Raw genomic sequence first — 449,761 nt, 5'->3', positions numbered from 1 at the left:
TGAAATACTGAGACGTTTATGTGAATATAAGGGCGTCAAGATTATAGAGGGGGAGCTTATGGCAGATCATGTGCATATGCTAGTGTTAATTCCACCTAAAATATCAGTTTCATCTTTTATGGGATATCTAAAGGGTAAAAGTGCGCTAATGATGTTCGATAAACACGCAAACTTAAAGTATAAATTTGGAAATAGACACTTTTGGTCCGAGGGATATTATGTAAGTACGGTAGGATTAAATGAAGCTACCGTAAAAAAATATATACGTGAGCAAGAGTTACATGACCAAATGAAAGATAAACTTAGTGTAAAAGAATATGAGGACCCTTTTAAGGGTAGCAAGTAATACATATCCCCTTTAAGGGGACCGTTACGAGTCAATGGCTATGCGGCTTGAACGTAGTGAAAGCCAGCGCCTTTAGACGCTGGCCTAGTACTACGGGCTTATAGCCCGTGAGCAAACCACCCGTTTTACGGGTGGTTCTGATTTTGCGTGCATTAAAATGCTAACAAAATACTTATTTCCTTTAACTATTATTATATATTATCTACTATTTGTAAATAGTGTTGTATACTATAGGTGTTACTGCCCCATACTGGTAACAGAAAGGGGGTGAAAATGTGTTTGACATATTGAGTTCCTTAATAGTGTCTATCATAGCAGGTGTAACCTGTCACTACATCTGCAAGTGGCTAGATAGATATTTTCGTCAGTAACTAGTACAGAAAAAGGAGGGCTGCCCCCCTCCTTTTTCGTTTGCGTGAAAATGTGTCACACATTGACTTCCTTTGTCATATATTATATTACATGATTATTTAACGTTTGTAAATGATGTTATCTATGTATACAATGATTGATAACGTTGAGATTTTTGGTCTAACATTAAGGGGGCGGTTCATTTATATAGGGTCTATTTTTCCTTAGTTTGGCTGAATAGCCAATCTCTAATGCCTTCGATATTATAAGCTACAGACCATGTGTACATATGGTTGCCATCTTTAAATACCGTGTAATTAATAGGAGCCTTTTGATCGACTGTAGCTTTCACCAATGCGTCGAATTGTTCCGGTGTAGAATGGCTATCCCACATAGGAGAGGTTGCAATGTTAGTGCCTAAGTCGGCCCAATTTTTAGTAGCTGTATTCATGCCAGGATATGCTTTATCATCGCCTTCGGATACGAGTATCCACAATTTTTTATCCTTTAATACTTTCATTTCCTCCGTATTCCATTGGCATGCTACGAGGAATTGAGCCGTAAACAAATCAGGATGTTTGTCGCTAATGGCAATGTTTGCCATACCACCTTGAGACTGACCAGAACCGTAAATTCGGTTCTTATCAATTGGATACGTAGCGATGACATGATGTAATAGACTATCTACCAAGGTAAGACCTGGAGTCCATTCATTTTTATCAGTAGTCATCATACCAAGTGTATCTACTAAATCTTGAGTGTATTGAGGGGCAACGATGATGGCTTCATGTTTTGCTTGTTCCTCAGGGCTAGCGAAAACAGTAGCACCATTACCTTGGAATAGTACCGTGCGATTATCATTGATATTGGCACTGGAGTCAGCTATGAAGAAATATAGAGGGTATTGTTTTGATGCATCATAGTTTTTCGGTAAAAATACATTGTAAGGAATGCTATTACCCGTAGTTGGATCTGTGTAAATATATGTTTTAAACTCATCCATAATAGTAGATGCCGTAGATGTATTGATTACGCTCGTTTGTGAAGGGCCGTATATAGTACCTGTTTTAGTTACTACCGGTTGAAATTGAGTGACTGTAACGTTTAAATCAGGCAATTTACGATCGGAACGCAGTGGTGCATCGACGCCTACAGCACCATTATTTTTAGGTTTATTAGGGCGTGGTGCTAATACGAATGGTGTAGAGTTTTCATATTCAAATTCCACTACAACGTATTGATCAGCTGCTGTAGCTTTAGAGTTTTTGTCTTTTTTACTAGCTTTGACCGTATTTGTTTGTCCTACTGTTGTATCTATTTGAGGGGCACCATTGTGCAAACCTTTAGCTGTAGATTTGTAATTTTCTTTCAGTTCAGGTACAGAATTAGTATAGATATTGTTGATTGTTTTGCCTTCTACTGTGAAAGTATTGAGCGCTAATGCACTTTCTTGGATTGCTTCTGGATATTTGATGATGATAGCCGCTATTTTTTCACCATCACCATAAATTTTTGGCACTGCCGTTACAGATTGCATGCCGTATGCTTCTGTTTGATGAGTCTTAATTTCAGAGGTAGCAGAGATAGAGTTTGTACTAGAAATAGTAGTAGCCATGTCCGTTGCAGCTAGTATATTTGTTGTAGAAAGTGTGCCTAGCACAAGAGCCATTAATAAGATTTTATTCATCATATCTCCTTATTTTATCGTATTTATCAAAATATTTATTAAAATATATAATAAAATTAAATTTAGTGCAATTTATTAGAATTCGTGTAATTTATAATTACATATATTAGATAGATAATCTTTATTTATTTATTGAATAGGTAATCTTTATTATTGATAGATAAATATAATGTAGTAGGAAATTAGTAGTAGATTTTGTAAGATAGTATAATAGAAAAAATAACAATATAACATAGCGCAATATTTACGATAGTTGGGAGTGTATCAATGGCAACCGACCAAGAATGGGAAAGTATATTACAAATAAAAACAGCAGGCCGTGATGATAGTCGTTCGGATGCAGAGCATCATCCGTATGAGCCAACAGATTACTGTGTTCTTGAGCGCCTTGCCAATAGCGGTTATATTACGAAACAAAATACCCTCATTGATTACGGCAGTGGCAAGGGGCGCGTTAGCATATTTATGGCTAATCAGACGCGGTGCCATTCCATTGGTATCGAATACGATGAACGTTTGTATGAACGGGCCATCGTAAATGGTGAAAGCCCAGCTGCCAAGAACCGCGTATCTTTTGTCCTTGGCGATGCAGCTACCTATGCATTGCCAGACAATGCAGATCGATGCTTTTTCTTTAACCCCTTTGCACTTCATACCATTAAACGCGTACTAGGTAATATCTTTGATTCTTTATATCATCATCCAAGAGAAATTCTACTATTCTTCTATTATGTTAACGAAGAAGTAGAGAATTTCCTAAATAACCACGTGCGCCTTGAAGCAGAAGAATCAATACAATGCGGTGATTTATTTCAAGAACGTGATGAAAAAGAACGCATATTGGTATATAGAGTGAATGTGTTTTAGTAAATTAATTTATCTCTATATTTCGTTTTATCTATTCTTATAGAAAAGTATATATAGACATTATATAATCTAATTGTTACTACTCCATTCTGGTAACAGAAAGGAGGTGAAAACATTGCCGGAGATATTAATTTCCTTTTTTTTATCTATCATAGCAAGTATAGTTGCATATTATATTTGCAAGTGGCTGGATAGATAGTTTAGTTAGTAACCAGCACAATAAAAAATAGCAGGGCTGCCACCCTGCTATTTTTTCGTATGAAAACATTGCCTCATACTAATTTCCTTTGTTACTCATAGAATAGCATGATATAAAAGGATAGTCAAATTTTACGTACTTTCACTAAAACACGCAGAAAATCCGCATATTTTCTGATATAATAATAGATTAGAGAGTATAAAAATTTATTTTTTCTATTCACCATGGTATGTATTGATTCGTAATGATTAATCATAGTGATTAGGGCTGAGTATATACCATAAAGGAGGAACGTATGGAACGCGTGTCAGCAAGTCTTATTGAAGAAATTCGCAGTGCCTTAGTAGAGCGTTATAATCGCGATCAAGAGATTCAGCAAATGATTGAAGAAATCGGCGCAGAAGAAGGTCTTAATGAAAAAGAACTGTTTGTTATTCACCAAGCCTATTTAGAGGTTAAGGAACGCATGCAGTATACGGCGAATTTGATGGAATTGTGGAATCAAATTGAGGCTGTTCAGGACCGCATGGGTATGCTTAATTCTTATGAAAGCTTGGAACGCGATTTATTTGGCGATGTTCTTTCCTTTGATAAACCAATGGGTTATGGTGCGTCGAATCAAGACAACTTAGACTATGCGATGGAGCAAGTTAAGTTACACGATGTAGATCATGACATCGAAGATATCGACCTTTCTAAGGAATATCCTATCGATAATCAAGATGCTGTTTATTTTAATGAGCATTCAGCCAATAAGAAAACAACATCTAGTCGTAATGACATCAATGATGATGACGAAGAGAACGATTTTGATGATGAAAGCCCATTAGACAGAGATATTCGTACGTCCTTAGATCCTTATGATATGGTAAATTCCTTGTTGTATTCCAAACAATCCACGGGCGATAAGGATAAAACTAAACAACAAAAGGAAATTGACAAGCTTATCAAAAAACAACTGAAACGCGTAGAAGAAGAATGGGCGAAGCTTTCAGGTAAAAAGGATAAAAAAGATAAGAAAAAGAAAGATAAAGATAAAAAAAAGAAAGACAAGCAGTCTAAGAAAGAATTCGAACTTGTAAAGGAATCTAAGAAGTCCAAGAAGGACAAAGAGTCCAAAAAGAGCAAGAAGGACAAGGATTCTAAAAAAGATAAAAAAGACAAGGATGCTAAGAAGGATAAAAAGGCTAAAAAATTAGAAAAAGCCTTGAAGAAGGAGTCTCAAAAGTCCACAAAAAAGGACTAACCGTAGATTTCATAGATGACCACGGACAGAAAACTACGGATAAGGGCTGTGGAAAATGCAAGCGGTGCAAGGGACCGCGGTGTAGGAAATATAGTATATAAAGTTGGGGAATGGTATGAATCGTTGGTTGAACTGGATAAAAGGCATTCAACAGGAATTAAAAGCATTTTTGTTCTTTTCTATCTTGTTTACGCTCTTTAGAATCGTATTTTTAATTATATTTCAATCTCAATTAGATACGACTACAATGGACAGTATTTTAATGTCTTTATGGCTCGGTTTTCGGTTGAGTTTGAAGACAGTTGGATCGATTGTCCTTGTAAGTTTGCTATTTGCTACATTGCCATCTATAGTGTGGCCGAAATGGAAAGCCCAAGGTGTACGCAAGGTTTGGTACGGATTTGTTACTATCTTCTTTACATTACTCTTTATGGGGCGTATCCCGTTTTATACGATATTCAATTCTTCGTATAATGCGATGCTTATCAATGGCAAACATGACGATATTCATGCCATTATCAATACGGGTATCAATGAATACCATGCTATTCCATTTTTAATTGGTGGTATTGCGCTGAGCATTAGTTTGACTTGGCTGTTGGTGAAAGTCCTCAATACGAAAACCATTCAATGGACACCTAGCACTAAGCATAGTAAATGGATTACGGGGATCCTCAGTTTTGTTGGATTTGGCGTGTTATTCGTATTTTTCCGCTTTGGTGGAGCTTTTGGGTACACGAATTCCATTAACTGGGAAAGCGCAGCGCGTCTTAATTCTAATCTGTTAAATGAAACGATTTTGGACGATGCACAAGCATTATACCGTGTGAAATCCATTGCTAAACGGACTTCAGAATTAGAGGATATTCATTTAACACCTGCTGAGTTACATGAAAAAATACAATCCATTGGCGGTAATCTTAATAGTACACGATTTGATGAAGCTTTCACAAAAACGATAACAACAGAGCGATTACAACAACAACCGCAATCTATTAATATCATTCTCGGTGAATCCTATGGCTTATGGCCATTCCTTGCTGAATTCAATGAACCTGGTGCTTATCTTGTAGAGCAAGGTCGTAAGTACGCGGCTAGTCCACAGGCGATGGGTACGCAAATGGCCTTAGCTCAAGGAACGGGTACGATGCCTGCCATTATTGGTTTATTAACGGGCATGCCGGATACGGGGATGTATCCAAATTATAACGTAGGCATGTTACAAGAACCATATGGACTTGGTATTGGACCGGTTATGAAAAAACTCGGTTACAAAACCGTATTTTGGTACGGCGGGTTCAGTACGTGGCAAAATGTTAAGAACTTTGCGTTGGAACAAGGATTTGATGAATTCCACGATGCATCCGAAATGCCAAGCGATGAAGAAAACGCTTGGGGCGTAGCCGATGGAGATATGTTCAAGGCCATCAATGCGTACATGGACAAACATCGTGGTGAAAAAATCATTAATGTTATCATGACAACGTCAAATCATCCACCATATAGTGTGAATGTGGCTAAGGAAGGCTATGATGCGGATAAGGTTCGTAAGAATTTGCCAGATTCCATTGCGAATACGGATAAGCAAATCAATGAAATGGGTCATATTTGGTATGCAGACCATGTGATGGGCGAATTTATCAGCAAAGAGGAACAAGTTGATCCAACCGCTCTATTCGTCATCACCGGTGACCACAGCGAACGCTTTACCTTCGCTCGTGAGGAAGGTCCTAAGGTGGCCTCCACGATTCCAATTATTTTCTACGGCCAAGGCATTAAAAAAGAATGGCTTTCACCAGACACATTTGGCATGAGCATTCAAATCATTCCGACCTTGGCGGAACTCGTAGGACGCACGGGGCAAACCTATGAGGCCATGGTGCCGAGCCTATTTAATCAAGGACCGTTCGTATTCAATCACCGTTTGTGGATGGATAAGACCGGTATATACTTAGAAGATGAGAAAATGCCGCAAGTCTATGCTAACTATATGAAAACCTTGCGGGAACTAACCGCTTGGCGTTTGAAACATGGGGATATTATCCAATAGGGGAATATTTTAATTTATATCATTAATGGAATGAACTCGATATTGTCAGGGAGTATATAGGGTTTGTTTACTTACAAAACTTACAAAAGGAACGATCATGGGTGAACAATTTTTCTTATCCCTCCAACAAAATATTAAACTATTCCTCTGGATGCCTATACTCTGTGCTATCTTTAGGGCCATCTTTATCGCAGTGTACCATCCGTACGAAACGCTAAAGGGCAAGGGAAAAATCATTCGTACCTGCTTTACCTTTGGATTTTGGTGGGGCATGGATATCAACGCGTATCAATTGTTGATTTTGCTTGTGCTTGGTACATTGCCATTCTTGGCCTTTCCAGATTACTACATGACAGCAGCCATCGTCCTCAATACGGTGTTGAGTTGCATTATCTATGCTGCCTTTGCAGGTAAGATGCAATTCTATAAGCACTTTAATGACACCTATAACTACATGTTGCACTATGGTAAGCATGCGGATAAGAAAAACCTCATTGACATCTTCTTCAATCAAGACAAGGGATGGTGGGTACTCGCCGGATTCATTCCTGTGGCGGCCATTAGCTATGGTGCTAGCACATTGTTATCGGCTCTTCCGTCCATTCCGTATCCTCATTTTGAAAGCAACATTGCAGCCGGCGCAAGTGCCTTTGGGTTCTTGGCGCTCTATGTGGTGATTTACTACTGGCTTCACTATGGTGGGACCTTGAATCACCGCAATAAACCAGAATGGGACGTGGTGCCAACCATCGTTAAGGAGGATATCTTCTTTGCGAAGGCGACCATCGATGATTTAGAGGCTCTCAAATTGGTTCGCAAAACGCCGTTGACGGCGGCGCAAATGAAATCGGATGAGGAACTCGTAGAGGATGTGAATCATCTTATGCCGTGCCGTGATTGGCAAACCTTGGATAATCCATTGCATGCCTTTAAACGCGTGGCAAAGGGTGCTCGCATTGCTAAACCTAAGCATATCTTTTTGATTGTTGGTGAAAGCATCCCTCAGTGGTCCATGGATCCGTTGTATATGAATTTTAATATCTGTCCAGGATTGCGTGAGTTTGCGGCTGGTGTGCATACGGCGTGTGTGCCTAATTTCTTGCCAGCCGGTAATGTGTCACGTCCTTCTATTTCAAGTCTCATAAGCGGTATCTACGATAGCGGCATGGAATTAAATGAAAAGGAAATTTTCTGGAATAATACATTGCCAACTGCTCTGGCAGCACAGATAAAACGATTAGGATACCAAACCATTTACTGGTACGGTGGTAACTCATCGAGTGGTAACTTTACGAAATACGGCAAGGCTCAAGGCTTTGACCGCATTGAAAATGCTACTGAATTCTGTGGTCCTCAAGCACCGCAAACATGGCTTGGCGTATACGATCACGTATTCCTCGAAGAGGCGGCAAAATGCATTGTGGATATGGAGAAACCGACATTCCATTTTGTATATACTACGACTAATCATGGTCCCTATAAATTAGAAGATAAGTACCTTGATTTCGATGCGCGCCGCGATTTGCCTGGCGTTGGCGATGACATTTTAAATCGCAAGGATGGCAATAAGGGCTTAGCAACTTATAAATATTGTGATAAGGCCATCTTTGATTTCGTAGATGCTATGAAAGCGAAGTTCCCGGATAGCTTGTTCATCGTAACGGGTGACCATTCCAATCTATTTGGTGAATTTAATAATACATCCTTCTTACACCGCGATTACACGATGCGTGAAATTCGTAATACCGTATTTTATATACAACATCCAGAGCTTTCACAAACATCACTACCTGCATCTATTGGCACGCATCTAAGCATCATGCCAACCATCATAGAGGCCATCGCGCCAAAAGGGTTCGAATATTATGCGGCGGTACCATCCGCATTCGATGAACAACCGGATGTGCATGTAACGCCATACCAATGGATCACAAGCGACATGGTAGGGGATGTGCTCGGCGATTACGGACAATATCAAACCTACACGGCGGAACCATCCGAATACATCCGCCCAATCGATAACCATGCACAGGACGCGGAATACTGGCGCTCCTTATCGGCGTGGATGATGAAATTTTATGCTAATGTACAATAGGGGAGACATACATGGCAACAGTAACGGTCATTATTTTGGCTAAAAATGAAGAACAACATATGAAAGACTGTATCGCATCCGCACAATTTGCTGATGAGGTACTTCTTATTGATGACGGCAGCACGGATAAAACGGTAGAGATTGCCGAATCTATGGGGGCTCGCGTCGTACATCATGCTATGAATGGCGATTGGTCTCAACAACGACGTTTTGCTGTCGAAGAGGCTCGGTCCGAATGGATTTTCTTCCTCGATGCAGATGAACGCATTTCGCCAGAATTACAACGAGAAGTACAAGATGTGCTGGCTAAGAATGAGAAGAAAGCATACTGGATTGAACGGTCCAATGTGTTCCATCACAATAAGGCCACTCATGGTGTGTTGCGCCCTGATTACGTGTTGCGATTTATGCCAAAAGAAGGCACGAATATAGAAGGATTTGTACACGAAACTATATCCAGCACCTATCCTGAGGCTAAATTACATGGCAAAATGTATCATTATACTTACGATAATTGGCATCAGTATTTTAATAAATTCAATAATTATACGACATTGGCGGCTAAGAAATATAAGGAAAACGGAAAATCCTGTTCCTTTGTAAAGGATATTCTTATCCGTCCAAGTTGGGCTTTTTTCAAGGTGTACATTTTAGATAGAGGTTTTTTAGATGGAAAAATGGGATTTATCCTTTCCGTGAACCATTATTTCTATACCATGATTAAGTACGTAAAGCTATATTATTTATTGAAATCCAATGGGAAACTATAACAGATCTAGATAATAGATTCTAAATAACAGATGAGTGTTAGTAGAGAAAGGAAGGACCACAATGCGCGTAGCCATTTTGGAAAGCATCATTATGCCTGCTGGTCATGAGGTAGAATTTGACCGCATGATCATCAATGAATTAAAACGCCAAGGTCATGAACCGGTATTGATGGTGCCGGAGAATTTTACCTTTAAGGTTGATTATGGCGTTGACGTTATCTATCTTGAGGGCGGAGAGGTAGTGACCTATGCAGGTGCATCGAAATGGAAAAAGCCGTTCTTATCTATATTACGCGAACGCCGCCGCCGCGCATGGTTTACTTCGGCTGCCAAGAAATTAGAGGAATATCATTGTGATGCTTTGATCATTCCTACCTCCACGTATCGCTATATAAAAGCACTATTGGATACGCCTTTAAAACATGCAAAGGTACCAGTTCACTTTATTTTCCATGGCATTGGCAAGGGTGAAAACGTACGGTTCTTGAAACAGGCGGAACGTGCCAATCGATGTCCGAATATTTACCTAGATGTCATTACCTTGCGCGACGATATGCTGCGCAGTGATCTACCGCGCGTACGTCCTATCTTACCTCCTGTGTTTACCCCTTCAACGGGTGAAACGCCAACCTTCTCTACACATACGCCACTTCGTCTTGGCTTTTTCGGTCAGTTTCGCAAGGAAAAAAATATTATCCCTTTATTAGATGCTTTTAAAACGGCTACCTTTACAGGTCCCGTAGAACTCTTGGTACAAGGGGCGACAGCAAAACCTGAGGACGGCGAACTATTCGATGCTATCGCTAACGAATATAAGGACGTGCCAGGGCTTTCATTCCTCCATGCGAACCTTATCGGTTCCGATTGGGATAAGGCTCTACTCGATGTAGATGCCATCTTGATGCCATACGGTGCTGAACGCTATCGCTATCACTGGAGCGCCATGCTCTACACGGCTATCGGGTTCTATAAACCGGCCTTGGTATCACCTGAAATTAATCCTGAGGTGCTGCGCGATTATCACGTTGGTGAAAGCTTAGACATATCCTCGGTGGATACGATTCGTACTGGATTAGAACAATTCGTAAACAAAATGATTGAACATCCAGACATATATGAGGCGGGTTTGGTACAAGCCAATGAAGACTTTGGACATAAACGGATGATGGATTCGATTATTAATGTATAGAATAAGTAAGGAGAGTGTATGTTTCAATATATAAAGGACCAATGGGCTAATGGTCGAGCTATTTATGGGAAAAAATCGTGGCGTGAAACACGACGCGTAGTCTTGCATTTCTTGCGAACTGTAGGCCACAAACAAGAAATGATGGAATATAAGTCTTTTTTTGAAAGCTACGCACCAGATCAACATATTTTAGATAAACAAGAAGGTCTCTATGAGTTGATGAGCCGTATATTCTTGTTTAAAGAATCTACCTTGCGTGAACGCATTGATGCAGTAAAGAATCACTTTACAGCCTTAGAAGACGTATTTACGCCAGAGGCCATCGAAATGCTATATAATCCGGATGAACTAAAACCGGAAGGATTAAAACAAGGCATTCTACTATGGGAAGATGCTGATTTAAATATGACCGCACACCTTAACTTTATGACCGGTCAACGTAAGGAAGGTTTATTTACCATTCTGTTACAACTAGGCGACCAAGGCGTATATCATGCGAATATCCGCCTCGGCAAAGGGTTAGAAGGGGAACCAGCATTGTGGATTGGTACCATCCAAGGGTATAAGGATGGCCTCGATAACGCAAAACATATTACGAAAAAAATGTTTGGCTATCGGCCAAAAAACTTTATCGTATTCTTGATTCGGGAACTCGCTAAATACTGTAAAGTGCAATCTATGTACGCCGTATCTGACGAAGGTTTCTATGCCAATACACATATGGTACGCGGTCATAAGGCAAAGGTAGCTGAACTCGATCCATTGTGGGAAGATATTGGCGGTACAGTTACACAAGATCCACGATTCTTTAAAATACCGTTGGAAGAATACAGAAAACCGATTGAAGAAATTAAATCACAAAAACGTAGCCAATATCGGAAGAGATATGAATTACTTGATGGATATGAAGAACAAATTCGGGGGAATTTGAAGGCATATTTGAAATAGATGTTTTATAAATTAATTAGAAAATTAAATATGTAAGGGTTTTAATAAATTAGGGGATGTATATTAATGCGAGTTGTAGTATTAATGGAGGCAGCATTTCAGATATTTGCTTCTAATTTAGTGGCCGCAGGGAAACATGTAGGTATTGAAATGATTCCATTCATTGTACCAAATGATAAGGTTACTAAATCATTACAAGATAAGTTTGAATCATTTATGTCAAAGAATCAGTCAGATACGGTTCTTGTTATTAATGATTTCAAAAATAAAAATGAGTATTTTTTAAAAGAATCTTTTTTTGGAAAATATAAATGTTATTTGTGGTTTTGGGATTCTATGCATCGTATTGAATTAAGACAAGACCGATTATATAAATATAAGAAGGTATCTTCTTTTGAAATAGATGATGTGGAATATGCAAAGTCTACATTTGGAATAGATATTGATTATGTACCATTGGTAGCTGGAGAAAGTTTTTGTTTGAATCCAGTAGAAAGTAATAAAAATCGTTCCATTGATATTTCTTTTATTGGTTTAGTACCTAAGAATAGTTACCGATTACAATTATTGAATCGATTAGCAATACATTGTAAGGAAAAAGGATATAATCTAAAACTATATGGTCATTTTTGGCATTGGAATAATTGGTATCAACGAGTAACAGGGAAAATTAAATTTAGATTACGATACCCTGTTTTAGCACAATATGTAGAAAATCGATTTATACAGCCAGAAGAGGCAGTTGAGATTTATAGAAATACAAAAGTTAATCTCAATATACATATTAAAGAACATAAAAGTTATAATTGTAGAACTTTTGAAGTGATAGGGAATAATAATTTCTTGTTATCTAGTGAACAAGAAGAGGCTAATCTTAAATTGGTTTCAGGAATTCATTTTGCTACATATAAAACTGATGATGAATTTATTAGAAAAATTGACTATTATATGCAACATGGAGATGAACGTAATCGGATTGCTAGCACTGGTGGTGAGCAGGTTCGTTCAATATATAAAATGGAGCACTTTATTAAACAAGTGTTCGAATAATTAAGATGTAAGAATTGTGTGTTTTTACTATTCTTAGTGAGAGGGGTTAGTTTTATGAAGGGGATTATTTTGGCCGGTGGATCAGGGACACGTCTATATCCACTAACATTAGTAACATCTAAGCAATTATTGCCTATTTATGATAAACCAATGATTTTTTATCCATTATCTATGCTTATGTTAGCAGGTATTAAGGATATTTTGATTATATCAACACCACAGGATTTACCTAATTTTGAACGATTATTAGGTGATGGTTCTAGATATGGTATTAATTTACAATATAAAGAGCAACCATCACCAGATGGATTAGCACAAGCCTTTATTATTGGTGAAGAATTTATTGATGGAGATTCTTGTGCCTTGATTTTAGGTGATAATATTTTTTATGGTGCCGGTATGAGAAAACAACTACAAGCAGCTGCACAGGCTACAAGTGGTGCTACTGTATTTGGTTATCATGTAGAAGATCCAGAACGCTTTGGTGTTGTTGAATTTGATGAAAATGGATTAGTCAAATCTATTGAAGAAAAACCGAAACATCCTAAATCAAATTATGCCGTTACAGGGTTATATTTCTATGATAAAGATGTTTGTGAATTGGCTAAAAAGGTAACACCATCTGATCGTGGAGAATTAGAAATTACCGATTTAAATAAAATGTACTTAGAACGTGGTGATTTACGTGTTCACACTCTTGGTAGAGGGTATTCTTGGTTAGATACAGGAACTGTGGATTCTCTTAGTGATGCATCTGAATTTGTTCGAGTTATTCAAACACGTTCTGGTATTGAAATATCTGCTTTAGAAGAAATTGCTTATCGTAATAATTGGATTAGTAAAGAACAATTACTAGAGAGTGCAAAGCTATATGGCAAATCACCATATGGTAAACATTTACGGCGTGTAGCAGAGGGACAAATACAAGGATAGGGAGTATATAGTATGGGAATTAAGATTACAGAAACAGGTATACAAGGACTTGTGATTATTGAGCCACAAGTCTTTGGTGATCATAGAGGATTCTTTATGGAATCATGGAATAAGCGAACTATGGAAGAAGCTGGCTTATTTTATAATTTTGTACAAGACAATCACTCATCATCTACTGTAAAAGGTACATTGCGTGGCATCCACTTTCAATATGGGGATAAAGCACAAGCCAAATTAGTACGATGTGTTCGTGGTGCTGTGCTCGATGTGGCAGTTGATCTTCGTAAGGATAGTTCTACATATAAGCAATGGTATGGCGTTGAACTTAGTGAAGAAAATCAAAAACAATTTCTAATCCCTCGTGGCTTTGGACATGGTTTTGTAACATTAACAGATCATGTTGAGTTTATGTATAAAGCAGATAACTATTACGCACCAGAAGCAGATGGAGGTATTCGATGGAATGACCCTACATTAGCTATTAATTGGGGAATAGAAAACCCTATCCTATCTGAGAAGGATACCAAATCACCATTTTTTGATGAATTAGAGAATAAGATATCCTTTACAATGGCTGATAGTGGACAATAGGGTGGTGAACATATGAATATTATTGTAACTGGTGGTGCTGGATTTATCGGTGGTAACTTTGTACATATGATGGTAGCTAAGTATCCAGAGGACCATATCATATGCGTTGATGCACTAACCTATGCAGGTAATTTAGAAACGTTAGAACCTGTAAAAGATAAGTCTAATTTTTCTTTCGTGAAAGCAGACATTGCAGATAGACAAGCTATATATGAAATATTTGAGCAATATAAACCAGATATAGTTATTAACTTTGCAGCTGAATCTCATGTAGATAGAAGCATTGAGAATCCAGAAGTATTCTTGCGTACGAATATTATGGGGACTGCTGTATTAATGGATGCTTGTCGTAAATATGGAATTCAGAGATATCATCAAGTCTCTACTGATGAAGTGTATGGTGATTTACCACTAGATCGACCTGACTTATTTTTTACAGAAGAGACACCAATTCATACATCGAGTCCTTACTCATCATCTAAGGCATCTGCTGATTTATTAGTATTGGCCTACCATAGAACGTATGGATTACCTGTAACGATTTCTCGTTGTTCAAATAATTATGGACCGTATCATTTTCCAGAAAAATTGATTCCATTGATGATAATTAATGCTTTTAATAATAAACAATTACCTGTATATGGGGATGGAAAGAATGTACGTGATTGGTTATATGTAGAGGACCATTGTGAAGCCATTGATTTAATTGTTAGAAATGGTCGTGTAGGAGAGGTTTATAATATTGGTGGTCATAATGAACGTGCTAATATTGACGTAGTAAAAACGATTTTATCTGCATTGGGAAAAGATGAATCGTTAATTACTTATGTTACAGATCGACCAGGGCATGACCAACGGTATGCTATTGATCCTACTAAAGTTAATAATGAATTAGGCTGGTTACCGAAAACATCTTTTGATGAGGGAATAAAAAAAACCATTCAATGGTATATGGATAATCAAGAATGGTGGGAACATATAATTAGTGGGGAATATCAACATTATTATGAAGATATGTATTCAAATAGGTAAGGAAAAGTAAGATGAAAGTCCTTGTAACAGGTGCTAATGGTCAATTAGGACAGGATGTTATTCGTGAATTAAAGGAGCAACATATAGAGTGTTTAGGTACGACACGAGATATGTTAGATTTAACTGATGAACATTCTGTACATCGTTTAATTATTGAATACAGTCCGGATATTGTAGTTCATTGTGCCGCTTATACAGCTGTAGATAAAGCAGAGGATGAAATAGAGCTTTGTCGTAAGGTAAACGTAGATGGTACAAAGTATGTTGTAGATGCTTGTAAAGTGATTGATGCGAAACTTATGTATATCAGTACTGATTACGTTTTTCCGGGAAAAGGAACTAGTTTTTATCAAATAAATGATGAAAAAGGGCCTAAAAATGTGTATGGTCAGTCGAAACTTGATGGTGAAAAGATTGTTAAGCAATATTTAGATAAATATTTTATTGTTCGTATTTCATGGGTATTTGGTATACATGGTAATAATTTTGTAAAGACCATGCTACGATTAGGTGAAACACATAGTATATTAAGAGTTGTTGATGATCAGATAGGTAGTCCAACTTATACAGAGGATTTATCTAAGCTGCTCGTTTCTATGATTCAAACAGATAAGTATGGTATATATCAAGCTCATAATGAAGGCGTTTGTTCTTGGGCCGAATTTGCGCGTACTATTTTTAAATTAGCTAATATGAACGTAACTGTAGAATCTATTCCTTCTTCTGAATATCCGACAAAAGCTATACGTCCATTAAATTCAAGAATGGATACGTCTAAATTGATAGAATATGGATTTAATAAGTTGCCAAACTGGCAAGATGGATTGATGAGATATATAGCAATATTTAAAAATCAAAATCTATGAGGTATTTATGGAACTAAAAGATAAATATGAAATTACTGAGTTTGAACGGATATTATTAGACGTAACTCGTAAGCTAAGAGGTACAACTAATCCACCAGAATGGGTGTATAAATATTCTAGAAAGAAATACGGCTGGAAAGATAATTTGGCTAGATATTATTATGATAAATTTTTAAACTTTCCAGTAGGAAAGTATACTTATGGATATAGATCTTTAAAAACAGAGGAAATACATTCTGTTGGTAGTTTTTGCTCAATTGGAATAGACCAACGTCTTGTGGGAAATGGTCATCCGATTAATTATGTAAGTACTTGGAATACATTATTAGATAAAAAAATTAATCCTGCTAATACTTTAAAAAGTATTAGAATCGGAAGTGATGTATGGATTGGCGCTTATAGTATCATTAGAAGTAACTTAACTATTGGTGATGGGGCCGTTATAGGTGCAGGAAGTATAATTACTAAAGATGTAGAGCCATATACTGTTGTAGTAGGCAGTAATAGAGTATTAAGGCAAAGATTTTCCGATAATATTGTAGAATCTTTATTAAAAATGAAATGGTGGGAATGGAATGATGATAAGATTTTGAATAGTATGCAGTATTGGTCTAATGTTGAAGATTTTATTGCTAGATATAAAGTATAAAACAATTTATTATAGTTGATAGTAATTATCCAAATCGTTTGTTTGATGCTAATTGGAAATAATAGGGGAATAGTTATGAAAATAGCGGTTTGTTTTTTTGGGCATTTGAGAACATTTAAAAAGTGTGCTCCGCATATAAAAACTAACTTGATTAATAGATATGACTGTGATTTATTTATGCATACATGGTCTACGTACAATCATCATACTAAGACTCATCATGAGAATACAGAGATTAAAGGTATAGTGAAGGAATCAGCGATTATTGATACCTATGGTGAATTTAAGAGTATTAAAATTGAGGAACAAGTTGTACAAGATTTAGGTAATGTTAAAGTTAGTACAAAAAATAAAAGAGTATCTTTATATGGTGTTGAAGTGTCAATGTTTGGATTGTATTCTATGTATCATAGTATGAAAAATAGTTTTTCACTATGTAAGGAATATGCATTAAAAAATAATATTCAATATGATATGGTTGTAATGATACGACCAGATATTGTTTTATTAGATCCATTAAATATTGAATTATATGAATCATGTGCCCCTGAAGAAACATTGGATAAATCACTTTTTACTTTTGCAAAAGATTTATCAGAAGTAAATATTCGATATTTTAATTTAGGCGGAAATGATTTAATGTTTTTTGGTAAGTTACCTGTAATCGAATCTATAATGAATGGATCACAACAAGAATTAAAGAGAATTGAAAATTCTTTAGAAGTAACAATGCCGGAACATATTATATTTAATATAGCAAATCAACAGAAATTAGATACGTATATTATTAATTATCCAGGATGGACTCTTATTAGGCCTATGAGTTTTAAATCTAAGTTGAGTCGTATAGTACGTTTTAAATTACATAGAAATTTTTTAAAAATAGAGTTTTTAGTCTTTATTTTATATAAGTTATTCTCTATTAGATTATCTATAGGTAATTTTGAAATAAATATTTGTGCTGGTCGTCCTTATTCAGATTAATAAGTAGTATGCTACAGGGAATATGAGCATTTTAATTATAATTTATTCATGTTGAGGGGAAGCTCATGAAGGCATTATTGATACCTAGTGCATTATTAGTACCATCTGATATGCGTAATAAGTTTGGGGAGTTACCAACAGCACTATTTCCGTTAGGAAATAAGACGATGATTGAACGTCTTTACGATAAGTATAAGGATATTGTAGATGTAATTTACATTGTTGTTAAAAGAAAACAACTACTTATAAATGACTACATTAATTCTAAGAAATTACCAATTCGTATTATTGAATTAGATGAGCTAAGAGATTTAGGTTATACAATTCAATATGGTATGGAATTTATTCTTGGTCAGGAACCGTTAATAGATTATATATATGTAAACTTTGCAGACTTCTTATTGGATGAACATGTACCAATAAATAACCATAATTTCTTTTACTATGCATCAGGTATGAGTACTGATGAGTGGACGTATTTTAAGGATAATAATGGAATAATCACTGATATATTAGATAAATGTCCATTATCTGAAAATCATCAAATTTCTAATTTTTCAGGAATTTTTGTAGGACTCTTTGGTTTTACAAATCCTCATTATTTCTTAGAGTTACTTAAACAGTATAGCAATGTACATTCTGATATGGATACATTTTATCAAGCTATCTTTACTTATAGTCAAGAGTATCCATTTACTATATTGCATAGTCAGAATTGGTTTGATGTAGGTCATAGTGATAACTACTCAAAAGCTACTACTAGCGTAGCTGCTCGTTCTTTTAATTCGATTGAGATTGATGAGCAGCGGGGTATTCTAAAAAAGAAAAGTGAAAATAAAGAAAAATTAGTAAATGAAATCCGTTGGTATTTACGAATTCCTAATAAGTTACAGTATTTGCTACCTCGTGTATATGATTACTCGTTAGATCTAACAGATCCTTATGTAAGTATGGAGTATTATGGATATCATACGTTACATGAAAGTTTAGTATTCGGTGATTTACCACTTGTTAAATGGCAAGCCATTTTTCAAAAGTTATTATTTGCTATTAATGATATGGGTAAATTTACAGTAACAGGTGAACGAATTCAATTTGAAGCAGCATTAAGAGATATTTATTTACAGAAAACATTTGATCGCTTAGATATGATGCGGAATGAACCAGACTTTCATTCTTTTTTTGAAAATACAATTACTATAAATGAAAAAGAATATCGCTCGTTAAATGAATATCTAAAAATGTTGCCACAACTTATTGAAAAGCTGGTTGTTTATACGTTTACTGGTCAGTTTAATATTATTCATGGGGATTTGTGTTTTGCTAATATTTTAATTGAAGATACCTATGATTTTATACGTGTCATTGACCCTAGAGGCAAATTTGGAACATTTGATATCTATGGTGATGCTAGATATGAATTAGCTAAACTCATGCATACACTAGAAGGTAAATATGATTTTATCATTGAGGATATGTTTGATATTGATGTTATCGGTAATACTATTGAGTATCATGTGCATAAACAAATTGATAATATCACTAATGTATTTTTAGATGTTTTTCGTGAAAGCATAGATAATATACAAGCTGTTAGATTAATTGAAGCTACGTTATTTCTCAGTATGATTCCTTTACATAGTGATTATAAGCAACGTCAATTTGCGATGTTAGCTACAGGTGTTATGTTATTGGAACAGGTTATTCGTGAGATAGAAGGATAAACGGTATGGATAAAAAGGACTTGCGAATTATATTTGATATAGATGGTACAATTTGCCCTATTAAAGATAAAAATGAAAAATATGAGGATATTATACCTGATGCAGAGATGGTAGCTAAAATGAGAGACTATAAAGACGCAGGTGCCACAATTGTACTTAATACTTCTAGAAATATGAGAACATACCAAGGGCAAATAGGTCTTATTAATGCTAATACAGCTAAAGTATTATTAAATTGGCTGGATAAATGGGATATTCCTTATGATGAAATTATCTATGGAAAGCCTTGGCCTGGGCATAGAGGATTTTATGTTGATGATCGTTCTGTACGTCCTGATGAATTTTTAAAGTATAGCGAAGAAGAATTACTAGCTATTTGTAAACAATCAAGTCGGGAGGCCCACAAATGAATATTGTAATTACCATGGGTGGTCTTGGATCTCGCTTTCAAAAAGCAGGATATACAGTTCCAAAATATCAAATAGAAGTTAAAGGGAAAACTTTATTTGAGTGGTCTATGATAAGTATGGATGCTTTCAAAAAAGAAACATTTATATTCTTAGTACGTAAAGAAGATAATGCAATATCATTTATTGAAAATGAATGTGCAAAGATAGGTATTCCAAACTATAAGATTATTGAACTAGATAGACTCACTAAAGGACAAGCTGAAACAGCAAGTTTAGCAGTTCCTTATTGTGATGAATCTAAACCAATATTTATTTACAATATAGATACCTATGTTGAAGCAGGCCAAATGAATATAGGTAAGATAACTGGTGATGGATTTATACCTTGTTTTAAAGCTGATGGAGATCATTGGAGCTTTGTTAAATTAGATTCAAATGGAAATGCGATAGAGGTACGAGAAAAAACACGTATTTCTGATAACTGTACTATTGGTGCTTATTATTTCCGTACGGCTCGGTTATACCAAGAGATTTATGATGAGCTATATGTAAAGAGTGGTTACTTAGAACATGGAGAACAATATATTGCACCTATGTATAATTGGATGATTCAACATGGGATGAACGTACGTATACAGGATATTGAACCTGAGTATGTTCATGTATTGGGGACACCAGAAGAAGTAGAAGTTTTTAAGAATCTTAAAAATTAATAATGGTGAGATGAGAAGGTCTTGATTAAGGCCTTCTTTTTAGTATTGAAAAAATATGCTGATACAATAGAAATAGTGATACAATAAATAAAATAGATGTTTCATAGTTTTGATATAGGGGGATACTATGTCATTAGAGCATGGTGGGAAAGCAGATAAAGACGGAAATAAATATGAATATGAGTGGGTAATATGTCAAATTCTTCAAGTAATAAAACGAAATATTAGGTCTTTTATTTGGGAACCTATTGGTCCTAGTTCAGATGGTGTCGATGTAAGCGTAATAAAGGAAGATTATTACGATTATCATCAGTGTAAAGCGAGTAATGCGGGAAAAGACTCTTGGACTATAAGTGATTTGAAAAAAAATAATATTATTAGTCGTTGGATTGATAAATTATCGATAAATGATAGCAACGAAGTTAGTCTTGTTTCTCCGTTAACATTTAAAGGGTTGGCTGATTTAAGTGATAAAGCTAGAAACTCAAATAATTGTGGTAAAGATTTTTATGATTATCAAATAGTAAATGCTGGGAAAGATACTCGAAAACTCTTTGAGAGTATTTGTAGAGAGTTAATAGGTGATTTAGAGAAATATACAGATGATGATTATAATAGAATATTATCATATTTAAAACGAATAAATATAAGACAGATAAGTGATTCTACTCTTCATGAAATGAATATAAGTACCATAGAATCTCTATTTTTAACTGACAAAGATTTAGTTTATAAAAGTTTACTTACAATATTATTGAATGAAAATAATTATTCACATTCTATTGATAGTCAAATTATTGGAGATTGGTTAAATAGAAATAACTTACAATTAAGAAATTTACGAAATGACAGTCAAGTTATAGGAAAGATTAAGTCGTTAAATGATCGATTTAAAGCGAATTATCCTTTTTCTAAAAATGAGTTTGTAGAACGCAATTGTTATAATGAATGTTATAAAGTTGTTAATAAAAATGTATTTACAATTATTCATGGTAGTGCAGGTATTGGTAAATCAGGATTATTATTTTCTTTAATGCAAAAATGTGAAGCTAATCAGCAACCATATGTTGCAATTAATTTAAAAGATTGTAGTCCAGATAATAGCTTAGATACTTGGAGTCATGACAAATTGGATTTACCGATTAATTTAGTTGATGTTATACATCAAGTATATGAATATCAGTCTCCAATTATTATTCTAGACCAGTTAGATACTATGAGATGGACTTCTAGAAATTATCATGAATCTTACTGTATTTGTAGAGAAATTATTAATACTATTATGCGTATTAATGAAAATAGAACTTCTGCACCTATACGGCTTGTATTAGTGACACGATCCTATGATTTAGAATACAGTGAATATATAAAAGATATTACTGATAATGAATTATTTTCTAGATTTGAAGTTCAAAATTTATCAGATGATGAAATACATTTCGTAATTGGTGATGAATATAATCAATTAAATAAAAGGACGAAGCAATTATTAAAACGATTTTTAAATTTGAAAATTTGGCTGGATATTAAATTAAAATCGAATAACAGTAGTAGAAACTTTCAGACACAAAGTCAATTACTAGATACTTGGATATCTCAAATTAAGAAATCTATAGTAGAAAAGCTTGATATAAAAGATACCGATATTAATAGTTGTATTCGTAAATTTTGTGAGTATTGTGTGACTAATCAAGTATTTTCAGTTCCATGTATAGTATTAGAGGATTATAGCACCATATTAAATCAATTGGAGTCAGAGGGCCTTATTATTAATGATAGATATAGTTATAGCTATATACATCAATCTGTATTTGATTATTTTATAGCTAAAGATATGCTGAAACAATTGTTAATGGGGAACTCTTTAGAGGAGATAATTGGATCAAAATTTGAACAAACACCATGGAGGCGATATCAAGTTCAGATGATGTTGGATCAATTATATAATAGCCAAGAAGCTATTAAGTTTTTAGAAGTTGGTGAAACTCTTTTAAGGTCTGAAAATATTAGATTTTATGTTAAACATGTTTTCTTTGAAATTATAGGTCAAATCGATGAGATTAATGAAAAAATAATATCATATATTAGTAACAATTTCTTTGATGAAGAGTGGGGGATTTATTTACAAGAAGCTATAAGGGGGAATTTAATCCTTATAGAAAGATTAATTGAATTAAAAGTTTTCGAACGATTTCTTTTAAATCAAGAATTAATGAGAAAGGTTATATGGCTATTAGGAACAGTAGAATGTAATACTAGTCCTATTTGTACGAAGTTAATTAATAAATTTTTTAAATTGTTTCCTGAGAGTAAGAGTGAATTTAGTAATATATTTTATAAAGAATGTAGCTATGATTGTGATGAATTTTTCCTATTAAGGGTTGAATATTATAAAGAGTTTTTTGATTCTTATAGTGTTATGGAAAATTTAAAATCACTAATAAAGAATAATGATTTTAGATTTTTTGAATTACTTAAAATATCAATAGTACATGATGATATTGGTGAACCTTATAAAGATTATTCTACATTAGATGTGCATATATCAGTCGGTCAATTACAAAAATTGATTGAATTAATACCATTAGATATTAATAATTTAGAGAATCGAAATTGGATTGCTAATAAACAAATATTTTCTTATAAGAGATTATTAGTGGAAATAATTAAGTCTGCAATACAAAATTTATGTGATATTGATGAATCAAATATTTGGATATATATTAAGCAGCTTTGGAATGTTGATAACTATGTATATAAAGAAATTATTTTATTTACATTTTCAATTATTTCAACTCAATATAGTGAAGGAATTCTCATATACTTAGTCAGTGATATAAAACAGAATATGTTTGATTATAGTAGTAACAATGATAATGCACTAATTGTGGTTAAAAATGTAATTCATAAACATACTAGTACAGTTAAAAATGAAACACTATCATATTTTATTGATAAAGTATTGAAATATATATCTAAATCTCATTTTAAATATATTCACAATGAACGAAATGGTAAGGTAAGATTTTCATATTTAAATGCTTATCATAGTTGTTGGGGGGCTTTTCAATATAATATTTTAAATAGTATTGATACTAATCGATTAAATAAAAAGGTGAAAGGCATTATTAGTGTATTAAATAGAAAGTATCCAAATGGTATTGAAGTAGGGGTTAAGACTAAAATAGTAAGTGGATATGTTAGAGCCTCTATTCCTTTTAAAAAATTATCTATGATTGATTGGAAAAAGCTTTTAACTAATAAGCAAATAGATATCAATCGTACCAAACGAAGATATAATCAGCTTTCATTAATAGAAAATAATACATCAACTATTTCTTATGCGTTATCACATAAGATAGAAGAAAAAACAAATGAAATGGTAAATTTAATTATATCTATTGGAAATGATATTAATATTGAATATATTGAATGTACACTTTCTAGGTTAACTGATGAAAAAGTTTTATCTAAGTTATCTGATGAAGAACTGTCTTTATTTATATCTCATATATGCACTAATTTTTTGGATGTTAGAGGAAATCTAACTAAGTATTTGATACAGCTGATAGATAAAAGAATTAATTTATATAAATATAGTTACATTCGTGATTTTATAGAAGGCCTTTTTCGTAATAATTGTTTAAATAATGTGAGGAATCCTGATATCAAAAAAGCTCAAGATTTAAATAGTTTTATAATGGAAGAACTTAATTCATCAAGGGGGTTATTTATTAGTCTTATATGTCATTTAATTGATACGGATTATATTATATTCGAGTCATATAAGAATAAAATTCTATCCATAATGGATTTTAATTCTAATTTTGACAAATATTTGTATCTAAAGTTTTTGATAAGTGGATATAATAAAAATAAAGATGTAGGTAAAGAGATAGTTAATTCTTTATTATTAAATTGTTGGTTATGTAATAGTGAATATAACAATTTTCTACCAATGAGTTTATATAATGATGGATATAGAACATCAATAATATCTATTGTTAAAGAATGCTACCACTCATCAGATTCTGAGTTACGGCGGTTAGCAGATTATTGCATTCTAGAGTTATATATGAAAGATGATGCTGCTGTGAAGTCATATATGCAGAATACTGATTCTTTGAAAACTCATAGTCATTTATACAACATGATGCAAATGGCTAATATTTATTGGCAGTATGAAGTATATATTGATCGAATTAAAAGTTGGTATATTATGATGCAGGATCAAAAATTAGATATTTTTAAGGGTATTAGTCAATTATTTTCAAAAAAATTGATAGTACTAGGTAGGGATACAGAATTTGTTGATACAATATTTTCTGGTGGAGTTAATAGAGCTTTGTTACATCAATTCATTGATTTTATAAAAGATAATAAATATAAAATATCTGAAATATATAATCTTTTTAGTAAAACAGTAAAATTTATTATTCAACATCATGATGATAACGAATTTGTATGTGTGTCGGCTTCTCTTGATGAATTATTAGCATATGTATATGAGTTATCCTGTAAAGAAAGATATTTGGTTGGGCAACAACAATGTCTAGATTTTTGGGATGATATGTATAAGTATCAGATGGGGAATATAAGAGAAATTACTGATCAGATGATATAATTATCTTGTATTTATGAAATAGTGGTTATGGAATTATTATATTATTAATAATGTAATAGTTAATTGACTATATATCGAATGAAGACAGAAGGAAGACAGAAAAAGACAGAAGGAAGACAGAAAAAGACAGAACATTTCATTCTATATTATTTGGATACTATATTTAGTATTTAGATATCATATTTAATCTATATATAGTGTTTTTTATGAAGACAGAAGAAGACAGTAGGAAGACATAAAAAGACAGAAGCAATAAAAAGGTGAGTGTAATGCGTATTTTATTAGCAAATTTAACAAAGATGGTAGGCGATACAGGTGGCCTTGCTAAGGTGACGGCTGCGTTTGCCAATGAGATGCAGCGCCGTGGCCACGAGGTGAGCCTTGTATATAGCGATGTGCAGACAGGGGATTTTTATTATCCTCTTGATGCGGGCATCGAGGCGTATGATCTATGTCATTATGAGGGTGAAAGTCATTCTATTCCTCTTTGGTATAAGGCAAAACGGGAGATTTTGCGCGCCTTTGATAAGCGTAAAGCTCGTGGTGTGAATAATGAGTTTACGAAGAAGTATTTACTAGGTCATCTTCAGTCTGTATTAGATCGAACTAAGCCGGACGTAATCGTGTCATATCAACCAGCAGCCTCAAAGGCGTTATTGCTAGATTTGAAAACAAATATTCCTGTTATCACCATGAGCCATGGTGATCCTGAGGATTATTTTCATACCTATCCTGTAGAGGAGGTTGAAGCGGTTGCAAAGAGTACGGTAAATCAAGTATTATTGCCATCCTTTGAATCTCATATTAAAAATCACCTGCCAGAGGCTAAGACTGTTGTAATTGGTAATGCCATTCCACAATATGCAGAGCAGGCGGAGCTTTCACAGGTGAAAGACCGTTACAAAATCGTATTTGTAGCGCGACTCGATAAGAACCATAAACGACCACATTTATTGATTGAGGCATTTGCACCATTGGCCGAGAAGTATCCAAATTGGGATATCGAGTTATGGGGCCAAGAGGACCGCAAGATTTACAAGAAAGAGTTGGATATGATCGTATCCAAGGCGGGACTTGGAGACCGTGTTCATTTTATGGGGACGACAACCGATGTACCAAGTGTACTCGTTAAGGCAGATATATTTGCCTTCCCAAGCGCCTATGAAGGATTTGGGCTTTCACTAGGAGAAGCGATGAGCATGGGCTTGCCAGCAATTGGCTATAAATCTTGCTCTGCTGTTAATGAACTTATCATCGATGGGGAAACAGGCATCTTATGTGATGATGGGGTAACACCATTGACGGAGGCCTTGGAACGATTGATGCAAGATCAAAACCTTCGCGTTACCATGGGCCAAGCCGGACGTGATCGTATGAAACAATTCAGCCCTGAATCCATTTGGGGACAGTGGGAGGAATTGTTGAAGACTACAAGTAAAACTAAATAAATTATAAAAACCAGTGGAGTAATTATTTAGTACTTCACTGGTTTTGTCATATTACTTGTATATTTTATTTGTTATTATTGTATACTAAGATGTATGGATAAAATATTTACGTTCTCAGTAGATTATATAAAATGATAACTATCATCAGAGGTGAAATATGCTCGAGTCATTACTAATAGGACTACAACAGGATTTAAAAATCTTTATATGGGCACCTATAATCAGTGCTATCTTTAGATTTATTTTTATTAAACTATATGGACCCTCATATCATTGGAAGGTGGATAAGAAAAAACTAGTTAAAACCTTTAGTTATGGATTTTGGTGGGGACTCGATTTTCATGCTTATGTATTATTAGTTTCCTTTTTAGTTATCTCTTTACCGGGTGCATTTATATCCTCTTATTTCGCGGTAGGTGATATTGTAAGAACCATACTTTTAACATTGTATTTGATGGTATTATATGCTGCATTTATGGGAAAATTAATATATTATTATCATTTTAAAGATACTTATAATGAATTAGTTCGTTTGGGTGGTAATGCTGATAAAAAGAATCTACTAGATATATTTTTTAATGAAAATCATGGGTTATGGATTTTACTTGGTTTTATTCCCTTTGCAGTAATTACATCTTTAGGAATTTATGCAACTTTATTAACACCGGTATTGTTGATACCTACATTTCCATTTGTAGGGCAAGTAGTGGGAACAATTATATCAGTTATTCTTACGGTAGTGGTTTTCTATTGGTTACGTTATGGTGGTACATTGAATCATCGTAATAAACCGGAGTGGGATTTTGTACCAGCTATTATTAAAAATGATATATTTTTAGCTAAAGCCGTTATTGATGATTTGATTGCATTAGAATTAGTGCATAAACATAATGTTAATGAAGTATTGAATCATGATGATGATACAGCTATCAAAAATTTATGTGTTATTCCAGAATTTAAAGACGTAAAGATAGGAGTAAATCCATTAGAGCTTTTACAAAAAAAAGCTGAAGGTCCGCGAATTCCCAAGCCTAAGCATATTTTTATTCTTGTTGGTGAAAGTCTTACACAATCTGTGACGGATGATATTTATTCAGAATATCATATTGCCGATGCAGGAAAGAAGTTTAAAGCACAAAAGAATACTATTTCTATGGAGAATTTTTTGCCTGCAGGCATGATTTCTCAACCGGCTATTACAAGTCTCATTTCAGGGATTTATGATTCTAATTTAGAAATTAATGAGAAAACACAATTTTGGGAACATACTATAATTACTTCTCTGCCAGAACAAATTAAGAAGTTGGGTTATAAAACTAAACTTTGGTATGGAGGTAATATTTCTTGGGCTAGCTTAGGTTTATTTGCTCCATCAATGGGTTTTGATGAATGTATTGGTGGCCCAGATATTTGTGGTGAAGATGCACCTGCTACATGGCTAGGTGTGTATGACCATTTATTTTTAGATGAGGTAAAAAAACGCATATTGGCAGCTGATGATGAGCCAACTATGCATTTTATTTATACAACATCTAATCACTCACCAAGCACAATTCCTATTGAACGATATGGATGGGATGCAGATACGATTTTTGGAAATATTCCTAAAGAGGTAAGAGATAATAAGAGTAAAGTAGCATCTTTGGGTACTTATTGGTATGCAGAACAGGCATTATTCCGTTTCGTTGATGATATGAAAGAACATTTTGAAGATAGCCTTATCATAGTCACAGGTGATCATTCCTGTGGCATAGCAGATTCTCTGCTTTCATATAGAAAGCAAACTATTAGAGAATCATTTTGTACATATTTTGCTATGTATCATAAGGATATTGATGCTAATTGGATTAATAAAAATAGTATTGGTGATCATATGCAAATTATGCCTACTATTTTTGAACTTATAGCACCAAAAGATTTTGAATATTATTCTTTAATGCCTTCCTTATTTGAACCTCAAGAACACATTGTAACTCCGTACCATTGGATGACACAATCTGAAATCGGTTTTTATGGTAACTATACAGCACAGGATATTAACTGGAGAGATTCTAAACAGCAAGATGCACCTATTACACATATAGAACGTCATGATTTTGAAGAGATAAAACAAGCTTATGTAGAGTTGACAGCTTGGGTTGTACGGCATCCAGAAATATTAAAATGTTAAATATAAAATTTTAAGATCACCATCATGTAGATTTTAGCAACTGACAATTGTTATAGAGAAGTTTCCTTTGATGAGTATTTGATAAACGACACCTAGATTTGTTTACATCAGAAGATCAAATTTAACTAGCTTCCTTTGTATTAAGTCATGATAAATCTAATAATCATAGCATTAGTGAAAAGGCTGCAAAAGTACTTATAGAGGATTGGAAAAATAATGCTTAATTAGTATTTATAAGAGTAGGTAAATGTTATTATAAATTATCTACTATACGATAATTACGTTAATGCAACTAGGGTTCAATATAATTCTTAAATATAAGTTGGTGATATAGTGCTAATAGATTTTACTTTCAAAAATATTCGATCATTTAAAGAAGAAGTCACCTTTTCTATGGAGGTAGGTGAAGGTATTGTTGAGTATACTAAAGAAAATACCATATCATCCAGAGATATAGATGTTGTTAAATCATCATTTATTTTTGGCGGTAATGCATCTGGAAAATCTAATGTGATTAGAGCTTTCCAACTACTTAGAGCTATTATTGTTCATGGCACATCTTCTGAGTTAGAGGCTTTACCTGTTGATTCTTTTGCCAATGGAGAAGGTAATACTTATTTCAAAATTCAATTTATTAAAAATGGAAATTTATATTGTTATGAATTAGATTATGATGCTCATAGTATTAATGAAGAGCGTTTAATTATGAATGATAATATCATTTTTAATAGGACTGTTGATGATATCATTATGCCGTCATCAATAAAGGGTTTAAAGGGCGCATTAAGAGCTAATCAACCATTGTTGTTTTTTGCTCAATCAAATAATGTACCAGAAGCTAAAGAGTCATATGAATGGTTCGCACAAGATATCCTTATACTTGGTTTAGGACATAATGTTTTATGCAACCAGGAATTGTTTAAGCCGTTATATACTAATCCTGATTTAAAAGAAAAAGTCTTGTATTTTTTGAAGGCTGTAGATTTTCATATAAAAGATATTAAAATACAAGAATCTTTCATACCAATACAAGAAAATAATCAAAATTTAGAATCTAGATTATTGCTTCAATTTGAATATGAATGTAAAGATGGAAGAAGCTTTACTATTGATTATGAAGCAGAAAGTATCAGTACACGGATATTATTATTTTTATCAATGATGATTTTGGACAATCATCATAATTCTAAGCTATTTTTAATTGATGATTTTGATTGTTTTTTACATCCTAAATTAGTTAATATCCTATTACGTATTTTTAATGAATGGAATGATACAAGCACGCAATTCATTGCGACTACACATAATATAGATATATTGGATGCTCTCATAAGAACTGACCAAGTTTGGTTTGTAGATAAGAGTTATTATGGTGTATCTACTCTATATAGTGTTTTTGACTATAATGAGTTAAGTATTAAAGGGATTAAAAAGAACTATCAAGATGGTTTATATGGGGCTGATCAAATTATTAATGATTCGATGATAAAAGATATATTAAAAAAAGATGACAGTAAACGATAGACCAGCTGATGCAAGATTAAGACTTTATTTATATATTAGTGTAGTTTTAGTACATGTACAAAGATGGCGAAACGCATGTTTCGCCATCTTTTTATATGTATAATTTTCTGTTTTAAACAAAATAAATGTTTTAAATCATATAAAAATGATATAATAATTAAAAAGGAGGTGTTATAGTGCGGTTATTAGGATTTGAAATACACAACACGAATTTGTTTGGTAAAAATTTACATATCAATTTAGTGGCAACTGATAAAGTGAGTCAGTTAATTACTGATAATGACAACATAGAAAGGGCTTATAGGATTGACAGTGGAGCGTCTATTTATTCCCAAAATTTAATAGCTTTCACAGGTCTTAATGCGACCGGTAAGACAACGATTTTAGAGGTTATTCAGATGTTGTTACAGATTGTGGCTAATGACGCTAGGTTAAATGATCCTCATATCAAACCAATTATTCAGAAAATTATAGGAAGTGTTGATGGTACAAATGAGAAACCAATAGTTTTTGTTATGTGGTTTGAAATTGGTAAGCAAATATTAGAATTAACATCTTCAATCATAAAACGATATACATTGGACGAAGAATATGATTTTGTTTATAAGAATGAGATATTGAAAGTACGATCGTTCTCAAAACTAACTAAAAAGAATCTATTTAATTTTGTAGGCTCTAAGGTTGTTAATCAACGTACTGATTTTGAAGATGCTAAGTTTTTACTTGATGATATGAGTATTGCGAGCATGTTTAAGGATAAGGCAACAAAGGTACTTTGTTCGTTTGAAAAATATAATACGGTTCGGAATATACGTCCTATGATTCCTGATGTATCGATTATACAGTGTTTTGATAGTGCGATTAGTTGTATTGAACAGTCAGAGGGCAAAGATAAATATAAATTGAAATTCAAAAAAGATGGTGATTCTGAGTACGATTTATCCTATGATGAGTTAGAATCTATCTTATCCTCTGGTACTGTAAAAGCATTGCACTTCTTTCCAGCTCTCCAATCCGTATTAAAAACTGGCGGATATATTTTATTCGATGAGATAGAAAATCATATAAATAAACGCCTTGTAGAATGGATCTTATCTTTATTTGAAAATCGCGATTATAACCCTCATGGAGCCTGCTTGATTTTTACAACTCATTACCCAGAACTATTGGATACTTTTGTGAGAAAAGATAATATTTATATTACTCGTAAACGTAATGATGGAACATTAGAGGCTGTTAAATACAGTGATGAAATTGAACGTAATGAATTACTCAAATCAAATGTTATTTTAGGTAATTTAATTAAAGGAACAGTGCCTAAATATGCATCTATGAAAGCAGCAGAGCAGGCGTTAGCGGATATTATTAAAATTAGGTAGTTGATTGTTTACATATTGAATTATATTTTATTGACTATTTAACGATTTTTTCGTCAAATAATAAAAATAATATTGAAAAATGTATTTGGTTTATGTATGATGAGAGTAGTTGGAGGTGAATTATGTTAGTAAATATTAGTGCAAGTAATTTTAAATCATTTGATAAAACAGAACGTTTATCAATGATATCCTCTAGTAAGATTCAAACTCATACAGGTCATGTTCGGAAAATTAAAGATACTAAAATATTAAAGAATGCCGTTATTTATGGTGCTAATGCATCAGGAAAATCTAATTTGGTTGAAATCTTGCGATTTATGCAGTGGACTTTGCAACATGGATTACCTTTTGAATCAAGATTATTTTTTTCTCGTACAAAAGCGGAAAATGAACATACAGATAGTGAATTTGAGTTACAATTTACACTTAATGGGAAATTTTATGCATATGGTTTTTCCGTATTATTATCTGAAGGAAGAATAACGGGAGAATGGCTATATGAATTACGGCCACATGGGTCTGCTAAGCTTTTATTCGAAGTAGAGAATGCAATGCCTACGTTGGGATCTCTAAAGCTAACAAAGGATGCTGTAAATCGATTTACCATATACGCTGAAGATTTTGCTCAACAAGATCAAAATCGTTTATTTTTAGGTGTTATGAATCATGGTAAAGATATCAATAAGTTAAAAGGCTTAGAATTTTTATTTGAAATCTATGATTGGTTGTGTAACCATATTGTAATTATTACACCGAATACAATCCTCAATAGTTTTTCATATTACTACCAAGAAGGCTCACTAGAAAAAATTAGCGAGTTACTTGCTGATTTTGATACCGGTATTAGTAATGTGGCGATAAAAAAAATTACACAAGAGGAATTAAAACAGTCCTTACCGATAGAAGTCTATAATAATTTGATAGAGAAAATTAAATTAAGTACTACAGAATTCAAAGGTGGCAAATTGACGATGCGTAGTCATGATACGTTTTTTGCTATAGACTTTCAAGATATAGAACATCCTGACATTACGACTTTATGTTTACACCATGGTGAATCACCATTCGATTTTTCTTTCAAAGAAGAATCTGATGGGACACAACGTATCTTTGATTTATTGGATTTAATATTATCTAATAAAGATCATATGGTGTATATTATCGATGAGTTAGAACGTAGCTTACATCCTAATCTTACGAAACATTTCCTAGAACTGTTTATGGAAACTCATAAGAATTCTGATACGCAATTACTATTTACTACTCATGAATCAAGCATTATGGATTTAAAATTATTTAGACGTGATGAAATTTGGTTTATAGAACGAGACCATGAAAACTGTAGTCATATTTATTCTCTTGCTAAATTCAAGGAACGCTATGATACCAAATTGAGTAAAGCCTATTTAGAAGGGCGATATGGTGCTATACCGGTGTTATCTTCTATTGTGTCCATTAAAGGAGAGTAATTATGGGCCTTCGAGAATTTTCTAATTGGAATGTACGAGATGATAAAGAAGAAGTAGAACCTTTAAAGAAGTATATATTTTTGTGTGAAGGTAGTGTAACGGAAGTAGCCTATTTTAAGCACTTAATGAAAATTCGAAGAAAGTTAGGCATACATCCTTTTATTGATATAAGCATTTTAGAGCGAACCGAAGGTGATGTGGGTATATCCGCACCTAAACGATTAGTTCAATTTGGGAGTGAGTATAAAACTAGAGATTGTTTTGACGGTGAAAGAGACACTATCGTCGTCGTATTCGATGCGGATGTTTTTGAACGTGGGCAACCTCATTACTCTGATATTCTTGAAAATGCTAGGCAAGAAAAATTTGTTGTAGGTATCACTAATCCTTGTTTTGAATTATTTTTATTGCTTCATTATGAAAATGGATTTTCTGAATATATTGAGCCAAATGCTTCGGAATTTTTATCCCCAAAAGGATTAAAGAATAAATTAGCCTATACCATATTAAAAGAACGGGCTGGTGTAGATTCAAAAAGTAATACTGCGATAGGTAAATTAGCTGAGTTTGTTACTATTGCTATAGAAGAAGAGCGCTTTTTGAATCGAGATATTAATGATTGCAAAGGTAAAATTACTAGTAATATAGGTCAAATTATTAATGACATATTACATGATTCAGTGTGAATACATAAAAAATATGTGATATATAATCTTTATGTAATGCATTATAAAGCTGTCCCAAAATGTGATTTAATCATATTTTGGGACAGCTTTTTCATTTAATACTTGCTTAAAAATGAAAATAATATGAATATTTTATTCTCTGCTTATCGATTATTTATCTCTCATTGTTATACTAGAAAGGAATATTATGTTTGTATGATGTGTATATAAGGGGAACGAGGGTACTTATATATTGATTCATGCGACTATAGCGTGTGTAACATATAGTTTCTGTATAAGAGAGGTATTTATGAAACATCAATTGGTTGCTATGTTGGCAGCAACAGCTGTGTTGGGTGTAACGACTGCCTTCGGCGCTAATCCATTTTCTGATGTAACGCCAGATTCTTGGGCGTATCAATCCGTGTCTCAATTGGCGAGTGCAGGTATCATTAATGGCTATCCAGATGGGACTTTCAAAGGCCAAAAGGATATTACCCGTTTTGAAATGGCTCAAATGATTGCAAAGGCCATGGCCAATCAGGACCGTGCAAATGCAGAGCAACAAGCGATGATTAATCGTTTAGCTGATGAATTCTCCAATGAGTTGAATAATTTGGGCGTTCGCGTTAACCGCTTAGAGGACCGCGTGGGCAATGTGAAAGTAACCGGCGATGTACGGTTGCGGTATCTTGGCACTAAAGATACGGACGATGGTTTCATAAGAACCCAAGGGGAGTATAGCAAAAAGTCTCAATTTGATATGCGTGCACGTGTTCAATTCAATGCGAAGGTTAATGACAAGACTGATGCGGTAGTGCGTATGACGACCGATTCTATTGAATTTGGTAATACTTACGATGATAATACAGGTGAATCGACTGGAGCAGCTTACATCGACCGCGCTTATGTGGATCATCGATTCGGCAAATATGTATCTGCAAAAGTAGGTCGCTTTAACCAAGTCATCGGCAATGGTTATTTCTATGACGATGCGTTTGATGGTGCTCAAATTAACATCGGCAACGATAAAATTCAATTCCAAGGGGCCCATGGCTATTTCTTAAAAGGAATGTTTACCAATACCTCCGCAGATATGAATGATACCGTTACCTATGCTAGCCTCAAAGGTCAGCCCAATAAACATATCAGCATGGGTGGTTTCTATGCTCGTATGAACTCACCATATAATATGGGCTTCACATTTAGAAAGTTCTATGGTTTCCATACCGATATTAATTTTGATAAGGTTTGGATTGGAGGCGAATGGTTGAAAGCAGCTCATACGGACCATGGCACAGGGTGGACTGCCGGTGCGGGATATGGTCATTATGATATAGCTAAAAATGGCACGTGGGATGTGAAAGCCCAATACTTCAATATTGATGAGATGATGGGCGCTGTATCCTCTAAATGGAACCTTGCCTATGATTCTACACAAACTGAAAATAGTGGTCACTTATGGTTCCACGGCTATAAAGGTTGGCTCGGTACTGTGGACTATGCATTACAAGATGATTTAGGTCTTAGCGTATATGCTGGGTTCAAAGGTAAAACAAAACCTGAACTTGCTAGTTATAAGCGATCCTTACCAAACTACTACCGTGTAGAGTTAAATTACCAATTCTAATCAAATAGATTGGCACAACTTAATACAATGTAAAAAGATGGCGAAATGTATATTTCGTCATCTTTTTTGTTATATTTGCGGTTTTTCTACAGGTGTTGAGGTTACCTTTACAATCCTATGAAAATCCAATGAACTTTTCTCTGAAATATAAAATGTTTGTTATAGTATGTTATACTTATGTTATATTCTGCATATAATGGTTATCACTTATAAGGGGTTAGGGAGATACGTATTAGTAGGGCCGAATTGCAGATGTGTATGATTCTTTTTTGGAGAGAGGTATAGTTATGAAAAAACAATTTGCCGCTATCTTTGCAGCAACAGCTGTGTTGGGTGTAACAACTGCGTTTGCAGCGAACCCATTTTCCGATGTAACCCCTGATTCTTGGGCCTACCAAGCCGTGTCTCAATTGGCTAGCACTGGTATCATCACGGGCTATCCAGATGGGACTTTCAGAGGCGAAAATGGCATTACTCGTTTCCAAGTGGCGCAAATGGTAGCGAAAGCGCTTGCTAACCAAGATCGTGCGAATGCGGAACAACAAGCCTTGATTAACCGTTTGGCTGATGAATTCTCTAACGAATTGAATAACTTGGGCGTTCGCGTGGCTCGTTTAGAGGACCGCGTTGGTAATGTGAAAGTAACCGGCGATATGCGCCTTCGTTATCTTGGTTCCCAAAAGAAAGATGGTAACTATGTAAACGCTGTGGGTGATTACAGCAAAGGTTCCCAATTCGACGCGCGTGCTCGCATTCAATTCAATGCGAAGGTCAATGACCGCACAGACGCTGTCGTTCGCGTAACTTCTGGGGACTTTGAATTTGGCGATGCGACTAATGGTGGTAATGCAACGGCTACTATCGATCGCGCTTATGTAAATCACAAATTTGGTGAACGCGTGTCTGTGAAAGCTGGTCGCTTCGATCAAATGCTCGGCAACGGTTTGATTTACGATGACACATTCGACGGCGTTCAATTCAATGCAGGCAACGACAAAGTTCAATTCCAAGCAGCCTACGGCTATGCAGTGGCAGGTGCTTTTGACGGCTTAACTAAAAAATCTAATAAAACTTTCACCTATGCAGGCGTTAAAGGTCAACTTAATAAACATGTAAACCTTGGCGGCTTCTATGCCCGTAGAAATGCGCACAAATCCAGTGGTGACGCACTTAGAAACATGTATGGCTTCAGCACAGACATGAACTTTGATAAAGTTTGGGTTGGTGGCGAATGGGTGAAAGCAGCTGGCGTTTCTCACGGTTCTGCATGGACTGCTGGCCTTGGCTATGGTGACTACGACCAAGCAAAACGCGGTTCTTGGGACGTAAAAGCACAATACTTCAACTTCGGCCAAAACTTAGGCGCTGCATCCTCCACATGGGACATTGCTTACGATCTAACTAATACCGCATGGATGGCTACACCAGCTGGTACAATTAGTGCAATGAACTACCAAGGCTTCAAAGGCTGGTTATTAACTGCTGATTACGCATTACAAAAGAACGTGGGCTTAACAGCATACTACGGATTTAATAACAAAACAAACAAGGCTACCGGCGATAACGAAAAACTTTCCAACTACTACCGCGTAGACCTTAACTACCAATTCTAATATGATGATTGGTATCGTTCATAACTAACACAATCCCCTTGATGAGTATCTAGGTACTCTTATCAAGGGGATTTTAAATTAGAACACGCCTGTAGTAATTAGCAAGACGAGCCTGATATAGTGTCTCTAGAATTAGAACAGGCGTGTTCTAATTTGTAAGATATCCTGATATGGTCTCTCCAGAAATAGAACAGGCCTGTTCTATTTTTTAGGAGAGGTATTAAAGGGTCCAGGCAATACTACAGGCCTGTACTAATTTTCAGATGAGATATTAATAGAACAAGGCCTTACCTCTAGAATTAATATACCCTCTCGTGATATATTACAGATAAGTAGTGTTTTTACGTTTATATGTATAAGGAGATACTCTATGTTTCGCTTTCAAAGTGAGTTATTATTACGTTTACAGCAACAATTTGTATCTGAACATGAGGCTGAATTCAAATCTATTGAGGATTTGATAGAAGCATTTATGACTCAATATAATCGTGGTGATTTTAATGATACGATAGAAATGAAATTACGTGATTTATACGAGGCTGCAAAAGAGGCTGATACGACTGAGGAATCAAAGAAATTGTACAATAAGATTCTTGCGTTATGTCCTGATGAAGTAGATGCTAAACGGGAACTTATAGCTCTTGAGTTACATCCAAGTTTTCAACTTCATCAGCTAAAACAGCTAGTAGAATCGTTGAAAAAACCTAAGAAAATGGATTGGCATATAATAGAGGCGCGTCCTTATATGCGCTGCCTCATCGACATGGGGATGATATATTTAGAATACAATATGTATAATGATGCGATTGCATGCTTTACTCCTGTCTTTCACGGGGACAAGCAAGACCATTCAGGATTCCTTGTGTACATGATGGTTGCTTGTTGTGGCGCTGCCAATTGGGATCGTGGTCGCAAGGTGTATCAGCGCTATCTCGCATGTTGCGATGATATACAAAATGCATTTAATCAGGCGCCGGATATCATGTTGCCGATGCATATGTTGTATATTTTATTGGCTTTGCAGTGTGGTGAAAGTAAGATTGCCCATGATGTATTAGCAGATCTTGTTGACGAATATGAAGATATTGATTGGTTATTACAAGATGCAACGCGGTGGAACGATTTTGTGGAAGACCACTTAGAGACCATTATGTATATGGTAGACCAAGTGATTGACATAGATTTTGATCCACGGGAATTAATAAGCTTATATACTGCTATCTCATTTTTACCGACTCAATTGGTGAGTTTTGAAAGCCCATTATGGCAGACTTTATATGATGCGTATGAATGTGTTACCGGTCTAATTGTTGTGAATCGGTACTCTAATGATAGTTATATAGGAAAATGCGAGACAGCTCATATGAGTACCGTAGAGGTTGCTAAAGGTGGGGCTGTGCGTAGCAATCCGGTATATGACAATATACGGTTTGGTGCACAAATTACACTTTCACAAGCTGGCCTATACACAGTAGCTGATTTTAAAACAGTTACTAAACAAGAAGTATTGATGCTACCAGGCATTGGTAAAAAAACGGTGGAACAACTAGAGCATAATGGCGTTATATTTAAAGCGTAAAATGTGACTTGAGCTCACTAGCTATCCTAGGATAACGAAGGGCTATTTGTCTTTTCCATAACTAAAACAATCCCCTTGATGAGTATCTCGGTACTTATCAAGGGGATTTTAAATTAGAACACGCCTGTAGTAATTAATAAGATAGCCTGATATAGTGTCTCTAGAATTAGAACAGGCCTGTTTTAATTTGTAAGATAGCTTGATATAGTGTCTCTAGAAATAGAACAGGCCTGTTCTAATTTGTAAGATAGCCTGATATAGTGTCTCTAGAAATAGAACAGGTGTGTTCTAATTTGTAAGATAGCCTGATATAGTGTCTCTAGAAATAGAACAGGCCTGTTCTAATTTGTAAGATAGCCTGATATGGTCTCTCCAGAAATAGAACAGGCCTGTTCTATTTTTTAGGAGAGGTATTAAAGGGTCCAGGCAATACTACAGGTCTATACTAATTTTATTTCTCTCATATTTACAAACGACAAACTATAAATTATAATTTAAGATAATTTATAGTTTATTTATATTGTGAGAGTGAGAGGATTTTTATGAGACATGTAAGTAAAGCAAAGCTATCGCTAGCTGTGGCACTGGCGATTGCTGGATTTGTAATGCCTAATATGGTGGTAGATGCGGCTTATACCGCTCCGTATACTGATAATACAGATTTTGTAGCTAACAGTGATGATATGATACGTGTATTCCCAGAATACGATAAAAATATATCTTCTATAGTAGCGAATGGTGGTATGGTTATTATTGAAGACGGGTATTCTAATATTGGCTATGGTCATAGTGCATTTGCTACCAGTAAAAATGGTGGAGACATTAAATTGAAAAAAGGTGTATATAATTCTGGTAGAGTGAATACACCTGTTGCCCTTGCTCAAGGGGGCACAATTAATATAGGCGTCCATGATCATCACGGCGAATTTACGGGTGATAAAATATTCGTTGAAGGCGATGTTATAGTTAAACATGATCCAATTCATAGCTCAACCATTAATATCGGTATAGATGGTGAGGAATCCAATTGGTCTGGGCTAGCTTTCAACTTATCTGATGAAAATAGGCGAAACTATAATCATATCAATGTGTTCCTTGGTGAAAGAGGGGATTGGGAGCTATTATATCAAGGTGGCCTTGATGGTACTAACCTTGATAGTAGTACTATGCCTAGCCGTGTACATCGACTCGTTGGTTCTACGAATCGAAATTTTCAAAATATGGTAGAGCAAAATGAGCATAATAAACTGTATATTGATAAGCTCGAAGGCCATGTGAATTTTATTTATGATCCTAATGACGAATATGCAGATACCGAGGATCCAGAATATACACCGCCAACCACAACATATAATGGTTTAACGGCTGATTCCTTCTGGGGTGGCGACATTCATATCACAAGTGCAGCCCCTAATGCTGGCGCTCATCTATACACCAGCCGCAAAGGGCTAGATTTGTCTACTGAGGATAATGTAAATAAGGTTTTAGATAATCTTGCACACAAGGTGTATTACCATAACTATGTGACTGGTGAAAGAAACCTTGAAGGCACAGTAGCCATTGCTTCTGAAGGTGCTGAATCTGGCCGTTTTAAGGTATTAACATCTGGTTATGCTAAAGAAGGTGCTATTACATGGCAAGCCGATCAAAATGGTCAAGGTAAATATGTGTACGGTAATACAACAGTAACGCCTGCACCGCAACCAGTGCCAACACCGGTGCCACAACCGGCGCCAACGCCAACACCGGCACCAGCGCCACAACCGGCACCAACGCCAACACCGGCGCCACAACCAACACCGGCACCACAACCGGCGCCAACACCAGCACCGCAACCGGCACCAGCCCAATCAACGGCATATGATACTCCTCATATGCGTGGTGCTCGTTCTGCGATTATGAGCAACATCAACGGCTGGCGCACATTAACAAATACTTACCGTCCTCGTGCATTGCAACAAGGCGCAACAACAGGTATTTGGGCCCATATCGGTGGCGGTCAATATAGCTATGATGCACAAGGTATTGATACCGACACAACCTATACACGCATTCAAGGTGGTTACGACGCTAAAACTGGTAGCGGTTGGACTGTAGGCGGTCAAGTGTCTTACCTTCGTGGCCATGATGATTATGTATTCAATGGCTCTGGCAAAGAAAAGGCCTTTGCTGTTGGCGCCTATGGTTTGAAAGACCTCGGCCGAGATCAATACATTCAACTTGAATCCCAAGTTGGTCGTGTAACGAATACTTTCACAGCTCGTAATGAAATTGGTGAAAGCCTATCTGGCGAAACGAAGGCTAATGCATACACTATCGGCGCTCGCTATGGTAAAACTGTGAAATTACAAAATGGTGTATACATCGAACCGCAAGCACAATTGAGCTATACTCACTTTGGTGGAGATAGCTTTAATGCAGGCACCATGCATGTAGACCAAGCTGGCGTAAGCAGCACTGCTGGTGGTCTTGGCCTTGAAATTGGTAAGACCTTTGGCGCAGGCAGTATCTATACTCGTGTCGGCGTTAACCATGCCTTCTCTGGTTCGGTAAAAACTACATACACAAGTGGTTCTACTGTGAAATCCACAGAACAAGACCTTAAAGGCACATGGACTGACCTTGCATTCGGTGGCCGCTATGGCATCAATGCTAACAACAGCCTTTATGCTGATATTAGCACCGGATTATCTGGCGACTATAAAGCAGGCTGGTCTGTGAACGCTGGATTTACACATAAATTCTAAGATATGTTTACCTAAAACAATCTGAGGATATAGTCGATATATAAATAGCCCCAGAGTACTAATAGCTGTATATATTAGCTGTTAGTACTTTGGGGCTTTTATAAATATGGTCTCTCCAGAATTAGAACAGGCCTGTTCTAATTTTTAGGAGACATGTTAAGAGGTCCCTCCAATACTACAGGCGTGTTCTAATTTTTAAAGGGTATATACAAAGGTTCGGAAATTACTACAGGCCTGTACTAATTTTTAAGAAGGACTATCAAGGTGTACCTCATTGATACTACATTCTATATTCATGAAAATACTATGAAAAATATTTTATATATGATACACTTACAATGTATAAATATTTTGATGATAATAACCTGTATACAATGACTTATGGTGGTTATTAATTGTTAATTTTAATCGTGTATAGTTAGTGTTTTTGTGGGGTAAGATTATGAAAAAACAAATTACCGCAATGTTAGCAGCAACTGCTGTATTGGGCGCAACAACTGCATTTGCTAACAATCCATTTTCTGATGTGAGCACAGATTCTTGGGCTTATCAAGCTGTATCCCAATTGGCTGCAGCAGGTGTTGTGAATGGCTATCCAGATGGGACTTTCAAAGGGCAAAAAGAAATTACTCGTTTTGAAATGGCTCAAATGATTGCAAAAGCAATGGCTAATCAAGACCGGGCTAATGCGGAACAACAAGCGATGATTAATCGTTTGGCTGACGAATTCTCTAACGAATTGAATAATTTAGGAGTTCGCGTTGGTCGTTTGGAAGATCGCGTAGGTAATGTGAAAGTAACAGGCGATATGCGTCTTCGTTATTTGGGGGCACAAGAAAAGAATGGTCACTATGTAACTGATAGAACTAATCTTGATTCCCGTGATTATAGTCAACGTTCTTTATTTGATGCTCGTGCTCGCGTTCAATTCAATGCAAAGGTTAATGATCGTACAGAAGCAGTAGTTCGTATGACTTCTGGTAATATTGAATTTGGTGATGCACATACTCCATCTGGTGTAGGCGCTATTGGTTTGAAACCTGGTACTGTAACTATTGATCGTGCGTATGTAAATCACAAATTTGGTGAAAGAGTATCCGCTAAGGTTGGTCGTTTCCAACAAACATTTGGCAATGGTTTAATCTATGACGATACATTTGATGGTGCTCAATTTAATGCGGGGAATGATAAAGTCCAATTCCAAGCAGCATATGGTTATGCTGTTGAAGGTGGCTATGCAACCGATGAATATGGCGAACGTACAATTAATAGAGATAAAAACTTCACCATTACATATGCTGGTTTGAAAGGTGAATTGAATAAACATGTAGCCCTTGGTGCATTCTATGCTCGTCACAACAAGGAAAAATCATCTAACAATGATATCCGTAACATGTATGGCTTCAGCACGGACATGAACTTTGATAAAGTTTGGGTTGGTGGTGAATGGGTGAAAGCTCCTGGCGTTTCTCATGGTTATGGTTGGACTGCTGGCCTTGGTTACGGTGCGTATAATCAAGCTAAACGTGGTACATGGGATGTGAAAGCACAATATTTCAACTTTGGTGAAAACATGACTGCTCAATCCTCCACATGGCAAATTGGCTATGATGATACTACTAGATACCTTGATAACACATCTACATTTGTAACTAAATTACGTGGCTTCAAAGGTTGGTTAGCAACTGCAAACTATGCATTACAAGACAATGTAGGTTTAACTGCATACTACGGCTTCAATAACAAGACAAACAAATCTACTGGTGATAATGAAAAACTTTCTGATTACTACCGTGTAGATCTTAACTACCAATTCTAATGTGATGATTGGTATCGTACATAACTAAAATAATCCCCTTGATGAGTTCTAGGTACTTAACAAGGGGATTTTAAATTAGAACAGGCGTGTAGTAATTTTTAAGATGAGCCTGATATGGTCTCTCCAGAATTAGAACAGGCCTGTTCTATTTTTTAGGACACCATATTAATCTTATTCTACTAAATATTTAAAGTTCTTATTACACTTTAATCTGTATATCTGTATTTATAGATGCTTATTGCCTAACTCATATGTTCGCATTATAATTGACCTAAGATAGTCGGCGAGGTTGGGCCTCTCTTCGTTAATGGAGGGAGGGGTGCTCTATGAGTGATTATGAGTTAATCATGATAATTCTAGAGGTGATGACTGTTGTTATTGCCTTTGGTGCACTTGTGGCTCTTATTTGTCTTGGAAAAGACAAATAGCCCTTCGTTATCCTAAAGTAACTAGGTAACTGAAAGGCCATTTCATCACGTTTATAATTCTTGAGATGAGCCTGACGGAACTACTCGCTTGGCTATCTTCTTTTATTATAAGGAAAATTATATATATCGTCAAATCCAAATAAACTTAATCAATTATATGGTGTCTCTAGAATTAGAACAGGCCTGTAGTAATTTTTAAGATGAGCCTGATATGGTCTCTCTAGAATTAGAACAGGCGTGTTCTAATTTTAAAAGGGTATGTACGAAGGTTCGGAAATTACTACAGGCCTGTTCTAATTTTTAGGAGCAGTATCAAAGGGGCCCATCAATACTACAGGCCTGTTCTAATTCCAAGTAGGTATGTCAGAGGAACGCAATCTCAGAAAATGTGGTATAATAAGTTGTTAAATCGTATACAATCATTTTTATACTTATATAATCTACCTACCATTAGTATATATTAATGTATATATTAAGATGTGATTCATATAATATATATAGTATTAATATAGGTAGTAATTCATAATGAGGAGGCCTCATGTTTCAACGTATGTGCGCAGTGGCTATGTTTGTAGCAGCGCTGTTTATATCTGTTATACCCAATGCCGATGCTCGGCAAGATATTTATGCTTTCACCTATAATGGCAATAATTGGTATGTGGACCGCGATTCGATTGATCGCAGTAAACCGGACGGGTTGCTACATTTTACGGTATATACTATGATTGGTTTGCGTTATGATGTGGCCAGTGGCAGTGAGTATTACAACGCTGATGTATATTATTACGATCAAAAATTGTCTACCGAAGGTGGTCAGCTATTATATCGCAACCCAGGTATCTTGGCGGCGGCTCGTGTGGCACGTCAACAACCGGATGCGCCTAAACAAGCACCAAAACCAGTGGTAGCACAGCAAACAGCATCTCAATCGATAGCAGCTCAAACAGCGGCTCAATCTGTAGCGCCAACGGCACCGCAACCAAATATTGTCAAGGCTTTATCGACACCAGTTCAAGCCCCTGTACCTGCTAATGGTCCTGTGAAAGTAAACACTCAAATACCTATTGTATTACCAACAGGCCCAGTGAAAAAGGTAGCAGCTAAAACGGTGATGACCTTCCATAATACATCGAAACAAACGACAGGTGCGACATCTGAATCCGATGAAACAGAGGCTAATCGTACTCGTAAATAATCCTAAAAACTGCAATTTAGTCTTATGTATACTGAGAATGTATCAGTTACAGTATATATGACTAGGTTGCAGTTTTTATTTTGTATATATGAGGCTGTCTGAAGAAATCTCTAACTTGTAATCTGTATGCATTACTTTCTATCAATATGCAGAATCAGCAAATCAGCAGGTTGAAAATTGTGGTCTTCTAATGAGGCATTAATGAAATAGATGGTATATAATAGAATGTATAAAGTGTTAACAATAGACTTATGACTGGGGGGGCAGAGGTCTAATCGTAACTTGATTGTATTTGAGCTGTCATAGAGGGTAGAGAGATATGAAGCAGTTCGTAAAGAGGCTAGCTTGTGGTGTTTTGGCGATCGTCACGATGGGCACCATTGTAGGGTGTAGTCGAGAGGAGCCGAGTGTGACGACAAATTTTGATCGTGCGCCCGTAGGGTATAAGGCGATTGCCGCTATGAATGCGTCGGCTGCGGAAAAGGCGGACCGCAGTGTGCGCACGATGTCACAAGAGGATAAGATTGGTCAGTTAATGTGTATCGGTCTAGAAGGCACTACATTTGACGAGTCACAAAAAGAATTAGTACGTAAATATCGCGTAGGCGGTATTGTATTAGATAATGATAATATGGAATCTAAGGAACAAGTGCGGGCTTTCACAAAAGGCATACGAGACACTGCGAATACGTCGAGCCTTATGCCACCGTTCATCGCCATGAATCGAGAACGCATGCAGTATAGACCTAATTTGATGCTACCGTGGACGGACCCTAAGTTGTTATCGAAGCAGGGGCTTGATGCGGTGTCGAGTCTAGCGACGCGCACGGCCATTGAGATGCGCGACCTTGGGTTCAATCTCAATTTGGGTGTCATGGTGAATACCCACTCGTTTTACTCGTACACGAGCGATGTGGACCGGGCGGCGCGCATCGGTGAGACTATTACTAAACGCTATGCGGCGAATCGCGTGTTTACGGGGTACCAATATTTTCCAGGCGGCGCTGATTACACGGTGCCTGGTATGAAACTAGATGCGTCGAAGGCGAGCCTCATGGACGATGATGGTCGCGTATTTGCTCAGCTCATCGATGCGACGCGTGACGAACATCCTATGATTATGGTGAATGCTGTGAAACTACCCTCTATCGATGCGAATCATCCGGTGAGTCTATCTAAACCGATCATTACAGATTGGCTACGGAATGAACTGGGCTTTGAGGGCGTGGTGATGACCGATGATATCGAGGTCGGCGCTGCTGTTGCTGGTATGTCCATAGAGGATTATGCGGTGCGCACCATCAATGCGGGCAGCGACATGGTTATCCTTTGTAAGCATGCCAAGCATATCAAGGCAGTTCACGATGCATTGACGCAGGCTGTAGAGAATGGAACCATTTCCGAAGCACGGCTTGATGAATCGGTGCGCCGCATCATGCTCATGAAATTTAGCAATGACCGATAGATATGGCTTACAACTGTAAGCTTTAATAATAAGAATGTAAAATTAGGCATAGAAACTCTTTTCTTGTAATAATGTACCCTCTTTACTGGACAACCAGTAAAAGGGGTACATATCATAATGGGAAAAGAGTTTTTTATGTGTAAAAAATGAATTTATTATCTATTTGTTAAAATTTACAAGAAATATTTTATAGTTTATTTAAAATATGATATAATAAACTCCTGAGAACTATTTTAAGGGAGGTGAGATCTTATATGAAATGTAGTAACCATGAGGCGGTCATTGACGCCATAATGGAACTATACAATCAGGACCGCATGGAAATGAGTGTTGTACACGGTCCTTACAGCGTTGGTAAAACGTATATCGCTAGAGCATTACAGGCTCGATTAGGCAAGGGTCATACCATATATTTGCTTGGACGCTTGGCGAATGAGTCCATTCATATTCGATCAATTGAGAGAGAACTAAAGGTGCCATCAGGGTCTTTTAAGACTTTAGAGGATGCATTGCGTGGCGTTTTTCAAGCAAGTCTTGACAAGCGGATCATGCTCATCATAGATGATTATCCTTCATTTGTGGATACGGTTCCACAAGCGCCTATCATATTGCGTGACTTGATGGAAACCTATCGTGACCATGGTAAAGTATTCGTACTCCTCATGGGAACCCATGTGGACGAATTAAAAGGACGAATCTTGGGCGAATCAAGTTTGATTGCAGCCTACATTCATAATTATTTCAAGGTCAATCCGTTCACACTTGATGATGTGAGAGCATTAGGTTGGGACTATACGGATGAAGATCTTGTTAAGCTATACCATGTAACAGGTGGTATGCCGGGGAATCTCGTGCATATAGATCCCGCCTTATCGGTAGATGAAAATATTGTGCGTCTATTCTTCAGACCACAAGGCATATTATGTACGGAACCACAACGATTGCTTATGCGCTACATTCGTAATGTAGGGGCTGCTAATGCGATTCTCTATGCGTTGGCACAACTAGATAAGCCGTTCTATACAGAATTATGTCATGCCAGTGAGCTTAAGAGTGGTACCTTTGCAACCCGTATGGCCGACCTTTTAGATATGGAAATTATTGGACGTATTCAAGGTGGTAGCCGTGGTCCATTGCGTTACGCAGATTACCATTTTGTGAATACTATGTTCCAATTTTGGTACCAGTTCGTGTTCCCAAATCTTGAGGAAATTAATTGCGGTCAAGGGCAATATATTTACGATACCATTGCAAAACCTGCGCTAGATACACTCGCTTAATACAATCGTTTTAGTGAAATGAATTCGAATTCGTGCGACTTGTCATTGATTCGAACTCGCTCATTGTACAACGATCGATTCAAATTCATGTAGCTATGTAAAATTGATCTAAATTGGCGTACTTTACTGAAATAGGTTTGTAATTATACACAAATACATATGTAACAACAAAAATTCCGCTGTAAATGTATGCATTTATGGCGGAATTTCTCATTTGTCTAAATACTCAATTGGGTGTATATTCCAAGTAAGCCTAGGCAGAAAGGAACGAATATGAACGTAAAGCATGTGGTTTGTCCCCAAAAGGTGTTACAAGCGGTGACAGACCTTAGTTTAGTGCGCGTCTGCCAAGAACGTCGTGTATCAGTGCTCAGTACGGAACGAGCCGTATGGCCCATCGAGGAACTGACCATCGATGCGGCACAAATCGAGCTATGCCGACGCTATCGGCCGCTTATCATGCGGTATGCAAGCCGATGTAGTACGGCTGTGATGACGGATGACGTCGAATCATTTCTATGGATCATATTTATCGAATCCATCTATAGCTTTCACACATCGGGAAAGGTACCATTTTCTGGCTATGTGAAAGCAGCCATTCATTATGGTTATCTTAATTTTTATAAACAATCAGCTCATCAGTGGCGCCACGAGTTGACCTTGCCTCTATGTACTGGTGATGATGTATCAGAGCCAGCGATGGATCAGTTCCCTAGCGATGTGGATCTTGAACGAGATATTGTCGGTACGGTGACAGAAGACGAATTGCGCAATCGTCTGTGGTCTGCTTTCAGAAAACTGCCACGGCAGCAACAACAGTTATTGTATGCCCTATATCGAGATGGCAAGAGCTGCGTAGACATAGGCTGTGAAATACATCAGTCTAGACAGGCTGTGCAACAACGCCATCAAAAGGCCATCGACCAATTGCGGTACTATATGATGGTAGCGGATAACAAAGAATTCAATATGCAAGATATGCAAAATATGCATAGTTATAAGTAACTTTAAAAAATCTAAAATATTTTTTAATTTATATATTTACAGTTTGTAATTATAGGTATACAATTAACTCATAAGTGCTGCTAAAGCACCTACTATAACACGTGTTATTTATAAGCTTTTACAAGAGGAATTCCTTATTTTATTACTGACTATTTATTAATCTTACAGAAAGGTTAAGATAATGTTGAATACAACGTGTGCAAATGTAAGTAATAACGAATCAATTTCTTGTAATCCAAATGCAATATATGGCGATGTAGATCACCATATATGTTGCTTGATCCCAATCTATATTGACGGCGGTGATTGTACCGCGTGTTACTATGTAGATGGTCGGCGTGAAATCATCCATAAATCCATTAAGATGGTATTGAGAGAAGTAGCGCACCACGAGGGAGTTCTAGCAAACGGCATTCAATCGTCGAGGCGGTCAAAGCCGATGTATACGGACTCTAGAACGATGAGTCCGAACATGACTTTTGCGAGCCTGAAATCGCGCAAACCCATCGGGCGTGATGTGGTATATGGTTTATTCAACGTTATCATTCCATTTCAATACCGCATTGAGCCAGGACCAGAACCACATACAACGTATATCATCATAGGAGACTTTGATCCTATACTCGTATTTCATTCCCCTGACCACGTGCAACGCAAACTACGCGATGCTTTGTTAGAACATCTAGATTATACGAAACGGATACTCGCCAAATTGAGTACCTGCGGGAACCCTTATGTGGTGGCTGAAATTTATGGTACCTCGAGAACATTAGCGGGAGTATAGCAACACATTTTGAAAGTGTGGGAGGGTCGTAATATGAATTACGCAACAAAATTATGTATTGTTTCAATGATGAGTGTGTTTAGTGTATCTTCTATAGGCCTAGTGCAAGCCGCTGATACACCTATCGTTTCAACTGGTGGTGTAGCCTATAATATTGGTGTATCAGGAAATTCTAAATTTACCTATTCAGACAATGTAACCCTTGGTGGTGATGCCGGTACTACTAATGGCAATCCATATCAAAACTCTAACGATCCTAATGCAAAGGGCAGTGCGCCTCGCGCCTATGTGGGGGATAGCACAGATCGTAGCCGCGTTGTGATGCGGTCATTGTCGGATGAGCTGCGCCGCGTTGTGCAAGGGGAAACACAAAACCCGAAATTCATTCAAGCCATGATGAATCATGGTTACAAAGGTGCATCGGATATGTCCAATGTAGTATCCCATAGCTTTGGTTGGGATGCGACGAGCGATATAGTGCCCGATTGGGTCTATGAAGGTTATGCTAACAAGTATGCTTTAGATACAACGGTGCAAGACTGGATGCGTGATGTAAATCCGTGGGCCTTGCAGCGCATTGCGGAAATTTTGTTAGAAGCTGCTCAACGTGGCTACTGGGATGCATCTCCAAAGATGCTAGAGAATTTGCAGTCCTTATATATTTCCATAGAAGGTGTTATAGAAGGTCGTTAGTATGAAACAAAGAATATCTATTATATGTACCATAGTCATGATGGTACTTCTGGTGTTCGGCTGTGGTCCTAAACAGCTGGAAACTACGGGCGCTACACATCAGGTGACGGATGGCACAGGCACTGTTGTTACGGTGCCGACTGAACCTAAGCACATCGTTCCTATTGCTGCTAGCACAGAGGATATAGTCCTATCCTTGGTTGATCCAAGTCGCGTAGCCGCTGTTGGTACGGTACCTAATAATGTGCCCGACGCGTCGGCTAAGGTAGAGAAACATGTGAAAGCATCTGCTGAGTCCATGCTCTCTGTACAGCCAGATTTAGTATTAGTACCCAATTGGATGTCTCCAGATGCGATTGGGGAAATGCGCAATATGCAGATTCCTGTTTATGTATATAAAACGCCTACTACGGTACAAGAAGCAAAAGCTACTATTCATGAGATTGCCGGTCTATTACATGCATCTGATGAATCCATGATTGCCAGCATGGATGCAGATTTGAAAACTGTAGAAGAATTGACCAATAAGCATAGTGGAGAACGTCCTTTGGTGGCGTTTTATTCCCAATTTGGTTTAACAGGCGGCAAGGGTTCAACCTTTGATGATATGTGTAACTATTTGAAGGTAAATAATGCAGCCACTCAAATAGGGTTAGGCCCTTTTGATAATGGGACGAGAGAGGATTTAATAAAATCTAACCCTGATATTATTTTTATTCCTTCTGTGGCCTATACATCAGATGGTACTACGCCAGCAACGGCAGAGCAGCTTTACTCTGATCCTGCTTTGCAGGGCGTTAAGGCCATCGCCAATCGTCGTGTGTACCTTGTAGATTCCTCGCAGGTCATGAGTTATTCTCAATTTATGACTCGAGCAATGGTATCTATGGCACAAAATATTTATAGTATGTAATTTATAGTTTGATGTGTGTGGAGGTTTTTATGAAAGTATCAAAGAAACAACGTTTATCTCTATATGTGGGATTAGCTCTTGTATTTGGTAGCACAATTAGTGCACCTAGCGTATTAGCTGCTGATGCAGGGGATTCCCATACGATTGTTGTTACTGCAACGCGTAGTGAACAACAACTTTCACAAGTACCAGCTAGTGTGGGTGTGGTTACAGGCGACGATATCCGCGAACGTCACGCGACTAATATGAATGAAGCGATGCGTATCGTACCGGGGGTAGATATCAATACGTACGGTGGTGGTGTAGGTTACACGAATTCTAATGCGTTCCGTATTAATGGTTCCGACCAAGTATTATATTTGGTAGACGGTATCAATATGGGCGCCGCTGGCGTGAATCCACCGATGACAATTTTGAAAGATATGTCTAGCATCGATCGTATTGAAGTACAACGCGGTGCCGGTTCTACATTGTACGGTTCTGGCGCTATCGGTGGTGTTGTGAACGTAATCACGGCAAAACCTGAGGAAGGCGTTCAAACTAAGCTTCGCATGATGGGCGGCAGCAATGATTTAGAACAATACGCTCTCTTGAACGAAGGTAGCAAAAAGGATTGGTACTGGCGTGTAGGGTACCAAAAAGATATCATCGGTTCCTATAAAGATGGTCATGGCAAACGCATTCTGCAACATGGCAACAGCCATACTGGTTCCTTCATGGTAGGCAACAAAATCAATGACAAAAATGATGTGAAAGTATTCTATGATACCTATCGCGGTGATGCGATGTATTCTGACCACTTGGGTGCTCTCAATCACATTCGTTATGGTACAGAAGCAAGTGATTCATTCCGTGCAGTTTGGAATAATAACATCAACAAACGTTGGAGCCATCAATTGTACGTATTAGATAATCATTATAAAACTAAATATGATGGTTATTTAACAGATATTAAGACTCGTGCGTTTGGTGACCAAGTGACGTATAAAGCAAAAGATCATACCGTAGTTGGCGGTATTGATTGGCGTCAAGATAAGGTGCTTAATATGGGTGGTGTAAAACTTACGAACACATCTTACTTCGTACAAGATGAGTGGAAGGTTGCTCCAAAATGGACTGTCTTACCAGGTGTTCGCGTTGACCATCACTCCGCATTTGGCACGCATACATCCCCATCCATTAGCGTTGGCTACGATGTGAATGCTAAAACGAATGTATATGCAGCGTACAAAGAATATTTCTTGGCTCCTACACCATATCAACTCTTTGATGGCACAAATGGCAACCGCAATTTGAAACCTGAAACAGGTCATGAATGGAGCGTCGGTGTTCATCATAAATTCGGTAAAACTTGGAACAGCAATCTCAACTTCTTTAGTCGCAGTACAAAAGATAAAATTGGTTGGGTAATGACAAACCCTGTACCATTGTCAGGTGAATACCGTAATTTTGATACAGAAAAAGCATATGGCATCAATGCAGATGTACGCAAACAATTAACGAAACATTTATCTGCCCGCCTCGGTTATACATATACTCATATTGATGCTACACCAACTCGCAAAGCAAATCGCGATGGTTATGTACCTAAACATGCAGTCAATGCAGGTCTCGATTACAACGATGCTAAATGGGATGCTCATTTGGATATTCGCGGTGTCATCGACCGTCCAGGTCCTGCGGCTAATATCTTCCCTCGTACAACATATTGGATTACTGATATAAGTGCTAACTATCGCGTGCGTGAAAATGTGACTGTATTTGGTCGCATCAATAACCTATTTGATACATACTATGCAGAACAATCTAGCGTTCGTTGGGGCCACGCTGGTGATTGGTGGCCAGGTCAAGGTCGCAACTTCCGCTTAGGTATTGAAGTTACCATCTAATTCATCGCATAAGTAAAAAAACTGATAAGGCTGTAAGCTATAATGATAAAACTATAGATTTTCTCTTGTAAAAGCACTATAATAGAATGTATCTATATATATCAATGTATGCGTATTACAGCCTTATTTTTGTGTAAGGCGTTTATTTAGAGGAGTTGGATTCTGTATGGAACTACCGGTTTTATCCCCGTATATGATGGCTCGCAAGCCGTCGGGGATCCGCATGGGGCAAATTAAATTTTTAGAGCGAAAGAACCCACCTATTTTGGTTAATGGTTCTATTGGTAATGTTATGCGTCCTATGCATCCCGCCATGCAGCGCCGACTATTTACTCTAGGCGGACCAAATAGTCCTTTCAGTACGGGCATCGTGCCATATGTACCAACAACGGGGACCGATGAATGTCGTGAAGCATTCTTGCATATTTTGCGTAGCCAAGGTTTCGATACAACAGGCCTTAATGTACTCGTTACAGATGGTGCGTCCATGGCGATGGAAATCATCATGCTTGGCGTTTGTGGCGGTGCAGGTGAAGAGGAACGTCCTCTATTGATGTTTAATCCGTCCTACACGAACTACGATGCGGTAGGTCATCGCATTGGTCGTAAAACGGTAACCGTAGAACGACGCCTGAACGAGAATGGCGAATTTGAATTGCCATCCATTGAAACCGTGGAAAAACGCATTATAGAAACAAAACCAGGGGCATTGTTGATTATTCCTTACGACAATCCAACTGGTCAACTATTCAGCAAAGAAACTTTGATTGAATATGCATCTTTGTGCGTAAAATATAATTTATGGATTATTTCCGATGAAGCCTATCGTGAATTGGCCTACGAAAAAGGCAAGGAAACATCTAGTATTTGGACATTGACGAATAAGGATGTACCAGGTATCGAAGGCCGTCGTATTAGTCTTGAAACGGCCTCTAAGGTTTGGAATGCTTGTGGCCTTCGCATTGGCGCCATCATTACAGACAATGCGTTGTGCTATGAAAAATCTGTTGCTGAATATACGGCGAATCTCAGTGCTAATACGCTTGGTCAATATATTTTTGGTGCCTTGGCTCATGAAAGCCACGCTGATCTTCATAACTGGTATGAGCAACAACGTGATTACTATCGCAAAATGATTTATGAACTTCACAAGGGATTTAAAGAGGTAGAACCAGATTTCATTATTTCTAATCCAGAAGCGTCCATCTATTTCGTTATCGATGTACGCAATGTAGCAAAACCTGGCTTTGATGGCGTTGAATTTGCTGCTTGGTGTGCTGAACACGGCCGTGTGACCTTGGATGATGGCAATGACTATACATTGCTCATGGCTCCACTTAACGGATTCTACAGTGGTGTCGATAGGGAACACAATCCTGGTAAGACACAACTTCGCGTATCCTTCTGCGAAAACCCAGATCTTTTAAAACTAGCGCCTGTATTGCTATCTAAACTATTTAGAGCATACGAAGCGCAACGATAAATAAAAATGGATATGGAATTATATGCTGAATTAACAGACTCTATTGAGTATGCATTAGACGAGGCTGATTTTGCAGCAAAAGAAAGTAAAGTTAGATTCTCTGGCACCGATGTTTTTCGTCGCGTAAGGGAGAGAATCGATGGAGCAGAAAAATAAATTTAAAAGGAGCTATATTGCTGAGGATACCCTCTAGCAGTATAGCTCCTTTATTGTTCCCTATAAAGCAATGATAGGGAGTTGTGTTTAGGTATTATCTTTTTCATAGTCTAGTCCCTTAGTAGATATGCCTATGCTTTGTTGTTGATTTAGCATAGAACTATCCTCTGTTGATGGATAGGATGTGTCGTCTAAGGTTACTGTTTCCAATAATTTGTCGATATTATCGGTTTGGATGGATACTTCTTTGTTGTACCATTCGCCAAACTCGCGGATAACTGTTTCATTGCGCCTATAATAGGTGTATTGGTCAATTTTTCGCGATTCCACAAGGCCTGCACGCTCTAACATAGTCATAAATGTAGATACAGACGATTGCGATACACCACAGCGTTTTTGGATACTCTTAACGCTAACGCTGTTTGGAAAATCGATGAGAGTTTTAAAGTGTACTTGAACACCGAATTCTTGCTCTGGGTGCTTTAGCCACAATATAATATCTAACCGATGTGGATTGGATAATGCTTTCAGAATTCTTTGCGGATCCATATGGCCTCCTTGAGGTAAATACCAAAATGTTGAGTGCCTTACTTTGACCGTGGTCTTGCATTATGCGGTCGTATTATATACGCGTCTTGCTCCGTATAGAGAATATTACTTACATTTATCATACGCTAATTTTTATGTGAAAGCTAGGAAAATTTATAAATTTTTTGAGGACGGCTGTAGGGGGATTCTAAAAGCCTCTACCGGCCAGGTCTGTTCCTTCGGAACAGGGCCAAAGTCGTTTTTAGAATCCCCCTACAGCCTCTCTAAAAACTTTATGTGAGAAAGGGAAAGGGCTACGCAGGGCCAAAGTCGTCTTTTGAAAGCCCTCACCTCCCGCTAAAAACTTTATGTGCTAGAAGAGAAAGGCCTGCGTGGGACGCAGGCCGTAAAGGTAGAGTTTAGAAGAATACTCATAGTGCTTTATTTATAAATCTCATTATATATAAATAGTAAATTTATATTAAGAGGATTATAATTAAATTGTATAGTTAGTTCGTGTTTGTATAAAATGGAGAAGAGGGCGTATATTGTGAGCTATAAGTCTTTAAATGGTTTAATGCGACATTTACGAAATCAAGGTATTGATATTAGAGGAACGACCGATAAACGACTATTAAGAAATAGTGGGTATTTTCATGGATATAAAGGTTATAGATTTTTTAAACAACCTACTAACCGACTGGCGATTCAAGATTATCGTGAAGTTGAAGCTATTATTCGATATGATAGTGAGCTTAAGTCATTGTTATATAGTAAATTAATGTTTATAGAAACTGCCGTTAAAAATATTGTACTTGAAGAGGTTTTAAATTTTATACAATCTGAGCATATTAATGATATGTTTAGATTAGCTGTTGAAGGGTTTCATAATTCTCCTACAACACTTGGTAGAGAGCAAAAGCAAAAAATTCAACAAAATAAGTTATTGCTACAAAAAATGATCCAAAGCATATTATTAGATCAATATAAATCCAGAAATACTAAAATTACGCATTTTTATGACAATCATGCTTCAGAGGTTCCTATATGGGCTTTGTTTGAAGTTATGATGTTAGGTCAGTTTGGTAAATTATTAGCTAGTTTTACTATTGCTGCTAGAGATAGAATATCTCATAGTTTAGGTATAGGAGTCCAATTTGATACAAATCGTAAATTGCTATCGAACTATATCTATTTACTTAAGGATTTAAGAAATGCTGTAGCACATAATGGAATAGTTTTTGATGCTCGCTTTAAGTCTTTTAATGCCACACGAAGTATGTCTAGTTATATGGTACATTATTTTAATTTACCTTTTGTTAACTTTGATACGATAGGTGATTACATTATTTTGATTTCTTGGTTTTTGAAAACATTATGTGTACCTAAAAAAGAAATCTTATCTTTTATTAAACAGTATGAAAAATTAGTAGTAGATGTAAGACAAAATGTTAATACTAGAGTAGAATATGCAATTGTTCCAGCTAATTTAAGTGGGCGTCTTAGTCAGTTGAAATTGGTTATATCTAGTTGATTGTTTTTATAAGTTGTATTATAATAATGTTAATTGCGGTATGTCTTTTCGGAGCATACTTGATGGGCTGGTCTCGACCAGCCCATTTTTTATTATTTGTCTTTAGACTGGTTCGCGACGTAGTCGCGAATCATAAAACCACCCGCTATGCGGGTGCGGCAACGAAAGTTATACAAAAAAATCACCTTGCTTAAGTATAATGTAGGTGTTCAAGCCGCATTATATACAAAAGAAAGGTGATTTTATATGGCAACAAAGACACAGAGCCTTGCGCACACAAAATGGTTATGCAAATACCACATAGTATTTACACCTAAGTATAGACGTAAAGTTATATATAATCAATACAGAAATAGTTTACGTGAAATACTGAGACGTTTATGTGAATATAAGGGCGTCAAGATTATAGAGGGGGAGCTTATGGCAGATCATGTGCATATGCTAGTGTTAATTCCACCTAAAATATCAGTTTCATCTTTTATGGGATATCTAAAGGGTAAAAGTGCACTAATGATGTTCGATAAACACGCAAACTTAAAGTATAAATTTGGAAATAGACACTTTTGGTCCGAGGGATATTATGTAAGTACGGTAGGATTAAATGAAGCTACCGTAAAAAAATATATACGTGAGCAAGAGTTACATGACCAAATGAAAGATAAACTTAGTGTAAAAGAATATGAGGACCCTTTTAAGGGTAGCAAGTAATACATATCCCCTTTAAGGGGACCGTTACGAGTCAATGGCTATGCGGCTTGAACGTAGTGAAAGCCAGCGCCTTTAGACGCTGGCCTAGTACTACGGGCTTATAGCCCGTGAGCAAACCACCCGTTTTACGGGTGGTTCTGATTGTCTGTCCAAGAAAATGGGTGCAGATCAATTTGTAAGCATAAGCTATCTTCTTTTTGCAATTCTAATTGCTCTTGCTTGTGAGTTTTTACCGCAAAATAAGTTTGAGCTAATGCGATTACCTCTTTACGCGGATCACCATTCATAGCGATTAAGTAACAAGCGTATCTAGAGAGTACTATATCTTGTATACTACGTTGTAAGTTAGCCCCAACATCTACCAATTTGTTGATGTCAACAAATTCGGATTGAACCATATGACCACTGGCTTCACAAGCATTTTTTGCCTTTTCAATAATTTTATAAAAATTTCGCCATTCGGAGTATTCAAGTATCCCTTGTAAATCCCTAGCATACCAATACTCATTACCTTCGTCATCAAGTTGTTTTATCGAATCAAAAGGCGATGTATACGAACCTGTACTAGTATCTTCCTCAAGAAAAAAGAAAAACATATAAGTTTCACCTCCTATTATGATATGTGTCCATTTCTCTGTATACATACTATTTACCTAAGTCGATAGTTTTTTATTAAAAGAATCTTGCTGTTAAACATGTTAGAGCGTGTAACGGTATTGTAAAGCGGTGTAAGTATGGACATAATAAAATAGCTAACAAGTTTAGCAAATACATTAACGCTACTGGTACTAGCACTAGCAATTTTAAAACTTGTTAGCAAAGACTAAAAAGCAGGCGGGTGAAAGCCCAGCCACCTTCTCGACATCATTGTAAATCAACGAGGTGAATTATGCAATATTTAGAATGGCTGATTAATATAGCGACTATTATTGTTTTAATATTAGTAATCGGATGTTTTGTTAGAAGATTATGAAATTGAAATTTGGACTAGATGGTATTATGACTACACAAGAGGCTGCAGAACGGTGGAATGTTACTGCCGAGTCACTTAAACAAAACTGTAGAGGGCGTGTGAAGTATGGATTTTTAGAAGGTGAGTTTAGAAAGTCGAAGAAAATCTGGCTTGTAACCCGTCAAGGGATGGAAAGGCTATATGGAAAGGAAAGACTTAAATAATTAAAACTACTCTATATAGATTAAAGTCAAAAAGATAAATACCACATATTGACAATTAGCATAAAAAGTAATAAAATTAACAGTGTAGTTAATCCTATTACTTTATTAGATAACTACACTGTGTTTAGGAGGAAGCATAATGGCAACATCATACGGCAAGATTCTTAGAAAAATAAGAATTGATAAAGACGAACTTTTAAAAGATATGGCCGAAAACTTGTGTATGACCTCTGCTTATCTTTCATCGATTGAAAATGGAAAACGGCCAATTCCTACAGACTTAACTAATAAGATAAAGAGTTACTATGGTTTAAGTCAAGATATTGTAATGGAATTACAATCTGCAGAGGACAGTGTTAGAACTAATATTGATATTGATTTATCTCAAGTAAATCATAACCAGAAAACAATGGTTTTGACGTTAGCTAGACAGTTTGAAAAGTTAACAGATGAACAATTAGAAGAAATTCGTTGTATTTTAGAAAAGTAGGTGGTTTGAAATATGGCTGGTTTATCTGTACCTCCATTGAGTTTGAAACAAATTCGTAAAAGATGTGAGTTGATTAGAACAATATTCGATATACCATTAAATGCACCGGTTGATATTGTGAAAGTATTTGAATATATACTTACGCAAATTGGCGTAGAATTCGAAATTGTACCAAAACATGAAATGGGTACCAAGCATGGAGAAACAATTCCAAGCGAAAACAGAATTCGTATTAGAGAAGATGTATATGAACGTGCTTGCAATGGCTATGGTCGAGACAGATTAACTATGGCACATGAATTAGGACATCTATTATTACATCGTGCAGAGACGATTACGTTTGCGAGAGAAGATGGAGATATACCACCATATAAAGATCCTGAGTGGCAAGCGAATGCATTTGCAGGTGAATTACTAGCACCATATGAATATATTAAAGATATGAGCGTAATAGACATAGCACGTTATTATGGAATCACAGAAAAAGCAGCATCAATACAAAGAAGAAGAAAGTAAGTAAGGAGGTATTGATATGATGGCAATAAAAAAACAGCCACCAAGTGGTTGAATACAAGGGGCTGTAGCCAATTTTATAAGCTGCAACTTATAAAATTGAATCTGAACGTAAATGGTCAGACTAATTTAGTTATCAAAGTTATTTTAGCATTTACATGAAGGTTTTGCAATAGTCCCAGAAGGGAGGCCTTTATGTGGATATTCTGTAAAGAGTATACAAACCGTTGGGGCAAACGAATGATTGCATCCGAATACGGATATACATGCTGGCGCTTTTGGGTGCCCGTGAAAAAGAAGAAATCCTCTAATTAATGTTAGAGGTATTAAGTTAGTGATGTATATATGCTGACTATATGTATTCATTAACTTGATATGGGGACTTCTACATTTAGAGATGTGGAAGTCCTCTTTTAGTTAAAAAGATTTATTTGACTTATGTCAGACAAAATATATAGTATAGTTAAGGCAGACATAAGGAAGGAGGTGATGCCATTGAAGAAGTTATGGAAGATAACAAAAAAGTGGCTACCAATAATAACCGCGTTTATCCAGCTTGCAATCGCAATAATACAGTTATTAAATCAGTAACCACAGGGGCTCGTAAGAGCCCCAATCTTCCTAACTATTATAACAATGGCGAGCATATGATTTCAAGATTAACTTTAATAATTAGTATTATTGCTTTTGTGTTATCCGTTTATAATCTATTAGTAATATTAGGAGTTCTATAATGAAATTAGATGATGTAATGACCACACAAGAGGCGGCAGAACGCTGGAATGTTACTGCTGATTCTCTTAAACAAAACTGTAGGGGTCGTGTAAAGAATGGATTTTTAGAAGGAGAATTTAGAAAATCAGGGAAAATGTGGCTTGTCACTAGACAAGGTATGGAACGTCTATATGGTAAAGAAATAAAGTCTTTATAAATTTATTCTGATAAATATTGCATAGACAATAAATTAGTAATCACTTATGATTGGTATATAATACTATTTCTCATTAGGAGGTTCCAAATGGCAGTAGATGTAGCTAGAACACAAGATGTATATAAAGATGCTGGTCAAAGTGTCAATTTCACAACATTATTATTAAATCGTAAAGATCGCGATGCAGAATTAGAAGTCATCCAAGATATGGCTGATCGTATTCAAGCCATTAAACGTTCTGTTAGTATTCGTGCTAATGGCGAAGGCTTGGGTATCGCTTTTGGCTTTAGCCGTAAAGCATGGGATTATTTATTCCCTAATGCACCTGTACCAAAAGAGTTAGAAGACTTCCAAGGTATTAAAGGTGATAAACAAGACGTGCCAGCTGTAGCGGCTGATTTGTTCTTACATGTTCGTTCCAATAATGAATCTGTTACATATACTGTAGTGGATCAAATCATGGAATTCTTGCGTCCTATTACATCTGTAGTTGATGAAACTCATGGTTTCCATTATGAACAAGGTCGTGCTATTATCGATTTCGTTGATGGTACGGAAAATCCTGTAGGCCAAGAAGCAGTAGAGTGGGGCGTTATCGGTGATGAAGACCCTGAATTCACTAATGGTTCTTATGCATTTGCACAAAAATATGAACACGACCTTGATGCTTGGCGTGCACTTCCTACAGAAATGCAAGAAAAATTCATTGGCCGTCGTAAATTCAGCGATATTGAATTGGAAGATGATGAAAAAGATCCAGCAGCTCACAATGTAGTAGCTCAAGACAATCGCGATGACGAAGAACATAAAATCGTTCGTATGAATGTACCATTTGCACAACCTGGCCAAGGTGTGCGTGGCACATATTTCATCGGCTATGCTCGTTACTGGGATGTAACGAAAACAATGCTTACGAATATGTTCACACAAAACGACAAATTGCTCGATTACTCTAAACCTATTACGGGTATGTTGTTCTTTATTCCATCCCTTGATACATTGGATGCTATTGCAGAAGGTGAATTATAATCGTTGTCTTTTGCCGATATATGCAATGATAAAATAATATATAATAAAATCTATAGAGAGCGCCCCTTTTGGGGCGCTTTTATGCTATAATTAGAGAATATTATTGATTCTGTAGAATTTTAGTTTGTAGAGGTTGCCCATGAATTATACAAGTACACGTGGCACTGTTGCCGTAAATGAAACATATGCATTATTACATGGTTTGGCAGAAGATGGTGGTTTATACGTACCAGCTTTATTTCCAACAAATTGCTTAAGCTATAACGACATTAAAGATAAACCGTACCAAGAGGTAGCTGCTGTTGTATTAGCAAAATTATTCCCTTGCTTCTCCGAAGCACACCTTAAGGAAATGATTAACTCCGCTTACAGCGATGTAAACTTTAGCACCCGCGATATTGCACCTCTACATTCTTTACTTGAAAAAGTATCCGTATTGGAATTATTCCATGGCAGTACACAAGCGTTTAAAGATATGGCGCTTTCACTATTCCCATATTTATTGGTAGCCGCAAAAGAAGCGGAAGGGGAAGATAAAGAGGTTCTTATCCTAACAGCTACATCTGGTGATACAGGCAAGGCTGCCCTTGAAGGGTTTAAAGATGTACCTGGTACGCATATTCAAGTATTCTATCCAACTGATGGCGTTAGCCCTATGCAAGCAGAACAAATGCAAAAGCAAGAAGGCGCTAATGTTAACGTAACGGCTATTCATGGCAACTTTGATGATGCTCAACAATTCTTGAAACGTTTATTCGTCGATGCAGAGACAGCTAAAGAAGTAGCCGAAAAAGGCGTTATGTTCTCCAGTGCGAACTCCATTAACATTGGTCGTTTGGCACCGCAAGTGGTATATTATGTGAATGCTTATGCTGAGCTTGTTGCACAAGGTGCTATCCATGAAGATGAAGCATTTAATGTAGTGGTTCCAACAGGTAACTTTGGTAACATATTGGCTGCTTACTATGCTAAAAAGATGGGTATTCCTATCGGTAAATTGATCTGTGCATCCAATCAAAATAATGTACTTACGGATTTCTTTAGAACTGGTACATACGATATGAATCGTCCGTTCTATACGACGATTTCTCCATCCATGGATATCCTTGAATCCTCTAACTTTGAACGTTTCTTGTACTATATTTCCGGTGAGGATAGTGAAAGAACAGCTCAATGGATGAAGGATTTGAAATCTACAGGCAAATTATCTGTCAATGAAGAAGAATTTAAACGTGTTCAAGCTAATTTCAGCGGTGCCTATGTAAATGATGAAGAAACAAAGGCCATTATTGAGCAAGTGTATAATTCCTATGGATATTTAATGGATCCTCATACCGCTGTTGCGATGGGCGCATATATGAAAGAATTAGAAGCACATCCAGAGGATGGTGCTCGTCATACGATCATCGCATCTACTGCACATCCATTTAAATTCCCAACACCTATTTGTGAGGCTCTTGATATTAAGGTTGGTTCTACCCCTTATGAAAGCTTAGATAATATCTCTGCTGTAACTGGTGTAGCATTCCCTAAACAATTGGCTGCGTTAAAGGCTAAATCGTTGCGCTTTACAAAAGCCATCGACAAAGAAAATATGAAACAAGAAATTCTAGATTTTGTTGATACATTCTCTAAATAATAATTGCCGCCTCTCCTTGTAGGGGCGGTTTCTTATTGTATTGGTTATCGATATATTGTATCGACGAGATAGGAGGATATATGGCAAAAAAAGGGTTAATCTATGCGCTTCTTTCGGCACTTTTGCTGAGTACTATGAATTTGTTCGTTAAGATGCTAGGATCGAATATTCCATCTGGAGAGATTGCATTCTTTCGAGGATTATTTGGCACCGTTGCAGTTCTTATCGTTATGTATATAAAGGGCATCCGCTTTTCCACGGAGGACCGGGGCTTGCTTGTTATGCGAGGTCTCTATGGCGGTTTTGGCATGGTGTGTAACTTTATAGCCTTGGTACATATGAAGATGTCTGATGCTACCATATTGTTTCAAACATCGGGCATTTTCGTGTTTATCTTTAGCGCCTTTTTCTTAAAGGAACGCGTTCCAAAGGGTGCTGGTAAATGGCTTATTCTAATCTTCATAGCCGTGATGGTGATGGTTAATCCGTTTAGCTATGGTGGATTTACCTGGTATGCACTAGTCGCTGTATTGGGTGCTGCTTTATCGGCCGCAGCTTATACGACGATTCGCTCTATTAGTAAGCATGGTAAGCATAGTAATTTTGAAATTATGGCGTATTTTTTGATTACAGGTATGATTGCCGGTCTTGTGACGACCGATGGATTTGTAATGCCAGAAGGTCAAGAATGGCTCATTATTACTGCTATTGGCGGTATAACCGTAGTGGCTCAATTCTTCTTGACGGGTGCTTTTGTTACAACAAATGCTGTTGTAGCTCAATTCTTGCAATATATAGGCGTCTTTATTAGCTCCTTCTATGGTTTTTTATTCTTTGGTGAAAGCTTATCCATCGAAACGGTAGGCGCTGGTATCGCCATGTTTGTGGCGTCCGTTATGTTGGCACGCTTAAAAGAGCAAAATGGTCCTATACGTGAAGGCAAGGTTATAGAGGAAAAAACAAAATAAATGTCGAATACTATATAAGTAGTATTGGTGCATAATCAAGATGCGACCATCAATTAGGGATATCATTGTATGGTTGCATCTTTTTGTATATTGTAGGAGTGTGATGGCTATGTTTATGGAGTGGATTAAAATTGAGAATTACCGTAATCTCGTAGATATTGAACTACACTTTCACAATGATATCAATTACTTTGTAGGCGAAAATGCAGTGGGGAAATCCAATTTTCTTGACCTCTTAGAGCAAATGATGAATGCACGAGGTTTTCAAGAAAGTGACTTTGCTGATGTACATAGACCGATACGCATTGAGTGTAAAATGTCCTTTTCTGAGCTTACTACATCATTTCAGGATATGATTGGTCCAGAAGATGGTATGTATCTACGCCTTGAACAAGTGGTACAAGAGGTATATCCACGACTCTATAAGATGGATGGAGAGAAATTGACACCGGTACCATTGTCTATGTTGCGCCATACAATATATATGTGTCATCGCGATACATCGGAAGCGGAACTTTATTCCATTCCTACATCGGTGTATATGGAACTGGGGAAACAGCTTGTTACCTATCTGCCTAAGACTGGATTGACATCAGATGATGCCATCGCATTAGATAGCTTTATCAATGTAAGAATGGGGCTTGATCCCGAATGTGTTCTTAATATTCAGCGTCTTGTAGAACTATTAACATCCTCTACAGAGGCAAACTTAATTCGTAAGTATTCCATAGATAATGTACGCCTTATCATGGCGGTAGCGCTAAAGATTTTGGCTCAAATTTACATGAAGGTGCACAGTGCATCCTCAAATTTAGAATCATTGCTCGTGTATGACAGTGAAGGCCGTCGATTTTTACCTGTCTTTATCAGCGTAGATGAGCCGGAATTGCATTTGAGTCCTTATTTGCAACGAGCCGTGCTCAGCTATTATCGTCAAATTGCGACCAATGAAAATGCTGAATTTTTAGCATTAATTAAACAGTTATTTCAAATTGATGGTCTATTGGGTCAATTATTTGTGGTAACTCATAGTACCGATGCATTGGTAGACGATTATCGTCATATTATACGCATGTATCGTGATGAAACGGGTCTCGTTCGCGCAGCATGCGGGGTGACATTTAAATTTGCTCGAGAAGTAGAAAAGCATTTAATCATGCATTTCCCTGAAGCGAAGGAAGCCCTCTATGCACGGTGTATCATCTTGGTGGAAGGGGAAACTGAGTATGGTAGTTTTGCAGGTATTGCCAAAAAATTAAATGTAGATTTTGATTATTTTGGTATATGTCTTATTAATGCACGTGGAGAATCTTCTATTAGTAAACTTCATAAATTATTTAAAAGCTTTGCCATTCCAACGGTAGCACTCTATGACCGAGATGTAATGGATAAGCATAGCAAGTCTCATGTTAATGTGTTTTACACGAATGAAATCTGTTTTGAAATGGATGTAGTGTCCCATTTAATTCAACATCATCATCGGGATATATTGGATGCCATTATTCAAGATCTTATCGACACAGGGCGTGGTATGGTAACAAAGGATATGGCCCGCCGCGGTTTTGCTAAGTTGGGGCTTGATGATCATCAAGTGGTACAACGATGTTTGAAAAATATCAAGGCAAAGGATATAGATACATTATTGGCGTACTATTTCTCTTGGTTTTATAGCAATAAAGGTGTGATTGTAGGGCGTAGAATTGCCTACTATATACCTGAGCATATGATTCCACCAGCCTTTATTGCGGTTATTGAACGGGCTAAAGTTTTATCTCTAGAATCATCTGTTATAAAAATAGAATGATAAGTATATTAAAAACTTTCAATAAACTATATCGAAAAATCTTGACATAGATGCAGTTTTCTTTTATGATTAATGAGGTTAATTCTTCCGAACGGTTTTAAGTGTGAGTAGGAGTTAAACATGAAGGAATTTATCAAAGAGTTTAAAGAGTTCGCTTTTAAAGGGAACATGATGGACCTCGCTGTAGGTATGATTATTGGTGCAGCTTTCACAGCATTAGTGAATTCTGTAGTTAGCAATTTGTTCATGCCATTAATCAGCGTGTTCACTGGTGGTATTGATTTTAGCAATCTATATTTGCCATTAAGTGAAGCATCTAAAGAGGCATTTGTAAATGGTGCTGATATTGCAACAGCTCGCTCTTCTGGTGCTGTATTGCCTTACGGTACATTCATTACTGACCTTATTCAATTCTTAATCTTAGCATTCGTTGTATTCTTAATGATTCGCGCGTTGACGAAGCTAATGCAAAGTGCTAAGAAAGAAGCTGAAGAAGCACCAGCGACTACAAAAGAATGTCCATTCTGTAAAACAGAAATCAATATTGATGCGGTTAAATGTCCTAACTGTACATCTGATTTAAAATAATCAACACACTAAGAAAGAGTTCTAGAAGCATAATGCTTTTAGAACTCTTTTTTGTTGTAACTTAGCCCTGAGTTTTGGTAAATTTCCAATTATAGGATACAATATAGATACATATAGTTTTCGTTGTAAATGATATGTTGTTACAGCATTTTAGAATATATAGAAGGGATGAAATGATTATGGAACGTAAACCATTAGTAGTGGTACCTGGCTTAGTGCGACGTGATGCTATTGCCTATTTACAAGAACATGTTGACGTACGTCAGTGGACAGAAAAAACTAAAATGCCTAGAGAGGTTTTAAAAGAATGGTTACGCGATGCTGATGGTTTGTGGTCTATTAATTCCATATCGGTTGATGCGGACCTTGTGAAAGATGCGCCTAATTTAAAGGTCATTGCACAAGCCTCAGTAGGCTATGACAATGTAAAGATTGATGAACTTACGGCGGCGGGCATTCCTTATGGCAATACGCCAGGTGTTCTCAACGAAACCGTAGCAGAACTCGCTTTCACATTGATTGCTACGGCCAGTCGGCGCATTATTGAAAATGCAGCCTTTGTAAAAAATGGCCGTTGGGCTGAGCGTCCTTCTAATATTAAGGGCTTTGATTTGAGTCGCCGCACATTGGGTATCATTGGTATGGGCGCCATCGGTGTTTCCATTTCTCGACGTGCTCGCGCCTTTGGTATGACCGTTGTATATCATAATCGACATCAACGTAATGACGATAAATTGTATAGAACAACATATATGGAATTAGATGAGCTACTCGCTACGAGTGATGTGGTATGTATCATGGCGCCACTTACGGATGAAACGTATCATATGTGCGATGCCGAGTTCTTTAAGAAAATGAAAAAGACCGCATTGTTCGTCAATGTAGGTCGCGGTGCCATCGTTGATACAGATGCACTCATCGATGCTCTTAAAACTGGTGAAATCGATTATGCTGCACTTGATGTAACTGATCCAGAACCACTACCAGCAGATCATCCATTATTGTCCATTGATAACTGTTTAATTGTTCCTCATATTGGTTCGTATACAGATCGCACGCGATATGATATGTCCATGTTGACAGCGAATAATATCATTGCTGGTGTTCATAAAAAACCTCTACAAACATGTGTTAACGAAGAGGTGAATTATAAAATGTGCGGTCCTATATAAAATATGGTAAAATAAAAGAATATTTATCGTATGGAGGTTGTAACGTTGGAACATAAAGATACTGAACAAACTGTAGCTCCTGAAGAAGTTGTATCCATTAACTTTATCGAAGCTGAAATAAATAAAGATAATGAAGAGGGCGTATATGGTGGCCGTGTACATACGCGATTCCCACCAGAACCAAATGGGTATTTACATATCGGTCATGCTAAGTCCATTTGCCTTAACTTTGGGTTAGGCGAAGAATACAAGGGCTTAACCAATTTGCGATTTGATGACACAAATCCAGAAAAGGAAGATGTGGAATATGTAAATTCCATTAAGGAAGACGTGGAATGGCTTGGATTCCATTGGGATGGCGACGTACGCTATGCATCTGATTACTTTGGCAAAATGTATGATTATGCTAAAAAGCTTATCTCCTTGGGTAAGGCTTATGTAGATGATCAAACAGCAGAAGAAATTCGTCAAACGCGTGGCGATTTCTCTACACCAGGTACAAATAGCCCATATCGCGATCGCTCTGTAGAAGAAAATTTAAAACTCTTTGAAGAAATGAAAGAGGGGAAATACAAGGATGGCGAAAAGGTATTACGCGCTAAAATTGATATGGCGGATCCTAATATCGTCATGCGCGATCCTGTATTGTATCGTATTGTAAATGCAGAGCATCACCGTACAGGATCTGAATGGAGCATTTATCCAATGTACGACTTTGCACATCCTATTGAGGATGCTATTGAACGCATTACCCATTCCGTATGTACATTGGAATTTGAAGTGCATCGTCCATTGTATAATTGGGTTCTCGAAGATTGGGAAGACACTGAAAAACCTCGCCAAATCGAATTCGCTCGTTTAAATGTAACAAAAATGGTTATGTCTAAACGCAAATTACGTGCTCTTGTAGAGGCTGGCCTCGTATCCGGTTGGGATGATCCTCGTATGCCTACCATTTCTGGCTTGCGCCGTCGTGGCTATACACCAGAAGCCATCCGTGATTTCTGCGACCGCATTGGCGTAGCTAAGGCTGATAGCACTGTAGATATTGCATTGCTTGAATTCTGTATTCGTGAAGATTTGAAATTAAAAGCTCCACGTCCAATGGTTGTCATCGACCCTGTTAAGGTTATTATCGATAATTATCCAGAAGGTCAAACAGAACCTTGTGTGGTTGAAAATAATCCAGAAAATGAAGAACTCGGTACTCGTGAAGTTATGTTTGGTCGCGAAATTTATATTGAGCGCGCCGACTTTATGGAAGAACCGGTTAAGAAATTCTTCCGCTTGGCTCCGGGAAAAGAAGTACGCTTAAAAGGCGCTTATTTCATTACTTGCCAATCTGTTGTAAAGGATGAAAACGGTACCATTACTGAAATCCATTGTACCTATGACCCTGAAACGAAGAGCGGTAGTGGTTGCACACGTAAGGTAAAGGGTACATTGCATTGGGTTGAAGCTTCTACGGCTGTAGATATTGAAACTCGTTTATATGACTACTTGCTTAAAGAAGAATCCGATGGTAAAGACTTCTTAGCTGATTTTAATCATGAATCGTTACAGGTTATGCACAGTAAAGGTGAAGCAAGCCTTGCTAATACTGTTCCTGGCGATAGATTCCAATTCTTGCGCCAAGGTTATTTCGTAACTGATAAGGATAGCACTGCCGATCATATTGTGGTAAACCGCATCGTAGGTTTACGTGATACATGGGCAAAACAACAAAAGAAATAGTTGTGATTATACCGCCCCTTTAAGGGGCGGTTTTGTTTAGGAGAAAACTATGAAATCAATGATAGCTTTAGCTCTCGCTGGTGTTGTAGCGATGAGCACACCTGTACTTGTTGATGCGGCTAATATTAATGCTAGTAAATATGCCGCTGCATATGGAACGTATAATGGTATGAAACTTAACGAAGGTGTTACGATTTATGCCAATGCGCCAAAGGCTTTGTTCGCCGGCGCAGGTAAAACCGATGTAAAAACGGCTCTTATGCAAGCTGGTGCCAGCCGTGCCGAGGTATATACGCTTAACGTAAAACGAGAAAATGAAATGAATTACGCTGTATTTGCGAATGTGGTCGTAGGTGGTAAACATAATCTTGTTAACACCAAGCATGTGAGTACTGATGCCAGTGATGTCGGTAATTTGGTGGCGTCTATCAATGGAGGTAAAGCTGCTGAGCTAGGCCAATACCAAGTGGTGACACCTTTGGCTAAGCATAATAAAACATATGTAGGTGCACTAAAATATACAAGTAAAGATAATAATAATTCTTATAATGAGATTCTTCATATTGCTGTTTCTGAAAGTAAATACGAGGGCCCTAGTGTGCGATTTATCGCTATAGATGAAGAAAGTGATGCTAAGGTATTTCCTCGCGTGAGCAACTTGCTAACTAGTAAATAATAAATAATTATTGAAATAAATTATCAATTATCTTGACAATATTTCTCATCGAGAGTACTATGTGTATATAGTAATCAATCTCAAGTAATGAGGCGGATTCTATATAGATATGCAACAGGCAGGTACGACTATGATGAATTCAATTGACAATATCATTGGATTTCATTGTGCACCGGCAATTCGAGGCATTAAGGTCTCGAATTTGGTTTCTATTCCACGGGACATGAATGAACAAATCCAATTCGTTTTGACTGAATATAATAAAGAGTTTAATGAAAAGGGTTTATTCTTCTTTGAATTATGTCGCTGTAAAGCACGTAGACTACTATTGGTGTTCCGTGAAACACAATTACGAGACTATGTACGGCAACCTGCGGTGATGACATTTTTGAAAGCCTACGGTTATCAAGATAGTATGAGCATTATGGAGATGCTTGAACATTTGCGATATCGTATGGAATCAAGCGTTGATTTCCCTCATGAAATTGGTGTATTCCTTGGATATCCATTAATGGATGTGAAGTATTTTATTTCTCGTCGCGGTAATGGATACTCTATGTGTGGTGAATGGAAGGTTTACCACGATGTAGTAGATGCACAACGCTCTTTCCTATGTTACAAAGCATGTCGTGAATTTTGTCAAACTCAATTGATGTTGGGAAAAACATTTAGTTCATTGGTCGCAAGAACGGCCTAGGAGGTACAAGATGATTGGTGTAATTTTTTGGTCCGGTACAGGCAATACAGAAAGAATGGCTTATGAAGTAGCTGAAGGTATCAAAGCTGCAGGTCAAGACGTAGAAGTGAAATCCGTTTCTGAAGTATCTGTTGATGAAGCAGCAGCTTACGATAAATTGGCTCTTGGTTGCGCTGACATGGGTGCTGAACAATTAGAAGAAGGCGAATTCGAACCATTCTACACTGAATTAGAAGGTAAATTGAGTGGTAAAAAAGTAGCAATCTTTGGCTCCTATGGTTGGGGTGGCACTTGGTTAGAAGACTGGGGCACTCGCATTAAAGATGCTGGCGGCGAATTAGTAGCTGACGGTGTAGCAATCTTGGGTGAACCAGATGATGACGGCAATGCACAATGCCAAGAATTGGGTAAAACATTAGCTAACGCATAACAACTTCATATTATATAAAGACTATAGCGATGGATGTGACATCGCTATAGTCTTTTTTGTATCTATTTATGGAAAGGTGTACTGCTTTGGTATATAATTAAATAATGTTATTGCAAAGGAGACGCATTATGAAGGACGAGCGATTTATAGTTACCTACCGAATTGAAGCCGACACATATGAAGACGCAAAGTCTATTGCTTGGGCTGTTCAAGTAGAACAAACGATTGAATTTCCTTATGAATTTGTAACTGATCCATATATTAAAAATACAATTACCGGTCGATTGGAATCTCTCGAACCGATGGCGCCAGATTCCGCACATGCAACTGTGGGAGTGATGCCGAATGTAGTGATTGATGCTTCTCGGTATTATCTAGCTCGCATTTCATATCATGTAGATACTACCGCATTAGAAGCAACGCAATTTTTAAATGTTGTATTTGGTAACTCATCGTTACAACCTCATATTTGGGTGGTAGACATAGAACTATGTCCTACATTATTTGACGTATTCAAAGGGCCACGATTTGGATTGCATGGTATTCGTAGATTGGTTGAAACGCCTACAAGACCGATGATTCAGGCTGTAATTAAACCTATGGGAACGCCTAATGAAGAACTAGCTCGCATGTGTGCAGCGTATACGCGTGGTGGCGTCGATGTTATCAAGGATGATCATGGCATTACGAACCAATCCTTTTCGCAGTTTAAGGATCGTGTAAGACGATGTGCTGCTGCGGTGCGTGAGATGAATGAAGCGCATGGAAAACACGCATTATATGCAGCTAATGTGTCTGGTGATGGCACAGATGTATTAGAACGCGCTTATTTCGCTAAAGAGGCGGGTGCTACGGCGCTTATGGTAGCCACAGGTTTAGTTGGCTCTGGTTGGTTACATAAATTAGCTACCGATGAAAAATTGCGCTTGCCGATTATTCACCACCCTGCCTATTCTGGTGGTTTTGTGAGCCCTGGTGTATCCGGTATTGCCGACTATTTACAGTTGGGATTCTTGCCTCGATTATTTGGCGCTGATATGATGGTTTTTGTATCTTATGGAGGGCGCTTTACCTTTACCCAAGAGCAATGTAAGCGTATTGCCGCGTATATTAAACATCCTGTAGGATTGGTGAAAGCAGGCTGTCCGGCTCCTGGTGGTGGCGTGACTGATGCGCGCCTTACAGAATTAGTCGAGTTGTACGGAAATGATACGATGTTCCTCGTTGGAGGCGATATGTTCCGTCGTGGACCAGATCTTGAGTCGAATATGGCGTATTTTGTTAATCGATTAGAAGAACTGTCACAATTGAAACAATAATAGTTGTGAAAGTTGGACTTTCACTAACGCAATCGTACGGTGATTGAAAGACTTTCACCAATAGAAATAATTAATTATATGGAGTAGTTTAATGAGTGAAACCTCACCTTTAGAGGTCCATGTTCTTGCCAGTGGTAGCAAGGGTAATTGTACAGTTATAAAAAAAGGAAATTCTGTAATATTACATGATGTGGGTATTAGTTGCCGGCGCATCGTTAATGGGCTGAAAGAATTACATATCGATATGAGCCAGATTGAGGGAATATTTATTAGCCACGAGCATACCGACCATATTGCGGGGCTACAACAACTATTAAAGCGTTTTGATATTCCTGTATATACTAAGCAAGGCACGTGGCGTGAAATCCAAGATAAGTTAATCGTTCCAAAACACCAACTGGTGGAATTGACAAAAGGTAGTTTGGAGCTTGGAAATCTTACGGTGGAACCCTTTAGTGTTAGTCATGATGCGGCAGATCCTATAGGTATCAATGTATATTCTGGCAAGGACAAGGCTACGGTTGTCACCGATACGGGAGTGATTACGGATACTATATTGCATCGATTAGATGACAGCACATTGCTAGTCTTGGAGGCTAACTATGATCCTCAGATGTTGCGCTTCGGCCCGTATCAACCATTTTTAAAGCAACGCGTAGCCAGTGATGAAGGTCATTTGAGCAATGAAATGGCGGCACAGGCCTTACTTATGATGAAACGACCTGATTTTATGCAGGTCATTTTGGCACATCGCTCTGAAAATAATAATAACCCTGTCCTCGTAACGCAGACGATTGGTCAAATGCTCGTCGATGGGGGCGTAAAAATTGGACCGGAAATGAAATTACAGCATGGCCAACCTAACGAAATAGTATCCATGCAGTCTGTTCATAAAAATTAGAGGTACATCTTGTATGAAGTTTCATGTAATCTGTATTGGTAAATTAAAAGAGGCTTACCTTCGTGAAGGTGTGGCCGAATTTGTAAAACGTATGCGCCCCTATGGAGGCGTTACAATTACTGAATTGAATGAAAGTAAAATAGGGGATAAGCCTAGTGATGCGGACCGTAAACAAGTAGTCGTAGAAGAGGGGCAACGGTTGTTAAAGGCCGTTCCTAAATCGGCATACACTGTATTGCTAGATGTATATGGTAAAACGATGTCTTCTGAAAATTTGGCCTCTATGGTATCTAAATTAGAGGTAGACGGCATCAGCGATATGGCCTTTATCATAGGCGGTGCCTTTGGCGTTAGTGATGAATTGCGCCGTTCTGTAAAATTTAAGTTATCCTTTAGCCCTATGACCTTTACTCACCAAATGGTTCGATTGTTATTAGTAGAACAGATTTACCGCAGTGCTAAGATAAATCGCAATGAACCATACCATTGGTGATATACTTAACTAAATATTATTTATATACAATTTTTGAAAAAGGAGTTTTCAACTCTAAGGTCGAATAGTATAATAAAGAGTAAAGTTATATGAAGGAGGAATTCCCTATGAAAATCCAAGACGTAATGAATAAATATCCTGTTACAGTTGGTAAAGATGCTCCTATTTCTGATGTAGCAGACTTATTAGTTAAATATAATTTAACAGCTGTTTCTGTAGTGGATGAAGAAAATAAATTGTTAGGTATTATTTCAGAAGGTGACTTGTTATACAAAAAGGTTCGCCCTCATGTACCTCATTATGTAAATGTTTTGGGCGCTAGTATCTATTACAATGGTATTGGCGAATATAATGCACAATTCAAAAAATTGTTAGCATCCCACGTATATGAATTGATGACTAGCGATGTTATTACTACAACACCAGATAAAGATGTAGAAGAAATCGTATCCGTTATGCTTGATCAACATTTGAAAAACGTCCCTGTTGTAGATAAAGAGTACCGTTTGATTGGCATTTTATCTCGTCGTGATATCATTAAATTGATTGCAAAAGATAACTAATTATTTACATATATGCAATACTAAACAGCCACTCCCTATGAGTGGCTGTTTCCTTATAATGCTAAGAATTGCATTGAATTTTCATTTATGATATTATAAGGAGTGCATAATATACTACAGAAATTTGGGCGTTTGCCCTTCAAGGAGGACATATTTTAATGAAAGCAACTGTAAATCCTGTTGATCAACACGTAGTAACTTTAACTATCGAAGTACCTGCAGCAGAAGTAGACAAAGGTATCAAACAAGCGGTAAAACGCATTGCAAACCAAGTGAACATTCCTGGCTTCCGTAAAGGCCACGCACCTCGTCGTGTATTGGAAATGAACTTTGGTAAAGAAGCTATCTTGGAAGAAGCATTTGACGTATTGGCTAGCCAAAACTATAGTGCTGCTCTTCGTGAAAACGATATCGTTCCTGTATCTGATCCAGAAACAGAACGCGTACAATTCGAAGAAGGTAAAGATTTAATCTTCAAAGTAACAGTAACAAAACGCCCAGAAGTTAAACTTGGCGATTACAAAGGCTTAGAAGCTACAAAACAAGACGCTACTGTAACTGATGAACAAATCGAAGAACAATTGAACAATATCCGTGAACAACAAGCTAAAATGGTTGTTGCTGAAGAAGGCGCTACAATTCAAAAAGACGACTTCGCAGTAATCGATTTCGCTGGTTCTGTTGACGGTAAACCATTTGATGGTGGCGAAGGTAAATCCTACCCATTACAAATTGGTTCCGGTAGCTTCATCCCAGGTTTCGAAGATCAATTGATCGGCGCAAAAGCTGGTGATGATGTAACTGTAAAAGTAACATTCCCAGAAGACTACTTCGTAGCTGAATTAGCTGGTAAAGAAGCAGAATTCAAAACTCATATCCATGATATTAAACGTAAAGAATTGCCTGAATTGAACGATGAATTCGCAAAAGAAGCAAGCTCTTACGAAACAATTGAAGAATTGAAAAACGATCTTCGCGCTAAAATGGAAGAAGAAGCATCCCGTCGTGCCATCGACACTTACAATGCTGATTTGATCCAAGCAGCTGTTAAAAATGCAACTGTAGATATTCCAGAAGTGATGATCAATGATCGCGTAGAACAAATGATTCAAGAATTGGCTATGAACATGGAAGGCCGTGGCTTGAAACTTGATGACTACTTGAAATTCTCCAATAAAACTATCGAAGATTTACGCACTGAATACAAAGATTCCGCAGCTGAAAATGTACGCGCTGATTTAGTATTGGATGCTATTGCAACTGCTGAAGGTATCGAAGTAACTCCAGATGATATGAATCGCGAAATCTTCATTATGGCTCAAAACTTTGGGGCAGATCCTAAAGAAGTTTGGGATATTATTGCAAAAGAAGGTCGTGTAGCTATGTTAGCAGGCTCTGTAGCTCGCAAAAAAGCAGCTCGATTCATCATCGATAATGCAAAAGGTGCAGAAGCAGCAGAATAATGCTTGCTCACTAGGTACATGAAAGGGTGATTATATGTATGTACCAATCGTAGTTGAACAAGGCGAACGTGGTGAACGTTCGTATGATATTTACTCTCGCTTATTAAAGGATCGCATTATCTTTTTAGGTGGACCTATTGATGATAATGTTGCAAATGCGGTGATTGCCCAAATGCTTTTCCTAGAAGCAGAGGATCCAGATAAAGATATTCATCTATATATTAATAGCCCAGGTGGTGTTGTAACTGCTGGTATGGCTATCTATGACACGATGCAATATATTAAACCAGATGTGTCTACCATTTGCGTAGGCTCTGCTGCAAGTATGGGGGCTGTATTATTGACAGCCGGTGCAAAGGGAAAACGCTTTGCATTGCCTCATGCGCGCGTTATGATTCACCAACCATTGGGTGGTGTACAAGGTCAAGCATCTGAAATCGAAATCCATGCCCGTGAAATTCTTCGTATGCGTGAAGAGTTAAATGGTATCCTAGCAGCTCGCAGTGGCCAAGATATTGAAGTGGTAGCACGTGATACTGATCGTGATAACTTCATGAGTGCCCAAGATGCCGTTGAATACGGTTTGATTGACGAGGTGTTAACTCGCGATACTCTAGAAAGCAAGTAATGGAGGCGCTCATTGGCAAAAGATAAAGATACTATGCGTTGTAGCTTTTGCGGACGCACAAGTGATGAAGTAAGAAAACTAGTGGCCGGTCCTAATGTGTACATCTGTGATGAATGCGTAGAAGTTTGTGAACGCATCATTGAAGATGAACTTGGTGACATCGGTACAGAAGACTTTAAATTAAAAGAATTGCCAACGCCAAAAGAAATTAAAGCTCATCTTGATCAATATGTCATTGGTCAAGATGATGCTAAAGTTTCCCTTGCGGTGGCAGTATATAATCACTACAAACGTCTACAAACAGATAATATGGTAGATGATGTAGAACTACAAAAGTCCAATGTTCTATTTATTGGACCTACAGGTAGTGGTAAAACATTATTGGCTCAAACATTGGCAAAAATGTTAGAGGTTCCATTTGCAATTGCAGATGCAACAAGCTTAACCGAGGCTGGCTATGTAGGGGAAGATGTAGAAAATATTCTATTAAAACTCATTCAAGCCGCCGATTATGATATTGAACGGGCTGAACGCGGTATTATTTACATCGATGAAATCGATAAGATTGCCCGTAAGTCTGAAAATCCTTCCATTACACGTGACGTGTCAGGGGAAGGTGTGCAACAAGCACTTTTAAAAATCTTAGAAGGTACCGTTGCTTCGGTGCCACCTCAAGGTGGTCGTAAGCATCCTAATCAAGAAATGTTACAAATCGATACTACTAATATTCTCTTTATTTGTGGTGGCGCATTTGATGGCATGGATAAGGTTATTACAAAACGTACCGCTAAGAAAACATTAGGTTTTGGTGCTGATGTACAACGTGCTGAAGAACGCGATGTATCTGCGATTCTCAAAGAGGTTGTACCTGAAGATTTATTGAAATTTGGTTTGATTCCTGAATTTATTGGTCGTTTGCCTGTTATGGTAACATTAGACCTATTAGATCGGGATGCATTGGTCCAAATTCTTACAAAACCGAAAAATGCATTGACTAAGCAATATGAAAAAATTCTATCCCTTGATGGTGTAGAATTAACATTTGAAGATGATGCATTAGAAGAAATCGCTGATGAAGCATTACAGCGTAAAACTGGTGCTCGTGGTTTGCGTGCCATTATTGAGAAGGTAATGAAGTATGTTATGTATGAAGTTCCATCTATGGATGATGTGGCAAAATGCATAGTTACCAGAGAAGCCGTAAAGGGCACAGGTGAACCTATACTCAAAAATGAGGCAGACAAAGACATCCAGCTGAAATCGTAATTCGAAGAAACTCATTTCTGTGTAGGAATGAGTTTCTTTTCATAATATAAATCCTTGGAGGACATATGAATTTACTCGAAGTAGGTATTCCTACCGTTCCCCTTAGAGGGATGGTTGTATATCCGAATATCGTGATTCACCTCGATATCGGTCGAGACAAATCCATCAAAGCGGTAGAAGCCGCAATGAACGAAGATCGCATTATGGCAGTAGTATCCCAAAAGGATGATTCTGTAGATGCACCTACCGTTCATGATTTAGCCCAAATGGGTACACTTGTAAAAATTAAACAAATGTTGCGCTTACCAGGTGGTATTGTTCGTGTTCTCGTTGAAGGTATTACTCGTATTCGTGTTATGAACATTACGAGCATGGATCCTTATTATGTAGGGGACTATGAACGTGTAGCATCCATTTTCGAAGATGATGTAGAACTTGAGGCGTATCGTCGTTTAGTACAGTCTAAATTCAATGAATGGGCTGATGAAGCTAAAACAATCACTGAAGAAGGCGTTACACGCGTTATGGAATTGCGTGACCCTTGTGAACTAGCCGATCAAGTAGCATTTATGCTGCCTGTTAATAATGCAAAACGACAAGAGTTACTAGAAGAATTATCTGTTGCAAGACGATTGAACATGATTGTAGGCATTCTTAATATGGAATTACAAATTTCTGATTTGGAGAATTCCATCAACAATCAAGTTCGTCAAGCTATGGAAAAAACACAAAAAGAATATTTCTTGCGTGAAAAAATTCGCGTCATTCATGATGAATTGGGTGATAAGGGCGACCCTGAGGAAGAAGCAGATGAATTAAGAGAACAATTAAAAGCTCTTAATTTGAGCGAAGAGGTTCACAATCGTATCGATAAAGAAATTTCTCGCTATAGCCGCATGCCACAAATGATGCCAGAAGCGACCATTCTTAGAAATTATCTTGACTGGGTGCTAAGTTTACCATGGAACGATGTTACCGATGATCGTCTAGATATCAATGAAGCAAAAGATATTTTAGAGGCTGATCATTATGGCTTAGAAAAGGTTAAGAAACGTATCTTAGAATTCTTGGCAGTTCGCAAATTGACAGGTAAAAATAGCGGTTCCATCCTTTGCTTAGTAGGACCTCCTGGTGTTGGTAAAACATCGTTAGCTTCATCTATTGCTAAAGCGATGAATCGTAAATTCGTACGCGCATCCTTAGGTGGTGTTCGCGATGAAGCTGAAATTCGTGGCCATCGTCGTACATACATTGGCGCATTGCCAGGTCGTATGATTCAGGGCATTAAAAATGCAGGTACACGTAATCCTGTATTCTTGCTTGATGAAATCGATAAATTGGCATCCGATTATAAAGGTGATCCATCTTCTGCATTATTAGAAGTGTTGGATCCGGAACAAAATAGTACATTTAGCGATCATTTTATTGAAATTCCATTTGATTTCTCCGATGTATTCTGGATTACTACGGCGAATGTGGCCTCTAATATTCCAGGCCCATTATTAGACCGTATGGAAATTATTGAGCTTTCAAGCTACATGGAAGATGAAAAATTAGAAATCGCTAAGCGCTATTTAGCACCTAAACAAATCGAAAAGAACGGTTTAAAAGATAATAAGATTAAACTATCTGATGCAGTGTTAAAGAAAATTGTATCCGAATATACTCGTGAAGCTGGCGTTCGTACCTTGGAAAAAACTATCGCTAAAGTATGCCGAAAAATGGCTTACCAAGTGGTAGAACAAGATATTGAAACTCCGAAGGTTTCCGTCAAGAATTTACACGAATACTTAGGCGCACCTATCTTTATCGATCAAGAACGTGAAAAGAAACCTCAAGTGGGCTATGTTAACGGACTTGCTTGGACCTCTGTAGGTGGTGTAGTATTACCTTGTGAAGCGACAACAATGGCAGGGACTGGCAAACTAGCACTAACCGGTAGCCTTGGTAAAGTAATGCAAGAATCCGGTCATGCTGCTATGAGCTATATTCGTCATAATGCAAAATCCTTGAAAATCGATGAAGAATTCTATAAAAAGTTAGACATTCACGTTCATCTTCCAGAAGGGGCAACACCAAAGGATGGTCCTTCAGCAGGGATTACGATGACATTAGCAATGGTATCTGCCTTGACGGGACGTAAGGTGCGCGCTGATCTCGCTATGACTGGTGAAATCACATTGCGTGGCCGCGTATTACCAATTGGCGGTCTTAAAGAGAAATTGTTGGCAGCATTGTTATACGGTGTGAAAGAGGTTTTAATTCCAAAAGGTAATGAAAAGGATATTCCTGAATTACCAGATAGTGTAAAAGAAGGTCTTATCATCACACCTGTTAAGACAATGGATGAAGTTTTAGCAAAGGCACTTGTATAATGCAAAAGAAGAAAAAATCCACAAAACATATGGGGCCAAAACCACAATATACAAGAAAAGAAATTAAGGGGCCTCGCATTATAGCAGCAAAATATAATACATCCTGTGTAAAAGCAGATCAATATCCTGAAGGGGATACGGTAGAAGTAGCCTTTTTAGGACGCTCTAATGTGGGCAAATCCTCATTGATTAATTCCTTATGTAATTATCGTGGCCTTGCTCTTGTGAGTGGACAGCCAGGGAAAACAAAGACGATAAACTATTTTGATATTGAATCAAAAGAGGATATTAGTGAAACTGAAGAACGTCGGTATCACTGGTTCTTAGTTGATTTGCCTGGATATGGTTTTGCAAAAACTAATAAAGATAATCGCAATATGTGGTCATCATTTATATCTGATTATATATTGCATTCTGAACGATTAATGTTATTATGCTTGCTTATCGATGGGCGTCATCCAGAGATGCCTATCGACAAAGTGGCGTTTGATTGGCTCGTTGAGGCCGGTGTGCCTCTTCAAATCGTGGTGACAAAGGTAGATAAGCTCAATGCTAAAGAGAAATCAATAAATTTAGCAAAAGTTAAAGCCATGTATCCAACTGATTCTCCACCGATTATGTATAGCTCACTGAAACATACGGGCCGTGAGTTATTGCAGCAACGAATTAATCAAGTACTAGTAGGGGAGGGAGCATGAGTAATTCAAACCAGTTAGAGATGATGGAACGCATCGCTCTTGATTTAGAGGGTGTTGAACGTGCTCTTGCGTCATCCTTTAACACAGGGTCTGAAGATTTTAATACACTGATTAGACCTTTATCCGAGGCCGGCGGTAAACGTTTGCGCGCGCAATTATGCTTGCTTATTGCCAATGCGGGTACATCGGTAGAGGCGGAACGTATTAAGATTGCAGAAGCTGTAGAAATGTTACACCTAGCGACGTTGATTCATGATGATGTCTTAGATCAAGCGGAAATACGTCGCGGTGAAGAGACAATTCATAAGCACAAAGGCAATAAGGTTGCCATTTTAAGTGGTGACTATTTATTTGCGAAGGCATTCCGTATCGTATCCGAAATGCCACATATGGAATATTTAAAGATCTTTTCTCATATCATCACCTGTCTTGTGGAAGGTGAATTTATGCAAATGGAAGATGTGTATCGCATTGACCAAGGCATAGATCGATATATGACAAAGACGCAAAAGAAAACAGCCGACTTTATGGAGGGCTGCATGGAACTAGGGGGTCTGTTAGGTGGCTGGTCTAGTGATGAAATTATGTACCTAAAACGATATGGTCATGCGTTGGGGATGGCGTTCCAGATTACCGATGATATTATGGATTATCGCGAAACCTCAGACACGACAGGCAAACCTGTGGGGAATGACCTTCGAGAGGGCTTGTTAACCTATCCATTGCTTAGTATCGTTAATGAAAGCAATCAGAATCAGTTGTTGCAAGATATTAAGAACCTTAATCATGGCGGTAATGAACAAGAGATTATCGATTATGTTATTGCTCAGGGTGGTATAGATAATACATTACGGGTCGCACAACAATATTGTGATGATGCGTTATCTGCATTACAATCTATACGTGATTTTGATGGCAAAGAGTTTTTAGTATTAGCTGTTCAAAACTTAGCAGATAGAAAGGTATAATATGGAGGCCTTCGAACCTAAAGATTTCGAATATCCCATAAAGAAACCTTCATTTGATAGCGTAGTTCGACAAAAGCGTCGGGAACAAGCACAAAAAGCAGAACAAGAGCAATATGCCGTGGTAAATACTGAACAGAAAGAGGATGCTCCAGAGCCGTTATATACGGAGATGGAACAAAAGATGATGGATGAAGCTGCCAATTTATCGTTGGTAGGTCATCTATCAGAGCTTCGTAGACGTATTATAATTATGGTTGTTGCTATTATCATAGGAACGGGCATTGCCTATTATTATGTAGACGTATTATTAGATATTTTATTAGCCCCTGCAGGCAAGTTATATTACATGCGTCCTACAGAAGCCTTCTTTACATATATGAAGGTATCCATCGTAGGCGGCATAATTTTGGCATCGCCTATCATACTGCATCAAATATGGCTCTTTGTGAAACCAGCATTGACAGTTCGCGAGAAACATCTATCAAACTGGATTTTACCAGTAGCCTTTTTGTTGTTTGTAACAGGTATTTTCTTTTCCTATATCTTAGTGTTGCCTGCTGCGGTTAAGTTCTTTATGGGCTTTGCCACCGATGAATTGCAACCGATGTTTTCCATTGGTCAATATATGGACTTTGTATTGGCCTTTGTACTACCGTTCGGCTTTATATTCGAACTGCCATTGGTCATTATCATTATGGGATATTTTAATTTAATTACATCCCAATTCTTAAAGAAGAAACGCAAAATATTTATTTTGCTTTCCTTTATTATAGGTGCAGTAATTTCACCTACACCGGATATGTTCTCACAAACCATGATTGCATTGCCGATGATATTATTATATGAAACTAGCCTCTTTGTGTTAGCTAAAGTGATGAAACGATAAGTACTTACTTTCAGGAGGAACGATGAAAACCTACGAAAATTTAACCACCTACAATCCTGGTGTAATCGAAAGTAAATGGTATTCCTATTGGGAAAACCAAGGTTACTTTCACGAAGAAGTAGACACTGACAAGGAACCATTTAGCATTGTATTACCGCCTCCAAATGTAACAGGTATGTTGCATATGGGGCATGCGCTAGATAATACATTACAAGATATCTTGATTCGTTTTAAACGTATGCAAGGTTACAATGTATTATGGATGCCTGGTACAGACCATGCTGGTATTGCTACACAAATCAAGGTAGAAGAAATGCTCGCTAAAGAAGAGGGCAAATCTCGCTATGATTTAGGTCGTGAAAAATTCGTAGAACGCGTTTGGAAATGGAAGAAAGAATATGGCGATACCATTGTTAAACAAATTCGCAGCTTAGGTGCATCCTGTGACTGGAGCCGTGAACGTTTTACATTGGATGAAGGATACTATCATGCAGTACGTGAAGTATTTGTAAGCCTTTATGAAAAAGGTTTGATCTATCGTGGTGAACGCATCATCAACTGGTGCCCTCGTTGTGCAACAGCGTTGTCTGATGTAGAGGTAGAACACGAAGATGAGCACGGTCATTTATGGCATATTAAATATCCTGTAAAAGGTGAAGAAGGTCGCTTTGTTATCGTTGCGACAACACGTCCTGAAACAATGTTCGGCGACGTAGCGGTAGCAGTAAATCCTGAAGACGACCGTTATAAAGATTTAATTGGTAAAACATTAATTTTGCCATTTGTTGATCGTGAAATTCCTGTTATTGCTGATGACTATGTAGATGCAAGCTTTGGTACAGGTTGTGTAAAAATTACACCAGCCCATGACCCTAACGACTTTGAAATGGGTCAACGTCACAACTTAGAATCCATCGTTGTTATGAACAATGATGCGACAATGAACGAAGGTGCTGGTAAATTTAACGGCATGACACGCGAAGAAGCGCGTAAACAAGTGGTAGCTGAGCTTGATGAATTAGGATTGCTAGAAAAAATCGAAGATCATGACCATGCGGTTGGCCATTGTTCCCGTTGTAAAACAATTATTGAACCAATGGTTTCTAAACAATGGTTCGTAGATATGAAACCTCTTGCAGAGCCAGCATTGAAGGTTGTAAAAGATGGTGAAGTTCAATTCGTTCCTGAACGTTTTACTAAAACATATGTAAATTGGCTCGAAAACATCCGCGACTGGACGATTTCTCGTCAATTATGGTGGGGTCATCGTATTCCAGCGTGGTATTGTGATGACTGTGGTGAAACGATTGTTAGCCGTGAAGACATTACAGAATGCCCTCATTGTCATGGACATGTAACACAAGATCCAGATGTGCTTGATACATGGTTTAGTTCTGGTTTATGGCCATTTGCTACCATGGGTTGGCCTAAAGATACAGCAGAGCTTAAACAATGGTATCCAACAAGTGTACTCGTAACTGGTTATGATATTATCTTCTTCTGGGTTGCTCGTATGATTTTCATGGCTCTTGAGTTTGAACATGAAATTCCATTCAAACATGTATTTATTCATGGTCTTGTACGTGATAGCCAAGGCCGCAAGATGAGTAAATCCTTAGGCAATGGTATTAATCCATTAGATGTAATCGGCGAATATGGTGCTGATGCATTGCGCTTTACACTTGTAACAGGTAATACACCGGGCAATGATATGCGTTTCTACATGGAACGTGTGGAAGCAAACCGCAACTTTGCAAATAAAATTTGGAATGCTTCTAAATTCGTTCTCATGAATTTGACGAATTATGATGAAAGTTTCGTTCCTACTGAGGCTGATTTAACATTGGCTGATAAATGGATTGTCGAAAAATACAATGAAACCGTAGCAAGTATTACTGCAAATCTTGATAAATTTGAGCTTGGTGAAGCGGCTAGCTCCGTATATGATTTCATTTGGAATACCTATTGCGACTGGTACATTGAACTTGCAAAACCTCGTTTGTATAGCGATGCTAATGAACGCGATCGTCGCACTGTACAATATTTGCTTGTAACAATCTTGCGTCATATGCTTGAATTGTTGCATCCATTTATGCCATTCGTTACAGAACATATTTGGCAACACTTGCCTCATGAAGGTGAAAGCATTGTGATTGCTAAATGGCCAGAAGCATTAGCTTTCACAAATCTTACAGAGGCTGCACGTCAAATGGAAATCATGATGGATGCTATTAAAGGTATTCGTAACATGCGCGCCGAAATGAATGTACCTTTGGGCAAAAAAGCCGAAGTTATTGTAGCACCGACTGATGTGTCTATTGCTGAGGCCGTTGCAGAGCATAGCGATTATTTCGTAACACTTGCATGGGCTGAAAAGGTAACTATTCTAGGTGCTGATGATCCAAAACCTGAAAATGCAACCGTAACTGTTGTAAATGGTATGGAAGTATATCTTCTCTTGAAGGATCTTATCGATGCAGATAAAGAAAAAGAACGTATCGAAAAAGAAAAAGGTCAAATGCAAAAAGAAATTGCACGATTAGAAGGTAAATTGAGCAATCAAGGTTTCCTTGCAAAAGCACCAGAAGCAGTTGTAGCAAAAGAAAAAGAAAAACTAGAAGAATATAAACAAAAACAACAAGCGTTGTTAGAACGTGAAGAATTCTTAAAAACCTTATAGGAGGTTTATATGACATACGAAGAAGCCTTAACGTATTTAGAAGATACCTCATCCTTTGGCATAAAACCGGGGTTAGAGCGTATTCGTGCATTATTGCAAGCGTTGGGGAATCCTGAACGAGATTATAAAATCATTCATGTTACGGGTACAAATGGTAAAGGTTCTGTAACAACCTATATTTCGTATGCTCTATTTACCAGTGGATTACGGGTGGGGCGATTTACATCGCCTCACCTTGAATCTTATACGGAGCGTATAGAAATTAATGATGTTCAAATTAGCAAAGACGCTTTTGGCAACTTGATCGATTGTGTTCGACAAGGCGTAGATAAGATCATTGCTGATGGGGTAGAGCCACCTACGCAATTTGAAATTCTAACGGCCGCAGCATTCCTATTCTTTAAAGAACAAGGTGTAGACTATGCTGTTGTAGAAGCTGGCTTGGGTGGATTACTGGATTCAACGAATGTTGTGACACCAGTGGTTTCCGTTATTACTAATGTTACCCTTGATCATCAAGCGTATTGTGGCAATACGGTTGAAGAGATTGCCAAGCATAAGGCGGGCATTATAAAAGAAGGTGTTCCTGTTGTAACGGCCGCTCAAGAAGGACCATTAAAGGTCATTGAAGAGACAGCTGAAGAACAACATGCTCCATTATATGTGTTTAACAAAAAGTTTGGTATCGATAGCCGTAGTGTAGTGCCTGGTGGGCAATTGATTACGGTCAGTGCTATTGGCGCACCGCCTGCTATGTTATTTACAACGATGGCTGGGATTCATCAATCTGTCAATTTGGCTTGTGCATTACAAGCTGTACGCCTAGTTATGGAACATGATGATACTATTAGTGAAGAAACAATGCGCGAAGGATTTGCCCGTGCCACTTGGGCTGGTCGTTTTGAGATTAAAAAAACGTTGGATCGGACATTTATATTTGATGGTGCCCACAATGCAGCCGGCGCAGAATCTTTCGGCATGACTTACCATGAATTATTTGGAGATACGCCAAAAACAATGGTGATGGCTATTTTGTCAGATAAGGATGAAATGGGGATTATTCATGAAGTTGTAAAACCAAAAGATACAGTCATTGCAGTGGCTGCACCAACACCACGTACAGAGGTGCCAGAGAAATTGGTAGAAACCGTTCGGCAATGTGTGAAAGGGGTAGTGGCACAGACAGAAGATTCTGTGAGCAGTGCTCTTGATTTAGCATTACAATCGACACAAGATGGAGATATCATTGTTGTGTGTGGATCGTTATATATTCTTGGCGAAGCTCGCGGTTGGTTACAGAACCGTATGAGCCACTAGGTAATCGTTATGGAACACTCATTATTTCCAACGGAAACAAAGTTGAAGTTTTATATTGAACGACTCATTTATGGTGTGGCTATTGCCATGCCTCTACAACCGATGGTAGGGGATGTGCTCTTGTGGTTGGCCGTTGGGCTTGCCATTGTCGATTTAATACGAAGTCGTAGTCTTAGCTTTCCTACGGGATGGCTATCGTGGACTGTTATGTTTTTCGTCCTTTGGACGGGCGTATCAGCTGCCCTTTCCGATAATGCGCAATGGGCTTTGACAAGTTGGTTTTATCAGATTGTGGCCGGTGGCGGTATTTATTATTTAGTACGTACCTATATTAGTACGCCAAAACAGTGGCGTTATTTTCTTCAATGTACATTGGGAACGGCGATTCTCGTTTGTTGCATAGGTGCTTATGAATATATTTTTATTCCTAATCATCATATAAAGGAATGGGTTGATGCCATCCAATTTCCAAAATTAATGCGACGCATGTCGTCAACATTGATGAATCCCAATCTGTTGGGCGCTTACTTGTTGATGATTCTAAGCGTTAGTATTAGCTATTTATTGGTTTACTGGAAGGGCTTATCCGATAAAATCTTATCGGAGGAATATAAGAAACAAATCTACATGATGATTCCCATAGCATTAATACTTTTTGTTACCATGCTATTAACATATTCACGTGGCATATGGATCAGTTTTGGTGCCATGATTATTTACTGGGGAATTTTTGTAGAACGTCGTTTATTATTATCCTTGTTAGCCATCCCCATCATTCTATATTTTTATGATGGAGAAATTGCTACTCGTCTTTGGTCTATATTCCAAGGTCATGATACATCGGCTGATTTACGATGGGCCTTGTGGGATAGCACGATGTACATTGTTCGTGAAAATCCTGTGTGGGGGATTGGGTGGAATACATTTTACTTAGTATATCCAGAATATAATTATTATATTCAAGGTCCTAATGTATTGATGTATCACGCTCATAATTTATACCTTAATATGTTGGCTGAAATAGGCATACCAGGACTTATCTCCTTTATAACTGTATTAATAGGTCATGTGGTTACCTCTATACGTCTAAAAGGTGATGTGTTCCGTAAGGCTGCCTCCATCGGTGTCGGTGCTTTAGCAGTTGGTGTTCTTGTGAGCGGTTTGTCCGATTTTGAATTATATAGTCACCAAGTAACGATTACATTCTGGTTATTGCTAGGATGGGTAGGTGCTTTTGTGAAAGTTCAACAAAATCAGACTAAAATCAATCATAATTAAAACGCATCGAAAAAAATCGAAATTGTTGTGTTATGTATAATACTAATTAAAATAAGAGTGAATTGAAGAGAATCTATATATTGTATAGAAATTCTTCGATTCACTCTTTTTTTACTATATATATGAAATTATAAAAATATATCTATAATTCCTGAGAGTTATAACGATGTGAATTTAATTTATCCTAAAAATGGAAAATCCATGACTTTTAGTCATAATGACCCATAAATATGTGACAAAAAATACATTTTATGCATATAAGTTGACAATGCGATTGTAAAAGCATACGATGACGTTGGTTTAAGGAACGGTTTAGACCAAGAGATTGATCAACTGTCGTTTAACAAGGTGATTTTAAGGAGATGGTACGATGATAGACATCAAAGATCGCATTAAGAATGCGGCCCTCCAAGGCAAAATTGTCACAGCTTATGAAGCAGCTCAAATGATTAACCACAATGATAAAGTTGGTATTTCCGGCTTTACTCCATCTGGTTATGCAAAAGCTGTACCATTGGCTTTGGCTGAACGAATGGAAAAAGAACCATTCAAAATTGATTTATGGACAGGTGCTTCCGTAGGTGATGAAGCCGACGGTGCATTAACACGTGCACATGGTATTAACCGTCGTTTCCCTTATCAAACAAATGGGGATACACGCAAAGCTTTAAATAGCGGCGACATCAAATACATTGATATGCACTTAAGTACAATGGCGCAAAATGTACGCTATGGTTTCTTTGGTGATTTAGATGTAGCTATCGTAGAAGTTTGTCAAATCAATGAAGATGGCTCTTTAGTACCTACAACATCTGTTGGTAACTCTCCAACATTTGTTAGCCAAGCTAAAAAAGTTATCGTAGAAGTAAACGTATCTCAACCATTATCTTTGGTTGGTATGCATGATATCTACGAACCACTTGATCCACCATATCGCAAACCAATTCCATTGGAACATGCTGGTGATCGTATTGGTACTGATGCAATTCCTTGTGACCCAGACAAAATCATTGCAGTAGTTCCTTGCGATGTTCCTGATACTACAAGACCTTTGGCACCTATCGATGATGATGCAAAAGCAATGAGTCAACACCTTATCAAATTCTTTGAACAAGAAATCGGTGAAGGTCGTTTACCTGAAAACTTGCTTCCATTGCAATCTGGCGTAGGTTCTGTAGCAAATGCAGTAATCAGCGGATTGGCTCAAGGCCCATTCAAAGATTTGTCCATTTATACAGAAGTAATCCAAGATGGTATGTTTGACTTAATCGATGCAGGTAAAGTAACTGTATGTTCCGGTACTGCATTAAGTCCTTCTCCAGATGGGTTGAAACGTTTCTATAATAACATCGATGAATATCGTAAAAAGATTATTCTTCGTCCACAAGAAATTTCCAACAACCCTGGTATTGCTCGCCGTATTGGTGTCATTGCCATGAATACCGCTATCGAATTTGATATTTTTGGCAATGTAAACTCTACTCATATTATGGGTAGCAAAATGATGAACGGTATTGGCGGATCTGGTGACTTTGCACGTAGTGCATATCTCACTATTTTCTGTACTAATTCCGTTGCAAAAGGTGGCGACATCAGTTCTATCGTTCCATATGTATCTCATGTGGATCACCCAGAACATGACACTATGATTTTCTGTACAGAACAAGGTGTTGCTGACTGCCGTGGTTTGAGCCCAGTGGAAAGAGCTCGTTTGATCATTGAAAAATGTGCTCACCCAGACTACAAACCAATGTTAACTGAATACCTCGAAAAAGCACTCGTTGCAACTAAAAATGCCCATACACCAATGTTGCTCGACGAAGCTCTTTCTTGGCATAAACGCTTCACAGAAACTGGAAGCATGAAAAAATAACCTGTTTTTTTAGGAGGATGATGAAAACATGGCTTACGAAAACCTTAAAGCCCAAATTGCTGAGTACAATAAACTTTGTGACGAAAAGTGTGTAAAAACTCCAGAACGTCAAAACTTGAAATACAACCGCGTGTATACACCAGTTGATATTGAAGGCTTTGATTATGAACGTGATTTGGGTATGCCTGGTGAATATCCATATACTCGTGGCGTACAACCTACAATGTACCGTGGTCGTTTCTGGACTATGCGTATGTATGCTGGTTTCGCAACAGCTGAAGAATCTAACAAACGTTACCGTTACCTTATCGAATCCGGTGCAACTGGTCTTTCCTGTGCATTCGACTTACCTACACAAATCGGTTATGACTCTGATGACGTTATGGCTGAAGGCGAAGTTGGTAAAGTAGGTGTAGCGATTGACTCCTTGGCAGATATGGAAATCTTGTTCAACGGCATCGACCTTGGCAAAGTATCCACTTCTATGACAATCAACGCTCCAGCATCCGTTTTGTTGGCAATGTATATCGCAGTAGCTGAAAAACAAGGCGTACCTTCCACAGAATTGAAAGGTACAATTCAAAATGATATTTTGAAAGAATACGCAGCTCGTGGTACTTACATTTTCCCTCCAAAACCATCCATGCGTTTGATCACTAATATCTTTGAATATTGCTCTCAATACGTTCCAAAATGGAATACAATTTCCATTTCCGGTTACCATATCCGTGAAGCAGGTTCCACAGCAGCACAAGAAATCGCATTTACAATTGCTGATGGTATCGCATACGTAGAAGCAGCTTTGAAAGCTGGTCTTGATGTTGATACATTCGCTGGTCGTCTTTCCTTCTTCTGGAATGCTCATAACAATGTACTTGAAGAAGTTGCTAAATTCCGCGCATCCCGTCGTTTATGGGCAACTATCATGAAAGAACGTTTTGGTGCTAAAAAACCAAAATCCATGATGCTTCGTGTACATACTCAAACAGCTGGTTCCATGTTGACTGCACAACAAGTTGATAACAACATCGTTCGTGTTGCTCTTCAAACTGCAGCTGCTGTAATGGGCGGTACTCAATCCTTACATACAAACTCCCGTGACGAAGCATTGGCTCTTCCTACAGAAGCATCTGTACAAGTAGCTCTTCGTACACAACAAATCGTGGCTTACGAATCTGGTTTAGCAGACGTAGTTGACCCATTGGGCGGTTCCTACTATGTAGAAGCTATGACTAACGCTATCTATGACGAAGCTATGGCTTACATCAAGAAAATTGATGAAATGGGCGGCGCTGTAGTAGCAATCGAAAAAGGCTACATCCAAAAAGAAATCCAAGAATCCGCTTACAAATGGCAAATGGAAGTTGAATCTGGCTTGCGCACAATCGTTGGCGTAAACAAATTCCAAGTTGAAGAAGAAGCTCCAAAAGACTTGCTTCGCGTAGACGCTTCCGTAGGTGTAAACCAAGCTAAGAAAACTCAAGCAGTTCGCGCTAACCGCGATCAAGCAGCAGTTGACAAAGCTTTAGCTGATTTGAAAGCTGGCGCAGCTGACGAAAACGTTAACTTGATGCCATTAATTCTTGCAGCAGTTAAAACATATGCTACTTTGGGTGAAATTTGTAATGTATTGCGCGAAGTATTCGGTGAATACCAAGCTCATTCCACATTATAATATCGGCTAATTTCGGAGGTAATTATCATGGCAGAAAAACGTATTAGAGTAATCGTAGCAAAACCAGGTCTTGATGGTCACGACCGTGGTGCAAAAGTTGTAGCACGCGCACTTCGCGATGCTGGTTTCGAAGTAATCTACACAGGTCTTCGTCAAACTCCAGAACAAATCGTAGAAGCAGCACTTTCTGAAGACGTTAATGTAGTTGCATTATCCCTTCTTTCCGGCGCTCACAACACATTGTTCCCTAAAATTGTTGAACTTTTGAAAGAAAAAGGCATGGGCGATGTATTAGTAATCGGCGGTGGCGTTATTCCTGATGCTGATATCCCTGGCTTGAAAAAAGCTGGCGTAGCAGCTGTATTCACACCTGGTACTCCAACTGGTGATATCGTAGACTTCATCAAGGAAAACGTAAAATAATTAACTGGGCAAGAGAGGGGCTCAACTGGAATGGTTGGCTCCCCTCTATTCCCATATTCTAAGATAGGTGGTGAGGCGAATGGATTTAGTTAAAGGCCTCTTTGAAGGCTCAAGACTAGCCTTAGCACGGTCCATCACTGCTGTAGAAAACGAGTATGAAAATGCCATCGATATTATGAAGGCAATTTACCCTAAAACGGGTAATGCACGTATTCTCGGTATAACTGGTGCCCCTGGTGCTGGTAAAAGTACTTTGACAGATAAGGTTGTTAAACATTATCTAGATCAAGGTAAAAAAATCGGCATCGTTGCCATCGACCCAACAAGCCCATTCTCTGGTGGTGCTATATTGGGGGACCGTATTAGAATGAATGATTTGACATTAAATGAAAATGTATTCATTCGAAGCATGGGGACGCGTGGTAGTCTAGGTGGTTTATCCAAAAAGACTGCAGACGTTGTAAAATTAATGGATGCCTTTGGCATGGACTTGATTATCATTGAAACAGTAGGCGTAGGTCAATCTGAAGTAGATATCGTAAAAAATGCAGATACTACATTGGTTGTTCTTGTTCCTGGTCTCGGTGATGATATCCAAGCTATTAAAGCGGGTATTCTTGAAATCGGCGATGTATTTGCTATCAATAAAGCTGACCGAGATGGTTGCGATCGTTTGAATGTTGAAATTGAAATGATGCTTGACCTAGATTCTCGTGAAGTAAAATGGCGCCCACCAATTAAGCGCACAATTGCTAGTAAAGACCAAGGCGTAGATGAACTTATCGAAGCCTTAGATGAACATTTTGAGTATCTTGAAGATTCCGGTGAATTGGAATCTCGTCGGGCAGAACGTACTCGCGATGAAATCATCGCAATGATTAATGAACAAATTGGTCGTTATGTAGCTGATAAAATCATTACAAGCGACGAATTTAATAGCCAAGTGGCAGCTGTCAATGAACGTGCAAACGATCCATATACAGTTGTTAACGGCGTAATGACAAACGTGCTAAAGTAGACGGCGACTACATAGCATTAGAGATTTAGCCTTATAAAGGAGATAATCGAAATGGCTTTTAAAGTATTACAAGTGGATCACATCGGTATTGGTGTTAATGATTTAGCAGCAACTAAAGAATTTTACAAAAATGCTTTGGGAATTCAACATCTTCCTGAAGATGAAGTAGTAGAAGAACAAAAAGTAAAAGTATCCTTCTTCCCATGCGGCGATGCTGAATTAGAATTCTTGGAAACTACTACTCCAGACGGCCCTATCGGTAAATTCATCGAAAAAAATGGCGGTCGTGATGGTATCCAACACGTTGCTTTGCGTGTAGATAATATTGAAAATGCTATTGCTGATCTTATGGCGAAAGGTATTCGTATGATTGACGAAAAACCTCGTTATGGTGCTGGCGGTTCCTCTATTGCATTCGTTCATCCTAAAGCTACAGGTGGCGTATTACTTGAACTTTGTCAACGAATGAAATAAAATATTATTGTAACAAGTTTTTATGGAGGTGCTGACATGCAAACAGTGCAAGAAAAAATTGAGTTGTTGCACGAAAAACTAGCAAAAGTTAAAGCTGGTGGCGGTGAAAAACGCGTTGAGAAACAACATTCTCAAGGTAAAATGACTGCTCGTGAACGTTTGGCTAAATTATTCGATGACAACTCTTTTGTTGAACTTGATCAATTCGTTAAACATCGTTGTGTTAACTTCGGTCAAGACAAAAAAGAATTACCAGGCGAAGGTGTAGTAACTGGTTATGGTACTATCGATGGTCGTTTGGTATATGCATTCGCACAAGACTTCACTGTAGAAGGTGGTTCTCTTGGTGAAATGCACGCTGCTAAAATCGTTAAAGTACAACGTTTAGCAATGAAAATGGGTGCTCCTATCGTTGGTATCAATGATTCCGGCGGGGCTCGTATTCAAGAAGCTGTAGATGCTCTTGCTGGTTACGGTAAAATTTTCTTTGAAAATACAAATGCATCTGGCGTTATTCCACAAATTTCCGTAATCATGGGACCATGTGCAGGCGGTGCTGTATATTCTCCAGCATTGACTGACTTCATCTACATGGTTAAAAACACATCTCAAATGTTCATCACTGGTCCTGCAGTTATTAAATCTGTAACTGGTGAAGAAGTAACAGCTGAAGATCTTGGTGGCGCAATGGCTCACAACTCTGTGTCTGGTGTTGCTCACTTCGCAGCTGAAAATGAAGATGATTGCATCGCTCAAATCCGCTACTTGTTAGGTTTCTTACCTTCTAACAACATGGAAGATGCTCCATTGGTAGATACAGGTGATGACCCAACTCGTGAAGATGAAGGCTTAAACAGCTTGTTACCTGATAACAGCAACATGCCTTACGACATGAAAGATGTTATCGCAGCTACTGTAGATAATGGCGAATACTATGAAGTACAACCATTCTATGCTACAAACATCATTACATGCTTCGCACGTTTTGATGGTCAATCTGTTGGTATCATTGCTAACCAACCTAAAGTAATGGCTGGTTGCTTGGACATCAACGCATCTGATAAATCTTCCCGTTTTATCCGTTTCTGTGATGCTTTCAATATTCCAATCGTTAACTTCGTTGACGTTCCTGGTTTCTTGCCTGGCACAAATCAAGAATGGGGCGGTATCATTCGTCATGGTGCTAAAATGTTGTATGCTTACTCTGAAGCAACAGTACCAAAAATTACTGTTATCACTCGTAAAGCATACGGTGGTTCTTACCTCGCTATGTGTTCCCAAGATTTGGGCGCTGATCAAGTATACGCTTGGCCTACATCCGAAATCGCTGTAATGGGTCCTGCTGGTGCAGCTAACATCATCTTCAAAAAAGATGAAGATAAAGACGCTAAAACAGCTAAGTACGTAGAAGAATTCGCAACTCCTTACAAAGCTGCAGAACGTGGCTTCGTTGATGTTGTAATCGAACCAAAACAAACTCGTCCAGCTGTTATCAATGCGTTGGCTATGCTTGCAAGTAAACGTGAAAACCGTGCTCCAAAGAAACATGGTAATATTCCATTATAATTCGATTCGGTAATCATATCATCGAATTTGGGAGATACCTTTCTTTATTTATTTTTTAGAAAGGGGAATGATTATGGAAGGACAAGCAGTTACTACCAATCCCTGGTTAATCATGGCCATTAATATGACAGTTGTATTTGTTGTGTTGATTCTTTTAGGCGTTTTGATGACAATCGTTCATTTGATTGACCCTACGAAAAAGAAAAAAGAGGCACCGGCAAGTGCTCCTGTTGTAGCTCCTGCAGCTACTCCAGTGGCTACACCAAGTGCATCTGCTCAAAATGAGGATGAAGTAGTAGCAGCTATCGTGGGTGCCATTGTGGCGATGGGGTACTCATCTGAACAAATTGCATCTATTCGACCTACAGCAACTAGTGCTAAATGGCGCTTGGAAGGTCGTTTAAGCGGTAGAAATTAATATTTTTTTAGGAGGCATTTGTCATGAGCAATGCTACAAAAGCTAACGGTAAGGCACCATCTCAAGATGTTGTTGCAGTTATCGTTGGCGCATTAGCGGCAATGGGTTATTCCGCTGATCAAATCGCGCATATCCGTCCAATCGTAAGCTACAATTGGAAAATGGAAGGTCGCTTACGCGGTAATCGATAAGATTAACGTTTTTAGGTAATCGATAGGATTATCAGAACTATATGTGTAAATGAAATTTAAGTATTGTGTAGATATACACATTTTGGAGGAATTTAAGATGAAAAAATTCAACGTTACAGTAAATGGCACAGCATATGATGTAGAAGTTAATGAAGTAAAAGCTGCAGCTCCTGCAGCAGCTCCTAAAGCAGCTCCAGCAGCAGCTCCTAAAGCAGCTCCTGCACCAGCACCAGCTCCAGCTGCAGCAGTAGCTCCAGTTCCAGCAGGTGCTGAAACTGTAAAAGCTCCAATGCCTGGTAAAATCCTATCTGTAGCAGTATCCGCTGGTCAAGCAGTTAAAAAAGGCGAAACTTTGTTGATTCTTGAAGCTATGAAAATGCAAAACGAAATCGCAGCTCCTCATGATGCTGTAGTTGCAGAAGTTCGCGTAGCTGCTAACCAAACTGTATCCACTGGCGATGATATGGTTGTTCTTGGCTAATACCAAGTGTTGTCTTATGGCGCGGCTGCGCCGCGTCATATAACAATTTAATATTTGTGAAAGGGGAACGCATATGGAGGCTTTTGCTGTTGCGATTCAATCTGTTATAAATGATAGCGGGTTCCTCGCATTTACAACATACAATGCTATTATGATTCTTGTAGGTTTGATCCTATTGTATTTAGCATTTGCTAGAGAGTTTGAACCATTATTGTTGGGTCCGATTGCGTTTGGTTGTGTACTTGCTAATATCCCTCGTAACGGCTTCGAAGAAGGCGTTATGGCGCTTATTAGTGCTGGTATCTCTCAAGAAATCTTCCCACCTCTAATTTTCCTTGGTGTAGGTGCAATGACTGACTTTGGTCCGCTTATTGCTAACCCTAAAACATTGTTGTTAGGTGCTGCTGCACAAATCGGCGTATTCGTTGCGTTAGGTGGCGCTATGATGCTCGGCTTTACAGCTCAAGAAGCTGCAGCTATCGGCATCATCGGTGGTGCAGACGGTCCTACATCTATCTACTTAGCTACTAAACTAGCTCCTCATTTATTAGGTGCTATCGCGGTTGCCGCATATTCTTATATGTCCTTGGTACCGTTGATTCAACCACCTGTAATGAAATTATTCACTACGCAAAAAGAACGTGAAATTGTAATGGAACAATTGCGTGAAGTTACACGTTTTGAAAAAATCGTATTCCCAATCGTTGCAACAATCTTCATTTCTTTATTGCTTCCTTCCATTACATCCCTTTTAGGTATGTTGATGTTAGGTAACTTGTTCCGTGAATCTGGTGTAACTGAACGTTTGTCCGATACATCTCAAAATGCGTTGATCAATACTGTTACTATCTTCTTAGCAACTGGTACTGGTTTAACAATGAGTGCGGAACACTTCTTAAGTTTGCAAACTCTCCTTATCATCTGCTTAGGTTTGATTGCATTCATCGGTGGTACAGCTGGTGGCGTATTATTTGGTAAATTAATGAGCTTAGTTGATGGTGGTAAAACAAATCCACTTATTGGTTCTGCTGGTGTATCCGCAGTTCCTATGGCAGCTCGTGTATCCCAAGTAGTAGGTGCTAAAGCTAACCCAGCAAACTTCTTGCTCATGCATGCCATGGGTCCTAACGTAGCTGGTGTAATCGGTACAGCAGTAGCAGCAGGTACAATGCTTGCTATGTTGTCCAGCCACTAATAGTTTAATAATTATTCACCAAGGTGTGCCTATATAGGTACACCTATTGGTGAATAAAAAATCCCTTATATTGTATGTAAACATACAGAAAAGGGGTATATTAGCAATAAATGCTTTGTCAGATCGGTCATTATGTGATGAGCAAGAATTTCACTAAATAACCTTCTAGTGCTTTCAAAATAGTAGAGGTGGTCATCTTGTTATCAATTGAATTAAAAATACTGATTTGTTTCGTATGGGCATTTATTGTTTTTTTAGTTACTGCACTGATTATTGGTGTTGAACGCAAATCACAATGGTTCCAAAGAAGAACTAAATATTCTTGGTTTAATCGCCGAGGATTTCTAGGAGAAGCATTACTTTTTGGTTATCCCAAAACTATAGAGGGATATGGGGTTACATTTTTAATGGCTTGTGCTATTAGTATCGTAGGCTATGTTTTATACCTCATATAACTACAATCAGTGCATTTCTCTGAAGGGAGATGATGATGTATGGGTGCTGCAGAACAAACCTTAATCGTCCTTGCAGTCATGGCTGTTTTATTCGTTACGGAAATTATTCCTTTAGCTATCACTTCTTTAGGCGGTGCAATTGCCCTTGGCCTTATGGGGATTATTACTCCTAAGGTTGTATTCTCTGGTTTATCTGATAGTACAGTTGTGTTGTTCGCCGGCATGTTCGTTGTTGGTGCTGCGTTATTTTACACAGGTTTAGCTCAAAAGATTGGTGAAACCGTAGTTTCCCATGCAGGCACTAGTGAAAACGGTTTGATGCTTGCCATCATGGTTGTTACTGCAACTATGTCTGCATTTTTATCTAACACTGGTACAACAGCTGCATTACTTCCAGTAGTTGTAGGTATCTGTGCTGTTGCGAAGATTCCTGCTTCTCGTCAATTGATGCCATTAGCATTTGCTGCTGGTATTGGTGGTATCATTACAATGGTTGGTACACCACCAAACATCATTGTAAGTGGTACATTGACTAAATTTGGTGAACAACCATTTGGGTTCTTCGAATTTGCTTGGATCGGTATTCCTTTGACTATCGCTACTATTATTTTTATGATGTTAATTGGTAAGCATTTGCTTCCTAAACATGAAATTCAAGATGCTGGCGACGTTGAACAAGAAGTAGCTGCTGAAGATATTTCTAACGATCCTAAGAAACAATTATATTCTGGTCTTATTCTTTTAGGCGTAATCATCGCTATGATTTTAGGTGACTTCCTAAAAGGCTATGGTATTAACTTACCATTGAGCATGGTTGCCGTTATTGGCGCAATGCTTTGCGTATTGACTGGTTGCTTGAACGAAAAACAAGCTTATACATCCATTGACTGGGTTACAATCTTCTTATTTGCAGGTATGATGCCAGTTGCTACTGCACTAGATCAATCTGGTGCAGGTAAAATGATTGCTAATGCAGTTATCGGTATTATGGGTTCTGACCCTAGCCCTTACTTTGCAACAGCAGTATTGTTTATTTTGTCTTGTGTTATGACTCAATTTATGTCTAACACAGCATCTTGTGCATTGTTGGCTCCTATCGGTATCTCCATTGCTCAAGGTATGCATGCTGACCCTCATGCCGTATTGATGGCTATCGGCGTTGCTGCATCTTGTGCATTCGGTACACCTGTAGGTACACCTCCAAATACATTAGTACTTGGCCCTGGTCAATACAAATTTACTGATTATGTAAAAGCCGGCGTTCCATTGAGTTTAGTTTGCTTCGTAGTAAGCTTAATTATCATTCCAATGGTATGGCCATTCTTCCCTGGTAAATAATAGGGAATAGGTTACTCTACTATACAAGCACACACGAGGTCGAATCGTAAGATTCGGCCTCGTTTTTTATGATTTTAGCCTATATGATTTTAATATAGATTACATATAAGTGTAATCAAAAGCAATATGAATTAAACTAATTTGCATGATTAATTTTACACAATTGACTACATCGAAAAAAATATGATATAGTATATTGTGTAAGATATAATAATGTAATGTTGAATATGGAGGTCATCTATGACAAAAGAAAGATTTAACATGTTAGTTGGTTCTATTGGTGCATTTATTGGTGTATTTGTATTTTTAGCCTATATCCCACAAATAATTGCTAATCTTCATGGTCAACCTAGTCAACCATGGCAACCATTATTTGCAGCAGTATCCTGTTTGATCTGGGTATTATATGGTTGGACAAAATCACCTAAACGTGATTATATTTTAATCGTACCAAACCTTGCAGGCGTTATTTTAGGTACACTAACATTCTTAACATCTTTCTAAGTGCTATAAGAAAAAAATAGTATTATTGTTATATAGTGAATAATAGTAAAGATATTACTTTACTTTATAAATATAAATGAGGTCGAATCGTATGATTCGGCCTTTTTTAGAGTGAAGTTTATATGTTAGATTGAAATATAGATAAGCGTTAAATCTGTTGTAATAAAAAAATAGTTTTTATGATAATAAATATTGATAATTGAATTCCTAGTATATTACTACGTATTTTGATAAAAATGATAATTGGTGCATTCTCAATTATTGAAAGATATATTTGAATATATAAATGAAAAGAAATATCAAAATCATGATAAACATAGACTTTATATGATAAAAAGGAACAATTGTTATGCAAAATAATATACAAAATTTTATCATTTTCGTTTGACTTTCAATTATTATTGTGTGATAATGAGAACAGAAGTTAAGGCAAGTGCCTTTTTAAATGATAATAATAAGTTTTCTTTTATAATGTTCCTATGGAGGTTTATCATGAGAGTTATTGCTGATGGTTGCATTAAATGTGGTTCTTGCGCATCTGTTTGCCCAGTTGCTGCTATTTCTGAAGGCGAAACTAAATACGAAATCAACGATACTTGCATCGACTGCGGTTCTTGCGAATCCGTTTGCCCAGTATCTGTAATTTCCGCTGAGTAATCACAAATAAAATACGCCCCTCATTGAGGGGCTTTTTATTTTGCCTAAAATCATGTAACTTAGTATAATAGGACTATTAAGATATATATTATTAAAAGGGAGTATCACTTGTTTTATTTAATTGCAATCATTTGGCTTGTATTGGATCAAGCTTCTAAATATTATGTGATGAACCATTTTGCTCTTGGTGAATCACTACCTGTTATTCACAATGTATTCCATCTTACGTATATTATTAATCGCGGTGCAGCCTTTGGCATGTTGACGAATCAGCGGTGGTTCTTTCTAGCCGTTGCTTTTGTATTAATTATCGTATATGGCTTCTATTGTAAACGTGTTAATAATGGTCCACTTTCATTACGAGTAGGAACGGCATTGTTGATTGCGGGAGCCATAGGTAATGGCATAGATCGATATGTACTACATGGGGTAGTAGACTTTTTTGATTTTAGAATTTGGCCTATTTTTAATATTGCAGATATCGGTATATGTGTAGGCGTTGTATGTGTCATATATTATTTACTAACATCTGAACATGAGGAGAAATAGATGAACGAATATAAAGTATCATTGGAACAAGAGGGAAAACGTCTTGATGTATTTCTGACGGATGTGATGGAAGGTTCTCGTAGTTATATCCAGAGCCTTATCAAATCTGGTCATGTTTTGGTAAACGGCAAGGTTGGTAAGGCTAACTTACGCCTTAATGCAGATAGCACTATTTCTGTAGATATTCCAGAACCAGAATCGGTAGAAATTTTACCAGAGGATATTCCTGTTGAATATCTTTATGAAGATCATGATATTATTATCGTCAACAAGCCTCGTGGCATGGTTGTACATCCAGCAATTGGTAATTACTCAGGAACGCTAGTGAATGCTTTGCTTTACCATTGTAAGGACTTATCTGGTATTAATGGTGAAATTCGCCCTGGCATCGTACATCGTTTAGATAAGGATACATCTGGTGTCATGATGGCTGCTAAAAATGATGCAGCTCATATTGGTTTAGCGGAACAGGTAAAAGCACACAGCGCTAAACGAACATATTTAGCTCTCGTTCAAGGCAATATCGTGGAGGAAAAGGGGATTATTAAGGCTCCTATCGGTAGACATCCTAAAGACCGCATGAAAATGGCTGTAGTGTTTGAAAACAGCAAGGAAGCAGTGACTCATTTTAAAGTGTTAGAACGTTATGGATATCATACATTAGTGGAATGTGTGTTAGAGACGGGGCGTACTCATCAAATTCGCGTTCACTTTGCTCATATTGGACATCCAGTTGTTAACGATCCTTTTTATGGATATCGCCGCATGGACTTCCCTATAGATGGACAAGCACTTCATTCTCATACATTGGATGTGGTGCATCCAATTACAGGTGAACCTATGCATTTTGAAGCACCTGTACCGGAGGACTTTCAAAATTGTATCGCCTTCGCTAAGGAATATAGAGAACGTAGATAAGGGATAAGACTATGGAAACAAAACGTATTTTAATGGATGGAGACGCCATTAGACGTGCCATTAGACGTATTAGTCATGAAATATTAGAACGTAATAAGGGGCTTTCAAATGCAGTTATTGTTGGTATTGAACGACGTGGCGTTATGCTAGCTAAACGACTGCAAAGTGAAATTGAAGCTATTGAAGGCCTTCATATTGAGTGTGAACCTTTAAATGTAGCTATGTATCGCGATGATCGGGATACGCGACCTAAGGAAGGGGAACCTTGCTCTATTGATACTACAGAAAAAACCATTATCTTAGTAGATGATGTTTTGTATACAGGTCGTACCATTCGTGCTGCTTTAAATGCATTGATGACATCTGGTCGTCCTAAATCTATTCAACTAGCAGTATTGGTAGATCGAGGCCATCGAGAATTGCCTATACGCGCTGATTATGTGGGGAAAAATATCCCTACGTCTCATTTGGAAAAGGTACGCGTACAGGTTCAAGAATTAGATGGCTCTGATGGCGTAACTATTGAACAATAATAGGTAGATATAACAAATCGACATATGAAAAGACTCGACGTACATGGTCGAGTCTTTTTGGTAGGGAAATATAATATGTTAAGGCTATATTGTTATAACCTATATTTCAATATATTGTGGGGAATAGCGGAAATCTTCGTGCCCAGTGCGCGCCATAGGGGCTTTAAAACTATAAGCCTGTAGATCAGTAGCCTTCGTATCGATTTCCATCATTCGGCGACCAAAATCGGAAACCATTGTTGCTGCTTTGGCCCATTTTTGAATAAGCGGAATGCTCGGTGTATTGTGCTTTAACCACGTGCGACCGCGCTGATTAAATGCTAATAATCGCGCGTATTGAGGACCTAGTATATGAGCTTCTTGTAATATGGGCTTAGTGATTTGTAGCGCCGTATAGGCTGCCATGCGACGTAGTCTTGCATAGGTATATCGTTTTGTCTTTATCTCTTCCAGTGCGTGTGTCCAGCTTACTTGCTGCATAGCCTTGTGCCAACGATGTTCAATGCCTTCCGTAAAATCTCCATATGTTTCTAATTCTGCAGCTGAAAGTAAGCGATTGAGGCCATGCAGAATATCATTGTATCTTTCGTAGTCCACAAAGACATCATGTGCTATGATCTTGTGCATATCATCTATGATAGCATGTGGTACATAGGCATCGATGGTTGTGCCTTCTACGAGTGCCTTACGTAATGCGGTCCCAGAAGGAAAATCTTGGCCTTGAGAGAGGGTAGGACTATGATGTGATGATTGTCTAGTAATGGGAATGACCATAAGATCAGTGAAATACCGTTGGGCAGCGCGAATATATTCAAGGCCTAGTAGTGAGTTTGGCGCATTGTTAATGAGTTCTCCATTTGGTACATACTTAGCAATCACTTGGCGTAATGCTGTACCATAAGAAACACCAGTTTTTATATGGTGTTGAATGGCATCTTGTCCTTGTGGCGTATTTAGAAATTCAGCGGCTGTGTGCAATGTGGCATTATCGTCAAGCTCAGATCCAAAGGAAATGCTATGAATGTGTAGCGCTTTCATAAGTCGCACCGCACCGGTACAAAATAGTTCTGCACTGCCTAGAGAATAAATAGTAGGTAATTCGATAACGACGTCGGCACCACCATGAATAGCCCATCGAGCACGGTCGAATTTGCTAAAATACGCAGGCTCGCCCCGCTGTACAAAGGAACCGCTCATAATGGCGATACGCAATGCATCAGGATAGGTAGTACGTAATGTATGTAATTGATGCTCATGGCCGTTGTGAAACGGATTGTATTCACAAATAATACCGATTGATTTCATCGTAGTTCCTTTCATAGGTTTATTTTCTATTATTATATAATAAATTAAAGAATTTATATAATGGGTGGCATGTGTAATGTATGGAATTTTTGGCCTTCTTGTTAGTAATTATAGAATTTCTTGTGAAAGTACTAGAATGGGAGGCGGTGTAATGGTATAATTATCTGTGAATTCTGATTTGACGTGAGGTGATTTGATGAAAGTACAGTGGAAACGAGCGTTACAGACCATCGTGTTAGGTGCATCCTTATTGGCTTTAGCCGGATGTGGTTCCGATAATGTGATGGATATATATAGCTTTGGTAATCAAGTCATTCGTTCCGGTCAATCGGAAGTGACTGTAGCCTTGCCATATGAAATGGGGAAAACATCAGAAACGACGAGTGTTGATGGATATCCTATGGATGCGTATGGTAGCCTAAGCCAACATATGTTGATTTCTGTAGAGGCCCGTCAACCGGCACCGAATAAAGCGTTGCCAACGGTTGCACAGTTTGTGGATCAAAAGAAATCTGAATATGCAAAATTGGGAGCTACTGTTAATGTGGAATCCATCGATTTAAATGGGGTGCAAGCACAGCTCATTACTGGTGATTTTTACGTTAACAAAATTAAAACTAGTTTCTCTCAATATGTCTTTATGGATAAGGGCGTATTGTGGAATATAACCTATAGATATCCTACGGATGATCAAATAGGCGCTGATATCAGCAAACAAATTAAAGATAAGATTTACGTTACGCAAAAGAAAGAGGGTTAATCAATGAACGTATTAGTAGTTAACTGCGGTAGTTCTTCCTTGAAATATCAATTACTTGATATGACAAACGAAACTGAATTGGCGAAAGGTTTATTTGAGAAGATCGGTGATCAAGACGCTATCTTCACTCATAAACGTCCAAACGCAGACAAATTAGAACGCGTTGAACCAATTTTGAATCACAAAGAAGCATTACGCATCTTGCTCGACATCTTGGTAGATTCAGAGTTCGGTGTTATTGAATCTATGGATGAAATCGATGCAGTTGGTCACCGTGTAGTACATGGTGGTGAAAAATTCGCTGATTCCGTATTGATTACACCTGCTGTTATGCAAGCATTGGAAGAATGTGCGGCTCTTGCTCCATTGCATAACCCACCAAACATTCAAGGTATCGAAGCTTGCCAAGCTATCATGCCAAACGTACCACAAGTTGCTGTATTCGATACTGCATTCCATCAAACAATGCCTAAAGAAGCTTACATGTATGCGCTTCCTTACTCCTACTATGAAGACTATGGCATTCGTCGCTATGGTTTCCATGGTACATCCCATAAATATGTAGCACAACGTTGCGCAGAATTGATGGGTAAACATATGTCTGATTTTCGCATCATTACATGTCACTTGGGTAACGGTTCCTCTGTATCCGCTATCAAAGGTGGTCGTTCCATCGATACTACAATGGGCTTCACTCCATTGTCTGGCTTGATCATGGGTACTCGTACTGGTGATATCGACCCTGCTATCGTTCCATTCTTGATGGATAAAACAGGCATGTCCTATGAAGAAGTCGACAAAGTAATGAACAAAGAGTCTGGCGTATTGGGTATTTCCGGTGTGTCCAATGACTTCCGCGTAATCGAAGAAGCGGCTGCTAATGGCCACAAACGAGCTAAATTGGCTCTTAACATGTTCCATTACAAAGTTCGTCGTGTAATCGGTGCTTTCGCTGCTGTTATGGGCGGTGTTGATGCTATCATCTTCACAGCTGGTATCGGTGAAAACGGTATCGGTAACCGCGATGCAATCTGCAATGGTTTAGAATACCTTGGCACACGTATCGACCCTGAACGCAACAATGTTCGTGGTAAAGAACAAGAAATCAGTGCTGAAGGTTCCAAAGTTAAAATCTTCGTAATTCCTACAAACGAAGAAATCATGATCGCTCGCGATACTCAACGTATTACAAGCGCTTTGAAAAAATAATATAACCTATTAATAGTTGTTTAAACTATTACATACAAACCTCGCTTATATCTTAGATATAGGCGGGGTTTTTGTAGTTTTTCAGAGCTGAATCCTATATAATAAATAGTATGCAGAGTCTTTTGAAAGGGGTTACGTATGAATATTTTATATAGTGAACAATCTCAGCGCACCCGTAGTGCAGAATTATTAGTAGTGGTATTTGTTATTTTGTTGGTGGGGGCTATGGTTTTTACCACCTATAGAAGTATTGCGCAGGGCCATATATTACTTTCAGAATATTTCATAGAAATCATGGCGCTCATTGTCATTGTTAAACAAGCTGTGAGCCGCTATACATATATATTGACGGATTCTGAATTTATCATCAAAGAAAAATCCTTTTTTAGAAAACGTACATTTTCTGTAAAATATGATGATATTGATGGCATTTATGCGTATAATCGCGATTTTCTAACGAATTTACGTTATCGCTATAAATATAGAAAGTGTTCTACCTCCGATGATAGACCGATTTGGTTCATGGTATATTCCATTACTAAAGGGAAAAAGGTTCAATATGGCCGTGTTATGTTGAAAGCAGAGGATGCATTCTATGAAACACTAGAACAGTTTGTACCTAATCGTGTGCGCGTGCCAGAAGCGGATGTTATTTTCTATGCCACGGTACGTGCTGATGCAGTAAAACAAGGCATCGATGTTAAGGAATATTATGATAGTCTAATTAAAAGTGCGGAAGAACAGGAACAAGAATGAGTGGATTATATTTAGCAAGTCAATCACCAAGACGAACGGAATTATTGCATCAAGTGGGTATAGACCATACTGTTGTTACTAGTTCTTATGTAGAAGATAATGTAGTGATTACAGATCCTATTGAAATGGTGAAAGCACAAGCTCTTGGTAAAGCGCGCTGCGCAAATGATGTGCCTGATGGTAGCATCGTACTAGGTGCTGATACAATTGTTGTATTTGATGGAAAGGTGCTAGGGAAACCGCATAGTAAGGATGAGGCACGTACAATGCTTCGTACATTATCTGGTCAAGTTCACTCTGTTATTACCGGTGTAGCCTTACTCATTAAGGGACGCGAAATCGTCTTTCACAATGAAACAAAGGTATATTTTAAAACGCTGCAGGATTTTGAAATCGAGTCATATATCGACTCCATGGAACCGATGGATAAGGCTGGAGCCTATGGCATCCAAGGAAAGGGCGCTTTGTGGGTTGATAAGATTGAAGGGTCCTATACAAATGTTGTAGGGTTGCCTGTAGAACATGTATACGAAGAATTATGTAAAGCATTAGGTGTAAAGTCTTAGATTAATATTGATGGTCATGTTAACACATCAAATAGATATTCTAATGTTATGGTAGAAATATGAGGCTGATTTGTTTATGTATTGTAAGAATGGAGAAATTCAATGCAAGTCAAAACTATCAGCGTAAAAGATATGTTGCCATTTCAACGGCCACGTGAAAAATTCGTTGCCCTAGGGGCTAAACAAATGGCGATGGAAGAATTATTGGCTATATTATTACGTACCGGTTTAAAAGGTCAATCATCAATTGATTTAGCACATACGATTATCGATTCTTTCACAGATGGCATTTATGGGCTAAACCGTATGACCGTAGATGATTTAGTAAAAATTAAGGGCGTTGGTATCGATAAAGCGGTTACTATTTGTGCTGCTGTAGAGTTAGGGCGGCGTTTGGGTGAGTTAAAAATCACCTCTACATACGAAGATTTTTCTCAGCCTTATGTTATCGCTCAATATGTAATGGAACGCTTGCGCCATGAAACAGAAGAACATGTATTAGCGGCTATGTTGACGTCTCGGAATAAATTAATTCACATTGAGACCATATCTAATGGAGGCCTCACATCGAGTCTTGTAGAACAACGGGCTGTTTTTAGAAAAGCCATTGCTTGTAATGCGGCCGCTATTATTTTGATTCACAATCATCCATCCGGCGATAGTAGACCAAGTGATGATGACATACGTGTTACCAAGTTATTTGTTAGTGCTGGACAATTTATGGGCATTCCAGTCTTAGACCATATCGTCATTGGTGATGGCGAGTTTACAAGCTTGAGTGAAATTGGTAAATTAAGCTAGTTGTGGTAAAATGGAATGATGATGTAATGAAGGAGATTAGCATTATGAATTCCATTTTACCGTCTTTTGGAAAAGACGTGAGTATCGATATTGGTACGTCTATGACACGTGTCATGGGGGGCACGCGCGAGACCATGATGAGTGAGCCCTCCATTGTGGCTACTGATACAAAATTAGATAAAATTGTTGCTGTCGGTGATGATGCAGATCGCATTGTACGACGCATGCCTGATATGTGGATGGAGTTGACACCGCTACAAGATGGGTTTATCGTCGATTACCGCGTAATGCATACGATGTTAAAATATTTTCTTCACAAGGTATCCAATACATTGCGTAGATCTCGTGTACTCGTTGGCGTTCCTTGTGGCATGACTGATGTAGAACAACGGGCCATGATGGATGCCGTAATCCAAGCAGGCGCGCGGGAAGTCTTTCTGATTGAACGCCCTGTGGCTGCCGCTATAGGTTCCGGTTTACCAATTTTTGAGGCTCGTGGATCTATGGTTATTGATATTGGTGAAGGTACTGCCGACATGGGGATTATCTCATTAGGTGGCACGGTTATTAGTAAGACGATACGGTTTGGTGGCGGCGATTTAGATCGCGCCATCATGCAATATATTAATCAGTGTTTTGGTTTAATGGTATCCGAGCAAACTATAACGGATATTAAACATGCTATAGGTACTGCGATTGTACCTGCGGAGGATTGTGAATTCTCCTTTACTGGTCGCGATATGACGAGTGGTATAGTTAGACGCGCTGTACTTCATCAATCTGAAATCTACGAAGTGATTAATAAACGCCTTGCAGACTTTTTAGATGCAATTCAACAAATGATACGCGTTACAGCTCCTGAATTAGTGGCTGATATTATGCAGCATGGAATTGTGTTAACAGGTGGTATGGCTCGTTTGCAGGGGCTAGCAGAGCGAATTAGCTCCGAAATGGGGGTGCCTGTTCAGGTTGCTTCTGATCCAGAGTTAAAGGTTGTACAAGGTTTGCATCGTAGTTCAGGTCAAATTGTAGAATTAGCTCGTTTTATTATTAATTCAAAGGATAGAAGGGGACGTGTATGATACAGTCAGATCGTAAATTATTAATCTTTGTTGTCCTCGGCTGTATTATCATGGCCCTTCTTGGTTTTGCCTGGAAACAGCGAACTAGTATCCCCTTTGTAACCGTACCATTTGAAAAAATTGTTACCCCATTCACATATGGTTCAGCTCGTGTGCTTTCAACAATTCAAACCGGCATACGTATCATTGATAATGCTATATCGGGTTTTGTTGAAAGCAATGATAAGGATAATACCATTGCAGATTTGCAACAAAAGGTGTTAAATCACGATGAAGTTGTGGCCGAAAATATTCGCCTACGTCAGATGCTTAACTATAAATCGTCCCACCCAGAGTTTACGATGACCTTGGCGGGCATTATTACTAAAGATTTCGGTACATGGTCAAATACATTTACCATTGACCGGGGCGAGAATGACGGCATACAACCTAATATGGCTGTTGTCGTACCAAGTGGCGTTGTGGGCTTTGTTACCGATGTATATCCTAATTCAGCACGTGTTCAAACTATTTTGGACCCTCGTAGCGCAATTGGTGTTATCGTACAGCGTCCTGAATCACGTTTGGCCGGTGTGGTAAAAGGGGATGGTAATCATCCTAATGAGCCAATGATGGTCAATATTGCACGTGATGGTGATGTCCTTGTAGGCGATAAATTGATTACCTCTGGTTATGGTGGAATTTATCCAAAGGGCTTGTTAGTGGGTAATGTATTAACGATTACAAATGATACAGAAGGTTTCGTGAAAAACGCGGCTATCCAACCAAGCGTTGATTTTAATCGCTTAGAAGAGGTGTTTATTATTACTGCCTCTACAGTGCAAACACCAGATAAAGCAAAATTAGAACCTAAATTAGTTCCTCAAACGCAGCGTGACCAAGTGCAAGGGGCTAAAGGAGCGGTAAATCAATGAGGTATATTGCATTAATTCTCGTGTGTTGTGCTTTGTATTTTATACAGGCTCAATTATTACCGGCCATATTTCATACGAATTGGCTACCCAATTGTATACTGACTGCTGTAGTTTTAGTCACGATTTTTAAAGGTCGAAAAATGGGGCTTATCGCTGCTGTAGTAGGTGGATCCATTCACGATATTTTGATATCTAACTTTTTTGGATTACATCTCTTTCCGTATATTGTCGTAGTATATCTATTGTCTCTTGTAAAAAGTAGTGTATACGAAGAGCGTTGGTACTGGTCATGCGGCATTATCGGTGTTTGTACAATTTTAGATGGAATTATGCGCTGCATCATGATCGGTGCCAGTGGTGGTGATATCCAATTCATTTCTTACATGGGGCATATGGTGATGCCAACTGTATTTTGGAATGCCATATTAGGTGGTATAGGACATAAACTCATGGGCCTTATGGAAGAAAAAGAAGATTATATTTGGTAGTATTGCTGATTTAGTAAAGCATATAAGGGGAATCATAGGTGCTTGAAAGTTTATATAAAAGAAAAAAAACGAGCCGTTTTGATGTGCTTTTCTATATTGTAATGGGTATCTTCGTTATTCTAGGGCTCCGTCTATTTGCTATGCAAATATTAGAGGGTGGCTATTATCAAGCTAAAGCAGAGGGTAACCGCCTGCGCATTGTACCTATGACGGCTGCTCGTGGGGTTATGTATGATAGAAATGGTCAGATTTTAGTCGGTTCTAGACCGGCCTATACCATTTCTATTATGCCTAATGGCAAACCTTTAGATGATGATGAATTGGCTAAGCTAGCTACATTGTTACATAAAAAGCCAGAAGAAATTCAAAAAAAGGTAGAAGACCACAAACATGGTTATGAACCGATACGTATAGCTAACGATATCTCCATGGACGTGGTGACTAGTATCGAAGAACATCGTCATGAATTGCCTGGTGTTTCTATCGATGTAGAACCTTTAAGATATTATCCATATGAAACTATGGCATCTCAGCTATTTGGGTATGTTGGTGAAGTAAGTGAAGATGAACTAGCAGAAATTAAGGAACAAGACCCTAATACAACAGTTGGTGCTGGATCTATCCTAGGCCGTGCTGGTTTAGAAAAATTATATGATTCAGTGCTTCGTGGCGTTGACGGTGGCAAGCAATTAGAGGTTGATGCGTCTGGCCGACCTGTAGCAGAGGTCGATCGCAAGCATACTGTACCGGGTTCAAATATTCATCTTACTATTGATGTGAATATTCAAAAAGCGGCAGAAGAGGCTGTTAAAAAGGAATTGGATCAGTTGCGTAGTTCAGGTGCAACGGGTGCAGCCGTGGTTGCATTAGACCCTAATACTGGCGCGGTTCTTGCCATGGTAAGTGCACCAGAATTTAATCCTAATTGGTTTGCCAAGGGCATTACATCGACTCAATGGAATCAATTGAACAATGACAAGAGTCATCCTTTTGAAAATAAGGTCATTGCTGGTGAATATCCACCAGGATCACCTTTTAAAATTGTAACTGGTACAGCTGCATTAGACTTGAAAAAGGTAACTCCTGATGAAATGATTTTTGATAGTGGGAAACACTGGCTCATTGATAAGAGAAATGCAGAAGGCGAAGCATTGGGGTGGTTGAATTTTAATCGTGCTTTGGCTAAGTCTGATAATGTGTATTTTTATGAAATGGGTAATCGCTTAGGCATTGAAAATATCGATACCTATGCTCATTATTTTGGCTTAGGTGAAAAAACGGGTATCAATCTGGTCGGTGAAGCAGCCGGTAATGTAGCAAGTCCAGAGTATAAACGGAAAGTATTTGATCAAGATTGGTATTTGGGCGAAACCTTTGATGCGGCTATCGGGCAATCATTCCATTTGGTAACGCCATTACAGATGGCTGTACTTCTCAGTCAAGTGGCGAATGGAGGTACTCGTTACCAACCATATGTGGTGAGTCGTGTTGATAATCCCGATGGGACACCAGCTGAAATTTTTGGACCTAAGAACCTAGGCGTACTTCCAGTACCTAAAAATATTATGGACCTTATTCGAGAAGGTCTTCGCGATGTAACTAGCGAAGGTGGTACGGCTGGTGAATTGTTTAAAGGCTTCCCTGTTGCTGTAGCAGGTAAAACAGGGACTGCGGAAAACGCACATGGCCGAGATCATGGCTGGTTTGTTGCGTATGCACCATATGATAAGCCTCAAATTGTCGTCGTTGCTCTCGTTGAGCAAGGTGGTTTTGGTGCAGGCTCTGCAGGACCGATTGTACGGGATATTTTGAGTGCCTATTTTAAGGTGCCTACTAGTAGTTCAAAAACGACTGACACAAAAACAACTGATACAAAAACAACAACCAATAAAAAAGAAACACAGGAAATTAAGCCAAGTGTAAAGGAATAGGAAGGATATACAATGGGGGATATAATCGGTCTTATCTCAGGTAAAGGTGGCGTAGGTAAAACGACGATAACAGCCTGCTTAGGGGCTGCGCTTAGCGAACAAGGATATCGAGTTCTTCTTTGTGATGGCGATTTTGGTTTGCGCGACTTAGATATTATCTTGGGAAAAGAAGATGAGGTATGTTTTGATGCATATAATGCATTAGAAGATAAATCCATGGCTGATGATGTAGTCATGAAAGTTCAGGATAATCTATATTTTTTGCCAGCTAGTCAAAGTGTGCGCTGGGAAGATATGGGACGCAAAAAATATCGAAAACTTGTAAGCCACTTAGCTAAGTCTTATGATTATGTACTTGTAGATTGTCCTGCAGGTATCGGTCGTGGGTTGGAATCTATTGTAGAGCTAGCACAGCGGTTTCTAATTGTTACTCAACCTTTGTGGGTGTCCATACGAAATGCAGCACGTACCATTCAATTCTGTCGTGAATATGGCCATCGCGATTATGCTGTTGTATTTAATGCAGTCCGTACGGATCGGGATATGCCGAATATGTATGATATGCTCGATGCACTCGGTGCTGAATATGTGGGCTCTATATTACCTTATGACACACAAATACTAGATAATACACAGGATGGTGTACTCATTCAAGATATGCCAAAAGCATATCGCCATATGCTAGCTCCTGTAGTAGAGTACATAACCTCTGGAGATGCTTGGGATGAACAAGAACTTATTGAGCGCTTCAACGAAGTGACGACTGTAAAAGTTACTGAACCTTCTGTGACGGCCACATTAGCTCAGCCTGTTGAGTCCGATGATGATAATTCTACTAATCCTGTAATATATACAAATTCTTGGTCTACGCGAAATCGACTTCTTTCTGGTAAAGAAAGTATGTGGCGTCGGGTTCGTATAAAGTAGGTGCCATATGTTACAAAGAATTTGGCGTGATTGTGATTGGACAATCATCATATGTACACTATTACTTGTTGCCATGGGGGTAGTTGCCATCGGAAGTGCCACCCATATTAATCAAACAGGACTTCATTTTTCCACACTAGTGGCGAAGCAACTCATCTTCTTTCTTATTAATGTGGCCCTTGTGATTGGTATTCAATTTATGGATTATCATAAGTTAAAAGATTGGGCTAACGGCATATATATAGTAACGATTATGTTGTTGTTAGCCGTAATCTTTGTAGGTACATCTGCCTTAGGTGCACAGCGTTGGATCCAGTTAGGGCCTATTACGCTGCAGCCATCAGAGTTTTCTAAATTACTGATGATTATCTGTATGGCAAAGATGTTAGAGTCTCGTTACAATAAATTAGATACCTTTAAATCTCTTGTTGTGCCTATCTTATATGTAGGCATACCTATTTTGCTAGTATTTATGCAACCAGACTTGGGAACATCCCTCGTTTATATAGCGATTTTTGTGGGCATGCTCTTTGTTTCTGGCATACGATTGCGCTTAGTTCGTATTATCGCTACGGTAGGCGTTTTACTAATGCCGTTGGCTTGGTTTGTGTTGAAAGACTATCAAAAGCAGCGGATTCTCGTATTTATGAATCCTGATATCGACCCATTTGGTTCTGGATATCATATCATTCAGTCTAAGATTGCTATTGGTTCAGGTACTATATTTGGTAAAGGATTATTTAATGGTACACAAAGTCAGCTAAACTTTTTGCCTGAAAATCACACAGATTTTATTTTTTCTGTTATAGGTGAAGAACTAGGCTTTATAGGCTGTATCTTTGTATTAATTCTTTTATTTATGCTTATTTATCGAAGCATAAAGGTAGCATATTCATGTAATGACCGCTTCGGTATGTTATTGGCTACAGGGATTGGATCCATGTTATGCTTCGAGGTATTGGTCAATGCGGGCATGACCATGGGGATTATGCCGGTTACAGGCATACCATTGCCATTCATCAGTTATGGTGTTAGTGCGTTGACCACAAACATGATAAGTGTTGGTATTTTATTAAATATATCAATGCAGCGTAAAAAATATATTTTTTAGTTATCATTCTAATTTAGGAATGAGTTTGAAAGAAGTCTTTTACAAAAGACGGAGGATGTATGATTCAATTAGATACGTCATGGTTACAACATGTCCAAAAACCAGCTCGTTATACGGGCGGTGAATATAACAGTATAGTGAAAGATCACAGTACTGTTGATATAACTATGGCGCTAGGATTTCCCGATGTGTATGAAGTGGCTATGAGCCATTTGGGTATCAAGATTCTATATGGCTTAGTCAATCGCCGTGAAGATGCAGTAGCAGAGCGTGTATTTGCACCCTGGCACGATATGGAAGAGGAAATGCGAAAACGCAATATTCCCTTATTCTCTTTAGAAACACGTACGCCTATAAAGGACTTTGATGTACTTGCGTTCACACTACAATATGAGATGAGTTTTACCAATATTCTAAATATGCTTGATCTAGCAGGTATACCGATGTATGCAAAGGATCGGGATATGGATTTCCCATTGCTCGTATGTGGTGGACCTTGTGCGTATAATGTGGAACCAATTGCGGATTTCTTTGACATTGTGTCCCTCGGTGAATCTGAAGAATGGGGCGATGAGTTTATCGACCTATTGAAAGCAGAAAAAGCGAAGGGATTCCCTGGTGGTAAAGAAGCTTTCTTGCGAAAAGCAGCACAAATTCCCGGTACCTATTGCCCAGCATTATATGATGTAGAGTATACGGAACAAGGCGATTTTAAAGCGATTACACCATGCTTTGAAGACGTGCCTGCTACGATTCAAAAACGTATTATAGAAGATGTAGAACATGTATTCTTCCCTACAAAACCGGTGGTACCGTTTTTGGATATCGTTCATGATCGGGCTGTTCTTGAATTGTTCCGTGGTTGTACGCGCGGTTGTCGATTCTGTCAGGCCGGTATGCTCTATCGTCCTGTTCGTGAACGAACACCAGAACGGTTGTTAGAAATTGCTAAAGAAACGATTGCTAATACAGGTTACAATGAAATCTCTTTGATGAGTTTAAGCTCTGCTGACTACTCCAAGTTACCAGAATTGGTAGATATGCTCATGGAAGAGTTTAAAGATAAACAGGTTAGCGTCAGCTTACCATCATTGCGTATTGATAGTTTCTCTATTGATATTGCTAAGAAGGTACAACAAGTGCGTAAGAGTGGTCTTACCTTTGCACCAGAAGCAGGTTCTCAACGCATGCGCGATGTTATCAATAAAGGTGTTAGTGAAGAAGATTTGCTAGCCGCTTGTACAAATGCTTTTAAGTCTGGATGGAATACGGTAAAACTATACTTTATGATGGGGTTGCCTACTGAGACTGATGAAGATTTAGCAGGTATTGCTAATTTGGCGTACAAGGTGCTTGATTTGCATCGCGATATTACGGGTAAGCGCAATGGTAGCGTAACCGTTAGTGTATCGTTTTTCGTACCAAAAACACATTCTCCATATCAATGGTATGGTCAACAAGATGTGGAAGAAATCCATCGTAAGCAAAAATATTTAAAATCGCTTATTAATAATCGCAATATTTCCTATCATTATCATGATGGATATACCGGTTATATGGAGGCTGTATTTGCCCGTGGCGATCGTAGATTATCCAAGGTATTAGTAGAAGCATGGAAACTCGGTTGTAAATTTGATGGCTGGACTGAGTTCTTTAGCTATGAAACATGGTTACAGGCTTTTGAAAACTGCGGTGTTGATCCTGCGTATTATGCGCGTCGCACCCGTGATTTTGATGAGCCATTGCCATGGGATCATTTGGATTGTACTGTAAGCAAGGCCTTCTTAAAACGCGAATGGGAACAGGCCGTTGCTGAGAAATTAACGCCAGATTGTCGTCGTGGACCATGTAAGGGTTGTAATGTATGCCCTGAATTAGATACGGCTATTGTAGATTATAAGGAGGGTGGCAGAGTTGAAAAAATTACGTTTGGCCTTACATAAAGGCGAAGAATTACGATTCTTGTCGCATCTCGATTTTGCACAAGCCGTAGAGCGCATGATTCGCCGTGCAGAAATCAAAATGGCCTATTCCGAGGGATTTAATCCGCACATGAAAATTAGTTTTTCTTCTGCACTAGCACTAGGTGTAACGGCAGAAGCAGAATATATTGATATGGATGTGTTGGACGATGATAGCTTAGAGTCTATTATGGCGCGATTAAATGCAGGGGCTCCTCGTGGACTTGAGGTTCTCGGTGGTAAGGTCATGCCTGATAAGGTTAAAAAGATGATGGCCATCTGCAATTACGCAATTTACGAAGTAACAGGTCCTGTAACGGAACAGAATGTTGACTGGGATAGCTTACTTAAGCCTTTTAATGAGGCTACTGAAATTTCTTATGAAAAGGTTACCCCTAAAAAGACGCGTATTATCGATGTAAAAGAATTCGTAAAAGAACCGATTGTAGCGTCCATGCACGATGGTATGGTGACACTAACGATGGGGATTGGTATTTATCCACAAGGTACTATAAAACCGAGTGAAGTATGGAATCTTGGCAAGGATCAATATAATTGGCCTATTACTTCTGGTTACGAAATTCACCGTAAAGCGATTATGGTAGAAAATGAAGAAGGTCGTTTTACACCATTAGAAATTAATTATTAAGGCTATGTGTTTGATTTGGCATATACTACAGTTAAACTGAACAGAAGGGAGGGATAGGATGCATAAAATTTTGGTCAATGTTATGCGCGAGGAAATTCGCATGGCTGTCATCGATGAAAAGGAACAGCTTATAGATTTTGTTTTGGAACGCACTGATGAGTCTCACATGGCGAATCATATGTACAAGGGTACTGTTAAAAATGTTTTGAATGGAATGCAAGCTGCTTTCGTTGATATTGGAGGCTCTCAAAATGCTTACTTGAACCTTCAACAAGGTAAGGAACAGAAAATATTGCCACGCCTATCTGTGGGGCAACAAATTCTCGTTCAAGTGGTGAAAGAAGAAATGCTTGGCAAGGGGGCACGCGTTACAGCAGATGTAAGTTTAGCTGGACGATTTATGGTGCTATTGCCCTATTCTGAAGGCATGCATATTTCAAAAAAGATTACCGATGAATCTATCCGTGCTCAATTACAAGAGTTGGCAGCGCCTTATGTAAAAGAAGGTTGTGGATTCATTATCCGTACGGCTGCAGCTAAGGCCAGTGCCGATGAAATCGCTCGTGATATGGACTACTTATGGCGCACATGGCAACATGTGTTAAAGCGATTTAAGGTTGCCAAAAGTGGTACAGATCTTTACAGTGATGCGGACTTTTGGTTTCGCCTCGTGCGAGATTACGCGCATCGCAATGTAGAGGAAATTATCGTCGATTCTGATATGGGCGAATCTCGACTGTTGGATCTTTTAGGACACGGACCTACCTCTCAACAAATCAAAGTAACACGCCATCGAGATAGTACTCCTATCTTTAAAGCGAACCACATTGAACCTCAATTAGAAGATCTTATCTCCCGCGATATTAATCTTCCTTCTGGTGGATCTATTCGCATTGATCATACGGAAGCCCTTACCGTATTTGATGTAAACTCGGCTCACTATACAGGGAAATCGAATAAGCTAGAAGACTTAGCTTTCACAGTTAATAAAGAGGCGGCCAAAGAAATTTGTCGCCAATTGCGCTTGCGCGATATCGGTGGTATTATCGTCGTCGATTTTATTGATATGAAGGATAAAGAGCATCAACAAGAGTTATTAAAATTATTGAGTGCTCAGGCTAAACTAGATAAGATGAAAACCGTTGTCTGTGGTATTAGTTCGCTCGGTTTAGTGGAGATGACGCGAAAGCGTGCACGCCAAGGGTTACAAACCTTGATGTTTGATACATGTCCACAATGCGGTGGTACCGGACATATGTTGTCTGGTCGAACTGTATATATGCAGATTGTACGTCGGATTCGGGAACTATTTAAATCTGGTCGTATTAAATCTAATTTAGAAATTGAGGTCCACCCAGAGGTGGCACAATATCTAACCAAATCTGTACTCGATGATTTAGGTGCTTCTATTGGTCGGAGTATTTCAATCGTAGTGAATCCACAAATTAGCCGGGAAGGGTATTCTTTGATGGCTGTAGCAGAATAAGTAAGTCGTATGTTGATAGGTGAGTATCGTGTCTGTTTTTGAAATCATTTTAATTAGTATTGGTCTGGCCATGGATGCCTTTGGCGTTTCTATTGGCAAGGGTTTGACTATGCCAGTAGGTGAAAATGGTCGAAAAGTGACCTTAGCCTTTTTATTCGGACTATTTCAGTTCCTTATGCCCGTTATAGGATGGCTTATTGGTCGTCAGTTTATCGATGTTATCTCTGAATGGGATCATTGGATTATCTTTGGCCTTTTAGGATATCTTGGAATTGCTATGATTCGAGAAGGTCTTAGTGATGACGATGATGAAGATGATGATAAGCAATTCTTAGGCGCTTGGGAAATGATTATGCTCTCTGTGGCAACGAGCCTTGATGCGATGGCTGTAGGTTTAACCTTTGCCTTTTTACCAATCAATGTATGGGAGGCATCGACCATGATTGGTGTTATTACCTTTGGTATATCTTTGATTGGTGTATATTTAGGTAAATTCATGGGCCAATTCGTAGGAAAATATGCAGACATACTCGGAGGCGGCGTTTTAATTCTTATCGGTACTAAGATACTCTTGCAACACCTTGGTATTATCGGAGAATTTTAAACGTTGTATATATATGAAAGTGTCAGAAACTGAGCGTATATAAGAGGATTTGTATTTGACATAGATGTGTAAATACGATATACTATATCAGTATTAGTTCGGTTTACTGAACTTTGCAATCCGCGTGAAGCAGGTTTAAACGCCCGACCGATGTTCGGGTCGGGATACCGAATTCAGCGAGTTCGATAACAAGGAGGTGTTCTCATGTACGCAATTATTAAAACTGGTGGTAAACAATATCGCGTTGCTGAAGGCGATGTAATTACTATCGAAAAATTGGAAGCAGCTGCTAACGATTCCGTAACATTCGAAGAAGTTTTGACTGTAGTGAATGACGGCGACGTTAAAGTTGGCGCTCCTCTTGTAAACGGTGCAAAAGTTACAGGTACAGTTCTTGAACATGGTAAAGGTAAAAAAGTTTTAGTATTCAAATATAAAGCTAAATCCAACTACCGTCGTCGTCAAGGCCATCGTCAACCGTTCACAAAAGTTCGTATTGAATCTATCCAAGCTTAATTATGGTTTTCATTGGAATCCAGCGGAACAAGGATAACCAAGTCATTGGTTGTCATATGTCCGGTCATGCAGGATATGATGAACATGGCTATGATATAGTGTGTGCAGCAGTATCTGTACTGTCTGCTACAGCTATATTAGGGCTTACCAAAATTGCTAAGCAAAAAGGTGAGTTTTCTAATAGCGAAGGCCAATGTGATATGGTCCTCTCTGGTGAAATAACCCGGAGTGGTCAGGATATATTAAATACTATGCTTCTTGGACTAGAAGAAATTAGTAAACAGTATCCAAAGTTTGTCCAAATACACGAAATATAGGAGGTGAACTTCATGTTTACTTTTGATTTGCAATTGTTCGCACATAAAAAAGGTGTGTCCAGTACTCGTAATGGTCGTGATAGTGAATCTAAACGTCTTGGTGTTAAATGCCATGATGGTTCCATTGTAAAGAGCGGTAACATCATCGTTCGTCAACGTGGTACTCACTTCCACCCTGGTACTAACGTAGGTATCGGTAAAGATGACACTTTATTCGCACTTGTGCCTGGTAAAGTAGCATTTGAACGTGCTGGTCGTTATAACCGTAAAGTTAGCGTATACCCTGTAGAAGCTTAATTTTACAAAGACTATTAATCCCTAGTGGTTTTCCACTAGGGATTTTTTGTATTATTGTTTAGGTAGATTATGGTTTATCGTATACAGTGCATTGGGAAAATGATTATTTGTTATAGTAAATTCCAATGCTTTTTAGTAGGAATAGTGGTATACTTAGTACAGTATCGGTGAAAGATTACTAAAATAGTAATGATATACTTTCACAGACCTAACTAGAGTGGCATGTCCACTGGAAAGATTTGAGGTAAGTACTATGTATGATGTAAAATCTCCTAAGGCGGAGGAATTTATTTCTCATCAAGAAATCCTTGATACTCTTGCCTATGCAGAGAAAAATAAAGAAAATCGCGAATTATTAGACCAAATTTTAGCTAAGGCGGCTACGTTTAAGGGGCTAAATCATAGAGAAGCGGCAGTTCTCTTGGAATGTCCATTACCTGAATACAAAGAAAAGCTATTTGCACTAGCTAAAGAAATTAAAAAAGCTATTTATGGTGACCGCATTGTATTGTTTGCGCCGCTATATTTATCTAATTATTGTATCAATGGCTGTGTATATTGCCCATATCACTCTAAGAACCGCGATATTAAACGAAAAAAATTGACTCAAGAACAAATTAAAGAGGAGGTTATCGCTCTAGAAGCAATGGGGCATAAGCGCATTGTTATCGAATCTGGCGAAGATCCACTTAACAATCCTCTTGATTATATTTTGGAATCTATTAAGACGATTTACAGTATTAAAAATAAAAATGGTGAAATTCGTCGCGTTAATGTAAATATCGCTGCATGTTCCGTTGAAGATTATAAAAAATTGCATGATGTTGGCATTGGTACCTATACATTGTTCCAAGAAACATATAATAAGGAAAATTATGAAGCTTTGCATCCAACAGGACCTAAGAGTGATTACGCGTACCATACAGAAGCGATGGACCGCGCTATGGAAGGCGGCATCGATGATGTAGGCATTGGCGTATTGTATGGTCTAGAACATTACAAATATGATTTTGTAGGCCTTTTGATGCACGCCGAGCATTTAGAAGCTGTTCATGGTGTAGGCCCTCATACGATTTCTGTACCTCGTATTTGCCCTGCTGATGACATCGATGTAGATGATTTCAGCAATGCTGTACCGGATGATATCTTTGAAAAAATCGTGGCTCTTATTCGTGTATCTACACCGTATACTGGTATGATTATGTCCACTCGTGAAAGCCAATCTATGCGTGAACGTGGTTTGGCATTAGGCATTTCCCAAATCAGCGGTGGCTCTCGCACTAGTGTAGGCGGCTATAAAGAAGAGGAAAAACCAGAAGATAACTCCGCACAATTCGACCGTAGCGATACGCGCACATTGGATGAAATTGTAGATTGGCTCTTGGGCCTTGGTTATGTACCAAGTTTCTGTACCGCTTGTTATCGTGCAGGACGTACTGGCGACCGCTTTATGGCGCTTGCTAAATCCGGCCAAATCCATAACTGTTGCCAACCTAATGCATTAATGACGTTGAATGAATACATCATGGATTACGGCGATGAAAAGACGAAAAAACATGGTGCCAAGGTTATTGAAGACCAATTGGAAAATATCAAGAATGATTTGGTAAAAGATAAGGCAAAGGCTTACATTGCTCAAATGGAAGATGGAAAACGAGATTTCCGTTTCTAGTTTTTTGCTAATATTTCATGTGTAAAAAATAGTATATAACTATATGAACAAGCACTGCTTATTATGAGAATGATAATAAGCAGTGCTGTTTTGTTGAGAAAAACAAGTAAATTATATATGGAAAATAATGATAAAACCCTTTATTTATAAGGGCGTTTATTGTATAATGAAAGAAAATGATAATGATAATAGATTTATAAACAATGTTAATATTGATTATGAATTATTACATTATTCATCAACATTATTTTATATACATGTCACCGAGGTTTTGGATTATGAAGAAGAAACGTTGGCATATTATGCCAAGGGATACAGAAAAAGAAAATACATTGATCCGTGAACTCGGTGTAAATCCGATTGTAGCAAGATTGATGGTGAATCGGAATATAGATAGCGATGAAGGCCATCGCTTCTTAGAAGGTACACTTAAAGATTTGCTTGATCCCTTTACCTTAAAGGATATGGAAACGGCGGTTGCGCTCATCTTAGAAACCATAGAAGCAAAAAAATCTATAGTCGTCTATGGAGATTATGATGTGGATGGTATTACGGCTACATCGCTGTTATATCGCTTTTTAGTTAAAATGGGGGCTCGCGTAAGCTATTATATTCCTGAACGCCAAAGCGAGGGATACGGATTAAATTTAGAGGCATTAGAGCATATTATCTCTGATGGTGCATCTTTGGTGATAACCGTGGACTGTGGTATTAGCTCTTATGATATTGTCGAGGCCGTTTGTGATCGCATCGATATCATTATTACAGACCATCATACGGCACCGCCTCAAATTCCACCTGTCCGTGCCATTATCAATCACAAACAACCAGATTGTCCTTATAGGGATAAACACTTATCCGGTGTAGGCGTTGCATTTAAATTATGCCAAGCGCTCTGGTTGCGTCAATGCGGAGAGTGGTATCTTGATGATTTAGATATCGTTGCACTTGGAACCGTTGCTGACGTCGTTCCGTTGGTTGGAGAAAACCGCATCATCGTTCAGGCTGGACTTAAGAAGATGAATGAGTTGCCTAATTTAGGCATCGATAAACTTATCGATGTGGCCGGCTTACATGATAAAACGATCACCGCAGGACATATTGGATTTACCTTAGCACCGCGCCTAAATGCGGCAGGCCGTGTTACTCATGCAACGCGTGCCGTTGAGCTACTTGTTACGGACGATGTAGATTTGGCAGAAACAATTGCTCAAGAATTACAAGAAACGAATATGGAACGTCAAGAAATAGAACGCTCTATTCACGAAGGGGCCCGCGCTAATGTGGCTGCTCAAGGTCATCTAGCAGATTATGTAACAGTAGTAGCTGGAGAAAATTGGCATCCCGGTGTTATCGGTATCGTCGCATCGCGATTGGTAGAAGAGTTTTACAAGCCTACACTTGTTATTAGCATTGATAATGGCGTAGGTAAAGGCTCTTGTCGTAGCATTGAAGGTTTTAATATATATAATGCATTAAAATCCTGTGAAGATATATTGATTCAATTTGGCGGCCATGCCGCAGCGGCTGGATTTAGTATAGATGCTAGCCGTATTGATGAATTGCGTCAGCGCTTAACCGAGTATTGTAAGGCTCATGTTTCTCCTGATGAGTATATTCCTGTTGTATCCATTGATGCCACATTGCCCGTTGATGATATCGATGTTGATATTGTAGATTGTGTGTCCGCCTTAGAACCGTATGGGATGGGCAATAGTACCCCTATATTTGGCGTTATGGATGCTAAGGTGCAGGACATTATGCTGATGGGGCAACTTAAAAATCACTGTAAGGTGATTTTAGCCACCGCCAATGGTAGCGTTGATGCTATCGCTTGGAATCGCCCTGATTTGTTTAGACATATTTTTCAAGGCATGAATGTGAAAGTTGCCTTTACACTTCAAAAAAATGAATGGCAAGGTTTTGTATCTCCACAACTCATGATTCAAGATATAGAGCCTATCATAGAAGAACCTATTCAATTAAGTGCTGAAGGTTTACGTGAAATATATACAATTGTACGCCTCGCATTAAAAGGCGGCGCTAATTCTTTATACCATGTGGAACAAGAAATTTTGCGGCGTAAACCCACCAATCAAAATGGTTCATCTGCATTGATGGCCCTTGATGTGTTTAAAGAATTAGGTATTATTAGCGAAGAAACGAACGATAATGGACAAGCGATGATCCGTTGGAATGTCATCAATGGTAAGCTTGATTTGACAACATCCGTTACGTTTATTACATATAGTCCGCAGGAGGTGATACAATGATGACCATAAATGAAGAAGGCAAAGCCTTAGTTGAACAAAAAGGCTTTAATAAAGAAGAGGCCTTAAAAGAGTTTATGGATTATGTGCATTCGTATCTAGGAGATGATGAATGCGACCAAATCATGAAGGCTTTCACCCTTGCAGATAAAGCCCATGAAGGTCAATTTAGAGCCTCTGGTGAACCGTATATCATGCACCCTCTTGCAGTGGCAGAGATTTTGGCGCATTTGCAAATCGATCATATTACATTGATTGCAGCCTTGCTCCACGATGTCGTTGAGGATACGGAGTATACAAAGGAAGATATTGAAAAATTATTTGGCGCTGAAGTGGCGTTCCTCGTTGATGGGGTAACAAAATTAAATCAGTTCCAATATGAAACTAAAGAAGATCGCCAAATGGAAAATTATCGCAAGATGATTTTAGCCATGGCGAAAGACGTGCGCGTTGTCGTTATCAAACTGGGTGACCGGTTGCATAATATGCGTACCTTAAAAGATATGCGTAGCGATAAACAAAAACGCATTGCTAAGGAAACGTTGGAAATTTTTGCTCCTTTAGCTCATCGCCTTGGTATTTTCAACGTAAAATGGGAACTGGAGGATTTATCCTTCCGGTACCTAGAACCAGATAAATACTATGATCTCGTTGATCAAATGAAACAAAAGCGTCAAGCCCGTGAAGATATCGTTAACGATACGATGGAACAATTGACGAAGGCTCTTGGTGAGGCCGGTATCAAAGCGGATATCAAGGGACGACCAAAGCATTTTTATAGTATCTATAAAAAGATGAAAAAGGATAATCGCGACTTGTCTCAAATTTATGATTTATTGGCTGTACGCGTTATTGTTGATACTGTACCGGATTGCTATGCCGTTCTAGGTATTGCTCATAGCATTTGGAAACCGTTGCCTTATCGGTTTAAAGATTATATTTCCATGCCGAAATCCAATATGTATCAATCCTTGCATACTACGGTTATCGGTACGATGGGGCAACCTGTAGAAATCCAAATTCGTACATGGGAAATGCATCGTGTTTCCGAATATGGTGTCGCCGCTCACTGGCGTTACAAAGAAGGTAATAAGGGCGCTGATAAAGAATTTGACCAGAAGGTTGCATGGCTTCGTCAAGTGTTAGAATGGCAAGATACGTCTAATCCTAAGGAACTTGTTAATGCTTTGAAATTAGACGTATTCTCTGGTGAGGTATTTGTATTTACACCTAAGGGTGATGTGGTCAAGTTGCCTATCGGTTCTGTACCACTCGACTTTGCTTATCGCGTTCATACCGATGTAGGCCATCGTTGTGTAGGGGCAAAGGTTAATGGTAAAATTGTGCCTCTGGATTACACCTTGCAAAATGGGGATATCGTCGATATCATTACCTCTAAAACTGGTAAACCAAGCCTTGATTGGCTCAATATTGTAGGCTCCTCTGAAAGTAAGAACAAAATCCGTAATTGGTTCAAACGAGAAAATAAAGAAGAAAATATTGAAAAGGGTCTTGAAGCACTTGAGCGCGAAGCAAAACGCCTCAATTATAGTTGGAAAGAGCTTTGTAGTGACAATCGCATTCAACAAGTTGTAAAACAGTTGAAGTCCAATACTGAAAATGAACTCTATGCCGCTTGTGGCTATGGTGGGATACCGGTAAGTACCGTTCTATTGCGATTAGTTGAACTATACAAAAAATCTAAAGAGCATGAAGATGCTCGTAAAACAACGGAACAAATCATTGAAAAGTTAAAGGTACAAGGGGCCAAAAAGGCTAAGAATGGCACTGGTGTTCTCGTAAAAGGCGAACCTGGTGTTATGGTTCGTATGGCGAAATGTTGTAATCCTGTACCAGGCGACGATATTATCGGTTATATTACAAGAGGTCGTGGTGTTTCTGTACATCGCTCTGATTGTACAAGCCTTGGTCATACACCGGAAGATCTAGAGCGTATGATTGAAGTTTCGTGGGATGAAGCATCGAGTGAATCCTTCCATGTAGGCATCGATATTCAAGCCTATGATAGATCAGGAATCCTCATGGAGGTAATGGCGGTGCTTTCAGAATTGAAAATTACCATTACCAATATGAATGCCAAAGTCCTTGAAAATACGAAAAATGTAATGATCAACATCGTTGTTGAAATTCGAGATATATCGCAACTTGATTTTGTTATGACTAAATTGCGTCGTATCCGTGAAGTTTACACGGTACAACGTAGTAAAGGTGGTGCATAATGGATACATCAAATTTAGTTCTCATGCGTATGCCGTTAGGACCGCTTGGAACCAATTGTTATGTGATAGGCGATAAGGAACAGGGGAAAGCGTTCATTATCGATCCTGCTACGACAGAGGTACTCGATGCTTTAAAAAAATATAATTTAAAGCCGAAAGCAGTTCTCTTAACTCATGGTCATGGGGATCACATCGGTGGCGTACAAGGCATTGTAGATGCTTACGATGTGCCTATCTATATACATCATAATGATGTGAAATACTTAAGTGATCCGGAATTGAATCTAAGCAATTATAGCAATCCTACACCGATTACCGTAAAAGGACGCATTATAGAGGTTCATGAAGGTGATCACATCACATGTGGTGCTATTGATTTGACAGTATACGAAACACCAGGTCACACACCTGGCGGCGTATGCTACTATATGCCGGGTTTAGTATTTGTTGGGGATACTTTATTTAATCAATCTGTGGGGCGCACTGATTTTGTAGAAGGTGATTATGATGCCCTCATCGACGCGATTAAAACAAAGTTATATACATTGCCAGACAATACTATGGTATATCCTGGACATGGTCCAGAAACACAAATTGGTTATGAAAAACAATATAATCCATTTGTAGGTGCTTAATTAATTTATTTAGTAAAGGGGATAGTAATTATGAATACAACATTGGAAAAATTAAAAGAACGCATTAAAGATAAAAAATATAAATTGACTACACAACGTCAAACGATTTTACAAGCTTTCATCGATGCTGAAGAAAATCACTTGAGTGCAGAAGACGTATATGTATTGGTAAAAGAAGTAGCGCCAGATATCGGACTTGCTACTATCTACCGTACATTGGATTTATTTACAGAACTAGATTTGTTAAAACGTCTTGACTTTGGTGATGGCCGTAATCGTTATGAATTAAATGACGAAGAGTTTGCCCATTTCCATCATCATTTGATCTGTGTAAAATGTGGTAAGGTTTCCGAGTTTGAAGATGATATGCTAGAAACATTGGAATCTATCATTGCAAAGAAATTGAATTTCCGTACCATCGATCATCAATTAAAAGTATATGGTTACTGCAGTGATTGCCAAGCGCATATGACGCCAGCAGAACTTGAAAAGCTCGATAAAATGTCACATCATGCTTAATGGATATCATTACACAGGGCCACTACCGCTTGGATCGGTAGTGGCCCACAACTGTGGCGCAGCAGGGCTATTTTCGCGCAATGAAAAGGCTGATGTAATCCTACAGGCTGTTAAGCGTGATGATATGTATGTCTTGACCGTGTCTATTCGAGGTGTTGAACATACTTTGACAGGTCCTGTATCTTCTATGGGGCGACGCTCAATAGGCCAGTCCTTACTCGTGTTGTTGCGTACAGAACAAGGTTTACCTGCTCATAATGAGTGGGGCACGATGGTAGGGGTGCGTCCTACTAAATTACTTCATAAATATATAGACCAATATGGTTCATTAGAGGATGCAACTCGTCACATTGGGGACGAGTTTTCTGTGTCTTTGGAAAAATTAGATATTCTTAGCCGTATTGGACAATATCAACGTCCTTTTTTAGAGTCTCATTCTAATAAGGATATAAGTCTCTATTGTGGGATTCCGTTTTGCGAAACACGTTGTATATATTGTTCATTTCCATACGGCTTATATCAAGAGTATCATCGACAATCTGAATTCATAGCAGCCTTATTAGAGGATATAGATGATGTGCGCCAGATTTGTGAAAGTTACAATTTGCACATTAAAACGCTCTATATGGGTGGTGGTACACCCACTATATTGAATAATGAAGACTTTCATCGAGTCCTAACTGGATTATCTGCATTGATACCGGAAGGGCATGAATTCACGGTTGAAGCGGGAAGACCAGATTCCATAACCACTGAAAAAATACAGTCTATGCAAGCGTGTCATGTGAATCGCATTAGCATTAATCCTCAAACGATGGACGATACCATATTACGCCGCATCGGGCGTGGACATAGGGCACAAGATATCGATGATATGTATCAATATGTTAAAAAACATACAAATTTTGCTGTTAATATGGATTTTATAGCAGGACTGCCAGGGCAAAATATAAAACATATGGTTCATAACATGGATTATATTTGTCATAATTTGCCTGAAAATGTTACAATTCATACGTTAGCTATCAAACGTGGTAGTCCGCTATATGATTTGAACATGCAACATGATGTACCTGATGAGTCCGTGGTAAAACACATGGTGCAGTATGCTCAGGAGCGATTAGAGCAGGCAGGTTATGTGCCGTATTATCTATATCGCCAACAATATATGAGAGGTCAACTCGAAAATATTGGGTATACATTGCCAGGTAAAGCGTGTGAATATAATATTCAAATTATGGAAGAGCGGCAAACAATTATGTCTATGGGACCAGGTGGATCATCTAAATGGATGAAGGCTCCTGCGTTTAGACAGAAAAAGCAACACATGCCAAAGGATGTAGATGTATATACAGATACATTAGATGCTTTATTAGCTAAGCGGCATGCATTATGTAAATCATTTTGGGAGGTTGTGTAATGGCTATTAAAAGACCAAGAGGTACACAAGATTTCTTGCCAGAACAAATTGTAAATTGGCATTATATAGAACAGCATATGCGCGAAATTTGTAAAGCTTATGGCTTTAGTGAAATTCGCACACCTGCCTTTGAAGATACAAAATTATTTTTGCGGGGCATTGGGGAAACTACGGACGTAGTATCAAAGGAAATGTATACCTTCTCCACTGGCGATGACAAGGAACAAAGCTATACATTGCGCCCTGAAAATACGGCTTCTGCCGTACGGGCTTACCTTGAAAATAAGGTGTATGGTAAAGAAAATTTAACAAAATGGTTCTATATGGGTTCTATGTTCCGTCACGATAAACCGCAAGCTGGTCGCTATCGTGAATTCCATCAATTTGGTGCAGAAGTACTCGGATCTCCATCTCCTGTAGTGGATAGCGAAGTTATCTGTATGATCGTACAGTTGTTGAAAGATTTTGGTCTTAAGGATCTCAATGTAGAGGTGAACTCTGTAGGTTGTCCAAACTGTCGTCCTACGTATCGTCAAAAGTTGATCGAATTCTTTGAACCTAAAAAAGATCAACTTTGTGAAGATTGCCAAGAGCGGTTGTACAAAAATCCATTACGTTTATTGGATTGCAAAAATGAAACGTGCAAAGCCTTATCCGTAGGCGCTCCTGAGATTCATGAACATCTATGCGAAGAATGTAATACCCATTTTGAAGAACTTAAAACATTACTTGATGCGGCGAATATTCAATATAATCTAAATCCACGTTTGGTTCGTGGCCTAGATTACTACACAAAAACTGCCTTTGAAGTTCAATATACTCCATTAGGTGCGCAAAGTGCCGTTGCCGGTGGTGGTCGTTATGATGGCCTTGTAGAGGAACTCGATGGTCCTCATACACCAGCTATTGGTTTTGCAATGGGCATGGAACGCTTGTTGTTGGCTTTAGAAAAACAAAATCTGTTGCCTGAACCGACAATCGAACCAGCTGTATTTGTAGTAGCCCTTGGAGAGGCTGCAAAAATAGAAGCTTTCAAGATTTGTCAAACATTGCGTAGCGCATATATCACTGCGGAAATGGATGGACAAGGTAAAAGTATGAAGGCTCAATTAAAATATGCTAACAAAATTCATGCAAAATATGTTATCATAGTGGGTGATGATGAATTGGCTAAGCAAGAGGCCATCATTCGTTTTATGGAAACAAGTGAACAAGAAACAGTGCCATTAGCATCTGTTTCTGAACGTATATCTTCTTTGGTGAAAGGATGACAGTAGAATGGAAACAATGAAAGGCTTACACCGTACACACGGTTGTGGCACTATTTCTGAAGCAGAAGTAGGTAAAGAGGTTGTATTATGTGGTTGGGTTGAACGTCGTCGTGACCATGGCGGTTTGATCTTCTTGGACTTGCGAGATCGTTCTGGCATCGTTCAAGTTGTAGCATCCCCAGATCATAATGTGGAATCTTTCCACAAGGCTGAAGATGTTCGTAATGAATATGTGCTTTGTGTACGTGGTAAAATTACAAAACGCGATGAAGAAGCAATCAATCCTAACTTGCCTACAGGCGCTTATGAAATGTATTGTGAAGAACTTCGCGTATTGAATTCTGCGAAAACACCTCCATTCTACATTCAAGATAATATCGATGTAGATGAAAATATCCGCTTGAAATATCGTTATCTTGACTTGCGTCGTCCAGAAATGCAACGCAACTTGATTTTGCGTCATAAGGTAACAAAGGCTATGCGCGATTTCTTCGATAGCCGCGATTTCCTTGAAATCGAAACACCTATGCTTACAAAATCTACACCAGAAGGCGCGCGTGACTATTTAGTACCTTCTCGTGTGAATGCAGGTACATTCTATGCATTGCCTCAATCTCCACAAATTTTCAAACAAATTTTGATGGTAGCAGGCTATGAAAAATATTTCCAAATCGTACGTTGCTTCCGCGATGAAGATTTGCGTGCAGACCGTCAACCAGAATTCACACAACTCGACTTGGAAATGAGCTTCGTTGATGAAGAGGACATTTATGCACTATTGGAACAAATGGTTGCAGAAGTGTTCAAAAAGACATTGGACAAAGAAATTCCATTGCCTATGCCTCGTATTACATGGGATGAAGCGATGGATAAATATGGTTCTGATAAACCAGATCTTCGTTTTGACATGGCTTTCACAGATGTAACTGAACTCGTAAAAGATACTGAATTCAAAGTATTCCGCTCTGTTATCGACAATGGCGGTATCGTAAAAGGTATCGTTGTACCTGGTGATGCAGGTATTCCTCGTCGTGAACTCGATGATTTGGTAGCATATGTAAATCGCTATGGTGCAAAAGGTTTGGCTTGGGCTTGCTTCAATGAAGATGGTTCCATTAAATCTCAAATCATGAAGTTCTTAGGCGAAGATACAATCCGCAATATCGGTGAAAAAATGGGTGCTAAAGGCGGCGATCTCGTATTGATGATTGCTGATAAACCAGCAACTGTTGCTCGTGCACTTGGTGAATTGCGCCTTGAAATGGCTCGTCGTATGAATATGATTGACGAAGATAAATTGGCTTTCACATGGGTAACAGATTTCCCTATGTTCGAATATAACGAAGATGAAAAACGCTATGTTGCTATGCATCATCCGTTCACAATGCCTCGCCACGAAGATCTTGATAAATTACAATCCGATCCTGGTAGCGTAAAAGCAATTGCTTACGATATGGTATTGAACGGCGTTGAAATCGGTGGTGGTTCCTTGCGTATTTATCAATCTGACGTACAAGAAAAAGTATTTAAAGCAATTGGTTTATCCGAAGAAGAAGCTAAATCTAAATTCGGCTTTATGCTTGATGCATTTAAATACGGTGCGCCACCTCATGCAGGTTGTGCATTTGGTCTTGATCGTCTCGTTATGTTGATGGCTAAACGCCAATCCATCCGCGACGTTATCGCATTCCCTAAAACACAATCCGCTTCTGATATCATGAGCCAAGCGCCATCTGAAGTAGAACCTAAACAATTAAAAGAATTACACATAAAACCAGATGTAGAGGAAGAAGAACAATCCTTGGTATAATCGCAAGTAAGCATATTATAAAAGGACCGCAAGAATTGCTAAAATTTTAAAAGTCAAGTCTTGTAAATGATAAATCTTTCTGCTACTATTTATGTATAAGATATCCCTGCCATGTGCGTGTGATATCGCAGTTTTGAGCCAACACATTTTCTTCGGGAGTCCAGAACTCTCGTCTGAACGTTACGCCCTCACGGGACAACTGCAGGATGAGGAGGACACCCACCTGCTCTTGCAGGATCAAAACGCGGTACATTACGGCATGGTGGGGCTTTTTTGCATGTAAAGAATGAATGGAGGTAGCATGGATAGTTTATTTGATGCATTACCTACGAATAAATATGAACCACTACCGGTGCGAATGAGACCGACAGAACTTGATCATTTGTATGGTCAAGAACAGGCGGTAGGGAAGGGGACATTCCTTCGCGCCATGGTGGAAAAGGATACAATACCATCCATGTTGTTTTACGGGCCTTGTGGAACTGGCAAAACGACATTAGCCGGTATCATTGCTAAGATGAGCAACAGCCATTTTGTCAATTTAAATGCGACAAATGCAGGTATCGGTGAATTGCGAAATATTATAGAAGATGCGCGGAAACGCGTTCGTTCTTTGCAACAACGAACCATTTTATTTCTCGATGAAATACATCGCTTTAATAAGAGTCAACAAGACGTACTGTTACCCTGCGTTGAAGATGGTACGATTATTCTTATTGGGGCAACTACAGAAAATCCATTTTTTGAAGTCAATCGCCCATTATTATCGAGGCTACGACTTATTACATTGGAGGCCTTAACGCCGAAGGCAATTAGTCAAATTTTAAAGCGAGCTCTTACAGATAGCAAAGTAGGCTTAGGGGCTCGTAACTTACAGGTAAAGGATGAGTTGCTTGAGGATATAGGTATCTTCGTCAATGGAGATGGTCGTATGGCACTCAATATTTTGGAGCAAGCTGCGGCCATGGTACACGATGGTGAAGAAATCTCTTTAGAAATACTTGAAAAGGTCGTAGGCCGTCGCATTTATACATACGATAAAAAAGGAGATAGTCATTACGATACAATTTCCGCCTTTATTAAAAGTATGCGCGGGTCCGATGTACAGGCTACACTTCACTACTTAGCACGTATGATAGAGGCCGGTGAGGATCCTAATTTTATCGCTCGTCGTATTGTCATTTGTGCCGCCGAAGATGTAGGATTAGCAGATCCACAAGCCTTAATATTGGCTAATGCAGCAGCACAGGCCGCGCATATGGTGGGATTTCCAGAGGCGCGTATCATTTTATCTGAGGCGGCGTGCTATGTGGCGCTAGCGCCTAAGAGCAATTCTGCATATCTAGGTATTGATGCGGCTATTTCAGATGTGCGTCATAAGGACTGTGGACAAGTGCCGGATCACTTGCGTGATAGCCATTATAGTGGAGCTAGTAAACTAGGACATGGGCTAACTTATAAATATGCTCATAATTATTCGAATGGATATGTTAAGCAACAATATTTACCGGATCCTTTAATACATGCTGAGTATTATACGGGCGTCGATCGTGGGGTAGAGCATAATCTGTTAAAAGATTGGAATGATAGGCGCAAAGATAAATAGAATGGTCAATATATGGTATAATATAATGATGATTTGAAATAGATTTTTATATAAAAGTAAGGGGTTTGTATACGATTATGGCAGAAGAGAAAAAAACTTCTACACGAGGGCGGAAGCCTCGCAAAAAACGAGCTACACCGGCACCAAAAAAAGAAGGATTTTCACTGCGTAATGAAGTGAAAGGCATTACTGTCATAGGTGTTGCCATACTGGCATTGCTAGGCTTTTTTGGCTTTGATTTAGGCATTGTAGGCGAAATATTGACGGGAATATTTCGCTATGGATTTGGCTTTGGGGGCATAATTCCGTGCATTGCTGTACTATGGCTTGGATGGCGTTTATTATACCAAGGTAAATTTATGTCTATTACACGTCGTGGTCTTCTCATAACAGTTTTTTACTTATTAGCCATTACCATGGTTCCACTATGTCGTGTGCCTGTTGGTGATGAATTGGCGACTACAGCGCTGGCAGATCAAGGTGGTGTTGTGGGCGGTTTCTTGGCTTCCTTTATACGAACTATGTTCGGTGAAGTTGGTTCCATTATTGTTGTTGCCGTACTTATGCTTTGCTGTGGTCTCCTTATTACGCGCCTATCCTTGGGAAACGGATTGCGTAAGGCTGCTGATAAAACGCAAGTAGGCCTTGATAAGGCAAAAGAAGTGGCTGTTGAAAAGGTAGCAGTAGCCAAAGAGGTTATCGAAGATTGGAATGAACAGCGTAAAGAAGCAGCACAGCGCAAGGCTTATGACCGCGAAAAGGATATGCGATACACCGATGCAGCTCAGAATGCTGTAGAGACTCTTGAAAATAGAGGTGTTGTAGCTGCTAATGATGATTATGAAGTTGAGCCAATCGATACACATACGCCTTCTTCTTGGAAAGAATTAGCCGAGTTAGAGGCTCGTAATAGAGCGGCAGAACGATTAGTACAAATCTCTGAAGAATCTGGTGATGTTGTCGATAACGGTGAAATTCGTACTGATAGTACCGGTGAAGATTCAAAAACAATGCCTGCATGGCTTCATGATCATGATGAGGAATATGCCGATATTGAAGAATCTGATACAGATGATAGTGTTGAGGATGATGTGCATACCACCGATGAATCAGGCCCAGCAGAATACTCTTATCAACCAACAACTATTGGTCCGTTAGAAACCAATCATGCGGCGATTGCAAGTGCTGTACCTGGAAGTGGTGCGGCTGCAAGCTCTGTTAGTGCTGGTGCAGGCATGAGTTCTATGCCATTATCTGTACCATCTTTGGCAAGTACTGCTGAGGATACAGCACAGGTAGCCGTTTCTAAAGATGGACAGATTCATAGAACTTACGATAGACCATATCATTTCCCAAGCCTTGATATTTTGGCGAAAGGGGAGGTAGGTCAAAATAATAATGACGAGGTCGCGTATAATGCGATGCGCCTTGAAGATGTTTTATCTAGTTTTGGCATTTCTGCCAAGGTTGTTAATGCTACGCAAGGTCCAACGGTAACACGGTATGAAATTGAACCAGCACAAGGTGTTAAGGTAAGTAGAATTGTAAACTTAACAGATGATATTGCTTTGAATCTAGCGGCTCAACATATACGTATGGAGGCGCCAATTCCAGGAAAATCTGCTATCGGTATTGAGGTACCTAATACGAAAACAGAAGCCGTTCACTTGCGCGATGTGCTAGATTGCAGTGACTTTAAAGAAGCGAGGGGCGGTATTCCTGTAGGCCTTGGTAAGGATATCGCTGGTAAACCGGTGATTACAGACTTGGCTAAGATGCCACATCTATTGGTAGCTGGTACAACAGGCTCTGGTAAATCTGTATGTGTGAATACATTGATTTCCAGTATTCTCTTTAGCCGTAAACCAGAAGAGGTTAAGTTATTACTTATCGACCCTAAGATGGTTGAATTATCTGTGTATAATGGCATTCCTCATTTGATGGCACCAGTTGTAACGGATATGAAAAAAGCGGCTGCTGTATTGCGTTGGGCAGTTCGAGAAATGGAAGCTCGCTATAAGGCATTTGCTGCATCCGGTAAGCGCGATATTAAAAGTTATAATGAAGCGCATCCTAAGTCGGCAATGCCGCTTATCGTATTGATTATCGATGAGTTGGCGGACTTGATGATGACTGCTCCTGATGATATTGAAGAATCCATTAGTCGATTGGCGCAGATGGCACGTGCTGCTGGTATTCATATGGTACTAGCTACACAGCGTCCATCTGTTAACGTTATTACCGGTTCTATTAAGGCAAACGTGCCAAGCCGTATTTCTTTTGCCGTAGGGTCCCAAATCGATTCTCGTACAATCCTCGATATGGCGGGTGCTGAAAAATTATTAGGCAAAGGTGATATGTTGTTCTCTCCAATTGGTGCTAATAAACCAATTCGTGTACAAGGTGCTTTCATCTCAGATGATGAGGTGGAACATTTGGTAGAGTTTGTAAAACAACAACGAGAACCAGAATATGATGATACGGTAACGGCTGAGGCAGAAAAGGAAATCGCAGCACAAGATAATGATGAACAAGATATTTATCGTGATGAGTTATTAGAACGAGCCGTTAATCTTGTGATGGAATCTGGTCAAGCATCCGTGTCGATGTTGCAACGTAGATTCCGTATCGGTTATACGCGTGCTGCACGCCTTGTAGATACCATGGAGGATCTTAAAATTGTAGGTCCTAATATGGGTAGTAAAGCACGAGAGATTTTAATGAGTCCAGAACAGGTGAAAGCTCGATACTTCTCTGATTCTGAGGAATAGAAAGGGATATACTGTGGCTGAGTTAGGTGAAGAATTACGTCGAGAACGAGTACGTAGAAATCTCACATTTAAAGATATTGAACAAGTACTTCATATTAAAACAACCTATTTAGAAGCCATCGAAGATGGAAACTATGCAGTTATCCCAGGACGTGTATACGCGAAAGGTTTTATTCGCAATTATGGAAATTACCTTGGCCTTGATGGAAATCGCTTAGTGAAGGTGTATCAAAATCAAGTAGGTGAAGTGGATACATTCACAATACGTCCTATTATGCGTCAAAAGAAACAGGAAACCATTAATTCTGTGCAGAGTGAGTACGTTGAGCATCAGATGGCAAAACGTCGTATGTCGCTTGAAACGAGACAGAAAAAGCGACAACGGTCCATTGAACAAGAACGCATTATGCTTGCTATTATTGCCGTATTCATGGTGATATTTTTGATATGGTTGTTTTTATTCTAAGATACATCGTTACAGTTAAAGGAAGGTTATATTGATGGATACATTTTTAGTTACAGAACGCGCAGATATGGAAGCGCGCGGGTGGGCAGAACTCGATTTCGTGCTCATCAGTGGCGATGCGTATGTAGATCATCCATCTTTTGCGCCTGCTGTAATTGGTCGTTATTTAGAATCCAAAGGCTATCGAGTTGGTATTATTGCCCAACCTGATTGGAATGATGTTAATGCTTTTAAAAAATTAGGGAAGCCTCGTCTTGCATCGCTTGTTACTGCAGGCAACTTGGATTCCATGCTCAATAAGTTTACGGCCGCTAAAAAAATCCGTCGTGAAGATGATTACTCACCGGGAGGTGAGGCAGGACATCGCCCCGATAGAGCGACCTTGGTATACTCTAACCGCATGAAAGAAGCCTTTAGAGATGTGCCTCTTATCATTGGTGGCATCGAGGCTTCATTGCGGCGTTTTGGGCATTATGATTATTGGTCTGATACGGTGCGTCGGTCCATTCTTGTAGACTCTAAGGCTGATATACTTATATATGGCATGGGTGAATTACAGATTATAGAGTTAGCAGAAGCACTAGATCAAAATCGATTCGAAGAATCATTGCCCAATATACGTGGTATTTGTTATATGTCAAAAGACATACCATCCATTGATTGTGTTGAATGTCCTTCCTTTGAAGAAATCAAGGCAGATAAAATGGCCTTTGCCGATGCTTTTCGCATTCAATATGATGAACAAGATCCATTCTATGGACGACCTATTGTACAAAAACATGGAGATCGCTATGTTGTACAAAATGTACCGGCCTTACCATTAACACAGGAACAAATGGATGCGGCTTATGATTTACCATACACTCGTAAATGGCATCCATCGTATGATGATAAAGGGGGCGTGCCTGCATTAAGCGAGGTGCAGTTTAGCCTCGTTAGTCAGCGTGGTTGTTTTGGTAGTTGCTCATTTTGTGCTATTACCAATCATCAAGGCCGTATAATTCAAAATCGCAGCCATCAGTCTTTGATTGATGAAGCTAAGTTGATGATCAATATGGATGGGTTTAAAGGCTACATTCATGATGTAGGTGGTCCAACGGCCAATTTCAGACATTTAGCATGCGATAAACAAGCCGTCTTTGGCGCTTGTAAAGGTCGCACCTGTGCGGCGCCGGAACCTTGTGAAAATTTGAATACTAATCACGATGATTACATTGCATTATTGCGCAAGTTACGAAAGTTAAAGGGCGTAAAAAAGGTCTTCGTCAGATCGGGGTTACGTTATGACTATGTTTTAGCCGACAATAACAAAGCCTTTGTAAAGGAACTTTGTCAATATCATGTGAGTGGTCAGCTAAAGGTTGCGCCTGAACATGTATCAAAGCGTGTAACGACTATGATGGGCAAGGCTGGAAAAGAAGAATTCCTGACCTTTAAAAAATGGTTTGAAGAGGCAAATCGTGAATTAGGGAAAAAACAATATTTAGTTCCTTATTTTATGAGTTCTCACCCAGGATGTACATTAGAGGACGCCATAGAATTAGCTGAATTTTTACGAGATCAGCATATGTATCCTGAACAAGTTCAAGATTTTATTCCTACACCGGGCAGTCTTTCAACGTGTATGTATTATACGGGGATTAATCCTCTTGATGGCAAGCCTGTTTATGTGGCTAAAAAAGGTCGGGACAAGGCTAAGCAACGAGCCTTGATGCAATATAAAAACATTGAAAATTACGACTTGGTAAAAGAGGCCCTTATCGAAGCTAATCGGCGTGATTTAATCGGATTTGGACCTGAGTGCTTAATTCCATCTAGACCAATTGGACAAGGTAAAATGCAAAATCAAGGACGAAACAAAACGGGACAATCGAGAGGCGGTCAATCTCGATATGCTCGAAGTGGTTCTCCTTCACAGGTCAATAAGACTAAGGGAGAACGTAAAAGGAGATTTACGCGATGAAACGATGGATGGCATTTATTGTGTTAATGCTTTTTGTCTTAGGTATGATGGGGTATGGCATATACTTTTATCGAGAGGAACAAATTGAAAAATCAAAAGCGCCTGTACGCGGTGAAATTACGGTTTACACTGACTTACCTAATAACTTAACAACACTATTAGCTGATAAATATTTAGAGGATAAAAACGTAAAAGTTAATATTATGCCACTCACTGAGGAGCAAATGGAACAACGGGTTTCCTCTAAGTTAGCAGATTCATCTGGTGATGTAGTGATTACATCTGAGGATAACCTCGTCATCGGTGCTAGTAAAGATAAGTTTGCTCCTATTGTAAATGAACGCATAGATGAGGTCTTGGATCGCCTAAAGGATTCAAATGGTTACTGGGTCGGCTTATGGTATGATCCTATCGTTTTTGTACAAAATGAATCATTTTACAATAAACTAGGTCAACATATTACGACTTGGGATACCTTGCAAAAGCCTGGGAACTGGCGTGTGGTGATGACAGATTTCGGAGCTTCTCAAAATGCGGCTAATCTTTTGTACAATTTGGTGGAATATAAAGGCGAGCCAGATGCTCTTGCAGATTTATTAGCTTTAAAAACACATGTTATACAACATTCTAAGTTCCTTTCCACACCTGTACGGCTAACAGCTCTTGGTGAATCGGATATTGGCATTGGGAATCTTTCTGATGCACAACAGTACATTCGCCATTCTTACCCTGTAAAAATGATTTATCCTAGTGATGGCACATCATTTTATACAACAGGTGCAGCGGTGCAAAAAGATTCTAAGCATAAAAATGAAAGTATAGAGTTTATTACCTGGTTACTATCTAGTGAAACTGCAAAATATATGATGAATAATAATTTTACCTATATATTCGCCAATCCTGAAGTTACCGAACCTGTAGATGCACTAGGGCGTTCCGTAGTGTTATGGCCTGTTAATGGCGGCTATACAGTGGAGGGAAAAGAACTTTTATTGAATCACTGGGTTAGCCAAGTACGTTTTAGAAAAGATCAATAGAAGTGTATTTCTATAAAATACGTATACAATATCGTTACATTCTATAAATAAGAAAGGATTTAGAATGACCAAATCATTGGGATATATTAGCCTAGGTTGTGCTAAAAATTTAGTAGATACAGAGGTTATGCTTGGATTGTTAAAGGATGATGGTTATACCATTACCGATAATTTACATGAGGCTGACTTAATTATCATAAATACATGTACCTTTATAGAGAAAGCTAAGGAAGAATCTATCAATACGATTCTTGAAGCTGCTCAGTATAAAGAAACTGGTCGTTGTAAAGGCTTAATTGTAGCAGGTTGCTTGAGTCAACAATACCAAGATGAGTTGTTTACAGAAATCCCAGAAATTGATGCTCTTATTGGTACTGGTGCATGGGACCAAATTATGGTAGCTGTTGATGCGATTGAGCATGGCAATCGTAGCTGCATCATGGAAAATATCACTAATATCTATGATGAACGCATGCCTCGCATTCAAACGACGCCTCGCTACAGTGCGTATGTAAAAATTGCAGAAGGTTGTAACAATGGTTGTACATTCTGTATCATTCCTAAGGTGCGTGGTGCATTTAGAAGTCGTTCTATTGAATCTATTAAGGCTGAAGTTGAACGATTAGCTACGTCAGGGGTTAAAGAAATCGTTCTCATTGCACAAGATACGACTAGCTACGGCATTGATTTAAATAATGGTAAACCATTACTTACAGAGCTGTTAAAAGAATTAACTAAGGTTGAGGGAATCGAGTGGATTCGCATGCTCTATTTATATCCAACATTCTTTAGTGATGAATTGCTTGATATTATCGTCAATGAACCGAAGCTTTGTAAATATGTTGATATACCATTACAACATGTAAACAACGATATTCTTAAACAAATGAATCGTCGTGATTCTCGTGAGGATATTGAGCGATTATTAAAGAAAATCCGCAATGCACCAACTCATGTTACATTGCGTACATCGATTATTGTTGGATTCCCTGGTGAAACAGATGAACAGTTCCAAGAACTTTGTGAATTTGTGAAGGATATCAAGTTTGATAACATGGGTGTTTTCACATACTCTCAAGAGGAGGGGACCATTGCAGGAGCTCGTGAAGATCAAGTACCAGAAGAGGTTAAAGAAGAACGCTATCATACATTGATGTCTATACAAGCTGCTATTTCTGAAGAGAATAACCGCGATTTAGAAGGCACTATTGACTATGCCATGATTGAAGAATTAGAAGAAGGCGATAATGATACTGTTCTTGCAAAAGGTCGTTTGAAATCACAAGCTCCAGATGTAGATGGGAACATGTATATCGAAGACTGTGGCGATAAGGTTAAAGCTGGAGATATTGTACAGGTACAAGTAGATCAAGGTTTTGCTTACGATGTAGTAGCTACTATCGTAGAATAATATTGATTGGTGTATTAGGTAATACCACTATTAACACATCTGAAGTGATGGGAGGTATTTACGATGATTGTAGAATTAATTTCTACAGGTTCTGAATTATTGTTAGGGGATACGGTGAATACCAATGTCTCTTGGTTAGCTCAGGAACTTAATAAATTAGGTTATACCATAGCGTATCAGTCTGTGGTGGGAGACAATCCAGGCCGTATGTCTGAAGTGTTTAAAAAAGCGGCACAACGTGCTGATCTCGTGATTAGTACAGGTGGGTTAGGTCCAACTCAGGGTGATATAACACGGCAAGTTTTGGCATCGTCCTTAAATCGCGGTATCGTATATAATGATGATGCTATGGCTGAGGTGCGACAGTTTTTCAAACGAGTAGGTCGTGAAATGCCTGATGCGAGTCGTAGAGAGGCTATGTTGCCTGATGGCTCTACTGTTTTAGCTAATCCTGTCGGTGTTGCACCAGGCGTAGTAACCGTAGATGGAGATGTAACCTATATACTATTACCAGGACCTCCAGGTGAAATGAAGGGGATGTTTACACAAAGTGTAGTGCCTTATCTTCATAAGCGTTTTGGTTCACAAGGTGTTGTAACGTCTTATCGTTATGGCGTTTATGATATTCGTGAAATCGATTTAGAAGAACGCGTTATGGATTTGATTAAGCAACAATCAAATCCAACCATAGCTTTGTTAATAAAAAAAGGCTATATTGAATTACGCATTACTGCAAAGGCTTCATCTCTCGATGAAGCACATAGATTGTTAAATCCTTGGGATGAAATCATTCGTCGTCGTTTAGGTTCTTTGATTGGCCGTAAGCTAGATATTTCTATGGAGGAAACACTCGGTAATACGTTAAAAGAATCGTCTGCGACCATTGCTACGGCAGAGTCTTGTACATCTGGTTTAGTTGGTAAACTATTGACAAACGTAAGTGGTAGTAGTGATTACTATATGGGTGGCATTATATCCTATAGCAATGATGTAAAACATCGGGTCTTAGGTGTGCCACAAGATTTACTCGATACATATGGCGCCGTGAGCGAACAAGTAGCTAAAGCGATGGCTGAAGGTGCAAAACGCGTATGTAATACGACATATGCGGTGTCTACAACGGGGATAGCAGGCCCTGGTGGTGGCACACCGGATAAACCAGTGGGCCTCGTTTGGTTTGGCGTAACTGGACCATATGGAACCGTTGCTCACAAAGCTAATCTTATTGGAAATCGAGAAGATATCCGCCAAAGTGCGGCTGAATTAGCATTATATTACATGAATTTGTACATTCAAGAAAAAGGGGATAAATAATGGCTGTTGATGGTAGACAAGCAGCGTTGGATAACGCATTAAAACAAATAGAAAAAGACTTTGGTAAAGGTGCTATCATGCGCCTAGGTGAAGCGGCAGATCGTATGAATGTTGAGGTTATTTCCTCTGGTTCTCTTGCCATTGACCTCGCTGTAGGTGTAGGTGGCTTCCCTCGTGGTCGTGTCATTGAAATTTATGGTCCAGAATCATCTGGTAAAACAACTGTTGCTCTTCACGCTGTAGCTGAAGCACAAAAACAAGGTGGCGTCGCTGCATTTATTGATGCGGAACATGCAATGGACCCAATCTATGCACGTAATCTTGGCGTAGATATTAATAACTTGTTAATTTCCCAACCAGACAATGGTGAACAAGCCTTAGAAATTACAGAGGCGCTTGTACGTAGTGGTGCTGTAGATATCGTTGTAGTTGACTCTGTTGCTGCATTGGTACCTAAAGCAGAAATTGAAGGGGAAATGGGTGATGCTCATGTAGGTCTCCATGCCCGTTTGATGAGTAAAGCATTGCGTAAATTAACAGGTACTATTAATAAGACAAAAACCGTTGTTATCTTTATCAACCAATTGCGTGAAAAGGTAGGCGTAATGTTTGGTAATCCTGAAACAACGACCGGTGGTCGTGCCTTAAAATTCTATTCTTCTGTACGTCTTGATGTGCGTAAGGGCGAATTGATTAAGGCGAATAATGAAAATGTAGGGGCCCGTACAAAGGTTAAGGTTGTTAAGAACAAGGTGGCACCTCCATTTAAAACTGCTGAATTTGATTTGATGTATGGTCAAGGAATTTCCAGAGAAGGTACTCTTATCGATATCGGTACTAATATGGAAATTATCAAAAAATCTGGCGCGTGGTATTCCTATAATGGGGAACGGATGGGACAAGGTAAAGAAGCGGCAAAACAATACCTCTTCGACAATCCTCAAGTAGCTGAAGAAATCGATCGTATCATTCGTGATACATTGGCAGCTGAACCAGAAACATTCGATGTTGTTGGCGAAGATGCTACACCAGAAGAAGATTAATCGATATAGCATATAAAAAAGGGCTACTGTGTAGCCCTTTTTCATTGAGGTTATTATGATAGACGATATGTTTACAGAAGAGGAAAAGCAGGCTGCGTTGGATCAAGCCTATCGATTTCTTGCACAGCGCTTTTTAAGCTCTTATGAGCTGCGCCAAAAGATGAAACGAAAACAGATTTCATCGGATCTCATCGATTACGTAGAAGAGCGATTAATTTACTATGATTACATTAATGATGAGCGTTTAGCGAAACAGGTTGTATCCTATTTGATGAGAGAGCAGAAATATGGTGCATATCTTATAAAGCAAAAAATGAAACAGAGAGGCCTTGATGTGCCTCGTGATATTGAAAATTATGATGAACTGGGAGCCGCTTTTCGAATCGTAGATAAAAAATATGGTGAATCTATAAGCGATATTCCGCGTATAAAAATAATGAATTTCCTAAAAAACAGGGGATTTTCTATGAGCACTATTACTAAGGTTTGCGAGGCCTATCAATCTTGACAGAAAGGGCTTTCAAGCATAAAATTAAAATAGCCTTGTAAACATATAATGTATTATAGGTTATTAATTTAATATGTTAAAAATCAGGAAACAAGGGGCGTAGTGCCCGTATGTGAAGATACAGGAGGTGAGACTGATTTTAGAGTATAGTCTAATTGCAGTAGTAATGGTGCTAATTGGACTAGGTGTAGGCTATTTTTTACGAAAAAATATCGCTGAAGGAAAACTGAATCAAGCTGAGCAAGAGGCTGAGCGCATTGTCGCAAATGGTGAGCGCATGGCCGAGTCTAAAAAGAAAGAAGCTTTATTAGAGGCGAAAGAAGAAATTCATAAGCTCCGTTCTGATGTAGAACGAGAAAATAAAGAGCGTCGTTCTGAATTACAACGTATGGAACGCCGTATTCTTCAAAAAGAAGAATCTTTGGATAAAAAATTAGACAATATTGAGCACAAAGAGGAAGCTTTACATCGTAAAGAAGCTGACTTAGTTCAAAGCAAAGAAAAAATTGATGCTTTGTATGAAAAGCAAATGGCAGAATTAGAACGTATTTCTGGCATGACCTTTGATGAAGCGCGGAACATCTTGTTAACCAATGTAGAACAAGAAATCCGTCATGAAACAGCTATCATGGTAAAAGAAATGGAACAGCAAGCTAAAGACGAAGCTGAGAAAAAGGCTAAGGAAATTATTTCCGGCGCTATTCAACGTTGTGCAGCTGACCATGTCGCAGAAACAACTGTTTCTGTTGTCGCATTGCCAAATGATGAAATGAAGGGACGTATTATTGGTCGTGAAGGTCGTAATATTCGTGCTCTAGAAACATTAACTGGCATTGATTTAATTATCGATGATACACCAGAAGCTGTTATTCTATCAGGCTTTGATCCAATTCGTCGTGAAGTAGCGCGAATTGCATTGGAAAAATTGATTGTCGATGGTCGAATTCATCCAGCTCGTATTGAAGAGATGGTGGCAAAAGCTCGTAAAGAAGTGGACCAAACAATTAAAGAAGCCGGTGAACAAGCAACCTTTGAGGCAGATGTTCATGGCTTACATCCTGAAATTATTAAAATTTTAGGGCGTTTGAAGTATCGTACTAGTTACGGTCAAAATGTGTTAAAACATTCTATCGAAGTATCTCATTTAGCAGGTCTTATGGCCGCAGAACTTGGCTGTGATGTGACATTGGCTAAACGAGGTGGTTTAATTCATGATATCGGTAAAGCTCTAGATCGTGAAATTGAAGGTTCCCATGTGGAAATCGGTGTTGATGTAGCCCGTAAGTATCGTGAAAGCGCAGCAGTAATCAACTGTATTGGAGCTCATCATGGTGATGAAGAATTCCAATCCGTAGAGGCTGTTCTCGTAGCAGCAGCAGATGCTATCTCTGCAGCCCGTCCAGGTGCTCGTAGAGAAACCTTAGAAAATTACTTAAAACGATTATCTAAATTGGAAGAAATCGCTGAATCTTTCGAAGGCGTTGAAAAGTGCTTTGCTATTCAAGCCGGTCGAGAAATTCGCGTTGTAGTAAAACCGGATAAGATTGATGAAGCTGAATCTACATTACTTGTTCGGAATATTGTAAAACGCATTGAATCCGAATTAGAATATCCTGGTCAAATCAAGGTAGTTGTTATTCGTGAAACACGCGTTGTTGATTTTGCTAAATAAGCATTATACCAAAAATTGTAGGCTGCAATATTATATTGCAGCCTATCCTTTTTAATTGTAGGCTATTATATTAGAGGATTTTTGAAAGTTTTATCGAATATAGAATTATAGACCCTTTTTTCTATGATTGTATAGTCGATAAAATATAAAAGCTAAAAGGAGGTGTTCTGGTGAGTCGATATTTTGAAAATGAATTAATTGAACAAATTAAAGATGCCAATGATATCGTATCCGTTGTATCAGAACACGTTACATTAAAGAAAAAAGGTAAGAATTATTGGGGTTGTTGTCCATTTCACAATGAGAAGACGCCATCCTTTAGTGTGGCTCCTGATAAGGGGTTTTATTATTGTTTTGGCTGCCATGCATCGGGAAATGCCATCAAGTTTTTGATGGAACTAGAAGGCATCACCTTTGTTGAGGCCTTGGAACGGCTTGCTAATCGAGCTAATATACCATTGCCAGAAGCAAAGCTTTCACCACAGGTGCGAGCTAGAGAGGAACGGCGAAAGAAATTATATGAGGCCTGTGATTTGGCGGCTAATTTCTTTCATAATTGCTTGCTTAAAACATCATATGGTAAGGCCGGATTAGAGTACTTAAAAAAGCGGGGACTCACAGATGAAACCATAGAAAAGTTTAGACTTGGATTTGCCCCTGATGGTTGGGATAGATTGTATAAGGCTTTTAGAGAACGGGGCATTGAAGAATCTATTTTGCTTGAACTTAATTTAATTCGCAAGAATGATAAAGGTCAGGCCTATGATTTTTTCCGTAATCGAGTTATGTTTCCAATCATGGACGGTAAAGGCCGTGTTGTCGGCTTTGGGGGCCGTGTTATGGATGATAGCACGCCGAAGTATTTGAACTCTCCTGAATGCCAAATCTTTGAAAAGGGTAAAATTCTATTTGCTTTTGATAAGGCTTATAAATCGATACGCGAAGAAAAACAAGCCATATTAGTAGAAGGCTATATGGATGTTATTTCTGCTCATAATAAGGGTGTAACCAACGTAGTTGCTTCGTTGGGGACGGCATATACAAAGGATCATGGTCACATCTTGATGCGCCAAGCAGATGAGATTATATTGGCTTACGATATGGATGGCGCTGGCCGCCAGGCTGTTACACGCGCTATTGAATTACTACAGAATACGGATTTTAAGGTTCGCGTGTTGGCTATGCCTGATGGCAAGGATCCTGATGACTATGTGCGAAATCACGGCGGCAAAGCTTTTAAGGAATTAGTAGAAAAGGCTGTTAAGCCGCTCGATTATTTATTAAGTGAATCTCTTATTAAGCATGATACGAATGACGCAGAAGGCAAACAGGCGGTTATGCAAGATATATTCCCTTATATTGCGAATATTCATAGTCAAACGATTCGAGACGATGCATTAAAGGCCTTAGCATTGCCATTATGGCTAGATAACAGTACTATATTCCGCTATTTTAGAAATTATACCCAAAAGGGGAATATTGAATTAGTCGATGAAAAGATTACACAGCCTAAGAAGATTGTCAGTGGTGATGAAGAGTTATTGATGGCTCATGTCATTACAGATTCAAAGGCTTTACAAGAGGTAGTACAATATTTACCGCTTGAGGACTTTCAAAATATTCAATATCGGGGTATAATAGAAAAGATATACACCTTATTTACTCAAACAGGTCAATATCAGCCGGAATCCGTGGAGGACGTATTGACGCCTCAAGAATATGAAATTTTTTCACGGCTTATGATAATTGAGGCAAATGAGGCTGTACCTGTACTTATCCGTAAAATACGGCTACATTCCTTACGGGAACAATATAAAATGCACTCAATTTTGGCCGATCAATTAAAACGTGCAGGAGATTCGGCATTTATTAGCGAATTACATAAATGTCAGGAAATACAAAATCTAATTAGAGAATGGTCTAAATAGTAAGTAATAAAGGAGAGCGCTGTGGCTAAGAAAGTACAAAAAAGTCAAACAGAGGAGATTGTAGCACAACTTCTTGAAAAAGGCCGTAAAAGCGGTGTGTTGACACAATCAGAAATTTCAGATGCTCTTCATGAGCAAAGTGAGTTAACAGCAGAACAATTAGATGATATTTATGTTACTTTCAATAAACTAAATATCGAAGTTGTTCCAGATGTTGAGGACGATGATAAAGACGATGCCATTGAACCTGATGATGATGTCGATAATGACCGTGATGCTGCGTCTGAAAAAAATATTTCCATTGACCTAAGCGTAGATGCTAGTGTTAATATCGACGATCCAGTTCGTATGTATTTGAAAGAAATTGGTCGTGTTCCATTGCTTTCAGCTGACGAAGAAATCGTATTAGCAAAACAAATTGAAGCAGGGGCAGAGGAAGATGCTACATATAAAGAAATTCAACTTAGCAAAAAGGCTAAGAAGAAATTGGTAGATGCTAACTTGCGCCTTGTTGTAAGTATTGCTAAACGTTATGTTGGCAGAGGCATGTTATTCTTGGATTTGATTCAAGAAGGTAACTTGGGCCTTATCAAAGCGGTCGATAAATTCGACTATACAAAAGGTTATAAATTTTCCACCTATGCAACATGGTGGATTCGTCAAGCGATTACGCGGGCTATTGCAGACCAAGCGAGAACAATACGTATTCCAGTTCACATGGTTGAAACTATCAATAAATTGATTCGTATTTCCCGACAATTATTGCAAGATAAAGGCAGAGAACCAACGCCAGAAGAAATTGCAGAAGGTATGGGTATCACTGCGGAACGTGTTCGTGAAATTCAAAAAATTGCACAAGAGCCAGTATCTTTGGAAACACCAATTGGTGAAGAAGAAGACTCCCATTTGGGCGATTTCATCGAAGACCAAGATGCGGTGGCACCAGATGATGCGGCTAGCTACATCTTGTTGCAAGAACAAATCGAAGACGTTTTCACATGCTTAACAGACCGTGAACAACAAGTATTGATTTTACGTTTTGGCTTGAAAGATGGCAAACCACGTACTCTTGAAGAAGTAGGCCAACACTTTAACGTAACTCGTGAACGTATTCGTCAAATCGAAGGTAAGGCGTTAACAAAATTACGTAATCGTGGTAAGCGCGATAAAATTAAAGATTTCTTATAAGAATGTCTTAACCATTAGGGGTGCTGTACATATACATGTATGGCAGCCCTTTTGTGCTATAATAAAAGTAATGTAATACACTAAGTTTTTAGATATATAGGGGATAACATGTATACTGTTAGCAAACGTTTAGAGGTGAGTGCATCTCATCAATTACAATTAGATTATCCAAGTAAATGTCAGAATTTACATGGGCACAATTGGATTATAACCGTTCATGCGCGTAGCGAAGAATTAGATCATAATGGCATGGTGATTGACTTTACGATCATTAAAGAAAAGATTCATGGCCGTCTTGATCATAAACATATTAATGACGTATTAGGGGATATTAATCCTACTGCAGAAAATATGGCGAAATGGATTGCCGATGAATTAGGCCCAAAATGTTTTAAGGTAGAGGTTCAAGAGTCAGAAGGAAATGTTGCTATCTATGAACGTGATTGAACTATTTTCTTCCATTGATGGAGAAGGGAAACGACAAGGATTTTTGACGACCTTTTTGCGTCTCCATGACTGTAATATTCGCTGCTCTTATTGCGATACATTGTATAGTTATGGTCCTGAAAGTACTTTTGAAAGCATGAGTGTTCAGGCTGTAGCTGATGTGATTGAACAATTAGAAAATCATCGCATCACCATTACCGGTGGAGAACCGCTTTTACAGGAACCGGCCATTATTGAACTTATTGATGAGTTAACAAGACGTAATGCGCGATATGATTTTAATATAGAAACGAATGGTACAATCATACCTAGCTTTCATAGAGATAATGTATGGTTTACCTATGACTACAAGACGCCGTCATCCTTAGCAGAAGATGCTATGAACTTAGATATATTCAAGGTAGCTACACCTGCGGATATCATTAAATTTGTAGTTGGTTCTATGCAAGATTTAGACCGTATGAATGAAATTCTAAAAACATATCCTACAGAAGCGCAGATTTTCGTATCTCCTGTATGGGGCAATATTGAAGGGGCTACGATTATTGAGTATATGAAAGCCCACAATTGGCAGAACGTTAGATTCCAGCTACAAATTCATAAATTTATTTGGGACCCTGATGCGAAAGGAGTATAACATGGACACAAAACGAATCGAATCTCTAGTGTATCAATTACTGGAAGCATTGGGAGAAAATCCAGATCGCGAAGGCCTCGTAGAAACACCAAAACGGGTGGCCCAAATGATGGAAGAAATGTTTGAAGGCATCCAATATACGAATGCAGACATTGCGGATATGTTTGGTAAAACCTTTGACGTCGATACAAACCAAATGGTAATTGTAAAAGATATTACCTGCTTTTCCCATTGTGAACATCACATGGCCTTGATGTATGATATGAACATCAGCATCGGCTATATTCCTCGTGGCCGTGTCATCGGCTTGTCCAAGATGCCACGCATTGCAGAAATGTGTTGCAAACGATTACAACTACAAGAAAAAATCGGTGAAGACATTGCCGAAGTCATCTCCATTGCCACCGGCACCGACGACGTCATCGTCCACATCACAAGCTCCCATAGCTGCGTCAGCGCCCGCGGCGTAAAATCCGCCAACAGCAAAACAACCACCCTCGCCACAAAAGGCGTCTTCGAACAAGACGACATGATCAACCGATTCCTAACACTCAAAAACGCATAAGACAGTTATCCTGCCTAATCCCGGAGCACCGTAGATACTGAAAATTTTTTGCTCACGGAATGTAGAATAGAGTAGAACATGCAGTTCCTCTCAAACGACTTATCTCCTGTTTGGGCCCAGGGCACTGTGAATACTGAAAACTCTCAGGTGCTCAGTTGTCGTATAGTAACAAAAAGAAGGCTTGTCCAAACAACTTTGTCTGTCTAATCCCGGAGCCCCGTAGATACTGAAAATTTCTTGCTTACATAGATGTCGAAGTGTAACGGAAAGGTACCGTCCACAAATGATTTTTCCTTTTTAATCCGGGATTCCCGTAGATGCTGAAAATTCTTAGGTACTCAGTTGTCGTATAGTAGCAAAAAGAAGGGTTGTCCAAACGACTTTGCTAAGTCGAGGCCCTAGGCCGAAGACTGTTAAGGCGGTGGAGGCTTGGGCAAGCCTTCTTTTTGTGGTCACGTAGATAACTTGACGTACCTAAGAATTTTCAGTATAATTTTATACGCAAGCTTGGGCCTATAGCTCAGGGGTAGAGCAACCGGCTCATAACCGGTCGGTCCCTGGTTCGATCCCAGGTGGGCCCACCAAACTTGTATAAATTGAATCAATGAAACCTGCTCCGATTGGAGCAGGTTTTTTGTTATAATATAGATATGAAGAGTAGATGGTATGAAGGTCGATGGACCTGTTAGTATACGAGGTAGTTATGAAAGCAAGACCTATGATGGATCGTTTAGAGGCGGTCTTTGATATCGTTCCCCATGCAGAATCTATTGCAGATATTGGAACGGATCATGGTTATTTAGCTGTTGAGTTAATTGTGAGAGGCAAGGCCAAACGCGTTATCGCTGGTGATGTTCATAAGGGCCCTTTGGAATCGGCCAAGTCCTATGTTACATCTCGAGGGCTTAGCAATGTGATCGACTGCCGCCTTGGTGATGGCTTGCAAGTTACTAAAAAGGGCGAATTAAACGGCGCCATCTGTTGCGGTATGGGTGGATTTTTAATGCGCGATATCGTTGAGAACGGTCCAGAACCGCTGGGGTTTTATGTGTTACAACCCCAGAATGGCCAGGCCGAATTACGCCAATATATGGTGGAAAAAGGATACCGTATTGTCAAAGAAATTATCATGAAGGATATGGGGAAAATGTACACTGCATTTGTAGCCGTTCGTTCTGACTGTGTCGATACATATGGTAACAATGCTAGCTATTCGATTCATTCTGACGATGCTCTTTATGATACATTGCCAAAGACCTCTATTCTTTGGTCTGTAGGGGCTTTATTAGCCAAAGAGAAACCTGCATTGTGGAATGAATATGTAGATTTTTTGATATATCAACGACAATGTGCGCTAGATGGCATGACAGTGGAACTTTCACATACGGAGAAATATAAACAATTACAACATGAAATAGATGAATTGGCCAGCCTGCGCTAATTATCGGTTAGGAGTGATACGATGGTGTTAGCAAAACAAATTATAGAATCGATGGAACAATGGGCACCGCCTCATTATGCTGAGTCATGGGATAATGTAGGCCTTATGGTGGGTTCGAAACAACGGGATGTATCCAAAATCATTACGACTCTCGATATTACACCGGAGGTCATAGAATATGCGATAGTTGAACAGGCCCAAATGATCATTAGCCATCATCCATTTATTTTTAAAGGTTTGAAATCATTACATTTAGATAGTCCTCAAGGAACATTAATCGAGAAACTGATAAAAAATGATATTGTTGTATATAGTGCACATACGAACTTAGATATTACCATTGGCGGGCTCAATGATATGTTGGCGAACCGATTAGGATTGACGAATGTGAGAGGCTTTGTTCCGACCGGTTCTGATATGGTATATAAAATTACCACCTTTGTGCCGACAGATACTGCCGATGCAGTACGTGAAGCAATGGCTAGTGCTGGCGCTGGTCGTATTGGCAATTACGAATCATGTAGCTTTAGTTTTACAGGCGAAGGTCGGTTTAGAGGTAATGATGAATCCCATCCGGTCATTGGTGAAGCTGGAACATTGACGGTTGTACCAGAGGTGGCCGTTAATGTTATCGTAGATGGTGCTCATAAACAGGCTGTTATCAATGCTATGAAAGAGGCTCACCCTTATGAAGAGGTGGCATACGAAGTATTTACGTTACATGAACCTAATGTAGGTCGTACGTTAGGTCGTATCGGTGAATTGCCTGAGACTATGGATTTTGAAAGCTTCCGCGAGCACCTCCAAGAATCTTTGCCACATGCTAATCTTAGATTTGGAGGCATTAAAAAAGATTCTATTAAAACGATAGCCCTTTGCTCTGGTGGTGGTGCAGAGTTTATCAAAAATGCAGTTAAGGCTGATGCATATGTAACAGGAGATGTAAAATACCATGATGCACAGCTAGCTAAAGAACTAGGTTTACTCGTCGTAGATGCAGGCCATTTTGGTACGGAAGAGATTGTGGCTGATGGTATCCGCGATTATTTACGAGATCAATCTGACAAAGGTGGTTGGGATATTACTGTACAATCCTTTGAGAACCAAGCAGATTTTTTCTTTGAATAAAAATCTATTTTAATAGTAAATTTCGATATTCTTGCATAGTATATACAGCTATGATAAACTGAATTGAAGCAAGTATGAAAGACGGTTGCGAGTCCATTGGACTCGAGGAAAGTCCGAGCTCCATAGGGCAGGATGCCAGATAACGTCTGGCGAGGGTGACCTTAGGGAAAGTGCCATAGAAAAGGAAACCGCCACGTCAGTGGTAAGGGTGGAAAGGTGAGGTAAGAGCTCACCAGCAGTCTGGTAACAGGCTGGCTCGGTAAACCCCATCCGGAGCAAGACCGAATAGGGAAGGGTTAACGGTGGTCCCGCCTACCTTCCGGGTTGTGTCGCTCGAGCGTGCAGGCGACTGTACGCCTAGAAAGATAATCGTCACCGCGCAAGCGGAACAGAACTCGGCTTAATGATTGCTTGCTTCTTATATAGTTTATAATATGTAACACATAAAGGAGGCCTTTCGATGGCTATTACTGCTATTACAAGCGTAGAACAATTTGATGAATTAGTATTAGGTTCTAAAGAGCTCGTTATTGTAGATTTTTGGGCTGGCTGGTGCGAACCTTGCACAGTTATGCGTCCAGAAGTAGAAGCTGTAGCAGAAAAATTGGACGGCCGCGTTAAATTCTTCAGCGTAGATGCAGAAGATAAGACTTTGCGTCCTATTCTTTTAAAAGAAGATGTAGAAGGTATTCCTTCCATGGTATTCTTTAAAGAAGGCAAACTATTAGATCGTCTTGCAGGTTACAAAAAAGCTGCTGTATTAGAATCTTTGATCAATGAAGTGATTAAACAATTCTAATTGATGAGAACACCTAGCTGGATAATAGTAGATATTATCTAGCTAGGTGCTTTTTTTATCAATTTTTTTGATATATATACATAATGTCATAGTTTTATGTAATTTAAAATGATATAATAAGTTAATCGAGATAATATATCTCTCAATAGTTATAGTTGATTAGGTAATATATACATATTGCTGCAAAGTTGTTGTAAGGAGGCTGTATTCCATGAAAAATCGTGTGAACAGTTTATGGACTCTCTTCCAAGAGAGACGTCTCAGTCGACGTACATTTATGAAATCTTGCGTGGCGTTGACTGCTATTCTAGGGTTGCCACCTACTATGCTTGATACAGTTGTAAAAGCTGCAGAAACAACAGAATTACCTACTGTAATCTGGCTTCATGGTCACGAATGTACCGGTTGTAGCGAATCCTTTATTCGCTCTTCCTCACCATTTACATCCGATGTAATCTTGAATATGATTTCTTTGGAATATGATGATACATTGGCTGCAGCATCTGGAGAACCTTTAGAGGAACACCTTAAAAAAATCATTGCTGAGAAAAATGGCAAATATATCCTCGCTGTTGAAGGTGGGGTTCCATTGGATGAAAATGGTATCTACTGTACAGTAGGTGGCCGTACATTTAAGGAATCTTTAGTAGAAGCTGCTAAAGGCGCTGCTGCAATCATCGAGTATGGTTCTTGTGCATCTTGGGGCGGTATTCAAGCGGCAAAACCAAATCCAACAAATACAGTGTCTGTATCCTCTGTTGTATCTGGTAAACCTATTATTAAAGTTCCTGGCTGTCCTCCAATTCCAGAGGTTATGACTGGTGTAGTTATGCACTACGCATTATTTGGTCAAATTCCTCCTTTGGATTCTCAAGGCCGTCCTAAACAATTTTATGGCAATCGCATTCACGATACTTGCTACCGCCGTGCGTTCTTTGACTCCGGTTTATTCGTTGAAGAATTTGACGATGATGCATCCAAAGCTGGTTGGTGCTTATATAAAGTAGGTTGTCGTGGACCTCAAACATATAATTCTTGTGGTAACTTGCGTTGGTGGAATGGTTTGTCCTATCCAATTCAATCCGGTCACGGTTGTATTGGTTGCTCTGAAAAAGGCTTCTGGGATAATGATGTATTCTACAAACGATTACCAGATATTCCATTGGCAAACACCATTACTACAGCTGATACAATCGGCACAGTAGCTGCTGTTGGTGCTACCGCTGCAGTTATCGTACATGGTGCTGCAACTCTTACGCGTAATAAAATTCTTGATATGAAAGAAGAAAAACGCTTGAAAGAACAAGGCTTATGGGATGAAAAGAAACATAATAATGGAGGAGGTCACTAATGAAACGCGTAGTAGTAGATCCGATTTCCCGTATTGAAGGTCATTTACGGGTTGAAATAAAAGTTGATGAAGCAAGTGGTAAGGTAGAGGACGCATTGTCCTCTGGTACTGCTTGGCGTGGCATCGAACTTGTTGCAAAGGACCGCGATCCTCGTGACCTTTGGGCATTTGTGCAACGTATTTGTGGCGTATGTACAACAACACATGCATTGGCAGCGTTACGTGCCGTAGAGGATGCACTTGGTATTTCCATCCCTAAAAATGCAAACTACATTCGTAATATCATGCATAGCTCTTTAGATGTACATGACCATCTCGTGCATTTCTATCATTTACATGCACTTGACTGGGTTAGCCCAGTAGCTGCACTTAGTGCGGACCCAGCTAAAACTGCACAATTACAAAATGACGTATTAGCTACTTATAATGTAAGTGGTCTAGCGCCAGCTGAAACAGCATCTAAAGATTCTGCATATCCTAAGGAATTCCCTAAAGCTACAACTGCTTACTTTACAGCTGTACAACAAAAGGTAAAGAAAATTGTAGAATCTGGCCAATTAGGCATTTTCTCTGCTCAATGGTGGGATCATCCTGATTACCAATTATTGCCACCAGAAGTTCATTTGATGGCTGTATCTCATTACTTGAATATTCTAGACCGTCAACGTGACGTAGTTATTCCTCACGTTGTATTCGGCGGTAAAAACCCTCATCCACACTATATTGTAGGTGGTATGCCATGTGCTATTTCTATGAATGACATGAATGCACCTATCAATACACAACGTCTTGCTGCTGTAGAACAATCTATTGCATTGGCTAAGGATTTAGTAAGTAATTTCTACTTGCCTGATTTATTAGCTATCGGCAAAATTTACGTTGAAAAAGGCATGGTCGATGGTGGTGGTCTTGCGAAAAAACGCGTTATGTCTTATGGCGATTACCCTGATGATGCGTATACAGGTATTTCTGATGGCGATTACCATAAAAAATGTATCGTTCGCTCTAATGGTGTTGTAGAAAACTTTGCATTAGGTGTAGATAAAGCTACATTTATCCCATTAGAAGGTAAGGATTTTATGGATCCTCAATACCTCAGTGAAGAGGTTGATCACTCTTGGTTCGCATATCCAGATGGCACTAGCACACTTCATCCACTCGATGGTGTGACAGACCCTAAATTTACAGGTCCTAAATCTGGTACAAAAGAAAAATGGGAATACCTTGATGAAGATAAAAAATATTCTTGGATTAAGTCCCCAACTTTCAAAGGCAAAACAGCAGAAGTGGGTCCACTAGCTAAATATATCGTTGTATATACAAAGGTAAAACAAGGTATTATCACTGATCCAACTTGGGCTGAATCCATGATGGTTCGTCAAATCGATACTGTATCCCAAGTATTGGGTGTGCCTGCTCATGTATGGATGACGACAATGGTTGGTCGTACTGCATGTCGTGGCCTTGATGCACAAGTGGCTTCTAATATTAGCCAATACTTCTTTGATAAACTCGTAGCTAACATCAAAAATGGTGATACTACTGTTGCGAATACATCTAAATTTGAGCCAAATAAATGGCCTAAGGATGCTAAAGGCGTTGGTCTTGTAGAAGCACCTCGCGGTGGTTTGGGGCACTGGATTCATATCAAAGACGGTCGTTCTGCAAACTATCAATGTATCGTACCATCTACATGGAACGCATGTCCTAAGACCGCAGCTAACGAACATGGTGCATACGAAGACTCTATGATTGATACACATGTTAAGATTGCGGACAAACCTCTTGAAATCTTGAAAGTTATCCACTCCTTTGACCCATGTCTCGCATGTGCAACCCATTTATACAATAAAAAAGGCGAGAAAATCGTTTCCGTCAATACAGATGCATTGTGTAAATAAAGGGTGGTGGGCTTATGTTAATACATACTGACAAAAAAGCGTATGTCGTATTTAGTTTATGGCTACGCATATTCCACTGGACAATGGTGCTTTCCGTAACAGCTTTATTCTGGACTGGCCTTTATATTGGTGATCCAGGTTTTGCAGCTATTACAGGGCATCCGGAACCAACTTTCGCTATTGATGGCTGGTTCTCTATGGAGACGATGCGTCGTATCCATTTCATTGCGGGTGTTATTTTGACATTCTCCTTTATATTCCGATTTGCTGGTGCACTTTGGAATCGCGGAGATAGATTGTTGCCTAAATTCCGTCAAAAACGGTATTGGTATGGCCTTCGCGAAACAACATTGCACTATTTGATGATTCCACAAAAGCATGAACATCACTGGTTACGTAACTCCTTGGCGAGAACGGCATATATGATGGTGTACATCATGTTCTTCTTTGAAATCATCACAGGTTTTTCAATGTATGCTATGATTGATCCTAATGGTATTATAGGAACTCTTTTTGCACCGATTATTACGCTATTTGGTGGTGAATATAAAGTTCATATTATCCATCACTATATTGCATGGGGCTTCTTATTCTTTACCATTATTCACGTGTACATGGCATTCCGAGAAGATGTTATGGAAGAATCTGGCGAAGTATCCGCTATGGTTTCCGGCATGAAATATTATGCCCATGATCCTATCGATATTGAAGACCTTAACGGTAAACGCCGTCGTGGTGAACGTATCGATAAACCATCTGGTACTACATATCGTCCAAGCAATCCTGACGATCCACGAGAAAAGGAATTACAAGATGACTAATATATCCACTGAAGAACAATTTGGTGGCATAGAATACGCGGGCTCTGAGAGCCCGCGTATTGATTTACATGCCATTTATGATGATTATGAGAACTCTATTGTCGTCCTAGGGGTAGGTAATATTTTGCTTACCGATGAGGGCCTTGGAGTTCATGTTGTAGAAGATTTGAAAACTAATTATACTTTCACCCCTCAGATAAGCTTGATTGATGGCGGAACGATGGGGATGGAATTATTGACCTACATGCGAGGCATGAAGAAAATTCTCTTGATTGACGCCGTTAATGGTGGTGAAGCACCTGGCACAATCTATGAGTTCCCACATCGCGAATTAGAACAGTATTTTACGGACCATATTTCTGTTCATGAAGTAGGTATGCAAGATATATTGCGCATTCGTGCCATTCAAGAAAATCCATTGGAAGATGCTATTGTTATAGGTGTTGAACCGGAGTCCTTAGACGTAGGATTTGAACCTAGCGCACCTGTACAAATGGCATTACCTGAGGTAAAAGAACGCGTTCTACGTGTTCTTCGCGAATGGGGCGTACAAATCGAACCTAAATAAACTGATATGTTTATAGATAAATAAGAATAGATTGATAGGATGAGAAAGGAGGGACACTATGATTGAAAATTACAATAATGTACGTGCCGTTCTAAATGAGTTGCGTCAAGCACTAAAGCAATTACGTGAAACTGGTGCAACCTATTCCATATATATTGAGAAGACAGGCCTTGCTGAAGAAGAGCAAGTAGAGGTGCTAGAAACTTTAGGGCGTGGACATATTACGATTACCTTCAATGAAACAGATCAACCTGTAGAATGGTATGAATCTCAATTTTCTGGCATTTGGGTTGGTACCTATAAAAATGGTCGTGATGACTCAATCCTACATACGGTAGAGGTAGCTCGTTATCCTGAAGTAGTAGGTGCTTTTGATGAAGATATGGTGACAGCAGAAGAAGATCTTACGACATGGATTGATGCTGCGGGGCTATAAAACAAATAGTTTAATGCCTATATATATGATATGCGTAAAAGTGTATAAATATAACGTTTTAATAAATAGATAGCTTATTAATAAGCGCTTAAGATAAGATTGTAATATGAAGAGAATGAACCTCAAAATCCTGAAAAGTAGCATAGCTATGGGGATTATGAGGTTCATCTTCTTTATTGTCAACCTTTTAAATTTGCCTATATTGACGATTTAACGCTAAAATATAGAAGTAATCGACGGAGGATATATGTTAGTTTCAATTGTTGTACCTGTATATAATGAAGAAGAAAATATAGCTATTTTTTACAATGCCGTAACAAAAGTTATGACAGGTCTACCTTATGAATATGAACTTATCTATGTCGATGATGGATCTACGGACTCGTCTGTTGTCGTTTTGCGCGAGATTGCAAAACTCGATACGCGAGTTAAGGTCGTGTTATTGGCACGGAACTTTGGTCATCAGACTGCGTTGACATGTGGTCTTGATTATGCCAAAGGTGATGCGGTAATCACCATGGATGGTGATATGCAACATCCGCCGGCTTTGATTCCAGAACTGATACGTTTGTGGGAGGCTGGTTACGATGTGGTACGTACCATACGCGACTCTACGGAGGATGCCAGCTGGGCAAAATCCTTCACATCTAAATATTATTATAAACTGATGAATAAAATGGCAGATGTTCCCATCGTAGAAGGGGGATCTGATTTCCGTTTAATGAATCGTAAGTCGCTAGAAACTTTGAAACATTTCCGTGAACACGGACGTTTCTTGCGTGGCATCGTTGGTGCACTTGGCTATCGCCAAGCGGAACTTCACTTTGTTGCGCCTCCTCGCTTTGCAGGGGTTTCGAAATTCAGTGTGCGCAAAATGATTCGCTTTGCCCTTGATGGGGTTACTGCGTTTTCTCGCGTGCCATTGCGTGCGGCTTTGTATGTAGGTGTCCTATGTGGGGGCTTGAGTTTTCTCTTGATTCTACATTTGCTCTACGTGTACTTAACGGGTCAAGCATTAAATGGGTGGACCACCTTGGGCGTGTCCATATTATTTATCGGTGGTATCCAATTAGTTGGACTTGGCATCATTGGCGAATACGTAGGACGCGTATTCGAAGAGGTAAAACAACGTCCATTATATTGGGTGAAAGCTACTATAAATTTTGATGGTGAAAATCCAGAAATAGCTTATGAACCATCAAAAGCTGATATATTTATAGCCAATCAAGTACCTGGCCCTGAAGAAGATAAAGACTAGCTGTATTTGTTGGATGCAAATAGAGAGACGGTTAGTATATTTTGAATAAGTAAACTCACTTTGAAGTTTTAGGAAGGAAGAATATGAAGTCAAAATATAGTAAGAGTAAAATTGCGGCATTAACATTAACATTTGTATGTGCTACCACTGCGATGGCAAGCGCTACAACATTACAATATGGTGATAAAGGTAGAAACGTAATCGCTGTACAACAACAATTAATTAAACACGGTTACAATGCAACCGATAAAAATGGTGTGTATGGTAAGGAAACAAAATGGGCTGTACGCCTATTCCAACAAGATCGTGGTTTACCTGTAGATGGTATTATTGGACCAGCAACGTACAATGCATTGATGGGTGCTCCTCGTACAACAAAAGCAGTATTATCCAATAATGCAGCTACAAAAGCGGTGGCAACAAAATCTGCTTTCACAAATCAAAATGCTCAATCTAGACGTCTTGCAGGCCAAAACGTTAAGTTGAATAATTTGAAAAAGGTACAAACGCCAAACAATATTCATGCTATTTTGGCAGAAGCCGATAAATACCGCGGTGTTCCGTATGTATTTGGCGGTACTACACCAAGTGGTTTTGACTGCTCTGGTTATGTTAAATATGTATTTGCAAAACAAGGTATTTCTTTGCCACGCTTAGCGGATGAACAATACAATGTAGGTGTTGAAGTTTCTCGCGCGAACTTAAAGGCAGGGGATTTGGTGTTCTTTGAAACCTATGAACCAGGTCCATCTCATTCCGGTATTTACATTGGCAATGGTAAATTTATCAGTGCTACATCTAGCCGTGGCGTAGCCGTAGCAGACCTTGATACTGGTTATTGGGGCGAACGCTATATTGGCGCGAAACGCGTTATATAATATATGGTTTCTCCATGTAGAACCATTGGTGAACTATATATGAGCCATAAAAAGGGGCTATACGAATCAATTATGTTCTGTTGATTTGTATAACCTCTTTTTTGTATCTCTTTTTATGGCAACTAAATGGAATAGAGAATGCTAATGAAGGTTAATTATATCCGGATATATATAGGTTATAATAGATTTTCTATGGTTTTTACGTTATAATTAAGAGTAAATTATTTTAGGAGGAATATACACATGAAAGGTAATGAACTGCGTCAAGCATACTTGCAGTTTTTTGAAAGCAAAGGACATTTAAAATTAGATAGTTTTTCTCTTATCCCAGAAAACGATCCGTCTCTATTATTGATCGGGGCAGGTATGGCGCCATTAAAGCCTTTCTTTACAGGTAAATTGGTACCTCCTTGTCATCGTATTACGACAAGCCAAAAATGTATGCGTACTGGTGACCTTGAAAACGTAGGCCGCACAGCACGTCACCATACATTCTTTGAAATGCTTGGTAACTTCTCCTTTGGAGATTACTTTAAAAAAGATGCTATTCATTGGGCATGGGAATTTTTAACAGAAGTTATTAAACTCGACAAAAACAGATTATATGTCACTGTATATCCAGATGACCAAGAAGCATATGATACATGGCACAACGATTGTGGCGTAGAAGAAAGCCACATTACACGCCTTGAAGATAACTTCTGGGAAATCGGTGAAGGTCCATGTGGTCCAGATAGCGAAATCTTCTTCGACCAAGGCCCTGAACATGGTTGTGATGATCCTAACTGTGCACCTGGTTGTGACTGTGACCGTTACCTTGAAATTTGGAACCTCGTGTTCACTCAATTCAATAAAATGCCAGACGGTTCCTATGAGCCATTGCAACATAAAAACATCGATACTGGCGCCGGTCTTGAACGATTGGCTTCCGTATTGCAACATTGCAAAACAAACTTTGAAACAGATTTGATTTTCCCAATCATAGAAGCGACTGCAAAACGCGCTGGTGTTAAGTATAACGAAGACCCAAATACAGATGTATCCTTGAAGGTTATTGCTGACCATGCTCGTGCTGTAACTGCGTTGATTTCCGATGGTGTATTACCATCCAATGAAGGCCGCGGTTACGTATTGCGTCGTATCTTGCGCCGTGCTGTACGTCATGGCCGTTTGCTTGGTATCGAAGGTTTATTCTTAACACCACTTATCGATGTAGTTGTAGACATTCTTGGCCCTGGTATCAAATCCATTGCTGAAAAACAAGACTTCGTTAAACGTGTCGTTCAAAACGAAGAAGAACGTTTCAACCAAACATTGGAACAAGGTCTTGAGTTATTAAATTCCTTAATCGATACATTGGCTGCTGAAAAAGCAACTGTAGTTCCTGGTACAGAAGTATTCAAACTATATGATACATATGGATTCCCTTGGGAATTAACAGAAGAAATCGCATCCGAACGCGGTTTCACAATCGACCATGAAGGCTTTGACGCTGCCATGAAAGAACAACGTGAACGCGCTCGTGAAGCTCGCGTAAAAGAAGATGCTAAGGTAGCTACACCAGATATTACATTCTTAAAAGACGAAGAACTTGTAGAAAATGAAGCAGAAACGGCATCCTCTGTATTGATGCTTGGTAAAGGCTCTGAACGCTTGCAAACCGCTGTTGATGGCGATGAAATCACTGTTATTGTGCGCACTACACCATTCCATGCTGAAGGGGGCGGTCAATTAGGTGATACTGGCTTTATCGTTGGTCCAATGGGCAAGGTAGAGATTCATAATACAAAACGCTTACCAGAAGGTACTGTATACCATATCGGTACTGTTGTAGAAGGTTCCATCTCCGAAGGCGATGATGTAACGCTTGAAGTAGATACAGCTCGTCGTGCAGCGATGGCTCGTAATCATACAGCAACTCACTTGTTGCATGCTGCATTAAAACGCGTGCTTGGCGAACATGTTAACCAAGCAGGTTCTTTGGTAACACCAGATTACTTGCGTTTCGACTTCACACATTTCTCTCCTGTAACACAAGAGGAACTTGATCAAATCGAAGCCCTTGTAAATGAAGAAATCCTTAAGGCTACAGATCTTGCTATTGCTGAAATGTCTATGGACGAAGCAAAAGCGAAAGGTGCTATGGCACTCTTTGGCGATAAATATGGCGATGTAGTTCGCGTAGTAGAGGTTCCTGGTTTCTCCGTTGAATTGTGCGGCGGTTCTCATGTAGGCAATACAGCTTTCATCAGTTCCTTCCGCTTAACATCTGAATCCGGTATCGGTTCTGGTGTACGTCGTATCGAAGCGATTACAGGTCGTGCCGCTCTCGATGCAGCAAAACATGATCGTTTGACTATTGAACGCATTGCTAGTGAATTAAAAACTAAACCTGTCCAAGTAGAAGAACGTTTGCACCAAGTATTGGCAGAGGCTAAAGAAACAGCTAAAGAATTAGACCAAATTCGCAAAGAGGTTTCTGCTGCAGGTGCTGCTGATATCGTAGCTGGTAAGGTTATGATTGGCGATGTAGCATTTGTTGCTGCGTCTGTGAAAGCATCCTCTATTGATGAATTGCGTGATTTCGCTGATATGGGCCTTGATAAATTAGATGGTTCTGGCGTAGTACTCGTAGGTGCCGCTATGGGCGATGACAAGGTAAACTTTGTATGTAAAGTTTCCAAAGATGTTGTCGGTAAAGGCGTAAAAGCTGGTAATATCGTTAAAGCAGCAGCTCAAGTAGCTGGTGGTAATGGCGGTGGCCGTCCAGATATGGCGCAAGCAGGTGGTAAAGAACCAGCTAAATTGATGGATGCATTAAAAGCAGCTGGCGAAGCTGTTAAAGAAGCTCTTAACGCATAATACGTTCTATAGGTATATCTTGCATATGCTATAATAGAAACATACAATACATATATGTGGGCCACGTACGTGGCCCATTCATACAAAGGAGGGATACCCATGAAGGTTTCAGATGAAACTATGTTATTCCGTAAAGTAGACGATGAACCGATGACTGCCGAAGAGGTATTGACTCGCGTTTATAAATCTATTCAAGAAAAAGGATATAATCCTATCAATCAAATCTTAGGTTATCTTATCTCTGGGGATCCAGCGTACATTACAAGCTATAATAATGCACGTAGTGATATTCGCCGTTTAGAACGTGATGATTTAATCGAAGAATTATTAAAAGAATACGCAAAGGCTAAACAACTATAATGAGAATTATGGCATTAGACGTAGGCAGTCGCACCATTGGCATCGCATGTAGTGATGCGCTATTGATGACTGCTCAAGGTATAGAAACGATTCGTCGTACATCCTTAGAAAATGACTTTAACCGATTGCGTGAATTGATTTCAGAATACGAAGTGCATGAACTCGTAGTGGGCATGCCGAAGAATATGAACGGCACCAAGGGGGAGCGCGCTGAAAAAACGGAAGAATTTGTCGAAAAAATGAAGGCTGTCATCGACTTGCCTGTTACATTTTGGGATGAACGTTTATCTACCGTTATGGCCGAACGTCAACTCATTGCAGCTGATGTGAGTCGTAAAAAACGAAAGGGCATCATCGATAAAATGGCTGCTGTCGTTATTTTACAAGGCTATTTAGACAGACTACAATTTAGTAAATCTTAATTTGCATAGATATCTAATGCGAATATCAAACAGGTTCTTATATACATAATAAAGGAGGGAATACCCATGGTTGATCAAAATTACGAAGGTGAAATTTTCTATCTCGAATTTGAAGATGAAGATGGTAACAAACAATATTTTACAGAAGATGTAATCTTGAATCATGAAGGTCAAGAATACGCTGTACTTGTTCATGTACAAGATGAAGATCATGAAGGTCAAGATGATACATATATGATTTTGGCTCGCATCGAAACAAACGATGAAGGCGAAGAGGAATATGTTCCATTAGATGAAGATGATGAAAACTTCGAAGTATTGGTAAATATGTACGAAGCAATGGGGGAAGAAGAATAATTTCTAAGCCCTCAAAGACTCTAGTATAACGGTTGTTATACTAGGGTCTTTTTTGTAATTGTAACCTCTTGTGTACTAATTGACTCATGGTTATTTGGTTTGTGGATAATATAAAAGAAGAGATACATCGAAAGCCTTTAATATGATATAATAAGATGATATACAATGGTTTGTAATAGAAAGGAACTCATCCATGAGAAAAGCCTTAAAATATGTTTCCGTAGGTGTTCTTAGCCTTGCTATTTTAGGTGGTGGTGCTTTAGGTGCATCCTATTTTGTACCAAATACCTTTAACGATGACGGAGGATCTCAAGTCCTCGTAATAGGCAAGGATGCAACAGGAACAGAAATTGCCGATATGCTCTATGAACATGGACTAATTCGGTCTACACAGGTGTTTAAATTATGGTTAGCTCTTAGTGGAACCGGTTCAAAATTACAATCTGGTCACTACCAAATTCCAAATAAGGTATCGGTCCATGAATTAATTAACTTATTACAAGAGGGTCACGTTGAGTCCATTAAATTAACGATTCCTGAAGGGTATACCGTAGGGGATATCGCTATTGCTCTTGAAAAAGCTCAAATTATGAAAGCTTCCGATTTCTTGGCAGAGGCGAAAACATTCGTCCCATACCCATATATGAAGGGTACTAAACCGACTACATATCCTGTAGAAGGTTTCCTTTTCCCAAGTACTTATGAAGTGCCAGTTGGTGCTACGCCAAAGGATGTCATTTTGATGATGTCTGAGCAAATGAATCGCTATTTAACACCAGCTGTTAAAAAACAAATTCAAGCACAACACATGAGTATTCATGATTTTGTAACCTTAGCATCCATCGTTGAACGTGAATCATTATATGATGCGGATCGCCCAACCATTGCGGGTGTATTTAAGAAACGCTTAGCACATGGTATTCCATTGCAATCTGATGCAACTATTTCTTATGTTCTTGGTTATGCAAAGGAAAATGTAACGCTTGGAGATACGCAGTTACAAAGTCCTTACAATACATATGTAAGTAAAGGTTTGCCACCAGGACCGATTGCAAACCCTGGTAAAAAGGCATTAGATGCGGTACTTCATTCTGAAGATACAGATTATCTATACTTTGTAGCCGATAAAGATGGTCATAATCATTTCTCCAAAACATATGCTGAGCATTTGGCTGAGGTTGAAAAAATTTATGGTGCTGAACAAGCGAGTGCAGGCTCTTCTAATCAAGGTCAGGCTCCTGCATTGGCACAAGCTGGTCCTAACTATGACGTAGCGGCTACATCAGAACCAGATTACAACTACAGCTCTGCTGAGGCTGTAGCGGCAGATTCTCAATATGTAGATGTAGAACCAACATATACATATACACCGACAACTGTACCGGCAGCAACTCAAGTAACGCCAGCGCCAGCAGCACCGGCAGCAAGTGAACAACCGGCTACAACATCATCGCCTAGCCAAATACCGGAAAGCATGCAACAAGTAGTTCCACAACAATCGGCACCGGTTCAATCGGCACCTGCAGTGGAAGAACCTCGTGTGATTCGACCTAGCACACAAACCACACCTGCTTCTGGTAATACTCGCGGCGGCGTTGATAGATAATTAGCGTATATGATTACTTTCACAGTCAAATAAATAGTAGGAATTTATAATACATTTTATGGAATTAAATGAGATATTAAATGAGCAGCGTATTTACGCGATGATTAATAATGTACCAATCCTTCGGGAATCTGAGGTGCATTTATTTGAAGAATTGATTGGATTATACCGGCCCACCTCTGTGCTAGAGGTGGGCACCGCCATTGGTTACTCTACATTACTGATGGCACCTCTTATTGAACGAGGCGGGAAAATCACATCTATTGAATTGGATGAGGTTCGCCATGAGATGGCGAAATACTATATAGGTCAATCCGAGTATAAGGATCAAATCACATTGATTAAAGGTGATGCGAAGGACGTATTAACGCAAATCAAAGGTGAATATGATCTTGTATTTCTCGATGGGCCTAAGGGACAATATCTTAATCAGCTAGAGGTCATATTACCTCATGTGAAAGAAGGTGGCGTCATCCTTGCCGACAATGTTCTCTTTAGAGGCTATGTGCGTGGCGACAAAGAGGCACCGCATCGATTCAAAACTATTGTTAAGCGATTACAAGCGTATTTAGCATATGTAGAAAATAAAGAATTATTTAACACCACCATTTACCCGATGGGAGATGGCATGAGTGTGAGCGTGTGGAAAGGACACAACAAATAATGGCAGATCATTTTATGGAATTGCTTTGTCCAGCAGGTAATATGGACAAATTAAAAATGGCCATTCGCTATGGTGCGGATGCCGTTTATTGTGCAGGCAAACGATTTGGTTTGCGTGCTGGTAACTCCAATTTTTCCGACGAAGAATTGAAGGAAGCCGTTCAATTTGTACATGAACATGGCAAAAAAATCCACGTTACATGTAATATCATTCCTCACAACGAGGACTTTGAAGGTCTTGAAGACTATTTGAAATTTCTTGAAAGTATCGGTGTCGATGCGATTATCGTTGCTGATATGGGCATCTTTAGCTTGGCTAAACGCGTAGCACCAGGCCTTGAACTTCATGTGAGTACACAAGCATCCACGACGAACTGGCATACTGTGCAAATGTGGAAGGAACTTGGTGCGGCTCGCGTTGTAGCAGCTCGCGAAGTATCTGTAGCGGATCTTAAGGAAATGAAGGAACATGTAGATATCGAAATCGAGTCCTTCGTACATGGTTCTATGTGTATTTCCTATTCTGGCCGTTGCCTCTTATCTAACTACATGACCGGTACACGCGATGCTAACCGCGGTCAATGTTCTCAATCTTGCCGTTGGAAATACAGCATTGTAGAATCCAATCGCCCTGGCGAATATTATCCAATCGAAGAAGATGAACATGGCACATACATCTTTAACTCCAAGGATTTATGCCTCATTCATCGCATTCCAGAATTGTATGAAGCAGGCATCGATAGCCTTAAAATTGAAGGTCGCATGAAATCCGTTCACTATTGTGCAACGGTAGCTAAGGTATACCGTACAGCTATCGACACCTATTTGAAGGAACGTGAAAACTGGTACGTTCGTCCAGAATGGATTGCTGAATTAGAAAAAATTTCCCACCGCCCTTACACAGATGGTTTTGCTGATGGCCGTCCTGATGAAAGCGCACAAAACTACGGGAAATCTACAAATACTCAATCCCATGATTTCATCGGTTTAGTGCTTGGCTATAACGATGAAGAAAAATATGTGGATCTTGAACAACGCAATAATTTCAAGGTAGGGGATAAGGTAGAATTTTGCCAACCTAAGGGTGAACTTGTAGAGGCTGTTATCGAAAAAATGACAGACGAAGATGGTAATCCTATCGATGTAGCACCTCATGCGCAAATGAAGGTTCGTTTGTATATGGATACAAAATTGGAACCATATTCCATGATGCGCCGCGAGTGCAAGGTGAAAGCAGAGTAACATGGTACATGAAAATACTGCTACTATGTCAATGCTTGATGAAATGACACCTGATGAAGTGACACATGATGAGACGATACCGTTACGCGATAATCAAGAACCATTGATGCCGTCGCGTTCATTGTCTGGCTTTCCTGAACTGCCTTCGTATAGCGGCACAGGTGAGGAAGGCTATTTGTACTTTCACATAGATCCAAAACATACAAATTATGTCAATCGCATCTTAGAAGGCTATGAATACGTAGGTGTTATGACTAGCCGAGACAAGTCGGGGCGCTGCATGGTGCGGTGTACACCGGATACGCGCAGTCTAGCCAGCGAAATCCTATCGCGCTTGCCAGAGGTTACCTTAGAAATATAGTTCAATAGCATCGATTAGAGAATTATCCAAATTTAGGAGAATAATAATGAAATGTAATGTATTAAAACGCGCATTTGTTTTAACAGCACTTGGTGCTTCTATGGCAACCGCTGCTTTTGCAGCGCCAAATGGTCCTGTCATGATTCCACAACCAGGTACGGTTGTGGTGATTAACCATAATCCAGATGTAACATTTGCTGGTAATATTAACTTTGATGTTGAAAGCCAAGAAAACAATAATTTGAAAATTGGTTCTACTGTTGTACCAAATGTATTATATGGTGCCGTATTCAACAAGTCCGGTGCTCCTGATACAATTGTGCCAGCACAAACCTATGTATTTACAGGGGCCAAAGAAGTGCCTGCGGCGTTGACATCTCCTAGCGATGAAGGTAAACCAGGTGCAACTTGGTCTGTGGAAACAATTAAGAAAACTAAATCTGGCGATATTCAAGTGGCTAGCCGTGGTGTACCTGAAAAACCATTGGGCGTACAAATGGAAATCATTAAAGATACTTTCACAATGGGCGCTATCGACAATAGTAAAACTGTACAAGGTCAAAACAGCAAGGGTACATTGTACATGACCGTTCCTAAGGATTTAAAACTCAATCCTAGTAACGACATTCCTGCAGATGTTCGTGAAACAATGCCAGCTATGCTTCGTGGCCGCATGGGCGAATCCATGATGGTTAACCTATTGCCACTAAACGATGAAGAAAAACAACAACTTCGCAATAACCCGCACAATGCGAATGCTATCGTATTTAACCGCGCTATGGGAATGGCGAGCAGCATCGGCAACTCCGCTAAACAAAGCAAAGTATATACATACATGAAAGACCATTACCTCAACATAATTATTGTTGCAAAAGATTACGACGATAATGGTGCTCGTGGTAGCGGAGTCTTGATGGTATCTAAACAAGACAATTCCGATGACGTAATGTTGATCCTATTCAAGGGCCCAGACATTACAAACTCTAAAATTGAAAAAGTAATTGGATCCATGCTATCTGCGCACTTTGAACGTAAATAGATAGTTCTTGGAAATACTACAGGCCTGTACTAATTTTGGGAAGATGTGTATGCGTATCTTTAGAAATAGAACAGGCCTGTACTAATTTTAGAGAGATGTGTATGCGTGCCTTTAGGAATAGAACAGGCCTGTACTAATTTGAGGGATATGTTAATAGAGCGTGTTTTAAGAATAGAACAGGCCTGTTCTAATTTTTAGAGAGATGTGTATGCGTATCTTTAGAAATAGAACAGGCCTGTACTAATTTTAGGAAGATGTGTATGCGTATCTTTAGGAATAGAACAGGCCTGTACTAATTTTAGAGAGATGTGTATGCGTACTTTTAGGAATAGAACAGGCCTGTACTAATTTTTAGAGAGATGTGTATGCGTGCCTTTAGGAATAGAACAGGCCTGTACTAATTTTAGGAAGATGTGTATGCGTGCCTCTAGAAATAGAACAGGCCTGTACTAATTTTTAGAAGATGTGTATGCGTATCTTTAGAAATAGAACAGGCCTGTTCTATTTTTTAGGAGGTACTTATATAGTTGAAATTTTTTAGTACCTATGATAAGATATCTTAGTAAAAGTGATGCAAAGGACATGATTCTCATATCCCTGTGTACCAGAGAGAGGCAGATGCTGGAAATGCCTTACACATATATTTGAGTTACCCCCTTTAAACTGATTTGTCGAACTTAAAGTAGGCAAATACGGCAGCCACCGTTATCGGGCTTAATGAAGTGAATGAACTGTATCCTTGTGATGCGGTGAATTAACTAGGGTGGAACCGCGAATGATCTTCGTCCCTTGTTTTGTAGGGATAGGGGGTCTTTTTTTATTACAAAAATCCAGTCTATCCTAGATAATAAATTGGAGGAAATTAAAATGGCAGATGTAAAAATCATTTTACCTGATGGTAGTGCAAAGGAATACGCTGCTGGCACTACTCTTGGGGAAGCAGTAAAAAAATTGTCTAATAGTTTGGCTAAAAAAGTGTTAGCAGCTAATGTAAATGGAGAATTAACAGACCTTCGCGAAGAACTCGTAGATGGTTCTGAAGTAGCGTTTTTAACATTCGAAGAAGATGGTGGTAAACACACATTACGTCACACAGCTTCTCATGTTATGGCACAAGCAGTTAAACGCTTATGGCCAGAAGCAAAATTGGCTATCGGTCCTGCTATCGATAAAGGTTTCTACTATGATATCGATATGGAACATACTTTGACTCCTGAAGATTTGACTAAAATCGAAAAGGAAATGAGCCGTATTGTGAAAGAAAACTTGCCTATTACTAAATCTGTAATGTCTCGTCAAGAAGCTATCGAGTTCTTCAAATCTAAAAACGAAGATTACAAGGTAGAATTGATCGAAGACCTTCCTGAAGATGCTGTGATTTCTTGCTATGCACAAGGCGATTTTGTTGACCTTTGTGCAGGCCCTCATGTAGCATCTACTGGTAAGGTGAAAGCTTTCAAATTACAAAGCATTGCAGGTGCATACTGGCGTGGCGATGAAAAGAACAAAATGTTGCAACGTATCTACGGTACAGTATTTGAAAAGAAAGAAGAACTAGATGCATACCTTCACATGCTTGAAGAAGCGGCTAAACGCGACCACCGTAAACTCGGTAAAGAACTTGGTTTGTTCGTTATCAAAGAAGAAGGTCCTGGCTTCCCATTCTTCTTGCCAAAAGGCATGGCTCTTCGCAACGAATTGGAAAACTTCTGGCGCGAAGTACATCATGATTTCGAATATGATGAAATCCGCACACCAATCATCTTGAATAAACATTTGTGGGAAACATCTGGTCACTGGGATCATTACCGTGAAAATATGTATACTACAATCATTGATGACGAAGAATATGCAATTAAACCTATGAACTGCCCAGGCGGTATCTTAGTTTACCAAAACGAAATGCATTCCTACCGTGACTTGCCACTTCGTTATGCAGAACTTGGCCTAGTTCACCGTCATGAATTGTCCGGCGCACTACACGGCTTGTTCCGCGTTCGTGCTTTCACACAAGACGATGCGCACGTATTTATGTTGCCTGAACAAATGCAATCCGAATTGATGAAAGTTATCGAATTGTTCGACCGTATCTATAGCCAATTTGGTTTGAAATATCATGTTGAATTGTCTACTAAACCAGACAATGCAATGGGTGATGATGCAATTTGGGAAGCAGCTACAGAAGCATTGCGTAACGCTATCGAAGCAAAAGGCATTGATTATGTTATCAACCCTGGCGACGGCGCGTTCTATGGTCCTAAACTCGATTATCATATCGAAGATTCCTTGGGCCGTACATGGCAATGTGGTACTATCCAATTGGATATGAACTTGCCTGAACGCTTCAACGTAGAATATATCGGTGAAGATGGTCAAAAACATCGTACTATCATGATTCACCGTGCATGCTTCGGTTCCATGGAACGTTTCATCGGTATCTTGACTGAACACTATGCTGGTGCATTCCCAACTTGGATGGCACCTGTTCAAGTGAAAATATTACCTATCTCCGAAAAACACGTGGAATACGCTAACCAATTGGCAAAACAAATGCGCCATGACTACGTTCGCGTAGAAGTAGACGATCGCAACGAAAAAATTGGTTACAAAATTCGCCAAGCACAAATGGAAAAAGTTCCTTACATGCTCGTTGTTGGCGATAAAGAAATGGAAGACAATTCTGTTAACGTACGTAAACACGGTGGCGACGAATTGGGTACAGTTCCATTTGACGAATTCTTCAATTCCATTAAAATTGAAATTAAAGAACGCAACTAATTATATAATTGTTGATATATCTGATTATTTATCTATCATTTTTTGATGGATTTAACGATATTTGGTCAATAATAATTTAGTATAAAAAATCCTCTTATATACTGGACAGTTATCTTTAGATTTTATAATCTAATAGTAGCAGTTCATATATAAGGGGATTTTTCTTTTATTATGGTAGCGGGAGAAATTATAATGAACATCTTATTATGATTAGGTGGTGACCTTGTGTGGAGAAGTCAAGTTTAGCTTCAATTTTGCAACGTAAAAAGAATAAAAATCTTACGCTCGCTCATCGTCAATTATGGGGGATGATTGACTTGGTTTATAAAGATTTCTATGATAAAGAATCTAAAATCTATGATGCTGGCAATGTAACACGTGAAGAATTTTCTATTATTAAACATGTATATAAAACTAGGCATGTAGTAAATTATACGGAAATCAAAGCCTTGTTAAATAACAAACACCTTAGTCATGTGGGGTGGGTTATAAAAAATCTTGAGAAAAAAGGTTTAGTTACCACTGTAAAACATTGGAGCGACCAACGATCTCGGGATGTTATGCTAACAAAGAAAGGAATTCGTACCTACGAACGCATATCATCAACGCATAATAAGGTGATGGGGGCCTTATTTTCTCAAATACCTAAAGAACAACGAGAACAAACAACAAGACTATTAATTCATATACATAATAGAATGGCAAAGAAACCTATAGCTAACTTTATTGATTCGGATTATATCCAATAAAAATAAATAGAACAGGCCTGTACTAATTTGGGGAAGATGTATATGTGCATCTCTAGAAATAGAACAGGCCTGTACTAATTTGAGGAAGATGTGTATGTGCGCCTCTAGAAAAAGAACAGGCCTGTACTAATTTGAGGAAGGTGTGTATATGCGCCTCTAGAAAAAGAACAGGCCTGTACTAATTTTGGGAAGGTGTGTATATGCGTGTCTTTAGAAATAGAACAGGCCTGTACTAATTTTAGGAAGGTGTATATACGATTCCAAGAAATAAAACAGGCCTGTTCTTTTTTAGGCAATCCCTATCCAGTGCCAGTATGTAAGTGCAAATACGAGCATCATTATATAGCCGATGATGGTCAAAGGAATACCTGTTGTCATGAATGTTTTTACGTCGAATGTGTCTGTACCGTAAGCCACCATACCTTGTGGTGAGTTTACTGGTAATACTAGACCAAAGCAGATGGCATATTGCATGATCATGGTTACGCCAATAGGGTTAAGTCCTTCTGCATTATGACCTACAACGATGGAGATAACGATTGGTATCATCGCTGATGAAAGGGCGGTAGCAGAGGCAAATCCTAGATGGATTACGATGAGGAACGCAGCCATGATGGCAATCAACAAGAACACCGTAGCGGATTCTAAAGAGAATGCGTTAACGAATACTTGAGCGAGCCATGTGGCTGCTTTTGTTTTAAGTAAAACTGTACCGAGACCGATACCAGCACCAAACATAACGATGGAACCCCAGTCGATGTTTGGTTGTGCGAATTTCCAATCCATAATACCAATTTTAGGGAAGAAGAATAGAGCAATCGCTATGATTGTAGTAGTTGTAGTATCGATGGAATGTAATTTACCACCTGTAGCCCACAATGCAAGTAAACCGATGGAGATGCATAAGAGTTTCTTTTCATCGGTGCTCATAGGTCCAATTTCTTGGCGCATCTTAGCGAGTTGTACATCGCCGCCAACGAGTTCTTTGAACTCTGGTTTAATTAATGCCTGTGTTAAGAAGTAGGCAATAATTACCATGATGATGGAAAATGGAGCAGCAGCTGTGAGCCAGTCAATCCAGCTAACAGATGTATTCATCTGTGTTTGCATAAATCCTACGGCCACAAGGTTTTGGGCGGCCGCCGTTTGAATCATGATGTTCCAGAATGTATCAGCCTGTACAGCGCCCACCATGAGAAGGGCCGCAACGCGGCTTTTACGTTCAATACCTAAGTTCTCAACGATACCGATGATAATCGGAGCGAGGCAGGCAATACGAGCCGTTGCACTTGGTACAAAGAAGGCTAGGATGAGGCCCGTAATGATAACGCCGAGATAAATGCGACTTACCTTGGTGCCGACGCTAGATAAAACGAGCATGGCGATTCGTCGGTCAAGACCCGTTTTACGCATAGCTACAGAGATAAACATAGCAGCACCTACAAGAATCATGGCTGGTGAAGAATAACCAGAAATGATCAGCTTTAAGGCATTGGCTGTGCCCATCGCCTTAGCAGGTGCTTCGGGATTCGGTGAGAACCCTAATAGTAGAGCGGTAAGTGCTGTAATCATGGTAGCACTTACTGGATAGGAAACAGCTGATGTCATCCACAAGATGATGGCAAAAGCGAGTACACCAATTATACGATGACCACCTGTAGATAATGTGTCCGGTGTAGGTAATAATAAAATGCCAGCTAAAACCATGAAGGATAAAATAAGTCCAATATTTTGAGCAGTTGTACGTGCTTTTTGTGGAGGGGCAGTAGTTGTTACACTCATAATAAAACTCCTTTCAATTTGTGTAATACCTATTACTGTATAATAATAAATAAGGTAAACTATATAAACTAGACTATCCTATAAAGTATACTATTCTATAAAGTACACTATATAAGCTAGACTATTCTATAAATATTATTGTATCGTATTTTCTATAGAATTAGTTGTATAATTTATAAGAATATTGTATACATAAAGAGAGAGCGGTGTCAGTAAGTATACCTATATACAGAACTTATAATGTCTGTTATACTATAAGAGTTGTAATAACAAATTCATTGTTAAAAGCTCAATATTTTTTGTTGACTTTCACCAGCCAATTTGTTATTATAATTAAGTAATTTATGAAGCAGAGGCCATCCGCCACTCACCTAATACCATGAAGTATGAGGTTACATATAGAGAACTCTATTCGGATGGTGTATGCCATCCGTTTTTTTATTCTCTTGGAGGTGAAAGCTATTAGCAAGGATACACCACGCATTAATGAAGAGATTCGTGCTCGTGAACTTCGTGTCGTAGGTCCTGAAAACGAACAAATCGGTATTATGTCTGGCCGTGAGGCGTTGGCATTGGCTGAAGAAAAGCATCTTGATCTTGTGGAAATTGCACCTAACGCTAAACCACCAGTAGCTCGCATTATGAACTACGGTAAATATCGTTATGAACAACAAAAACGCGAGAAAGAAGCGAAGAAGAAACAAAAAATCGTAACTTTAAAAGAAGTTAAGTTACGTCCACATATTGAAGACCATGACTTTTACGTAAAAATGAAAAACGCATCCAAATTCTTGGGTGAAGGTAACAAAGTAAAAGTAACCATCATGTTCCGCGGTCGTGAACTTTCTCACCCTGAACTTGGCATGGCAGTGTTGACACGTTTCGCTGAAGAACTCAAAGAAACGGCGTCTATTGAAAAAGCAGCTAAATTAGAAGGTCGTAATATGACCATGATTTTAGTAAGTAAATAGGATATTGGGAGGATTATAATTATGCCAAAAATTAAAACTCGTCGCGCAGCGGCTAAACGTTTCGCAGTAACTGGTACTGGTGAATTCAAGCGTGCAAAAGCTTTCAAAAGCCACATTCTTGAGAAAAAATCTCCAGCTCGTAAACGTAATTTACGTAAAGCTACATTGGTTGCTAAATCTGACTACAAACGCGTAGTTAAATGCTTACCATACGCTTAATCGCTAACTATTAGATTGATATATCGTAATTTAGGAGGAATATACAATGGCAAGAGTGAAAAAGGGCGTTACAGCTCATGCACGTCATAAAAAGATTTTGAAATTAGCTAAAGGTTACCGCGGTACTCGTTCTCGTTTGTTCAAAAAAGCTAACGAAACAGTAATGAAAGCGTTGTACTACGCTCGTCGTGACCGTCGTGCGAAAAAACGCGAATTCCGTCAATTGTGGATTGCTCGTATCAACGCAGCAGCTCGCATCAATGGCACAACTTACAGCCGTTTCATCGCTGGTTTGACTAAAGCAGGCGTTGAAGTTAACCGTAAAATGTTGGCTGACTTGGCAGTTAACGATGCAGCAGCATTCGCTAAACTTGTTGAAGTAGCTAAAAACGCTTAATAGCATATCATAACAAATTAAGGACTCTCTTTGGAGGGTCCTTTTTTGTATGGTGAAAGCCTCCTCTAGTACGATGGTACAGAAACAATAAAAAGGAGATTTACTAGTTCATGGCGAAATACTCAGTATAGATATTTCGTTAACAAATCTTAGATAGAGGAGGGATTAGTATGAACGTATTAAAGAAAGCTTTAGTTTTAGGGGCTGTAGGTGCTATGTTAGCCATACCAGGATATGCAAAGGTTGTAACTGGTAGTCAATCAGATGCCAATTTAGATTTAAAATATCCTTTGGTATATACTGATTCTGCTTATGCTCAACAAGCGATTAATACAGATATCGCAAACTATGTACTTCAAGCAAAAGATATGTATTATAATAAACATGTGTATCAAGTTGCCCAAAGCTATAAGGTTACTTATGAGGATAGTCAGGTCGTATCTATTCTTTTGACTACTTATTACTATAATGCTGGTGCCGTTCATGGTATGTACAAAACAAAAGGGCTTGTATATGATAAGATAACTGGGCAACGTGTTCCATTGTACAACTATATAAAAATTGCTAATGCGGATCAACTACAGGTTGGTGTTCTCTCTGGAGTATTATCTTTCTACAATGAAGCTCATAAGAAGGTTGATCTTCCTCGTGGTTGGCGTGTAACCTATGCATCAGATAATTATTGCTTACGTGGTAAGGGGAATATCGATTTAGTATATCAACCTTATCAACTTGGACCATTTTCGTATGGTACAACCTATATTGGGTTTAATCCGAGTGCGATAGAATACTTTAACCGCATGAACTCGTAATAAAGGTGGCGTTATATTGTTTGTTTTCGGACTGATGATTCCCCTAGGACTGTTGTTACTCGTACTGAGCATTAAGCATACTGTGAAAGTGTATACGGTAACGGCCATACATGATATGCCTTATAGAACAGACAAAGGGATATTTACTATACAAACAGCTGGTCGCTATGGTATATGGCTTAATGGTAATCGGTTTAAAAAAGCTCCGTTAGGGCTGTTTGGACTACAGCTTATTAACTGTGAAACGGAAAAGGAAGTCCCATTAAGAGCTAACTTGATACCCGTTAGTGTAACTAAAGTAATCGACGTACGACTCGAGCTCTATACATTTTATGCTAATCCGGGGACGTACCAGCTATTATTTAACGATAAGCCTAGTCGGATAGCAAAGATATTTGGTACGATTCGTCGATACCTAATTAGTAGTGATGATAATTATAGTACGTATTCTATTAGAGTCTATCCACATTATTCTATGGTCCATTTATTCCTTAGTATATGGGGATTTATATTTGGCGTTATGGCCGTGATGTGGGGGATAGCGGGACTAGTTATACGTTGATAAATTTAAGATAATTTGAATTTTGTATTTTTGCTATATAACGTAAAGTATGTTATATTATAAATATAAAGAGAGCCATCAACGTGTAGCTAGCGTTAGGCCCATCTACAAAATTGCAAATTTAGAATGCGCCTAACGTGTAAGCACTGCGAATGCTTTTATACGTTAGGCGTTTTTCTTACTCTATTTTAAAATAAAAGTAAGAATGGATACTGCTAGAGACAATATAGCAATGATGAGCATTACTTTTTCATAATTGTTCATAGCATCACCACCTTTCGGTGATGAGCCTAACTCACGTTGATGACTCTAGGTTCAGTATAAATAAGTGTCGACAATTTGTCGACACTTATTTAACCTTGTTTATGTTAATATGCTATAGAGGTATGAATACTTATAGATGATAAAAGCCTATAGTACGAAAATCGTACTATAGGCTTCTGTCATGTTTAATATATTATCTTCTATATCCGCCACATCCTCTAGTATTAGAGTTTGAACCGCAATAGTTTTGGTTGTTATTGTTGCATGGTGCATAGTTAGCATTGTTATTGCAGTTGTATTGTGTGTTAGTATTGCAATTGTACTGAGAATTATTGCATACATAATCATAAGCAAATCCTGTGGACACTACAGCAGTCACGGCTAAAGCAGTCATGATGAGTATACGTTTAGTAAATTTCATAGTAATCACCTCCTAGTCTTTATACTTATATTATACTACTATAAGTCAAACGAAATATGATATTCTATACATATATACTATTTGAGAGAATTTATATGAAAGGAAGAGTTTGTATGATGAAACGTGTATTGATGGCTACGCTCTGTTTAAGTTTTGTTACATTGGGTGGTCATGCAATTGATATTAATATACCTGGCGCAGATCCAACTGTATCAAAGGATGCGTATCAGAATTATCGCAAGACTGATGCGGATGCGCAACAGATGGAACGGGATGTTGAAAAGGATATAAAAACATATATGCCCAAACAAGTGGTAGGTAATGGCGAATTTGATTTAAATGACATCATTTACTCTAATCGTGAGTTGAACCATGCATTGGACTTTTCTTCTTCCGTATTTATATTGAAAGAGGATGGAGCCAATGTAAAATTCACTGTGCCTTACTCGAGTCGATATGGGAATACTGAGAAAATTGCAGATAGTACACCTGCTTTCAGAAATGCAATGATTATGAGCCCCAACGGTATGATGGCTTATGAATTACGGCATCAACCAGCAGGCAATAATTGGGAGGATAGTAAGATTCCTTATAGCAAATTGACTGTTGATGATATGAAAGCTATCGCAGAGAAAACAGCTGGTGTATTTCGCGGTGATGACCATTCATTATATGCTGGTAAATTTACGTATCCTACGGTTGAAAAAGCGACATGGGATGTCACGTATGCTAAGGATGCACCAATGGTGGGAAGCCTTAATTTTACGATGAAGAATACACCGACGATTTCGTATCATGTGGGTTATAATTTTATGCCTAGAAAACAGTTTAGTGTGTTAAAAGCACAAGGTGTTGATAAGGCTAAAGACATAATAATGTCCCCGTTGGTAAATTATGTATTACCATCCATTGAACCAGCGAAGGATATACTTTCAAAAAGCAAAGCATTAAGAATTAATGATTTTACATTCTTAACGCTAAAAACAAGTAAAATGATACGGGAAGATAAGAATGATTCGTACATGTATGTATACGATAGCGATCAGTATAGAGAAGGTATCATGGTGATGCCAGTTGAGGCTGAAGATATACAACATCCAGAGAAGATTTTCCCAAAAGCCGTACGCAGTATTATCCTAACTGACAAGTATTCGATGCACCAACCAATCCAATTTGCTACCGTATGGAATGATGCTATGCCATCCGTATATATGCAAATTAAGCGCCCTAAAACAACGATATATATGTTAATATCCCATGATAAACAATACGTATACAATCACTTTATTATGACCTATAATACTAGTTCTTTGGTCGAAAAAGACTTGCGAGATATTGTGCAATATGTAGACACTAATAATAATAAGGACTACTATAACACATTCCAAAGTGGGCTTGGGGCTAAGATGCCAAAAGATATGGCGACGGTTGATATTAAGAATACGAAGTGAGTTGTCGACAATTTGTCGACAAGTAGAAACGTGATTAAGAGCGATTAATTGGTGATGTGATAAAACATGATAGATGAACGACTTGAACGAATGAAACGAAAACATAATTGTAGAGTACATTTTGATACAGATTCTTTTCAGATATCTGATTGTACTGTAGCACCAGTACACGACATGCCTGATGTAATACATGAAAATCAGGAGTTTGATTTTTATGTTGAGTCTACCTATGATGTATATCTGCTTCGCATCATACATAGTCATGATTGTGTTGTAAGTATTTATCCTGCAAAAGCTGAGGGAATCATATATATCGTAAGTTCTATACCTGTGTCTAAAGATAATATCAAAGAGACTATTCAAAAGATTTTACATGCGTTGGAGATATATGGCTTTCCGAAACTGAAGAATCCTAAAAGTAGTATTACCTTTAATATATAGTTATGCGGTATCTTTCAAGGCAAATTAATACCACATCATATAGAGGTATTTTGCTTGTATAATATGGTGCTTTCTTTATATAATTTGATACTTTATATTGTTTGGTAATTGAATATTTAAACCAATTTAAAAATGGGCCAGTATTACTCTGATTGAAGTGTGATACTGGCTCATTTTTTGATATATTAAATTTTATGAGGATTTATCTCTGTTATATCAATATCAGAGCTAGGTATATCTGCTACTAATTGATCTGATTTAGATAATGTTGATTGCTCGTAGGTATAACTTAATTGATGGTTGTATATTAATTTAAAATAATCCGACAATCCTTTATTTGTACAGTAGATATAACAACCTTTTTGACCTCGTGTCATTAATGTACGATATGTATTTTTCACAATTTCATTGGCAATACGATGTGCTTCAGTAGGATTTTCTTTTAAAAGTTTCTTGATACCTTTTATAGATTGATCTGTTTTTGCACGTTTGTTAATGTCTACAATAAGTTTACCATCTTCATAACGTAAATCATCACCAATGATTACACCGACATATTCAAATTCGAGACCTTGAGTAGTATGAATACATCCTGCTTCATTAATAGAATCAGGGTCAATAGCATATGTATCAGAGTTACCTAGGTTCCAACTAATTCCGAAATTGTACTCTGGTATTTGAATATCTTTAATTAATGATGTAGTTCGACCTTCTTTTGGCCAATCCCAACAATAACCAGCTAAGATACGAGATTTGTTATTTATGTTATTTTTAGTTTTTATAGCGTTATACATATCATGAGGATTATCAAAAATTTTGAAGTCATAATCACCTTCAAATCCATCATAGTTTGCAGTTTCTGCTATTTGTAGAGCATTATCAAGCCAAGCTAAATACCCATCTGAACCATTACAACGAAATTGAGATTCTAATGCGCCTTCATAGATTAAAGCGTTTTGTTTTTTACCAAAGTATCGTATTTTATCGATTGTACCGGCATCACTAAAGGTAACACGTTGATTTCTGTCGATAAAAAATACGCTAAAAACAGAGGCATTGATAATTTCTTTGATTTGATCTTCACCTTGGTTTTGGAACATTCCCGATTTTTCACGCAACCTATGTGCTTCATCTACTATTGCGATTTGAAGCTCATTCTTTTTACGTGTATGAAAGGTTCCACTACTTTGGAATAAGGCCTTTATTTCAGATTTTGTATATCCTTGTTGTAACATGGCACTATATACATTTCGTGGCGCTGCATTTGCCGTAATATATTGAGCCATATAGCCTTTATGGATACATTCAGCTAACAAGTTAATGGCAACTACACTTTTACCAGTGCCAGGACCGCCACGTACTATATATACAGTTTTCTGATTATTCTTAATAGCCTCCAAAGCTGCTTTTTTTATTTGTTCAAACTCTACCTTTTGGTCATCGATTAGAACAAATTCTTTATTGCCTTTTAGCATATTTAAAATAGAATCTTGAAGTGATTTTGATGGTTTTAACTTACCGTGTTCAATGGACTCCATGATATTTGTAGTATCAGCTTTTGGAATATAGGTTTTGATAAAGTTACGTAAGCTATCCATTTGGCCTAGTGTGAACATCGGAGAGATATTTAAGATATCATTATAGATAGGATCACGGAGCTCAGGGGAGATGCTTTCATCAAAATTATGTAAAAAAGCACATGGGTGTAACTTAATAGGTCGATTTTGCACATCCTCATTGAAGTTTTCAATAAGACTACAATAGGACCAAGCTTGATAAGAAGGGTGGGTTACTTCACGGATTCCACCGCCAAGGTAGGTTGATACAATATTATCTTTATCTGTTACCTTGAAAGCTTCGCCCCATTGTTTAAGCTCAATGATGACTACATGCTCTTTATCCTGTTGATCTAGTCCAGTAATAATAAAGTCAACCCGTTTTTGTGTGTTTGGAACAATATATTCGATGGCAACACCAGCTAAGTCAGGTATAGCAAAGTCACGCATAACATTAGCCATATAAGATAATGAAGCTTGCCATGAATGAATTTCAGATTCGCCAACACGGCGATATTTTTCTGTTAATGTTTGATGTAACTTTTTTACCAAGACACCTTGTTCAAAGTCTTGGATAAAGGATTGTTTGTTGGATGAGTAAATAATCATAATAATGTCCTTTAAAAGATACTACTGATTGATAAATATATATCAATTTTATTTTACGCTATATTGATATGAATTTAAATTCAATATTTAAATTATCTGAATAGCTCTTTAACTAGTAGATGTTTAATGTTGATTAAGGATGTTTATAATCTATTGATTGTATTTTTACAATGAAAATTAGATAATATAATTAATAATGAATAATCAATGAAGTTGTGTTGTTGGAGTGTTATTAGATGGGTTTCTTTAGATTTCGCCGTTCTATAAAAATCGCACCAGGAATTAAAATTAATTTCAATAAGAAAAGTACAAGTCTTACTTTGGGGCGTAGAGGTGTACATACAACGATAAATAAGTTAGGTGTAAGAAACACTATAGGACTTCCAGGAAGTGGATTATCGTATACTTCATATAAAAAGTTTGATAATAATTCTGGGAACATGGCAGGAGTACCATATACTAAAGTCTGTCCTAATTGTGGTCATAATATGAGAAAGTCATGGATAAACTGTCCTAAATGTGGCTTCAATCTTTTATCTTTGTATAGTCAAACAGAATTAAATAGCCCTGTAAATTCTAGTGAGACGATTGCAAAAAAGGATGTTAATCCTAGTAAAACAGAGACTGGGTGTGGCTGTCTAATATTGATTTTTATGGCATTGATTATTTATGGGATTCTAAGTTAATTTATTTTCATGGTTAAAAAAGTGAGGGGTATTATGAAACAGTCAAAAAAAGCGTGGTTAACATTTGTTACTGTAAGTTCTTGGATATTAGCACAACTAGGATTGCCTACAACGGCTAATGCATGGGATAAGTATAGTGATGATTTAAATACCTTGGACCATAGTAGTGCTATTAATCTAAATAATTTCAAAGGTATGAAGTTTAAATCTAATAATATGGCTCCACACAAACAAATTTTTGATAGCATTGATGGAATTTTCTCTAATGATATAGTTGAAATGGCACATTATAGTCATAGATCACACTCTTCTCACAGATCTCATTATTCACATTATTCCGGTTCTGGTTATACCTCAGGTGGTAGTACAAGTAGTTCTGGAAGTAATGATTATGGATATATAGCACCAGCTCAACCTGTTGATGTTATGTCCATTTCTAATATACAACAGCAACTCAATGATTTAGGTTATTCTGTGGGAACTGTTGATGGACAAAAGGGGCCTAATACAGTTCAGGCAATTAAAAATTTCCAAATAGAATATGGTTTACCTGCAACAGGCATTGTTGATTGGCAAACAGAGGCATATTTGAATAGCACTAATATTAATATTGTCCGTGCAGGACTACAACGTCATGGATATACATTTTCTTCTGGTAGTGGTCGTACACAAGATGTTGTGGCTGCTATCTATGATTTTCAAGCTAGACATGGGTTACCACAAAATGGTCGTATTTATTTAAAAATGAAACAAGCATTAGGTGTCTAGTATGGCAAATTATTTTATTAGAAAAGAAAATGATTTTGTTTATTTTGTTGAATTAAAGAAAGAATTCTATGAGCCTAAAGCGGTAATGTATGCGGCGAATATGTTTACAGACCAATGTTATATTAAAATTGATGAAGTTGACTTTGACACTGTTGGTGTTTGGTTCAAATTAAAGTTAGAGGCTGATAAAGATAAGTTAGAAAAGTTATTGGGTGACTTTTGTAATGAAGCACTAAAAAAACAGGTTCAAATTGACTTAGATGATAGATTTGGTAAGTTTCGAGAAATTATTTATCATAAAGCATTTGATAAAGCAGGAGGGATAGACTAGTGTCAGTACTTCCTGAATTACATTATCTGCCATTTTGGTTTACAGAGTTGTCAAATGGAATAATGGTTCTAGTTAATCAAGGTGGCGAACATTTATTTATAAATCTTGATGACTTCAATCATATTTTAAATAAGGATATTGATAGAAATTCAGATTTTTATTTTGCTTTAAAGGATAAACAGTTTTTAGCAGATGATTACGACCTTGAAATTCAGCTTGATGTATTAGCTAATCAATTAAAGAGTAGAAAAGCATATTTAGATGATTTTACATCATTACATATGATTGTTGTAACAGCAAGATGTAATTTTAATTGTCGGTACTGTCATGCTAGTAGTGCTAATGAAAAAGAACATGATTTGGATTTAGATTGGCCTACAGCAAAACTTATTGTAAATAAGATTTTTGAATCTCCATCTCCAATTATAAAAATAGAGTTTCAAGGCGGTGAACCGCTATTAAATTGGCCTATCATTCAAGATATTGTAGAGTACGCAGAGATAGTAAACCGTATTGCTAAAAGACAATTAGAATTTGTCATCTGTACTAATTTAACTTTAATTACTAAAGAAATTTTAGAATATTGTAAAAGGCATAATATTGCAATCTCTACATCTCTTGATGGAAATCAAGAAATACAAAACTATAATCGTAAGCCTCGAGGTCCGATAGATGGATATAAGGTATTTGAAGAGAAGTTAGCTCTAACCAGATCTATTTTAGGTCAAGATGGTGCCTCTCCATTGCTTACTGTTAGCAAGACTAATTTAAATAGGTTACCTCTTGTTGTTGATGAGTATATTAAACATGACTTTCATGGAATATTTATTCGTGCTTTAAACCCATATGGTAATGCTGTAGATAATGTAAACACTCTAGGCTATTCAACGGAAGAGTTTCTTAAAGTTTATAAGAATGCTTTAAATTATATTATTCAAAAAAATATAGAGGGATATTATTTCGTAGAGTATTATGCAGCATTATTATTAGAACGTATTTTAACACCTTTTAGTACTGGATTTGTTGACTTACAATCTCCATGTGGCAATATTATAAGTGGTATTATTTACGATTACAATGGTTATGTTTATGCCTCAGACGAAGGTCGTATGTTAGCACGACGTGGGGATAAACGATTCTGTTTAGGTCATGTGGGAGCTAATACCTGGAATGAGTTATTCAAGGGAAATCTTGCTAAAGAGGTTGTTAAAGCATCCTGTGTTGAATGCTTACCTGAATGTGCGACTTGTGCATATCAACTGTATTGTGGAGCAGATCCCGTACGGTATTATGCTGAAAATGGGACTCTTGAAGGGCATCGACCAAGTAGTAGTTTTTGTCAAAAAACTAAAGGGGCTTTAGACTATATTTTTTACTTATTAAGTTTAAATGATGATAGAATCGATAAAGTCTTTTGGTCATGGATTAATTATTGAGGTTGATAATGTTAAGTACAAAAATTGAAGGTATTAATATCAAACAACCCTATATAGGTAAAGTATTTATAGAAGATGATTTAATTATTTGTAGAAATAGCCAGCTTACGTTAACGCTTTCACCAAATGACTTCCTTAATTATGAATCAGGTGATATTGTATCTATTATGCCTGATGGAATTATCTCCATTTTGTATCGTAGTAGTTGGCAAGATTTGACACTCTTTATTACCAATCAATGTAATAGTGCTTGTATTATGTGTCCCCAAGTCTGCGATAATTCTGGTCATTTTTTAGATATGAATTTACAAATACTTGAGCTAAAGCCTGAGAATGTAAAGCATATAGGGATTACTGGTGGAGAACCTACAGTGTTCCCTGATGTAGTTGTTGAGTTACTGCATCGAGTTCATGATATTTATCCAGATACTCCGGTCTCTTTTTTGACTAATGGACGTGCGTTTAAAAATATGAAATTAGTTGAAAGAATTACGAGTATTGGTCATTCTAAATTGCTTTTTTGTATTCCTTTATATGCAGCAAATTATGAGCAGCATGATTATATAGTTGGTTGTAATGGTGCATTTATTGATACGATTAAAGGGATTTTCAACCTATTTAGAAAGAGGCAGTTAATAGAGATTCGAACAGTTTTGTTCAGTAAAACTATAGGTAATATTAAGTTGTTAGCTGATTATATATCTAGGAATCTACCATTTGTACGACATGTTGCTATTATGGGGATGGAATACAGTGGATATGCAGCGAAAAATAGTGAGGAGTTTTGGATAGATCCATTTGACTATAAGGATGTACTTAAATCGGCATCATTATCATTATATAGACGAGGTATAATGACCTCTATTTACAATATACCTTTATGTTTGTTAACAGAGGGTGTGCGATTTTTAGCAAGAGATAGTATTTCTGCTTGGAAAAAGACATATCCTGTTAGTTGTAACAATTGTGTCATGAAAGAACAGTGTTGTGGTATTTTTGAAACATCTATAAATATAAGTCAACATATAAGTCCTTTGTTATAGTCTATTAGTTCTATATGTACCCAATAGTATATATATCGATATTTTATAATCTCCTATAAGCTATTTTAGGAAGTTGACGCATTATTTCTATGTGCTCCCTGATAGAGGGGGCGCTCTCTGAATGTTATTTTATTGATATATCGTGAGTATTTACGAATATTAAAAAAACAGCATGGCTTAATGGCAAAGTTCCTGAAACATTGGAATAGTAGAAGAATAGTTAAGAGGTTCCTTTTATCACCTTTGTGATAGTAGGAACCTCTTTTGTTATCATTTTATTACTACATAAGTACATTACAATATACAAAATATAGTTAGTGTGTATTGAGGAGATCTTATGTTTAGAAAATCTTTGTTATTCGGTGGTCTGATTGCTGTGTTGTGTTTGAGTGGTTGCAGCAATGCTAATGAGTTGCCTGGGTATAATGCAAAATCTAAGCATTCTAGTGCTGATTTTTATAAGAATGATTTGATGGATAGTATTCTTAATGAAAGAATCTATAATGCTACTAGTGTTGCGGAGGTTAGTGATGCGGCTAGATTGCTATATCGTGTTGATGAGATGAATGCTGAGCAGCGTAGAAATTTAAACTATTCTATGTGGCGTGCCCAATATAATGCTGTAACAGAAGTCCATATGCATACTGATAAAGGCGGGCTTTCCTATACACTGCCTTTTCCAGCTTTCAAAGGTGGCACACAATCTGCCCCTATTCCGAATGTGAAAGATACTAATACATTGGTGTATACATTTAACCATCCTTTTATTTATACTAGTTTAGTTGTGGATAATCATCCGTATGAGCAAAGTGCTCAGTATTTGGGCAAACCCTATAATGAATTAAAGCAAGGCTATGTGCGTTCTGCATTGCAGGAAAAATGGTCACATATGAATCAAGATCAGTTTGATATATCCAGTATTGATGGTAGTACTTTCAAAGGAGAAAGGGTTATTAATGGCCGCTGGAGCACCATGAAAACTAAAGGTGATTCTACCTTTGTGGCGAATGATATTTCTTTTGCCTTAAATAATGAGCCTGATACGCAATATGTACTTACCTTGATGGTTAGAGAAGATGGCGAGCGAGGTATTGGTAAACGAGGCATCGAGGACATTATCGCTAATTATATTGTGTCTAATATTACATCATTAGAACGGTTAAATAAGGATAGTCATTTTGAAAGCTTTAATAACTATAATTATCGGGTATTAAATGATGCCGTTGAAGAAGCATCCGGTAATGAGCATATTAAAATATATAAGGATCCTACAGGTATTTCGCAGATGATAGAAGTATATCCTGTTGAGCATAAGGGGGAAATCTGGGCTAATCTTGTTGACATTGTCACAATCTCTGAAGCACAGTTAAAAGCTAGAAAGAATATGCGTAGTGGTAGCCATACGTATATATGGAATGATGGCGTTCCTGGCGTGTTGGTAACATTTGAATATGAAGATGGTATTAGTGAGTGGCGATTTAGCACGCAAGATGCACATAATCTTTATATACATACAATCTATTATAAATATGATGCGAATCGAAAGAGCTTGCCAGCACTAGCAGGAATCGCCTCTGATGCGAAGATTTCAAACTTGGGTGATACATATAAGGGCGAAGTAGATTTTTTATGATATAATTGATATCAAAGTGAGGTATAAATGGTTTGGTTGCCAGACTTCGCTTTTATATTGATTTAATTGAAGAAACGGTCTGACTTCACAGTCGGGCCTTTTTTCATGTTTAAATGTAGGTGTCAGCTGTGAAGGTCCCTCTTGCCATACATTTTTAAGATTATAGCAATTATTGTATTTAATACAAATAAACCTGCAAAGCACACTAAAGCCATGGAATACCCATATCCGGCTTCGTGAAAGTACGATACAATCATGGGACCAGCAATGCCGGCTAAGCCCCAAGCTGTTAAGATACGGCCGTGAATGGTAGAGAGTTGGCGTATACCATAAAGGTCTGCAAGATATGCTGGCATACAAGAGAAGCCTCCACCGTAACAGGTGATAATGAGGAGTATTAAAATCTGGAATGTTAATACACTATTGGTTTGGGACAGTAAATAGAAGGCAATGATTTCCATGATAAAGAATAATATATAAGTTTGTGCTCGTCCAAGAAAATCAGAGATAGTGGACCATACAATGCGACCACCACCATTGAAAATGCCAATAATACCGACTAGAGAGGCCGCAGCTGCTGGTGTCATACCAATGGTTTCTTGTGCCATTGGGGATGCTAGAGATAGGAGCCCAATACCGCAGGTGATATTAACAAAGAAGACCCACCATAGAGCACTGAATTGCCACGTTTTCATAGCATCATTAGCTAGCATACCGTGATTATGTACGTACATGGTAGATTTATCTTGATTAGAGCGTGTCGGTTCTTTTGGCGTAGGTGCTTTCAAATAAAGGGAAGAAGCACTCATAACTATAAGATAGATGATACCAAGGATAATGAAATTATTTACTAAGCCCACATGAGCCACAAGGTACTGCATAAGAGGACCTGCAATAAGGGCGGCAAATCCGAATCCCATTATAGCTAATCCGGTAGCAAATCCAGGACGATTTGGAAAGTATTTTACGAGCGTAGAAACTGGTGTTATGTAGCCGATGCCTAGTCCAATACCGCCAATGATACCGTAGAATAGATATAGTAAGGTAAGGCTATATATGCTAAGTGCATAAGCTGTACCGAATAGACCTGCTACCCAAAATAACATGGCGAGTAGACCGCTTTTTTTAGGACCAATCTTCTCTGCAAAGGATCCAAGAAAACCTGCAGATAGACCAAGCATTAGAATGGCTAGTGAAAATGTCCAGGTTGTTTGTGATAAGGTAAATCCCATATCTACCATGATAGGGCGCGTGAGCACGCTCCATGCATACACGCTACCGATGGATATGTGCAGTCCAATAGCTGCAAGTGCGATAAGCCAACGATTTCTCATAAAAAAACTCCTTTCATATACGTGAGATTATCAAAAATTGATAAAGAAGCATTTGCTATGAGATGGCAATAAAAAAAGACCATCTGAACAAAAGCTTGCCCAGACGGTCGGCTATCACACGATGTGTGCTACTGTGCATGTAGTCAATTCTACGTATCCGTCAGCCCAGTAGGAAGATGAAATAAATATACCAATTGACAATATATTTTGTCGGTGATATAAGTCACTATGTTACTAAACTATTACAGAATGCTTTAATTTACATGAATTTGTTATAGGGTTATATTACTTATAAGTGTGTTTTTTGATTCGTGGTGGTTTTATATGTTTTACAATTACGATAGATATAGCAATTGTAAAAGCTATCAAAAAGGATTCTTTTGCGAAGCTAATGGCAATAGTTTCTTGTCCCATTAGCATATAATAAATGGATCGATAAAAGCTGAGCCCTGGTAGTAAAGGGAATAAGCTAGTCATTAGGAAAACTATAGCAGGGCATTTCCGTTTAACAGCCAATATTCTTGATGCTATGGCGATGATAAAACCACTGATGAATATGGAGAGCATAACATTAGACTGTAGTGAAGATAATGTTAAGAACAAGAACCATGAGATGAATCCTAATATTGTACAATCGATAAAATGTTGTTTAGCTACACGGAATAAGATTGCAAATGCTGTCGTACCAATACCAGCCATTATACTACGCATAAACATAGAGGTTAAGGAATTAGTATCTAAATTAGAGGTATAAAGAGGAATCATTTGTGTGTTGAAGAGTAGTGATTGTACTACTGCGACCCCTACAGCCATTGAAATACAGGTAAGTAACGCGCCCATCATAAGGGTTATTCCTGTATTATAGTTATTCTGGCTATACTCTCTAATAGCATTGACGAAAGGAACTCCGGGAACAATGTCAATCATGGCTCCTAGTAATATAACTGATAGGTTGGAGCCTAATTCAAAGTGGATAAAGAGATTACCCAATAAGGCTATTAGAATACTACCTAAAATGGTAATCAATACATCAGAGCTAAGTATGCGTTTAATCGTACACATATAGACGCCTAATATTAAGCCTATAATACCTGCAATTATAGAGTCTGTTATAGAACTACCAATTGCATAGCTAAAGCCAGAAGCTCCTAACGTATAAGCTACTAATCTCCAAAAAAAAGAATAGTCTGACATGGTATCAATTTGATTAAGTTCACTTTCAATCTCCTCAATAGTAATATTTTTTTGTGTGATACGTCGGGAGAGAGCATTAACAGATTCAATTTTACTGAGGTTAATATCGACTTCAGGAACGTTATAAATACGAGTAATTTCAGTTCCATCAGCTTTCTTAGCAGTTGCAAAAATACCTCTATTGGATACGTAGGCTTCTAAATATTTAAAATTCATAGCTCGTGCTATGTAGTTCATAGTATCCTCTGTACGACTGATTTCGGCGCCACTGCTAAGTAGTATTTTTCCAGCTTTTAGTATAATTTCTAATTCCACACCTGTCATTATTTCCTCGTTATTCATTTTACTTCACTGTTATTTATATTGGACTTTTTGATAGGTCTATCTTTAGGAGATTCAGTTGATTTTGATTCTTCCTGTTGTTCTTGTAGAATATTGATATTTTGATGTATAACTTCTTCGTCTATTGAGAGATGCTCTTCTACATAGTCTTTTAGCTCTTGAACTGTTTCCGTATTTGAAAGTATTTCTTTTGCTTCATTATGAATATCTTCTTTAAGAGATTTTGTATCTGCTTGACTAATATCACCTAATGTATGGAATAGTTCGCGTTCTTTTTCTGAAAGATTTTTGTGAGGACTATGTTTTTTTAATGATAAATGGAGCATCTTTCTTCGGAAGAGTTTTTCCATAATGATATCTTTACGATCACGGAGCCAGCCATAAATAAGAATAATTAGGAGTAATAGTCCCATATAACCGAGAATTGGGTAGAGGATACTAATCAAATCTTTAAAACCAAAGAAACTACATATATATCCTATGATTACTACAGAAATAATAACAATTCTCATTCTTTTTGTGCTGCCGTTGGCAAAACGTCTAGCAATAGAATAAAAAAGAGAGAATGCTGTATTAAAAATAAGTGAAAAGACTGTGATTGCATATATATATGCTAGCCAAGGATGAATTTGATTGGCAATAGCAAGAATCGGCAAATCTGCATCTTTTACTGTATCTAGATTTGCAAAAATAGAGATAGCAGCTATAAAAACAACTAATCCGACTAATAGGCCACCACGAGTGCCACCTTTTTCAGCAATACCAATACGAACAACAGAACCACCTAAAATAAAGGCCATAGAAACAGCTGTCATAGCACATAGAGAATAATAATTAATGACAGAAAACCATACATTGCTTGTGGCTGGTTTGATTGTGTGGGCTATAGCCTCTAATGTAGTCCAATCATGACTTTTACCAATAAAAGAGTAGCCTGTAATGATGAATATCATAACAATCATGATAGGAGTAAAAACACCTAAAACATTGGTTATTTTGTCAAAGTTCATAAATGATACGGTTATGATTAAAAGTGAGCAAATTAATCCGCCAAGCCAAAAAGGGAATCCAAATTGTTGTTCTAAGTTTGAGCCTGCGCCAGCAATCATAACAAATCCCATAATAAAGCTACCAGAGATTAGTACAAAATCAAGTATTCTTGTAATAATAGGATGGGAAATCTGTGTAAAAACTTCTTCATGATTGTCTGCACGATAGTAGCTCCCCAAAGAAAGCATGATTTTACCAAATGCGGCATTTAATAGACCTAGTAATAGAACACCAATAAGACCTATTTGGCCAAAACTTATAAAATATTGTAGAAGATCTTGTCCACTCGAGAGTCCTGCACCTACAATAACACCTATGTAGGCAAATGCAATTTTCCATGATTGTTGCATTATATTTTCCTCCTTTCAAATACATAAATTAGTAAATATTTAATATTATATCATACTAATGATTCAGTTTATGGAAACCTCACCGCCAATCTCTAATTGCATAGTATTATTTCAGATGCTAAGATTGCAAACTTAGGAGATACCTATAAGGGTGATGTGGATTTGCTATGATACAATAATAGTAATATGAAATGTACTAAGTCCCAATGAAGTTGATGCGGTTCGTTATAAACTAGATTATCAAGAGGACTATGAGCAGGATTATCCTTTTAAGTAATGTGTATATTTGTTTCGTGTGTTGAGGTGTGAATCCTATGGCTACGTGGTCTGGAATACGGAATAAGTTAGAAACAGAATATCTTGCTATCAGCTTGCGAGGGCATATTCAATATTTTGTTACCACTTATAGTAAATCGCCTGATCATGAGGGGCGGGCTGCTATACGATATAATGGTAAGGAAATTATAAAAGGCAATTATTGGAATCAATATGTGAAGGCCCATCTGTTTCCTAAAGATGATACCTATGAACGAAGAATGCATGAAGGTTTTCCGTTCATAGACAATACAGCACTAGAATTAGGCGTATTTGATCAGCGGTGCTTTTATCAGGCTTTTGATGAATTTGAGAATCAAAAGATAGATAAGAGCTTGGTTAGTGATAATCTAATTGTACGTATCTTTGCAGTTTTAGATAGACGTGTGGGAAAACGGAGACTCATTGTAATGAGAAATCTCATGGAGGAGCAAGATCCTGTATTCCAAGAGTTTTATGCTATTCGTATGTACCACGAAGGTTTATAAATGAAACACGGAAGGAAATTGTTCAATTCCCTTCCGTGCTTAGATATGATATAATTTATATCAAAGTGAGGCATAAATGGTTTGGTCGCCAGACTTCGCTTCTAGAATTTAATGTTGAAGAAACGGTCTGACTTCACAGTCGGGCCTTTTTTCATGGCCTATGCTGCGAAAAGCTAGCTTTAGCTAGAGGTCAATTCATTTAGCTGCCATAATAATGGTCGCCACAAGTATACCAAAGGAAATCATTAATGATAGCACTTTGAATGTACTCATATTGATCACCGCCAATCTCTAGAAGATTAGCAAAGACTGGACCCATTTAGAGGCCTCAAGTTCAATATAGTCCTGTTAATAACAAAAGTAAATAGATTAGAGGTTCCTAATAGTCACCTAGGTGACCAATAGGAACCTTTTTTGCTTGACTTTTTTAATTTATATAACCCATATGTTACAATTAATAATATAGTAGTCGTGTTGTAGGAGAGACCTATGTTGTATTTAGTCATTGCCGTCATCGTCATTGCATTTATTGCAAAATCTAGATCATCGAATAATCTAACAGATAGTGATGCGGATATAGAGAAACAGAATCGCATATTAGACGAAGTTAATCGTACATACGGAAATATTGAAGCGTATGAACCACAATTAGAACCTTCAGATATAGAAGGAATATATTTTAATGAGTTCCGTGAATATGTTGATGCACAGGGGCATGTGTTGACTCCAGCAGAGATTGATGAAATCCGGTATAAAGATGATTATAGAGAGGATATTGAACAGGATTATCCGTATCATAGATAATCGTGGAGGGCGTAGAGATGAAACGAATTATATATGCTATCAGCCTTGGTGTATTGCTAGCGACACCAGTGTTTTCACTAGCAATTGATACAACACCAATGATACGTGTTACGAATGAGCATAATGGTCAATATGATGAATCGTTAGATACTTTTACAGAAACAAAATTCTTCGGACCATATCAATTCCGCGTATTAAAGGATGCTATTGAAACGAAAGGCGAAACAAAAGATATTGATGGTAGGGTGTTTAGAACCTCTGATGGGGTATTTATGCATGTTAAGGCAAGATCTATTGATGGTAATAGTATGTCCTTAGATAATGAGATTAAAAATCTTGTTAAAGAAAGAACGATTCCTGAACCTACTGTTAAGATGGTATTGCCCATTAAGGATAGTGTAATAGAGGTTAATAATGATGGTGTGCGCAGTTTACTAGCTGAATTTATGTATGGCTGGCCATTAAAGAATAGGACGGACATGGTATTAGTTACTGATTATGAAGGAACTAGATACTATTATAAATTGCAGTTCTATAGAGATAGATTGCCAAACAGTGTTCGTATTGAGCAACTGCGAGAAATGATTATGGATGCGCAGTTTAGCTTTAAATAATATGAATATATTATGTTCGAGAGAGGATACATTGTGTTAAAGCATATAGTATTAGCTATGACTATTAGCGTAGCTATCATTACGCCTGCTCAGGCTATAGACATTAATATACCTGGTGCCGATAAGACTATTCCTGTAGAGGCGTATAAGAATTATAATTATACGAATGAAAGTTTAGAAAAGGCGTTATCAGATAAGGAAGAACATGTAGCTAAGAAATTAAAATCTTACCATTATCGAGATTATGAAATTACTAAACAAGTTCAATATAGTAAGAATAGTTTACGTGCCGTGCAAGCACATAGTACAATTATTCGTCTACATTCTGATACGGATAGTATGCGATTAGTAATGCCATTTTCAAGCCAGCATGGTATGTATACTCAGAAACAGGATGGACAGACTTTGGAAATCAATAATCAGAAAATTGATTTTTCTATTATGGCAGATACAACACGGCATTTAAATCAATTAAATAAGAAAAATCGTGATTTACATCGTGACATTAAAAAATTCTCTAATCCATCTATAGGATCTGCTTTGTGGTTTAAGGAAAAGCAGCAATCTAAAGACAATAACGAAATATATACGACAGGTATTCAGTTTAAAAACCCTAAGAATAAGTCAAAATCCTATCGTATGGCATTTACTTATAATGGGGGCGGTTCTGAAGGTGCATTGATTGATCGTCATGTAGAAAATATGATTGCTAATTATATAGTGCCATCTATTCAGCTTTTACCTGATACAGATTCATATTCTGAAAGCAAAGAGCTATATGGATTTATTTATAAGATGCCTAAAGGTTCACATCAGGAGATTGGATATGATATAAATAATGATGCAATTCATGTATATAAAACAGTTGGGTACGAACAGTGTGTGTATGTGAATCGTAGTCAACTTGGTGACAAAAGCATGGCTGCTCAGTATACTAAAATGTTAGAGTTAATGACTAATATTGGTGTAAATTTAGGTGTTAAAGATCCGCAATATGCTATTGTTTGGAATGATGGTATTCCTTCAGCTTTAATTGATGTATATAATCCGGATGGGGATTCTTTAATCGTTGTACTTACATATGATGACAATAGGATGCTTGTAAATTGGATTGCCTATAACTTAAAAGATACTAAGCTTAGTCGTGATGAAATACGTTATATAGCAGAATCTGTAAAGATAAAAGATAAAGTTTCGCTTACGAATCAAAAGATACAGCCTTTATCTGAGGAGTTTCTTATATTTTAAAGTTTCTTATTAATAGAATATGTAATGAAAAAAGGTCTATATACTACAGCTCAGTAATATATAGACCTTTAATTGTATTATCTAGTTTTCCAACTATTATAGGATGCTTTTACCCATAGGGAATACAGTTTTGCCAAATACCTTGTTTACAAGTACGGCACCAGAACCGTAGAAGCCCAAGAGGGAGATGAATAATTCGGACCATGCTGCAAGGGCGAAGAAGCCTGTTTTGCCACCTAAGAATAGGTCTGTTGCAAGACCGAAGAATAGAAAGCAGATTAATAGCATAATAGCGAATACAACTTTGTTGGTTTTCAAAGATGCGATGGTGCCAAAGATAGAGAAGATTAAGAAGCCCACATTTAAGTCCTTTATTTATGATATACTACATATAAAGTATGTAGGAGGTTATATGGTTTTTCTTACTTCATTACAAAGTATCATGCCTATCGTCTTGCTCATATCTCTTGGATATTTCTTAAAAGGGCGGGGCATGTTTAATGATACATTTAGCTCAAATCTATCGAGGCTCATCATGTCCGTCATTTTGCCGGTCGGCGTATTTATGTCCGTGCTTCACAATGTGCAAACATCGGATTTGTGGGACTTGCGGTATGGATTACTCGTCGTGATGATGACCTATGTAGTGTCATACATCATTGCGTTTATTATGATGAAAATTGTACATGTCCCACGGGGACGGCGCGGTATTTTTATCAATATGGTAGTTAACGATAATTGTTTATTTATTGGACTACCTGTACAGATTGCATTGTTTGGGCCTGATGCATTACCGTTTTTCTTGCTGTATTATATTGGTAATACCATATCTGTATGGATGTTTGGTGTATTCCTTATTGAGGCTGATCCATTACCTACGAATGGTGCTAGCCATGGTGAAAGCTTTCGCACCTTGGTACGCAAGTTTTCTTGGAAAAAATTATTGCCACCGCCATTATTGGGCTTTTTCTTGGCGTTAATATTCTTATATGCTGAGATTCCATTGCCAACGGTATTACATAATACGTTGAACTATATAGGGAATATGGTAACACCATTATCCTTGCTATATATTGGTATCGTATTACATGATGCGGGCCTTAAAAGCATGCGTTTAAATAAGGACTCTATCGGTGGTATCATTGGCCGTTTTGCCGTAGCACCGTTTATCATGTTCTGCGTTATATATGCTACAAAATACCTCATGGGCATTACATTGGATCCCGTTGCGGTCGTCACATTCATCGTTCAATCTGCAGGACCGGTTATCGCCGTATTGCCAATCGTAGCGAATGAAGCAGGTTCTGATTTGCCATTTGCCACAGGACTCGTAACCATTAGCTCCGTATTGTTCGTATTCGTTATACCAGTTATTATGGAAATATTAACACTGTTTGGGATGTAAAGCTTAATTATTACCACATTATAAGAAGATTTTATTTTTATAATGTGGTATTTTTATTTGAATTTTAAACGTATGTTAGTTTGATGTATAATGGAATAAATAAGGAGTAACAGTTGACCTATAATATTTAAAGAAGCTATTATTAAATTAATAGGGATATATTATTAAATTAGAAAAGAGGTGATTTCATGGCGTTTGTTCCAAAGATAACAGTATCCGAATTTGTAGAGCGTGAAATTAGTATTCGTTATAAACGTTTACCTATAGTTAATTTTGTTAATTTAATAAAATCAGGTGTAGAATTAGGAAAATTTGAGAGATATGTGATTGAATTCTTTAGAGAGGTAAAACCAGAAAATAGACGTAAATTTATGGTAGAACAAAATATTACACCATTCGAAATGGAACAATTATATAACAAAGTAAAGCATATCCCGGCTGTTAGTACTGTAGAAGGATCGATTTATGGAGAGTGAACGAATTCGTACAGAATTGCTTTTGGAAAAAGCCATTAAAATCTTAGAGTATGCTAATATCGATAATAGTCAATGGTCCATGGGTGGTGGAACTATTTTAATGCTTAACTATCATCATCGTTTAAGTAAGGACGTAGACATATTTGTTTCGAATACACAATATTTTAATGGACTATCTCCAAAGTTAAATGATGTAGCCGAAGATGCTGATTTTTATCAAGAAGGAGAACGATTTATTTCTTTATCTTATCCCGAAGGAAAAATTGATTTTGTAAAGGCGTTTCAGGTAAGTGATTACTTACCCACATTAAAGCATGTATTTAATCAGAATATATTTGTGGATGATGATATAGAAATTGTAACTAAGAAGGTTTTCTTTAGAGGTGCATCTTTACATCCTCGGGATTTATACGATTTGGCTACTGTTTATTTAGGACCAAGGAGAAGTGAATTAGTTAAGGCTCTAATTAATATCCCAGAACAGTTACAAGAGTTTCATGATGCTTTACAACGGGTAGGACCAGGATTTTCTTTTTCTGAAGATTATGGTTTAGATTTAGTATTAGATATACCATTAGGGCTTAAGGGCCGAGAGGTGGATATTTGTATAGATTTATGTAATGAGGTTCGTAAATCTTTAGTTTAATTAGATATAATATCATTAATTTCATAAGAAAACGACTAGTACCATATACATATGTATATGGTACTAGTCATTTTCTTATGCATTAAGCGTTTCGATAATCGTTACGATATCTTCTGCCTTTCGAGCAATGTGTTTGACGCCTAAATCTTTATGTAATTGTTCATCTCTAAAGCCCCACGTAACGCCAATGCATAGTAGGCCTGAGTTATTTGCAGTAGCTACATCGACTTCAGAGTCGCCGATGTAGATGGATTCGTCTTGTGACGAATTTAATTCTTTTAATGCTTGTAATACCATGTCTGGTGCTGGTTTACGTTGTAATCCAGGGCGTTCACCAATAGCTACTGGTAAACGATCACCAAAGTATTCTTTATTTAATGGAGTAATACCTTCTTGGATTTTATTAGAAACAATGGCGAGTTTATATCCTTTAGCACGTAATGTATCTAATACATCAAGCATGCCAGGATATGGGGCTGTGTAATCTTGTAGATGTTCTCCGTAGTATGTTTTAAATTCGTCGAGATAGGTGTTGAATTCAGCCTCCGAAATGGAATCTGGCAGTGATTGATGCATCAAATGAGCTACGCCGTTGCCAAGGGCTGCTTTCACCTCAGGAACCGACCGTTCAGGCAAATCATGAGCGCGCAATACATAATTCACCGCATTGCGTAAATCTGTTAACGTATCTAGCAATGTGCCGTCACAATCGAATACGATAGTTGTATATTTCATGGGGACCTCCAAAATTTATATAATCTTATTCCATTATATGATATGAACCGAGAATTTTAAATTAGTCTATGATACAATTAGTATACTAGTTAAAAAATTTTGGAGGATTAGTATGACTGAAATACAATCTTTATTATTGATGAAAGCCACGTTAGAATCCGCAAATCTTCATGGTGTTGAAGCCATGCTCGACGATGATTGCGAATATGTTTCTACGGGACGAGGCATTATTGCTCGTAATAAACGTGAAAGCTTAGAATTTTTAACGGCCATGGTTGATTCCATCCAATCTGACCATGTACCTGTTATCTGTCGTGTGATGCATATTACAGAGGTTTACGAAGAAGGCGCTTTATTTCATGAGGGTCGTCATGGCTTGACCGTTGCTTATGAAGAAGGCGACCAATATGCGTATATGTTGTTTGTTGATATCAATGAGGATGGCCGTATTGACCGCATCGTTTCTAGCCAAGAAAATTATGCGTTTGAATACGATGATCTTCGTTTATCCTTAGATGAAACACCATATCGTTTCCCAATTGTGCCGCACACTGTGAAAGACTGGATTGCGGCCCTTAGCATTTGGCTTGAAACTGATAATTTTGATATCGATGATTTTTACCAATTCATTGATGAAGATACCAAGGTAGTGTTCCAAAAAGGCGATGCAGAATCTATTACACTAGAAAATGGCCTCGATGTAGAGGACTACTTTGATCAACTTATGAATCAACACTTTGCTGCCGTACCACATATCATTCGTGATGAAGACGATAACCTTATTTTGGTCTATGGCCCTATGAGCCTTATCGTGAGCCTTAACGAACAAGGTGGTTTGGCCGTAATCAGTATATACATTGATACGCGCGACGAAGAAGAATCTATTGATGAATACGGTTATATCGAAGAAGATTTGACCGAACCTGTTGAAGAAGAACCTTTTACGGGTTATTGATCGGTACATCATACATGTCCATAAAAATTAGAACAGGCCTGTACTAATTTTTGAGTGACCTTATATAGGTGTGTTCAGAAATAGAACAGGCCTGTACTAATTTTTCGGGGACCTTATATAGGTGTGTTTAGAGATAGAACAGGCCTGTACTAATTTTACGGAGCCCCTATATAGGTATGTTCAGAAATAGAACAGGCCTGTACTAATTTTTCGGTGACCTTATATAGGTATGTTCAGAAATAGAACAGGCCTGTACTAATTTTTGGATGACCTTATATAGGTGTGTTTAGAGATAGAACAGGCCTGTTCTAATTTTAAAGAGGCAGGAGCTCGCTCCTGCCTCTTTTGTATACAAAAATGTAATTAGATATCTTCTTTTTCTTTGATTATACCAGCTTTTTTCTTGCGCCAGTACCAAATGTAGAGCGGAAGAATGACGATACAGCCACCTAGACCCCAAAGTAATTGGTTTGTTTGGGCTTGGCCTAGCATCCAAAGGGATGTAGCAATGGCGATGATTGGAACGGTGTAACCACCTGGGATTGTGTAGGATCGTTCTTTATCGGCCCATTTGCGACGGAATATGATGACGGCTAAACATGTTGGTAAGTATTGTGTAAAACGGGATACCGCACTAATAGCAGCAAGGGTTGTAAATGAACCGGACCAAGCAAGTAGCACGCTGGCAATAGCGGTGACAATCGCTGCTACATATGGTGCATTGTAGCGATTGCGTTTAGCTAAGGCACTTGGAAGCATGCCATCTTCGGCCATGGATGTTGCGATACGAGGGGCGTAATAGGCTTCGGCAAAGTTAATACCGCCCATAGAAATTAATGTGCCTGCCAATACAATGTACATGCCAATTGGGCCTAGGATTACGTTGAAAGCATCTTGTACCGGTGCTTTTGTGTTAGCAAGGTCAGATCCTAGAACACCAATAGATACGGCAAGTATGGCCATATATAGGACTGATACGAGTAGCATACACATGATAATGGCACGCGGTAAATTCTTTTTAGGATTCTTCATATCCTCTGCGGCAATGGCAATAACTTCAAACCCTGTATAGGCAAAGAAGAGAAGCACGGCTGCTTGTGCAAAGGATCCTTCTACATAGGTATCGTGTGGGAATACAGGTGTAAAGTTAGCACCATTAATAAAGAATATACCGATAGCGATAAATAGGGCGAGAGGGACTAATTTAGAGATTGTAATCAAGTTATTAACAAACTTAGACACGTTAACACCAAATATGTTTACGATTGTTAAGCCTACGATTAATATAAAGGAAATGACATCCTTTGCAAAATCACCACTTAAGGCTGGCACTGCTGCACCTAATGCTGTGGCAAAGCCAACGGCCATGGCGGCCCAAGCAATAACGGTTACAATCCATTTAAGGACGCCTACCTCAAATCCCCAAAAGTCACCTAATGCATGTTTGGCATATAGATAAGGGCCACCATTACGTGTGAAAAGGCTAGCCGCCTCTGCAAAGCACAAGGCAATACATCCTGCAATGACCGCATCAAATAAAAGGACCCCTAAACTGGCTGACCCAATAATGGCATAGGCCTTATTAGGTAACAAGAAAATCCCAGTACCAACGATACCATTGATTCCAAGGAGTACAATACTCCAAAATCCAAATTTACTTTTCTTATCCATTAGTTGACCTCCTTAGTCGCATCTACGAAGGCTTTAAATAATGTTTTTGCATGTACATCTTTCACATGCATCATTTCTGGATGGAATTGAGTTGCTACAAACCATGGACGACTCGTATCCTCTAATGCCTCTACTGTACCGTCCTTGGCGCGACCTGTAACAACTAGGCTTTCACCAATATTTCGACACGTTTGATGATGATGAGAATTTGTAATCCATGTGGTTGTGCCGATGATTTTCGCTAATTTAGAATCAGGTTCAATTTCTACCGTATGCGTAGGTAATGCAGGCGTTTGATTTTGGCTGTGCTTAATCGTGCAATTTTCATCATATGGCAAATCTTGGTACAAGGAACCACCACGATAAACATTCACGATTTGGCAACCGCGGCAGATGGCGAATACAGGAATATTTCGCGCCTCCGCTGCAGCTAGTAAGGCAAAATCGAATTGATCGCGCTCAGGGAACACATCGCCGATGCCTCGCAATGGTTCCTCGCCATAATTGAGCGGATACACATCATGACCACCTGTAAGGAGTAGGCCATCAACAATATTGATAGTTTCCTTTGCTTGCTCTAAATTTTCCGTGAAAGGAATAATAATAGGAATGCCGCCGGCTTCTTCGATGGAGCGGACATAATCCTGATTCACGTAAGAACGGATTAAATCGACATAAGCGCCACTGTTATCGCGTAGCGTATTGCCGGAAATTCCGATTAATGGTTTTTTCATACTATCACCTCAATGTGTAAAATACTGTACATCAAGTACAGTATAATTATAATTCATTTTCCTATAATATACTATAACATATTATGCAAGTAGGAATTGCGTTTATGTAAATATAGCTAAGACTGGATGATTCTAAAATAAATTTATAGAAAATTGATAAAAAATTAATATTTAGGTATAATGTGTTTTAGATTGTATAGTATAAATTGAGGAGAGAATGTATGAACTGGAAACGTGTAATAGCATTAGGTTTATTAGGTATTACATTAGGTGTGGGGCAGTCGTATGGGATTGATATTAATATTCCAGGTGCTGTTCCTTCTGCACTAGAAGATGCATATCAACATTATCGGATAGATCCTAAAGTAACGCGCTTGATGGAACAGAGTATAGAAAAAGAAATACCTGCTATTCGAGCAAATGATCCTAATTATGATAAATCAAAGTTAGAGGCTGATATTTATGCTACTAAAGAATTAAATAACGCGGTTATGTATTCACGGACAGTTGTAATTTTGCGTGATAATGGGGCAGATATAAAATTTACAGCTCCTTATGAAAGTGGTATAGGAATTGCAAGGTTAGATAATACAAAAGATATCGTTAGAATGGGACGTATTTTTTCTCGAATTGCTCAATTAGGTTATGAAGTTCGCCCTCAACCAAAGGGGAATCTTTGGGAGAATACCAATATTGAATACGGTAAGCTAAATAGTGATATATTGCGTAGAGAATTTGAAGAGAGCAAAGGGGCTATACGTCTGGATGGTTCTAAGATGTTAGGTAGTGGCACTTTTGCATATAAAGGTATGGAGAAGGCAACTTGGGATGTAATCAAATATGATTCAGATAATATAATAGGTACATTAAATTTTACACTCCCTACATCACCTACCAGAAGTTATCACATAGGATATCAGATGAGTGATCGTTTAAATCATGATGTTTTAAAAGATAATGAACAAGAAATCATGAAATCAACTATGGCACCATTAGTTAATACGATTTTGCCTTCTATCAAACCCGCATCAGCTATTTTAGAAAATACGACTCCAGTACGTGTAGAAAACTTTACTTTCCAAGTATTTAAAAATAGTAAGCATATTGGTCGTGAGACTCTTAAGAATGGGGGCTATAGGGTAAATTATTCTTCTGGAAATATAAAAGAAGAGATCATTGTTACTCCTTTGTCATCAATAGATAATGTTAAAAAGCAAAATGTTTTATTTAACTATTTAAATGATTTTGTTTATACTGAATCGTTAAGTAAAGGGAAACAAATTCAATCGGCTACTGTTTGGAATGATGCTACACCAGGTGTGTATTTAGAGGTTGAAGGAGATAAATACACATTGTTTACTATGACGGTATATGACGAAAATTATCGTTATACATACCTGGTAAAGAAACCTCACGATATTCATGTAAGTAATTATAAAATTAGAGATATGATACAATATGTGGATAATAAGAGAAATAAAACAAACTATAATAAGATAAAACTAGGTCTAGGTGTACCACCTGATGTTTTTGATGATACAAAGATTTTCAATAAATAGTGTCTATATAGGTAGTATAAAAAGAGGACCGGCTCAAACGAGTCGGTCCTCTTGCTATTCGTATATGTAATTATCTAAAGAATCTACCAATGAGTGGCATGCTAGCCCCATCATTTTTATTAAGTCCTTTTAAGAGAACCATGATAATGACGTAGAGTAATAAACCTTCGATACCGGTAAGTATAAAGTTAGCCCACATTGGTAAGATATCTGTTAAGTAGTGGTAACTCAAGAAGATGAGTATACCCATGACACCGGCACTGACCACGTTTTTCCATAGAAGGGAAATGTCGAGGAAGTAGCCTGTGTATTTTTTGATGTAAATCAAATTGAGTAACGCTGCAAAGCCAATATCAGCAACGGTTGCCCAGGCAGCACCACCGATGCCGAGCCAAGGAATGGCAGTCAATGTCCAGTTAAGGATAACCTTGATGATAAGGGAAATACCCATGTTGATAACTGGAATGCGCGGCTTATTAAGGCCTTGTAAAATCCCTGTTGTAACTTGGTGTACACCGAGGAAGAAGATAGAGAACGCAGTGATTTGCGTTGCTAGTTCTGCCTTAGGAGCATTGTAAATCAATGTAACGGTTGGGGCAGCGAGTACATATAATAGTACCGTAAATGGTACGGTTGCCATAAATGTTAAGCGCATAGAACCAGCAGTGCGTTCGTAAATACCTTTATGATCTCGCTTAGCAAAAGCATGAGAGATGGCTGGTACGATGCTCGTAGCAAGGGCTGCTGTAATAATGGTAGCCAAGTTGATGAGCGGCACTGCCATACCTGTAAGATAACCGAACAGTTCTGTTACTTCATTCATCGGGAAATTAGCGTCTAGTAGGCGACGTGGTACGATGAGCAAATCAAGATTGGCCGTTAATGGTAACATGATGCTGGCTAAGGAAATCGGAATGGACAATGATAACAGTCGCGATAAAATTTCCTTGGCCGATTCGCGTGGACCATCGTAGCTTTCACCAGTACTACTAGCCTTAGGCAATTTGTAGTAATAGTACAAGAGCACGAGGAAGGCACCAAAGGCTCCGACGCCAGCACCTAGGCTAGCACCGCCAGCTGCAGCAGGTAAGCCATATGGCAATAAGATGGCCGCTGCACCGAGCATGACGATAACGCGCAATAGTTGTTCTACGATTTGGCTGACCGCCGTTGGGGTCATCATCTCATAACCTTGGATGTAGCCGCGGAAACAGGAAATCCACGTTACAAAGAATACTGCCGGAGCAAGTGCGATGATTGAGTAGTAGGCACGACTTTCAGCAATGAGACCGCTAGAGATAAGCCAATCTGCGCCAAAGTACATGGCCAAGCTGGCGATAAAGCCCGTAATGGTCAGCATTGTGAAAGAAATATTAAATACTCGTTTAGCACCACCAAAGTCGTGTAATGCTAATCGTTCTGCCGTCAAAATAGAGATGGCAATCGGCACACCTGCGCTTGAAATTTGTAATAGTAACAAATAGATAGGAAAGGCCATCTGGTAGATCCCGATGCCTTCCCCACCCAAGATACGGGAGAGAAGAATCCAGTTGATACTACCGATGGCTTTCACTACGAAACCGGCAATGGTTAAGATTAAGGTTCCTTTTACAAATCCACTAGCCATAGATTATAGTTTGTGAGAAGAACCTAATACATCTTTAATTTTGTGAGCTACCATGCCTTTAATAGCGTCACGAGCAGGTCCTAAATATTTACGAGGGTCAAATTCGGATGGATTTTGTGCCAAGTATTCGCGTACAGATGCAGTCATAGCAAGGCGAAGGTCTGTATCGATGTTGATTTTGCAAACCGCCATTTGCGCTGCTTTGCGAAGCATTTCTTCAGGTACGCCTTGTGCGCCAGGGATATTGCCACCAAATTCGTTACATTTTGCTACGAATTCAGGCAATACGGAGGAAGCACCATGCAATACGATAGGGAAGTTAGGCAATAATTTACCCACCTTTTCCAAACGTTCAAAGTCGAGGTAAGGTGTGCCTTTGAATTTGTAAGCACCGTGGCTTGTACCGATAGCGATAGCCAAGGAATCAACGCCTGTTAATGCTACGAATTCAGCAGCTTGTTCTGGGTCTGTGAAGCGAGCGTCTGCATCGGATACGTTAACGTCATCTTCGACGCCAGCCAAACGACCAAGTTCTGCTTCTACTACAACACCGTGCGCATGAGCGTATTCAACAACTTGTTTTGTAATTTTTACGTTTTCGTCGAAATCGTGGTGAGAAGCGTCAATCATAACAGATGTAAAACCGCCGTCTACGCAATCTTTACAGATTTCAAAAGAATCACCGTGGTCAAGGTGAAGAGCGATTGGTAAATTGCTATCTTCCAATGCTGCTTCCACAAGTTTTACAAGGTAAATGTGTTTTGCGTATTTGCGAGCACCTGCAGATACTTGCAAAATAAGAGGGGATTGTTCCTCTTTTGCTGCATCGACGATACCTTGTACGATTTCCATATTGTTAACGTTAAAAGCACCTACTGCGTAGCCGCCTTCATAAGCTTTTTTGAACATTTCCGTAGTCGTTACTAATGGCATGTTGTCCTCCTTGGCTTTATAGCCGATTGTATGTATTTTGAAAGTATTGTCATCAACTTATGATGATACATATCTATTCATTGTTAGTATATCAAGAAACGATATAAAGCACCACAATTTTATAAGGTTTTCTAGATGAATCTGTTAGAGACATAGTAAATCTTTCATATCCGTTGGCAGAGGTGCTCGTAGTTCTACGTATTCTTGTGTCATAGGATGGGTGAAAGCTAGGTACCCAGCGTGTAATGCTTGCCGACGAATATAATCTAAATGACCGCCATATAAATCATCACCAGCTAAAGGACAACCTAAATGGGATAGGTGTACACGAATCTGATGGGTTCGGCCCGTATGGAGTACACATTGCACATGAGTCAGAACCTGTTGCGTGCTCAAATTTTTATTCATTTGTACAGGCTGGGAAACAATGTGGCGTGCCAATACCGTCACATCAGTACGAGCCGGTTTGCCAATTGATGTGCAACATCGTTCAATGATGCTACCTGCTTTACGCCCGATGGGCCATTTAATAGTTAGCGATTGGCTTGGCATAGTGCCTTCAACGATGGCGTCATAAACCTTTTTAAATTTTGTGCGTTGCTTATCAAAGGCGTGTTGTACTACCGATGTTTTTGCGATGATGACGATGCCCGATGTATCCTTATCGAGGCGATGGACGGGGTGAAAGTCATGAGCCTGCTCAGTTTCGTCATAATAATAGAGAACGCCATTTGCCAATGTTCCATCGCGTACCGTCGAGGTAGGGTGCATAAGAACACCGGCGGCTTTATTTACAGCGAGGATGTGTTCGTCTTCGTATACGATTTCCAGATTCATTGGAGAGCGTGAAAATTCTTGTTCAGGTACTAATTTCATAAGTAGATGATCTCCGCCATGAACAAGGGTATCCCATGTAGCCGATTGTCCGTTAATGGTGATGATTCCATTATTTTTTAGACGCCGTCGCATGCGCTGTGAAATATGCTGTTGTTTTATAATATGATTCATTGATTGCGTGTGTATATTAGCATCTACAATCAAGTCGATTATGGTTGCTGTTTTCATAGGTCCTATTATAGCAAAAAAATAATGGATGAAGAATTTTTCACAATTTATTGTATATATAAAGGTTCGTATAGTATAATTTATATTAATATTTGTTTATAAAATTTTTATATCTAGAGTCCTTTGAGTAATAAGAGGAGAGGCCTATGAAACTCAACAGAAAATCTTTATTAGTCGCATGTGTGTTGGCGGCTATGGCTACGAGTACTTTCGCAGCATCTAGTACAACATCTACTAGTAGTACAACAGTAACAAATCATGATACACCAACATCTACAAGTACGCGTGTAACACGTGAACAACATAGTGTATCCACATCTACTACTAATATTTCTACGACTGAAAAGGTATCTACTAAATCAAGTGGTACAACTGTATCTGTTGGTGTAGGGCAATTAGGTGATTATGTAGCGGTACCAATTATTGGAGCTACTCAAAAATTAGCACCAGCAGCATTTAAGTCTCTCCAAGCAAACATTGATGAGGCTACTGAAAGTAATAGTGCTTTTATTAAACTGGGTCAATTAGCTAAGGTTAAGCAAAATGGTAAATGGGGACTTGTAGGAACTAATGGTCAAGTTTTGCTTGATCCACAATATAAAGAGTTGAATCCATCTTATGCTGAGGACGGAACATACTTCGTAAAGTTAAAGAAAACTTTAGAACATATTAAAGTAGATGGTACCGTTTTATCAAGTGGTAAAGATGCCTTAGATGAACAGGTTAAACAAATTATCAATCATCATGATGAGACTGTAAACAAGAATCAAAATTCGTCAAATCATAAGGAAACATATGCAAGTGATTCTTATACGGCCGTTTCTGTAAAAGGAAAATGGGGTTTTAATGATGCATCAGGTAATACTGTAATCGCTCCACAATTTAAAGAAGTATATACGAAATTTAGTGAAGATCGTGCTTTTGTAAAAGATGCTAAAGGTAAAAATGTAGCAATTGATGGCACAGGTAAGACTGTATTTGAAGCACCATCTAATGATATTGACGCATATGATGATGGATTGGCAGAATTCCGACGCCATATAAGCAAGTTTAATCTTGGAGGCTTGTTGAGTATGGCTGTAGGAATAACCCTTAGTAATCACGGTGGAATCTATTATGGTGATGCATGGAACCCTGTATATGATGGTGTAAAACGCGGTTATATTAATCGTGATGGTAAAATTGTTATCGATAGTAAAAATGATGCAGTTTGGCCAATTACTGCATATGGCACACTTGTGAAAAACCAAGGGCTTATTGGATTCGTAAATCGTGAAGGTAATTATATTATTCAACCAGGTAATTATGATTTAGGCGAATTTAGTGATCTTAATGGATTGTTAGTATTTATCAATAAAGATAATAAAAAAGCGGGCGTATTTGACGTGGATACAGGCAAACAAGTTATTCCGTTTACCTATGATTCTATTAGATTTGTAAGCCTAACTAATATGGTTGTAGTGAGTGGTGATACTCAACAGTTAATCGATATGACAACCGGAAATGTTATTTTGACTACCTCCAAAGATATGGGGATAAATAAATTTAGTGGACCATATACTTGGGTACATAAGACTTCTAGTGATTATAAGCTTATTGATGATAGTGGTAAAGTATTATTTAGTGATAACACAATCACTTCTGCAATGCCCGTTAAACATGGTTTTGCTCCGGTAAAATCTCAAGGTAAGTGGGGAATTGTAAATCTACGTGGTGAGTGGGTTGTACAACCACAGTATGAGGATATTGAGATTTTATAGATAGATTGTATTATAATAAAAATTTATGTATTGGTTATCCTAGTATATTATGTTGTTTAACAATAAATGAGGAATTCATTAATTTTTCATAATGTGCTATACTGTAGTTATAAATTGGCTTGTGAATTTATTTGCTTTTGGAGGAATATATGAAAACATCTAAAGCATTATTAAAACTTTTGGTTGTAGGTTGTCTTAGTGTTTCTTGTGCATTACCACTGACTGCTTCAGCAGAAGATACAAGTGCACCAAGTGCGATGCAAGAATCTGTAGTTAAGACAGAATTACCATCTGGAGTTAATCGTATTCAGTTGTTAAAGAGTGGTGAAACTACGGCAACTGTAAAGACATCATCTGTTGCTGCTGGACATGCGTATATTCCTAAAGATACAAATATTAATTTAGAATTAATCGATCCTATTAGTTCTAAGAAAAGCAAAGAAGGAAATACCTTTAGATTAAAGACCATAGAAAATTTACTAATTAATGATGTAGTTGTTATTCCAGCAAACCAAGAGGTATTAGGGACAATTACAAAAGCAAGAAAAAATGGTATGCTTGGACGCAAAGGTCGTTTAGAGTTTAAAATTGATAGCATTAAGACTATTAATGGTGTAAATGTTCCATTAACTGCAGAAGTTAAAGGAAAGGGCCATTCTGATAATGGAGCAGTTGCCGTTGCTGCTGCAGTAAGTTTGGTTGGTGGCTTGTTCATGAAAGGGACTAATATTTACTATGAACCTGGCCAAAAATTTGTAGCTCTTGTATCTACTGATACAGATCTAAATACAACCGTGGAAGATTTGCCTAATGCTATGAATCCAAGTCAACCTACTGGTCAAAATATTGTTTTACCAATTAAATAAAATATAAGTAGTATTAATACCCAATAGTGATAAATTTTAAAATATTGCTATTGGGTATTTTAGTTGATTATATAAAGATAATAGGATGGGAAGATAATTATTGTATCTAGATTAATGAAAAATCATCATAATCTAATTATTTGAATTCCTAGTAAATATTGATAATTTACGATATAATTATATAGATGTATTCCATTCAATGAATACGTGGATGATGATGAAAATAATGCGTGAACCCCATGCCCAACGGGTTCAGGTGTAGGAGGTATAAAATGGCTAAAGATTGTTCCTTTGACGTTGTATCCGAAGTGGATATGCAAGAGGTGGATAATGCGGTAAACCAAGCGAAGAAAGAGATTGGTACGCGTTATGATTTCCGCGGTTCTAAAGCTGAAATTAGCCTTGACGGTGATACCATTAAAATCATCGGTGATGACGAATATAAATTGAACGCTATTATCGATGTATTAAAAGGCAAAATGGTTAAGCGTAATGTAGCGGTTAAGAACCTTGATTTTGGTAAGATTGAGCCTGCTGCTGGTGCCACTGTACGCCAAGTGATTACTATTAAAAAAGGCATTACAAAAGAAAATGCTAAAGAAGTAGTAAAGGCAATCAAAAATATGAAGCTTAAGGTACAAGCGTCTATCCAAGAGGATCAAGTGCGCGTATCTGGCAAGGATAAGGATGATTTGCAAGCGGTTATCCAAATGTTAAAACAATTGGATGTACCGGTTGAATTGCAATTCGTTAACTTCCGTTCCTAATTATATAAGCATAAGAGATAGGGTTAGATTGATTCCAGTGAATCGCTAACCCTATCGGTGTAGGAGGCGCTATGAGAGTAGAGGACATGAAGGGTGGTTATACGACCGGTTCATGTGCTACGGCAGGCATGAAAGCAGGTTTATTGGCCCTCTTAGAACACAATATTGTGGACAAGGTTGTCATTGAGAATCCGCAAGGTCAATTCATTGAGGTACCTATTAAATCTGTGGAAATCATATCCGAAACAGAGGCAAAGGCGACTGTGATGAAGGATGGCGGTGACGATCCAGATGTGACCCATGGCAATGATGTGGAAACGACGGTGACCCTTGATGACACAGGCAAGCTACGTTTTCGAGCTGGCTTTGGTGTCGGTACGGTTACGAAACCCGGTCTTGCCATGCCCCCTGGACAACCGGCCATTAATCCGGGCCCTAGAGCGATGATGAAACTCGTATTTGAAGAGTTTTGTACGCAAGGTCAAGGTGTGACGGTAACAGTAAGCGTTCCTAATGGTAAGGTGTTGGCTAAGAAGACGTTGAACCATACGCTGGGTATCGAAGGTGGTATTTCCATTATCGGTACAACGGGTATCGTTAAGCCGATGAGTGAAGAAGGGTTTAAGAATTCTCTTGTGCCTCAGTTAAAGGTAATGAAAGCCAATGGCTGCGAAACGGCAGTTCTCGTACCGGGGCGTATCGGTCAAGATTTAGCGGAACAAGTGCTCGGTATCCATAAGAACCAAATGGCTGAAACCAGCAATTTCATCGGATTTATGCTTGAACAAGCCGTGCATATTGGCTTTAAACGTATCTTGATTATCGGTCATATTGGTAAACTTATTAAGCTTGCTAGCGGAAGTTTCCATACCCATAATCGCATGAGCGATGGTCGTATGGAAAGTATTGTAGCCTATGCAGCTCTTGAAGGAGCATCCCAAGCGGTGTGTGAAGAGTTATTTAATTGCCAAACTACAGAATCTACGTTCCCTATATTAGAACGAGAAGGCCTTACCGGTGTATATCAACGTGTAGTAGACCGCGCATCTATGCGCAGTGAACGATATATTGCCAATGAGGCTGAGGTAGGTATCATTATTACCACATTAAAGGGTGAGATTTTGGCTATGGATAAGCATGCAAAAGAGATAGGAGAGCTAGAACATTGGCACATACCTTGTATATCGTAGGCATTGGTCCGGGCAATCCTGATTATGTGGTGCCTAAAGGCCTTAATTTAATTAAACATGCTACCGTTTTGGTAGGTAGTGAACGCTCCTTGGAGGATTTTAAGGAACCCGGACAGATTACGTATCCTGTAACGGGGAAACTAAGTTGGTTATCCGAACAAATCGAGCGTGAACTTCACGACCATGATGTTGTGGTTATGGTCAGCGGTGATACGGGCTACTATAGCTTGTTACCGTATTTGAAAAAGAAATTTCCTACCACACGCATTGAAGTGGTGCCAGGCATTAGTTCCATGACATTTGCCTTTGCACGCCTTAACGAAGTGTGGCATGATGCGGATTTAATGAGCTTTCACGGACGCCAACCAGCGTCTGAAAGACTCGTATATGAAGCGGGAAAAAAGATGGGGTTCTTAACGGATCCTGAATATAATCCAGCGCATATTGCGCGTATTTTAATAGATGCAGGTTGGCCAAAAGAAACGAGAGCTGCAGCCCTTGAGCGATTGAGTTATGACGATGAGAAAATCGTAGACTCCACGCTAGAGGTTCTTACAGAACTCGAAGGATTTGGTCATTCTGTAATGGTGGTACTAGGATGAGACATTTTTTTGGAATTCCTGATGAGGAATTTATACGCGGTGACGTGCCGATGACGAAATGCGAGATTCGCAAAGCCGTTATGAATGAGGCACGTATCGAAGAAGATAGCATCGTTCTTGATGTGGGGGCTGGTACGGGTTCGATTTCTATTGAAGCTGCCTTAGCGGCACCTAAAGGTCATGTATATGCTATCGAACGTTTTGATAAAGGCATTGAGTTGATTCATGAAAATATGAAGAAATTCAATGTAAATAATATGACTGTTATAAAATCCAAAGCTCCGGAGGGTATGGAAGATTTACCTGAGCTTGATGCGGTTATTATCGGCGGCAGTGCTGGCGGTATGACTGGCATTATGGATGAAGTACAACGGTTGTTAAAGGTAGGCGGTCGCCTTGTTGTAACGGCGGTAACGATGGAAACGGGTTATACCATTTTAAAAGAGTTGAAAGGTCGTCCTTTCACCTATGAAGGGTACCAAATGTCCATTAGCCGCTATCGTAAGGCTGGTCCATATCATTTGTTGGACCCATTGAGTCCAATTTTTATTGTATCTGCAACGCGTATCGCAGAAGGAGAGTAATATGGTTGACGTACATATTGTAGGCGCAGGCCCTGGGGATCCAGAGCTTATTACGCGAAAAGGGTATCGTTTAGTGCAAGAGGCCGACGTTGTCATCTATGCCGGTTCCTTGGTAAACCCTGCTATTTTAGAGGCTTGTAAACCAGGTTGTGAAATTCATAACAGTGCCACTATGAACCTTGATGAGGTATTGGCTGTTATGAAAGCTGCCGTAGCAGAAGGCAAAAAGGTTGTCCGTTTGCACACTGGCGACCCTGCTATTTACGGTGCTATTCAAGAGCAAATGGATGCTTTGGCTGGCATGGGTATTACCTATGAAGTGGTGCCTGGCGTAAGTTCGTTCCTCGCTACAGCAGCGGCGTTGAAACAAGAGTATACATTGCCAAATGTATCTCAAACTGTAATTATTACGCGCATGGAAGGCCGTACACCAATGCCTCCAAAGGAAAAATTGCGCATGTTGGCGGCTCATGAAGCGACCATGTGTATCTTCCTTAGCGTTCAAATGCTAGATAAGGTAGTAGCTGAACTTATCGAAGGCGGTTATGATAAAACAACACCTGTAGCTATCGTAGTGAAAGCTTCTTGGCCAGACCAACGCATCATCCGCGGTACATTGGAAACCATTGCGGATATCGTGGCTGAAGAAGGCGTATTACGTCAAGCTATGATCGTTGTTAGTCATGTACTAGACAGCGAATACGAATTATCTAAGCTTTACGATAAGGGCTTTGCCCATATGTATCGTAGTGCTAAGGACTAGTGTGATGAAAGAACTAGAATCTGATGCGCCTATGACAGGAGCAAAGACGAATAGAACTGCTATTCTTTCTGTGTCTGAACGCGGTGCAAGGCTGGGGCAACGTATCAAGTCTTTGGTAGCTCCTCATGCGGACTGTTATGAAAAGGAAAACCGTCCCTCTGGTGGTGAGGCTATCTATTTTGATTCTCTCAAACATCACATAGGGCAGATTTTCAAAGATTACGATCAAGTGTTATGCATTATGGCACTCGGTATCGTAGTGCGCATGATTGCACCGTATATTGAGCATAAATCTAAGGATCCTGCCATCGTCGTAATGGATGAGGCCGGTCATCATGTTATCAGTTTGTTATCTGGTCACCTTGGGGGCGCCAACGAATGGACGCAGTCCATTTCGCTGGCCATAGATGCGGACCCTGTTATTACAACGGCGACGGATGTTAATGGATTGCCAGCGCCTGACGTGTTGGCGCGCCACGAGCATCTGTTGGTCGACGATTTTCACACATTAGTGGATGTTAATTCTGCTGTTGTGGCTGGTGAAAGCGTCAACTACTACATCGATGAAACCTTAGTCGATGCTAATCGGTTACGCGATGCTGCTGCATTACATATCGGTACGCATGGCACTGTTCAGGTGGTAGATGTATTTACATTGCCTGAGACTGATGGTGTTCGTCGCGTAGTGATAACAGATAAGGTGATTCCTGAGTATACAGAGCAACTCATCTTACGCCCTCGTACGTATACGATGGGCATCGGTTGTCGCCGAGATACGCCAAAGGAGCTCATACTGGATGCCATTACACAATCTCTACAGACGCATAAGCTTTCACCAAAAAGCATCGTCACAGCTGCATCGGTTATTGTGAAACAAGATGAAGTCGGTCTATTAGAGGCCGTAAACGAATTAGGGTGGGCTATTCATTTCTACACACAAGAAGAGATAGCACCCGTTATAGAAGAACAGGATTTAAAAGAATCCACATTTGTAAAAGGAACAATAGGAGTAGGAAACGTATGCGAGACAACAGCATTACTAGCGGCCAAGAGCCAAATATTAATACAGCACAAAACGGTGTATCCCAAAACAACGGTAGCCATTGCACAGGTAACATCAAAGTAATCGGCATTGGACCTGGGGACGCTGAATTTATGACACCACAAGCACGGGAAGCGATTTTAGCGGCAGATCGTGTAGTCGGTTATTTAACATATCTTGATTTGATTAAAGACCTTATCGCAGGTAAACAAACGGTAGGTACAGCGATGATGCAAGAAGTGGATCGTTGCCAACAAGCCGTTGATTTGGCTGTAGAAGGTCACCAAGTAGTAGTTGTATCCTCTGGTGACTCCGGCGTGTACGGCATGGCTGGTCTTGTATTGGAATTGGCTAATAAAGTACCAGCAGACAAACGCCCTTCCGTGGATATCGTTCCAGGTCTTAGTGCTGTCAACGTAGCAGCCTCTGTATTGGGTGCACCTTTGATGCATGACTTTGCCGTTATTTCCCTTAGCGATTTGATGACACCTTGGGATCTAATTAAAAAACGTGCTGACCTCTGCGCACAAGGGGATATGGTTATTTCCTTGTATAATCCACGTAGTAAAAAACGCGTAACTCATTTAGATGAAGTACGTGAAATCGTTCTTAAATACCGCGACCCTAAAACACCTGTAGGCATCGTGCAAAAAGCAGGTCGTCCAGGTCAGCATATGGTGATTTCTGATCTTGAAAACTTCACAAAAGAAGAAGTAGATATGCAAACACTTGTTATCATTGGTAACAGCCAAACTTATGTTGAAAATGGTCGTATGATTACACCTCGAGGTTACAAATTATGATTTGGGTCATCGCTGGTACCTTGGATGGTCGAACCTTAGCGGTAGATATCCAAGAACGAACCGGTGAAGAGGTTCTCGTGACGGTAGTGAGCCAATATGGGGCGGAATTGGCCGCTCATGAAGGCATTACGGTTCATACGGGGCGCCTCGATCAAGAGGCTATGCAACAGTTGATTAAGGAGCATAATGTGCGCCTACTCATTGATGCAAGCCATCCGTATGCAGCTATTGTGACTGCAACGGCTCAAGATGCAGCTAAGGCGGTGGGTATCCCTTTTGTTCGGTTTGAACGAAAAGAGGTACCATTGCCAGACTATGATAAGTTGCATATCGTAGTTGATGAAACAGAAGCAGCTAATTTAGCCGGCAAATTGGCAAAGGAAAATAACAATCATGTATATTTGACTACTGGTAGTAAGACGATGCACATCTTTGCTAAGTCTGAGGCCTTACAAGACTGTGAAGTGTGGACACGTATTTTGCCAACTGCTGAGGTGTTGCAAATGATGGAAGACCTCAATGTGAGTCCTAAACGTATCGTTGCCGTACAAGGTCCATTTTCTTACGATATGAATCGTATTATGTTCCACGATACAAAGGCGAGCGTTGTGGTTATGAAAAACTCTGGCCTCGTAGGTGGGGCAGATACGAAATTACAGGCTGCCATCGACCTTGGCATCCACGTTATTGTTATCGATCGTCCACGGGTGAAACTAGAATGCCCTGTGGTATCATCGAATGATGAATTTTTCAAATTATGGGAGGACACTAATGGATTACGTTAAAAATCCTAAAGCCATTGAAGATAAAAGTATGGAAATCATTTACGATTATGTAAAGGATTTAGGTTTAACCGATGATGAAGTACGCGTTGTATCTCGTACAGTTCACGCATCTGGTGACGTTGAATATGCTCAACTCGTAAAAATGAGCCCTGACGCTGTTCAAAAAGGTATTGAAGCATTAGACAATGGTGCAGATATTTACACTGACGTAGAAATGGTTCGCACAGGTATTTCTAAACCGGCTCTTAAACTTCGTGGTAATGAAGTACATTGCTTAATCAAAGATGAAAATGTAGCTAAAATGGCTAAAGAATTGGGCGTAACACGTTCTATCGCTGCTATGCGCACATTTGGCAAACAATTAGAAGGCCAAATCGTTGCTATCGGTAATGCACCAACTGCATTGTACGAAGTATTGCGCCTTGCTCTTGAAGAAGGTATTAAACCAGCTCTTATCATCGGTATTCCTGTAGGCTTTGTTGGCGCTGCTGAATCCAAAGATTATTTGATGGAAGTATCCCCAGTTCCTTATATCACTGTAAAAGGTAACAAGGGTGGTAGCCCAATTGCAGCATCCGTATGTAATGCATTACTTTACACAGATGTAAAACGCAACGATATGCTCTTCGTAGAAGGCAAAGAATCTAAATAAAAAGTAACCCGAATCGTTGCTTATTGGGGGCGATTCGGGTTTTACTATATCTATTATGAGGTTTATATGTATAATACGGGTGCTGATAGTACCATGTATTGGTGAAAGGAGAGGTTACTGTGGACTCTCTGAATGAACGAAAACTATTTCGTATATCAGTTATTATTGTCTTGGTTATTGCTGTCATAGCTAGCATGATTATCTCGCTGATTTGGGGTTCCACACCGGTTTCACTATCGGAGATTTGGCACACATTGTGGGCTAGTGAGCTAACAGATACAGCATCGCAAATTATTTGGAATATTAGGTTGCCTCGTAATATTGTTGCTGCATTAGTTGGTGCTTGTTTAGCTGTATCGGGTGCCATTTTACAGGCGGTTATGAAGAACCCTTTAGCAGATCCTCAAATTGTTGGGGTGTCATCTGGTGCCGGACTTGCCGGTGTTATTATATTTATTCTTTTCCCTGGCTATGATCATATTGTGCCTCTCGTCGCCTTTATAGGTGCTATGGCTGCGGCGTTGATGGTATATGCTCTTGCTTGGAAGAATGGTGTACGCCCAAGCCGTATCATCTTGGCTGGTGTCGCGGTGGCTGCTTTTTTAGGCTCTGGTATTTCTGCACTACTTGTATTCTATGGAGATCGTGTGCAAGGAGCCTTACTTTGGATGGTAGGGGGCTTGGCTGCACGCAGTTGGCCTCAAGTAGAGGTTCTGTTCCCATACGCGTTAGTCGGTCTTATTTTTGCCTGTTTAGGTGCCAAACGTCTTACTATTTTAAGTTTAGGTGATGAAACAGCAAAGGGCCTAGGCCTTAAGGTAGAACAAACGCGGTTTATTATGACTGCTGTTGCGGCTCTATTAGCAGCAGGTGCCGTTAGTATTGCGGGCTTAATCGGATTCGTAGGCCTCGTTATACCGCATATGTTACGACTTATCATCGGTAATGATTATGCGTATTTACTCCCAGGCTCTGCATTATTAGGGGCACTCGTCCTCGTTGTTAGTGATACGGTAGGGCGTGTTATGTGGAGTCCAATTGAGGTACCTGTTGGCATTATCATGGCATTCTTCGGGGCGCCATTCTTCTTATATCTATTGAGGAGGGATAACTAATGAATACGGCTATTGATGTAAACCAGTTATCCGTCACTCTCGGAAATCGTCATATTTTACATGATATTAATGTATCTGTCCCTACTGGTAAAATAACGACTTTAATCGGGCCTAATGGTTGTGGTAAAAGTACACTCTTACGGTCTATGATTGGATATATTCATAGTCCACGTGAATGTGTGACTATTTTAGGTAAACCATTACAGTCGTATTCACAAAATGAATTGGCACGTCAAATGGCGTTTCTGCCACAGGTGCCTAATATGCCAAAGGATATGACCGTAGAAGAATTGGTATATTGTGGACGCTATCCATACCAAATGTGGTGGAAGAATACGGCCAAAGAGGACCGAGAAATCGTTGACTATGCATTAGGAATTACAAAAACGAATCATTTACGGAATCAATTAATTCCATCCTTATCTGGTGGTGAACGGCAACGGGTATGGATTGCTATGGCCTTAGCACAACAACCAAAATTATTAGTGTTAGACGAACCAACAACATACTTAGATATTAACCATCAACTAGAAATCATGGAATTGTTAAAACGATTAAACGATGAACAAGGATTAACCGTATTGATGGTACTCCATGAATTGACGCAAGCCGTACAATATTCTCATTATATGGCTATTATAAAAGATGGTCATTTAGTGACAGCTGGAGACACGAAAGAAATCGTATCGGATGAACTATTTAGAGATGTATTTTCCGTAGATGTACAAATCGATACCTTTGATGATAAACAATATGTACGCGTAAAAGGTTTAGCTGAGTAGATAGCTAGACTAATAGTGAAAGAGGGCATTCCCGAAATGGGGAATGCCCTCTTTAGTATGTTAGGATATGTTAAAATGTAACATCAATGCCATATGCTTCTTTCACTAAACGAGCCATAGCCTTAGGTGTTTGTAGACCTGGGTTAAGTAGGAATAGTTTAGATGGTAAGTAGATGACACGGTTGTTTTGTACAGCCTTAAGATTAGCCCATGCAGGATTATCTGTCATAGCTTTCTTCATGGCCTTTGTAATTTCTTCTTCTTTACCCATGGTAACGACGAAGATAATATCAGGGTTATCAGCGGTTAATGTTTCAAGAGAATACGGTACCGTTTTATCTTTGGTTGTACCATCTAGGTGAGATGTTACAACATTTGTCATACCTAATTCTTTGACCATAGATGCAGTTACCGCTTCGTCGGTTTCAGCTGTCACACCTTTACCGGTAGCACGCAATACGGCAATACGTGCAGGTTGTTGGTTTTTAATGGCATCCTTAACCTTTTGAATATTACTTTCGTAGGTGGCAATAACGGATTTAGCCTTATCTTGATGGTTTGTTAATTCTCCAAGGAATGTTAGCATTGGCACATTATCCTTGATGCCATCGTAATTGAAAAGTACGGCTGGGATATTGTTAGATTGTAATTGGGATTCATATTTTTTATGTTGGTTTTCCAAACCCAATACCACATCTGGTTTTAAACCTAACAATTGTTCCATATTGATGTTAGCCGTTTGACCTAATGCAGGTAATGCTTCTAATTCTGGCGCTAGTTTATCTGTCGTGCTAGCTCGGGAAATTGCCTTTCCATCTACTGCGTATAGCATGGACAATACAGAATTTGAAAGAACGGCGATGCGTTGTGGATCCTTTGGTACAGTATAGGTTTCACCATTAAAGGTAAGTTCCTTCGTAGTAGCAGAAGAGCTGGATGTGGACTTACCACACCCAGCTATTGCTAGTACGATCATGACCAAAGCAAGACTACAGAGTAGTAGTTTTTTCATGATGTACTCCTATGTACGTTATATAACGATACTAGTTAAATTGTAGATTGATTATTTTTGTAATGCGTCCCAAGATTCGTTAGCACGTTCAACGAATAAGTTACGGATGTTAGGATTTTCACCTAAGCCATGGATGTAAGTGTCAACTTTGAAGCCTTCTTTTTCAAGAATGGATTTATGGGATTCTGGTTCTGCACCAGCCATGTCATTATTTGCATGGTCGCCAGCTACCATCATGAATGGCATCAATGTAACGTGTTTAATACCATGTAATTTCAATTGAGGGATAACTTGTTCAAGATTTGGAGTACCTTCTACAGTGTAAATAAATACATTTTTCATACCAAGAGTATGGATACGGTCTTGAATTACAGAATAGTAAGCATTGGAAGGATCTGGAGTACCATGAGCCATGATAAGAAGACCGTCTTCTTTGCCTAATTTAGGGAATTGAGATTGAACAGCTTTTAATGTTTCAATAACTTGGTCAGTTTGGTTTTCTTGACCCATCCAGTACATAAGAGATGTACCAAGTGTCATTTTTTTGAAATTATCTTTGTACAAATTATATACTGCTGCATCGTAGTTGTATTCCATACCAGGAATTACATCAAGGGATGCTAATGCAACGCGAGTGTAACCGTCTTTTTTAAGTTCAGCCAATGCTTCTTCAGGAGTTGGGTAAGTAATACCTTCTTTTTGTTGGATACGATCACGAATAATATGGCTTGTGAAAGCTGTAATTACTTTTGTGTTTGGATGAGCTGCTTTAATAGCATCTACAGTTGCATCAATTGTTTTAGCACGAGTATCTTTGAAAGTTGTACCAAAGCTCATAACAACCATAGCATCTTTGTTTGGCAAGTTTTGTAAAGCTTCAGTATTGTGTGTACGAACACCGATTGCAGAAGCTTCTTTTAATGCTGGAGTAGGGTCTTTTACTTCAGGATTTAATTGGTATGCAGCGTGACCAAGCACAGGAGCACCAAATGTCAATGCGAAAGCCGCTAATGCAGCAGAAACTGTTAATGCACGTTTTTTTACACTAATCATAAGTGAATCACCTCATTAAACAACATCATCTGACTATGCAGACATAACTATATTATCTATAATCAATCGTAGCAACCTAGGGGATGGATGTCAATAAACCCCATACCTGTACACGTATAAATAATACGACCGTTTTTTATAAAAAATCATAATAAATGAGGAATAATCTTATGTTTTATAAAAATATTCTTATTGGTTATGACGGTATAATTATAAGTAATTCAATGTTTATGATAGGATTTATCATTATATTTTTGTATTTTATGTGGAATTCTAAAATAAAAATATATTAAATAAAGGTGTACTGCTTAGATGTAGTAGACCTTTATTGCTAAATCTTCTATTGACTTTCGAAAAAAAAACATAATAAAATATAAAATATGAGTTTATGTTTTATTTAGAGAGGAAATATATGATTAAGCGAGCGGTACTTTTGTATCTAGGTCTAGCATGTGTGATACCTTTACAGGGACATGGTGCTAATCCTATAGACACACAAGAACAACTAGATAGAGCAAGAGCTAGTCAAGAAGCGAGAGAGGCACGATTAGGAGAAGAACGGATACAATGGCAACATATATCATCTAATACAGACGGTAAGACACCAAGACCTGCATCAGGACCTATGAGTGTTTCACCGTCTTTTTATATCACGCAGATACGGTTAGCTGAAGAAGGCGGAGACTCAAATTCTAAGATAGATAATTCTGCGCCATATAGTACGAGACTGATTAAGGGGCCTTTATATTATCAATCAAAAGGTCAGGATATATTACTTGATGTTCCTCAGACATTCTCGTTTCTGAGAAAAGAAATTAAACCTTATATTAATTGTAAGTTATCTATTGAGGATATTAATGGGTTATCGACTCAATTAAATAATTCATTACTATCGCATGGTTTTGTTACATCTAAAGTGGGAATTCCACAACAATCCCTTGCCACGGGACAATTGCAGTTTAATTTACAAATTGGACGGATTGAAGCTATTATGTATCGGCCAGATTTACCACATTTACCTTGGCATAATGCATTTCCATTACGAGAAGGGGATATATTAAATATTCGAGATATTGAGCAAGGCTTAGAACAGATGCGACGAATTGGATCCCAATCAGTAGCTGTTGAGTTAGAAGCTGGGTCAAAACCGTTATATTCTACTATTATATTGCAAACATCTAAAAAGCCTCCAATTCATGGCATAGTGTCTATTGATGATTCTGGATTAAAAGATACTGGAAAACTGCAGTGGACGACTTCTATAGGCATTGATCGATTATTCAATGCTAATGATACCTTTCAAGTGAGTTTAAATCAGGATGGAGCTCGAGATGGCGAAGTCAAGGGTACTAAAAACCATAGTATTTCTTACTCGATTCCACGAGGTAAAGATACGTTTTCTGTTTCATATAGTAATATGAAATATCATCAAACGGTATATACTATGGTAAATCCATTCATTAGTTCTAGTCGAGCTAAGACATTTAGAGGAACATGGAATCATGTATTTCATCGCAGTCGAACAATTAAACGGAGTTGGGATATAACGATATCTAAACGTAATTCCAAGAATTATATTAATGATGTGGAAATTGAAGTACAGAGAGCGAATACAGCATCATTGGAATTAGGTCTTTCAGAACGACGGTATCGTAAACAAAATACTATCTTTTCTCGTGTCGCTATAAAAAAAGGTGCTGGTTGGTTTGGATCACAACCTGATTATGGATATGGTGCACCAACAACGCGTTATACACAACTATTATTAGATGTAGATTATCAAATGCCACGTACATGGGGCCACCGTCCTGCAAGTATTACAACATCATTTCATGGGCAATGGACATTAGGTGGCAAGCAATTATACTCACGAGATATGATTAGCCTTGGCAATCGATATACCGTACAAGGCTTTGATGGTGAGCATACGTTGATGGCTGAGAGTGGTTGGTATATGCGAAATGAAGTAGCTAGTTATATACCAAAATGGAAATCAAGTATATATGCCAATATAGATTTTGGTGCCGTATATGGACCTAGTACCGATGTATTGACAGGTCGGTTTATTGCCGGTACAGCCATTGGTATGAGAGGCCAATTTAAGTCTGGAATATTTTATGATGCCTTTGTTGGTATGCCGTTATATAAACCGGAAGGTTATAAAACAAATCATATAGCAGCAGGATTCCAAGCGGGATTTAGATTTTAGTAAATTGCTGTTATATCTCATATATATAGTTTGGGAGAGAATTTATGAAACAAAAACGATTACAATATAAAATTGCTGTTTGGCTTACAATGGGCCTCATGGTTATGGATCCGTTAGTAGTTCCTTTAGCTTATGCAGAGAATCCTATAGAGGTAGATCGCAATGCGCCTCAACATCGACAAGCACAAGTAGGACAAGCGGCAAACGGTATTACATTAGTCAATATTGCAGGACCTACGGCAGATGGTGTATCTCGCAATGATTATACAAATTTTAATGTGCCACAAAATGGTGTGATTTTAAATAATTCATATCAAATGGCGAATACGAGCTTAGCTGGGTATGTGCCAGGTAATGCTAATATGATGCGTGGCTCTGCCTCGGTTATTGTAAATGAGGTCACATCTCATAATCCTACTAACATGAATGGCTTTATTGAGGTGGCTGGACGTAAAGCATCAGTGGTTGTAGCTAATCCTAATGGGATCACTGTAGATGGAGGCGGTTTTATAAATACTGACCGTGCTGTATTAACGACTGGTAAGCCTGAATATGACCCTAATGGAAATCTTAATACCTATCGGGTAGAACAAGGTTCTATTGCTATTAATGGAAAGGGCCTTAATGCAAAAGAATCTAACTCCTTACAAATTTTAACAGAAGCCGCTCAAGTAAACGCAGGTGTATGGGCTAATTCAGTAGAGACTCGTACAGGTAAAAATTTAATAGATGCCAAGTCTTTGGAATCTAAGGCTTTGGGGTACTCTAAGCAAATTGGTCTAGATGTATCTGCTATTGGTGGTATGTATGCTAACTCTATTACCATGAAAGGAACCAATGATGGGCTTGGTGTTAATGTTAAAGGTACATTAAGTTCTGTTCATGCGACTAATATTAGTGCGGATGGTATGATTCAAGTGGATGGCGGAATAACAAGTAATGGTCAGACGTCTATTTCAGGTCATGCTATTTCAGTGGGACAAGATGGTGTTGTGCAAGGTGATAACGGCTTAGCTATTGAAAGTCAATCGTCTATGACTAATCATGGTTTGGTAAACTCAAATGGTACTACAGATATTCGTGCAACATCGGTAGATAATGCTGAAAATGGTCGTATATATGGAAACACCTTATCTATTAAAGCGGATACTGTATCTAATCATACGGATGCAACTATTGAAGCAAGATATAAAAGTGCTGCAGATGTTTTAAAACAAGCTAAAGAGGCGCTTGATAAAGAGTGGAATGCAGATATAACAGCTTATAAGTCTAAAGAAGAGTTGCAAGCACATCGCAATCGTATACAAGAGCTAACTAAGACTTATGATAAAGCGCAAGAAGCAATGACTAAAGTACAAAAGGAATTAGATAGTCATAAGTCTGGTACAATTGCGAGTCGTGACCATATGGATATACAAGCTAATGAAATCCATAATAATGGAAATGCTTTATTGTATAGTGGAAATACGATGAATCTAACAGGCTCTCATGTCATTGAAAATAAGGGCGCTACCATTCAATCAGGTGGAGAGATGACTCTAACAACGTCTAATCTTGTTAATGATAATGCAAGCTTTGGCATGAAGCGTGTTTCGGATGGTATTACAAAGCATGGTGATAAACTTAAGGTTGATGATAAAAATCATCCAGAAGAAAATCAAATCTTTGATGTCTCTGAATTCCCTGGCTATACAGGAAAAGGTGGCTATGGAGTGGCTCATAAAGTACCAGTGAAACAAGCTGATGGTACGATTAAAATGGTAGATAAGGGCGTTCCACCTGTAAAAAACTTTACATTGATTCGAAGTGAAGAGGAGCATACCCATACAGAAGTTACGAATAATCAACCAGGGGTTATTTCTGCTGGTGGCAATATAGTTATCAATGGCGCTTCATCTAATATAAATAGCAAAATTGCATCTGCTGGACAAGTTATATTTAATGGCGCACATGAGACTATCAGTGATAAAACCAGTGATAAGGTGTTCAAAACAGGGACAACACAAGTTAGTGAAGCGAAACGAGTTCATAAAGCTCATGGTTATAGGTATAAATGGCGCCGATATTGGGAGCCAGAAGTATTTATGACGCCTTCCATAGAAGAGCAAAATATACAACCCATTGGTACAATACAGGAACATGCTGAGGATACCATCGCTGAGGCCAATAAACGTAAAGTAAATGATAGTCTTGATCCGTTTGGCACAGGTAATCAAGGAAAGTCTAGTATTGGAAATGTAACGATTGAAGGATTGAAATTACCAACACAGGCAATTTATAATATTCATCCTGATATAACAGCAAATGCATTAATTGAAACAGATAGTGCTTTTACAAATCGTAAGAAATTTGTATCCTCTGAATTCATGCTAAATGCATTGGCTAATGACCCAGACCGAAGAATGAAGCGCCTAGGTGATGGATTCTATGAACAAGGACTGATTAATTCACAAATCCTATCTGCTACTGGTAAACCATATTTAGAGGGTTATACAGATAACGAAAGCGAATATAAAGCATTACTCGAAGCTGGTATTTCATATGGTAAAAAATATAAGTTGACGCCTGGCATTACCTTATCAGAAGAACAAATGAAAGCCATTACAACAGATATGGTATGGCTTGAAACAAAAACTATTGTTGTAAATGGACAACCTCAACAAGTATTGTATCCTAAGGTGTATTTAGCTAAACAATCGGCTAATCAAATCGATGCTATGGGCGCTGTTGTAAGTGGTAAATCCATTATAGCTAATACGGATAGTGCATTTAAGAATAGTGGTAATATGATGGCTGATTCTATTGTAGTACAGGCAAATACAGTGGATAATACGGGTCGATTTAATGCGAATACTGTAGCTATTGGTGCTACGGATTCTATTCGAAATACTGGTGCTATTCACGGTAATGATAGTGTTATATTACGTGCTAATAATGACATAAACGTTGAGGCTGAAACACATCAATTAGCTAATCAAGATGTACTTATGCAACAAGGACGTATTGGCGTATCAAATCCTAAAGGAACCATAGACATTCATAGCAATAAGGATGTACATCTAACTGGCGCTATTATTACAGGTGGAGATGAGGGTAATATCTCTATTACTAGTGCCAATACGGTTAATGTGGATACTAAAAAATTAAGTGCCAAGAAAGATATGACATTAAATGCTGCAAATTATCTACGAACAGATAGAGGTACTGAAATTGGCACACAAATTTTAGGTGATGGCAATGTAACAGTCGCAGCTAAGAATGATGTCAATATTCGTCAAGGTGTAATAAATAGTGAACATGGTGTAACAACTGTAGCTGCTGGTAATGATGTAAATATTGAAAATGGCAATACCTATAGTCGTGATCAATATGGACTACAGTACAAGGAAAAAGGGCTATTATCTCGTACAGTCAATACGATTCGTAAAGATTACGAGCATACGGGTGTGGTAGCATCCACTATTGGTGGCAATACAATTCAAGTAGGAGCTAACCATGATGTAAATATAACCGGATCTAATGTGTTGGGTACAGGTGACGTAGCTATTAGTGCTGGTAATAAGGTACGCACAAATTCTGCAGAAGATAGCAGTCACAATGATACATATCAACATAGTAAGAAAAAAGGTCTTATGGGGGCTGGCTTAGGATTTACTATTGGTAGTAAAAAAATTACTGATACATATGATGGTCGTTATACTACACAAGAAGCGAGTAATATTGCCTCTACTAATGGGGTGATTAATGTTACTGCTGGCGATACTATACATAGCACAACGACTAACTATTTTAGCAATAGTCCGGTATCCTTAACTGCTACGGATGTTGACATTGATGGTAAACATAACTCATCACATGTAGTACAAACGCATGAAGAAAAACGATCTGGATTAACGGTTAGTGTTGGTGGGCAAGTAGTATCTGCTTTGAACACAGCTCAACAACTTGGCAAACGTGCTAACAGTAGAAAAACTAGTGCGCTATCAGCATTTGAATATGGTGAAGCAGCCAATAGCATAAAACATGCTTATAATGATGCCAAGGCTTATAGTAAGATTAAACCTGTTAATTTATTAGATAAAGAAAGAGAGGTTTTAAGTAAAGCTAATGAATTAAATAAGAGTTATCAATTAGAACATCCAGAAATTGAAAATGCTGTACATCCAGATGTTCAAAATGCAATAGATAAAGAACAAAAATATAAACAAGAACAAGCTCGAAAAGATCGTCTCCTAAATATCAACGTATCTATAGGTTCTAGTAAATACAAACAACGAAATGAGTTAAATGAAGAACAATATATTGGTAGTTCTATAGGTAGTAAAACAAAAGTAGATATTACTGCTAATAGTAATGATATGGCTAAGGGGAATATACACATTACGGGAAGTAGAGTAGAAGCTCCGGTTGTTAATGTAAGTGCATCTAATAATCTTCGAATGGATGCCGGGACTAATACAGTAGTTCAACGCGATGATTATACATCTTCTGGTTGGTCAATAGGCGCAACTGTAAGCCCGCATGGAAGTGGTGTTATTGGTTTAGATGCTAATGTGTATAAAGGTAAAGAAAATGCATTAGAGACAACTAAGACACATACAGGAACCGTTATTCTTGGTAAACAAGTAAATACTGTTTCTGGAAATAATACAGAAATTATTGGTTCTAAGGTTATCGGTGAAAGTGTAACTACAAAAGTTGGACATGATTTGAAAATTGAAAGTTTACAAGATACAAATGATTACCATAAAATAAGTAAAAATAAAGGTATATCTGTATCTTATGGAATGAGTGGATCTGCGAGAGTTGGATTTGATAATTCGAGAGGAACTACAGACAGTCACTATGCAAGTGTTACAAACCAGGCTGGTATATACGCAGGTGATGGCGGATATAATGTACAGGTAAATCATGCAACTACACTTACAGGTGGTATAATTAAAGGTAGTCCTGATAAATCCAAAAACAGATTATCCTCTAACTCTTTAAAAATGAATGATATTCAAAATGAAGCATCTTATTCTGCCAAGACTTCTGGCTATAGTTTATCTACGACCAAACGCACTAAAAATAATCCAATAGGCATTACAGGTAGTCCTAAAATGGGGATTCCTGTAAAAGGTAGCTCAAAGTCTACTACGCATTCAGCTATTAGTGAAGGTATTATCGAAATTGCTGAGAAAGAATCCTTAGAAAAGATTAATCATGATACGGAACAGGCTCTTAATAAACTCGCACCTATTTTTGATAAGAAAACAATAGAGGAAAAACAAATTTTATTAAATAAGATATCTGACCATGGATATAAGTTAATTGGGGATATTGCATTAAAAAAATCTCATGATTTAACTATTAAAGCAATTGAAGCTAGTAAAGATGGAAAAGAAAAATTAGCACAAGAATATATTAAAGAAGCAAAAAAATGGGGCGAAAATGGAATATATAGAATTTCTTTGCATGCTGGTTTTGCAGGAGTGATTTCATCATTATCGGGAGATAGTATTCTTACTGGTATAAAAGGTGTAACTGTTAATGATACAATTAGTAATACATTAAAGGGTATTAAGGATCCAGGAATTAGAAAATTAGCTAGTATTGCATTATTAAGAACTATCTCGATCAACGAAACTGGACAAAGTATTGTTTTATCAGCAACGGATAATAATTGGTTAACACATGAAGAACAACAAGAAATGTTATCAGAATTGCAGTCAGCATTTTCATATGAAGAAGGATACTCTCGAAACCATAGAATATCTGAAATTATAGGTAAATGGGCTGGATTGAGTAATTATAGAGCAGTACACCATTATGGTAATGAGAATGATCGGAATGAAGCGATAGATGGAAGCCTTGCCGATGCATTAGCTTCATGGCTTCCTGATAAGAGTATATTAAATGGTGGCATGAATTATACATTAATGTATTTAGCTCGTTTAAATAGCACTTCTTCAGATATTGCTTATTCTACACGCTCAAATTTAGAATTAGGAAACTATACTTGGAAACCTAATGCATGGATAGCTACTATTTATGAGACTGGTAATCCTGAATATTCAGATACTTATCCATATGCTAGAATCTATGAAAATTATGGAGATGAATTAGTTGATAATGGACATAAAGCTATTACTTTAGCTGATGGCAATAATGCAGTATATGATGTGAATACTGGCGCATTTGAATATACTATTAAACCAGCATCCTATACTTATTCAGAGTTCGGGGATTATATGGCTGATAATGGGTATACGGTACATCCTGCTAATGGTATTATGACTATGAATTATATTGTGTTTGAAGGAAAAGCTTTTGCTGCTAATAGGGCGGCATCCTATGAGCTAGCAACACCAATGTATAATCGTTCTACCAGTTTTGAAGGAAAAACATCTTCAGAACTTCCACAAGGAACTGAGGTCGGTATAAGTCTTATAGGGTATGGCGCTCTTAGAAATGATTCTGTAGATGGTGTAACAGGAGCATTGGGTGTTGATATAGGATTAAGAGATATAGTTAAAAATCCTTTTGAGAAAACCTCTAAAAAAGATGGAGGAGATAATCTCCTTACTACACCTAAGAAGCCTTCTTTGTCTACTTCAGATAATAATTCGTTTTTATCTGATTTTTCTCAGCCGCATATAAAGTTATATTATAAAACGCTTACGGTTGATAAAGAACCATTACATACTGGAACCTTAGATGCAGTAGATTATAGTGTTAATAAATCATTTTTTAGAGATTTACTGAATCTTAATATTCCTAAAAACAATATTAAGCAAAGGGAATTTAATTATGGTGAGGGCGCTACTGATTTAAGACTACGTATCTCTCAGGATTTTAAGGTTCCAAGTGTCAATACTGGGGAAGTAAATGAAATGATTAATGAACGTTATGGTTATCAACCAAGATTAAATCAAATGGCAATAGCATATCACCAATTACACCCTACAGAAGGACGCTTATACTATTCGAATAACAGTCCAGGTTTTATTTATTTTGTTCGTGAGCGAAAAACAGGAGGAAAAGAGTTATTAATTGATAAAGATAAGTTTATTCCCGTTTCAAATGATATAATTAATCAGTATTTTAATGAGATTCAGAGGTCCTATTAGTGAGTTTATCAAAAGAGTGGCAATTATTTAAAGAAAATATATATTGTTTAGTTATAAATAAACGAATGGGACGGGTACCGTATATTTTTGCAGTTCTTGGAACCATAATAAATATATACATATATTTATTTCTTATAGCATTATTAGGAAGTGCTACGAGTAGTTTCTTTGTGAAAATACTTCCATATCTTTTGGTTATAATTGGTATGTTTGTTATAATCGGATCTTTAGTTAGAAGAGTGAATGATATAGGATTATCACGCTGGGGAATAGTTTTAGTTTTAGTTATTTCTAGTATTTTAAAATTATTATTTAATAGCTATGAGTTAGATGTAACTTCGATTTTTCAAATTTTTTCAATTTTCGACATAACCTTAGAAAATCTCTTTATAACTCTTCTATTATTGTTATTTTCTTTACCATTAGGTGAAGAAAATAACAATAATTATGGATATGCTCATGGTATTAATAAATTTGATGATTACTTTATTGCTTATGGTAATAGTACTTTGATAAATAGTGGAGTAAGTAAAGATAAAGAGAGTTTTTTTGATAACGTATATAAAGTATATTTTTCTAAATTGCTTTATATAAGTGGTCGAGCAAATAGGGGAGAATATATTGTAGGTGTGATTGGGGCAAATTTTGTTGTATTTATTTTGATTTTCTTAATCACTTCAATTTCTAAGTTTAGTATTGATTTTTTTGATGTATCATTAATAAGCGGTGTCAATTTTTTGATAGTATATATATGGCCAAGCATTGGGATTATTACATTATCAATAAGACGTCTTCATGATTGCCTATTAAGTTCATTATGGATTGTTGGCTTGATACTACCATTTATTAATCTATTTGTAATTTATCATTTAGTTTTTAAAAAGTCTTGGTATCTAACCATAAATCCTAATGGAAGATAAGGGGCCAAAGTAGTATTTTTTATATTAGCTGCTCTATATACGTTGTATACTAATTATTTAAATTATTCCCCTCCTATATTAGTCGTATCATATACGGAAGGTATGTTGTCTAGGGCTATGTCAGTTGATTTGAATATATGGGTAGTAGGGCTATTAATATTATCTTTGTTCCCTAGCAATGAATATGATAATGCCTATGGCCTGTCAAATTGTATTGAAAAAGTTGGTTCTAATTTCATTAGAATTGACTTTGGTGGATTTGAGAAATTTTTAGATGAGTTTTCCTTTAATGTTAATTTATTCATTAGGAAGTATTTTACCTACAATAATACTAAAAAGTATATTCTTAGTTTTTATGGTAGCTATTTTTTTGATTTGGTGTTTTCTATATGTATTAAAAGTACTAATTCAGCGGTTACATGATTCTTATAGTAGTGCGTTTTGGATTTTTGGTCTATTTATACCTTATGTAAATGTCTATGTAATATATTTATTACTAGTAAAAGGATCCTGGCAATATATAGAATCTTCAAAATAATTATATGATAATATTTCTCATTGACTTTCATGCATCAATCTTGTATGATTAGTACATGGTAGTTGATAACAATTTTCATTTATGAAAATTGTTTCATATATATGGGTATATGGAGGTCACATATGAAAGGTATAATCATTGCATCCTTTGGATCAATTTATAAAGAAGCAGTGGAAACATCCATTGGCACTATAGAGTCTAAAGTTCGTTCCTTATACAGAGATGTAGAGGTACGACGTGTATTTTTGTCTGATGCATTAGTGGAAAAGTGGAATGAAAAATATGATGATACGATTGCTTCTTTCACCGACGTCATGCAAGAATTTAGCCGCAAGGGAATTGATGAGGTATATATTCAGCCGATTACTCTCGTAGCGGATCAATGCTATCAACAAATGCGTAAGCAAGCACTTAAGTTCTTACATAGCAGTGAATATAATTTCTCTCAAGTTAATATCGGTAAACCCTTATTAACATCATTAGGTGTTAAAAATTACGCTGATGATTATGAAGCTACATTAGATGGCATCATGCGTCATATTAATACTAAATCTCTCAATAAATCGGTTTTATTGATGGCAAATGGACAAAATCAATTGGAATTCTCTACATTACAATTGAAAGCCATGTATGGTTCTGCTCCTAATGTAGCAGTATTTACCACAAATGGGTTCCCTACATTTAAGCAAGCCTTAACATTGGTAGATAGAATGGGGCATAAAGATGTACTCGTTGTACCATTGGCTTTGATTGGTTCTACTCATTTAATGGATTATCTTGGCGGTGATCGTTCCGATTCTATTTATGCACTTTTGACAGAACAAGGGTACAACGTAGATATTTGGAATGAAGGCCTAGGTGAAAATCCATATGTACAAGATTTATTCTTGAAACATTTAGGTCAAGCGATTCGTATGTCTGATAGAAAACGTAGCTCTCAACGCGAATCATATCAAACTGTTATTCGACCTTCCCGTATAGAAGCACAAGGAATGATTTCTTAATACTTCTGGTAAGGTTGTATATAAACTCTCTCATAAATACACACTATCTTCAAAAAGCATCCACCTTTAGGGGCGGATGCTTTTTGTTATCCATCAATATGGGTATGAAAGTTAATTATAATATTACCTTTATACGGGGTATGGTATCCAACTATGGCAATGCGTGTGGTATGATGAATAGTGAATTATATTTGATAAGGAGACCGTTATGAAACAAGCTATATTAGTAGTGGCCTTTGGCTCAACAGTTGATTCCGCTCGTGAACATCAAATTGATGCTGTTGTAAACCGTATTAAAGAGAGATATACAGATTATGAAGTGCGTTTAGCCTTTTCATCGCGTATCATTGTAAAACGTTTACGAGACCGTGGTATTGAAATTCCTACAGAGCAAGGCGCATTAGATGCTCTCATTGGTGAAGGATATACAGATATTTATGTACAACCATTGCACTTCACTGGTGGTGAAGAATTTGATAAGTTGAAACATAATATTTTAAATCACGAACGGGCACAAGAACTGAATACATTGCGAGTAGGCAGACCATTGGTATACTATATGGGCCAAGAAGAACACCCGAATGATTATCAAATTTTAATCGACACATTTGTTACATCCTTATCCGTCAGCAATGAAGATGGTTTATTATTAGTTGGTCACGGTGGTTTAGGCTCTGGTAATTCTGCATATGGTTATTTGCAATACCAATTGATTCGCAGTGGCCTTAATCATGTTCGTGTAGCCACTTTGGAAAATGCTCCTTATGTAGAGGATGTGGCCGTACCTTGGGAATGGCTTGATGGTAAGAAACCTAATAAGATTTATGTGCACCCATTGCTCCTTGTACTTGGCGATCATGCGCTTAATGATTTATTTGGCGATGAAGAGGATAGTGTAGTCAATGTATTGAAAGAGGCTGGTTATGAAGTAGAAGAAATGCATCATGCCCTCGGTGAATATACAGAAATTCAAGATATCTATTGCCAACATATTCAAGATTGTATCGATGATATATACGGTAAGCGCAGCAGTCATCGACCAGCGATTCCGAATGTGAAATAAGAGTAGACTTTCACAAACATTTTGAATATATTTAATAAATTAGGTATAATAGTAATGTTAATCATATTGAAATATAGAATAGGAGAATCATCATGAAAGGTAAATTATATGGCATAGGTGTTGGTCCTGGGGACTCTGAATTAATGACTGTGAAAGCTGCGCGTATTGTAGGCGAAGCAGACGTTATCATTACACCTAAAACAGAAAAGAAAGATGGTTCTGTAGCCCTTAATATTGCGAAACCATACATTCAAGAACATACTGAAATCGTTCCAGTTGTATTCCCAATGGTGCTCGATGATGCTACACAACAAGAAGGTTGGGAAGAGGCTAAGCGCGTTATCGTATCTTATTTAGAACAAGGTAAAAATGTTGTTTTCTTAACACTTGGCGATCCAATGTTCTATAGTACATATATGTACGTATATCGTTTGATTGAAAATACAGGCTTTGAAATTGAAACAATTCCTGGTATCACTGCATTCTGTGCCATTGGTTCCCATCTTGGCTATCCAATCGTAGAAAAAGAAGAGGTTTTGGCTATCGTTCCAGCCACTGCACCTAAGGAAAAAATTGATGCTGTTATGGCTGTTGCCGATGATGCAGTTATCATGAAGGTGTATAAAAACTTTGATGAAGTGCAAGAAGTATTGTTGAAACACAATATGGCTGACGACGCGGTTATGATTTCTCGCGTTGGCTTGCCGGATGAACAAGTTTTCGTAGGTCTTGATAATATGCCTAAGGACAAGAAATTAAACTATTTGTCCACAATTTTGGCAAAACGTAAAGATCGTTAATTGACTATACTCTGATATCTGAATGCTTTTAGTGAAAGCCGTATAGATAGTATTAATAAGAGGTAATACATATGAATACTGTACCCATTCCACGTGTTGTTATAGCTGGTACCAATTCCGGTGTCGGCAAAACGACTATTGTTGCGGGCCTTCTCGCAGCGTATCGAGCAAGTGGCCATGGGGTGCAATCCTTTAAAGTGGGCCCGGATTATATCGATCCGGGCTTTCATAAAATTGCATCGGGCCGTGAAAGTTATAATTTAGATTCTTGGTTAGTTCCACCGGATACATTGCCAACATTTTTTGCATCCATGGCGGGCGATGCAGATCTGGCCATTATTGAAGGCGTTATGGGGCTGTATGATGGTGGCCGAGAGGGTGTGAGCAGTACGGCTCAAATTGCTAAGCAATTAGGTGCTCCTGTTGTGCTCGTTATCGATTGTAAGGCCATGGGTGAAAGCGCGGCAGCCATTGCCATGGGCTTTAGAGAGTATGATAAAGATGTGGATTTTAAAGGCGTCATTTTGAATCGTTTAGGTTCCGATAATCATGAACGCATGGTCCGTGAAGGTATGGAGAAAATTGGCGTTCCTGTTATTGGTGCTATACGCCGTGATGATCGCATGCATTCTCCTGAACGTCATCTTGGTTTGACACCGGTTACAGAAGTTGACCCTACAGAGGCTATTGCAACGATTCAGCATGCCGTGGAATCTATGGTAGATTTAGAGGCACTCTATAAGGTAGCGGCCAGTGCAGCACCTATGCCGGCACCGATTGATATAACCAAGGGGGTTACCAAACGAACAAAAATTGGCGTTGCTTATGATGAAGCCTTTTCGTTCTACTATCCAGCCAGCTTATCTGCCCTTGAAGCTCAAGGCGCTGAGCTAGTTTACTTTAGCCCTTTAAAAGATAGCGCTATTCCTGATGTAGATGGCCTTGTATTTGGCGGTGGTTTCCCTGAAATGTTCTTGCAGGCTTTATCCGAAAATACGGCCATGAAGGAATCAATCCGTAAAGCTAATCAATGTAGTATGCCTATCTATGCTGAATGTGGTGGCCTTATGTACCTTTGTGAACATATTCACGATTTTGATGGTAATGTGTTTGATACAGTTGGTGTTGTGCCTGCCAATTGTGTAATGCAACAAAAACTGCAAAAGGTAGGATATGTAACGGCAACGGCTAAACGCAATACATTACTTGGCAATACAGGAACAGCTTTGCATGGTCATGAATTCCATTTCTCCACCATGGAACCAACCATTGAAGATTTCCCATGGGCCTTTCATTTAGAAGGGGGGCGTAAACCGCAGTCCTATGATGGCGGGTATGCTACCGATAATGTGTTGGCATCCTATCTACATCTTAACTTTGCTGGTTCTCTTGAAGGAGCTAAGCATTTTGTAGATATGTGTGAAGCCTTTGGTCATACTAAATAAATCTATTATATTAGTATTTAATTGTTATATTAACTATAGATGCAGCCCTACATAGTGTGACATAGATAATAGGAGTATAGAAATGAGTGAACGTGGTTTAATTCTCGTAAATACAGGTAATGGTAAAGGAAAGACAACAGCCGCTTTAGGTGTTGTTTTACGCGCCGTAGGACAAGGCTTGAAAGTTTTGATTCTACAATTCATCAAAAGCGGTCATGGTTATGGTGAACTAGAAGGTCTGAAAAAACTGGGAGATGCGGTTACCATTAAATCCATGGGCAAAGGATTTATCTACTACAACCGAGATAAAGTTACTGTAGAAGAATTAGAAAAACATAAAGTAGCAGCTCAAGAAGCGTGGAAAACACTAGTAGAAGAAGTCAACTCCGACAAATGGGATCTCATCGTTATGGACGAAATCAACAATGCCATTAACTATGAACTCATCGATGTTAACTCCGTTGTAGATATGCTTAAACAAAAACCAGAACGACTACATGTTATCCTAACAGGCCGCTATGCAAAACCTGAAATCATCGACATCGCTGATACAGTGACCGAAATGAACGTAGTAAAACACGCTTATGAAAAAGGCATAAAAGCGGCAAAAGGAATTGAGTTTTAAGAGAAAGAGTGTGCTAGGCTTGGCCGACGCACACTCTTTTTTTGTGATACTAGAAAGTTTTATATGATGTAGCAATAGTAGGCCTCCGGAGGCGACTTTGGCCCTGTCCCTATGGGACAGACCCGGCCGGTGTTTCCCTCTCACCATGGAGTTTTCCGAAAATTTCCTAGAGTGCTGTGAAGTGATGTGGGCGGTGGCGACTTTTGGCCCTTCCGTTAGGAAGACCCGGCCGATGGAGCCACCGCCCACATCACTTCACAAATAAATAGAAAATTTTCGAAAAAGTCCTTGATTAAACTATATCGAAAATGTATAATATAGTCATAAGCACAAGGTGCTAATATTCTTAGACATTAAGTATGTATATAACTATAACCAGGAGGTTAACTATGGCTGTACATGATTACATTAAATCTGGCGATTTCGCTACTGAAAAACACGTTCCTGTTATCGAAGCTGCTGATAAAGTAAAAGCAGGTGAAGCATTCGACGTAAAATTATCTGTTGGTAAAGACATTGCTCATCCAAACACTGTAGAACATCACATTGAATGGATTAAATTGTACTTCGTAGCTGAAGGTACTCAATTGCCTTACGAAGTTGGCGAATTATCTTTCAACGTTCATGGTGACGGTGCAACAGCAAACGAAGGTCCTGTACATGCAGTTTCCGCAGGTACATTGGCAGTATCCTTGAATAAATCTGGTAAATTGATTGCTGTATCTTACTGCAACATCCATGGTTTATGGGAATCTGAAAAAGCTATCGTAGTTGAATAATAGATTGTATTTGACTGTAAAAGGCCAGCCTTAGGGCTGGTCTTTTTTGTATAGAGAATATGACACATCACGAACATTAACTATTGATTATAAATATAATGTATGTCCGCTATAAAAAGAAATTTGTTCTTTTATGGTGGAAAAATACCTGTATATCCCTTTACAGTGCGGTTTGTTTTGTGGTAAAGTATATGCATGTTATTTTTTAGTACAATGATAAATGAGGGATAATAGTGGCATTAATCGTCAAAAAGTTTGGTGGCAGTTCTGTTGCAACACCTGAAAAAATATTTAATATCGTTGATCGTGTCCTTCATGAAAAGAAAGAGGACGATCGCATTGTAATAGTTGTATCCGCTATGGGGGATACAACAGATGACTTGGTATCTTTGGCAAAACAAGTAACATCTAAACCATATGGTCGTGAAATGGACCGCTTGTTGTCTACTGGCGAACAAGTAACGATTGCATTGATGGCTATGGCGTTTAATGAACGCGGTCAAAAGGCTATTTCTTTAACTGGTGATCAAGCAGGTATTACAAGTAGTGATAACTTTAATAAGGGTCGTATTTTAGGTGTAGATCCTAATCGTGTATTCGAAGCATTGGATGCAGGCAATATCGTTGTTGTTGCCGGTTTCCAAGGTATTACCGAATACGGTGACATGGTAACATTAGGCCGTGGTGGTTCTGATACAACAGCGGTTGCTTTAGCAGGCGCTATGAACGCCGATGTATGTGAAATCTTTACAGATGTAGAAGGTGTATACTCTACTGACCCTCGCGTAGCAAAGGAAGCTTTTAAACTAGAAGAAGTTACGTATGGCGAAATGCTTGAAATGGCACGTTTAGGTGCAGGCGTAATGCAACCGCGTGCTGTTGAAATGGGTTTCCGTTATGGTGTACCAATTCATGTTCGTTCTACATTCAGTAATAATACAGGCACAATTATTCGGGAGGATTATACCGTGGAATCTAATAAACACGTAATTACAGGCGTAGCCGATGATACAAATACAGCAAAAGTAGCTCTTGTGGGCGTTGAAAATAAACCTGGTATTGCAGCAAAAGTATTCAAAGCATTAGCAGAAAAAAATGTTGATGTGGATATGATTGTTCAATCTATTCGTTCCGTAGGTGAACCTAAAACTGACCTTATCTTTACAATTGCTCTTGATGATGTGGTATTGGCACGTGAAGTGTTGAAAGAATTACAACAAACTGTTGATATCGAAGCTGTTAATATTGACGAAAATATGGCAAAAGTATCTATCATTGGCGCTGGTATGTTGGGGCAACCTGGCGTAGCTGCTCAAATGTTTGATATCCTTAGTAAAGAAGGTATCAATATTGAAATCATCAGTACTTCTGAAATCAGTATTTCTTGCTTGGTTGCACAAAACCGCGTAAAAGATGCAGTTCGTGTTATTCATAATGGTCTTTTGTTAAACGAACGAGGCTAACATACATGATGGATAGTCTACGCACATTTATGGATGAAATGCTCGATGATCAAGGGCGTAAGGAAGGTTTTATTAGCGATTTATTAGCGAATTTAAAAACACAACCTATTCCCACATTAGAGCAAGCACAGACAGGCTATACAACAGTGAGCAATTTACATGGTATATTTTATAATTATGATGCGTCAGAGGTGACCATATCTTATAAGGTAGTACCAGATATGTATGCTCCCTATACAATGAGTTTTCGCCAATTTGAGGTTGTTCTCGAAGGGCTTTTGACAAGTCGACGCAATCAAAAGTGGCAAATCAAACAAGATAAATAATAAAATCAGGACACTCCTATAAGGGTGTCCTGATTTATTTTGTTATTATATGCGATATTTATATCTCATAAATAAGAATAAGTTATAGATAATCCTTGTAATTTGATAATAATTCTTGAAAATTCGTGTAAATCTTCGTAATGTGGTATAATAGATAGTCAATAATAGATTAAGATTTTACATATATATATACATTATAAACAAATTAGAAAGAAGGGTATCTATGGAACTGAATAAAATATATTCTGGTTTTCGCCTTGATCGCATAGAACGTATTGATGAAATCAATGGTACAGCCTATGAAATGAAACATGAAAAATCTGGTGCTCGTCTTATTTATATTGACTCACCAGACACTAATAAAGTATTTAATATTGCCTTTAGAACAACTCCTCAAGATAGCACAGGTGTCGCTCATATCATGGAGCACTCTGTGCTTTGTGGTTCTCGTAAATTTCCATTAAAAGAACCATTTGTAGAACTTGTAAAAGGTTCTTTGAATACATTCTTGAATGCTATGACCTATCCGGATAAAACGATGTATCCTGTAGCAAGCAAGAATGACAAGGATTTCCACAATTTAATGGATGTATACCTCGATGCTGTTTTCTATCCACGGGCAGCAAAGGATCCAGAAATTATGATGCAAGAAGGTTGGCATTATGAGCTTGATTCTGTTGATGATGAGTTAACGTATAAGGGCGTTGTATTCAACGAGATGAAAGGGGTTTACTCCTCTCCTGATTCAGTACTAGAACGCGAATTGATGCATTCCTTGTTCCCTGATACAACATATGGCGTGGACTCCGGTGGTAATCCAGATAATATTACGGACTTGACTTACGAAAAATTCAAGAAATTCTACGATGTGTACTATCACCCATCCAACAGCTATATTTTCCTATATGGCACAATGAATATCGAAGAACAATTGCGCTTTATCAACGATGAATATTTGAGCCATTTCGATGCTATTGAAATCGATACTGAGGTGACTGAGCAGGCTCCGTTTAAGAAAGGTAAAGTGATTACATATCCTTATAGTGTAGGTTCTGATGAAAGTACGGATAATCGTACATTACATGCATTCTCCTATGTATTGCTCGATGTAACACCGGAACAAAGCCTTGCTTTTGAGGTGTTAACACATGCTTTATTAACATCTCCTGCAGCACCTTTAAAACAAGCATTGGTGAAAGCCGGCATTGGTTCTGATGTATCTGGTTATTACCTAGATAGCATCCGTCAACCAATTTGGGTTGTTCAAGCTAGCGGTTCTAATATGGATAAACAAGGCCAATTACAAGAGATTGTTGAATCTACATTACAACAATTTTGTAAGGATGGCATCGATAAGGAATTATTAGAGGCTTCTCTTAATAGCATTGAGTTTACCCTTCGTGAAAGCGACTTTGGTGGTCGTCCAATCGGTTTAGCTTATGTTATCCGCATGATGGACAATTGGTTATACGGTAAGGATCCAATTGAGTTGTTGCATTATGAAGAAGCATTAGTTAATATTCGCAAAGGCCTTCAAGGTTCTTACTTTGAGGATTTGATTCGTCATTCTATATTAGATAATCATCATAAGTCTCTCGTATCCTTGTATCCTGAACAAGGATTGCAAGATAAAAAGGATGCAGATGTTAAGGAACAATTAGCAGCTATCAAAGCTTCTATGTCACAAGATGAGCTAGAAGGTATCGTTGAACAAACAAAACGCCTTAAACTTCGTCAAGAGACACCAGATAGTGAAGAAGCGCTAGCTACTATTCCACTTTTAGAATTATCTGATTTGAGTCCAGAAGTGGAAGATGTGGAACGTCGTGAAAGTACGATTGGTCATACAAAACTTCATTTTGTTCCTACTTTCACAAAGGGCATCAACTATGTGGCTTACTATTTTAAGCTAGATTGCCTCACTGAGGACGAATTATTCTATGCAGATATCTTAAGTGATATCATCGGCCGCGTAGATACATCCAAACGTTCTTATGAAGATTTGGCAAAATTAATCAATCTAAATCTTGGTGGTTTGAGTGCTGATATTACAGGCATTAGTAAAGCAGGACAACGAGATGAATTCGTACCGCTCATGGTTGTACGTAGTAAGGTATTGCATGCTAAATTACCTGAATTGTGTAATATCGTAAATGAAGTTATTCACGATGCTCAATACACCGATGTAACGCGTTTAACAGAACTTGTACAAGAAGGCAAAGCTATTTGGGATAATGAGGCGTTCCGTAGAGGAAACACCATCGTTAGTCAACGCGTAATGGCTAAGGTATCAAAGGTTGGTAAATTCCGCGATGACGGTAACTTAGGGTATTATCAAAAAATCAGCGAATTAGCTACTAATCCTGCAGCATTACCATTATTGCCAGAAAAATTAGCTGATGTAGCTCGCAAGATTTTCCGTTCTAACAATGTAGAAATCATGTTCGTAGGTAAAGAACAAGAATTAGTACCATTTACAGAGTTAATGGAACCATTGCTCAGTACTTGGAATGCGGAGGAATTGCCAAATAATGTGTTAACCATAGAACATACAACGAGCAATGAAGGTATTGTCACAGCTGGTAAGGTTCAATATGTGGCACAAGGTGGTAATTTCATCGATCATGGATTTACTCATGTTGGTGCTATGAGCGTATTAGAAACAATCTTGCGTTATGAATACTTATGGATTCGCATTCGTGTCCAAGGTGGGGCCTATGGCGCATTTGCTAACTTCTACGACGATGGTAATATGATTTTCTGTAGCTATCGAGATCCAAATCTTGTGGAAACACTTAATGTATATAAAGTGTTACCTGAATACTTACGTCAATTTACATTAACAGATCGAGAAATGCGTAAATATATTATCGGCACTATGAGTGGTCTTGATTTACCAATGACACCTGCATTGCGTGGCCCTCGTGCCATGGGGCTATACTTTAGTGGTGCCAATATCCAAGATAAGGTAGCATTTAGAAAACAAGTCATTGCCTGTAAGCCAGAAGATATCGTAGCTCTTGCAGATGTGGTAGAACCTGTGTTAAAGGATAATCATATTTGCTCTATGGGTAACGAACAAAAAATCAAAGATGCTGGTGTCTTTGATAGCATTGTATCCCTTGGCTAATGTATAGTTTGTAAACTGAGGCTATCCTCACCATGTGTTAATATAATATTGTATTAATATATAGTATATTATTAGAGTGCATATAAGGAGATACTATTTATGAAAGGACGATTCGCACCTAGCCCAACGGGGTATATCCACCTAGGGAATGTGTGGATCGCCCTTTTGTCGTATATATCGACCCGTAACCAACATGGTACCTATGTGGTACGCATGGAAGATATCGATATGCAGCGCTCTAAGAGTTCTTTTGGCGAAGCCTTGCTAGATGATTTAGAATGGCTTGGCTTTGAATGGGATGAGGGCCCTCGTGTGGGTGGACCGGAACTATCGTATTGGCAAAGTGAACGGTTGCCAATGTATGATGAGGTCTTACAACGATTAGAGAATACAGGTCTAATCTATCCATGTTTTTGTAATCGTACTCGCTTGCAATCCATTGCTTCTGCACCTCATCGAGGTGAAGTCGTTCATCATTATGATGGACATTGTCGTAGTTTAAATAGTGCCACAGTGAAATTGAAAAGATTAGAAAAAAATCCGTCAATGCGTATTAAGGTGACTGATTCTACTATGGATTTCAACGATATATACCAAGGTCTGCAGCATTTTGTATTGCGCCATGGTGTTGATGATTTTGTATTGCGCCGTGGGGATGGCATGTATGCCTATAATTTAGCGGTCGTACTAGATGATATAGCAATGGGGATTACTGAAATCATTCGGGGGCACGATTTACTGGAAACTACGGCTCAACAAATGTATTTGTACCGCACGTTACATGCTGAGCCTCCTTGCTATGGCCATGCACCGCTGCTCATAGATAACGATGGACATAGGCTTTCAAAACGGCAGAAAAGTATAACTGTAAAAGAATTGAGAGATATGGGGTGGACTGCAGAACGCATTTTGGGAGAATTAGCTGTATTGGCAGGATTTATACCTAAATGTGATGCGCCAAGTGTTTCGTTAGAATCATTACTAACATATACAGCGCGAACCGAAGAGTTAGGCTGTAAACATATTGTTTTAAAAAAATCGATATAATATATTGACAATTTTCGATATTGATATATAATAGTATATAAGAGGTGGTAAGAATGACTATTAAAGATGCATTAGCTGAAAAAGTTTGGGCTGTAATAGGTGCCACTCATAAAACCGATAAGTTTGGGTATAAGATTTATAAGTGCTTAAAAGAGCATGGATATGAAGTCTATCCGGTTAATCCAAATGTAACGAGTATCGATGGCGATACTTGTTATCCAAGTCTATCTTCGTTGCCAGTTGTTCCTAGCGTTGTTGATTTTGTTGTACCAGAAGCAGCTGGGCTTGCAGCAATTGATGAATGTAAACAATTGGGCATTAAGATGATTTGGTTACAACCAGGTGCGGATAAACCAGCAGTTTTAGCTAAGGCTAAAGAGGTAGGTTTGGATTACATTCAAGATTGTGTATTAGTTCAATTGCCTTAGGAGGAAATAATGAGCGAATTAAAAGAGTTAAAAACAGCAGAATATCAAGATCTTCTTAATCAAGGTGGCGTAACAGTTATTGATTTCTGGGCACCATGGTGCGGTTACTGTGTACGTATGATGCCAGTTATTGAAGAAATCGCTGGTGAACTAGAAGGTAAAGCAAACTTTGTAAAAGTAAATGCTGATGAAGAACCAAGCTTGGCACGTGATTTACAAGTAGAAGTATTACCTACATTTGTAATTTTGAAAGATGGCGAAGTAGTAGATCGTAAAATTGGTTTCTTACCAAAAGGTGATTTGCAAGGTGCTATCGAATCTAAATTCTAATTAGATTAATAAACGGTAAAATATATAAGGCCTATTAATGTATACATATACATTGATAGGCCTTTTTTATCTGTGTAAATAAAAATACAAGTAAAAATATTAATTAAATATAAAATGAAGAGGAAAATTTCTATATCGGAAAAATTTGATAAACAAGGCTTTTTCAAGATTATTGCCATATAAAACGATGAGTAAAATATGAAGCATAAGTTTAACTTATTAAAAAAACGCTTTAATTTTAAAATATCTTGTGCTAGTATTTAATTAGATATTGTGAATATTTAGTGAAGTATATTCCGGTATTTTTCATTTATTTCATCTGTGCGGGGTGAGAGCCGCATAAGTTGGGAGGGAACTTAATATGAATAAGGTATTCAAAGTAGTATGGAGTGCGACTAAGAATGCATATGTAGTAACATCTGAGTTAGCTAAGTCGCATCAAAAAACAGCAACTACAATTGTAGCTGCAATTTTGTTAAGTGCCAGTTTGGGTGGAGGCATTGCTTCTGCATCCACACCTGCAGATTGGTATAGAACTGATCTTATTGGTAGTCAAAAATGGTTAACACCTGGCCAAGGTAGTCAAGCAGTTGAACAACAACCAATTGATTTACATCAACAAGATCAACAAGATCAACAACAATGGCAACAAAGCCAACAAAATCAACAACAAGGTCAACAATGGCAACAACAAGACCAACAACAATGGGGCCAACAATCTCAAAAACAAGGCTCTGGTAAGGTTATTGTTGATTTAACTAATATTAAAAATCAAGTTAACCAAAATACTTACAATATTAGCGTATTGAAAGGTAATGTTAACTGCCTTAATAGTAAATTCTATTGTTTAGCTGATAAGGTATCTAAAAATACATTAGCGATTAATAATCTTAATGTAAAAGTTGATACACTTAATAACAGTGTGAAAAACATTGAAAACAAAGTTACAAATAATGTAACTAAAAATGTTATCAACAAGGTTACTAACAATGTTATTAATCAAGTAAACAATACTGTAAACGCAAAAATTGATGTTAAAATTGAAGAAAATAATAAGAATATTATTAATCAAGTAAATAACAACATCAAAAAAGAAATTCAAAATAATAACACTACTATCATCAATCAAGTAAATCAAAATATTGATCAAACGATTAATAATAAGATTGAAAATAACAATACAACGATTATTAATCAAGTAAATCAAAATATTGATGCTAAGATTGAAAATAACAATACAACAATCATTAATAAAGTAGACCAAAATATTGATGCTAAGATTGAAAAGAATAATACGTCTATCATCAATACAGTAAACAAAACTATTAATGAAAGTATTCAAAACAACAATACTGTTATTAATAACAACATTAAAAATGAAATCAATGCTAACAATGTAGAAATCAACAAGACTATTAAGAATGAAATTAATGCTAATAACACTGTTATTAACAATAATATCAAAAATAGCATTGAAGCGAATAATGTTGAAATTAACAAAACAATTGTTAATAAGATTGACGAAAATAATGTAAAAATCAATCAAAATATTGCTAATGTTAAAAACGAATTACAAGCGAATATTAACAAGGTAGATGTTAAGGTAGATGCTAATAGTAAAGCTATCAATAACTTGACTGTTAACGTTAACAATAACAGCAAGTCTATTGCTGACTTGTCTAAACAAGTTAACGAAAACACTAAAAATATCACTTTCAACAATACTATTGCGATAGAAAACCGTAAACTTATCGGCGATAACAAAAAAGACATCAATGATAATAAAAAAGCTATCGAAGAGTTGAAAGGTAAAGTTGGTACTACTATCAACAACATCAACACAACAATTGATAATAAGATTAATGAAAACAACACTAAGATTATTAATCAAATCAATAAAGATGTAGACATTAAAATTGATAATAGTAAAACAAATATTATCAATACAGTAAATACTAATATTGATAATAAAATCAACGCTAATAACACAGTTATTAACGCTAACATTGATAATAGCATTAAACAAAATAATGTCGAAATCAATAAGACAATCAAAAATGAAATTAATGCTAACAACACAACTATTATCAATAAAGTGAATGCTGATGTTGATGCTAAGATTAATAATGTTAACACTACAATTAACAATGTAAACACTAAGGTTGATGGCAATACAACTAAAATTGTAGATAATAGCAAACGCATTGCTGCTAATGAAGTAAATATTGCGAATAATACTACAAACATTAATAAAAATGCGACAGCTATTACAAACTTAACTAATACAGTTAATAGTAATAACAACCGTATTAACAACGTACTTGAAGCTATGAGCAACCATGAAGGTCGTTTACAAGCTGTAGAAAATGATGTTAAGAATATCAAGACTGATTTGAGCAATACTACAAATCAAGTCAATATCAATACAAAGGATATTGCTGATTTGAAGGGTAAAGTTGGTCAAAATATTGGCAACGTTCAAGTAGATATTAACAATATTAAAAATGATATTACAAACATCAATAAAAAGATTGATCAAAATGACATTGCTATCAATACAAAAGTAGATAATAAAGTTAATGAAATCAATACTAAGATTGATAATAAGGTTACAGAAATCAATACTAAGATTGACAATAAAGTAATTGCTATTGATCAAAAAATTGATAACAAAGTAACTGAAATCAATGCAAATATTGATAATAATGTAAATATTATTAACAAGAAAATCGATAACAATGTAAATGTTATCAATACAAAAATTGATAATAATAATATTACTATCAACAAAAAAGTTGATAATAAAGTAAACGAAATCAATACTAAGATTGATAACAAGGTTAACGAAATTAATGCTAAGATTGATAAGAATGATGTAACTATCAATACAAAGGTAGATAATAAAGTTAATGAAATCAATACTAAGATTGATAACAAAGTAACTGAAATCAACACAAAGATTGATAATAATGTTATCGACTTGAGTAAGAAAATCGATGCTAATATCGTTGATGTTAACAAGAAAATTGATGCTAATACAACAGCAATCAATAATGTTAATGTCCGTGTAGATGGTGTTAAAGGTGATGTAGCTGGTCTTACTAAACGCGTAGATCGTCATGACGAACGTTTAGACTACTTGCAAGGCAATATTGAAGATAACTCCACACGTATTAGTGCTAATGAAGATGATATCAAGAAATTAAAAGGTCAAATTGGCACTACAATCACTAATGTGGAAAATACAATCAATGCTAAGATTGAAGCTAACAATACGGTGATTAGAAATGATATCAATACTGCAATCACTAACAACAATACTACAATTCTTAATAAAGTTGATAAAAATATCGATGTTAAAATCAATGAAAATAACACAACAATCCTTAATAAGGTTGACAAAAACATCGATGTAAAAATCAACGAAAATAACAAACAAATCAACAATACAATCAATACTAAGATTGGGGAAGTAAATGTTAAGATTGATGGTGTTAAAGGTGATTTAAATGGTCTTAAAGGCGACTTGGATGGTCTCAAAGGTCGTGTAGATCGTCATGATCAACGTTTAGATTACTTAGAAGGCAATATTGTATATCACTCTACCCGCATTAGTGCTGTTGAAGATAATGTAAAGGTTAATACTACTAACATTGCAAGCAATACTAAGAATATCAATATCAATGCTAAAGCTATCGATGAATTGAAAGGTCAAGTAGGTCAATCCTCTACTGTTATCAACGATATTAAAAAACAAATCACTAATATCAATGATAAGGTAGAAAATAACACTACTAACATTACAAATAATACTAAGAACATCGCTGTTAATGCACAAGCTATCGTAGATAATAGCAAACGCATCAATGAAACAAATGTTAAGGTAGAAAATAACACTACTAACATTGCGAACAATTCTAAGAACATCGCTGTTAATGCACAAGCTATCGTAGATAATAGTAAACGTATCAACGAAACAAACGTTAAAGTAGATGCTAATGCAGCGGCTATCGTAGATAATAGTAAACGTATCAATGAAATAAATGTTAAAGTAGATGCTAATACAACAGCTATTAATAATGTGAATGTAAAAGTTGATGGTATTAAAGGCGATTTAGATGGCTTAACTAAACGGGTAGATCAAAATACAAAAGATATTAATGTAGCTGGCACAATTGCTCTTGAAAACCGTAAGTTTATCGGCGACAACAAGGTTGCTATTGAAAATAATACTAAGAATATCAATATCAACGCTAAAGCTATTGATGAATTGAAAGGCAAAGTAGGTCAATCCTCTACAGTTATCAACGATATTAAAACTCAAATCACTAATATCAATGGTAAGGTAGAAAATAATACTACTAACATCACAAACAATACTAAGAACATCGCCGTTAATGCACAAGCTATTGTAGAGAATAGCAAACGCATCAATGAAACAAATATTAAGGTAGAAAATAATACTACTAACATTGCAAACAATACTAAGAACATCGCAGTTAATGCACAAGCTATCGTAGATAATAGCAAACGTATTGATGCAACAAATGTAAAAGTTGATGCAAATGCAACTAATATTGCAAAGAATACAACAGCTATTAACAATGTAAATGTTAAAGTTGATGGTGTTAAAGGTGATGTAGCAGGTCTTACTAAACGTGTAGACCATCATGATCAACGTTTGGATTACTTACAAGATAACATCGCAGATCATTCTACACGTATCAGTGTTGTAGAAGATGGTGTGAAATCCAATACTAAAGCTATTGATGAATTAAAAGGCCATATTGGTACTCAAATCACAAATATCGAAAACACTATTACTAACAAAATTAATGAAAATAATGTAGTTATTAATAAGTCTATCGATAACAAGATTACTGAAAATAACACTACAATTCTTAACAAGGTTGATAAAAATATTGATGTAAAAATCAATGAAAACAACAAACAAATTAACAACACAATTAATACGAAGATTGGTGATGTAAATGTTAAGATTGATGGCGTTAAAGGTGATGTAGCAGGTCTTAAAGCTCGCGTAGATCGTCATGATCAACGTCTTGATTACATTGATGGCAACATTATTCATCATTCTGAACGTATCTCTGCTAATGAAGATGCTATCAAGAAATTGAATGGTAAAATTGGTACAACAATCACAAATGTAGAAAATACAATCAATACTAAGATTGAAGCCAATAATACAGTGATTAGAAACGATATCAAGACCGCAATTTCTAATAACAACACAACTATTATTAACAAAGTTGATAAAAATATCGATGCGAAGATTGTTGAAAACAATACGAAGATTGATAGTAAGATCAATAATGTAAATGTAAAAGTTGATGCGAATGCAAAAGCTATTGAAAACAATAGCAAATCTATTACAGCTATTCAAAATAATGTAGCTAATATTAATAGTAAAGTTGATGTGAATACAGCAGATATTAAAGCAATTCGCACTGATGTAACTAATAATACAACAGCTATTGCTAGTGTAACTAAACAAGTAGCAGGTAACACAGCAAACATTGCAGATGTTTCTGCTAAGGTAAATGCTAACTCCACTCGTATCGATGCAAATGCAGCAGCTATTGGTAACTTGAATGGTAAAGTTGATTCTAATGCGAAAGCTATTGAATCCTTGAAAGGTCAAGTAGGTAAAGGCAACACTACAATCGTTAATGTTGAAAAGAAAGTTGAAAATATTACAAACAACATTAAAGCTCAAAATAGTGTAATCAATGCTAATACTGTAAATATTCAAAATAACACTTCTAACATTAACAATATTAAAGCTAATGTAGTAAACGTTGAAAAGAATGTTAACAATATCAAAGCTGATGTAACTATCGTGAAGAATGATATTACTAACATCAATGCGAAGATTGATGCGAAGATTAATATTGTGAACAACAATGTTGAAAACATCAAGAATGATGTGAAGACTATCAATAATCAAGTTACAAATATTAAGACTGATGTAACAAGCATCAAATCTGATGTAACAAATATTAAATCTGATGTAACAACTGTGAATGCAAAAGTTGAAAACAATATTAAGATTATCAACGGTATTCAAACAGATGTATCTGGCTTGAAAGATCAAGTTGGCAAAAATACACAAGCAATTAAAGACTTGCAAAATGTAAGTGCTGATGTATCTAAGGTGAAAGAACAAGTTAATGCGAATACAATCAAAGCTAACGCTAACGAAGAACGCATTAAAAATGTTCAAAGCCAAGTAGAAGTTAATACTGATAGAATTAAACACAATACTGAAAATATCAATATTAACAAAGCTGCTATCAAACAAAATGCTGAAGCAATTCAAAATACTAATGTAACAGTTCAAAAAGTAATCAACAAGGTTGATGAACATACTGCAGCAATTAATAGTGTATCTGCTCAAGTTAACAAAAATACTAACAATATTGCCTCTATCAATTCATCCGTTATTGAAAATACAAACAATATTACAAAAGTAAATAATCAAGTAACAGCAAATACTACTAACATTGCTAAAGTATCCAATCAAGTTACTACGAATATCAATAATATCAATGTAAATGCTAAGAATATTAGCGTGAATACAGAAAATATTAAAAACATTGATAGCCGTGTAACCACTAATGCAAATGCTATTGTTGGTATTACTGAATCTGTGAAAGCAAATGCTACTAATATTAACACTGTTAATAACCGTGTAACAGAAGTATCTAAACAAGTTAATACAAATACACAAAGCATTGCTACTGTAACAAATCAAGTTAATGACAATACTAAATTAACTAAGGCAGTAGGTGCGATTGCATTGGAAAACAATGAACGTATCAATGTAATGGGCTTACAAGTTAACAAGAATACTGCAGATATTAGTACATTAGCTGAAGCTGCAAATTACAGCTTGCGTGCAAGTGCATTAACAATGCAAGATCATGAAACTATTGAACAACATACAGCACAAATTCAAGATAACTCTCGTCGCATTAGCAGTGTAGAACGTGAAGTTAAAACAGTAGGTGCATCTGCAGCCGCATTGGCAGCATTGAAACCTATTGAATACCATGAAGGCCAAAAAGCTCAAATCATGGCAGCTGTTGGTACATACAAAGGTAAAACAGCAACTGCATTAGGTGTTGCTCATTATGCAAATCCTGATTTGTTATTCCACGCTGGTGCTGCTTATGATGGTGATAATGGTGTAATGGCAAATGCTGGTGTAACTATCGGTATTGGCTCCGCTCCTACAGCACCTTCCAAACCAGCATCTCCTGCAACTGTAAAAGTTCTAGAAGATAAGGTTGCTAGCTTAGAAGCACAAAATAAAGAAATTAAAGAAGTGCTTGAAAAAGTATTAGCTGCTAATCCTCAAGTAGCTAAAAAGACAACTAAATAAGATACCTCCCAAAAGGTAGGCACTGAATACCTGTCTATCTAAGGTATGTATAACCGCGTAGTACACTCGTGCTACGCGGTTTTCTTTTGATTTGAAGATGAAGGAAAATTCATAATTTCACCAATTTTTATGTTTTATTTATTGTAACGAGTGGGGGATTGTGGTAAAATTTACCATATAGTGGTGTATGAGGATTGTAAGGCGGTGATGTTAGATGTTCATGGGTGAATATAATCACACTATAGATGCAAAAGGACGGTTGATTATACCTGCCAAAATACGTGAACAACTAGGTGATCACTGTGTACTTTCAAAAGGCCTCGATAACTGCATCGCTATATATACTGCCGAAAGTTGGGAGCAACTTTCAAAAACATTACAATCATTACCATCTAATAAAGCAAATGCACGTGCTATCAAACGGTTTTACTTTGGTAGTGCCGCAGAACTTGAATTTGATAAACAAGGTCGAATCTTGGTGCCAAGCGCCCTTCGTGAGCATGCTGAGCTACAAAAGGATGCGGTTATTATTGGTACTGGTGATAAGGTTGAAATTTGGAGCCGCGAACGCTTTGATGCATATGATGCGGAAGTGGCTGACAGCGTAGAGTCCTTGGCTGAAGGATTAGAAGGCATTGTGTTGTAGGAGGCTATCGTGGAATTTAATCATGTCAGTGTGCTGTTGAATGAAACGGTGGATTCTGTTGTTACCAATCCTGATGGTATCTATGTTGACTGTACCTTAGGTGGCGCTGGTCACGCTCATGCTGTAGGTGAACGATTGAGTTCACAAGGCATGATTATCGGTTTAGATCAAGATGAAGATGCCTTAGCGGTAGCGAGACAACGCTTGTCTGATTTAACTTGTCAGGTTATGACGATACCTACGAATTTTTCAGATTTAAAACAAGCTTTAGAAGAGCAAGGTATTTATGAAGTTGATGGATTTATATTCGATTTAGGAGTTTCTAGTTATCAGCTGGATACACCGGAACGCGTTTTTTCGTATATGAATGATGGACCTCTTGATATGCGTATGGATAAAGAGGCACCTATTACTGCGGAAATCGTCGTGAATGAATATGAATCTGATAAATTATTACAGATTATCCGTGATTACGGTGAAGAACGCTGGGCTAAACGTATTGTTGAATTTATCGTGGCAGCCCGTAATGAAAAGAGAATTACTACTACTGGCGAACTGGTGTCAATTATAAAAAAAGCTATACCAGCAAAAGCAAGACAGGATGGTCCACATCCTGCAAAACGTACATTTCAAGCGATACGCATTGAAGTGAATCGAGAACTTGCTATTTTGCATGATAGTTTTGTAGATGCTGTGAGTATGTTGAAGCCAAAGGGGAGAATTGGTGTTATTACATTCCATTCCTTAGAGGATCGCATCACAAAACAAACATTTAAAGAGCTAAGTACAGCTTGTATTTGTCCGCCAGAATTACCAGTATGTGTATGTCATCATAAGGCTGTTCTTAAGGCTAAAAATAAGGCCATTGAGCCTAGTGCAGGGGAAGTAGAAATGAATCCTCGTTCTAGAAGTGCAAAACTTAGAGTAGGGATTAAATTGTAGTATTGGAAGGGGTTATTTTAATGTTAGCGAGAAAGGCTGTTGTGGGCCACGTTAAACGTGATGTGTTGCTAGGTGTACAAGCGAGAAAAGCGAAAGCTAGTGTTGTTTTTGATATTAGTCCATTGATGAGACAAATCATTCAAGGTATAGCAATCCTTGTTGGTTTTTTGATGATTATGATGGCTATGAACGCATATACTACAAAATTAGGTTATGAAGTAGTTAAAACACAACAAACTGTAGTACAATTAGCAAAGGATAATGATACCCTTGATGTAGAGGTGGCATCCTTAAAATCTCCAGTACGCATTCAAAAAATTGCGGAAGAACAATTAGGGATGGTTTTGCCTGATTCCTTTGTGTATAGCACTAAAAGTACGACTTCAGAACGCAATGTACAAACGAAACAGCAAATTATAGATTAGCAGGCAAAAGCAGCTCTTATGGGCTGCTTTAATTTGCGTATATAGAGGAGAATGTAGTATGAAAACCTTAAAAGATATTATAAGTACGTTAGATGCACAACAAGTACAAGGTGATCAAAATGTATCTATTCAAGATATAACAGCTGATTCCAGAGCAGTAAAACCAAATAGCTTGTTCATCGCTCTTGATGGGGCTACAGTTGATGGTCACAATTACATCGATAAAGCGGTTGCTGCTGGTGCTGTTGCCGTTATCGTATCAAAACCGGTTACTGTACCTGATGATGTGTGTGTTATCACCGTTTCTGATACACGTCAAGCTATGATGGCGTGTGTTCCATACTTCTTTGATTACCCAGCTAATCGCATGCGTATGGTCGGTGTTACAGGCACAAATGGTAAGACGACTACGACCCATATGATTCGTCATATCCTTAAGGCTCAAGGTCACAAGGTGGGGGTTATTGGTACTGTCCATATTATGATTGGTGATACGAGTTATCCAATTCATAATACGACACCAGATGTTGTTGATTTACAGCATATTTTGCATCAAATGGTTCAAGAAAATGTGGAATACTGTGTAATGGAAGTATCTTCTCATGCATTGGCGCTCGGCCGTGTTAGCGGTGTTGAATTTGATACGGCCGTATTTACGAATTTGACGCAAGATCATTTGGATTTCCACAAAACATTTGAAAATTACTTGGCTGCTAAATGTAAATTGTTTGAACAAGTTAGTGCAGCTAATCAAGAAAAAGATAATAAAGGTGCTGTTATTAATATCGATGATTCCTATGGTCATCGCGTTATGGAAAAAACTACGGCCCCAACGATTACGTATAGTACATTAGGCAAGGGCACATTGAATGCATCAGATGTTCATATGTCTACTAAGAATAGCCAGTATACTGTGAATTATAAGGGTGAAAGCTACCCTGTATCGATGAATACAACAGGACTATTTAATGTGTATAATACATTGGCTGCTATTGGAGCTTGTTTACAAGAAGGCATCTCCATGGAAGCGATTGATACGGCGTTAAAAACCTTTAGTTCCGTTCCTGGACGTTTTGAATTAATCGAAGAAGGGCAAGATTTTGCCGTTGTTGTCGATTATGCTCATACACCGGATGGGTTGCAAAATATTTTAGAAACTGCAAAGGTAATTAAAGAAAATCGTATCATCATCGTATTTGGCTGCGGTGGCGACCGCGATGCTACAAAACGTCCAATTATGGGCCGTATTGCAGCAGAGTACGGTGATAAGATTTATGTAACATCCGATAATCCGCGTACCGAAGATCCTGTACAAATTGTTAAGGATGTTGAAGTGGGTGTAAAAGAAGCACTTCGCGATGGTACTTCTTATGAGGTAATTGTCGATCGTAGAGAAGCAATTAATCATGCAATTCATGATGCAAAAGCAGGTGATATCGTTATTATCGCTGGTAAGGGTCATGAAAATTATCAAATATTAAAAAATGAAACAATTCATTTTGATGACCGAGAAGAGGCTCGAAAAGCTCTTAAGGAGATCTAATATGGCAGAATTTACATTACAAGAAATAATTGATGCTACTAGTGGCACATGTAAGGGCGATGTAAGTTTACAATTTAAAGATATATCTACAGATACGCGTACGATTGAGGCGGGATATGTATTTGTAGCCTTGCGAGGCGATACATTTGATGGTCATGATTTTATTAATACGGCCATTGAAAAAGGGGCAACAGCAGCAATCGTTGAAAAGGGACGCAGTGTAGACGGTATTATTTGTGTTGAAGTGGAAAACACGCTAAAGGCATACCAAGACTTGGCGAACTTTCACAGACGACGCTTTCAAATTCCTGTAGTAGCCATTACTGGCTCATCAGGTAAGACGACGACAAAAGAAATGGTAGCCGCGGTTCTTAGTACTGAGTTTAATGTATTAAAAACAGAAAAGAATTTTAATAATGAAATTGGTTTACCAAAAACATTGTTGCAACTTTCACCAGAACACGAAGCCTGTGTTGTAGAAATGGGGATGCGTGGATTAGGTCAAATTGAAGAATTAGCCCTTATTGCAGAACCGACAATTGGCATCATTACAAATGTAGGAACTAGTCATATTGAATTGTTGGGCTCTCAAGAAGCCATTGCTGAGGCAAAGGGTGAATTGATTAGATGTTTAGGCCCCGATAGTGTGGCCATTCTAAATGAAGATGATTATTTCGTAAAGGCCATGAGTTCCATTGCAAAAGGAAAAACTGTTACTTACGGTATTCATAGCAATGCTACGGTAATTGGCAGTCATTTACACTATAAAAAGGATGGCATTAAGTTTACCTGCAAATGTTATGACGAAGTATTTGACGTATTTTTGCCTATGATTGGTGAGCATAATGTGTATGATGCGTTAGCTGCTATTGCTGCAGGTCGTGTGTTAGGCGTTAAATCTAGTAAGATTAAAAAAGGTCTTAGTGATTTTACAGGCACACCTATGCGTCAAGAAATTGTGGCATTTGAAGACATTGTTATTCTCAATGATGCGTATAATGCCAATCCTTCTTCTATGAGTGAGTCCATCAAAGCATTGGGTCAATTAGAAGGTAAACGTAAAATTGCTATGCTCGGCGATATGCTTGAACTAGGTGATTTTACGGAGGAAGGCCATCGACAAGTTGGCAGATTATTGGCCGAAGAAGGATATAGCGTTGTATTTACCTTTGGTGAGGCGGCAAATTTCATTGCTAAAGAAGCGAAATTAGCAGGTTTAGAGGTACATCGTTGTAATAGTCATCTCGAAATGGCAAATGCCTACAATGATATTCGTGAAAAAGGCGATGTTATTTTGGTAAAAGGTTCCAGAGGTCTTCGAATGGAACGTGTTGTAGAGGAATTAAAAGAACGTGAATAGAGGTTATAACGGCTAGATTCTTCTAGCCGTATTGGCCGTTATTAGAGAATAGGGGAGTAATATGATTTACCACATTCTATTAGCATTTGTAGTGACATTTATAATTACATTAGTATTGGGCAAAATTGGTATTCCTATGCTTAAATCATTGCATGCTCAACAAAGTATACGTGAGGAAGGTCCTGAAAGCCATCAAGCTAAGGCTGGCACACCGACTATGGGTGGTGCATTTATGATGGTAGCTCTTACAATCGGTGTGGCTATTTTTGCACCATGGAATGTGGCTACAGGTATGTTGTTATTCCTTACACTTGGTCATTGTTTACTCGGATTCTTTGATGACTTTGTAAAAGCTGTTAAAAAACGTAATCTTGGCTTAACTGCAAAACAAAAATTATTAGGTCAATTTATTTTAGCGGCTATATTCTGTTACTTTATTACTGAAATTATGGTCATTCCTACAACATTATGGATTCCTGTTGTAGATGCACATATCCAATTAGGCTTTGCCTATTATATTTTAGCTTTCTTGATCATTGTAGGCGCTACTAATGCGGTTAATCTTACAGATGGTCTCGATGGTTTAGCATCCGGTACATCCGCTGTAGCAGCGATTGCGTTTTCTGTAATCGGTTTGATGATATACTCCACTGAAAGTTCTGTGGCTGCTGAAAGCGTAGCCTTTTTTGGGTCCATTGTAACAGCCGTATGTTTAGGCTTTTTGGTATTTAATATTAATCCAGCTAAGGTATTTATGGGCGATACAGGCTCATTGGCTCTTGGCGGCGCCTTTGCAGGCATGGCTATTTTAACTAAAACAGAATTATTACTCGTAGTGATTGGCGGTATTTTCGTAATGGAAGCCTTATCTGTTATCATTCAAGTCATTTCCTTTAAAACACGAGGCGTGCGCGTATTTAAGATGAGTCCAATTCATCATCATTTTGAGTTATCCGGTTGGTCTGAACAAACTGTAGTTAATCGCTTCTGGTTCGGTGGTGCTGTTCTAGCCATTTTAGGGGTTATACTTGCAACTGTAACAATTTGATATCAGAAACGTATCTTTGCAAATTGATAGTTAAGTACGTGAAAATACTTAACTTGAACGGCGTTTAATGGTATTCTTATAAGATGAGATAAAAATTTTTCGTGCTTAGTGATTTAGGTGATACAAATGGATTATGGAGAGAAAAATATTCTTGTTCTTGGTGCTGGTTCCAGTGGAATTGGTGCCGCATGGGTATTGGCACAGTTACATGCAAATGTAGTTTTAAATGATTATAAACCAGTAGAGTTTGAACCATCTACGCGCAAACGACTGGAAGACGCTGGTGTAACTATCATTACGGGGCGACAAGATAATAACTTGCTTGATGGTGTAGATCGTATCATCATTTCTCCGGGCATTGCTTTATCCATTCCAATCGTACAAGAGGCGTTGCATCGTAAGATTGATGTAGTAAGTGAAGTAGAGCTTGCTTATGATGTTTGCAAATCTCCTATTTTAGGTGTTACTGGCACAAATGGTAAAACCACTACAACAACTCTGTTAACGCAAGTTATGGAATCTACTGGACTTCCTGTTAAAGTGGGCGGAAATATTGGTGACTCCCTAAGTGAAGCCGCGTATCATATGCCAGAAGGTGGCTATCTAGTAGCTGAACTCTCTAGTTATCAATTAGAAACGATTAAATCCTTTTGCCCATTAGGCGCTATTGTATTAAATGTAACGCCTGATCATTTAGCACGTCATAAGACGATGGAAAACTATGCAGCTGCGAAGGCTCGTATTTTTATGAATCAAAATCCTGAGAATTTTGTTGTCCTCAATGATGATGATCCTATTGTTCGGGCTATGAAAAAAGGTGCACATAGTAAGGTTCTCAGCATTAGCCAACATCATAAGGTTGATAGCGGTGCGTATTTTGAAGGGAATACATGCTATGCCGTTTTAGATGGTAAAGCTACTCCGGTTATTGATACAGAACATATCCACATTAAGGGATCTCACAATATTGAAAATATATTGGCTGTAATTGCCTTAACATATGCTTTAGGTGTAAAGGTAGAGCATATTAAACATACCATTGAACAGTTTCATGGTGTAGAACACAGATTGGAACGGGTTACAACATTCCATGATGTTACATTTTATAATGATTCTAAGGCTACTAATACAGACTCTGTAGTAAAAGCTTTAGATGCCTTTGATAAACCAGTCATTTTATTGGCTGGTGGTCATGATAAGATGACGCCTTTAGAAGACTTTATGAATATTGTGAAAGCATATACTAAAGAGGTCATTTTTATGGGGGAAGCAGCAGATCGATTTGAATCCGTTGCTGTAAAAATGGGTGTTCAACATATTCATCGTGCACAGTCTATGAAAGAGGCTGTTGCATTGGGTTATCAATTAGCAAAAGCTGGAGATATTGTATTGCTTTCACCAGCATGTTCCAGCTTTGATTGGTATAGTTGCTTTGAAGAGCGAGGCGAAGATTTTAAAAACTGTGTTAGAGAATTAGAGGAAAGGGGCTAAGGGCGTGAAACGAATCATCATTTCTGGCGGTGGTACGGGTGGTCATATTTACCCGGCTATTACGATATATAAGGAAATCATGAAACAGCAACCTGATGCTAAGGTCCTCTATGTGGGAACAGAACATGGTTTAGAAGCTGATTTGGTACCGAAGGAGAACATTGATTTTGTTACATTACCTGTACAAGGTCTGCAACGGAAACTTTCATTAGGTACGTTGGTAACAATGGGGAAAACGGCATTTTCTCTTATAAAGGCCAATTTAATTATTTCAGACTTTAAACCAGATGTTGTTATTGGCACAGGTGGTTATGTATGTGGTCCTATTTTAATGGCTGCAGCATTACGCAACATTCCTACATTAATTCAAGAGCAAAATGTTATTGCTGGTATTACGAATAAAATCTTGAGCCGTTTTGTTGATATAGTCGCCGTTGGTTATAATGAAGCAGCCAAATCGTTTGGTAAGGCGAAACGTGTCGTATATACGGGCAATCCAGTGCGCCCTGATGTACTTGTAGATTCTCGTGCAGAAGGCCGCCAATTTTTTGGACTGTCTGATGATATTTTTACAGTCCTCATCGCTGGTGGTTCTCGTGGGGCACGTACGATTAATACGGCTATGATAGATGTACATAAATATTTTCAAGGTAAATCGGGCATTAAGTTGGTGCACATTACAGGGAATGGGGAATATAACACTGTATTAGAGCAACTAGGTATTGACGATGGTACTGGTTTGGGAGAATCATCGTTGATTTTGCCATATTTACATGATATGCCAAAGGCGCTAGCCGCTACGGATTTGGCTGTATTTAGATCTGGTGCTATCGGACTGGCTGAATTGGCAGTACGTGGTATTCCATCTATATTGGTGCCATATCCTTATGCTGCAGAAGATCATCAAACGTATAATGCGCGCATTTTTGTACAAGAAGGGGCTGCGCATATGATTGTAGATAAGGTTTTGACGAGCCATGATTTAATTGGTGAAATCGAAATGTTTATGGCAAATCGTGAATTGTTGGCTCAAATGGGGGCCAGTGCGTTGCGTTTAGGGAAACCGAATGCAGCTCATGATATTGCTGAATTAGCGTTATCTATTGCGAAATAGTTAAGGAGAGTAATTATGTTAGAAGGTATCCATAAGATTCATCTCATCGGTATAGGTGGATCTGGTATGCGCGCTATTGCGAATATTTTAATTCAAAAAGGATATGAAGTATCTGGTTCTGATGTTAAAGAATCTGATGTAATTGAACGTTTTAGACAAATGGGGGCTACCGTTCATATCGGTCATAATGCTGATTATGTACAAGGTGTAGATGCTGTAGTTCGTTCCACAGCTATTCGTGAAGATAATCCGGAAATCGTAGCAGCAAAGGAACAAGGTATCACTATTTTACATCGTTCTGACATTGTAAAAGCGGTATTGGATGTTACGAATGGTATTGCCGTAGCCGGTGCTCATGGTAAAACATCTACTACATCAATGATTGGTCAAATTCTCGTAGAAGGACAAATGGAACCAACTGTTATTATCGGTGGCGAAGTTGATTACCTCAAGGGGAGTAGTTGTTTAGGTAAGGGTGAATACTCTGTTGTTGAAGCCGATGAAAGTGATGGTTCATTCTTAAAATTAAGACCTAAGACGATTGTTATTACGAATATCGAAGATGATCATATGGATCATTATAAGACGATGGAAAATCTATTGAATGCATTCTGTCAATTCGTTGAAACATTACCTGTTGATGGTAAAGCAGTTGTTTGCGGCGACAATGATAACATTCGTTATGTTATGAGCAAAGTGGAACGTCAATTTATCACATATGGTTTAGAAGAGTCTAATGATTATGTAGCAAAAAATATCCACTATGAAGATAGTTCTTTAGTTTACGATGTAGTTCGTAAAGGTGAAACATTGAGCAGAGTGTCCTTACGTGTGCCAGGTAATCATAATGTGCTAAATTCTTTAGCATCTTTTATTGTGGCCCACGAATGTTGTCACGTTCCGGTTCCATCCATTGTGAAAGCATTAGGTAAATTTATCGGCGCTAAACGTCGTTTTGAAACAAAGGGCCACGTAGCTGGTGTATGGGTAGTCGATGATTATGCTCATCATCCAACAGAAATCAAAGCAACTTTAAAAGCCGCTAAGGAATTAGAAAAACATCGTGTTATCTGTGTGTTCCAACCTCATCGCTATTCTCGTACATCCTTATTGAAAGACGAGTTTGCTACGGCTTTCACCAGTGCAGACGAAATTTATATGACAGATATATATAGCTCTGGAGAAGATCCAATTAGCGGCATTGATGGTCATACAATTCCGAATATTATTAGTGAAGTAACGCATCAACATGTAAATTATGTGGAAGATGTAAATGATTTGCCAGCAGTCCTTGCGAAGGTGGTACGACCAAATGATTTGGTTATTACTATGGGGGCAGGTTCGATTAATCAATATGGTCCAAAGTTATTAGCGTTATTGGAAGAAGGTTTACAATGAAAGATAAACATATCATCGTATTAATGGGTGGTCCATCTGCTGAGGCTGAAGTATCTCGTAGAACTGGCGCAGCTATCGCAGAGGCTTTGATTAGCAAGGGGTATCACGTTTCCACATTAGAACTAAATCCTCGTACTGTATTACAAGACATTGAAAACCTTAAGGGCGATGTTGTATTTAATGCGATTCACGGACGTTATGGTGAAGATGGTGCCTTGCAAGGTGCATTAGAGATGGCTGAAATCCCATATACTGGATCCGGTATCATGGCTCATTCTGTAGGAATGAATAAAAAAGTAAGTAAAGATGTGTTCAAAGGCGCTCACATTCCTACGGCGGAATCTATTTCCTACAATGGCAATCTACAGTCTAAAGAAGATATCATTAAAGATATTGAATCTAAATTCTCTTTGCCGGTTGTATTGAAACCAGCAACACAAGGTTCAAGTATTGGCGTTACCATTGTAAAAGAAGAAGATCAATTGGCTAAAGCTGTTACAGAGGCGCTTACATATGACCCAATTCTTGTGGTGGAACAATATTTAAATGGTCGTGAATTTACCGTTTCTGTATTAGACGGTAAGGCATTGGCTATTATCGAAATTAGACCTCATTCTGGTGAATATGATTATGCTAGTAAATATACAGCAGGTGCTACTGATTATTTAGTACCGGCTCCAATCAGTGCAGATATGACAAAAGAGATGCAAGCTATTGGTGAACTTGTATATTGTGAAGTACAAGCGAGTGGGGCTATTCGCGTTGATGTCATGACTGATGATAAAGATAATATGTATGTATTGGAATACAATACTATTCCAGGTATGACGGCTACTTCTTTGGTGCCAAAGGCCGCTAAAGAGGTGGGCATAGATTTTCCTGAATTATGTGAAAAAATCTTATTAACAGCAGGTTATGGGAAGTTTTAAATGCTGTAGTATGTAAGGAGAGTAGTTATGGATGATTTTAAGCAACATCCACCCAACTCAAATCAGATAGATACGGAGCATCATAGACCCGACTTTCTTCATCCTGAGACTGAGCCAATCCACAAGGATGATGGAGATTCAATACATAACAGTGAGCGTGAATTAGCTCGTAAACGTAAACAAGAGAAAGCGGAGGTTAGAAAGAAATTTCTAAAAATAGGTGGTGTTGTAGCCATAGTGTTGTTAGGCTTATTTAATCTACCTATTCCGCTTGGTTCTATTAAAGTTATTGGATCTGATAAGGTTACTGTACAGGATGTAGAGGTTGCTGGTGATATTGGGGAACCAGTCAATGTACTTCGTATCAATAGAGAAAACTTGCGACACCGATTATCAAAGGATCTTCGTATTGAAGATGCTCAAATTGGTTACGAATTGCCGTTAACAATGGTGGTTCGTGTAGTCGAGCGTAAGGCTATTGCTGTGATATCAGCTCAATTTGGGTATTTAACCTTGGATAAGAATGGGCAAGTGATTGCATCTGATAGTGTCATTGAAGACACGACGGTGCCTATGATTTCTGGTGTTAAGGGTGGTAATATACTGCTAGGTGATATGGTTACCGATAAGCCGATTGTACAGGCTCTTGATTATCTGCGTGCTTTAGATGATGATACATTTAAGCAAATTGCAGAAATTAATATTGGTGATCCTAATAATATGATGGCGTATACCGTATCAGGTATACAGATTCGACTAGGCGATGGCGAAGATTTGAAAAGCAAAGCTGATTTAACAGCGTCTATGCTAAAAGATTTACCTAAGAGTCAAGGTAATGTTCAATATATAGATGTTAATCCGTCATCTCCTTTCATTAAAACCGATAAGGTAACGGTGCAACCAAAATCTAATAAATCTAAGTCAGACACTAGCCAATCTGAGAAAAAAGATACATCAAAACAAAGTGCTAATGTATCAAAATCAAAACAAGATTAATTATAAGCACAAAAAGGGTGGATGATGTTGTGAAACACGAACGATGGGCTATTGGTCTTGTCAGCTTTGTATTGGGATTTATGGTGATTACTCAGTACAAGATGACACAAGATAATATTCAAGAGAATATACGGCTACAACGAACTGGTGATTTGGTGGCTCAGTTAAAAGATGCAGAACATGAAAAGGATGCTTTACTAAAGCAAATTGAGCAATTAAAAGCCAGTGGTTCTGGTTCCAGTGCAGATGAAACATTACTTCGCAAAGCCGCATTGACTAATGTCAAAGGACCTGGTGTAACCGTTCTGATAGAAGATAGTACTAAACCAATTCAAGGGGGCGAAAATCCTAACCTATATGTAATTCATGATGAAGATATTTTACGTATCGTCAATGAATTACGAGCTGGTGGTGCTGAAGCATTGGCAATCAATGATCAACGTTTGATTGGTACATCTGAAATCCGTTGTTCAGGTCCTACGATTACCGTGAATGGTAAGGTGTATGGCGCTCCATTTACAGTTAAGGCCATAGGGGATCCTAAAACATTGAATTCAGCCCTCACTATGCGTGGAGGTATTGTAGACTCTTTAAAACATTGGGGCATTAAGGTGACCATAAAAGAGGAGCCATCCATTGCCATTCCGGCATTTACCGGTTCTTATAGAGAAGAGCATTTACAATCAAATGAGTTAGGAGGTAAAGAATGAATATTTATATCTTTGCTATCATTGGACTCATAGTAGGTGTTGTTGTAGGATGGTTTACACCATTACATATTCCAGCAAGCTATGCTAATTATACTTCTGTAGCTGTGCTAGCTGCATTAGATGCGGTATTTGGTGGCAGTCGTGCCGCATTAGAGAGACTATTTGATTTAAGTAATTTTATCAGTGGATTCTTCTCCAATGTAATACTTGCTGTTGTATTAGTATATATTGGCGACTTAATTGGGATTAATTTATACTACGTTGCCTTGATTGGTTTTGGGTTACGGGTTTTTATTAATTTAGCTGCTATTCGAAAGAACATTATGACTAAACGTTTCTAATTATCAAGATTCGATTATAGTTGTAGTGGAAAGTTTTTAAATTTTAGTGTAAAATAAATGTAATTGTTATAATTAACTCAGTATATAAATAGATGTATTCGTATTTATATTGACAGAAATAGATAACGATAAGAGGAGGAAGTTCGATGTCTGATTTTGCAAATATTAAAGTTATCGGTGTCGGTGGTGGCGGTAATAACGCTGTTAACCGCATGGTTGAAAGTGAACTAAATGGGGTTCAATTCTTATCCGTTAACACTGAAAGCCAAGTACTTGAATTGTCCAAGGCTGATGTAACTATTCAAATCGGTGAAAAAGTTACTAAAGGTCTTGGTGCTGGTGCTAACCCACAAATCGGTGAAGCAGCTGCTCAAGAAAGTCGCGAAGATATCATCAAAGCTCTTGAAGGTGCTGATATGGTATTCGTAACTGCTGGTATGGGTGGTGGTACAGGTACTGGTGCTGCTCCTGTAGTTGCTGAATGCGCTAAAGAAGTAGGTGCATTGACTGTAGGCGTTGTAACAAAACCTTTTGCATTTGAAGGTAAACGTCGTCGTGCTGCAGCAGAAAAAGGCATTGAATTCTTGACTCAAAAAGTTGATACAATTATCGTTATTCCTAATGACAAATTGTTACAAGTTGTAGATAAAAAATGCTCCTTGTCTGATGCATTTGGTAAAGCTGATGATGTTCTTCGCCAAGGTATCAAAGGCATTTCCGATTTGATCCAAATTCCTGGTTTAATCAACCTTGACTTTGCAGACGTTAAGACTATCATGACTGAACAAGGCGAAGCTTTGATGGGTATTGGTTTAGCTACTGGTGAAAACCGCGCTGCAGACGCTGCTAAGATGGCTATCAACAGCCCATTGTTGGAAACTTCCATCGATGGTGCTAAAGGCATCTTGCTTAATATTTCCGGTAGTGCAAACTTGAGCTTGTTCGAAATTAACGAAGCAGCTGAAATTATTTCTGATGCAGCAGATCCTGATGCAAATATCATCTTCGGTTCTGTTATTGATGAAAGCTTAGGCGATAGCGTTCAAGTTACAGTTGTTGCAACTGGTTTTAACTCCAGTACTAAGAATGTTCCAGAATTCGGTAAAACAACAACTGCTGCACGTCCAGCAACAAACACATCTGCTCCTACAAGCAGCATCCCTGATATCCCTGTATTCATGAAACGCTAATATTTAATATATATACTTATACAATATTAGAATAAAAGTAACTTATTAAGACACATATCTATGTGTGTATAGGAGGTACAAATGAAAAAATTAGTATTATTATCTTTAGCTGCAACAGTGATTACTGGCAGTGCATTCGCTGCATCCGTGCCTGTAACTAAAATCAGTGATAATTCCACAAAAATTCAAGCTGATTATGCGTTCAATCAACGCGTATCTAATAGCGGTGGCACTAACAATGATGGCTTTGGTGTATCTTTAGAACATGATTTAAGCAATAAATCTGCTCTTCAATACTCTTATAACAAAGTAAATGCTAAAAATGGCGATATTAAAGATCACCAATTGGCTTATGTTTACAAAGTACATCCAAATGTAAATATTTACGGTGCTGGTACAGCTATCCGTACACATGACACTGAGTTAGGTGTTCAAGCTGGTGTAATTGGTCACGTGCCTTTGACTGACAAAGTTAACGGCTTTGCTAAAGCTGGTTGGGGCAACGATATTAAACAATCCTATCAAGTAGGTGCTCAATATGAAGTTAAACCTAACATTGATTTGAATGTTTATTATGGTTATGACAAATATAGCGTAAACGATAATGACAAGACTTCCAAAGGCTTACATGCTGGTGTAGGTTATACATTCTAATCGTCATATATGCAATTGAAACCACTCATCTTTGATGGGTGGTTTTTTGTATTCACTCATGTATACAATATTTTTCATGAATACTCATTGTATAAATGCTTAACTTTAGGTATGATATTGATGTAATAGTTCTTTTTAGTTAGGATGGTGTATGCGATGACAAGTGTAGCAGCGAAACACGCAAGAGGAAAAAAATTAAAAGATGTAATCTTTGTAACTGCAGGACAGGCGGCGGAAGATACAAAATTAAATGGTCGTGAAAATGTAGTAAATGGTACTTTGGGTGCTATTTATGATGAAGAAGGTAATTTAGTATTCTTAAAAACTGTAAAAGAAGAATATTTAAATTTATCTGACACCGAACATATTGGATATGCCCCTATTGCAGGGATTCCACAATATTTGGAATGTGCTGAAAAAGAATGCTTTGGTGATTCTCGTCCTGACGGCTTTATTCGTAGCATCGCAACCACTGGTGGTACAGGCGGTATTCATCATTTGGTACATAACTATACTGAACCTGGTGATGAAGTATTAACTGCAGATTGGTACTGGGGTGCATATCGTATTATTTGTAGTGATAATGGACGTACACTTGTTACATACTCTTTATTTGATGAACATAATAACTTTAATCATGATGCATTCCAACATCGTGTTAAGGAATTAGCTGCTAAACAAACAAATGTTGTTATCTTATTTAATACACCAGGTAATAATCCTACAGGATATTCTGTAGAGGATAAGGACTGGGATTCTATTCTTAGTTTCTTGAAAGAATTAGTTGCTATTGGTCGCAATAACGTCATCATTGGTATCGATGTGGCTTATTTGGATTATTCTGGTGAAAAAGAAGAAGTCCGCGCATTCTTTAAAAAGATGGGGCACTTACCAAAGGAAATCCTAGTTTGTGTATGTTATAGCTTATCTAAGGGCTTTACAATGTATGGTCAACGTGTTGGCGCTATGATTGGTATTTCTTCTGATGAAGAAATCGCCGATGAATTCTTAGAAGTGAATAAATCGACTAGTCGTGCAACCTGGTCTAATATTTGTCGTCCAGCAATGCGCGCTATGGCGAATATCGTTTCTGACCCTGATAAATTTAAGGCTTATGAGGACGAACGTAATTGTTATTATCAATTGATTCGCGATCGTGCAGATATCTTTAAACAAGAGGCAGCACAAGTGGGCTTACCTATGTTGCCATATCGAGGTGGTTTCTTTATTACTATACCAACTGATTCTGGTACCGCTATTTGTGAAGAACTAAAAAAAGAACATATTTATTGCATTGCCTTAGGCAATGGTATTCGTATCGCTGCATGTGGTATTCCTAAATTCCAAATGAAGGGATTAGCTGGAAAAATCTATGATGCAATGAAACGATTAGGCAAATTATAAAGAAATGAATTTAAAAAGGCACTTCAATTTGAAGTGCCTTTTAGTGTTAGTGAATGTCCTTACGTTCTTTAATTTCTTTATCTGCCTCTAACGCTAAGTTTTCAAGCGCTTTTTTAGGTGCTGTTCGTTCACCTGTTTTAGGATCAACAAATTCAACGCGATCTAAGGTATCTGTGATTTGTCCTTTAATAAAGCCTAAATAGATGTTATATAGCTCTTTCTTTTCGGCTAATTCTTCAGGTGTTAGTTCTTGACCTGATTTTTTCTTAGCTGCTAGTTCATTTATACGTTTTAATGTATCGTTAATATTGGTCATAATTGCCTCCTGTATTCTATATTAGAATAACATAATTTATTATAACATAGAACTTAATGAATACGTATGGTAAGATATAAATTGTACGAGTTCGTACTTTCACAGGTGAGAAAGGAGTTTATCGTGCGTGTTACGAAAGCAATTAAGGCAGAACAATTAGCATTATTAGAAGAGCATTATTTTGATGCCAAACCTGCTCTTAAATACACAAATGAATTTGAATTATTAGTCGCTGTTGTGTTATCTGCACAGTGCACAGATGAGAGGGTTAACATTGTTACAAAACGATTGTTCCCTGCATTAAATCATCCGGCTAAGATGCTAGAGGTTGGTGTTACAAAACTAGAAGCTCTTATCAAGGATTGTGGTTTGTATAAATCAAAGGCGAAGAATTTGATTGCCACTTGTCATATATTGGTAGAACAATATCATGGAGAAGTGCCACGTGAATTTGATCAGCTCGTTGAATTACCCGGTGTAGGTCGAAAAACGGCAAACGTTGTGGTATCCGTATTATTCGGAACACCAGCTATTGCGGTGGATACACATGTATTCCGTGTAGCAAACCGATTGAAATTAGGTATTGCAAAGACGCCAGAAGAAATGGAACAAAAATTGCAAAAGGCTATACCAAAAGAGAAGTGGTCTGCAGCTCATCATTGGCTGATTTATCATGGACGACGTGTTTGTAAAGCTCGTAAGCCTCTATGTGAAACTTGTTTTTTACATCATCTTTGTCCGTCAGCAGGAAAGGTTTAATATGAAAAAGAATAATGAAGAACTAATTGCCCTTTGTGCTCAATATGGCATAGAAGGTATTGATATCGTCAACGAATTAATGCGTTTTAAAGTATTAGATCAATTGCTTTCTAGCAATGCGAATTCTCGTGAATGGGGTGTTACACCAGAGGACTTATATGGATTAGCTGAGAAATCTACGGTGGAATCCTTTGGACCTATTCCATATGATGTAAATACATTTCGTGCATTGTACGGCCCTTCATTTACGGTAGAACTCTTTGATTTTATTAGTGATACTGGAATTCTAGATGGTCTTGATGTAGGAACTATATGGGAAACGCCTGTTCGTGAAAGTATAGAAAGTCATAGTAAAACTGGAGAGCTCGTCCTTTATGCTTATGTAGAAGAATACGCTGGCATGATAGATGAAATTTTACAATCTTATGAGGATAAAAAGGTTGTCCTCTATACAGCATCTTCCGTATGTTATAGCATTATCTCTCGATTGTATCCAATGGCTCAGATTATTAATCAATGGCCTCATCGTAGCTATTTTGACCATATCTTTACAGGTACGGTTGGTATGTTCCAATCCTCTGAAGATATTGTAGAAGAGGTAGCTAATGGTTTGCATAATTTGGTTCCAGAAGGGACGGCTCAATTATTCTTACCAGCAACGATGGCACAAAATCAATTGGGATTGAATAATATGGCATTACAATTCTTTTTGAACCAAAAACGTGTAGAATCTATTCGTGAATGGACTCCCCTTGGGGCTTATGAAATCATTTATGGTAAATATGATGTTAAAAAGATGCGTGTAGGCCTTCGTGAACGAGTTGGTGATGACTGGAAAGCTATTAATTATATTCCATTGCCTCATGGCGTCTTTGCTCAATTACCGGTATTTACTGTATTAAACTACGGTTTGTCTTTACGTTCTATTTTATTGCCTGGCGGTCAAACTGATGTAGCTTTAGGTCAGGATGGCATTTATTGTATAGATAGTCGTGTTTCAGAACTAGGACGTGCGGCACTTCGTGAAAATGGAGCGTATTACTTAGCTTTTACCCGCTATAGTGACCATGTAGAGGTGTCTATGGGTACAGAAGCACCTAGTACGGGTGTATATTGGATGTTCCCTGATGTAGAATTGGCATATATGTGGTATACATATTTCTCTAGCACAATTGGGCAAACCTTAATGCAAGAGATTTCTATGCTCGTTCAAACAGAAGAATCCTTCGGCTATATGCTTAGCAGCGTACGTCGCCGTGTACTCGATGTAAATGATGAATCGCTACTAGTTAATGCGGCCAAAAATATTGATGAAGCGTATAAAGAGACTATCAAATCTGCACGAGCATCATGGCAAGAAAATATGAATTCTTTGGGTGCTGACGTAATGCCTCCGACGACATCCATCGATATTGAAGACTACAGTGACTATAAAAAATAATTGTCAATATAGGTAATTTGGTTTACAATATATCGTATCGATTTAGAACTACATAATTTGACAAATAGTGTACACTGTAATTAGGTGAGGAGGGAGGTAACAATGGCTGTTATTAATTTCGAAATTTTCAAAGTTATCGGCACATTATCAGAAGATAAAGATGGCTGGAAAAAACAACTTACATGCACAAGCTGGGGGAAATATAATCCTAAATTTGATCTTCGTGCTTGGGATAGCGAATATACAAGTATGAAAAAAGGGATTACTCTTTCCTTGGAAGAATTGATTGCATTACGCGATCTTTTGAATGAAAGTGATTTAGAAACTATCTTAGCGGAAGCAATTGAAGAAAAACAGGCTTCTAAAGAGTAGTTTCTTGATTTGTACGCATTATCGTGCTATAATCTATAAGAATAATATTGATTGCTGGAAAGAGGTGTATAGAATGAAACAAGGTATTCATCCAGACTATAAAGAAGCTACAGTTACTTGCGGTTGTGGTAACACATTCAAAACTGGCTCTGTAAAAGAAGACCTTCGTGTAGACGTTTGCTCCAAATGCCATCCGTTCTTCACTGGTCAACAACGTGCGGCTCAAGCTCGTGGTCGTATCGAACAATTTAACAAACGTTACGGTAAATAATAGTTTATGTAGCGAAACAACTATTGGCAGGGCTTTGGGCTCTGCCTCTATTTGTTTATGAAAGGAAATCCTTTGGCAAAAGAACGTATTAAGAAGTTCGTTGGTGGACAAGCTGTCATTGAAGGCGTCATGATGCGTGGCCCAGGATATACGGCGACAGCTGTACGTGAGCCTTCCGGTTCTATCGTGGTGCAAAAGGAAGCCACCACGTCCATTCAAGAGCGATATCCTATATTAAAGAAACCTTTTTTACGAGGCTGTATAGCCTTATATGAATCTCTTGTTATCGGTATGAAGGCCTTGTCCTTCTCTGCGAAAGCGGCTGGTGATGAAGAGGAAGAAATGTCGAATAGTGAAATTGCCATTACCATAGTATTTTCCACACTATTTGCAATCGCTTTATTTGTGGCCCTTCCTACATTTGTAGTTAAATTTATTCCTGGTATTCAAGATAATCACTTTATTTTGAACCTGGTTGAAGGTGCTATTCGATTGGCTTTGTTTTTGCTCTATATATGGGGTATTGGTCAAACTAAGGATATACAACGTGTATTCCAATACCATGGAGCAGAGCATAAAACCATTCATGCTTATGAAAATGATCTACCTTTGACCGTAGAAAATGTGCGTGCTCAATCTCGTTTACATCCGAGATGCGGGACTAATTTTCTACTCATTGTAATGGTAGTTAGTATATTTGTATTTGCCTTTTTAGGTTGGCCTAATTTGCTAGAGCGCATTGTGTCACGTGTTTTACTGATGCCCGTCGTAGCAGGTATTGCCTATGAATTTATTCGTTTTGCAGGACGTAGTGAAAGCTCCTTTGTAAAATCTCTCGTTAAACCGGGCTTGGCGTTGCAATATATGACGACCCGTGAACCAGAAGCAGATCAAATCGAAGTGGCTATTCGTGCTCTAGAAGAGGTGCGTCCTCCAGAAGAAGATGCTTATGAAGATGAAACATATTAAGATTGAGGTTATATATGTTAGTAGATAAATTACAAGTTATTGAAGATAAATTTATGGATCTAGAGCAACGCATCAGTGACCCTGAAGTCATTGCGCGTCAAGATGAATGGCGTAAACTAACACGTCAACATGCCCAATTATCTGAAACTGTAGAAGCTTTTAGAGAATATAAAAAGGTGTTAGCTGGTATTGATGAAGCCATGGAAGTCATTGAAGACAAAACAATGGATGAAGAATTCCGTGAAATGGCTCAAGAAGAATTGAAAGAATTAAAACCTCAAAAAGAGGAATTAGAAGAAAAATTACAAATTCTTTTATTACCAAAAGACCCTAACGATGATAAAAATATTATCATCGAAATTCGCGGTGGCGCTGGTGGCGATGAAGCGGCATTGTTTGCAGGCGACTTATTCCGTATGTATACAAAATATGCTGAAAGCCAAGGGTGGCGTTGTGAAATTATCGATGCTAATGAACCTGAACTAGGCGGTTTTAAAGAGGTTGTATTCTCTGTAGATGGTGAGAATGTATATTCCAAGATGAAATTTGAATCTGGTGTACATCGTGTACAACGGGTTCCAGCTACAGAAACACAAGGCCGTGTACATACATCTACGGTTACTGTGGCAGTACTTCCTGAAATGGAAGATGTTGATATTGAAATCAATGATAAGGATTTGAAAATCGATACATATCGCGCCAGTGGTGCCGGTGGTCAGCATATTAATAAAACAGAATCTGCTGTCCGTATTACCCACTTACCAACAGGTATTGTCGTAGCTTGTCAGGATCAACGTTCTCAGCTACAAAACAGAGAAAAAGCGATGCGCGTATTGCGTGCAAAATTGCAAGATAAAGCCGAACAAGAGGCTACAGCTAGCATGGCTGCAGACCGCAAGAGCCAAGTTGGTACAGGTGATCGTAGTGAACGTATTCGTACCTATAACTATCCACAAGGTCGCGTAACAGATCATCGTATCAATTTAACATTGTATAAATTGGATGCCATTTTAAATGGTGATCTCGATGAAATTATTCAAGCCTTAAATGCCGCTGATCAAGCAGCTAAAATGCAGGAGGCTAATACAAATGTATAAGGAGATTTGGACGATTGGTCGTATTCTCCAGTGGACAGAGCAGTACTTTCAAAGCAAGGGGATGGATACACCTCGTCTTGATGGGGAAGTACTGCTTTCTCACGTTTTAGGGAAGAATCGTATATATCTATATACGAATTATGATCAACCATTAGAGCAAGAAGAGCTGGATAGATTTAGACCGCTTGTCATTGAACGGGCTAAAGGACATTCTGTAGCATCTTTAACGGGAACAAAAGACTTTATGGGATTGACATTTGCTGTAAATGATAAGGTCCTCATTCCTCGTCCCGATACAGAAACATTAGTAGAATATGTATTAAGTTCCTATCATCAACAAGACTCTATTCGAATCCTTGATATGTGTACGGGCCCTGGTACTATTTTACTAAGCCTCTTGCATTATCTGCCTACAGCAACGGGGATGGGCCTTGATATTTCTCGTGATGCACTTGAAATAGCCACAAAGAATCAAGAAGCATTTAAGCTAGAGAATCGTAGCGAATTTCACGAATCGGATATGTTTTCTTATTTAGAACATCATAATGAGTTGTTTGATGTGATTGTATCTAATCCGCCGTATATTCGATTAGAGGATAAGAAAATCCTGTCTCCTGATGTACTTAATGAGCCTCATATTGCATTATTTGGTGGTGAAGATGGCCTTGATTTCTATCGTCAGTTAGCTATGGAGTGCGTAAAATATCTTAAACCTTATGGACTTGTGGCCTTTGAGGTAGGATATGATCAGGCTGAAGATGTAAAATCTTTACTGGAGTCTGTTGGCTCCTATGTAGATATATCTTTTGCAGCAGATTTAGCGGGCATTAATCGAGTTGTAACGGCTCGCGTGAAGGGGTGAGAATGTGGAGACTAAAATCATTACCGAACTTACAAGAGATAATCTTCAATTAGTTGCACATGCGTTGCGTCATGGTGATGTTGTAGCAATTCCTACGGAAACCGTATATGGCCTTGGTGCTAATGGCCTCGATGCAGATGCAATGGATAAAATCTATGCTGCTAAAGGTCGTCCTTCAGATAATCCATTGATATTACATGTACCCAATGCGGAAAGCATTAAACCGCTTGTGAAAGAAATACCTGAAACAGCAAGGGCCTTGATTGAGGCTTTTTGGCCGGGTCCTTTAACAATTACATTGCCTAAATCCGATCTCGTGCCTGACCGTGCAACTGGTGGGTTAGCTCGCGTGGCATTACGATGTCCAGATCATGCTGTATGCCGTAACATATTAGAATTGGCCGGTGTGCCAATCGCAGCGCCTAGTGCTAATATTTCAGGCCGTCCAAGCCCGACTACGGCACAATCCGTTTATGATGATATGAATGGACGTATTCCGTATATTGTGGATGCTGGAATCTGTACGATTGGTGTGGAATCAACGGTTGTAGAGGTGAGAGATGATGGAGTGACCATCTTACGGCCCGGTGGAATTACAAAAGAAATGTTAGAACAAGTTGTAGATAATGTGTCCTATGATCCGTTTTTATCGTCTCAAAATGAAGCGCCAAAGGCTCCTGGTATGAAGTATAAGCATTATGCTCCCGATGCACCTATGCGTGCATTTATAGGAAATCCAAAGGATGTGGCGGAAGCTTTCAGTAATGTGATTCGTGAACAGGACACTAAACGTGGTGCATTCTTGGTTAGTCAAGAAACATATGATTTGTTAAAAGATAGTGTACACGGTGAATTTCATGTATATGGACATAGTGGTGATGCGGTTGCCTTAGCTCACGATTTTTATAAGACATTACATCATTTTAATGAATGTGATGTAGACTATATTTTAGCAGAAGGTGTTGTGAATACAGGCCTCGGCGTAGCGGTCATGAATCGCATGGAAAAGGCGTGTGCCGGTCATATTATCTATTTATAAGCAGTTAGGTAATATTTATTATGTCCATTCATAATAGAAAAATGTCTTTACATATTGGATGTATTTGCTATAATGTATAAATAGCCACAGAAATTGTGGCGGTAAGGATGTCATTATGAATATTTTGTATGTATGTACTGGTAATACCTGTCGTAGCCCAATGGCAGAAGGTATTACGCGAACCTTGGCAACAGAGCTTGGTCTAGATGTGAATGTAGTTTCTGCTGGATTATTTGCTGCTTATGGTGCCAAGCCTACAGAAGAAGCTGTGATTGCGATTCAATCTATTGCCGATATTTCTGGCCATGAATCAAGACCTCTTACAATGGAGCTTGTCAATTCAGCGGATTTGATTATTGGTATGACACAAGATCATAAATCTGTGTTACTTCGTCAATTTCCTTTTGAAGTAGCTAAAATTCAAACCCTTGCTGAATGGGGGCATGGTACAGGAGATGTGGTAGATCCTTTCGGTTCAAATCAAGACGTGTATAATCAATGTGCTGAGCAAATTTATAATTTGGTGAAAGCTGGATTAGTAGCATCAAAAGAATAGGAGATAGAGCTATGAAAATTGCTATTGGTTGTGATCATGGTGGATTACATTTAAAACAAGAAATTAAGGAATTATTGTCTACATTAGGTCATGAAGTGGAAGATTTTGGTACACATAGTACAGAATCTTGTGATTATCCGGATATTGCCGAACCAGTGGCACATGCCGTTGTAGATGGTGCAGCAGATCGCGGCATCTTAATCTGTGGTACAGGCATTGGGATTGGTATTGCAGCCAACAAAATTGCAGGTGTACGTGCAGCGCTTTGTCACGATACATTTTCCGCACATGCAAGTCGCGAACATAATAATGCCAATATTCTTACGATGGGGGAACGCGTTATTGGACCGGGACTTGCAAAGGATATTGTTACGATTTGGCTTAATACAGAATTTGAAGGCGGACGTCACGCGCGTCGCGTAGAAAAAATTTCTGCTCTTGAAAAATAATACATCTTTATTCAATTAGTTATCACATTATATTTACATATGTTTCAAGGAGGATTCCCATGAGTTTCTTAGCAAAACAAGACCCTAATGTTAAAGCAGTTATCGATCAAGAATTAATGCGTCAACGCGATAAATTAGAAATGATCGCTTCTGAAAATATCGTATCCCAAGCCGTTATGGAAGCTCAAGGTAGTGTATTGACTAATAAATACGCTGAAGGCTACCCTGGCAAACGTTATTATGGTGGTTGCGAACATGTGGACGTAGTAGAAACATTGGCTATTGAACGCGCTAAACGTTTATTTGGTGCTGAACATGCAAATGTACAACCACATTCTGGGTCTCAAGCTAACTTTGCTGTATATTTTGCTATGTTAAAACCTGGTGACACTATTGTTGGTATGAACTTGTCCCATGGTGGTCACTTAACACATGGTTCTCCTGTAAACGTATCTGGCACATATTTCAATGTTGTTTCTTACGGTGTTAATGCAGAAACTCAACAAATCGACTATGATGAATTCCGCAAAATCGTTTTAGAAGCAAAACCTAAATTGATCATTGCTGGGGGCAGTGCTTACAGCCGTCAAATCGACTTCAAGAAAATGGCTGATGTAGCTCATGAAGTAGGCGCGATTTTCATGGTAGATATGGCTCACTTTGCTGGCCTTGTAGCTGCTGGTTTACATCCAAATCCAGTAGAATATGCAGATATCGTTACAACTACAACACATAAAACATTGCGTGGCCCTCGTGGCGGTATGATTTTGTGCAAAGAAGAATATGCAAAAGCTATTGATAAAGCTGTATTCCCTGGTATCCAAGGTGGTCCTTTGATGCATGTTATCGCTGCAAAAGCTGTTGCATTAGGTGAAGCATTACAACCAGAATTTAAAGTATACGCTGAACAAGTTATTAAAAATGCAAAAGTATTGGCTGCTGAATTAATAGCTAAAGGTTTGACTATCGTTTCTGGTGGTACGGATACACATGTTATGCTTGTAGATGTGCGCAATACAGGTTTGACTGGTAAAGAAGCAGAACATCTTCTTGATGAAATCGGTATCACAGCTAATAAAAATACAATTCCATTTGATCCAGCTAGTCCATTTGTAACTAGTGGTGTTCGTTTAGGTACACCTGCATTGACTACACGTGGTCTTAAAGAAGACGATATGAAAGAAATTGCAGATATTATTGCTACAGTACTTCAGAACCCAGAAGATGCAGCAAAACATCAAGATGCTGCAAAACGCGTAGCTGCATTATGTGAAAAATATCCTTTATATCCTAACTTATAATTTATAGGTATCGGTATAGTAAGAACCCAAAAGGGTGAGTAAGAGTTTTTCTTGCTCACCCTTTTTATGTTGTAGTGGTCATATTTATATGGCAGGATTTGTAAATATGTGATAGAGTATGTATGAATAGTAAAAGGCCGAAATAATGATTTCGGATCCGGATTGTTTTTATAGGGGGCATAATCATGAACGTTAATGTTATGACACATCCATTGATTCATCATAAGGTTACATTGATGCGTGATGTACAAACAGGTTCAAAAGATTTCCGCGAATTATTAGATGAAATTACATTGTTGATGGGCTATGAAATTACACGTAATTTGCCATTAGAAGATGTAGAAGTGCAAACACCATTGACTAAGATGACAGGTAAACGCATTGCGGGCAAAAAATTAGGCATTATTCCGATTCTTCGTGCTGGTCTTGGCATGGTAAATGGCATGCTTAGCTTGATTCCAACAGCTAAGGTTGGTCATGTCGGTTTATATCGTGATCCAGAAACATTAAAACCAGTAGAATATTATTGTAAATTACCTAGTGACGTAGGCGAACGCGATTTCATCGTTACAGATCCAATGTTAGCTACTGGTGGTAGTGCATCTGCAGCGATTACGTTATTGAAAGAGAAAGGTGCAAAGAGCATTAAATTGATGTGCCTTGTAGCAGCTCCTGAAGGTGTAGAAGTTGTTAATAAGGAACATCCTGATGTACCTATTTATGTAGCCGCTCTTGATGAAACATTGAATGAACATGGCTATATCTTGCCTGGTTTAGGTGATGCAGGGGACCGTATTTTCGGTACAAAATAATCACGACATATATCTATAAATACGATGTAAAAGACGCCCGAAAGGGCGTTTTTTACTTGAATAAAGTTGTAATAAGGTATAAAATAATTGTGTAGAAGTATTTTTTTATTCTAGGTGGGACTAATTTTGTTTGTCTGGGACGAATATCGTTATCCTTATCAAAGGGTAAAGGAGGAACCCTATGAATGAGTTGTTAATGGTATGCGAGCGTATAGCACCGGAATTAATGACCGTCTTAAAGGATCGCTACAAATTATTGAGTCATCTAGCCTATGAAGAACCTCTCGGCCGTAGGAGTTTAGCACTAGCTACGGATATATCAGAACGTGCAGTACGATCTCATGTTGATGCATTACGTGGTAACGGATTAGTTGAAATCTCAAAACCTGGTATCTATCTAAGTGCTGAAGGACGAGAACTAGTTCCCAAATTAAGGAGTATTCTTTATGAATATGAGCGTGTTGGCGAATTAGAGCAACGGTTGAAAGCTGCATTACATATTGATGATGTTATTATCACACCAAGTGAAGGATCATTAATGTTAAAACGCTTAGGTTTTACTGCTGCGAAAGTGGTTCAACGTATGGTAACCGATGAGTCTGTTATAGCCGTTAGTGGCGGTAGTACCATGGCGGCAATGGCTGATGAAATGCCTAGTAGTGTGTTGCATCCCGTGGTTGTACCAGCCCGTGGTGGTGTTGGTGAAGTCGTCGAATATCAAGCGAATGTAATCGCCTCTGTATTAGCAGAACGTTGGCATGGCTCGTATAAGATGCTTCATTTACCAGATGGGCTATCTAAAGATTCCCTAGATATGCTTGTAACATTAGAACCACAAATCAAGGAGATTAGCGAATTAATCCATAGAACTGATATATTAGTTTTTGGTATTGGTCAAGCACTCCATATGGCCGATGTACGACATATACCGGAGGATGTACGCCGTCAACTCGTTGATGGCGATGCCGTAGGTGAAGCATTAGGTCAGTATTGCTCTATGGATGGTTCTATCGTCTATGCGACGAACAACATAGGGCTTTCATTAAGGGATATAGTAAATATACCGCATGTCGTAGCTGTAGCAGGTGGCTTTGATAAAGCTGGTGCTATTATCAGTGTTATGAGGTCTTGTAAAAAGGGAATCCTCATAATAGATGACCAAGCAGCAGAAGGTATGCGCCAATTACTAAATATTCCTGCGTTATAATTTAGTTTATTATTTTTAGTATTATATAGTTCTTTTGAGGAGGACAAAACAATGGCAGTTAAAGTTGGTATTAATGGTTTCGGTCGTATTGGTAAATGTGTAGTACGTGCGGCAATTAATAATCCAGATGTTGAAGTAGTAGCTATTAATGCGACTGGTGATAATGAGGGTACTGCATTATTGTTAAAATACGATTCCGTACATGGCACAATCCCTAATGAAGTAACATTTGACGATGAAAATATTTATGTAGATGGCAAAAAAATCCGCGTATTCCATGACCGTGATGCTTCTAAATTGCCTTGGTCTGAAGAAGGCGTAGAAATCGTTATGGAATGTACTGGTAAATACCGCGATGCAGAAGAAGCAAAGGTTCATTTGAATCAACCTACTGTTAAGAAAGTATTGATTTCTGCACCTGGTAAAAATGAAGACTTAACAATGGTTATGGGCGTTAACCAAGATATGTACGATCCTGCAAAACATCACATTATCTCTAATGCATCTTGTACAACTAACTGCTTGGCTCCATTTGCTAAAGTATTATGCGATGAATTTGGTATCAAACGTGGTATGATGACTACAATTCATTCTTATACAAATGACCAAAAAATTCTTGATGCACGTCATAAAGACCCACGCCGTGCTCGTGCAGCAGCTATGTCTATCATTCCTACAACAACTGGTGCAGCAAAGGCTGTTGCTAAAGTATTGCCTCAATTAAAAGGTAAATTAGATGGTTTTGCATTGCGCGTTCCTACACCAGATGTATCCGCTACAGATCTTGTTTGCGAACTTGAAAAACCTGCTACAAAAGAAGAAATCAATGAAGCATTCCGCAAAGCAGCATCTGGTGAATTAAAAGGTATTCTTGGTGTATCCGATGTGCCGTTGGTATCCTGTGATTTTAGTTCTGATCCTCGTAGTTCCATTGTTGATGCTGATTTGACAATGGTTATGGATGGTAACATGGTGAAAGTTGTTTCTTGGTACGATAACGAATGGGGCTATTCTGAACGCCTTATCGATATGGCAGCTTTCGTAGCTAGTAAAGGTCTATAATGGGAGGAAATTCTAGGATGAAATTAACCATTTTAGATATGAATGTAGATAATAAACGCGTTTTTGTACGCGTAGATTTCAATGTGCCTATGAAGGATGGTGTCATCACTGATGACACTCGCATTCGTGGTGCACTAGATACAATCAAATATTTAATCGACCACAATGCTAAGGTAATTCTTGCATCTCACTTTGGTCGTCCAAAGGGTGAACGTAAACCGGATATGACATTGGCTCCTTGTGCTAAACGTTTATCTGAGCTTATCAATAAACCAGTTGCATTTGTCGATGATTGCGTTGGTCCTAAGGTTGAGGCAGCTGTTGAAGCATTACAACCTGGCGATGTATTGATGCTTGAAAACTTGCGTTACCACAATGAAGAAACTAAAAACGATCCTGAGTTTGCTAAACAATTAGCCTCTCTTGCTGATGTAGCTATCAATGATGCATTTGGTGTATCTCATCGTAATGCAGCATCTGTAGTTGGCATTGCTGATTACATCCCTATGGGTGCAGGTTTCTTACTTAAAAAAGAAATTGATGCACTAAGTGCAGCTGTAGTACATCCAAAAACACCTATGGCTGCCATTATCGGTGGTGCTAAGGTAACAGATAAGATTTCTGTTATTTCCAATCTATTACCTAAGGTAGATGTTATGATTATCGGCGGCGGTATGGCGAATGCTTTCATTAAGGCTCAAGGCTGTAACATCGGTAGTTCCTTATATGAAGATGGTCAAGATGCTATCGCTACAGATTTAGTTATGGAGGCACGCGTTGCAGGTGCTAGATTATTGACACCTATCGATGCTGTAGTAGCAGATGCTTTCAGCAATGATGCAAACACAAAAATCGTGGATGTCGATAACATCGAAGATGGCTGGATGATTTTGGATATCGGTCCTAAAACACGTGACTTATATACAGAAGCATTGGCTAATATGAAAACTATTATTTGGAATGGCCCAATGGGCGTATTTGAAATGGATAAATTTGCAGCTGGTACGAATGCAGTAGCTAAAGCCGTTGCAGAATCTGATGCTATGACTATCGTTGGTGGTGGTGATTCTGTAGCTGCTATTGAAAAAAGCGGCTTAGCAGATAAAATTAGCCATATTTCGACTGGTGGCGGTGCATCCCTTGAATTATTAGAAGGTAAGGTTTTGCCAGGTATTGCTGCTTTAACAGAGGCCTAATATGAGAAAACAAATTATTGCAGGAAACTGGAAGATGAACGGAACCATTGCATCTGGTTCTATCTTGATTGAAGCATTTACTAGTTTTCTAGGTGATAAAAACTTGGATTGTGAAGTAGTAGTTTGTCCACCCTTTACTGCGCTTGAGAGAGCTGTGTCCTTAACACGAGATACACAGGTTGGCGTAGGGGCTCAAAATATGGATTATCATGATGCCGGTGCATTTACTGGCGAAGTTTCTCCGTTGATGTTAACGGAACTCGGTGTGTCCTATGTCATTATTGGCCATTCCGAACGCCGTGAGTACTATGGTGAAACAGATGCTATGGTTAATGAAAAGATTAAGAGTGCATTTCATCATAATTTGCAACCTATTGTCTGTGTTGGTGAAAGCCTTGCTCAGAGAGAGGCAAATGAAACGATTTCTTTCATTCACGGACAATTACAATGTGCATTACAAGATATTCCAGCGGATCAAGTGGAACAATTGATTATCGCTTATGAACCGATTTGGGCTATTGGTACGGGCAAGACTGCGACTGCTGGTCAAGCAGAGGAAGTATGTAAATCTATACGTGATTATATAGCGGAACTATATACCTCTGCTGTAGCTGAATCAGTTCGAATTCAATATGGTGGTAGTGTAAAGGCTAATAATGCGCGTGAAATTTTAAGTGAGCCTAATATTGATGGAGCCCTCGTTGGAGGCGCTTCGTTAATCGTGGATGAATTTAATGAAATCATTATGGCGGCTCAAGACGTAAGTAAATAATATACTAGAGGTATAAATATGGCAAAATTACAGGCACCCGTAATGCTAGTCATCCTAGATGGCTTTGGTATGGGGGACCAAACAGATACGACGAATGCCGTAGTACAAGCAAAACCAAGTTATTTTAATTATTTGTGGGATACGTATCCTCATACAACATTACAAGCTTCAGGTCTTGCAGTCGGTTTGCCAGAAGGGCAAATGGGTAATTCAGAAGTTGGGCATCTCAACCTTGGTTCCGGCCGTATTGTATATCAAGACTTAACGCGTATTACAAAGGATGTAGAGAGTGGCGAGTTTTTTCAAAAGCCTGTAATACAAGAGTTATACAAGCATGCTAAGCATGGTAAATTACAAATTATTGGCCTTGTATCTGATGGCAATGTACATTGTTCTTTAGAGCATATTAAGGCCGTAATTGCTGGTGCTAAACATGAAGGCATTAAAGAGGTATATGTGCATGCGCTTCTCGATGGACGCGATGTGCCACCACAATCAGCATTAACCTATCTTAAGGATTTAGAATCCTTTATGTCCGATATAAACTGTGGGAAAATTGCTACTGTAAGTGGCCGTTACTATGGGATGGATCGCGATAACCGGTGGGACCGTGAGGAATTAGCCTATAATGCTATTGTCAATGGTGTTGGTAATAAGGCTAATTCTGCGTGTGACGCCGTTACACAATCCTATAATGATGGTGTGAATGATGAATTTGTAGTGCCTACAGTTATCGAGCCAGAAGGTATGATTTCTGATGGAGATGCCGTAATCTTCTGTAACTTTAGACCTGATAGAGCTCGTGAATTGACGAGGGCTTTAATATTACCTGACTTTGAAGGTTTTAAACGAGAACCTATATCTATCTTTATGGCGACAATGACTAAGTATGAGGATGGATTGCCTGTTCATATTGTCTATGAAAAGGATACGTTGCATCATACATTAGGTGAAGTCCTTGCTAAGGGTGGCTATCGTCAATTACGTATTGCTGAAACAGAGAAGTACGCACATGTAACATATTTCTTTAATGGCGGTAATGAGGTTCCCTTTGAAGGTGAAGACCGTATTCTTGTGCCTTCTCCAGCAGTGGCAACCTACGATTTACAACCTGAAATGAGTGCTCCTGAGGTGACAGCTAAGGTAGTTGATGCCATTCATAGTGGTCAATACGATATGATTATCCTAAATTACGCAAATCCAGATATGGTAGGGCATACAGGAGATTTTAAAGCTGCAGTGAAAGCAATTCAAACTGTGGATGCAGGATTAGAACGTATTGCAAAGGCTATATTAGAGGTTGGAGGACAGCTTTTAGTTACCGCCGATCATGGTAATGCAGAGCAAATGGTCAATCATGAGACTGGAAAACCTCATACAGCCCATACAACGAATGTTGTGCCATTGATTTTAGTGGGAGCTCAGGATATACATAAACAACTTAAATCAGGTAAATTATGTGATATTGCACCGACAATGTTAGCGTTGGCTCATATTGATAAGCCAAGTAATATGACCGGTGAAAGTTTGTTATTAGATTAATTTAGTATATAAATAAGAGGTAGTATTATGGCAGTAATTGAACAAGTCGTAGCTCGTGAAATTTTGGATTCTCGTGGTAATCCTACAGTAGAAGTAGAAGTTTGTTTGGAAGATGGTACAATTGCAACAGCTGCAGTTCCTTCTGGTGCATCTACGGGGATGTTTGAAGCAGTAGAACTTCGCGATGGCGATAAAAAACGCTATGGTGGCAAAGGTGTTTTACAAGCTGTAGACAATGTAAATGCTAAAATTGGCCCAGCTATTATCGGCTATGATGCGACTGAACAAGTGGCGATTGATAATTTAATGCTTAAACTTGATGGCACAGATAACAAAGCTAACTTGGGTGCCAATGCAATTTTAGGTGTATCTATGGCTGTAGCACGTGCTGCTGCTGAATCTTTAGATTTGCCTTTGTTCTTATATCTAGGTGGTTTTAATGCTAAAGAACTTCCTGTTCCTATGATGAACATTCTAAATGGTGGTGCTCATGCTGATAATAATGTAGACCTCCAAGAGTTTATGATTATGCCAGTAGGGGCTAAAACATTTAGCGATGCATTGCGTAGCTGTGCAGAAGTATATCACACATTGAAATCCGTACTTCACGATAAAGGTCTTAGCACTGCTGTAGGTGATGAAGGTGGTTTTGCGCCAAACTTAGCTTCCAATGAAGAAGCTTTGGAAGTAATCTGCGAAGCTATTCAACGTGCCGGTTATGAACTTGGTACAGATTTTAAATTAGCTCTCGATGTGGCTTCCAGTGAAATCTATAAAGATGGTAAATATCATCTTGAAGGCGAAGGCAAAGTATTGAGCGCTAGCGAAATGGTTGACTTCTATGAATACTTAGTCGATAAATATCCTATCGTATCTATCGAAGATGGCCTTGCAGAAGAAGATTGGGATGGATGGAAAGTATTAACCGAACGCCTTGGTAAGCGCGTTCAACTCGTAGGTGATGATTTATTCGTTACTAATACAAAACGCCTTGAAAAGGGTATCGACCTTGGCGTAGCTAATTCCATTCTTGTCAAAGTAAATCAAATTGGCACATTAACAGAAGCCTTTGACGCTATGGAAACAGCAAAACGCGCTGGTTACACATGTGTAGTATCTCATCGCTCAGGCGAAACAGAAGATACATTTATTGCAGATATTGCAGTGGCTGTTAATGCGGGTCAAATTAAAACAGGTGCTCCTGCTCGTTCTGAACGTGTTGCTAAATATAATCAATTGCTTCGCATTGAAGAAATGTTATATGAAACTGCACAATATAAAGGTGATGCAGTATTCTATAATTTGAAAAAATAGAATAACACATTTTATTTTAGAATCACATACTAGATAAGAGACTCTTTTGAGTAGTGAAAACTCAAGAGAGTCTCTTTTTTTGTTGTTTTTTTGCGTACCTATACACGCATTGTGGATTTTTTAGAAATAAAGAGGAGTTTTTCTTATTATACAGAATTACATAGTGCAATGAGCAGAGGTGATGTATAAACACACCGCAAGGTATGAAGGAGGGGGTGACATTGTATGTAGATGTTGCATTGGATTCAATCATCACGTATGCTATTACGATTAGTGCTAGTGATATACATTTTGATCCTATTCCGGATGGTGTACAAGTGCGATTGAGAATTGATGGATTATTAACGGATTATATGTTTATCGATGCTACTGATGCGGAAATGATTGTGAACCGCATCAAGGTATTCAGTGGCATGGATATTAGCGAAAAGAGATTGCCTCAAGATGGGCGATGGGAATGGACAGCTAAATCGTATGCTGTCACCATGCGTGTATCTAGTTTGCCTAGTCTATATGGTGAGGCCATTGTGTGTCGTCTAATGGGAAATGAAGGAGTGCATAAAAATTTATTAGAACTGGGTATGTCAGTCGATTTACAGGAGAAGATTACCGCATTACTAAAACGTCCTTATGGGCTCATTACCATTTGTGGACCTACGGGAAGTGGTAAAACGGCTACCTTATATGCCATGTTACGCATGTTGAATTTAAAAGAAACAAAACTTATATGTTTAGAGGATCCTGTAGAAGCGGCCATTGATGGAGCTATTCAAATAGGGATTAATGAAAAGATTGGATTTACCTTTTCGAAAGGGTTACGCACTGTATTACGGCAAGATCCTGACTCTATTATGATTGGTGAAATACGAGACCATGAGACGGCACAGCTAGCTGTAAAAGCCGCTTTAACCGGACATCGTGTAATTACCACGGTTCATACGAATACCGCACTAGGTGTTATTGGACGCCTTATTGATATGGGGGTCGAACCGTATTTACTGCATGCTACATTAATTGGTTCACTATCTCAGCGTCTTGTAAGACGTATTAATAGCACTACAAATTCTTATCAAGGACGATTAGGTTTGTTTGAATATGTAGAGATACCATCTAGTGATATTGATTGGAATCATGTTGATACATATCTATATGTTTCATTGCAAGATTCGGCGCAGACTGCTATTAATTCGGGCATTACAACAGTAGAGGAGGTACATCGTGCAGGCATCTTATTGTGATTGTGTAGTGACAACCGACTCGATGATAACAATAGAAGATGTAATTTCCCTATCGTTAGAGCATAGTGCTACTGATATACATTTAGAGGTGGGAACACCGATTTATATTCGAGCTGCTAATGGGTTGGAATCTATTTCAAGCATTTGCAGTGTGGATATGATTAAAGATGTATTACAACGATGTGGCGTCACACATGATGAATGGCACTCTGTAGATAATGCTTTCACCAGCAATGGCATTCGAATTCGGGCTCATATTTATAGGGCTAATCATAGAATTTGTGGAACATTGAGATTACTCTGTCATGCTAATTTATCGCTTGATACATCTAAAGATAGTGATGTATTAAAACAAATTTGTGAATATCATGATGGGTTAGTCCTTGTTACAGGCCCTACAGGTAGTGGCAAATCATATACCTTAGCTTGTTGCATAGAATATATAAATAAAACTATGAATAAACACATAATAACGCTAGAAGATCCTGTGGAATATGAGTTCATACCATTGCAGTCAATTATTCATCAGCGCCAACTCGGAATTGATGTGGATTCGATGGCGCATGGGATACGTGATGCCTTACGAGAGGATCCAGATGTCATTATGGTAGGAGAGTTGAGAGACCGAGATACGTTAGAGGCCGCATTACATGCTGCGGAAACAGGTCATCTTGTGCTTGCAACCATGCATACACAACGAGCAGTTATGGCCGTGCAACGCATGATATCTCTATTTCCTGGAGAACAACAAGATGAAGTGCGCAGTCAAGTATCACAAGTATTGCGTGCGGTTATATGTCAACGTTTGTTACGATGGGAAACCTCGTTTATAACAATACGGGATATTCTGTTAAATACGAATGCAGTGGCAAATCTAATTAGAAATCGAAAGGAACCTCAAATTGTTTCAATCCAAGAAACGCAGGCCCCCATGAAGACATTAGAAATGGCAGTGCGTGATGTAAAAACGCAATATGGATCAGTTCACCAATTACATGCTTTATTGGAACAACAATTATCATAGAGGAATTACATGAATGCTTATGAATATACAGTGATAACAACAGACAAGAAAAGAATACAAGGCTTATTATGGGCCGATTCTGAGGATGAGGTTAGCACTAAACTCAAGTTAGAAGGATATGTCATTTGTAGTATAGCTAGATCCTCTAGCAAATCGGTACGTTGGAATCATAAACAAGTGAGCACCACAGCATATCAACTGGGATTACTGCTACAATCAGGTATTTCCCTTAGGCGTTCGCTAGAACTTTTAATGGATGGCTCAAAATCGATGTTATATCGCTCTTTATACGAGGGTATTCAACGAGGCCAACCTTTATCAGAGACTCTTCGAGAAAAGGGCTTTCCTCCTATAGCCTTGGCATTGCTTGAAAGTGGTGAAATGTCAGGGAATGTTGGGGAAGCTTTGCAGTATATAGCTTCTTATTATGAACGAGAACGAAAATACCAACAAAAGATAGTAAGTGCTATTTCATATCCTTTATTCTTACTGGTGCTTATGAATGTATTTTTCTTGGTTACTATATTATTTATTATTCCATCGTTCACCCGCGTATTTGCTACTATGCATATAGAATTACCATGGATGACAAAAGGTTTATTTGTATTAGGAACTTCCCTTCGAGAACATCCATTACTGTATGTTAGTGGGCATGTGGTTTTTATTGGAATACTCATATATGCTTTTAAACAATCTGCAATTAGATATAGATTTGATAGATGGTTATGGCAATTGGCTCAACATAATACATTTTTAACATCTCTATATTACACGAATATTCTACATATTTGGTCATTATTGCTAGATTCGGGAATTTCAATTATCAATACTATAGATATTACAAAGCATATATGGCGAAATTCGTATGGTGAATCATGTAGTAATCAAGTTTATGACATGCTTTGTAAAGGACATTCTTTTTGTGAAAGTTTAAAATCATCGTCTGTAGGGAACCCATTTATATGGCAAATGGTCGCTGTTGGAGAAGAAAGTGGTGAATTGGTAGCCATGTTGAATCATTGTAGTCACTATTATGAATCGTTGTTAACACAATATATAGCAAGAATGGAGCGCCTTATGGAACCTATACTCCTCACCATTATGGGCGTTGGCATTGCAATCCTCGTTATATCCGTCATGTATCCATTATTTACATCAATATCATCTCTAGGTGGTCAATGAAAGGAGACTTTTTAGAATGCTTATGTATTGTAGAGAACTACTAACTCAATTAGAACAATCGTTTTTTAGATATATTAGTTTGCGTCGCATGCAACGAACTAAACAAGGTGGATTTACATTGGTAGAACTTATGGTGGTAGTAGCTGTTATTGCTATTTTGGCAGCTATTGCAATGCCTCAATTTATGTCCGCTGCCGATAAGGCAAAGAATGCTAAACAAGTGGCAGATATGCAAATCATACGTAATGCGACACAACTTTACATGATTGATAAAAGTTTAGATACGCCACCAACAGTAGAAAAATTATATCAAGAAGGTTACTTAACAGAGCATGTTAAAACTACAAAAGGTAAGGAATACGTTATTACCTATGAACAAGTTGCTGGTAATGCCGGTAAGTCTGTAGTCGTTACGGCCCCTGAAACATAAAGGATTTTGCAATGAAAGGGAGAAAGGAATATATCTGTTTAGTTATATGGATATTGTCCATTGTAATTCCATTAATGTATAGGCATTACACACTATTTGAAATTATATGTTATAGCTTCTTTTCACTATTTCTCGTAATAGGTGCTACCATTGATAAGCTATATTTCATATTACCCGATGAGGGTGCTATCGCTCTTACGATTATAGGTATCCTTTATAGCATCGTTGAACAGCATGCAGTTTTCGACACCTGTGTACATGTTTTGATCGTTGCTAGTATCAGTATTGCATTACGCATATTGAGTCGAGGTGGTCTTGGTTGGGGCGATATTAAATGGATGAGTGCTATATCCATATGGCTAACAAATATACAAATTATTGTTATGATTTACGTTTCTTGTTTTGCTAGTGTCCTCTATCTCGCCAGCTTATATAGTATTCGTAATACAGGTAGACGGTATATTCCTTTTGGCCCTTTCTTGTGCATTGGTGCATGGAGTGCTTTGCATTTTGCTAATGTATGGGAGGCGATATATTGGTCGGTGATAAAACACATTATTGTAATGGCTCTATATTAGTAGAGTGGCTTGTGGCGATTACCATTCTACTATCCTTGATTGGTATAGGCCTAAGTAGTATCGTTACCATACCATCACGTCATGAGTTGAATAGAAGTACTGAAGAAGTTGTATTAGCTATTAAGAAGACTCAACTGTGGGCTATGCTAGGACACCGGGATGATCGGATGGCACAGGGGGAGTTTATTTTAAAGAAACATTCTTATTCAATTCAAGAAGGGCTTATGCAGCATCATGTAGAGATAGAATTACCAGAACATATAGAAAGTGCTCATACTATGAAGCGCGTTTATTTTTCTGCTTATGGATTGCCTTATGATGGGACAGAATTTATTTTACAAGACTTACAAACCGGTGCGACAAATCGCATATGGATCTCTGTACAAACAGGGCGTATTCGGTGGGAATCATTGTGATTATGACATGTGTACAAATAAGAATGTATCCAAAAAACAAGCATAGATTACGAACAGAACAATCTGGATTTTTATATGGTGATGCACTTATGGCAGTAACCTTAGTATTACTCATATTGCCAATCATACTTTATGTCTTGAGTAGTACCTTATCGATAGTAAAGACTACGTATACTCATGACTATATATTGCAGGATTCATTATCTTATATAGAAGCAGGGAAAGCGGTATATGATTCTGGTGGTATACCAACAACAGGTACTATCTCATCATCGAATGGACATAATTTATCCAATATAACATTTAAACAAAGTGTTACAGAAGAAGTGGTAAATGGTGTATCTATACTACGATTTATCGTACAAGCTGTTGATAATGGAGTTACTGTTTATGAGATATCTACGTTTCTTGGATCGAGTCATCATTGAAAATCATAGGACAAAATCATTCAATGGATTTATATTACCATCTCTACTTATTAGCGTTTTGATTAGTTCTTTCGTGATTCTCGTAATCATGACAATATGTATGACGTGTTATATATGGACCGAGCGAATTGATGATAGCTTGGCCATGTTAGAGGATGGCCGTTATACAAGACGCGCTATCGTATCTCATATTATTTGGAATCATTCTATGGTATCCATCAATGATCAGGGAGACCTGTTATCTATCAATGATACAAGCCGTACCGCGTTTACCGTTACTAGAAGGGCCTTATATAGAAAATTAAGTGATGGTAGCTTACAACCCTTGAGTGGAAGCCGCATCATAGGCACTGATGATAAGCGTAAACTGGATGCTACCAAACCATTTTCTATGAATCCTAATAGACTAGTGACTCTTAAGTGGTCTATAAATAACCGGTTTAATAGTCAAACAGAATATGCAAAAGGGTATGGAGGCATAGCAAATTATGAGGTGGCAACGGCGGTATCAACACATTCAAATTGGTTTAAAAAAACGAAGCATCTCTGACTATTCTTCTGGCATGGTTAGCTATGTAGCCATATATATTATGCTCATTTTATTAGTACTTATTTTAGGAATGAATAGGCTTGCGACCCTGTCACTAAGTAATACAACAGATGAAATGAGACTTATTGCATCTCATTATGCAGCAGAGCGTGGTGCACGATGGTTCGTTACGTATTGCAATAACGGTGGCCGTTGGGATTATAGCGAGGCTATTGATGTGGAAAAAAACGATACTATCCATATATATATTAAGGCAGATCCAAAGGTTACTAATCCAAAACATGTGATGAGCTGTGCTGTATTAGATGGTGTATCAAGTCGTGTTCATATATATGTAAAAGAAAAAGAAAATCATACATTAGAGGTTATTAGTGTAAAACCATATTGAGGAGGACATCGCTATGAAAGAGAAAAAACAGATACATACAGGGCTTTGTATTACGGATGATAGAATTGTTGCCACTACAGCACATATTGAAAATAAAACAATGATTATTACTGATGCAATGGAGATGAAACGGTCTAGCACAATTGATGAAGATATAGCTGAATTTATTAATACCTATGATCTAGAAGAGGGTGAATATAGTATTGTTGCTTGTATACCTACGGAAATGACGATGGCTAGTTTTGATCCTCATGATTTTGATGTAAAGGAATTTATAAAGTGGAATATAGAAGATACATTTAATTTTGGCGAACATGAATTTGAACTTGATGCTTGTCGTAGAGAGTATCCACGACATAATTATTATTTGTTTTTAGCCGCCGTAGACCGGCATGAACTTGAATTACTACGCCAAGGTATACGCGATACATGTGCACCTGTCGATACTATTGATTGTTGGCCATTACCAGTTACGTATGGATTGATGCATAGAACAGGAACGGTTACAGGTATCGTAGAACCAGCTGGTATGCATTTATGGGCTTGGTGGAAGGATACTTGTGTGAAAGAATGTATTGTAAAGATCAATGGTGCAGATATTAGTTCCGCATTGATTGAAATGGAAGAAATGTTGCAGCGATTTGGCGTAGAAGAAATTCAAGGTATACATTTTTATAATACTGATGATTTAAATGAAGAGCAGCGTATCGATATAAGCGCATTACAAGAGGTATACGGAAATACTGAATATATACCTATGATGTTTCTTGGACGAGGTCGCACGCGTTGCACATTAGGTGAATTAGATTGGGATATGGCGATTGGAATGGCTACGCGGGGGTTACGGTGGATTGGACAAGGATGGTAATGAAAGATTAATAAATTTTATGCCCCGTTCATTACGATGGTATATTTGGCTATGTAAATATAAGTTGTATATATACGCTACTGCAGGAGTGATTATATTACTCAGTGCTTTTTGTCTTGGTATGGGGGTCTATTCTTATAAAACTTATACTGAACAGGTAGCGAAGTACGAACAAATACAGATGGATGAACAATCCAAGCAAATACGGGATCAATATCATGCTATGGAGGATACCATGTCGCGGTTATTACAACATGGCGCACAATTAGACAATCAATATTGTCTTGTTACATTATTGGATGGAGCTATGTCAACAAGAGGAACCATTACGTTACGACATATAGAATTTTCTGAAGGAGGGTTTACTGTTGATGGTGATGCAACAAATGATGAAGCTTATCATTCGTATGTTCAATATGTTCAAGCTCATATGAAACAGGTGATTTGTGATGGGAAACAACAAGTGGAAAAAGCAGATGGACCTTGTTCATTCCATTTGGATGGACATACAAAACAGCATGACACCAAACCTAAGGAGGATATTCCTAGCGTGTAGTATAAGCATTATAATTGCTTTTTCTTCGTTATGGATATCTAGATACTATACAGAGCAATATGAAGCGGTGGTAGAGAACATTGAATATTACCAATTGGAAACAACAGTAAAAGAGCAATTTTTATCTTCTCATACATATGAGTTGATTTCATCCTTATTGCTGCATGAATATTGGGTAGATGATATATATCAAAGTATAAATATAGAACCTCTAATTATAACGAGTAGTTCTCATCATGATGATGTATTAGATTTGACTCTGGTTGGAACCAGTCAGTCCTTTTTATCTTGGTATAATATGGTGCAACAGAAGATAAAGTATTGTCATATACAAATTATTTCTATTGATACAAAAGGAGATAGTATATTCTTTACATGCAAGGTTACACCATTAGTGATGTAAAGAAAATGAACATACAATAATGAGTAATAATTCTCATTATTGTATGTTCATTTTTGTTTTTATGCCAATTTTATAGTAAAATAAATTTTAACGTAAGAATAAGGGGCAATAGTAACATGATAGTAAAACGAAATATTATTCTCATTGGGTCCATGGGAAGTGGAAAAAGCCATTTTGGACGTAATCTAGCAGATTTAAAAGGATGGCAATTCGTGGATACCGATCGAGTATTGGAAGGTCGTTTTGGGTTGCCCATTGCAGAAATTTATAAAAAGATTGGCGAAAAAGCATTTCGTCGTGCTGAATTAGAGGTTCTAAAAAAAGTTTCCCTATATCACGAGGCGGTTATTAGTGTAGGTGGAAATTTTCCTATAGAGCATAGAACGCTTAGATCGCTTAAGAAATTTTCTTTTATTATAGGTATACGAGCGGCACAATACCGAATTGTAAGCCGCGTCAATCGTCGTGTGGGCAAACGACCAACGATGGATTATACCAATGTTTCTGCCTTTGTTCATAATATGATTCAGGCATGGAAGCCAGTATATAAACAGTGTGATTATGTATTGGATACGACTAATGGACGTACCTATGATTTTATGAAAGCAATTGAGCGTCAATTGGATGCTATAGGTGTTCAATTTAAGGCGCGAAGACAACCCAAAACAACTGAAATTGTGTCTAAAGACATACAAGCTGAACCAAAGCAGCAGAAGGGAAATAGACATGAAAAAAATAGCATTACTAACAAGCGGCGGAGACGCACCAGGAATGAACGCAGCCATTCGCGCCATTACAAGAAAAGCAATCCATGAGGGCTTTAGCGTATATGGTATAGAACGAGGATTTGAGGGCATTATTAATAGTGAAATAAGACCCTTACACGCTCGTGATGTGGGCGGTATTATTACCACAGGCGGTACAATTCTTAGAACGGCTCGCTATCCAGAGTTTAAAAATTTAGATGTGCAGCAACGAGCCTATCGAATATTACAAGATTTTGGTATCAATCATTTAATCGTTATTGGCGGTGATGGATCACAAGCTGGTGCAGAGGCTCTGATGCGGCTCGGTCAATCTACGATAACCATTCCTTGTACCATAGATAACGATATGAATGGTACTCAATATACGATTGGTTTTGACACCGCACTTAATACTGTAGTTGATGCGGTAGGACGTATTCGCGATACATCAAACTCTCATGAACGAGTGGCTATAATCGAAGTTATGGGGCGTCATGCGGGACACATTGCATTACAAGCTGGCTTGGCGAGTGGTGCAGAGCTTGTATTAGTACCTGAATACCCAATGCCATTAGATGAGGTATGTGAACATATTAATAAGACTCATCAGTTAGGTAAAGAATATAGTATTATACTCGTTGCTGAAGGGGCCTACTCTAGTGGTGAGGTTAAAGAGTATATTAAACAACATACATACTTTGATCCAAGTTTAACAGTTCTTGGCTATTTACAACGCGGCGGTGCACCATCCGCATTAGATGCCATTTTAGCTGCTCGTATGAGTGAGTTGGCAGTGGATTGCTTAGTACGTGGAGAGCATAATTGTATTACTGGGTATGTTGATGGTCAGATTCGAGCTATACCCTATGAAAACGCTAAAACAATGAAGTTTGGCATTGATAAAAGTCAGTATGAATTAATCTCTATATTGAGTCATTAATGTAAAATTATATTGTATAAACGATAATTTTTTAGTACAATGTAATGCAAGAAAATGGAATGACTCATTTATTAAGGAGTATATATGAAAGAATTATTTCAGAAGCACCGTAAACGTATTATTGGTGGTGTTATTGCTATCTGTTTATTAGGTGGTGGTGGCTATTATTATGTTCATACAAATGATAGTGCACAGACCCAGCAGAAATATACCACAGGTAGGGTTGAAAAGGGCGATGTAAAAACGAGCATCAGTGCTACAGGTACTATTAATCCTGTTAATTATGTGGACGTATCTACTAATGTAGCGGGTAAACTTGAAAAGGTATTGGTCAAGGAAAATGATCATGTTACGCAAGGTCAAATTATCGCCTATATTGATACACGACAATTACAAGCTCAGGTCGATAATGCAAAGGCTGCTCTTGATAAAGCACGCTTAGATATGAATCGTTATAAAGCGCTAATCGATCAAAATGCCGTAGCAGCGCAAACTTATGATGATGCTGTGACCGCATATGAACAAGCTCAATCTACATATGATAGAGTATCTGCTGACTTAAGTGATGCTACTATTACTGCACCCATGTCGGGTACCGTAGTAGGGACACCTCTTAAGGCGGGACAAACAATTAGTACCGGTATTTCTACACAAATGATCATTGCGACCATTGCAGATTTGTCTGATTTAGAAATTTATTTGACGGTTGATGAAACTGATATTGGTAATGTAAAAAATGGCTCTAAGGTAGAATTTACTGTTGACTCTAAGCCAGGTCAAACTTTCACAGGCTATGTATCTGAAATTGCAAAAGGTACTAAAGGGAATATGGGTGTTACAAGTAATAGCGTAGTGTATTATACTGTGAAAGTATCGATTCCAGCTGATATTTCCTCGAATTTCTTGCCATCTATGACTGCACGTGCCACAATCTTTGGCGATGATATTAAGAATACTCTTGTTGTACCATTAACAGCGGTACGTACTGATAAACAAGGTGAATATGTATATGTCATCAAAGATGGTCAACCTGTTAGAACTGCTGTATCTACAGGTGTAACGGGTGATACAAATGTTCAAATCTTAAGCGGCGTTTCTGAAGGTGATGAAATTATTGTTAGTGGTGATGTAACGAGCCCTAAGAATAACTCTCATGGACCATTTTAAGCGTAGGTGAACTATGAATCAGTCAGTTATTGATATTCAAGGTATTACAAAGATCTATGTAAATGGTAAGTTAACGGTTCCCGTTCTACATGGTATAGATTTACAGGTACAAAAAGGTGATTTCGTGTCTATCATGGGGCCTTCTGGTTCTGGTAAGTCTACCTTTATGAACATTTTAGGTTGCTTAGATAGACCTACATCGGGATCCTATCGCTTGAATGGTAATGAAGTAGCTAATCTCAGTGATGATGAGTTAGCGTACGTACGTAACAAAGAAATTGGCTTTGTGTTTCAAAGCTTCAATCTATTAACGAAATTAACGGCTATTGAAAATGTGGCTTTGCCCATGGTTTATGCAGGCATCGATAAAAAAACACGGACTGCTCGTGCAGAGGCGTTGCTTACATCTGTAGGCTTGGGTGACCGTATGGATCATTTACCAGCAGAATTATCTGGTGGTCAACGTCAACGTGTGGCGATTGCTCGTGCATTAGCGAATGACCCTGCTATCATCATGGCCGATGAACCGACAGGGAATTTGGATTCTAAATCGACTATAGATGTTATGAATATCTTTAGAGGCCTCTATGACGAAGGCCGTACCATAATTCTTGTTACCCATGAACCTGAAATTGCAACCTATGCAAGTCGAAACGTTGTATTGCGTGATGGCTTAATTGTGGAGGATAAGAAAAATGTAAATATGACTCCTGTTCAGGAGGTGACACATGTATAAAGAAAGTTTCTTAATGGCCTGGGCATCGTTGATTGCCAATAAAATGAGATCTATTTTAACGATGCTAGGTATTATTATTGGTGTAGCTGCTGTTATTGCCCTTGTGTCAATCGGTAATGGTGTTAAACAAGATATTCAGAATTCCATTTCTAGTTTAGGTTCCAATCTATTGATGGTTATGCCTGGTGCTCCGCGTACACCGGGTGTGCGTCCATCACAGGGGTCTATGAAATCTTTGAAGGTTTCTGATTATCAAGCTATTAGCAAATTAGATGGCGTCAAGGCAGCAAGTCCATATACAGCTAATTCTTATGTAACTATATACCAAAGTAAGAACTGGACTACTACTGTTAGTGGTGTAAGTAGTAACTTTCAAGATGTAAATAATTGGACCATGGCTGAAGGTCGATTTATATCTAGCAAGAATGTAGAAAATCGTGAACGCGTAGCTGTTGTGGGACAAACCGTAGTTAAGAACTTATTTGCTGGTGAGGACCCAGTGGGTAAGGAAATTCGTGTTAAAAATATTCCGTTCCGAGTTATCGGTGTTCTTAACAGTAAAGGGAATGGTACTATGGGGAATGACCAAGATGATGTCATTTTTATTCCCTATACAACGGCTATGGAACGTGTAGAAGGTGTTGACTATCTTCGTATGGTCTACGTCGTTGCTAGTGACGATAATGGTATTGACCGTTTACAATCGGATATAGAAAATCTATTGCGCGTTCGTCATAGCATTAAGGATACAAACCTTGATGACTTCAACATTCAGAATATGAAATCGATTATGGAAACGATGGAGCAAACCACAGGAACCTTGACCTTGTTCTTAGGTGCTGTAGCTGCTATTTCTCTTGTTGTAGGCGGCATTGGGATTATGAATATCATGCTCGTTTCCGTTACCGAACGGACTCGTGAAATTGGTATTCGTAAGGCCTTAGGTGCTACATACTTTGTCATTGTTACACAATTCTTAATCGAAGCTGTTGTAATCAGTCTCATGGGGGGGCTCATAGGCATTGCTCTCGGTATAGGTGCGTCAAAACTGATAGGATTGGCATCTGGTATGAGTACGGTTATTTCGGTACCGACTATCGTGTTATCCTTTGCATTCTCCATGGCTATCGGTTTGGTTTTTGGCATTTATCCTGCTCGAAAAGCGGCTAAATTAAATCCAATTGATGCGTTGCACTATGAATAGTATTGGTAGATGCGGATATTTGGGAGATCTCATATTTATATAATGTAATAGACATATTCGCATATAGTGCGTTGCATGATACAATTAAGTATGATGTAACGCACTATTTTTAATTTAGTGAGGAAATTATGGCAACAACATTATTGGAATATTTTAATGAATTACGTACACAGAATCCTTTTTCCTGGGTAAAAGATTCTGAGGTGACAACTGTAGAACCTGGTCATGCAGAAATGACGTTGCAAACAAATGAAACAGAGTACTGCAATTTTAGGGGCCATTTACATGGTGCCGTTTGTATCGGCTTTGCTGATAGTGTGATGGGTTCTGCATGCTTTACCTTAGGAAAATCGGTAAATACCATCGATATTAGTGGTAATTATGTGAAAGCTGTTAAGGGTGGAACTATGTTGCGTGGTGTAGCAAATGTAGAACATAATGGACGAACTACTATGGTGGCTACGGCACGTATTTACAATGAACTAGGTGAACTTGTTCATCTTGCAAGAGGAACCTTTTTTGTATTAGAAGAGCGTCCTTTGCCTGATTTACCTTGGCGATTCATTGAAGAAGACGACCCAAATTTGATATAATGAGGGATGAACTTTGAAATTTAGGAGGACTGTTGTATGGAACAAGAATTACAACGCATAAAAGAGGTAGCGTTAACAGCTATCAAAGCTGCCACTGATCAACAAGCGTTGCAAGATGTACGCGTAAAATATTTAGGCAAAAAAGGTGAAGTAACAGCTTTATTAAAAGGCTTGGGTAAACTATCCCCAGAGGAACGCCCTAAGATGGGTGCTTTTGTGAATGCTGTACGAGAAGCATTAGAAGCAGAACTCGATAAAATCAAGTCCTCTATGGAAACAGCAGCTATGAACGCTCGTTTAGAAGAGGAAAAAATCGATATCACTCTACCTGGTAGAGCTCCAAAAACAGGTCATATTCATCCTTTGACTACTGTTAATGAAATGATTGAAGATTTCTTTATGAAAATGGGCTACACCGTAGAAGAAGGTCCTGAAGTGGAACAAGACTATTACAATTTCGAATGTCTTAATCTACCAAAAGACCATCCTGCACGCGACATGCAAGACTCTTTCTATATTACAGAAAATTTCTTGCTTAGAACTCATACATCTCCTGTACAAGCACGTACCATGCAGCGTCATGAACCTAATAGTCCAATTCGCATGATTGCACCTGGTAAGGTATATCGTTGGGACTATGATGCTACGCATTCTCCTGTGTTCCATCAAGTAGAAGGCTTGATTATTGATGAACACATTACGTTCGCCGATTTGAAAGGTACAATTGAAACATTCTTACGTCATATGTTTGGCGATGACACAAAGGTACGTTTCCGTACAAGCTTTTTCCCATTTACAGAACCTTCTGCAGAGGTAGATATTTCTTGTGTAATGTGTGGTGGCGAAGGCTGCCGCGTATGCTCTCATACAGGTTGGTTAGAAATTCTTGGTTGTGGTATGGTACATCCTCGTGTGCTTGAGCTCAATGGCTATGATCCTAATAAGGTGAAAGGCTTTGCCTTTGGTATGGGCGTAGAACGTATTGCTATGTTGTTATACGGCATTGGTGACTTGCGTCTATTCTTTGAAGATGATATCCGTTTCTTGGAACAGTTTTAGGAGGTAGAAATGAAAGCAAGCTTACAATGGATGAATGAATATGTACCTCTTGATCTAAATCGTCCTGCCCAAGAATTAGCGGATGAATTGACACAAGCAGGTATTCCTGTAGAAGAAGTACTTTCTATGGATCCAGGTTTGAAAAAAATCTATACTGGTAAAATCGTAGAAATTACAAAACACCCAGATGCAGATAAATTACAAGTATGCCAAGTACAATGCTTATCTGAAGATGGGGAAGAAATTACAAAACAAATCGTTACCGCTGCTACGAATGTGGCTGTTGGTCAAATCGTACCAGTTGCGTATCATAAATCTCGTTTGGCAGATGGTACAGAAATCAAAAAAGGTAAATTACGTGGCGTTGTATCAGAAGGCATGTTCTGCTCCGTTGCTGAATTCGGTATTTCCTCTGATTTGGTAAGACCAGAAGAAGCACAAGGCATTTATATTTTTCCTGAAGGTACACCAATTGGTTTAGATATTAAAGAAGCACTTATGCTTGATGATACTGTATATGAATTTGAATTAACAGCTAATCGTGCAGACTGCTTCTCTATGGTAGGTTTATCCCGTGAATTCGGTATCATGACAAATCAAAAGGCTTTGTTCCCAGTTATTATGGTGAATGAAACTGGTGAGTCCATCGAAGGTAAAGCATCTGTAGCTATCGAAGCACATGATCTTTGCACGCGATTTACATCCCGTCTTGTTACGAATGTTACCATCGAACCATCTCCATTGTGGATGCAAAATCGTTTGCGTAACAGCGGCATTCGCCCTATTAACAATGTAGTGGACGTAACAAACTACGTTATGCTTGAATTAGGTCAACCAATGCATGCTTATGATTATGATTGTGTAGCTGATAATACCCTTATTGCACGTCGTGCAAAAGCCGGTGAAACACTTACTACATTAGATGGCAATGAACGTGAACTCGATGAGTCCATGCTCATTATTGCGGATACAAAGGGTCCAATCGGCGTAGCTGGTGTGATGGGTGGTCTTACTAGTGAAGTAACAGATAAAACTACGAACGTCTTGTTTGAAGCTGCTGTATTTAATGGTCCATCCATTCGTCGTACATCTAAAGTTTTAGGTATGCGTTCCGAAGCATCTGGTCGTTTTGAACGCGGTGTAAACCATAAATATACAGCATATGCTATCGATCGTGCTGCACAATTGTTACAACAAATCTGTCCTTCTTGTAAGGTGAGTGTTGGCGTTATTGATGTATATCCAGAACCAGTAGAACAACGCACTGTAACTTTCACAGCAGAACAAATCAATGACTATCTTGGCACTTCTATTGAAAAAGATAGAATGATAGATATTTTAACAAAACTTGAATTCGGTATTACTGAATCTGGTGATACCATCGAGGCACTTGTACCAACATGGCGCGATGATGTAACAGGTATGCCTGATATTGCAGAAGAAGTAGCGCGTATTGTAAGCTATGACAATATTGCTCCAACAATTCCAGTGGCTGTATTATCCTCTGGCGGTATGACACCTAAAAAAGCATTGACTAAAGAGGTAACTCATTACTTAGCACATGCAGGTCTTAGCCAAATCATTACATTTAGTTTCATGCACAAAGATGGCCTTACGAATATGATGTTACCAGAAGGTGACGGTCGTTATACGGCTATTCCAATCTTAAATCCTATTTCCGAAGAGTTCCCATATATGAGAACTACGTTGGTGCCAGCTGTTATTGAAGCTGCTAAACGCAATATTGCTCAACAAAATAAGGATTTGTGGTTATTTGAAACGGCTAATGTGTATGAACCAAAAGCATTGCCATTAACAGAAGTACCGCATGAACGTCCTATGGCATGTGGTATTATGATGGGTAAGGTTACAGAGGCCGCATGGAACCAAGCGCAACGCGACACTGATTTCTATGATGTAAAAGGTGTAGTTGACGGTTTACTAGCTAAATTAGGATTGACTCAATATGATATTCAACCATCTAGTGAAAGCTATTACCATCCAGGCGTAAGTGCACATTATACAGTCAATGGTGTAACGATTGCAAACTATGGTGAATTACATCCACAAGTGGTTAAAAACTTCGATTTGTCTGGTAAAGTATATATGTTTGAAATTGACTTGGAAGCTGTATTATCTATTATAGTACCGCCATTTAGATATCAATCATTCAGTAAATTCCCAGGTACAAGTCGTGACTTGGCTATTGTAGCACCAGTATCTGTTACAAGTGGTGACATTGTAGCGCTTATTAAGGAACATGGCGGAGAATACTTAGAATCTGTATCTATCTTCGACGTTTACGAAGGGGAACATATTGAAGCAGGCTATCGTAGCTTAGCTTATAATTTACAATTTAGATCGATGGAAGGCACATTAAATGATGAAGACATTGATGGTGCAATTCAAGCGATTATTGATGCATTAGCAACTAAAAATTGTAAATTACGATAAATCATCGTGAAAGGGTTTACCTTATGGTAAACCCTTTTATGTCTATCTATCCCCTGTTGTATAATAGAAGGTATAGGTAATGAGTCAGAAAGGATTTATTATGGAATTATTAGCACCAGCGGGTACGATGGAAAATTTTATGGCCGCCTTAGAATCGGGGGCAGATGCTATATACTTAGGGGGCAAGGTCTTTAATGCACGGGCTCATGCAGCCAATTTTGGTATTGATGAATTGCGTGAGGCTGTACGGTTAGCACATATTTTGGATGTGTCTGTGTATGTAACCGTTAATATTTTGATTGGCGATACGGAACTGAAGGACCTTGAACAGTATATTAAGGATTTAGATTCCATTGGTGTAGATGCCATCATCGTGCAGGACTTAGCTGTTGCAGAAATTGCAAAACGTGTTGCACCAAACATCCATCTTCATGGGAGTACACAAATGACGGCTGCTACACTTGATGCGGTTCGTTTTTATGAAAGCCTAGGCTTTACACGTGTTGTTTTGGCTCGTGAATTAAGTCTTAAGGAAATTCAACATATATGCAAACATTGTAAGGCAGAAATTGAAGTATTTGTACATGGTGCATTATGTGTATGCTACTCAGGTCAATGTTTGATGAGTTCTTTCATCGGTGGACGCAGTGGCAACCGAGGTGCTTGTGCACAACCTTGTCGCTTACCTTATGAATTATTAGATTCTAAGGGTGAAAGTGTGTTACCTAAACATGAAGCTTATTTGCTAAGTCCAAAGGACCTCAATTATAGTGAGCATATGAACGAACTCGTAGCGGCGGGTGTTACATCCTTTAAGGTAGAAGGTCGTATGAAAAAGGTATCCTATGTTCGTCAAGTGATAGGTACTTATAGAGAGATATTGGATGAGGCATCAATTCACGAAAATCAACGTAAAGCCCTAGCCTCTGGATTTAATCGTGGCTTTTCCACAGCCTATTTAGAAGATACGGTAGGTCGACAAATGATGACCGTAGTGGCGCCAAATCACCAGGGTAAGCCAATCGGCGAATCGTATACGAAAAAAGGGGAAGTTTACTTATCCTTAACAGAACCTATTGAACAAGGTTCATTAGTTAAAATATTACAATCTAATGGCAGTGTTACCTATTATACGGTAGATGACGAATGGACATGTGTATCCGATACGCTGTATAAAGGGCGACCTGCAGAGGGCTTAGCAGTAGGTCAATTATATTTAGCATCTACACCAAAGAATACAAAGTCACGAGGCTTACAAGAGTTTACCCGTAAATATGATATGTCTGTATATCTCAGTGTTGGCTCTAATGGTGAAACAAATTATACTGAATTAACTGCCATCCTAGACTCTGGTCTTAGTGTGACTGTTACAAATGAGTATGTGCCAGCTATTGCTAATAAAGTGCCCACATCGTTAGAGAAGGTAACAGAACAGTTAGGTCGGTTGGGTAATACGTTATTTAGGCTATCTTATGTAGATATTCCTGATGGCCCTTATATGTGGCCTGCTAGCGTTCTTAATGCACTACGTCGTGATGCCGTAACTGCATTAGAAACAGCGTTAATTACACATCATGTAGAATCATGGCAAGCATTGCAAGTAACAGGCGATGTAGATTATGATTTCAAGGCGCAACACGAGTTATCCTATGATACTTGTCCTATGATTTCAGCTCGTGTCGATGAAATAGAAGGTGTGAAAGCAGCAATTTCTGGTGGAGCACAGAAAATCGTTTTTGGTGGTGATAGACTGAGTCGTACACCATATGAGTTATCTGTATATGATGAGGTAGCCCGTTTATGTGCTCAATCTGATGTGATTTGTACCTTTGCTACACCACGAGTTGTGAAAGATGATGAAGTAGAAGCATATAAACATACATTAGAGGCAATCGTACAGGCTCATCCAGATAGTATTTCCATTCACGTGCCACAAGCATTATTATGGCTCCGTGAATTAGGATATACAGGTGCCATTGAGGCTGATACAGGCCTTAATATTTTCAATACACCTACATTGCATTTCTGGGAACAGTTACATATAAGTTGCGTAAATCCATCGCAAGAGTTGACCTTAAAACAAATTACGGAACTAGCTAAACATAGTCACGTTCCTATTGAGACGATGATACATGGCTATACGGAAATGATGATTTCCGAATATTGTGCTATTGCAAGTTTTGTTGGCACAGGTAGTAAAGTAAATTGTCCTATGCCATGTGTTAAGGAATCGTATTCGTTAAAGGATAGAAAAGGTGAAATATTCCCAATTCGTACGGATCCATACTGTCGTATGCACATCATGAATAGTCATGAAATGGATATGCGTGCCTATGTACCTATGTTATTACAAAAAGGAATTTCCATATTACGCGTAGATGGTCGTCATATGAAACCAAGTTATGTGAAAGATATTGTATCCCAATATGTTGGCATAGCAACGGGTACGATGGAGGCACCACCTAAGAAAATAGATTCCCAAGGCGAATCTATTACACGGGGACATTATTTTAGAGGTATTTTATAGAACGAGGTAGTACATTGTTTAATGAAGATGTATTAGATTTTATAAAAATTAAAGAAGAGTTGGCTAGTCATTGTAGCTCTATTATTGCTAAAGAAATGGCTTTAGCATTGGAACCTATGACGAGTCGAGAAAAGATTCAAGAGGCTTTAGATGAAACAGCAGAAGCACTGCGCTCTTGGCAAACAGAAATCGAGCAACCTTTAGGGGGGACTCGAGATATACGTGAATCTTGTAAAAAGAGTCGTAAGGATTTTGTGCTTTCACGAGAAGCCATATGGGATGTCTATATAACTATAGGTGCCTATAAACGTATGGTGAAGTTCTTTAGAGCGAAGTATATGGAATACCCATTATTGTCTTTATGGATGCAAGACATGCCAAATATGGACCGTGTGGAACAACGGTTAAAACGTGTATTTGATGAAAAAGGGGAACTGCTCGATACAGCATCTCCTAAATTGGCGAGCCTACGGAATACGATTAGTAAGACGCGAGATCGTATTAAACACGATATTCAAGCCATATTGCATGACAAGGATAATCAGAAATATTTCCAAGAAGCGATTATTACGCAACGCAACAATCGTTATGTAATTCCTGTTAAGCAAGAATATCGTCAATATTTTGATGGTTTAATACACGACCGATCTGCAACAGGGCAAACATTATATATTGAACCGATGCGACTTGTAGAGCTAAACAATGATTTGCAAGAAGCTTTAATTGGTGAGGAGCAAGAGGTATTACGCATTTATAAGGAACTTTCAGCTCTTATCAAACAACATAGTAATGATCTGATGGATGCCTGTGAAAAGGTATCCCATATTGAATTTGTCTATGGTAAAGCAAAACTCGCTATAGCTCAAAAGGCAGTACAAGCCACATTGAGCGAAGGGCGTGACGTCAATTTGATGCGTGCTCGCCATCCGTTGATTCCTGCCAATACAGTTGCACCTACAGATATTCGTTTGGGCACGGACTATCGAATTTTATTGATTACTGGCTCCAACACGGGTGGTAAAACGGTGTCATTAAAAACACTTGGCTTATTATCCCTTATGAACCAAAGCGGTTTATTTATTCCTGCTGAACATGGTTCTATATTGCCGATTTTTCATAATATTTTTGCAGATATTGGGGATGAACAAAGCATTGAAGCTAGCTTGTCTACATTCTCTGCACACATGACACAAGTGATTTCTATTATTAAACATTGTGGTCCTAATGATCTTGTGCTACTCGATGAACTCGGCTCTGGCACAGATCCGGAGGAAGGTAGTGCTTTAGCTGTATCCATACTTGAGTTCTTCCGACAAAAGGGAACTCTCATGATGGTTAGTACTCACTATAATGAGTTAAAGAACTATGCGTACCATACGGCAGGTATCGAGAATGGTCACGTTGAATTTGATGAGCGTACATTAAAGCCTACCTATCGATTACATATTGGCGTAGCTGGTAGTAGTCATGCATTGAGCATTGCAGCGCGCTTGGGGCTACCAAAGGACATCGTTAATCGTGCACGCGATTACAAATCTAAATTTGGCAGTAGTGAAATGGAAAATGTTCTAACCGATTTGAATGAACAATTACGTAAATCATCGGAACGCGAACGGGCACTCAAAAAAGAATTAGATGAAACACGTCGTATGCGCGGTCAATTAGAAAGAGAAAAGAAACAGTTTAATGAAAAACGTAAACAGATGTTAGCGAAGGCTCAAGATGATGCGGAATCGATGAAACGTAGTCTCCGCGTAGAAGGGGAAGCCATCATTAAACAGTTAAAGGCTCAATTCTCTGAGACAAATAAGGATAAGCGCCTATCCGCCATCAATGCAGCTCGTAAAGGAATCTCTAATGTTCACGTGCCAGAGGCACCGGTGAACGATGATCGTAAGACATTATCTATTGATGCAGTTGCTATTGGTCAAGTCGTATATGTCACATCTTTACGCTCGTTAGGGACGGTTTTATCCATTAAGGGCAATCGTGTTACTGTAGATATCAATGGTTTATCTGCTACTGTGAAAGTAAATGAATTGCAATCTACTACGAGAGAAGAATCCAATAAGATTCAACGAGATAATCTTAAGGCCCAACCTAAAACACGCAAGAAAGCAGGTGGCTCTGCCGTACAACGTCAAAAAGAAGTGCGTACAGAGATTAATATTCTCGGTCAAACCGTAGATGAAGCTGTTGTTTCTGTAGGTCGATTTATTGATCAAGCCCTATTAGGCGGCATCAACCAAGTTCGTATCATTCATGGTAAAGGGACTGGTGCATTGCGCGAAGGCGTACATCAGTATTTACGAACCTTGCCACAAGTAGCACATTTTGAAACTGCTGGCTATGATGAAGGTGGCGCAGGTGCTACAAATGTAGTGTTAAAATAATATACAATCCTTACGATAGTGCTAGATAAGAAGCAGACAACTATGAGTCTGCTTCTTTTTTTGTAATAGAAAAGAGGCAAAACCATGTGGTTTTGCCTCTTTGTATGTTGCTTCGCTAGTGGTTAGCGATCTTTTTTCTTCTCTTTTTTAGACTTCGATTGACTTGGTTTGGAATCTGTAGATTCTACCTTGGATGATGAGTCATCGTCTTTTGAGATTGCATCATTCTTATCCTTACCATCCTTTTTATCTTTGTCATCTTTTTTGTCTTTGTCGTCCTTTTTCGGAGCTTCTTTTACTGGATTATAATGGCCCTCGCTGACAGCCGCTTGAGCACTAGCAGGTACATTAAAGTCAGAAGCAGGGGTATTAGCTAATGCGGCCGACATAAATTGTCTCCACATTACTGCTGGCGTTGAACCACCGGTAATACCTAATGTTTCAGATCCGTAGTCATCGCCTATCCAAACCGCAGCAACTAAATCAGGTGTATATCCAACGAACCAAGCATCTTTTTCATCATCTGTTGTACCTGTTTTACCAGCTGCAGGTCTACCGATAGCAGCATTGCCACCAGTACCACCAGTGATAACAGACTCTAACATATCTGTGATGATAGCCGCATCTTTTTCTTCAACGACGCGTTTTTCTTGGATGGAATTTTCTTCCACCACTTGTCCGTTGCGATCCACAATTTTTATGATTGCTGTAGGTTGAACCTTGACGCCACCATTAGCCAGTACGCCATAGGCTTCTGCCATTTCTAATGGTGAAACACCATGAGTTAAACCACCGAGTGCTGTTGATAAGTTGTTATCTTCATCAGTTAAGGTAGTAATACCCATCTTTTTAGCTAAGTCGATAATCTTAGACATGCCCACTTCATCAGCAATTTTTACAGCTGGTACGTTACGAGAATGTTGTAATGCATAACGGTAAGTAATATTGCCTTCATAGTTTCGTTCATAGTTTTGAGGACGCCATCCATTAAAATCAACAGGACTGTCATCAACAATGGAACCTGGAGTTTTACCAGATTGAATAGCAGCTAAGTAAACAAATGGTTTCATAGCAGAGCCTGGTTGACGTTCCGCTTGTGATGCACGGTTAAAGGCATCATCTCCACGACCACCGACCATGGCAACAATATAACCGTTATGTGGATTCATTGCTACAATAGCACCTTGTGGTTGGTGTAGACCATTTTGGTCAGTATACATAGTTGGTAGATTTTGCATTGCTGCAACTGCAGCATTTTGAGCATCCATATCGAGAGTGGTATAAATTTTTAGACCATCTTTATAGATTGCATCATCACCATATTTTTCAGAAATTTGAGCAATTACGTAATTGATAAAATAAGATGCATTGTTGTTTTCGTGAGTTTGCTCTTGCTTAGCAACTAAACCTAAATCTGCTTCGCGAGCTGCATCGGCTTTATCTTGTGTGAGATAACCATACTTAACCATTTGGCCCAATACAACAGCCTGGCGTTTTTTACCGGCTTCTAAGTTGTTGAATGGGGAGTAGTAGTTAGGACTTTGAGGTAACCCAGCAAGCATAGCACATTGAGCTAATGTTAAATCGCGTACATCTTTACCAAAGTAAACATGAGCTGCTGATTGAACACCATAAGCACCTTGACCAAAATAAATTTGGTTCATATACATTTCAAGAATTTCTTGTTTGGTATAGTGCTGTTCGATTTTAAGTGCTAATAAAGCTTCGGAAATCTTACGTTTAAGAGTTCTGTCTTGGGAAAGAAATGCATTACGAGCCAATTGTTGTGTGATTGTAGAACCACCTTCGGATACACCACTATGTACAACATTAACCCAAATAGCACGTAAAATACCGATAGGGTCGATACCGTGATGGCTATAAAAACGGGAGTCTTCAGTAGCTACAAAAGCATCTTGTAATTCTTTTGGTACTTCATTAATTGGGACTGGCAAACGATTCTCTGTGGAGTGAACCGTAGTAATTAAATTGCCATGTACGTCATAAATCTGAGACGATGCAGATGGTCGTACGTTAGATACATCTGGAAGATTAGACATGGTAGCGCTTATAAAACCACAACCGCCACCGGCTACAATAAGAACAAGTAATAATACAATCATCCAAATCGTCTTTTTAGTTGATGCCTTTGGATTGCTCGGGCTAGGAGCTGGTTTACGACGAGCTCTTATATTTGAGTTATTACCCATAGAGTCACCTCTTTTTTAAAGTAAATATAACGTAAAATATATTACGCAGTTATAAATAGTATACCATAAAAGACATAAAACAAACACTATATATAATTGTGAAAGCCTATTTATAATGGTATACTATAAAGAACAGATTTTATGTAGGAGGATTTCCATGATTACAGCACAAGAACAAGTGCGCCAAATTACACATGGCGTATCTGGAATAATTAATGAAGAAGACTTAGTCAAAAAAATAGAACGTTCCATTAAAGAGAATAAACCATTGATCGTAAAATTGGGCCTCGATCCTACGGCTCCTGACATTCATTTAGGTCATACCGTACCACTTCGTAAGCTTCGCTTGTTCCAAGAGTTTGGCCATCAAGTGGTTATTGTAATCGGCGGTTTTACGGCTCGTATTGGTGACCCTACTGGTAAAAGCGTAACACGCCCACCACTTACTAAGGAAGAAGTATTAAAAAATGCGGAAACCTATAAGACCCAAATCTTTAAGGTATTAGACCCTGAAAAAACAATTGTACGCGATAATAGTGAATGGCTTGAATCCATGAACTTCGCTGATGTACTTCGCTTGGCAAGTTCTTATACAGTAGCACGTATGATGGAGCGCGATGATTTTGATAAACGTTACAAAGAAGGTCGTCCTATTGGTGTACATGAATTTATGTATCCATTGATGCAAGGTCAAGACTCTGTAGCATTGCATGCAGATGTTGAATTTGGTGGTACAGATCAAACTTTCAACTTACTTATGGGTCGTCATCTACAAGAATTGGCAGGACAAGAGCCTCAAGTAGTTATTACTATGCCATTGCTTGAAGGCCTTGACGGCGTTCAAAAGATGAGTAAATCCTTGGGAAACTACATCGGTATCGATGAAGCACCAAAAGATATGTATGGTAAAGCCATGTCTATTCCTGATGAATTGATGATGCGTTATTTCATGCTTGTTACGGATATGTCTATCGAAGATCAAGACGACATGGAAGAACGTTTAGAAAATGGCACATTGCACCCACGTGATGCAAAAATGCAATTGGCAAAAACTATCGTTCGTTTATATCATGGTGAACAAGCAGCGCAAGAAGCGGAAGATGAATTTAAACGCGTATTCCAACAACATGCATTGCCAACAGATATCCCTGAATATGCTATTGATAAACCTAGCGAAGCTATTTTCGTACCACAATTCTGTACGGATGCTGGTTTGACTGCTTCTAATGGTGAAGCTCGCCGCTCCATTAAAGCTGGTGCATTCAAAGTAAACGGTGAAAAATACGGTGAAGAAAACTTAGTTCTTGAAGATGGTATGATTGTTCAAGTAGGTAAGCGTAAATTTGTAAAAATTAAATTTAATTAGTTGATATTTTTTGAGTCAATAATATTAATATAAAAACAATGGGGAGCTAATATAATTAGCTCCCTATTGTTTTAACTGAAGATAATTTTTAATATTTTTAATCCCAAATCTTATAATTAAAGGCTGTTTAGTATAAAGTGGAGTATAGTATTGGAGAAAAATTATACATGAAGAAATCGTTAGAATTATTGCTATTTAAACCTATATCTTCTGGTGCCACATATCTAATAAAAAATGAAACTATAAAATCAGCACTAACGTTATTTTGTATCGGTTGGATTATAGTGCGTGGATTGTATTTAATAAATGGAATTCATGTTAAAGCTTGGCAAAGTATTCATATTTCATATCTAGATACATTTGTTGGTTTTAATTTATCATCCTATTTAATTGATTTTACTTATCGATTATTTCTTTCTATTTTGATTGCATTTATATGTTGGATTGTTATGCGAATTTGGGTTAAAGTAGACTTTTTAAAAGTTTTCATGGTAACCCTAGTAATATCTGCATTAAATTTTTTTGTTACTATTCCTAATATTTTAGTTTTTAATTTGGTTAAGAAAATTTCTATTGATAGTCTTTTTTGGGGGAAAACTATATATGATTTTGTTCATTTTCTAGTAGGGCTATTTGAAATTTATGTATACTTTCTATTTACTGTACTCTTATACAGATTAACTAATTTAAACAAATGGGGCATAGCAATATTCTTATCGTTATTGCTAGTAGGTATATCAATCATTTTCGAGCCTTTGGAAGCTTTTTTCAGTTGACTATTAAATAAAGAGGAATTTAATGTTTCGAGATTCAATAAGATTATTAGTATATCCTAATAAAAAGACGATACTAGATATAATTCAAGGTATTACATTTAAAGGTGCAATATGTTTATATACGCTGGCTTGGGTTATCTTGCGAATAGTTATGGGGGATGCTGGTATTGATGTTCTTCATATTTTACCAATTCTTGATCATAAGCTAGTTTATGTTAATTACATAATAGTTTTTGTTGTAGATTATATTTATATAATGTTTAAAACTATAATATTAGCATTCTTGTTATGGTTATTATTAAAATGGTGGCATTCAACCTCATTAAAGCGTTTTATAATAATGACAATATATTCAATGGGGCTTTGCTTTTTATTTGCTAGTATAAAATTTTATCTTCAGTATTATTTTTTGAGTCTGAATTACTTAGATGATAATTGGAGTTTTATAATGTGGAATATTGCCGGTCTATTGGGCAATATTTTAATTTTCTATTCTTGGATAGTATACTTAATGATATTGTATCGATTAACCAATATTAATAAGTATTTATTAATCGTTTGCACTGCATTAATATGTTATGCATTCTATGCAACGCAAATAACTATATCCATATAGTAGTTTTTAGAGATGGCCGTTTATAATTTATATGGTCATCTTCTTGTTTTGGTGATATATATTTGAAAATATGCCCATAAAAAGGGAATTGCGATTGCAGTGATTTTGGATGCAGGAATTAATGTTATTGATGTATGGGTAGAAAATAATGTTCCTATGCTTATAATAGAATAAAAAATGATTTATTCCATAAGAAGGCTATATAGGATTTGGAGGTTACGTAGATGACTTTAATAATGGTTTTGATAATATATATTGGGTCATTATGCTTATTAAGTTGTTATAATTTTTTTAAGATCGGACATTTTTGGAGAACTAATTATAGTGCTTTAAATAGAAAGTGGTTTTTTCTATATTCTCTTATTATTGAAGGTGTTGTACTAATTCTATTGCCTCATATTAGATATTTATTTAATGAACCTTATGTAAATACTACATTAGGAACTATAGTATTTGTGTTTATACTAATAATTTGTAATACTATTACACAATTTATTGGTATTAAACGTTTACTTGATATTGGTGTCACAGATCCAAAATGGTATTTAGCAGTTAATTTTCTCCTTTTGGGATCTGCACTATTTCCAAGTGATATAAAAAATGTTATTGTAAATGCTATTAATATGGTTATATTACTTATGCCGAGACAAACGATTAAGAACAATAAATCAAATTAATATTTTATAATAATATTGAGATAGTACTATTTCCGCCTAATATAGCAGTTTCATCTTTTATGGGATATTTAAATGATAAACTTTTTAGCATTGTTATATTTTGTATCTTAATGCCAATATGAATTGACATAATTTTAATTAAGTTATACTATTTATATGTAAAAGGTTTAATGTGTTGCACTAATTACAAACAGGAGGTTCTCACATGAATCGCGAAACAGCTTATGTATTATGGTTTGATGAATTAAAACGTGAAGACGTAAATTTAGTAGGTGGTAAATCCTCATCCTTAGGTGAATTAACTTCCTCTACAAATGTACCTGTACCTTATGGTTTTGCAACAACCGCATATGGGTATCGTGAATTTATGAAAGAAACTGGTCTTGAAGATCGTATTCGTCAAGAGTTAGATGATTTAGATGATGTAGAAAACTCTGCATTGCTTCGCGAAGTTTGTACAAAAATTCGCCGCATGATTTGCCAAGAAGAAATGCCTTCTGCATTGGCTGAAGCTATTCGCAAATCCTATGAAGAACTAGGTGAAAAGGTAGGCGAAAAAGATCCTTTCGTAGCTGTTCGTTCTAGTGCAACTGCAGAAGACTTACCAGATGCTAGTTTTGCTGGTCAACAAGATACGTATTTAAATGTTCGTGGTGCCGATACAATTATTGAAAAAGTAAAAGAATGTTATGCATCTACATTTACTGATCGTGCAACATATTACCGTGTAAAACAAGGCTTTGACCATATGACAGTAGCATTGAGTGCAGCTGTTCAAATGATGGTATTCTCCAAAGCTGCTGGTGTTATGTTTACAGTTGACCTTGTAACAGGTAATGACAATAATATCTTAATCGAAGGTTCTTGGGGCCTTGGTGAATATGTAGTACAAGGTACAGTTACACCAGATAACTTCCGTGTAGATAAACAAAAAATGGTTATCACTGATCGTATGATTAATGATAAAAATATTCGCCTTGTACGTAAAGCTGATGGCGATTGTATAGAAGAAATCGTACCTGCTGATGAAGCTAATAAACAAGTTATTTCCGATGAACAAGTATTGGAATTAGCTGAATATGCTAAAGCTATTGAAAAACATTATGGTTGCTACATGGATATGGAATGGGGCGTAGATGAAAGAAATGGTAAAATCTGGATTCTTCAAGCTCGTCCAGAAACAGTATGGTCCAGAAAAGATAAATCTGAACAAACTGCAGATACAAGCGTAGCAACTACTACAGATCGTGAAATCGTAGTTAAAGGTTTACCAGCATCTCCAGGTAAAGCTGCTGGTAAGGCACATGTTATCATTAATCCTGAAGATATTGATGAGTTCAAAGAAGGCGAAATCCTTGTTACAGCTATGACAGCACCTGACTGGGTTCCAGCTATGAAAAAAGCCAAAGCTATCGTTACAGATGCTGGCGGTATGACTTGCCATGCGTCCATCGTTAGCCGTGAACTTGGTATTCCTTGTATCGTTGGTACTAAGAGCCGTAGCCATGAAGCTACAACTTCTATTAAAGAAGGCCAAATGATTACGGTTGATGCAACAAATGGTATTGTTTACGATGGTGTGTTAGAAGATGTTGTTAAACCAGCTGCGCCACAAGAACAAGCTGTTGTAGCGAGTGAATATATCCCTGTAACGGGTACTAAGATTTACATGAACTTAGGCGATCCAGACTTGGCTGAAAAATACGGTGTATTGCCTTGTGATGGTATCGGTTTGATGCGTGAAGAGTTCATTTGGACTACTTTCATTCATGAACATCCATTACACCTTATTGAAACAGGTCGCAGTGATGTAGCTGTTAATACATTGGCTGAAGGTATGCGTAAAGTGTGTCAAGCGCTAGCACCTCGTCAAGTAGTAGTTCGTTTAAGCGATTTTAAATCTAGTGAATACCGCGATCTTAAAGGTGGCGATAAATTTGAACCACATGAATCCAGTGCATTACTTGGCTGGCGTGGTGCTTCCCGTTACTATGATCCTAAATACACACCTGCTTTCAAATTAGAATTAGAAGCAATCAAAAAGGTGCGTAATGAATTTGGTTTCAAAAACTTACAAGTTATGATTCCATTCTGCCGTACTGTTGAAGAAGCTGAACTTGTAACTAACTTGATGGCTCAAGAAGGACTTGTACGCGGTAAAGATTTCAAAATCTGGCTCATGGCTGAAATTCCAGCAAATATTATTCTAGCTGACCAATTCAACAAATACGTAGATGGTTACTCCATTGGTTCTAACGATTTGACAATGCTTGTTCTAGGTTGTGACCGCGATAATGAAACAGTCCAACACATTTATGATGAACGTAATTTAGCCGTTCGTAGAGCTATTCGTCATCTTATTGAAGTGGCTCATAAAGATGGTAAAACTGTATCCATCTGTGGCCAAGCACCAAGTGTTTACCCTGAACTTTGTGAATTCTTAGTTAAGAGTGGTATTGATTCCATCTCTGTTAACCCAGATGCGGTTAAAAATACTAAGAAAATGGTGGCTCAAATCGAGCAACGCATGATGATGGATGCACTTACAGGTCGTGGTCGTCAAGATGTAGAAGACCTTGAATGGTAATAAAGATATACTTTATTTGATGATGTAAAGAGGAGGCGAGAGCGCCTCCTCTTTTTCTAAAATGATACATAGGATATAATATTTATATGCGAAAGGAGGGACGGGTGTGAAACTTTCAAAACGACAAGAAGCAATAGCCCATATTGTACGTGAAAAAGGACCTGTTACGGGAAGTGCTATAGCGGAACATTTGGATGTGACACGATCTGCATTGCGTTCGGATTTAGCCGTGCTAACCATGATTGGCGTTCTCGAAGCAAGGCCTAATGTAGGATATTACTATGTTGGCTTGTCGCCAAAGGACCAAACTGCTGAAATTTTAAGGTCTTATAGTGTACATGATGTGCTTTCACAAGCCGTTATCGTATCGCCAGAGACCAATCTATATGATACAATCGTGACTATTTTTACAGAGGACGTGGGTACGATTTTGGTTTGCGAAGGTTCCTATTTACAAGGTGTTGTATCACGCAAGGATTTATTGCGTGCCTCCATAGGTCAAACCGATGCACATACAATGCCTATCTCAATGATTATGACACCCGTTAGCAAAGTTATCACCGTAGAACCATCAGATTCGTTGGCTGTGGCGGCGCAAAAAATGATTGACTATGAAGTCGATTGTTTACCTGTTATAGTTAGAGAAGACGATGAATCACAAGACAGTCCTAAGAAACGATTAAAGGTGGTAGGACGTGTATCTAAAACAACTGTGACTAAGGCGTTTTTAGAATGTAGTACACAAGAGGTATAAAGAATGGCAGAAAAAATTATTTATGCGATATCTGACTCCTTAGGCGAAACTGCAGAGGCTGTTGCGAGAGCAACAGCAAGTCAGTACGATAAGGAACAAATTGAAATTGTTCGCATCCCATATATTGAAGATAAGGCTCAAATTGATGAAATTATACAAGATGCCAAAAATGGTAATCACGTAATTTGTCATACAATTGTGTCGTTAGAATTGCGGAACTATTTACACGAAAAAGCGGCAGAGAATAATATTCCTGCTGTTGATATTATGGGCCCTGTATTGGATGCTGTAGGTACAGTGGCATCTACCAAGCCACGTATGACAGCTGGTATGGTTCATAAGCTAGACCAAGAATATTTCAAAAAGGTAGAAGCTATTGAGTTTGCAGTTAAATACGATGATGGTAAAAATCCATCAGGCTTCGAAAAGGCTGATGTTGTGATTATCGGTGTATCTCGTACAAGTAAAACGCCGTTATCCATGTTTTTAGCGTATAAAAAAATTAAAGCGGCTAACTTACCACTAGTTCCTGAGGTGCCATTGCCAGAGGAATTATTTAAGATTCCGCCTAAGAAAATTGTAGGGTTGATTATTGACCCATATAAATTGAATAATATCCGAAGTGAACGTTTGCGTGCTATAGGCTTAGAAGATGAGGCTAATTATGCCTCTATTGAGCGCATTAATTCTGAATTAGAATATGCAAAAGCTATTATGCGTCGTCTACATTGCCAAGTGCTTGATGTTTCTAACAAATCCATTGAAGAAACAGCATCTCTTGTTATGCAATTAGTAGATAAAAACCGTATGACTGCCGGGAAATAAATAGGGGAGGCGCAAGCCTCCCTATTATTAAATATTATATTGTTAACATGTTTGATAAAGAGGTACTATGAATATTAGAGAACGTATAGAAGAACGAGAAGATATGATCTTATCTCCCTATGCGGCGAGAAGCAGTATGGCATTGCGCGATATTGATGAAGAACCAGATCCACTACGTACCGCATTTCAACGGGATCGGGATAGAATTATACACAGTAAGTGTTTTCGTCGCTTAAAACACAAGACACAAGTATATATTGCACCTGGTGACCATTATAGAACAAGAATGACGCATACCCTTGAAGTAGGACAAATCGGTCGTACTGTTGCGCGTGCTCTTAGACTTAATGAAGATTTAGTGGAAGCCATTGCGATGGGACATGATGTGGGGCACACCCCATTTGGTCATGTCGGAGAATATGCATTACGCGATATGGTGGGCCATTTTAACCATAATGAACAAAGTTTGCGCATGGTCGAAGTATTAGAGAAACATGGTAACAGACAAGGCCTTAATCTTACAAAAGAAGTACGGGATGGCATTTTAGGCCATACGGGACCAACCATACCATCTACATTAGAAGGGCAGATTATACGAATTGTAGATCGTATTGCGTACTTGTGTCACGATTATGATGATGCACAACGGGCTGGTATGCTAGAAGCTAACGATTTACCAGAAGAAGTGCGATTTTATTTTGGCGATACTCCGTCTAGTATGATTACGGCCATGGTGAAAGATATGGTTGAACAATCGTTGGATAAGCCAGCGATTCAGATGTCTGCTGATATTGAAAGCACGATGAATGTGTTTAGACAGTTTATGTTTAAAAATGTATATCTAGCACCTGCATTAATTCCTGATCGTAAGAAGGCAGCTCATGTAGTAAAAAATTTATTTACATACTTTATGGAGCATCCAGGTGATATAGAAACCTATGTAGAACGAAATGGTGTGTATTCCACTGTTGATATTGTCGATTATGTGGCAGGATTAACAGATCAATATGCTATAAAATTATTTAAAGATTACTTTATTCCAAATATTACGCTGTAATAGGGCGACAAAAAGACCGTTACCATTGGGTAACGGTCTTTTTGTTTAAGAGTACATGTACTATTTATTTTACGCGCGTGTAATTTTATTAGAACGAAGGCAGCGTGTGCATACATTTACTTTTTTTGTAGCACCGTCTACAACCGCCCGTACTCTTTGAATGTTCGGTTTCCAAGTTTTTCTTGTGCGAATGTGAGAGTGACTCACGTTCATACCGCTAGATGTGGATTTGCCACATACTTCGCAAAGGTTTGCCATAGTTTCCACCTCCAAGCTTAATCTATAACATAACAAAAGTATATTATCATAAAGACAAGGTTTAAGCAAGTGTTTTTACTACATGCATTGATATTTTATGAAATATACTACAATATTTGGTATACTATAGCTAATATTGTAGTCGAAATCTATGAGATATGGCAAGAGAAATATAAAAATGGATATATTTTCACTATATTCATTAAGTATGTTATATGTGAGGCATTATAATGAACGAAGCACTGACCTCTATTAAGGGAATTGGACCAGGTCGAGAAAAACAACTTCATAAATTAGGCATTGATACTGTATCCAATTTATTGGCTTATTTTCCACGCTCCTATGAAGATAGACGTAAAATTTATTCCATAAAAGAATTGGAAACTGGTATTACTGCGGGGGTTGTAGGTACTGTCGTATCCATTACGGAAAAACGGCCACGGCCTCGCTTATCTATTTTAGAAGTTATCATCACAGATGGAACTGGTCCAATGAAGATTGTATTATTCAATCAAGGATATAAAAAGAACTTTTACAAAAAAGGTCAACGCCTCTATGCGTACGGTAAGGCCGAATTTCAATATGGTTCTATGCAGATGAATTCTCCGCAAATAGAAAATCTCGGGCCAGATGCTATGCCAGATACGGGCATTGTTCCTATTTATCCCTTGGTGGATGGCGTTTCTCAATATGTGGTGCGCGCATCGATTCGAAATTGGTTCGAAGCGCATCATGCAATGGATGAAATTTTACCGCCTGAAATCATGAATTATCATGCGAGTATGAAGCGATATGATGCATTTAAAGAAATGCATTTTCCTTCAAGTAGTGAACGTCATGAAAAAGCACGGTATCAATTAGCCTATGAAGAACTATTTATCATGCAGTCTGGATTGGCTCTGCTTAGAAATAAAGAGCAATGTCATGTAGGGCCTAAGATGAATCTAGATGGTACATTGATGGAACAATGTAGGACGAATTTACCCTTTCAGCTAACGGGGGATCAAGAACGGGCGGTAACAGAAATTTCACAGGACATGCAAGATGAACGGCCCATGCAACGATTATTACAAGGTGATGTGGGCTCTGGCAAAACTGTTGTAGCTACATTGAGCCTTGTAAAAGCCGTAGAAAATGGATACCAAGCTGTTATCATGGCACCTACAGAAATCTTAGCGACTCAACATTATGAAGGGATAACTGAATTTTGTAAAACTTTGCCTATTAATATTGCATTGCTTACAGGATCCACACCTAAAAAAGAAAAGGATAGAATCTATGAGGAATTAGCAAATGGAACCATTCAATTGATTATCGGTACCCATGCGCTTATTCAAGATAAGGTTCAATTTAAGAACCTGGGATTGGTTATTATCGATGAACAACATCGTTTTGGTGTTAATCAGCGTGCCGCATTACAACATAAAGGGGTGTATCCTCATGTTTTAATTATGACGGCTACACCGATTCCGAGAACAATGACCCTATCTGTGTATGGTGATTTAGCGGTATCCCTCATTAAGGAAATGCCTCCAGGACGTAAACCGGTCAAGACGTATGTTGTAGATAGCTCATATAAAGAACGATTGCGCGTGTTCTTTGGTAAGGAAATGGCGGCAGGTCATCAAGTATATGTGGTTTGTCCTCTAGTAGAGGAGTCTGAAAAACTAGATTTGCAAGCTGCAGAAGAACTCTTTTTGGAATTGAAAGACTATTTTTATAAAAGTTTTGAAGTGGGCCTTGTTCATGGGCGTATGAACCCGAAAGAAAAGGATGAGGTGATGCAAGCCTTTCATGATGGTCGTATTCAATTGCTCGTGTCTACAACCGTCATAGAGGTTGGCGTTAATGTTCCTAATGCGACGATTATGTGCATAGAAGGGGCTGAGCGTTTTGGATTATCCCAATTACACCAATTACGAGGTCGCGTTGGACGTGGTGACATTCAGGCGTATTGCATATTAGTTAGCGATTCTAAGGGGGATGTCAGTCAAGAACGATTGCGGTTGATGGAATCCACGCAAGATGGATTTGAATTAGCCGAACAAGATTTATTACTGCGTGGATCTGGCCAATTGTTTGGACTTGCGCAATCAGGGTTACCTGATTTACGGGTCGCTAATATCATAAAAGATATAGATACACTAGTGGCAGCGCGTAATGATGTGCTGTTATATATTCGAGAATTTGGCATCAATCAACTAGAAATTCAAATGAAAGAAGAATTATCAAAAAGATTTGGTGAAAAATTTCTTAGAATATTGTATAATTAAGAGGTAGGGCTAATAATTCTATAAGGTGCGATAATACTAGGTTTTATCTAGGTTTTCCCCTTGTATATAACGGCCTATTCTCGTATAATATAAAAAACAATATTTTTGTATCTATGGAGGTGCCATATGCCATTAATTCATGTTGAACTCGTTGAAGGTCGTACAAAAGAACAAAAGAAACAATTAGGTGAAGCTATCACTAAGGCTACTGTAGACATCGTAAAGGTTCCTGCAGAAGCAGTTAAGGTTATTTTTGTTGATATGAAAAAAGATGATTTTATGGAAGGCGGCATTTTGCGGTCTGAACGCTAATGAAAGCTACGATTATCCGTTCTAGCCCACTGGGCTAGAATGGGTCGTAGTTTTGTTTTTTATTATACGAGAAAGGAAAAACAAATGAGAGACGATAAATTCGGTATGCGTGGATTGACTTTTGATGATGTATTGTTAGTGCCGGCAGCATCTGATGTATTACCATATCAAGTAGATTTAAAGACACAATTAACACGTGATATTTCACTAAATATCCCAATGATTAGTTCTGGTATGGATACTGTTACTGAGTCCCGTATGGCCATTGCCATGGCTCGTGAAGGCGGTATGGGTGTTATTCATAAAAATATGTCCATCGAGGAACAAGCTCATGAAGTTGATACAGTTAAACGTTCTGAGCATGGTGTTATCGTTGATCCGATTTTCCTAAGCCCTCAGAACCTTCTCTCTGATGCAGAAGAGTTGATGCGTAAATATAAAATCTCTGGTGTACCTATTACAGAACATGGTAAACTAGTAGGGATCATTACAAATCGCGATATGCGTTTTGAAACTGATTTATCCCGTCAAATTGGCGAATGTATGACTAGTGAAGGTTTAGTTACAGCTCCTGAAGGTACTTCCTTGGAAATGGCTAAATCTATTTTGAGCAAACATCGTATTGAAAAATTACCATTAGTTGATAAAGATAGTAATTTAAAGGGTTTAATTACTATTAAAGATATTGAAAAAGCTACAAAATATCCTAATTCTGCAAAGGATGCTAGCGGCCGTCTATTAGTTGGTGCTGCTGTTGGTGTTTCTAAAGATATGTATGATCGTCTAGATGCTCTCGTAGCAGCTAAAGCCGATGTTATCATCGTCGATACTGCTCATGGTCATTCTGCAGGTGTATTGCGTACATTAAAAGAGATTAAACAAGCATATCCACATATTCCGGTTATTGCTGGTAATGTGGCAACGGCAGCTGGTACAGAGGCTCTTATTGAAGCTGGTGCAGATGCTGTTAAAATTGGTATTGGACCTGGCTCTATTTGTACAACACGTGTCATTGCTGGTATTGGTGTACCTCAAATCACTGCTGTCTATGAGTCCGCTCAAATCGCAAGACGTTATGGTATTCCAATCATCGCTGATGGTGGTATTAAATACTCTGGCGACATTGCGAAAGCGATTGCAGCTGGTGCCAATGTTGTTATGATGGGTAATATTCTTGCTGGTACTGATGAAAGCCCAGGAGAAACTGTTATTTACCAAGGCCGTTCCTATAAAGTATACCGTGGTATGGGTAGCTTAGGGGCTATGAAGCTTGGTAGTAAAGATCGTTATTTCCAATCAGAAGCTAAAAAATTAGTTCCTGAAGGTATCGAAGGTCGTGTACCTTATAAAGGTATGTTGGCAGATACTATTTTCCAAATGGTTGGTGGTTTACGTGCAAGTATGGGATACTGTGGTTGCCATAATATTAAAGAAATGATTGAAAACACTCAATTTATTCAAATTACGGCAGCAGGCTTGAAAGAAAGTCATCCACATGATGTAAGTATCACCGTAGAAGCACCGAACTATAGTGGTTTATAATGGAGTATTATTTTGAGTAAACGTATTTCGGTATTATCCGTCCCTATTGATTGCATCACTATGGACGAAGCAGTTTCAAAAATTATAGAGATGACGAAGCAATCAGGGCTACATCTTGTAGCAACTGCCAATGCTGAAATGGTTATGCTAGCCAATCAGGATCCCGTGTTACACGGGATCTTGAATTCCGCTAGTCTTGTTGTTCCTGATGGAGCTGGTATATTATGGGCAGCGGAACGCATGGGTGAAAGAGTGCCTGAACGCGTTACTGGTGTTGATATTACCAAAGAATTGTTTAAACAAGCTGTAAGCAATCAAATCCCCATATATTGTTTAGGTGCTGCGCCTGGTGTAGCACAACAAGCAGTTTCTAATTTACAAGCAATGTATGGTACTATTAATATAGCTGGCATCCATGATGGGTTCTTTGATGAAGCAGAGGAACAACGTATTATTAACGATATTAAAACTTCGGGTGCTAAGCTGGTATTTGTTGCATTAGGTGTGCCAAAACAGGAACAATGGATTTCAGAAAAACTATCCTCTTTACAAGGCGTTGTAGCCATTGGTATAGGAGGGTCTTTTGATGTATTGGCTGGAAATATTCCACGCGCACCTCATTGGATGCAACGTAATCGTTTAGAATGGTTATATAGATTATATCTGGAACCTAAACGTATAGGCCGAATGTTGGCTATACCAAAGTTTATGTGGACTGTTATTAAGAATAAATAGGGGAGTTTAGTTGTGCCTACAGGACCAATAATAAAAGAAGGATTTCCTTTAATCGGAGTGATGCTCTTCATTACGATTATAGCGGTGTATTTTGGATATTATAGTATCGCAATCATTACATTTATTTTGGCATTATTTTTTGTGAACTTTTTTAGAAATCCAAAACGCAACATTCCTACTGACCCAGATGCTATTTTATCTCCAGCTGATGGCAAGGTAATGGAAATTGAAGATGTATATGAAGATTTGTATTTACATCGAGAATGTAAAAAGGTAACAATCTTTTTATCTGTTTTTGATGTGCATGCCAATCGAGCTCCTATTGAAGGCAAAATTACATATCGTCATTATACGATGGGGAGTTTTTTACCTGCTTTCAAAGAAGATGTGGGGTTTGAAAATGAACGTCATACAATTTGTATAGAAAACGATAAAACAGAAGTACTCGTCACACAAATTGCAGGTTTATTAGCTCGTCGTATTGTTTCTTGGACAGATCTTGATAGTGTATTAAAACGTGGCCAGTTATATGGTATGATTAAGTTTGGTTCATGTACTGAAATTTACATGGATAAAAATGTAGAGATTTGCATTGAAAAAGGTCAACATATTACTGGTGGGGATACGATTATCGGGAGGCTTCGTCATGAATAAATCAGTTATTCCAAATTTATTTACTAGTTCTAATTTAGCATTTGGTGTTATCGGCATTACATTGTCTGCTACGGGCAATACCTTTGGGGCGGCTATTTGTGTGATACTATCACTGATTGCAGATGGTTTAGATGGGCGTGTGGCACGTGCATTAGGCGTAGCAGGTCCTATGGGGCGTGAATTAGATTCTTTATCCGATGTAGTCGGATTTGGCGTTGCCCCTGCTTATATGCTGTATGTTAATGATTTGCAAGGACTAGGCTGGCTCGGTTATATTCCGTTATTAGCCTTTGCTGTTTTAGGCGCTTTTCGTTTAGCTCGTTTTAATATTAAAACTGATGAAGTTTACGGCTATTTTGAAGGTCTTCCTATTCCAGCAGCAGGTTGTTTAGCGGCTACCTATATTTTATGTGGTGTGCAAGTCCCACAGCTAGTTTTGTTTGTGTCCATGATTCTTGTTGGTATCCTAATGGTTAGTGAAGTAAAATATCCTGACTTTAAAGGTCACAGTGCAGTTCGCATTAGCAAAATTGCTATCGCATTGGTTGCTCTCATCATCATTGCTGCATTGGTATATGATTGGCATACATGGGCTGTTATGATTTTTACTGGTTATGTGTTGTTTGGTCTGTTTAATACGGCGTTGAATATAGTGCGCAAATAGACTGTGGAGGTTTGTCTTATGGATTACCTACTGAATCTGATATTGATCCCTATGCAGGTAATAATCGTAATTTATATGGTTTATTATTTCGTACTTGCCGTTATAGGTATGTGGCGGTCTCGAGTTCATAAAAACTATACGCCCAAAAATTCATTCGCCATTGTTGTGTGTGCTCATAATGAAGAGGCTGTAGTAGGAGAGCTCGTAAAAAACTTAAAAGGTTTAGATTATCCAGACGATTTGTATGATATTTTTGTTGTAGCAGATAACTGTACTGATAAAACGGCTGAGGTGGCCAGTGCCGCAGGAGCTAATGTACACGAACGTTTCAACAAAGAAGAGGTTGGTAAAGGGTATGCCATGGGGTGGATGTTTGACCGCGTGGATAAAATGGATAGGAAATATGATGCATTCCTCATCTTTGATGCTGACAACTTGGTACATCCTCAATTTATGTTAGAGATGAATGATCACCTCGAAAAAGGTGAATCTGTTATTCAAGGGTATCTTAACTCTAAAAACCCTACAGATTCATGGGTTGCGGGTACTTTTTCAATCATGTTCTGGATGGTTAACCATATGTGGCATTTAGCCAAATATCGTATTGGTTTATCAACGGCACTTGGCGGTACGGGTATGTGTATTCGTACATCTATTATTAAAGAATACGGATGGGATTGTACAAGCTTAACGGAGGACATGGAGTTCTCTATGAAGTTATTAACACATGGTATTAAGACGACATGGGCTCATGATGCTATCGTGTATGATGAAAAAGTAACAACTATGATGGCTTCTTGTAAACAACGTTTGCGTTGGGCACAAGGTCAATTTGATTGTGCAGATCGTTATATTCCTAAATTATTTGCAGCGGGTATTAAGCAAGGTAATATTGTCATTTTAGATGGTATTTTGCAAGTGAGTCAGCCTTATTTCTTATTGTTGACGACCGTATATTTGGTATTTTCTTATATCAATGCATATGTGCCAATTTACACCAATATTTTGTACCAAATTATGCCTATGTCCGTATGGCAAATTATTGGTATTGGACAATATCTATTCCCATTAATTGTATTGTTGAAAATTAAGGTACCACCTAAAATTTGGTTTTACTACTTGTTATATCCAATTTTTGTATATTCATGGGTTCCAGTAAATATTTTAGGATGGTTCCGTCGTCATAATAAGGAATGGTCTCATACGGTGCATACAAGAGCTGTTGGCTTGGAGGATGTTAAATTAACTCGTATGGGAGATATGAATAAGAATAAAAAATAGAATCTATAGGAGTGACTATGCATATCTTAATGTGTAACGATGATGGCATTTTAGCTGATGGCTTACGCCAATTAGCGACGTATTTAAGTCAATATTATCGTGTTACCGTTGTAGCACCAGCTACTGAACAAAGTGCTAAATCCCATGCATTGACGACTGAGATTCCTTTAAAATTAGATGCGTACAATGGCGAGGATGAAAATCCTCGCCTTTATGCACTTACAGGAACTCCATCTGATTGTATGAAATTTGGCCTCAGTTATTTATTAGCCGATGACATGCCTGATCTTGTTATTTCAGGTATTAATCATGGCTTTAATTTAGGTTCTGATGTATTGTATTCAGGAACCGTATCTGCAGCCATGGAAAGTGCTTTTTATGGAATCCCTGGCCTTGCTTTATCTGTAGAGCGATATTCGATTGAGCGTGGTCATGAAATGCATCCGTTTATTCATGAATTAATTGAGAATATTTATGTAAATGGTAATTTTGAAGGCTTATTAAATGTTAATTTTCCATTGCGCGGCATTTGTGATTGGGATCATTTTAAATTGGTGAGCCAAGGACTTCAAACCTATAGTAATATAATTGATGCTAGAATTAATTCACGAGGTCAAGATTATTATTGGTTGGCTGGAGACTTGGATTGTGGAAAGGAAGACGTACCAACAGATGTTGAATACGCTCGAAAAGGTTATATTACAGGTGTTACTTTGACCTGGAAACAGCAAGATGATGAGGCGATGCATACACTCACAAATATTTTAGAAAAAATATAAAAAATTTGTTGACAGACCTTTGTTATTCCTATATAATTACAAATGTTCCGAGACGCCGGAGTGGCGGAATGGCAGACGCACTTGACTCAAAATCAAGCGGGTAACACCGTGTGGGTTCAAGTCCCACCTCCGGCACCAACTACAAGCGGAAACGCTTGAACAGGTGATAAGAGTAATCTTATCACCTGTTTTTTGTTTATACGATTCAAGTAAAATGATAGAGGTCTCTATGGACACACAACAAATTATGGATTATCTACCAATAACATATGCACTGCAGCAACAAGATGTTAGCAAGACAATGGTTGATTTAAAACTGTTAAAAGAGATACCCATTGATAGTTCCGTCAATCAATGTCAAGGATTCTGCTATAACTCAAAAAAAGATGTATTTGTACTAGCTTGTATTAATTCTGAAAATACGCGACAAGTTATATATGAGATAGATCCAAGGACATTTGATATTGTTGGAACCTATAAGTTTCGTGATGCTAATGTATTAGCACATATGAATACGCTTACCTATAATCCAGACACTAATTTGTTATACACTACGAATGCTATGATTGATGGCCATCGCATTACTACAATAGATGCAGATACTATGAGTATTGGCAATACGATTACGATTCCTGAACGGGTATTTAATTTAGCTTATGATAAAAAAACGAATCAGTTTATATCGATTGTTCCTATAAATGCTACTATGAGACGTATTAATTACTATACATCACAGTTTCAACTCGTTCAGTCTAAAGATATAGATGCTAATTATGATGATTATAATAATAATGGTGCCTTTGCTAATGATGGTAAAACTATATTTGCAACGTTATCCACCGTTATTACTGTAGATAAAACAGGAAACGTTTCTAAGATTGCTTCTTTTCCAAAAAATCTTGAAATTGAAGATATGGATATGCGTCATAACATAATGTACGCTGCTGTAAATATGAATCATAAAGTTTTTATTTATACTATGCTTAACTATTAATAGACTGTACTTTCATCAATGATTAATCTAACAAAATTGTGTATAATAAAAAGATAGATAATCGACATATAAGAGGTTATGATATGAGATTAGGCACAGATATAATAGAAATTGATCGAATTAAAAAAGCCATAGACCGTTCAGATCGCTTTCGACAGCGCGTATATACGGAACGTGAAATTGCTTATTGTGAAAGTAAACGCACAGGAATCTATCAATCCTATGCAGGTATTTACGCAGCAAAAGAGGCTTTTTTGAAAGCATTGGGGACTGGATTGCGTTACGGCTCATGGCAAGATATTGAGGTGTGTCATGATGAATTCGGGGCTCCATCTCTTAGCATAACGGGGGCTTTCAAAAAAATTATGCAAGAACGAATGTATACAGAATCTATAGTTTCTATTAGTCACTGTCGGTCGTACGCTATGAGTACGGTCATCATAAAGAGGTAATTTATGTACAGTTTAACGAGAGAAGCATCACAACATATTGATGCCTATGTACCGCGTCATCTACACGTGCCTTTGGAGTTGCTCATGGAAAATGCAGGTCGAGGTATAGCCGATGCGTTGGTAGATGTAGAAGGAGAACGTTTTCGCGAGGATCCTTTTACAGGTATGGTTCTATTTGTATGTGGTGTTGGTAACAATGGAGCCGATGGACTGGTAGCGGCTCGTCATTTAATAGAACAAAGAATTCCCGTTACCATTGCATTAGTAGGCAATGTATCACATGGTAGTGAGCTATTTAATAAACAACTGACCATGGTGCGCGCCATGGGAATTGATATTGTTCCTTTTGAAAGTTTTAGTGATTGGTCTCGTGTTCATGTTGTCGTAGAAGGTTTAATGGGAACAGGTTTTCAAGGTGAATTACGAGAATCTGTGACTTCTGTATTACATGATATCGATGTGGAACGCAACCAATATGGTTTTTCTCTATGGGCTATCGATGTGCCCGCTGGTGTTGATGCCACTACGGGGCAGGCTTCGGATTATACATTATCCTATGATGCGACAGTGACATTTGGATCTATTAAAGAGGGGCTATTGTTATATCCAGGCAAATCCTTGGCAGGCACAGTAATCATCGCACCGTTAGGGGTGCCTTGGGAATTAGCATTAGAATCAGAGGCGCCGTTTAACACATCTCATTATGTTTTATATGACCGTTTAGCTTCATTGGAACTTAGTGATCGAATGCCACAGGCCCATAAGGGTGTTAATGGTAATGCTTTAATTGTGGGCGGTTCTGAATCAATGGTAGGAGCACCTATCATAAGCGCAGAGGCGGCTGTACACGGTGGGGCCGGTAAGGTTTCATTAGCCGTTCTTAATAGTGTGCGATCTATCGTACAGTCTAAATGCATACCAGAAGTCATGGTATTGCCATTAGAAAATATAGGTTCCACCAATTTACAATCGTATGATGTCGTTGCCGTTGGCCCTGGATTAGGACGCACAGAGGACGCCAAAGTATTGGTAAATTCTTTGTTAGAACGACAATCGGGACATATGGTTATCGATGCTGATGGATTATATGCTCTTGGCACCATAGGACATGTTTATGCACATGGGGATAAGACTATTACTTATGAAGGCAATATGCAGTTTAAAAATTGTATTATGACACCTCATTTAGGCGAGTTTAGCCGTCTTATTGATACATCCATTAATTTTATAGAGAAGCATTATGTAGAGTTAGCGATTCAATTTGCTGTAGCTCATAATGTAGTGCTCGTTTTAAAAGGAATTCCTAGTTTAGTTGCCTTTCCTACCGGTGAAGTATATATCAATATGATAGGCAATCCTGGTATGGGAACAGGAGGAATGGGTGATAGTTTAACGGGGATTATAGCTGCCTTTGTAGCACAAGGTTATTCTTTACAGTCTGCGGCCTTATTAGGTGTCTATGTACATAGTCGAAGCGCTGATATATTGGCTAAAGAAAAACCTTGGGGCTATACACCAAGTGATGTAAGCCAATCCGTTGGTTTGGTACTACAAGAGTTATTGAAAGGATAGGTAGATGACGAGATTACAACGAATACTACTATGCTTCATAGCTTTATTAGTGCCACTGTTTGTACTAGCAGGTTGTTCGAATTCAGATGTATCCAAAGCGGCTACACAAGCCGTGTCAGCATCATCTAATTATTCTATTGATACAAAGCAAACCAATGCAGAAGGTCATGTTGACATCTATATGCTAGATATCGGCCAAGGGGATGCAATACTTCTTAAAGTTGGTGATGAGTATAGCATGATTGATACGGGAGATATAGAACATCGTGAAAATATTGTAGCCCAACTACATAACCTCGGTGTTACAAAGCTTAAAAATGCCATCATCACACATCCTCATGCAGATCATATGGGTGGTTTTTTAGCTATTGCAAAAGCAATGCCTATAGAACATGTATATGATGATGGTATTTCTGTTGACAATAATATGTATAAAACATATGAAAAATGGATTGAGAAAAAGAATATTCAACGCACTACGTTAAAAAAAGGTGGTACTGTTGATTTTGGTTATGGTGCAGTATTTGTAGTATATGCGCCTTGGGATGATATATTAGTAGATAAAAAAGGGCAACCGGATTTAAATAATAATTCTATTGTTGGTAAATTTATATTTGGTAAATTTTCTATGCTCTTTACAGGTGATGCAGAATTACAAGAAGAACAACGGCTTATAAAAGAGCAAAATAGTAAGCTCTTTGCTCGTATTTTGAAGGTGGGGCATCACGGATCACGAACAAGTAGTTCTGAAGATTTCCTAAAATCCGTCAAACCAGAGAGTGCATTAATCTCTTGTGGGTTATATAATAAATATGGTCATCCTCATGATGTGACATTACGTCATTTGAATGAACACAATATCGCCATTTATCGTACAGATACGATGGGACGTATTCACATTAGTACGGATGGGAATGAATGGCAAATTTCTACAGAACGATGATAGATATGTATAATCGGTATACTTATCTTCATGTTTGTATGAAATAATCTATCTATAATCTAACATTAGTTTATGGATAGATTGGAACGATGAGACGAAACATTAGTATCATCGGCTCATCTCTATGGTTTGGACAAAAAGTATGTCAGTTAGATTGGAGTGAATGTATTGCGTAAACTATTTTTAATTTGCTTTGCTTTTCTCATGGCTGTACCACTGATGTTAAGTCAAGCAAAGGCTGCTAATTTACAGGATGCTCGTTGGGTAACGAGAACTGATGCACCTGTTCCATATGTACGTATGGTTATGGATTTATCTACTCCTGTAAACGCAGCAGCATCCATCAGTAAAGATGGAAAAACGACAACGGTTACTTTGAAGAATACGAAGCTAAAAACGACGAAGAATACTATTTATATGGATTCTTCCATTGCTAGCGTAGCTCAACTTTCACAAGTAGGCAAAGATGTGGCAGTTACGATTAAAACTCCATCCGCATTGGATACTAATGATGTGAAGGTTTTCTCTTTGAAGAAGGATACAGTCAATCAAAAGCCGTATCGAATTGTTGTAGATGTACAGAAAAAAGGCGTGGCTCCAAAACCTATCAATTATGGTAAGAAACCATCCCCAGCTACAGCGCCAGCAAGTAGCAAAGGGTCCGGTATATACTCTGTATCAGGAGGATTATCCGGTAAGGTGATTACTATTGATCCAGGTCATGGTGGTAGCGACCCAGGTGCTATCGGCCCTACAGGGTTCCAAGAAAAAAGTGCAACATTACCGATTGCTAAATATTTGAAATCAGCTTTAGAAGCTCGCGGTGCTAAGGTATTCCTGACTCGTACTACAGATGCTGATGTATATGGTCCTAATGCGAGTGGTGTTGATGAGTTGGGTGCTCGCGTTAATATAGCAAACTCCCATAATTCAGATGCCTTTGTAAGTGTTCATATTAACTCTTTCAACAACCCAAGTGTAGGTGGCATTGCTACATACTACTATTCTAAAACTGGTAATGACGCTCGCTTAGCACAAAAAGTACAAAATCAAATTGCTAATGTACCAGGCTTCAATGGTGACAGAGGTATCCAAGAAGGTAATTTGTATGTATTAAGACATACAAATATGCCGGCTATTCTCGTAGAATTAGGCTTTATTTCTAACCCTAATGAAGAACGTGCTTTGAAGAGCGACCAAACAAAACAAGACTTTGCTAATCGCATTGCTGCTGGTATTGCTAGTTACTTTGGAGGCTAAGGATGAATATTCGAAATCAAATAACAGTGATTGCTTGTATCGGCATCCTAGCTTTTACAGCGGGCTGTAATTCCAATCAAATGCAAAACACAGGTTCTACAAACGTAAGCCAAGAGGTCAAGGTCAATAAAGATGCTGAAACTGCTAAGACTTCTAGTGAATCCGTTAAAATGGTATTCTTTGTTCCTACTGAAGATGGTTCCGGTGTTAAACAACAATCCGTGGATATCGCAGCAGATAAGGTGACGCCGAAGGCGGCATTGCTTGCCATGTTAAAAGCTGATCGCCAACAAAAGTATCCTATCTTTGATAAAGCGATAAAAATCAACTCTGTAACAGTTAAAGATGGAGTTGCTTCTGTAGAGGTGAATAAAGCTTTTGTTGATGGTAAAGGTGGCGACTTAACTGTTAAGTTGCAAATGGCTGCTATTGTTAATACATTGACCTCTTTTGATAATATCAATGGAGTGCTCTTTGTATGTGATGGCAAAAAGGTTCCTATTGTAGGTGCATTTGATACGAATAGCCCTATTAAACGGATGGAACAACTCATAAAAAAATAATGTACGAATCGACCTCATCAGTATGATGAGGTCGATTTTTTTTGCATTCTTATATATGTTACAATACATATAGTGTATAAGATAAAAAAGGTGATATAGTGGAACTTAAAACTCTTGGTGAATTTAATTTCATACATAGTATTGAATCGGATACAATATATGACAATAAGACAGTGGTGCAAGGCATTGGCGATGATTGTGCCATTTATAAAGCTAGTGAAGGGTATGATCAGCTCATAAGTACGGATACCATGGTGGAAGGTGTTCATTTTATCTTTCATTATATGGCGCCCTATGATGTAGGATATCGTTTGATGACGGCTAATTTGAGTGATATTGCTGCTATGGGAGGTATACCACGTCAGGTTGTATTATCTGTATCTGCACCAGGTCATATTGACACGCAAATTTTAGATGAAATTTATAGAGGGATTAAGGATCAGTGCCAACGATATCATGTAAATCTTATTGGCGGTGACACGGTCAGTATAGATGGCCCCATGGTGTGGACCATTACTATCATAGGCGAAGTGCCTAAAGGTAAAGCGATACTACGAAGTGGTGCTCGACCTGGGGATGTGGTGGGCGTCACTAATTATATTGGTTATGCTGCAACAGGGTTAGGATCCTTATCGTATAATCTAGATGGCTATCCAATGACGAGAATTGGACATCAGCGTCCAGAACCACAGATTGAATTAGGCCAAAAATTGCGAGATATAGGCATTCACAGTATGAATGATATTAGCGATGGCCTTAGTAGTGAGTTGAATGAAATTGCAAAGGCATCACATGTTTCAATCGTCATTGATGAAGCACTTATCCCATTGCATGAAGAAACATATAAACTAGCTGCTGTATTACATACTAATCCTGTTGATTATGCCTTGTTGGGCGGCGAAGATTTTCAGCTCGTATTTACAGCGCCTAAGGAACTTTCACAGGCATTAGAACAGTTAGGTTCTATCACGCTTATTGGTGAGGTTATAGAGGGAAAACCGATGGTACAATTGGTGACTAAGGATAAAGAGATACGCTTATTAGAAGCGAAAGGATATAATCATTTTCATGAGTAAAAATAAAGTTACATTAGAAACATATTCTGTAGAGGATACACAATGCTTTGGTGAACGCCTAGGGCAGTGGGTCAAAGCGTCTGCTAGTCCACTATGCATAGCATTAATCGGTGATTTAGGGACTGGTAAGACTCATATGTCTCAGGGCATAGCAAAGGGTCTTGGCGTGTCGGAGGATATTACAAGTCCTACATTTTCTCTTATGAATACCTATATGACATTGGCCGGTGAAATATACCATTTTGATTTATATCGCATGGATGATGTAAGTGAATTAGAAAATATTGGATTTTATGAATTTACAGAGGATCAAGTTGCCATTGTAGAGTGGGCGGATAAGTTTGAAGCTGAATTGCCCGATGAAACGTTATGGATACATATTGATTCGATTGATACTCACTCTAGACGGATTACATTAGAGAGCGATGTACTTGACGCTGAAACATTGAATACTTTAGGAGGTATGTATGTGGTTGGGAATTGAAACGAGTTCTGTCGTTTCTAGTGTTGCTGTGATGAATGAAAGTCAGTTACTTGGTGAAATTACTATACAAGCAGGATTGACTCATTCTGAGCAGTTGGTACCACATATTCAATCATTGCTAGAGATGACGAGGGTAGAAAAATCTGATTTAAAAGGAATCGTTGTTGATAGTGGTCCCGGTTCCTTTACGGGTTTGCGCATAGGAATGGGGACGGCAAAGGCTATGGCTTATGCATTACATATACCTTTATATGGGGTTATGACTATGGATGGATTAGCGCGTAATATTCCGTATATTACGGATACGATTTGCACGGTTATTGATGCGCAAAAGAAACATGTCTATGCTGCTCTGTATGCATATGATGGAGAGCGTTTACGGGTTAAAGAAGAGCCATTCGTAGTAGAGGCTGTTTCATTAGTAGAACGATTACGAAATCAACATAAACGCGTCGTATTTGTGGGCGATGGTATTAAGCGGATTGCTCCACTAGTAGAAGATGATGAGTTATTAATCATTGGTGATCCTATCTATCGCATACCTAAGGCTAGCTCTTTATTATTAAGCGCCCGCTCTATGATTGAACGAGGTGAAAGTGCTGATCCTATGGATATGGTACCGTACTATATTAGACGGTCTGAAGCAGAAGTATTGTGGGAAGAAAAGCATAAAGATAACCCTGCTATGTTAAAGGAGAATCCTACAGTCACTGTAATCGAAGCGGCAGGTGAAAAATAGACATGACAGTCCGTAGAGCAACGATTGAGGATGCAAAGGAAATTTTTGCTATTGAAATGGAATGCTTTTCTGTTCCTTGGAGTTTAGATTCCATAGAAACAGAATTACTGAATGAAGATAAGAAACTCTATTATGTCGTAGAAGATGCCAATGGTGTTGTAGGTTATGCAGGGGCGTGGCTCGTATATGATGAAGGGCAAATTACGAATATTGCGATACGTCCATCTGCAAGACGCCAAGGATTTGGTGCTAAACTTACGTGTGCATTGATAGAGGAATGTTTTAAACGAGGCATGCATGAAATCTTTTTAGAAGTTCGTATATCTAATTTGTCTGCTTTATCCCTATACCGACAATTGGGGTTTACTGTAAAAGGTATGCGAAAAAATTATTACTCGGAGCCTAAAGAAGATGCGTATATCATGTCTCTTATTAAAGAGGAAGGAAAATGAGTGTATATACATTAGCATTAGAAAGTAGCTGTGATGAAACATCGGCAGCTGTACTTAAGGATGGCCGTACAGTACTTTCTAATGTCATATCGAGTCAGGTGCCAATTCACCGAAAATTTGGTGGTGTAGTGCCAGAAATTGCATCCCGTCATCATATAGAACAAGTTATCCCTGTTATTGATAAGGCTTTAGCGGATGCTCATGTCACATTGGATGACATCGATCATATAGGGGTTACCTATGGTCCTGGATTAGTAGGGGCCCTATTAGTTGGTGTAGCGGCTGCAAAAGGATTATCCTTTGCTACGGGGATTCCTTTAGTACCTGTTCATCATATGGAAGGTCATATTTTTGCTAATTTCTTAGCTAATCCTACATTAGAACCACCATTTTTAAGCCTTGTTGTATCAGGTGGTCATACTATGTTAGTTCATGTGAAAGGCTATGAAGAATTCGAGATTTTAGGACAAACACGGGATGATGCGGCAGGAGAAGCTTTTGACAAAATTGCCCGTGTTATGGGGTTTCCATATCCAGGAGGACCTCATATTGATGCATTAGCAACAGAGGGCAATCCAGATGCTATTGAGTTTCCGAAGGCCCTTAGTGAGTCGGGAAATTTTGAATTTAGCTTTAGTGGCTTAAAATCAGCTGTTCTAAATTATTTAAATAGTAAATCACAAAAGGGTGAAGACATACATAAGGCTGATGTGGCGGCGTCCTTTCAAAAGGCTATCGTAGATGTCCTCGTAGAAAAAACTAAGGATGCAGCTCATACACTAGGGGAAACTAAAATAACCATTGCTGGTGGTGTATCTGCTAACCAAGGCTTACAAGTAGCATTAGAGAATATGTGTAATGAAGAAGGATTTACGTACTATAAACCAGGTAAAATTTTAGCTACTGATAATGCGGCTATGATTGGATGCCGTGCTTACTATATGGCACAAGCCGGAAAATTCTGCGATTTACATTTAAATGCTAAGCCTAGTGTGCCAATTGGTACCGTTGCATGGGTAGAAGGTAACTAGTATGACTGTACATATATATGATGAACTTGTTAAGGAAACAAATCTATCTAGTTTGCAAGCAGCCCTACTAGTTCATATTAGTCATATGATTCGCTTTGGCCAATCGGTGAGTAAACATAAGATTGTTTTGTTTACAGAGATTGCGAATGATGACATGATGTGTATATATGAGTATAATGACTCATTAGTTACATCACGCATACCTAGTTCTGATATGTGGAAAAAACTAATCACTACTGGTGAAAGCTTTCAACAATCCACACAAAATGGATTTGAATATCTATTTCCCATTGTCGATAATGGCGGTAAGACTATAGGAGGCATTTCCTTCTCGTATATAGCACCTGCCAATGGTGTGGAAGGGAAACGAGGATTTATCGTAGCCGATACAATGAACCGATTGATGTTGACGGCCACGGATGAACAAATTAAAGAATATGAGCCTATATCGTATTTGGATGGGCTCATCATTTTTGACCAAAATGGGACTATCCTGTACGGCAATGATACGGCGTTACACTTGGCGGATATAGTCGGTGTTGATCGGCGGTTGGTGGGCACATCTATTTTTGGTAGTTCTTTAAAAATATCTGCTATTCATCGTGTTATAGATGAACGAAATGATTTTGTATCCGAAGAAATCTATCATAATATGGTATTAAGACAGCATTTGATTCCTATTCCGATGGGACGCAATGAATGTCGTTGCTTTTTAATTCTTCACGATTGTACCCGTGAAAGTAAACAGCAACAAGAACTACTAGTTAAAAATTCCATTATTAAAGAGATACATCACCGTGTTAAAAATAACTTACAAACAGTAGCAGGTTTACTACGGATGGAAGCGCGGCGCTCTGATTTACCAGAGGTAAAATCGGCATTACAAGAGGGTATTTCCCGTATTGAAAGTATGGCCCTTGTCCATGATTTAGTATCTCACTATGATGAAGACTATATTTCTATACGATCCATATATGATGAATTGTGCCGATTATTACGCCAGAGCATGGTAAATCGTAATCAACATGTAGAATTTCGCTATCACGGAGACGATTGTATTATTTCATCTCATCAAGCCAGTTATATTTCTCTTGTATTCAATGAACTGATTTCTAATAGTATTGTGCATGGGTTGGATGGGACTGATGGTATAATTTCATTATCTGTATCCAGTATGAATGATACTATTGCACTAGTATTTACAGATTCAGGTAAAGGTTTGCCTCGTGATTTTGATATGGCTAAAAGTAAGCGATTAGGCATGCAAATTATTAATAATTTGGTGACTCACGAGCTACAAGGTCATATGACGATTGAAAATGGTGATGTTGGGGTTATTGTTACAATTCATATTCATAAGGAGCAATAAATGCGTATTTTAATCGTTGATGATGAATCTTTAATCCGCATGGATTTGCGAGATATTCTAGAATCTGAACAACATGAAGTGGTTGGGGAAGCATCGAATGGTGTTGAAGCTATTACGATGTGTAAAGAACTAAAACCTGATGCGGTGTTAATGGATGTGAAAATGCCTGAGCTAGATGGTATAGAAGCAGCTCGTCAAATTGGATTTAACCACTTGGCACCTGTTGTACTTTTAACTAGTTATAGTCAACAGGATTTAGTGACAAAAGCTCGTGAATCTGGTGTATATGGATATTTAATAAAACCTGTCAGAGAAGAGCAGCTGATTCCAACATTAGAAATGGCATGTGGTCGATTTTTAGATGATTTAGAATCACGTCAACAAATGGCTGATTTAGAGAAAACTCTAGAAGAACGAAAAATAATACAAAAAGCGACAGGCATTCTTATGGATTTATATAAAATTCCGGAGGACGAAGCATATAATCGAATTCGGCAATTAAGTATGAAGAAACGAGAGTCTATTGTCAATATATGTAAACTAATCATTCAACAAGCATCGACTAATTAATAAAAATTATAGGGCGATACATATAACCTTCTATATAAGATATAAAAGCTTATATAGAAGGTTATTTTATATGAATTAGTACTTGTAAAAACTAAAAAGTCAAAAAATCAAAATTAGTACTTGCAATTATTTTGACATAGGTTATAATAATACATGTGATTAGCACTCGATAAGTTAGAGTGCTAATGAATTATGAATAATACATAGTAAATAAGGAGTGACATCATATGTTAAAACCATTAGCTGACCGCGTTCTTATCCGTTTAGAAGCAAAAGAAGAAAAAACTAAAAGTGGTATCTTCCTTCCTGATACAGCAAAAGAAAAACCTCAAGAAGGTGTTGTTGTAGCAGTAGGTGCTGGTAAAGTATATGACAATGGTCAACGTGTAGCTCCAGAAGTTAAAGTTGGCGATACTGTTATGTTTGCAAAATACGCTGGTAGCGAATTAGAAATCGATGGCGCTACTCACTTGATTATTAGCGAACGCGATATCTTAGCAGTATTATAATAGCTTTCAAGGCTATACATATTAATGATACATTCTATATTGCCTTAGGGCATATATTTCTTTACATTGGATAGTGTTACTATCTAGGAGGTAATACATATGGCAAAAGAAATCTTGTTTAATGAAGAAGCTCGTCGCGCATTAGGTCGTGGCGTTGATCAATTGGCAAATGCTGTAAAAGTTACATTAGGACCAAAAGGCCGTAATGTCGTATTGGATAAAAAATTTGGTTCCCCAACAATCACAAATGATGGTGTAACTATTGCTCGTGATATCGAACTTCCAGATCCATTTGAAAACATGGGCGCTCAATTAGTTAAAGAAGTTGCTACTAAAACTAACGACGTAGCAGGTGATGGTACTACTACTGCAACAGTATTGGCACAAGCTATGATTCAAGAAGGTATGCGCAACGTCGCAGCTGGTGCTAACCCAATGATCTTGAAAAAAGGTATTGAAACAGCCGTTAAAACTTTGGTTGAAGAAATTAAAAAACGCTCCATTAAAGTTTCTGGTAAATCTGAAATCGCTCAAGTTGCAAGTGTATCTGCTGCTGACGAAGAAATTGGTGGCTTAATTGCTGAAGCTATGGAAAAAGTAGGTAACGATGGCGTTATCACTGTAGAAGAATCTAAAGGCTTGCAAACTGCATTAAACGTAGTAGAAGGTATGCAATTCGACCGCGGTTACATTTCCCCTTACATGGTAACTGACCCTGATCGTATGGAAGCTGTTATGGATAACCCATACATCTTGATTACTGACCGTAAAATCAGTGCTATCGCAGATATGTTGCCAACACTTGAAAAAGTGGTAAAAGTAGGTAAAGAACTTCTTATCATCGCTGAAGATGTAGAAGGCGAAGCATTGGCTACATTGGTAGTAAACCGCTTGCGTGGTACTTTCAAAGCAGTAGCTGTTAAAGCTCCTGGCTTCGGCGACCGTCGTAAAGCTATGCTTGAAGATATCGCTATTTTGACTGGTGGTACTGTAATTACTGAAGATATGGGCCGTAAACTTGATTCTGTAGAACTTACTGATCTTGGTACAGCTCGTCAAGTTCGCATCACTAAAGATGAAACTACAATCATCGATGGTGTAGGCGATAAAGACGTAATTGCTAAACGCGTTAGCCAAATTCGTGCACAAGTAGAAGAAACAACTTCTGAATTCGACCGTGAAAAATTACAAGAACGTCTTGCTAAATTATCTGGTGGTGTTGCAGTTATCGAAGTAGGCGCTGCTACAGAAGTTGAAATGAAAGATAAAAAACTTCGTATCGAAGACGCATTGAACGCAACTCGTGCTGCTGTTGAAGAAGGTATCGTAGCTGGTGGTGGTACTACATTCATCGATATCATCCCTGCATTGAACACATTGGAAGCTACTGGTGATGTTCAAACTGGTATTAACCTTGTTAAACGTGCAGTAGAAGAACCTCTTCGTCAAATTGCTTACAATGCTGGTCTTGAAGGTTCCGTTGTAGTAGAAAAAGTTAAAAATACAGAAGCTGGTGTTGGTTTCAACGCATTGACTGAAGAATATATCGATATGGTAAAAGCTGGTATCGTGGATCCTGCAAAAGTAACACGTTCTGCTCTTCAAAATGCTGCATCCATCGCTTCTCTTGTATTGACTACTGAAACAATCGTAGCTGATAAAGTAGAAGAAAATGCTGCTGCTCCTGCAATGCCTCCAATGGGTGGCATGGGCGGTATGATGTAATCAACTGCTTTAGCGATACATAGATAATATATTAAAATCCTAATGAATGTAGATTGCTACATTCATTAGGATTTTTTATTCTTAGAATGAATCTTGATAAATTGATTTCATAAACAATTTATGATATAATTCTATAGAATTTCATATAAGAGTCTTGGTTTGACAGACACTAGTATATAGCATATAATTTTTATATCTAAAAATATCTATATAATAAAGAGGTGTTACTATGTTGAACTTTTTATTTAAAAGTAAACCTGATTATATTAATTTTGGGCTTTTATTCTATCGCCTTGCATTAGGTATTTCCATGTTCTATCATGGATACTTAAAATATGTAAGTGGTGAACAAGGTCTTTATAAGGTAGGGGCCATGTTGTCCGCCTTAGGTGTGCCAAGTGGCTTTGAGGTTATATTAGGTACCATCGCATCTTATGCAGAAATGGTCGGTGGTATTCTTCTTATTATAGGCCTGTTTACACGTATTGGCACGCTTCTAGTTGTAGGTACCTTGGCGGTAGCGACCATATTGAATCTTAACGGCAATTTCTTTAGTTGGGATTATCCGTCCCAAATGGCCTTTGGCGCCATTATGTTGTTCTTTGCTGGTGCAGGTCGCTATAGTTTAGATAAGGCATTATTTAAATAATCAGTTAATTAGAAGACTCATCATAGATGAGTCTTTTACTATGTAGAGAGGTTATTATGAATCAAAAAACAGTTCCATTTACATCTGAACAATTAGAAGCAATTATTGCTAACTATCCGACTCCATTTCATATTTATGACGAAGAAGGTATCGTTAATAATATGAAGAGATTTATCTCCGCATTCTCTTGGAATAAGGGATTTAAACAATATTTTGCTGTGAAAGCTACTCCAAATCCATATATTATGCGTGTGTTGCAAAAACTAGGGGTAGGCGCTGATTGTTCCTCCTTAGCTGAATTACTTCTATGCGAAAAGGTGGGCATTACAGGCCATGACATTATGTTCACATCCAATGACACACCTTATGTAGAGTATAAAAAGGCTTTGGATATGGGGGCTATCATCAATTTAGATGATATTACTCATATTGAATACTTAGAAAAACATCACGGATCTCTACCAGATACATTCTGCGTACGTTATAATCCAGGTCCTTTGAAAGAAGGGGGCAATACGATTATCGGTCTTCCAGAGGAAGCAAAATACGGTATGACTCGTGAGCAAGTATTTGAGGCATATAAGCAATTACAAGCAAAGGGTGTAAAACATTTTGGTTTACATACTATGGTTGTATCCAATGAACTTGATATTGATGGATTGGTAGGTACAGCTGAAATCTGCTTTAACCTAGCTGTAGAAATTAAAGAAAAATTAGGCATCGATGTTGAATTTATCGATCTTGGTGGTGGTGTAGGCGTAGCATATAAACCAGAACAAACGCCTGTTGACTTTGAAAAATTGGGCGAACGTGTTCATGAAGCTTATGATCGAATCATTAAAGACAATGGTCTTAAGGATATTGCTTTGGCCTACGAATGTGGTCGTATGGTAACAGGCCCATTTGGATATCTTGTTTCCACAGCTATTCACAAAAAGGACATCTATCGTCACTACATCGGTTTAGATTCTTGTATGGCTAATTTAATGCGTCCAGCATTGTATGGTTCTTATCATCATATTACAGTAATGGGTAAAGAAAATGCTCCTAAAGATCATGTGTATGATGTAACTGGTTCCTTGTGTGAAAATAATGATAAATTTGCTATTCAACGAGAATTGCCAAAAATTGATATTGGTGACCGTATCATCATTCATGATGCAGGTGCACATGGTCATTCGATGGGCTTTAACTACAATGGTAAATTACGTTCTGCTGAATTGTTGTTGCACAAAGATGGATCTGTTACACAAATTCGTCGCGCTGAAACATACGATGATTTGTTTGGTACATTAGACTTCTCTAATTTATAATATTGAGAATTAAATAGAGTTGAGAACTACTATTAATAAACTATAAGATATACGGATATATAGGGATTTTTTCTAATTCCTGTATATTTTAGTAGGAATATCTTGCTATCATTTAGATAAGAATGTATAATGAGTATAGATTGTTATGCACATACTTGCTAAAGTGGCGAGAGAATACGGCGGTATCACCCTTGTGCGTACCGCCGTTTTTCTATGTGACTATAAAGTTTTAATCATATAATCAGATTATCTGATACGAAGGAGTGAAATATTTTGGCTGAATTACTTCAGATTAAAGATTTGGAAGTGTCTGTAGAAGAGAAGAAAATTCTTAAAGGCATTAATTTAACAATAAATAAAGGTGAGATTCACGTCGTAATGGGTACGAATGGTGCTGGTAAATCCACATTGGCAAATGCTATTATGGGTAACCCATTGTATACAGTCGATAAAGGTTCTATCGTATTTGATGGCAAGGATATTACAGAAGATGCTGTAAATGATCGTGCAAAAGCAGGCATCTTTATGTCATTCCAAAGCCCGATTTCCGTTCCTGGTATTACTGTAGAAAACTTCATCCGTACTGCAAAATCTACAATTACAGGTGAAAATGTACGCGCGTTGGCTTTCAAAAAAGAATTGAAAGAAAAAATGGATGCATTGTCCTTTGATACATCCTATGCACAACGTTATGTAAACGAAGGTTTCTCCGGCGGGGAACGCAAGAAAAATGAAATTCTTCAAATGTCTATTTTAAATCCAAAATTGGCTATCCTTGACGAAACTGACTCTGGTCTTGACGTTGATGCTGTTCGCATTGTATCCGAAGGTGTTAATCGTTTCCATAATGAAGATAATGCAGTATTAATCATCACTCACCACAATCAAATTTTACAAAAATTAAAACCTGATTTTGTACATGTTTTGATCAATGGTAAAATCGTTAAGACTGGTGATGCTTCATTGGTTCGTGAAATTGAAGAAAAAGGTTACGACGCATACAAAGCATTAGCATAGGAGGCAACATGGAAGAAAGAAAGAAAACCCAAGTTGCGGATATGGACCGTGGTGTCTATGATATAAAGAATAATTTTGAGTATTCCTATATTGCTGATGCTGGGTTAACAGAAGATATTATCCGTGAAATTTGGTCTAATAAAAATGAACCGGAATGGATGCTTGACTTCCGTTTGAAATCCTTAGAAATTTACAATCGTATGGAAATTCCTAATTGGATTCCTGATATTTCTGGCTTAGATATGGAACATATTTACACATATGTAAAGCCTAAAGTAGATATGAAGGGCGATTGGAATGAAGTACCTGACGATATTAAGAGCACATTTGATCGCCTCGGTATTCCAGAAGCAGAAAAAACATCTCTTGCAGGCGTAGGTGCCCAATATGACTCCGAAGTCGTATATCACAGCATTCAAGAAGATCTTGTAAAACAAGGCGTAATTTATACTGATATTGAAACAGCACTTCATGAACATGAAGAAATCGTAAAAAAATACTGGATGACATTGATTCCTCCTACAGATCATAAATGGGCAGCTCTTCATGGTGCCGTTTGGTCTGGCGGTTCCTTTGTATATGTTCCTGCAGGCGTGCAAGTGGATATTCCATTGCAATCCTATTTCCGTTTGAATGCACCAGGTGCTGGTCAGTTCGAACACACGATGATCATCGTAGAAGAAGGTGCTAAGGTACACTTTATCGAAGGTTGTTCTGCTCCTAAATACGATGTATCCAATCTTCATGCAGGCGCAGTAGAATTGTTCGTTAAGGATAACGCTACGTTGCGTTATTCCACAATTGAAAACTGGTCTAAGAATATGTACAACCTCAATACCAAACGTTGTGTTGTAGGTAAAGGCGGTACTATTGAATGGGTATCTGGTTCCTTTGGTTCTCACGTATCCTGTTTGTACCCAATGAGTATCCTTAATGGCGAAGGTGCTCATGCTGAGTTTACAGGCGTAACATTTGCCGGTGAAGGTCAATTCCTTGATACTGGTTGTAAGGTGGTTCACAATGCACCATATACGACAAGTAATGTAAACTCTAAATCTATCTCCAAATCCGGTGGTGCTGCTATTTATCGTGGCCTGTTGAAAATTGGTCCTAATGCAGAACATGCAAAAGCAACTGTATCCTGTGAATCTTTGATGTTGGATGAAATTTCTCAATCCGATACAATTCCAGCTATTATTGTAGAAAATGATAATGTCGATTTAGGTCATGAAGCTAAGATTGGCCGTATTTCTGATGAAGCTATTTTCTACCTTATGACGCGTGGTATTAGTGAAGAAGAAGCTCGTGCAATGCTTGTTCGTGGTTTCGTAGAACCAATTTCTAAAGAATTGCCATTGGAATATGCTGTTGAAATGAATAATCTAATCAATCTTGAATTAGAAGGTTCTATCGGTTAAGGAGGTACTATGAGCGAATTACTATTTAATGAACTTCCTAGACCTACCTTTAGATGGTTGCGTGTTAACCATACTCCAGCAAGTCTTTGGGGAGAATCAGACAAAACTACAGCTGTATTGGTAAAAGGTAATGATGCCATTATAAGCCCATTGCCAGCTGGTACAGCTTTGATGAATACAAACTATAAAGGTGCTAATGGTGAGGCTGTAGCTAAGCTTGTAAGCGAAGCTGAAGGCTATCGTATCCATGTGCCTGCTAAGGCAAAAGAAGTGGTAGGTATTCGCATTGATGCGAGTGCACGTATTGCCAGTCGTTTCCAATTTATCGTTGAAGAAGGCGCCGACGTAGAAGTACAATTCTTCTTAGATGGTGGTACAAAAGAGGCGACTAATATTCAATATCTTAATGAATACGATGTAAAATCTAATGCCAAGATTGTCGTTAAAAAAGTAAATCTTTTAGATGAAACTGTACAGCATATCGAACATCGCTATACAAAACTAGAGGATAATGCCGATGTGGAATACATCAATGTAGAAATTGGTGGCAAAGAAAACTTCTTAAACTATGAACATGATTTACAAGGTGAATCTAGTAAAATCGTTCATGACATTGCTTATTTAGGCAATAAGGAACAAAAATTTGATATTGCTATGCTCATGACACATGGTGGTAAAAAATCTTTTAGTGATATTCATACATTAGGCGCCTTAAGCGATACATCTAAAAAATCCTTCCGTGGTACATTGGATTTCCTTCGCGGTGCCGTTGCCTCTGAAGGTGCTGAAGAAGATACATGTTTATTGTTAGATCCTACTGTTAAATCTATTTCTCTACCATTGTTATTGTGTAAAGAAGATAATGTAGTAGGTAATCATGCAGCTAGTGCAGGACAAATTGATCAAAATAAATTGTTCTACCTCATGAGCCGTGGTTTTAGTGAAGTAGAAGCTAAACATATTATTGTAGAATCAATGATTCGACCAATCATCGATCGCATTGGTGATGACGTGATTGAAGAAGCTGCTTTGATTGCAGTACGTAATAAGATTTAAGAGGATTGACTATGAGACCTATTACAGAAGCATATAAGGATTTTCCTATTTTACATAAAGAGCATAATGGTCATCGCCTTATCTACTTAGATAGTGGTGCAACGGCGCAAATTCCTCAAATGGTAATGGATCGCCTTACAGACCATATGCTTCACCATAATGGTAATCCACATCGCGGTTCTCATATCCTCGCTATTGAAGCGTCGGAAGCGTATGAAAATGCACGTGACCGCGTTGTTGAGTTTATCAATGCCCGTGAGCGAGAAGAGGTTGTCTTTACCCGTAATAGTACGGAATCGATGAACCTAATCGCTCATAGCTATGGCGCTAATTTTGTTACAAAAGGTGATAAGATTGTCATTACTGTTGCAGAACATCATGCCAATCTTGTTACATGGCAATATGTTGCTGAGAAAACAGGTTCTACATTAGAGTATATGTACTTAGATGAATCAGGCCATTTGAAAGATGGTGAAATCAATAAGATTGATGAAAGTACTAAAATTGTGGCATTTGCCCATGTGAGCAATGTTCTTGGCATGGAATTTCCTGTGAAAGAATTGACTGAAAAAGCTCATTCTGTAGGGGCTATTGTCGTTCTTGACGGAGCTCAATCTACACCTCATATGAAGGTAGATGTACAAGCCTTGGACTGTGATTTCTTCGTATTCTCTGGTCATAAAATGTGTGCTTCTCAAGGTATTGGTGTGCTCTATGGGAAACGAGAATTACTTGAAAAAATGCCACCATTCTTACTCGGTGGTGATATGATTGAATATGTAAAAGAACAATCTACTACATTCAATGAATTACCATATAAATTCGAAGCTGGTACACCAAATGCTCATGGTGCTGTAACATTACATGCCGCTATTGATTATCTCGAATCTTTCGGCATGGATGCTATTGATGCACATGAAGAAGAATTGGTATCCTATGTATTGCCTAAGATGCTTGAAATCCCTCATGTTCACGTATTGGGATCTCAAAACCCTCGTGAAAAACATGGCGTTATCGCTTTTACAATAGATGATGTACATCCTCATGATGTAGCGACTATCCTTGATTCTAAAGGTATCTGTGTACGCTCTGGACATCATTGTGCACAACCTTTGGGCGCATTCTTTCACGTAGCTGCATCTACACGCCTCAGCATGTATTTATACACGCGTAAAGAAGATTTAGATGCATTCTTAGAAGTATTAAAAACTGTCCGTTCGGTAATGGGCTTTAAAGATTAGGAGACATTCACATGGAAATGGATCAATTGTATACGGAACTTATTTTGGAACATAATCAAGATAAGCGTAATAAACGTGAGTTAAGTGAATTTACTGCTTCCGAACATGGGCACAATCCAAGTTGTGGTGATGATTTGACGCTACAAATTGATGTACAAGATGGCATTATTAAAGATGCAGCTTACACAGGCTCTGGTTGTGCTATCAGCCAAGCTTCAGCATCCATGATGATTGATATTATCAAGGGTAAATCTGTAGAAGAAGCATTGCGTTTGGTAGAATTATTCTTGGGTATGATAAAAAAAGAGGTTACCGACGAATCTAAGCTTGAAGATTTGGAAGATGCTATGGCCTTACAAAATATTTCTAATATGCCTGCTCGTGTAAAATGTGCTGTATTAGCATGGCATACATTAAAAGAGGCTTTAAAGAAATAATTATGAATAAGACCATTATTTTTGACTTGGATGGAACCTTAACAGATTCAGAAGAAGGAATTTTGAAGAGTGTCACATATGCACTCGAATCTTTTGGATATGAAATTCCACCTCATGAAACATTGTTATTATTCTTAGGCCCTCCACTTGTAGATTCATTTCAAGAACACTGTGGCATGGTATTAGAAGAAGCAGAAAAAGTATATAAAAAGTTTGGTGAACGCTATGGTACCATTGGTAAATTCGAAAATCAATTGTATCCTAACATCATCGACCTATTGGACAAGGTTAAAAATGAACATTATACTGTGGCCTTGGCTACGGCTAAGCCAGAAGTTTATGCACGCGAGATTTTAGATCATTTTTCTATTACACAATACTTTGATGTCATTGTAGGTGCCAATTACAAAGAAGGCTTGGTTCATAAGAAAGAGATTCTACAAAAGGCTATCGAATTGTGTGGTAATCCATTAACTGATGATACGGGACGTCGTCTAGTATACATGGTAGGGGATAGAAAATACGATGTTGAGTCAGGCAATGAATTAGGTTGTATATCTATAGGTGTTACCTATGGATATGGTACCGAAACAGAGTTAAACGATGCAAATGCAGAATATCTTTGCGATGATGTAGATGATATTGTTATGACCTTGGACTTAGAGGAAATGCTTGTTCGTAGATAAGACTATTAACGTTCATATTAAAAGGCTAGAGATTTGTCTCTAGCCTTTTTGACGCAGTAAAAAGACCTTGTTCGTATTGAGCAAGGTCTTTTAGATTTTTCTTATGTTATTTTTTTAGGCCACTTTTTTTAGCTAATGATTTAATAACCTTAGCGCTTTGTTTTTTGAGTTTGCCCCCAGTTTGTTTTAATTGGATACGTGTACGGAATACACGACCAAGCGTTGTAATTTTGGTTTTGCGACGCGGTTTCATATCGCGTTCGTTACCAAAATCGCCACGTTGGACAGTGGTTGCTTTTACTTTTTCAGATCCAAATGATTGACGTAAGGATTTCATAAATTGTGTAAGTGGTAGAGTACGATTGAAGGCGAATAAATCAACTGCTACATAACCCAATTCTGGATACGCATGTAATGTGAAATGAAATTGTTTTGCAATAGCAAGAACGACAATTTCATCATCCATAACTTGATAGTTAATTTCGTCTAATTCAATATCTGCTAACTCAAATGCAGCAGCTACACTTTCTTGTACGGCTGCAGCGGAAGAGAGGGATTCTTCATTGCAAGAATATAAATCTAGTAATAATTGATGACCTAATGCATCTGCCATTGTAGCACCTTCTTTCGTACATACATTATTATATCTTTAATATTATACATTGAATTCTTATATTAGTCTATTCGTAGAAATATTTACGTACATACATTGATTTGTTGGACAATTCATGTAATAAATTTAGGTAATTCGGTAATAGTCAAATAATAATTTATAAAAATTTGACTTTATATTTGACAATAGTCAAATAATCAAATATAATAAAGCTATATTAAAAGAACAAAAAGACAAATTAAGAGATAAATTTATAAAGAGGTGTTATTATGAGCGTTATAGCTGATAAAATAGAAAAATTTATACTTAATAAATTAACAGAAGAACAAGAAAGATTGATTTTAAAGAGAAATGAGTTGGCCGATGAATTAGATTGTGCACCATCTCAGATTAGCTATGTATTGAGTACGCGTTTTTCTAATGAACGAGGATTTGATGTTGAATCTAGACGTGGATTAGGTGGATATATTAGAATTCGTAAGTTGCAACCAGAATCTTCTAATATGGTACCAGCAGTGACAACCTATCATATCTATGAAGGTCTAAATCGCGTGGAACGGTTAATCGATTTACGCGATGTTGATCAATCTTTATTTCAATTGTTACAAGATAATAAAATTACAAAGCGCGAGGCTCAAATGATGCATAATTCATTTGCCAGCATCATTGAACATGTAGATTATGAATCTAGAAATGATGCAATTCGCAATCTTTATGCATCCATGATAGAGACATTGCGGAAGGAGTGATGTCATATGAAATGCGATCATTGCCATACAAACGAAGCAACAGTGCATATGACAAATATCGTTAATAATCAAAAAACAGAACAACATTTATGTTCGTCCTGTGCTAATAAATTACAAAAAGATGGTAAGTTATCTCCCTTTAGTTCTTTCGTAAATGATATTTGGGACAATGACTTTTTCTCCAATGATTTTTTCAAAAATATGGTGTACCCAGACCATATGTTGCAATCACAGCAGATGAAACGCTGTCCAAATTGTGGAAATACATTTGAAGATTTTAATCGATTTGGGAAATTTGGATGTCCTAGTTGTTACGAAACTTTTAAAAATCAGATTGCATCATTGGTTCAACGCATTCAAGGGTCAGTTGAATATGAAGGACGCGTACCAAACCAAGGGCATAATGTGTTTAAAGCACAATATGAAATTAAGCAATTACGACGTCAATTAGAAACGGCTATCGGTGATGAAAACTTTGAAGAAGCAGCTCAAATTAGAGATAAAATCAAAGCTTTAGAATCGAAGGTCGATAGTAAAGAAAATTGAGGAGGATAGTATGTTTGATAATATATTAGATGCAGCCCTTAGTAAATGGCTCCAACATACGCCATCCGATTCAGATCATATCGTTATTTCTAGTCGTATACGATTAGCTCGGAATTTCAGAGACACATTATTTACCAATAAAAATGATGGAGCCGCTCTACATCATGTTGATTCCATTGCACGTGGTTTGGTTACTACGTTAAAAAATTCCGATAATCAAGATTATTACTGTATTAGTCTTGATAAATTATCCGATACAGAGCGTGCTATTCTTGTGGAAAAACATTTGATTAGTCCTGTTATGGCTGAAAAAATGCCATATCGTAGCTTACTTGTATCCGATGACGCATCGGTAGCAATTATGGTTAATGAAGAGGACCATTTGCGCATACAAACTATGGAGGCGGGCCTGAATTTAATAGATGCTTTTCACCATGCAGAACGCATTGATGATGCTATTGATGAGAAGCAACCATTTGCATTTAATGAATCTTTTGGCTATTTAACTGCATGCCCAACGAATGTGGGTACCGGTTTACGCGCCTCTGTTATGCTTCATCTTCCTGCATTAGCAATGACTGGACGCATTAATCGTCTTGTTCGGAGTATTGTTCAGCTTGGCTATTCTGTGCGCGGTTTATATGGCGAAGGTTCTGACGCATTAGGTCATATGTATCAGGTGTCTAATCAACGTACGATGGGCATTAGCGAAGCCGATACCATTGAGCAATTGACGAAAATTGTAGAAGGTATCATAGCAGAAGAGCGAAAATGTCGTCAAACATTGGTGCACAATGATAAAGATGGTCTTGAAGATCATTTGTGGCGGTCCTATGGTATATTGCGATATGCAAGGTCTATAAGTGGTCAGGAGTCCTTAGAAAAATTAAGCGATATCCAATTAGGTGTAGATTTAAATATCTTACCAGCATGGTCGAACGATAGTTTTAATGAGTTGGTGGCTATTACAAGACCTAATTTTTTACTTAAATATATGGGAAAAGAAGAGATAAGTCCTCAAGAATGTGATAATTATAGAGCAACAGTTATTAGAGAAAAACTTTCACAAAAATAATAAGTGATTTTCCTGTTTTCTATGATATTTAAGAATACTATTCATGGAGATATTCAAGAAATTCCATTTTATATAGATTGATAAAATGTACCTTCATTTTATGAATGAAGTTTATATAAAGAGCGCAAACTGATGTTTGCGAACGAGGTAATACATATGATGCAACGATTTACAGATGATGCACAACGAGTGTTATCCTTCGCCCAAGAAGCGGCCTTAGAACTAGGGCATGACTATGTGGGAACGGAGCATGTACTCATCGGGCTCATAAAGGTTAAAAATGGTGTTGCCGCAAAGGCTCTTAATGAGCTTGGTCTCAGTGCAGAGACTATTATTGAAGATGTTGAAGAGCATATAGGACGAGGTAATAAGAAGGCTAGTTCCGTCTATATGACTCCCCGTGTAAAACATGTGCTGGAGTTAGCTGTTGAAGTGGCTAATCATATGAACCACAATTATGTGGGGACAGAACATATTCTATTAGGTCTGTTGAGCGATGGTGGTGGCATAGCAGTAGGTATATTGCGCAATCATAATATTCGTGCAAATGATATTGTGGATACGATTCGAACAATTCTCGGATCTTCTGACAGCGCTAGTCATAGTGGGGAAGATAGAAAAGACAATAGTTCATTAGGTGAACTTGCTGATTTTAGCACAGATTTAAATGAATCGGCTAAGCAAGGTAAAATTGACCCCGTTATTGGTCGAGATAAGGAGATTGCGAGGGTCATTCAAATATTGAGTCGCCGCACTAAAAATAATCCGGTGCTTATCGGTGAACCAGGTGTAGGTAAAACCGCTATTGCAGAAGGGTTGGCTCAGCGCATCGTAAATGGTAATGTACCAGAAATTTTGCGTAATAAGCGAATTATTTCATTGAGCATCAGTTCCATGCTAGCCGGTGCAAAATATCGTGGTGAATTTGAAGAACGATTAAAAAAAGCAATCGATGAGGTTCAAAAACATGACGATATGATTATATTCATCGATGAAATTCATACATTAGTTGGCGCTGGTGCTACTGAGGGCGCTATGGATGCTGCGAATATTTTAAAACCTGCATTGGCTCGTGGTGAGTTTCAAGTGATTGGCGCTACAACCTTGGATGAATATAAAAAACATATAGAAAAAGATGCTGCTTTAGAACGCAGATTTCAACCTGTTCTTGTTGGTGAGCCATCCGAGGAAGACGCACTTGAAATTTTAAAAGGATTACGTGATCGGTATGAGGCCTTCCATAAGGCAAAGATTACCGACGAAGCATTGGCAGCCGCGGTTTCACTATCCAGTCGTTATATTACGGATCGGTTCTTGCCGGATAAGGCTATTGATGTTGTCGATGAGGCAGCATCTAAGGTGCGGATGAAAGTGTTTTCTGCCGCACCCGATGTGAAAGCATTGGAGACACAATTAGCAGATGTAAAAAAGGAAAAAGAAGCTGCTGTAACAGCTCAAGAATTTGAGAAGGCGGCTGAGATGCGCGATGAAGAAAAGCGCATTGAAAAGGAAATCAACGATAAGAAAAAAGTAGCTAAGGAAAATAGCGACGCTAAGTTAGTTGTGACTGACGAAGATATCGCCTCTGTTGTAGCACAATGGACGGGGATTCCTGTTTCTAAAATCGCACAGGAAGAATCTGAATCATTATTACATCTAGAAGAAGAGCTTCATAAACGTGTCATTGGTCAAGATGAGGCTGTTGTGGCCGTTTCTAAGGCTGTTCGCCGTGCTAGAGCTGGTTTAAAAGATCCTAAACGTCCTATTGGGTCATTCTTATTCTTAGGACCTACTGGGGTTGGGAAAACCGAATTGGCTCGTGCCCTAGCTGTTGCCTTATTTGGTGATGAGACGGCGATGATTCGCCTAGATATGTCCGAATATATGGAAAAGCATACTGTATCGCGTTTAGTTGGGGCGCCTCCAGGCTATGTTGGCTATGAAGAAGGGGGCCAATTAACTGATGCAGTTCGCCGAAAACCATATAGCGTAATTCTACTTGACGAAGTAGAAAAGGCTCATGCAGATTTCTTTAATATCTTATTGCAGGTTCTTGATGATGGTCGATTAACAGATAGTCAAGGTCGCACTGTTGATTTTAGAAATACTGTTATCATCATGACGAGTAATCTAGGTGCTAAAGCTCTGCGCAAGGATTCACCTGAACTAGGATTTTTAGCAGCTAAAAAGGCTGATAGCAACACTGAAGATACTAATGGGGTTAATTTTAAGGAAGCAAAAAAATCTGTTATGGATTCGGTAAAACGCCATTTCCGTCCTGAATTTTTGAATCGTATCGATGAAATGATTGTATTCCATGCTTTAACGTCAAACGATTTAAAACAAATTGTTACAATTTTAATGGATACTGTAGTAAAACGTCTTGGTGATATGGGATTATCACTAGAAATTTCACCAGCTGCTATGGATTTGCTTGTGAAAGAAGGATCTGATTTCTCAATGGGCGCACGTCCATTGAAACGAGCTATTCAACGGTTAATTGAAGATCCTATATCAGATCTTATTTTACAAGGTAATGCTCCTGAAGGAGCTATCATCAAGGCTGATGTAGAAGATGAACACATTGTGGTAAAAGCTTCTAAATAATTGGGAATAGATATTGTTTTCATACAGTCTTTTATGTAAAATTTAATGTCAAAATGGTATACTATTAGTGATAATAGTTGACCGTAGTATAAATTATGCACAAAAGGTCATGAGTGAATTATCATTCATGACCTTTTACTTTTCATGGGGGTTGTATGGCAAAGGTAAAAACAGTTTTCTTTTGTAATAATTGTGGTGCTGAATCTGCCAAGTGGATGGGAAAATGCCCTCAATGCGGTGAATGGAATACACTGGTTGAAGAAGTGGTGAAAGATACTAAACATAGTCGTACACCATCTGTGCGTGGTGTGGGCACCAATACGACTAAACCTGTGGCATTACCAGATATTGAAATGTCCGCTGTATCAAGAATTCCTACAACATATAAGGAAATAGATAGAGTGCTTGGTGGCGGTATTGTGCCCGGTGCATTAATGTTATTAGGTGGTGACCCTGGTATTGGTAAATCAACACTGCTTTTACAAGTGTCTCAAAAAGTGGCCGATACAGTTGGTACTGTTTTATATGCATCTGGTGAAGAATCACAATTACAATTAAAATTGCGAGCGGAACGATTACATATTAATAGCGAACGATTACATGTGATAGCCGATACAGATTTAGACCATATTCTTGAGGTCGCATTAGATCAAAAACCATCATTACTGGTCATCGACTCCATACAAACAATGTTTACTGCAGATATCGAAGCCGCTCCTGGTAGTGTTAGTCAAGTTCGTGAGTGTACATCGCGTTTATTACGGTTTTGTAAAGAACAGAATATTCCCACCATTATCATTGGTCATGTAACAAAGGAAGGCAATATTGCAGGCCCTCGTATGCTTGAACATATGGTGGATGTAGTACTCTATTTTGAAGGGGAACGTTCCTATCAGTTTCGTATATTACGAGCCATCAAAAATCGTTTTGGTTCCACATCGGAAACCGGTATTTTTACCATGATTGAAGATGGTTTAGCAGAGCTGGCTAATCCGTCGGCGTCCTTGTTAGCTGAACGAGCAGATGATGAAAGTGGTAGTGCGGTCATGATTTATCTAGAAGGGGTTCGTCCCATTCTGGTAGAGGTTCAAAGTTTGGTAGCTACAACAGCCTTTGGAATGCCAAGGCGTACGGCTATTGGCTATGATTTGAATCGTCTAATTGTGCTACTAGCAGTATTGGAAAAACGCTGCGGCTTTACGTTGGGCAATAAGGATGTCTACGTCAATGTAATCGGTGGGTTAAAGGTTAATGAACCGGCTTGCGATTTATCGATGGCCGTTGCCATTGTATCCAATTTAAAAAATCGCGTAGTGCCTCATGACATGGTGATTCTTGGAGAGGTTGGATTGACCGGTAATGTTCGTAGTATCCCACGCATAGAACAACGTATTAATGAAGCTAAGAAATTGGGCTTTACAAAGTTTATTATCCCAGAAGGGAACTATAAGCAAATTAAGCACGATGATAAGTCTATTCAAATCCGTGGGGTTACGTCAATTGCACAAGCGATGCAACTCGCATTTTCTTAATACATGTTATAGTTCATAGAAGGCTAATACATTGAGTATAAACTCTATGGTATTTGAAGGAGGTGATGCCATGATTTATGGCATTTTACGGTATGTGATTGCTATCCTTATCGGTACGGCCGCATACGTAGGTATGGACAATTTAGCCCCTATTATTGATCCTTATTTAGTATCTCAATTTGCAAGCTTTGGAGATATGTCGCTCACTGTAGCACGTATTTCAGTTATTGTGCTTGGTACGATAATTGGTATTTTAATAGGCTATTTTATTTCGTCCTTTATTTTAAAACAAGGTTTAGTCATTGCTAGACGATTGGAACGGGTATTAACACATATTCCTAACCAAGAATTGATTGCAGGCACCATCGGTTTATTATTTGGTCTTATTATTGCTAATTTAATTGGTGCAGCATTCAATCAGGTTCCTATTATTGGACCGTATATTTCAATCATCTTAAGTGCCATTTTTGGCTATAGCGGTGTACGTTTGATGGCCCGTAAGGGACCTGAAATGTATCTTAACTATTTAAAGCAATGGAAACGCAGTGAAGCGGGGACTAAAAAAAGTAGAGGCTTCAACATGTTTGGATCTCACAAGTCCAGTGACTCAAATTCAACTGCAAAGTTATTAGATACTTCTGTTATTATTGATGGGCGTATTAAGGAGTTGTGCGCTACTGGGTTTATTGATGGCCCATTGGTAGTTCCTGTCTTTGTTTTAAATGAGTTACAAATTATTTCCGACTCCGCAGATGCGATGAAACGAAATCGTGGTCGTCGTGGGTTAGATATTTTAAAAGAAATGCAGGATGCAAAACTTGTATCTATTGAAATTGTAGAAGATGACTATGATGATCTACACGAAGTTGATTCTAAATTGATGCGATTAGCTTTAGAGAAACAATGGAAGCTTATGACCAATGATTTTAATCTTAATAAGGTGGCTCGTGTACAAGGCATTAAGGTTTTAAATTTAAATGAATTAGCCAATGTGTTGAAACCGGCCCTTATTGCAGGCGAATGGATTCGTGTGCAAGTAATGAAGGAAGGCAAAGAGGTTCAACAAGGTGTTGCTTATTTAGATGATGGAACTATGATTGTTGTAGAAGACGGTCGTCCATATGTAGGTCAAGAGGTTGAGGTTATGGTTACATCCATTTTACAAACCAGTGCAGGGCGTATGATTTTTGCGCGTGTAGATGGAGGTAAGCATGAGTAAGGTTAGCTGTATTGTATTAGCTGCTGGCGCAGGTCGCCGGATGGGTCATGATGAGAACAAAATTTTCATTAAACTTGGCAATAAATCAATTATTCAATGGACGTTAAGTAATATTGAACAAGTTAAAGCAGTGAGTGAAGTCATTCTCGTTGTTGCTGACGGCGAAGCAGAGTATATGAAGCAGCATATTGCATCATTAGGGCTTTCAAAATCAATTAAAATTATTACAGGTGACAAAGAGCGTCAAGATTCTGTGTATGCAGGTTTACAAGCGGTTAGCGATGATATGGATATTGTCCTCGTTCACGATGGAGCTAGACCTTTAGCAAAGCCAGAGTTATTTAAAAGTGTTATTGAAGGCGCCAAGACTCATGGTGCTGTGACTATAGGTGTGCCATCTACAGATACGATTAAGCGTGTTGATATCGATGGACAGGTTTTAGAAACATTGAATCGTAACGAGTTGATGAATATTCAAACGCCACAAGGTTTCCTAAAAAATATATTCAAAGAAGCTCAAGAAACGGCTAAGCGTGATGCTTATTTGGGGACGGACGACGTGTCCTTAGTTGAATATATCGGTAAAGATGTGTACATTTTAGATGGCGATTATGAGAACATCAAGGTTACTACACCAAACGATATAGCGGTGGCTAAACGGTATTTAGGAATCAAGGAGCAACAGATGCGCGTAGGTTTTGGATATGATATTCATCGATTGAAGGAAGAAAGACCTTGTATTTTGGGCGGTGTTCATATCGAATCGCCTGTTGGCCCCGATGGTCATTCCGATGCAGATGTATTGATTCATGCGCTGATGGATGCCTTACTTGGTGCTGCTGGTTTAAAGGATATAGGCTACTATTTTCCACCAGAAGATGATGCATATAAAGGAATTTCTAGCATGATTTTATTAAAACATGTGAATTCCTTGTTGAAAGAAAGAGGCTTAGAAGCCTATAATATAGATATTATGGTTATTTCTGAAACACCAAAATTAAAGCCACACATCGATACGATGAAGGCTAATTTACAGTCTGTTTTAGAAATTCCATTAGATCGCATTAGTATTAAAGCTACTACCAACGAAATGCTTGGCGCCATCGGTCGTCGTGAAGGCATTGCAGCACAGGCAGTAGTTTCCGTATATGAAGGAGAGGTTTAATTATGAAGGTACGTTTTGCGCCAAGTCCAACAGGTCCATTTCATATTGGCGGTGCTCGATCCGCTTTGTTCAACTGGCTATTAGCACGTAAGGAAAAAGGTACGTTTGTACTTCGCATTGAGGATACAGATTTATCTCGTTCTACTCGTGAAAGTGAAGAAAATATTAAAGCATCTTTGCAATGGCTCGGTATGAATTGGGATGAAGGCATCGACGTAGGTGGTGAAAATGGCCCTTATCGTCAAACAGAACGTCTTGATTTGTATAATGAAGTAACACAACGCTTACTTGATGAAGATAAAGCTTATGAATGCTTCTGTACAGCTGAAGAGCTTGATGAAGTACGTCAGGCGCAAATGGAACGCGGTGAAACCCCTAAATATAATGGTCATTGTTGCCATCTTACAGAAGAAGAAAAAGAAAAATATCGTGCAGAAGGTAGAAAACCAACTATCCGTCTTCGCGTACCTTTGAATAAAACCTATGCATTCGATGATATGGTTCGTGGTCATGTATCCTTCGAGTCCAATGGTGTAGGTGACTTTGTAATCGTAAAATCCGATGGTATCCCTGTATATAACTTTGCCGTTGTAATGGATGACCACATGATGAAAATCACTCACGTTATTCGTGCGGAAGAACATTTATCCAACACACCTCGTCAAATGGCTATCTACGAAGCACTTGGTTGGGAAATTCCTACATTTGGTCATATCTCCTTGATTCTTGGCAAAGATTATAAGAAGATGTCTAAACGTCATGGTGCTACATCTGTTGATCAATATAAGCAATTGGGCTACTTGCCAGAAGCATTAGTAAACTTCTTGGCACTTCTTGGTTGGGCTCCAGAAGGTGAAGAAGAATTCTTTACACAAGATGAATTGATTCAAGCCTTCTCCATGGATCGCGTTGCTAAGAACCCAGCTGTATTTGATATCGATAAATTAAACCACATCAATTTCCATTACATGAAAAACTTGAGCGATGAAGAATTATTCCGCCTTTGCTTGCCACATTTAAAAGAAGTTGGTTTAGCTCCAGATAGCTTGAATCAATCTGATATTGATTGGTTAACATTACTTTGTTCTACATTCCGTGACCATATTAGCTTTGGTGCTCAAATTAAAGATTATGTAGGCATGTTCATGGGGGAAACAGTATTCCTCGAAGAAGGTCATGAAGAAGAGTTAGAGGCAGTGCTTAACGAAGAATCTGCGCCAACTGTATTGAATGCTTTCAAAGAAAAATTAGCAGACATGGAAGAAGTTACACCAGAAGCCGTTAAAAAGGCTATCAAGGCTGTTATGAAAGAAACTGCTTTAAAAGGTAAATTTGTATTCATGCCATTGCGTGTTGCCTTGACTGGTCAAATGCATGGTCCTGACTTAAACAATATCGTTACATTACTTGGTAAAGAAAAATGCTTACATCATTTAGACAATGTAGGTGCTTTAACTAAATAATAGAACTATTGAAAGGCTCTCATACCTATGGTGTGAGGGCCTTTGTTGTATATAATGTACAGATTTGCTATAATTATCGACGTATTAATATTGATGTGACCTCTCGTCGTGCTATGCAAATTGAAGTGGCTATGCAAAACTCTGCATTATCCGTTTCACTAGCGATGAAACATTTCACACCTCAAGCAGCGGTAGCTGGTGCTGTTTTCTCGATTATTCATAATTTTACAGGCTCTATTTTTGCCGGTATTTGCCGCAAACATGATGATAAAGAAAAATTAGAACAAGCTTAGTCATTAACTTATTAAGTTAATCGTTCTAATAGCTTATAATTGATAATATATTTCAATAAAATATACAGTTAAACCTCCATTTTCATAATCCTTAATATGTTTAATTCCCTTGATAAAGGGACATATTCAATGGTTTTGAAGATGGAGGTTTTTCTTGTAATTATTGACATTATATAGCATTATTGGTAAAATTATTTTATATCTTAATATAGGTATACATTAAAAGCTAAGATTGAAAGAAGTACTCTACAACTAACTTTTTAGCGAGAACCGATGGTGCGAGGGTTTAAGGATAGGTAGACGAAATGCATTCATGAGCTGACATTCCGATTATAGGTAGGTTTGTCCGGTGACGCGCCGTTATGCGATGAGTGGGTACCACATTGGTGCCTAACAGAGTGGAACCGCGGACCATCGTCTCTGTATGAGATGAGGGTTCTTTTTTATTTTTCGAATATGGAGGCATCAGTATCGATGAGAGAAATTACAGTTTATAATACAATGACGCGCCAAAAAGAGGTATTTACTCCTGTAACACCAGGTGAAGCAAAGATGTATGTTTGTGGTGTAACACCATATAATCATCCTCATATTGGTAATGCTCGTCCTTTTGTAACGTGGGATGTAATTCGTCGCTACATGAAACATGTAGGATATAAAGTAACATATGTACAAAACTTCACTGATGTAGACGACAAGATTATTAATACATCTAATGGTGAAGGCGTAGCATGGGACGTAATTGCTAATCGTTATATCGATAGCTATTTTGAAGTAATGGATGCACTCGGCGTAGAACGTGCCGATGTATACCCACGCGTATCTACTCATATCCCTGATATCCTTAAGATGATTGAGACTCTTATCGATAAGGGTTATGCTTATGAGCTAGATGGCGATGTGTATTTTAGCGTAGAAAAATTTGATCATTATGGTGAATTGTCTGGTCGTACATTAGATGATATGGAAGCAGGCGCTCGTATTGAAGTAGATGGTCGTAAAAAGAACCCTATGGACTTTGCACTTTGGAAAGCTGCCAAGCCAGGTGAACCATTCTGGGAAAGCCCTTGGGGCAACGGTCGTCCAGGTTGGCATATTGAATGTTCCGCTATGAGCCAAAAATATTTAGGCGAAGAATTTGATTTCCATGGTGGTGGTAGTGATTTGATTTTCCCTCATCATGAGAATGAAATTGCTCAATCTGAAGGCTGTTCTGGTCATCATCCTTCTGTAAAATACTGGTTGCATAATGGATTCATTACGATTAATTCCGAAAAAATGTCTAAATCCTTGAACAATTTCTTCTTGGTGAAAGATATTTTGGAACAATATAGTCCAGATGCTTTGCGTTACTTCTTACTTAGCACACATTATCGTAGCCCATTGGATTTCTCCGATGAACGCTTAGAAGAAGCAAATAAATCTTTGGAACGATTAGGTACTGCTATCGAAAATCTTTTATATCTTGAAAAATGTGAAGCTGGCCCTTGTGACGATGCCCAACGTTTATTAGAAAAAGCTAAAGAATATGAAGAAGAATTCGAAGCCGCTATGAGTGATGATTTCAATACTGCATTAGCTACATCTAGTATGTTTGGTCTTGCTAAGGAAATTAATATTTACTATCAAGTTGTAACAGGTAGAGAAGGCGTTGTTTGCCAAGATGCTATCGCAGAGGTAAAACGTATCTTCAAATTTATGACAGAGGTCATTGGCGTATTAGAAAAAGCTTGGGAAGGTAATACTGGTGCTGACGCAGTAGAATACGAACAATTGATGGATGTTATTCTCTCTGTTCGTCAAGCATGCCGTGAACAAAAGCAATGGGCTCTTGCCGATTGCATTCGCGACCGATTAGCTGAAATTGGCATTACTATTGAAGATTCTCCTGCAGGAGCACGGTGGAAAAAGCGTGAAATTTAAGCAATTTCAATTTCTGAAACAAGAAGCTATTAAAAAATTAATACTCTTAGATACGGAGGACCATTCTTTTGTATCTAAACCAGCATCTGAAGTATTAGCTTCAGATGCTGTTATGTTGGCCTATATTGGTGATGCTGTGTATTCTATGTACATTAGACAACGTGTTGTAGAAATGAGTATTTCAAAGGTTCAGGTTCTACATACATTGGTAACCGAATTTATTTGTGCAAAATCTCAGTCAAAAGTATTGGATCAATTAGAATCAGTGCTTACAGAGAATGAACAAATTATTGCTAGACGAGCTCGAAATAGTAATGTCAATGTACCTAAGAGTAGTTCTGTACGGGAATATCGAAATAGTACCGCCTTTGAAGCAGTCCTTGGTTTCCTATATGAAACAGGTCAGCAGGACCGACTTAATGAATTGATGAAAGAGGCCTATTCTATTACATTAAGAGGACTTTCACATGGATAATTATATTGTAGGCAGAAATGCCGTAAAGGAAGCATTAAAAGCAGGCCGTTCTATACAACGCATTTTAGTGAGTGACGATAAAATTAAAACGGGTTTATCTGACATCGTGGGTCTAGCGAAATCCAAGGGGGTAGAGGTTCGTCCCACACCTGTTAAACAGATGAATCGATATGAAACGGATGTACCTCATCAAGGTGTTATTGCATTTGTTAATGCTGTAGAATTCAAAGATCTTGGAGAAGTACTGCAAGAGTCGAATCATGAGAATCCATTGCTTATCTTAACGGATGGTGTAGAGGATCCTCATAATATGGGGGCTATTATCCGGACCGCTGAATGTGTGGGAGCTACTGCGGTTTTAATTCCTAAACGTCATAATGCACCTATTAACGCAACGGTGGCCAAAACATCTGCTGGTGCAGTGGAACAAATTCCCCTTGTTCAAGTTGGCAATGTTACACAAACGATTAAACAGCTTCAAAAGCAAGGTTTTTGGGTTCTTGGTGCTCATATGGAAGGTGACCGTACCTTGTATGAAACCGATTTAACGATACCTACCGTCCTTGTTATTGGAAATGAAGGTAAGGGGATTAGTCGTGTCGTAAAAGAAGCTTGTGATTTCTTAGTTACCATCCCTATGTATGGTAATTTAAATTCTTTAAATGCATCTGTAGCAGCTGCTATTCTCATGTATGAAGCAGTTCGACAACGGACTATGAAGGTAAAATAGAGGTGCTACATGTTAAAGGATATTTTAATCGTCGATGGGTATAATGTTATCTTCGCATGGCAAAGTTTAAAAAAACTGGCTAATGAATCCTTGGAACACGCTCGAATGGAATTACGTAATCAGCTTTTAAACTATGGTAAATTTAAAGGCTATGAGGTTATACTCGTGTTTGATGGTAAATATACTAAGTCGATAGCGAGTATCGAAGAAATCACTAAAGGGTTTATAGAAGTATATACCGATGATGGTGAAACGGCAGATTCTTTTATTGAACGAGAAGTATTCTTGCGTCAAGGTAAGTATACTAATGTATACGTCGTTACTTCTGACGGGGCTGAACAAAATCAAATATTAGGCTCTGGTGGACTTCGGATTCCAGCAAGAGAATTGCAAAATGATATGCGTCTTGCCAAGCAAGAGGAACGCTTGCAATATACACATAAACATCATCGTGACCAAATGGTACTCAGGAGAAATGAGGTATATGACCACTTAGATCCCGATGTAGCTAAAAAATTAGAAGCTATACGGAGAGGTACAAAGTAAGCACAACAGATAGACCTGCTGTAGTAGTATGAAGTATATTCTATTTCATAAATATTGCAGAACATATATAATTCAAGTATAATAACATATATTGGTATTTCTACAATATGTGATTGTATGGAGGACCTATGAACAATTTTCATATGCAACAGTCCGATTACAATTTCAAAGAAATGACTGATGAGCAAGTTGTGGTCATAGCTCAACAAGAGCAAAATGAGTTTGCAATCGACTATATAGTCAATAAATATAAAAATTTTGTGCGCGCTAAGGCGCGTACCTATTTTCTTGTAGGTGCCGATCGAGATGATATCATTCAAGAAGGCATGATTGGCTTGTATAAGGCTACTCGTGATTTTAGACATGATAAATTAGCCTCTTTTCGGGCCTTTGCAGAACTATGTATTACACGGCAAATTATTACGGCCATAAAATCTGCGACGCGTCAAAAACACGCACCACTCAATTCTTATATTTCTTTAAATAAACCTGTGTATACAGAAGAGTCTGAACGGACCTTGTTAGAAATGCTTTCATCAGCACGAAGTACAAATCCAGAGGACCTCATTATTAGCCAAGAAGAGCTAGATGATATAGAAAAAAACATAGGACATATTTTAAGTGATTTAGAGTGGCAAGTGTTAGAAGGCTATTTAGATGGTAAATCATATCAGGAGATGGCAAAAGGTACTGATCGTAGCATCAAGTCGATTGATAATGCTTTACAAAGGGTTAAACGTAAATTAGAGAAGTTTTTGGAACATCGTGTATTAGATGCTCCTACACAGGAAGGATGACTATTGTGACAAATTTTTTGATGGTTTTAGAAATCATTGTGTCCATTTTATTGATTGTTGTTGTAATTGCTCAAACTAGTAAGAGTTCTGGTATGGGCGGCGCCGTTTCTGGTGCGGCAGATTCTACATTCGGCGGTAAAGAACGCGGCTTAGATGGGTTCTTATCTCGCTGTACAATCATTTTAGGTATTATCTTTGCTGTGTTGAGCTTAGTTCTAGGGGCAATGATTAACCAATTCTAATTTGAAAGCCTGCCTAGCAGGCTTTTCTTTTTTTCAGCATATATAAATATTATGCAAAGGAGGTGTTTATATGAAAGAAAAAGTGTTAGCGTTTTATAAATCTATTTATCCCCATACGTATCATATCGATGATGCTGCTATGGATTGTCATATTAAGGGCGGCCGTGAATTGGATGCCTTTATGGATGCTGCTAGAGAACTATTAAAAGAGGGGCGCTTAAGTTTTATACGAAAAGATGTATATGCCTATAATAATGATACAGAATTTATTGAAGGTATTTACAAGGGATATAGAAAATCCTTTGGATTTGTTATTACTGCTCCTGATGAAGAGGATGTGTATATAGTAGAACAAAATAAGGGCACTGCTATGCACAATGATAAGGTTCGTGTACGTATTATCACATCCCGAGATTCACGCCATAAACGAGAAGGCGTTATAACTGAAGTCATAGAACGAGCTAATGAAACTGTTGTAGGTACCTATGACAGACAGCATTCCTTTGGATTTGTCATCCCTGATGATGAACGATTGGGAACAGATATTTACGTTGACTTACATAATACCTTAGATGCTCGTAGTGGTGCTAAGGTGCTTGTAAAAATTATCAAATGGCCAGAAGGCGATAAGAAACCAGAAGGTGTCATTACAGAAGTATTGGGCTATAAAGGTGACGTAGGTCTTGATATTAACTGTATTATGGCTAATTATGACTTGCCATTTTCCTTCCCTGAGGATGTTGTGAAAGCAAGCCAACATATCAACACGACCATTACAGATGATCCTAAACGTTGGGATTTACGCGACGTGCCAATGGTTACCATCGATGGTGAAGATGCAAAGGACCTTGATGATGCTGTGAGTGGTCGTAAACTCGATAATGGTAACTATGAACTAGGTGTACATATTGCCGACGTAAGCCACTATGTAGTGTCGCAAAAGGCTATCGATAGAGAGGCCTATAAACGCGGTACATCTGTCTATCTAGTAGACAGAGTTATCCCCATGTTACCAGAGGTACTATCCAATGGTATCTGTAGCTTAAATGCTGGCGAAGATCGGTATGCCATGACCTGTATGATGGAAATTGATACACAAGGCAAGGTTGTTAATTATCGGATTCAACCATCTATCATCCATGTGAATCGCCGTTGCAGTTATAAAGAGATTTATAAAGCATTAACCGAAGATATTATTTCTGATGACTTGGCATCTCTTATGCCCATGATTCACAATTTATCCGACATCGCAAAAACTTTAAATGATATGCGTCGTCGTCGTGGTGCACTGGATTTTGATTTCCCTGAATATAAGGTGCTTTTAGATACAGAAGGCACACCATTGCGCATTGTACGTCGCGACCGGACATTAGCGGAACGACTTATTGAAGAATGTATGCTTATTGCAAACGAAACGGTAGCTACTCATCTAAAGAATACAAATCGTACGAGTGTATATCGTATCCATGAAGCACCAAGCGAAGAAAAGATGAGTATGTATCAAAAGGTACTCAATTATTTAGGTCAAGATATTCGATTACATCTTGATGAATTAGAGCCACACGTGTTCCAACATATTTTAGATGCTGTTAAGGGCACGGATATTGAGCAAGTGGCTCAAATCATGACATTGCGTTCCATGCAACAAGCTAAATATAGCATCGATAATGCAGGTCATTTTGGGTTGGCGTCGAAATGCTACACACACTTTACATCGCCTATTAGACGATATCCAGATCTCATGGTACATCGCTTATTAAAAGCAGATATGGGATGGCCTGATGGATATGCAAACCGCGATACTAAAACAGAATTTTTAGAACGTGCTGCTGTGCATTCTTCAGAACGTGAACAAGTGGCTGTAGCTGCTGAGCGCGACACAGTCGATTTAAAGAAAACCCAATATATGGTTCCATTTATTGGCGAAGTCTTTGAGGGTAAAATATCTAGCATCACATCCTTTGGTATGTTTGTAGAGTTAGATAATGGTATTGATGGTCTTGTTCATATGAATATGATGACTGATGATTACTATTTTTACGATGAAGAACATTTCCTATTAGTTGGCAAGCGCACGGGTCAAATCTATCATTTAGGTGATACGGTAACGGTGACATTGGTGAAAGCTGATGTAGAAAAACGTCAAATCGATTTCGTACTTGGCGAAGTGGATAATCTTATGAGAATTCAAGAAATGATGAAGAATTCCGAAGGTTATGTAGGGGTAAGAGAAAAGAAACCGTTTGGGCGTTCTGGTATCTCTAAACAATCTAAACGAAAAGGCAAGGGATATAGCAAGTCTTCTAAACGAAGAGAACTGTATTCTGGCTTATCTAGTGTTACAAAGCATAAAAAGTGACGAAAAGACCATAAAGCGTCTAAGAAAAATGTAAAGAAACGTAAACGATAATAAAAATATTAATACCTATTGTGAGGTGACTATGGCAAAGAAAGATGCACCATCATTAATTGCAGATAACCGTAAGGCACGTCATGATTTTAATATTCATGAAACCTATGAAGCGGGTATCGCATTGACGGGAACAGAGATTAAATCAATTCGCCAAGGTAAATTAAATCTTAAGGATAGCTTTATCCGCATTGATAAGGGCGAAATGCTTCTCTACGGTGTTCATATCAGTCCTTATGAACAGGGCAATCGCTTTAATCATGAGCCTGAGCGAACACGTAAACTATTGATGCATAAATCAGAAATAAAAAAATTATTCCAACAAGTGAAAGAAAAGGGATTCTCCTTGATTCCGTTGAACTTTCATTTTAGCCGTGGCTATGTGAAGGTAACCGTTGGTCTTGTAACAGGCAAAAAATTGTACGATAAACGCCAAGATATGGCAGAACGGGATGCAAAGCGTGACATTGCTAAGCGTTTAAAGGAACAACAAAAATACTGATATATAATAGGAGGATGTTTAGTGGAAGTTAATCAATACTTTTATAGTTTGGCAAAAATATCAGCTCAAAAAGCAGCTGAAAACGGAGTACATGTAGATCCTAAATTTATATATACTCAATGGTACATTGAAACAGGTGGGTTTACATCTCAACTACAAGCAACACATCATAATCTAGGTGGTGTTACAGCATCAGATGGCAGCTGGAGACATTTTACGGATTTTATTGATTTTGCAAACTATTTTGGCAATTACTTGACATACTATAGAGAAGATGGCATGACCAATGCTACATCTCTGTATTCATATATCAATGCCTTGTACAATGGCGGATACTTTACAGCGGATTTTAATTCTTATTATGGCTCTGTATTACAAGTGTTTAATACAATCAATTTCTAAATATAGTTAAGGGACTGTTTTTCAGTCCCTTATTTTTATGCATATTGTTAACTTAATAAAAAAATATAAGTTGATAAAAATCACACATTTTCTTATAATGTAAACAAAGTGTGATTTATATAGTTGACAATGTAAGTACATGAAGAGGTGAATACTATGAGTCAAATTCGTCAAATCACAGAAATCGGTATTTTAACTGCTATGATTACAATCTTGGGAGCTATCAAGATTCCTAATCTTGTGCCGGGCATTGAGTTCCAGTTATCGGCACCATTAGCGGTGGCAATTTGTGCGGCTTTTGGGTTTAAAAAGTATATCATCAGTGGTTGTTTATCCAGCCTTATTGGGTTGGCATTGGGAACACAAAATTTTCTAAGTGTTGCTATTGCTATGCAATTTAGATTAGTTGTGGGTTTCTTATTGTGGATTTGCAAAAATCATATGCTTGGTGTAATCCTAAGCGGTCCTATTGCTTCAACAGTAGCTCGATTAACTCTATCCGTCTATGTTGGTAAAGGAGCTCTAGCTATGGTTATGCTCGCAGTACCTGGCATGATTTTTACTGCTGTTGTAGCGCCAATTATGACTGCTGTATTTAAAAAGGTTATATCCGCTGCTACGCATAGCATACCTCGAAAGGTCGTGCGATGATGGGGTTATACAGTATTCGTATGCGTGGTGCAGAAGGGGGACCTCATGAAGAAGGGGGTCGCCATATTTCTGGAGCTGAACGCATTGTAGAGGAAAGTGATTTAGAATCCGTAGCATCTGCCTTGATTCATCGGGCGTTGCATCACAGTAAAGGTAAATCTGACTTTATTAATATTCGTATAGATGCGATTCACGATGATGATATTACTTATGTTAATTGTATCGATATCGATGAACATAAGACTGAATCAGTAAACGAATCACATGAATTAGCAAAAGAGTTATTACAGTCAGTAGTGGCGCATAAGGCCGTAGAAAATGCTTTCACAGAACTAGGCCAACTACCAGGTAATATGCGTGGTGCTATTCTGATGGATGCCAATACAGGTGTGCGATTGGATCAAGATACTATGCGCGGTGTTCGCGTAAGTCATATGGATGCGTGTGGCAACGAAACAAGATCTATGAATGTGCATATGCGTGAAGCACTAGTACTAGCCACAAAAGTACAGTCATGTCCTGGTATTGTAGGTGAACTTTGTTGGTCCGACGATCCAGATTATACAGTTGGGTATGTAGCATGTAATGGCATATATCATCGCATTCCGAATATGAAAGAAATGGGAAATCCTATCGGGGGCCGTGTATTTTTTGTAGATACAAATAGGCCTATTCGTGAAATTGTTGATTATTTAGAGAATACAACAGTATTGGTACGGTGGTAGCATGGATTATTATCAAGACTTTCAAAAAAAACTAGAGGCTAAGGAGCAAGAGCAAAATAAAAGAACGATTAAGACCTACGAGCCCTTAGATGCAGTGCGTGTAAAACGCAATGATAATGATAGTGAATATATCATGATGGCATCTAATAATTATTTGGGACTTACTCATGATGCTCGAGTACAACAAGCGGCTATGCAAGCAATTCAACGATATGGCACCGGTTCTGGTGGTGCTAGACTTACATCAGGATCGTTTCCATTGTTTAAGGAATTAGAAATCGCTATAGCCAATTTTAAAGGAACGGAACAGTCACTTGTGTTTAATACAGGCTATATGGCTAATGTTGGTACGATTACGGCCTTAATGAACAAGCATAGCGTCATCATTAGTGATGAATTAAACCATGCTAGTATCATCGATGGGTGTCGCCTCAGTGGAGCTCATATTGAGCGGTATAAACATAAAGATGTAGAACATGCTGAATATATTCTTAAGAATTATAAATCTGCGTATAAAATGATCATTACTGATGGTGTATTTAGTATGGATGGAGATATTGCACCATTAGATAGGCTGTATGAGTTAAGTAAGGAATATGATGCTCTTCTTATGGTAGATGATGCGCATGCGACCGGTGTCATCGGAAATGGGCGAGGTACGGCTCATCATTTTGGTCTTACCGATGTAGATGTACAGCTTGGTACCTTGAGCAAGGCCTTAGGTTCTGTTGGCGGCTATGTGGCGGGACGTAAGGAATTGATAGAATACCTGATTAATTATAGTCGTAGCTTTATATTTTCTACAGCTTTGTCCCCGGCGGATATCGGTGCGGCTTTAGAGGCCCTACGAATTATACGAAATGAACCATCTGTAGTTGATACATTACGTGATAATACTGTGTATATGGCACATAAATTACAGGCTATGGGCATTGATTGTGATGATGAAACACCGATATTCCCGATTGTGGTAGGCGAGAATGATCGAGCCTTAACATTGGCCCGTGAGTTAGAAGAACAAGGGATAATTATTACTGCTATTCGGCCTCCTACGGTTCCTGTTGGTGAAAGTCGCCTCCGCATGACGGTGACTGCTGCTCATAGCAAAGAGCAACTTGATTATGTCGCACAAACGCTGCATGAATTACTAGTTGACATGAATATATATTAGGGGTATGATAGATAAACCAACAAACCCATGGGGATGTAAAGGTTTCGACAGGGGCGAGTGTGGTATAGATAGCGAGTCGGCGTTCCATTGGGCCGTTAAACGGTGGGAAAACATTTAAACGCAGAAGAAAATTTTGCATTAGCTGCATAAGCTACGTCCCTCATACTTGTGCCTACCAAGTGTGAATGGACGTCAAACCGTAGGCTGGCTTAATTTAGTCGTTCATATGAATTAGGCGAGACAACATGAACTGGAGTACTGTAGTTTGTCTGTGAGCGATAGGTACTTGAGACTTAAATCATAGACTGTGCTCGGAGAGGTCTATATGGCAACGCTTTTGGACAGGAGTTCGACTCTCCTCATCTCCACCATGAGATGATTCATACCGAAGATTTAGTATCGTGTAGTGATACTAAATCTTCGGTATTTTTTGCTTTGTACACAAATTTTTATGAAAGTCAACAAAATATGGTGTGAAGTTGCACACAATTAAATGCATATAAACATAGATTTTATCTAGGTTTATAGGACATAGAAATCTTGACTATCTAATCGGAATAAAGTACAATATATTGAGATATTTATGAATTTGGATCTTATAAATTTAGTGTTATGAAAAGGAGTACATGTAATGAAGTCTCGATATTCACGCATGTTAGCAGTATTAGCAGTATCTGCTTTACTGGTGGCAGGCTGTGGTAGCCAACAACAGCAATCAGCTGATGTGGCGGTAAACTCGTATAAAATCGTATCGCAAAACGCACAAGTTGATCAAACCTATACGGGTACAGTTAAGGCAGAAAATTCTGTGGCTGTACATGCTCGTGTTACTGGTTATGTGGTGGAAAAATTTGTTAAAGGTGGGGATCAAGTAGTAGCCGGTCAACCTTTATATCGAATCGATTCTCGCCAATATGAATCAAATGTAGCAACAGCGGAAGCTAATGTGGCAAGAGCAAATGCAGATTATCAAAATGCAGAAACTGATTTAGGTCGTTATGAAACATTGGCAAGTCAAGATGCGATTGCACGCCAACGCGTAGATACACAACGTTCTGCCACGGAACAAGCTAAAGCAGCTGTAGAAGCACAACAAGCAGCATTGAAGATTGCTCAAGATAACTTAGGTGATACTATCATTTATGCACCATATTCAGGTACATTGAGCATGGATGCTGTCGATATAGGTACATTTGTTAATGCAGGATCCACAACATTGGTAACCATCGATTCTGTAGATCCTATTTTCGTTGAATTTAGTATGACTGAACAAGAGTATCTTGAATTTATGGCTACTCGTTCTGGTGATGAAAACAGCGGTCTTAATTTGAAATTACGCTTAGTTGATGGCAAGGAATATAATCAAGTAGGTTCTGTTGTTCAAGCAGCAAGAACGTTAGATCCTTCCACAGGCAAGCTCATTTTGAAAGCTTCATTCCCTAACCCTGATCATTTATTGTTACCTAATATGTTTGCTACCGTTATTTCTCCTGGTGAAAAATTAACGGATGCCATTTTGGTACCTACAAAAGCTATTTTACAAATTATGGATAAAAACTTTGTCTATGTCATCGGTCAAGATGGAACAGTATCTCAAAAGGCTGTTGAACTCGGTGGCACTACAGGGGCTTTCACAATCGTTAAATCTGGTCTTGTAAATGGTGATGAAATCGTTGTAGATGGTTTAACTAAGGTTAAGAATGGTGCAAAGGTACAAGCTACCGAATTATCTAAAACACAAATTGAAACAGCTAAACAATAGGAGGTAAGACGTGTCGAAATTCTTTATTAATCGACCTATCTTTGCCATTGTTATTGCCATCATGATTACATTGGCTGGCCTTATTTCAATGGTTAACCTTCCGATAGCTCGATATCCACAAATCTCTCCGCCATCGGTACAAGTTAGTACCGCCTATACTGGTGCTACTGCACAAGTTGTAAATGATACGGTGGCCAGTGTTATTGAAACACAAATCGTTGGGGTACAAGACTTAGACTTTATGACCTCTACAAGTTCTAGTAATGGTACATATTCTTTGTCACTCCAATTCAATCAAGGTAGTGATGCCGATATGGATACGGTTAATACACAAAACCGTGTACAAGCAGCGCTAGCCCAATTGCCAACCGAGGTTCAACAAGTTGGTGTAACAACTACAAAATCATCCGGTGATATGGCATATATTTTCACCTTGAACTCTCCAAATGGTACCTTTGATAGTACATTCCTTAAAAACTATGGTACTAACTATTTGATGGATGCCATTAAGGGCGTAAAGGGTGTAGGTTCCGTTCAGGAATTCGGTTCTGACTACGCAATGCGCATTTGGCTAGATCCTAGTAAGATGCAAAAATTAGGTGTTACTCTTTCAGAGGTAACAGCTGCTATTAAGAGTCAAAACGTACAAGCTGCAGCTGGTACAGTTGGTAAGAACCCTACAAATGGGGAACAAGCATTCCAGTATCCGATTAAAATTGATGGTCGTCTTGTAACAGAGCAACAATTTGGCAATATTGTTATCAAAAATTCTAATGGTACCGTATTACATTTAAAGGACATTGCTCGTATTGATGTAGGGGCTAAGGGTTATGATTTTACTCCGAAAGCTTCCTATCGTGATAAAAATGCAAAATCTGGTGAAGTTCTATTTGTTGAACATCGACCAACTGCTGGTTTTGCCGTTTCCTTACAAAATGATGCGAATGCGTTAGAAACGATTGCAAATGTTCAAAAAATCTTAGCAGAACAATCTAAATCGTTCCCACAAGATTTGGAATATCATGAAATTGTAGATAATACTAAATTCGTACGTGCTTCTATTAATGAAGTGGAACACACATTCTTTGAAGCATTATTGCTCGTACTCATCGTAGTATATGTATTCTTACAATCTTGGCGTTCTACATTGATACCTATGATTGCGGTTCCTGTATCTCTACTTGGTACATTCGGTGCGTTTGTATTGTTGGACTTCTCTATCAATACATTGACTCTATTTGCCATGGTATTGGCCATCGGTCTTGTCGTCGATGATGCTATCGTAGTAGTAGAGGCCGTTGAATATGAATTAAAATATAATGGCTTAGCCCCAAAAGAAGCTGCCATTGCGGCCATGAAAAATGTACAGGGTCCAGTTGTTGGTATCGCCTTTGTATTGGCTGCTGTATTCCTACCTGTTGCGTTTATGGGGGGTATGACTGGTATATTGTATAAGCAATTTGCTTTGACGATTGCTGTATCTGTAGCTATTTCTGCTATTGTAGCATTAGTGTTAACACCTGCACTTTGTGCGACTATGTTAAAATCACATGTACAAAAAGAACGTGAAGATTTCGTTCACCGTCAACTTAATAAATTCAATCGCGGTCTTGAACGCTTTAGTGATTGGTATGGTAAAGTATTAGCTCGTTTTAGTCATCGTTTGAGCTTAACTGTTATAACACTATTGGTCTTTGCAGCTGGTACAGGTATTGTATTCCATTTCTTGCCTACAAGTTTCGTACCTGCAGAAGATAGTGGATATTTCTTAATTGCAGTAAATGAACCACCAGGTGCAACGTCTGCTCGTACCGTAGAAACTCTTGATAAAATCAAAGATTTCTTAGAACAGACACCGGGTATTAAAGATAATGTAGAGCAAGTATTTACCCTTTCTGGTTTTGACCTTTTAGGTGGCGCTCAAAAATCAAGTGCTGGGGCTTCCTTTGCGGCCTTAAAAGATTGGGATCAACGTAAGTCTTCTGATCAATCTGTTAATGCCATGGTTGGTGCTGTATTTGGCTTTGCTGCTAAAAATATTCCAGAAGCGAGTGTGGTAGCATTGAATCCACCATCCATTCCAGGCCTTGGTAAAACTGGTGGTTTCCAAATGTACATTATCAATAAGGCAGGGGATAGTCCTGAGGTTATGGCAGAACGTGCACAAGCATTTATTGCTGAAGCTCGAACTAATCCGGCTATTCAAACAATTTATACAACCTTTGATACTGCTACTCCTTCCTTACAGTTCCAAATTAATCGAGAAAAAGCAGCTCAAGATGGCGTTGCTTTACCTGATATCTTTACAGCTTTACAAGGCTTCTACGGTAGTATTCAAGTCAACGATTATACATCGTATGGTAAAAACTACAAGGTTATCGTTCAAGCAGATGATGCATTCCGTCAAAATGCAGATAACTTGAATATGCTAGCTGTTCGTAATAGCAAGGGACAAATGGTTTCCATTGCTAACTATATTACGAAAGAAAAAACAGGTACGCCATCATCTATTACGCGTTTTGATAATGCGATGGCTGTACAAATCGGTGGTTCTCAAGCACGTGGTTATTCCTCAGGTGATGCTATTGCAGCATTGAAAGATGCAGCTGCTAAAACATTGCCACAAGGGTATACATATGATTGGGGCGGCCAAACCCGTGAAGAATTAAAAGCCGGCTCTCAAACACTCTTAATTCTAGGTCTTGGTTTGACATTTGTATTCTTAATTCTTGCTGCCTTGTATGAATCCTGGAAGGTTCCATTTGCCGTACTATTCTCTGTACCATCTGGTATGATTGGTGCTGCATTAGTACCATTCTTGTTGAATTTTACCGGTCGATTCCAATTAGCAAATGATATTTACATGCAAATTGGTTTGTTAACCTTGGTAGGCTTGGCTGCGAAGAATGCCATTCTGATTATCGAATATGCGAAAATTCGTGTTGATGAACGCGGTATGGATATCGTCGATGCGGCTATCGAAGCGGCTAAGATTCGTTTGCGTCCAATCTTGATGACTTCCTTTGCATTCATCTTTGGTGTATTGCCATTGGCAATTTCTACTGGTGCCGGTTCTGGTGCTCGTACATCAATGGGTATCACGGTAGTAGCAGGTATGACAACCGCTACATTCTTTGGTATCTTTATCATTCCAATGCTTTTCATCATCATTGAAAAGATTGGTCCTGGATTCTTTACAAAACGTAAAAAGAATCACTAAATCCAAATTTCATAACACAAATAAAACACGCTTATAACATGGCTTATAAGCGTGTTTTTTTGACTGTTTTATGGTATAATATGCTAGTTAAAACGATTTAATTATCGCCTGGGCGATATTGTGAAATATTTATATAAAAGAGGTATAAACATGAGTGATGTAAAAACATTTGTGGCTGGTCATAAAAGCCCTGATACTGATTCTATTTGTTCTGCTATTTCTTATGCTAATTTGTTAACACAAATGGGTACACCTGCAACGCCTGTATGTGCTGGTGATGCGAATAAGGAAACTAAATACGCATTGGAACATTTCGGTTTTGAACACCCACAAATCGTTACAAACTGGGAAGAGTTCGCTCCTAATGGTGGCGATTTATACTTAACTGACCACAATGAATCCAAGCAAATCATCGACGGTTACAAATCTATGAATATGTGTGGTGTTATCGACCATCACCGTATTGGTGATTTCGAAACTGATGGCCCTGTATTCATTCGCATGGAACCAGTAGGTTGTACAAATACAATTTTGACTAAACTTTATATTGAAAATAATCAAGAAATTCCTAAAAATATTGCAGGTTTAATGTTGTCTGCCATTATTTCTGATACTGTATTGTTCCGCTCTCCAACATGTACAGAAACAGACAAGAAAATGGCTCATAAACTAGCTGCCATCGCTGGTGTAGATATTGAATCTTATGGTTTAGAAATGTTGAAAGCTGGCGCAGATATTTCTGATTTAACAAACGATGAAATTGTTCGTACTGATATGAAGGAATTCTCTGAAGCAGGTCAAACGATTTCTATCGGCCAAATTTCCGTTATGGATACAACTGATGTATTGGCTAAACAAGCTGAATTAGTAGCAGCTCTAGAAGCTCTTCGTACAGCTAATGGCTATGCGGCATCCTATATTATGGTTACCAATATTCTTGATGAAAGCACAACATTGATCTATAGCGGTGATGTAGAATCCGTTGTAGTTAACGCATTTGGTAAAGATGTAAAAAATAATGCTGTATTCTTACCAAATACAATGTCCCGTAAGAAACAAATTGTACCTCCAATTTTAGGAGCTATGAAATAATAAAGGATATAGACCATATCATGGTAATAAAAACGTTGCTCTTGCAACGTTTTTATTATATGTGATGGTCATTTATAATTACTCATTTTATGTTATAGATAAGGAGATACCATGCAATCATTGTTAGATGGCTTGAATCGGGAGCAACAACAAGCCGTACAACATACCGAAGGCCCACTATTGATTTTAGCAGGTGCAGGATCAGGGAAAACAAAGGTATTAACTGTACGTATAGCATATTTACTAGCTCAAGGTGTAAATCCTTATGAAATCTTAGCCATTACATTTACCAATAAGGCGGCTAAGGAAATGAAAAGCCGTGTAGAAGGCCTTGTAGGCGATGTAGCTAATCGAATTTGGCTAAGTACATTCCACAGCTTTTGTGCTAAATTTTTACGCTTTGAATTAGATAATTTTTTAGGTTATAACAGTAATTTTACAATTTATGATACATCTGACTCTCAAGTAGTTATAAAAGCAGCGTTGAAGGCTCTCAATCTGGACGATAAATACTATCCTGTAGGTGCTATGATCAGTGCTATTTCTGATGCGAAAAATAAATTGATGTTTGCCTCTGATTATAGAAAACAAGCACGAGATTTTTACCAACAAAAGGTAGCTGATGTCTATGAGTACTACGAACGAGAGTTGCGTAAAAATAATGCATTAGACTTTGATGACCTTTTACTCGTAGCGGTTAAATTATTACAATCTAATGCAGCTGTGCTTGATAAATATAGCAAACGATTTAAGTATGTCATGATTGATGAATATCAAGATACGAACCATGCACAGTATTTATTGGCTTATTTGTTATCATCGCATTGGAAGAATATCGCCGTCGTAGGTGATGCTGACCAAAGTATTTATGCATGGCGTGGTGCAGATATTCAAAATATCCTCGATTTTGAAAAGGATTATCCAAATTGTACATCCATTAAATTGGAGCAAAACTATCGTTCTACAAAGATCATCTTGGATGCAGCCAATGCAGTTATCGATAATAATGAAGGGCGCCCAGAAAAGAATCTTTGGACCGATAAAGTAGAAGGGGCTAAAATCCAGCACTTTACGGCTCAATCGGAACATGAAGAGGCGGCTTTCATAGGCGATACAATAGTCAAAAAACACGATATTCACGGCGTACCTTATGGTGACATGGCCATCCTATATCGCACCAATGCACAATCTCGTGTGCTAGAAGAAGCGTTGATTAAACGTGCTTTGCCATACACAATGGTAGGTGGTACTAAGTTCTACGATAGAAAAGAAATTAAGGATGTGCTCGCCTATTTACGCGTATTATATAATCCGTTCGATGATTTAAGTTTGTTGCGTATTATCAATGTACCAAAACGCAGTATCGGTGCTACTACTGTTTCTAAATTACAAGATTATGCTCGTGAAAATGGTACATCCTTATTTATGACCTTAACACAATTGCACTTGGTCGATACCATTAAAGGAAAAACGAAAGAGAAACTTGAAGAATTTGGCATTTTAATTTTTACCCTTGTTGCAGAAATGGATGATAAATCCGTCCTTGATATTTTAGAGGCTATTCTTGATCGAACTGGCTACTTGGCTCAACTCGAGGAAAGTACAGACCCACAAGATCAAGCGCGGGCCGAAAATATCGGTGAATTATTATCTGTGGCAAAGGATTTCCAAGATACTAATCCAACAGGTACTGTTGAAGACTTCTTGGAACAAGTAGCATTAGTAAACGATGTCGATTCCTTTGAACAAGAGGAATCTAAGGTTACCTTGATGACATTGCATGCCGCTAAAGGTCTTGAATTCCCTATTGTATTCCTCGGTGGCTTAGAAGAGGGCTTATTCCCACATAGCCGTACCTTGATGAATCCAGAGGAAATCGAAGAAGAACGACGCCTCGCATACGTAGGGATTACGCGTGCTGAGAAGGAATTATATATTTCTAATGCTACAACCCGTACCGTATTCGGTCGTACTAGCAGTTATTTACCGTCTCGTTTCATCGATGAAATTCCAGCGGAACTCGTCGATAGTTTACGTGCAAAACGAAGAATTCCTGATGATATTAAACCAACGGTGCCAAGACATATGTCAGTCGCTAGTCGCCCTGTAACAAAACCGATTATTCGCAATGAAGTTATCGCTGATTGGAAAGTTGGGGATACTGCGATTCACAGTAAATGGGGAAATGGTAAGGTCGTCAATGTTTCCGGTGAAGGGGCTGGCATGAAGCTAACTATAGAATTCCCTACACAAGGTGTTCGTGTAGTTATGGCTAAGTTTGCACCGGTAAAAAAAGGTTAGAACAATCACTGTATGATATAGAGGATAATTATGAATCCTAAAGATAGAATAGAACAATTACAAAAAGAATTGACTCATGCTCAGTATCTATATTATGTAAAAGATAATCCGACGATGAGCGATTTTGAATATGATCAAAAATATCGTGAGCTCGTTGATTTAGAAACGGCACATCCTGAATATATTGTGCCATCGTCTCCGACACAGCGGGTTGGCATCAAAGTGGATGGTCCCTTTGAAAAAGTAGTCCATGGTAGACCTATGCTCAGCTTATCCAATGTGTTTAGTGCGGATGAAGTGCGTGCTTTTGACCAACGGGTAACGAAGGAATTGGGACATCAAACAAAGGCTTATGTGGTGGAGTTGAAAATTGACGGCTTAGCTGTTAATTTGCACTATGAAAATGGTATCTTTGTCCGTGCCGTCACACGCGGTGATGGTAAGGTAGGGGAAGATGTAACAGCCAATGTGCGTACCATCAAATCCATTCCTTTATATCTAGAAAATGCACCTGAGTTTATCGAAATTCGCGGTGAAGCGTACATGCCACATAGCGAATTTAAACGTATCAATGAGGAACGCGATGAAGAAGGGTTACCGACCTTTGTCAATCCTCGCAATGCAGCGGCAGGTTCCTTGCGTCAACAAGACCCTGCTATTACAGCAAGTCGTAATCTTGCGTTCTTTGCCTATGCTATCGGTTCTGAAAGCGGCGCTAATATTCATACGCAAGAGGCATTGTTACATACGTTGGAGAATTTCCATTTTTCCGTAAATCCTCATTATCGCGTTTGTAATACCGTAGATGAAGTTATTGAGGCTATTAATTATTGGGGCGAAAAACGTCATGAACTGCCATACGATACAGATGGTATGGTTATAAAGGTCAATGATTTTAATGATCAAGAGATGTTAGGCTCGACGGCAAAGGACCCTAAGTGGGCTACGGCTTATAAATATCCTCCTGAAGAGGTGGAAACAGTTGTCAAAAATATAACCATTAATGTAGGACGTACTGGTGTATTGACGCCAACTGGAGAATTAGAACCTGTGTTTGTATCGGGCACTAATGTGAGCCGTGTTACATTACATAATCAAGATTTCATCACTGAAAAAGATATTCGTATTGGTGACCATGTACTTATTCACAAGGCGGCTGAAATCATTCCAGAAGTCATTCGTGTATTGCCTGAAAAACGTACGGGCAGTGAGGTTCCTTTCACAATTCCTAATCGTTGTCCTGTTTGTGAAAGTCCAGCAGTACGTCGCGAAGGTGAAGCGGCCATTCGCTGTACCAATAAACATTGTCCTGCTATAGAAAAGGAACAAATCATTCACTTTGCATCTCGTGATGCGATGAATATCGATGGACTTGGCCCAAGTATTGTGGAAAATTTAATCAATGAAAAATTGATTACCAATGTAGTTGATTTATATCATTTGACTACGGAATCCATCATGGGTATGGACCGTATGGGTAAAAAATCGGCAGATAATCTTGTGAAAGCTATTGCAGATTCTAAATCTCGTGGATTAGACCGCGTACTATTTGGCCTTGGCATTCGCCTTATCGGTTCTAAAGCGGCCGGTACAATTGCTAATGTTGTGAAGTCTATGGATAGATTTTTAACGATTAGTAAAGACGAATTAGTGGCGGTAGAAGAAATTGGGCCTACCATGGCAGATAGCATTATCGAATATCGAGAGGACCCTCAACATATTAAAATCATCAATGGCTTAATCGAAGCCGGTTTAAAAATGGACGTAGATGTACAAGAAGCCGCTGGTAATGAAATGGAAGGTGAAATCGTTGTTCTTACTGGTAAACTCGAGGTCATGGGTCGTAGCGAAGCGGGTAAACTATTAGAAAAACACGGCGCTAAGGTGACTGGGTCCGTATCTAAGAAAACAACACTTGTTGTTGCTGGTGAAGATAGTGGTAGCAAATTGACAAAGGCGAATGAACTTGGTATTCGCGTTATCAATGAAGAAGAATTTATAGAATTACTTAAAGATTTAGGTGAAAACTAATCCTTTATTTTGAAAATATATGTCATATGCTTTATAATTAAAAGATATGAAAGGATGTGGACCGATGAAAATCAGCCAAGAGGAAATTAAAAAAATCGCTTTACTGTCCCGATTAGAAGTAAAAGAAGATAAAATGGCTAGCGTTGAGAAGGAATTATCCGATATCTTAACGTATGTAGCAGAATTAAATGAATTAGAATTAGATGATGTAGAAGTAATGGCTCATGCTGTTCCTTTGCATAATGTATTTAGAGAAGATGAGACTAAACCTTCTTTAGATCATGATTTAGCATTGTCTAATGCACCTGAAGAAGAAGACGGGTACTTTAAGGTGCCTCGCGTTGTACAAGAATAGGAGGTTTCACTGTGGCAACAATTCATGAATTACACACTAAATTAGTGAACAAAGAAATCAGTGCTGTAGAATTAACAAATGCAGTAATTAGTCACAAAGCAAAAGTGGAACCAGAGGTACATGCGTATTTATCTGATTCTCACGAATTAGCATTAGCATCTGCAAAAGCTGTAGATGAAGCAATTGCTAAAGGTGAAGCTATTTCCCCATTAGCAGGTATTCCTGGCGCTATTAAGGATAATATTTGTATTAAAGATCAACCTGCTACATGTGCATCTAAAATGTTGGAACATTTCATTCCTCCATATAATGCATCCGTTATTGAACGATTACATGCTAATCACTTGGTTAGCTTAGGTAAACTTAACATGGATGAATTCGCTATGGGCGGTTCCACAGAAAATTCCGCATTAGCTAAAACAGCTAATCCATGGAATTTGGAATGCGTACCAGGCGGTTCTTCCGGTGGTAGTGCAGCGGCAGTATCCAGTGGTTCTGCTATCTGGGCATTGGGCTCCGATACAGGTGGTTCTATCCGCCAACCAGCATCCTTCTGTGGTGTGGTAGGTATGAAGCCTACCTATGGTAATGTATCACGTTATGGGTTGATTGCCTTTGCATCCTCCTTGGATCAAATTGGACCTGTCACACGGGACGTAACTGATGCTGCATTGGTATTAAATGCCATTGCTGGCCATGACCCTAAGGATTCCACATCCATTCCTGGCGAACGTGTAGATTATACAAAAGCGCTTGTGAACGATGTTAAGAATTTAAAAATTGGTGTACCAAAAGAATTCTTTGGCGATGGTCTTAATGCAGAAGTACGCAAGGCTATTGATGAAGCTATTGAAACATATAAAAAATTAGGTGCTGAAATCGTTGAGGTTTCCTTGCCTAGCACAAAATATGCTTTGTCTGCGTACTATATTATCGCATTGGCAGAAGCAAGTTCCAACTTGGCTCGTTATGATGGTGTAAGTTATGGTTTGCGTGTGCCTGCAGATAATTTGGTAGAAATGTCTACTAAAACTCGTACAGAAGGCTTTGGACCAGAAGTACAACGTCGTATCTTGCTCGGTACCTATGTATTAAGCGCAGGTTATTACGATGCATATTATTTGAAAGCTCTTAAAGTACGTCGCGTTATCAAAAATGAATTTGATGCAGCCTTCTCCAAGGTTGATTTGTTATTGGCTCCAACAGCCCCTAACACAGCGTATAAGTTTGGTGAAAAAATCAATGACCCATTAGCAATGTACTTAGAAGATATTTGTACAGTTCCAGCTAACTTAGCAGGTATTCCTGGTATTAGCATTCCAGCGGGCATGAGTAGCGATAACTTGCCAATTGGCTTACAATTATTGGGCCCTGCAATGGGCGAAGAAACATTGTTACGTGCCGCTTTCACATTCGAACAAGCACGTCCAGATTGTCAATTAGTAGCACCAACTGGGGAGGTTTCTCTATGAGTAGTAAATACGAAACAGTCGTTGGTTTAGAGGTTCATACAGAGCTTAAGACTAAGTCTAAAATCTTCTGTGGTTGTACCACTGAATTCGGCGGTGATCAAAATACACATGTATGCCCAGTATGTCTCGGCTTACCTGGTGCTATGCCTGTGTTGAATAAACAAGTAGTAGAATTTGCCATCAAAGTAGGTTTAGCGTTGAATTGTGAAATTCTTAAATTCAACAAATTTGACCGTAAAAACTACTACTATCCTGATTTGCCTAAAAACTATCAAACATCTCAATACGATTTGCCGATCTGCTTGAATGGTCACTTAGACATTGAAGTAAATGGTGAAACTAAACGCATCGGTATCACACGTATTCACATGGAAGAAGACGCTGGTAAATTGGTTCATAGCGGTAATACGATTTCCGATTCTAATTCTTCTAATGTCGACTATAACCGTACAGGCGTACCTCTTCTTGAAATCGTATCTGAACCAGATATTCGATCCGGTAAAGAAGCGAGAGCATACGTTGAAAAATTGCGTTCCATTTTGCAATATTTAGAAGTATCTGACGGTCGTATGGAAGAAGGTTCCTTGCGTGGTGACTGTAACGTATCCGTACGCCTTCGTGGCTCCAAAGAATTTGGTACACGTACAGAAACTAAAAATGTTAACTCCTTAACAGCTATTCAAAAGGTTGTTGAATACGAAGCATTGCGTCAAGCTAAGCTTATCGAAGCAGGCGGCAAAGTAGACCAAGAAACACGTACATGGGACGATGCACAAGGCATCACTCTTGGCATGCGTAAGAAGGACGAAGAAAATGATTACCGTTACTTCCCAGAACCAGACTTGGTACCAATCGTAATTACGGACGAAAAAATCGAAGAAGTACGTCGTTCCTTGCCTGAGTTGCAAGACGCTAAAATTGCGCGCTTTGTATCCGAATATGGCTTGTCTCGTGAAGATGCAACCATCCTTACCATGGCTCGTAAGACGGCTGATTATTTAGATGCAGCTGTGAAAGCTGGCGCAGATCCTAAGACTGTGGCTAACTGGATGCTTGGTGACTTGTCTAAGATGATCAATGAAAGCGGCTTAACATTTGGTGAATCTAAGGTAAGTCCTGAAAACTTGGCTGGTATGATTGCTCTTATTGAAAAAGGCACCATTTCTGGTAAAATTGCGAAAAAAGTTATCGTATCCATGTGGGAATCCGGCAAGGATGCTGATGCTATCGTAAAAGAAGAAGGTCTTGTTCAAATTACAGATACTGGCGCTATTGAAGAAATCGTAAAACAAGTTATCGCTAATAACCCACAACCAGTGGCTGACTTTAAGGGCGGTAATGGCAAAGCTATCGGTTTCTTGGTAGGTCAAGTTATGAAAGAATCCAAAGGCCGTGCTAACCCTGGTATGGTTAACCAATTATTACAAAAATTCTTAAACGACTAAAACTGTCTTGACTTAGTTCGTCTTAATATTGTATAAACGAATTGTCCTCTATGGTATATTTACCATAGGGGATATTTTGTTTCCATGACTATTATGGTATAATAAATTGTATAAAATTGATTAACAGTTTTGTGATAAGGAATATATCATGAATAACCAAAATACAATGAATGAAAATAAAGAACAAGAAACTAAGACACGTGTCCTAAGCGATACAGAGCGCCGCGATTTTGATGGGGTTACCATTGATGAAGAAGGGGATACTGTACAAGTTGAATTTACACCTACTCAAAAAGAAGAAGACCGAAGTGGGTATGAGCAATTTCAAGACTATGGCCCTCGTGTGAAGGTATATCATTTTGGCGGTTCTAGTTGGCTAAGCCGTATCATTATGATTATTGTACTAGCTGCAATCTTAGCAGCTATCGTATTCTTTGGCGGCATCATCTTGTCCATCGTAGGCGTGGTCATCCTAGTAGGGGCTATTATCTCCTTTATCTTAGGCTTGTTTTAATGGTATAATATATCTATTACGACAAGACGGTGGCAAGTCCATTCGATGATGCTAAAGGGGTACTATGAACGTAGTTCTATCAACATTAAACTCAAAATTTATACATTCTTCTCTAGCCTTGAGATATCTCAAGGCTTATGGTGAAGCCCATGGACAGGCATACGATATAGTGGAATATACTATTAATATGCCTGTTTTGCATATTCTTAGCGATATTACAGAGCATGATATCGATGTCCTAGGTTTTGCCTGCTACATTTGGAATATTGAAATGACCTTGCATGTGGTGGACATGGTGAAAGCCGTACGACCAGATATTAAAATTGTATTGGGTGGACCAGAGGTTTCTTTCACAGCTGATGAATTATTAGAACGATGTCCGAATATCGATTATATTGTACAAGGTGAGGGCGAGGAAGCATTCCATGCCCTTGTAACAGCATTACAGCTTGGTAATGATGGATTACACCCTGTGATTCCCGGCGTGAGAGGACGTAGGAATGGTAGTATTTTAGGCTCGGCAGAGGCCGTAGAGGTTCGTGATTTATCTACCATACCATTCCCATATACAGAGGAAGATATGGACGATTTAGAGCATAAGATTATTTATTATGAATCCTCTCGTGGTTGTCCTTTTTCCTGTCAGTATTGTTTGTCGGGTAATAAGAATACTGTGCGATTCTTTCCTCAAGAGCGGACATTAGAAGAATTGCAATGGTTTATTGATCATGGAGTGAAGCAAGTAAAATTTGTAGACCGCACCTTTAACTGTGCACCTCATCATCATAGACCACTTATGGAGTTCATGAGAGATAGCGATACAGATATGAATTTCCACTTAGAAATGGAACCAGAGCTTATGACGGAGTGGGAAACTAACATTCTTTGTGAAACGCCGCCTGGACGCATTCAAATCGAGGTAGGCGTACAAAGTACGTATAAGAAAACATTAGATGCTATCAATCGCTATAATGATTGGCCATACATTCAAAAATCTATACGTCCTATTATTCAAGCAGAACGTACGCATGTTCACATGGATCTTATCGTAGGATTGCCTCACGAGGATTTTAAACGATTTGGACAATCTTTTAACGATTTGTTTAGCTTACAACCTCATGCATTACAAATTGGATTCTTAAAATTGCTAAAAGGATCTGGTGTACGACGGATGCGTGAATATAAGTATGTAGCAGATCCATTGGCTCCATATGAGGTTCTAAGCACGCATGTACTACCTTATGATGATGTACGTTTCTTGAAATATTTTGAAGATGTATTTGAGCGTTTTTATAATAGTGAACGATTTAGAACAACATTTGGCTATATCGGTCAACAATTGATTCACGGTGAATCGGATGCATTTAGTTATTTCTGTGATATGACGAGAGCATGGCTTAAGGAAGGTAATCATAAGGTAAATCTTAAGGATATAGACCAAATTGAATTCTTATATCGTTTCTTCCTTGCAAAAGGTGATACGATTGCTGCAGAGTTATTACAATACGATACATTGGTAAGCTATCGCGGTAAGGTGCGCAGCGACGCAGTAGGATTGCCTAAACAAACAAAGGAATTACTACAAGTAGGCGAAGCGTTTTGGCGCAATGAAGAGATTGCGTCTACATTTATTCCCAATTATACGTTTAAAGAATGGCGTAAAATTCGTCAGCAATATGTGGAAATGACCATGAGCCGTGAAACAGCAACATATTTAGGAATTCAACATATACCAGAAGGGGATTTCACAGTGATTATAGATGTGAATAAAGAGGTGACCCCATTCATTCGCCCTGAAAACATACAATGATATAGAGGAGTGTTATGTCAGATACAACGAGACCGAAACGGTACCTGATGGTGTCAAAATTTTATAAAGAAACATATGGTGAAAAGGTATATAAATTACCTGTTGCATTACCTTTAACCTGTCCTAATCGAGATGGATCAGCTGGTGTTGGAGGATGTACATTCTGTGGGGAAATCGGTGCTGGTTATGAAAATAGACCTGCATGGATGACGGTACGCATGCAATTAGAAGAAAATATTGCACACATCGGACCTAAATATAAGGCTAAAAAATTTATACCTTATTATCAAAACTTTAGTAATACCTATTTACCTCTTGAGGATTTTAAATCCTATATGGAACAAGGTTGTATTGATGAAGCCGTAGGGATTGCAATCGCTACGAGACCTGATTGTATTTCTAATGAGTATTTAGATGTATTACAGGACATACAACAACGATTTCATAAGGATATCTACATTGAATTAGGATTGCAAACCGTTAACTATCATACACTTGAGAAGATTAATCGAGGCCATGATTTAGCGCAATTTATCGATGCGGTTTTACGCATTAAGCGTTATGGATTTAATGTGACCACACATATGATTGTTAATTTGCCTTGGGATACGATGGAGGATACCATTGAAGGGGCCAAAATTTTATCATCCCTTGGCGTTGACCAAGTAAAGTTACATGCTCTATATATTGTGAAACATACACTGATGGCCAAATGGTATGAAGAAGGTCAAATCACCTTGATTAGCGCCGAAGAGTATGCGGAGCGTGTCGTTCAGTTTTTACGCCATCTCCATCCAGATATCGTATTACAACGATTAGTGGGTCGTGCCCCAGAGGATAATACATTATTTACCAATTGGTCTATGGGCTGGTGGCGTGTACAGGATTTAATCGACGATATGATGGATGAACTAGATGCACATCAAGGCGATTTATGTGATTATTTAAATGGTAAAGCAGTACGTAAATTTATAGATGGGGGACAAGCATGAGCGAACGGGTATTTACCTTTCCTACCTATGACTTAGCACAATCTATACTAGGTCAACACAATAGATATTTACAAATGATGAATGAAGTCATTCCTGCGGATATTGTATCTCGTGGTGATACAGTTGTCATAAAAGGAGACGAGCTTCAAGTAGAGGCGTTGTATCGGACATTAGAGGAACTGGTCTTCCTCTATAAAGAAGGTAGTACGATTACAGAATCTCAAGTTCGCATTGCGGCTAAGATGGTGATGAATGGCAAAGGGGATGCCCTTCACTCTATGTTCGAGGATACTTTGTCCGTAACGATGCGCGGTAAAAGCATTACGCCAAAGACGGAAGGTCAAAAGCAATATGTAGACAGTATTCGCAAGAATACTATCACCTTTGGCATTGGACCTGCCGGTACCGGTAAAACGTTCTTAGCTGTTGCATTAGCCGCATTTTACTTGAAGAACCGCAATGTAGATAAGATTATTTTGACGCGACCTGCTGTAGAGGCTGGTGAACGACTAGGGTTCTTACCTGGCGAATTACAAGATAAGGTAGATCCATATTTGCGTCCGCTTTATGATGCGTTGCACGAAATGTTTGGTATTGAACAAGTACAACGCTTTATGGAACGGGGCACAATCGAGGTGGCACCATTAGCGTACATGCGCGGTCGTACATTAGAAAATGCCTTCGTCATCTTGGATGAAGCACAGAATACGACGGCAGAGCAAATGAAGATGTTCTTAACTCGTTTAGGTAATAACTCTAAAATGGTCGTCAATGGTGATAAAACACAAATTGACTTGCCTCCGCGTGTGACATCTGGTCTTTATGAAGCAGAAAAAGTATTAAAACGCGTGTCTGGTATTCATATGGTGTATTTTACAGATCAAGATGTGGTGCGTCATGATTTGGTAGGTCGCATCGTTAAAGCCTATGATGCATACCATCAAAAGCTTTCAAAGGAAGAATAAGAATTATGCATATACAAATTAGTTATGATGATGGTATAACCCGAGATACTAAGATTGAAGAGGTTATACAAAAGGTTTGCGATGAAGTGAGCCGCGTGTATGGACTTGAAGATGATGAGTTAAGCATTCTACTATGCGACAATAAGAAAATTCATGAACTAAATAAGGAATATCGCGGTATTGACAGACCAACAGATGTATTGTCCTTTGCCCTTAATGAAGGGGACGATTACGAAGGTAGTGAAGAGGAACATCACCTATTGGGGGATATGATACTCTCCTTGGAACGAGCTCATGAACAAGCTGTCGAGTACGGACATAGTTTTGAACGGGAATTAGCCTATTTAACAACACATAGTTGTTTGCATATCTTAGGCTATGACCACATGACCGATGAAGATAAAAAAGAAATGCGCACAGAAGAAGAATTTGTGCTTTCTAATTTAGGGTATGTACGAGAGGATCAACCATATAATGAATAAAGCAGAACATTTTAAATCCGGCTTCGTAGCCGTTGTAGGGCGACCAAATGTAGGCAAGTCTACCATGATTAATGCCTTGATAGGCGACAAGATTGCCATTGTATCCGATAAGGCACAGACAACGCGTAACCGCATTATTTGTGTTTACACCGATGAAGAAAAACAAATCGTTTTCATGGATACACCTGGCGTACATAAGCCAAAACATAAATTAGGTGAATTCATGGTCGATGCAGCCATTGAATCTTTGAAGGAAACAGAGGCCGTTCTATTTGTTGTGGCAGGTAATGAAAAACGAGGTCCAGGAGATAATTTCATCATTGAACAATTAAAACGCGTGAAAGTACCGGTATTCCTCGTAGTCAATAAAATTGATACACTGCAAAAAGAACAGGTATTAGAAGCCATTGTATCCTATCAAGATGCGTATCCATTTGCTGGTGTCATTCCTATTTCGGCAAAGAATAAAGAAAATTTATCTGAACTTCTTAATGTGCTAGGTGAGCATTTGCCAGAAGGTCCTCAATACTTCCCAGAAGATATGATTACGGACCAACCAGAACGATTGATTATTTCTGATATTGTTCGCGAAAAGATTTTGTTGTCTACCCGTGATGAAATTCCTCATGCCATCGCTGTCGATGTAGATGAAATGAAAACTCGTGATGATGGAACCACATATATTCGTGCTACCATCTATTGTGAACGAGATTCTCAAAAGGGTATCATCATTGGTAACAAAGGTGCGCTATTACGCAAGATTGGTGCAGAAGCGCGCATGGATATTCAAAAGTTATTGGCTACAAAAGTATATCTTGATTTATGGGTTAAGGTTAAAAAGGATTGGCGTAATAAATCGGGTATGCTTTCAGAATTGGGATATAAAAAATAGATTATTTAGATTGATTATAGTTAGAAAGGATTGTTATGGACAGTATAGATGCCCTGTTACCGATTGGGTTCGGCATAGTATGTATTTTCTTAATTAACTTTTTGGTGGTAGCAAAATTCTCTTTTGCACGGTTGCGTAAGGAACACGTAGAAGATATGGAAATCCTACATGAAAAGGATCGCCAATTCTTGTTAAAGCTATACCAAAATCCTGAGTATTTCCTTAATACTACACAATTTCTAATACTCTTTTTCATTCTCACCTTAGCAGGTACTGGCACATATATCTTTAATAGTTTTGTGGTAGGTATCATGGATATTTTGAATATCCATGGTACATGGGTTCATCATATTTTAGACCTGATTTTGCTTATTATCATTAGTCTTATCGTCCTCATCTTTGGCGAAATTGTACCAAAAGCATTGGGTTTATCATTCCCTACAAAATATGTAAATATGCATAGTCGCATCGTTGTTGTCGTTGGTCGTATTGTATATCCTTTTGTCTGGTTAGCTAGTAAAATATCCAATTGCATCCTTAAGTTTTACCAAACAAAATACTTAACTGAACTAGACCTTGTATATACGGAAGAGGAACTACGCATGATGATTTCTCGAAGTCATGAAGAAGGTCAGTTAAATCAGGTAGAATCTGAGTTGATAGACAATGTTTTCAACTTTGTGGAACGTATGGCAAAAGAGGTTATGGTGCCTCGCCAAGATGTGGATTGTATTTTCGTGGAAGATGGTTATGATGAAGCCATGAAGGTTATTCGTTCTACATCACATACGAGATACCCATTGTGTGTGGAAGATAAGGATCATATTGTAGGCCTTGTACATATTAAGGATTTGATGGAACGTCAAAAGCAGGCTAGAAAAGATTTGCGCAACATCAAACGAGATATCTTGACGGTTCCTGAGGTTATGAAATTATCTACCTTATTGCAATACATGCGAACGCGTCGTATTTACCAAGCCGTTGTTGTCGATGAATACGGCGGTATGGTAGGCCTTGTGGGGTTAGAGGATATCATCGAAGAATTGGTAGGGGATATTCAAGACGAACATGAACCTCATTTGCCGGCTACGATGAGTTATTCTGATGGCTCCTTTGAGTTTGACGGCAAGGTTCTTGTGGATGAAGTGTCTGAAATGATGAATATTCACATTGAAGACTCCGATTCCGATACGATTGGTGGCTATATCTTCGGTCTATTAGGCCGTACTCCAATTGTGGGGGATACTGTTGATGCTTATGGTTATACATTTGAAGTAATTAAGATGCAAGGTTATCGTATTTCACGTTTGCGTGTAACACCTTTACCTGAGTCTGAAACTGTTACGGATGATGAACATGAACAAGATTAGTGGCGCTTTTAATACGCCGGCCATCGTGGTGAGCCGAAAAAAATACAAGCTCTATTCGGTGTTTACCTTTATCACACCGTCCTTAGGTATTATTAGGGCCTCTTTTCCGCATAAACGATTGCAAACATTGCGTAATGCATCCTATTTACGCCCCTTCAGTGCTATGTATATCACAGTTGTGCAGGATGGAGAATTTGTGAAAGTCACACAAATTGATGGGTCCTATGTAGTGGAATCGCTAGATACAAACCTTGATAACATTGCCTATGCAGCCGTAGCCAGTGAACTGATACAAGAACTATTTGCATCGTATGATGTTGAGCGTAATGTATTTAATGCTGTAGTCAATTATTCAAAATCGATACGTCAACGAAATGTACGATTAGGGACAATCATATTGGGATGGCAAATGCTGTCGTTAGCGGGGATAATGCCACAATATGAGGCTTTTACTACCGGAGATGGAATTGATTTATTCTGGAACGAACTACGGATACATACGCATATGAATCCATCCCTTTCATTACGCAACGCAATGCCAAATATTTTGGCCTATCAATGGGGCAATGTAGCACCTATTGAACTTCCTGGAACTGTATGGAAGGAACTAGAACGATTACTATTTTCTTATTGTGAACAGGAAATAGGTAAACAACTACAAAGTGTAAAATTTCTGATGAGCTTATAATATATACTAATAAATTGTTAGGTATCGATTCATAAGACTCCTTATCAAAAATTTTTATAAATTTTAAACCACTTATCTCGAATAGGTTAGATAAACCTATTTAAGATAAGTGGCTTTCTTATATAGAAAAAATATAATGTATTACCTGAACATATATCTCATTTATGAGTTAGAAAATGCGAACAAAAAGTTTTATACTAAATACATTAATGGTTGTTCTATATATAGTAGAGTGATAGTAGAGCCTATAGTGATGGCTCTATTTTATTTTTTTATTTTGAAACTATAGATTATAGAAATTTATTAAAGGATTGTATGGAATGGAATTAATCGAGTATATAAAGACATTAGGTAATGTAGGTGTGGCTTTATCTGGTGGTGTAGATTCATCCTATTTAGCATATGCTGTCAAACAATCTGGCATTCCATGCAAAGCATATACTGTTAAGTCCCAGTTTGTGCCACAGTTTGAATTAGATGATGCCAAGAAAATTGCAGAATGTATCGGTATTCCCTTAGAAATCATAGATATTGATGTACTCGAACATGATGATGTAACGAGCAACCCAAGTGATCGATGCTATTACTGTAAACATTATGTATTCACAACGATAAGTGAACAGGCTAAACGCGATGGATTTTCCATATTATGCGATGGAACCAATGCCAGTGATGAGGTAGATGATCGCCCTGGTATGAAAGCAATAGCTGAGCTATCTGTTAAGTCGCCACTAAGAGACTGTGGCTTAACAAAATCTATGATTCGCCAGTTGGCCAAACAGGCTAATTTATTTACCTGGGATAAACCATCCTATGCCTGTTTAGCTACGAGATTTCAAGCGGGACAGCACATAACAGGTTATGATTTAGAACATATCGAAAAAGCGGAAGGGTATTTATTTTCGTTAGGTTTATCAGATTTTAGAGTTCGTCTGATAGGAAATACTGCTAAAATTCAAGTCCCAGAGAATCAAATAGCTATTGTTATTAAGAATAGGATTGAGATTCTCATATGTTTTAAATCTATGTTTGATGAGGTTGTATTAGATTTAGAGGTGCGTTCATGAGCGATGATATTAGATCTCTTCTAGAGCAAGTAAAAAATGGTCAGGTAGATGTGGATGCAGCCTTATTAAAGCTAAAGATGAAACCGATTGAGGATTTAGGGTATGCAAACGTAGATTTACATCGTCAATTACGACAAGGTGTACCAGAGGTTATTTATGGTGCTGGTAAAACTAGTGAACAAATCGTGGGTATTATCTCCTCCATGCAGTCTAATGGGCAAGGTCATATATTGATTACACGATTAGCACCTGATGTGGCTACAGAGGTTCAAGAACACCATTCCTTGACTTATATCAATGATGCTCATATCGGCTACGTTGGTGATATGCCTACGAAGAAAACAGAGTCAAGTATAGCTATTGTTACCGGAGGTACAAGTGATTATAAAGTGGCTGAAGAATGTGCAATTACAGCTGAATTTTATGGTAATACGGTCAATCGAATTTATGACGTAGGTGTGGCGGGTATTCATCGTTTGTTACAACATTTGGATACTATCATGTCTGCTAAGGTTATCGTTGTCATTGCCGGCATGGAAGGGGCTTTAGCAAGTGTTGTTGGGGGCCTTGTGGATGTACCTGTTATCGCCGTACCAACTAGTGTTGGTTATGGAACGTCATTTGGTGGTGTTACGGCGTTATTATCGATGCTCAATTCCTGCGCTAGCGGTGTTACGGTTGTCAACATAGACAATGGATTTGGTGCTGCTTATACAGCGAATATGATTAATCATATAGGTGAAAGTAAATGAAACGATTATTTTTAGATTGTCAAATGGGCATTGCAGGAGACATGCTGACCGCGACATTACTCGGTTTAGTAGATAACCCTAAAATATGGATAGAACGGCTTAATCAAATAGGGATACCTAATGTTACCTATACACTTATTCCGAAAGAAAATAAAGGCTTACAAGGTTATCGGGTAGCGGTTACCATTAATGGTATAGAAGAGTCTGAACATCATACAGGTAGTCCCCATGACCAGCATTATACGGATCATCAACATCACGATGCTCATCATGAACATAGTGATGTACATGGGCACGGAAAACATTCGGAGCACCATGTACATAGCGAAGAGCATGTGCACGGCCGAGGTTTACAGGGTGTAACGGATATAATCAATAGCTTATCTATTTCCAATATGTGTAAACAGAATGCTATAAACGTATATAATCTGGTAGCTCAAGCGGAGGCCAAGGTTCATAAATCTACAGTGACGCAAATTCATTTCCATGAGCTGGGCATGCTCGATGCTATTGCAGATATTGTGGCCGTTTGTGTACTCTTAGAGGCATTGAAGTTTGATGAGATTATTATCTCTCCTATACATGTAGGAACTGGCACGGTTCACTGTGCTCACGGAGAACTACCTGTGCCAGCACCAGCAACGATGGAGTTATTAGCGGGTATTCCAATGTACGCAGATTATCAGATTAAGGGTGAGCTATGTACGCCTACAGGCGCAGCGTTAGCTAAGTATTTTGGTACAGCCTTTAGCCATATGCCTGTTATGACACCAACAAAGGTATCTTATGGATTTGGTACGAAACAATTTGAAAGACCGAATTGTATTCGCGCCTTTGTTGAAATAAACAATGATTTAGAAGATATAATCATTGAAATGTCTTGTAATCTCGACGATATGACGCCAGAAGAAATCGGCTATGCAGTAGAACAGTTATTACTTTCACCAGCACTAGACGTGTTTACCACATCGATTATGATGAAAAAACAACGACCTGGTACGATGCTGACGGTCCTTTGTAAGGAAGGCGACATGGATAAGGTGCGAGATTTAATATTTAGACATACTACGAGCCTTGGTATTCGATACCACCGCTGTAATCGATATATTTTGAACCGGTCTACAGGAGACATAGATTGGGAAGGCAATAGAATTGTTTTTAAAACAAGCAGTGGATTTGGTGTAAAGAGACATAAATATGAATATGATTCACTGGCTACTATTGCTAAGCAAAATGATATGAGTTTGTTAGACCTTAAACGACAATTGCGTAAGAAGGAGGATTGATTTGTCGTAGCGGGTTATTTATAGTTTGATAGTGTTAAGTTAAGGAGTGATTCCCATGAAAACATTTAATGTACCCTATGCAAAAGGATTTGTAGATATCAATATTCCTGATCAAAATATAGCAGGTGTATTAGAATCTAAAGCCCATTCCTATAAGGCTGAGCTTTCACAAGAGGCATTGGTAGAACATGCGCTAGATAATCCTATCGGTAGCCAACGCTTGGAAGAATTGGTAAAGGGTAAATCCAACATGGTCATCATCACAAGTGACCATACGCGTCCAGTGCCTAGCAAAATTACGATGCCAATTCTACTTCGCCGTATTCGTGAAGCTAATCCATCCATCGATATTACTATTTTACTAGCTACTGGTTTCCATCGACCTACTACGCATGAAGAAATGGTAGATAAATTCGGCCCTGAAATCGTAGCTAATGAAAAGATTGTAAACCATATCTCTGGTGATGCTAGTCAAATGACTAAAATAGGCGTGTTGCCATCCGGTGGAGACTGCATCATCAATAAACTAGCTGTAGAAACTGAGTTATTAATTTCTGAAGGTTTCATTGAGCCACATTTCTTTGCTGGTTTCTCTGGCGGTAGAAAAAGCGTATTGCCAGGTATTGCTTCCGAAGTGACTGTAATGGCAAATCACTGTGCTGAATTTATCAACAGCCCATATGCTCGTACAGGTATTATCGAGAACAATCCAATTCATAAGGATATGGTATACGCTGGACGTACTGCGAAACTAGCATTTATTTTAAATGTTGTCATCGATGCGGAAAAACATATTATCAATGCTTTTGCTGGTGATATGGAACAGGCTCATGAAACTGGCTGTGCTTTTGTGTCTGAACTAGCTAGTGTGAAAGCTGTACCAGCAGACATCGTTATCACTACAAATGGTGGGTATCCTTTAGACCAAAACGTATATCAAGCTGTAAAAGGCATGACAGCTGCCGAAGCATCTTGTAAAAAAGATGGCGTTATCATCATGATTGCCGCTTGTAATGATGGTCATGGTGGGGAATCACTATACGAAAACCTTAAAAATGCCAAAACACCTCGTGAATTATTAGACCGCATTGCTAAGGTACCTCGTAATGAAACAATTCCAGACCAATGGGAAATGCAAATCTTGGCTCGTATTCTAGATCAATTTACAGTTATCGTTGTAACAGACCAATGCGACCCTAAGATGCTTACAGATATGCATTTACAACATGCTAGCACATTTGATGAAGCATTGAATAAGGCTTTGGAATTAAAAGGTAAAGATGCAAGCATTACAGTTATTCCTGATGGTGTATCTGTTGTAGTGAAAGCGTAATTTACAATAACATATTGAACTCTTAGATCGTATCGCTAAGGGGGAATAAAATGAACCACCTATTAAAGATGACTGGTAATCTTTGGTAGGTGGTTTAAAATTTATTAATATTCTTATATAATGTGATATAAATATAAGATTAATAAATTACAAACTTTACTAGATTAAGAGAGAAGAGAATATGAGCTATATACAGGATGAGTATTATATTTTAAAGCAAAATTTGATGATGCTTAAGCATAATATTCGTTTAAATAAAATTGAATATACTATAGCTTTATTATTATTTATATTTTATACGTTATATATAATGGGCTATTTATTAGCATCTTTTAGCGAAGGAATAATTAGATTAGAGTTTCAAAATTTTGATTTGTTTATAATAAGTGATTTAAGGATTACTGAATCTGAATATATTATATTAGCAAGTTTACAGTTGCTTATTTGCGCTATAGGAATGTCAAGATTAATACAGTATCGTTTTAATGATAGTGATTTACATACAGGTGGAAAACTTGTTAGTTATTGTTTTGCTTTTGCTTTAATATTCTTTGGCGGTCTATATATTTATCGTGTTTTTACTACAGGTTTAAATTCGGTTACATTTGAATTTTCTCTATATTTTTGGATGTCAATACGAATCATGTTACTAGCTTTTTTGTTTATTTTACTCAACCATATTCCAAGAGACTTAAAATATGGTTTAGCTAGTTATGGTGCTTTAGTAGGCAATCATAAGATTATATATCACGATCTCATTGAATATAGGAAATTAGATGAATCAACTATTGAATATATTGGATTAAATGACATTCTTAAGGTGATGAAAAAAACATTTATTACCGATATGTTGAATATCAAAGGTAGGCAAAGTCGATCACAGATTATATGGTGTAATCTTATATTTATCATAACTATTGCTCTTTTAAATCAAATTATAAGTACCATGATTCAAAGTCAATTTGTATCTCATATGTGGCACGATTATATAGCATATATTTTTTATTATTGGTTACTATTGGCTAACATAGGTATGATTATTAGAAGATTACATGACTCTGGAGCAAGTGCGTTATGGCTATTGGGATTATGGATACCTTATATAAATATATATGTTTTATATTTAATTCTTTTTAAGCCTTCTATTATAGGTATTGAGAATGTTTAAATTTCGATTTGAATGCATAAAGTATTGTTAATTAAAAATATAAAATAGAGTTGAATTGTAATCTTATAGGTATCGATATAAAGATATATTAGGTGTAGTCTGTAACAATAACTAAGATTTTAGAGGAAACTATGAAGGAGAATATTGCTTTATTATTAGCAATTTTATATCTGATCTATAGATATAAGACTTATAGTAAGGTTAATAAAATAATAGAAGACAGAATAGAAAATGTTCATAAGCCATTTTTTAAACGAATACAGGATGTTTTGCAGTGCTCTAAAGAAGATGCGGAGAAGGTAGGTTTAGAATTAGATAAATATTTTGTACCTTTAGAAAGTGAATTCTATAAAATTGATGATAATACTTACTCATTTATTGATGCAGGAGGTCTTAAAGGGACATTTTCAATAGATCAAAACTATAATTTATTGACATTAGTTTATAACGATGTTGATTTATTAGCTTTACATCAGGTTTAAAAATCTATAAGTAAAGAAGGCTTATATTATGAAAGAAATGACATTGTATGTAGTAAATATAGTATTATTAAATTTATTTTTTGTTTTTTAGGTGAAAATTAAAATGGTTACTATAAAAAAATTATTTTTCTATGCATTTGCATTATTTTCATTGACTTCAATTATATATGGAATGGCGTATGATTATATGAACGGTGCTGAAATCCACTATGATTTTTTTGGTGCTGGATTTGTTAGTTGGTTAATATTCTTTGGCATATTGAAAGAAATTTTTGGATTGTGAGAAATCTCTTAAATTTAATAAGTTATAATCTACTTAGTTGAAAATCAGATATGATGATTTAGGTGACTATGTGTACTTGTTAGAATTCGGATTAATTTTTTAGTGTAAAAAGCGTTAGATAAAATAGATGATAAGTGAAGAGATACAACTTATAAAACAAAATATATATGATTTACTCCATAATACACGAATAAGTAAGAAGGCCTACCTTATTATATTGATTGGTTTATTCTTTACTTATTTTGTTGGTAATGCAATTATAAACACTTTGTCTATCCAATTAATAGAGATGTATTACTTACGTTATATCTTTAAACTAATGGGTGTTTGTTTAGTTATAGAGTTAAGCAGACGTAGATTACATGATTTTGGATTATCAGGAAAATGGCTATACTTATGGTTAATAATAAGTTGTAGTATATATGGATATTATATGTATGATCTATTTGTAGTTGATGGATTAAATATAGCATTTTTTGAAGAACTCTTACTTCTAGAATTAGGTATTATTTTTATACTAACAATATTTTTATGCCTACTCCCAAGTAATCATGGTAATAATCAATATGGAAATAGTAGTGTTCAATTGATTTCACCAACGAAATCTGTTGGTTATTTAAATAACAAGTTAACTCTAGAGAATAAAAATGGATTATTAGAGTATATGAGGAATATTTATATACATCAGTCGTTTTGTCTTAACGGCAGAGCTAAAAGAGTAGAGGCTTATTTTGGTATAGGATCATTTGGTATGATTATTAGCTTAATCGTAAATTTTATCTCAATGCTTTTTATGATTAAAGATGAGACAGGAATAGAAATACTTACACCTATATCAATAGGTATATTTTATGTCTTATATTTTTATGCTATTCTATCAATTCTGACATTATGTATTCGTAGATTACACGATAGTTTATATAGTGGTCTCTGGGTCATATTATTATTGGTTCCGTATTTAAATATTTTTATTATATACAGAATATTTGTAAAAAGTAGTTGGGATATAAATAGTTTAAGGGATATAAGCTAATTGCTATTGCCCATTTGTATATGATATTTGTTGAAAGTAATGCATAATGATATTCCAACAGATGAAGGGATTAAATGAGAAGGAGAGTATAATAAATGAAATTAATATATTATGTTTCTACTACATTCTTGTTTTTACTCTTTGCCTATAGTGTAGTCCAATATATACGAAGATCTAATAAAGATAAAAATGAATTATATAGACTTATTAGTTTGGGTATATTTTTATTTGTATTTTTTACGGACTTCAAGTTTTTAGATTTTATAAATAAACAATTTAAGTATCTAATTGAGTTTTTGTTATTATCATTTAGTGCTTACCTGTTTTCACTAATATTTAAAAATAGTGATAATAAATGGATTTATTACTTATTTTCTTTGTTTACCATATTATTATTTTTAATGGCCATTTTATTTTATGTGTAATTTCATATTTATAAGATTGGGAGATAAGATTATTCATATATGATGAGTACCTTGTGAATATGGAAATGATATTGTGAGAAGGTACAAAAATGATGATATAGAAATGTACAATTTTGATTTTATATATGGTTAAAGGTAACATAAGCGAATAAAGAATAGTAAATAATAGGTTAGATAAAATGTTCGGGCCGTAGAATCATAAGGAAAATTGATTAAAAAAGAGATATTGAATAGTTAAACATCGTTAAGAAATAGAGTAGTGTAGGAATTATGATTAATCATATAAATAAAAACAGTTTAGATATACTTGCAGGTATAATGAATCAACATGTAGATAATATTTTTTCTCAAAAATTATTTGGATTTACTCCAGATAGAAGTCAAAAAAATTTAGATGAAAATAATGATGTAGTGATATATTTACAAATTCAGGATTCATACATTGAGATTGTTAATGACTATATAGAAACTGAAGAGTATGATGAATACCCTAATTTTGAAATAAAACGTTGTATTAAAATGAATGAAGATACAGATTACCATCAAATAGTATCAAATAATATTAATGGAATCATAGAACAGATTAGTATTGTTAATGATGAATTTACTACATTTTATTCAGATGAAATAAATAGTGTTGATGTAGCAATAAAAATTACTATTTCTGGTCATGATTACTATATTATTGCTTGGGATGCCATTCAAGGCAATTTAAGTTTTATTGATAAAAGTATAATTTGTAAGGAAGATTTTTGGCTTATTAGAAGTCAGATATCTAAATTTTGGATAAATAAAGATTTAGATTTAAGATACTTTTATAGAAAAGAAGTACCCATTACGGATAGGATAAATGAATGAATGTATATAAAATAAAGTATAATCTTTTAAGATTAGTTAGATTTCGGTTGTTGGGTATTATAATATCCACATTATGTTGGGGTTCAAGTGTACTAAAAGCATTGCCGGTGGATGGCTTATATGCCTTATGGGGCGGATTTGTAGTCTCATCTATTACTAATTTGATTATTGGATGGCCAATTATTCGTCGCAGAAAACTTCTTAAACTTATTTACCGAAGATATATAAATGAAGGAAACTCTCTAATTTCCTTTTGGATATGGTTTGTGATTGGATGGGTTGATAGAATTTTAAAGAGAGATAATCAGCACTTTACTTTTTTAGGTTTTCATTTCCTTCTTATACATTTTATGATTACATTTGGTTGACTATCTATATCATATTATTCATCTGGGTTGTATTATATGCTGATATGAATAATTGGGAACGATTGATTGCTGGAGGCTCTATAATTCTTTGGATTCTTAAATCCTTATATGTAAAGTAACCGCATTACTGGTACCCATTAATTTATATCTGTGTTGACATTCATCCCCCTGTATTGCTACAATATTGTGTATAATATATGCGATGAAGCAGAGTAGTAAACCTCTCTAGCGAGTGAGGATGGTGTAAGCTCACATTTGGTTGAAGGCGCTGCAGAGCATTGGCAGGAACGCAGAAATCTGTTAGTAAAGGCCAACATAGAAAAAAGAGGGCGCAAGCCAAATAGGGTGGAACCGCGGGTATACTCGTCCCTGTAACGTTTTTCGTTACAGGGACTTTTTTGTTTGTAACGAAATGGTTGATTTTATGTCGGTTGTGTAAAGTGGAGGCAGCAATGACATTTCAAGAGATTATACTAAATCTACAAAAGTTTTGGAGTGAACAAGGTTGTATCGTTCAAAATCCATATGACATCGAAAAGGGTGCAGGTACAATGAACCCTGCTACATTCTTGCATGCAATTGGTCCTGAACCATGGGCTGTATGTTATGTAGAGCCTTCTCGTCGTCCAGCAGACGGTCGTTATGGTGATAATCCTAACCGTTTGTTCCAACATCATCAATTCCAAGTTATTGTGAAACCATCTCCAGATAATATCCAAGAATTGTACTTACAATCCTTGGCAACACTTGGTATTCATGCTGAAGATCACGATATCCGTTTCGTAGAGGATAACTGGGAATCTCCAACACTAGGCGCTTGGGGCCTTGGCTGGGAAGTATGGCTCGACGGTATGGAAGTAACTCAGTTCACATATTTCCAACAAGTTGGTTCCATCGACTGTAAACCAGTTTCCGTAGAAATTACATATGGTTTAGAACGTTTGGCTATGTACATTCAAGGCGTAGAAAACGTATATGACCTTAAATGGAATGAAAACGTTACATACGGTGATGTTTGGCATGCCAACGAAGTTGAACAATCCGTTTATAACTTTGAATTAGCTGATACAGATATGCTTTTCAAATTGTTTGATATGTACGAAGCAGAAGCAAAACGTGTTTGTGGTGCAGGTTATGTATTACCAGCTTACGATTATGTATTGAAATGTTCCCACACATTCAACTTGCTTGATTCCCGTGGTGCTATTTCCATCAGCGAACGTACAGCTTTCATCGGCCGCGTACGTGCATTAGCTCGTATTTGTGCACAACAATACCTCGCTAAACGCGAAGAATTAGGTTTCCCACTTTTGAAAGGAGATAAATAAGATGGCAAAGGATTTATTATTTGAAATCGGTGCAGAAGAAATTCCTGCCGGCTTTATGCCTAATATCTTAGGTCAATTGAAACAATTGGCTGAAACAAAATTAAATGATGCCCATCTTCCTTTTGAAAGCATCGCAACTTACGGCACACCACGTCGTTTGGCTCTTATCGTGAAAGGTCTTGCTGACACATCTGCTGAAATCAGCGAACGTCATAAGGGCCCTTCTGCATCCATCGCATACGATGCTGACGGCAATGCTACAAAAGCAGCTATCGGCTTTGCTCGTGGTAAAGGTCTTGATGTAGCTGATCTCGTTGTAGAAGACGGTTATATTTACGCTGAAACTAAAACTGCAGGCGTACCTGCAAAAGATATCGTTACAGATATGTTGCCTCAATTGATTACAGGCCTTAACTTCCCTAAATCCATGCATTGGGGCAATTTAGATGCTAAATTCGTACGTCCTGTACGTTGGCTTGTAGCATTACTTGATGAAGAAGTAATTCCTGTAGAATTTGCTACTGTAAAATCTGGTAATGTAACACGTGGTCATCGTTTCTTAGGTGCTGATGAAATCACTATTAAGAATGCAGCATCCTATGTAGACACATTAAAAGAAAACTTTGTTATGGTTGATCAAGATGCGCGTCGTGAATTGATCTCTAAACAATTACATGATATTGCAGCTTCTAAAAATGCATCTATCGTTTGGGATGATGATTTGTTAGAAGAAATTAACTATCTTGTTGAATGGCCTACAGCATTGTGTGGTGGCTTTGAAGAATCCTACTTGGCACTTCCAGATGCAGCCATCATTACACCAATGAAAGATCATCAACGTTACTTCCCATTGGTTGACCAAGACGGTAAATTGTTGCCAATGTTCTTAACAGTTCGCAACGGCTCCGACCATTCCATCGAAGTAGTTCAAGCTGGTAATGAACGCGTATTGCGTGCTCGTCTTGATGATGCCAAATTCTTCTTTAACGAAGACCGCAAGAAACCTCTTATCGACCGTCAAGATGGTTTGACAAAAATCTTGTTCCAAGAAGGTCTTGGTAACTTGGCTGACAAAACAGAACGTTTGTTAACATTAGGCCTTGTGTTTAGTGAAGAATGTGAACTACACGAAGATGCGCGCGTCGTATTAGAACGTGCTACTGAACTTGCCAAAACAGACCTTACAACAGGTATGGTTACAGAATTTACTGAATTACAAGGTGTAATGGGTAAAGAATATGCGTTACTTGACGGTGAATCCCCAGAAGTAGCAGAAGCCATTTTTGAACAATATTTACCACGTTTTGCAGGCGACGTATTGCCTCAAACAGAAGCTGGTAAAGTGTTGTCCATTATCGACAAAATCGATAACATCGTTGCTACATTTAGCCGTGGCTTGATTCCTACCGGTTCTCAAGACCCATATGCATTACGCCGTCAAACAATTGGTATCTTGAACATATTGCTTAACAGCGAATGGAATATTTCCTTACGTCAAATCATCGTGGAATCTATGAATCTTCTTAATGTGCCTGCAGATAAACAAGATGAATTGCTTGGCCAAGTAGAAGAATTCATTACATTGCGTTTGAAAAACATTTTCCTTGACCGTGAAGTGCCTCATCACGTAATCGACTTGTTATTATCTAACAATGAATTGTCTGTTGCGGATGCTGAAGGTCTTGTGAAAGCGCTCTTAGCTAATCGCATTGATGAAAATGTTGAATTAGTACAAGCTTTCACACGTATGTATAATCTTGTGAAAGATGTAACATATACCGGTGTTGATGAAAGCCTATTGAAAGAAGATGCAGAACGTGCCTTGTATGAAATGGCTACAAAAGCATCTGAAGCAAGTATCGATGCATGGGATAAAAATGACTATGACGCTGTTGTGGCAGTACCTGCTACATTGGTGCCTGCCATCAACAAATTCTTTGAAGATGTTATGGTTATGGACAAAGATGAAGCTATTAAAGCTAACCGTTTACAACTTGTTCGTTTAGCCTATAGCGTAATGGCTATTATCGGCGATATTAGTGCATTAAAATAACATATATTTTATATAGTTAGGAAATTACATTTGTCTTAACTATGTGAAACTGAGGAAAGGCAACTGTGGTTGCCTTTTCTTTATGCAGGAATTTTGGCATCTATGTCGAATACATAAAGTATACAAAGTTGTAAGGAGATGTCATTATGATTACAAATGTTGAATTATTCAATGCCCTCCGTAATGTGACGGCTAAGCGTGAAGGTTCACGTTATAGAATACTTATGGAATTATATACAATCGGTAAGGGAACGAGCCAACGTGTATTAGTGGATAGTTTACAGATTCGTCCAGCTACCGTATCAGAGCAACTGGATGTACTCATACAATTGGGGTTTGTAGAAAAGACCATCGATACGATGGATAAGCGGACAACTGTTGTAACACTAACCGATGCAGGGAAAGAAGAAGCACATAGTTTAGTTGAACATAGGGAACAGCAGTTAGCTCATCGGTTTAGACGATTATCGCCAGAGGATCGACAAGATTTGTATGACCTATTAGGTCGTATTGATTAAGCTATATATTTGTATATAGTTGTGGTGAAATGGGTATATAAATCTATACAATATATAGTGTGTAACCTCTTGCATTGTACATTGACTTGTGATAATATATTACTGTTAATTTGAGACAGTCCGCTGCCTATAAGGTGTAGGTATTGAATGTCTGCAAACAGGAGGAAACAATGAACATTATTAACGTACTCGAACAAGAACAACTTCGTACAGACATCCCTACTTTCCGTGCTGGTGATACAGTACGCGTACACGTAAAAGTAGTGGAAGGTAGCCGTGAACGTATCCAAGTATTCGAAGGCTTGGTAATTAAACGTCAAAACGGTGGCGTACGTGAAACTTTCACAGTTCGTCGTATTGCATCCGGTGTAGGTGTAGAACGTACATTCCCACTTCACAGCCCACGCTTAGCTAAAATCGAAGTTATGCGCCGTGGTGTTGTTCGTCGTGCTAAATTGTACTACTTACGTAACCTTACTGGTAAAGCTGCTCGTATTCGCGAAAAACGCTAATGTTCTTAAAAGGCTGCCGTTGGCAGCCTTTTATTTTTGCTAAAATATAGATATAAATACATTCATACAAGATATATAGAAAGGAGACATTATGGCAGATTCACCTATCGTACATTGGTTCCCTGGGCATATGGCGAAAGCTACGCGCATGATAACGGAGTACATCAAAAAGGTAGATGTTGTTATCGAGTTATTAGACGCGCGTATTCCTCGCTCTAGTGCGAACCCTGTCATCTTAGAGTTAGTTGGTCAAAAACCGCATATTGTACTGTTAAATAAGGTAGATTTAGCAGATCCAAAAGCAACGAAGGAATGGACAGAATTCTTTACGCAACAAGGCATTACTGTATTAGCTATCGATTCCAAGTCTGGTAAGGGTAATAAGAAATTAGTATCTACTGTAGAACGTCTCAGTAAACCTATCATTGATCGTTGGGTAGCAAAGGGGATTCGTAGCCGTTCTATACGTACCATCATCTTAGGCATTCCTAATGTAGGGAAATCTACATTAATTAATTCCTTGGCTGGTTCTGCAGCAACTCGTACGGCTAATAAGGCAGGTCACACGCGTGGTCAACAATGGGTTAAAATTGGTAAGAATATGGAATTGCTCGATACGCCAGGCGTATTATGGCCTAAATTAGAGGACCAACGGGCTGCCGCACGTCTTGCTATGACAGGTGCCATTTCTGATGATGTATATGACTTAGAGCACGTAATTAAGCAATTGTTAAACCATCTATTGACGAATACACCTAATATCTTGATTGAACGCTATAAATTAAAAGAAGAAGAGATGGCCGATGTGGATACAATTCTTGAAAGTATTGGTCGTCGTCGAGGCTGCCTTGTAAGCGGTGGTGTTGTAGACCTTGATAAGGCGCGCCGCATTATTTTGCAAGACTATCGCAATACAAAACTTGGTACAATTACACTAGACCAAGTTGATGAAGAACCGTATTATCCAGAAGATGGTGAGGAAACATATCATGGATAAGGATATCTTCGCTAAGTTAAAGGTAGCTGATATTAAGGCTCTTTTTGAAACGGAACAAGCTCTGGAAATTTTACCATTAGCACAAGAAGATACTCGTAGTTCCGTTCAAAAATTAGCAGCCTCCTATATTAAACGTCAAGAAAAAGAGCTAAAAGAACAACAACGTTTGATGGGCATGTACGACTATGAAGGCATGTTCTATGATGAAGGGCTATATCATGTAGCTGGCGTCGATGAGGTAGGGCGCGGTCCCATTGCAGGCCCTGTTACCGTAGCTGCAGTCATTTTACCTCCTATGACATTAATTCCAGGCCTTAATGATTCTAAAAAGCTAACTGAAGAGAAACGTGAAGCATTGTATGACATCATCATGGAGGAAGCTGTAGCGGTCAGCTGTATTTCTTACGGTCCAGAAAAAATTGATGAGCTCAATATTTATGAGGCCACACGTCAAGCGATGTATGAGGCTATTCGCACCCTTGATGTACCTGCAGAGGCTGTCGTAGCTGATGCCATGAAATTACCTGATTTAACGATACCTGTTGAATCTATCATCAAGGGCGATAGTAAAAGTGCAAATATTGCAGCGGCATCCATCATTGCGAAAGTTACACGGGATCGATATATGAAAAGCCTCGATGAAGAATATCCTGGTTATGGTTTTGGCATACATAAGGGATATTATACAGAAATCCACAAAGAGGCTGTGGAGCAGCAAGGTGTGACATCATTGCATAGAAAGAGTTTTGAACCGATTAAGTCAATTGTTGGATGGCATCGAGAAGAAAAATAAATATATAGATTACTCTATTGTGAAATAAAAATGAAAAATCTATGGGAAAGAGGTTCCTATTGGTCACCTAGGTGACTATTAGGAACCTCTTTTCTATTTACATTCATGGTCAGACCGTCATATGTTGTATATATAAGTATTCGAAAGCATCTATATACATAAGGAGGTAATCATGAATACGATGAATTGTGAACAAAATTGTAACCTATTAGATGCAAAAGCTCTTGGTAATTGGGGAGAAGATATTGCTCGACAGTATATTGAGCAACAAGGATTGAAAATTGTAACGACCAATTACAAAACAAAGGTAGGTGAAATCGATATTATCGCCAAAAATGGGCTGACCTATCATTTTATTGAAATCAAGGCGCGTCGTGGTATCACCCATGGATTGCCACGGGAGGCCGTTTCAAAACGTAAACAAAAGCATATTAAGCAGGCAGCTATGTATTTTATACGGGATTTGCGGGCCCAGAACCGTAAATGGAAGGAACTATCCTTTGATGTAGTTGAGGTATATGTACATGAGGATTTTAAGGCCACTGTACACTATATGCCTCAGTGTTTCCTGTAGGAGGTCCATTATGTATGCAAAGGTCTATGGTGCTACCATAGATGGTTTAGATGGCGTCGTTGTAACAGTAGAGGTGGATATATCTCAAGGGCTACCTGTCTTTGACATTGTGGGACTCCCAAATCAAGCTGTAAAAGAATCGAGAGAACGCGTGCGGGCAGCCATTAAAAATAGTGGATTTGATTTTCCTATGCGTCGTATTGTTGTTAATCTAGGGCCTGCAGAGGTCAGAAAAAGTAGTTCCGGATTAGATTTGCCCATAGCCATAGGTGTATTAGCCGCATCAGGTCAAATTAGGCTACGCAAACCTAAATTAACAAAATTATTACAATCAACTCTGTTTATAGGCGAATTATCCTTAGATGGCAGTCTAAAAAAGACACAAGGCATTCTTAGTATGGCTATGAAAGCACTTGATGACAAGATTCTTACGATCTTTACAAGTTCGGATAATGTATCATTGCTGCACAATATAGAAGCAATCACATCCTATGGTGCACATACATTGGCGGATATTGTGAAACTTGTAATACGACCGGATGAATATCGTGTAGACACTGTTGATGACGATTGTAATGACGCGGTCAACAGCCTCATTGATTACAAGGATGTACAAGGCCAAGAACTAGGAAAACGAGCCATGGTTATTGCTGCTGCAGGTGTTCACCACGTGATGATGATAGGTCCGCCTGGATCTGGTAAAACTATGTTGGCAGAACGATTGCCAACCATTTTACCACCCCTAAGTTGGGAGGAGCGGCTAGAAACAACACGCATTCATGATGTGGCAGGGTTGCTCGAAAAGAATAGGCTGATTGCTAAACGGCCTTTTAGATGTCCTCACCATACAGCAACCTTGGCGAGCATCATAGGGGGCGGTAGTAATGCAAAACCGGGAGAAATTACATTAGCCCATAAAGGGGTGCTATTTATTGATGAAGCACCAGAATTTCCGCGCTATGTATTAGATGCGTTACGGCAACCATTAGAATCTCATATGATTACTGTGAATCGGTTACAAAATAGTTATGACTATCCAGCAGATTTTATATGTATACTCGCCGCAAATCCATGTCCTTGTGGATATTATGGGGACCCTCATAAGGAGTGTGTTTGTAGCTCTACAGAATTAGAAAGATATCAGCATAAAATATCTGGACCTATATTGGACCGCATAGATCTATTCATCCTTGTAGAGAGACCTAGTTTTAACGATATGTTATGTATGGATTCTGATTCTATGAGCAGTGCAGATATGAAACAACTCGTGGAGCAAGGGCGCCAGATGCAATTAGAACGTTTCCAAGACCAACCCTTTAAGTCGAATGGTGCCTTGCCACATGGCGCTATTCGTGAACTTTGTAATATACGCGATGATTGCTGGGGCTTGTTAGGAGACGTATATGAACGATTTCATTTTACAGGGCGTAGCTTTGATCGATTGCTGAAGGTGAGTCGAACCATTGCAGATTTAGATGGGTCCTTATATATAGAAAACGAACATATTTCAGAAGCTATGATGTATCGGCACATTCCATATCATGTGTCGAGGATAGGAGTTCATGATGGAGCAACAGTATGAAAGTAATTTTTATATTGCCGCCATGCAGAGTATTTCTTCACTAGGAGCGGCAACGATACGTGATTTAGTCGAAAAGTTTGGAGATCCTTATAAGGCATGGTGTGCTTTACAAAATCGTAAGAACCTAACGACAATACTAGGCATTCCGTCCACAAAATATAGGCAAATCGAGAAAGAGGCGACCGACGAACGATTACGGACTATCTATAAGGCTCTTAAGAACTGGCATATAGAATATATTACGTACCTTGACGTATTATTCCCTGGGCATTTGCAAGAGATATACAATCCGCCAGCCGTCATATTTGTGAGAGGAAATATATCGTTGTTAGATGATGAAACTATGAAAATTGCCATGGTAGGAGCTCGAAAATGTTCTGATTATGGTCGTAATGTGGCACTGCGGATAGGTAAGGAACTAGCTGCGTATAATGTAGCCATAGTCAGTGGTGGTGCGAGGGGGATAGATAGTCATAGCCATGAAGGTGCTTTATCGGCAAATGGACAAGTGATCGTTGTTATGGGATGCGGTTTAGATATTGTATATCCACCGGAGAATAAACGATTATTTGATGCCGTTCTTAAGAACAATGGTTTATTAGTATCAGAATATCCTCCCGGTACACCGCCGTCAGGTGTCCATTTTCCCGCAAGGAATCGCATTATTAGTGGGCTTTCACAAATCATTATCGTAGTAGAGGCCAAGGCGAGCAGTGGGTCTCTGATAACGGCTGATATGGCCGCCAATGAAGGACGTGAAATCTATGTGGTGCCTGGCAGTATTTTAAGCAATGTAGCGGAGGGCAATCACTGGCTCATGCGCCAAGGGGCTAATATATTAACGAAAGCACAAGATATAATCGAGGATTATGAGTTAAAGCCCCGTGTAGTTGATACGCAAGGGTCCGATGTGTTAAGCTTTAAGGTGGAATGGGAGGTTGTGTTGAGTACAATTCCTACCGATCAATGTATTAGTGTAGGCGATTTAATCAAGAAAACACACATTCCATTACAACGATTACAGAGCATTTTATTAGACCTTGAAATGAAACATATGATTGAAAAGGTTCATTCTAAGGGCTATATTAACATAATCGGGAGTGATAAACTTGTCCATTAAACGATCTATCGTTATTGGGGAACCGAAAGAACCAAAACAAGAAACAAAAAAGAAAAAGACTTCGGTCAAGAAAAAGGTAGCCAAGGAGGCGTTGACACCAGTTGGTATCGTGCGCGACAAATCGATTGTGGCTACATCGATGCCGCCAGAGCAACGGAAACCGCGCGTGTATAATCCGGATGGTAAAATCCTTGTCATCGTGGAATCACCGGCTAAATCTAAGACTATCGAGAAATTTTTAGGTCCTAATTATATTGTAAAAGCTAGTATGGGCCATCTTCGGGATTTGCCTAAATCTCAAATGGGTATCGACATTGATCATGATTTTACCCCACGATATAGCAATCTGGTAGCGCGTAAAAAGGTAATTGACGATTTGGTGGCCCATGCCGATGAAAGTAGCGCCGTATTGCTCGCAACTGACCCGGACCGCGAAGGGGAAGCTATTTCTTGGCATTTAGCATACATTCTAAACGTAGATACTACATCTAATTGTCGTATTACCTTCAATGAAATCACGAAAACTGCTGTTGCAGAGGCCTTAGAGCATCCACGTACTGTGGATATGAACATGGTTGATGCTCAGCAAGCCCGTCGTGTTTTAGACCGCATTGTAGGGTATAAATTGAGCCCTCTATTATGGAAAAAGGTTTGCAAAGGATTGAGCGCTGGTCGTGTTCAATCTGTAGCTGTGCGTCTCATATGTGAACGAGAACGGGAAATACAAGCCTTTGTGCCTCAAGAATATTGGTCTATTGAGGGTCAATTTAAGACAAAAACTAATGAAGAGTTTACCGCTGAACTAACGCATGTAAAGGGCGATAAACTCGATATTACATGTGAAACAGATGCAGTAGCAATCCAAAAGGCTATTGCGGATCATACGGCTACTGTTACATCGGTTAAGAAAAGTAAACGAAGCCGTAAACCAGCTCCGCCTTTCACCACATCTACATTGCAACAAGATGGTGTTCGTAAGCTCAATTTTGGGGCTAAGCGGACCATGATGATTGCTCAACATTTATATGAAGGTTTGGAAATCGGTTCTTATGGTCACGTAGGTTTAATTACTTATATGCGTACCGACTCTACACGTATATCCAAAGATATGCAAGAACAGGCACGAGACTATATTAAGAGAACCTATGGCGATGAATATTGCCCTGCTAAACCGAATGTATATGGTAAGAAGGAATCCGCTCAAGATGCGCATGAAGCCATTCGTCCTACATCTCTTGAATTGACACCTAAAATGGTAGAACCATTTGTAAGTCGCGATGAACTAAAGTTGTATACATTGATTTGGAATCGTTTTATGGCGAGCCAAATGGCACCACAACAAAATGAGTCCACTACTATTGAACTAGATATTGATGATACCTATACATTTAAAGCAACTGGTTCCCGTGTGTTATTCCCTGGATTTAGTACGGTCTATGAAGATAACAAGAAAGAAGAAACGCCACAATTACCAGCATTGAAGAAATCTGATGTGGTGGAAACGGTACTTATTGACCCAGAACAACATTTTACGCAACCGCCTGCTAGATATTCTGAAGCAAGCCTTATCAAAACATTGGAAGAATTAGGCATTGGTCGCCCAAGTACATATGCGCCAATCTTAGATACTATCGTTAGCCGCAACTATGTAGAAACTAATAATAAACAATTTATACCTACAGAACTCGGTTTTGTAGTAGTAGATTTCTTGGTGGCCTATTTTGAAAAAATCATCAACACTGGGTTTACCGCAGAACTTGAAGAAGAACTCGATGCCATCGCTAATGGTAAGGATACGTATGTGAAGGTATTGACCAATTTTTACAATATATTTAAGCAAGAATTAGATGATGCTAGTGATGTAGATAAAATTCAAATCGCATCCATGGAAAGTGATGAAACCTGTGAGCTTTGTGGTCATCCTATGGTCTATAAATTCGGCCGTTATGGTAAATTCTTAGCATGTTCTAACTTCCCAGAATGCAAGAATACGAAACCTATAACGGTTGGCACCGGTGTTGCTTGTCCTAAATGCGGTGAAGGGGAAATCGTAGAACGAAAATCTAAGCGTGGTCGTATCTTCTATGGTTGTAACCGGTATCCACAATGCGATTTTACGTTATGGGATAAGCCGACTCATGAGTTCTGCGATACATGTGGCAGTATCATTGTCGAAAAATCATATAAAAATGGTACGACGAAGAAATTCTGCTCCAATGAAACATGTCCAACTAGACCACCTAAGAAAACGAGAAAGAAAAAGTCTGATGATTCAGTAAAGAAAGAAGAGGATACAAAGAGTGAGTGAACATAGAGTTACTGTTATAGGGGCTGGCTTAGCTGGTTCTGAAGCAGCGTGGCAACTTGCCAATCGTGGCGTTGCTGTCGATTTATATGAAATGCGTCCTGTAAAGAGTTCTCCGGCTCATCAAACGGATCAATTTGCTGAACTAGTTTGTAGTAATTCTTTGCGCGCTGGTAATATAGAGAATGCTGTTGGTCTACTAAAGGAAGAAATGCGTCGATTAGGCTCGTTAATTATGGAATGTGCAGATGCAACAGCTGTACCTGCTGGTGGTGCCTTAGCGGTTGACCGTCATCTATTCAGTGCTATGGTAACTGATAAGATAAAAAGTCACCCTAATATTACAGTGCATCATGAAGAGGTGACATCTATCCCTACAGAAGGAACCGTTATCTTTGCTTCTGGTCCATTAACATCTGAAACACTAGGTGATGCTATTAGAGAATTAACCGGTAATACGGGTTTTTATTTCTATGATGCAGCGGCCCCTATTGTGACCGCAGAGTCTCTTAACTATGATAAGGTGTTTGCTGCGTCTCGCTACGATAAAGGCGATGCTGACTATCTTAATTGCCCTATGAATGAAGAAGAGTATAAACACTTCTGGCACGAATTGACCCATGCTGAGGCCGTACAGCCTAAGGATTTTGAAAAGGAAATCTATTTTGAAGGTTGTATGCCTGTGGAAATTATGGCATCTCGTGGAGAGGATACATTGCGTTATGGTCCATTGAAACCAGTAGGCTTAGTGGATAAGCGTACCAATGAAGAATCCTATGCGGTTGTACAATTGCGTAAGGAAAACAAAGAGGGAACTATGTTTAACCTCGTAGGGTTCCAAACTCATTTAAAATGGGGCGAACAAAAACGCGTGTTTGGTTTAATTCCTGGCCTTGAAAATGCAGAATTTATTCGGTATGGTGTGATGCATCGTAATACGTATATCAATTCTCCAGAATTGCTCAATCATGCATTCCAATTACAGTCTGATCATCGACTATTCTTTGCTGGTCAAATGACAGGTGTAGAAGGGTATCTTGAATCAGCCGCATCAGGGCTTATGGTAGGGTTACAGGTAAAACGATACCTTGATGATAATGCATTTATCAACTTCCCTAAAACGACGGCTATCGGATCATTGAGCCACTATATATCTTCCTATGAAGGATCTAATTTCCAACCTATGAATGTTAATTTTGGTATTATGGAATCATGGCCTCAACGGATTCGTAAGAAAAAAGAGAAAAATGCTCTCATTGCCAATCGTGCATTAGAAGAACTTGACGCATTAAAGGCACAAGAACAACTGTAAATGATGGTTGTCACTCATAGTCTATCGTTAGAATAATTGAATAGATATAAAAAAATCCTTCATTCATGGATGTTGTGTATCCGTGAATGAAGGATTTTGTTATTTACGTTTCTTTTGTTTTTGTGGTGCTTCTGGTACTGTTTCAGCCACACCTTGTTGCTTTTTATCTAGATAATCAAAGTAGATAAATAAACAGATACCTACAATCATAACAATGAGGCTCGTCATCTGTGCTGATTTAAGTCCCATTGTGAGGTTTACATAATCACCGCGTAAGAATTCTAAGCAGAATCGCGCTGCGGAATACAAGATAGCGTATAGAACGAACACTTGTCCTTTAGCATGTTTGAATGAGCTAAAGAGTAGTAAGATCACGAAGATTAGAATATCGATTTGGCCTTCCCAAATTTCAGCTGGCCATAATGGCTGATTACCATAGGTGCGGTATGCAAGGGTACTTTCAGGATAGAGAATACCAAAATTTCCACCCGTAGGATGACCAAAGGCATCGCCGTTAAACAGGTTAGCCATACGCCCAACCGATTGAGCTAAAATGAGGGCTGGCGCAAAAATATCGGCAAAGGCCCAGAAATCGATATTATGTTTTCTTAGATACCAATAACCGGCTAATGTACCGAGTACAACGCCTCCTTGAATGGCCATGCCGCCTTGCCATACGAAAGGAATTTCGAGGAGATGATTGCCATAGTAATGCCAATCGAAGAAAAATACATCCCATAAGCGGGCGCCGATAAGACCTGCTATAGCGACTGTAATAGAGAAATCAACAATGTGCTCGTGCCACCCACGACCGTCTTTTTTGAGTAAGAAATAGGCTACAGAGGCACCGCTAATGATGGCTAGTGCTAACATGACACCGTAGGCCCTGATCGGGAAATCGCCTATGAAAAATAGATATTGATGCATATGAACTCCTTTATGAATAAACGTTCATGCTTTTATAAGCATAGAAATTATAAGTGTCGATATATGTATGATATAATATAGGAATTGTTATGTAAACAAAAGCTAGTCAGCATAAATTATAGGAGACATACATGTTACGTAAATTTGCTATGGTCACTACCTTGGCAGCTGCTGTATTATCTAGTATTTCTGGTAATACTGTACAGGCTGAAGTGTTGGTGCCATTACAACAATATTTAAATACGACTAACCGTAATTATGAGGCCAATCAATATAAGACATCTTATACAATCTATGTACCACAGCTAGAACTGAATGGTACAACCATTACGATGAATCCTAAAGCCGTTGGAGAACCGGTTAAATTACCGATTACCAAACGGGATGGTGCCGAATATGTTGATGTAGAAAATGCAACACCGTTGATAGGTGTCACCTATACAAAGGATGGTGATCACGTTCAATTGACCGCTGCACCAGAGACGATGCAAGTATTGCAAAATAAACCTGTCCAAGGACCTCTATCTTGGGCCTTTGACCCATGGCCTAACCAAGATGCGCCGTATGCGAAAAAATTGAATGTCAGCGGAGATAACATCATCTCTCCAAGTTGGTTCAAATTGCATAGCCTTGGCTTAGAATCTAGTCCTAATATTAATGTGGACTATGTGAAAGCATACAAGGCCAACGGATATCATGTGTGGCCACTTATTACAAATCGTTTTGATCCAGATTTTACGAGTGGTATCTTAGCCGATGAAGCAGTGTGGAAAAAATACGCTCAAAATCTCATTCATTACGCTTATGTTTATGGATTTGATGGATATAATTTTGACTTTGAAAATGTAGACTATTCTGATCGTGATAAATTGACAAGATTCGTAGCATACTTAGCTGACGAATTACATAAGTATAATATTCAATCCTCTGTAGATGTAACGGGATATTCTAATAGTCCAAATTGGTCTCTTGTATATGACCGTAAGTCCTTCGCTAACAGTGTAGATTATGTCGTATTAATGGCTTATGACGAAACATGGGCCAAGAGTACTACGGCAGGACCGGTTGCAAGTTATCCTTGGGTACGCGATCATGCTGAGAAGATGTTGCAAGAGGTACCAAGTCATAAGCTTGTTCTTGGCATTCCATTCTACACTAGAATTTGGCATGAATCAGGCGGTGTGGCACGGGGTGAAACATTGGCCATTAAAAATGAATCATCTTATTTCACAAATCACGCATCGAATATTATTTGGAATGATACGTTAAAATCTTATTATGCAGCTATTCCAACAACTAGTGGTACTGATAAGATTTGGTTTGAAGATAATAAATCCTTAGGATATAAATTAAACCTAGTGAAAGAATTACAATTGGCCGGCTTTGCTGCATGGCGTAAAGGCTTTGAAGATGATACTACGATTACAATGATTCAAGGCGTTGATTTAGGTAAAGGTACACCTAACACAGCACCAGTTGTTGAAGCTCCTAAGCCTGTTGTTGAAAAACCATTAACAAAGGCTGAACGTAAGGCTCTTGAAAAAGCAGCAAAAGAAAAGGCGAAAACAGAAGCTAAAGCAGCTAAGGAGAAGGCAAAAGCAGAAGCTAAAGCTGCAAAAGAAAAGGCGAAAGCCGAAGCTAAAGCATCTAAAGAACGTACAAAAGCGAATGCTAAGACTGTGAATGAAAAGCAAAAGGTTGATAATGATATAGCGTCTATCGTTCCCGCTGTTCAAGTAGTAAAAAAGTAGATAAATTGACGGTTTATGGTACGAAGTAGTACAATAATACTATTAATTAGAATCACAAACAGATTTGAGGAGGCACCTACATGAACGAAAAATATGTAGCCCAAGATATTGAGAAAAAGTGGCAAAAGTACTGGGATGAGAACTATACTTTTAAAACTGAATATGACGAAAGTAAAGAGAAATATTATGCATTAGAAATGTTCCCATATCCATCTGGCAATTTGCATATGGGCCATGTGCGTAACTATTCCATCGGCGACGTAGTAGCGCGTTTTAAGAAAATGAATGGTTTTAACGTATTGCATCCAATGGGCTGGGATTCCTTTGGTATGCCTGCAGAAAATGCAGCTATTAAACATGGTATTGCACCTAAAACATGGACTCTTGATAATATTGAGAACATGAAAAAGCAACAAAAAGCATTGGGCCTTTCCTATGATTGGGACCGTGAAGTTGCTACATGTAAAGAAGATTACTATAAATGGACACAATGGTTCTTCGAACAATTCTATAAAAAAGGGTTAGCTTATAAAAAAGAAGCAAAGGTTAACTGGTGTGAAACATGCCACACTGTATTAGCTAACGAACAAGTTATTGATGGTCTTTGCTGGCGTTGTGATAATCCTGTAGAGAAAAAAGATTTATCTCAATGGTTCCTCCGTATCACTGAATATGCAGATCGCTTGTTAGATGATCTCGATACACTCGATGGTTGGCCTCAACGCGTTAAATTGATGCAAAAGAATTGGATCGGTCGCTCTGAAGGTACAGAATTCTCCTTTGATGTGCCATCCATTAACGAACGTATTTCCGTATATACGACTCGTGTAGATACAATCTACGGCGTAAGTTACGTTGTATTGGCTCCTGAACATCCATATGTAGAACGTTTAATTGAAAATGCACCTAACAAAACTGATTTAGATGCTTTTATCACGCGTATGCGCAACATGAGCGACATCGACCGCACATCTACAGAAGCACCTAAGGAAGGTATGTTTACCGGTTCCTATGCGGTAAATCCTATGTCTGGTGAACAAGTGCCTATTTGGATTGCTAACTATGTTCTCGTAGATTATGGTACTGGTGCCGTTATGGGTTCTCCTGCTCATGACGAACGGGACTGGGAATTTGCTCATAAATACGATTTACCTATTAAACCTGTTGTGTCTCACAATGGTGAAAACTACAATTTAGATACATGGGAAGAATCTGACCACGAAGATGGCGTGTTGATTAATTCTGGTGAATTTGATGGTCAAACATCTGAAGAGGCTCGTAAAAATATTACGGCTGCACTTCATGAACGCGGTATCGGTGAAGGTAAAACTAATTTCCGCCTTCGCGATTGGCTTATCTCTCGCCAACGTTATTGGGGCGTGCCAATTCCTGTTGTATATTGCGATACATGTGGTGAACAACTCGTACCAGAAGAAGAATTGCCTGTACGTCTTCCTGAAGATGTTAAATTTGAATCCGGTGCTGTATCCCCATTGGCAACATCCGAAGCTTTCATGAACGCTAAATGTCCTAAATGTGGTGGCCCTGCGCGTCGTGAAACAGATACTATGGATACATTTATCGATTCATCTTGGTACTTCTTGCGTTACACTGACGCATTGAACGATAAAGCACCATTCGATTCCAAAATTGCTAATTACTGGATGAACGTTGACCAATACATCGGTGGTATTGAACATGCTATCTTGCACTTGTTATACTCTCGTTTCTTTGTGAAAGTTATCCATGATTTAGGACTTATCGAAGCTAACGAACCATTCCGCGGCCTTTTGACACAAGGTATGGTACTTAAAGAAGGCAGCAAGATGTCTAAATCTAAAGGCAATGTGGTTTCTCCAGAAGAAATTATCAATAAGTACGGTGCTGATACAGCACGCTTATTCATCTTGTTTGCAGCACCAGTTGACCGCGATCTTGATTGGAGTGACCAAGGTGTTGAAGGTTCCTATCGTTTCTTAGGTCGCGTATGGCGTATTGTTGATGCGTATGCCCAAGCAGCAAAAGACAATCATACGGGTGACCTTACAAAAGACGAAGTGGCATTACGCCGCGAATTACACCGTGTTATCAAAAAGGTTACAGAAGACTTAGATAATAACTTCAACTTTAATACGGCAATTAGTGCGATTATGGAACTTGTTAATGCCATGTATGCACACAAGGACAAAGCAGAATCCGTAAATGCTGATCTTGCTAATGAGTTAACACATAATCTCGTGTTGTTATTAGCTCCGTTCGTACCACATATTACAGAAGAATTGTGGCATGAACTTGGCGAAACTGAATCCGTTCATACTATGAACTGGCCAACATACGAAGAATCTGCTCTTAAAGTAGATGAAGTAGAAGTGGTTCTTCAAGTTAATGGTAAGGTTCGCGATAAATTAACTGTTTCTGTGAATATTACGAAAGAAGAATTGGAAGCATTGGCTAAAGAATCTAGCCGTGTTCAAGAATTTACAGAAGGTAAACAAATCGTTAAGGTTATCTACGTACCAGGTAAACTTGTGAATATCGTTGTAAAATAATATTTCTATATATGATTTGTTAATATAATGAAAGCCCCCAACTACATAGGTAGAAGGGGGCTTTATTATCTAGAGAGGTTATTATGGCAAAACGTAGCGATTATATTTCTTGGGATGAATACTTTATGGGCGTTGCTATTTTGGCTGCGCAACGCTCCAAAGATCCTAATACACAAGTGGGGGCCTGTATCGTCAGCAATGACAACAAGATCTTATCCATCGGTTATAATGGCATGCCCTTAAATTGTAGTGATGATGATTTTACGTGGGAACGGGATACGGCAGATGATAATAAATATTTCTATACCGTTCATAGTGAATTAAATGCGATTCTAAACTATCGCGGTGGCTCTTTAGAAGGGTCTAAGATTTATGTAACACTATTCCCTTGTAATGAATGTGCAAAGGCGATTATTCAAAGCGGCATAAAGGCCGTTATTTATCGAGATGATTTGTACAAAGATACTAAAGAGGTTAAGGCTTCAAAACGTATGCTAAAGACGGCTGGTGTAGATATTATTGAATATCAATCGACGGGCCGCGTATTAGAAATAACACTATAATAGATAAAAGAGGGATGGTGTATCCTTCGAAAGCGACTTTGGCCCTGCGGAGGCCGAAGGCCGGAGTCAGACCCGGCCGGTGGAGCTTACGGAGGATGTACCATCCCTTTTATATGTTGTGTGTTATACCAATAAGCGGCCGTCGATCATGATATCTACTTGTTGGCCGTCTTTTGTAATGCCTTTAATATTCATGTTTTCGTGACCAATCATAAAGTCCACATGAGCAAGGGAGTGGTTGAGACCACGTTCTTTGAGTTCATCTTCAGAAAGGCCGTCGCTATTTTTTAGACAAGTTGGATAGGCTGCACCGATTGCTAAATGGCAGGATGCATTTTCATCAAACAATGTTTCATAGTAAATCATGTTAGATTGACTAATAGGACTATAGTGATCCACGAGGGCTACTTCACCAAGATATTGAGATCCTTCGTCTGTTTCGATGAGTTCTTTAAGAATATCTAACCCTTTTTCAGCCGTGTAATCAATAATTTTACCGTTTTCAAAGGTAAAGGAGAAGTTAGAAATAGGATTGCCTTGGTAGATTAGTGGTTTTGTACTGACTACTTTACCATTTACACCATTCCATTGAGGTGCACAGAACACCTCTTCTGTAGGTATATTAGCATTAAATTTGATACCCTCTTTAGAGAACTCTTCGCCACCTTGCCAAATATGGTCTTCTGGTAATTCAAGAAGTAAATCTGTGCCATTTTCACATGTATATCGCAATGCTTTCAAATCAAGAGCGTTTAATGCTTCGCGACGATGGCGTAGCTTAGCCATGTGATGCGCATATGTTTCTTTTGCCTCTACATCATTGAGACGACATAACTTTAGTAATGTAAGCCAGAGTTGGTTGAGTTTTTCTTCATCTGATCCCTCATAGCCAAGAAGTTCAGCCCAAAGCACTGTTGGTACAGCGGCTACACACCATGTTACGGATGAGTTCATGATGGCTGTATGGTAGAAGGATAGTACCTTGTTGAGATTGCGTGAGTTTAGGCTAATGCGCTCTGTAGGAATTCCTGCTAACGCCTTTGGATTGGCACTGATAAGTGATAAAAAGGCAGCTTTTTCCTCTACATATTGCTCGTAATATACAGGAATCCATTTAGCCGGTGTTTCTAGAACCGACGCATCAGCATGTAATAAGCGTTGTCGTGTAATTGGGGTATGACGCCAATTGATGATAACCTCTTTGGCACCCAATTGATAGGCTTCTTCCGTAACGATGACTGCAAAATCTTTATTGTCTACATCAACAGATACGATGAGTGTTTGCTTTTCTTGTAAATTAACGCCAGACTGCAATAAAGTACGGGCGTATTTACGTAATAATTCTTGATTCATTATAGACTCCTTAACATAGTAATAGGATATACCGGTAAAGTATGTTCCTTTAATTCGATATAATTTTGAAAACTCCTGCTTATGTGACTAATAGAGTCACAAGTAGGAGTTATTTGTTGTATATGGAAACTCTAATAGTAGGAGGTGACCATATGAAACAAATGATTGTGTCACATAAGTGGATTGTAATAATCCTGTGTATTTTAGTAGGAATTTATTTCCTATGGCCTATTATAACAGAAGGAAGCACCACAATGCCAGATTCGTCCGTATTAGCGGCTAATACTTCAGACATGAATAGCATTAATCATCATGAAAGTAATTCTATTCATGCTAATAATGGGGTAGTTCAACCTGAACAACATACTGAAGGTACAGATGCTATTGTGTATGTGACGGGCGCTATTCAATCACCAGGACTTTATAAGGTGGCATCTAGCACGACAATTGGCGATGTTATAAAGGGGGCTGGAGGTGCACTACCATATGGAGATATAGAGTCCATCAATTTAGCAGAGACAGTGACAGGCGGACAACATATTCACATCAAATTTAACTTTCACGGGAATCCTGAATCATTACTACGAAATCAAAAGATTAATATTAACACGGCTACCGTTAAGGAACTCGATTCACTGCCTGGAATTGGGCCAACCATGGCACAACGGATTGAAGAGTATCGTCAAAGTAAGGGCGCTTTTACATCTATAGAGGATATCAAGCATGTCAAAGGTATCGGCGATGGATTATTTAAGAAGATACGCGATAAAATTACAGTCTAATTTACCTATTTATTTGACACTGAATATGCTAATCACCTATTCGGAGATAGCCCATTATATTCTAAGTGGTATCATACTAGGCATTTTATGTGCCTATAGCTCGCATTATGTATTGCTCGATACGAGTTGGTATTGTATGTTTGGTGCTGCTGGCTATCTACTATATACATTGGGTAAAGCTGTGGTTCGCTATAGGTTACAATCGTCTTTGTCAATTAAATATATAGTTGTAACCTGCATCGTCTCATGTGCATTAGGTGGCATATCATTTTTACATGTAAACCATCAAATTAATCAGTATGTAGGGCACACTAAATTCTTTTTATCACAAGAAGGCGAATATGCACTACTCATTGATTCTCCGGTAGATTTAAAAGTGATTGATGGGAAAGAATATAGATCATTTAGTGCTATATTGTTAGGGTTAGTGCCACACAAGGATACGGCAAAAGGCGTGCATATTAAGGCCGATGGGCATATTAGAGTAACAATACAAGAAAATTCTACACATCTTCATATGGGGGATTCGATTATCGTTCATGGTACGCCTAGATCTCTCTATTTGACAGAAGAGAGAGGCACTATTGATAAGCGAAATAAGGCAATTCGTAATGAAGATATGGGTGCCATGTTTGATGGTACCTATAAGGTGGTGGATTTACATGCTCTAAAACAGTATAAGATAGATTCTTATATCGGTTATTATCAACGGTGTCTTCACATAATTGATTCGATGCGTAGTGCTGTTGAAGAATTGATGGAGCAATATCTATCAGATACAACCAAATGGCTTGGAATTTCATTAGTTCTAGGAGGCCATTATGGAGAATTAGGTCAAGATGTGCTACGTCAATTTGGCTACACTGGTATCATTCATATTTTATCTATATCGGGTTCCCATATTGCACTGTTATTTTCTATCGTATATGGCCTATGCAGAGTATGTCGTATCAGGAAACGTTATGCTATGATGGGTGGTATTATACTATCTATCTTTTATTGTATAGTAGTTGGTTTCAGTGCACCTGTTGTGCGTTCCACCATAATGGGGATTTGGCTTGCTTTAGCCTATGTAAAGGGCCGTATGTATACGGCGAAGCAAGGATTAGCAGTGACGGCTATACTATTTTTACTATATGATCCGTTACTTATATTAGACGTGAGCTTTCAACTATCCTTTGGAGCTACCTATGGGCTCTTATTATTTGGCATGCCATTATATCGATGGATCACAGTATTGCCACCGATTGTGAAAGCTCCACTAGTACTCTGCATCAGTGCACAACTTTTATTGATACCGTTCCAGCTCTATTACTTTCACTATTTGAGTTTAGCAAGTCTTTTTGCAGCTATTATTATTACACCTTTACTTGATATAGCTATTGTTATGTTATTTGGTTGTACCATAATATCCTTACTTATACCAATAGGTATGGTTTGGAACGTAATCGACTGGATATTAACTATCTGTTTATATGTAAATGCGCATCTCGCTAACAGTTCTATATGTCTATGGTGGATAGGTACCATTTCTGCCACATTAGGGGTGTTATACTATGGATGTGTGGGATTACTATATATTAACCTAGTCTCATTAAAGCTTAAATTTAGAACTTTCACAAAAGGAATTGTACTTATGGGAATTGGCATAATTGCTATAGCTTATAGTGGCATCTTATATAGGAATGAAACGATTTTGCATATTATACCTATGAAACAGTCAAATGCATTCCTCATTGTTAAGCCTTATGAAAAAATAGCTATGGTATATATTGATACACCTGATGCTATTCCTATGAAAGCTAGTGAAATTCGCGTAAGAAATGGACTCCAAAGTTTTGGTATTCCATTAAAAAATGCTCATGTTCAACGATTTCAATCGACGGGCAAAAATACTGTTTTATACAAAAATGATTTAACGTCTGTGATGGTCTATAATAGACAAAATGGTGAAAAAAAACTACAATTAAATGATATGAGGAACACTATTTTGATTACCTCTCAGTCGTATATGGTGAATCAAATTGTAGCATTACATACGAATCGTCCTGTACTTGTTAGCATGCCTCGAGGAGCGATGCGAGACATTGATCCCGATGCAGAACATGTTCATTTATGGGGCTATCAATATATTCCGGACTATCGATTATGAAAGGAGGACTGGCGATGCATCAAGTATACCTAATTTATGGTAATGAACCACAACTCATAGAAGAAGAGAAACAAAAGTTTTTCTTATCTCATAAAAATCTAGATGTGCGCGTATTGCATGATGAAGCAGGTCCTTCTAAAATATCAGAACAATTGATGGAGGATTCTTTATTTGGCGATGCTAAGGTATTTTGTCTTATCAATCTACCTATCTTGAAAAAAGCAGGCCAAAAAGAGAGTCAAGAATGGGATGCACTGGCCGAGTTACTGATGAATTATACCGGTGATAATCCAGTACTTATTATCTATCACGATATGGTGGATAAACGATTAAAACAAAATAAAAAGATATTAGAATCTATTCCTAATAAGGAATGTAAGCGATTAGAGGGTGACGATTTATTGATGTGGATTCGTCAGTATTGCACCTCTAATGGATATACGCTAACGTCTGATGGGCACGATTATCTATCTCATCTATTGGAGTTATGGCAAGATGTGCCGGTTGCGTTTATGCGTACCGAGTTTGATCGATATTTTCTGTTATTAGGTAATCATAAGAAAATAGATAAATCCTTTTTAATGGAACATAGCAGTAATTATGGAGCTAAAAATATCTTTACCTTTAAAGAAGCTTTATTAAAACAAGATGTGAATACCTTGTTAGAATTATTTCCGTTTATGTTTAGCTATAAAGAAATCGACCATGCTATGGGCTATATCGAAGGACAGTTGCGGCTCCAATTATTGGTAAGCGAATGTCGTGCTGCAGGTATGACAGCTAAACAGGTAGAAAATTTTTGTAAAGAAAATGGGGCCTCTTATAAGCCGTACCCTATAAAACTGGCCTATGAAGCAAGTTCTCGTATTTCTATAAAGGCTTTAAAAGCACTCTTAAAAGGATTATATGAGGTTATATTAGATAGTCGCACAAGCAAAGGGGATATGTGGCGATTTAGGGATTTATGTTTGACCTATTGTGGGTATAAGGGATAAAAATGAAAGTACGTTATCGAGTAGTACCAAAACAGAATAGTAAACCTGCTTTCTATGTGAATTGTGATGATAAACAGGTAACCATACAAGCAGCAGATTCAGCGTTTAAAACATTAGTGTCATTACAAGAACGATTAGCTGCTTGGTACAAAGAAAAAAATATTTCCTTTGATACAATTCCTACCAATGCAACTACATCTTGCTGCTTTGCATGGAAGGTAGATGACGATGATGAAGAATTTGCACCGTACTACTATGCCGGTGGTTGTGGTGTAGGTGAATTTATTGAAGACGTTGAAGCGTATCGACAAAAATTAGAAGAAGAAAACATGCCAGAGAGAGGAAAGTCCTTTGCTGGCAATAACGATGATGAAATTGATTATGCAGATGAGTTTGTGCCATTTATGGATGCAGTGGAATTGGACTATTTTAATCCAGACCCCACATCGTATGAATCTGTAACTACAAGAAATCCATCTGTATCTAGTAGCTCGTCAACTACATCTTCAGTTAATAATGGACATCAACACAAAGGTGGTAAGAAATATCCACAACGCGCGCCTAAGGATGCACCAACTGATGAGGGTATGATTTTAGGTCCACGCATTGAGGGCATGACCTCCAGTATCATGGGCACTGTAGAAACACCAAGTGTTATTTTTGAAGGTGTGTTCGTTGGCCTTGATAAACGCGATACTAGGACTGGTAAAAGTATCGTAAATGGCAGTATCGTAGATGATACGAACAGTATGAAGTTTATCAAGTTTACGAATAGTCCAGAAGAAGGGGATGCCTTATTAAAGCAATTAAAGAAATTGCAAAAGGTGCGTGTTCAAGGTAGTGTCAACTTTGATGATCGATTTGATAAGGACTATATTTTATCTATACGTAGTATCGAAGCTATCGAAGAAGACAATACAAATGAACGGACAGAAGACAGACCAGATTCTCGTGTTGAGCTTCATCTCCATACTAAGATGAGTGATAAAGATGCACTCGTATCGATTAAGGATTTATTTAAAACTGTTAAAAAATGGGGCCATCCTGCGGTCGCTATTACGGACCATGGTGTTGTACAAGCCTTTCCTGAAGCACAAGCACTTGGTAAAGAACTTGGTGTTAAGGTTATTTATGGCGTTGAAGGATATCTCGTTGATGATGCGGATTTAGAAAAGGAATTATCCTTAGACGTTGTAAAACGAAAAGATGAAGCGCCTCGATATCATATTATTTTGTTAGCTCAAAACATGGTGGGCTTACGTAATCTGTATAAAATGATTTCTATATCCCATTTGGAATACTATAAACGGAGACCTCGTTTGCCTCGTTCTATCATTGAAGAGCATCGTGAAGGTATTCTTATAGGGTCTGCCTGTGAAGCAGGTGAATTGATGCAGGCTATTGTTAAAGGTTCCTCCAAAGAAGAGCTATTAACGATTGCTTCATTCTATGATTACCTTGAAATTCAACCACATACCAATAATACATTCTTAATTCGCAAGGGTATCGTGCCAGATGAACAAGCTCTGATCGATATGAATAAGACGGTTATTGAATTGGGCGAAGCCCTCAATAAACGCGTATGTGCTACCTGTGACGTTCATTATTTAACGCCAGAAGAAAAGATATATCGTGAGATTATGTTAACCGCTTGTGGGTTCCCTGATGCGGATGAACAACCGGATTTACATTTGCGTACTACTGATGAAATGTTAGCTTCATTCCCATATTTGAGTGAAGAAAAGGCCTATGAGGTTGTTGTTGCGAATACACGAGCCATCAACGATAGTATTGAAGACATTAAACCAGTGCCAGATGGCACATATTCACCTAAAATCGAAGGGGCCGATGAAGCTTTCACAGAAATGTGTTATGTAAATGCGAAGAAGATTTATGGTGATCCATTGCCTCGTGTTGTACAAGAACGCCTAGATTATGAGCTCGACTGTATCATCAGCAATGGTTATGGCGTGCTTTACTATATCGCTCATAAGCTGGTAAAAAAATCGCTAGATGATGGCTATCTCGTAGGTTCTCGTGGTTCTGTAGGTTCGTCCTTTGCAGCGACCATGTCGGAGATTACAGAGGTTAATCCATTGCCACCGCATTATATTTGCCCTGAATGTAAGTGGTCGGAATTTTATGAAAATGGTGAATACGCCGGTGGATTCGATTTACCGCGTCGTGACTGTCCTAATTGCGGTCATCCATTACAAACGAATGGCCATGACATTCCGTTTGCTATCTTCCTTGGTTTCGAAGGCGATAAGGTTCCAGATATCGATTTGAATTTCTCTGGTGACTACCAAGCGAAGGCTCATAAGTACACAGAAGAATTGTTCGGTCGTGACAATGTATTTAAGGCTGGTACGATAGGTACCATTGCAGATAAGACTGCATTTGGGTATGTAAAGAAATATGCAGAGCTAAGAAATATTCAGGCTCGCAGTGGATTCCTTGAGCACCTCGCAAAAGGTTTTACAAATGTAAAAAATACAACAGGCCAACATCCGGGTGGCATCATGGTATGTCCTCGTGATATGGATGTGCACCATTTTACGCCGATTCAGCATCCGGCCAATAAAAAAGAGAGTGGCGTATTAACGACTCACTTTGATTATCACTCTATTGAAGGGCGTATGACAAAACTCGATATTCTGGGCCATGATGATCCGACGATTATTCGTATGCTGGAGGATTTGACCGGTATTGATGCGAAGACGATTCCTTTTGATGATCCGAGAACGCTAAGCCTATTCTCATCAACAGAGGGTATCGGATTGACGCCTGAACAATTGCAAGGGGACCAAGTAGCGAGCCTTGCCGTACCGGAATGTGGTACGAAATTTGTACGGGGCATGCTAGAAGATTCACGGCCGCAAACCTTCTCTGACCTTGTTCGTATTTCTGGTTTCTCCCACGGTACGAATGTATGGCTCGATAATGCACAGGAACTCATTAAAAATGGTACTTGTAAATTGAATGAAGCTATTTCTACTCGTGATGACGTAATGAACTTTTTGATTCATCGTGGCATGAATAAGAAAAACAGTTTCTTCGTCATGGAAAATGTTCGTAAAGGGAAGGGCATTGAAAAGAGAAATAAACAAGGCCAAGCGACTACGGAGTTTGAAAAAGAAATGCGAGAAAATAATATTCCTGAATGGTTTATTGAGTCTTGTAAAAAGATTTCCTATCTATTCCCTCGTGCCCATGCCGTTGCTTACGTTATGATGGCATTCCGTATTGCGTGGTTTAAGGTATACCATCCGTTAGCATTTTATGCTGCCTATTTCTCCATTCGTGCAAAAGCCTTTGATTTACGGATCATGACAGGTGATTTGAATACACAATTGAAAGAATTTAATCGTATCAAAGCGCTCGACCGTGGTGCCAGTCCTAAGGAAAAGGATTTGATGTCCGCCTTGGAGGTATCCATGGAAATGTATCAACGGGGGTATCGATTTATCAACGTAGATATTCAACATTCCGGTGCTCGCCGATTTAGCATTAAGGACGGCGCACTATTACCACCATTCTTAGCTATCGATTCACTTGGTGAAACCGTTGCCGATGCAATTGTAGAAGAACGGGAAACAAAACCGTTTACATCGTTAAAAGACTTGCAACGTCGTTGTAAGGTATCTGCTACCATCATTGAAACAATGAAAGAACTTAAATGCTGTGGAGATTTGCCAGAAGACGAACAAATGTCGCTGTTTGGCTAATAAATTTAAAAGGTGTCATCCTTTGATGACACCTTTTTTTTGAAAGTTTTGCAGTTTAATTATTTTGGCAGATTTTAGTATAAGGATTTATATTTCATCCAGTTAGTTTTAGCCATTTCTTTAAGTTCTGTACCACGTCCATCAAGGATGGCGTTGATCAAGTATTTACTAAAGCCTTTTGCTTGTTGATATGCAATTTTTGGAGGCATAGCAAGTTCTTGTTTATCAACACGGACATTGATAATAACAGGACCTTCATTATAGTTCAAGGCTTCCTTGATTTTTTCATCTACTTCGCTAGAGTTGGTAATGCTAATACCTTTGATGCCAGCTGCCTCGGCAAGTTTACCAAAGTCAGGATTTACAAAGTCTGTAGCATAATCTAGGTAACCAGATGCTTTCATTTCCATGGCGATAAAGCTAAGTTCTTCATTGTTAAATACGAATACTTTCACAGGAAGATTTAATTGTTTTAATGACAACATTTCGCCCATCATCATTGTGAAACCGCCGTCTCCAGAAAGGGAGATAACTTGGCGATTTGGACATGCATTTTGAGCGCCTATTGCGTGCATCATTGCATTGGCCATGGAACCGTGGTTGTAGGAGCCAATGATACGACGTTTGCCATTCGTTTTAATATGGCGTGCAGTCCAGATAACAGGGGTGCCCACATCAAATGTAAAGATGGCATCATCAGCAGCCAATTTATTGAGACGATTTACGAAATATTGAGGGTGAATTGCTACACCATCTTGTTCTGCAACAGCATAGCTGTCCAAATCATTGCGGAATTTAGTGTATGCTTTACGAACGGTATCGATGAATTCTGTATCATCGCGTTGTGTAAGATGAGGAAGTAGTTCGTGTAAGGTATCTTTTACAGAACCAATGATACCTTGTGTTAATGGAACGCGTGCACCAAGAGCGGATGGATTAATGTCTACTTGAATTACCTTAGCATTTTCAGGATAGAATGGACGATAAGGGAAATCGGTACCTAGCATGATTAGTGTATCGCATTGCTCAATAGCACGGTAACCGGATGTATAACCAAGCAAACCTGTCATTCCCACATCATAAGGATTATCCCACTCAACCCATTCTTTGCCTCTGAAAGCATGTACAACAGGGGCTTGTAATTTAGTAGCAAGTTCAACCACTTCGTCATGAGCACCGGCACAACCAGCACCACAGAAAAGTGTAATGCGTTTGCCATTGTTTATATGTTGGACCATTTCAAGAATATCCTCTGATTGAGGAATTACGCGTGGCAATTTAGGCGCATGCCATGTAGGTAATTCATCAATTTCTATTTCCATAACGGCCACATCACCAGGTAGAACGATTACGGCTACATCGCGATTACCAACTGCGGCATTCATGGCGCGGAATAGGATTTCAGGCATTTGCTTTGGATTAGAAACGAGTTCACAGAAACAAGAGCACTCTTTAAATAAATTTTCTGGATGTGTTTCTTGGAAATAGTTGAGACCGACTTCGGATTGTGGAATATGAGAGGCAATAGCGAGCACTGGTACACGATTGCGATGACAATCAAATAGACCATTGATCAAATGGAGATTACCAGGGCCAGAGCTACCAGCACATACGGTTAATTTACCTGTTAATAGAGCCTCTGCACCAGCAGCGAAGGCTGCAGATTCTTCGTGGCGCACATGTTCAAATTGAATTTTCCCATTACGACGTAAACTATCGTTTACCGAGTTTAAACTATCCCCAGTAATACCATAAATTCTTTCAATACCTGCGTTAGCTAATACCTCTATGAGTACATCTGATATACGTTTTTTTGCCATATTATCACCTCTATATGATAATTAATGTTATTTAAAAAAATAATTCATTGTATACTATAAATAGTAGTACCTTATGATTGCATATTATGTGACTTTTATCACAATGGATTGTATACATCACAAAATTAGTTCAATTTCTAAAAGTGCTATATAATTGAGATGGATATTAATAAGTTTTCTCATATACAAATGTATAATCTTGCGAAAGTATCATAAAAGTGGTACTATAAACATATAAATGAATATGATAAGTCTTTGGGGATAGGTGAAATTCCTTACCGGCGGTTATAGTCCGCGAGCTATATGGCATGAATCGGTGCAATTCCGATACCGACAGTAGAGTCTGGATGAGAAAAGACAATAGCACATATATTTTGTATGTGTATATATGATGACCCAAGGACTATGTATATAGTCCTTTTTTTATTGAGGTATTATGATGAACGACGAATTATATATGAAGCGTGCCATTTCTCTAGCGAAAATGGCAACTGGACATACATCGCCCAATCCTTTGGTTGGTGCCGTCGTAGTAAAAAATAATACAATAGTTGGCGAAGGGTATCACCATAAGGCTGGTGAGGCCCATGCGGAAGTGCATGCGTTAGATGCGGCGGGAGACAATGCTAGGGGGGCTACCTTATATGTAACTCTTGAGCCTTGTGCTCATTATGGTAAGACCCCGCCATGTGCAAAGCGTGTCGTTGAATCTGGTATTGCTCGCGTTGTGATTGGTAGTACCGATCCAAATCCACTAGTGGCTGGTAAGGGCATTCAAATTCTTACTGAGGCAGGTATAGAGGTAACTACAGATGTATGTGTGGATGAATGTATTCAGTTGAATGAACATTTCTTTACATTTATTCAAACACATAAACCGTTTGTAACCATAAAAAGTGCTATGTCCCTAGATGGTAAAATTGCTACTTTCACAGGTCAATCTCAATGGATTACGAATGAAAGTTCCCGTAAGGACGGACATATATTGCGAGCGTCTCATGATGCGATGCTTGTTGGTATTGGTACCATCTTGGCTGATGATCCATTGCTTAATTGTAGGCTCACTAGAGATGAATTATATGAAGCACTTATCGACAGACACGATGTCTCCATAGATAATACATTAGAGGTGCATCAGCCAGATATTATTATTCTGGATAGTCAGGGGCGTACGCCAACGGATGCAAAGGTATTTACGATACCAAATCGTAAGGTTATCATTTATGTAGCGAAAGGTTGTCCAGAGCAGCGTAGAATTGCTTTGGCTAATGTTGGAGCGATTGTAGAAGAACTCCCAACAAAATCGGTGCGTCAAGGTCGTACCACCGATGTAGCTATAGATATTAAGAAGATAGATATTCAAGCGTGTTTGGAACATCTTGGGGAACAAGAATACACATCAGTGCTTGTTGAAGGTGGTTCCACCATTATCAGTTCCTTTGTTGAATCGTTGGCCTTTGATAAAATTGTTACCTATATAGGCAATCTTGTCATAGGAGGAGCGAATAGTACAGCTGCTGTAGGTGGTACCGGTTTTGCTACATTACATGAGGCGCCTACACTCGAATTTGCTAGTTCGCGAATACTAGATAATAATATTCGTATTGAATCCTATCGTTTAGGAAGGGAGGGCTCCTATGTTTACAGGCATCGTTGAAGAAGTTGGCAAAATAGTAAACGTTAAAAAGGGTGCCCAATCCTTATTATTGACAATCGGTGGCAATACGATTTTTGACGATTTAAAAATTGGCGATTCAGTAGCGGTTAATGGCGTTTGTTTAACTGCCACATCTATTGGAAATCACCAATTTACAGCAGATGTTATGCCAGAGTCAATAAGTATGACGACATTTACCAATTTAAAGGTAAATCAACCCGTTAATCTCGAACGCGCTATGGCTGCTAATGGAAGGTTTGGAGGTCATATTGTAGCTGGTCATGTAGATGGTACAGGTCGCATCGTCAATATGAAACGAACAGATAATGCCATTGTTTTCACTATTTCTGCTCCAAAATCGATTATGGATTACGTCATTTATAAAGGATCTATTACAATCGATGGCATTAGCTTAACGATTATGGAGAGAACTGAATCGACCTTTTCCGTATCTATCATTCCACATACATTAAGCGAAACTGTGCTCGGACATGCGTCGATTGGTACAGAGGTAAATTTAGAAACAGATATTACAGGCCGTTATATTCGTCATTTTATGACATTAGATGCGCCTACACATACAAGTAAGTCTCAAAAATCCATGGAATCTCTATTAGTAGAGAACGGATTTATGTAAAAGGAGGAGTTGTCTCCATGAATTATACATTGAATACAATTGAAGAAGTTCTTCAAGATATGAAAGTTGGTAAACCTGTTATTATCGTTGATGATGAAAGTCGCGAAAATGAAGGGGATTTAATTATCGCTGCCGAGTTTGCTACTCAAGAAAACATTAATTTCTTTGTTAAATATGCACGTGGTATCGTGTGCACTCCAATGAGACGAGAAGCTTTAGAACGTCTCGGCATTCCTGTAATGGTTACGAAGAATACGGATAACCATGAAACAGCGTTTACTGTTACCGTAGACCATGTAGATACTACAACAGGTGTATCCCCAGCAGAACGGGCCTATACGATTCAAAAATTATTAGATACAACTGCAAAACCTGCTGATTTCCGTAGACCTGGACACGTATTCCCATTGGTATATAAAGAAGGTGGCGTTCTCGTACGTCAAGGTCATACTGAAGCATCTGTTGACCTTTGTCGTCTTGCCGGTTTACAAGAGGCTGCTGTTATCTGTGAAATCACTAAAGATGATGGCGATATGGCACGTTTACCGGATCTAATCGAATTTGCTAAGGAACATGATTTGAAAATTGCGTCCGTAGCAGAACTCATCGAATACCGCAAACAACATGAAGATATGATCGGATTAGGCGCTTGTTCCAAATTACCAACAAAATTTGGCGATTTCAATATCTTCGTATTTAAAAATGATTTAGATCATAAAGAGCATCTTGCAATCGTTAAGGGCGATGTACAAGATTGTGAAGATGTACTTGTACGTATTCACTCCGAATGTTTAACAGGGGATGTATTTGGTTCTAAACGTTGCGATTGTGGTGAACAATTAGAAAATGCATTACGGTCCATCGAAAAAGAGGGCAAAGGCGTTGTCGTGTATATGCGTCAAGAAGGTCGTGGTATTGGCTTAACCAATAAAATTAAAGCCTATGCATTACAAGAACAAGGCCTTGATACAGTAGAAGCGAATGAACAATTAGGTTTCCCTGCAGATATGCGCGAATATTCATTAGCAGCTCAAATTATTCGATTCTTAGGTATTAAGAGTATCCGTTTATTGACGAATAACCCTGAAAAGCGCCATGGATTAGAACATTGGGGCGTTGATGTACACAAACGTGTACCTCTCATTATTCCTGCCAACAAATTTAATGCAGGCTATTTAAAAACAAAAGAAGAAAAAATGGGTCATATGTTAGAGGACTAATTTTTCTCTACTAACTTAGATATGTAAACTAATCATTCATAGGAGGCTATAACATGATGGTTCAAGAAGGTAATTTGGTTGGTACTGGTAAAAAATTTGCTATTATCGGTTCTCGTTTTAATGAGTTCATTACATCTAAATTAATTGGTGGCGCAGAAGATTGTTTATTGCGTCATGATGTTAAACAAGAAGATATTACAGTCATTTGGGTTCCTGGTGCTTATGAAATTCCTTTGATTGCAAAAAAAGCAGCTTTATCTGGTCGTTATGATGCTGTTATTTGTGTAGGTGCAGTTATTCGTGGTGCTACTACACATTATGACTATGTTTGTAATGAAGTGGCAAAAGGTATTGCTCACGTTTCTTTAGAAACCGGTATCCCTGTTATGTTCGGTGTAGTAACAACTGAAAATATTGAACAAGCTATCGAACGTGCTGGTACAAAAGCGGGTAATAAAGGTTACGATTGCGCTATGGGGGCTATTGAAATGGTTAATCTTATCGATCAAATCTAAATTAACCTTTGAAAACACTCGGTATCATATGATACTGAGTGTTTTTTATATCGAAAATATGTTCTTTTACTAGAAAAGATACTTAAGCAAACATATGTTCTTGCATAATGGAAAATATAAATATATCATGCTATACTATATAGGCACTAAAGAGTGTAATACATAATAATTTGATTATATATAAGGAATGATTGAATGGATTATATAAAACGTTTTACTACCCGTGAAGGGGTTCGTATGTCAATAGCCGTTACAACGGATACGGTAGAGACCGCGCGCGTACGTCATGATTTATGGCCAGTCGCAACAGCTGCTCTAGGACGTGCCATGACGGGTGCTCTATTACTGGCGGGTGATTTTAAAAATCACGAGAATGTAAGTCTTCGCATTAAAGGTGATGGCCCACTCGGTGTTGTACATGTCGATGCATTTTCTGATAATACTGTTCGCGGTTATGTAGATGAGCCACATGTGGATGTGCCATTAAAACGTGCTGGAAAACTCGATGTGGGTGCTGCAGTCGGCCACCATGGAGAAGTACAAGTTACAAGATTCACTAAATTGGCTCAAGATTATACATCTACTAGCCCTATTCAAAGCGGTGAAGTAGCAGAGGACTTGGCGTATTACCTTTATACATCTGAACAGGTGCCATCTACGATTAGCTTAGGCGTTCTCGTAGACCCAGATTATCATACCATTGTAGCTGGTGGTTTTATCGTACAAGCTTTACCTGATGCTACTGATGCTGCATTGGCTATGGTAGAAAAGAATATCAATGAATTAGGACCTGTTACAGAATATTTAAAAGAACATCCTGATGGCAAAGGCCTTGTTGAGAAAGTGCTAGACGGCCTTACTGTTAATGAAGTCTATAACGAACCAGTATCTTTTAAATGTCGTTGTAGTCGTGATCGATTCGCTGGCGTTCTTATGACATTGCGTGAAGATGATAAGAAATCCCTTTTAGAAGACGAAATAACAGAGCTAGTTTGTCATTACTGTAATGAAAAGTATCATTTCTCTAGAAAAGAACTAGAAGATATGTTTACACTTAAGGGACCAATTCAATAATAGAACTTTTTCTATAGATTGTTTTATCATTATGTGCGAAAATATAAAAATAGAGTATTTTTAATAGGAGGCAACTATGAGTGCAATCGGTGTAATTGGCGGAACAGGTGTTTATGATCCGTCTATATTTGAAAATATTCATGAAGAATCCTTGATGACTCCTTATGGAGAGATTGATTATGTTCAAGGAACATATAAAGGTAAAACTGTGATTTTTGTAGCTCGTCATGGTAAAGACCATACGATTCCTCCACATAAAATTAATTATCGTGCCAATATTTGGGGCCTAAAAAAGCTAGGCGTTAAATTTATTATTTCTACGACTGCTGTAGGTTCTTTGAATAAGAATTTTGAACCTGGTCACTTTGTTTTAACAGATCAATTTCTTGATTTTACAAAAAATCGCGTCACTACATTCTATGAAGGTGGCGAGCGTCCGGTAGCACATTTAGATGTGACAAATCCATATTGTCCTGAGCTTCGTCAAATCATTGAATCTGTAGGTAAAGAACAAAAATTGTCTATTCATAATGGCGGTACCTATGTATGTACAGAAGGTCCACGTTTTGAAACACCTGCTGAGATTAAGATGTTTCACATGCTTGGTGGCGATACAGTAGGTATGACAAATGTACCAGAGGTTAATCTAGCAAACGAAGCGGAAATGGCGTACACAACAATTTCTATGATTACGAACTATGCAGCTGGTATTTCTGAAAATGCTCTTACTCACAGTGAAGTAGTTGAAATGATGGGCGAAATGGCATCTCAATTGAAAGCTCTTATTTTAGGTACAATTGAGGTGATTGATATGAACGCAGATTATGCAGCTCATCATCGCATGGCTGAGTATGGTGGTTTTAAATTATAAGAGTTCGTATCCATTTTGATATGACAATGTGGAGGGAGTTCTCATGAACAATATTGAATGGCGTGATGGTACGCTCATTTTATTAGATCAAACAAAATTACCAACTCATGTGGAATATTTACAGTGTACCGATTGGCGACAAGTGGCGGAGGCTATAAAGATGCTTCGTGTCCGTGGAGCTCCTGCTATTGGTGTCGCTGCAGGGTATGGCCTTATTTTAGCGGCTGTGGAGGCGAATCGTTTAGCTGTTCCCTTTTCTGAACAGCTATCAACCTTTTATGAGTGGAGTGAAGAATTAAAGGAAACTCGACCGACGGCGATTAATTTAGCTTGGGCTGTTAATCGTATTATAGCGATTGTGAAAGCCGGTCCGTTTGCGTCTATGCATGAAATTATAGACCGCATCACGCATGAAGCCATTGTTATCCATGAAGAGGATGTACAACTTAACACACGCATGGCTATTAATGGGGCTACTTTATTTAAAGGAAAACAAAATTTACGAATCCTAACGCATTGTAATGCTGGTGCTTTAGCGACAGGTGGCCTTGGCACTGCACTTGGTGTGATTCGTAAACTACATGAACAGGGACAATTGGAAATGGTGTACGCCGATGAAACACGTCCGTTGTTGCAAGGTGCCCGTTTAACGGCTTTTGAACTCCATGAAGATGGTATTCCTGTTACATTAGAGACAGACAATATGGCGGCCTATGCAATGCAACAAGGTTTAATTGATGCCATTATAGTCGGTGCCGATCGCATCACAACGGAAGGTGATGTAGCTAATAAAATTGGTACTTATGGATTAGCAGTGCTTGCAAAATTCCATAATATTCCATTTTATGTAGCTGCTCCATATAGTACATTTGATTTTACACTCAAAGATGGTAAGGATATCCCCATTGAAATGCGCGCTGATGATGAAGTGTTGACATTCCAAGGTGTGCCATCTGCGCCTACGGGTATTCATGTATTAAACCCTGCTTTTGATGTAACACCTCATGAACTAGTAACAGCTATTATTACTGAAGAAGGTGTTTTAACACCAAACTATCAAGAGTCTATTGCTCGCTTACAATCCGTTGTTGTCAATAAGTAGATGTCATTACGGATGTATATAAAACTTATCATGTTAACGTAAGTTCTTTTCATAACCTGTATATTATTAATTGAAGAATGAAGGGGTACATATGCAATCATTAATTAAAGATATCAATCTCGCTGCTGAAGGCCGTAAAAAAATCGATTGGGTTTCTAATTTTATGCCTACTCTAAATACATTAGGCGATCGTTTTGAAAAAGAACAAACTTTCAAAGGCCAAACAATTGTTGTTTCCGTTCACTTGGAAGCTAAAACTGCATACCTTGCAACTGTGTTAAAGCGCGGTGGTGCTGATGTCATCGTTACAGGTTCAAACCCTCTTTCTACACAAGATGATGTAGCTGCAGGACTTGTTGACATGGGTCTTACTGTATATGCTTGGTACGACTGTACTGATGAAGAATATTTTATGTTCCTCAACAAAGCGTTGGATCATAAACCTCATATTATCATCGATGACGGTGGTGATCTTGTTAATCTATTACATACAACACGTACTGATGCTAAAGAACGTTTGTTAGGTGGCAGTGAAGAAACTACAACAGGTGTTCATCGTTTGTATGCATTGGAACATGCTAAACAATTAACATTCCCTATGATTGCTGTTAATGATTCTAACTGTAAATACTTATTTGATAATCGCTATGGTACAGGCCAATCTGTATGGGATGGTATCATGCGCACTACCAACCTTACAGTAGCAGGCAAAAACGTTGTAGTTGCTGGTTATGGCTGGTGTGGTAAAGGCGTTGCAATGCGTGCTAAAGGTTTGGGCGCTCACGTATTCGTTACAGAAGTTGATCCTATTAAAGCTATTGAAGCAGTATTTGATGGTTTTACTGTATTGCCTATGATAGAAGCTGCTAAAATCGGTGATATCTTCTGTACGGTAACAGGTTGTAAAGATGTTATCGTAAAAGAACATTATGAAGTTATGAAGGATAAAGCTGTTCTTTGTAACGCTGGTCATTTTGATTGCGAAGTTAATGTTCATGATTTAGAACAAGTTGCAGTTAGCCATGAACGTGTTCGTCAAAATATTGAAGGCTATACAATGGCTGATGGCCGTAAACTCTATGTATTGGCTGAAGGTCGTCTTGTAAACTTAGCAGCAGGCGATGGTCATCCTGCTGAAATTATGGACTTGTCCTTTGCTATGCAAGCATTGGCTGCTGAACATGTATTAAACAATGGTAAAAACATGGAGCCAAAAGTGTATGTATTGCCTCGTGAACTTGATGAAGAAGTAGCAAAAATTAAATTACACTCCATGGGTTACGATTTAGATGCGTTAACACAAGACCAAATCGATTACTTAACAAAGGTAAACTAATATAATCTTTAACTTGAACATCTAATTAACAGAGTCTATATAGACTCTGTTGTACCTATACAAGGAGGCATTATGTCAGATTTATTAATTACCAATGTAGATGTTCTTACCGACAATGGAACATTAAAAAATCATGCTATTGCAATCGAAAATGGTTATATTACTGCTATCTTAACAGGAGAAGAAGCAAAATCTGCACAATCAAAGGAAACACTAGACGGTAAAGGTCAATTGGCCGCTCCAGGTCTCGTCAATACACATACACATATAACGATGGGATTATTCCGTAACTATGCTGATGATTTAGAACTTATGGATTGGCTTGAAACAGCGATTTGGCCAACGGAAGCCAAATTGAATGACGATCTGGTTAAATGGGGTACACAACTAGGTATTGCAGAGATGCTACGTTCTGGTACGACTACATTTAGCGATATGTATTTCTTTATGAATACAACAGCTGATGTTGTGAAAGAAACCGGTATTCGAGCTGTATTGTCCCGTGGTCTTGCCGGTGTTTCTCCTACAGCTGATCAAGCGCTTGTGGAAAATGCAGATTTGTTCCGCACTTATCATGGTTATGATAATGACCGCATCAAGGTCCTATTAGGACCACATGCGCCATATACTTGTCCAGATGCGTATATGGAAAAGGTTATTGCTTTATCTCATGAACTAAATTGTGGCATTCATATGCACTTATCCGAGACAAAAGGGGAAGTGGAAAATGTTATAAAAGCGACTGGTAAGACACCAATCGCTCATATGCATGATTTAGGTTTGTTCTGGAATACTACATTGGCAGCTCACTGCGTACATGTAACAGAAGAAGATATGGCTATTATGGCTGAAAATAATGTAGCTGTAGCTCATAATCCACAATCTAACTTGAAATTGGCTAGCGGTATTGCGCCTATTCCTGAAATGATAGAAAAAGGCATTACTGTAGGTCTTGGTACAGATGGTTCTGCATCTAACAATAATGCTGATATGCTTGAAGAGGTACGACTAGCAGCAACATTACATAAAGCTCGTCTCTATGATCCTAAAGCTATTCCGGCACAAGCGGCTTGGAATATTGGGACTGTAGAAGGGGCCAAAGCTCTTGGTTACAAAGACCTCGGTAAAATTGCAGTAGGTCAACGTGCCGATATCGTATTATATGATGTATCTGGTATGCATTGGATGCCTCGATATAATGATGTAGCAGCACTTGTATACTCAGCTAATAGCTCTGATGCAAATACAGTGATTGTAGCCGGTAAGGTTCTTATGAAAAATAAAGAACTATTGACTATCGATGAAGAAAAATTGCGTAGCGAAATCGGTAAAGCTCAAATATTCTTTAAAAATTAAATAATACAATAGGAGGATACATGTCTAGATCTGTAAGTTCCAAATATACTATTGCAGCATTTTTTAGTGGTGTAGGCGGAATTGAGTTAGGTTTCGAGCAAACTAACAAGTTCAGAGTGGTGTATGCCAATGAGTTTGATAAAAATGCTAATATAACATATAAGCTAAATTTTCCAGATATTCAATTGGATAATAGAGATATTCATATAGTAAGTTCTTCTGATATTAAAACGGAAAAAATAGATGTTATTGTTGGTGGGTTTCCTTGTCAAGCATTTAGTATAGCTGGTTATCGTAAAGGTTTTGAAGATGACCGTGGTGATTTATTTTTTGAACTTTTAAGAATTATTAAAGAAAAAAAGCCTAAAGCTGTATTTATAGAAAATGTTAAAAATATGGTTTCTCATAATCATGGGAAAACATTTAAAGTAATAAAAGAGGCACTAACACTAAATGGATATTATATAAAATGGAAGGTTCTTAATGGGAAAGATTATGGGAATATTCCACAAAATCGAGAAAGAATATATATTGTTGGATTTCTAGAGAAATCTGCTTATGATGCGTTCATATTTCCAGATGAAATTCCTTTAACTACATCATTATCCGATATAATTGATTTTAATGGTAAAATGGATGAATATTACTATTACACAGAAGATAAAAATAAATTTTATGATGAGTTAAAATCAGCAATAAAAAGCTCCGAAACTATATATCAATGGCGACGCCAGTATGTTCGAGAAAATAAGACTGGTGTTGTACCTACTTTGACGGCTAATATGGGGACTGGTGGACATAATGTACCCCTAATTCTAACTAAAGATAAAAGAATTAGAAAGTTGACACCTAAAGAAACTTTTAATGCTCAAGGCTATCCTTTAGATTATAAGCTTCCTGATAATATTGCAAAGGGGCAATTGTATAAGCAAGCAGGAAATAGTGTTGTAGTTCCACTTGTTAAGAGAATAGCTTTAAATATATCTATTGCTCTAGATAATAGTAATAATGAGAGCAATGCAATTAATCTAAATTTACCATATGTTTTAACATATACTAATATGAATGGACGTTATGATGGTGAATCATATGTTTATGCAACATCAAAAGATAGAAATGAATTAGAAAAAATTGTTGAGGTAAATAATCAAAAAAATGATTCTACGCCTATAGAAGTTTTTACTAATGAAGAATATCTGCAATTTGTATTAAAAAATAAAAATGGGACTTTTTACTCTATAATAGAAAATGATTAAAGAGGAGATGTATCTATGTCTGTTTGGGAGAAATATACAAAAGAACAGCAAGATGAATATAAAAAGTTTTTACAAGTATATGGCTCGTTATCTAATTTGTTTAGACAAAAGCATGGTGAGCCTATTCCTTATTTAGATTCTAAATTTCAAGAAACTATATATGCTAGAGTATTTAGTTCTGAAAACGTAGATATTGGTAATACACCTCATGATATTCTTTCAGTATTTGGATCTGAAAGAATTGGAATTGGCCTTAAGACTTGGATGAATAGTACTCCTTCGTATCAAAAAGTAATGCAGTTGAAACGTTACAAGGATGATATTATGTTACATGAACATAATCCATATGAAATGGTTTATGTTATATCATCGATAAAAAATAAAAGAATGAAAAGTGATTATAACCGTTTAGGTTTAGATGAGAATTCTAATATTTATCACTATATTACACGGGATGCTGGAGCATTAGTAATACAGGAATGTACATATCCATTAATTGAATTAAATAAAATTACAAATATAAATAGAACGGATAGTTCTATTACATGGACTGATGGAATTAAGAACTATAAATTTACATTTGGAGACTCCCAAATTTGGCAATATTTTGGTGATAGTAGGGATTCTACAATTTTAGATAAAATCACAGTAGAAATAATGGAGGACCCATTTACATTTTTAGTTAAAGCTTATGAAAGTTTAGGCCCTTCGTCATCTGAAATGGGTCGCAAGATTCTTTCTAAGGCATTTATGAGTTCTGGTAATGATACTATAGCCTTTCCTCTAGATAAAGATGCAAGTGATAATATAGTAGAATGTTTTTTACCATTATATTCTTTTAGGAGTAAAGAAGTCGAACAAAAGTCAGGATTAAATGCATGGAATGCAGCACCTAAAAATCCTCTTAATCCTACTCCACGACCATTGAATGAAGTATATATTCCTATTCCTCGTGAATTTCATAATAAATATCCAGATTTTTTTGTAAAAAATATATTTGAATTTGAAAAAATGCAAAGTGAATATAATGGTGTAAAGAAATTTAAACCTGAAATTAGATTTACTTTAGTATTGCCTAATGGTCGTGAAATTCCAGCACTTGTTACACAGGATCAACATAAAGGATTACAATCTGGTAGTTTAGATGAAATAGATCCTAACACCGGTAAATTATTTGGTCAATCTGCATTGGGGCAATGGCTATTAGTGGATGTGTTGGGATTAGATGAAAGAATCCCAGTTACTCGTGAATGGTTAGCTAAAAAAGGAATTGACTCTGTACGACTATGGCATAAAAAAGATGATTATAGAAGAATTTATATTGATGTAGCACCATATAATTCATTTGAAAATTTTATGAATGATATAAATGTCGATTATATTGACGAATAAAAAATAAAGGTCCTATTATATTAATTTAATAGGACCTTTACAGTTAAAATAGAATAAATTATATTTATTGTTGACGTATTAATGTTATTAATATGTCTGTCTCGGATAACCATTCAACTCTAACTCTATCACCTATATTAGCGTTTGTATGTGCATACCATTCACCTATTCTTGAGAGATTATTTTCAATAGAGAATTGTTTTGCATAGATGCTTGTTCGATCTGTTCCGCCTTGTGCTTTTAATGATTCATTTTGAATGAATTGATCACTTGAAGATACATTAAATAAATTATGTCCATAACCTGAATTATGATTATTATATATATTTAATTGTCTAGCAATATGAGCCGGAATTGGAATATATCCTTCTCCAGGTCTTAAATCACGTGTATTAGTATGACGATATGTTCCCCAATTTAAATGAGCTTCTTTTAATTCTACTTCATAAGAGTCGCCAGCTGTTGCCATAAATCCTCCATTATAATTATTGAATATAAAGAATGTATATATAATTAATTCTACTTATATTATGAATGCTGTCAAGAAAAATTTTGATATTATTTTTCATAAGCGTCTTATTGAAAGTGATACTACAATAATTTTTTATAAATTTTGTATAATCATGATATTCCTTGTGTATGTAGAGAATAGTAGTATGACTAGAAATAATTTACGGCTCAATACTTAAGGATTATTTTTATCATGGGCTTATCTTATGCAGAGGAAGGAGTATTACTTATATTTTTTATCACTAGGTCTTTATATGCAATATGAAAGAAGTCTATTTAAAATATGATGTGGCTCTTATGGATATAGTAGTATTATAAACTTATTAGGATAATGGATGAATCTAATCATTTTCTGATTAAATTCAAATTTTGTGCGTTTAATACTTTTCGCATTATAATTCAAATACCGATACTTACCGACACTATCCAACCTTTTGATTAATCCTGTAAAGTTGTTGATTGGTTTATACTTTGTAAGTATAAATAGTAAAAACCCACTCTATGAACTATATCATGAGTGGGTTTTGTGTTGTCTAGCGTTATTTAATAGCTTTCACCAAAAACATAGGCACTGGGATATAAAATTCATCCTCTTCTGCATAGATGCGAGGTCCTACAGTTGAATCAATAGATACAGAACTAGCCCCCATCTTAGTGAGCAATTCTATGTCCCATTGTGGACGTGTAAAGGAAGAAATATCGAGCATATGATAAATGGTATGACAACGTTCCTTTAGTTCATTACTCACATGTTCATGTGCATGATGTACAGATTGTGGTAAATTATGATGATTGCGTGCATGTTCCGCATCATAGTTTAGAATTAATCCGCCAGGACGGATGACACGCAACCATTCAGCATAGGCTTTATCTGGATGTGGTAAATTCCATGTTACATTACGAGCTACAACGATATCAAATGTATTCGTATCAAAACTTAAATTTTCAGCATCCATAACAGAGAAGATAGCATTAGAATCTAAGGATTGGGCTAATTGCTTTGCCTCTTCAATCATATTAGGTGTGATGTCAATACCATGTACTGTATGATCCAATTCAGAGAGAATAATACTGAAAAAACCTGCACCACAACCAATATCTAAAATACGTAAAGACCGGTCAGAATCAAAAATATGACTCATTAACTCATCACGCCAAAGCTTAAGTTTAGGGCTTTCTAATTCTTTAGCTCGTAAAGCGCCAAAATCACGAGCTCGGTCACTCCAATAAGAGGTAATAAACTTTTTATCATCCTTCATAGGATGATTTTTTTCAAATATATCATTCATTTTTTAGTTCTCCTCATTTTTAATACACTTAATAGTACCATAAAATGAGAATGTACCATACTATAAATATCACACTTACTCCATAAATTATTAATATTGAGTATGATATAATACATCTATATTTTTGTTTTATGAAAGGACAGGATAATGATTTTACAGACGGGACAGCGTACGGATATTCCTGCCTTTTATGGGCAATGGTTAATTAATCGTGTCCGCCAAGGATTTGTAGATGTACGTAATCCCTATAATCCGATACAGATAACACGATATCCTATCAATCATGAGGTTGTAGATGGTATTGCGTTTTGTACAAAGAATCCGTTGCCTTTTATTCCGCTCTTACATGAAATAAATGATTATAGACAGTATTGGCATATGACTATAACTCCATATGGAGCAGATATAGAGACTAATGTACCACAAGTGGATTTAGTAATAGACGGATTTAAACACATATCAACAAAACGTAATCCTCAGTCCATGGTGTGGCGTTATGATCCTATTATTTTAACCAACAACTATACAGTTGATTTTCATTTTGAAAGCTTTTATAAAATGGCTAAGTCTTTAGAAGGATATACAGATACCGTAGTTGTCAGTTTCATAGATATATTTGATAAGGTAGCTCATAATTTTCCTGAAGGTTATAGACCGAGTTTAGATATTCAAAAGAAGATCATAAAAGAATTAGTATCTATAGCGCATTCTCATCATATGATACTTAAAACCTGTGGAGAAGGGGAGGTTTTCAAAGAATTAGGTGTTAATACGGAGGGCTGTCTTACACTAGACTGTTATGAACGTGCTTGGAACGTAAAATTAAAAGCACCGAAACGTACACCAGCTAGACCAGAGTGTCATTGTTATTTACATGGTGATATAGGTGCCTATGATACTTGTAGCCATTTTTGTCGCTATTGTTATGCTAATAGTAATCAGGCTGCAGTTAATCAAAATCGCTTATTACATGATCCGAACTCTAGCTTGCTTATAGGTACACTTTCAAAAACAGCAATTATTAAAGAGAGTGCGGAAAAAAGCTGGATTGTAGATACAAATTACACACAAGATTCTTTATTTTAAGGAGAATTATAACCTGCTTTTACGCCTATAGCGTTGACGTATCGTGTAAAATATAGACAAAAGGGGTTGGGTCACCTCAAGAATATAAGAGAGTGTAAAGACTATTTTTGTTTATTGTTTTATTACAAGGAGGTGGAGTATGATCACCTATAAGAATGAAAGTAAAGATTCATTACAATCACTAGAATCATCTATGCCAGTGCTTGCTATGTGTTATGATTTTGATAAGACCTTAACACCTGATGATATGCAGGCACAAGGCTTTATCCAATCTGTTGGCTATGATGAAGAGCAAATCAAACAGTTCTGGCAAGAATCTAATCAACTGGCTAAGAAAAATGATATGGACAATAACTTGGCTTATATGTACAAGATGATTCAAGAAGCAGTGGGCCGTTTTTATGTAACTCGAGAAAAGCTTATGGAATATGGGAATCAAGTGGAACTATATGAAGGTGTTCGCACTTGGTTTGAACGTATTCGTGAATATGGTTTAGAACACGGTGTACGCATTGAACATTACATCATATCTTCTGGCTTAAAAGAGATGATTGAAGGCACTGAAATGGCAAAAAATGGGGCTTTCACCAAAATCTATGCCAGTGCATTCATGTTCGACGACAAAGGAGTAGCCGTCTGGCCTGCACAAGCCATCAATTATACGAATAAAACCCAGTTCTTATTCCGCATACAAAAAGGTGTATTAGATATAAATGATCCCGGTGTAAACGATTATATCCGTCCTGAAGAACAACGTGTACCGTTCCGCAACATGATTTATATAGGTGATAGTGATACAGATATCCCTTGCATGAGCCTTGTCAATGTCAATGGAGGGCATTCAATCGGTGTATATGATCCAGATAGCAAGAATAAGGATAAGGTTTATAAAATGATGCAACATCATCGCATTCGTTATTACGCATCGGCTGATTATACAGATGGTTCTGATTTAGACACTGTGGTTAAACAAATCATTCAGAAAACAGCGGCTTATGAAGCATTAGAACAACAATATGTACGTAATAAGCATGAAGCAGAATCACATAGATAGGAGTTTCAATAATGAATACACAGGATATATCAAAAGAATGGATAGACACATTTAATCATCTCGGCGGTGAGGGAAAGTTAAAAGCGCCTGTTGATTATCATGCCATATTCGAAGCTGATGAACTATTTGGTAAAAAACTATATACATTGCCGATGGGATATATAACTTTACCAACAGGTCGTATTTTTGCGTGTGATCCATTAACACATTTAGCTGCTGTTGATAATAAGACATATATACGTACCGTAGATCCAGGAACATATCCAATAGAAACTAAAGTAGCTGAACTAGATACAGATTATTATCGTTATGTATTAACAAGAGTTTTATTTAAGAATACAAAACCTGTACAATATGAGTTAGCCCTTAAAGGTCATGAGGATTTAAGCGAGTTAGAAGATGATGAAAGTTATATTGGTTTTCCTGTAGATGCAGGATTGGCCACCATTGTTGATGAAGCAACTGTAACTGCGTATAGAGAATTTGATCGTCATTGGTATGAACAACATCCTAATGGCAATATTTATGATGATTACTTTGACGAGCTATTTAAATTAAATGCTATCGCTTATCCTAAATTTCAACGACCTGGTGGCGATTGGATTAACTTTAAAATTCCAAACACCGATTTGTATGTACCAATGATACAATCTGGCTTTGGTGATGGTTTATATCCTGTATATTGGGCTTTTGACGAAGCCGGTGATATATGCCAAATCATTATTGAATTCATTAGCTGTAGCTCTAATGAGTAGTAATAAAAATAGTATATAGATCTATGGATAGAAAAATAAGGCGCTTAGCAATGCTAGGCGCCTTTAATGTATTAATTTTTTATTTGATTATTAGATGCCAAAAATCCAGTTAATAACTACACGTAAACAACTGAGACCTACAACGATTTCAGCGAGAAAACGTAAGGAATGTTCCATTCCATTACCAAGGTTTTTTAAACTGCCAATTTTAGCTTTACTTACGATGTCACACCAGCACATATAGTAATCCTCCCTTGAGAGTTAATATGAGAAATATACATAGTTTATATGACTATTTTACAACTATATTCGATAAATTTCAATATAGAAAATAAAAATTATGATAAAATAATAATAATTATTATTGTGTTATATGAAAGAGGGTATATTTTATGAGGAGAATTTTTATTGCTTTAGCAATACTTCTTGCACTAGGCAATACGGCTGAAGCTAAAAACTATATTACGTTAGAATCGCCATCAGGAAATACAATTGTTGATGAAACAGGTAAGTGGATTTTAGGTCCTTATAAAGATTTACATGTAAATTATATTATTGACTTTGGAGAGAGGTATGTGTACGCTTCATTTTATGATAATAGTCAAAAACGCTATATAAATTTAAATACGATGGTTTATTTACCGGCAGGATATGATTACGAGTTTTCTTATGAGTATGCAAAGGCTTTGACAAAGGGTGGATTTAAGTTAGTAAAGTCTGATGGTACATATGCTATAAATGATGTTGTTAGTGCTTATAATTATTGTTCGGATAATTTAATATACGGTAAAAAGGGTGAGTTTTGGTATCTTTATAATATAAGTACAGGTTCATTAGTTATAGATAATCCTATTACAAGTACATGGGAAAATGTAAATAAATATTATAATGGATCTGGAGCGGTTGTACTATTAAAAATAGAGACAGCAGACGGATATGTCAAATATGTAACTAATGATGGTATAGAAATAGATGAGGATACTGCGATTCATAATATAAATAAATATAATTATGAACTCATGGATGGTGCTGGTACTGGAGATGGAGAAGGAAATGGTTATAATGGAATTAGATATAGTCGACAACCGTCTACTCAATTCATACCATTTTCCATTGTTGATAAAAAAGGGAAAACTTTATATGGTATTAGATTATCGAATGATAATGTATTAATTGCTCCTAAATACAATTATATAGAACCTTTAGGAGATGATTTTAAGTATTTTATTGCAGCGGATAAACATAATAAATATGGTATTATAAATGTTGTAGACCAAGTAGTCATACCATTTAAATATGATTCCTGTAAAAGATTAAGTGATCGTAGCTTTGTGTTAAAAACAGCTGAAAAATCTTATATTTTTAATGCAGAAAGTGGAATATTAGTTGATAAGGCTTATGATACGATTGACACATCAAAACCAATTTATATGATTGATAAATTTACTGTAGCCACATTAGAAAATAAAAAATATATAATTGATTCTAATGATGGTCATATAATATTAACATTGCCAGAAACAATTG

General features: G+C 38.0%; 400 protein-coding genes, 2 tRNA genes, 3 other RNA genes, 2 pseudogenes, 2 riboswitches and 2 other annotated features (1 of these 411 running past the window's edge). Of the genes and pseudogenes, 378 read left to right on the top strand and 29 right to left on the bottom strand.

Annotation, left to right across the window (positions count from 1 at the left end; all coding sequences use genetic code 11):
• Positions 1 to 346 (top strand): IS200/IS605 family transposase (tnpA, locus tag VAHSUH02_RS07655; protein WP_105112046.1); only part of this gene is annotated, 346 nt, incomplete at its 5' end.
• Positions 347 to 911: 565 nt separating this feature from the next.
• On the opposite strand, the gene VAHSUH02_RS07650 is transcribed toward tnpA (VAHSUH02_RS07655), so the two are convergent.
• Complete coding sequence (locus VAHSUH02_RS07650; protein WP_248841633.1) at positions 912 to 2,384, bottom strand: prolyl oligopeptidase family serine peptidase; 1,473 nt, start codon at positions 2,382 to 2,384, stop codon at positions 912 to 914.
• Positions 2,385 to 2,651: 267 nt separating this feature from the next.
• Here VAHSUH02_RS07650 and VAHSUH02_RS07645 point away from each other — a divergent pair, with 267 nt between their 5' ends.
• From VAHSUH02_RS07645 to VAHSUH02_RS09705, 39 genes and pseudogenes are all read left to right on the top strand, one after another.
• Positions 2,652 to 3,251: a class I SAM-dependent methyltransferase gene (locus VAHSUH02_RS07645; protein ID WP_005383671.1), complete on the top strand. Its 600-nt coding sequence runs from the start codon at positions 2,652 to 2,654 to the stop codon at positions 3,249 to 3,251.
• Positions 3,252 to 3,745: 494 nt separating this feature from the next.
• Positions 3,746 to 4,696 carry a hypothetical protein gene (locus tag VAHSUH02_RS07640; RefSeq protein WP_005383673.1) on the top strand — a complete coding sequence of 317 codons (951 nt, stop codon included), beginning with the start codon at positions 3,746 to 3,748 and terminating at the stop codon, positions 4,694 to 4,696.
• A 115-nt stretch (positions 4,697 to 4,811) separates the two neighbouring features.
• Positions 4,812 to 6,746 (top strand): LTA synthase family protein, encoded by a 1,935-nt coding sequence (locus VAHSUH02_RS07635; RefSeq protein WP_005383675.1) that lies wholly within the window; start codon positions 4,812 to 4,814, stop codon positions 6,744 to 6,746.
• A 97-nt stretch (positions 6,747 to 6,843) separates the two neighbouring features.
• On the top strand, positions 6,844 to 8,841 hold the full coding sequence (locus tag VAHSUH02_RS07630; protein WP_105112054.1) for an LTA synthase family protein: 1,998 nt from the start codon (positions 6,844 to 6,846) through the stop codon (positions 8,839 to 8,841).
• Between the two features lie 11 nt (positions 8,842 to 8,852).
• Positions 8,853 to 9,611 (top strand): glycosyltransferase family 2 protein, encoded by a 759-nt coding sequence (locus VAHSUH02_RS07625; protein ID WP_005383678.1) that lies wholly within the window; start codon positions 8,853 to 8,855, stop codon positions 9,609 to 9,611.
• Positions 9,612 to 9,672: 61 nt separating this feature from the next.
• Positions 9,673 to 10,800 carry a glycosyltransferase family protein gene (locus VAHSUH02_RS07620; RefSeq protein WP_005383680.1) on the top strand — a complete coding sequence of 376 codons (1,128 nt, stop codon included), beginning with the start codon at positions 9,673 to 9,675 and terminating at the stop codon, positions 10,798 to 10,800.
• Between the two features lie 18 nt (positions 10,801 to 10,818).
• Positions 10,819 to 11,748 (top strand): VirK/YbjX family protein, encoded by a 930-nt coding sequence (locus VAHSUH02_RS07615; RefSeq protein ID WP_005383683.1) that lies wholly within the window; start codon positions 10,819 to 10,821, stop codon positions 11,746 to 11,748.
• A 66-nt stretch (positions 11,749 to 11,814) separates the two neighbouring features.
• Positions 11,815 to 12,798 (top strand): glycosyltransferase family protein, encoded by a 984-nt coding sequence (locus tag VAHSUH02_RS07610; protein ID WP_005383684.1) that lies wholly within the window; start codon positions 11,815 to 11,817, stop codon positions 12,796 to 12,798.
• 54 nt (positions 12,799 to 12,852) lie between these two features.
• Positions 12,853 to 13,731, top strand: a complete 879-nt coding sequence (gene rfbA / locus VAHSUH02_RS07605) for a glucose-1-phosphate thymidylyltransferase RfbA (RefSeq protein WP_005383686.1) — start codon at positions 12,853 to 12,855, stop codon at positions 13,729 to 13,731.
• Positions 13,732 to 13,743: 12 nt separating this feature from the next.
• Positions 13,744 to 14,322, top strand: a complete 579-nt coding sequence (gene rfbC / locus VAHSUH02_RS07600) for a dTDP-4-dehydrorhamnose 3,5-epimerase (RefSeq protein ID WP_005383688.1) — start codon at positions 13,744 to 13,746, stop codon at positions 14,320 to 14,322.
• Positions 14,323 to 14,334: 12 nt separating this feature from the next.
• Entirely contained in the window at positions 14,335 to 15,354 is a 1,020-nt protein-coding gene (gene rfbB, locus VAHSUH02_RS07595) for a dTDP-glucose 4,6-dehydratase (RefSeq protein WP_005383690.1), read from the top strand.
• Between the two features lie 11 nt (positions 15,355 to 15,365).
• Positions 15,366 to 16,220, top strand: coding sequence for a dTDP-4-dehydrorhamnose reductase (gene rfbD / locus VAHSUH02_RS07590; protein ID WP_005383692.1), 855 nt, complete (start codon positions 15,366 to 15,368; stop codon positions 16,218 to 16,220).
• 7 nt (positions 16,221 to 16,227) lie between these two features.
• The gene (locus tag VAHSUH02_RS07585; protein ID WP_005383694.1) at positions 16,228 to 16,869 is read left to right on the top strand and encodes a CatB-related O-acetyltransferase; all 642 of its coding nucleotides are present in this window, start codon (positions 16,228 to 16,230) and stop codon (positions 16,867 to 16,869) included.
• Between the two features lie 75 nt (positions 16,870 to 16,944).
• Positions 16,945 to 17,853 (top strand): hypothetical protein, encoded by a 909-nt coding sequence (locus tag VAHSUH02_RS07580; RefSeq protein ID WP_038148876.1) that lies wholly within the window; start codon positions 16,945 to 16,947, stop codon positions 17,851 to 17,853.
• Positions 17,854 to 17,918: 65 nt separating this feature from the next.
• A complete protein-coding gene (locus VAHSUH02_RS07575) occupies positions 17,919 to 19,577 on the top strand; it encodes a glycosyltransferase family protein (protein ID WP_005383698.1) in 1,659 nt (552 codons plus the stop codon).
• A 5-nt stretch (positions 19,578 to 19,582) separates the two neighbouring features.
• Complete coding sequence (locus VAHSUH02_RS07570; protein ID WP_005383699.1) at positions 19,583 to 19,987, top strand: HAD family hydrolase; 405 nt, start codon at positions 19,583 to 19,585, stop codon at positions 19,985 to 19,987.
• On the top strand, positions 19,984 to 20,700 hold the full coding sequence (locus tag VAHSUH02_RS07565; RefSeq protein ID WP_005383700.1) for a glycosyltransferase family 2 protein: 717 nt from the start codon (positions 19,984 to 19,986) through the stop codon (positions 20,698 to 20,700). The genes VAHSUH02_RS07570 and VAHSUH02_RS07565 overlap by 4 nt, the downstream gene beginning before the upstream one ends.
• 127 nt (positions 20,701 to 20,827) lie before the next feature.
• Complete coding sequence (locus VAHSUH02_RS07560) at positions 20,828 to 25,324, top strand: NACHT domain-containing protein (RefSeq protein ID WP_005383701.1); 4,497 nt, start codon at positions 20,828 to 20,830, stop codon at positions 25,322 to 25,324.
• 269 nt (positions 25,325 to 25,593) lie between these two features.
• A complete protein-coding gene (locus VAHSUH02_RS07555) occupies positions 25,594 to 26,772 on the top strand; it encodes a glycosyltransferase (protein ID WP_005383704.1) in 1,179 nt (392 codons plus the stop codon).
• Between the two features lie 280 nt (positions 26,773 to 27,052).
• Complete coding sequence (locus VAHSUH02_RS07550) at positions 27,053 to 28,942, top strand: LTA synthase family protein (protein WP_248841634.1); 1,890 nt, start codon at positions 27,053 to 27,055, stop codon at positions 28,940 to 28,942.
• Positions 28,943 to 29,335: 393 nt separating this feature from the next.
• Positions 29,336 to 30,466: an AAA family ATPase gene (locus VAHSUH02_RS07545; protein WP_248841635.1), complete on the top strand. Its 1,131-nt coding sequence runs from the start codon at positions 29,336 to 29,338 to the stop codon at positions 30,464 to 30,466.
• Positions 30,467 to 30,642: 176 nt separating this feature from the next.
• Complete coding sequence (locus VAHSUH02_RS07540) at positions 30,643 to 31,845, top strand: AAA family ATPase (protein WP_005383710.1); 1,203 nt, start codon at positions 30,643 to 30,645, stop codon at positions 31,843 to 31,845.
• 122 nt (positions 31,846 to 31,967) lie between these two features.
• A complete protein-coding gene (locus VAHSUH02_RS07535; RefSeq protein ID WP_005383711.1) occupies positions 31,968 to 33,314 on the top strand; it encodes an AAA family ATPase in 1,347 nt (448 codons plus the stop codon).
• A 2-nt stretch (positions 33,315 to 33,316) separates the two neighbouring features.
• Positions 33,317 to 34,000 (top strand): RloB family protein, encoded by a 684-nt coding sequence (locus VAHSUH02_RS07530; RefSeq protein ID WP_005383715.1) that lies wholly within the window; start codon positions 33,317 to 33,319, stop codon positions 33,998 to 34,000.
• Between the two features lie 289 nt (positions 34,001 to 34,289).
• On the top strand, positions 34,290 to 35,609 hold the full coding sequence (locus VAHSUH02_RS07525; RefSeq protein ID WP_005383717.1) for a putative porin: 1,320 nt from the start codon (positions 34,290 to 34,292) through the stop codon (positions 35,607 to 35,609).
• A 287-nt stretch (positions 35,610 to 35,896) separates the two neighbouring features.
• Positions 35,897 to 37,222: an S-layer homology domain-containing protein gene (locus tag VAHSUH02_RS07520; protein WP_005383719.1), complete on the top strand. Its 1,326-nt coding sequence runs from the start codon at positions 35,897 to 35,899 to the stop codon at positions 37,220 to 37,222.
• Positions 37,223 to 37,592: 370 nt separating this feature from the next.
• Positions 37,593 to 38,801, top strand: coding sequence for a hypothetical protein (locus VAHSUH02_RS07515; RefSeq protein WP_005383720.1), 1,209 nt, complete (start codon positions 37,593 to 37,595; stop codon positions 38,799 to 38,801).
• 542 nt (positions 38,802 to 39,343) lie between these two features.
• A complete protein-coding gene (locus VAHSUH02_RS07510) occupies positions 39,344 to 41,548 on the top strand; it encodes an autotransporter outer membrane beta-barrel domain-containing protein (RefSeq protein WP_005383723.1) in 2,205 nt (734 codons plus the stop codon).
• Positions 41,549 to 41,990: 442 nt separating this feature from the next.
• Positions 41,991 to 43,367, top strand: a complete 1,377-nt coding sequence (locus VAHSUH02_RS07505; RefSeq protein ID WP_038148878.1) for an S-layer homology domain-containing protein — start codon at positions 41,991 to 41,993, stop codon at positions 43,365 to 43,367.
• A 966-nt stretch (positions 43,368 to 44,333) separates the two neighbouring features.
• On the top strand, positions 44,334 to 44,990 hold the full coding sequence (locus VAHSUH02_RS07500; RefSeq protein ID WP_005383727.1) for a hypothetical protein: 657 nt from the start codon (positions 44,334 to 44,336) through the stop codon (positions 44,988 to 44,990).
• Positions 44,991 to 45,309: 319 nt separating this feature from the next.
• Positions 45,310 to 46,455: a glycoside hydrolase family 3 N-terminal domain-containing protein gene (locus VAHSUH02_RS07495; protein WP_005383729.1), complete on the top strand. Its 1,146-nt coding sequence runs from the start codon at positions 45,310 to 45,312 to the stop codon at positions 46,453 to 46,455.
• Positions 46,456 to 46,709: 254 nt separating this feature from the next.
• Positions 46,710 to 47,735: an ATP-binding protein gene (locus tag VAHSUH02_RS07490; protein ID WP_005383732.1), complete on the top strand. Its 1,026-nt coding sequence runs from the start codon at positions 46,710 to 46,712 to the stop codon at positions 47,733 to 47,735.
• 273 nt (positions 47,736 to 48,008) lie between these two features.
• Entirely contained in the window at positions 48,009 to 48,740 is a 732-nt protein-coding gene (locus tag VAHSUH02_RS07485) for a sigma-70 family RNA polymerase sigma factor (RefSeq protein ID WP_005379120.1), read from the top strand.
• 181 nt (positions 48,741 to 48,921) lie between these two features.
• Positions 48,922 to 49,524: a hypothetical protein gene (locus VAHSUH02_RS07480; RefSeq protein WP_038148882.1), complete on the top strand. Its 603-nt coding sequence runs from the start codon at positions 48,922 to 48,924 to the stop codon at positions 49,522 to 49,524.
• 261 nt (positions 49,525 to 49,785) lie between these two features.
• Positions 49,786 to 50,217: pseudogene (locus VAHSUH02_RS07475) on the top strand (cobaltochelatase subunit CobN); the annotation flags it as partial.
• 1 nt (position 50,218) lies between these two features.
• On the top strand, positions 50,219 to 51,130 hold the full coding sequence (locus VAHSUH02_RS07470; RefSeq protein ID WP_005383741.1) for an ABC transporter substrate-binding protein: 912 nt from the start codon (positions 50,219 to 50,221) through the stop codon (positions 51,128 to 51,130).
• 29 nt (positions 51,131 to 51,159) lie between these two features.
• Positions 51,160 to 53,019 (top strand): TonB-dependent receptor plug domain-containing protein, encoded by a 1,860-nt coding sequence (locus VAHSUH02_RS07465; protein WP_038148888.1) that lies wholly within the window; start codon positions 51,160 to 51,162, stop codon positions 53,017 to 53,019.
• A 166-nt stretch (positions 53,020 to 53,185) separates the two neighbouring features.
• Positions 53,186 to 54,502 (top strand): pyridoxal phosphate-dependent aminotransferase, encoded by a 1,317-nt coding sequence (locus VAHSUH02_RS07460; protein WP_005383745.1) that lies wholly within the window; start codon positions 53,186 to 53,188, stop codon positions 54,500 to 54,502.
• Between the two features lie 6 nt (positions 54,503 to 54,508).
• Positions 54,509 to 54,658, top strand: a complete 150-nt coding sequence (locus VAHSUH02_RS09705) for a hypothetical protein (RefSeq protein ID WP_005383747.1) — start codon at positions 54,509 to 54,511, stop codon at positions 54,656 to 54,658.
• An 87-nt stretch (positions 54,659 to 54,745) separates the two neighbouring features.
• Here the strand turns inward: VAHSUH02_RS09705 and VAHSUH02_RS07455 are convergent, their stop codons facing one another.
• Positions 54,746 to 55,207: an ArsR/SmtB family transcription factor gene (locus VAHSUH02_RS07455; RefSeq protein WP_005383749.1), complete on the bottom strand. Its 462-nt coding sequence runs from the start codon at positions 55,205 to 55,207 to the stop codon at positions 54,746 to 54,748.
• A gap of 529 nt (positions 55,208 to 55,736) precedes the next feature.
• Here VAHSUH02_RS07455 and VAHSUH02_RS07450 point away from each other — a divergent pair.
• Together VAHSUH02_RS07450 and tnpA (VAHSUH02_RS07445) are read left to right on the top strand one after the other, a co-directional pair.
• Positions 55,737 to 56,720 carry an Abi family protein gene (locus VAHSUH02_RS07450; protein ID WP_105112053.1) on the top strand — a complete coding sequence of 328 codons (984 nt, stop codon included), beginning with the start codon at positions 55,737 to 55,739 and terminating at the stop codon, positions 56,718 to 56,720.
• Between the two features lie 246 nt (positions 56,721 to 56,966).
• A complete protein-coding gene (tnpA, locus tag VAHSUH02_RS07445; RefSeq protein ID WP_005380067.1) occupies positions 56,967 to 57,428 on the top strand; it encodes an IS200/IS605 family transposase in 462 nt (153 codons plus the stop codon).
• Between the two features lie 125 nt (positions 57,429 to 57,553).
• Here tnpA (VAHSUH02_RS07445) and VAHSUH02_RS07440 read toward each other — a convergent pair whose 3' ends face one another.
• Complete coding sequence (locus VAHSUH02_RS07440; protein WP_051022576.1) at positions 57,554 to 58,024, bottom strand: BRO family protein; 471 nt, start codon at positions 58,022 to 58,024, stop codon at positions 57,554 to 57,556.
• Between the two features lie 373 nt (positions 58,025 to 58,397).
• Here VAHSUH02_RS07440 and VAHSUH02_RS07435 point away from each other — a divergent pair, with 373 nt between their 5' ends.
• From VAHSUH02_RS07435 to pyrR, 45 genes are all read left to right on the top strand, one after another.
• Positions 58,398 to 58,604 (top strand): helix-turn-helix domain-containing protein, encoded by a 207-nt coding sequence (locus VAHSUH02_RS07435; protein ID WP_005382532.1) that lies wholly within the window; start codon positions 58,398 to 58,400, stop codon positions 58,602 to 58,604.
• A 139-nt stretch (positions 58,605 to 58,743) separates the two neighbouring features.
• Positions 58,744 to 59,094, top strand: coding sequence for a helix-turn-helix domain-containing protein (locus VAHSUH02_RS07430; RefSeq protein WP_005382534.1), 351 nt, complete (start codon positions 58,744 to 58,746; stop codon positions 59,092 to 59,094).
• Between the two features lie 12 nt (positions 59,095 to 59,106).
• On the top strand, positions 59,107 to 59,610 hold the full coding sequence (locus tag VAHSUH02_RS07425; protein ID WP_005382536.1) for an ImmA/IrrE family metallo-endopeptidase: 504 nt from the start codon (positions 59,107 to 59,109) through the stop codon (positions 59,608 to 59,610).
• A 730-nt stretch (positions 59,611 to 60,340) separates the two neighbouring features.
• Positions 60,341 to 60,538, top strand: a complete 198-nt coding sequence (locus VAHSUH02_RS07415; RefSeq protein WP_005382541.1) for a helix-turn-helix domain-containing protein — start codon at positions 60,341 to 60,343, stop codon at positions 60,536 to 60,538.
• An 87-nt stretch (positions 60,539 to 60,625) separates the two neighbouring features.
• Positions 60,626 to 61,567, top strand: a complete 942-nt coding sequence (locus VAHSUH02_RS07410) for a Dyp-type peroxidase (protein WP_005382543.1) — start codon at positions 60,626 to 60,628, stop codon at positions 61,565 to 61,567.
• Between the two features lie 139 nt (positions 61,568 to 61,706).
• Positions 61,707 to 63,206 (top strand): threonine synthase, encoded by a 1,500-nt coding sequence (thrC, locus tag VAHSUH02_RS07405; RefSeq protein WP_005382544.1) that lies wholly within the window; start codon positions 61,707 to 61,709, stop codon positions 63,204 to 63,206.
• Positions 63,207 to 63,286: 80 nt separating this feature from the next.
• Positions 63,287 to 64,174 carry a DMT family transporter gene (locus VAHSUH02_RS07400; protein ID WP_005382545.1) on the top strand — a complete coding sequence of 296 codons (888 nt, stop codon included), beginning with the start codon at positions 63,287 to 63,289 and terminating at the stop codon, positions 64,172 to 64,174.
• Between the two features lie 109 nt (positions 64,175 to 64,283).
• Positions 64,284 to 65,978 (top strand): ATP-dependent nuclease, encoded by a 1,695-nt coding sequence (locus VAHSUH02_RS07395; protein ID WP_038148664.1) that lies wholly within the window; start codon positions 64,284 to 64,286, stop codon positions 65,976 to 65,978.
• 120 nt (positions 65,979 to 66,098) lie between these two features.
• The gene (gene mscL, locus VAHSUH02_RS07390) at positions 66,099 to 66,566 is read left to right on the top strand and encodes a large conductance mechanosensitive channel protein MscL (protein WP_005382547.1); all 468 of its coding nucleotides are present in this window, start codon (positions 66,099 to 66,101) and stop codon (positions 66,564 to 66,566) included.
• A gap of 179 nt (positions 66,567 to 66,745) precedes the next feature.
• Positions 66,746 to 67,738, top strand: a complete 993-nt coding sequence (locus VAHSUH02_RS07385) for a 2-hydroxyacid dehydrogenase (protein WP_169996420.1) — start codon at positions 66,746 to 66,748, stop codon at positions 67,736 to 67,738.
• A 45-nt stretch (positions 67,739 to 67,783) separates the two neighbouring features.
• Positions 67,784 to 69,472 carry a glutamine--tRNA ligase/YqeY domain fusion protein gene (locus tag VAHSUH02_RS07380; RefSeq protein ID WP_038148620.1) on the top strand — a complete coding sequence of 563 codons (1,689 nt, stop codon included), beginning with the start codon at positions 67,784 to 67,786 and terminating at the stop codon, positions 69,470 to 69,472.
• 49 nt (positions 69,473 to 69,521) lie between these two features.
• The gene (locus VAHSUH02_RS07375; RefSeq protein ID WP_005380715.1) at positions 69,522 to 70,148 is read left to right on the top strand and encodes a hypothetical protein; all 627 of its coding nucleotides are present in this window, start codon (positions 69,522 to 69,524) and stop codon (positions 70,146 to 70,148) included.
• Between the two features lie 109 nt (positions 70,149 to 70,257).
• The gene (locus tag VAHSUH02_RS07370; protein WP_005377411.1) at positions 70,258 to 70,845 is read left to right on the top strand and encodes a DUF3793 family protein; all 588 of its coding nucleotides are present in this window, start codon (positions 70,258 to 70,260) and stop codon (positions 70,843 to 70,845) included.
• Positions 70,846 to 70,855: 10 nt separating this feature from the next.
• Positions 70,856 to 71,275, top strand: coding sequence for a flavodoxin (locus VAHSUH02_RS07365; protein WP_005377355.1), 420 nt, complete (start codon positions 70,856 to 70,858; stop codon positions 71,273 to 71,275).
• Between the two features lie 128 nt (positions 71,276 to 71,403).
• Positions 71,404 to 72,594, top strand: a complete 1,191-nt coding sequence (locus VAHSUH02_RS07360; RefSeq protein ID WP_005382552.1) for a RuBisCO large subunit C-terminal-like domain-containing protein — start codon at positions 71,404 to 71,406, stop codon at positions 72,592 to 72,594.
• A 91-nt stretch (positions 72,595 to 72,685) separates the two neighbouring features.
• Positions 72,686 to 73,495, top strand: a complete 810-nt coding sequence (locus tag VAHSUH02_RS07355) for an MBL fold metallo-hydrolase (protein ID WP_005382554.1) — start codon at positions 72,686 to 72,688, stop codon at positions 73,493 to 73,495.
• Between the two features lie 13 nt (positions 73,496 to 73,508).
• Positions 73,509 to 73,988 (top strand): 23S rRNA (pseudouridine(1915)-N(3))-methyltransferase RlmH, encoded by a 480-nt coding sequence (rlmH, locus tag VAHSUH02_RS07350; RefSeq protein ID WP_005377364.1) that lies wholly within the window; start codon positions 73,509 to 73,511, stop codon positions 73,986 to 73,988.
• Positions 73,989 to 74,095: 107 nt separating this feature from the next.
• On the top strand, positions 74,096 to 74,551 hold the full coding sequence (locus tag VAHSUH02_RS07345) for a CBS domain-containing protein (protein ID WP_005377414.1): 456 nt from the start codon (positions 74,096 to 74,098) through the stop codon (positions 74,549 to 74,551).
• A 158-nt stretch (positions 74,552 to 74,709) separates the two neighbouring features.
• Positions 74,710 to 76,014, top strand: a complete 1,305-nt coding sequence (gene tig / locus VAHSUH02_RS07340; protein ID WP_005377404.1) for a trigger factor — start codon at positions 74,710 to 74,712, stop codon at positions 76,012 to 76,014.
• Positions 76,015 to 76,048: 34 nt separating this feature from the next.
• Positions 76,049 to 76,642, top strand: a complete 594-nt coding sequence (gene clpP / locus VAHSUH02_RS07335; protein ID WP_005377316.1) for an ATP-dependent Clp endopeptidase proteolytic subunit ClpP — start codon at positions 76,049 to 76,051, stop codon at positions 76,640 to 76,642.
• Between the two features lie 12 nt (positions 76,643 to 76,654).
• Positions 76,655 to 77,908 (top strand): ATP-dependent protease ATP-binding subunit ClpX, encoded by a 1,254-nt coding sequence (gene clpX / locus VAHSUH02_RS07330; RefSeq protein ID WP_005380648.1) that lies wholly within the window; start codon positions 76,655 to 76,657, stop codon positions 77,906 to 77,908.
• 65 nt (positions 77,909 to 77,973) lie between these two features.
• Positions 77,974 to 80,283 carry an endopeptidase La gene (gene lon / locus VAHSUH02_RS07325; protein WP_005380575.1) on the top strand — a complete coding sequence of 770 codons (2,310 nt, stop codon included), beginning with the start codon at positions 77,974 to 77,976 and terminating at the stop codon, positions 80,281 to 80,283.
• Entirely contained in the window at positions 80,283 to 80,981 is a 699-nt protein-coding gene (gene yihA / locus VAHSUH02_RS07320) for a ribosome biogenesis GTP-binding protein YihA/YsxC (protein ID WP_005382558.1), read from the top strand. Before lon ends, yihA begins: the two co-directional genes overlap by 1 nt.
• A complete protein-coding gene (locus VAHSUH02_RS07315) occupies positions 80,978 to 81,949 on the top strand; it encodes a polyprenyl synthetase family protein (protein ID WP_005380584.1) in 972 nt (323 codons plus the stop codon). Before yihA ends, VAHSUH02_RS07315 begins: the two co-directional genes overlap by 4 nt.
• A 1-nt stretch (position 81,950) precedes the next feature.
• The gene (tatC, locus tag VAHSUH02_RS07310) at positions 81,951 to 82,835 is read left to right on the top strand and encodes a twin-arginine translocase subunit TatC (RefSeq protein WP_005382560.1); all 885 of its coding nucleotides are present in this window, start codon (positions 81,951 to 81,953) and stop codon (positions 82,833 to 82,835) included.
• Between the two features lie 22 nt (positions 82,836 to 82,857).
• A complete protein-coding gene (locus VAHSUH02_RS07305; protein ID WP_005382562.1) occupies positions 82,858 to 85,515 on the top strand; it encodes a valine--tRNA ligase in 2,658 nt (885 codons plus the stop codon).
• A 9-nt stretch (positions 85,516 to 85,524) separates the two neighbouring features.
• Positions 85,525 to 86,832 (top strand): bifunctional folylpolyglutamate synthase/dihydrofolate synthase, encoded by a 1,308-nt coding sequence (locus VAHSUH02_RS07300; protein ID WP_005380652.1) that lies wholly within the window; start codon positions 85,525 to 85,527, stop codon positions 86,830 to 86,832.
• A 9-nt stretch (positions 86,833 to 86,841) separates the two neighbouring features.
• Positions 86,842 to 88,110, top strand: a complete 1,269-nt coding sequence (locus VAHSUH02_RS07295; protein ID WP_005382565.1) for an O-antigen ligase family protein — start codon at positions 86,842 to 86,844, stop codon at positions 88,108 to 88,110.
• Positions 88,111 to 88,480: 370 nt separating this feature from the next.
• Positions 88,481 to 89,983 carry an acetyl-CoA hydrolase/transferase family protein gene (locus tag VAHSUH02_RS07290; RefSeq protein WP_005382567.1) on the top strand — a complete coding sequence of 501 codons (1,503 nt, stop codon included), beginning with the start codon at positions 88,481 to 88,483 and terminating at the stop codon, positions 89,981 to 89,983.
• A gap of 28 nt (positions 89,984 to 90,011) precedes the next feature.
• On the top strand, positions 90,012 to 91,658 hold the full coding sequence (locus tag VAHSUH02_RS07285; RefSeq protein ID WP_005377383.1) for an acyl-CoA mutase large subunit family protein: 1,647 nt from the start codon (positions 90,012 to 90,014) through the stop codon (positions 91,656 to 91,658).
• A 27-nt stretch (positions 91,659 to 91,685) separates the two neighbouring features.
• Positions 91,686 to 92,081 (top strand): cobalamin B12-binding domain-containing protein, encoded by a 396-nt coding sequence (locus VAHSUH02_RS07280; RefSeq protein ID WP_005380683.1) that lies wholly within the window; start codon positions 91,686 to 91,688, stop codon positions 92,079 to 92,081.
• A gap of 79 nt (positions 92,082 to 92,160) precedes the next feature.
• Positions 92,161 to 93,099, top strand: a complete 939-nt coding sequence (gene meaB, locus VAHSUH02_RS07275; protein ID WP_005382571.1) for a methylmalonyl Co-A mutase-associated GTPase MeaB — start codon at positions 92,161 to 92,163, stop codon at positions 93,097 to 93,099.
• 51 nt (positions 93,100 to 93,150) lie between these two features.
• The gene (gene mce / locus VAHSUH02_RS07270; protein WP_005377395.1) at positions 93,151 to 93,573 is read left to right on the top strand and encodes a methylmalonyl-CoA epimerase; all 423 of its coding nucleotides are present in this window, start codon (positions 93,151 to 93,153) and stop codon (positions 93,571 to 93,573) included.
• Positions 93,574 to 93,609: 36 nt separating this feature from the next.
• A complete protein-coding gene (mmdA, locus tag VAHSUH02_RS07265; protein ID WP_005377385.1) occupies positions 93,610 to 95,139 on the top strand; it encodes a methylmalonyl-CoA decarboxylase subunit alpha in 1,530 nt (509 codons plus the stop codon).
• 73 nt (positions 95,140 to 95,212) lie between these two features.
• A complete protein-coding gene (mmdD, locus tag VAHSUH02_RS07260; RefSeq protein WP_038148622.1) occupies positions 95,213 to 95,557 on the top strand; it encodes a methylmalonyl-CoA decarboxylase subunit delta in 345 nt (114 codons plus the stop codon).
• A gap of 23 nt (positions 95,558 to 95,580) precedes the next feature.
• The gene (gene mmdE / locus VAHSUH02_RS09695; RefSeq protein WP_005377348.1) at positions 95,581 to 95,748 is read left to right on the top strand and encodes a methylmalonyl-CoA decarboxylase subunit epsilon; all 168 of its coding nucleotides are present in this window, start codon (positions 95,581 to 95,583) and stop codon (positions 95,746 to 95,748) included.
• A 97-nt stretch (positions 95,749 to 95,845) separates the two neighbouring features.
• A complete protein-coding gene (mmdC, locus tag VAHSUH02_RS07255) occupies positions 95,846 to 96,229 on the top strand; it encodes a methylmalonyl-CoA decarboxylase subunit gamma (RefSeq protein WP_038148624.1) in 384 nt (127 codons plus the stop codon).
• A 73-nt stretch (positions 96,230 to 96,302) separates the two neighbouring features.
• On the top strand, positions 96,303 to 97,424 hold the full coding sequence (gene mmdB, locus VAHSUH02_RS07250; RefSeq protein ID WP_005382576.1) for a methylmalonyl-CoA decarboxylase subunit beta: 1,122 nt from the start codon (positions 96,303 to 96,305) through the stop codon (positions 97,422 to 97,424).
• 197 nt (positions 97,425 to 97,621) lie between these two features.
• Entirely contained in the window at positions 97,622 to 97,879 is a 258-nt protein-coding gene (locus VAHSUH02_RS07245) for a hypothetical protein (protein WP_016475812.1), read from the top strand.
• Positions 97,880 to 97,918: 39 nt separating this feature from the next.
• Positions 97,919 to 99,217 carry an SLC13 family permease gene (locus tag VAHSUH02_RS07240; protein WP_005382580.1) on the top strand — a complete coding sequence of 433 codons (1,299 nt, stop codon included), beginning with the start codon at positions 97,919 to 97,921 and terminating at the stop codon, positions 99,215 to 99,217.
• Between the two features lie 240 nt (positions 99,218 to 99,457).
• Positions 99,458 to 99,721 (top strand): SemiSWEET family transporter, encoded by a 264-nt coding sequence (locus VAHSUH02_RS07235; RefSeq protein ID WP_004696474.1) that lies wholly within the window; start codon positions 99,458 to 99,460, stop codon positions 99,719 to 99,721.
• A 492-nt stretch (positions 99,722 to 100,213) separates the two neighbouring features.
• A complete protein-coding gene (locus tag VAHSUH02_RS07230) occupies positions 100,214 to 100,378 on the top strand; it encodes a DUF362 domain-containing protein (protein ID WP_005377422.1) in 165 nt (54 codons plus the stop codon).
• Between the two features lie 90 nt (positions 100,379 to 100,468).
• The gene (gene lspA / locus VAHSUH02_RS07225; RefSeq protein ID WP_071605757.1) at positions 100,469 to 100,927 is read left to right on the top strand and encodes a signal peptidase II; all 459 of its coding nucleotides are present in this window, start codon (positions 100,469 to 100,471) and stop codon (positions 100,925 to 100,927) included.
• Positions 100,928 to 101,845: an RluA family pseudouridine synthase gene (locus VAHSUH02_RS07220; RefSeq protein WP_005377413.1), complete on the top strand. Its 918-nt coding sequence runs from the start codon at positions 100,928 to 100,930 to the stop codon at positions 101,843 to 101,845.
• Positions 101,846 to 101,856: 11 nt separating this feature from the next.
• Entirely contained in the window at positions 101,857 to 102,378 is a 522-nt protein-coding gene (gene pyrR, locus VAHSUH02_RS07215) for a bifunctional pyr operon transcriptional regulator/uracil phosphoribosyltransferase PyrR (RefSeq protein WP_005382582.1), read from the top strand.
• A 99-nt stretch (positions 102,379 to 102,477) separates the two neighbouring features.
• Here pyrR and VAHSUH02_RS07210 read toward each other — a convergent pair whose 3' ends face one another.
• Positions 102,478 to 103,683 carry a tRNA(Met) cytidine acetate ligase gene (locus tag VAHSUH02_RS07210; RefSeq protein ID WP_038148626.1) on the bottom strand — a complete coding sequence of 402 codons (1,206 nt, stop codon included), beginning with the start codon at positions 103,681 to 103,683 and terminating at the stop codon, positions 102,478 to 102,480.
• 196 nt (positions 103,684 to 103,879) lie between these two features.
• On the opposite strand from VAHSUH02_RS07210, the gene VAHSUH02_RS07205 reads away from it, so the two are divergent.
• The 65 genes from VAHSUH02_RS07205 to VAHSUH02_RS06885 all read left to right on the top strand — a co-directional run bounded on the left by VAHSUH02_RS07205 (position 103,880) and on the right by VAHSUH02_RS06885 (position 173,471).
• Complete coding sequence (locus VAHSUH02_RS07205; protein ID WP_005382584.1) at positions 103,880 to 104,443, top strand: hypothetical protein; 564 nt, start codon at positions 103,880 to 103,882, stop codon at positions 104,441 to 104,443.
• Positions 104,444 to 104,446: 3 nt separating this feature from the next.
• The gene (locus VAHSUH02_RS07200) at positions 104,447 to 105,652 is read left to right on the top strand and encodes an acetate/propionate family kinase (RefSeq protein WP_005382585.1); all 1,206 of its coding nucleotides are present in this window, start codon (positions 104,447 to 104,449) and stop codon (positions 105,650 to 105,652) included.
• A 138-nt stretch (positions 105,653 to 105,790) separates the two neighbouring features.
• Complete coding sequence (locus tag VAHSUH02_RS07195) at positions 105,791 to 106,408, top strand: hypothetical protein (RefSeq protein WP_005382586.1); 618 nt, start codon at positions 105,791 to 105,793, stop codon at positions 106,406 to 106,408.
• A complete protein-coding gene (locus VAHSUH02_RS07190) occupies positions 106,405 to 106,974 on the top strand; it encodes a Maf family protein (protein ID WP_005377410.1) in 570 nt (189 codons plus the stop codon). The genes VAHSUH02_RS07195 and VAHSUH02_RS07190 overlap by 4 nt, the downstream gene beginning before the upstream one ends.
• A 102-nt stretch (positions 106,975 to 107,076) precedes the next feature.
• The gene (radC, locus tag VAHSUH02_RS07185; RefSeq protein ID WP_005382587.1) at positions 107,077 to 107,775 is read left to right on the top strand and encodes a RadC family protein; all 699 of its coding nucleotides are present in this window, start codon (positions 107,077 to 107,079) and stop codon (positions 107,773 to 107,775) included.
• A gap of 44 nt (positions 107,776 to 107,819) precedes the next feature.
• On the top strand, positions 107,820 to 108,857 hold the full coding sequence (gene mreB, locus VAHSUH02_RS07180) for a rod shape-determining protein (RefSeq protein ID WP_038148628.1): 1,038 nt from the start codon (positions 107,820 to 107,822) through the stop codon (positions 108,855 to 108,857).
• A complete protein-coding gene (gene mreC / locus VAHSUH02_RS07175; protein ID WP_005377430.1) occupies positions 108,854 to 109,771 on the top strand; it encodes a rod shape-determining protein MreC in 918 nt (305 codons plus the stop codon). The genes mreB and mreC overlap by 4 nt, the downstream gene beginning before the upstream one ends.
• Positions 109,768 to 110,259, top strand: a complete 492-nt coding sequence (gene mreD / locus VAHSUH02_RS07170) for a rod shape-determining protein MreD (protein WP_005382589.1) — start codon at positions 109,768 to 109,770, stop codon at positions 110,257 to 110,259. Before mreC ends, mreD begins: the two co-directional genes overlap by 4 nt.
• Positions 110,260 to 110,297: 38 nt before the next feature.
• Positions 110,298 to 112,190 (top strand): penicillin-binding protein 2, encoded by a 1,893-nt coding sequence (gene mrdA, locus VAHSUH02_RS07165; RefSeq protein WP_005382590.1) that lies wholly within the window; start codon positions 110,298 to 110,300, stop codon positions 112,188 to 112,190.
• A gap of 12 nt (positions 112,191 to 112,202) precedes the next feature.
• Entirely contained in the window at positions 112,203 to 113,117 is a 915-nt protein-coding gene (locus tag VAHSUH02_RS07160) for a P-loop NTPase (RefSeq protein WP_005382591.1), read from the top strand.
• 7 nt (positions 113,118 to 113,124) lie between these two features.
• Positions 113,125 to 114,228 (top strand): rod shape-determining protein RodA, encoded by a 1,104-nt coding sequence (rodA, locus tag VAHSUH02_RS07155; protein WP_005377365.1) that lies wholly within the window; start codon positions 113,125 to 113,127, stop codon positions 114,226 to 114,228.
• 59 nt (positions 114,229 to 114,287) lie between these two features.
• Positions 114,288 to 116,171 carry a TIGR03960 family B12-binding radical SAM protein gene (locus tag VAHSUH02_RS07150; protein ID WP_005382592.1) on the top strand — a complete coding sequence of 628 codons (1,884 nt, stop codon included), beginning with the start codon at positions 114,288 to 114,290 and terminating at the stop codon, positions 116,169 to 116,171.
• Positions 116,143 to 116,838, top strand: coding sequence for a TIGR03936 family radical SAM-associated protein (locus tag VAHSUH02_RS07145; RefSeq protein WP_038148630.1), 696 nt, complete (start codon positions 116,143 to 116,145; stop codon positions 116,836 to 116,838). The genes VAHSUH02_RS07150 and VAHSUH02_RS07145 overlap by 29 nt, the downstream gene beginning before the upstream one ends.
• Positions 116,839 to 116,896: 58 nt before the next feature.
• The gene (locus tag VAHSUH02_RS07140; protein ID WP_005382594.1) at positions 116,897 to 118,324 is read left to right on the top strand and encodes an Rne/Rng family ribonuclease; all 1,428 of its coding nucleotides are present in this window, start codon (positions 116,897 to 116,899) and stop codon (positions 118,322 to 118,324) included.
• A 28-nt stretch (positions 118,325 to 118,352) separates the two neighbouring features.
• A complete protein-coding gene (locus VAHSUH02_RS07135) occupies positions 118,353 to 118,928 on the top strand; it encodes a manganese efflux pump MntP (protein WP_038148631.1) in 576 nt (191 codons plus the stop codon).
• A gap of 204 nt (positions 118,929 to 119,132) precedes the next feature.
• On the top strand, positions 119,133 to 119,444 hold the full coding sequence (gene rplU / locus VAHSUH02_RS07130) for a 50S ribosomal protein L21 (protein WP_005377353.1): 312 nt from the start codon (positions 119,133 to 119,135) through the stop codon (positions 119,442 to 119,444).
• A gap of 2 nt (positions 119,445 to 119,446) precedes the next feature.
• The gene (locus tag VAHSUH02_RS07125; RefSeq protein ID WP_005382596.1) at positions 119,447 to 119,761 is read left to right on the top strand and encodes a ribosomal-processing cysteine protease Prp; all 315 of its coding nucleotides are present in this window, start codon (positions 119,447 to 119,449) and stop codon (positions 119,759 to 119,761) included.
• A gap of 12 nt (positions 119,762 to 119,773) precedes the next feature.
• The gene (rpmA, locus tag VAHSUH02_RS07120) at positions 119,774 to 120,058 is read left to right on the top strand and encodes a 50S ribosomal protein L27 (RefSeq protein WP_004696430.1); all 285 of its coding nucleotides are present in this window, start codon (positions 119,774 to 119,776) and stop codon (positions 120,056 to 120,058) included.
• 253 nt (positions 120,059 to 120,311) lie between these two features.
• Positions 120,312 to 121,730 carry a [FeFe] hydrogenase H-cluster radical SAM maturase HydG gene (gene hydG, locus VAHSUH02_RS07115; protein WP_005382597.1) on the top strand — a complete coding sequence of 473 codons (1,419 nt, stop codon included), beginning with the start codon at positions 120,312 to 120,314 and terminating at the stop codon, positions 121,728 to 121,730.
• 278 nt (positions 121,731 to 122,008) lie between these two features.
• Positions 122,009 to 124,003 (top strand): single-stranded-DNA-specific exonuclease RecJ, encoded by a 1,995-nt coding sequence (recJ, locus tag VAHSUH02_RS07110; RefSeq protein WP_005382598.1) that lies wholly within the window; start codon positions 122,009 to 122,011, stop codon positions 124,001 to 124,003.
• Entirely contained in the window at positions 124,000 to 126,240 is a 2,241-nt protein-coding gene (locus VAHSUH02_RS07105; protein WP_005382599.1) for a RelA/SpoT family protein, read from the top strand. Before recJ ends, VAHSUH02_RS07105 begins: the two co-directional genes overlap by 4 nt.
• A complete protein-coding gene (locus VAHSUH02_RS07100) occupies positions 126,240 to 126,875 on the top strand; it encodes an MBL fold metallo-hydrolase (RefSeq protein WP_005382600.1) in 636 nt (211 codons plus the stop codon). The genes VAHSUH02_RS07105 and VAHSUH02_RS07100 overlap by 1 nt, the downstream gene beginning before the upstream one ends.
• Positions 126,876 to 126,905: 30 nt before the next feature.
• The gene (locus VAHSUH02_RS07095; RefSeq protein WP_005376313.1) at positions 126,906 to 127,394 is read left to right on the top strand and encodes a Fur family transcriptional regulator; all 489 of its coding nucleotides are present in this window, start codon (positions 126,906 to 126,908) and stop codon (positions 127,392 to 127,394) included.
• Complete coding sequence (gene hemZ, locus VAHSUH02_RS07090) at positions 127,387 to 128,814, top strand: coproporphyrinogen dehydrogenase HemZ (protein ID WP_005382601.1); 1,428 nt, start codon at positions 127,387 to 127,389, stop codon at positions 128,812 to 128,814. The genes VAHSUH02_RS07095 and hemZ overlap by 8 nt, the downstream gene beginning before the upstream one ends.
• Positions 128,814 to 130,085, top strand: a complete 1,272-nt coding sequence (gene hisS / locus VAHSUH02_RS07085) for a histidine--tRNA ligase (protein WP_005382602.1) — start codon at positions 128,814 to 128,816, stop codon at positions 130,083 to 130,085. Before hemZ ends, hisS begins: the two co-directional genes overlap by 1 nt.
• Before the next feature lie 7 nt (positions 130,086 to 130,092).
• Positions 130,093 to 131,895, top strand: a complete 1,803-nt coding sequence (gene aspS / locus VAHSUH02_RS07080) for an aspartate--tRNA ligase (RefSeq protein ID WP_005382603.1) — start codon at positions 130,093 to 130,095, stop codon at positions 131,893 to 131,895.
• A 100-nt stretch (positions 131,896 to 131,995) separates the two neighbouring features.
• A non-coding RNA gene (gene ssrS, locus VAHSUH02_RS07075) (6S RNA) lies at positions 131,996 to 132,168 on the top strand.
• A 28-nt stretch (positions 132,169 to 132,196) separates the two neighbouring features.
• Positions 132,197 to 133,501: a replication-associated recombination protein A gene (locus VAHSUH02_RS07070; RefSeq protein WP_051022577.1), complete on the top strand. Its 1,305-nt coding sequence runs from the start codon at positions 132,197 to 132,199 to the stop codon at positions 133,499 to 133,501.
• A 77-nt stretch (positions 133,502 to 133,578) separates the two neighbouring features.
• Positions 133,579 to 136,272 carry an FtsK/SpoIIIE family DNA translocase gene (locus VAHSUH02_RS07065; protein ID WP_005382605.1) on the top strand — a complete coding sequence of 898 codons (2,694 nt, stop codon included), beginning with the start codon at positions 133,579 to 133,581 and terminating at the stop codon, positions 136,270 to 136,272.
• 13 nt (positions 136,273 to 136,285) lie between these two features.
• Complete coding sequence (locus VAHSUH02_RS07060; RefSeq protein ID WP_005382606.1) at positions 136,286 to 136,738, top strand: helix-turn-helix domain-containing protein; 453 nt, start codon at positions 136,286 to 136,288, stop codon at positions 136,736 to 136,738.
• Between the two features lie 34 nt (positions 136,739 to 136,772).
• Positions 136,773 to 138,701, top strand: coding sequence for a YgiQ family radical SAM protein (locus VAHSUH02_RS07055; RefSeq protein ID WP_005382607.1), 1,929 nt, complete (start codon positions 136,773 to 136,775; stop codon positions 138,699 to 138,701).
• Positions 138,698 to 139,738, top strand: a complete 1,041-nt coding sequence (locus VAHSUH02_RS07050; protein ID WP_005382614.1) for an ABC transporter substrate-binding protein — start codon at positions 138,698 to 138,700, stop codon at positions 139,736 to 139,738. Before VAHSUH02_RS07055 ends, VAHSUH02_RS07050 begins: the two co-directional genes overlap by 4 nt.
• A 64-nt stretch (positions 139,739 to 139,802) precedes the next feature.
• Complete coding sequence (gene rimO, locus VAHSUH02_RS07045) at positions 139,803 to 141,149, top strand: 30S ribosomal protein S12 methylthiotransferase RimO (protein WP_005382616.1); 1,347 nt, start codon at positions 139,803 to 139,805, stop codon at positions 141,147 to 141,149.
• 63 nt (positions 141,150 to 141,212) lie between these two features.
• Positions 141,213 to 142,463: a competence/damage-inducible protein A gene (locus VAHSUH02_RS07040; protein WP_005382626.1), complete on the top strand. Its 1,251-nt coding sequence runs from the start codon at positions 141,213 to 141,215 to the stop codon at positions 142,461 to 142,463.
• Positions 142,463 to 143,506: a recombinase RecA gene (gene recA / locus VAHSUH02_RS07035; protein ID WP_005376148.1), complete on the top strand. Its 1,044-nt coding sequence runs from the start codon at positions 142,463 to 142,465 to the stop codon at positions 143,504 to 143,506. The genes VAHSUH02_RS07040 and recA overlap by 1 nt, the downstream gene beginning before the upstream one ends.
• Before the next feature lie 55 nt (positions 143,507 to 143,561).
• Positions 143,562 to 144,014, top strand: coding sequence for a regulatory protein RecX (locus tag VAHSUH02_RS07030; protein WP_005380520.1), 453 nt, complete (start codon positions 143,562 to 143,564; stop codon positions 144,012 to 144,014).
• A 127-nt stretch (positions 144,015 to 144,141) separates the two neighbouring features.
• Complete coding sequence (gene rny / locus VAHSUH02_RS07025) at positions 144,142 to 145,686, top strand: ribonuclease Y (protein ID WP_255308902.1); 1,545 nt, start codon at positions 144,142 to 144,144, stop codon at positions 145,684 to 145,686.
• A 170-nt stretch (positions 145,687 to 145,856) separates the two neighbouring features.
• A complete protein-coding gene (dnaG, locus tag VAHSUH02_RS07020; protein ID WP_005382628.1) occupies positions 145,857 to 147,614 on the top strand; it encodes a DNA primase in 1,758 nt (585 codons plus the stop codon).
• A gap of 21 nt (positions 147,615 to 147,635) precedes the next feature.
• Positions 147,636 to 148,802 carry an RNA polymerase sigma factor RpoD gene (rpoD, locus tag VAHSUH02_RS07015; protein ID WP_005376359.1) on the top strand — a complete coding sequence of 389 codons (1,167 nt, stop codon included), beginning with the start codon at positions 147,636 to 147,638 and terminating at the stop codon, positions 148,800 to 148,802.
• Positions 148,803 to 148,910: 108 nt separating this feature from the next.
• On the top strand, positions 148,911 to 149,249 hold the full coding sequence (gene queD, locus VAHSUH02_RS07010; protein ID WP_005382629.1) for a 6-carboxytetrahydropterin synthase QueD: 339 nt from the start codon (positions 148,911 to 148,913) through the stop codon (positions 149,247 to 149,249).
• The gene (locus tag VAHSUH02_RS07005; RefSeq protein ID WP_038148636.1) at positions 149,224 to 149,886 is read left to right on the top strand and encodes a radical SAM protein; all 663 of its coding nucleotides are present in this window, start codon (positions 149,224 to 149,226) and stop codon (positions 149,884 to 149,886) included. The genes queD and VAHSUH02_RS07005 overlap by 26 nt, the downstream gene beginning before the upstream one ends.
• Before the next feature lies 1 nt (position 149,887).
• Complete coding sequence (gene folE, locus VAHSUH02_RS07000) at positions 149,888 to 150,451, top strand: GTP cyclohydrolase I (protein ID WP_005376291.1); 564 nt, start codon at positions 149,888 to 149,890, stop codon at positions 150,449 to 150,451.
• Positions 150,452 to 150,960: 509 nt separating this feature from the next.
• Positions 150,961 to 151,035: transfer RNA gene (locus tag VAHSUH02_RS06995), tRNA-Ile, on the top strand.
• A gap of 119 nt (positions 151,036 to 151,154) precedes the next feature.
• Positions 151,155 to 151,892: a tRNA (adenine(22)-N(1))-methyltransferase gene (locus VAHSUH02_RS06990; RefSeq protein WP_038148638.1), complete on the top strand. Its 738-nt coding sequence runs from the start codon at positions 151,155 to 151,157 to the stop codon at positions 151,890 to 151,892.
• Positions 151,893 to 151,913: 21 nt separating this feature from the next.
• Positions 151,914 to 153,020 (top strand): Nif3-like dinuclear metal center hexameric protein, encoded by a 1,107-nt coding sequence (locus VAHSUH02_RS06985; protein ID WP_005382636.1) that lies wholly within the window; start codon positions 151,914 to 151,916, stop codon positions 153,018 to 153,020.
• A gap of 65 nt (positions 153,021 to 153,085) precedes the next feature.
• Positions 153,086 to 153,442: RNase P RNA component class A (rnpB, locus tag VAHSUH02_RS06980), an RNA gene on the top strand.
• A 38-nt stretch (positions 153,443 to 153,480) separates the two neighbouring features.
• A complete protein-coding gene (locus tag VAHSUH02_RS06975) occupies positions 153,481 to 153,819 on the top strand; it encodes a thioredoxin family protein (RefSeq protein WP_005382638.1) in 339 nt (112 codons plus the stop codon).
• Positions 153,820 to 154,030: 211 nt separating this feature from the next.
• Positions 154,031 to 155,170 (top strand): hydrogenase small subunit, encoded by a 1,140-nt coding sequence (locus VAHSUH02_RS06970; protein ID WP_038148640.1) that lies wholly within the window; start codon positions 154,031 to 154,033, stop codon positions 155,168 to 155,170.
• On the top strand, positions 155,170 to 157,071 hold the full coding sequence (locus tag VAHSUH02_RS06965) for a nickel-dependent hydrogenase large subunit (RefSeq protein WP_005382642.1): 1,902 nt from the start codon (positions 155,170 to 155,172) through the stop codon (positions 157,069 to 157,071). Before VAHSUH02_RS06970 ends, VAHSUH02_RS06965 begins: the two co-directional genes overlap by 1 nt.
• Before the next feature lie 14 nt (positions 157,072 to 157,085).
• Positions 157,086 to 157,892 (top strand): Ni/Fe-hydrogenase, b-type cytochrome subunit, encoded by an 807-nt coding sequence (cybH, locus tag VAHSUH02_RS06960; protein ID WP_005382643.1) that lies wholly within the window; start codon positions 157,086 to 157,088, stop codon positions 157,890 to 157,892.
• Entirely contained in the window at positions 157,885 to 158,460 is a 576-nt protein-coding gene (locus VAHSUH02_RS06955) for a HyaD/HybD family hydrogenase maturation endopeptidase (RefSeq protein ID WP_005382645.1), read from the top strand. Before cybH ends, VAHSUH02_RS06955 begins: the two co-directional genes overlap by 8 nt.
• Before the next feature lie 58 nt (positions 158,461 to 158,518).
• Positions 158,519 to 158,896, top strand: coding sequence for a hydrogenase expression/formation C-terminal domain-containing protein (locus tag VAHSUH02_RS06950; protein ID WP_005376242.1), 378 nt, complete (start codon positions 158,519 to 158,521; stop codon positions 158,894 to 158,896).
• A 247-nt stretch (positions 158,897 to 159,143) separates the two neighbouring features.
• The gene (locus VAHSUH02_RS06945) at positions 159,144 to 160,154 is read left to right on the top strand and encodes a glycosyltransferase family 2 protein (protein ID WP_005382648.1); all 1,011 of its coding nucleotides are present in this window, start codon (positions 159,144 to 159,146) and stop codon (positions 160,152 to 160,154) included.
• Between the two features lie 83 nt (positions 160,155 to 160,237).
• Positions 160,238 to 161,032, top strand: coding sequence for a C40 family peptidase (locus VAHSUH02_RS06940; RefSeq protein ID WP_005382650.1), 795 nt, complete (start codon positions 160,238 to 160,240; stop codon positions 161,030 to 161,032).
• A 243-nt stretch (positions 161,033 to 161,275) separates the two neighbouring features.
• A complete protein-coding gene (alaS, locus tag VAHSUH02_RS06935) occupies positions 161,276 to 163,894 on the top strand; it encodes an alanine--tRNA ligase (RefSeq protein ID WP_005382652.1) in 2,619 nt (872 codons plus the stop codon).
• A 99-nt stretch (positions 163,895 to 163,993) separates the two neighbouring features.
• Complete coding sequence (locus tag VAHSUH02_RS06930) at positions 163,994 to 164,254, top strand: IreB family regulatory phosphoprotein (protein WP_005376219.1); 261 nt, start codon at positions 163,994 to 163,996, stop codon at positions 164,252 to 164,254.
• The gene (gene ruvX / locus VAHSUH02_RS06925) at positions 164,254 to 164,676 is read left to right on the top strand and encodes a Holliday junction resolvase RuvX (RefSeq protein ID WP_005382657.1); all 423 of its coding nucleotides are present in this window, start codon (positions 164,254 to 164,256) and stop codon (positions 164,674 to 164,676) included. The genes VAHSUH02_RS06930 and ruvX overlap by 1 nt, the downstream gene beginning before the upstream one ends.
• Positions 164,677 to 164,742: 66 nt before the next feature.
• On the top strand, positions 164,743 to 165,033 hold the full coding sequence (locus VAHSUH02_RS06920) for a DUF1292 domain-containing protein (protein WP_005382658.1): 291 nt from the start codon (positions 164,743 to 164,745) through the stop codon (positions 165,031 to 165,033).
• A 193-nt stretch (positions 165,034 to 165,226) separates the two neighbouring features.
• Positions 165,227 to 166,639 carry an endolytic transglycosylase MltG gene (gene mltG / locus VAHSUH02_RS06915; protein ID WP_005382659.1) on the top strand — a complete coding sequence of 471 codons (1,413 nt, stop codon included), beginning with the start codon at positions 165,227 to 165,229 and terminating at the stop codon, positions 166,637 to 166,639.
• A gap of 58 nt (positions 166,640 to 166,697) precedes the next feature.
• Positions 166,698 to 167,303 (top strand): O-methyltransferase, encoded by a 606-nt coding sequence (locus VAHSUH02_RS06910; protein WP_005382665.1) that lies wholly within the window; start codon positions 166,698 to 166,700, stop codon positions 167,301 to 167,303.
• Entirely contained in the window at positions 167,303 to 168,544 is a 1,242-nt protein-coding gene (locus tag VAHSUH02_RS06905) for a peptidase U32 family protein (protein ID WP_005382667.1), read from the top strand. The genes VAHSUH02_RS06910 and VAHSUH02_RS06905 overlap by 1 nt, the downstream gene beginning before the upstream one ends.
• Position 168,545: 1 nt before the next feature.
• Positions 168,546 to 168,905 carry a DUF4911 domain-containing protein gene (locus VAHSUH02_RS06900; RefSeq protein WP_005382668.1) on the top strand — a complete coding sequence of 120 codons (360 nt, stop codon included), beginning with the start codon at positions 168,546 to 168,548 and terminating at the stop codon, positions 168,903 to 168,905.
• 46 nt (positions 168,906 to 168,951) lie between these two features.
• Complete coding sequence (locus VAHSUH02_RS06895; RefSeq protein WP_005382669.1) at positions 168,952 to 169,944, top strand: hypothetical protein; 993 nt, start codon at positions 168,952 to 168,954, stop codon at positions 169,942 to 169,944.
• 562 nt (positions 169,945 to 170,506) lie between these two features.
• Positions 170,507 to 170,737, top strand: a binding site (T-box leader).
• 74 nt (positions 170,738 to 170,811) lie between these two features.
• On the top strand, positions 170,812 to 172,722 hold the full coding sequence (thrS, locus tag VAHSUH02_RS06890; protein WP_038148645.1) for a threonine--tRNA ligase: 1,911 nt from the start codon (positions 170,812 to 170,814) through the stop codon (positions 172,720 to 172,722).
• Between the two features lie 227 nt (positions 172,723 to 172,949).
• The gene (locus VAHSUH02_RS06885) at positions 172,950 to 173,471 is read left to right on the top strand and encodes a winged helix DNA-binding protein (protein ID WP_005380696.1); all 522 of its coding nucleotides are present in this window, start codon (positions 172,950 to 172,952) and stop codon (positions 173,469 to 173,471) included.
• A 288-nt stretch (positions 173,472 to 173,759) separates the two neighbouring features.
• Here the strand turns inward: VAHSUH02_RS06885 and VAHSUH02_RS06880 are convergent, their stop codons facing one another.
• Positions 173,760 to 175,253 (bottom strand): DASS family sodium-coupled anion symporter, encoded by a 1,494-nt coding sequence (locus tag VAHSUH02_RS06880; protein WP_005382671.1) that lies wholly within the window; start codon positions 175,251 to 175,253, stop codon positions 173,760 to 173,762.
• A gap of 416 nt (positions 175,254 to 175,669) precedes the next feature.
• Here VAHSUH02_RS06880 and infC point away from each other — a divergent pair, with 416 nt between their 5' ends.
• The 7 genes from infC (at position 175,670) to VAHSUH02_RS06840 (ending at position 180,791) form a co-directional block, all read left to right on the top strand.
• Positions 175,670 to 176,224, top strand: a complete 555-nt coding sequence (infC, locus tag VAHSUH02_RS06875) for a translation initiation factor IF-3 (protein WP_005376236.1) — start codon at positions 175,670 to 175,672, stop codon at positions 176,222 to 176,224.
• A 21-nt stretch (positions 176,225 to 176,245) separates the two neighbouring features.
• Positions 176,246 to 176,443 carry a 50S ribosomal protein L35 gene (gene rpmI, locus VAHSUH02_RS06870; protein WP_005376016.1) on the top strand — a complete coding sequence of 66 codons (198 nt, stop codon included), beginning with the start codon at positions 176,246 to 176,248 and terminating at the stop codon, positions 176,441 to 176,443.
• A gap of 46 nt (positions 176,444 to 176,489) precedes the next feature.
• Positions 176,490 to 176,840, top strand: coding sequence for a 50S ribosomal protein L20 (gene rplT / locus VAHSUH02_RS06865; RefSeq protein ID WP_005376311.1), 351 nt, complete (start codon positions 176,490 to 176,492; stop codon positions 176,838 to 176,840).
• A 170-nt stretch (positions 176,841 to 177,010) separates the two neighbouring features.
• Positions 177,011 to 177,652, top strand: coding sequence for a polysaccharide deacetylase family protein (locus VAHSUH02_RS06860; RefSeq protein ID WP_005382673.1), 642 nt, complete (start codon positions 177,011 to 177,013; stop codon positions 177,650 to 177,652).
• 16 nt (positions 177,653 to 177,668) lie between these two features.
• Entirely contained in the window at positions 177,669 to 178,214 is a 546-nt protein-coding gene (locus tag VAHSUH02_RS06855; protein ID WP_038148647.1) for a hypothetical protein, read from the top strand.
• A 798-nt stretch (positions 178,215 to 179,012) separates the two neighbouring features.
• A complete protein-coding gene (locus VAHSUH02_RS06845; RefSeq protein ID WP_038148649.1) occupies positions 179,013 to 180,350 on the top strand; it encodes a hypothetical protein in 1,338 nt (445 codons plus the stop codon).
• Positions 180,351 to 180,416: 66 nt separating this feature from the next.
• On the top strand, positions 180,417 to 180,791 hold the full coding sequence (locus tag VAHSUH02_RS06840) for a hypothetical protein (RefSeq protein ID WP_005382681.1): 375 nt from the start codon (positions 180,417 to 180,419) through the stop codon (positions 180,789 to 180,791).
• A 185-nt stretch (positions 180,792 to 180,976) separates the two neighbouring features.
• On the opposite strand, the gene VAHSUH02_RS06835 is transcribed toward VAHSUH02_RS06840, so the two are convergent.
• Positions 180,977 to 182,956, bottom strand: a complete 1,980-nt coding sequence (locus tag VAHSUH02_RS06835) for a DUF2075 domain-containing protein (protein ID WP_005382682.1) — start codon at positions 182,954 to 182,956, stop codon at positions 180,977 to 180,979.
• A gap of 236 nt (positions 182,957 to 183,192) precedes the next feature.
• Between VAHSUH02_RS06835 and VAHSUH02_RS06830 the strand changes: the two genes are divergently transcribed.
• The 6 genes from VAHSUH02_RS06830 (at position 183,193) to VAHSUH02_RS06805 (ending at position 188,853) form a co-directional block, all read left to right on the top strand.
• Positions 183,193 to 183,642: a DUF4236 domain-containing protein gene (locus VAHSUH02_RS06830; RefSeq protein WP_005382684.1), complete on the top strand. Its 450-nt coding sequence runs from the start codon at positions 183,193 to 183,195 to the stop codon at positions 183,640 to 183,642.
• A 33-nt stretch (positions 183,643 to 183,675) separates the two neighbouring features.
• Complete coding sequence (locus VAHSUH02_RS06825) at positions 183,676 to 184,410, top strand: peptidoglycan-binding domain-containing protein (RefSeq protein WP_105112051.1); 735 nt, start codon at positions 183,676 to 183,678, stop codon at positions 184,408 to 184,410.
• 1 nt (position 184,411) lies between these two features.
• On the top strand, positions 184,412 to 184,741 hold the full coding sequence (locus VAHSUH02_RS06820) for a hypothetical protein (protein ID WP_005382688.1): 330 nt from the start codon (positions 184,412 to 184,414) through the stop codon (positions 184,739 to 184,741).
• Positions 184,741 to 186,177: a His-Xaa-Ser system radical SAM maturase HxsB gene (gene hxsB / locus VAHSUH02_RS06815; RefSeq protein WP_005382690.1), complete on the top strand. Its 1,437-nt coding sequence runs from the start codon at positions 184,741 to 184,743 to the stop codon at positions 186,175 to 186,177. Before VAHSUH02_RS06820 ends, hxsB begins: the two co-directional genes overlap by 1 nt.
• A gap of 8 nt (positions 186,178 to 186,185) precedes the next feature.
• On the top strand, positions 186,186 to 187,220 hold the full coding sequence (gene hxsC / locus VAHSUH02_RS06810; RefSeq protein WP_005382692.1) for a His-Xaa-Ser system radical SAM maturase HxsC: 1,035 nt from the start codon (positions 186,186 to 186,188) through the stop codon (positions 187,218 to 187,220).
• A 337-nt stretch (positions 187,221 to 187,557) separates the two neighbouring features.
• On the top strand, positions 187,558 to 188,853 hold the full coding sequence (locus VAHSUH02_RS06805; protein ID WP_005382694.1) for a hypothetical protein: 1,296 nt from the start codon (positions 187,558 to 187,560) through the stop codon (positions 188,851 to 188,853).
• 122 nt (positions 188,854 to 188,975) lie between these two features.
• Here VAHSUH02_RS06805 and VAHSUH02_RS06800 read toward each other — a convergent pair whose 3' ends face one another.
• The 3 genes from VAHSUH02_RS06800 to VAHSUH02_RS06790 form a co-directional block, all read right to left on the bottom strand.
• Positions 188,976 to 190,187, bottom strand: coding sequence for an L-lactate MFS transporter (locus VAHSUH02_RS06800; RefSeq protein WP_005382697.1), 1,212 nt, complete (start codon positions 190,185 to 190,187; stop codon positions 188,976 to 188,978).
• A 90-nt stretch (positions 190,188 to 190,277) separates the two neighbouring features.
• A riboswitch (ZMP/ZTP riboswitch) is annotated at positions 190,278 to 190,365 on the bottom strand.
• Positions 190,366 to 190,472: 107 nt separating this feature from the next.
• Positions 190,473 to 191,705 carry a threonine/serine exporter family protein gene (locus tag VAHSUH02_RS06795; protein ID WP_051022578.1) on the bottom strand — a complete coding sequence of 411 codons (1,233 nt, stop codon included), beginning with the start codon at positions 191,703 to 191,705 and terminating at the stop codon, positions 190,473 to 190,475.
• Positions 191,706 to 191,719: 14 nt separating this feature from the next.
• Positions 191,720 to 193,123, bottom strand: a complete 1,404-nt coding sequence (locus tag VAHSUH02_RS06790) for a YkvI family membrane protein (RefSeq protein WP_005382699.1) — start codon at positions 193,121 to 193,123, stop codon at positions 191,720 to 191,722.
• Between the two features lie 314 nt (positions 193,124 to 193,437).
• Here VAHSUH02_RS06790 and VAHSUH02_RS06785 point away from each other — a divergent pair, with 314 nt between their 5' ends.
• Positions 193,438 to 193,926 (top strand): SF0329 family protein, encoded by a 489-nt coding sequence (locus VAHSUH02_RS06785; protein ID WP_005382700.1) that lies wholly within the window; start codon positions 193,438 to 193,440, stop codon positions 193,924 to 193,926.
• Between the two features lie 195 nt (positions 193,927 to 194,121).
• On the opposite strand, the gene VAHSUH02_RS09855 is transcribed toward VAHSUH02_RS06785, so the two are convergent.
• Positions 194,122 to 194,172: a hypothetical protein gene (locus VAHSUH02_RS09855; protein ID WP_353511575.1), complete on the bottom strand. Its 51-nt coding sequence runs from the start codon at positions 194,170 to 194,172 to the stop codon at positions 194,122 to 194,124.
• Positions 194,173 to 194,415: 243 nt separating this feature from the next.
• On the opposite strand from VAHSUH02_RS09855, the gene VAHSUH02_RS06780 reads away from it, so the two are divergent.
• From VAHSUH02_RS06780 to VAHSUH02_RS06770, 3 genes are read left to right on the top strand one after another with little or no spacing between them, the layout of a single operon-like run.
• Positions 194,416 to 194,730, top strand: coding sequence for a hypothetical protein (locus VAHSUH02_RS06780; RefSeq protein ID WP_005382701.1), 315 nt, complete (start codon positions 194,416 to 194,418; stop codon positions 194,728 to 194,730).
• Between the two features lie 17 nt (positions 194,731 to 194,747).
• Positions 194,748 to 195,344: a hypothetical protein gene (locus VAHSUH02_RS06775; RefSeq protein ID WP_038148654.1), complete on the top strand. Its 597-nt coding sequence runs from the start codon at positions 194,748 to 194,750 to the stop codon at positions 195,342 to 195,344.
• Between the two features lie 33 nt (positions 195,345 to 195,377).
• Positions 195,378 to 196,592, top strand: a complete 1,215-nt coding sequence (locus VAHSUH02_RS06770) for a hypothetical protein (protein ID WP_105112050.1) — start codon at positions 195,378 to 195,380, stop codon at positions 196,590 to 196,592.
• Between the two features lie 96 nt (positions 196,593 to 196,688).
• On the opposite strand, the gene VAHSUH02_RS06765 is transcribed toward VAHSUH02_RS06770, so the two are convergent.
• Positions 196,689 to 196,952 carry an acetate uptake transporter family protein gene (locus tag VAHSUH02_RS06765; protein WP_072137529.1) on the bottom strand — a complete coding sequence of 88 codons (264 nt, stop codon included), beginning with the start codon at positions 196,950 to 196,952 and terminating at the stop codon, positions 196,689 to 196,691.
• Between the two features lie 52 nt (positions 196,953 to 197,004).
• On the opposite strand from VAHSUH02_RS06765, the gene VAHSUH02_RS06760 reads away from it, so the two are divergent.
• From VAHSUH02_RS06760 to VAHSUH02_RS06750, 3 genes are all read left to right on the top strand, one after another.
• Complete coding sequence (locus tag VAHSUH02_RS06760; protein ID WP_009661089.1) at positions 197,005 to 197,997, top strand: AEC family transporter; 993 nt, start codon at positions 197,005 to 197,007, stop codon at positions 197,995 to 197,997.
• Positions 197,998 to 198,185: 188 nt separating this feature from the next.
• Positions 198,186 to 198,473, top strand: coding sequence for a hypothetical protein (locus VAHSUH02_RS06755; protein WP_005382706.1), 288 nt, complete (start codon positions 198,186 to 198,188; stop codon positions 198,471 to 198,473).
• Positions 198,463 to 199,119: a nucleotidyl transferase AbiEii/AbiGii toxin family protein gene (locus tag VAHSUH02_RS06750; protein WP_005382708.1), complete on the top strand. Its 657-nt coding sequence runs from the start codon at positions 198,463 to 198,465 to the stop codon at positions 199,117 to 199,119. Before VAHSUH02_RS06755 ends, VAHSUH02_RS06750 begins: the two co-directional genes overlap by 11 nt.
• A gap of 75 nt (positions 199,120 to 199,194) precedes the next feature.
• On the opposite strand, the gene VAHSUH02_RS06745 is transcribed toward VAHSUH02_RS06750, so the two are convergent.
• Positions 199,195 to 199,854, bottom strand: a complete 660-nt coding sequence (locus VAHSUH02_RS06745) for an HAD family hydrolase (protein ID WP_005382711.1) — start codon at positions 199,852 to 199,854, stop codon at positions 199,195 to 199,197.
• A gap of 112 nt (positions 199,855 to 199,966) precedes the next feature.
• On the opposite strand from VAHSUH02_RS06745, the gene VAHSUH02_RS06740 reads away from it, so the two are divergent.
• The gene (locus VAHSUH02_RS06740; RefSeq protein ID WP_005382712.1) at positions 199,967 to 200,809 is read left to right on the top strand and encodes a hypothetical protein; all 843 of its coding nucleotides are present in this window, start codon (positions 199,967 to 199,969) and stop codon (positions 200,807 to 200,809) included.
• 363 nt (positions 200,810 to 201,172) lie between these two features.
• On the opposite strand, the gene VAHSUH02_RS06735 is transcribed toward VAHSUH02_RS06740, so the two are convergent.
• Both VAHSUH02_RS06735 and VAHSUH02_RS06730 read right to left on the bottom strand, forming a co-directional pair.
• On the bottom strand, positions 201,173 to 202,480 hold the full coding sequence (locus VAHSUH02_RS06735; protein WP_005376295.1) for an APC family permease: 1,308 nt from the start codon (positions 202,478 to 202,480) through the stop codon (positions 201,173 to 201,175).
• Positions 202,480 to 203,214 (bottom strand): gamma-glutamyl-gamma-aminobutyrate hydrolase family protein, encoded by a 735-nt coding sequence (locus VAHSUH02_RS06730; protein ID WP_005382713.1) that lies wholly within the window; start codon positions 203,212 to 203,214, stop codon positions 202,480 to 202,482. Before VAHSUH02_RS06730 ends, VAHSUH02_RS06735 begins: the two co-directional genes overlap by 1 nt.
• 221 nt (positions 203,215 to 203,435) lie before the next feature.
• On the opposite strand from VAHSUH02_RS06730, the gene VAHSUH02_RS06725 reads away from it, so the two are divergent.
• Positions 203,436 to 204,773, top strand: a complete 1,338-nt coding sequence (locus VAHSUH02_RS06725; RefSeq protein WP_005382714.1) for a hypothetical protein — start codon at positions 203,436 to 203,438, stop codon at positions 204,771 to 204,773.
• Between the two features lie 70 nt (positions 204,774 to 204,843).
• On the opposite strand, the gene VAHSUH02_RS06720 is transcribed toward VAHSUH02_RS06725, so the two are convergent.
• The 3 genes from VAHSUH02_RS06720 to VAHSUH02_RS06710 form a co-directional block, all read right to left on the bottom strand.
• Positions 204,844 to 206,400: a putative polysaccharide biosynthesis protein gene (locus VAHSUH02_RS06720; protein ID WP_005382715.1), complete on the bottom strand. Its 1,557-nt coding sequence runs from the start codon at positions 206,398 to 206,400 to the stop codon at positions 204,844 to 204,846.
• A 3-nt stretch (positions 206,401 to 206,403) separates the two neighbouring features.
• On the bottom strand, positions 206,404 to 207,333 hold the full coding sequence (gene fba / locus VAHSUH02_RS06715) for a class II fructose-1,6-bisphosphate aldolase (protein ID WP_005379166.1): 930 nt from the start codon (positions 207,331 to 207,333) through the stop codon (positions 206,404 to 206,406).
• Positions 207,334 to 207,477: 144 nt separating this feature from the next.
• Complete coding sequence (locus VAHSUH02_RS06710) at positions 207,478 to 208,398, bottom strand: RluA family pseudouridine synthase (protein ID WP_005382716.1); 921 nt, start codon at positions 208,396 to 208,398, stop codon at positions 207,478 to 207,480.
• Positions 208,399 to 208,544: 146 nt separating this feature from the next.
• Here VAHSUH02_RS06710 and VAHSUH02_RS06705 point away from each other — a divergent pair, with 146 nt between their 5' ends.
• The 13 genes from VAHSUH02_RS06705 (at position 208,545) to VAHSUH02_RS06645 (ending at position 220,109) form a co-directional block, all read left to right on the top strand.
• Positions 208,545 to 210,158, top strand: coding sequence for a WG repeat-containing protein (locus tag VAHSUH02_RS06705; protein ID WP_005382718.1), 1,614 nt, complete (start codon positions 208,545 to 208,547; stop codon positions 210,156 to 210,158).
• Positions 210,159 to 210,307: 149 nt separating this feature from the next.
• Positions 210,308 to 211,024 (top strand): hypothetical protein, encoded by a 717-nt coding sequence (locus VAHSUH02_RS06700; RefSeq protein ID WP_005382719.1) that lies wholly within the window; start codon positions 210,308 to 210,310, stop codon positions 211,022 to 211,024.
• Positions 211,025 to 211,296: 272 nt separating this feature from the next.
• Positions 211,297 to 211,791 (top strand): YajQ family cyclic di-GMP-binding protein, encoded by a 495-nt coding sequence (locus VAHSUH02_RS06695; RefSeq protein WP_005376039.1) that lies wholly within the window; start codon positions 211,297 to 211,299, stop codon positions 211,789 to 211,791.
• A gap of 71 nt (positions 211,792 to 211,862) precedes the next feature.
• Positions 211,863 to 212,981 carry a cobalt-precorrin-5B (C(1))-methyltransferase CbiD gene (gene cbiD / locus VAHSUH02_RS06690; RefSeq protein WP_005382720.1) on the top strand — a complete coding sequence of 373 codons (1,119 nt, stop codon included), beginning with the start codon at positions 211,863 to 211,865 and terminating at the stop codon, positions 212,979 to 212,981.
• A complete protein-coding gene (gene cbiE / locus VAHSUH02_RS06685; RefSeq protein WP_038148657.1) occupies positions 212,957 to 213,583 on the top strand; it encodes a precorrin-6y C5,15-methyltransferase (decarboxylating) subunit CbiE in 627 nt (208 codons plus the stop codon). The genes cbiD and cbiE overlap by 25 nt, the downstream gene beginning before the upstream one ends.
• Complete coding sequence (gene cbiT / locus VAHSUH02_RS06680; RefSeq protein WP_005382722.1) at positions 213,580 to 214,167, top strand: precorrin-6Y C5,15-methyltransferase (decarboxylating) subunit CbiT; 588 nt, start codon at positions 213,580 to 213,582, stop codon at positions 214,165 to 214,167. Before cbiE ends, cbiT begins: the two co-directional genes overlap by 4 nt.
• Position 214,168: 1 nt before the next feature.
• Positions 214,169 to 214,930, top strand: coding sequence for a precorrin-4 C(11)-methyltransferase (gene cobM, locus VAHSUH02_RS06675; protein ID WP_005382723.1), 762 nt, complete (start codon positions 214,169 to 214,171; stop codon positions 214,928 to 214,930).
• 4 nt (positions 214,931 to 214,934) lie between these two features.
• On the top strand, positions 214,935 to 216,056 hold the full coding sequence (locus VAHSUH02_RS06670) for a cobalt-precorrin 5A hydrolase (RefSeq protein WP_005382724.1): 1,122 nt from the start codon (positions 214,935 to 214,937) through the stop codon (positions 216,054 to 216,056).
• 29 nt (positions 216,057 to 216,085) lie between these two features.
• Entirely contained in the window at positions 216,086 to 216,775 is a 690-nt protein-coding gene (cobJ, locus tag VAHSUH02_RS06665; protein WP_005376261.1) for a precorrin-3B C(17)-methyltransferase, read from the top strand.
• On the top strand, positions 216,772 to 217,560 hold the full coding sequence (gene cobK, locus VAHSUH02_RS06660; RefSeq protein ID WP_005379186.1) for a precorrin-6A reductase: 789 nt from the start codon (positions 216,772 to 216,774) through the stop codon (positions 217,558 to 217,560). The genes cobJ and cobK overlap by 4 nt, the downstream gene beginning before the upstream one ends.
• Positions 217,547 to 218,212, top strand: a complete 666-nt coding sequence (locus VAHSUH02_RS06655) for a precorrin-8X methylmutase (RefSeq protein WP_005376263.1) — start codon at positions 217,547 to 217,549, stop codon at positions 218,210 to 218,212. The genes cobK and VAHSUH02_RS06655 overlap by 14 nt, the downstream gene beginning before the upstream one ends.
• A 119-nt stretch (positions 218,213 to 218,331) precedes the next feature.
• Positions 218,332 to 219,327, top strand: coding sequence for a FecCD family ABC transporter permease (locus tag VAHSUH02_RS06650; protein WP_005379268.1), 996 nt, complete (start codon positions 218,332 to 218,334; stop codon positions 219,325 to 219,327).
• Positions 219,327 to 220,109 (top strand): ABC transporter ATP-binding protein, encoded by a 783-nt coding sequence (locus VAHSUH02_RS06645; protein ID WP_005382728.1) that lies wholly within the window; start codon positions 219,327 to 219,329, stop codon positions 220,107 to 220,109. Before VAHSUH02_RS06650 ends, VAHSUH02_RS06645 begins: the two co-directional genes overlap by 1 nt.
• Positions 220,110 to 220,179: 70 nt before the next feature.
• Here the strand turns inward: VAHSUH02_RS06645 and VAHSUH02_RS06640 are convergent, their stop codons facing one another.
• Positions 220,180 to 221,121, bottom strand: coding sequence for an ABC transporter substrate-binding protein (locus VAHSUH02_RS06640; protein ID WP_005382730.1), 942 nt, complete (start codon positions 221,119 to 221,121; stop codon positions 220,180 to 220,182).
• Between the two features lie 51 nt (positions 221,122 to 221,172).
• Complete coding sequence (locus tag VAHSUH02_RS06635; protein ID WP_005382732.1) at positions 221,173 to 222,174, bottom strand: sirohydrochlorin cobaltochelatase; 1,002 nt, start codon at positions 222,172 to 222,174, stop codon at positions 221,173 to 221,175.
• A gap of 412 nt (positions 222,175 to 222,586) precedes the next feature.
• Here VAHSUH02_RS06635 and VAHSUH02_RS06630 point away from each other — a divergent pair, with 412 nt between their 5' ends.
• The 33 genes from VAHSUH02_RS06630 (at position 222,587) to VAHSUH02_RS06470 (ending at position 268,989) form a co-directional block, all read left to right on the top strand.
• On the top strand, positions 222,587 to 224,383 hold the full coding sequence (locus tag VAHSUH02_RS06630) for a ShlB/FhaC/HecB family hemolysin secretion/activation protein (RefSeq protein WP_005376280.1): 1,797 nt from the start codon (positions 222,587 to 222,589) through the stop codon (positions 224,381 to 224,383).
• A gap of 44 nt (positions 224,384 to 224,427) precedes the next feature.
• Positions 224,428 to 231,495 (top strand): two-partner secretion domain-containing protein, encoded by a 7,068-nt coding sequence (locus VAHSUH02_RS06625; protein WP_005382735.1) that lies wholly within the window; start codon positions 224,428 to 224,430, stop codon positions 231,493 to 231,495.
• A complete protein-coding gene (locus VAHSUH02_RS06620; RefSeq protein ID WP_005376006.1) occupies positions 231,495 to 232,415 on the top strand; it encodes a DUF805 domain-containing protein in 921 nt (306 codons plus the stop codon). Before VAHSUH02_RS06625 ends, VAHSUH02_RS06620 begins: the two co-directional genes overlap by 1 nt.
• A gap of 274 nt (positions 232,416 to 232,689) precedes the next feature.
• Positions 232,690 to 232,953 (top strand): DUF805 domain-containing protein, encoded by a 264-nt coding sequence (locus VAHSUH02_RS09850; RefSeq protein ID WP_115342772.1) that lies wholly within the window; start codon positions 232,690 to 232,692, stop codon positions 232,951 to 232,953.
• 122 nt (positions 232,954 to 233,075) lie between these two features.
• On the top strand, positions 233,076 to 233,957 hold the full coding sequence (locus tag VAHSUH02_RS06610) for a sirohydrochlorin cobaltochelatase (RefSeq protein ID WP_005379180.1): 882 nt from the start codon (positions 233,076 to 233,078) through the stop codon (positions 233,955 to 233,957).
• A 208-nt stretch (positions 233,958 to 234,165) separates the two neighbouring features.
• Positions 234,166 to 235,020, top strand: a complete 855-nt coding sequence (locus tag VAHSUH02_RS06605) for a sirohydrochlorin cobaltochelatase (protein ID WP_005382742.1) — start codon at positions 234,166 to 234,168, stop codon at positions 235,018 to 235,020.
• Positions 235,021 to 235,112: 92 nt separating this feature from the next.
• Positions 235,113 to 235,820, top strand: a complete 708-nt coding sequence (cobI, locus tag VAHSUH02_RS06600) for a precorrin-2 C(20)-methyltransferase (RefSeq protein ID WP_005376046.1) — start codon at positions 235,113 to 235,115, stop codon at positions 235,818 to 235,820.
• 71 nt (positions 235,821 to 235,891) lie between these two features.
• A complete protein-coding gene (locus VAHSUH02_RS06595) occupies positions 235,892 to 237,265 on the top strand; it encodes a cobyrinic acid a,c-diamide synthase CobB (protein WP_005382744.1) in 1,374 nt (457 codons plus the stop codon).
• Positions 237,266 to 237,347: 82 nt separating this feature from the next.
• Positions 237,348 to 237,890: a cob(I)yrinic acid a,c-diamide adenosyltransferase gene (gene cobO / locus VAHSUH02_RS06590; RefSeq protein WP_005382745.1), complete on the top strand. Its 543-nt coding sequence runs from the start codon at positions 237,348 to 237,350 to the stop codon at positions 237,888 to 237,890.
• Between the two features lie 389 nt (positions 237,891 to 238,279).
• Positions 238,280 to 238,669 (top strand): class II SORL domain-containing protein, encoded by a 390-nt coding sequence (locus VAHSUH02_RS06585; protein WP_005376230.1) that lies wholly within the window; start codon positions 238,280 to 238,282, stop codon positions 238,667 to 238,669.
• A 233-nt stretch (positions 238,670 to 238,902) separates the two neighbouring features.
• On the top strand, positions 238,903 to 240,132 hold the full coding sequence (locus VAHSUH02_RS06580; protein WP_005382746.1) for an aspartate kinase: 1,230 nt from the start codon (positions 238,903 to 238,905) through the stop codon (positions 240,130 to 240,132).
• 8 nt (positions 240,133 to 240,140) lie between these two features.
• Complete coding sequence (locus VAHSUH02_RS06575) at positions 240,141 to 240,458, top strand: hypothetical protein (RefSeq protein ID WP_038124353.1); 318 nt, start codon at positions 240,141 to 240,143, stop codon at positions 240,456 to 240,458.
• Positions 240,459 to 240,681: 223 nt separating this feature from the next.
• On the top strand, positions 240,682 to 243,588 hold the full coding sequence (locus VAHSUH02_RS06570) for an insulinase family protein (protein ID WP_005382747.1): 2,907 nt from the start codon (positions 240,682 to 240,684) through the stop codon (positions 243,586 to 243,588).
• A 99-nt stretch (positions 243,589 to 243,687) separates the two neighbouring features.
• Positions 243,688 to 244,635: a tRNA glutamyl-Q(34) synthetase GluQRS gene (gene gluQRS, locus VAHSUH02_RS06565; protein WP_005382749.1), complete on the top strand. Its 948-nt coding sequence runs from the start codon at positions 243,688 to 243,690 to the stop codon at positions 244,633 to 244,635.
• Between the two features lie 53 nt (positions 244,636 to 244,688).
• A complete protein-coding gene (locus tag VAHSUH02_RS06560) occupies positions 244,689 to 245,063 on the top strand; it encodes a CoA-binding protein (RefSeq protein WP_005376120.1) in 375 nt (124 codons plus the stop codon).
• A gap of 9 nt (positions 245,064 to 245,072) precedes the next feature.
• Entirely contained in the window at positions 245,073 to 245,393 is a 321-nt protein-coding gene (locus VAHSUH02_RS06555) for a thioredoxin family protein (RefSeq protein WP_005376372.1), read from the top strand.
• 361 nt (positions 245,394 to 245,754) lie between these two features.
• The gene (locus VAHSUH02_RS06550) at positions 245,755 to 252,798 is read left to right on the top strand and encodes an ESPR-type extended signal peptide-containing protein (protein WP_105112049.1); all 7,044 of its coding nucleotides are present in this window, start codon (positions 245,755 to 245,757) and stop codon (positions 252,796 to 252,798) included.
• 214 nt (positions 252,799 to 253,012) lie between these two features.
• Positions 253,013 to 253,444, top strand: coding sequence for a division/cell wall cluster transcriptional repressor MraZ (gene mraZ / locus VAHSUH02_RS06545; protein ID WP_005376259.1), 432 nt, complete (start codon positions 253,013 to 253,015; stop codon positions 253,442 to 253,444).
• A gap of 9 nt (positions 253,445 to 253,453) precedes the next feature.
• Complete coding sequence (gene rsmH, locus VAHSUH02_RS06540) at positions 253,454 to 254,386, top strand: 16S rRNA (cytosine(1402)-N(4))-methyltransferase RsmH (protein WP_005383639.1); 933 nt, start codon at positions 253,454 to 253,456, stop codon at positions 254,384 to 254,386.
• Between the two features lie 20 nt (positions 254,387 to 254,406).
• Positions 254,407 to 254,811, top strand: a complete 405-nt coding sequence (gene ftsL / locus VAHSUH02_RS06535; RefSeq protein ID WP_005383637.1) for a cell division protein FtsL — start codon at positions 254,407 to 254,409, stop codon at positions 254,809 to 254,811.
• A gap of 58 nt (positions 254,812 to 254,869) precedes the next feature.
• Positions 254,870 to 256,354: a UDP-N-acetylmuramoyl-L-alanyl-D-glutamate--2,6-diaminopimelate ligase gene (locus tag VAHSUH02_RS06530; protein ID WP_005383636.1), complete on the top strand. Its 1,485-nt coding sequence runs from the start codon at positions 254,870 to 254,872 to the stop codon at positions 256,352 to 256,354.
• Between the two features lies 1 nt (position 256,355).
• A complete protein-coding gene (locus VAHSUH02_RS06525; protein ID WP_038148835.1) occupies positions 256,356 to 257,714 on the top strand; it encodes a UDP-N-acetylmuramoyl-tripeptide--D-alanyl-D-alanine ligase in 1,359 nt (452 codons plus the stop codon).
• 61 nt (positions 257,715 to 257,775) lie between these two features.
• The gene (gene mraY, locus VAHSUH02_RS06520) at positions 257,776 to 258,762 is read left to right on the top strand and encodes a phospho-N-acetylmuramoyl-pentapeptide-transferase (RefSeq protein ID WP_005376223.1); all 987 of its coding nucleotides are present in this window, start codon (positions 257,776 to 257,778) and stop codon (positions 258,760 to 258,762) included.
• Positions 258,763 to 258,888: 126 nt separating this feature from the next.
• A complete protein-coding gene (gene murD / locus VAHSUH02_RS06515; RefSeq protein WP_005383633.1) occupies positions 258,889 to 260,253 on the top strand; it encodes a UDP-N-acetylmuramoyl-L-alanine--D-glutamate ligase in 1,365 nt (454 codons plus the stop codon).
• A 4-nt stretch (positions 260,254 to 260,257) separates the two neighbouring features.
• Positions 260,258 to 261,367 (top strand): undecaprenyldiphospho-muramoylpentapeptide beta-N-acetylglucosaminyltransferase, encoded by a 1,110-nt coding sequence (gene murG, locus VAHSUH02_RS06510; protein WP_005383631.1) that lies wholly within the window; start codon positions 260,258 to 260,260, stop codon positions 261,365 to 261,367.
• A 15-nt stretch (positions 261,368 to 261,382) separates the two neighbouring features.
• The gene (gene murC / locus VAHSUH02_RS06505) at positions 261,383 to 262,765 is read left to right on the top strand and encodes a UDP-N-acetylmuramate--L-alanine ligase (RefSeq protein ID WP_005383625.1); all 1,383 of its coding nucleotides are present in this window, start codon (positions 261,383 to 261,385) and stop codon (positions 262,763 to 262,765) included.
• On the top strand, positions 262,762 to 263,694 hold the full coding sequence (locus tag VAHSUH02_RS06500; RefSeq protein ID WP_005383622.1) for a D-alanine--D-alanine ligase: 933 nt from the start codon (positions 262,762 to 262,764) through the stop codon (positions 263,692 to 263,694). Before murC ends, VAHSUH02_RS06500 begins: the two co-directional genes overlap by 4 nt.
• A 27-nt stretch (positions 263,695 to 263,721) precedes the next feature.
• On the top strand, positions 263,722 to 264,690 hold the full coding sequence (locus tag VAHSUH02_RS06495; RefSeq protein ID WP_005383620.1) for a cell division protein FtsQ/DivIB: 969 nt from the start codon (positions 263,722 to 263,724) through the stop codon (positions 264,688 to 264,690).
• A 29-nt stretch (positions 264,691 to 264,719) separates the two neighbouring features.
• Positions 264,720 to 265,400, top strand: a complete 681-nt coding sequence (locus tag VAHSUH02_RS06490) for a DUF881 domain-containing protein (RefSeq protein WP_009661052.1) — start codon at positions 264,720 to 264,722, stop codon at positions 265,398 to 265,400.
• Positions 265,397 to 265,741: a small basic family protein gene (locus tag VAHSUH02_RS06485; protein ID WP_005376145.1), complete on the top strand. Its 345-nt coding sequence runs from the start codon at positions 265,397 to 265,399 to the stop codon at positions 265,739 to 265,741. The genes VAHSUH02_RS06490 and VAHSUH02_RS06485 overlap by 4 nt, the downstream gene beginning before the upstream one ends.
• A gap of 146 nt (positions 265,742 to 265,887) precedes the next feature.
• Complete coding sequence (ftsZ, locus tag VAHSUH02_RS06480) at positions 265,888 to 266,931, top strand: cell division protein FtsZ (RefSeq protein WP_005376299.1); 1,044 nt, start codon at positions 265,888 to 265,890, stop codon at positions 266,929 to 266,931.
• 81 nt (positions 266,932 to 267,012) lie between these two features.
• Positions 267,013 to 267,585, top strand: coding sequence for a porin family protein (locus VAHSUH02_RS06475; protein WP_005376108.1), 573 nt, complete (start codon positions 267,013 to 267,015; stop codon positions 267,583 to 267,585).
• Between the two features lie 156 nt (positions 267,586 to 267,741).
• Complete coding sequence (locus VAHSUH02_RS06470) at positions 267,742 to 268,989, top strand: aminotransferase class I/II-fold pyridoxal phosphate-dependent enzyme (RefSeq protein WP_005376127.1); 1,248 nt, start codon at positions 267,742 to 267,744, stop codon at positions 268,987 to 268,989.
• A 46-nt stretch (positions 268,990 to 269,035) separates the two neighbouring features.
• Here the strand turns inward: VAHSUH02_RS06470 and VAHSUH02_RS06465 are convergent, their stop codons facing one another.
• Positions 269,036 to 269,305 (bottom strand): DUF896 domain-containing protein, encoded by a 270-nt coding sequence (locus VAHSUH02_RS06465; protein ID WP_005383607.1) that lies wholly within the window; start codon positions 269,303 to 269,305, stop codon positions 269,036 to 269,038.
• Positions 269,306 to 269,428: 123 nt separating this feature from the next.
• On the opposite strand from VAHSUH02_RS06465, the gene nth reads away from it, so the two are divergent.
• From nth to VAHSUH02_RS06265, 39 genes are all read left to right on the top strand, one after another.
• A complete protein-coding gene (gene nth / locus VAHSUH02_RS06460) occupies positions 269,429 to 270,064 on the top strand; it encodes an endonuclease III (protein WP_005376356.1) in 636 nt (211 codons plus the stop codon).
• A 1-nt stretch (position 270,065) separates the two neighbouring features.
• The gene (locus VAHSUH02_RS06455) at positions 270,066 to 271,505 is read left to right on the top strand and encodes a hypothetical protein (RefSeq protein WP_005383595.1); all 1,440 of its coding nucleotides are present in this window, start codon (positions 270,066 to 270,068) and stop codon (positions 271,503 to 271,505) included.
• Positions 271,506 to 271,607: 102 nt separating this feature from the next.
• Positions 271,608 to 271,877: a YdbC family protein gene (locus tag VAHSUH02_RS06450; RefSeq protein ID WP_005376370.1), complete on the top strand. Its 270-nt coding sequence runs from the start codon at positions 271,608 to 271,610 to the stop codon at positions 271,875 to 271,877.
• Positions 271,878 to 271,950: 73 nt separating this feature from the next.
• Positions 271,951 to 272,148 carry a 50S ribosomal protein L31 gene (rpmE, locus tag VAHSUH02_RS06445; RefSeq protein ID WP_004696185.1) on the top strand — a complete coding sequence of 66 codons (198 nt, stop codon included), beginning with the start codon at positions 271,951 to 271,953 and terminating at the stop codon, positions 272,146 to 272,148.
• A 57-nt stretch (positions 272,149 to 272,205) separates the two neighbouring features.
• A complete protein-coding gene (locus VAHSUH02_RS06440; protein WP_005383586.1) occupies positions 272,206 to 273,117 on the top strand; it encodes a DUF1385 domain-containing protein in 912 nt (303 codons plus the stop codon).
• Between the two features lie 14 nt (positions 273,118 to 273,131).
• Positions 273,132 to 274,214, top strand: a complete 1,083-nt coding sequence (prfA, locus tag VAHSUH02_RS06435) for a peptide chain release factor 1 (protein ID WP_005376124.1) — start codon at positions 273,132 to 273,134, stop codon at positions 274,212 to 274,214.
• Positions 274,207 to 275,076 carry a peptide chain release factor N(5)-glutamine methyltransferase gene (gene prmC, locus VAHSUH02_RS06430; RefSeq protein WP_005383585.1) on the top strand — a complete coding sequence of 290 codons (870 nt, stop codon included), beginning with the start codon at positions 274,207 to 274,209 and terminating at the stop codon, positions 275,074 to 275,076. Before prfA ends, prmC begins: the two co-directional genes overlap by 8 nt.
• 4 nt (positions 275,077 to 275,080) lie before the next feature.
• Positions 275,081 to 276,115, top strand: coding sequence for an L-threonylcarbamoyladenylate synthase (locus VAHSUH02_RS06425; RefSeq protein WP_005383584.1), 1,035 nt, complete (start codon positions 275,081 to 275,083; stop codon positions 276,113 to 276,115).
• 115 nt (positions 276,116 to 276,230) lie between these two features.
• Positions 276,231 to 276,671: a low molecular weight protein arginine phosphatase gene (locus VAHSUH02_RS06420; RefSeq protein WP_038148832.1), complete on the top strand. Its 441-nt coding sequence runs from the start codon at positions 276,231 to 276,233 to the stop codon at positions 276,669 to 276,671.
• Between the two features lie 11 nt (positions 276,672 to 276,682).
• The gene (gene rpiB, locus VAHSUH02_RS06415; RefSeq protein ID WP_005376273.1) at positions 276,683 to 277,120 is read left to right on the top strand and encodes a ribose 5-phosphate isomerase B; all 438 of its coding nucleotides are present in this window, start codon (positions 276,683 to 276,685) and stop codon (positions 277,118 to 277,120) included.
• Between the two features lie 59 nt (positions 277,121 to 277,179).
• Positions 277,180 to 278,421 carry a serine hydroxymethyltransferase gene (locus VAHSUH02_RS06410; RefSeq protein ID WP_005383582.1) on the top strand — a complete coding sequence of 414 codons (1,242 nt, stop codon included), beginning with the start codon at positions 277,180 to 277,182 and terminating at the stop codon, positions 278,419 to 278,421.
• A gap of 185 nt (positions 278,422 to 278,606) precedes the next feature.
• The gene (gene upp, locus VAHSUH02_RS06405) at positions 278,607 to 279,233 is read left to right on the top strand and encodes a uracil phosphoribosyltransferase (RefSeq protein ID WP_005376354.1); all 627 of its coding nucleotides are present in this window, start codon (positions 278,607 to 278,609) and stop codon (positions 279,231 to 279,233) included.
• Between the two features lie 181 nt (positions 279,234 to 279,414).
• Positions 279,415 to 280,440 carry a sugar-binding transcriptional regulator gene (locus tag VAHSUH02_RS06400; RefSeq protein ID WP_005383581.1) on the top strand — a complete coding sequence of 342 codons (1,026 nt, stop codon included), beginning with the start codon at positions 279,415 to 279,417 and terminating at the stop codon, positions 280,438 to 280,440.
• 51 nt (positions 280,441 to 280,491) lie between these two features.
• Positions 280,492 to 281,502, top strand: coding sequence for a type I glyceraldehyde-3-phosphate dehydrogenase (gene gap, locus VAHSUH02_RS06395; RefSeq protein WP_005383580.1), 1,011 nt, complete (start codon positions 280,492 to 280,494; stop codon positions 281,500 to 281,502).
• A gap of 17 nt (positions 281,503 to 281,519) precedes the next feature.
• Positions 281,520 to 282,698, top strand: a complete 1,179-nt coding sequence (locus tag VAHSUH02_RS06390) for a phosphoglycerate kinase (RefSeq protein ID WP_005379171.1) — start codon at positions 281,520 to 281,522, stop codon at positions 282,696 to 282,698.
• A gap of 1 nt (position 282,699) precedes the next feature.
• Positions 282,700 to 283,470: a triose-phosphate isomerase gene (gene tpiA, locus VAHSUH02_RS06385; protein WP_005383576.1), complete on the top strand. Its 771-nt coding sequence runs from the start codon at positions 282,700 to 282,702 to the stop codon at positions 283,468 to 283,470.
• 18 nt (positions 283,471 to 283,488) lie between these two features.
• Positions 283,489 to 285,012, top strand: a complete 1,524-nt coding sequence (gene gpmI / locus VAHSUH02_RS06380; RefSeq protein WP_005383574.1) for a 2,3-bisphosphoglycerate-independent phosphoglycerate mutase — start codon at positions 283,489 to 283,491, stop codon at positions 285,010 to 285,012.
• Positions 285,013 to 285,039: 27 nt separating this feature from the next.
• A complete protein-coding gene (gene eno, locus VAHSUH02_RS06375; protein ID WP_005383572.1) occupies positions 285,040 to 286,326 on the top strand; it encodes a phosphopyruvate hydratase in 1,287 nt (428 codons plus the stop codon).
• 221 nt (positions 286,327 to 286,547) lie between these two features.
• Positions 286,548 to 287,564, top strand: coding sequence for a GspE/PulE family protein (locus tag VAHSUH02_RS06370; RefSeq protein WP_038148830.1), 1,017 nt, complete (start codon positions 286,548 to 286,550; stop codon positions 287,562 to 287,564).
• 22 nt (positions 287,565 to 287,586) lie between these two features.
• The gene (locus tag VAHSUH02_RS06365) at positions 287,587 to 288,588 is read left to right on the top strand and encodes a type IV pilus twitching motility protein PilT (protein ID WP_005379255.1); all 1,002 of its coding nucleotides are present in this window, start codon (positions 287,587 to 287,589) and stop codon (positions 288,586 to 288,588) included.
• 9 nt (positions 288,589 to 288,597) lie between these two features.
• A complete protein-coding gene (locus VAHSUH02_RS06360; protein WP_005383570.1) occupies positions 288,598 to 289,770 on the top strand; it encodes a type II secretion system F family protein in 1,173 nt (390 codons plus the stop codon).
• A gap of 16 nt (positions 289,771 to 289,786) precedes the next feature.
• On the top strand, positions 289,787 to 290,200 hold the full coding sequence (locus tag VAHSUH02_RS06355; RefSeq protein ID WP_038148827.1) for a competence type IV pilus major pilin ComGC: 414 nt from the start codon (positions 289,787 to 289,789) through the stop codon (positions 290,198 to 290,200).
• A gap of 11 nt (positions 290,201 to 290,211) precedes the next feature.
• A complete protein-coding gene (locus VAHSUH02_RS06350; RefSeq protein WP_005383566.1) occupies positions 290,212 to 290,778 on the top strand; it encodes a prepilin peptidase in 567 nt (188 codons plus the stop codon).
• Positions 290,736 to 291,194 carry a pilus assembly FimT family protein gene (locus VAHSUH02_RS06345; protein WP_038148825.1) on the top strand — a complete coding sequence of 153 codons (459 nt, stop codon included), beginning with the start codon at positions 290,736 to 290,738 and terminating at the stop codon, positions 291,192 to 291,194. Before VAHSUH02_RS06350 ends, VAHSUH02_RS06345 begins: the two co-directional genes overlap by 43 nt.
• Positions 291,195 to 291,217: 23 nt before the next feature.
• Positions 291,218 to 291,622 (top strand): hypothetical protein, encoded by a 405-nt coding sequence (locus VAHSUH02_RS06340; RefSeq protein ID WP_005383558.1) that lies wholly within the window; start codon positions 291,218 to 291,220, stop codon positions 291,620 to 291,622.
• Between the two features lie 145 nt (positions 291,623 to 291,767).
• A complete protein-coding gene (locus VAHSUH02_RS06335) occupies positions 291,768 to 292,172 on the top strand; it encodes a hypothetical protein (protein ID WP_255308914.1) in 405 nt (134 codons plus the stop codon).
• On the top strand, positions 292,111 to 292,560 hold the full coding sequence (locus VAHSUH02_RS09825) for a hypothetical protein (RefSeq protein WP_227041493.1): 450 nt from the start codon (positions 292,111 to 292,113) through the stop codon (positions 292,558 to 292,560). Before VAHSUH02_RS06335 ends, VAHSUH02_RS09825 begins: the two co-directional genes overlap by 62 nt.
• Positions 292,561 to 292,573: 13 nt before the next feature.
• A complete protein-coding gene (locus tag VAHSUH02_RS06325; protein WP_005379253.1) occupies positions 292,574 to 293,428 on the top strand; it encodes a hypothetical protein in 855 nt (284 codons plus the stop codon).
• A gap of 235 nt (positions 293,429 to 293,663) precedes the next feature.
• On the top strand, positions 293,664 to 293,984 hold the full coding sequence (locus VAHSUH02_RS06320; protein ID WP_255308897.1) for a hypothetical protein: 321 nt from the start codon (positions 293,664 to 293,666) through the stop codon (positions 293,982 to 293,984).
• 519 nt (positions 293,985 to 294,503) lie between these two features.
• Positions 294,504 to 295,202 (top strand): shikimate kinase, encoded by a 699-nt coding sequence (locus tag VAHSUH02_RS06310; protein WP_005383544.1) that lies wholly within the window; start codon positions 294,504 to 294,506, stop codon positions 295,200 to 295,202.
• A complete protein-coding gene (locus VAHSUH02_RS06305) occupies positions 295,159 to 296,073 on the top strand; it encodes an ATP-dependent 6-phosphofructokinase (RefSeq protein ID WP_005383542.1) in 915 nt (304 codons plus the stop codon). The genes VAHSUH02_RS06310 and VAHSUH02_RS06305 overlap by 44 nt, the downstream gene beginning before the upstream one ends.
• Positions 296,074 to 296,157: 84 nt before the next feature.
• Complete coding sequence (locus VAHSUH02_RS06300) at positions 296,158 to 297,240, top strand: efflux RND transporter periplasmic adaptor subunit (protein WP_005376069.1); 1,083 nt, start codon at positions 296,158 to 296,160, stop codon at positions 297,238 to 297,240.
• Between the two features lie 13 nt (positions 297,241 to 297,253).
• The gene (locus VAHSUH02_RS06295; RefSeq protein WP_005383541.1) at positions 297,254 to 297,976 is read left to right on the top strand and encodes an ABC transporter ATP-binding protein; all 723 of its coding nucleotides are present in this window, start codon (positions 297,254 to 297,256) and stop codon (positions 297,974 to 297,976) included.
• A complete protein-coding gene (locus tag VAHSUH02_RS06290) occupies positions 297,969 to 299,180 on the top strand; it encodes an ABC transporter permease (protein ID WP_005376250.1) in 1,212 nt (403 codons plus the stop codon). Before VAHSUH02_RS06295 ends, VAHSUH02_RS06290 begins: the two co-directional genes overlap by 8 nt.
• A gap of 128 nt (positions 299,181 to 299,308) precedes the next feature.
• A complete protein-coding gene (locus VAHSUH02_RS06285; protein WP_005383540.1) occupies positions 299,309 to 299,773 on the top strand; it encodes a PaaI family thioesterase in 465 nt (154 codons plus the stop codon).
• A 36-nt stretch (positions 299,774 to 299,809) separates the two neighbouring features.
• Complete coding sequence (gene pheS, locus VAHSUH02_RS06280; RefSeq protein ID WP_005383539.1) at positions 299,810 to 300,832, top strand: phenylalanine--tRNA ligase subunit alpha; 1,023 nt, start codon at positions 299,810 to 299,812, stop codon at positions 300,830 to 300,832.
• A gap of 9 nt (positions 300,833 to 300,841) precedes the next feature.
• Positions 300,842 to 303,286 (top strand): phenylalanine--tRNA ligase subunit beta, encoded by a 2,445-nt coding sequence (gene pheT, locus VAHSUH02_RS06275; RefSeq protein WP_005383538.1) that lies wholly within the window; start codon positions 300,842 to 300,844, stop codon positions 303,284 to 303,286.
• 79 nt (positions 303,287 to 303,365) lie between these two features.
• Complete coding sequence (locus VAHSUH02_RS06270) at positions 303,366 to 305,813, top strand: U32 family peptidase (protein ID WP_005376158.1); 2,448 nt, start codon at positions 303,366 to 303,368, stop codon at positions 305,811 to 305,813.
• Between the two features lie 14 nt (positions 305,814 to 305,827).
• Complete coding sequence (locus VAHSUH02_RS06265; protein ID WP_005383537.1) at positions 305,828 to 308,206, top strand: endonuclease MutS2; 2,379 nt, start codon at positions 305,828 to 305,830, stop codon at positions 308,204 to 308,206.
• A 122-nt stretch (positions 308,207 to 308,328) separates the two neighbouring features.
• On the opposite strand, the gene VAHSUH02_RS06260 is transcribed toward VAHSUH02_RS06265, so the two are convergent.
• Positions 308,329 to 310,416, bottom strand: a complete 2,088-nt coding sequence (locus tag VAHSUH02_RS06260) for a transglycosylase domain-containing protein (RefSeq protein WP_005383536.1) — start codon at positions 310,414 to 310,416, stop codon at positions 308,329 to 308,331.
• Positions 310,417 to 310,573: 157 nt separating this feature from the next.
• On the opposite strand from VAHSUH02_RS06260, the gene tyrS reads away from it, so the two are divergent.
• The 8 genes from tyrS to VAHSUH02_RS06220 all read left to right on the top strand — a co-directional run bounded on the left by tyrS (position 310,574) and on the right by VAHSUH02_RS06220 (position 319,074).
• Positions 310,574 to 311,782 (top strand): tyrosine--tRNA ligase, encoded by a 1,209-nt coding sequence (tyrS, locus tag VAHSUH02_RS06255; RefSeq protein WP_005376034.1) that lies wholly within the window; start codon positions 310,574 to 310,576, stop codon positions 311,780 to 311,782.
• A gap of 167 nt (positions 311,783 to 311,949) precedes the next feature.
• Complete coding sequence (locus VAHSUH02_RS06250) at positions 311,950 to 312,558, top strand: hypothetical protein (RefSeq protein WP_038148822.1); 609 nt, start codon at positions 311,950 to 311,952, stop codon at positions 312,556 to 312,558.
• A gap of 22 nt (positions 312,559 to 312,580) precedes the next feature.
• Positions 312,581 to 313,174 carry a hypothetical protein gene (locus VAHSUH02_RS06245; RefSeq protein WP_005383532.1) on the top strand — a complete coding sequence of 198 codons (594 nt, stop codon included), beginning with the start codon at positions 312,581 to 312,583 and terminating at the stop codon, positions 313,172 to 313,174.
• Between the two features lie 224 nt (positions 313,175 to 313,398).
• Positions 313,399 to 313,851, top strand: a complete 453-nt coding sequence (locus tag VAHSUH02_RS06240) for a hypothetical protein (RefSeq protein WP_005383531.1) — start codon at positions 313,399 to 313,401, stop codon at positions 313,849 to 313,851.
• Between the two features lie 205 nt (positions 313,852 to 314,056).
• Positions 314,057 to 316,438 carry a phosphoenolpyruvate synthase gene (gene ppsA, locus VAHSUH02_RS06235; RefSeq protein WP_005383530.1) on the top strand — a complete coding sequence of 794 codons (2,382 nt, stop codon included), beginning with the start codon at positions 314,057 to 314,059 and terminating at the stop codon, positions 316,436 to 316,438.
• Positions 316,439 to 316,544: 106 nt separating this feature from the next.
• Entirely contained in the window at positions 316,545 to 317,192 is a 648-nt protein-coding gene (locus VAHSUH02_RS06230) for a helix-turn-helix transcriptional regulator (RefSeq protein ID WP_005379155.1), read from the top strand.
• Positions 317,193 to 317,195: 3 nt separating this feature from the next.
• A complete protein-coding gene (locus VAHSUH02_RS06225) occupies positions 317,196 to 318,017 on the top strand; it encodes a pyruvate, water dikinase regulatory protein (protein ID WP_005383529.1) in 822 nt (273 codons plus the stop codon).
• Positions 318,018 to 318,084: 67 nt separating this feature from the next.
• Complete coding sequence (locus VAHSUH02_RS06220) at positions 318,085 to 319,074, top strand: deoxyguanosinetriphosphate triphosphohydrolase (protein WP_005383528.1); 990 nt, start codon at positions 318,085 to 318,087, stop codon at positions 319,072 to 319,074.
• Between the two features lie 69 nt (positions 319,075 to 319,143).
• On the opposite strand, the gene rpmB is transcribed toward VAHSUH02_RS06220, so the two are convergent.
• A complete protein-coding gene (gene rpmB / locus VAHSUH02_RS06215) occupies positions 319,144 to 319,332 on the bottom strand; it encodes a 50S ribosomal protein L28 (protein WP_005386334.1) in 189 nt (62 codons plus the stop codon).
• Positions 319,333 to 319,562: 230 nt separating this feature from the next.
• Here rpmB and recG point away from each other — a divergent pair, with 230 nt between their 5' ends.
• The 32 genes from recG to VAHSUH02_RS06055 all read left to right on the top strand — a co-directional run bounded on the left by recG (position 319,563) and on the right by VAHSUH02_RS06055 (position 349,128).
• A complete protein-coding gene (gene recG / locus VAHSUH02_RS06210) occupies positions 319,563 to 321,605 on the top strand; it encodes an ATP-dependent DNA helicase RecG (RefSeq protein ID WP_005383523.1) in 2,043 nt (680 codons plus the stop codon).
• Between the two features lie 126 nt (positions 321,606 to 321,731).
• A complete protein-coding gene (locus VAHSUH02_RS06205) occupies positions 321,732 to 321,917 on the top strand; it encodes a 4-oxalocrotonate tautomerase (RefSeq protein WP_005379145.1) in 186 nt (61 codons plus the stop codon).
• Positions 321,918 to 322,001: 84 nt separating this feature from the next.
• Entirely contained in the window at positions 322,002 to 323,459 is a 1,458-nt protein-coding gene (gene guaB / locus VAHSUH02_RS06200) for an IMP dehydrogenase (protein ID WP_038148820.1), read from the top strand.
• A gap of 12 nt (positions 323,460 to 323,471) precedes the next feature.
• Positions 323,472 to 324,194, top strand: a complete 723-nt coding sequence (locus tag VAHSUH02_RS06195; protein WP_005376335.1) for a WecB/TagA/CpsF family glycosyltransferase — start codon at positions 323,472 to 323,474, stop codon at positions 324,192 to 324,194.
• 12 nt (positions 324,195 to 324,206) lie between these two features.
• Complete coding sequence (locus VAHSUH02_RS06190) at positions 324,207 to 324,848, top strand: phosphatidylserine decarboxylase family protein (RefSeq protein WP_005376228.1); 642 nt, start codon at positions 324,207 to 324,209, stop codon at positions 324,846 to 324,848.
• Positions 324,841 to 325,512: a CDP-diacylglycerol--serine O-phosphatidyltransferase gene (pssA, locus tag VAHSUH02_RS06185; RefSeq protein ID WP_005383517.1), complete on the top strand. Its 672-nt coding sequence runs from the start codon at positions 324,841 to 324,843 to the stop codon at positions 325,510 to 325,512. The genes VAHSUH02_RS06190 and pssA overlap by 8 nt, the downstream gene beginning before the upstream one ends.
• Positions 325,513 to 325,530: 18 nt before the next feature.
• Positions 325,531 to 326,793 carry a glycosyltransferase family 2 protein gene (locus VAHSUH02_RS06180; RefSeq protein WP_005383515.1) on the top strand — a complete coding sequence of 421 codons (1,263 nt, stop codon included), beginning with the start codon at positions 325,531 to 325,533 and terminating at the stop codon, positions 326,791 to 326,793.
• 17 nt (positions 326,794 to 326,810) lie between these two features.
• A complete protein-coding gene (gene surE, locus VAHSUH02_RS06175) occupies positions 326,811 to 327,572 on the top strand; it encodes a 5'/3'-nucleotidase SurE (protein ID WP_005383513.1) in 762 nt (253 codons plus the stop codon).
• 54 nt (positions 327,573 to 327,626) lie between these two features.
• Positions 327,627 to 327,710: transfer RNA gene (locus tag VAHSUH02_RS06170), tRNA-Leu, on the top strand.
• A gap of 91 nt (positions 327,711 to 327,801) precedes the next feature.
• Entirely contained in the window at positions 327,802 to 328,566 is a 765-nt protein-coding gene (locus tag VAHSUH02_RS06165) for a YncE family protein (protein WP_038148817.1), read from the top strand.
• An 83-nt stretch (positions 328,567 to 328,649) separates the two neighbouring features.
• A complete protein-coding gene (acpS, locus tag VAHSUH02_RS06160) occupies positions 328,650 to 329,018 on the top strand; it encodes a holo-ACP synthase (protein WP_038148814.1) in 369 nt (122 codons plus the stop codon).
• A gap of 3 nt (positions 329,019 to 329,021) precedes the next feature.
• On the top strand, positions 329,022 to 330,590 hold the full coding sequence (locus tag VAHSUH02_RS06155; protein WP_005383504.1) for a bifunctional ADP-dependent NAD(P)H-hydrate dehydratase/NAD(P)H-hydrate epimerase: 1,569 nt from the start codon (positions 329,022 to 329,024) through the stop codon (positions 330,588 to 330,590).
• A 4-nt stretch (positions 330,591 to 330,594) separates the two neighbouring features.
• Positions 330,595 to 331,533, top strand: coding sequence for a ComEC/Rec2 family competence protein (locus VAHSUH02_RS06150; RefSeq protein WP_005383502.1), 939 nt, complete (start codon positions 330,595 to 330,597; stop codon positions 331,531 to 331,533).
• Between the two features lie 168 nt (positions 331,534 to 331,701).
• Positions 331,702 to 332,793, top strand: coding sequence for an N-acetylmuramoyl-L-alanine amidase family protein (locus VAHSUH02_RS06145; RefSeq protein ID WP_005380491.1), 1,092 nt, complete (start codon positions 331,702 to 331,704; stop codon positions 332,791 to 332,793).
• Between the two features lie 2 nt (positions 332,794 to 332,795).
• Positions 332,796 to 333,356: a GerMN domain-containing protein gene (locus tag VAHSUH02_RS06140; RefSeq protein WP_005380484.1), complete on the top strand. Its 561-nt coding sequence runs from the start codon at positions 332,796 to 332,798 to the stop codon at positions 333,354 to 333,356.
• 98 nt (positions 333,357 to 333,454) lie between these two features.
• Complete coding sequence (thiL, locus tag VAHSUH02_RS06135) at positions 333,455 to 334,432, top strand: thiamine-phosphate kinase (RefSeq protein WP_005383491.1); 978 nt, start codon at positions 333,455 to 333,457, stop codon at positions 334,430 to 334,432.
• A complete protein-coding gene (tsaE, locus tag VAHSUH02_RS06130; protein ID WP_005383490.1) occupies positions 334,425 to 334,916 on the top strand; it encodes a tRNA (adenosine(37)-N6)-threonylcarbamoyltransferase complex ATPase subunit type 1 TsaE in 492 nt (163 codons plus the stop codon). The genes thiL and tsaE overlap by 8 nt, the downstream gene beginning before the upstream one ends.
• Complete coding sequence (gene tsaB / locus VAHSUH02_RS06125) at positions 334,900 to 335,655, top strand: tRNA (adenosine(37)-N6)-threonylcarbamoyltransferase complex dimerization subunit type 1 TsaB (protein ID WP_005383489.1); 756 nt, start codon at positions 334,900 to 334,902, stop codon at positions 335,653 to 335,655. The genes tsaE and tsaB overlap by 17 nt, the downstream gene beginning before the upstream one ends.
• 2 nt (positions 335,656 to 335,657) lie before the next feature.
• Positions 335,658 to 336,107 (top strand): ribosomal protein S18-alanine N-acetyltransferase, encoded by a 450-nt coding sequence (gene rimI, locus VAHSUH02_RS06120; protein WP_005383488.1) that lies wholly within the window; start codon positions 335,658 to 335,660, stop codon positions 336,105 to 336,107.
• Positions 336,104 to 337,138 (top strand): tRNA (adenosine(37)-N6)-threonylcarbamoyltransferase complex transferase subunit TsaD, encoded by a 1,035-nt coding sequence (gene tsaD / locus VAHSUH02_RS06115; RefSeq protein ID WP_005378712.1) that lies wholly within the window; start codon positions 336,104 to 336,106, stop codon positions 337,136 to 337,138. The genes rimI and tsaD overlap by 4 nt, the downstream gene beginning before the upstream one ends.
• Before the next feature lies 1 nt (position 337,139).
• On the top strand, positions 337,140 to 338,507 hold the full coding sequence (locus VAHSUH02_RS06110) for a sensor histidine kinase (protein ID WP_005383487.1): 1,368 nt from the start codon (positions 337,140 to 337,142) through the stop codon (positions 338,505 to 338,507).
• Complete coding sequence (locus tag VAHSUH02_RS06105) at positions 338,508 to 339,077, top strand: ANTAR domain-containing response regulator (RefSeq protein WP_005383485.1); 570 nt, start codon at positions 338,508 to 338,510, stop codon at positions 339,075 to 339,077.
• A 227-nt stretch (positions 339,078 to 339,304) separates the two neighbouring features.
• On the top strand, positions 339,305 to 339,586 hold the full coding sequence (groES, locus tag VAHSUH02_RS06100) for a co-chaperone GroES (RefSeq protein WP_004696047.1): 282 nt from the start codon (positions 339,305 to 339,307) through the stop codon (positions 339,584 to 339,586).
• Positions 339,587 to 339,685: 99 nt separating this feature from the next.
• Positions 339,686 to 341,311, top strand: a complete 1,626-nt coding sequence (groL, locus tag VAHSUH02_RS06095; protein ID WP_005378685.1) for a chaperonin GroEL — start codon at positions 339,686 to 339,688, stop codon at positions 341,309 to 341,311.
• A gap of 229 nt (positions 341,312 to 341,540) precedes the next feature.
• A complete protein-coding gene (locus VAHSUH02_RS06090) occupies positions 341,541 to 341,960 on the top strand; it encodes a DoxX family protein (protein ID WP_005383483.1) in 420 nt (139 codons plus the stop codon).
• Positions 341,961 to 342,016: 56 nt separating this feature from the next.
• Complete coding sequence (locus VAHSUH02_RS06085; RefSeq protein WP_038148810.1) at positions 342,017 to 343,273, top strand: diaminopimelate decarboxylase family protein; 1,257 nt, start codon at positions 342,017 to 342,019, stop codon at positions 343,271 to 343,273.
• A gap of 273 nt (positions 343,274 to 343,546) precedes the next feature.
• Positions 343,547 to 344,290 (top strand): Fe-S cluster assembly ATPase SufC, encoded by a 744-nt coding sequence (gene sufC, locus VAHSUH02_RS06080; protein ID WP_005383480.1) that lies wholly within the window; start codon positions 343,547 to 343,549, stop codon positions 344,288 to 344,290.
• An 8-nt stretch (positions 344,291 to 344,298) separates the two neighbouring features.
• A complete protein-coding gene (gene sufB / locus VAHSUH02_RS06075) occupies positions 344,299 to 345,708 on the top strand; it encodes a Fe-S cluster assembly protein SufB (RefSeq protein WP_005379968.1) in 1,410 nt (469 codons plus the stop codon).
• 9 nt (positions 345,709 to 345,717) lie between these two features.
• Entirely contained in the window at positions 345,718 to 346,764 is a 1,047-nt protein-coding gene (locus tag VAHSUH02_RS06070; protein WP_005383478.1) for a SufB/SufD family protein, read from the top strand.
• A gap of 11 nt (positions 346,765 to 346,775) precedes the next feature.
• A complete protein-coding gene (locus tag VAHSUH02_RS06065; RefSeq protein ID WP_005383476.1) occupies positions 346,776 to 348,005 on the top strand; it encodes a SufS family cysteine desulfurase in 1,230 nt (409 codons plus the stop codon).
• An 11-nt stretch (positions 348,006 to 348,016) separates the two neighbouring features.
• Positions 348,017 to 348,442: a Fe-S cluster assembly sulfur transfer protein SufU gene (sufU, locus tag VAHSUH02_RS06060; protein WP_005378700.1), complete on the top strand. Its 426-nt coding sequence runs from the start codon at positions 348,017 to 348,019 to the stop codon at positions 348,440 to 348,442.
• 2 nt (positions 348,443 to 348,444) lie between these two features.
• Complete coding sequence (locus VAHSUH02_RS06055) at positions 348,445 to 349,128, top strand: HAD hydrolase-like protein (RefSeq protein WP_038148807.1); 684 nt, start codon at positions 348,445 to 348,447, stop codon at positions 349,126 to 349,128.
• Between the two features lie 106 nt (positions 349,129 to 349,234).
• Here VAHSUH02_RS06055 and VAHSUH02_RS06050 read toward each other — a convergent pair whose 3' ends face one another.
• Positions 349,235 to 349,741 carry an S-adenosylmethionine decarboxylase family protein gene (locus tag VAHSUH02_RS06050; protein ID WP_005378718.1) on the bottom strand — a complete coding sequence of 169 codons (507 nt, stop codon included), beginning with the start codon at positions 349,739 to 349,741 and terminating at the stop codon, positions 349,235 to 349,237.
• Between the two features lie 269 nt (positions 349,742 to 350,010).
• On the opposite strand from VAHSUH02_RS06050, the gene VAHSUH02_RS06045 reads away from it, so the two are divergent.
• The 57 genes and pseudogenes from VAHSUH02_RS06045 to trmFO all read left to right on the top strand — a co-directional run bounded on the left by VAHSUH02_RS06045 (position 350,011) and on the right by trmFO (position 414,504).
• Complete coding sequence (locus VAHSUH02_RS06045) at positions 350,011 to 350,490, top strand: CtsR family transcriptional regulator (protein ID WP_005383471.1); 480 nt, start codon at positions 350,011 to 350,013, stop codon at positions 350,488 to 350,490.
• A 6-nt stretch (positions 350,491 to 350,496) separates the two neighbouring features.
• Positions 350,497 to 351,036 carry a UvrB/UvrC motif-containing protein gene (locus VAHSUH02_RS06040; RefSeq protein WP_005379925.1) on the top strand — a complete coding sequence of 180 codons (540 nt, stop codon included), beginning with the start codon at positions 350,497 to 350,499 and terminating at the stop codon, positions 351,034 to 351,036.
• 10 nt (positions 351,037 to 351,046) lie between these two features.
• Entirely contained in the window at positions 351,047 to 352,111 is a 1,065-nt protein-coding gene (locus VAHSUH02_RS06035; RefSeq protein WP_005383469.1) for a protein arginine kinase, read from the top strand.
• 156 nt (positions 352,112 to 352,267) lie between these two features.
• Positions 352,268 to 354,718 carry an ATP-dependent Clp protease ATP-binding subunit gene (locus VAHSUH02_RS06030; RefSeq protein WP_038148805.1) on the top strand — a complete coding sequence of 817 codons (2,451 nt, stop codon included), beginning with the start codon at positions 352,268 to 352,270 and terminating at the stop codon, positions 354,716 to 354,718.
• A 155-nt stretch (positions 354,719 to 354,873) separates the two neighbouring features.
• Positions 354,874 to 356,250, top strand: a complete 1,377-nt coding sequence (radA, locus tag VAHSUH02_RS06025) for a DNA repair protein RadA (RefSeq protein WP_005383464.1) — start codon at positions 354,874 to 354,876, stop codon at positions 356,248 to 356,250.
• Positions 356,251 to 356,320: 70 nt separating this feature from the next.
• Positions 356,321 to 357,469, top strand: coding sequence for a PIN/TRAM domain-containing protein (locus VAHSUH02_RS06020; protein ID WP_005377588.1), 1,149 nt, complete (start codon positions 356,321 to 356,323; stop codon positions 357,467 to 357,469).
• A complete protein-coding gene (gene ispD / locus VAHSUH02_RS06015; protein ID WP_005383460.1) occupies positions 357,462 to 358,634 on the top strand; it encodes a 2-C-methyl-D-erythritol 4-phosphate cytidylyltransferase in 1,173 nt (390 codons plus the stop codon). The genes VAHSUH02_RS06020 and ispD overlap by 8 nt, the downstream gene beginning before the upstream one ends.
• Before the next feature lie 2 nt (positions 358,635 to 358,636).
• Entirely contained in the window at positions 358,637 to 360,097 is a 1,461-nt protein-coding gene (gltX, locus tag VAHSUH02_RS06010; RefSeq protein WP_005383458.1) for a glutamate--tRNA ligase, read from the top strand.
• 77 nt (positions 360,098 to 360,174) lie between these two features.
• Positions 360,175 to 360,390: pseudogene (locus VAHSUH02_RS06005) on the top strand (hypothetical protein); the annotation flags it as partial.
• Positions 360,391 to 360,609: 219 nt separating this feature from the next.
• Positions 360,610 to 360,815: a binding site (T-box leader), on the top strand.
• 49 nt (positions 360,816 to 360,864) lie between these two features.
• The gene (gene cysS, locus VAHSUH02_RS06000) at positions 360,865 to 362,313 is read left to right on the top strand and encodes a cysteine--tRNA ligase (RefSeq protein WP_038148801.1); all 1,449 of its coding nucleotides are present in this window, start codon (positions 360,865 to 360,867) and stop codon (positions 362,311 to 362,313) included.
• Positions 362,303 to 362,788 carry a Mini-ribonuclease 3 gene (locus VAHSUH02_RS05995; protein WP_005383454.1) on the top strand — a complete coding sequence of 162 codons (486 nt, stop codon included), beginning with the start codon at positions 362,303 to 362,305 and terminating at the stop codon, positions 362,786 to 362,788. Before cysS ends, VAHSUH02_RS05995 begins: the two co-directional genes overlap by 11 nt.
• Complete coding sequence (gene rlmB, locus VAHSUH02_RS05990; protein WP_005383453.1) at positions 362,781 to 363,518, top strand: 23S rRNA (guanosine(2251)-2'-O)-methyltransferase RlmB; 738 nt, start codon at positions 362,781 to 362,783, stop codon at positions 363,516 to 363,518. The genes VAHSUH02_RS05995 and rlmB overlap by 8 nt, the downstream gene beginning before the upstream one ends.
• A 9-nt stretch (positions 363,519 to 363,527) precedes the next feature.
• On the top strand, positions 363,528 to 364,064 hold the full coding sequence (locus VAHSUH02_RS05985) for an NYN domain-containing protein (protein ID WP_005379915.1): 537 nt from the start codon (positions 363,528 to 363,530) through the stop codon (positions 364,062 to 364,064).
• Between the two features lie 128 nt (positions 364,065 to 364,192).
• Positions 364,193 to 364,861 carry an RNA polymerase sporulation sigma factor SigH gene (sigH, locus tag VAHSUH02_RS05980; protein ID WP_005377593.1) on the top strand — a complete coding sequence of 223 codons (669 nt, stop codon included), beginning with the start codon at positions 364,193 to 364,195 and terminating at the stop codon, positions 364,859 to 364,861.
• Positions 364,862 to 364,866: 5 nt separating this feature from the next.
• Positions 364,867 to 365,103, top strand: coding sequence for a preprotein translocase subunit SecG (gene secG / locus VAHSUH02_RS05975; RefSeq protein WP_005377589.1), 237 nt, complete (start codon positions 364,867 to 364,869; stop codon positions 365,101 to 365,103).
• 70 nt (positions 365,104 to 365,173) lie between these two features.
• A complete protein-coding gene (gene rnr / locus VAHSUH02_RS05970; protein ID WP_005383445.1) occupies positions 365,174 to 367,462 on the top strand; it encodes a ribonuclease R in 2,289 nt (762 codons plus the stop codon).
• 82 nt (positions 367,463 to 367,544) lie between these two features.
• Entirely contained in the window at positions 367,545 to 368,015 is a 471-nt protein-coding gene (gene smpB, locus VAHSUH02_RS05965; RefSeq protein WP_005377596.1) for an SsrA-binding protein SmpB, read from the top strand.
• A 21-nt stretch (positions 368,016 to 368,036) separates the two neighbouring features.
• A complete protein-coding gene (locus tag VAHSUH02_RS05960; protein WP_005377606.1) occupies positions 368,037 to 368,417 on the top strand; it encodes a glucosaminidase domain-containing protein in 381 nt (126 codons plus the stop codon).
• A 156-nt stretch (positions 368,418 to 368,573) separates the two neighbouring features.
• The gene (locus VAHSUH02_RS05955; RefSeq protein ID WP_005383440.1) at positions 368,574 to 369,068 is read left to right on the top strand and encodes a hypothetical protein; all 495 of its coding nucleotides are present in this window, start codon (positions 368,574 to 368,576) and stop codon (positions 369,066 to 369,068) included.
• A complete protein-coding gene (locus tag VAHSUH02_RS05950) occupies positions 369,065 to 369,793 on the top strand; it encodes a 6-carboxyhexanoate--CoA ligase (protein ID WP_005383439.1) in 729 nt (242 codons plus the stop codon). The genes VAHSUH02_RS05955 and VAHSUH02_RS05950 overlap by 4 nt, the downstream gene beginning before the upstream one ends.
• 1 nt (position 369,794) lies before the next feature.
• The gene (gene bioF / locus VAHSUH02_RS05945; RefSeq protein WP_005383438.1) at positions 369,795 to 370,964 is read left to right on the top strand and encodes an 8-amino-7-oxononanoate synthase; all 1,170 of its coding nucleotides are present in this window, start codon (positions 369,795 to 369,797) and stop codon (positions 370,962 to 370,964) included.
• 29 nt (positions 370,965 to 370,993) lie between these two features.
• Positions 370,994 to 371,335, top strand: a transfer-messenger RNA (tmRNA) gene (ssrA, locus tag VAHSUH02_RS05940).
• Between the two features lie 260 nt (positions 371,336 to 371,595).
• Positions 371,596 to 372,726, top strand: a complete 1,131-nt coding sequence (locus VAHSUH02_RS05935) for an efflux RND transporter periplasmic adaptor subunit (protein ID WP_038148798.1) — start codon at positions 371,596 to 371,598, stop codon at positions 372,724 to 372,726.
• A gap of 10 nt (positions 372,727 to 372,736) precedes the next feature.
• Positions 372,737 to 375,946 carry an efflux RND transporter permease subunit gene (locus VAHSUH02_RS05930; protein WP_005383436.1) on the top strand — a complete coding sequence of 1,070 codons (3,210 nt, stop codon included), beginning with the start codon at positions 372,737 to 372,739 and terminating at the stop codon, positions 375,944 to 375,946.
• A 150-nt stretch (positions 375,947 to 376,096) separates the two neighbouring features.
• Entirely contained in the window at positions 376,097 to 377,038 is a 942-nt protein-coding gene (locus VAHSUH02_RS05925) for a manganese-dependent inorganic pyrophosphatase (RefSeq protein WP_005383435.1), read from the top strand.
• A 111-nt stretch (positions 377,039 to 377,149) separates the two neighbouring features.
• Positions 377,150 to 379,339 (top strand): DNA helicase PcrA, encoded by a 2,190-nt coding sequence (gene pcrA, locus VAHSUH02_RS05920; RefSeq protein WP_005383433.1) that lies wholly within the window; start codon positions 377,150 to 377,152, stop codon positions 379,337 to 379,339.
• A 30-nt stretch (positions 379,340 to 379,369) separates the two neighbouring features.
• A complete protein-coding gene (gene ligA / locus VAHSUH02_RS05915; RefSeq protein WP_005383431.1) occupies positions 379,370 to 381,370 on the top strand; it encodes an NAD-dependent DNA ligase LigA in 2,001 nt (666 codons plus the stop codon).
• 64 nt (positions 381,371 to 381,434) lie between these two features.
• Entirely contained in the window at positions 381,435 to 381,725 is a 291-nt protein-coding gene (gatC, locus tag VAHSUH02_RS05910) for an Asp-tRNA(Asn)/Glu-tRNA(Gln) amidotransferase subunit GatC (protein ID WP_005379966.1), read from the top strand.
• A gap of 11 nt (positions 381,726 to 381,736) precedes the next feature.
• A complete protein-coding gene (gatA, locus tag VAHSUH02_RS05905) occupies positions 381,737 to 383,197 on the top strand; it encodes an Asp-tRNA(Asn)/Glu-tRNA(Gln) amidotransferase subunit GatA (RefSeq protein ID WP_005383425.1) in 1,461 nt (486 codons plus the stop codon).
• Entirely contained in the window at positions 383,194 to 384,642 is a 1,449-nt protein-coding gene (gene gatB, locus VAHSUH02_RS05900) for an Asp-tRNA(Asn)/Glu-tRNA(Gln) amidotransferase subunit GatB (RefSeq protein WP_005383424.1), read from the top strand. The genes gatA and gatB overlap by 4 nt, the downstream gene beginning before the upstream one ends.
• Positions 384,643 to 384,790: 148 nt before the next feature.
• Positions 384,791 to 385,156 carry a DUF4229 domain-containing protein gene (locus tag VAHSUH02_RS05895; RefSeq protein ID WP_005383423.1) on the top strand — a complete coding sequence of 122 codons (366 nt, stop codon included), beginning with the start codon at positions 384,791 to 384,793 and terminating at the stop codon, positions 385,154 to 385,156.
• 64 nt (positions 385,157 to 385,220) lie between these two features.
• Positions 385,221 to 386,966, top strand: a complete 1,746-nt coding sequence (locus tag VAHSUH02_RS05890) for a B12-binding domain-containing radical SAM protein (RefSeq protein ID WP_005383421.1) — start codon at positions 385,221 to 385,223, stop codon at positions 386,964 to 386,966.
• Positions 386,967 to 386,980: 14 nt separating this feature from the next.
• Complete coding sequence (mnmL, locus tag VAHSUH02_RS05885) at positions 386,981 to 387,958, top strand: tRNA modification radical SAM protein MnmL/YtqA (RefSeq protein ID WP_038148795.1); 978 nt, start codon at positions 386,981 to 386,983, stop codon at positions 387,956 to 387,958.
• Positions 387,955 to 388,923 carry a PhoH family protein gene (locus tag VAHSUH02_RS05880; protein ID WP_005379967.1) on the top strand — a complete coding sequence of 323 codons (969 nt, stop codon included), beginning with the start codon at positions 387,955 to 387,957 and terminating at the stop codon, positions 388,921 to 388,923. The genes mnmL and VAHSUH02_RS05880 overlap by 4 nt, the downstream gene beginning before the upstream one ends.
• Positions 388,924 to 388,928: 5 nt before the next feature.
• Positions 388,929 to 389,405 (top strand): rRNA maturation RNase YbeY, encoded by a 477-nt coding sequence (gene ybeY / locus VAHSUH02_RS05875; RefSeq protein ID WP_005383417.1) that lies wholly within the window; start codon positions 388,929 to 388,931, stop codon positions 389,403 to 389,405.
• Positions 389,398 to 390,297 carry a GTPase Era gene (gene era / locus VAHSUH02_RS05870; RefSeq protein ID WP_005379880.1) on the top strand — a complete coding sequence of 300 codons (900 nt, stop codon included), beginning with the start codon at positions 389,398 to 389,400 and terminating at the stop codon, positions 390,295 to 390,297. The genes ybeY and era overlap by 8 nt, the downstream gene beginning before the upstream one ends.
• 35 nt (positions 390,298 to 390,332) lie before the next feature.
• Complete coding sequence (locus VAHSUH02_RS05865; RefSeq protein ID WP_005383415.1) at positions 390,333 to 391,667, top strand: hemolysin family protein; 1,335 nt, start codon at positions 390,333 to 390,335, stop codon at positions 391,665 to 391,667.
• Positions 391,654 to 392,355, top strand: coding sequence for a DNA repair protein RecO (gene recO, locus VAHSUH02_RS05860; protein WP_038148794.1), 702 nt, complete (start codon positions 391,654 to 391,656; stop codon positions 392,353 to 392,355). Before VAHSUH02_RS05865 ends, recO begins: the two co-directional genes overlap by 14 nt.
• A 320-nt stretch (positions 392,356 to 392,675) precedes the next feature.
• On the top strand, positions 392,676 to 393,422 hold the full coding sequence (gene larE, locus VAHSUH02_RS05855) for an ATP-dependent sacrificial sulfur transferase LarE (RefSeq protein WP_005383411.1): 747 nt from the start codon (positions 392,676 to 392,678) through the stop codon (positions 393,420 to 393,422).
• Positions 393,419 to 394,174, top strand: coding sequence for a nickel pincer cofactor biosynthesis protein LarB (larB, locus tag VAHSUH02_RS05850; protein ID WP_005383408.1), 756 nt, complete (start codon positions 393,419 to 393,421; stop codon positions 394,172 to 394,174). The genes larE and larB overlap by 4 nt, the downstream gene beginning before the upstream one ends.
• Positions 394,171 to 395,460: a nickel pincer cofactor biosynthesis protein LarC gene (larC, locus tag VAHSUH02_RS05845; RefSeq protein WP_005383407.1), complete on the top strand. Its 1,290-nt coding sequence runs from the start codon at positions 394,171 to 394,173 to the stop codon at positions 395,458 to 395,460. Before larB ends, larC begins: the two co-directional genes overlap by 4 nt.
• A 55-nt stretch (positions 395,461 to 395,515) precedes the next feature.
• Entirely contained in the window at positions 395,516 to 396,793 is a 1,278-nt protein-coding gene (gene larA, locus VAHSUH02_RS05840; RefSeq protein WP_005383406.1) for a nickel-dependent lactate racemase, read from the top strand.
• Between the two features lie 181 nt (positions 396,794 to 396,974).
• Positions 396,975 to 397,961: a DUF805 domain-containing protein gene (locus VAHSUH02_RS05835; RefSeq protein WP_005383405.1), complete on the top strand. Its 987-nt coding sequence runs from the start codon at positions 396,975 to 396,977 to the stop codon at positions 397,959 to 397,961.
• A gap of 131 nt (positions 397,962 to 398,092) precedes the next feature.
• The gene (locus tag VAHSUH02_RS05830; protein ID WP_005383404.1) at positions 398,093 to 398,443 is read left to right on the top strand and encodes a hypothetical protein; all 351 of its coding nucleotides are present in this window, start codon (positions 398,093 to 398,095) and stop codon (positions 398,441 to 398,443) included.
• Between the two features lie 410 nt (positions 398,444 to 398,853).
• A complete protein-coding gene (locus VAHSUH02_RS05820; RefSeq protein WP_005383402.1) occupies positions 398,854 to 399,759 on the top strand; it encodes a DUF805 domain-containing protein in 906 nt (301 codons plus the stop codon).
• 695 nt (positions 399,760 to 400,454) lie between these two features.
• The gene (locus tag VAHSUH02_RS05810; protein ID WP_005383400.1) at positions 400,455 to 401,042 is read left to right on the top strand and encodes a hypothetical protein; all 588 of its coding nucleotides are present in this window, start codon (positions 400,455 to 400,457) and stop codon (positions 401,040 to 401,042) included.
• A gap of 820 nt (positions 401,043 to 401,862) precedes the next feature.
• A complete protein-coding gene (glyQ, locus tag VAHSUH02_RS05800; RefSeq protein ID WP_005377537.1) occupies positions 401,863 to 402,738 on the top strand; it encodes a glycine--tRNA ligase subunit alpha in 876 nt (291 codons plus the stop codon).
• Position 402,739: 1 nt separating this feature from the next.
• Positions 402,740 to 404,791, top strand: coding sequence for a glycine--tRNA ligase subunit beta (gene glyS / locus VAHSUH02_RS05795; protein ID WP_005383392.1), 2,052 nt, complete (start codon positions 402,740 to 402,742; stop codon positions 404,789 to 404,791).
• A 146-nt stretch (positions 404,792 to 404,937) separates the two neighbouring features.
• A complete protein-coding gene (locus tag VAHSUH02_RS05790) occupies positions 404,938 to 405,309 on the top strand; it encodes a MarR family winged helix-turn-helix transcriptional regulator (protein WP_005377527.1) in 372 nt (123 codons plus the stop codon).
• Positions 405,310 to 405,479: 170 nt separating this feature from the next.
• Positions 405,480 to 405,821, top strand: a complete 342-nt coding sequence (rplS, locus tag VAHSUH02_RS05785) for a 50S ribosomal protein L19 (RefSeq protein ID WP_005377523.1) — start codon at positions 405,480 to 405,482, stop codon at positions 405,819 to 405,821.
• Positions 405,822 to 405,912: 91 nt separating this feature from the next.
• Positions 405,913 to 406,818 (top strand): ribosome biogenesis GTPase YlqF, encoded by a 906-nt coding sequence (ylqF, locus tag VAHSUH02_RS05780; protein WP_005383389.1) that lies wholly within the window; start codon positions 405,913 to 405,915, stop codon positions 406,816 to 406,818.
• The gene (locus VAHSUH02_RS05775; protein ID WP_005383387.1) at positions 406,811 to 407,611 is read left to right on the top strand and encodes a ribonuclease HII; all 801 of its coding nucleotides are present in this window, start codon (positions 406,811 to 406,813) and stop codon (positions 407,609 to 407,611) included. The genes ylqF and VAHSUH02_RS05775 overlap by 8 nt, the downstream gene beginning before the upstream one ends.
• Positions 407,612 to 407,783: 172 nt before the next feature.
• Positions 407,784 to 408,185, top strand: a complete 402-nt coding sequence (locus VAHSUH02_RS05770) for a YraN family protein (RefSeq protein ID WP_005383385.1) — start codon at positions 407,784 to 407,786, stop codon at positions 408,183 to 408,185.
• A 10-nt stretch (positions 408,186 to 408,195) separates the two neighbouring features.
• Positions 408,196 to 409,767 (top strand): YifB family Mg chelatase-like AAA ATPase, encoded by a 1,572-nt coding sequence (locus VAHSUH02_RS05765; protein WP_005383384.1) that lies wholly within the window; start codon positions 408,196 to 408,198, stop codon positions 409,765 to 409,767.
• The gene (gene dprA / locus VAHSUH02_RS05760; RefSeq protein ID WP_038148789.1) at positions 409,751 to 410,887 is read left to right on the top strand and encodes a DNA-processing protein DprA; all 1,137 of its coding nucleotides are present in this window, start codon (positions 409,751 to 409,753) and stop codon (positions 410,885 to 410,887) included. Before VAHSUH02_RS05765 ends, dprA begins: the two co-directional genes overlap by 17 nt.
• Complete coding sequence (gene topA / locus VAHSUH02_RS05755) at positions 410,877 to 413,195, top strand: type I DNA topoisomerase (RefSeq protein ID WP_038148787.1); 2,319 nt, start codon at positions 410,877 to 410,879, stop codon at positions 413,193 to 413,195. Before dprA ends, topA begins: the two co-directional genes overlap by 11 nt.
• Positions 413,188 to 414,504, top strand: coding sequence for a methylenetetrahydrofolate--tRNA-(uracil(54)-C(5))-methyltransferase (FADH(2)-oxidizing) TrmFO (gene trmFO, locus VAHSUH02_RS05750; protein ID WP_005383381.1), 1,317 nt, complete (start codon positions 413,188 to 413,190; stop codon positions 414,502 to 414,504). The genes topA and trmFO overlap by 8 nt, the downstream gene beginning before the upstream one ends.
• 99 nt (positions 414,505 to 414,603) lie before the next feature.
• Here trmFO and lgt read toward each other — a convergent pair whose 3' ends face one another.
• Positions 414,604 to 415,431, bottom strand: coding sequence for a prolipoprotein diacylglyceryl transferase (gene lgt, locus VAHSUH02_RS05745; RefSeq protein WP_005383380.1), 828 nt, complete (start codon positions 415,429 to 415,431; stop codon positions 414,604 to 414,606).
• A 131-nt stretch (positions 415,432 to 415,562) separates the two neighbouring features.
• Here lgt and VAHSUH02_RS05740 point away from each other — a divergent pair, with 131 nt between their 5' ends.
• The 3 genes from VAHSUH02_RS05740 (at position 415,563) to VAHSUH02_RS05730 (ending at position 420,294) form a co-directional block, all read left to right on the top strand.
• The gene (locus VAHSUH02_RS05740; RefSeq protein WP_005383379.1) at positions 415,563 to 417,182 is read left to right on the top strand and encodes a glycosyl hydrolase family 18 protein; all 1,620 of its coding nucleotides are present in this window, start codon (positions 415,563 to 415,565) and stop codon (positions 417,180 to 417,182) included.
• An 80-nt stretch (positions 417,183 to 417,262) separates the two neighbouring features.
• On the top strand, positions 417,263 to 419,731 hold the full coding sequence (gene leuS, locus VAHSUH02_RS05735; protein WP_005383378.1) for a leucine--tRNA ligase: 2,469 nt from the start codon (positions 417,263 to 417,265) through the stop codon (positions 419,729 to 419,731).
• A gap of 83 nt (positions 419,732 to 419,814) precedes the next feature.
• Positions 419,815 to 420,294: a deoxycytidylate deaminase gene (locus tag VAHSUH02_RS05730; protein ID WP_005377547.1), complete on the top strand. Its 480-nt coding sequence runs from the start codon at positions 419,815 to 419,817 to the stop codon at positions 420,292 to 420,294.
• A gap of 123 nt (positions 420,295 to 420,417) precedes the next feature.
• On the opposite strand, the gene VAHSUH02_RS05725 is transcribed toward VAHSUH02_RS05730, so the two are convergent.
• The gene (locus tag VAHSUH02_RS05725) at positions 420,418 to 421,647 is read right to left on the bottom strand and encodes an aminopeptidase (RefSeq protein WP_005383377.1); all 1,230 of its coding nucleotides are present in this window, start codon (positions 421,645 to 421,647) and stop codon (positions 420,418 to 420,420) included.
• A 152-nt stretch (positions 421,648 to 421,799) separates the two neighbouring features.
• Here VAHSUH02_RS05725 and VAHSUH02_RS05720 point away from each other — a divergent pair, with 152 nt between their 5' ends.
• The 4 genes from VAHSUH02_RS05720 to VAHSUH02_RS05705 all read left to right on the top strand — a co-directional run bounded on the left by VAHSUH02_RS05720 (position 421,800) and on the right by VAHSUH02_RS05705 (position 429,304).
• Positions 421,800 to 422,429 carry a ComEA family DNA-binding protein gene (locus VAHSUH02_RS05720; RefSeq protein WP_038148784.1) on the top strand — a complete coding sequence of 210 codons (630 nt, stop codon included), beginning with the start codon at positions 421,800 to 421,802 and terminating at the stop codon, positions 422,427 to 422,429.
• Positions 422,430 to 422,565: 136 nt separating this feature from the next.
• Positions 422,566 to 424,581, top strand: a complete 2,016-nt coding sequence (locus tag VAHSUH02_RS05715) for a ComEC/Rec2 family competence protein (protein WP_005383374.1) — start codon at positions 422,566 to 422,568, stop codon at positions 424,579 to 424,581.
• Positions 424,582 to 424,595: 14 nt separating this feature from the next.
• Positions 424,596 to 425,576 (top strand): DNA polymerase III subunit delta, encoded by a 981-nt coding sequence (gene holA, locus VAHSUH02_RS05710; protein ID WP_038148782.1) that lies wholly within the window; start codon positions 424,596 to 424,598, stop codon positions 425,574 to 425,576.
• 2 nt (positions 425,577 to 425,578) lie between these two features.
• The gene (locus tag VAHSUH02_RS05705) at positions 425,579 to 429,304 is read left to right on the top strand and encodes a PolC-type DNA polymerase III (RefSeq protein WP_005383372.1); all 3,726 of its coding nucleotides are present in this window, start codon (positions 425,579 to 425,581) and stop codon (positions 429,302 to 429,304) included.
• 74 nt (positions 429,305 to 429,378) lie between these two features.
• Here the strand turns inward: VAHSUH02_RS05705 and poxB are convergent, their stop codons facing one another.
• Positions 429,379 to 431,124 carry a ubiquinone-dependent pyruvate dehydrogenase gene (gene poxB / locus VAHSUH02_RS05700; protein WP_005383371.1) on the bottom strand — a complete coding sequence of 582 codons (1,746 nt, stop codon included), beginning with the start codon at positions 431,122 to 431,124 and terminating at the stop codon, positions 429,379 to 429,381.
• 247 nt (positions 431,125 to 431,371) lie between these two features.
• Positions 431,372 to 431,487, top strand: a riboswitch (FMN riboswitch).
• Between the two features lie 73 nt (positions 431,488 to 431,560).
• Between poxB and ribD the strand changes: the two genes are divergently transcribed.
• From ribD to VAHSUH02_RS05645, 11 genes are all read left to right on the top strand, one after another.
• The gene (ribD, locus tag VAHSUH02_RS05695; RefSeq protein ID WP_005383370.1) at positions 431,561 to 432,781 is read left to right on the top strand and encodes a bifunctional diaminohydroxyphosphoribosylaminopyrimidine deaminase/5-amino-6-(5-phosphoribosylamino)uracil reductase RibD; all 1,221 of its coding nucleotides are present in this window, start codon (positions 431,561 to 431,563) and stop codon (positions 432,779 to 432,781) included.
• Positions 432,762 to 433,418: a riboflavin synthase gene (locus tag VAHSUH02_RS05690; RefSeq protein WP_005383369.1), complete on the top strand. Its 657-nt coding sequence runs from the start codon at positions 432,762 to 432,764 to the stop codon at positions 433,416 to 433,418. The genes ribD and VAHSUH02_RS05690 overlap by 20 nt, the downstream gene beginning before the upstream one ends.
• 17 nt (positions 433,419 to 433,435) lie before the next feature.
• Positions 433,436 to 434,638, top strand: a complete 1,203-nt coding sequence (locus VAHSUH02_RS05685) for a bifunctional 3,4-dihydroxy-2-butanone-4-phosphate synthase/GTP cyclohydrolase II (RefSeq protein ID WP_005383368.1) — start codon at positions 433,436 to 433,438, stop codon at positions 434,636 to 434,638.
• A 53-nt stretch (positions 434,639 to 434,691) separates the two neighbouring features.
• Positions 434,692 to 435,153, top strand: a complete 462-nt coding sequence (gene ribH, locus VAHSUH02_RS05680; RefSeq protein WP_005377561.1) for a 6,7-dimethyl-8-ribityllumazine synthase — start codon at positions 434,692 to 434,694, stop codon at positions 435,151 to 435,153.
• 195 nt (positions 435,154 to 435,348) lie between these two features.
• The gene (gene hslO / locus VAHSUH02_RS05675) at positions 435,349 to 436,227 is read left to right on the top strand and encodes an Hsp33 family molecular chaperone HslO (protein WP_005383367.1); all 879 of its coding nucleotides are present in this window, start codon (positions 435,349 to 435,351) and stop codon (positions 436,225 to 436,227) included.
• A 76-nt stretch (positions 436,228 to 436,303) separates the two neighbouring features.
• Positions 436,304 to 437,098 (top strand): S-methyl-5'-thioadenosine phosphorylase, encoded by a 795-nt coding sequence (gene mtnP / locus VAHSUH02_RS05670; RefSeq protein ID WP_005383365.1) that lies wholly within the window; start codon positions 436,304 to 436,306, stop codon positions 437,096 to 437,098.
• Positions 437,099 to 437,141: 43 nt separating this feature from the next.
• Positions 437,142 to 438,200, top strand: a complete 1,059-nt coding sequence (gene mtnA / locus VAHSUH02_RS05665; protein ID WP_038148778.1) for an S-methyl-5-thioribose-1-phosphate isomerase — start codon at positions 437,142 to 437,144, stop codon at positions 438,198 to 438,200.
• A gap of 91 nt (positions 438,201 to 438,291) precedes the next feature.
• On the top strand, positions 438,292 to 439,536 hold the full coding sequence (locus VAHSUH02_RS05660) for an adenosylhomocysteinase (RefSeq protein WP_005379934.1): 1,245 nt from the start codon (positions 438,292 to 438,294) through the stop codon (positions 439,534 to 439,536).
• Positions 439,537 to 439,608: 72 nt separating this feature from the next.
• Positions 439,609 to 440,892 (top strand): amidohydrolase, encoded by a 1,284-nt coding sequence (locus VAHSUH02_RS05655; protein WP_005383362.1) that lies wholly within the window; start codon positions 439,609 to 439,611, stop codon positions 440,890 to 440,892.
• A 20-nt stretch (positions 440,893 to 440,912) separates the two neighbouring features.
• Positions 440,913 to 442,148 (top strand): DNA cytosine methyltransferase, encoded by a 1,236-nt coding sequence (locus VAHSUH02_RS05650; protein ID WP_005383361.1) that lies wholly within the window; start codon positions 440,913 to 440,915, stop codon positions 442,146 to 442,148.
• Positions 442,149 to 442,163: 15 nt separating this feature from the next.
• Positions 442,164 to 443,540, top strand: coding sequence for a phospholipase D-like domain-containing protein (locus tag VAHSUH02_RS05645; protein WP_005383360.1), 1,377 nt, complete (start codon positions 442,164 to 442,166; stop codon positions 443,538 to 443,540).
• A gap of 64 nt (positions 443,541 to 443,604) precedes the next feature.
• On the opposite strand, the gene VAHSUH02_RS05640 is transcribed toward VAHSUH02_RS05645, so the two are convergent.
• On the bottom strand, positions 443,605 to 444,009 hold the full coding sequence (locus VAHSUH02_RS05640) for a hypothetical protein (RefSeq protein ID WP_005377498.1): 405 nt from the start codon (positions 444,007 to 444,009) through the stop codon (positions 443,605 to 443,607).
• A 580-nt stretch (positions 444,010 to 444,589) separates the two neighbouring features.
• Positions 444,590 to 445,339: a class I SAM-dependent methyltransferase gene (locus tag VAHSUH02_RS05635; protein WP_005383359.1), complete on the bottom strand. Its 750-nt coding sequence runs from the start codon at positions 445,337 to 445,339 to the stop codon at positions 444,590 to 444,592.
• 147 nt (positions 445,340 to 445,486) lie between these two features.
• Between VAHSUH02_RS05635 and VAHSUH02_RS05630 the strand changes: the two genes are divergently transcribed.
• From VAHSUH02_RS05630 to VAHSUH02_RS05620, 3 genes are all read left to right on the top strand, one after another.
• Complete coding sequence (locus VAHSUH02_RS05630; protein WP_005383358.1) at positions 445,487 to 446,425, top strand: DUF1848 domain-containing protein; 939 nt, start codon at positions 445,487 to 445,489, stop codon at positions 446,423 to 446,425.
• Between the two features lie 139 nt (positions 446,426 to 446,564).
• Entirely contained in the window at positions 446,565 to 447,479 is a 915-nt protein-coding gene (locus tag VAHSUH02_RS05625; RefSeq protein WP_005383357.1) for a haloacid dehalogenase-like hydrolase, read from the top strand.
• 11 nt (positions 447,480 to 447,490) lie between these two features.
• Positions 447,491 to 448,234 carry a DUF4241 domain-containing protein gene (locus VAHSUH02_RS05620; RefSeq protein ID WP_005383356.1) on the top strand — a complete coding sequence of 248 codons (744 nt, stop codon included), beginning with the start codon at positions 447,491 to 447,493 and terminating at the stop codon, positions 448,232 to 448,234.
• 90 nt (positions 448,235 to 448,324) lie between these two features.
• On the opposite strand, the gene VAHSUH02_RS09690 is transcribed toward VAHSUH02_RS05620, so the two are convergent.
• A complete protein-coding gene (locus VAHSUH02_RS09690) occupies positions 448,325 to 448,474 on the bottom strand; it encodes a hypothetical protein (protein WP_005377529.1) in 150 nt (49 codons plus the stop codon).
• Positions 448,475 to 448,626: 152 nt separating this feature from the next.
• On the opposite strand from VAHSUH02_RS09690, the gene VAHSUH02_RS05615 reads away from it, so the two are divergent.
• Positions 448,627 to 449,761, top strand: the 5' portion of a protein-coding gene (locus VAHSUH02_RS05615; RefSeq protein WP_005383354.1) for a WG repeat-containing protein. Its footprint extends 170 nt past the window's final position; the window shows 1,135 of its 1,305 coding nt (coding positions 1–1,135); the start codon lies at positions 448,627 to 448,629; its stop codon lies beyond the right edge, outside the window.

The organism is Veillonella atypica KON (genome assembly GCF_002959915.1).
Lineage (GTDB): Bacteria > Bacillota > Negativicutes > Veillonellales > Veillonellaceae > Veillonella > Veillonella atypica.
This window is presented reverse-complemented; position numbering and strand designations above follow the sequence as displayed.

Bases quoted from the DNA above. Each gene is read 5' to 3' on its own strand.
- VAHSUH02_RS07650 (WP_248841633.1), bottom strand. From the start codon at position 2,384: ATGAATAAAATCTTATTAATGGCTCTTGTGCTAGGCACACTTTCTACA.
- VAHSUH02_RS07645 (WP_005383671.1), top strand. From the start codon at position 2,652: ATGGCAACCGACCAAGAATGGGAAAGTATATTACAAATAAAAACAGCA.
- VAHSUH02_RS07640 (WP_005383673.1), top strand. From the start codon at position 3,746: ATGGAACGCGTGTCAGCAAGTCTTATTGAAGAAATTCGCAGTGCCTTA.
- VAHSUH02_RS07635 (WP_005383675.1), top strand. From the start codon at position 4,812: ATGAATCGTTGGTTGAACTGGATAAAAGGCATTCAACAGGAATTAAAA.
- VAHSUH02_RS07630 (WP_105112054.1), top strand. From the start codon at position 6,844: ATGGGTGAACAATTTTTCTTATCCCTCCAACAAAATATTAAACTATTC.
- VAHSUH02_RS07625 (WP_005383678.1), top strand. From the start codon at position 8,853: ATGGCAACAGTAACGGTCATTATTTTGGCTAAAAATGAAGAACAACAT.
- VAHSUH02_RS07620 (WP_005383680.1), top strand. From the start codon at position 9,673: ATGCGCGTAGCCATTTTGGAAAGCATCATTATGCCTGCTGGTCATGAG.
- VAHSUH02_RS07615 (WP_005383683.1), top strand. From the start codon at position 10,819: ATGTTTCAATATATAAAGGACCAATGGGCTAATGGTCGAGCTATTTAT.
- VAHSUH02_RS07610 (WP_005383684.1), top strand. From the start codon at position 11,815: ATGCGAGTTGTAGTATTAATGGAGGCAGCATTTCAGATATTTGCTTCT.
- rfbA (WP_005383686.1), top strand. From the start codon at position 12,853: ATGAAGGGGATTATTTTGGCCGGTGGATCAGGGACACGTCTATATCCA.
- rfbC (WP_005383688.1), top strand. From the start codon at position 13,744: ATGGGAATTAAGATTACAGAAACAGGTATACAAGGACTTGTGATTATT.
- rfbB (WP_005383690.1), top strand. From the start codon at position 14,335: ATGAATATTATTGTAACTGGTGGTGCTGGATTTATCGGTGGTAACTTT.
- rfbD (WP_005383692.1), top strand. From the start codon at position 15,366: ATGAAAGTCCTTGTAACAGGTGCTAATGGTCAATTAGGACAGGATGTT.
- VAHSUH02_RS07585 (WP_005383694.1), top strand. From the start codon at position 16,228: ATGGAACTAAAAGATAAATATGAAATTACTGAGTTTGAACGGATATTA.
- VAHSUH02_RS07580 (WP_038148876.1), top strand. From the start codon at position 16,945: ATGAAAATAGCGGTTTGTTTTTTTGGGCATTTGAGAACATTTAAAAAG.
- VAHSUH02_RS07575 (WP_005383698.1), top strand. From the start codon at position 17,919: ATGAAGGCATTATTGATACCTAGTGCATTATTAGTACCATCTGATATG.
- VAHSUH02_RS07570 (WP_005383699.1), top strand. From the start codon at position 19,583: ATGGATAAAAAGGACTTGCGAATTATATTTGATATAGATGGTACAATT.
- VAHSUH02_RS07565 (WP_005383700.1), top strand. From the start codon at position 19,984: ATGAATATTGTAATTACCATGGGTGGTCTTGGATCTCGCTTTCAAAAA.
- VAHSUH02_RS07560 (WP_005383701.1), top strand. From the start codon at position 20,828: ATGTCATTAGAGCATGGTGGGAAAGCAGATAAAGACGGAAATAAATAT.
- VAHSUH02_RS07555 (WP_005383704.1), top strand. From the start codon at position 25,594: ATGCGTATTTTATTAGCAAATTTAACAAAGATGGTAGGCGATACAGGT.
- VAHSUH02_RS07545 (WP_248841635.1), top strand. From the start codon at position 29,336: ATGGAGGTAGGTGAAGGTATTGTTGAGTATACTAAAGAAAATACCATA.
- VAHSUH02_RS07535 (WP_005383711.1), top strand. From the start codon at position 31,968: ATGTTAGTAAATATTAGTGCAAGTAATTTTAAATCATTTGATAAAACA.
- VAHSUH02_RS07530 (WP_005383715.1), top strand. From the start codon at position 33,317: ATGGGCCTTCGAGAATTTTCTAATTGGAATGTACGAGATGATAAAGAA.
- VAHSUH02_RS07525 (WP_005383717.1), top strand. From the start codon at position 34,290: ATGAAACATCAATTGGTTGCTATGTTGGCAGCAACAGCTGTGTTGGGT.
- VAHSUH02_RS07520 (WP_005383719.1), top strand. From the start codon at position 35,897: ATGAAAAAACAATTTGCCGCTATCTTTGCAGCAACAGCTGTGTTGGGT.
- VAHSUH02_RS07515 (WP_005383720.1), top strand. From the start codon at position 37,593: ATGTTTCGCTTTCAAAGTGAGTTATTATTACGTTTACAGCAACAATTT.
- VAHSUH02_RS07510 (WP_005383723.1), top strand. From the start codon at position 39,344: ATGAGACATGTAAGTAAAGCAAAGCTATCGCTAGCTGTGGCACTGGCG.
- VAHSUH02_RS07505 (WP_038148878.1), top strand. From the start codon at position 41,991: ATGAAAAAACAAATTACCGCAATGTTAGCAGCAACTGCTGTATTGGGC.
- VAHSUH02_RS07500 (WP_005383727.1), top strand. From the start codon at position 44,334: ATGTTTCAACGTATGTGCGCAGTGGCTATGTTTGTAGCAGCGCTGTTT.
- VAHSUH02_RS07495 (WP_005383729.1), top strand. From the start codon at position 45,310: ATGAAGCAGTTCGTAAAGAGGCTAGCTTGTGGTGTTTTGGCGATCGTC.
- VAHSUH02_RS07490 (WP_005383732.1), top strand. From the start codon at position 46,710: ATGAAATGTAGTAACCATGAGGCGGTCATTGACGCCATAATGGAACTA.
- VAHSUH02_RS07485 (WP_005379120.1), top strand. From the start codon at position 48,009: ATGAACGTAAAGCATGTGGTTTGTCCCCAAAAGGTGTTACAAGCGGTG.
- VAHSUH02_RS07480 (WP_038148882.1), top strand. From the start codon at position 48,922: ATGTTGAATACAACGTGTGCAAATGTAAGTAATAACGAATCAATTTCT.
- VAHSUH02_RS07470 (WP_005383741.1), top strand. From the start codon at position 50,219: ATGAAACAAAGAATATCTATTATATGTACCATAGTCATGATGGTACTT.
- VAHSUH02_RS07465 (WP_038148888.1), top strand. From the start codon at position 51,160: ATGAAAGTATCAAAGAAACAACGTTTATCTCTATATGTGGGATTAGCT.
- VAHSUH02_RS07460 (WP_005383745.1), top strand. From the start codon at position 53,186: ATGGAACTACCGGTTTTATCCCCGTATATGATGGCTCGCAAGCCGTCG.
- VAHSUH02_RS09705 (WP_005383747.1), top strand. From the start codon at position 54,509: ATGGATATGGAATTATATGCTGAATTAACAGACTCTATTGAGTATGCA.
- VAHSUH02_RS07455 (WP_005383749.1), bottom strand. From the start codon at position 55,207: ATGGATCCGCAAAGAATTCTGAAAGCATTATCCAATCCACATCGGTTA.
- tnpA (WP_005380067.1), top strand. From the start codon at position 56,967: ATGGCAACAAAGACACAGAGCCTTGCGCACACAAAATGGTTATGCAAA.
- VAHSUH02_RS07440 (WP_051022576.1), bottom strand. From the start codon at position 58,024: ATGTTTTTCTTTTTTCTTGAGGAAGATACTAGTACAGGTTCGTATACA.
- VAHSUH02_RS07435 (WP_005382532.1), top strand. From the start codon at position 58,398: ATGAAATTGAAATTTGGACTAGATGGTATTATGACTACACAAGAGGCT.
- VAHSUH02_RS07430 (WP_005382534.1), top strand. From the start codon at position 58,744: ATGGCAACATCATACGGCAAGATTCTTAGAAAAATAAGAATTGATAAA.
- VAHSUH02_RS07425 (WP_005382536.1), top strand. From the start codon at position 59,107: ATGGCTGGTTTATCTGTACCTCCATTGAGTTTGAAACAAATTCGTAAA.
- VAHSUH02_RS07415 (WP_005382541.1), top strand. From the start codon at position 60,341: ATGAAATTAGATGATGTAATGACCACACAAGAGGCGGCAGAACGCTGG.
- VAHSUH02_RS07410 (WP_005382543.1), top strand. From the start codon at position 60,626: ATGGCAGTAGATGTAGCTAGAACACAAGATGTATATAAAGATGCTGGT.
- thrC (WP_005382544.1), top strand. From the start codon at position 61,707: ATGAATTATACAAGTACACGTGGCACTGTTGCCGTAAATGAAACATAT.
- VAHSUH02_RS07400 (WP_005382545.1), top strand. From the start codon at position 63,287: ATGGCAAAAAAAGGGTTAATCTATGCGCTTCTTTCGGCACTTTTGCTG.
- VAHSUH02_RS07395 (WP_038148664.1), top strand. From the start codon at position 64,284: ATGTTTATGGAGTGGATTAAAATTGAGAATTACCGTAATCTCGTAGAT.
- mscL (WP_005382547.1), top strand. From the start codon at position 66,099: ATGAAGGAATTTATCAAAGAGTTTAAAGAGTTCGCTTTTAAAGGGAAC.
- VAHSUH02_RS07385 (WP_169996420.1), top strand. From the start codon at position 66,746: ATGGAACGTAAACCATTAGTAGTGGTACCTGGCTTAGTGCGACGTGAT.
- VAHSUH02_RS07375 (WP_005380715.1), top strand. From the start codon at position 69,522: ATGAAATCAATGATAGCTTTAGCTCTCGCTGGTGTTGTAGCGATGAGC.
- VAHSUH02_RS07370 (WP_005377411.1), top strand. From the start codon at position 70,258: ATGCAACAGGCAGGTACGACTATGATGAATTCAATTGACAATATCATT.
- VAHSUH02_RS07365 (WP_005377355.1), top strand. From the start codon at position 70,856: ATGATTGGTGTAATTTTTTGGTCCGGTACAGGCAATACAGAAAGAATG.
- VAHSUH02_RS07360 (WP_005382552.1), top strand. From the start codon at position 71,404: ATGAAGGACGAGCGATTTATAGTTACCTACCGAATTGAAGCCGACACA.
- VAHSUH02_RS07355 (WP_005382554.1), top strand. From the start codon at position 72,686: ATGAGTGAAACCTCACCTTTAGAGGTCCATGTTCTTGCCAGTGGTAGC.
- rlmH (WP_005377364.1), top strand. From the start codon at position 73,509: ATGAAGTTTCATGTAATCTGTATTGGTAAATTAAAAGAGGCTTACCTT.
- VAHSUH02_RS07345 (WP_005377414.1), top strand. From the start codon at position 74,096: ATGAAAATCCAAGACGTAATGAATAAATATCCTGTTACAGTTGGTAAA.
- tig (WP_005377404.1), top strand. From the start codon at position 74,710: ATGAAAGCAACTGTAAATCCTGTTGATCAACACGTAGTAACTTTAACT.
- clpP (WP_005377316.1), top strand. From the start codon at position 76,049: ATGTATGTACCAATCGTAGTTGAACAAGGCGAACGTGGTGAACGTTCG.
- lon (WP_005380575.1), top strand. From the start codon at position 77,974: ATGAATTTACTCGAAGTAGGTATTCCTACCGTTCCCCTTAGAGGGATG.
- yihA (WP_005382558.1), top strand. From the start codon at position 80,283: ATGCAAAAGAAGAAAAAATCCACAAAACATATGGGGCCAAAACCACAA.
- VAHSUH02_RS07315 (WP_005380584.1), top strand. From the start codon at position 80,978: ATGAGTAATTCAAACCAGTTAGAGATGATGGAACGCATCGCTCTTGAT.
- tatC (WP_005382560.1), top strand. From the start codon at position 81,951: ATGGAGGCCTTCGAACCTAAAGATTTCGAATATCCCATAAAGAAACCT.
- VAHSUH02_RS07305 (WP_005382562.1), top strand. From the start codon at position 82,858: ATGAAAACCTACGAAAATTTAACCACCTACAATCCTGGTGTAATCGAA.
- VAHSUH02_RS07300 (WP_005380652.1), top strand. From the start codon at position 85,525: ATGACATACGAAGAAGCCTTAACGTATTTAGAAGATACCTCATCCTTT.
- VAHSUH02_RS07295 (WP_005382565.1), top strand. From the start codon at position 86,842: ATGGAACACTCATTATTTCCAACGGAAACAAAGTTGAAGTTTTATATT.
- VAHSUH02_RS07290 (WP_005382567.1), top strand. From the start codon at position 88,481: ATGATAGACATCAAAGATCGCATTAAGAATGCGGCCCTCCAAGGCAAA.
- VAHSUH02_RS07285 (WP_005377383.1), top strand. From the start codon at position 90,012: ATGGCTTACGAAAACCTTAAAGCCCAAATTGCTGAGTACAATAAACTT.
- VAHSUH02_RS07280 (WP_005380683.1), top strand. From the start codon at position 91,686: ATGGCAGAAAAACGTATTAGAGTAATCGTAGCAAAACCAGGTCTTGAT.
- meaB (WP_005382571.1), top strand. From the start codon at position 92,161: ATGGATTTAGTTAAAGGCCTCTTTGAAGGCTCAAGACTAGCCTTAGCA.
- mce (WP_005377395.1), top strand. From the start codon at position 93,151: ATGGCTTTTAAAGTATTACAAGTGGATCACATCGGTATTGGTGTTAAT.
- mmdA (WP_005377385.1), top strand. From the start codon at position 93,610: ATGCAAACAGTGCAAGAAAAAATTGAGTTGTTGCACGAAAAACTAGCA.
- mmdD (WP_038148622.1), top strand. From the start codon at position 95,213: ATGGAAGGACAAGCAGTTACTACCAATCCCTGGTTAATCATGGCCATT.
- mmdE (WP_005377348.1), top strand. From the start codon at position 95,581: ATGAGCAATGCTACAAAAGCTAACGGTAAGGCACCATCTCAAGATGTT.
- mmdC (WP_038148624.1), top strand. From the start codon at position 95,846: ATGAAAAAATTCAACGTTACAGTAAATGGCACAGCATATGATGTAGAA.
- mmdB (WP_005382576.1), top strand. From the start codon at position 96,303: ATGGAGGCTTTTGCTGTTGCGATTCAATCTGTTATAAATGATAGCGGG.
- VAHSUH02_RS07240 (WP_005382580.1), top strand. From the start codon at position 97,919: ATGGGTGCTGCAGAACAAACCTTAATCGTCCTTGCAGTCATGGCTGTT.
- VAHSUH02_RS07235 (WP_004696474.1), top strand. From the start codon at position 99,458: ATGACAAAAGAAAGATTTAACATGTTAGTTGGTTCTATTGGTGCATTT.
- VAHSUH02_RS07230 (WP_005377422.1), top strand. From the start codon at position 100,214: ATGAGAGTTATTGCTGATGGTTGCATTAAATGTGGTTCTTGCGCATCT.
- VAHSUH02_RS07220 (WP_005377413.1), top strand. From the start codon at position 100,928: ATGAACGAATATAAAGTATCATTGGAACAAGAGGGAAAACGTCTTGAT.
- pyrR (WP_005382582.1), top strand. From the start codon at position 101,857: ATGGAAACAAAACGTATTTTAATGGATGGAGACGCCATTAGACGTGCC.
- VAHSUH02_RS07210 (WP_038148626.1), bottom strand. From the start codon at position 103,683: ATGAAATCAATCGGTATTATTTGTGAATACAATCCGTTTCACAACGGC.
- VAHSUH02_RS07205 (WP_005382584.1), top strand. From the start codon at position 103,880: ATGAAAGTACAGTGGAAACGAGCGTTACAGACCATCGTGTTAGGTGCA.
- VAHSUH02_RS07200 (WP_005382585.1), top strand. From the start codon at position 104,447: ATGAACGTATTAGTAGTTAACTGCGGTAGTTCTTCCTTGAAATATCAA.
- VAHSUH02_RS07195 (WP_005382586.1), top strand. From the start codon at position 105,791: ATGAATATTTTATATAGTGAACAATCTCAGCGCACCCGTAGTGCAGAA.
- VAHSUH02_RS07190 (WP_005377410.1), top strand. From the start codon at position 106,405: ATGAGTGGATTATATTTAGCAAGTCAATCACCAAGACGAACGGAATTA.
- radC (WP_005382587.1), top strand. From the start codon at position 107,077: ATGCAAGTCAAAACTATCAGCGTAAAAGATATGTTGCCATTTCAACGG.
- mreB (WP_038148628.1), top strand. From the start codon at position 107,820: ATGAATTCCATTTTACCGTCTTTTGGAAAAGACGTGAGTATCGATATT.
- mreC (WP_005377430.1), top strand. From the start codon at position 108,854: ATGATACAGTCAGATCGTAAATTATTAATCTTTGTTGTCCTCGGCTGT.
- mreD (WP_005382589.1), top strand. From the start codon at position 109,768: ATGAGGTATATTGCATTAATTCTCGTGTGTTGTGCTTTGTATTTTATA.
- VAHSUH02_RS07160 (WP_005382591.1), top strand. From the start codon at position 112,203: ATGGGGGATATAATCGGTCTTATCTCAGGTAAAGGTGGCGTAGGTAAA.
- rodA (WP_005377365.1), top strand. From the start codon at position 113,125: ATGTTACAAAGAATTTGGCGTGATTGTGATTGGACAATCATCATATGT.
- VAHSUH02_RS07150 (WP_005382592.1), top strand. From the start codon at position 114,288: ATGATTCAATTAGATACGTCATGGTTACAACATGTCCAAAAACCAGCT.
- VAHSUH02_RS07140 (WP_005382594.1), top strand. From the start codon at position 116,897: ATGCATAAAATTTTGGTCAATGTTATGCGCGAGGAAATTCGCATGGCT.
- rplU (WP_005377353.1), top strand. From the start codon at position 119,133: ATGTACGCAATTATTAAAACTGGTGGTAAACAATATCGCGTTGCTGAA.
- VAHSUH02_RS07125 (WP_005382596.1), top strand. From the start codon at position 119,447: ATGGTTTTCATTGGAATCCAGCGGAACAAGGATAACCAAGTCATTGGT.
- rpmA (WP_004696430.1), top strand. From the start codon at position 119,774: ATGTTTACTTTTGATTTGCAATTGTTCGCACATAAAAAAGGTGTGTCC.
- hydG (WP_005382597.1), top strand. From the start codon at position 120,312: ATGTATGATGTAAAATCTCCTAAGGCGGAGGAATTTATTTCTCATCAA.
- recJ (WP_005382598.1), top strand. From the start codon at position 122,009: ATGAAGAAGAAACGTTGGCATATTATGCCAAGGGATACAGAAAAAGAA.
- VAHSUH02_RS07105 (WP_005382599.1), top strand. From the start codon at position 124,000: ATGATGACCATAAATGAAGAAGGCAAAGCCTTAGTTGAACAAAAAGGC.
- VAHSUH02_RS07100 (WP_005382600.1), top strand. From the start codon at position 126,240: ATGGATACATCAAATTTAGTTCTCATGCGTATGCCGTTAGGACCGCTT.
- VAHSUH02_RS07095 (WP_005376313.1), top strand. From the start codon at position 126,906: ATGAATACAACATTGGAAAAATTAAAAGAACGCATTAAAGATAAAAAA.
- hemZ (WP_005382601.1), top strand. From the start codon at position 127,387: ATGCTTAATGGATATCATTACACAGGGCCACTACCGCTTGGATCGGTA.
- hisS (WP_005382602.1), top strand. From the start codon at position 128,814: ATGGCTATTAAAAGACCAAGAGGTACACAAGATTTCTTGCCAGAACAA.
- aspS (WP_005382603.1), top strand. From the start codon at position 130,093: ATGGAAACAATGAAAGGCTTACACCGTACACACGGTTGTGGCACTATT.
- VAHSUH02_RS07070 (WP_051022577.1), top strand. From the start codon at position 132,197: ATGGATAGTTTATTTGATGCATTACCTACGAATAAATATGAACCACTA.
- VAHSUH02_RS07065 (WP_005382605.1), top strand. From the start codon at position 133,579: ATGGCAGAAGAGAAAAAAACTTCTACACGAGGGCGGAAGCCTCGCAAA.
- VAHSUH02_RS07055 (WP_005382607.1), top strand. From the start codon at position 136,773: ATGGATACATTTTTAGTTACAGAACGCGCAGATATGGAAGCGCGCGGG.
- VAHSUH02_RS07050 (WP_005382614.1), top strand. From the start codon at position 138,698: ATGAAACGATGGATGGCATTTATTGTGTTAATGCTTTTTGTCTTAGGT.
- rimO (WP_005382616.1), top strand. From the start codon at position 139,803: ATGACCAAATCATTGGGATATATTAGCCTAGGTTGTGCTAAAAATTTA.
- VAHSUH02_RS07040 (WP_005382626.1), top strand. From the start codon at position 141,213: ATGATTGTAGAATTAATTTCTACAGGTTCTGAATTATTGTTAGGGGAT.
- recA (WP_005376148.1), top strand. From the start codon at position 142,463: ATGGCTGTTGATGGTAGACAAGCAGCGTTGGATAACGCATTAAAACAA.
- VAHSUH02_RS07030 (WP_005380520.1), top strand. From the start codon at position 143,562: ATGATAGACGATATGTTTACAGAAGAGGAAAAGCAGGCTGCGTTGGAT.
- queD (WP_005382629.1), top strand. From the start codon at position 148,911: ATGTATACTGTTAGCAAACGTTTAGAGGTGAGTGCATCTCATCAATTA.
- VAHSUH02_RS07005 (WP_038148636.1), top strand. From the start codon at position 149,224: ATGTTGCTATCTATGAACGTGATTGAACTATTTTCTTCCATTGATGGA.
- folE (WP_005376291.1), top strand. From the start codon at position 149,888: ATGGACACAAAACGAATCGAATCTCTAGTGTATCAATTACTGGAAGCA.
- VAHSUH02_RS06990 (WP_038148638.1), top strand. From the start codon at position 151,155: ATGAAAGCAAGACCTATGATGGATCGTTTAGAGGCGGTCTTTGATATC.
- VAHSUH02_RS06985 (WP_005382636.1), top strand. From the start codon at position 151,914: ATGGTGTTAGCAAAACAAATTATAGAATCGATGGAACAATGGGCACCG.
- VAHSUH02_RS06975 (WP_005382638.1), top strand. From the start codon at position 153,481: ATGGCTATTACTGCTATTACAAGCGTAGAACAATTTGATGAATTAGTA.
- VAHSUH02_RS06970 (WP_038148640.1), top strand. From the start codon at position 154,031: ATGAAAAATCGTGTGAACAGTTTATGGACTCTCTTCCAAGAGAGACGT.
- VAHSUH02_RS06965 (WP_005382642.1), top strand. From the start codon at position 155,170: ATGAAACGCGTAGTAGTAGATCCGATTTCCCGTATTGAAGGTCATTTA.
- cybH (WP_005382643.1), top strand. From the start codon at position 157,086: ATGTTAATACATACTGACAAAAAAGCGTATGTCGTATTTAGTTTATGG.
- VAHSUH02_RS06955 (WP_005382645.1), top strand. From the start codon at position 157,885: ATGACTAATATATCCACTGAAGAACAATTTGGTGGCATAGAATACGCG.
- VAHSUH02_RS06950 (WP_005376242.1), top strand. From the start codon at position 158,519: ATGATTGAAAATTACAATAATGTACGTGCCGTTCTAAATGAGTTGCGT.
- VAHSUH02_RS06945 (WP_005382648.1), top strand. From the start codon at position 159,144: ATGTTAGTTTCAATTGTTGTACCTGTATATAATGAAGAAGAAAATATA.
- VAHSUH02_RS06940 (WP_005382650.1), top strand. From the start codon at position 160,238: ATGAAGTCAAAATATAGTAAGAGTAAAATTGCGGCATTAACATTAACA.
- alaS (WP_005382652.1), top strand. From the start codon at position 161,276: ATGAAAGGTAATGAACTGCGTCAAGCATACTTGCAGTTTTTTGAAAGC.
- VAHSUH02_RS06930 (WP_005376219.1), top strand. From the start codon at position 163,994: ATGAAGGTTTCAGATGAAACTATGTTATTCCGTAAAGTAGACGATGAA.
- ruvX (WP_005382657.1), top strand. From the start codon at position 164,254: ATGAGAATTATGGCATTAGACGTAGGCAGTCGCACCATTGGCATCGCA.
- VAHSUH02_RS06920 (WP_005382658.1), top strand. From the start codon at position 164,743: ATGGTTGATCAAAATTACGAAGGTGAAATTTTCTATCTCGAATTTGAA.
- mltG (WP_005382659.1), top strand. From the start codon at position 165,227: ATGAGAAAAGCCTTAAAATATGTTTCCGTAGGTGTTCTTAGCCTTGCT.
- VAHSUH02_RS06910 (WP_005382665.1), top strand. From the start codon at position 166,698: ATGGAATTAAATGAGATATTAAATGAGCAGCGTATTTACGCGATGATT.
- VAHSUH02_RS06905 (WP_005382667.1), top strand. From the start codon at position 167,303: ATGGCAGATCATTTTATGGAATTGCTTTGTCCAGCAGGTAATATGGAC.
- VAHSUH02_RS06900 (WP_005382668.1), top strand. From the start codon at position 168,546: ATGGTACATGAAAATACTGCTACTATGTCAATGCTTGATGAAATGACA.
- VAHSUH02_RS06895 (WP_005382669.1), top strand. From the start codon at position 168,952: ATGAAATGTAATGTATTAAAACGCGCATTTGTTTTAACAGCACTTGGT.
- thrS (WP_038148645.1), top strand. From the start codon at position 170,812: ATGGCAGATGTAAAAATCATTTTACCTGATGGTAGTGCAAAGGAATAC.
- VAHSUH02_RS06880 (WP_005382671.1), bottom strand. From the start codon at position 175,253: ATGAGTGTAACAACTACTGCCCCTCCACAAAAAGCACGTACAACTGCT.
- infC (WP_005376236.1), top strand. From the start codon at position 175,670: ATGGTGTATGCCATCCGTTTTTTTATTCTCTTGGAGGTGAAAGCTATT.
- rpmI (WP_005376016.1), top strand. From the start codon at position 176,246: ATGCCAAAAATTAAAACTCGTCGCGCAGCGGCTAAACGTTTCGCAGTA.
- rplT (WP_005376311.1), top strand. From the start codon at position 176,490: ATGGCAAGAGTGAAAAAGGGCGTTACAGCTCATGCACGTCATAAAAAG.
- VAHSUH02_RS06860 (WP_005382673.1), top strand. From the start codon at position 177,011: ATGAACGTATTAAAGAAAGCTTTAGTTTTAGGGGCTGTAGGTGCTATG.
- VAHSUH02_RS06845 (WP_038148649.1), top strand. From the start codon at position 179,013: ATGATGAAACGTGTATTGATGGCTACGCTCTGTTTAAGTTTTGTTACA.
- VAHSUH02_RS06840 (WP_005382681.1), top strand. From the start codon at position 180,417: ATGATAGATGAACGACTTGAACGAATGAAACGAAAACATAATTGTAGA.
- VAHSUH02_RS06835 (WP_005382682.1), bottom strand. From the start codon at position 182,956: ATGATTATTTACTCATCCAACAAACAATCCTTTATCCAAGACTTTGAA.
- VAHSUH02_RS06830 (WP_005382684.1), top strand. From the start codon at position 183,193: ATGGGTTTCTTTAGATTTCGCCGTTCTATAAAAATCGCACCAGGAATT.
- VAHSUH02_RS06825 (WP_105112051.1), top strand. From the start codon at position 183,676: ATGAAACAGTCAAAAAAAGCGTGGTTAACATTTGTTACTGTAAGTTCT.
- VAHSUH02_RS06820 (WP_005382688.1), top strand. From the start codon at position 184,412: ATGGCAAATTATTTTATTAGAAAAGAAAATGATTTTGTTTATTTTGTT.
- hxsC (WP_005382692.1), top strand. From the start codon at position 186,186: ATGTTAAGTACAAAAATTGAAGGTATTAATATCAAACAACCCTATATA.
- VAHSUH02_RS06805 (WP_005382694.1), top strand. From the start codon at position 187,558: ATGTTTAGAAAATCTTTGTTATTCGGTGGTCTGATTGCTGTGTTGTGT.
- VAHSUH02_RS06800 (WP_005382697.1), bottom strand. From the start codon at position 190,187: ATGAGAAATCGTTGGCTTATCGCACTTGCAGCTATTGGACTGCACATA.
- VAHSUH02_RS06795 (WP_051022578.1), bottom strand. From the start codon at position 191,705: ATGACAGGTGTGGAATTAGAAATTATACTAAAAGCTGGAAAAATACTA.
- VAHSUH02_RS06790 (WP_005382699.1), bottom strand. From the start codon at position 193,123: ATGCAACAATCATGGAAAATTGCATTTGCCTACATAGGTGTTATTGTA.
- VAHSUH02_RS06785 (WP_005382700.1), top strand. From the start codon at position 193,438: ATGGCTACGTGGTCTGGAATACGGAATAAGTTAGAAACAGAATATCTT.
- VAHSUH02_RS06780 (WP_005382701.1), top strand. From the start codon at position 194,416: ATGTTGTATTTAGTCATTGCCGTCATCGTCATTGCATTTATTGCAAAA.
- VAHSUH02_RS06775 (WP_038148654.1), top strand. From the start codon at position 194,748: ATGAAACGAATTATATATGCTATCAGCCTTGGTGTATTGCTAGCGACA.
- VAHSUH02_RS06760 (WP_009661089.1), top strand. From the start codon at position 197,005: ATGGTTTTTCTTACTTCATTACAAAGTATCATGCCTATCGTCTTGCTC.
- VAHSUH02_RS06755 (WP_005382706.1), top strand. From the start codon at position 198,186: ATGGCGTTTGTTCCAAAGATAACAGTATCCGAATTTGTAGAGCGTGAA.
- VAHSUH02_RS06750 (WP_005382708.1), top strand. From the start codon at position 198,463: ATGGAGAGTGAACGAATTCGTACAGAATTGCTTTTGGAAAAAGCCATT.
- VAHSUH02_RS06745 (WP_005382711.1), bottom strand. From the start codon at position 199,854: ATGAAATATACAACTATCGTATTCGATTGTGACGGCACATTGCTAGAT.
- VAHSUH02_RS06740 (WP_005382712.1), top strand. From the start codon at position 199,967: ATGACTGAAATACAATCTTTATTATTGATGAAAGCCACGTTAGAATCC.
- VAHSUH02_RS06735 (WP_005376295.1), bottom strand. From the start codon at position 202,480: ATGGATAAGAAAAGTAAATTTGGATTTTGGAGTATTGTACTCCTTGGA.
- VAHSUH02_RS06730 (WP_005382713.1), bottom strand. From the start codon at position 203,214: ATGAAAAAACCATTAATCGGAATTTCCGGCAATACGCTACGCGATAAC.
- VAHSUH02_RS06725 (WP_005382714.1), top strand. From the start codon at position 203,436: ATGAACTGGAAACGTGTAATAGCATTAGGTTTATTAGGTATTACATTA.
- VAHSUH02_RS06720 (WP_005382715.1), bottom strand. From the start codon at position 206,400: ATGGCTAGTGGATTTGTAAAAGGAACCTTAATCTTAACCATTGCCGGT.
- fba (WP_005379166.1), bottom strand. From the start codon at position 207,333: ATGCCATTAGTAACGACTACGGAAATGTTCAAAAAAGCTTATGAAGGC.
- VAHSUH02_RS06710 (WP_005382716.1), bottom strand. From the start codon at position 208,398: ATGAAAACAGCAACCATAATCGACTTGATTGTAGATGCTAATATACAC.
- VAHSUH02_RS06705 (WP_005382718.1), top strand. From the start codon at position 208,545: ATGAAACTCAACAGAAAATCTTTATTAGTCGCATGTGTGTTGGCGGCT.
- VAHSUH02_RS06700 (WP_005382719.1), top strand. From the start codon at position 210,308: ATGAAAACATCTAAAGCATTATTAAAACTTTTGGTTGTAGGTTGTCTT.
- VAHSUH02_RS06695 (WP_005376039.1), top strand. From the start codon at position 211,297: ATGGCTAAAGATTGTTCCTTTGACGTTGTATCCGAAGTGGATATGCAA.
- cbiD (WP_005382720.1), top strand. From the start codon at position 211,863: ATGAGAGTAGAGGACATGAAGGGTGGTTATACGACCGGTTCATGTGCT.
- cbiT (WP_005382722.1), top strand. From the start codon at position 213,580: ATGAGACATTTTTTTGGAATTCCTGATGAGGAATTTATACGCGGTGAC.
- cobM (WP_005382723.1), top strand. From the start codon at position 214,169: ATGGTTGACGTACATATTGTAGGCGCAGGCCCTGGGGATCCAGAGCTT.
- VAHSUH02_RS06670 (WP_005382724.1), top strand. From the start codon at position 214,935: ATGAAAGAACTAGAATCTGATGCGCCTATGACAGGAGCAAAGACGAAT.
- cobJ (WP_005376261.1), top strand. From the start codon at position 216,086: ATGACACCACAAGCACGGGAAGCGATTTTAGCGGCAGATCGTGTAGTC.
- cobK (WP_005379186.1), top strand. From the start codon at position 216,772: ATGATTTGGGTCATCGCTGGTACCTTGGATGGTCGAACCTTAGCGGTA.
- VAHSUH02_RS06655 (WP_005376263.1), top strand. From the start codon at position 217,547: ATGGATTACGTTAAAAATCCTAAAGCCATTGAAGATAAAAGTATGGAA.
- VAHSUH02_RS06645 (WP_005382728.1), top strand. From the start codon at position 219,327: ATGAATACGGCTATTGATGTAAACCAGTTATCCGTCACTCTCGGAAAT.
- VAHSUH02_RS06640 (WP_005382730.1), bottom strand. From the start codon at position 221,121: ATGAAAAAACTACTACTCTGTAGTCTTGCTTTGGTCATGATCGTACTA.
- VAHSUH02_RS06635 (WP_005382732.1), bottom strand. From the start codon at position 222,174: ATGATTAGTGTAAAAAAACGTGCATTAACAGTTTCTGCTGCATTAGCG.
- VAHSUH02_RS06630 (WP_005376280.1), top strand. From the start codon at position 222,587: ATGATTAAGCGAGCGGTACTTTTGTATCTAGGTCTAGCATGTGTGATA.
- VAHSUH02_RS06625 (WP_005382735.1), top strand. From the start codon at position 224,428: ATGAAACAAAAACGATTACAATATAAAATTGCTGTTTGGCTTACAATG.
- VAHSUH02_RS09850 (WP_115342772.1), top strand. From the start codon at position 232,690: ATGAGTTTTCCTTTAATGTTAATTTATTCATTAGGAAGTATTTTACCT.
- VAHSUH02_RS06610 (WP_005379180.1), top strand. From the start codon at position 233,076: ATGAAAGGTATAATCATTGCATCCTTTGGATCAATTTATAAAGAAGCA.
- VAHSUH02_RS06605 (WP_005382742.1), top strand. From the start codon at position 234,166: ATGAAACAAGCTATATTAGTAGTGGCCTTTGGCTCAACAGTTGATTCC.
- cobI (WP_005376046.1), top strand. From the start codon at position 235,113: ATGAAAGGTAAATTATATGGCATAGGTGTTGGTCCTGGGGACTCTGAA.
- VAHSUH02_RS06595 (WP_005382744.1), top strand. From the start codon at position 235,892: ATGAATACTGTACCCATTCCACGTGTTGTTATAGCTGGTACCAATTCC.
- cobO (WP_005382745.1), top strand. From the start codon at position 237,348: ATGAGTGAACGTGGTTTAATTCTCGTAAATACAGGTAATGGTAAAGGA.
- VAHSUH02_RS06585 (WP_005376230.1), top strand. From the start codon at position 238,280: ATGGCTGTACATGATTACATTAAATCTGGCGATTTCGCTACTGAAAAA.
- VAHSUH02_RS06575 (WP_038124353.1), top strand. From the start codon at position 240,141: ATGGATAGTCTACGCACATTTATGGATGAAATGCTCGATGATCAAGGG.
- VAHSUH02_RS06570 (WP_005382747.1), top strand. From the start codon at position 240,682: ATGGAACTGAATAAAATATATTCTGGTTTTCGCCTTGATCGCATAGAA.
- gluQRS (WP_005382749.1), top strand. From the start codon at position 243,688: ATGAAAGGACGATTCGCACCTAGCCCAACGGGGTATATCCACCTAGGG.
- VAHSUH02_RS06560 (WP_005376120.1), top strand. From the start codon at position 244,689: ATGACTATTAAAGATGCATTAGCTGAAAAAGTTTGGGCTGTAATAGGT.
- VAHSUH02_RS06555 (WP_005376372.1), top strand. From the start codon at position 245,073: ATGAGCGAATTAAAAGAGTTAAAAACAGCAGAATATCAAGATCTTCTT.
- VAHSUH02_RS06550 (WP_105112049.1), top strand. From the start codon at position 245,755: ATGAATAAGGTATTCAAAGTAGTATGGAGTGCGACTAAGAATGCATAT.
- mraZ (WP_005376259.1), top strand. From the start codon at position 253,013: ATGTTCATGGGTGAATATAATCACACTATAGATGCAAAAGGACGGTTG.
- ftsL (WP_005383637.1), top strand. From the start codon at position 254,407: ATGTTAGCGAGAAAGGCTGTTGTGGGCCACGTTAAACGTGATGTGTTG.
- VAHSUH02_RS06530 (WP_005383636.1), top strand. From the start codon at position 254,870: ATGAAAACCTTAAAAGATATTATAAGTACGTTAGATGCACAACAAGTA.
- VAHSUH02_RS06525 (WP_038148835.1), top strand. From the start codon at position 256,356: ATGGCAGAATTTACATTACAAGAAATAATTGATGCTACTAGTGGCACA.
- mraY (WP_005376223.1), top strand. From the start codon at position 257,776: ATGATTTACCACATTCTATTAGCATTTGTAGTGACATTTATAATTACA.
- murD (WP_005383633.1), top strand. From the start codon at position 258,889: ATGGATTATGGAGAGAAAAATATTCTTGTTCTTGGTGCTGGTTCCAGT.
- murC (WP_005383625.1), top strand. From the start codon at position 261,383: ATGTTAGAAGGTATCCATAAGATTCATCTCATCGGTATAGGTGGATCT.
- VAHSUH02_RS06500 (WP_005383622.1), top strand. From the start codon at position 262,762: ATGAAAGATAAACATATCATCGTATTAATGGGTGGTCCATCTGCTGAG.
- VAHSUH02_RS06495 (WP_005383620.1), top strand. From the start codon at position 263,722: ATGGATGATTTTAAGCAACATCCACCCAACTCAAATCAGATAGATACG.
- VAHSUH02_RS06485 (WP_005376145.1), top strand. From the start codon at position 265,397: ATGAATATTTATATCTTTGCTATCATTGGACTCATAGTAGGTGTTGTT.
- ftsZ (WP_005376299.1), top strand. From the start codon at position 265,888: ATGTCTGATTTTGCAAATATTAAAGTTATCGGTGTCGGTGGTGGCGGT.
- VAHSUH02_RS06475 (WP_005376108.1), top strand. From the start codon at position 267,013: ATGAAAAAATTAGTATTATTATCTTTAGCTGCAACAGTGATTACTGGC.
- VAHSUH02_RS06470 (WP_005376127.1), top strand. From the start codon at position 267,742: ATGACAAGTGTAGCAGCGAAACACGCAAGAGGAAAAAAATTAAAAGAT.
- VAHSUH02_RS06465 (WP_005383607.1), bottom strand. From the start codon at position 269,305: ATGACCAATATTAACGATACATTAAAACGTATAAATGAACTAGCAGCT.
- VAHSUH02_RS06455 (WP_005383595.1), top strand. From the start codon at position 270,066: ATGAAAAAGAATAATGAAGAACTAATTGCCCTTTGTGCTCAATATGGC.
- VAHSUH02_RS06450 (WP_005376370.1), top strand. From the start codon at position 271,608: ATGGCTGTTATTAATTTCGAAATTTTCAAAGTTATCGGCACATTATCA.
- rpmE (WP_004696185.1), top strand. From the start codon at position 271,951: ATGAAACAAGGTATTCATCCAGACTATAAAGAAGCTACAGTTACTTGC.
- VAHSUH02_RS06440 (WP_005383586.1), top strand. From the start codon at position 272,206: ATGAAAGGAAATCCTTTGGCAAAAGAACGTATTAAGAAGTTCGTTGGT.
- prfA (WP_005376124.1), top strand. From the start codon at position 273,132: ATGTTAGTAGATAAATTACAAGTTATTGAAGATAAATTTATGGATCTA.
- prmC (WP_005383585.1), top strand. From the start codon at position 274,207: ATGTATAAGGAGATTTGGACGATTGGTCGTATTCTCCAGTGGACAGAG.
- VAHSUH02_RS06420 (WP_038148832.1), top strand. From the start codon at position 276,231: ATGAATATTTTGTATGTATGTACTGGTAATACCTGTCGTAGCCCAATG.
- rpiB (WP_005376273.1), top strand. From the start codon at position 276,683: ATGAAAATTGCTATTGGTTGTGATCATGGTGGATTACATTTAAAACAA.
- VAHSUH02_RS06410 (WP_005383582.1), top strand. From the start codon at position 277,180: ATGAGTTTCTTAGCAAAACAAGACCCTAATGTTAAAGCAGTTATCGAT.
- upp (WP_005376354.1), top strand. From the start codon at position 278,607: ATGAACGTTAATGTTATGACACATCCATTGATTCATCATAAGGTTACA.
- VAHSUH02_RS06400 (WP_005383581.1), top strand. From the start codon at position 279,415: ATGAATGAGTTGTTAATGGTATGCGAGCGTATAGCACCGGAATTAATG.
- gap (WP_005383580.1), top strand. From the start codon at position 280,492: ATGGCAGTTAAAGTTGGTATTAATGGTTTCGGTCGTATTGGTAAATGT.
- VAHSUH02_RS06390 (WP_005379171.1), top strand. From the start codon at position 281,520: ATGAAATTAACCATTTTAGATATGAATGTAGATAATAAACGCGTTTTT.
- tpiA (WP_005383576.1), top strand. From the start codon at position 282,700: ATGAGAAAACAAATTATTGCAGGAAACTGGAAGATGAACGGAACCATT.
- gpmI (WP_005383574.1), top strand. From the start codon at position 283,489: ATGGCAAAATTACAGGCACCCGTAATGCTAGTCATCCTAGATGGCTTT.
- eno (WP_005383572.1), top strand. From the start codon at position 285,040: ATGGCAGTAATTGAACAAGTCGTAGCTCGTGAAATTTTGGATTCTCGT.
- VAHSUH02_RS06365 (WP_005379255.1), top strand. From the start codon at position 287,587: ATGATAACAATAGAAGATGTAATTTCCCTATCGTTAGAGCATAGTGCT.
- VAHSUH02_RS06360 (WP_005383570.1), top strand. From the start codon at position 288,598: ATGAATGCTTATGAATATACAGTGATAACAACAGACAAGAAAAGAATA.
- VAHSUH02_RS06355 (WP_038148827.1), top strand. From the start codon at position 289,787: ATGCTTATGTATTGTAGAGAACTACTAACTCAATTAGAACAATCGTTT.
- VAHSUH02_RS06350 (WP_005383566.1), top strand. From the start codon at position 290,212: ATGAAAGGGAGAAAGGAATATATCTGTTTAGTTATATGGATATTGTCC.
- VAHSUH02_RS06340 (WP_005383558.1), top strand. From the start codon at position 291,218: ATGTATCCAAAAAACAAGCATAGATTACGAACAGAACAATCTGGATTT.
- VAHSUH02_RS06335 (WP_255308914.1), top strand. From the start codon at position 291,768: ATGTTAGAGGATGGCCGTTATACAAGACGCGCTATCGTATCTCATATT.
- VAHSUH02_RS09825 (WP_227041493.1), top strand. From the start codon at position 292,111: ATGAGGTGGCAACGGCGGTATCAACACATTCAAATTGGTTTAAAAAAA.
- VAHSUH02_RS06325 (WP_005379253.1), top strand. From the start codon at position 292,574: ATGAAAGAGAAAAAACAGATACATACAGGGCTTTGTATTACGGATGAT.
- VAHSUH02_RS06320 (WP_255308897.1), top strand. From the start codon at position 293,664: ATGTCGCGGTTATTACAACATGGCGCACAATTAGACAATCAATATTGT.
- VAHSUH02_RS06310 (WP_005383544.1), top strand. From the start codon at position 294,504: ATGATAGTAAAACGAAATATTATTCTCATTGGGTCCATGGGAAGTGGA.
- VAHSUH02_RS06305 (WP_005383542.1), top strand. From the start codon at position 295,159: ATGAACGCAGCCATTCGCGCCATTACAAGAAAAGCAATCCATGAGGGC.
- VAHSUH02_RS06300 (WP_005376069.1), top strand. From the start codon at position 296,158: ATGAAAGAATTATTTCAGAAGCACCGTAAACGTATTATTGGTGGTGTT.
- VAHSUH02_RS06295 (WP_005383541.1), top strand. From the start codon at position 297,254: ATGAATCAGTCAGTTATTGATATTCAAGGTATTACAAAGATCTATGTA.
- VAHSUH02_RS06290 (WP_005376250.1), top strand. From the start codon at position 297,969: ATGTATAAAGAAAGTTTCTTAATGGCCTGGGCATCGTTGATTGCCAAT.
- VAHSUH02_RS06285 (WP_005383540.1), top strand. From the start codon at position 299,309: ATGGCAACAACATTATTGGAATATTTTAATGAATTACGTACACAGAAT.
- pheS (WP_005383539.1), top strand. From the start codon at position 299,810: ATGGAACAAGAATTACAACGCATAAAAGAGGTAGCGTTAACAGCTATC.
- pheT (WP_005383538.1), top strand. From the start codon at position 300,842: ATGAAAGCAAGCTTACAATGGATGAATGAATATGTACCTCTTGATCTA.
- VAHSUH02_RS06270 (WP_005376158.1), top strand. From the start codon at position 303,366: ATGAGTCAGAAAGGATTTATTATGGAATTATTAGCACCAGCGGGTACG.
- VAHSUH02_RS06260 (WP_005383536.1), bottom strand. From the start codon at position 310,416: ATGGGTAATAACTCAAATATAAGAGCTCGTCGTAAACCAGCTCCTAGC.
- tyrS (WP_005376034.1), top strand. From the start codon at position 310,574: ATGATTACAGCACAAGAACAAGTGCGCCAAATTACACATGGCGTATCT.
- VAHSUH02_RS06250 (WP_038148822.1), top strand. From the start codon at position 311,950: ATGAAGAAATCGTTAGAATTATTGCTATTTAAACCTATATCTTCTGGT.
- VAHSUH02_RS06245 (WP_005383532.1), top strand. From the start codon at position 312,581: ATGTTTCGAGATTCAATAAGATTATTAGTATATCCTAATAAAAAGACG.
- VAHSUH02_RS06240 (WP_005383531.1), top strand. From the start codon at position 313,399: ATGACTTTAATAATGGTTTTGATAATATATATTGGGTCATTATGCTTA.
- ppsA (WP_005383530.1), top strand. From the start codon at position 314,057: ATGAATCGCGAAACAGCTTATGTATTATGGTTTGATGAATTAAAACGT.
- VAHSUH02_RS06225 (WP_005383529.1), top strand. From the start codon at position 317,196: ATGGCAGAAAAAATTATTTATGCGATATCTGACTCCTTAGGCGAAACT.
- VAHSUH02_RS06220 (WP_005383528.1), top strand. From the start codon at position 318,085: ATGAATATTAGAGAACGTATAGAAGAACGAGAAGATATGATCTTATCT.
- rpmB (WP_005386334.1), bottom strand. From the start codon at position 319,332: ATGGCAAACCTTTGCGAAGTATGTGGCAAATCCACATCTAGCGGTATG.
- recG (WP_005383523.1), top strand. From the start codon at position 319,563: ATGAACGAAGCACTGACCTCTATTAAGGGAATTGGACCAGGTCGAGAA.
- VAHSUH02_RS06205 (WP_005379145.1), top strand. From the start codon at position 321,732: ATGCCATTAATTCATGTTGAACTCGTTGAAGGTCGTACAAAAGAACAA.
- guaB (WP_038148820.1), top strand. From the start codon at position 322,002: ATGAGAGACGATAAATTCGGTATGCGTGGATTGACTTTTGATGATGTA.
- pssA (WP_005383517.1), top strand. From the start codon at position 324,841: ATGAATAAATCAGTTATTCCAAATTTATTTACTAGTTCTAATTTAGCA.
- VAHSUH02_RS06180 (WP_005383515.1), top strand. From the start codon at position 325,531: ATGGATTACCTACTGAATCTGATATTGATCCCTATGCAGGTAATAATC.
- surE (WP_005383513.1), top strand. From the start codon at position 326,811: ATGCATATCTTAATGTGTAACGATGATGGCATTTTAGCTGATGGCTTA.
- VAHSUH02_RS06165 (WP_038148817.1), top strand. From the start codon at position 327,802: ATGGACACACAACAAATTATGGATTATCTACCAATAACATATGCACTG.
- acpS (WP_038148814.1), top strand. From the start codon at position 328,650: ATGAGATTAGGCACAGATATAATAGAAATTGATCGAATTAAAAAAGCC.
- VAHSUH02_RS06155 (WP_005383504.1), top strand. From the start codon at position 329,022: ATGTACAGTTTAACGAGAGAAGCATCACAACATATTGATGCCTATGTA.
- VAHSUH02_RS06150 (WP_005383502.1), top strand. From the start codon at position 330,595: ATGACGAGATTACAACGAATACTACTATGCTTCATAGCTTTATTAGTG.
- VAHSUH02_RS06140 (WP_005380484.1), top strand. From the start codon at position 332,796: ATGAATATTCGAAATCAAATAACAGTGATTGCTTGTATCGGCATCCTA.
- tsaE (WP_005383490.1), top strand. From the start codon at position 334,425: ATGAGTAAAAATAAAGTTACATTAGAAACATATTCTGTAGAGGATACA.
- tsaB (WP_005383489.1), top strand. From the start codon at position 334,900: ATGTGGTTGGGAATTGAAACGAGTTCTGTCGTTTCTAGTGTTGCTGTG.
- rimI (WP_005383488.1), top strand. From the start codon at position 335,658: ATGACAGTCCGTAGAGCAACGATTGAGGATGCAAAGGAAATTTTTGCT.
- tsaD (WP_005378712.1), top strand. From the start codon at position 336,104: ATGAGTGTATATACATTAGCATTAGAAAGTAGCTGTGATGAAACATCG.
- VAHSUH02_RS06110 (WP_005383487.1), top strand. From the start codon at position 337,140: ATGACTGTACATATATATGATGAACTTGTTAAGGAAACAAATCTATCT.
- VAHSUH02_RS06105 (WP_005383485.1), top strand. From the start codon at position 338,508: ATGCGTATTTTAATCGTTGATGATGAATCTTTAATCCGCATGGATTTG.
- groES (WP_004696047.1), top strand. From the start codon at position 339,305: ATGTTAAAACCATTAGCTGACCGCGTTCTTATCCGTTTAGAAGCAAAA.
- groL (WP_005378685.1), top strand. From the start codon at position 339,686: ATGGCAAAAGAAATCTTGTTTAATGAAGAAGCTCGTCGCGCATTAGGT.
- VAHSUH02_RS06090 (WP_005383483.1), top strand. From the start codon at position 341,541: ATGTTGAACTTTTTATTTAAAAGTAAACCTGATTATATTAATTTTGGG.
- VAHSUH02_RS06085 (WP_038148810.1), top strand. From the start codon at position 342,017: ATGAATCAAAAAACAGTTCCATTTACATCTGAACAATTAGAAGCAATT.
- sufB (WP_005379968.1), top strand. From the start codon at position 344,299: ATGGAAGAAAGAAAGAAAACCCAAGTTGCGGATATGGACCGTGGTGTC.
- VAHSUH02_RS06070 (WP_005383478.1), top strand. From the start codon at position 345,718: ATGAGCGAATTACTATTTAATGAACTTCCTAGACCTACCTTTAGATGG.
- VAHSUH02_RS06065 (WP_005383476.1), top strand. From the start codon at position 346,776: ATGAGACCTATTACAGAAGCATATAAGGATTTTCCTATTTTACATAAA.
- sufU (WP_005378700.1), top strand. From the start codon at position 348,017: ATGGAAATGGATCAATTGTATACGGAACTTATTTTGGAACATAATCAA.
- VAHSUH02_RS06055 (WP_038148807.1), top strand. From the start codon at position 348,445: ATGAATAAGACCATTATTTTTGACTTGGATGGAACCTTAACAGATTCA.
- VAHSUH02_RS06050 (WP_005378718.1), bottom strand. From the start codon at position 349,741: ATGGCAGATGCATTAGGTCATCAATTATTACTAGATTTATATTCTTGC.
- VAHSUH02_RS06045 (WP_005383471.1), top strand. From the start codon at position 350,011: ATGAGCGTTATAGCTGATAAAATAGAAAAATTTATACTTAATAAATTA.
- VAHSUH02_RS06040 (WP_005379925.1), top strand. From the start codon at position 350,497: ATGAAATGCGATCATTGCCATACAAACGAAGCAACAGTGCATATGACA.
- VAHSUH02_RS06035 (WP_005383469.1), top strand. From the start codon at position 351,047: ATGTTTGATAATATATTAGATGCAGCCCTTAGTAAATGGCTCCAACAT.
- VAHSUH02_RS06030 (WP_038148805.1), top strand. From the start codon at position 352,268: ATGATGCAACGATTTACAGATGATGCACAACGAGTGTTATCCTTCGCC.
- radA (WP_005383464.1), top strand. From the start codon at position 354,874: ATGGCAAAGGTAAAAACAGTTTTCTTTTGTAATAATTGTGGTGCTGAA.
- VAHSUH02_RS06020 (WP_005377588.1), top strand. From the start codon at position 356,321: ATGATTTATGGCATTTTACGGTATGTGATTGCTATCCTTATCGGTACG.
- ispD (WP_005383460.1), top strand. From the start codon at position 357,462: ATGAGTAAGGTTAGCTGTATTGTATTAGCTGCTGGCGCAGGTCGCCGG.
- gltX (WP_005383458.1), top strand. From the start codon at position 358,637: ATGAAGGTACGTTTTGCGCCAAGTCCAACAGGTCCATTTCATATTGGC.
- cysS (WP_038148801.1), top strand. From the start codon at position 360,865: ATGAGAGAAATTACAGTTTATAATACAATGACGCGCCAAAAAGAGGTA.
- rlmB (WP_005383453.1), top strand. From the start codon at position 362,781: ATGGATAATTATATTGTAGGCAGAAATGCCGTAAAGGAAGCATTAAAA.
- VAHSUH02_RS05985 (WP_005379915.1), top strand. From the start codon at position 363,528: ATGTTAAAGGATATTTTAATCGTCGATGGGTATAATGTTATCTTCGCA.
- sigH (WP_005377593.1), top strand. From the start codon at position 364,193: ATGAACAATTTTCATATGCAACAGTCCGATTACAATTTCAAAGAAATG.
- rnr (WP_005383445.1), top strand. From the start codon at position 365,174: ATGAAAGAAAAAGTGTTAGCGTTTTATAAATCTATTTATCCCCATACG.
- smpB (WP_005377596.1), top strand. From the start codon at position 367,545: ATGGCAAAGAAAGATGCACCATCATTAATTGCAGATAACCGTAAGGCA.
- VAHSUH02_RS05955 (WP_005383440.1), top strand. From the start codon at position 368,574: ATGAGTCAAATTCGTCAAATCACAGAAATCGGTATTTTAACTGCTATG.
- VAHSUH02_RS05950 (WP_005383439.1), top strand. From the start codon at position 369,065: ATGATGGGGTTATACAGTATTCGTATGCGTGGTGCAGAAGGGGGACCT.
- bioF (WP_005383438.1), top strand. From the start codon at position 369,795: ATGGATTATTATCAAGACTTTCAAAAAAAACTAGAGGCTAAGGAGCAA.
- VAHSUH02_RS05935 (WP_038148798.1), top strand. From the start codon at position 371,596: ATGAAGTCTCGATATTCACGCATGTTAGCAGTATTAGCAGTATCTGCT.
- VAHSUH02_RS05925 (WP_005383435.1), top strand. From the start codon at position 376,097: ATGAGTGATGTAAAAACATTTGTGGCTGGTCATAAAAGCCCTGATACT.
- pcrA (WP_005383433.1), top strand. From the start codon at position 377,150: ATGCAATCATTGTTAGATGGCTTGAATCGGGAGCAACAACAAGCCGTA.
- ligA (WP_005383431.1), top strand. From the start codon at position 379,370: ATGAATCCTAAAGATAGAATAGAACAATTACAAAAAGAATTGACTCAT.
- gatC (WP_005379966.1), top strand. From the start codon at position 381,435: ATGAAAATCAGCCAAGAGGAAATTAAAAAAATCGCTTTACTGTCCCGA.
- gatB (WP_005383424.1), top strand. From the start codon at position 383,194: ATGAGTAGTAAATACGAAACAGTCGTTGGTTTAGAGGTTCATACAGAG.
- VAHSUH02_RS05895 (WP_005383423.1), top strand. From the start codon at position 384,791: ATGAATAACCAAAATACAATGAATGAAAATAAAGAACAAGAAACTAAG.
- VAHSUH02_RS05890 (WP_005383421.1), top strand. From the start codon at position 385,221: ATGAACGTAGTTCTATCAACATTAAACTCAAAATTTATACATTCTTCT.
- mnmL (WP_038148795.1), top strand. From the start codon at position 386,981: ATGTCAGATACAACGAGACCGAAACGGTACCTGATGGTGTCAAAATTT.
- VAHSUH02_RS05880 (WP_005379967.1), top strand. From the start codon at position 387,955: ATGAGCGAACGGGTATTTACCTTTCCTACCTATGACTTAGCACAATCT.
- ybeY (WP_005383417.1), top strand. From the start codon at position 388,929: ATGCATATACAAATTAGTTATGATGATGGTATAACCCGAGATACTAAG.
- era (WP_005379880.1), top strand. From the start codon at position 389,398: ATGAATAAAGCAGAACATTTTAAATCCGGCTTCGTAGCCGTTGTAGGG.
- VAHSUH02_RS05865 (WP_005383415.1), top strand. From the start codon at position 390,333: ATGGACAGTATAGATGCCCTGTTACCGATTGGGTTCGGCATAGTATGT.
- recO (WP_038148794.1), top strand. From the start codon at position 391,654: ATGAACAAGATTAGTGGCGCTTTTAATACGCCGGCCATCGTGGTGAGC.
- larE (WP_005383411.1), top strand. From the start codon at position 392,676: ATGGAATTAATCGAGTATATAAAGACATTAGGTAATGTAGGTGTGGCT.
- larB (WP_005383408.1), top strand. From the start codon at position 393,419: ATGAGCGATGATATTAGATCTCTTCTAGAGCAAGTAAAAAATGGTCAG.
- larC (WP_005383407.1), top strand. From the start codon at position 394,171: ATGAAACGATTATTTTTAGATTGTCAAATGGGCATTGCAGGAGACATG.
- larA (WP_005383406.1), top strand. From the start codon at position 395,516: ATGAAAACATTTAATGTACCCTATGCAAAAGGATTTGTAGATATCAAT.
- VAHSUH02_RS05835 (WP_005383405.1), top strand. From the start codon at position 396,975: ATGAGCTATATACAGGATGAGTATTATATTTTAAAGCAAAATTTGATG.
- VAHSUH02_RS05830 (WP_005383404.1), top strand. From the start codon at position 398,093: ATGAAGGAGAATATTGCTTTATTATTAGCAATTTTATATCTGATCTAT.
- VAHSUH02_RS05820 (WP_005383402.1), top strand. From the start codon at position 398,854: ATGATAAGTGAAGAGATACAACTTATAAAACAAAATATATATGATTTA.
- VAHSUH02_RS05810 (WP_005383400.1), top strand. From the start codon at position 400,455: ATGATTAATCATATAAATAAAAACAGTTTAGATATACTTGCAGGTATA.
- glyQ (WP_005377537.1), top strand. From the start codon at position 401,863: ATGACATTTCAAGAGATTATACTAAATCTACAAAAGTTTTGGAGTGAA.
- glyS (WP_005383392.1), top strand. From the start codon at position 402,740: ATGGCAAAGGATTTATTATTTGAAATCGGTGCAGAAGAAATTCCTGCC.
- VAHSUH02_RS05790 (WP_005377527.1), top strand. From the start codon at position 404,938: ATGATTACAAATGTTGAATTATTCAATGCCCTCCGTAATGTGACGGCT.
- rplS (WP_005377523.1), top strand. From the start codon at position 405,480: ATGAACATTATTAACGTACTCGAACAAGAACAACTTCGTACAGACATC.
- ylqF (WP_005383389.1), top strand. From the start codon at position 405,913: ATGGCAGATTCACCTATCGTACATTGGTTCCCTGGGCATATGGCGAAA.
- VAHSUH02_RS05775 (WP_005383387.1), top strand. From the start codon at position 406,811: ATGGATAAGGATATCTTCGCTAAGTTAAAGGTAGCTGATATTAAGGCT.
- VAHSUH02_RS05770 (WP_005383385.1), top strand. From the start codon at position 407,784: ATGAATACGATGAATTGTGAACAAAATTGTAACCTATTAGATGCAAAA.
- VAHSUH02_RS05765 (WP_005383384.1), top strand. From the start codon at position 408,196: ATGTATGCAAAGGTCTATGGTGCTACCATAGATGGTTTAGATGGCGTC.
- dprA (WP_038148789.1), top strand. From the start codon at position 409,751: ATGGAGCAACAGTATGAAAGTAATTTTTATATTGCCGCCATGCAGAGT.
- lgt (WP_005383380.1), bottom strand. From the start codon at position 415,431: ATGCATCAATATCTATTTTTCATAGGCGATTTCCCGATCAGGGCCTAC.
- VAHSUH02_RS05740 (WP_005383379.1), top strand. From the start codon at position 415,563: ATGTTACGTAAATTTGCTATGGTCACTACCTTGGCAGCTGCTGTATTA.
- leuS (WP_005383378.1), top strand. From the start codon at position 417,263: ATGAACGAAAAATATGTAGCCCAAGATATTGAGAAAAAGTGGCAAAAG.
- VAHSUH02_RS05730 (WP_005377547.1), top strand. From the start codon at position 419,815: ATGGCAAAACGTAGCGATTATATTTCTTGGGATGAATACTTTATGGGC.
- VAHSUH02_RS05725 (WP_005383377.1), bottom strand. From the start codon at position 421,647: ATGAATCAAGAATTATTACGTAAATACGCCCGTACTTTATTGCAGTCT.
- VAHSUH02_RS05720 (WP_038148784.1), top strand. From the start codon at position 421,800: ATGAAACAAATGATTGTGTCACATAAGTGGATTGTAATAATCCTGTGT.
- VAHSUH02_RS05715 (WP_005383374.1), top strand. From the start codon at position 422,566: ATGTTTGGTGCTGCTGGCTATCTACTATATACATTGGGTAAAGCTGTG.
- holA (WP_038148782.1), top strand. From the start codon at position 424,596: ATGCATCAAGTATACCTAATTTATGGTAATGAACCACAACTCATAGAA.
- VAHSUH02_RS05705 (WP_005383372.1), top strand. From the start codon at position 425,579: ATGAAAGTACGTTATCGAGTAGTACCAAAACAGAATAGTAAACCTGCT.
- poxB (WP_005383371.1), bottom strand. From the start codon at position 431,124: ATGGCAAAAAAACGTATATCAGATGTACTCATAGAGGTATTAGCTAAC.
- ribD (WP_005383370.1), top strand. From the start codon at position 431,561: ATGATGAACGACGAATTATATATGAAGCGTGCCATTTCTCTAGCGAAA.
- VAHSUH02_RS05690 (WP_005383369.1), top strand. From the start codon at position 432,762: ATGTTTACAGGCATCGTTGAAGAAGTTGGCAAAATAGTAAACGTTAAA.
- VAHSUH02_RS05685 (WP_005383368.1), top strand. From the start codon at position 433,436: ATGAATTATACATTGAATACAATTGAAGAAGTTCTTCAAGATATGAAA.
- ribH (WP_005377561.1), top strand. From the start codon at position 434,692: ATGATGGTTCAAGAAGGTAATTTGGTTGGTACTGGTAAAAAATTTGCT.
- hslO (WP_005383367.1), top strand. From the start codon at position 435,349: ATGGATTATATAAAACGTTTTACTACCCGTGAAGGGGTTCGTATGTCA.
- mtnP (WP_005383365.1), top strand. From the start codon at position 436,304: ATGAGTGCAATCGGTGTAATTGGCGGAACAGGTGTTTATGATCCGTCT.
- mtnA (WP_038148778.1), top strand. From the start codon at position 437,142: ATGAACAATATTGAATGGCGTGATGGTACGCTCATTTTATTAGATCAA.
- VAHSUH02_RS05660 (WP_005379934.1), top strand. From the start codon at position 438,292: ATGCAATCATTAATTAAAGATATCAATCTCGCTGCTGAAGGCCGTAAA.
- VAHSUH02_RS05655 (WP_005383362.1), top strand. From the start codon at position 439,609: ATGTCAGATTTATTAATTACCAATGTAGATGTTCTTACCGACAATGGA.
- VAHSUH02_RS05650 (WP_005383361.1), top strand. From the start codon at position 440,913: ATGTCTAGATCTGTAAGTTCCAAATATACTATTGCAGCATTTTTTAGT.
- VAHSUH02_RS05645 (WP_005383360.1), top strand. From the start codon at position 442,164: ATGTCTGTTTGGGAGAAATATACAAAAGAACAGCAAGATGAATATAAA.
- VAHSUH02_RS05640 (WP_005377498.1), bottom strand. From the start codon at position 444,009: ATGGCAACAGCTGGCGACTCTTATGAAGTAGAATTAAAAGAAGCTCAT.
- VAHSUH02_RS05635 (WP_005383359.1), bottom strand. From the start codon at position 445,339: ATGAATGATATATTTGAAAAAAATCATCCTATGAAGGATGATAAAAAG.
- VAHSUH02_RS05630 (WP_005383358.1), top strand. From the start codon at position 445,487: ATGATTTTACAGACGGGACAGCGTACGGATATTCCTGCCTTTTATGGG.
- VAHSUH02_RS05625 (WP_005383357.1), top strand. From the start codon at position 446,565: ATGATCACCTATAAGAATGAAAGTAAAGATTCATTACAATCACTAGAA.
- VAHSUH02_RS05620 (WP_005383356.1), top strand. From the start codon at position 447,491: ATGAATACACAGGATATATCAAAAGAATGGATAGACACATTTAATCAT.
- VAHSUH02_RS09690 (WP_005377529.1), bottom strand. From the start codon at position 448,474: ATGTGCTGGTGTGACATCGTAAGTAAAGCTAAAATTGGCAGTTTAAAA.